429 protein-coding genes, 5 tRNA genes and 10 pseudogenes (2 of these 444 cut by a window edge) are annotated in these 461373 nt (G+C 62.4%); 169 read left to right on the top strand and 275 right to left on the bottom strand.

The features are described from left to right. From PMI20_RS12770 to PMI20_RS12735, 8 genes are all read right to left on the bottom strand, one after another. Nucleotides 1-254, bottom strand: the 5' portion of a protein-coding gene (locus PMI20_RS12770) for an HAD-IA family hydrolase (RefSeq protein ID WP_007923013.1). 442 nt of this gene lie to the left of the window's left edge; the window shows 254 of its 696 coding nt (coding positions 1-254); its start codon is at nt 252-254; its stop codon lies off the left edge, out of view. A 190-nt stretch (nt 255-444) separates the two neighbouring features. Then, nucleotides 445-807, bottom strand: a complete 363-nt coding sequence (locus PMI20_RS12765) for a hypothetical protein (RefSeq protein ID WP_007923004.1) — start codon at nt 805-807, stop codon at nt 445-447. Beyond that, a complete protein-coding gene (locus PMI20_RS12760) occupies nt 804-992 on the bottom strand; it encodes a hypothetical protein (protein ID WP_007923002.1) in 189 nt (62 codons plus the stop codon). Before PMI20_RS12760 ends, PMI20_RS12765 begins: the two co-directional genes overlap by 4 nt. Before the next feature lie 42 nt (nt 993-1034). After that, the gene (locus PMI20_RS12755; RefSeq protein WP_007923000.1) at nt 1035-1193 is read right to left on the bottom strand and encodes a hypothetical protein; all 159 of its coding nucleotides are present in this window, start codon (nt 1191-1193) and stop codon (nt 1035-1037) included. Nucleotides 1194-1307: 114 nt separating this feature from the next. Then, the gene (locus PMI20_RS12750; protein ID WP_007922998.1) at nt 1308-1718 is read right to left on the bottom strand and encodes a hypothetical protein; all 411 of its coding nucleotides are present in this window, start codon (nt 1716-1718) and stop codon (nt 1308-1310) included. Between the two features lie 351 nt (nt 1719-2069). Beyond that, nucleotides 2070-2258 (bottom strand): hypothetical protein, encoded by a 189-nt coding sequence (locus PMI20_RS12745; protein ID WP_007922997.1) that lies wholly within the window; start codon nt 2256-2258, stop codon nt 2070-2072. A gap of 227 nt (nt 2259-2485) precedes the next feature. Continuing rightward, nucleotides 2486-2953: a cupin domain-containing protein gene (locus PMI20_RS12740; protein WP_238543407.1), complete on the bottom strand. Its 468-nt coding sequence runs from the start codon at nt 2951-2953 to the stop codon at nt 2486-2488. Nucleotides 2954-2995: 42 nt separating this feature from the next. Then, nucleotides 2996-3280: a hypothetical protein gene (locus tag PMI20_RS12735; protein ID WP_007922992.1), complete on the bottom strand. Its 285-nt coding sequence runs from the start codon at nt 3278-3280 to the stop codon at nt 2996-2998. A gap of 1293 nt (nt 3281-4573) precedes the next feature. On the opposite strand from PMI20_RS12735, the gene PMI20_RS12730 reads away from it, so the two are divergent. Together PMI20_RS12730 and PMI20_RS12725 are read left to right on the top strand one after the other, a co-directional pair. After that, nucleotides 4574-5263: a trypsin-like peptidase domain-containing protein gene (locus tag PMI20_RS12730; protein ID WP_007922990.1), complete on the top strand. Its 690-nt coding sequence runs from the start codon at nt 4574-4576 to the stop codon at nt 5261-5263. Continuing rightward, nucleotides 5256-5723: a hypothetical protein gene (locus PMI20_RS12725; protein WP_157173139.1), complete on the top strand. Its 468-nt coding sequence runs from the start codon at nt 5256-5258 to the stop codon at nt 5721-5723. The genes PMI20_RS12730 and PMI20_RS12725 overlap by 8 nt, the downstream gene beginning before the upstream one ends. A 49-nt stretch (nt 5724-5772) precedes the next feature. On the opposite strand, the gene PMI20_RS12720 is transcribed toward PMI20_RS12725, so the two are convergent. Both PMI20_RS12720 and PMI20_RS12715 read right to left on the bottom strand, forming a co-directional pair. Continuing rightward, entirely contained in the window at nt 5773-6828 is a 1056-nt protein-coding gene (locus tag PMI20_RS12720; protein WP_007922988.1) for a phage portal protein, read from the bottom strand. Next, a complete protein-coding gene (locus PMI20_RS12715) occupies nt 6828-8588 on the bottom strand; it encodes a terminase ATPase subunit family protein (RefSeq protein ID WP_007922986.1) in 1761 nt (586 codons plus the stop codon). Before PMI20_RS12715 ends, PMI20_RS12720 begins: the two co-directional genes overlap by 1 nt. Before the next feature lie 153 nt (nt 8589-8741). Between PMI20_RS12715 and PMI20_RS12710 the strand changes: the two genes are divergently transcribed. The 26 genes and pseudogenes from PMI20_RS12710 to PMI20_RS12585 all read left to right on the top strand — a co-directional run bounded on the left by PMI20_RS12710 (nt 8742) and on the right by PMI20_RS12585 (nt 27441). Then, entirely contained in the window at nt 8742-9617 is an 876-nt protein-coding gene (locus tag PMI20_RS12710; RefSeq protein ID WP_007922974.1) for a GPO family capsid scaffolding protein, read from the top strand. A 44-nt stretch (nt 9618-9661) separates the two neighbouring features. Next, nucleotides 9662-10669 (top strand): phage major capsid protein, P2 family, encoded by a 1008-nt coding sequence (locus PMI20_RS12705; protein WP_007922968.1) that lies wholly within the window; start codon nt 9662-9664, stop codon nt 10667-10669. An 11-nt stretch (nt 10670-10680) separates the two neighbouring features. After that, the gene (locus PMI20_RS12700) at nt 10681-11388 is read left to right on the top strand and encodes a phage terminase small subunit (RefSeq protein WP_007922966.1); all 708 of its coding nucleotides are present in this window, start codon (nt 10681-10683) and stop codon (nt 11386-11388) included. Nucleotides 11389-11492: 104 nt separating this feature from the next. Further along, nucleotides 11493-11972 (top strand): head completion/stabilization protein, encoded by a 480-nt coding sequence (locus PMI20_RS12695; RefSeq protein ID WP_007922964.1) that lies wholly within the window; start codon nt 11493-11495, stop codon nt 11970-11972. Beyond that, complete coding sequence (locus tag PMI20_RS12690) at nt 11972-12184, top strand: tail protein X (RefSeq protein WP_007922962.1); 213 nt, start codon at nt 11972-11974, stop codon at nt 12182-12184. The genes PMI20_RS12695 and PMI20_RS12690 overlap by 1 nt, the downstream gene beginning before the upstream one ends. Before the next feature lie 39 nt (nt 12185-12223). After that, nucleotides 12224-12547 carry a phage holin, lambda family gene (locus PMI20_RS12685; RefSeq protein ID WP_007922960.1) on the top strand — a complete coding sequence of 108 codons (324 nt, stop codon included), beginning with the start codon at nt 12224-12226 and terminating at the stop codon, nt 12545-12547. Continuing rightward, nucleotides 12544-13389, top strand: a complete 846-nt coding sequence (locus PMI20_RS12680; RefSeq protein WP_007922958.1) for an N-acetylmuramidase domain-containing protein — start codon at nt 12544-12546, stop codon at nt 13387-13389. The genes PMI20_RS12685 and PMI20_RS12680 overlap by 4 nt, the downstream gene beginning before the upstream one ends. Then, complete coding sequence (locus tag PMI20_RS12675) at nt 13386-13592, top strand: hypothetical protein (protein ID WP_007922957.1); 207 nt, start codon at nt 13386-13388, stop codon at nt 13590-13592. Before PMI20_RS12680 ends, PMI20_RS12675 begins: the two co-directional genes overlap by 4 nt. Next, nucleotides 13589-14032: an Rz-like lysis system protein LysB gene (gene lysB, locus PMI20_RS12670; protein WP_007922955.1), complete on the top strand. Its 444-nt coding sequence runs from the start codon at nt 13589-13591 to the stop codon at nt 14030-14032. Before PMI20_RS12675 ends, lysB begins: the two co-directional genes overlap by 4 nt. Continuing rightward, nucleotides 13947-14132, top strand: a pseudogene (lysC, locus tag PMI20_RS12665) (Rz1-like lysis system protein LysC); the annotation flags it as partial. The gene lysB and the pseudogene lysC, both read left to right, overlap by 86 nt. Next, nucleotides 14129-14605, top strand: coding sequence for a phage tail protein (locus PMI20_RS12660; protein ID WP_007922953.1), 477 nt, complete (start codon nt 14129-14131; stop codon nt 14603-14605). The pseudogene lysC and the gene PMI20_RS12660, both read left to right, overlap by 4 nt. After that, complete coding sequence (locus PMI20_RS12655) at nt 14602-15060, top strand: phage virion morphogenesis protein (protein WP_007922952.1); 459 nt, start codon at nt 14602-14604, stop codon at nt 15058-15060. The genes PMI20_RS12660 and PMI20_RS12655 overlap by 4 nt, the downstream gene beginning before the upstream one ends. 98 nt (nt 15061-15158) lie before the next feature. Next, a complete protein-coding gene (locus tag PMI20_RS12650) occupies nt 15159-16037 on the top strand; it encodes a hypothetical protein (protein WP_007922950.1) in 879 nt (292 codons plus the stop codon). A 122-nt stretch (nt 16038-16159) separates the two neighbouring features. Beyond that, nucleotides 16160-16750: a phage baseplate assembly protein V gene (locus tag PMI20_RS12645; protein WP_007922949.1), complete on the top strand. Its 591-nt coding sequence runs from the start codon at nt 16160-16162 to the stop codon at nt 16748-16750. Then, nucleotides 16747-17091 (top strand): GPW/gp25 family protein, encoded by a 345-nt coding sequence (locus PMI20_RS12640; RefSeq protein WP_007922948.1) that lies wholly within the window; start codon nt 16747-16749, stop codon nt 17089-17091. Before PMI20_RS12645 ends, PMI20_RS12640 begins: the two co-directional genes overlap by 4 nt. Further along, complete coding sequence (locus PMI20_RS12635) at nt 17088-17999, top strand: baseplate J/gp47 family protein (protein WP_007922946.1); 912 nt, start codon at nt 17088-17090, stop codon at nt 17997-17999. Before PMI20_RS12640 ends, PMI20_RS12635 begins: the two co-directional genes overlap by 4 nt. Continuing rightward, a complete protein-coding gene (locus PMI20_RS12630; RefSeq protein ID WP_284172889.1) occupies nt 17999-18616 on the top strand; it encodes a phage tail protein I in 618 nt (205 codons plus the stop codon). Before PMI20_RS12635 ends, PMI20_RS12630 begins: the two co-directional genes overlap by 1 nt. Then, nucleotides 18613-20184 (top strand): phage tail protein, encoded by a 1572-nt coding sequence (locus PMI20_RS12625; RefSeq protein WP_284172887.1) that lies wholly within the window; start codon nt 18613-18615, stop codon nt 20182-20184. The genes PMI20_RS12630 and PMI20_RS12625 overlap by 4 nt, the downstream gene beginning before the upstream one ends. Before the next feature lie 14 nt (nt 20185-20198). Beyond that, entirely contained in the window at nt 20199-20618 is a 420-nt protein-coding gene (locus PMI20_RS12620) for a tail fiber assembly protein (protein WP_037035189.1), read from the top strand. A 128-nt stretch (nt 20619-20746) separates the two neighbouring features. Further along, a complete protein-coding gene (locus tag PMI20_RS12615) occupies nt 20747-21916 on the top strand; it encodes a phage tail sheath protein (RefSeq protein ID WP_007928193.1) in 1170 nt (389 codons plus the stop codon). 57 nt (nt 21917-21973) lie between these two features. Next, the gene (locus PMI20_RS12610; RefSeq protein ID WP_007928191.1) at nt 21974-22489 is read left to right on the top strand and encodes a phage major tail tube protein; all 516 of its coding nucleotides are present in this window, start codon (nt 21974-21976) and stop codon (nt 22487-22489) included. Between the two features lie 57 nt (nt 22490-22546). Next, nucleotides 22547-22876, top strand: coding sequence for a phage tail assembly protein (locus tag PMI20_RS12605; RefSeq protein WP_007928190.1), 330 nt, complete (start codon nt 22547-22549; stop codon nt 22874-22876). 8 nt (nt 22877-22884) lie between these two features. Beyond that, nucleotides 22885-23004, top strand: a complete 120-nt coding sequence (locus PMI20_RS12600) for a GpE family phage tail protein (RefSeq protein ID WP_003183333.1) — start codon at nt 22885-22887, stop codon at nt 23002-23004. Next, the gene (locus tag PMI20_RS12595) at nt 22994-25729 is read left to right on the top strand and encodes a phage tail tape measure protein (RefSeq protein WP_007928187.1); all 2736 of its coding nucleotides are present in this window, start codon (nt 22994-22996) and stop codon (nt 25727-25729) included. Before PMI20_RS12600 ends, PMI20_RS12595 begins: the two co-directional genes overlap by 11 nt. A 6-nt stretch (nt 25730-25735) precedes the next feature. Then, on the top strand, nt 25736-26176 hold the full coding sequence (locus PMI20_RS12590; protein WP_007928185.1) for a phage tail protein: 441 nt from the start codon (nt 25736-25738) through the stop codon (nt 26174-26176). After that, the gene (locus PMI20_RS12585; protein ID WP_007928183.1) at nt 26173-27441 is read left to right on the top strand and encodes a phage late control D family protein; all 1269 of its coding nucleotides are present in this window, start codon (nt 26173-26175) and stop codon (nt 27439-27441) included. Before PMI20_RS12590 ends, PMI20_RS12585 begins: the two co-directional genes overlap by 4 nt. A 50-nt stretch (nt 27442-27491) precedes the next feature. Here the strand turns inward: PMI20_RS12585 and PMI20_RS12580 are convergent, their stop codons facing one another. The 3 genes from PMI20_RS12580 to PMI20_RS12570 all read right to left on the bottom strand — a co-directional run bounded on the left by PMI20_RS12580 (nt 27492) and on the right by PMI20_RS12570 (nt 29426). After that, a complete protein-coding gene (locus PMI20_RS12580; protein WP_157173164.1) occupies nt 27492-27902 on the bottom strand; it encodes a hypothetical protein in 411 nt (136 codons plus the stop codon). A gap of 576 nt (nt 27903-28478) precedes the next feature. Further along, a complete protein-coding gene (locus PMI20_RS12575; protein WP_037035183.1) occupies nt 28479-28991 on the bottom strand; it encodes a hypothetical protein in 513 nt (170 codons plus the stop codon). 87 nt (nt 28992-29078) lie between these two features. Then, nucleotides 29079-29426, bottom strand: coding sequence for a helix-turn-helix domain-containing protein (locus PMI20_RS12570; protein ID WP_007928178.1), 348 nt, complete (start codon nt 29424-29426; stop codon nt 29079-29081). 84 nt (nt 29427-29510) lie between these two features. Between PMI20_RS12570 and PMI20_RS12565 the strand changes: the two genes are divergently transcribed. The 14 genes from PMI20_RS12565 to PMI20_RS12500 all read left to right on the top strand — a co-directional run bounded on the left by PMI20_RS12565 (nt 29511) and on the right by PMI20_RS12500 (nt 39064). Next, entirely contained in the window at nt 29511-29723 is a 213-nt protein-coding gene (locus PMI20_RS12565) for a DNA-binding protein (RefSeq protein ID WP_037035181.1), read from the top strand. Further along, complete coding sequence (locus tag PMI20_RS12560; protein WP_007928176.1) at nt 29723-30259, top strand: YmfL family putative regulatory protein; 537 nt, start codon at nt 29723-29725, stop codon at nt 30257-30259. The genes PMI20_RS12565 and PMI20_RS12560 overlap by 1 nt, the downstream gene beginning before the upstream one ends. Further along, nucleotides 30259-30549 (top strand): Ogr/Delta-like zinc finger protein, encoded by a 291-nt coding sequence (locus PMI20_RS12555; RefSeq protein WP_007928175.1) that lies wholly within the window; start codon nt 30259-30261, stop codon nt 30547-30549. The genes PMI20_RS12560 and PMI20_RS12555 overlap by 1 nt, the downstream gene beginning before the upstream one ends. Then, on the top strand, nt 30546-30896 hold the full coding sequence (locus PMI20_RS12550; protein WP_007928174.1) for a hypothetical protein: 351 nt from the start codon (nt 30546-30548) through the stop codon (nt 30894-30896). Before PMI20_RS12555 ends, PMI20_RS12550 begins: the two co-directional genes overlap by 4 nt. Before the next feature lie 74 nt (nt 30897-30970). After that, entirely contained in the window at nt 30971-31204 is a 234-nt protein-coding gene (locus PMI20_RS12545) for a hypothetical protein (protein WP_007928173.1), read from the top strand. Nucleotides 31205-31210: 6 nt separating this feature from the next. After that, nucleotides 31211-34000, top strand: coding sequence for a bifunctional DNA primase/helicase (locus PMI20_RS12540; protein ID WP_007928172.1), 2790 nt, complete (start codon nt 31211-31213; stop codon nt 33998-34000). A gap of 45 nt (nt 34001-34045) precedes the next feature. Continuing rightward, nucleotides 34046-34186 carry a hypothetical protein gene (locus PMI20_RS12535; RefSeq protein ID WP_007928171.1) on the top strand — a complete coding sequence of 47 codons (141 nt, stop codon included), beginning with the start codon at nt 34046-34048 and terminating at the stop codon, nt 34184-34186. A gap of 23 nt (nt 34187-34209) precedes the next feature. Continuing rightward, entirely contained in the window at nt 34210-34506 is a 297-nt protein-coding gene (locus tag PMI20_RS12530; RefSeq protein ID WP_007928170.1) for a hypothetical protein, read from the top strand. An 80-nt stretch (nt 34507-34586) separates the two neighbouring features. Then, nucleotides 34587-34802: a hypothetical protein gene (locus tag PMI20_RS12525; protein WP_007928169.1), complete on the top strand. Its 216-nt coding sequence runs from the start codon at nt 34587-34589 to the stop codon at nt 34800-34802. Between the two features lie 44 nt (nt 34803-34846). After that, nucleotides 34847-35065 (top strand): hypothetical protein, encoded by a 219-nt coding sequence (locus PMI20_RS12520; protein ID WP_007928168.1) that lies wholly within the window; start codon nt 34847-34849, stop codon nt 35063-35065. Between the two features lie 69 nt (nt 35066-35134). Next, nucleotides 35135-36928, top strand: coding sequence for a DNA cytosine methyltransferase (locus PMI20_RS12515; protein ID WP_037035193.1), 1794 nt, complete (start codon nt 35135-35137; stop codon nt 36926-36928). After that, nucleotides 36925-37176, top strand: coding sequence for a hypothetical protein (locus PMI20_RS12510; protein WP_007928166.1), 252 nt, complete (start codon nt 36925-36927; stop codon nt 37174-37176). Before PMI20_RS12515 ends, PMI20_RS12510 begins: the two co-directional genes overlap by 4 nt. Before the next feature lie 18 nt (nt 37177-37194). Then, a complete protein-coding gene (locus tag PMI20_RS12505) occupies nt 37195-37431 on the top strand; it encodes a hypothetical protein (protein WP_007928164.1) in 237 nt (78 codons plus the stop codon). Between the two features lie 466 nt (nt 37432-37897). After that, a complete protein-coding gene (locus PMI20_RS12500; RefSeq protein WP_007928162.1) occupies nt 37898-39064 on the top strand; it encodes an Arm DNA-binding domain-containing protein in 1167 nt (388 codons plus the stop codon). A 114-nt stretch (nt 39065-39178) separates the two neighbouring features. Here the strand turns inward: PMI20_RS12500 and PMI20_RS12495 are convergent. After that, nucleotides 39179-39268: transfer RNA gene (locus tag PMI20_RS12495), tRNA-Ser, on the bottom strand. A gap of 318 nt (nt 39269-39586) precedes the next feature. On the opposite strand from PMI20_RS12495, the gene PMI20_RS12490 reads away from it, so the two are divergent. The 3 genes from PMI20_RS12490 to PMI20_RS12480 all read left to right on the top strand — a co-directional run bounded on the left by PMI20_RS12490 (nt 39587) and on the right by PMI20_RS12480 (nt 42330). Further along, nucleotides 39587-40276, top strand: coding sequence for a crotonase/enoyl-CoA hydratase family protein (locus tag PMI20_RS12490; RefSeq protein ID WP_007928161.1), 690 nt, complete (start codon nt 39587-39589; stop codon nt 40274-40276). Nucleotides 40277-40504: 228 nt separating this feature from the next. After that, a complete protein-coding gene (locus tag PMI20_RS12485) occupies nt 40505-41227 on the top strand; it encodes a lysophospholipid acyltransferase family protein (protein ID WP_007928160.1) in 723 nt (240 codons plus the stop codon). A 131-nt stretch (nt 41228-41358) separates the two neighbouring features. Then, the gene (locus tag PMI20_RS12480; RefSeq protein WP_007928159.1) at nt 41359-42330 is read left to right on the top strand and encodes a magnesium and cobalt transport protein CorA; all 972 of its coding nucleotides are present in this window, start codon (nt 41359-41361) and stop codon (nt 42328-42330) included. 79 nt (nt 42331-42409) lie between these two features. Here PMI20_RS12480 and PMI20_RS12475 read toward each other — a convergent pair whose 3' ends face one another. The 3 genes from PMI20_RS12475 to PMI20_RS12465 all read right to left on the bottom strand — a co-directional run bounded on the left by PMI20_RS12475 (nt 42410) and on the right by PMI20_RS12465 (nt 46618). Further along, on the bottom strand, nt 42410-43138 hold the full coding sequence (locus PMI20_RS12475; protein ID WP_007928158.1) for an amidotransferase: 729 nt from the start codon (nt 43136-43138) through the stop codon (nt 42410-42412). A 104-nt stretch (nt 43139-43242) separates the two neighbouring features. Further along, the gene (locus PMI20_RS12470) at nt 43243-45387 is read right to left on the bottom strand and encodes a 3-hydroxyacyl-CoA dehydrogenase NAD-binding domain-containing protein (RefSeq protein WP_007928157.1); all 2145 of its coding nucleotides are present in this window, start codon (nt 45385-45387) and stop codon (nt 43243-43245) included. Between the two features lie 25 nt (nt 45388-45412). Beyond that, on the bottom strand, nt 45413-46618 hold the full coding sequence (locus PMI20_RS12465) for an acetyl-CoA C-acetyltransferase (protein WP_007928156.1): 1206 nt from the start codon (nt 46616-46618) through the stop codon (nt 45413-45415). Between the two features lie 687 nt (nt 46619-47305). On the opposite strand from PMI20_RS12465, the gene PMI20_RS12460 reads away from it, so the two are divergent. Further along, entirely contained in the window at nt 47306-48118 is an 813-nt protein-coding gene (locus PMI20_RS12460) for a c-type cytochrome (protein ID WP_037035174.1), read from the top strand. A gap of 403 nt (nt 48119-48521) precedes the next feature. On the opposite strand, the gene PMI20_RS12455 is transcribed toward PMI20_RS12460, so the two are convergent. The 11 genes from PMI20_RS12455 to PMI20_RS12405 all read right to left on the bottom strand — a co-directional run bounded on the left by PMI20_RS12455 (nt 48522) and on the right by PMI20_RS12405 (nt 56528). Further along, nucleotides 48522-48863, bottom strand: a complete 342-nt coding sequence (locus PMI20_RS12455; protein WP_007928145.1) for a ribonuclease E inhibitor RraB — start codon at nt 48861-48863, stop codon at nt 48522-48524. Nucleotides 48864-49085: 222 nt separating this feature from the next. Continuing rightward, nucleotides 49086-49343: a hypothetical protein gene (locus tag PMI20_RS12450; RefSeq protein WP_007928144.1), complete on the bottom strand. Its 258-nt coding sequence runs from the start codon at nt 49341-49343 to the stop codon at nt 49086-49088. A 113-nt stretch (nt 49344-49456) separates the two neighbouring features. Beyond that, nucleotides 49457-50065 (bottom strand): START domain-containing protein, encoded by a 609-nt coding sequence (locus tag PMI20_RS12445; protein WP_007928143.1) that lies wholly within the window; start codon nt 50063-50065, stop codon nt 49457-49459. A gap of 43 nt (nt 50066-50108) precedes the next feature. Next, nucleotides 50109-50363 (bottom strand): YkgJ family cysteine cluster protein, encoded by a 255-nt coding sequence (locus PMI20_RS12440; RefSeq protein WP_007928142.1) that lies wholly within the window; start codon nt 50361-50363, stop codon nt 50109-50111. A 168-nt stretch (nt 50364-50531) separates the two neighbouring features. After that, nucleotides 50532-51044 carry a hypothetical protein gene (locus tag PMI20_RS12435; RefSeq protein WP_007928141.1) on the bottom strand — a complete coding sequence of 171 codons (513 nt, stop codon included), beginning with the start codon at nt 51042-51044 and terminating at the stop codon, nt 50532-50534. Between the two features lie 79 nt (nt 51045-51123). Then, nucleotides 51124-52563 carry an aminotransferase-like domain-containing protein gene (locus tag PMI20_RS12430; RefSeq protein ID WP_007928140.1) on the bottom strand — a complete coding sequence of 480 codons (1440 nt, stop codon included), beginning with the start codon at nt 52561-52563 and terminating at the stop codon, nt 51124-51126. Between the two features lie 202 nt (nt 52564-52765). Continuing rightward, entirely contained in the window at nt 52766-53578 is an 813-nt protein-coding gene (locus PMI20_RS12425) for an OmpA family protein (protein WP_007928135.1), read from the bottom strand. Then, complete coding sequence (locus PMI20_RS12420; RefSeq protein ID WP_009042881.1) at nt 53575-53931, bottom strand: DUF4398 domain-containing protein; 357 nt, start codon at nt 53929-53931, stop codon at nt 53575-53577. Before PMI20_RS12420 ends, PMI20_RS12425 begins: the two co-directional genes overlap by 4 nt. Nucleotides 53932-53940: 9 nt before the next feature. Then, nucleotides 53941-54765 (bottom strand): substrate-binding periplasmic protein, encoded by an 825-nt coding sequence (locus PMI20_RS12415; protein WP_007928130.1) that lies wholly within the window; start codon nt 54763-54765, stop codon nt 53941-53943. A gap of 82 nt (nt 54766-54847) precedes the next feature. Further along, nucleotides 54848-55777 (bottom strand): electron transfer flavoprotein subunit alpha/FixB family protein, encoded by a 930-nt coding sequence (locus PMI20_RS12410; protein ID WP_007928128.1) that lies wholly within the window; start codon nt 55775-55777, stop codon nt 54848-54850. Nucleotide 55778: 1 nt separating this feature from the next. Beyond that, entirely contained in the window at nt 55779-56528 is a 750-nt protein-coding gene (locus PMI20_RS12405) for an electron transfer flavoprotein subunit beta/FixA family protein (RefSeq protein ID WP_007928126.1), read from the bottom strand. 546 nt (nt 56529-57074) lie between these two features. Between PMI20_RS12405 and PMI20_RS12400 the strand changes: the two genes are divergently transcribed. Beyond that, nucleotides 57075-58739 carry an electron transfer flavoprotein-ubiquinone oxidoreductase gene (locus tag PMI20_RS12400; RefSeq protein ID WP_037035167.1) on the top strand — a complete coding sequence of 555 codons (1665 nt, stop codon included), beginning with the start codon at nt 57075-57077 and terminating at the stop codon, nt 58737-58739. Between the two features lie 175 nt (nt 58740-58914). On the opposite strand, the gene PMI20_RS12395 is transcribed toward PMI20_RS12400, so the two are convergent. After that, on the bottom strand, nt 58915-59805 hold the full coding sequence (locus PMI20_RS12395) for an AraC family transcriptional regulator (RefSeq protein ID WP_007928122.1): 891 nt from the start codon (nt 59803-59805) through the stop codon (nt 58915-58917). A 180-nt stretch (nt 59806-59985) separates the two neighbouring features. On the opposite strand from PMI20_RS12395, the gene PMI20_RS12390 reads away from it, so the two are divergent. Both PMI20_RS12390 and PMI20_RS12385 read left to right on the top strand, forming a co-directional pair. Further along, nucleotides 59986-61038: an NAD(P)-dependent alcohol dehydrogenase gene (locus PMI20_RS12390; protein WP_007928120.1), complete on the top strand. Its 1053-nt coding sequence runs from the start codon at nt 59986-59988 to the stop codon at nt 61036-61038. A 123-nt stretch (nt 61039-61161) separates the two neighbouring features. Next, nucleotides 61162-61367: pseudogene (locus tag PMI20_RS12385) on the top strand (short-chain dehydrogenase). Between the two features lie 115 nt (nt 61368-61482). On the opposite strand, the gene PMI20_RS12380 reads toward PMI20_RS12385, so the two are convergent. Next, a complete protein-coding gene (locus PMI20_RS12380) occupies nt 61483-61962 on the bottom strand; it encodes a GNAT family N-acetyltransferase (protein ID WP_007928100.1) in 480 nt (159 codons plus the stop codon). A 263-nt stretch (nt 61963-62225) separates the two neighbouring features. On the opposite strand from PMI20_RS12380, the gene PMI20_RS12375 reads away from it, so the two are divergent. Next, entirely contained in the window at nt 62226-62876 is a 651-nt protein-coding gene (locus tag PMI20_RS12375; protein WP_037035192.1) for an HD domain-containing protein, read from the top strand. A 47-nt stretch (nt 62877-62923) separates the two neighbouring features. Here PMI20_RS12375 and PMI20_RS12370 read toward each other — a convergent pair whose 3' ends face one another. Further along, nucleotides 62924-63904 (bottom strand): DUF3829 domain-containing protein, encoded by a 981-nt coding sequence (locus tag PMI20_RS12370; RefSeq protein ID WP_007928095.1) that lies wholly within the window; start codon nt 63902-63904, stop codon nt 62924-62926. A 398-nt stretch (nt 63905-64302) separates the two neighbouring features. Here PMI20_RS12370 and PMI20_RS12365 point away from each other — a divergent pair, with 398 nt between their 5' ends. Then, a complete protein-coding gene (locus PMI20_RS12365) occupies nt 64303-64683 on the top strand; it encodes a termination factor Rho (RefSeq protein ID WP_007928086.1) in 381 nt (126 codons plus the stop codon). Between the two features lie 76 nt (nt 64684-64759). Here PMI20_RS12365 and PMI20_RS12360 read toward each other — a convergent pair whose 3' ends face one another. The 8 genes from PMI20_RS12360 to PMI20_RS12325 all read right to left on the bottom strand — a co-directional run bounded on the left by PMI20_RS12360 (nt 64760) and on the right by PMI20_RS12325 (nt 72255). Next, nucleotides 64760-65692 carry a PfkB family carbohydrate kinase gene (locus PMI20_RS12360; RefSeq protein WP_007928084.1) on the bottom strand — a complete coding sequence of 311 codons (933 nt, stop codon included), beginning with the start codon at nt 65690-65692 and terminating at the stop codon, nt 64760-64762. Then, entirely contained in the window at nt 65685-67151 is a 1467-nt protein-coding gene (locus PMI20_RS12355) for a purine-cytosine permease family protein (protein ID WP_007928083.1), read from the bottom strand. Before PMI20_RS12355 ends, PMI20_RS12360 begins: the two co-directional genes overlap by 8 nt. Before the next feature lie 155 nt (nt 67152-67306). Then, complete coding sequence (locus tag PMI20_RS12350; protein WP_007928082.1) at nt 67307-68305, bottom strand: ADP-ribosylglycohydrolase family protein; 999 nt, start codon at nt 68303-68305, stop codon at nt 67307-67309. After that, nucleotides 68302-69015 carry a GntR family transcriptional regulator gene (locus PMI20_RS12345; protein WP_007928081.1) on the bottom strand — a complete coding sequence of 238 codons (714 nt, stop codon included), beginning with the start codon at nt 69013-69015 and terminating at the stop codon, nt 68302-68304. The genes PMI20_RS12350 and PMI20_RS12345 overlap by 4 nt, the downstream gene beginning before the upstream one ends. A gap of 70 nt (nt 69016-69085) precedes the next feature. After that, the gene (locus tag PMI20_RS12340) at nt 69086-69649 is read right to left on the bottom strand and encodes a DUF1285 domain-containing protein (protein ID WP_007928080.1); all 564 of its coding nucleotides are present in this window, start codon (nt 69647-69649) and stop codon (nt 69086-69088) included. 21 nt (nt 69650-69670) lie between these two features. Further along, entirely contained in the window at nt 69671-70273 is a 603-nt protein-coding gene (locus PMI20_RS12335; RefSeq protein WP_007928079.1) for a DUF4823 domain-containing protein, read from the bottom strand. A 235-nt stretch (nt 70274-70508) separates the two neighbouring features. After that, complete coding sequence (locus PMI20_RS12330) at nt 70509-71477, bottom strand: GTP 3',8-cyclase MoaA (protein ID WP_007928078.1); 969 nt, start codon at nt 71475-71477, stop codon at nt 70509-70511. Nucleotides 71478-71616: 139 nt separating this feature from the next. After that, nucleotides 71617-72255, bottom strand: a complete 639-nt coding sequence (locus PMI20_RS12325; RefSeq protein ID WP_007928069.1) for a TetR/AcrR family transcriptional regulator — start codon at nt 72253-72255, stop codon at nt 71617-71619. A gap of 78 nt (nt 72256-72333) precedes the next feature. On the opposite strand from PMI20_RS12325, the gene PMI20_RS12320 reads away from it, so the two are divergent. Next, nucleotides 72334-73467, top strand: coding sequence for an aminotransferase class V-fold PLP-dependent enzyme (locus PMI20_RS12320; RefSeq protein WP_007928066.1), 1134 nt, complete (start codon nt 72334-72336; stop codon nt 73465-73467). Nucleotides 73468-73683: 216 nt separating this feature from the next. Here PMI20_RS12320 and PMI20_RS12315 read toward each other — a convergent pair whose 3' ends face one another. From PMI20_RS12315 to PMI20_RS12260, 12 genes are all read right to left on the bottom strand, one after another. After that, the gene (locus tag PMI20_RS12315; RefSeq protein ID WP_007928065.1) at nt 73684-74469 is read right to left on the bottom strand and encodes a TatD family hydrolase; all 786 of its coding nucleotides are present in this window, start codon (nt 74467-74469) and stop codon (nt 73684-73686) included. 82 nt (nt 74470-74551) lie between these two features. Next, nucleotides 74552-75538 (bottom strand): DNA polymerase III subunit delta', encoded by a 987-nt coding sequence (locus PMI20_RS12310; RefSeq protein ID WP_007928063.1) that lies wholly within the window; start codon nt 75536-75538, stop codon nt 74552-74554. Next, on the bottom strand, nt 75531-76163 hold the full coding sequence (gene tmk, locus PMI20_RS12305) for a dTMP kinase (RefSeq protein ID WP_007928062.1): 633 nt from the start codon (nt 76161-76163) through the stop codon (nt 75531-75533). Before tmk ends, PMI20_RS12310 begins: the two co-directional genes overlap by 8 nt. Before the next feature lie 19 nt (nt 76164-76182). Then, nucleotides 76183-77403, bottom strand: coding sequence for an endolytic transglycosylase MltG (gene mltG / locus PMI20_RS12300; RefSeq protein ID WP_007928059.1), 1221 nt, complete (start codon nt 77401-77403; stop codon nt 76183-76185). 3 nt (nt 77404-77406) lie between these two features. Then, the gene (gene pabC / locus PMI20_RS12295; RefSeq protein ID WP_007928057.1) at nt 77407-78222 is read right to left on the bottom strand and encodes an aminodeoxychorismate lyase; all 816 of its coding nucleotides are present in this window, start codon (nt 78220-78222) and stop codon (nt 77407-77409) included. Next, nucleotides 78222-79466 carry a beta-ketoacyl-ACP synthase II gene (gene fabF, locus PMI20_RS12290; RefSeq protein ID WP_007928055.1) on the bottom strand — a complete coding sequence of 415 codons (1245 nt, stop codon included), beginning with the start codon at nt 79464-79466 and terminating at the stop codon, nt 78222-78224. Before fabF ends, pabC begins: the two co-directional genes overlap by 1 nt. A gap of 111 nt (nt 79467-79577) precedes the next feature. After that, nucleotides 79578-79814 carry an acyl carrier protein gene (gene acpP, locus PMI20_RS12285; protein ID WP_003175607.1) on the bottom strand — a complete coding sequence of 79 codons (237 nt, stop codon included), beginning with the start codon at nt 79812-79814 and terminating at the stop codon, nt 79578-79580. Between the two features lie 196 nt (nt 79815-80010). Continuing rightward, nucleotides 80011-80751, bottom strand: a complete 741-nt coding sequence (gene fabG / locus PMI20_RS12280; protein ID WP_007928054.1) for a 3-oxoacyl-ACP reductase FabG — start codon at nt 80749-80751, stop codon at nt 80011-80013. A gap of 16 nt (nt 80752-80767) precedes the next feature. Beyond that, on the bottom strand, nt 80768-81706 hold the full coding sequence (fabD, locus tag PMI20_RS12275) for an ACP S-malonyltransferase (RefSeq protein ID WP_007928053.1): 939 nt from the start codon (nt 81704-81706) through the stop codon (nt 80768-80770). Between the two features lie 126 nt (nt 81707-81832). Beyond that, the gene (plsX, locus tag PMI20_RS12270; protein WP_009042849.1) at nt 81833-82843 is read right to left on the bottom strand and encodes a phosphate acyltransferase PlsX; all 1011 of its coding nucleotides are present in this window, start codon (nt 82841-82843) and stop codon (nt 81833-81835) included. A 3-nt stretch (nt 82844-82846) separates the two neighbouring features. Continuing rightward, nucleotides 82847-83029 carry a 50S ribosomal protein L32 gene (rpmF, locus tag PMI20_RS12265; protein WP_003179396.1) on the bottom strand — a complete coding sequence of 61 codons (183 nt, stop codon included), beginning with the start codon at nt 83027-83029 and terminating at the stop codon, nt 82847-82849. 13 nt (nt 83030-83042) lie between these two features. Next, nucleotides 83043-83570 carry a YceD family protein gene (locus tag PMI20_RS12260; protein ID WP_007928051.1) on the bottom strand — a complete coding sequence of 176 codons (528 nt, stop codon included), beginning with the start codon at nt 83568-83570 and terminating at the stop codon, nt 83043-83045. A 105-nt stretch (nt 83571-83675) separates the two neighbouring features. Between PMI20_RS12260 and PMI20_RS12255 the strand changes: the two genes are divergently transcribed. Beyond that, entirely contained in the window at nt 83676-84254 is a 579-nt protein-coding gene (locus PMI20_RS12255; RefSeq protein WP_007928050.1) for a Maf family protein, read from the top strand. Nucleotides 84255-84308: 54 nt separating this feature from the next. Here PMI20_RS12255 and sppA read toward each other — a convergent pair whose 3' ends face one another. The 3 genes from sppA to rluC are packed head-to-tail and all read right to left on the bottom strand — an operon-like array spanning nt 84309 to nt 86925. Beyond that, nucleotides 84309-85298: a signal peptide peptidase SppA gene (sppA, locus tag PMI20_RS12250; protein WP_007928048.1), complete on the bottom strand. Its 990-nt coding sequence runs from the start codon at nt 85296-85298 to the stop codon at nt 84309-84311. 18 nt (nt 85299-85316) lie between these two features. Further along, entirely contained in the window at nt 85317-85979 is a 663-nt protein-coding gene (locus tag PMI20_RS12245; RefSeq protein ID WP_007928046.1) for an HAD-IA family hydrolase, read from the bottom strand. Then, complete coding sequence (gene rluC, locus PMI20_RS12240) at nt 85969-86925, bottom strand: 23S rRNA pseudouridine(955/2504/2580) synthase RluC (protein WP_007928042.1); 957 nt, start codon at nt 86923-86925, stop codon at nt 85969-85971. The genes PMI20_RS12245 and rluC overlap by 11 nt, the downstream gene beginning before the upstream one ends. A 716-nt stretch (nt 86926-87641) precedes the next feature. Here rluC and rne point away from each other — a divergent pair. Next, on the top strand, nt 87642-90848 hold the full coding sequence (gene rne / locus PMI20_RS12235; RefSeq protein ID WP_007928040.1) for a ribonuclease E: 3207 nt from the start codon (nt 87642-87644) through the stop codon (nt 90846-90848). A 103-nt stretch (nt 90849-90951) separates the two neighbouring features. Here the strand turns inward: rne and PMI20_RS12230 are convergent, their stop codons facing one another. The 12 genes from PMI20_RS12230 to PMI20_RS12175 all read right to left on the bottom strand — a co-directional run bounded on the left by PMI20_RS12230 (nt 90952) and on the right by PMI20_RS12175 (nt 102424). Continuing rightward, the gene (locus PMI20_RS12230; RefSeq protein WP_284172707.1) at nt 90952-91545 is read right to left on the bottom strand and encodes a nucleotidyltransferase family protein; all 594 of its coding nucleotides are present in this window, start codon (nt 91543-91545) and stop codon (nt 90952-90954) included. Further along, nucleotides 91542-92537 carry an XdhC family protein gene (locus PMI20_RS12225; protein WP_007931676.1) on the bottom strand — a complete coding sequence of 332 codons (996 nt, stop codon included), beginning with the start codon at nt 92535-92537 and terminating at the stop codon, nt 91542-91544. Before PMI20_RS12225 ends, PMI20_RS12230 begins: the two co-directional genes overlap by 4 nt. After that, a complete protein-coding gene (locus PMI20_RS12220) occupies nt 92537-94855 on the bottom strand; it encodes a xanthine dehydrogenase family protein molybdopterin-binding subunit (RefSeq protein ID WP_007931674.1) in 2319 nt (772 codons plus the stop codon). Before PMI20_RS12220 ends, PMI20_RS12225 begins: the two co-directional genes overlap by 1 nt. Then, entirely contained in the window at nt 94852-95322 is a 471-nt protein-coding gene (locus PMI20_RS12215; protein ID WP_007931672.1) for a (2Fe-2S)-binding protein, read from the bottom strand. Before PMI20_RS12215 ends, PMI20_RS12220 begins: the two co-directional genes overlap by 4 nt. 248 nt (nt 95323-95570) lie before the next feature. Continuing rightward, nucleotides 95571-96590: a UDP-N-acetylmuramate dehydrogenase gene (murB, locus tag PMI20_RS12210; RefSeq protein WP_007931669.1), complete on the bottom strand. Its 1020-nt coding sequence runs from the start codon at nt 96588-96590 to the stop codon at nt 95571-95573. Next, the gene (locus PMI20_RS12205; RefSeq protein ID WP_007931667.1) at nt 96587-97051 is read right to left on the bottom strand and encodes a low molecular weight protein-tyrosine-phosphatase; all 465 of its coding nucleotides are present in this window, start codon (nt 97049-97051) and stop codon (nt 96587-96589) included. Before PMI20_RS12205 ends, murB begins: the two co-directional genes overlap by 4 nt. Further along, nucleotides 97051-97815 (bottom strand): 3-deoxy-manno-octulosonate cytidylyltransferase, encoded by a 765-nt coding sequence (gene kdsB, locus PMI20_RS12200; protein WP_007931665.1) that lies wholly within the window; start codon nt 97813-97815, stop codon nt 97051-97053. Before kdsB ends, PMI20_RS12205 begins: the two co-directional genes overlap by 1 nt. After that, nucleotides 97812-97997: a Trm112 family protein gene (locus tag PMI20_RS12195; protein WP_007931663.1), complete on the bottom strand. Its 186-nt coding sequence runs from the start codon at nt 97995-97997 to the stop codon at nt 97812-97814. The genes kdsB and PMI20_RS12195 overlap by 4 nt, the downstream gene beginning before the upstream one ends. Nucleotides 97998-98019: 22 nt before the next feature. Further along, complete coding sequence (gene lpxK / locus PMI20_RS12190; protein ID WP_007931662.1) at nt 98020-99030, bottom strand: tetraacyldisaccharide 4'-kinase; 1011 nt, start codon at nt 99028-99030, stop codon at nt 98020-98022. Beyond that, nucleotides 99030-99458 (bottom strand): flagellar polar localization protein PocB, encoded by a 429-nt coding sequence (gene pocB / locus PMI20_RS12185; protein WP_007931660.1) that lies wholly within the window; start codon nt 99456-99458, stop codon nt 99030-99032. Before pocB ends, lpxK begins: the two co-directional genes overlap by 1 nt. Then, the gene (pocA, locus tag PMI20_RS12180) at nt 99455-100090 is read right to left on the bottom strand and encodes a flagellar polar localization protein PocA (protein ID WP_007931657.1); all 636 of its coding nucleotides are present in this window, start codon (nt 100088-100090) and stop codon (nt 99455-99457) included. Before pocA ends, pocB begins: the two co-directional genes overlap by 4 nt. 102 nt (nt 100091-100192) lie before the next feature. Further along, nucleotides 100193-102424: a DNA internalization-related competence protein ComEC/Rec2 gene (locus PMI20_RS12175; RefSeq protein ID WP_007931655.1), complete on the bottom strand. Its 2232-nt coding sequence runs from the start codon at nt 102422-102424 to the stop codon at nt 100193-100195. Between the two features lie 148 nt (nt 102425-102572). On the opposite strand from PMI20_RS12175, the gene PMI20_RS12170 reads away from it, so the two are divergent. After that, nucleotides 102573-103088: a DUF2062 domain-containing protein gene (locus tag PMI20_RS12170; RefSeq protein WP_007931653.1), complete on the top strand. Its 516-nt coding sequence runs from the start codon at nt 102573-102575 to the stop codon at nt 103086-103088. 48 nt (nt 103089-103136) lie between these two features. Here the strand turns inward: PMI20_RS12170 and PMI20_RS12165 are convergent, their stop codons facing one another. From PMI20_RS12165 to PMI20_RS12150, 4 genes are all read right to left on the bottom strand, one after another. Beyond that, nucleotides 103137-103916, bottom strand: a complete 780-nt coding sequence (locus tag PMI20_RS12165) for an ABC transporter permease (protein WP_007931651.1) — start codon at nt 103914-103916, stop codon at nt 103137-103139. Continuing rightward, nucleotides 103913-104845 (bottom strand): ABC transporter ATP-binding protein, encoded by a 933-nt coding sequence (locus PMI20_RS12160; protein ID WP_007931649.1) that lies wholly within the window; start codon nt 104843-104845, stop codon nt 103913-103915. The genes PMI20_RS12165 and PMI20_RS12160 overlap by 4 nt, the downstream gene beginning before the upstream one ends. Nucleotides 104846-104977: 132 nt before the next feature. Then, entirely contained in the window at nt 104978-105601 is a 624-nt protein-coding gene (locus PMI20_RS12155; protein WP_007931647.1) for a glutathione S-transferase family protein, read from the bottom strand. A gap of 42 nt (nt 105602-105643) precedes the next feature. Further along, on the bottom strand, nt 105644-106303 hold the full coding sequence (locus PMI20_RS12150; protein ID WP_007931646.1) for a transglutaminase-like domain-containing protein: 660 nt from the start codon (nt 106301-106303) through the stop codon (nt 105644-105646). Nucleotides 106304-106548: 245 nt separating this feature from the next. Between PMI20_RS12150 and PMI20_RS12145 the strand changes: the two genes are divergently transcribed. Further along, nucleotides 106549-108996, top strand: a complete 2448-nt coding sequence (locus tag PMI20_RS12145) for an acyl-CoA dehydrogenase (RefSeq protein WP_007931644.1) — start codon at nt 106549-106551, stop codon at nt 108994-108996. An 84-nt stretch (nt 108997-109080) separates the two neighbouring features. Beyond that, nucleotides 109081-109488 carry a PA2817 family protein gene (locus PMI20_RS12140; protein WP_007931642.1) on the top strand — a complete coding sequence of 136 codons (408 nt, stop codon included), beginning with the start codon at nt 109081-109083 and terminating at the stop codon, nt 109486-109488. Between the two features lie 72 nt (nt 109489-109560). Here the strand turns inward: PMI20_RS12140 and PMI20_RS12135 are convergent, their stop codons facing one another. After that, the gene (locus PMI20_RS12135) at nt 109561-110544 is read right to left on the bottom strand and encodes a LysR family transcriptional regulator (RefSeq protein WP_007931640.1); all 984 of its coding nucleotides are present in this window, start codon (nt 110542-110544) and stop codon (nt 109561-109563) included. A 91-nt stretch (nt 110545-110635) separates the two neighbouring features. Here PMI20_RS12135 and PMI20_RS12130 point away from each other — a divergent pair, with 91 nt between their 5' ends. From PMI20_RS12130 to PMI20_RS12120, 3 genes are all read left to right on the top strand, one after another. After that, nucleotides 110636-111262 (top strand): alanyl-tRNA editing protein, encoded by a 627-nt coding sequence (locus tag PMI20_RS12130; protein ID WP_007931638.1) that lies wholly within the window; start codon nt 110636-110638, stop codon nt 111260-111262. 101 nt (nt 111263-111363) lie between these two features. Next, nucleotides 111364-112134 carry a 2OG-Fe(II) oxygenase gene (locus PMI20_RS12125; RefSeq protein ID WP_007931636.1) on the top strand — a complete coding sequence of 257 codons (771 nt, stop codon included), beginning with the start codon at nt 111364-111366 and terminating at the stop codon, nt 112132-112134. 1 nt (nt 112135) lies between these two features. Further along, nucleotides 112136-112774 (top strand): LysE family translocator, encoded by a 639-nt coding sequence (locus tag PMI20_RS12120; protein WP_007931630.1) that lies wholly within the window; start codon nt 112136-112138, stop codon nt 112772-112774. A 79-nt stretch (nt 112775-112853) separates the two neighbouring features. On the opposite strand, the gene PMI20_RS12115 is transcribed toward PMI20_RS12120, so the two are convergent. From PMI20_RS12115 to PMI20_RS12095, 5 genes are all read right to left on the bottom strand, one after another. After that, a complete protein-coding gene (locus tag PMI20_RS12115) occupies nt 112854-113675 on the bottom strand; it encodes an alpha/beta hydrolase (protein ID WP_007931628.1) in 822 nt (273 codons plus the stop codon). Nucleotides 113676-114116: 441 nt separating this feature from the next. Beyond that, complete coding sequence (locus tag PMI20_RS12110) at nt 114117-116993, bottom strand: ATP-binding protein (protein WP_007931627.1); 2877 nt, start codon at nt 116991-116993, stop codon at nt 114117-114119. A gap of 495 nt (nt 116994-117488) precedes the next feature. Continuing rightward, on the bottom strand, nt 117489-117827 hold the full coding sequence (locus tag PMI20_RS12105; protein WP_007931626.1) for a hypothetical protein: 339 nt from the start codon (nt 117825-117827) through the stop codon (nt 117489-117491). 175 nt (nt 117828-118002) lie between these two features. Further along, on the bottom strand, nt 118003-118284 hold the full coding sequence (locus tag PMI20_RS12100; RefSeq protein ID WP_037035993.1) for a hypothetical protein: 282 nt from the start codon (nt 118282-118284) through the stop codon (nt 118003-118005). Between the two features lie 108 nt (nt 118285-118392). Continuing rightward, nucleotides 118393-119109, bottom strand: coding sequence for a fimbrial biogenesis chaperone (locus PMI20_RS12095; RefSeq protein WP_007931625.1), 717 nt, complete (start codon nt 119107-119109; stop codon nt 118393-118395). A 1077-nt stretch (nt 119110-120186) separates the two neighbouring features. On the opposite strand from PMI20_RS12095, the gene PMI20_RS12090 reads away from it, so the two are divergent. Then, nucleotides 120187-123549 carry a GLUG motif-containing protein gene (locus PMI20_RS12090; protein WP_007931623.1) on the top strand — a complete coding sequence of 1121 codons (3363 nt, stop codon included), beginning with the start codon at nt 120187-120189 and terminating at the stop codon, nt 123547-123549. A gap of 130 nt (nt 123550-123679) precedes the next feature. Here the strand turns inward: PMI20_RS12090 and PMI20_RS12085 are convergent, their stop codons facing one another. From PMI20_RS12085 to PMI20_RS12065, 5 genes are all read right to left on the bottom strand, one after another. Next, entirely contained in the window at nt 123680-124894 is a 1215-nt protein-coding gene (locus PMI20_RS12085; RefSeq protein ID WP_007931621.1) for a sugar transporter, read from the bottom strand. Between the two features lie 279 nt (nt 124895-125173). Next, nucleotides 125174-125249, bottom strand: a tRNA-Gly gene (locus PMI20_RS12080). Nucleotides 125250-125252: 3 nt separating this feature from the next. Next, nucleotides 125253-125328 (bottom strand) — tRNA-Glu (locus tag PMI20_RS12075). Nucleotides 125329-125432: 104 nt separating this feature from the next. Further along, nucleotides 125433-125508: transfer RNA gene (locus PMI20_RS12070), tRNA-Gly, on the bottom strand. 2 nt (nt 125509-125510) lie between these two features. After that, nucleotides 125511-125586, bottom strand: a tRNA-Glu gene (locus PMI20_RS12065). A gap of 365 nt (nt 125587-125951) precedes the next feature. Between PMI20_RS12065 and PMI20_RS12060 the strand changes: the two genes are divergently transcribed. Continuing rightward, nucleotides 125952-126722, top strand: a complete 771-nt coding sequence (locus PMI20_RS12060; RefSeq protein ID WP_007931618.1) for a hypothetical protein — start codon at nt 125952-125954, stop codon at nt 126720-126722. Between the two features lie 86 nt (nt 126723-126808). On the opposite strand, the gene PMI20_RS30950 is transcribed toward PMI20_RS12060, so the two are convergent. From PMI20_RS30950 to PMI20_RS12050, 3 genes and pseudogenes are all read right to left on the bottom strand, one after another. Next, nucleotides 126809-127513 (bottom strand): methyl-accepting chemotaxis protein, encoded by a 705-nt coding sequence (locus PMI20_RS30950; RefSeq protein ID WP_371920939.1) that lies wholly within the window; start codon nt 127511-127513, stop codon nt 126809-126811. A 207-nt stretch (nt 127514-127720) separates the two neighbouring features. After that, nucleotides 127721-128617, bottom strand: a pseudogene (locus PMI20_RS30945) (methyl-accepting chemotaxis protein); the annotation flags it as partial. A gap of 363 nt (nt 128618-128980) precedes the next feature. After that, nucleotides 128981-129742: an SDR family oxidoreductase gene (locus tag PMI20_RS12050; protein ID WP_007931614.1), complete on the bottom strand. Its 762-nt coding sequence runs from the start codon at nt 129740-129742 to the stop codon at nt 128981-128983. A gap of 233 nt (nt 129743-129975) precedes the next feature. On the opposite strand from PMI20_RS12050, the gene PMI20_RS12045 reads away from it, so the two are divergent. Further along, entirely contained in the window at nt 129976-130977 is a 1002-nt protein-coding gene (locus tag PMI20_RS12045; RefSeq protein ID WP_007931612.1) for an NADP-dependent oxidoreductase, read from the top strand. Nucleotides 130978-131130: 153 nt separating this feature from the next. On the opposite strand, the gene pyrF is transcribed toward PMI20_RS12045, so the two are convergent. Continuing rightward, nucleotides 131131-131829 carry an orotidine-5'-phosphate decarboxylase gene (gene pyrF / locus PMI20_RS12040; protein WP_007931610.1) on the bottom strand — a complete coding sequence of 233 codons (699 nt, stop codon included), beginning with the start codon at nt 131827-131829 and terminating at the stop codon, nt 131131-131133. A 315-nt stretch (nt 131830-132144) separates the two neighbouring features. Between pyrF and PMI20_RS12035 the strand changes: the two genes are divergently transcribed. Both PMI20_RS12035 and PMI20_RS12030 read left to right on the top strand, forming a co-directional pair. Then, nucleotides 132145-132909 (top strand): response regulator, encoded by a 765-nt coding sequence (locus PMI20_RS12035; protein WP_007931608.1) that lies wholly within the window; start codon nt 132145-132147, stop codon nt 132907-132909. After that, nucleotides 132909-133946 carry an ATP-binding protein gene (locus PMI20_RS12030; protein WP_007931605.1) on the top strand — a complete coding sequence of 346 codons (1038 nt, stop codon included), beginning with the start codon at nt 132909-132911 and terminating at the stop codon, nt 133944-133946. The genes PMI20_RS12035 and PMI20_RS12030 overlap by 1 nt, the downstream gene beginning before the upstream one ends. Before the next feature lie 119 nt (nt 133947-134065). Here the strand turns inward: PMI20_RS12030 and PMI20_RS12025 are convergent, their stop codons facing one another. From PMI20_RS12025 to PMI20_RS11980, 10 genes are all read right to left on the bottom strand, one after another. Next, entirely contained in the window at nt 134066-135121 is a 1056-nt protein-coding gene (locus PMI20_RS12025) for an AI-2E family transporter (protein ID WP_007931603.1), read from the bottom strand. A gap of 82 nt (nt 135122-135203) precedes the next feature. After that, entirely contained in the window at nt 135204-136010 is an 807-nt protein-coding gene (locus PMI20_RS12020) for a DUF4892 domain-containing protein (RefSeq protein WP_007931601.1), read from the bottom strand. Nucleotides 136011-136018: 8 nt separating this feature from the next. Beyond that, a complete protein-coding gene (locus tag PMI20_RS12015) occupies nt 136019-136678 on the bottom strand; it encodes a glutathione S-transferase family protein (RefSeq protein WP_007931599.1) in 660 nt (219 codons plus the stop codon). Nucleotides 136679-136728: 50 nt separating this feature from the next. Beyond that, nucleotides 136729-137583, bottom strand: coding sequence for an alpha/beta hydrolase (locus tag PMI20_RS12010; RefSeq protein WP_007931597.1), 855 nt, complete (start codon nt 137581-137583; stop codon nt 136729-136731). After that, nucleotides 137580-138386, bottom strand: coding sequence for an alpha/beta fold hydrolase (locus PMI20_RS12005; protein ID WP_007931585.1), 807 nt, complete (start codon nt 138384-138386; stop codon nt 137580-137582). The genes PMI20_RS12010 and PMI20_RS12005 overlap by 4 nt, the downstream gene beginning before the upstream one ends. A gap of 114 nt (nt 138387-138500) precedes the next feature. Further along, a complete protein-coding gene (locus tag PMI20_RS12000) occupies nt 138501-138944 on the bottom strand; it encodes a hotdog fold thioesterase (protein ID WP_007931583.1) in 444 nt (147 codons plus the stop codon). A gap of 30 nt (nt 138945-138974) precedes the next feature. After that, nucleotides 138975-140642, bottom strand: coding sequence for an AMP-binding protein (locus PMI20_RS11995; RefSeq protein WP_007931580.1), 1668 nt, complete (start codon nt 140640-140642; stop codon nt 138975-138977). 230 nt (nt 140643-140872) lie between these two features. Beyond that, a complete protein-coding gene (gene sixA, locus PMI20_RS11990; protein WP_007931572.1) occupies nt 140873-141322 on the bottom strand; it encodes a phosphohistidine phosphatase SixA in 450 nt (149 codons plus the stop codon). Next, nucleotides 141319-141666, bottom strand: a complete 348-nt coding sequence (locus tag PMI20_RS11985) for a DUF4389 domain-containing protein (protein WP_007931570.1) — start codon at nt 141664-141666, stop codon at nt 141319-141321. The genes sixA and PMI20_RS11985 overlap by 4 nt, the downstream gene beginning before the upstream one ends. 18 nt (nt 141667-141684) lie before the next feature. Beyond that, nucleotides 141685-142710: an NAD(P)H-dependent glycerol-3-phosphate dehydrogenase gene (locus tag PMI20_RS11980; RefSeq protein ID WP_007931569.1), complete on the bottom strand. Its 1026-nt coding sequence runs from the start codon at nt 142708-142710 to the stop codon at nt 141685-141687. A gap of 194 nt (nt 142711-142904) precedes the next feature. Between PMI20_RS11980 and PMI20_RS11975 the strand changes: the two genes are divergently transcribed. The 5 genes from PMI20_RS11975 to fabB all read left to right on the top strand — a co-directional run bounded on the left by PMI20_RS11975 (nt 142905) and on the right by fabB (nt 149853). Then, on the top strand, nt 142905-145028 hold the full coding sequence (locus tag PMI20_RS11975; protein ID WP_007931567.1) for a TonB-dependent receptor plug domain-containing protein: 2124 nt from the start codon (nt 142905-142907) through the stop codon (nt 145026-145028). Between the two features lies 1 nt (nt 145029). Continuing rightward, complete coding sequence (locus PMI20_RS11970; protein WP_177323811.1) at nt 145030-145959, top strand: ABC transporter substrate-binding protein; 930 nt, start codon at nt 145030-145032, stop codon at nt 145957-145959. Continuing rightward, a complete protein-coding gene (locus tag PMI20_RS11965; protein ID WP_007931560.1) occupies nt 145956-147857 on the top strand; it encodes an ATP-binding protein in 1902 nt (633 codons plus the stop codon). The genes PMI20_RS11970 and PMI20_RS11965 overlap by 4 nt, the downstream gene beginning before the upstream one ends. Before the next feature lie 248 nt (nt 147858-148105). Then, nucleotides 148106-148621 (top strand): 3-hydroxyacyl-[acyl-carrier-protein] dehydratase FabA, encoded by a 516-nt coding sequence (fabA, locus tag PMI20_RS11960; RefSeq protein ID WP_007931558.1) that lies wholly within the window; start codon nt 148106-148108, stop codon nt 148619-148621. Between the two features lie 11 nt (nt 148622-148632). Beyond that, nucleotides 148633-149853: a beta-ketoacyl-ACP synthase I gene (gene fabB / locus PMI20_RS11955; protein WP_007931556.1), complete on the top strand. Its 1221-nt coding sequence runs from the start codon at nt 148633-148635 to the stop codon at nt 149851-149853. Between the two features lie 84 nt (nt 149854-149937). On the opposite strand, the gene PMI20_RS30940 is transcribed toward fabB, so the two are convergent. The 4 genes and pseudogenes from PMI20_RS30940 to PMI20_RS11940 all read right to left on the bottom strand — a co-directional run bounded on the left by PMI20_RS30940 (nt 149938) and on the right by PMI20_RS11940 (nt 153279). Then, a complete protein-coding gene (locus PMI20_RS30940; protein ID WP_492569772.1) occupies nt 149938-150801 on the bottom strand; it encodes a methyl-accepting chemotaxis protein in 864 nt (287 codons plus the stop codon). Next, nucleotides 150793-151563 (bottom strand): annotated as a pseudogene (locus tag PMI20_RS30935) (MCP four helix bundle domain-containing protein); the annotation flags it as partial. The pseudogene PMI20_RS30935 and the gene PMI20_RS30940, both read right to left, overlap by 9 nt. Nucleotides 151564-151700: 137 nt before the next feature. Further along, nucleotides 151701-152165 (bottom strand): DUF3859 domain-containing protein, encoded by a 465-nt coding sequence (locus PMI20_RS11945; protein ID WP_007931553.1) that lies wholly within the window; start codon nt 152163-152165, stop codon nt 151701-151703. Nucleotides 152166-152277: 112 nt separating this feature from the next. Further along, nucleotides 152278-153279 (bottom strand): amidohydrolase family protein, encoded by a 1002-nt coding sequence (locus tag PMI20_RS11940; RefSeq protein ID WP_007931552.1) that lies wholly within the window; start codon nt 153277-153279, stop codon nt 152278-152280. 148 nt (nt 153280-153427) lie between these two features. Between PMI20_RS11940 and PMI20_RS11935 the strand changes: the two genes are divergently transcribed. The 4 genes from PMI20_RS11935 to PMI20_RS11920 all read left to right on the top strand — a co-directional run bounded on the left by PMI20_RS11935 (nt 153428) and on the right by PMI20_RS11920 (nt 157554). Next, entirely contained in the window at nt 153428-153844 is a 417-nt protein-coding gene (locus PMI20_RS11935; protein WP_007931549.1) for an OsmC family protein, read from the top strand. 62 nt (nt 153845-153906) lie between these two features. Next, nucleotides 153907-154794: a pirin family protein gene (locus tag PMI20_RS11930; RefSeq protein WP_007931547.1), complete on the top strand. Its 888-nt coding sequence runs from the start codon at nt 153907-153909 to the stop codon at nt 154792-154794. Between the two features lie 208 nt (nt 154795-155002). After that, entirely contained in the window at nt 155003-156379 is a 1377-nt protein-coding gene (locus PMI20_RS11925; protein WP_007931539.1) for a pyridoxal-phosphate dependent enzyme, read from the top strand. Next, complete coding sequence (locus PMI20_RS11920) at nt 156376-157554, top strand: trans-sulfuration enzyme family protein (RefSeq protein WP_007931537.1); 1179 nt, start codon at nt 156376-156378, stop codon at nt 157552-157554. Before PMI20_RS11925 ends, PMI20_RS11920 begins: the two co-directional genes overlap by 4 nt. A 93-nt stretch (nt 157555-157647) precedes the next feature. Here the strand turns inward: PMI20_RS11920 and PMI20_RS11915 are convergent, their stop codons facing one another. The 4 genes from PMI20_RS11915 to PMI20_RS11900 all read right to left on the bottom strand — a co-directional run bounded on the left by PMI20_RS11915 (nt 157648) and on the right by PMI20_RS11900 (nt 161362). Beyond that, nucleotides 157648-158376 (bottom strand): dienelactone hydrolase family protein, encoded by a 729-nt coding sequence (locus PMI20_RS11915; RefSeq protein ID WP_007931536.1) that lies wholly within the window; start codon nt 158374-158376, stop codon nt 157648-157650. 67 nt (nt 158377-158443) lie between these two features. Next, on the bottom strand, nt 158444-160348 hold the full coding sequence (gene htpG / locus PMI20_RS11910; RefSeq protein WP_007931534.1) for a molecular chaperone HtpG: 1905 nt from the start codon (nt 160346-160348) through the stop codon (nt 158444-158446). A gap of 88 nt (nt 160349-160436) precedes the next feature. Next, a complete protein-coding gene (locus PMI20_RS11905; protein ID WP_007931532.1) occupies nt 160437-160889 on the bottom strand; it encodes a PaaI family thioesterase in 453 nt (150 codons plus the stop codon). Further along, nucleotides 160886-161362, bottom strand: a complete 477-nt coding sequence (locus tag PMI20_RS11900) for a PaaI family thioesterase (protein ID WP_037035982.1) — start codon at nt 161360-161362, stop codon at nt 160886-160888. The genes PMI20_RS11905 and PMI20_RS11900 overlap by 4 nt, the downstream gene beginning before the upstream one ends. 158 nt (nt 161363-161520) lie before the next feature. Between PMI20_RS11900 and PMI20_RS11895 the strand changes: the two genes are divergently transcribed. Continuing rightward, nucleotides 161521-161772, top strand: coding sequence for a hypothetical protein (locus tag PMI20_RS11895; RefSeq protein WP_007931529.1), 252 nt, complete (start codon nt 161521-161523; stop codon nt 161770-161772). Between the two features lie 64 nt (nt 161773-161836). Here PMI20_RS11895 and PMI20_RS11890 read toward each other — a convergent pair whose 3' ends face one another. From PMI20_RS11890 to sdhC, 12 genes are all read right to left on the bottom strand, one after another. Beyond that, nucleotides 161837-162238 carry an MAPEG family protein gene (locus PMI20_RS11890; protein WP_007931527.1) on the bottom strand — a complete coding sequence of 134 codons (402 nt, stop codon included), beginning with the start codon at nt 162236-162238 and terminating at the stop codon, nt 161837-161839. Beyond that, on the bottom strand, nt 162238-162975 hold the full coding sequence (locus PMI20_RS11885) for a DUF599 domain-containing protein (RefSeq protein WP_007931525.1): 738 nt from the start codon (nt 162973-162975) through the stop codon (nt 162238-162240). The genes PMI20_RS11890 and PMI20_RS11885 overlap by 1 nt, the downstream gene beginning before the upstream one ends. A gap of 174 nt (nt 162976-163149) precedes the next feature. Further along, on the bottom strand, nt 163150-164463 hold the full coding sequence (gene brnQ / locus PMI20_RS11880) for a branched-chain amino acid transport system II carrier protein (protein ID WP_007931515.1): 1314 nt from the start codon (nt 164461-164463) through the stop codon (nt 163150-163152). 358 nt (nt 164464-164821) lie between these two features. Then, nucleotides 164822-165703, bottom strand: a complete 882-nt coding sequence (gene sucD, locus PMI20_RS11875; RefSeq protein WP_007931513.1) for a succinate--CoA ligase subunit alpha — start codon at nt 165701-165703, stop codon at nt 164822-164824. Further along, the gene (gene sucC / locus PMI20_RS11870; protein ID WP_007931510.1) at nt 165703-166869 is read right to left on the bottom strand and encodes an ADP-forming succinate--CoA ligase subunit beta; all 1167 of its coding nucleotides are present in this window, start codon (nt 166867-166869) and stop codon (nt 165703-165705) included. Before sucC ends, sucD begins: the two co-directional genes overlap by 1 nt. A gap of 224 nt (nt 166870-167093) precedes the next feature. Then, nucleotides 167094-168530 (bottom strand): dihydrolipoyl dehydrogenase, encoded by a 1437-nt coding sequence (gene lpdA, locus PMI20_RS11865; RefSeq protein WP_007931507.1) that lies wholly within the window; start codon nt 168528-168530, stop codon nt 167094-167096. Between the two features lie 112 nt (nt 168531-168642). After that, complete coding sequence (odhB, locus tag PMI20_RS11860; RefSeq protein WP_007931504.1) at nt 168643-169863, bottom strand: 2-oxoglutarate dehydrogenase complex dihydrolipoyllysine-residue succinyltransferase; 1221 nt, start codon at nt 169861-169863, stop codon at nt 168643-168645. Nucleotides 169864-169905: 42 nt separating this feature from the next. Beyond that, on the bottom strand, nt 169906-172737 hold the full coding sequence (locus PMI20_RS11855) for a 2-oxoglutarate dehydrogenase E1 component (protein WP_007931503.1): 2832 nt from the start codon (nt 172735-172737) through the stop codon (nt 169906-169908). Between the two features lie 276 nt (nt 172738-173013). Further along, entirely contained in the window at nt 173014-173718 is a 705-nt protein-coding gene (locus PMI20_RS11850; protein WP_007931501.1) for a succinate dehydrogenase iron-sulfur subunit, read from the bottom strand. 12 nt (nt 173719-173730) lie between these two features. Continuing rightward, nucleotides 173731-175503 carry a succinate dehydrogenase flavoprotein subunit gene (gene sdhA, locus PMI20_RS11845; RefSeq protein WP_007931499.1) on the bottom strand — a complete coding sequence of 591 codons (1773 nt, stop codon included), beginning with the start codon at nt 175501-175503 and terminating at the stop codon, nt 173731-173733. A gap of 3 nt (nt 175504-175506) precedes the next feature. After that, a complete protein-coding gene (sdhD, locus tag PMI20_RS11840) occupies nt 175507-175875 on the bottom strand; it encodes a succinate dehydrogenase, hydrophobic membrane anchor protein (RefSeq protein WP_007931497.1) in 369 nt (122 codons plus the stop codon). Further along, a complete protein-coding gene (gene sdhC / locus PMI20_RS11835) occupies nt 175869-176255 on the bottom strand; it encodes a succinate dehydrogenase, cytochrome b556 subunit (RefSeq protein ID WP_169915034.1) in 387 nt (128 codons plus the stop codon). The genes sdhD and sdhC overlap by 7 nt, the downstream gene beginning before the upstream one ends. A gap of 351 nt (nt 176256-176606) precedes the next feature. Between sdhC and gltA the strand changes: the two genes are divergently transcribed. After that, nucleotides 176607-177896 carry a citrate synthase gene (gene gltA / locus PMI20_RS11830; RefSeq protein ID WP_007931493.1) on the top strand — a complete coding sequence of 430 codons (1290 nt, stop codon included), beginning with the start codon at nt 176607-176609 and terminating at the stop codon, nt 177894-177896. Nucleotides 177897-178197: 301 nt separating this feature from the next. Here the strand turns inward: gltA and PMI20_RS11825 are convergent, their stop codons facing one another. From PMI20_RS11825 to PMI20_RS11815, 3 genes are all read right to left on the bottom strand, one after another. Beyond that, on the bottom strand, nt 178198-179856 hold the full coding sequence (locus PMI20_RS11825) for a cation acetate symporter (protein WP_007931491.1): 1659 nt from the start codon (nt 179854-179856) through the stop codon (nt 178198-178200). Next, nucleotides 179853-180164 (bottom strand): DUF485 domain-containing protein, encoded by a 312-nt coding sequence (locus PMI20_RS11820; protein ID WP_007931481.1) that lies wholly within the window; start codon nt 180162-180164, stop codon nt 179853-179855. Before PMI20_RS11820 ends, PMI20_RS11825 begins: the two co-directional genes overlap by 4 nt. A 457-nt stretch (nt 180165-180621) precedes the next feature. Further along, entirely contained in the window at nt 180622-181473 is an 852-nt protein-coding gene (locus PMI20_RS11815) for a glycine betaine ABC transporter substrate-binding protein (RefSeq protein ID WP_007931479.1), read from the bottom strand. 341 nt (nt 181474-181814) lie between these two features. Between PMI20_RS11815 and PMI20_RS11810 the strand changes: the two genes are divergently transcribed. Further along, nucleotides 181815-183368 (top strand): glycoside hydrolase family 17 protein, encoded by a 1554-nt coding sequence (locus PMI20_RS11810; protein ID WP_007931476.1) that lies wholly within the window; start codon nt 181815-181817, stop codon nt 183366-183368. 89 nt (nt 183369-183457) lie between these two features. Here the strand turns inward: PMI20_RS11810 and PMI20_RS11805 are convergent, their stop codons facing one another. Continuing rightward, entirely contained in the window at nt 183458-183829 is a 372-nt protein-coding gene (locus PMI20_RS11805) for a hypothetical protein (protein WP_007931474.1), read from the bottom strand. Nucleotides 183830-184070: 241 nt separating this feature from the next. Between PMI20_RS11805 and mlaY the strand changes: the two genes are divergently transcribed. The 3 genes from mlaY (at nt 184071) to PMI20_RS11790 (ending at nt 188334) form a co-directional block, all read left to right on the top strand. Then, entirely contained in the window at nt 184071-185369 is a 1299-nt protein-coding gene (gene mlaY, locus PMI20_RS11800) for a lipid asymmetry maintenance lipase MlaY (RefSeq protein WP_007931472.1), read from the top strand. Beyond that, on the top strand, nt 185362-186150 hold the full coding sequence (locus PMI20_RS11795) for an MlaA family lipoprotein (protein ID WP_007931470.1): 789 nt from the start codon (nt 185362-185364) through the stop codon (nt 186148-186150). The genes mlaY and PMI20_RS11795 overlap by 8 nt, the downstream gene beginning before the upstream one ends. A gap of 153 nt (nt 186151-186303) precedes the next feature. Further along, the gene (locus tag PMI20_RS11790) at nt 186304-188334 is read left to right on the top strand and encodes an FUSC family protein (protein ID WP_007931468.1); all 2031 of its coding nucleotides are present in this window, start codon (nt 186304-186306) and stop codon (nt 188332-188334) included. 69 nt (nt 188335-188403) lie between these two features. On the opposite strand, the gene PMI20_RS11785 is transcribed toward PMI20_RS11790, so the two are convergent. From PMI20_RS11785 to PMI20_RS11740, 10 genes are all read right to left on the bottom strand, one after another. Further along, on the bottom strand, nt 188404-189009 hold the full coding sequence (locus PMI20_RS11785; RefSeq protein ID WP_007931467.1) for a LysE family translocator: 606 nt from the start codon (nt 189007-189009) through the stop codon (nt 188404-188406). Between the two features lie 89 nt (nt 189010-189098). Further along, complete coding sequence (locus tag PMI20_RS11780) at nt 189099-189728, bottom strand: LysE family translocator (protein ID WP_007931466.1); 630 nt, start codon at nt 189726-189728, stop codon at nt 189099-189101. A gap of 81 nt (nt 189729-189809) precedes the next feature. Continuing rightward, on the bottom strand, nt 189810-190412 hold the full coding sequence (locus PMI20_RS11775) for a formyltransferase family protein (protein WP_007931465.1): 603 nt from the start codon (nt 190410-190412) through the stop codon (nt 189810-189812). A 59-nt stretch (nt 190413-190471) separates the two neighbouring features. After that, nucleotides 190472-191794, bottom strand: a complete 1323-nt coding sequence (locus PMI20_RS11770) for an aspartate aminotransferase family protein (protein ID WP_007931464.1) — start codon at nt 191792-191794, stop codon at nt 190472-190474. Between the two features lie 27 nt (nt 191795-191821). After that, nucleotides 191822-191965 (bottom strand): hypothetical protein, encoded by a 144-nt coding sequence (locus PMI20_RS11765; protein WP_007931463.1) that lies wholly within the window; start codon nt 191963-191965, stop codon nt 191822-191824. Between the two features lie 34 nt (nt 191966-191999). Beyond that, complete coding sequence (locus tag PMI20_RS11760) at nt 192000-193841, bottom strand: carbamoyltransferase family protein (RefSeq protein WP_007931462.1); 1842 nt, start codon at nt 193839-193841, stop codon at nt 192000-192002. Nucleotides 193842-193906: 65 nt separating this feature from the next. Next, on the bottom strand, nt 193907-194533 hold the full coding sequence (locus PMI20_RS11755) for a LysE family translocator (protein ID WP_007931461.1): 627 nt from the start codon (nt 194531-194533) through the stop codon (nt 193907-193909). Nucleotides 194534-194547: 14 nt separating this feature from the next. Next, entirely contained in the window at nt 194548-195591 is a 1044-nt protein-coding gene (locus PMI20_RS11750) for an inosamine-phosphate amidinotransferase (protein ID WP_007931460.1), read from the bottom strand. A 16-nt stretch (nt 195592-195607) separates the two neighbouring features. Continuing rightward, complete coding sequence (locus PMI20_RS11745) at nt 195608-197785, bottom strand: iron-containing redox enzyme family protein (RefSeq protein ID WP_007931459.1); 2178 nt, start codon at nt 197783-197785, stop codon at nt 195608-195610. Between the two features lie 185 nt (nt 197786-197970). Continuing rightward, nucleotides 197971-198975, bottom strand: coding sequence for an SGNH/GDSL hydrolase family protein (locus tag PMI20_RS11740; protein WP_007931458.1), 1005 nt, complete (start codon nt 198973-198975; stop codon nt 197971-197973). Nucleotides 198976-199250: 275 nt separating this feature from the next. Here PMI20_RS11740 and PMI20_RS11735 point away from each other — a divergent pair, with 275 nt between their 5' ends. Beyond that, nucleotides 199251-200666 carry an aminotransferase-like domain-containing protein gene (locus tag PMI20_RS11735; protein WP_007931457.1) on the top strand — a complete coding sequence of 472 codons (1416 nt, stop codon included), beginning with the start codon at nt 199251-199253 and terminating at the stop codon, nt 200664-200666. Nucleotides 200667-200714: 48 nt separating this feature from the next. Here the strand turns inward: PMI20_RS11735 and PMI20_RS11730 are convergent, their stop codons facing one another. Then, nucleotides 200715-201641: a DUF808 domain-containing protein gene (locus PMI20_RS11730; RefSeq protein ID WP_007931455.1), complete on the bottom strand. Its 927-nt coding sequence runs from the start codon at nt 201639-201641 to the stop codon at nt 200715-200717. 135 nt (nt 201642-201776) lie between these two features. Here PMI20_RS11730 and PMI20_RS11725 point away from each other — a divergent pair, with 135 nt between their 5' ends. Beyond that, nucleotides 201777-202385 (top strand): TetR/AcrR family transcriptional regulator, encoded by a 609-nt coding sequence (locus PMI20_RS11725; protein WP_007931453.1) that lies wholly within the window; start codon nt 201777-201779, stop codon nt 202383-202385. Between the two features lie 120 nt (nt 202386-202505). Here the strand turns inward: PMI20_RS11725 and PMI20_RS11720 are convergent, their stop codons facing one another. Next, the gene (locus PMI20_RS11720) at nt 202506-202946 is read right to left on the bottom strand and encodes a GlcG/HbpS family heme-binding protein (protein ID WP_007922100.1); all 441 of its coding nucleotides are present in this window, start codon (nt 202944-202946) and stop codon (nt 202506-202508) included. Nucleotides 202947-203210: 264 nt separating this feature from the next. On the opposite strand from PMI20_RS11720, the gene gcl reads away from it, so the two are divergent. The 8 genes from gcl (at nt 203211) to PMI20_RS11680 (ending at nt 212754) form a co-directional block, all read left to right on the top strand. Beyond that, nucleotides 203211-204986, top strand: coding sequence for a glyoxylate carboligase (gene gcl / locus PMI20_RS11715; RefSeq protein WP_007922098.1), 1776 nt, complete (start codon nt 203211-203213; stop codon nt 204984-204986). Nucleotides 204987-205105: 119 nt separating this feature from the next. Beyond that, nucleotides 205106-205888, top strand: coding sequence for a hydroxypyruvate isomerase (gene hyi, locus PMI20_RS11710; RefSeq protein WP_007922097.1), 783 nt, complete (start codon nt 205106-205108; stop codon nt 205886-205888). An 89-nt stretch (nt 205889-205977) separates the two neighbouring features. Further along, the gene (locus PMI20_RS11705) at nt 205978-206868 is read left to right on the top strand and encodes a 2-hydroxy-3-oxopropionate reductase (protein WP_007922096.1); all 891 of its coding nucleotides are present in this window, start codon (nt 205978-205980) and stop codon (nt 206866-206868) included. A gap of 152 nt (nt 206869-207020) precedes the next feature. Further along, nucleotides 207021-208301, top strand: coding sequence for a glycerate kinase type-2 family protein (locus PMI20_RS11700; RefSeq protein WP_007922094.1), 1281 nt, complete (start codon nt 207021-207023; stop codon nt 208299-208301). Next, nucleotides 208291-209706, top strand: coding sequence for a pyruvate kinase (gene pyk, locus PMI20_RS11695; protein WP_007922084.1), 1416 nt, complete (start codon nt 208291-208293; stop codon nt 209704-209706). Before PMI20_RS11700 ends, pyk begins: the two co-directional genes overlap by 11 nt. A 164-nt stretch (nt 209707-209870) precedes the next feature. Next, nucleotides 209871-210794 carry an urea transporter gene (locus PMI20_RS11690; RefSeq protein ID WP_007922077.1) on the top strand — a complete coding sequence of 308 codons (924 nt, stop codon included), beginning with the start codon at nt 209871-209873 and terminating at the stop codon, nt 210792-210794. Nucleotides 210795-210815: 21 nt separating this feature from the next. Further along, nucleotides 210816-211661 (top strand): ion transporter, encoded by an 846-nt coding sequence (locus PMI20_RS11685; protein WP_007922076.1) that lies wholly within the window; start codon nt 210816-210818, stop codon nt 211659-211661. A 94-nt stretch (nt 211662-211755) separates the two neighbouring features. Beyond that, nucleotides 211756-212754 (top strand): sulfate ABC transporter substrate-binding protein, encoded by a 999-nt coding sequence (locus PMI20_RS11680; RefSeq protein WP_007922075.1) that lies wholly within the window; start codon nt 211756-211758, stop codon nt 212752-212754. 54 nt (nt 212755-212808) lie between these two features. Here the strand turns inward: PMI20_RS11680 and PMI20_RS11675 are convergent, their stop codons facing one another. Further along, nucleotides 212809-213258 (bottom strand): RidA family protein, encoded by a 450-nt coding sequence (locus tag PMI20_RS11675; protein ID WP_007922073.1) that lies wholly within the window; start codon nt 213256-213258, stop codon nt 212809-212811. 105 nt (nt 213259-213363) lie between these two features. Beyond that, nucleotides 213364-213993 (bottom strand): DUF5666 domain-containing protein, encoded by a 630-nt coding sequence (locus PMI20_RS11670; RefSeq protein ID WP_007922071.1) that lies wholly within the window; start codon nt 213991-213993, stop codon nt 213364-213366. A 265-nt stretch (nt 213994-214258) separates the two neighbouring features. Between PMI20_RS11670 and PMI20_RS11665 the strand changes: the two genes are divergently transcribed. After that, nucleotides 214259-215467: an MFS transporter gene (locus PMI20_RS11665; RefSeq protein WP_007922069.1), complete on the top strand. Its 1209-nt coding sequence runs from the start codon at nt 214259-214261 to the stop codon at nt 215465-215467. Between the two features lie 8 nt (nt 215468-215475). Here the strand turns inward: PMI20_RS11665 and PMI20_RS11660 are convergent, their stop codons facing one another. The 3 genes from PMI20_RS11660 to PMI20_RS11650 form a co-directional block, all read right to left on the bottom strand. Beyond that, nucleotides 215476-216819 carry an MFS transporter gene (locus PMI20_RS11660; protein ID WP_007922068.1) on the bottom strand — a complete coding sequence of 448 codons (1344 nt, stop codon included), beginning with the start codon at nt 216817-216819 and terminating at the stop codon, nt 215476-215478. Nucleotides 216820-216906: 87 nt separating this feature from the next. Next, a complete protein-coding gene (locus PMI20_RS11655; protein WP_007922066.1) occupies nt 216907-218094 on the bottom strand; it encodes a M20 aminoacylase family protein in 1188 nt (395 codons plus the stop codon). A gap of 78 nt (nt 218095-218172) precedes the next feature. Then, a complete protein-coding gene (locus PMI20_RS11650; protein WP_007922061.1) occupies nt 218173-218985 on the bottom strand; it encodes a phytanoyl-CoA dioxygenase family protein in 813 nt (270 codons plus the stop codon). A 112-nt stretch (nt 218986-219097) separates the two neighbouring features. Here PMI20_RS11650 and PMI20_RS11645 point away from each other — a divergent pair, with 112 nt between their 5' ends. Then, a complete protein-coding gene (locus PMI20_RS11645; RefSeq protein WP_007922060.1) occupies nt 219098-220015 on the top strand; it encodes a LysR family transcriptional regulator in 918 nt (305 codons plus the stop codon). Between the two features lie 62 nt (nt 220016-220077). After that, a complete protein-coding gene (locus PMI20_RS11640) occupies nt 220078-220977 on the top strand; it encodes a LysR family transcriptional regulator (RefSeq protein WP_007922059.1) in 900 nt (299 codons plus the stop codon). 6 nt (nt 220978-220983) lie between these two features. Here PMI20_RS11640 and PMI20_RS11635 read toward each other — a convergent pair whose 3' ends face one another. The 11 genes from PMI20_RS11635 to ccmA all read right to left on the bottom strand — a co-directional run bounded on the left by PMI20_RS11635 (nt 220984) and on the right by ccmA (nt 229616). Beyond that, entirely contained in the window at nt 220984-222126 is a 1143-nt protein-coding gene (locus PMI20_RS11635) for a hypothetical protein (RefSeq protein ID WP_007922058.1), read from the bottom strand. Between the two features lie 128 nt (nt 222127-222254). Beyond that, on the bottom strand, nt 222255-222656 hold the full coding sequence (locus PMI20_RS11630; RefSeq protein ID WP_007922056.1) for a hypothetical protein: 402 nt from the start codon (nt 222654-222656) through the stop codon (nt 222255-222257). An 11-nt stretch (nt 222657-222667) separates the two neighbouring features. Continuing rightward, the gene (gene ccmI / locus PMI20_RS11625; protein ID WP_007922054.1) at nt 222668-223870 is read right to left on the bottom strand and encodes a c-type cytochrome biogenesis protein CcmI; all 1203 of its coding nucleotides are present in this window, start codon (nt 223868-223870) and stop codon (nt 222668-222670) included. Next, entirely contained in the window at nt 223867-224337 is a 471-nt protein-coding gene (locus tag PMI20_RS11620; protein WP_007922049.1) for a cytochrome c-type biogenesis protein, read from the bottom strand. Before PMI20_RS11620 ends, ccmI begins: the two co-directional genes overlap by 4 nt. Next, nucleotides 224334-224870 (bottom strand): DsbE family thiol:disulfide interchange protein, encoded by a 537-nt coding sequence (locus tag PMI20_RS11615; protein ID WP_007922047.1) that lies wholly within the window; start codon nt 224868-224870, stop codon nt 224334-224336. The genes PMI20_RS11620 and PMI20_RS11615 overlap by 4 nt, the downstream gene beginning before the upstream one ends. Next, on the bottom strand, nt 224867-226855 hold the full coding sequence (locus PMI20_RS11610; RefSeq protein WP_007922045.1) for a heme lyase CcmF/NrfE family subunit: 1989 nt from the start codon (nt 226853-226855) through the stop codon (nt 224867-224869). Before PMI20_RS11610 ends, PMI20_RS11615 begins: the two co-directional genes overlap by 4 nt. 3 nt (nt 226856-226858) lie before the next feature. Further along, nucleotides 226859-227314, bottom strand: a complete 456-nt coding sequence (ccmE, locus tag PMI20_RS11605) for a cytochrome c maturation protein CcmE (RefSeq protein ID WP_007922043.1) — start codon at nt 227312-227314, stop codon at nt 226859-226861. After that, nucleotides 227311-227487: a heme exporter protein CcmD gene (ccmD, locus tag PMI20_RS11600; RefSeq protein WP_007922041.1), complete on the bottom strand. Its 177-nt coding sequence runs from the start codon at nt 227485-227487 to the stop codon at nt 227311-227313. The genes ccmE and ccmD overlap by 4 nt, the downstream gene beginning before the upstream one ends. After that, nucleotides 227484-228239, bottom strand: a complete 756-nt coding sequence (locus tag PMI20_RS11595; RefSeq protein ID WP_007922035.1) for a heme ABC transporter permease — start codon at nt 228237-228239, stop codon at nt 227484-227486. The genes ccmD and PMI20_RS11595 overlap by 4 nt, the downstream gene beginning before the upstream one ends. Nucleotides 228240-228315: 76 nt before the next feature. Then, complete coding sequence (gene ccmB, locus PMI20_RS11590; RefSeq protein ID WP_007922033.1) at nt 228316-228984, bottom strand: heme exporter protein CcmB; 669 nt, start codon at nt 228982-228984, stop codon at nt 228316-228318. Continuing rightward, the gene (gene ccmA, locus PMI20_RS11585; RefSeq protein WP_007922031.1) at nt 228981-229616 is read right to left on the bottom strand and encodes a cytochrome c biogenesis heme-transporting ATPase CcmA; all 636 of its coding nucleotides are present in this window, start codon (nt 229614-229616) and stop codon (nt 228981-228983) included. The genes ccmB and ccmA overlap by 4 nt, the downstream gene beginning before the upstream one ends. 198 nt (nt 229617-229814) lie before the next feature. Between ccmA and fliK the strand changes: the two genes are divergently transcribed. Together fliK and PMI20_RS11575 are read left to right on the top strand one after the other, a co-directional pair. After that, complete coding sequence (gene fliK / locus PMI20_RS11580) at nt 229815-231386, top strand: flagellar hook-length control protein FliK (protein ID WP_007922029.1); 1572 nt, start codon at nt 229815-229817, stop codon at nt 231384-231386. After that, nucleotides 231383-231711, top strand: a pseudogene (locus tag PMI20_RS11575) (EscU/YscU/HrcU family type III secretion system export apparatus switch protein). Before fliK ends, PMI20_RS11575 begins: the two are co-directional and overlap by 4 nt. Nucleotides 231712-231821: 110 nt before the next feature. On the opposite strand, the gene PMI20_RS11570 reads toward PMI20_RS11575, so the two are convergent. The 65 genes and pseudogenes from PMI20_RS11570 to PMI20_RS11250 form a co-directional block, all read right to left on the bottom strand. Beyond that, a complete protein-coding gene (locus PMI20_RS11570) occupies nt 231822-232214 on the bottom strand; it encodes a DUF2802 domain-containing protein (protein WP_037033950.1) in 393 nt (130 codons plus the stop codon). After that, a complete protein-coding gene (locus PMI20_RS11565; RefSeq protein ID WP_007922496.1) occupies nt 232215-232697 on the bottom strand; it encodes a chemotaxis protein CheW in 483 nt (160 codons plus the stop codon). Nucleotides 232698-232775: 78 nt separating this feature from the next. Continuing rightward, nucleotides 232776-233672: a CheW domain-containing protein gene (locus tag PMI20_RS11560; RefSeq protein WP_007922497.1), complete on the bottom strand. Its 897-nt coding sequence runs from the start codon at nt 233670-233672 to the stop codon at nt 232776-232778. Between the two features lie 84 nt (nt 233673-233756). Further along, on the bottom strand, nt 233757-234545 hold the full coding sequence (locus PMI20_RS11555; protein WP_007922498.1) for a ParA family protein: 789 nt from the start codon (nt 234543-234545) through the stop codon (nt 233757-233759). A gap of 50 nt (nt 234546-234595) precedes the next feature. Beyond that, nucleotides 234596-235480, bottom strand: a complete 885-nt coding sequence (motD, locus tag PMI20_RS11550; RefSeq protein ID WP_007922499.1) for a flagellar motor protein MotD — start codon at nt 235478-235480, stop codon at nt 234596-234598. 15 nt (nt 235481-235495) lie between these two features. Next, complete coding sequence (locus PMI20_RS11545; RefSeq protein WP_007922500.1) at nt 235496-236236, bottom strand: flagellar motor protein; 741 nt, start codon at nt 236234-236236, stop codon at nt 235496-235498. Beyond that, complete coding sequence (locus PMI20_RS11540; RefSeq protein ID WP_007922501.1) at nt 236236-237366, bottom strand: protein-glutamate methylesterase/protein-glutamine glutaminase; 1131 nt, start codon at nt 237364-237366, stop codon at nt 236236-236238. The genes PMI20_RS11545 and PMI20_RS11540 overlap by 1 nt, the downstream gene beginning before the upstream one ends. Before the next feature lie 49 nt (nt 237367-237415). Further along, entirely contained in the window at nt 237416-239707 is a 2292-nt protein-coding gene (locus tag PMI20_RS11535; RefSeq protein WP_007922502.1) for a chemotaxis protein CheA, read from the bottom strand. Between the two features lie 12 nt (nt 239708-239719). After that, nucleotides 239720-240508, bottom strand: coding sequence for a protein phosphatase CheZ (locus PMI20_RS11530; RefSeq protein ID WP_007922504.1), 789 nt, complete (start codon nt 240506-240508; stop codon nt 239720-239722). Between the two features lie 29 nt (nt 240509-240537). Beyond that, the gene (locus tag PMI20_RS11525; protein ID WP_003183998.1) at nt 240538-240909 is read right to left on the bottom strand and encodes a chemotaxis response regulator CheY; all 372 of its coding nucleotides are present in this window, start codon (nt 240907-240909) and stop codon (nt 240538-240540) included. A 160-nt stretch (nt 240910-241069) separates the two neighbouring features. After that, nucleotides 241070-241810, bottom strand: coding sequence for an RNA polymerase sigma factor FliA (gene fliA / locus PMI20_RS11520; RefSeq protein WP_007922505.1), 741 nt, complete (start codon nt 241808-241810; stop codon nt 241070-241072). Beyond that, a complete protein-coding gene (gene fleN / locus PMI20_RS11515; protein ID WP_007922506.1) occupies nt 241807-242637 on the bottom strand; it encodes a flagellar synthesis regulator FleN in 831 nt (276 codons plus the stop codon). The genes fliA and fleN overlap by 4 nt, the downstream gene beginning before the upstream one ends. Nucleotides 242638-242755: 118 nt before the next feature. Beyond that, on the bottom strand, nt 242756-244072 hold the full coding sequence (gene flhF / locus PMI20_RS11510; RefSeq protein ID WP_007922507.1) for a flagellar biosynthesis GTPase FlhF: 1317 nt from the start codon (nt 244070-244072) through the stop codon (nt 242756-242758). An 11-nt stretch (nt 244073-244083) separates the two neighbouring features. Then, nucleotides 244084-246213 carry a flagellar biosynthesis protein FlhA gene (flhA, locus tag PMI20_RS11505; protein WP_037033952.1) on the bottom strand — a complete coding sequence of 710 codons (2130 nt, stop codon included), beginning with the start codon at nt 246211-246213 and terminating at the stop codon, nt 244084-244086. A 236-nt stretch (nt 246214-246449) separates the two neighbouring features. Then, nucleotides 246450-247586 carry a flagellar biosynthesis protein FlhB gene (gene flhB / locus PMI20_RS11500; RefSeq protein WP_007922509.1) on the bottom strand — a complete coding sequence of 379 codons (1137 nt, stop codon included), beginning with the start codon at nt 247584-247586 and terminating at the stop codon, nt 246450-246452. Between the two features lie 3 nt (nt 247587-247589). After that, entirely contained in the window at nt 247590-248372 is a 783-nt protein-coding gene (gene fliR, locus PMI20_RS11495) for a flagellar biosynthetic protein FliR (RefSeq protein WP_007922510.1), read from the bottom strand. Between the two features lie 3 nt (nt 248373-248375). After that, on the bottom strand, nt 248376-248645 hold the full coding sequence (gene fliQ / locus PMI20_RS11490; RefSeq protein ID WP_003184009.1) for a flagellar biosynthesis protein FliQ: 270 nt from the start codon (nt 248643-248645) through the stop codon (nt 248376-248378). 24 nt (nt 248646-248669) lie between these two features. After that, nucleotides 248670-249419 carry a flagellar type III secretion system pore protein FliP gene (gene fliP, locus PMI20_RS11485; protein ID WP_007922525.1) on the bottom strand — a complete coding sequence of 250 codons (750 nt, stop codon included), beginning with the start codon at nt 249417-249419 and terminating at the stop codon, nt 248670-248672. After that, nucleotides 249419-249856: a flagellar biosynthetic protein FliO gene (gene fliO, locus PMI20_RS11480; protein ID WP_037033955.1), complete on the bottom strand. Its 438-nt coding sequence runs from the start codon at nt 249854-249856 to the stop codon at nt 249419-249421. Before fliO ends, fliP begins: the two co-directional genes overlap by 1 nt. Next, entirely contained in the window at nt 249857-250324 is a 468-nt protein-coding gene (fliN, locus tag PMI20_RS11475) for a flagellar motor switch protein FliN (protein ID WP_007922527.1), read from the bottom strand. Between the two features lie 54 nt (nt 250325-250378). Further along, nucleotides 250379-251347 (bottom strand): flagellar motor switch protein FliM, encoded by a 969-nt coding sequence (fliM, locus tag PMI20_RS11470; RefSeq protein WP_007922528.1) that lies wholly within the window; start codon nt 251345-251347, stop codon nt 250379-250381. 9 nt (nt 251348-251356) lie between these two features. Beyond that, nucleotides 251357-251860: a flagellar basal body-associated protein FliL gene (gene fliL, locus PMI20_RS11465; RefSeq protein ID WP_007922529.1), complete on the bottom strand. Its 504-nt coding sequence runs from the start codon at nt 251858-251860 to the stop codon at nt 251357-251359. Between the two features lie 178 nt (nt 251861-252038). Beyond that, nucleotides 252039-253397, bottom strand: coding sequence for a flagellar hook-length control protein FliK (locus PMI20_RS11460; protein ID WP_284172579.1), 1359 nt, complete (start codon nt 253395-253397; stop codon nt 252039-252041). A 110-nt stretch (nt 253398-253507) separates the two neighbouring features. Then, complete coding sequence (locus tag PMI20_RS11455) at nt 253508-253852, bottom strand: Hpt domain-containing protein (RefSeq protein ID WP_007922619.1); 345 nt, start codon at nt 253850-253852, stop codon at nt 253508-253510. 30 nt (nt 253853-253882) lie between these two features. Beyond that, nucleotides 253883-255589, bottom strand: coding sequence for an ATP-binding SpoIIE family protein phosphatase (locus tag PMI20_RS11450; protein WP_007922620.1), 1707 nt, complete (start codon nt 255587-255589; stop codon nt 253883-253885). A 5-nt stretch (nt 255590-255594) separates the two neighbouring features. Then, entirely contained in the window at nt 255595-255900 is a 306-nt protein-coding gene (locus tag PMI20_RS11445; protein WP_007922622.1) for an STAS domain-containing protein, read from the bottom strand. Nucleotides 255901-256018: 118 nt separating this feature from the next. Continuing rightward, the gene (gene fliJ / locus PMI20_RS11440; RefSeq protein WP_007922624.1) at nt 256019-256468 is read right to left on the bottom strand and encodes a flagellar export protein FliJ; all 450 of its coding nucleotides are present in this window, start codon (nt 256466-256468) and stop codon (nt 256019-256021) included. 6 nt (nt 256469-256474) lie between these two features. Beyond that, complete coding sequence (fliI, locus tag PMI20_RS11435; protein ID WP_007922626.1) at nt 256475-257833, bottom strand: flagellar protein export ATPase FliI; 1359 nt, start codon at nt 257831-257833, stop codon at nt 256475-256477. Then, entirely contained in the window at nt 257823-258644 is an 822-nt protein-coding gene (gene fliH / locus PMI20_RS11430; protein WP_007922628.1) for a flagellar assembly protein FliH, read from the bottom strand. Before fliH ends, fliI begins: the two co-directional genes overlap by 11 nt. A 9-nt stretch (nt 258645-258653) precedes the next feature. Next, nucleotides 258654-259673, bottom strand: coding sequence for a flagellar motor switch protein FliG (gene fliG, locus PMI20_RS11425; RefSeq protein WP_007922630.1), 1020 nt, complete (start codon nt 259671-259673; stop codon nt 258654-258656). Then, the gene (gene fliF / locus PMI20_RS11420; RefSeq protein ID WP_007922632.1) at nt 259666-261453 is read right to left on the bottom strand and encodes a flagellar basal-body MS-ring/collar protein FliF; all 1788 of its coding nucleotides are present in this window, start codon (nt 261451-261453) and stop codon (nt 259666-259668) included. Before fliF ends, fliG begins: the two co-directional genes overlap by 8 nt. Before the next feature lie 15 nt (nt 261454-261468). Next, on the bottom strand, nt 261469-261795 hold the full coding sequence (gene fliE / locus PMI20_RS11415; protein WP_007922633.1) for a flagellar hook-basal body complex protein FliE: 327 nt from the start codon (nt 261793-261795) through the stop codon (nt 261469-261471). A 128-nt stretch (nt 261796-261923) separates the two neighbouring features. Continuing rightward, the gene (gene fleR, locus PMI20_RS11410; RefSeq protein ID WP_007922634.1) at nt 261924-263333 is read right to left on the bottom strand and encodes a sigma-54-dependent response regulator transcription factor FleR; all 1410 of its coding nucleotides are present in this window, start codon (nt 263331-263333) and stop codon (nt 261924-261926) included. 5 nt (nt 263334-263338) lie between these two features. After that, nucleotides 263339-264550: a sensor histidine kinase gene (locus PMI20_RS11405; RefSeq protein ID WP_007922636.1), complete on the bottom strand. Its 1212-nt coding sequence runs from the start codon at nt 264548-264550 to the stop codon at nt 263339-263341. 110 nt (nt 264551-264660) lie between these two features. Continuing rightward, the gene (locus PMI20_RS11400; protein WP_007922638.1) at nt 264661-266136 is read right to left on the bottom strand and encodes a sigma-54 dependent transcriptional regulator; all 1476 of its coding nucleotides are present in this window, start codon (nt 266134-266136) and stop codon (nt 264661-264663) included. A 173-nt stretch (nt 266137-266309) separates the two neighbouring features. After that, nucleotides 266310-266606 (bottom strand): flagellar protein FliT, encoded by a 297-nt coding sequence (gene fliT, locus PMI20_RS11395; protein WP_007922640.1) that lies wholly within the window; start codon nt 266604-266606, stop codon nt 266310-266312. A gap of 10 nt (nt 266607-266616) precedes the next feature. Next, nucleotides 266617-267012 carry a flagellar export chaperone FliS gene (gene fliS / locus PMI20_RS11390; RefSeq protein ID WP_007922642.1) on the bottom strand — a complete coding sequence of 132 codons (396 nt, stop codon included), beginning with the start codon at nt 267010-267012 and terminating at the stop codon, nt 266617-266619. Between the two features lie 128 nt (nt 267013-267140). Further along, nucleotides 267141-268559, bottom strand: a complete 1419-nt coding sequence (gene fliD, locus PMI20_RS11385) for a flagellar filament capping protein FliD (protein WP_007922643.1) — start codon at nt 268557-268559, stop codon at nt 267141-267143. A gap of 82 nt (nt 268560-268641) precedes the next feature. Continuing rightward, nucleotides 268642-269007: a flagellar protein FlaG gene (locus PMI20_RS11380; RefSeq protein ID WP_007922645.1), complete on the bottom strand. Its 366-nt coding sequence runs from the start codon at nt 269005-269007 to the stop codon at nt 268642-268644. Nucleotides 269008-269079: 72 nt separating this feature from the next. Continuing rightward, nucleotides 269080-269931 carry a flagellin domain-containing protein gene (locus PMI20_RS11375; protein WP_007922647.1) on the bottom strand — a complete coding sequence of 284 codons (852 nt, stop codon included), beginning with the start codon at nt 269929-269931 and terminating at the stop codon, nt 269080-269082. A gap of 251 nt (nt 269932-270182) precedes the next feature. After that, nucleotides 270183-270452, bottom strand: a complete 270-nt coding sequence (locus PMI20_RS11370; RefSeq protein ID WP_007922648.1) for a hypothetical protein — start codon at nt 270450-270452, stop codon at nt 270183-270185. After that, a complete protein-coding gene (locus PMI20_RS11365) occupies nt 270449-271741 on the bottom strand; it encodes a motility associated factor glycosyltransferase family protein (RefSeq protein ID WP_007922649.1) in 1293 nt (430 codons plus the stop codon). The genes PMI20_RS11370 and PMI20_RS11365 overlap by 4 nt, the downstream gene beginning before the upstream one ends. 80 nt (nt 271742-271821) lie before the next feature. Further along, entirely contained in the window at nt 271822-272748 is a 927-nt protein-coding gene (locus tag PMI20_RS11360) for a ketoacyl-ACP synthase III (RefSeq protein WP_007922650.1), read from the bottom strand. 223 nt (nt 272749-272971) lie between these two features. After that, on the bottom strand, nt 272972-274024 hold the full coding sequence (gene pseI, locus PMI20_RS11355; protein ID WP_007922654.1) for a pseudaminic acid synthase: 1053 nt from the start codon (nt 274022-274024) through the stop codon (nt 272972-272974). Nucleotides 274025-274109: 85 nt separating this feature from the next. Further along, nucleotides 274110-275149, bottom strand: a pseudogene (gene pseG / locus PMI20_RS11350) (UDP-2,4-diacetamido-2,4,6-trideoxy-beta-L-altropyranose hydrolase); the annotation flags it as partial. Then, on the bottom strand, nt 275146-275853 hold the full coding sequence (gene pseF / locus PMI20_RS11345) for a pseudaminic acid cytidylyltransferase (protein WP_007922657.1): 708 nt from the start codon (nt 275851-275853) through the stop codon (nt 275146-275148). The gene pseF and the pseudogene pseG, both read right to left, overlap by 4 nt. Beyond that, nucleotides 275850-277020: pseudogene (gene pseC, locus PMI20_RS11340) on the bottom strand (UDP-4-amino-4,6-dideoxy-N-acetyl-beta-L-altrosamine transaminase). The gene pseF and the pseudogene pseC overlap by 4 nt, the downstream one beginning before the upstream one ends. Beyond that, nucleotides 277017-278016: pseudogene (pseB, locus tag PMI20_RS11335) on the bottom strand (UDP-N-acetylglucosamine 4,6-dehydratase (inverting)). Before pseB ends, pseC begins: the two co-directional pseudogenes overlap by 4 nt. Before the next feature lie 30 nt (nt 278017-278046). Next, nucleotides 278047-280993, bottom strand: a pseudogene (locus PMI20_RS11330) (TIGR00180 family glycosyltransferase). A 50-nt stretch (nt 280994-281043) separates the two neighbouring features. Next, nucleotides 281044-281780 (bottom strand): annotated as a pseudogene (locus PMI20_RS11325) (cephalosporin hydroxylase family protein). A gap of 19 nt (nt 281781-281799) precedes the next feature. Further along, nucleotides 281800-282870, bottom strand: coding sequence for a class I SAM-dependent methyltransferase (locus tag PMI20_RS11320; RefSeq protein ID WP_007922662.1), 1071 nt, complete (start codon nt 282868-282870; stop codon nt 281800-281802). Beyond that, nucleotides 282860-283717, bottom strand: a complete 858-nt coding sequence (locus PMI20_RS11315) for an NAD-dependent epimerase/dehydratase family protein (RefSeq protein ID WP_177323778.1) — start codon at nt 283715-283717, stop codon at nt 282860-282862. Before PMI20_RS11315 ends, PMI20_RS11320 begins: the two co-directional genes overlap by 11 nt. A gap of 5 nt (nt 283718-283722) precedes the next feature. Beyond that, on the bottom strand, nt 283723-284949 hold the full coding sequence (locus tag PMI20_RS11310) for a class I SAM-dependent methyltransferase (RefSeq protein WP_007922671.1): 1227 nt from the start codon (nt 284947-284949) through the stop codon (nt 283723-283725). Continuing rightward, the gene (gene rfbC / locus PMI20_RS11305; protein WP_007922673.1) at nt 284946-285506 is read right to left on the bottom strand and encodes a dTDP-4-dehydrorhamnose 3,5-epimerase; all 561 of its coding nucleotides are present in this window, start codon (nt 285504-285506) and stop codon (nt 284946-284948) included. The genes PMI20_RS11310 and rfbC overlap by 4 nt, the downstream gene beginning before the upstream one ends. Further along, nucleotides 285503-286585, bottom strand: a complete 1083-nt coding sequence (rfbG, locus tag PMI20_RS11300) for a CDP-glucose 4,6-dehydratase (RefSeq protein WP_007922675.1) — start codon at nt 286583-286585, stop codon at nt 285503-285505. The genes rfbC and rfbG overlap by 4 nt, the downstream gene beginning before the upstream one ends. Beyond that, entirely contained in the window at nt 286567-287340 is a 774-nt protein-coding gene (gene rfbF / locus PMI20_RS11295) for a glucose-1-phosphate cytidylyltransferase (RefSeq protein WP_007922676.1), read from the bottom strand. Before rfbF ends, rfbG begins: the two co-directional genes overlap by 19 nt. Before the next feature lie 318 nt (nt 287341-287658). Then, nucleotides 287659-291231, bottom strand: a complete 3573-nt coding sequence (locus tag PMI20_RS11290; protein WP_007922688.1) for a glycosyltransferase — start codon at nt 291229-291231, stop codon at nt 287659-287661. Nucleotides 291232-291351: 120 nt separating this feature from the next. Then, entirely contained in the window at nt 291352-292926 is a 1575-nt protein-coding gene (locus tag PMI20_RS11285; RefSeq protein WP_007922689.1) for a flagellar hook-associated protein 3, read from the bottom strand. Nucleotides 292927-292939: 13 nt separating this feature from the next. Then, nucleotides 292940-294991, bottom strand: coding sequence for a flagellar hook-associated protein FlgK (flgK, locus tag PMI20_RS11280; protein WP_007922691.1), 2052 nt, complete (start codon nt 294989-294991; stop codon nt 292940-292942). Between the two features lie 10 nt (nt 294992-295001). Next, nucleotides 295002-296282 carry a flagellar assembly peptidoglycan hydrolase FlgJ gene (gene flgJ / locus PMI20_RS11275; protein WP_007922699.1) on the bottom strand — a complete coding sequence of 427 codons (1281 nt, stop codon included), beginning with the start codon at nt 296280-296282 and terminating at the stop codon, nt 295002-295004. Between the two features lie 10 nt (nt 296283-296292). Beyond that, nucleotides 296293-297381 (bottom strand): flagellar basal body P-ring protein FlgI, encoded by a 1089-nt coding sequence (locus PMI20_RS11270; RefSeq protein WP_007922700.1) that lies wholly within the window; start codon nt 297379-297381, stop codon nt 296293-296295. Nucleotides 297382-297408: 27 nt separating this feature from the next. Beyond that, the gene (gene flgH, locus PMI20_RS11265) at nt 297409-298104 is read right to left on the bottom strand and encodes a flagellar basal body L-ring protein FlgH (RefSeq protein WP_007922701.1); all 696 of its coding nucleotides are present in this window, start codon (nt 298102-298104) and stop codon (nt 297409-297411) included. Nucleotides 298105-298155: 51 nt separating this feature from the next. Beyond that, nucleotides 298156-298941 (bottom strand): flagellar basal-body rod protein FlgG, encoded by a 786-nt coding sequence (gene flgG / locus PMI20_RS11260; RefSeq protein ID WP_007922702.1) that lies wholly within the window; start codon nt 298939-298941, stop codon nt 298156-298158. Between the two features lie 45 nt (nt 298942-298986). Then, a complete protein-coding gene (locus PMI20_RS11255; RefSeq protein WP_007922703.1) occupies nt 298987-299727 on the bottom strand; it encodes a flagellar basal body rod protein FlgF in 741 nt (246 codons plus the stop codon). 362 nt (nt 299728-300089) lie between these two features. After that, nucleotides 300090-301655, bottom strand: a complete 1566-nt coding sequence (locus PMI20_RS11250) for a sigma-54-dependent phenylalanine hydroxylase transcriptional regulator PhhR (RefSeq protein WP_007930099.1) — start codon at nt 301653-301655, stop codon at nt 300090-300092. Nucleotides 301656-301960: 305 nt separating this feature from the next. Between PMI20_RS11250 and phhA the strand changes: the two genes are divergently transcribed. The 6 genes from phhA (at nt 301961) to PMI20_RS11220 (ending at nt 306304) form a co-directional block, all read left to right on the top strand. Continuing rightward, nucleotides 301961-302752, top strand: coding sequence for a phenylalanine 4-monooxygenase (gene phhA / locus PMI20_RS11245; RefSeq protein WP_007930098.1), 792 nt, complete (start codon nt 301961-301963; stop codon nt 302750-302752). A gap of 69 nt (nt 302753-302821) precedes the next feature. Further along, nucleotides 302822-303178 (top strand): 4a-hydroxytetrahydrobiopterin dehydratase, encoded by a 357-nt coding sequence (locus PMI20_RS11240; RefSeq protein ID WP_007930096.1) that lies wholly within the window; start codon nt 302822-302824, stop codon nt 303176-303178. Then, on the top strand, nt 303178-304371 hold the full coding sequence (locus PMI20_RS11235) for an amino acid aminotransferase (RefSeq protein ID WP_007930095.1): 1194 nt from the start codon (nt 303178-303180) through the stop codon (nt 304369-304371). Before PMI20_RS11240 ends, PMI20_RS11235 begins: the two co-directional genes overlap by 1 nt. 224 nt (nt 304372-304595) lie before the next feature. Continuing rightward, the gene (locus PMI20_RS11230; RefSeq protein ID WP_007930094.1) at nt 304596-304727 is read left to right on the top strand and encodes a hypothetical protein; all 132 of its coding nucleotides are present in this window, start codon (nt 304596-304598) and stop codon (nt 304725-304727) included. 81 nt (nt 304728-304808) lie between these two features. Then, nucleotides 304809-304991: a hypothetical protein gene (locus PMI20_RS11225; RefSeq protein WP_007930093.1), complete on the top strand. Its 183-nt coding sequence runs from the start codon at nt 304809-304811 to the stop codon at nt 304989-304991. Between the two features lie 113 nt (nt 304992-305104). Further along, the gene (locus tag PMI20_RS11220) at nt 305105-306304 is read left to right on the top strand and encodes an MFS transporter (protein ID WP_007930092.1); all 1200 of its coding nucleotides are present in this window, start codon (nt 305105-305107) and stop codon (nt 306302-306304) included. On the opposite strand, the gene arfB is transcribed toward PMI20_RS11220, so the two are convergent. Both arfB and PMI20_RS11210 read right to left on the bottom strand, forming a co-directional pair. Beyond that, nucleotides 306301-306714, bottom strand: a complete 414-nt coding sequence (arfB, locus tag PMI20_RS11215) for an alternative ribosome rescue aminoacyl-tRNA hydrolase ArfB (RefSeq protein WP_007930091.1) — start codon at nt 306712-306714, stop codon at nt 306301-306303. The genes PMI20_RS11220 and arfB overlap by 4 nt on opposite strands. 104 nt (nt 306715-306818) lie before the next feature. After that, complete coding sequence (locus PMI20_RS11210) at nt 306819-308240, bottom strand: amino acid permease (RefSeq protein WP_007930090.1); 1422 nt, start codon at nt 308238-308240, stop codon at nt 306819-306821. 1055 nt (nt 308241-309295) lie between these two features. On the opposite strand from PMI20_RS11210, the gene PMI20_RS11205 reads away from it, so the two are divergent. After that, a complete protein-coding gene (locus PMI20_RS11205) occupies nt 309296-309433 on the top strand; it encodes a hypothetical protein (protein ID WP_007930088.1) in 138 nt (45 codons plus the stop codon). Between the two features lie 70 nt (nt 309434-309503). After that, nucleotides 309504-310463: a CgnE/CgnB domain-containing protein gene (locus PMI20_RS11200; RefSeq protein WP_007930086.1), complete on the top strand. Its 960-nt coding sequence runs from the start codon at nt 309504-309506 to the stop codon at nt 310461-310463. A 225-nt stretch (nt 310464-310688) separates the two neighbouring features. On the opposite strand, the gene rluB is transcribed toward PMI20_RS11200, so the two are convergent. The 5 genes from rluB to PMI20_RS11175 form a co-directional block, all read right to left on the bottom strand. Next, on the bottom strand, nt 310689-311903 hold the full coding sequence (gene rluB, locus PMI20_RS11195; protein WP_007930085.1) for a 23S rRNA pseudouridine(2605) synthase RluB: 1215 nt from the start codon (nt 311901-311903) through the stop codon (nt 310689-310691). A gap of 320 nt (nt 311904-312223) precedes the next feature. Continuing rightward, complete coding sequence (scpB, locus tag PMI20_RS11190) at nt 312224-313270, bottom strand: SMC-Scp complex subunit ScpB (protein ID WP_007930084.1); 1047 nt, start codon at nt 313268-313270, stop codon at nt 312224-312226. Nucleotides 313271-313282: 12 nt separating this feature from the next. Next, nucleotides 313283-314101: a segregation and condensation protein A gene (locus PMI20_RS11185; RefSeq protein ID WP_007930082.1), complete on the bottom strand. Its 819-nt coding sequence runs from the start codon at nt 314099-314101 to the stop codon at nt 313283-313285. Continuing rightward, complete coding sequence (locus PMI20_RS11180) at nt 314102-314731, bottom strand: L-threonylcarbamoyladenylate synthase (protein ID WP_009042694.1); 630 nt, start codon at nt 314729-314731, stop codon at nt 314102-314104. A 13-nt stretch (nt 314732-314744) separates the two neighbouring features. Beyond that, the gene (locus PMI20_RS11175; RefSeq protein ID WP_007930079.1) at nt 314745-315608 is read right to left on the bottom strand and encodes a PHP domain-containing protein; all 864 of its coding nucleotides are present in this window, start codon (nt 315606-315608) and stop codon (nt 314745-314747) included. 87 nt (nt 315609-315695) lie between these two features. Between PMI20_RS11175 and PMI20_RS11170 the strand changes: the two genes are divergently transcribed. From PMI20_RS11170 to PMI20_RS11145, 6 genes are all read left to right on the top strand, one after another. Next, complete coding sequence (locus PMI20_RS11170; protein WP_007930078.1) at nt 315696-316292, top strand: septation protein A; 597 nt, start codon at nt 315696-315698, stop codon at nt 316290-316292. Nucleotide 316293: 1 nt separating this feature from the next. Continuing rightward, on the top strand, nt 316294-316593 hold the full coding sequence (locus PMI20_RS11165) for a YciI family protein (protein ID WP_007930077.1): 300 nt from the start codon (nt 316294-316296) through the stop codon (nt 316591-316593). 110 nt (nt 316594-316703) lie between these two features. Then, nucleotides 316704-317114: an SH3 domain-containing protein gene (locus PMI20_RS11160; protein WP_007930076.1), complete on the top strand. Its 411-nt coding sequence runs from the start codon at nt 316704-316706 to the stop codon at nt 317112-317114. Between the two features lie 7 nt (nt 317115-317121). Next, nucleotides 317122-317799, top strand: a complete 678-nt coding sequence (locus PMI20_RS11155) for a response regulator transcription factor (protein WP_007930075.1) — start codon at nt 317122-317124, stop codon at nt 317797-317799. A 255-nt stretch (nt 317800-318054) separates the two neighbouring features. Continuing rightward, the gene (locus PMI20_RS11150; RefSeq protein WP_007930074.1) at nt 318055-318492 is read left to right on the top strand and encodes a Spy/CpxP family protein refolding chaperone; all 438 of its coding nucleotides are present in this window, start codon (nt 318055-318057) and stop codon (nt 318490-318492) included. A 66-nt stretch (nt 318493-318558) separates the two neighbouring features. Next, complete coding sequence (locus PMI20_RS11145) at nt 318559-319899, top strand: sensor histidine kinase (protein WP_101337146.1); 1341 nt, start codon at nt 318559-318561, stop codon at nt 319897-319899. 69 nt (nt 319900-319968) lie between these two features. Here the strand turns inward: PMI20_RS11145 and PMI20_RS11140 are convergent, their stop codons facing one another. Next, entirely contained in the window at nt 319969-320535 is a 567-nt protein-coding gene (locus PMI20_RS11140) for a nitroreductase family protein (RefSeq protein WP_007929740.1), read from the bottom strand. Nucleotides 320536-320655: 120 nt separating this feature from the next. Here PMI20_RS11140 and PMI20_RS11135 point away from each other — a divergent pair, with 120 nt between their 5' ends. Further along, a complete protein-coding gene (locus PMI20_RS11135) occupies nt 320656-322110 on the top strand; it encodes a TrkH family potassium uptake protein (protein WP_007929741.1) in 1455 nt (484 codons plus the stop codon). Here PMI20_RS11135 and PMI20_RS11130 read toward each other — a convergent pair. Then, nucleotides 322067-323128 (bottom strand): AraC family transcriptional regulator, encoded by a 1062-nt coding sequence (locus PMI20_RS11130; RefSeq protein WP_081502466.1) that lies wholly within the window; start codon nt 323126-323128, stop codon nt 322067-322069. The genes PMI20_RS11135 and PMI20_RS11130 overlap by 44 nt on opposite strands. Before the next feature lie 162 nt (nt 323129-323290). On the opposite strand from PMI20_RS11130, the gene PMI20_RS11125 reads away from it, so the two are divergent. Then, entirely contained in the window at nt 323291-323602 is a 312-nt protein-coding gene (locus PMI20_RS11125) for an Mpo1-like protein (RefSeq protein WP_007929744.1), read from the top strand. Nucleotides 323603-323700: 98 nt separating this feature from the next. Next, nucleotides 323701-324291 (top strand): HD domain-containing protein, encoded by a 591-nt coding sequence (locus PMI20_RS11120; RefSeq protein ID WP_007929745.1) that lies wholly within the window; start codon nt 323701-323703, stop codon nt 324289-324291. Between the two features lie 41 nt (nt 324292-324332). Here PMI20_RS11120 and PMI20_RS11115 read toward each other — a convergent pair whose 3' ends face one another. Beyond that, nucleotides 324333-325154, bottom strand: a complete 822-nt coding sequence (locus PMI20_RS11115; RefSeq protein ID WP_007929746.1) for a UDP-2,3-diacylglucosamine diphosphatase — start codon at nt 325152-325154, stop codon at nt 324333-324335. Between the two features lie 132 nt (nt 325155-325286). Between PMI20_RS11115 and PMI20_RS11110 the strand changes: the two genes are divergently transcribed. Both PMI20_RS11110 and PMI20_RS11105 read left to right on the top strand, forming a co-directional pair. Then, complete coding sequence (locus PMI20_RS11110; RefSeq protein WP_007929747.1) at nt 325287-326045, top strand: helix-turn-helix transcriptional regulator; 759 nt, start codon at nt 325287-325289, stop codon at nt 326043-326045. A gap of 94 nt (nt 326046-326139) precedes the next feature. Then, nucleotides 326140-327030, top strand: a complete 891-nt coding sequence (locus PMI20_RS11105; protein WP_007929748.1) for a DMT family transporter — start codon at nt 326140-326142, stop codon at nt 327028-327030. Here PMI20_RS11105 and PMI20_RS11100 read toward each other — a convergent pair. Continuing rightward, on the bottom strand, nt 327024-327311 hold the full coding sequence (locus PMI20_RS11100) for an Rdx family protein (RefSeq protein WP_007929749.1): 288 nt from the start codon (nt 327309-327311) through the stop codon (nt 327024-327026). The two genes, PMI20_RS11105 and PMI20_RS11100, sit on opposite strands and share 7 nt — an antisense overlap. 71 nt (nt 327312-327382) lie before the next feature. Between PMI20_RS11100 and PMI20_RS11095 the strand changes: the two genes are divergently transcribed. Beyond that, on the top strand, nt 327383-329572 hold the full coding sequence (locus PMI20_RS11095; protein ID WP_007929750.1) for a patatin-like phospholipase family protein: 2190 nt from the start codon (nt 327383-327385) through the stop codon (nt 329570-329572). Here PMI20_RS11095 and PMI20_RS11090 read toward each other — a convergent pair. The 3 genes from PMI20_RS11090 to recQ form a co-directional block, all read right to left on the bottom strand. Continuing rightward, on the bottom strand, nt 329545-330780 hold the full coding sequence (locus PMI20_RS11090) for a type IV pilus assembly protein FimV (RefSeq protein ID WP_007929751.1): 1236 nt from the start codon (nt 330778-330780) through the stop codon (nt 329545-329547). The genes PMI20_RS11095 and PMI20_RS11090 overlap by 28 nt on opposite strands. Before the next feature lie 129 nt (nt 330781-330909). Beyond that, nucleotides 330910-331344 (bottom strand): MarR family transcriptional regulator, encoded by a 435-nt coding sequence (locus PMI20_RS11085; RefSeq protein WP_007929752.1) that lies wholly within the window; start codon nt 331342-331344, stop codon nt 330910-330912. Nucleotides 331345-331468: 124 nt separating this feature from the next. Then, a complete protein-coding gene (gene recQ / locus PMI20_RS11080) occupies nt 331469-333595 on the bottom strand; it encodes a DNA helicase RecQ (protein WP_007929753.1) in 2127 nt (708 codons plus the stop codon). On the opposite strand from recQ, the gene PMI20_RS11075 reads away from it, so the two are divergent. From PMI20_RS11075 to lapD, 5 genes are all read left to right on the top strand, one after another. Next, nucleotides 333578-334009 (top strand): hypothetical protein, encoded by a 432-nt coding sequence (locus tag PMI20_RS11075; protein ID WP_157173175.1) that lies wholly within the window; start codon nt 333578-333580, stop codon nt 334007-334009. The genes recQ and PMI20_RS11075 overlap by 18 nt on opposite strands. 35 nt (nt 334010-334044) lie before the next feature. Next, nucleotides 334045-334632: a UPF0149 family protein gene (locus PMI20_RS11070; protein WP_007929756.1), complete on the top strand. Its 588-nt coding sequence runs from the start codon at nt 334045-334047 to the stop codon at nt 334630-334632. Between the two features lie 10 nt (nt 334633-334642). Continuing rightward, complete coding sequence (locus tag PMI20_RS11065; protein WP_007929758.1) at nt 334643-335038, top strand: YbaN family protein; 396 nt, start codon at nt 334643-334645, stop codon at nt 335036-335038. 108 nt (nt 335039-335146) lie between these two features. Continuing rightward, nucleotides 335147-335854: a transglutaminase-like cysteine peptidase gene (locus tag PMI20_RS11060; RefSeq protein WP_007929760.1), complete on the top strand. Its 708-nt coding sequence runs from the start codon at nt 335147-335149 to the stop codon at nt 335852-335854. Between the two features lie 18 nt (nt 335855-335872). Beyond that, entirely contained in the window at nt 335873-337813 is a 1941-nt protein-coding gene (lapD, locus tag PMI20_RS11055) for a cyclic di-GMP receptor LapD (RefSeq protein WP_284172517.1), read from the top strand. Between the two features lie 63 nt (nt 337814-337876). On the opposite strand, the gene PMI20_RS11050 is transcribed toward lapD, so the two are convergent. Next, a complete protein-coding gene (locus PMI20_RS11050; protein ID WP_007920685.1) occupies nt 337877-344257 on the bottom strand; it encodes a retention module-containing protein in 6381 nt (2126 codons plus the stop codon). 588 nt (nt 344258-344845) lie between these two features. Between PMI20_RS11050 and PMI20_RS11045 the strand changes: the two genes are divergently transcribed. Genes PMI20_RS11045 through PMI20_RS11035 form a run of 3 tightly spaced genes read left to right on the top strand, consistent with a single transcriptional unit; the run spans nt 344846 to nt 349749 of the window. Next, entirely contained in the window at nt 344846-346204 is a 1359-nt protein-coding gene (locus tag PMI20_RS11045; RefSeq protein ID WP_007920684.1) for a TolC family outer membrane protein, read from the top strand. Between the two features lie 19 nt (nt 346205-346223). Then, on the top strand, nt 346224-348383 hold the full coding sequence (locus tag PMI20_RS11040; RefSeq protein WP_007920683.1) for a type I secretion system permease/ATPase: 2160 nt from the start codon (nt 346224-346226) through the stop codon (nt 348381-348383). A gap of 10 nt (nt 348384-348393) precedes the next feature. After that, nucleotides 348394-349749, top strand: a complete 1356-nt coding sequence (locus PMI20_RS11035; protein WP_007920682.1) for an HlyD family type I secretion periplasmic adaptor subunit — start codon at nt 348394-348396, stop codon at nt 349747-349749. 140 nt (nt 349750-349889) lie between these two features. Here PMI20_RS11035 and PMI20_RS11030 read toward each other — a convergent pair whose 3' ends face one another. Then, a complete protein-coding gene (locus tag PMI20_RS11030; protein ID WP_007920681.1) occupies nt 349890-350501 on the bottom strand; it encodes a tRNA-uridine aminocarboxypropyltransferase in 612 nt (203 codons plus the stop codon). A 10-nt stretch (nt 350502-350511) separates the two neighbouring features. Then, nucleotides 350512-351405: a LysR family transcriptional regulator gene (locus PMI20_RS11025; protein WP_007920680.1), complete on the bottom strand. Its 894-nt coding sequence runs from the start codon at nt 351403-351405 to the stop codon at nt 350512-350514. A 373-nt stretch (nt 351406-351778) separates the two neighbouring features. On the opposite strand from PMI20_RS11025, the gene speB reads away from it, so the two are divergent. The 6 genes from speB (at nt 351779) to PMI20_RS10995 (ending at nt 357381) form a co-directional block, all read left to right on the top strand. Continuing rightward, complete coding sequence (speB, locus tag PMI20_RS11020; RefSeq protein WP_007920678.1) at nt 351779-352729, top strand: agmatinase; 951 nt, start codon at nt 351779-351781, stop codon at nt 352727-352729. A gap of 9 nt (nt 352730-352738) precedes the next feature. After that, entirely contained in the window at nt 352739-353161 is a 423-nt protein-coding gene (locus PMI20_RS11015; RefSeq protein WP_007920677.1) for a YybH family protein, read from the top strand. Between the two features lie 54 nt (nt 353162-353215). Then, nucleotides 353216-354727 (top strand): purine-cytosine permease family protein, encoded by a 1512-nt coding sequence (locus PMI20_RS11010; protein WP_007920676.1) that lies wholly within the window; start codon nt 353216-353218, stop codon nt 354725-354727. Nucleotides 354728-354867: 140 nt separating this feature from the next. Beyond that, nucleotides 354868-356247, top strand: a complete 1380-nt coding sequence (locus tag PMI20_RS11005; RefSeq protein ID WP_007920675.1) for a sodium:solute symporter family protein — start codon at nt 354868-354870, stop codon at nt 356245-356247. An 84-nt stretch (nt 356248-356331) separates the two neighbouring features. Beyond that, entirely contained in the window at nt 356332-357057 is a 726-nt protein-coding gene (locus PMI20_RS11000) for an MBL fold metallo-hydrolase (RefSeq protein ID WP_007920674.1), read from the top strand. Between the two features lie 72 nt (nt 357058-357129). Next, entirely contained in the window at nt 357130-357381 is a 252-nt protein-coding gene (locus PMI20_RS10995; RefSeq protein WP_007920673.1) for a phosphopantetheine-containing protein, read from the top strand. A gap of 152 nt (nt 357382-357533) precedes the next feature. On the opposite strand, the gene PMI20_RS10990 is transcribed toward PMI20_RS10995, so the two are convergent. Both PMI20_RS10990 and ptrR read right to left on the bottom strand, forming a co-directional pair. After that, nucleotides 357534-357662: a PA1414 family protein gene (locus PMI20_RS10990; protein WP_009042667.1), complete on the bottom strand. Its 129-nt coding sequence runs from the start codon at nt 357660-357662 to the stop codon at nt 357534-357536. Between the two features lie 138 nt (nt 357663-357800). Further along, a complete protein-coding gene (ptrR, locus tag PMI20_RS10985) occupies nt 357801-358682 on the bottom strand; it encodes a putrescine utilization regulator PtrR (protein WP_007920672.1) in 882 nt (293 codons plus the stop codon). 104 nt (nt 358683-358786) lie between these two features. On the opposite strand from ptrR, the gene PMI20_RS10980 reads away from it, so the two are divergent. Then, nucleotides 358787-359947 carry an MFS transporter gene (locus PMI20_RS10980; protein WP_007920671.1) on the top strand — a complete coding sequence of 387 codons (1161 nt, stop codon included), beginning with the start codon at nt 358787-358789 and terminating at the stop codon, nt 359945-359947. 8 nt (nt 359948-359955) lie between these two features. Here the strand turns inward: PMI20_RS10980 and PMI20_RS10975 are convergent, their stop codons facing one another. The 3 genes from PMI20_RS10975 to PMI20_RS10965 form a co-directional block, all read right to left on the bottom strand. Beyond that, the gene (locus PMI20_RS10975; protein WP_007920670.1) at nt 359956-360879 is read right to left on the bottom strand and encodes a DMT family transporter; all 924 of its coding nucleotides are present in this window, start codon (nt 360877-360879) and stop codon (nt 359956-359958) included. Between the two features lie 157 nt (nt 360880-361036). Further along, nucleotides 361037-362485 (bottom strand): NCS1 family nucleobase:cation symporter-1, encoded by a 1449-nt coding sequence (locus PMI20_RS10970; RefSeq protein ID WP_007920669.1) that lies wholly within the window; start codon nt 362483-362485, stop codon nt 361037-361039. 439 nt (nt 362486-362924) lie between these two features. Continuing rightward, on the bottom strand, nt 362925-363761 hold the full coding sequence (locus tag PMI20_RS10965; RefSeq protein ID WP_007920668.1) for a CvfB family protein: 837 nt from the start codon (nt 363759-363761) through the stop codon (nt 362925-362927). A 351-nt stretch (nt 363762-364112) separates the two neighbouring features. On the opposite strand from PMI20_RS10965, the gene PMI20_RS10960 reads away from it, so the two are divergent. From PMI20_RS10960 to PMI20_RS10935, 6 genes are all read left to right on the top strand, one after another. Beyond that, entirely contained in the window at nt 364113-364301 is a 189-nt protein-coding gene (locus PMI20_RS10960) for a PFL_1563 family small protein (RefSeq protein ID WP_016702300.1), read from the top strand. A gap of 197 nt (nt 364302-364498) precedes the next feature. Continuing rightward, nucleotides 364499-365212: a TorF family putative porin gene (locus PMI20_RS10955; protein WP_007920667.1), complete on the top strand. Its 714-nt coding sequence runs from the start codon at nt 364499-364501 to the stop codon at nt 365210-365212. Nucleotides 365213-365291: 79 nt separating this feature from the next. Beyond that, nucleotides 365292-366161, top strand: a complete 870-nt coding sequence (locus tag PMI20_RS10950) for a DUF6279 family lipoprotein (RefSeq protein ID WP_007920658.1) — start codon at nt 365292-365294, stop codon at nt 366159-366161. 143 nt (nt 366162-366304) lie between these two features. Then, on the top strand, nt 366305-367042 hold the full coding sequence (locus PMI20_RS10945) for a DUF899 domain-containing protein (RefSeq protein ID WP_007920657.1): 738 nt from the start codon (nt 366305-366307) through the stop codon (nt 367040-367042). Nucleotides 367043-367159: 117 nt separating this feature from the next. Continuing rightward, complete coding sequence (locus PMI20_RS10940) at nt 367160-368107, top strand: AraC family transcriptional regulator (protein WP_007920655.1); 948 nt, start codon at nt 367160-367162, stop codon at nt 368105-368107. A gap of 495 nt (nt 368108-368602) precedes the next feature. Further along, nucleotides 368603-368863, top strand: coding sequence for a hypothetical protein (locus PMI20_RS10935; protein WP_007920653.1), 261 nt, complete (start codon nt 368603-368605; stop codon nt 368861-368863). A gap of 69 nt (nt 368864-368932) precedes the next feature. Here the strand turns inward: PMI20_RS10935 and PMI20_RS10930 are convergent, their stop codons facing one another. The 4 genes from PMI20_RS10930 to PMI20_RS10915 form a co-directional block, all read right to left on the bottom strand. Next, a complete protein-coding gene (locus PMI20_RS10930; protein ID WP_007920651.1) occupies nt 368933-369487 on the bottom strand; it encodes a hypothetical protein in 555 nt (184 codons plus the stop codon). Nucleotides 369488-370034: 547 nt separating this feature from the next. Next, nucleotides 370035-370310: a hypothetical protein gene (locus PMI20_RS10925; protein ID WP_007920649.1), complete on the bottom strand. Its 276-nt coding sequence runs from the start codon at nt 370308-370310 to the stop codon at nt 370035-370037. Nucleotides 370311-370318: 8 nt separating this feature from the next. After that, nucleotides 370319-383941: a two-partner secretion domain-containing protein gene (locus PMI20_RS10920; protein WP_007920646.1), complete on the bottom strand. Its 13623-nt coding sequence runs from the start codon at nt 383939-383941 to the stop codon at nt 370319-370321. Nucleotides 383942-383966: 25 nt separating this feature from the next. Then, complete coding sequence (locus tag PMI20_RS10915) at nt 383967-385673, bottom strand: ShlB/FhaC/HecB family hemolysin secretion/activation protein (RefSeq protein ID WP_007920644.1); 1707 nt, start codon at nt 385671-385673, stop codon at nt 383967-383969. A 286-nt stretch (nt 385674-385959) separates the two neighbouring features. Here PMI20_RS10915 and PMI20_RS10910 point away from each other — a divergent pair, with 286 nt between their 5' ends. Next, nucleotides 385960-386235 (top strand): hypothetical protein, encoded by a 276-nt coding sequence (locus tag PMI20_RS10910; protein ID WP_007920642.1) that lies wholly within the window; start codon nt 385960-385962, stop codon nt 386233-386235. A gap of 56 nt (nt 386236-386291) precedes the next feature. Here PMI20_RS10910 and PMI20_RS10905 read toward each other — a convergent pair whose 3' ends face one another. Next, nucleotides 386292-387629, bottom strand: coding sequence for a DEAD/DEAH box helicase (locus PMI20_RS10905; RefSeq protein ID WP_007920640.1), 1338 nt, complete (start codon nt 387627-387629; stop codon nt 386292-386294). A gap of 192 nt (nt 387630-387821) precedes the next feature. Here PMI20_RS10905 and PMI20_RS10900 point away from each other — a divergent pair, with 192 nt between their 5' ends. Then, entirely contained in the window at nt 387822-389120 is a 1299-nt protein-coding gene (locus PMI20_RS10900) for a mechanosensitive ion channel family protein (RefSeq protein ID WP_007920632.1), read from the top strand. Between the two features lie 159 nt (nt 389121-389279). Here the strand turns inward: PMI20_RS10900 and PMI20_RS10895 are convergent, their stop codons facing one another. The 3 genes from PMI20_RS10895 to PMI20_RS10885 all read right to left on the bottom strand — a co-directional run bounded on the left by PMI20_RS10895 (nt 389280) and on the right by PMI20_RS10885 (nt 391443). After that, nucleotides 389280-390140, bottom strand: coding sequence for a carboxylate/amino acid/amine transporter (locus tag PMI20_RS10895; protein WP_007920631.1), 861 nt, complete (start codon nt 390138-390140; stop codon nt 389280-389282). A 239-nt stretch (nt 390141-390379) separates the two neighbouring features. Next, nucleotides 390380-390979 (bottom strand): FMN-dependent NADH-azoreductase, encoded by a 600-nt coding sequence (locus tag PMI20_RS10890; protein ID WP_007920630.1) that lies wholly within the window; start codon nt 390977-390979, stop codon nt 390380-390382. A gap of 149 nt (nt 390980-391128) precedes the next feature. Next, on the bottom strand, nt 391129-391443 hold the full coding sequence (locus PMI20_RS10885; protein WP_007920629.1) for a hypothetical protein: 315 nt from the start codon (nt 391441-391443) through the stop codon (nt 391129-391131). Nucleotides 391444-391492: 49 nt separating this feature from the next. Between PMI20_RS10885 and PMI20_RS10880 the strand changes: the two genes are divergently transcribed. From PMI20_RS10880 to aqpZ, 5 genes are all read left to right on the top strand, one after another. Then, nucleotides 391493-392416: a PA3225 family LysR-type transcriptional regulator gene (locus PMI20_RS10880; protein ID WP_007920628.1), complete on the top strand. Its 924-nt coding sequence runs from the start codon at nt 391493-391495 to the stop codon at nt 392414-392416. Between the two features lie 43 nt (nt 392417-392459). After that, nucleotides 392460-393263: an alpha/beta fold hydrolase gene (locus tag PMI20_RS10875; protein WP_007920627.1), complete on the top strand. Its 804-nt coding sequence runs from the start codon at nt 392460-392462 to the stop codon at nt 393261-393263. A 3-nt stretch (nt 393264-393266) separates the two neighbouring features. After that, nucleotides 393267-393830 (top strand): peptidylprolyl isomerase A, encoded by a 564-nt coding sequence (locus PMI20_RS10870; RefSeq protein WP_007920626.1) that lies wholly within the window; start codon nt 393267-393269, stop codon nt 393828-393830. Nucleotides 393831-393918: 88 nt separating this feature from the next. After that, entirely contained in the window at nt 393919-395751 is a 1833-nt protein-coding gene (locus tag PMI20_RS10865) for an ABC transporter ATP-binding protein (RefSeq protein ID WP_007920625.1), read from the top strand. Between the two features lie 364 nt (nt 395752-396115). Further along, the gene (gene aqpZ, locus PMI20_RS10860) at nt 396116-396814 is read left to right on the top strand and encodes an aquaporin Z (RefSeq protein WP_007920624.1); all 699 of its coding nucleotides are present in this window, start codon (nt 396116-396118) and stop codon (nt 396812-396814) included. 15 nt (nt 396815-396829) lie between these two features. On the opposite strand, the gene PMI20_RS10855 is transcribed toward aqpZ, so the two are convergent. Both PMI20_RS10855 and PMI20_RS10850 read right to left on the bottom strand, forming a co-directional pair. Beyond that, nucleotides 396830-397954 (bottom strand): GNAT family N-acetyltransferase, encoded by a 1125-nt coding sequence (locus PMI20_RS10855; protein WP_007920623.1) that lies wholly within the window; start codon nt 397952-397954, stop codon nt 396830-396832. A gap of 46 nt (nt 397955-398000) precedes the next feature. Further along, nucleotides 398001-398888: a LysR family transcriptional regulator gene (locus tag PMI20_RS10850; RefSeq protein ID WP_037033593.1), complete on the bottom strand. Its 888-nt coding sequence runs from the start codon at nt 398886-398888 to the stop codon at nt 398001-398003. A 118-nt stretch (nt 398889-399006) separates the two neighbouring features. Between PMI20_RS10850 and PMI20_RS10845 the strand changes: the two genes are divergently transcribed. From PMI20_RS10845 to mtr, 8 genes are all read left to right on the top strand, one after another. Then, nucleotides 399007-400374, top strand: a complete 1368-nt coding sequence (locus PMI20_RS10845; RefSeq protein WP_007920621.1) for an MFS transporter — start codon at nt 399007-399009, stop codon at nt 400372-400374. Then, on the top strand, nt 400355-400756 hold the full coding sequence (locus tag PMI20_RS10840; protein ID WP_007920620.1) for a hypothetical protein: 402 nt from the start codon (nt 400355-400357) through the stop codon (nt 400754-400756). Before PMI20_RS10845 ends, PMI20_RS10840 begins: the two co-directional genes overlap by 20 nt. A 14-nt stretch (nt 400757-400770) precedes the next feature. Further along, on the top strand, nt 400771-401718 hold the full coding sequence (locus PMI20_RS10835; RefSeq protein WP_007920614.1) for a PDR/VanB family oxidoreductase: 948 nt from the start codon (nt 400771-400773) through the stop codon (nt 401716-401718). Nucleotides 401719-401731: 13 nt separating this feature from the next. Next, entirely contained in the window at nt 401732-403033 is a 1302-nt protein-coding gene (locus PMI20_RS10830; RefSeq protein ID WP_007920608.1) for an aromatic ring-hydroxylating dioxygenase subunit alpha, read from the top strand. Then, nucleotides 403026-403496: an aromatic-ring-hydroxylating dioxygenase subunit beta gene (locus PMI20_RS10825; protein ID WP_007920607.1), complete on the top strand. Its 471-nt coding sequence runs from the start codon at nt 403026-403028 to the stop codon at nt 403494-403496. Before PMI20_RS10830 ends, PMI20_RS10825 begins: the two co-directional genes overlap by 8 nt. A gap of 18 nt (nt 403497-403514) precedes the next feature. Continuing rightward, nucleotides 403515-405224 carry an NAD(P)/FAD-dependent oxidoreductase gene (locus tag PMI20_RS10820; RefSeq protein WP_007920605.1) on the top strand — a complete coding sequence of 570 codons (1710 nt, stop codon included), beginning with the start codon at nt 403515-403517 and terminating at the stop codon, nt 405222-405224. Between the two features lie 36 nt (nt 405225-405260). Beyond that, nucleotides 405261-406604 (top strand): amidase family protein, encoded by a 1344-nt coding sequence (locus PMI20_RS10815; protein WP_007920604.1) that lies wholly within the window; start codon nt 405261-405263, stop codon nt 406602-406604. 97 nt (nt 406605-406701) lie between these two features. Next, on the top strand, nt 406702-407979 hold the full coding sequence (gene mtr / locus PMI20_RS10810) for a tryptophan permease (RefSeq protein ID WP_007920602.1): 1278 nt from the start codon (nt 406702-406704) through the stop codon (nt 407977-407979). A gap of 195 nt (nt 407980-408174) precedes the next feature. Here the strand turns inward: mtr and PMI20_RS10805 are convergent, their stop codons facing one another. From PMI20_RS10805 to PMI20_RS10790, 4 genes are all read right to left on the bottom strand, one after another. Continuing rightward, the gene (locus PMI20_RS10805; protein WP_007920600.1) at nt 408175-408609 is read right to left on the bottom strand and encodes a hypothetical protein; all 435 of its coding nucleotides are present in this window, start codon (nt 408607-408609) and stop codon (nt 408175-408177) included. A 340-nt stretch (nt 408610-408949) separates the two neighbouring features. Beyond that, nucleotides 408950-409420 carry a hypothetical protein gene (locus PMI20_RS10800; RefSeq protein WP_037033584.1) on the bottom strand — a complete coding sequence of 157 codons (471 nt, stop codon included), beginning with the start codon at nt 409418-409420 and terminating at the stop codon, nt 408950-408952. 11 nt (nt 409421-409431) lie between these two features. Next, nucleotides 409432-409770 (bottom strand): hypothetical protein, encoded by a 339-nt coding sequence (locus tag PMI20_RS10795; RefSeq protein WP_007920599.1) that lies wholly within the window; start codon nt 409768-409770, stop codon nt 409432-409434. A gap of 52 nt (nt 409771-409822) precedes the next feature. Further along, nucleotides 409823-410401: a hypothetical protein gene (locus PMI20_RS10790; RefSeq protein WP_007920597.1), complete on the bottom strand. Its 579-nt coding sequence runs from the start codon at nt 410399-410401 to the stop codon at nt 409823-409825. A gap of 268 nt (nt 410402-410669) precedes the next feature. Between PMI20_RS10790 and PMI20_RS10785 the strand changes: the two genes are divergently transcribed. Next, nucleotides 410670-411820 (top strand): IS3 family transposase gene (locus PMI20_RS10785; protein WP_085985098.1). Its coding sequence is split into 2 segments (ribosomal slippage): nt 410670-410907 and nt 410907-411820, totalling 1152 coding nucleotides; the frame shifts between segments, so codons are not numbered across the junction. Here the strand turns inward: PMI20_RS10785 and PMI20_RS10780 are convergent. The 7 genes from PMI20_RS10780 to aceK all read right to left on the bottom strand — a co-directional run bounded on the left by PMI20_RS10780 (nt 411817) and on the right by aceK (nt 423354). Beyond that, nucleotides 411817-412887: a PAAR domain-containing protein gene (locus PMI20_RS10780; RefSeq protein WP_007920590.1), complete on the bottom strand. Its 1071-nt coding sequence runs from the start codon at nt 412885-412887 to the stop codon at nt 411817-411819. The two genes, PMI20_RS10785 and PMI20_RS10780, sit on opposite strands and share 4 nt — an antisense overlap. Nucleotides 412888-413231: 344 nt before the next feature. Continuing rightward, entirely contained in the window at nt 413232-414575 is a 1344-nt protein-coding gene (locus PMI20_RS10775) for an OprO/OprP family phosphate-selective porin (RefSeq protein WP_007920588.1), read from the bottom strand. Between the two features lie 562 nt (nt 414576-415137). After that, complete coding sequence (locus PMI20_RS10770) at nt 415138-415371, bottom strand: anti-sigma factor family protein (protein WP_007926855.1); 234 nt, start codon at nt 415369-415371, stop codon at nt 415138-415140. Further along, nucleotides 415365-415979, bottom strand: coding sequence for an RNA polymerase sigma factor (locus tag PMI20_RS10765; RefSeq protein WP_007926857.1), 615 nt, complete (start codon nt 415977-415979; stop codon nt 415365-415367). The genes PMI20_RS10770 and PMI20_RS10765 overlap by 7 nt, the downstream gene beginning before the upstream one ends. 65 nt (nt 415980-416044) lie before the next feature. Further along, complete coding sequence (locus tag PMI20_RS10760; RefSeq protein ID WP_007926866.1) at nt 416045-417166, bottom strand: beta-ketoacyl-ACP synthase III; 1122 nt, start codon at nt 417164-417166, stop codon at nt 416045-416047. 331 nt (nt 417167-417497) lie between these two features. Next, nucleotides 417498-421409, bottom strand: a complete 3912-nt coding sequence (hrpA, locus tag PMI20_RS10755; protein ID WP_007926868.1) for an ATP-dependent RNA helicase HrpA — start codon at nt 421407-421409, stop codon at nt 417498-417500. 223 nt (nt 421410-421632) lie between these two features. Beyond that, entirely contained in the window at nt 421633-423354 is a 1722-nt protein-coding gene (aceK, locus tag PMI20_RS10750; RefSeq protein WP_007926870.1) for a bifunctional isocitrate dehydrogenase kinase/phosphatase, read from the bottom strand. Nucleotides 423355-423553: 199 nt separating this feature from the next. Here aceK and PMI20_RS10745 point away from each other — a divergent pair, with 199 nt between their 5' ends. Together PMI20_RS10745 and PMI20_RS10740 are read left to right on the top strand one after the other, a co-directional pair. Next, nucleotides 423554-424468 (top strand): DMT family transporter, encoded by a 915-nt coding sequence (locus PMI20_RS10745; protein ID WP_007926872.1) that lies wholly within the window; start codon nt 423554-423556, stop codon nt 424466-424468. Between the two features lie 713 nt (nt 424469-425181). Next, entirely contained in the window at nt 425182-429519 is a 4338-nt protein-coding gene (locus PMI20_RS10740) for an autotransporter domain-containing protein (RefSeq protein ID WP_284172466.1), read from the top strand. 179 nt (nt 429520-429698) lie between these two features. Here the strand turns inward: PMI20_RS10740 and PMI20_RS10735 are convergent, their stop codons facing one another. The 4 genes from PMI20_RS10735 to cysK all read right to left on the bottom strand — a co-directional run bounded on the left by PMI20_RS10735 (nt 429699) and on the right by cysK (nt 433702). Next, nucleotides 429699-430085 carry a hypothetical protein gene (locus tag PMI20_RS10735; protein WP_007926876.1) on the bottom strand — a complete coding sequence of 129 codons (387 nt, stop codon included), beginning with the start codon at nt 430083-430085 and terminating at the stop codon, nt 429699-429701. A gap of 232 nt (nt 430086-430317) precedes the next feature. Next, nucleotides 430318-431181 (bottom strand): DMT family transporter, encoded by an 864-nt coding sequence (locus PMI20_RS10730; protein ID WP_007926878.1) that lies wholly within the window; start codon nt 431179-431181, stop codon nt 430318-430320. Nucleotides 431182-431526: 345 nt separating this feature from the next. Continuing rightward, on the bottom strand, nt 431527-432465 hold the full coding sequence (locus PMI20_RS10725; protein WP_007926880.1) for an aspartyl/asparaginyl beta-hydroxylase domain-containing protein: 939 nt from the start codon (nt 432463-432465) through the stop codon (nt 431527-431529). Nucleotides 432466-432727: 262 nt separating this feature from the next. Continuing rightward, a complete protein-coding gene (gene cysK / locus PMI20_RS10720; protein ID WP_007926882.1) occupies nt 432728-433702 on the bottom strand; it encodes a cysteine synthase A in 975 nt (324 codons plus the stop codon). Nucleotides 433703-433835: 133 nt separating this feature from the next. On the opposite strand from cysK, the gene PMI20_RS10715 reads away from it, so the two are divergent. From PMI20_RS10715 to PMI20_RS10705, 3 genes are all read left to right on the top strand, one after another. Further along, complete coding sequence (locus tag PMI20_RS10715) at nt 433836-434909, top strand: DUF748 domain-containing protein (RefSeq protein ID WP_007926884.1); 1074 nt, start codon at nt 433836-433838, stop codon at nt 434907-434909. A 143-nt stretch (nt 434910-435052) separates the two neighbouring features. Continuing rightward, a complete protein-coding gene (locus tag PMI20_RS10710) occupies nt 435053-435898 on the top strand; it encodes an AAA family ATPase (RefSeq protein WP_007926885.1) in 846 nt (281 codons plus the stop codon). A 12-nt stretch (nt 435899-435910) separates the two neighbouring features. Then, complete coding sequence (locus PMI20_RS10705) at nt 435911-437089, top strand: vWA domain-containing protein (RefSeq protein WP_007926886.1); 1179 nt, start codon at nt 435911-435913, stop codon at nt 437087-437089. 54 nt (nt 437090-437143) lie between these two features. Here the strand turns inward: PMI20_RS10705 and PMI20_RS10700 are convergent, their stop codons facing one another. From PMI20_RS10700 to PMI20_RS10685, 4 genes are all read right to left on the bottom strand, one after another. After that, a complete protein-coding gene (locus tag PMI20_RS10700; RefSeq protein WP_007926887.1) occupies nt 437144-438061 on the bottom strand; it encodes a 5-oxoprolinase subunit C family protein in 918 nt (305 codons plus the stop codon). Next, nucleotides 438058-438765, bottom strand: a complete 708-nt coding sequence (locus PMI20_RS10695; protein WP_007926889.1) for a 5-oxoprolinase subunit B family protein — start codon at nt 438763-438765, stop codon at nt 438058-438060. Before PMI20_RS10695 ends, PMI20_RS10700 begins: the two co-directional genes overlap by 4 nt. Continuing rightward, nucleotides 438762-439511, bottom strand: a complete 750-nt coding sequence (locus PMI20_RS10690; RefSeq protein ID WP_007926891.1) for a 5-oxoprolinase subunit PxpA — start codon at nt 439509-439511, stop codon at nt 438762-438764. The genes PMI20_RS10695 and PMI20_RS10690 overlap by 4 nt, the downstream gene beginning before the upstream one ends. A gap of 68 nt (nt 439512-439579) precedes the next feature. Continuing rightward, the gene (locus tag PMI20_RS10685) at nt 439580-440866 is read right to left on the bottom strand and encodes an MFS transporter (protein WP_007926893.1); all 1287 of its coding nucleotides are present in this window, start codon (nt 440864-440866) and stop codon (nt 439580-439582) included. 134 nt (nt 440867-441000) lie between these two features. Here PMI20_RS10685 and PMI20_RS10680 point away from each other — a divergent pair, with 134 nt between their 5' ends. Continuing rightward, nucleotides 441001-441915: a LysR family transcriptional regulator gene (locus PMI20_RS10680; protein ID WP_007926895.1), complete on the top strand. Its 915-nt coding sequence runs from the start codon at nt 441001-441003 to the stop codon at nt 441913-441915. A 156-nt stretch (nt 441916-442071) separates the two neighbouring features. Here the strand turns inward: PMI20_RS10680 and PMI20_RS10675 are convergent, their stop codons facing one another. The 3 genes from PMI20_RS10675 to PMI20_RS10665 are packed head-to-tail and all read right to left on the bottom strand — an operon-like array spanning nt 442072 to nt 443921. Then, nucleotides 442072-442614: a DUF2937 family protein gene (locus tag PMI20_RS10675; RefSeq protein WP_007926897.1), complete on the bottom strand. Its 543-nt coding sequence runs from the start codon at nt 442612-442614 to the stop codon at nt 442072-442074. Nucleotides 442615-442624: 10 nt separating this feature from the next. Continuing rightward, nucleotides 442625-443401 (bottom strand): class II glutamine amidotransferase, encoded by a 777-nt coding sequence (locus PMI20_RS10670; protein WP_007926899.1) that lies wholly within the window; start codon nt 443399-443401, stop codon nt 442625-442627. A gap of 25 nt (nt 443402-443426) precedes the next feature. Continuing rightward, a complete protein-coding gene (locus tag PMI20_RS10665) occupies nt 443427-443921 on the bottom strand; it encodes a hypothetical protein (RefSeq protein ID WP_007926901.1) in 495 nt (164 codons plus the stop codon). A 101-nt stretch (nt 443922-444022) separates the two neighbouring features. On the opposite strand from PMI20_RS10665, the gene PMI20_RS10660 reads away from it, so the two are divergent. Continuing rightward, nucleotides 444023-446077 (top strand): S9 family peptidase, encoded by a 2055-nt coding sequence (locus PMI20_RS10660; protein WP_007926902.1) that lies wholly within the window; start codon nt 444023-444025, stop codon nt 446075-446077. Between the two features lie 103 nt (nt 446078-446180). Continuing rightward, the gene (locus tag PMI20_RS10655; protein ID WP_007926904.1) at nt 446181-446654 is read left to right on the top strand and encodes a cyclic nucleotide-binding domain-containing protein; all 474 of its coding nucleotides are present in this window, start codon (nt 446181-446183) and stop codon (nt 446652-446654) included. On the opposite strand, the gene PMI20_RS10650 is transcribed toward PMI20_RS10655, so the two are convergent. Further along, complete coding sequence (locus PMI20_RS10650) at nt 446651-446956, bottom strand: hypothetical protein (protein ID WP_007926905.1); 306 nt, start codon at nt 446954-446956, stop codon at nt 446651-446653. The two genes, PMI20_RS10655 and PMI20_RS10650, sit on opposite strands and share 4 nt — an antisense overlap. 75 nt (nt 446957-447031) lie before the next feature. On the opposite strand from PMI20_RS10650, the gene PMI20_RS10645 reads away from it, so the two are divergent. The 4 genes from PMI20_RS10645 to PMI20_RS10630 all read left to right on the top strand — a co-directional run bounded on the left by PMI20_RS10645 (nt 447032) and on the right by PMI20_RS10630 (nt 449251). After that, complete coding sequence (locus PMI20_RS10645; RefSeq protein ID WP_007926906.1) at nt 447032-447718, top strand: spermine/spermidine synthase domain-containing protein; 687 nt, start codon at nt 447032-447034, stop codon at nt 447716-447718. Nucleotides 447719-447767: 49 nt separating this feature from the next. Continuing rightward, nucleotides 447768-448133, top strand: coding sequence for a YajD family HNH nuclease (locus PMI20_RS10640; protein ID WP_007926907.1), 366 nt, complete (start codon nt 447768-447770; stop codon nt 448131-448133). A 184-nt stretch (nt 448134-448317) separates the two neighbouring features. Further along, a complete protein-coding gene (locus PMI20_RS10635; protein WP_007926908.1) occupies nt 448318-448785 on the top strand; it encodes an RNA methyltransferase in 468 nt (155 codons plus the stop codon). 88 nt (nt 448786-448873) lie between these two features. Beyond that, the gene (locus PMI20_RS10630) at nt 448874-449251 is read left to right on the top strand and encodes a YgaP family membrane protein (protein ID WP_007926910.1); all 378 of its coding nucleotides are present in this window, start codon (nt 448874-448876) and stop codon (nt 449249-449251) included. A 125-nt stretch (nt 449252-449376) separates the two neighbouring features. Here the strand turns inward: PMI20_RS10630 and PMI20_RS10625 are convergent, their stop codons facing one another. Continuing rightward, nucleotides 449377-450615, bottom strand: coding sequence for a hypothetical protein (locus tag PMI20_RS10625; protein WP_007926911.1), 1239 nt, complete (start codon nt 450613-450615; stop codon nt 449377-449379). Between the two features lie 46 nt (nt 450616-450661). Next, complete coding sequence (locus PMI20_RS10620) at nt 450662-451111, bottom strand: YcgN family cysteine cluster protein (RefSeq protein WP_007926912.1); 450 nt, start codon at nt 451109-451111, stop codon at nt 450662-450664. 279 nt (nt 451112-451390) lie between these two features. Here PMI20_RS10620 and PMI20_RS10615 point away from each other — a divergent pair, with 279 nt between their 5' ends. Beyond that, a complete protein-coding gene (locus PMI20_RS10615; RefSeq protein WP_007926913.1) occupies nt 451391-451984 on the top strand; it encodes a nitroreductase family protein in 594 nt (197 codons plus the stop codon). A 127-nt stretch (nt 451985-452111) separates the two neighbouring features. Here the strand turns inward: PMI20_RS10615 and PMI20_RS10610 are convergent, their stop codons facing one another. From PMI20_RS10610 to PMI20_RS10590, 5 genes are all read right to left on the bottom strand, one after another. Next, entirely contained in the window at nt 452112-453044 is a 933-nt protein-coding gene (locus PMI20_RS10610) for a D-2-hydroxyacid dehydrogenase (protein ID WP_007926914.1), read from the bottom strand. A 127-nt stretch (nt 453045-453171) separates the two neighbouring features. Next, nucleotides 453172-453465, bottom strand: coding sequence for a YcgL domain-containing protein (locus PMI20_RS10605; RefSeq protein ID WP_007926915.1), 294 nt, complete (start codon nt 453463-453465; stop codon nt 453172-453174). Beyond that, complete coding sequence (gene rnd, locus PMI20_RS10600) at nt 453462-454595, bottom strand: ribonuclease D (protein ID WP_007926916.1); 1134 nt, start codon at nt 454593-454595, stop codon at nt 453462-453464. The genes PMI20_RS10605 and rnd overlap by 4 nt, the downstream gene beginning before the upstream one ends. A 123-nt stretch (nt 454596-454718) precedes the next feature. Next, nucleotides 454719-455402: a class I SAM-dependent methyltransferase gene (locus PMI20_RS10595; RefSeq protein ID WP_007926917.1), complete on the bottom strand. Its 684-nt coding sequence runs from the start codon at nt 455400-455402 to the stop codon at nt 454719-454721. Nucleotides 455403-455486: 84 nt separating this feature from the next. After that, complete coding sequence (locus PMI20_RS10590) at nt 455487-457136, bottom strand: phosphoethanolamine transferase (protein WP_007926918.1); 1650 nt, start codon at nt 457134-457136, stop codon at nt 455487-455489. Nucleotides 457137-457398: 262 nt separating this feature from the next. Here PMI20_RS10590 and PMI20_RS10585 point away from each other — a divergent pair, with 262 nt between their 5' ends. After that, nucleotides 457399-458181, top strand: a complete 783-nt coding sequence (locus PMI20_RS10585; protein ID WP_007926919.1) for a transporter substrate-binding domain-containing protein — start codon at nt 457399-457401, stop codon at nt 458179-458181. Here the strand turns inward: PMI20_RS10585 and cynR are convergent. Then, nucleotides 458154-459068 carry a transcriptional regulator CynR gene (cynR, locus tag PMI20_RS10580; protein ID WP_007926920.1) on the bottom strand — a complete coding sequence of 305 codons (915 nt, stop codon included), beginning with the start codon at nt 459066-459068 and terminating at the stop codon, nt 458154-458156. The genes PMI20_RS10585 and cynR overlap by 28 nt on opposite strands. 123 nt (nt 459069-459191) lie before the next feature. On the opposite strand from cynR, the gene PMI20_RS10575 reads away from it, so the two are divergent. The 3 genes from PMI20_RS10575 to PMI20_RS10565 all read left to right on the top strand — a co-directional run. After that, the gene (locus PMI20_RS10575; protein WP_007926930.1) at nt 459192-459851 is read left to right on the top strand and encodes a carbonic anhydrase; all 660 of its coding nucleotides are present in this window, start codon (nt 459192-459194) and stop codon (nt 459849-459851) included. 74 nt (nt 459852-459925) lie between these two features. Next, a complete protein-coding gene (gene cynS / locus PMI20_RS10570; protein WP_009042607.1) occupies nt 459926-460396 on the top strand; it encodes a cyanase in 471 nt (156 codons plus the stop codon). A 260-nt stretch (nt 460397-460656) separates the two neighbouring features. After that, nucleotides 460657-461373: the 5' portion of a cyanate transporter gene (locus PMI20_RS10565; RefSeq protein WP_007928855.1), read on the top strand. Its footprint extends 468 nt past the window's final position; 717 of the gene's 1185 nt are visible here — the first part of the coding sequence; it begins with the start codon at nt 460657-460659; the stop codon falls past the right edge of the window.

Below are 461373 nucleotides of genomic sequence, written 5' to 3'. Positions count from 1 at the left end.
ATCAGTGGCTCGCGAATCACCAGGAACTCCTCGGGAGTGATCGGCAGGTCCAGGGCTTGCACCACATAGCGGGCCAGGTCCGCGGCGCCACGGCCAATGATGTTCTGCTTGATCGTCCAATCAAAGGTGCGGCCATAACGATCGGCGATCAGCTGGGTCACCTCGGTGTAGATGCCTTCGGTGTCCAAAAGCAAACCGTCCATATCGAAAATCACGGCCTTGATCGGGCCCACATCATTCAACTGTGCATTCATCGCATCTGATCCGTTAACAAAAAACATCCCGGGGAGCGGCTCAGGTACGGCCAGTTTCTTGCCCGATTAAAGGGTTCAGCAGCATAGCCGCGGCAGATGACGGGGAGCAACCGCGGGTCAGCATGCAGGCAGACAAAAGCCCGGACAGGCCGGGCTCGCAGGTCTCGACATCATGAGTGAACAAAGCACGCTAGCGTCCCGCCCGTCCGCTACCGCCTCCTGGCCCCCCGGTGCCACCGCCCGCGGTGCCGGTTCCACCACCGGCACCGCCACCACCCATGATGGAACCATTGACGCCAGTGGAGCCCATGCCGCCGCCCTGGCCGGAAGAGCCGCGCGACTTGTCGACCCGCGAACGGCTGTCCATGACACCTACACCATTCCCGCCCAGGGCTCCTGGCCGCAGCATGAGCTCGTTGCCGGAACCGCCCTCGAACGACCGCAGCGAAGGATTGGCCGGGGCCCGTCCGTCAGCGGACTCTGCCAGGCTGGAGAAACAGAAAATCGACACCAGGGCGACCAACACCAGGCTCAGCAGTTTTGCGCGGCTCACGACGCGCCTCCCGGAGCGGTGCGCCGCTTGCCCCTGGCCGCCTTGCGCTGCGGCTCGGGTCGAGACAGCTCCTGCTCGGCGTTGGCATCCGGGAGGATCTGCTCGGGGCTCAGCGCATCCGTGGGGGAAGGCAGCGGATATTCGGGCGTGTCATCCCGGTCGATAGGTTTCGGATCATGCTTCATAGGCACCTCACACCGGCCATGCCGGCGTGCTGGAAGCAGACTTCACGGGCCCTTTTCCTCCGACTCGTCTGCCTCATCGTCATCGCTCAGCGGGACCAGGGCGTCATCCATCAGCGAGCCTGGGTCTTCATTGCCCGGATCGTTGACCAGGGGCACGCCCGAGGAGTCGTCTTCTTTCTTGCCAGCAGTTTCCGGAGTCATGGCAAACCTCGTCGACACAATGTGTCCATCATTGAATTCGAGGGGCTGGAGCGATATTCGTTCCCATAAAAAAGCCCGGCACAAGGCCGGGCTTTTTTACGCACTGCTGCAGAATCAATCGTGCTTGTGTTTATTCTTGTGCTTTTTGCCGCCGCCGGAGTGATGGCCATCGTCACCCATGCTGCTGCCCAAAGCGCCACCGGCCGCGCCGCCCAGGCCTGCGCCGATGGTCGAGCCAGTGCTGCCGCCCAGCTTGTTGCCGATCACCGAGCCACCGGCCGAACCCAGCCCGCCACCAATGGCCGCCTCGGTACGGCTGCCTTTACGGGCACCGACCGCGCTGCCGGCAGCGCCGCCAAGACCCGCACCCACCGCGGCGCCCGTGCTGCCGCCAATCTGTTGTCCCACCACATTGCCCAGCGCGCCACCCAAACCGCCGCCGACTGCAGCAGTGCCATCACCGGCGGCCATCGCACCTTGAGCAGCCAGAAGCCCCAAAACCAGAGCAGGCAGTGTTAAACGCATGATGTAAACCTCAAAAAAGATGCTGGAGAGTCATTCTATAGCGGTGTCTGACTAAAGCTGAGCGGCGACAGCAGAACGCTGTGATCCTTTTAGTCACAGTGTTGGACCGTTTTTGCGTAAAGAGTTTTCAACCAGGCAAAAAAAAGCCCGCTGGGGAGACGGGCTAATAGGATTTGCTTTAACGGATGAATCGAGCCTACGCAGTCGTTTGTGAATAAATTGTGAAAACCCCGCTACCCTGTGCAACGGATAAGACGAAAGGTCCAACTTCATTCAAATCAATCGCGGCGGCCCATTGTTCAGGTAACAAAAACCCCGCCCGGAAGCGGGGTTGTTCGGTATGTATGAAGGCTACCTTCTCTTAGGAAGCGCCGCTTTCGGGAAAAACTTTGTCTGGGTCACCCTGGGTAATGCACTGGCCCTGGTCTTGCCTACCGACGCCTTGGCCGGTGGCTCACTGTCAAACGCTGCCTGACCGCAGCGCACCAGGTTGTTGATTGGGAACTCATCCCCGTTGTCCTCGATATAAGGATCGCTCATCTCCCTGCTCCCTCCAACAACCGGTCGATACCGGCAAGCACCTGACTGCCTAGAAAATATCGACCGTCACGGCGTTTCAGACTAGCCGGTCATTTAAGGACTTGTAGTTCACAAGAGAAAAGACCGACGAATGGCCCAAGCTGGAGTTCTTCGTCCAAGGGTGTGGATCGTCGCTTAAAAAGAAGCTGATGGCTTGCATCAGCTCCTTTTTTCCGGCTGCATTTCGCCTAGACCTTACGAGCGTAGTTGCTGGCTCCGAACCAGTCGACCACCACCACGGTTTCATCCCCCACCACCCAGGCGTCATGCCCCTTAGGCAGGGAGGTGATATCACCCGGCCCGGCGATGATTTCGGTGCCGTCATCCATCAGGATCGCCAGCCTGCCGGCCACGTGATACTGAAAGTGCGGTGCCTGGCAACTCGGTGTCTGCGCCAGCGGTTTAATGTCGTTCGACCAGCGCCAGCCCGGCTTGAACGTGAAGCGTCCCACTTCACACTGACCGATCTTCAGGATCTCTGCCTTGCCATTGGAAAACTCGCGGGTCTCATCCGGTTCGGAGAAGGATTTATGCTCGGTGACCTGTTCGTGCGTGGACATGATGGTGTTCTCGATTGAGTAGCTGCAAAGCCTGCCGACGCCGGCAACATCACCCCACGCCCGCAGACAACCAGCATCGCCCCACTCGATGCGCATGACCATTCTAGACCTGAAAGCGTGGAGCGCCTGCGACAAACGCTAAACGTAAGGTTGCCCGCCAAACCCCCGAGGCAGACGCTGCAACCCGGCCATGGCCGTCAGCCGCTGGGTCCAGGCTGCACGCCAGTCGCTTGCCGCGTGCTCTGCCTTGGCTTTGCGCGCCGCTCGACGTGCCGCATTGCGCTGATTCTTACGAGCATCCTTGAACACCTCGGTGTTGCGGCAACTGCGGCATTTGACCCGCGCCGGCTCGGTGCTGGATATGAGATTGGAACCCTTATGGCCGCAGGCCAGATGCCCGGCGACCTTGAAGTGAATGACCATTGCGCGTCTCCTCGTAGCCAGTACGGGGCACAGAAAACCCCACGCTGATGCCCGCCTGATATCGGCGGAAAACCTCACCTTCAAGGTGACCTGACCGCCAGGCTTCGCAGGGGTAACAAAGCCAAAGACCACTCAAGTATCCAGCGTGATCGATACCTTGCTGGAGCAACTTTGGCTGTTGCGAACTCGTAATGATTTTGACCATCGCGGGGAAACGGCGTTCAGCAAAGAAGCCGCTCGCCAACTGCCGCGATTAAGCAGCCCCAGAAAGCACAAAACCCCTGATTTCTCGAGGAAATCAGGGGTTTTGCGTAGATCGAATATGGCGGTTGAGGAGGGATTCGAATGCACCCGCGCCCAACTTTCACGGCCGCCACCCACGGATTACAAGGCCTCCAGCGTATCAGCGCGAGAGCAGCTGGTCCCACGCTGGTCCCATGAGATTGAGTGCGGGCAGGTAAAAGGCCAGGCGCAGGTTACGTTTTCGATTTTTCAGGTGACCCACCGGAAAAAGGTAATTTTGGTTAGGTCATTTTAAAAACAGAATTTAACCCTTTATTTTCAATAAGTTAGTGATTATTTATAAAGGTAATAATATGGTAATTTCTAAGTAACCGAATTACCTTCACTCAGGGTAATCAGCTCAAAAACACAACCCCTTTAAAATCAGTTAATTACAAAAAAATTACCTTCCCCCTTACCAATAATTACCCTCTCAGGTAATTGCCGAAACCCTTTAAAACTGGGGCCTTCAGCTCAGTTCAGACCTAGCGATTACCAAATTACCTTTTTCCGATGGCCATCCTGAAAATGAGCAGACGGCAGGCCCCCTACTCGTTCGTATATTTACCCCCACTGCTGCGGGGATTCGCAGGCTTTCCAACCCTCCCCTATCGCCGTCACAGGCCCAGCCAGGGCCGCTTTGGACCGGTTGCAGGTGTGCAGAAAAAACGACCCATTTAGCCCGCAGGCGAGGTGGGGGGACGACGGCGCGCGCCAGGTGGTGAAGTACCTAGCAGCCCTGACGAAGCACGCCACTATCCCAGTCGTGACACATCAGGCCATGAACTGGGGCGCTGTCAGGGGTGAACCGCTGAGCGACTCCGCAATAGGCCGAATACGCATTTTTTCTAGGCTGAACAGCGCTTCACACTTGTTGCAACTCCTTGCAAATGCTATTTAGGGAAGGAGAGCCGGCTGAAGTTAAGTGATCTTTTGCTCACTCTATTTAGAATTATTTTCATCCAAAGACAACCTATAAGAATATTTAAGTAGCTATTAAGGAACGCGACTATGCTTCGAGGGATTGCTGCAAGATATATAGGTGGTTGCCACATCATCGTCACAAAATCGGACAAAGAAATTAACTTCATAACTACAGGTTTTTTATGCAGCGCAAATGGCCACATAATGACTTGCGCACATGCAATCGACCTGCAAACGCCTTTATTCATTGCGCGACCAGAAGTTGACCTAGAGTTCCAACCACCAAACTCTAAAGACAAGCGTTACATCATTGCACCTTTAAGAGTTGTGCAATATGACCCTATTAATGATGTAGCATTATTGAAAGCTGATGGAATTGATGTATCTATCCCGCACAATCACTGGGAGCATTTCGGTGATGAGCGTGAGGTTCCCCTTGGAGCGAGTGTAGGTTATATAGGTTATCCGTTTGCTTCCAAAGGTCTTCTAACCGGAAAAATATCATCTGCGATCATTAGCGCAAAAGTCCTCGGAGAGAAAGGAACTAGGACCCTGCAAATTGACTCATCAGTAAATGATGGAAATAGTGGCGGCCCACTGATAGATGTTTCATCTGGAAAAATTGTTGGAATTGTTTCTGGCCGTTATAGCCCATCGGGTTCTCAACCGGTAGCTTGGATTGGTGGGGCCCCGCTAGGCCAAGAAAGTAACATTTCTTTTGCTATCGGTATCTCCTACGGGATAGAGCTTATGAAAGCAGATGGACTATATGCCTGAACTCAAAAATGAAGAGTTCGAAGATGCTATCAATGAATACGTTCCCGCGCATCAGCGGAGTATTTTATTGGAGGCGCTACACACTTCTAATTTTGACTTTAACGCAGCAGGACTTATCCTTACAGGCGAGCACAAGATAAATGGACCAATAGTAAAAACCTCCATAATAGAAAGGCAAGGAGGTATGTGGCAGGCGGTACAAGATGAGGTATTTGACTTCTTATGTACCAAGTCCGCAAAATACAAATCCGAAAGAGGAGAAGCTGGAATTAGTGCAAAAAATGCCATTGGCATAATCGCCGCCTCCCTCGCTGCAACATATCACGTTGCCTTCGGAGTTATAGCAGGGGTAGTGACGCTAGCGGTTATGTCAGCTTTCAAAATCACAAAAAATGCTTGGTGCGAACTTAAGAAAAAAAACAGTATAAAAACTTTTCAGCCGCCTCCAACCTCACCTTAATCCAAAAAACCATGGGCGGCCGTTAGGCCGCTCATCACACAAACGTCACTCAGTTAAGGGGTGAAAGCTGTAGTTCGAACGTTGAAAAACGGACAACCTCTTCACCCAGCCACTCGTTGACTTGAGCCAATCGCGCCTGCAGCGGCTCCAGCTCGTTGACCGCCCAAACCTCGGCAGCCTCCCGTAACGATCCGAAACCACCTGCGTTCTGCGGCACAATGCCCATCAGCTGCGGTGGAATACGCAAGGCCGCGAGCAGATCGTCGCGGCTGATGTTCTTGATGGAGCTGAATTCGTCCTTCGCCGCGACCTCGCTGACCGGAATCAGTTGGATGCCGTCCTTCTTCCCCGCGGGGGCATAGACAAACAGGTTGCGGAAATTGCCTGGTCCCTTCGAGTTCTTCAGCGCTGCACGCAGCGAATCGATGTCTTCCTCTTTCTGTGCTGCGTCGGTCATGTAGAGGATGAAACCGGCGTGGCTGCCGTTGTTGTAGTACTTGCGGCGAAACAGCGTCGCACTCTCGTTGAGCAAGGCGCTCTGCAGCGCTGCCAGCCACTCCGGCAACCCGTAGATCTCCTGGTTGATATCGGCCTCGCGCAGGTGGCAGATCGAACCCGGGGCAAATTCGTGCTCGTCCTTCCAGCCTCGCACCTGGTAGTAGGTCGCCAGATCGACGCCGCGGCGCATGTACTTCGCCAGGGGCGGTACCAGGCCCAGGGTGTCGCGAAGCATGTTGTTGCGCTTCTCCAGATAGCAGTTGCCGCACCACAGCCAGTCGAGGGCGAATTGCTCGAAGGCCTGCCGGCTCAACAGCCGGTGGGGCTTGAAGGTGCGGGCCAGCATGTTGCGCTTGAAGTTCAGCCCTGACTGAAGGTACACGCTGGCCCGGGTGGTCTTGGCCAGGCCGTCCATGGACATGGGCGTCTCATACCATCGCCCGTTTGCCCAGCATTGCAGGTAGTCGAGGATCTCCCGGCCATCGAGCACTGGCGTCGGGTCACCGAAGGTGAACGCCTCGACTGGCCCGGCCTCAGGGGGCAACAGCTCCCCTTCAACAGGGCGTTGATCGGTGGCCACTTGGGTTCCGCGTTTACGTCTGCTCATCAGTAGGACTCCATAAATCCAGTGTTTGCCGTGGTCTGCCCTTCAAGCGGCTCATTGTGCAGCGCGTGGAAGGTCGCCCAGGCCAAGTCGGCATGCCCGGTCTCGTCGGTGCGACCGGCCGTGTAGGTGAACTGGCGCCCGGAGGCGGTGACTGTCTTGCGAATGGCCATCAGCGACTGCGCCATGTCCGTCCAGCCGGCATCAAACTCCAGACGGCCGTTCTTGATCACGTCGTAGGCTTTCAGCACCAGGCGGGTTTTCACTTCGGGCGAATAGCTGAAGGTGGTGATGTTCGGGAAGAATTGCTTCACCAGCTGGGCCACGCCGGAGCCCATGCCCGTGATATCGATCCCGATGTAGGTGACCCAGTAGCGGCGCGTGACCTGCCGTATGGCCTCGGCCTGGGCGGCGAAGTCCATACCGCGGAACTGGTGGCGCTCAAGAATGCGAAACTTGCCACCGGGGACCAGGGGCGGCGCAATCACCACCAGGCCGGCGCTGTCGCCGGATTCCGCCGGGTCATATCCCAACCAGACCTGGCGGTCGCCGAACGGTCGGGCCGCGAACGGCTTGTAGTCGCTCGCCCAGAGGTCCCAGCTGTCCACCATGCACGGCTGCAGCATCGCCAGCGGGAAGATGCTGGCACCGTCGTCGATGAACTGACACATCAGCAGGTTTTGAAACGCCTCAGCATCATATTCAAGGCGCAGCTCTTCGAGGTCGAACAGGTCGCAGCCGCGGCCCTCAGCATCCAGAATCGTGACGATCTGGCGCCAGATCCGGTCCTCGCACAGTCGCCCCTGCTGGAGGGCGTCGTGGGATACGTCCAACTTGATGCGCTGGGCCGCCGGCTTGCCCTTGTTGAAGCGTTCGCCGGTCCAGAAGGTGTACGCCTCGTGCGCCATGCTGGAAGGCGTAGAGAAGTAGGTCCGCCGGTACTGTTTCTGCATCGCCATGCCGCTGGCGACCTTGTTCAGCTCCTTGAACTTGAAAGTCCAGAAGAATTCGTCGAAGTAGAAATTGCCGTGGTAGCCCTGAGCTGTCCGGGCGTTGGTACCGAGGAAATGCAGCTCGGCACCATTGCCCAGGATGATCGGGTCGCCCGTCAGCTCGACACCCACCACCTCACGGGCAAAGGCCTGAATGTAGGCCTTGAAGATGTGCGCCTGGTTCTTCGACGCGGACAGGAAAATCTGGTTTCGCCCCGTGGTCAGGGCGTCAATCAAGGCTTCTCGGGCGAAATAGAATGTCGCGCCGATCTGGCGAGACTTGAGAATCGCCCTGGTACGTTGATTCCCTGCCTTGTACCAATCCAGCTGGTACCCGAAACATCCGTCGACGAAGGCCTCAGTCAGGAGCTCGATATGCTCCTCACTGAACTCGTTGCGCTTCGGCGCTTTCTTCGGCCCCTCATTGCGCTTGGCCAGGGCCGGATTCAGATCAGTATCGGTACCGCCGCCCTGGTAACGCTGGATTCGCGCCTGTCGCTCAAGCTGGCGGTGCAGCAGATCTATTTCCTTGAAGTCCCCGCCCGTCTTGCCGTCCTTCAGGATCAACTGGACCAGTCGGGCTTCCAGCGCGCCACCGATCCGCTCGACATTGTCCGCCCGGTCCCACTCGTCCCGGGACTTCCACGCGTGGACCGTCTTTTCCTTTTCGTCCAGGTACTCGGCGATTTCGCAGACACGCCAGCCCGTCCAGTAGAGAAACTTGGCCTGGCGGCGATTGTCACGGATGGGGTTTTCGGTGGCGGCATTCATGGCGCAGATGCTGCCGCCCGCGCGCGAACACTACCCGCGCCGGCCCTTGTACAGCACACCTCTACAAGACCGCCTCATTGCCCGCCTCGCCCGCGCTGAACACCATGCACCCAACGAACGGCACCCGCCGCCACCGCATTGAGGACAGCCCGCATGGCCGCAAGCAACGCACCTGCCAAAAAATTCCGCTCCAACTGGTTTCGTGTGGCCGTCGAAGGCTCCACCACCGACAAACGCAAAATCGAACGCTCCTGGCTGGAGCAGGCGGCGAAGAACTTCAACCGTAGCACCTACGGTGCCCGCGTCTGGCTGGAGCATTTCCGTAGCCTGCTGCCGGACAGCCCCTTCAAGGCTTATGGGGACATAACCGCCGTCAAGGCTGAAGAGGTTGAGATCGCCGGCCAGAAGAAGCTTGCCCTCTTTGCCCAGATCGAACCGACCCCCGACCTGGTGGCCATGAACAAAGCCAAGCAGAAAATCTACACATCTATCGAAATCGACGAGAGCTTCGCCGACAGCGGTGAGGCCTACATCGTTGGCCTGGCAGTTACTGACTCCCCCGCCAGCCTGGGTACCGACGTGCTCGCCTTCTCGGCACAGAAGCCAGATGCAAGTCCGTTCAAGGATCGCCATTACTCCGCGACCTCTATGTTCACCGAAGCCCTTGAGGCTGAACTCGAATTCGAAGAGCTGGCTGACAGCGAGAACAAGGTCGCCGGCCTGTTTACCCGTGTTCTCGAAGCTCTCGGCAAGAGCAAGGACAAGGAAGGCAAGGACGCCGCTCTATTCACCGAGCTGGGCCAGGCCGTCGAGGCAATGGCTGAGCACGTAGCCACTCAGGGCACTGCTTTCACCGCAGAAAGGGCCGCCCGCGAAAGTCTGCAGGTCAAGCACGACAAGTTGGCCAATGACTTCGCAGCCCTGGTCCAGAAACTCGAAAAAACCCCGGACTCACCCGGCACCAAGACGCAGTTCTCATCTCGCCCGCCGGCTACGGGTGGTGACGGGGCGCTCGTCACCGACTGCTGATCCACCCCACGGACAAGCCAAGCCAAGGAACATCGGAGAACACCATGCGTAACGATACCCGCGTCCTGTACAACGCCTACCTTCAGCAACTCGCGCAATTGCACGGGGTGCCCGACGTCACCACCAAGTTTACCGCCGCCCCAAGCGTCGCTCAGACTCTGGAAACCCGTATCCAGGAATCCAGTGCCTTCCTCTCCGCTATCAACGTGTACGGCGTTTCGGAGCAGTCCGGCGAAAAGATCGGCATCGGTATTGACGGCACCATCGCCAGCACCACCGATACCACGGTCAAGGACCGCGAGCCTCGCGACCCAAGTGCTCTGGACGACCGCGGATACACCTGCACCCAGACGAACTTCGACACAGGCATCCGCTACCAGAAGCTGGACCAATGGGCGAAGTTCAAGGATTTCCAGGCGCGCATTCGCGACGCGATCATCAAGGCCCAGGCCCTCAACCGGATCATGATCGGCTGGAACGGCGTGAGCCGCGCCGCGACTTCGAATCCCGCAACCAATCCGCTGCTGCAGGACGTCAACATCGGCTGGCTGCAGAAAATGCGCCTGGAAAACGCGGCCCGTGTCCTGGATGAAGTAGTTGCTGGCAGCGGCAAGATCCAGATCGGTGCTGGCAAAGACTTCGAAAATATCGATGCCCTGGTTGTCAGCATGGTCAACGAGTTCATCGAACCCTGGTATCAGGAAGATACCGACCTGGTCGTGATCTGCGGACGTCAGCTTCTGGCCGACAAGTACTTCCCAATCATCAACAAGGTGCAGGCTCCGACCGAAATGCTGGCAGCCGACATCGTCACCAGTCAGAAGCGCCTGGGCAACCTGCCAGCGGTCCGTGTGCCGCACTTCCCGCCGAACGGCCTGATGGTCACTCGCCTGGACAACCTGTCGCTCTACTGGCAGGAAGGCACCCGCCGCCGCACCGTCGTCGACAACGCCAAACGCGACCGCATCGAGAACTTCGAGTCGGTCAACGAAAGCTACGTGATCGAAGACCTGGGCTGTGCTGCCATGGCCGAAAACATCACCCTGAGTTGAGGCCGGCGATCATGACCAACCCTTGTCGTCGACACTTTCAACGCGTGACCGCCGCCGTTGCAGCCGCGGCGGTCGCTGGGCCGGCCATGACCATGGAAGGCGCGAATATCTACGAGCTGCACCTTGCCAAGCTCCAGCAGGACTACCTGCGCCTCAAGCAGGTGCAGTCGACCGAAGGCAAAGCGGAGCTCAAGCGCCAGTTGCTGCCGGAGTACCAGCCTTATGTTGAAGGCGTGCTGGCCGAGGGCAAGGGCGCCCAGGACCAGGTGCTGACCACCCTGATGGTCTGGCGCATGGACGCAAGCGACTTTGCCGGCGCCCTGGACATCGCTGCCTATGTGATCGAACACCAACTGCTGATGCCGGATCGCTTCGAGCGCACCACCGGCACCATCGTTGCGGAAGAGATCGCCGAAGCCGCCCTGAAGGCCCAGAAAGCCGGCGGCAGCTTCGATCTGGATCTGCTGCTGCGTACCGAGAAGATCACCGCCAAGGAGGACATGCCCGACCAGGCCCGGGCCAAGCTGCACCTGGCCATCGGCAAGGCCATTTCCGCACAGGTCGCTGATGACGCCCCGGCGGACAGTGCCCTGCTGCCATTGGAGCAGGCCAAGACGCACTTGGCCCGCGCCATTGCGCTGCACACCAACTGCGGCGGCAAGAAGGATCTGGAGCGCGTTGAGCGCCTCCTGAAAAAACACGCTGCCCCCGGCAGCTAAACGAGCGTCCCCACGCACCCCGCCGGCTCGGGGCGGATCGGCCAGGCCGCTCCTCCTGAACGTGAAGCCCCGACCACCGGCGACCTATTTCAGAGTGCTGTTTCATGAGCGGATTTGTAGCCGGCGGCCCCCCGCCGAGCGGCCAGACCTCACCGGACGGCCACATCAACACCTCACCTTTCTGGCCATCCATTGACCTGGATGCACTGCGCGGCACCCTGCGCCTCGACAACAGTATCAGCCCTCCAAGACTGGAAACGGCTGTCATTGCTGCCGCCATCAGCGTCAATCGCGAACTTGCGGCATGGCGCATCGAGCAGCAGGCAGCCGGCTACAGCAAGCTGGAAGAAGTCCCGGGCGAGACCGTCAAAGGCGTCCCCGAGCAGGTGCACCTGTACCGGCGAGCGATCGAAGCCGCCACCGGCGCCGAAGTCTGCGAACGCTACCGCTCCTACGACACCACCAACAGCGGCGGCAAGAAGGCAGACGACATCGCCCCCAACATCGACGATTACCGCCGCGACCTGCGCTGGGCAATCCGTGATTTTCTCGGCACCACACGCACCACTGTGGAGCTGATCTGATGGCTATCACCGTGCGTGCCCAGCAGAACGACACCGTCGATGCCCTGTGCTGGCGTCATTACGGACGCACGGCCGGCGTCACCGAGGCAGTGTTTGAGGCTAACCAGGGCCTGGCCGATCACGGCCCTACGTTGCCCCAAGGCCTTCCCGTACAGATGCCCGAAGCCCAAACCTCAGCCCCACCGCGGCAGATGGTGAACCTATGGGACTGACTTACCGAGCCCTTGAACCCACCAACCCTGGACAATGGAATGAAGCGCATGCCTGAACGTCCCGACACTTGGGCCTGGCTCGCCGCCTGGCTCGAACAGAACTGGCCGACGCTTTATGCCGGCCTCCTGGCCCTGATTATCGCTGCCCTCCGGATCATGTACGGCGGGGGTACCTTGCGCCGGATGGCAGTCGAGGCGCCGCTTTGTGGTGCCCTGGCACTGGCCACCAGCCATGGCTTGTCACTGATCGGTATTCCCGCATCCACGGCACCGTTTTTCGGCGGTGTCATCGGTTTGCTCGGCGTCGAAGGAACCCGCGCCGCGGCGAAGAAGTTTTTCACCCGCAAGGTAGAACAGCTATGACCACCGCACTGCGTCACGGCGACCGCTCACAAGCAGTTCGCGTCCTGCAGAAGAACCTCAACGCCCAAGGCGCCAAGCTGAACCCGGACGGCGACTTTGGCGACGAAACCGAAAAGGCAGTACGGGCCTATCAGTTGAAGGTCGGCCTTGTCGCGGACGGTGTGGCCGGCGAGAAAACACTCGCCAGCCTGGCCGGAGGGGACTGCTCGGCGCTGCTGCGCAATGCCGACCTGGTCAACGCCGCCCAGCGGCTGGACCTGCCCTTGGCCAGCGTCTACGCGATCAACGAAGTCGAATCGAACGGCAAGGGGTTTCTGGGCAACGGCAAGCCAGTCATCCTGTTCGAGCGACACGTCATGTACCGCCAGTTGAAAACCCCACGGCACGAGGGTGACGACGCCGCCGAGCTGCAGCGCCATGCCGACCAGCTCGCAAGCATCAACCCCGCCATCGTCAACCCGAAACCTGGTGGTTATGCCGGCGGTACCGCGGAGCACCAGCGCCTGGCAGCGGCTCGGTTGATTGATGACACCGCCGCGCTGGAATCCGCCTCCTGGGGTGCGTTCCAGATCATGGGTTACCACTATCAGCGCCTGGGCTACAGCAGCGTGCAGGATTTCGTGGCAGCCATGAGCGCAGGCGAATCGCAGCAGTTCGACGCCTTCGTGCGCTTCATCGAAACCGACCCGGCCCTGTTCAAGGCCCTGAAAGCCCGTAAATGGGCTGAATTCGCCAAGCTCTACAACGGCCCGAACTATCAGAGAAATCTGTACGACACCAAGCTCCAGCGTGCCTACGAGCGGCACAGCGCTTGCGGCTGTGGACAGGAGTTGGCGGCATGATCGATCTCGAAGCGGTGCACAAGCTCAAGGTAGAAGACGGCGGTGTCCTAGTCGTTCCAGAACACACCAGCTACGAAGATGCGGAGCTGCTGGGCGAGGCCCTGCAGTTCGTCAACCCGGGCTGCCGGGCAATTGTGATTCGCGGCCCTATCGAGCAGCTCGACGTCGGCGCAATGAACAAGCTCGGCTGGTACCGCGCGTGAGCATTGTCCGCCAGATCCTGCTGGGCGTCGCGTTGGTCGGTGCCCTCGGGTTATTGCTCTTGGTTCAGGAACTCCGCGTAGCCAACGCGGAAAAGAACACAGGCCTGGCGCAGAAAGACGCCCAGATAGCACGTGAAGATGCGAACCGCAGCCAAACCAGTGCCAACACCCTGACACAAGCCCTGATCAATGAGCGCGCCGCACAGACGCAACTGCGCGCAGAACAGGACCAGTTGCGCCAAGGTCTGGCGAAACGTGAGCGAATGATGGAGGAACTGAAACGTGAAAATTCCGAACTACGCAACTGGGCTGCTCAGCAGCTGCCTGATGCTGCTCGCCGGCTGCGCGAGCGCCCCGCCCTCACCACCGCCGACGCTTATCGTCAGTGGCTGTCCGGCCGTGGTCCCATGCCTCCTGCCGGCGACGAGCCCAAACAGTAACGGCGACCTTTTCTCCGACCAGGACCGCGCCGAGGCTGCCTGGGCAGAATGCGCAGGCCAGGTCGACATGGTGTACCAACATCAGCAGGCCCAGAAATGAACAAACCCGAAAGCCTACGCGCTCACCTGCTGGCCACTGTCGCGGACCTCAAACACGACCCCGACCGTCTACTGATCTTCATCGACAACGGCAAGATCCGCTGCACCGCGGCCCCGAGCTTGTCCTTTGAATACAACTTTGACCTACAGATCATCATCACCAATTTTGCAGGGCATCCCGACAGCATCATGCTGCCTCTGCTCGGCTGGGTCAGCGTCAATCAATCCGAACTGATGGAGAACCTGAACAAGTCCGCCGAAGGCATCAAGTTCGAGGCCGACATCCTCGATCGCAGCAAAGTGGACATGAGCATCACCCTGAAACTGACCGAGCGCGTAGTCGTTCGCAAGGACGCTGACGGCAACACCACCATCACCCACGCCGGCGAGCCACAGCGTGCAACAGCTTTCCTTGATCCAGCATGGATACCCGGCGGCCAGGGCACCCGCAGCGAATGGGTAGTCCCTGAATGACTACCCGGCTCGAAGCTTTAGAGGACTGGGCCGCCGGGCTGCTGGGGCAGCTCGAACCCGCGTCACGCAACCGCCTCGCCAGGGAACTCGGGCAGGCCCTGCGCCGTAGCCAGCAGCAACGCGTGATCGCCCAGCAGAATCCGGATGGCAGCAAGTACGCCCCGAGGAAAAAGCGCGACCTACGTGGTAAGCGGGGTCGCCTTAAGCGCAAGGCTCAGATGTTCCAGAAGCTGCGGACAACTAGGTTCATGAAGGTCCAGAGCGACGGGAACGCCATTAGCGTCGGCTTTACTGGTCGAATCGCCCGCATTGCCAGGGTTCACCAAGAAGGCTTGCGGGACCGTGCGGAACGCGGAGCCCCAGATGTCCAGTATGAGCAGCGAGCAGTGTTGGGGTTTACCGACGCAGAGCTTGATCTCATCCGTGATGGGTTGCTGCATCACCTCACTCGCTGAGCGATTACTAAATTATGATTGCAATGTTCTACCCTCCTCCTAATATGAAATAGTAATAGCTTCACCAACAAAGGCCGAGCTACTTATTAGGAGTTTTTATGCAAGACGAGCCGCATAACGAACGCAAGGAGCAGGCAAAACAAGAACTTGCAAAACTTATTGAGCCTCACCTGCAATCTATAGGTGAAACTCTATTGGCCATCGGCAAATTGGTAGAAAGCATAAAAACCCAAGCCATTCCTTTCTTTGAGCAATTAGCAAAAATAGATTGGAAAGCTCTACAGGCTCGATTAGAAAGCATGCCTAAGCTTTCACGAGAAGCAATGAAAACCGCCTCCGAACAAGGTTGGTTCTTTAATCTTCAAAGCTCTATGGAAGAAACCTTTGAAGTAATTGAAGGCCTACAAAATGCAACTAGCGATCAGATAGACGAAATATTAAGCCAGCACTTTACAAAAAATATAGACTGGTACACCGAAATATTGTCCGATCTATACCCTGAAAGAAAATCAGCAATAGAGTCGGCGGTGTGTGCCCACAAAAATAAAGAATATAATGGATACTTCGTTAGCATCCCTGTATTCCTTGCACAGGCTGATGGTTTACTTTCTCAAATTTCCAAAACACCTTCAGCGATGGACAAGAAAGATGGAGTAATAAAAGGGAGCATTTGGGTTAAGGGTCAAATAGGCGATGATCAGGAAGCCGCCGACTTACTAAATCCCATCCTGAAATTACATGAACTCGATCTATTAAAAAGCCAAAAAATCAGAGAATCTGAAAGCCTCATAAGTGGAAAGTCTTTCAACGCACTTAACAGACACCAAGTAATGCACGGGGAAGTTTCAGACTATGGATCAGAGATAAATAGCCTAAAAGCATTATCTTTTCTTGTGTTCGTTGGCCTACATATACCGCACGTTATCGAAGACATGAACAACCGGATGAAATGGGAAAGTAAAATGCAACCACAATAATTCCTAAAAGAATGATCAAGTGGTTCACGACTTCTTCCGTCTATGTGGCATAAAACTGTAGCGAACAGCGCTACAACCCGCACAAGCTGTCCTCATGCGTGCATGGCGCCATCATCAGCGCTATGAACGATCTAGCCACCCTCGCCCGCCTGCTCGAAAACCTCATCCGCTTCGGCGTTGTCGCCGCGGTGCAGATGAAGCCCCCGCGCGTGCAGGTCAAAACTGGAACACTCACCACCGCCTGGCTGCCGTGGGTCGCCTTGCGCGCTGGGGCCGATCAGGAGTGGGACCCGCCCACTGTCAACGAGCAAGTGATGCTGTTCAGCCCATCCGGCCAGCTCGCCAACGGTATAGCACTGACCGGCGTATTCAGCGACCACATCCCCGCAAACGGTGACCGGGCCGGCCTGCATCGCCGCACTTACCGCGACGGCGCCGTCATCGAGTACGACAGCATCACTCACCACCTGAGCGCCGTGCTACCCGACGGCGGCACCACCGACCTGGTCAGCAAAGGCGGCATCCACATCGTCGGGCCGATCACCCATGAAGGTGACTACACCCACCAGGGCAGCTACATCCAGACCGGCGACCAGACGGTCACCGGCAAAGTCACGGCGTCGGTAGATGTCATCGCTGCGGCCATCAGCCTGGTCAAACACACTCATGGCGGCGTGATGTCAGGTGGCGGAAACACAGGGGTGCCTCAATGAACAGGGAAACCGGCGCCGCGATCGATACGGCCGAGCACATCGTCCAGTCATTCACCGACATCCTGACCACGCGCCTCGGTACCCGGGTCATGCGTCGCGAATATGGCAGCTTGTTGCCCGAGCTGGTGGACCAACCGTTCAACGACGCGACTCGGCTGCGGGCCTATGCCGCGACCGTGATGGCTTTGATGCGTTGGGAGCCACGCGTAAGCCTCAGCCGTGTGCAGTTCCAGGGCGCTACCCTGCAAGGGCAGGCGGTGATGGACATTGAATGCACCCGCGTCGACACCAATCAGCCGCTGAGCCTGAGCGTTCCGCTGAGCTTAGGGGGTAGCGTATGAACACCTTCGCCCCCATCGACCTGGGCCTACTGCCTCCGCCACAGATCGTCGAACAGATCGACTACGAGGTCATTCTCGCGGAACGCAAGGCCTACGCCGTGAGCCTCTGGCCGCCCGAGGAGCAAGCCGAAATCGCGGCCCGCCTCAACATGGACTCGGAGCCCCTGGCCAAGCTGCTGCAGGAGAATGCCTACCGCGAAATGGTTTGGCGTCAGCGGGTCAACGAGGCGGCCACCGCCAACATGCTGGCCCTGGCAAAAGGCAGTGACCTCGAAAACCTCGCCGGCAACTTCAACGTCAAGCGCCTGGTCGTCCAGGAGGCTCAGCCTAACGCTGTGCCACCGCTTGCCAGAATCATGGAAAGCGATGACAGCCTCAGAGAACGAGCACAGATGGCCTGGGAAGGCCTGAGCACAGCAGGCCCGCGCAACAGCTATATCTTTCACGCCCGGGCTGCAGACGGTCGTGTCGCTGACGCCACCGCTGAAAGCCCGTCACCCGCGGTGGCAGTGGTCACGGTGCAAAGCATCCTCGGCGACGGCACGGCTCCGGGCGATCTGCTGGATATCGTCAGTGCATACCTCAGCGATGACGACCGACGCCCGGTGGCTGATCGCCTCATCGTCCAGGGCGCGCAGATTGTCGGCTATCAGGTCAAAGCGAAACTCTTTCCAATGTCGAGCGGGCCCGAGTCGGAACCCATTCTCGCGGCTGCCGAACAAAGCCTGCAGACCTTCGTGAATCAACGGCGCCGGCTGGGCATGGAAGTGTCGGAATCCGCCGTGCATGCCGCGCTCCACGTCGAAGGCATGCGCAAGGTCGAGTTGGAAGGCTGGGTCGATATCGTCGCCACCAAGGCCCAGGCTCCGTATTGCACTGCCATACAGTTGACCCGAGGGGTCGAGTGATGAGTGCTCAGCCGCTGTTGCCCGGCAACTCCACAGCACTGGAATGGCAAGCCTCCCAGGCGCTGGCACAGATTGAGCGCGTGCCGGTCCCACTACGTCAGCTCTGGAATCCGGACATCTGCCCGCTGGAGCTGTTGCCCTACTTGGCCTGGGCCTTCTCCGTTGACCGCTGGGACAGCCGGTGGCCAGAGGCAGCAAAGCGCGGGGCCATTCGCTCATCCCATTACATCCACTCGCGCAAGGGCACCATCGGCGCCCTGCGCCGCGTCGTGGAGCCGCTGGGCTACCTGATCGAAACACTCGAATGGTGGCAGACCATCCCGATGGGCGTGCCCGGCACCTTTGCCATCAAAGTCGGCGTACTTGAAACCGGCATCACCGAAGAGATGTACCAAGAACTGACCTGGCTAATTGACGACGCCCGCCCTGTGACCCGCCACCTGACCGGCCTTGCCATCAGCCTGGAGGTCACTGGTGAAGTCCATGTCGGCGTTTGCCTGAGCGAAGGCGAAGTAATCGACATCTACCCGCCCATGCAGAACGACATCGAGATCAGCGGTTACATCTATCAAGGCGGCCGCGAACAACACATCGAAACCATGGACATCTACCCATGACAGACCAAAACACCCAGTTCTATTGCATCCTCACCGCCGTAGGTAAAGCCAAGCAGGCCAACGCGACCGCGCTTGGCATTCCCTGGACCTTTGCCCAGATGGGGGTTGGCGATGCCAACGGCGCGGACCCCACTCCCACCGAGCAGCAAACCCAACTGATCAACGAGCGCCGCCGAGCGCCGTTGAACCAAGTGATGATCGATCCGAACAACGCGAACGTCATCATTGCCGAACAGATCATCCCGGATGATGCCGGTCCCTGGTGGATTCGCGAGACTGGCCTCTATGACGCTGCCGGCGATCTCGTCGCTGTCGGAAAATGCCCGCCTACCTACAAGCCGTTGCTGAGCCAAGGGTCGAACAAAACCCAAGTCATCAGGATGAACCTGATTGTCAGCAACACGGCAAACATTGAGCTGAAAATCGACCCCAGTGTCGTATTGGCGAGCCGGGCCTACGTCGATGCCAAGGTGCTGGAAGAAATCAACAAGCTCGACAGCAAGCAATCTGTACGCGCCGCGACCACGGCCAACATCGCACTGGCGGGTCTGCAAACTGTCGATGGGATCGCGCTGGTAGCAGGTGATCGAGTGCTTGTGAAAAACCAAGCCGCAGCGAAGGACAACGGCTTGTACGTCGCCGCGGCCGGGGCATGGGCGCGCACAGCAGATGCAGACTCGAATGCAGAGGTCACTTCTGCGATGCTGGTGGCCGTTGAACAGGGCGCCACCCTGGCAGACACACGCTGGCAGTTGGTCACAGATGGGGCAATTGTCCTGGGCACCACCGCCCTGACGTTCCAAAACGTGACGCAAGGGTTTGCACCGATCAACTCGCCGGCGCTGGTCAATCCGACCGGCAATACACCGGCGCTGTTCGACAGCAGTCTGTTGTTGCCTACAACTGAGTTTGTAAGTGGAGTGGGGCTGAAATTTGGTCCACAGACGCGCCACTACAATGGTGCGGCGCAATTAGTACTAACTCCACTAGATGTTGGCTCAATGATTTCATTCAATGGCAATGCCACTCAAACAGCAAAGCTGCCACCCACCGCGTCTCTGCCTCCCGGCGCTACAGTTCGGTTTATTCGATCTTATGCCGGTCCTAGTGTTCTTACGACAATATCTTCGGATGATGGCGTAGCAAAAATTGATGCCCAGGCCGGCGGCTTGGTTTCGTCTTTCAGCCTACAAGGTGGGGAAGATGTTTTTGCAACATGGAGCGGTGTTGCGTGGATTCTTAGCGGCTCATATACGTTTCGTATCAACCAAATGAGTGGCCTTCTTGGGGGCAACACTTGGCAAAGGCTGCCGGGTGGTCTAATCCAGCAATTCGGTAGTGGATTGGCAATGGCTAATGACGGCAACGACGGTTCAAGTGCTGGCGTTGATACTTACATAACGTTCCCTATTGCATTCCCGAATGTGTGTGTATCCGTTGTAGGGACCCACTATGGTCATAAAGCGAGCTTGTCCGTAATCACTCGAAATCATTCAAATACACGATTTACGGCTGAAACTTCAGACAGTAATGTGCAATCAATCAGATATATGGCGGTCGGATATTAAGGGGTTGAGGTGATATGGTTTTTTATTCTGCAATGACCGGCGGGTTTTATCATTCTCCTGATGGTATTCCTCCTGATGCGGTGGAAATATCAGATGATGAATATAAGTCTTTGTTGGATGGCCAAGCTAATAAGCTTCTTGTTGCAAATGCGGAGGGCCATCCGGTGCTGATTGATCCACCGCCACGCTCCCCTGAGTCTTACGCTCGTGCAGAGCGCGAGTGGCGTGACGATCAGCTTACAGAGACGGATGGAGTTGTTTCGCGACATCGCGACGAACTGGAGGCTGGCGGGGAAACCACATTGACTCCCCCCCAGTACAGCGAGCTGCAGGCGTACCGCCGAGCCCTTCGGGGCTGGCCCGAGTCCGGGGAGTTCCCCCTAATCGATCACCGGCCGACAGCACCACCGTGGTTGGCTGAGCAAATCCAATAACGCCCTTCAGGGCGTTTTTTGTTGTTACTCCCTGTAGCTCCGCCCCCTACAACCCCAGACGCTCGCCGATCCAGCGCGCGCGCGGCAGCCTGTGCACTGTCATCTCAACCACTGCGCAGGCAAAACCCATGGCCGACTTTCTTCACGGCGTGCGGGTCCTCGAACTCAACGACGGCACCCGCCCCATTCGCACCATCCCCACAGCGGTCATCGGCATGGTTTGCACTGCCGAAGACGCTGACGCCACCGTCTTCCCGTTGGATACCCCAGTCCTGTTATCCAATGTCCGCACCGCCATCGGCAAGGCCGGCACCACTGGCACTCTGCGAGCCTCACTTGAAGCGATTGCAGACCAAACCAAGCCCTACGTCATCGTGGTACGGGTCAAGCAGGGTGCAGATGAAGCTGCGACCACCAGTGCCTTGATCGGCACCACCACCGCCGAAGGCAAGTACACCGGCATGAAAGCCCTGCTCGCCGCCAAGGCAAAGGTCGGCATGACTCCGCGCATTCTCGGCGTACCAGGCCTCGACAGCCTGCAGGTGGCCACCGCGTTGGCATCGATCGCCAAGGATCTTCGCGCATTCGCCTACGTCAGCGCCTGGAACTGCAAAACCAAGGAAGAAGTGGTCGCCTACCGCGAGAACTTTGGCTCCCGGGAACTGATGGTGATCTGGCCGGACTTCCTGAACTGGAACACCACGACCAACCAGACCGTCACCGCCTCAGCTACTGCACGAGCACTCGGGCTAAGGGCCAAGATCGACCAGGAAGTGGGCTGGCACAAAACCTTGTCCAACGTCGCGGTCAGCGGCGTGACAGGCATCAGCGCCGACGTGTTCTGGGATCTGCAGAACTCAGCGTCGGATGCCAACTATCTCAACAGCAACGACGTCACCACCCTGATCAACGCGAACGGCTTCCGTTTCTGGGGCAGCCATACCTGCAGCGACGATCCGTTGTTCCTTTTCGAAAACTACACTCGGACAGCGCAAATCATCGCCGACACCCTCGCCGAGGCTCACATGTGGGCGGTGGACCTCCCCATGACTCCGTCGCTGGTGCGCGATCTGATCGAGGGTGTAAACGCCAAAATGCGCAACTGGAAGTCGCAGGGCTACCTGATCGGCGGCGGCTGCTGGTACCCGGAAGACATCAACGACAAGGACACCCTCAAGGCCGGGCAACTGTACATCGACTACGACTACACGCCGGTCCCACCACTGGAAGACCTCACGCTGCGGCAGCACATCACCGACCGCTACCTGATGGACTTCGCCAGCAAGATCAACAGCTGACCAGGGGCTCCCCAGACGGGGAGCTGAACCTGTGCCCGAACTCCGGAGAACACCGCCATGGCACTGCCTCGAAAACTCAAAAACCTCAACTTGTTCAACGACGGCAACAGCTACACCGGTGTGGCCAAGTCGTGCACCCTGCCACCGATCGCCCGCAAGATGGAACCATACCGCGGCGGCGGTATGAACGGCCCAGTCAAGTCCGACCTCGGCCTCTCCGATGATGGCATCCAATTCGTATGGAAGACCGGCGGCCTTGATCTGATATCGCTACGTCAGTTCGGAGCCGTGAATGCCTCGGCCGTGCTCCTGCGCTTCTCTGGTCCATTTCAGCAAGACGACACCGGCGACATCAGCGTCGTGGAAATCGTTGTCCGTGGCCGTCACGAAAACATCGAGATGGGCGAAGCCACACCTGGTGAAGACACCGAGCACAGCATCACCACAACCTGCAGCTACTACAAGTTGACGGTCGACAACGAGGTCATCATCGAAATCGACCTGCTCAACTTCATCGAGAACGTCAATGGCGTGGACATGCTGGAGAGACAGCGCACCGCCATGGGCCTCTGAGCCTCTTTCCCCCGGCCCTCTCCCGAGGGCCTTTAACCCTGCAATCTGGAGCATCCCATGAAGACCGTAGACACCACCGAAGCGCTGCCGGAAGTCGATGACAATACCGTCACCCTCGACACCCCAATCAAACGCGGCAACAGCACCATCGACACCATCACACTGCGCAAACCGCAGTCCGGCGAACTGCGCGGCGTGCACCTGGCCGAGCTGCTGAACCTGGACGTCGCCACCCTGATCAAGGTACTGCCACGCATCAGTAGCCCAAGCATCACCGCGCCAGAAGCCGCCGGCCTGGACCCGGCCGACCTGTTCGCCTGCGGCAGCAAGATCGCCGGTTTTTTGTTGCAGAAGTCGGTGAAGACGGAAGCATCCCTCGTTGCGTAGAGGACGCGATGGCCGACCTGGCCGTCGTATTTCACTGGGCACCGGCTGACATGGATCAGCTGGGCCTGCAGGAACTGATGGAATGGCGCGAACGCGCCAGGGTGCGGAGCTCCACCGATGGCGAATGATCTGAAACTTCAGGTATTGCTGAATGCCATCGACAAGGCTACCGGCCCCCTGAGATCGATCGACAAGAGCAGCATCGGAGCAGCCCGCGCCCTCAAGGAAGCCCGCGACAGTCTCAAGGTACTCAACGCCCAACAGAGTGACATCAGCGCCTGGCGAACCCAGCGCGCTGCCGCTGAGCAAACCGATCAGGCCCTCGGCGCAGCCCGCGACAGGGTCCGCGAACTTAGCCAACAGATCAGCGCCTCCGGCGCGCCGACCAAGGCCATGGCCAAAGACTTCCGCACGGCCGTGCGCGAAGCCCAGTGGCTGAAACAGGAGCACCAGGCACAAGGTGAAAAACTCCAGGGCCTGCGCTCGAAGTTGTACAGCGCCGGGATCAGTACCAAGAATCTCGGCGAGCATGAACGCCAGTTGCGCGAACAGATCAGTTCGACCAATGCAAAAATCAGTGAGCAAGGCAGGCGCCTGCAAGCCCTGAATGCACAACAGAGACGCCTGGCTGCCGAACGCAACAAGCTGGAGAGGACCCAGGGCGTTGCCGGCAACATGGCCACCAGCGGCGCCGCCGGCCTCGGTACCGGCTATGCCCTCAGCCGTCCCTTGAAAGCGGCTGTGGATGCGTTCGCCCCGGCGGAAAACGCGGCGACTCAGTTGAAAGTCTCAATGATGGCGCCCGACGGCTCGGTATCCGCCGAGTTCGAAAAGATGAGCACCCTCGCCACCCAGCTGGGCGACCGCTTACCCGGGACAACTGCCGACTTTCAGGAAATGATGACGATGCTTCGTCGTCAGGGCCTGACCGCGACAAACATTCTCGGCGGTACCGGCGAAGCGGCGGCCTATCTCGGCGTGCAGTTGCAAATGCCGGTGACCGCCGCGGCCGAGTTCGCGGCCAAGATGCAGGACGCTACCCGGACAGCTGAAAAAGACATGATGCCGCTGATGGACACCATCCAGCGCACCTACTACCTGGGTGTGGACAGCAACAACATGCTGGAGGGCTTCAGCAAGATTTCGCCGGTGATGGACATCATCAAGAAGCAAGGTCTGGAAGCATCCAAGGTCCTTACCCCTCTCCTGGTGATGATGGACCAGGCGGGTATGGAAGGTGGTGCCGCCGGCAACGCCTACCGCAAGATTTTCCAGGGCGCGATGGCCAATGGGAAAATCCAGAGGGCTATGTCCGACCTGAAAGCCGAGCGCGGAATCTCGCTCAAGCTGGACTTCACCGATGGCAAGGGGGAATTTGGTGGCATCGAGAAGATGTACGCGCAGCTTGAAAAGCTCAAGGGTCTGAACACAGAGGTTCGGCTCGACCTGATCAAAAATATGTTCGGCGACGACAGCGAGACGCTCACAACGCTGAACACCATGATGGCCAAGGGTATCGCCGGATACCGCGAGGTCGAGGGCAAGATGCAGGCTCAGGCCGATCTTCGAACCCGGGTCAACGTGCAACTGTCTACGTTGGCCAACGTGTTGGAGGCGGCCCAAGGCAGCTGGACCAATGCCATGGCCGAGGTCGGCGCGGTGATGGCGCCAGAGCTGAAAGAACTGATCAAGAGCTTGGGCGAGGTGGCTAACAGGATCGGTGCCTGGGTCAAGGAAAACCCTGAACTGGCACGCCAGATTGCCAAGACCGTCGCCGGTCTCGCGGTACTGACGGCCCTCATGGGCGGCCTGAGCATCGGCCTGGCCAGTATCCTTGGCCCTTTCGCCATGATCCGATACGCCATGGTCCTATTTGGCATCAAGGGCGGCGGCGCGTTCAGCGTTGTAACGGGTGGTGTCCGCGCTCTGGCCATGGCACTCGGGGGACCGCTCATCGCCGCCCTACGAACCGTCAGCATTGCAATGTGGGGGCTCGCCGCCAACCCTATTGTCGTAGTCATCGCCGCGGTTGTCGCGGCCCTGGTCGGTGGGGCTTACCTCATCTACAAGAACTGGGATGCGGTGAAGGCCTACTTCGCCGGTGCCTGGACAGAGATAAGAGCAGGGTTCAGCGGCGGGATCGGCGGCATTCTCACAGTCCTGGCGAACTTCAATCCCATCGGTCTGATCTACCAGGCCTTTGCCGGGGTGCTGAGCTACTTGGGCGTGGATCTACCCAATCGATTTACTGAGTTCGGCAACATGATCGTCAATGGTCTGGTCAATGGCTTGACCGCCGGCATGGGTCAGATCAAAGGGGCCATTACCTCGATCGGCGACTCAACAATTGGCTGGTTCAAGGAGAAACTCGGCATCCATAGCCCGTCGCGGGTTTTCGCCGAGCTCGGTGGATTCACTATGGCGGGCCTTACCCAGGGCCTTGAAGGCGGCGAAAAAGGCTCGCTCAACGCCATGCAGAGGATCACTCAGCAGCTCACCGCGGCCGGTGCCATGACTCTGCAGACTCCTGCCCTGCCCGCTCCACTGGCGCCTGCAGCGAAGCCCAACGAACACGGGCCAATGTCCATGATTCTGGACCTCGGCAAGCAACTGGCCGCCGGTGTGCTGGCGGTGGGCTCGGTCGCCCTGCCCTCGCTGACGATCGATGAACGGCCCCCCATAAGCCCGACCAGTTCAGCCACCTATGACAGTCATGACACCTACGAGATCAATATTCACGCGACCCCTGGTATGGACCCAATGGCTATCGGTCGAGCGGTGCGCGCCGAGCTGGCCCGCATTGAAAGCGAAAAAGGCGCCAGCAGGCGCAGCAAACTTTCGGACCTGGAGTAAATCGCCATGATGATGGCCCTGGGCATGTTCGTCTTCAGCCTTTCCACCGCGGCTTACCAGGAATTTCAGCGCCAGACTGAATGGCGCCACGCCAGTAACAATCGTATCGGCGCAGCTCCGGCGCGACAGTTCCTGGGCCGCGGTGACGACTCGATCACCCTGCCCGGCATCATCCTGCCTGAGCTTGCCGGCAGCGTGCTGAGCCTCGACACCCTGCGCCTGATGGCGAACACCGGCAAAGCCTGGCCCATGGTTGAGGGCAGCGGCCGCATCTACGGCCTGTGGGTCATCGAGAGTCTGAGCGAAACAAAGACCATTTTTTTTCGGGACGGTACCCCGAGGCGTCTTGAGTTCACGATCAACCTCAAGCGCATCGATGATGACCGGATCGACTTGCTCGGGGCTGCCACCAGTACGGGCGTCAATATCATGAGGATGTTGTTGTGATCGATGCAGCACTTGCCCAGGTGACTGGGTTTGTCGAGGACACCGCCGAACGGTACCGCCGTGATGCCTCCTACCCTGTGCCAGCGTTCCGACTGTCCGTCGATGGCGACGATATCGCCCAACTGATCAGCCCGCGGCTGATGAGCCTTCTACTGACGGACAATCGCGGGATCGAGGCCGACCAACTCAGTATTACCCTGAGCGACCATGACGGGATGCTGGCCATCCCACGCAAGGGCGCCGTTATCCGGTTGTGGCTGGGTTGGAGTGACACCGGCCTGGTCGATAAAGGTACCTACACCGTCGACGAGGCAGAGCATACCGGCGCTCCCGACGTGCTGAGCATCCGTGCACGGTCGGCCGATCTGCGCAAGGGTCTGAAGACCAAGCGCGAGCGCAGCTGGAGCAACACCACATTGGGCGAGGTTCTGGGTGACATCGCGACGGGCAACGGGCTGAAGGCAACCATTGCCAGCGCCCTGGGCGGCCTCCCGATCCTGCAGCTGGATCAGGCCAACGAGTCCGACGCAAATCTCATCAGTCGCGTTGGGGAAGAATTCGATGCCGTCGTGACCGTCAAGGCCGGTTGCCTGCTATGTCTGCCCGCGGGCGGGGGGAAGACGGCCAGCGGCCTGGCCCTGCCGCACATCACCCTGACCCGTACTGACGGCGACCAGCACCGCTACCTGCAAGCCGACCGCGACAGCTATGACGGTGCGCGCGCCTACTTCTACGACGTGAACAGCGCCAAGAAACAGGAGGCCATTGCCGGCGGCGGCGAGAACCTCAAGGATCTGCGCCACACCTACAGTGATCGCCAATCCGCACTGCGCGCCGCCCGGTCGGAGTTCAATCGCCTGCAGAGAGGTAGCGCGACGCTCAGTTACACACTGGCCGTGGGCCGGCCGGACCTGATTCCCGAACTGACCTATACGCTGCAAGGCGTGAAAGCTGAAATCGATGAAATCATCTGGTACGGCGGCAACGTGCAGCACAACCTCAGCGCGGACAACGGCTACACCGTAAGCCTGGAGCTTGAAAGCAAGCTGCCTGAGGACACCGTCGAAGGCCTGGCGGAGGAAAACCGCGGAGATTACACGGGGATCATTGCGTACTACCGCGATAAGAAAACCGGCAAGGAGAAGACTGTGACGGCCGGGGACCAGAGTAAACCGCGGCGACTGAAGTGGTTGTATGCCAGCGAGCGTACAGCCAAGCGCGCTGTCGATCGTGAGTGGAAGAGGATGCAGGTAGTTAAGGCATGAGCCCAGTTATAGAACCAGGCCATGCCTTGGACGCTAATCAGAAATGATCATTACTTCAGTTTTTCTTGTTCCATTTTCTGGTACTGATCTTGCCGGCTTTGCTGTTTTGCCTTGAATGCTGCCTCAGCATTATTCTCGAGGGTTCTATTTGCTGACCCGACCATCGCGGCACCACTTAAAAAAGCTACAAACTCACCAAAAAACCATAGGTTATGTAGGTGCATGGGCTCAATTAAGTATGGACGGGCAGCAATTTTCCAAATTGTGCTCAGAACCGGAAACTGGGTTTGTGCGTAGATTGAGTTGGCTAGGTTCTGTACACGCTCCCATCCTTGGAGCTCAGCATAGTCATACACTGCTAGCACGACCGAAGCCAGGATAAATACAAGGCTCACAACCACAATAACGAGGCCCCAGATCATCAACTTTTTTGCAGATTTCACTTCTTTTGAAACGTCCACAGTTCTCACCTTTCCTGTATATCCCTATTAGAGGAAACCCCTTTTGCAGACTGCTTGGCGTTGAAAGATGCCACGCGGTTAACGTCTTGGAAAAACGGTGTCTGCGGAATTTCCCTTTGCATAAAATTTGTCGACTCACACTACTTTTTCTTGAGTGGTACTGAGGGGAGGAGCTGTAAGCCGTTGAGCTACAGATCGACATAAGAAGCCCCAGCACATTGCCGGAGCTACTTTGCACCGTGCCCTACTTCGATGACCGCACGAGCACCTCCATGATCCTCAACACATCCTGCCGCTGCTGGTCATCCAGCTTTGCCAGAAGGTGCAAGAAGAGGTGCTCCAAAGGGGTAAGGTTTTCCATCGTGCGTACTCCATTTCCTTGTAATGGGCGTCGGTGCAATTCGCATCGTCAAAGCCGCCCGGGAGTCACCCATTCTCAGCACGTTTTTCCGTGCCACCAGCCTCTCGACAACAAGTCAGCCTGGGTTGAATGGGATCGCCGCACTGACGCCTCCCCTTGCAGGAGCGCACCACTATGGAAATGTAAGTACTGTTTACCTCGCCATCAGTTCAAACTCATAACTGCCCAGGCTCAGCCCTGGTTGCGAGCACTTGATTGTCTTGCGGATTGAAGTCGCACTCGTAAATATGCTTCTGGTAAGCACCAAAGCCGTTTTGAAATTCGATCTTGTCGCCGATAAACGTGAGTGTTCCCTGCTCTTTATCCAGCCAGCGGAAATGGCTGAACTTCGGTTCGAATGTGCCATCTGTCCAGCGAGCTGTGTACTTGGCGAGGCGTGTTACGGGGTCTTTGCAGTAGACACCGGCTGCAATGCCGTACTTGTCTCCCATGCACTGAAGATCCTTGCGGCACGCTGCATCATCAACCTTCGCTGTTTTCTCTTCGACTTTATCTTTGCTGCCACCCGAGCACATCGAGAAACCCACTGCGACGATGATTCCAAGGATGACCAATCCACCAAGGGTCTGCCCAGCAGTAACGCCCGGATTCGCTACGCCACAGCTAGGACAGGTTTTCGCAGAGGTATCAACCTGATGCTTGCAAGATTTACAGGGCTTCAACGCCATTCGCACCGCTCCTTTCTATATCCATGAAAAAGCCGGCCATCGTAGCCGGCATACCACATCCACTCACTTGAGCAATCTCTAACCAGATCAGTTGTTGTCCTTTTTCAAATCGATGCTTGCAGCCTTCGCAAAAGCCACAGCCATACGGAACAACACTTCGCGATCCACCTCGCTAATGCGCTGATATACCTCAAGAAACTTTGCCGTCTCTGTGCTGACGCTTTCAGCCATTGTGGGCTTACGTTCACCAGTCACCACATACAGTACATCGACGCCCCTCTCAGCGACTGCGGCGAGATAGCTCGCATCCGGGCTGCGCTCACCCTTCTCATAGTTGTACTGACTGTTTTTCGAGGCCCCAGCCTTCGCCGCGAACTCGGTCTGATTGAAACCCAAACGCTCGCGTTCTTCTTTTAGGCGATCACCAATTCCCACGAACGTCTCCATAGCGAATTGACATTCCCACATTCATGGGAAATACTTCGCCTGTCATCACACGAAATCACACGAAACGAGACTATGCCGAACGCATACCCCACCGATCAAGCTTGCCAAGAGGCCCGAGGTCGCCTTGCGCGCCAAGGCATCTCGGTAAAAGACTGGGCCAAAAAGCACGCACTCACCCCCTCCACCGTCTATGCGGTGCTGAATGGGCAGAAGAAGTGCCTGCGCGGTGAGTCCCACCGCGCAGCTGTGTTGCTCGGCATCAAGGATGGGGAGGTGACACACTAATGCGCCGCCTATCTGTAAAAAACGAGAAGGCAAAGCGCGTTCTTCTCGACAGCCGCCGCAAGGTGATCAGCGCGCTGATCAATGCCTACCCTGGCGGTCGGGATGGCTGCGCCGCCCTGCTCGGACTGGAGCTGAAGAAGTTCGACAACCAGGCCTATGAAAGCACTGGGCACCGCCCACTGGCAGACAACCAGCTCTATATGCTGGAACAGGTCATCGGCACCACCTTCCTCCCCGACTACATCTGCGGCATGTACGGCGGCGTTTTCGTTCCCATGCCCGACGCCGAGTCGCTCGACAACCTGGACCTCTACAGCCTGGCGCTGAACGCTGATGTGAAAGACGGCCAGCTCAATCAGTTGATCGCCAATGCGTTGGAAAACGGCGAGATCGATGAGAGCGAGATTGCAGAAATCATCGCGGCCCACCGCGAACATGTTGCTGCTTGCCACGCAGAGGTAGGCGCGGTGCTCACCCTGCACCGTAAAACACGGGTAGGTCCTCAAGAACAGAAGCCGGCCAAGGGTAATAACTGATGAGTACCTACAAGCTGGTTTGCCCTCATTGCCAAAACCGCATGCGCATCCGGACGAGTGAAGGGCAGCACATTTTTCTGCGGATCACCTACATGCAGTGCACCAACGAAGCCTGCGGCTGGGCAGTGCGTGCTGAGTTTCAAATGACCCACGAACTGAGCCCCAGCGGCATGCCAAACCCGGCTGTACGCCTGCCCGTGGCCGACGTGGTCCTGCGCCGCCAGGCGATGAAGTCCGCTGACGATCAACCCGACCTGCTCGACCAATTGGATATGGAGTGCGCGCAATGAACCACGAACTGCTGGCTCACGACTATCGCAGCAGCATGCAGCGGGCTGCGGTGGCCTACCTGCAAAGGCACGAAGCGCAGTTTCTGGTGGCGGACTCTGATCTGCTCTACGACAACTGCGTCAGGCACTTGACCACCGCGCTGGAAGTCCCGGTGTTCATGGCTGAGCAACTGGTGCACAACGCCTGGGCTGAGCTGCAGGCCAGCAAGCAGATCAAGTGGATCGGTGTAGACCTGGCCTCCGGCCTCAGTTGGTCCCCCCTTCACCCCGGCGACGGCCCTTCGACGCGGCCTTACCAACTGCTGCTGACCGCCTTGAGCGACTCAGCGCCCAAGCACCACCAGTAACCCCCACTTAAATACCCGCCCTACCCCGTACTTCGTGGGTTTGGGTGAGCTTTGCCCGCAATCCGAGGTGGACCATGGAAATCGACGTCGCCATCACCACAAAACTGCCCCGTGAACAGGCCGAAGCCCTGCTCCAGGCACTGCGTGCGGACTACAGCGCGCAGTTCAACGAGCACTGGTATGACGACCGTTTCCGCATGATCCCCGAAGGCTTACGGCACGGCTCATTGCTTTCGGCCTTCCCCGTGATGGCCGCGCAGAAACGCCTGATTGGCGCCCTTAAACACAGTCTCGGCGAAGTGAAGTAAGCCCCGATGAATATGGAACATGAGTTACGCGCCGACATTCTGAAACGCCTTCAGATCGACTACGGCCTCAAGCACAAGGCCGGCAAATACATGCGCGAGGGGGTTTGCCCGTCATGCAAGAAGAAAGAGCTGTATGCCTTCCATGATGCCCCCTGGGTGATCCGTTGCGGTCGCGGCAAGTGCGGTCACACCTGGCACGTCAAAGAGATCTACGAAGACCTGTTCAACGACTGGAGCAAGCGGGCTCCGGCCACCGAACAACACCCCAACGCTACAGCGCGTGCCTATCTGGAGTTTGCCCGCGGCTTTCGCCTCGACCTGATTCAGGGCTGGTTTACGCAGGATTCGTTCTACTCCGAAAAGTTGAACGCCGGCAGCGCGACGGTGCGTTTCGCTCTGGAAAAGGGCGGCTACTGGGAACGTCTGATCGATCGGCCGCACCGGTTCGGCAAGATGAAAGCACGGTTCAAACCCGGCGATAGCCCGCGTGGTTTCTGGTGGTGCCCGCCCTGCGTGGATCTGCTGGACGTCAAAGAACTGTGGATTGTCGAGGGCATCTTCGACGCCATCGCCCTGGTGCACAACGGAATTTCGGCAGTGTCGGCGATGTCATCCGGCGCCTACCCTGAAGAGTCGTTGAAAGAGCTGGCACGACTGCGCGGCGGTAAGTTGCCCAAGCTGGTTTGGGCGTTGGATAACGAACCCGGCGCGCACAAGTACACCAAGCGCTGGGTACGCCAGGCCCGCGCGCTCGGCTACGAGTGTGAAGCGGCACAGATCCCGCAGCCAGACAGCCGCAAGGTTGACTGGAACGACCTGCATCAGCGCTGGCAATTCATCGACGACGCAGAGCAACGCGCCGGGCAGATCCATAAGGACCTGGAGTCCGCTCGCCACTACGGCGCCCTGCTGATCGCTGAAAGCGCTACCGAAAAAGGCGTGCTGATGTATGAATGGCGTGAGCGCTACGAGTTTCACTTCGGGTTCGAGAGCCGGCTCTACTGGTTCAAAATGGATCTGGAAAAGTTCAATAAAGCCATGCAGGCGCTGGAGTCTTCCCAGCACCACGAAGACCAGTTGCTCAACGACAAACAGCGTCGAGACAAGGCCCTGCGTCAGTGTGGTGGCGTAGTTGAAATCGCCAACTGCTATCCGCAGGCCCTGTACTTCCAGCGCAACGAAGTGACGGACGAGTCCTGGTACTACTTCCGGGTGGACTTCCCGCACGACGGGGGCAGCGTCAAGAACACGTTCACCGGCGGCCAGGTTGCCGCTGCCAGTGAGTTCAAGAAGCGCCTGCTCAGCATGGCCGCCGGCGCAGTGTTTACCGGCAGTGGCCAGCAGCTCGACAAGATCATGAAGGAACAGCTCTACGGCCTGAAGACCGTAGAGACCATCGACTATGTGGGCTTCAGCAAGGAGCACGGCGCCTACGTGTTCGGCGATATCGCGATCCGCAACGGGATCGTCAGCGAGGTCAACAAGGAGGACTTTTTCGAGTTCGGCAAGCTCCGGTTGAAGACCCTGCAGAAATCCATCCGCATCGAGATTCAACGCGACTCAGCGAAGTACAACAGCAACTGGCTGCCCCTGCTGTGGATCACCTTTGGCGCCCAGGGGATCGTGGCCCTGGCGTTCTTCGCCTGCTCGCTGTTTGCCGAGCAGATTCGGCACCTGTATCAGTCGTTTCCATTCCTGGAGCTGACCGGTGAAGCCGGCGCCGGTAAAACCACACTGCTGACTTTCCTGTGGAAACTGCTGGGTCGTGCCGGCTATGAGGGTTTCGACCCTTCGAAATCGTCCACGGCGGGCCGGTCCCGCCTGATGGGCCAGGTGGCCGGAATGCCGGTGGTACTGATCGAGGGCGACCGCAACGGGCCGGACAAGGCCCACGCCAAGGGCTTCGACTGGGATGAGCTGAAAGACTTCTACGGCGGCGGCACCTTGCGCACCCGCGGTATGAAAACCAGCGGCAACGAAACATACGAGCCGCCGTTCCGCGGAACAATTGTCATTGCGCAGAACGCCGCTGTCGTTGCTCACGAAGCGATCATGACGCGGATCTGCAAACTGCATTTCGTCCGCCCCCAGGTCACATCGGAAAGCCGTGCGGCCGCCGACAATTTGAACGCCCTGGACGGCAGCACCCTTTCCTATTTCCTGCTGATGGCCGTGAAGCAAGAAGCGGCGCTAATGCAGTTGTTCGGTCAGCGCGTGCCAGAACATGAAGCGCGCCTTCGCCAGCTGAACAGCCACTGCGCCAAGTGCAGCAAGCCCTTCGGCGATGACGCAGGAAACTGTAAACACTGTGGCAACAACGTCCGGGGCGTCATCCGGGTCGAGCGGATCATCAAGAACCACGCCCAACTGCTGGCCATGGTGGATTGCCTCAACCAGATCATCACCCTGCAACCAGAACAGCTCGGCGAAACCCAACGCACCGTCATTCGCATGGCCTTGGAACGTCAGGCTGCGATCAACGCCGACCACCAGGACGTCGCCGAGTTCTGGCAGGTCTACGAGTACCTCGAAAGCCTCAACGAAGAGCCCCTGGTCAACCACAGCAAGAACCCGCAGCTGATCGCCATCAACCTCAACGAATTCGCCGAACGCGCCGCAGAGCACCGCCAGAAGCTCGCTGACGTGGGGACCCTGCGCGACCTGTTGAAGGAGTCCCGTAGCCACAAGTTCATCGAATACAAGGCCGTGGACAGCGCTGTACGCGCTGGCCAGGCCGCCCGAAACCAGCTGTTCAACCGTTGCATGACGGTGAAGTGCTGGATTTTCAAAGCGTGAAATCACCGGCTGCAACCGGCGATACCACCCCAAAGGAGAAGCACCATGCAGAAAAAAGACATGCAAGACGACGAACCAAGCCTGACTGACAACGCGATCACTCTGACCTGCAGCGCCGCGGCGCTGGTCGCGCTGATCGCCGTGGCCAGCCTCGTTCCTGACCTGCTGCTGTCCCTCGTCCGCTAACCCACTGCCATCGGAGAACCACCATGCATATACAGGTCATCACTGGCGATCGCGCCACTGGCAAAACCACAAAGCTCAGGAAGATCGAGGCTCAGCAACAGGCCAAAGGTAATCCGGTCAGCATCATCCATGCCGACGCCTACGAGCAAAAAGGTCTGTTGGCGATCATGGAGGTACGGGTTGATCGAGGTGAACGGACGTTGCTCGTCGACGACTGCTCACGCGCGCAGATCAATGAGGTTCTGAAGTGGCAGACGGCTGCGGAGGAAGACGAACGCTTGAAAGACTTAGAGGTTTTCTTGGTGCGTGTTGCCGACTGAGGCAAGCAACCAAGCCAAAAAAGAAGTGGTGCCGAGGGGCTGCAACCCCTCGACACCGACCACCCCAAAGGAGAAGCACCATGCAAGTGAATCAACCCCAAGGCGGCACCCAAGAGGCTATCACGAACCCGTTCAAAGTCGGTGACGAGGTCAGTTACGTCGCAATCAAGGCCGAGGGCCACGGCTACCGCTTCAGCGCCCGCAAGGGCGTTATCGTCGAGATCGACAGCCAAGTCGCGACCGTCCTGGCCGGCAACGGTCGCACGATCACGCCTAAACAAACTCACTCCCGATGACCAACCCAACGCGCTGACCCGCGCCCTGACCGGGGGAACTGATCATGCCTGAACCAGCCACTACCGAACGCATCCGCCCACCGATGGCCTGCAACCGCCTGGACCTACCGAGCCGTTGCGATATCTGCGGTAAGGCCCGATCCACACGGAAGCACCAGGCCTGTAGCCGCACACGGCAACAGCGCAAGACCGACGAGTGGGCTGAATTCATGGCCAACCAGGCCGCCGCCAAGCAAAACAGGCCGCGTCGTTACGCGCGCTGAACTGGGAAACGGGCGAATCAATGGGGAGCTGCAACTCCCCGACCGCCCCAAAGGAGAAGCACCATGCAGATGCACAAACGCACATTCAAACACTTCCATTTCTGCTGCGGCCTCGGCGGCGGCGCCAAGGGTTTCAACCGGGCCAGGTCCGTGGTCGGCAACATGCTGGGCACCTGGGAATGCATCGGTGGCGTCGACGTAGATCCGGTGGGCCTGCGCGACTTCGAACGCCTCGCCGGTGTGCCAGGCACGCAAATGGACCTGTTTACCCGAGATCAGTACATCCGCTTCCACGGGAAAGAACCACCAGCTGGCTGGCGTGAGGCTACGGCCGAGGACATTCGGCGCGCCGCCGGCAATCAGCGCCCCGACGCGATATTCATTTCCAGCCCATGCAAGGGCGCCTCCGGCTTGCTATCGGAAAAAATGAGCCTGACACCGAAGTATCAGGCCCTGAACGAACTGACACTGCGCTGTATCTGGCTCATGGGAGAGGCCTGGCCAGATGATCCGGTGCCGCTGATCGTCTTCGAAAACGTGCCACGGCTCGCCACCCGCGGCCGGCACCTTCTGGATCAAATCGGCAAGCTACTGAGCCACTACGGTTATGCATCAGAAGAAACCAAACACGACTGCGGCGAGCTCGGCGGCCTGGCCCAGAGCCGCAAACGCTTCTTGCTGGTGGCCCGCCATCTGGAGAAGGTCCCGCCCTTCTTGTACGAGCCGGAGAAAAAGACGCTCAAGTCAGTAGGCTCGATCCTCGGCCGCATGCCCATAGCCGGCGATATCGAGGCCGCCGGGCCGATGCACCGCGTGCCGGCCCTGCAGTGGAAAACCTGGGTTCGTCTCGCCCTTGTCGAAGCCGGCAAGGACTGGCGTAGCCTGAACGACCTGGTGGTCGAGAACGGATACCTACGCGACCTCGTGATCGTGCCAGGGGCCTACGCCGGCTACTTGGGCGTCAATGACTGGGGCGATTCGATGGGGACCATTGCAGGCCGCAGCAGCCCCACCAACGGTGCCTTCTCGGTGGCAGACCCTCGCGCAAGGGCCGGAGCCCTGCAATACCAGCAATACGGCGTCAGACGCTGGAATGAAACCAGCGGCGCGGTTATCGGTGTGAAGTCGCCCGGGCAAGGGACATTCAGCGTTGCTGACCCTCGGCCCGCCGGCATCCGCCACAACAACGTTTATCGCGTCTGCAAGATGGATGGCCCGGCCGGAACCGTCACCGGCGGCCAGTCGCCGAGTGCTGGCGGCCAGTGCATTGCAGATCCTCGACCGAACTGGAAGCGTCACAGCAACAACCTGGCAGTAATGGATTGGAACCGGCATAGCGCCACGGTGATCGCCGGCGGCAAAGGTGTTCAGGGTGGGCAGCTGTCGATCGCTGACCCGCGCGTACTCAACCGCGGCAAGGGCGATGCCTACCTGACTGGCGGCCACTATGGGGTTGTCGACTGGAATGGCCAGGCCGGCGCAGTTTCGGCCAGCGCCCGCCAGGATAACGGCCGGTGGTCTGTCGCAGATCCGCGCATGCCCGAGGCGAGCGACCGGCTGACCTGCGTTATCGAAAGCCTCGACGGCACCTGGCACCGACCGTTCACCACCCTGGAGCTGGCCGCGCTGCAAAGCCTGGTCGAGCCCGAGGAATGGCTTGAGCTGGACGGCCTGAGCGATCAGGCATGGCGCGAGCGCATCGGCAACGCGGTGCCGCCGGCCGCGGCCGAAGCTATCGCACAGGTCATGGGCACTACCCTACTGCTGGCCGAGACCGGCGAAACCTTCATGCTCAGCAACATGCCGGTTTGGGTTCAGCCCGTAGCCGTCGCCCTGAGCCTAGCGCGACAGGAGGCTGTATGACCGTCTTCCTCTTGCTTTACCTGTGCACCGACGCAACACGCACTGACTGTCAGGTGGTACCCGCCCAGCGCTGGGTGGGTACCGACGCCTACGAGCAGTGCCTTTCCAGTGTCCCTGGTCTGACGACTGCCCTTACTGCCAAGAACCGCAAACGGCACAGCTTCGTATGCGAGATACAAACCGGTGGCGATGTCGATGAGGTGCAGCAGACACAACCTCAACTCACCCACCAGTCGTTTCGGCTTTGAACAGAAGCAGGTGAACCCATGACAACTCGCAACGCGATAGTCCTCAACCAAACCGTGCTCGAGCACGGAGTCACCTGGCATCTGTTCCCTGTCGACTTCGAAACGCCAGACGGTTTCCCAAGCGTTTACATCTATGCCCTCGATCGCGGGCACGCCGTGGCGGTTCTACAGGAGCTGAAAGAAACCGCCGTTCTGCGTGATGGCGACCTCGTCGACATCACCCACAACAACAATAATCGAGGGTGTAAACCATGAACGGCTCGAAAATCACCCACTTTCGATACGTGTGTCGTACCTGCCGGAAAACAATTCATCAGCCTTTAAGCCCAGTAGCCGCCGAAACCCCGATACCGACGTGCTGCAAGGGGATTCGTAGGGACATGGCCTTTCAGGGGGCGGTTTATGAGGGAGACAGCCTTGAATAAATCCTTTCCCTGGAATCTCGACCAGACAGGCATCTGCGACCAGTGCCACCGATCCCGCGCCCATGGCAACCATGACAAGTGCAGTCGGCGCAGACAAGCCATCAACGCCCAACGTCGGGCCGCTGAGGTAGAGGCCGGAACCGCGTTGTCACCAAGAAGAAGTGCAGGGCTGTTCTGGTTACTGAAACAGGAACGGTAGGGGAAAATTCAAAAGAGATGCTCGATCAGAAAGGCCCGGAGACGGGCCTTTTTTCTGCCGTTTCATCGGCACATTCAAACCGCGTGGGGACGCACGTATGAGCAGTGGTGTAGAACCGCGGGGCAACTCGCTCCGCATCTATTTTCGTTACAACGGAGAAAAGTGCCGCGAACCATTCCCTGGTGGAAACACACCGGCAAATCTGGCTCAGGCAAAGCGCCTGGCCGAAATCATCGACTATGAAATACAGGCTGGCACGTTCGACTATGCACGACACTTCCCCAACTCCTCGCGCCTGATCGAGAACACGTTCGGTCATTACTTGGATTTATGGTTGAAGATCAAACTGAACAGCGTGGCAGCGACCACCTATCGCGGCTATCTGAACAAGGCCGAGGTCCACATCCGTCCAAGGTGGGGCAAGGTCCAGATCGACAACATCGATCACCTCGACCTGCAGGATTGGGTGCAAGGCACATTGTCGAAAACACTCAAGAACAAGACCATTCGCGAAATTGTCAGCATTGTCCGCCAGGTGTTCCGGCTTTATCGGACCCGCAAGAAGGTTGCGCACGACCCTACAGAGGGGCTGATCGTCCGTCTGCCCGACCCTGAAGTACCTGACCCGTTTACCCGGGCGGAGATCAAGCAGATCCTCGAAACCCCGACAGACCGCACGCAAGAGCTGCTCATGGTGCAGTTCATGATCTGGGCCGGACCGCGGGTATCGGAAACGATTGCCCTGGCCTGGGAAGACGTGGACCTGAAAAGCGGAACGGTGACCTTTCGTCGGTCAAAGGTTCGTGGCGCCTACCGCGTCACAAAGACCCGACGATCGACACGCAAGGTCCGATTGCTGGGGCCGGCCTGGGATGCCCTGCGCATGCTCAACGCCATCAACAAGAACAAGAAGGCGGAAACGGTCGACATCGTCGAGCGCGACAACAAGACCGTGCGCAAGCACTCGCTGCACTTCGTTTTCCTGAACACCAATACTGGTGAACCACACGTCAGCGACTTCAGCGTGCGCGATCGCTTTTTCAAGGCTCACCTGAAAGCGGCCGACGTCCGCTATCGCGGGCCAGGCCAATGCCGGCACACCTACGCCAGCCAGCTGCTGACAACCGGTGTCGCATCGATCGACTGGATCGCGGAACAGATGGGGCACACCAACGGGAACATGATCCGTCAGCACTACGGCACCTGGATTAATGAGGACGGTCCGGACGTCATTGGCATGCTCGAGCACGCCCTCAGCCTGTAGCCCTGGTCCCAATCTGGTCCCATATCGATCCCATCGGGTCTTTTTTCAGACGGCAGAAACCACGAAGCCCCTGACTTTCTCTAGGAAAATCAGGGGCTTCGTGTATTTCAAGTATGGCGGTTGAGGAGGGATTCGAACCCTCGATACAGTTTCCTGTATACACACTTTCCAGGCGTGCTCCTTAAGCCACTCGGACACCCAACCGTGTCTCGTCAAACCGATTCAGTCTGTCGAGGCGCGCTAATGTAGTCGAAAGCTTTTCTGATGGCAAAGGTTTTTTTCAGAATTTTCATGCGCTTAAGACATTTCTTCGGATTCCGGTACTGCGCCGGCATCAGCGCCATGGCAAACCGGCCAATCTCTGGCCTGGCTGGCAGCTATATAGGAGGGCCGATCCGCGCCCCAGGTGGCCGGCTACGCTTGTCAGGCCAGAAAGGGCTGACTCACCAGTCAGTCACAGCGCTTTACCTGACCTGTGACCGTGGGTAACGTCTGCCCCACTTCAATACAAGGAATTGCGTCATGAGTGAGTTGATCTCTTACCACCTCGAAGACGGTATCGCGACCCTGACCTTGAGCAATGGCAAGGTCAATGCCATTTCCCCGGACGTGATTGCCGCCTTCAATGCCGCGCTGGACCAGGCCGTCACCGATCGCGCGGTGGTGATCATCACCGGGCAGCCCGGTATTCTGTCGGGCGGCTACGACCTGAAAGTGATGACCGCCGGCCCTAAAGAAGCCGTAAGCCTGGTGACCTCGGGTTCGACCCTGGCCCGTCGCCTGCTGTCGCACCCCTTCCCCGTCATCGTCGCCTGCCCTGGGCACGCCGTGGCCAAGGGCGCGTTCCTGCTGCTGTCCGCGGACTACCGCATCGGTGTCGAAGGCCCGTTCAGCATCGGCCTGAACGAAGTGCAGATCGGCATGACCATGCACCACGCTGGCATCGAGCTGGCCCGTGACCGCCTGCGCAAATCCGCGCTGCACCGCTCGGTGATCAATGGCGAGATGTTCGACCCGCAAGGCGCGGTGGATGCCGGTTTCCTCGATAAGGTGGTGAGCGTCGAGGAGCTGCAAGGCGCCGCCCTGGCCGCCGCGCGTCAGTTGAAGAAGATCAACATGACCGCCCACAAGAACACCAAGCTGAAAGTGCGCAAGGCGCTGCTGGAAGCCCTGGACAACGCGATCATCCTCGATCAGGAACACCTGGGCTGAAGCCTGGGCCCGCCGCCCACCAGCCCGACCCGCGCGTCGGGCTTTTTTATGCCCGCACCTTTATGCCTGCACCGCGAGAAAGACTGTGCGACGCTCTAGTTCGCCGCTGAGCAAAGAGTCGGAAACATGCGCTTAAACATCGGCCATCTTCTCCTTCTACACAGGTAATTGCCGAAAACAGTGCACATCCGTACACTGCGCCACCTTTTGTCCCCGGTGGGCCTGTAGATGCTGTATCTGTTTCGTATGTTATTGATGGGCCTGCATTTTGTTGCAGCGGGGATTCTCGGCGTGGTGCTGGGGCTATGCCGCCCGTTCAACCCGGATAACAGCCGCCTGTGCGCGCGCCTGTATGCCTTGCCGGCCATGTGCATTCTGCGCCTGCGGGTCAAGGCCGAAGTCGGGCCGCTGATGGACAAGCCCAAGAGCTGCGTGATCATCGCCAACCACCAGTCCAACTACGACCTGTTCGTGTTCGGCAACGTGGTGCCCCGGCGCACCGTGTGCATCGGTAAAAAGAGCCTGAAATGGGTGCCGCTGTTCGGTCAGTTGTTCTGGCTGGCGGGCAATGTGTTGATCGACCGTGGCAACGCGCACAAGGCGCGCCGCTCGATGCTGACCACTACCCACACCCTGCAACACAAGGACACCTCGATCTGGGTCTTCCCGGAAGGCACCCGCAACCTCGGCGAGGACCTGCTGCCGTTCAAGAAAGGCGCCTTCCAGATGGCCATCGCCGCCGGCGTGCCGATCGTCCCGGTGTGCGCCAGCAGCTACATCCGCCACATGCGTCTCAACCGCTGGCGCAGTGGCAGGATCCTGATCCGCTCGCTGCCGGCGATCCCCACCGCCGGGCTGAGCCTGGACGACATGCCGAGGCTGATCGAACAGTGTCGCGAACAGATGCGCGAGTGCATCGAGTCGATGGACCGCCAGCTACAGACCGCCTGAAAACAGCCCGCCGCGAGCGGGCTTTTTTATTGCCGGCGAACTCCGCCCAACAGGCTGACTCTGATCAGTCATGGGGCTAAGCTGCACGAAGTCTCACTCCTCATTTCGATAAGAAGAAGCGAACAGGAACCATGGGTAGAGTTGTTGCCGCCGCAGTCTACAGCGCGGGTAAAAGAGTCACGGACATCACCCTCGACGAAGGGGCGGCCTGGGCCGCCAAACCCGGGCACTTCGTCTGGATCGGCCTCGAAGAACCCAACGCCCAGGAACTGGCCAATCTGCAACGCCAGTTCAACCTGCACGAACTGGCCATCGAGGACGCCCTGGAAAAACACAGCCGGCCGAAACTCGAAACCTTCGGCGACGCGCTGTTTATCGTCACCTACTCCCCGGTGCGCGAAGCCGGAAAGCTGGAGTTCATCGAGACCCATATCTTTGCCGGCAAGGGCTATATCATCACTGCCCGCAATGGCCACTCCAAATCCTATGGGTTCGTGCGCCAGCGTTGCGAGGCACGACCGCTGCTGCTGGAGCACGGCGAAGACTTCGTGCTCTACGCGCTACTGGATTTCGTCACCGAGAACTACCAGCCGGTCAGCGAAGCGATCCATGCCGAGATCGACGAACTGGAACGCAGCGTGCTGTGCAGTTCGCTCAACGAGCGGGATATCCAGCACCTCCACAGCCTGCGCCGCGACGTGCTGCGCCTGCGCCGCTATGTAGCGCCCATGGTGGAGATCAGCGAAGAGCTGCAGAAGCTCAGCTTCCCCTTTATCGACAAGAACATGCGCCCGTACTTTCGCGACGTGCAGATCCATGTCACCCGGCAGATGGAAGACCTGGCGACCTTGCGCGACATCGCCAGCCAGACCATCGAGATCGGCGTCCTGCTGGAGGCCTCGCGACAAAGCGTGGTGCAACGCAAGTTCGCCGCCTGGGCGGCGATCCTGGCGTTCCCGACCGCAGTGGCGGGGATCTACGGAATGAACTTCGACAACATGCCCGAGCTGAAGATGCACTACGGCTACTTCGGTGTGCTGGCGTTTCTGGTGCTGGGCTGTACGGGGTTGTGGGCGAGCTTCAAGCGCTCGGGGTGGCTCTGACAGCAGAGCCGGGCTGGACGCTCCTGCAAGGGCCTTGAGACCGTTGTAGAAGCGAACCGGCTGGCGATCGGCTATGGATTCAAACCGATCCGGCCTGCGGCTTGTGCGCCACAAAACGCATCATCCACTCGGCAACGGTGCTGCCGTGATGATCCCGGTCCAGACTGGCGATGCCCTTTTGATAGACCTGTTCGCCCAGGTGCTGCTGGCGCAGGTCCAGCAAGGCCCGCGAATAGTCGTGGATAAACTCCGGGTGGCCCTGGAAGCACAGCACCTGATCATTGATGTGATAGGCCGCGAACGGGCAGAAATCGCTGGAAGCGATGACCGTGGCGTTTTCCGGCAAGGCAGTCACCTGGTCCTGATGGCTGATCAACAGCGTCAACTCTTCCACCACCGGGCTCATCCACGGCGCCCTGGCCGCCAGCTTGTAGTTGTGGGTACCCACGCCCCAGCCCTGGGTCGCGCGTTCGCTCTTGCCGCCCAGCAGCAACGCCAGCAACTGATGGCCAAAGCAGATGCCCAGCAGTTTGTCGCCGCGCTTATAACGCTCCAGCAGGTAGGTCTTGAGGGTTTGAATCCAGGGGTCGGTACCGAAGGAGTCGGCCTTGCTCCCCGTGACCAGGTAAGCGTCGAAGCTTTGGTCGTCGCTCGGGTAGTGGCCCTGCATCACGTTGTAGACGGTAAATTCGGCAGCGAGCGGCTGCTGTGAAAACAGGCGCTGAAACATCTGCCCGTAACCCTGATATTGATCGACCAATTCTGGACGCAGGATGTCGGTTTCCAGAATGCAGATGCGTAGCGACATAAAAAATACCTGACACGTGATGGGAATAATGAACACCCCAGAGCCTGCCTTGAAACGCCCGATCAAGGCAAGCCCTGCGATGCATCACTTCAATCCCTTCAGCCTCAGAACAACTGGCCCTTGGCGGCCTTCTCCAGCAGCAGCGCCGGCGGCGCGAAACGCTCGCCATATTGCTCGGCCAGGTACTGGGCCCGGGCGATAAAGTCCTTCAAACCGTACTGGTTGATGAACTGCAAGGCCCCACCGGTCCAGGCCGCGAAGCCGATACCGAAGATCGAACCGATATTGGCATCGGCCGTCGAGCACAACACGCCCTCCTCCACACAACGCACGGTTTCGATGGCCTGCACGAACAACAATCGGTCGCGCACGTCCTGCGGCGAAATCTGCCCGTCGGCTTTCTCGAAGCGGGTTTTCAGTTGCGGCCACAAATGCTTCTGCCCCCCGGCCGGGTAATCGTAGAAACCACCGCCCGCCGCCTTGCCTGGGCGCTTGTATTCATTGAGCAGCAGGTCGATCACGGCAAAGGCCGGATGCTCCGGCAACGGCTTGCCTTCGGCCAGCAGGTCCTTGGCGGTCTGTTGGCGGATATGGCTCAGCAGGCTCAGGGAAACCTCGTCGCAGATCGCCAGCGGGCCGATCGGCATGCCCGCCTTGCGCGCCTCGGTCTCGATCATCGGCGCGGCCACACCCTCGCCGAGCATGGCGATACCTTCGTTGGTGAAGGTGCCGAACACCCGCGAAGTGAAAAAGCCGCGGCTGTCGTTGACCACGATCGGGGTCTTCTTGATCTGCTGGACGAAGTCGAAGCCGCGCGCCAGAGTTTCGTCGCTGGTCTGCTCGCCCTTGATGATTTCCACCAGGGGCATTTTTTCCACCGGGCTGAAAAAATGCAGGCCGATGAACTTGCCTTGATCCGGCACCGCCTTGGCCAGGCCACTGATGGGCAAGGTCGAGGTGTTGGACGCGATCACCGCCTGTGCCCCCACCACCTGCTGCGCCGCCGCCGAGACCCTGGCCTTGAGTTCGCGATCCTCGAACACCGCCTCGATGATCAGGTCGCACCCGGCCAGGTCGGCGTCCTGCTCGGTGGTGGTGATCTGCGCCAGCGTGGCGTCACGCTGTTCGGCGCTCAATTGGCCACGGGCGATCTTCTTCTCCAGCAACGCCGCCGAATAGGCCTTGCCCTTCTCGGCCGCCGCCAGGCTGATGTCCTTGAGCACCACCTCGATGCCGGCCACCGCACTGACATAGGCGATCCCGGCGCCCATCATCCCGGCACCGAGCACCCCGACCTTCCTGGTCACATAGGGCGCAAAGCCTTGGGGACGGGAGCCACCGGCATTGATCTCATTGAGTTGGAACCAGAAGGTGCCGATCATGTTTTTCGCCACCTGGCCGGTGGTCAGCTCGGTGAAATAGCGCGCTTCGATCAACTGCGCGGTATCGAAATCGACCTGGGCGCCCTCCACGGCCGCACAGAGAATTTTCTCCGGCGCCGGCAGGCAGCCCTGAGTCTTGCTGCGCAGGATCGATGGTGCGATGGCCAGCATCTGCGCGACTTTCGGGTGCGACGGCGTGCCCCCTGGGATCTGGTAGCCGGCCACGTCCCAGCGCTGCTTGACCGCCGGGTTGGCGACAATCCACGCCCTGGCCTTGGCCAGCAGGTCGTCGCGGTCGCTGGCCAGTTGGTCGATCAGGCCGGCTTTCAGCGCCTGCTGCGGTCGGACCTTCTTGCCCTCCAGCAGATACGGCAGGGCTTTTTCCAGCCCCAGCAAACGCACCATGCGCACCACCCCGCCACCGCCCGGCAACAGGCCGAGGGTCACTTCCGGCAGGCCGACCTGCAGCGACGAATCGTCCAGCGCCACCCGGTGATGGCAGGCCAGGCAGATCTCCCAGCCACCGCCCAGGGCCGCGCCGTTGATCGCCGCTACCACGGGCTTGCCCAGGGTCTCCAGGGCCCGCAGCTGGCCCTTGAGAGTCAGCACCATGTCATAGAAGGCCTGGGCTTCGGGCTTGCCGACCTTGATCAATTCATTGAGGTCGCCGCCGGCGAAGAAGGTCTTTTTCGCCGAAGTGACGATCACCCCGGCAATCGATTCCTGCTCGGCTTGCAGGTGGGCCACACAGGCGGCCATGGCCTCGCGGTACACCGCATTCATGGTGTTGGCGCTCTGGCCCGGCATGTCGATGGTCAGAACGACGATCTGGTCCTGGCCCTTTTCGTAACGGATGGCTTGGGTCATGAAAGTGCTTCCTTGAAGTCAGGGCTCAGAGGCGTTCGATGATGGTGGCGATACCCATGCCGCCGCCGACGCAGAGGGTCGCCAGGCCGTAACGCTGGCGCCGCGCTTCCAGCTCGTCGAGCAAGGTGCCGAGGATCGCGCAGCCGGTGGCGCCCAGCGGGTGGCCCATGGCGATGGAGCCGCCATTGACGTTGACCTTGCCCGGGTCGATGGCCATGTCCTTGATGAACTTCAGCACCACCGAAGCGAAGGCCTCGTTGACCTCGAACAGGTCGATGTCCTCGACCCGCAGCCCGGCCTTGGCCAGCGCCTTGCGCGTGGCCGGCGCAGGCCCGGTGAGCATGATGGTCGGATCGGTGCTGGTGACCGCCGTGGCGACGATCCGCGCCCGCGGCTTGAGGCCCAGCGCCTGGCCCTTGGCCTCGGAACCGATCAGCATCAGCGCCGCGCCATCGACTATCCCTGAGCTGTTGCCCGGGGTGTGCACGTGGTGGATGCGCTCGACATGGCTGTAGACCCGCAAGGCGGTGGCGTCGAAGCCCATCTGGCCGATCATCTCGAAGCTGGGCTTGAGCTTGCCCAGACCTTCGAGGGTGGAATCGGCGCGTATGAACTCATCATGATCCAGCAGGACGATGCCGTTCTGGTCTTGCACCGGCACCAGGGACTTGCTGAAAGCCCCCGCCGCCCTGGCCCGCGCGGCCTTTTGCTGGGACTGCAGGGCAAAGGTATCGACATCCTCACGGCTGAGGCCTTCCAGGGTGGCGATCAGGTCCGCGCCTATGCCTTGCGGGGTGAAATGGCTGTGCATATTGGTTTGCGGGTCAAGCACCCAGGCACCGCCGTCGCTGCCCATGGGCACCCGCGACATCGACTCAACACCGCCGACCACCACCAGGTCCTCGAAACCGGAGCGCACTTTCATCGCGCCCAGGTTCACCGCTTCGAGGCCCGAGGCGCAAAAACGGTTGATCTGCACTCCGGCTACGCTGACGTCCCAGTCGGCGACCAGCGCCGCGGTCTTGGCGATGTCGGCCCCCTGGTCGCCGATCGGCGTCACGCAGCCGAGCACGATGTCGTCGACCTGGCTGGTGTCGAGTCCGGTACGCCGCTGCAGGGCCTCGAGCAGCCCGGCCAGCAGGTTCACCGGCTTGACGCTGTGCAAGGCGCCGTCGGCCTTGCCTTTGCCACGGGGGGTGCGTAATGCATCGAATATCAAAGCCTGGGTCATGACGTCCTCGAACCGCTGTGCAGATGAATGATGACAGGGCTCCCACTCTTGGCCCCGAGGGGCCCGGATTCAATGACCGATGCGCTCACTGACCTTGACGGTCACGCTCAGACGAACGGTAGTGAGCTAATGGATTCCGCCCGCCGCATAACGGAACTGTCTAGACAAAGGCCGGGCAAGAAGATGGCAATAGGCCTCATGCGCTTTTTAAAGCATCTGTCTATTAGCTGATATGAAATGGATCTAAGCCCAGGGTTACAAGGCCCCTAAGGTAGGAACTGTAGGCAGTGAATCGTTGCAGCCGGGTCTTGCCGGTGCACGTGTAAGAAAAGGGACACATCGCCTGACCAGAGTGAAGCGGCAGGCATGCATTTGATGTTCAGGAATAACAACAAAAGGCATTCAGCCATGTTCAAGCATTCGAAAGTCCGTCAAGCGGGGCTCATTCTGTTCGCAACCACCTTGCTTCTGATTTTGCCGAATCTCACCAAAGTGATCGGCTAGAGGCGTGGCCATCCCGTCACGCAATTGCATCTTTGTGCTCCGGTTCGCTACCGAGGCAGGCGCTTGTGTGCCACTCTTTCTGACGCCGCGGCCACGCTGAATCAGGGCGTCGTCGCGCTTATCAGAAAACTGGAGACAGGCCGTACGCGCTGCTCTCCACCCCAGCGACGGAACAGCGATCAATTGAAATCTCTTATCCTCCTGTGCAGCGCCCTGCTGCTCATCACACCCGTGCATGCCGCGCAGCTGACCCTGGAACTGGGGGCCGGCAGTCGCACCTGGCAGACCGAAGAACTGCTCAAGCACCCTCAGGCCCGGACGATCACCGTCAAGGATGACGTGTCGTACAAACGCGACATGAGTTACCGCGCGGTGCCGATCTCGGCCCTGCTCACCGGCATCAAGGCTGATGACCATCTGCAGGCTGTCGCCCTGGACGGTTTCGCCGCCGAATTGCCCGCCGCCCCCCTGCTCAACCAAGACGGCGCCCAGGCCTGGCTGGCCATCGAAGACCCAGCCAAGCCCTGGCCGCCCCTGGCTGAAGGCAAGCACAGCGCCGGGCCTTTCTACCTGGTGTGGACCAACCCGCAGGCCGGTCATATCAGCCCCGAGCAATGGCCGTTCGAAGTGGCGAGCATCAAGCGCCTGGCGCCGGTGGCCGAGCGTTTCCCGGCCCTGCGCCCGGACCCCAAACTGGCGGCCGGCGACCCGGTGAACCAGGGCTTCGCCCTGTTCCAGAAGAATTGCCTGGCTTGCCATCGCCTCAACGGCGCCGGCGACTCGCAGTTCGGCCCGGATCTGAATATCCCCTACAGCCCCACCGAGTATTTCGGTGCGGACTTCCTCAAGCGTTATATCCGTGACCCACAGAGCCTGCGCCGCTGGCCACAGGCGAAGATGCCGGCCTTCGCAAGCAGCGTATTGCCGGATGCCGAGCTGGAGTTGCTGGTGGGGTATCTGAAGCATATGGCGGGACGCAAGCAGCCTGGGCAATAAAGCTGGCTTGGGGAGGTGCTGTCCAGAATGCCATCGCAGGCAAGCCTCGCTCCTTACAGTCGGGCGTGCTCCCCGGCAAGCGCTCCATTGCAATGCAGTGGCTATCGACGGCATAGCCAGACTTGATTTCACCGCTTGGGCAAAACTTCGCAAAATTCGCTGCAACAGCGCAGATGACTTCAGTACCACCACGGTGCGCAGTCGACGCCCCACCCTTCATGGCGCCAATGGCAGCCGGACCCGGAATGTCCCCGACCGGTTTCCTCTCCTACCGGTCTTCCCTTTTGGCCACCCTCAGCGGGTGGCCTTTTTTTACCCGCTTTTTTGTAGGATCCCGGGGCAGAAACGAAATCGGCCGACCCGAAGGTCAGCCGATGCTGAGTCTTGACGCTATTCATATGCCCTAAACGAGTCGCCCTCGAACCTCCTGCTTCACGCCCCAACCTTCAATGATCCCGCCCAGGGGCGCGACCACCGCTTCAAAGTCCTGCTCGAAATCGCCGATGCCGCCGTAGGTGGCGTACATCACCTTGCTCAACTCCAGGTACCAGACGCCGTCATCGCGCACGCTGACCTGGGCATTCAAGGATTCACCGCGGAACTGCCCTGCCGCCCTGCGTGCCCGCTCCTCGTCCGGGAAAATGGCGTAGAACTCGATGGGATGGAATCGTGAAAAGTCGAAACCGCCTTCTTTCATGCGGCGCAGCACGCTGCTGCTGATGTCTTCTTGATAGGCTGTGCTCATGAAACGTCCTCCTCAAACCGATGGATAGACTTTCCGTACTCCCTTGCCTGTCACCGCACGGTGCAGGCTTGCGGCGAGAAGATCGCCGCCAGGAAACAAGCATGTAGCTGACAAGACCAGACCTTAGCGATTCATTCGCTGATCTCGAATGCAGAGTAGCGCCAAGACGCAGGCGCTGCCAAGGTCTGGGTTAAAGCTCGGTGGAGCTTTGCGCATTAAAGATTAAATCGGCGTAATGCTGAGGATTTGAATGCTGTTCTGATCTTTCAGGCTCTTGAGCGTAGGGTCGTCGGTGCGCCCTTCCAGATCGTTGAGGTCAAGCTCGGCCGGAACCGGCAAAAGCTTTGCGCGAATCAATTGTGCCGCCTCCTCCATGCTGGGCTGCTGCTCACAGTCGAACTGCTCGACTGACTGGACACCATGATCGTCAACGAAAGTGACTTGCCACTTTTGCATCAGTGCCTCCTTGATGAAGCCCATGGATGGACTCACAAGATGTCGACCCTGAAGAACCAAGGATCGTTCAAACCAAAAGCCCGGCGGTGCCATTAAAAAAGGCTGCCCTGGGGCAGCCTTTGCGCAACGATCGGCGCTTACGGTTTCTCGGCGCGCGCCTTCAATGCCTTGAGGGTGTTGAACGGCGCATCCACGACAAACTTGTTGGCCAGCCAGGACGGCACGCTGCCGCCCGGTTCGGTGTGCACCTGATAGGTCACTTCGACCTGGTCCGCGCCCTTGGGCACGAACTTCCAGAAGCCTTCGACCTGGGCGACACGCACGAAACCTTTCTCCTCGGGAAGGTAGGTCGGTACGCCTTCGAGCTTGCGGGTCAGGCTGCCATCGGCCGCTTCGCTGGTGGTGACATGCAGCACCGAATCACGCGGCGTAACTGGCCATGGGGTGTTGAACTGGGTGTAGGTCCAGCTCTGCTCACCTTCGTGCTTGAGCAGTTTCTGCGACTTGCACTCGTGGATCCAGGCGCAGGCGCCCGTCACGTCGTCCTGCAGCGCGCGCAGCTTGGCCACGCTGGTTTTCATGGTGGTCACGCCCCGGTAGGCCTTGTATTTGGAGCCGGCCACTTCACTCAAGGAGACCTTGATGCCGTCTTCATCCTTGGCCGTTTGCCAATCTTCGGCGTGGGCGGTTGCCGAGAGCAGAACGGTCAACCCACAGAGCACAGCAATTCGATGCAGCGAACCCATTGTCTTATTCCTTATTGTTGAAGTTCCGTTCATTGAAAACACTTCACGCCGCCGTCACTTGCTCCCACCAGCCCAACAAGCGGATAGCCTCTTCCCGACTGCCGCCGCAGACTTCGACATCGGCCTGGAACGCACCACAGACGGCGGGCCGTTCGGGTTGGCCGAACAAACCGCACAGCAGTTCGACAGAAAGATGAATGCAACGTTCTCCGGCCGGTTTGCCATTGGGCATTCCGGGAATCGGGGTACTGATGGAAGGGGCAATGCAACAGGCGCCACAGCCTTCACGGCAGTTCATGACGACAAGCTCCTCGCGACGGGCAAAGTATTGAAATGACGCGGACTAGAGTAACCGCTAAAACAGCCGTTTGAAATTGGCCGCCCACGGGTTTTTACGCTAAGGCTCGCGTGACTGACCAGTCTCCGACAAAGCGTCAGGGCTGCGGGTCACAGTCAGGATGAAGGTTTACTGCTTGAACTCGAAATCCAACGCCGCGCCTTCCACATCACGCCGTTCGTCATTGCGCAGCTGCAACTGCATTTCGTTGCTCAGCAAGCGGCCGTTGAGCTGGAACGGACTGTCGTCCTTGGGTTTCTCGCCGAACATCGGCGGCAGCAACGGGGGGCGCTTGGGCTGGTTGACCGAGCCGATCGGCTGCAATTGCTTGACCATTTCCGGCGGCAGGCTCAGATCGACATTGGCCGAAGGCAAACGCGTCCTCACGATCTCACTGGCAGGCTTGGACTTGGAAGCGATCGGCGCGCGCCTTTTCTGTGCCTTGGCCTTGGGTTTGGCCTTGCTGGTCACTGCCGCCTTCTTTACCGGCGCGGCTTTCTTGGCTGCCGCGGTTTTCTGCGATTTATTCTCGGTGGCGCTTGCCGCGACCTTTTCCTGGGCCGGAGCCGCCAGAACGCTGGCCGTGCCGAAAGCACTCAATACGCTGACCAATACCCAGGCAACAGGAAAAATCGCTTTCATAGAGAGACAACAGGATCGGCGGCAAAGAGCCATATGCTCGCCTGTTGACCGCGCGAAAACAAGCACGGTAACCGATTCTTCAAAAACCTCCCGCGGCCTCCTGGCACAACTGGCTGGCCAGCATGCCCAGGGTCATCAGTGCCCGTTCGGCCTCACGATTCCAGGGGGTACCGCAGTTGAGGCGAATGCAGTGGTTGAACTGCTCGGTATTACTGAAGATCAGCCCCGGCGCGATACTGATGCCCTGCTGCAATGCCCGGACATGCAATTCCTGGGTATTGACCCGCCCCGGCAGGCTGACCCAGAGAATGAAACCGCCGTTCGGACGGGTAATCTGCGTGCCCTCTGGGAAGTACTGCTGCACCGCCAACTGAAAGGCGCTGAGGTTCTTGCGGTACTCCTGGCGGATAAAGCGCAGATGCCGGTCGTAACCGCCGTTCTCCAGGTAGGCCGCGACGCCCATCTGGGTGACGCTGCAGGCCGAGTGGGTGCTGAAGGTTTGCAAACGCTGGATTTCCTGCTGAAACTTGCCGGCAATCATCCAGCCGATGCGCACGCCGGGTGACAGGGTCTTGGAAAAGCTCGAGCAATAGATCACCCGATCCAGACGGTCATAGGCTTTCAGCGCCTTGGTACGACCGACCTCGAACATCAGTTCGCCGTAGATGTCATCTTCGACCACCTGGATATCGAAATCCGAGGCCAGGCGCAGCAATTGTTTCTGCCGCTCTTCCGGCATGGTGCCGCCCAGTGGATTGCTCAAGCGCGTGGTCAACACCAGGGCCTTGATCGACCACTGGTTGGCCGCCAGTTGCAGCGCTTCCAGGCTCATGCCGGTGGAAGGGTCGCTGGGAATCTCGATGACCTTGAGCCCCAACAGGTCGGCCAGTTGCAACAGGCCGTAGTAAGTCGGCGACTCCGCGGCGATCAGGTCGCCCGGGCGGGTCAGCACGCGCAACGACATCTGCAGGGCATCCACGCAGCCGTGGGTGATCACCACTTCGGAGGGGTCGACCACCACGCCAGCGTCGCGCATGCGAATCGCCACCTGTCGGCGCAATGGCTCGAAGCCGGGGCTGAACATGTAGCTGAAAGCGCGCGGGCTATGGAAACGGGTGACCTTGGCCAGTTGCTGGTGCAACGCCCGTACTGGCAGGTAATCGACGCTCGGCACCGCGGCGCCCAGCGGAAACACGCCTTCACGGCGCGACTCCACCAACACCTGATGAATGATGCTGCTGCGCGTCACCAGGCCAGGCCGCTCGACCCGGGCGATGTCCGGGGTCGGCGCGGTCAGCGCCGGGGTCTGGTGCACGTAATAGCCCGACTGTGGACGGGCACGGATCAGCCCCTGGTCCTCGAGATTGGCGTAGGCCTGGAGCACCGTGGCATGGCTGACGTTGAGCTGGGAACTCATCTTGCGTACCGAAGGTACGCGTTCCCCGGGCTGGTACACACCACGACGGATATCTTCAGCCAGCTGCTGAGCGATACGTTGATAAAGCAAGAGATTGGTCATGACGCTGCACTCGATTTCACCGGCATTTTATTCTTGTGGATGACGATACCGGAACAGTTCATAAGTGTACTGGGACAGTTGCCACAATAGTCGACCGTACAGGGCAGTGTCAGCAAAAACTGTACTGTTTTGTGTGCCAATCGTCAGGCACAAAAAAACCCGGCTCCGCGGGGGAAACCGGGTTGTCTTGAGCCGCCGCGTCTTAGCGCGCGGCGCCCAACTGGCCTTTCTCGTCGGAGAAGACGATTTCCACCCGACGGTTCTGCGCCCGCCCACGTTCCGAGGCGTTGGCCTCGACCGGGTACTCATCGCCATAACCTTCGACCTGGACCCGTTTCTCCTCGACACCCAGGTCCACCAGGATATCGGCCACGGCCTGCGCCCGGTCGCGGGACAGTTTCAGATTACTCTGCTTGTCGCCGGTGTTGTCCGTGTAGCCCTCGATCCGCACCACACGCTTGGGGTTCAGCTGGAGAAACTGCACGACTTTGAGCACGGTACGATTGGCCGAGCTCTTCAGCTCCGCTTCGCCGGTGTCGAACAACACATCGCCCAGGGTCATCACCAGCCCGCGATCGGTCTGGGTCGTGGCCAGGTTGATGATCTGCTCTTCCAGCCACTTGCCCTGCTGCTGCACGCTCAGCAATTTGGCCTCGCGCAGGGCCAGTTGCAGGCGCTGGCGTTCGAGTTCGAGCTTGGCCGCCTGCTCCTGGTTCAGCGCCTGGTTGGTGTGCTCGCGGGCGATTTCGCTGTAGCGCTGGCTGAGGTAGGCGTAGTGCACCACATCCGAACCGCTGCCCCAGTAGCTGGACAGGCGATCGGCCCGGGCCAGGGACTCACCGGCGCGGATCACATCCTTGGGCGCGATGCGCAGCACATTGGAATCTTCCTTGACCTTCTGGAAGTCCTCGCCGGCCTGTTCCAGCGCTGCTTCGCTGCGTTGCCCGGCGCAGCCGTAGAGGCCGGTGCAGGCGATCAGCAGCACGCCACCCAATACTCGAGTCAGACGAATCATTGGGCATCTCCCAACTGCTTGCGCAGACGAGTGATACGAGTCTGGACGAGGTTCAGCTGTTCCTGGCTTTTCAGGGTCAGAACCCGCGCCTCGGCCAGGCGCGCATCCAGTTCCGCCTGCTCGGCACGCATGCGCGCGTGCTTGAACGACTCTTCCTGCATGTTGCGTTGGGCGCGGGCGAATTTGTCCTCGGCCAGTTTCATTTCCGGCACATCCTCTGCCGTGGCTCCCACGGCCTTGGCCTGGGCCAGGGTTTGTTCGGTCAGGCGCATTTGTTCATTCGGCGCCGGATCGGCTGCGCAACCCGCCAGAGCCAGGACGGCCAGGGCAGCGAAAAGAGGTCGAATACTCACTAGAAATCCCTACTGTTTGGGGGTGCTGACAGGTTGCTGCAACTGTGCCTTCCAACGCTCGAGATTGCGCTGCAGCACGGCTTCCGTCAGACCGGACGCGGGCAATTCTGTCATCTTTTTTGCCAACTGTCCGCGCAACCATGGGTCGTTGCAGGCGGAGTTGTGCGAGATGGCCAGGAACAGGCCAGGTTTGTCGGCAGGCTGCGGGAATGCCAGCAGATCGTTGGCCATGCCCAGCGACTGGGCCAGGGCTATGCCGGCGTAGCGTCCGGCCAGTACGTACTCCACCTCCCCCAGCAACAGTTTCTGGAATGCCTGGGTCAGATTCGGCATGCGGGTCAGGCTCAATTGCTCCTTGGCGAAGGCATCGAAGGGCGGCGTCAGGCGCGCCCTTTCCGACAATGCGCCGGTATGCCCATGCAGGTCCGAGGGCTGGCTGTAGCTCAGCGTCGAGCCCTTGCGGGTCCAGACCAGGAAATCGTTCTCCAGCAGCGGCGGATGAATGTAGTCCAGCGCTTCCAGCTCACTCACCGTCAGCGGCGCGTCGGCCAGCATGTCTATGCGCCCGCTGCGCACTTCATCCAGGGCGGCGGAGCGTTTGCCGGCATACAACAACTCGACCTTGATCCCCAGTTCCTGCGCCACGTGTTGCAGCAATTCGGCGCTGGCGCCAATCAGGTGGCTGGGGTCCTGCGGGTCGCGCCACAGATACGGCGGGGCATCCGGACTGCCGGTCACCACCAGGCGCTCGCATTTACCGGCGGCCATCGACGGCAACGGCATCAATGTCAGTCCCAGCAGCACTGACAGGCCACCCAGGCGGCGCAGATCCATGGCGAAATTCTCCCACTCAAATCCCAGACAATAAAAAAGCCCGGCCAAAAGACCGGGCTCTCTTATAAGTGAAGCCGCTGGATTAGACCAGCTTCTCCAGCTCTGGTACGGCTTCGAACAAGTCCGCCACCAGGCCGTAATCGGCCACCTGGAAGATCGGCGCTTCTTCGTCCTTGTTGATCGCAACGATCACCTTGGAGTCTTTCATACCGGCCAGGTGCTGGATCGCGCCGGAGATACCGACGGCGATGTACAGCTGTGGCGCAACGATCTTGCCGGTCTGGCCGACCTGCATGTCGTTGGGTACGAAACCTGCGTCGACCGCGGCGCGCGAAGCACCCACGGCAGCGCCCAGCTTGTCGGCCAGGGCGTACAGGTGTTTGAAGTTGTCGCCGTTCTGCATGCCGCGGCCGCCGGAAATGACGATCTTGGCAGCAGTCAGTTCAGGACGGTCGGACTTGGCCAGCTCTTCGCCGACGAAGCTCGATTTACCTGCGTCGTGAGCGGCAGCAACCGCTTCGACAGCGGCCGAACCGCCTTCGGCGGCAACCGGATCGAAACCGGTGGCGCGCACGGTGATGACCTTCACGGCGGCGTTCGATTGCACGGTAGCGATGGCGTTACCGGCATAGATCGGACGCTTGAAGGTGTCGGCGCTTTCTACCGAGATGATCTCGGAAATCTGGTCGACGTCCAGCTGCGCGGCCACGCGCGGCAGGATGTTTTTGCCGTTGGAAGTGGCGGCGGCCAGGATGTGGCTGTAGCCCTTGCCAAGCTCTGCTACCAGAGGGGCAACGTTTTCCGGCAGTTGGTGAGCGTAAGCGGCGTTGTCGGCCGACAGGACTTTGCTCACGCCAGCGATTTTCGCCGCGGCTTCAGCCACGGTGCCAGCGCCCTGGCCGGCGACCAGGACGTGGATGTCGCCACCGATTTTGGCAGCGGCGGCAACGGTGTTCAGGGTGGCCGGAGCCAGCACCTTGTTGTCGTGTTCAGCGATTACCAAGATAGTCATGTCAGATTACCTTCGCTTCGTTTTTCAGTTTCTCGACCAGTTCAGCGACCGACTTGACCTTGATACCCGCACTGCGTGCAGCCGGCGCTTCGACTTTCAGGGTCTTGTTGGTAGAGGCGGTGGAAACGCCCAAAGCATCAGGAGTCAGCACTTCAAGCGGCTTCTTCTTGGCTTTCATGATGTTTGGCAGAGACGCGTAGCGCGGCTCGTTCAAACGCAGGTCGGTGGTGACGATCGCTGGCAGGTTCAGCGAAACGGTTTGCAAGCCACCGTCGATTTCACGGGTCACCGCAACCTTGTCGCCCGACACTTCGACCTTGGAGGCGAAGGTGCCTTGAGCGTAACCGCTCAGGGCTGCCAGCATCTGGCCGGTCTGGTTGTTGTCGCTGTCGATGGCTTGCTTGCCAAGGATCACCAGCTGAGGCTGTTCCTTGTCGACCACGGCCTTGAGCAGCTTGGCCACGGCCAGGGAGTTCAGTTCATCAGCGGACTCGACGAGGATGGCACGATCGGCACCCAGCGCCAGGGCGGTACGCAGTTGCTCTTGAGCAGTAGCGGGACCGATGGAGACGACGACGATTTCAGTCGCTACGCCTTTTTCTTTCAGGCGTACGGCTTCTTCCACTGCGATTTCGCAGAAAGGGTTCATCGACATCTTGACGTTGGCGAGGTCGACGCCGGAATTGTCCGCCTTGACGCGAACCTTGACGTTGTAATCGACAACGCGTTTGACAGCTACAAGAACCTTCATGGATTCCTCGTTACTCTCCGGTGAAAAGAAAGTCGCCTAGGCGAACCTGGCGGTTGATGCTCATCGGGCACAAGGGCACCTCTAAAAACGCTGGCATGGACTCTTGCAACAGCAGACAGATGACCTTGCTCACGGGATGATGACCGTTCGTCAGTAGCGACTGGCCGGTCATTCTTTATCGCGGCGTGTAAACTGCACGTTGCGTCACCTTGTACTGCCTTCGCCCTGTCTTTAGAGGTGCTCTTGAAACCAACAGTCAGCCTACGGCGAGCGCAAAACCGACCGTATCTTGACCGGAACGCCTATTCTGGTCAATACGCCAAAATGGCCAGTCATAAGCCGTGCTTCTTTGATTTACATGGGCTGCAGCAAATTCAAACAAACGTTTGTATTGGACGCTAAGAGTGGTGTAGATATAATGCGCCGCCTAGAGAGAAAGGCGGGTCGTTCATTGTCCCCTCCCCTGTTTGGCGGAGAAAACCATCGATGCGACACCCAACCTCCAATTAGAAAAAAACCGTTGAGCCTTGAGTAGGAGATAGCCTAGTGGAACGCGAATACATGGAATTCGACGTGGTCATCGTCGGTGCCGGCCCCGCTGGCTTGTCCGCCGCCTGCCGACTGAAGCAGAAGGCCGCCGAAGCCGGTAAGGAAATCAGCGTCTGCGTGGTCGAGAAAGGCTCCGAAGTCGGTGCTCACATTCTTTCCGGCGCCGTGTTCGAACCCCGCGCCCTGAACGAGCTGTTTCCGGACTGGAAGGAGCTCGGCGCCCCGCTGAACACCCCGGTCAAGCGCGATGACATCTATGTCCTGAAAAACGCCGACAGCGCGACCAAAGTTCCCGACTTCTTTGTGCCCAAGACCATGCACAACGAAGGCAACTACATCATCTCCCTGGGCAACCTGTGCCGCTGGCTGGCCCAGCAGGCCGAGAACCTGGGCGTGGAAATCTACCCGGGCTTCGCCGCCCAGGAAGCGCTGTTCGACGAGAACGGCGTGGTCCGCGGGATCATCACCGGCGACCTGGGTGTCGACCGCGAAGGCAATCCGAAGGAAGGCCTGTACACCCCCGGCATGGAACTGCGTGGCAAGTACACCCTGTTCGCCGAAGGCTGCCGTGGCCACATCGGCAAACAACTGATCAAGCGCTTCAACCTGGACAGCGACGCCGACGCCCAGCACTACGGCATCGGCCTCAAGGAAATCTGGGAAATTGATCCGGCCAAGCATCAGCCAGGCCTGGTGGTCCACACCGCCGGCTGGCCGCTGGACATCATGGGCACCGAGAACACTGGCGGCTCCTTCCTTTATCACCTGGAAAACAACCAGGTGGTGGTCGGCCTGATCGTCGACCTGTCCTACAGCAACACCTACCTGTCGCCGTTCGACGAATTCCAGCGCCTCAAGCATCACCCGGTGTTCAAGCAGTACCTCGAAGGCGGCAAGCGCGTCAGCTACGGCGCGCGCGCCATCTGTAAAGGCGGCCTGAACTCGCTGCCGAAGATGGTGTTCAAGGGCGGCGCGCTGATCGGTTGCGACCTGGGCACCCTGAACTTCGCCAAGATCAAGGGCAGCCACACCGCCATGAAGTCCGGCATGCTCGCCGCTGACGCCGTGGCCGATGCGCTGTTCGCCGGTTCCGAAGGCGCCGACGAGCTGAACACCTATGTAGAAGCGTTCAAGTCCAGCTGGCTGTACGAAGAACTGTTCGCCAGCCGCAACTTCGGCCCGGCGATCCACAAGTACGGCGCCATCGTCGGCGGCGGTTTCAACTGGGTCGACCAGAACCTCTTCGGTGGCAAGCTGCCGTTTACCCTGCACGACACCAAGCCGGACTACGCCTGCCTGAAGCTGGCCGCGGACTGCAAGAAGATCGACTACCCGAAACCGGACGGCAAGCTCAGCTTCGACAAACTCAGTTCGGTGTTCATCTCGGGCACCAACCATGAAGAAGAACAGCCTTGCCACCTGAAGCTGACCGATCCGAGCATCCCGATCGGCAAGAACCTGCCGCTGTACGATGAACCTGCTCAACGCTACTGCCCGGCCGGGGTGTATGAAGTGATCACCAAGGAAGACGGCGAGAAGCGCTTCCAGATCAACGCCCAGAACTGTGTGCACTGCAAGACCTGCGACATCAAGGACCCTGCGCAGAACATCACCTGGGTCGCGCCGGAAGGCGCGGGCGGTCCGACTTACCCGAACATGTAAGGCGTACGCTTGAAGAAAAAAGGCTCCCGAATGGGGGCCTTTTTTATTGCCGGTGCCACTGCCCTGCTTCTGTAGGAGCACAGCTTGCGTGCGATAAGGCCTTGGCGATGTATCTGTCAGACCGTCTCACCCTGCATCGCGGGCAAGCCTCGCGCCTACAGACGAGCGCCTCCTATCACGCTGCTCGCTCATCCCCCGGATTGCGCTCGAAGTAGCGCTTGTATTCACGGCTGAACTGCGAGGTGCTCTGGTAGCCCACCCGATGCGCCACCTGGGCCACGCCCAGCCCTTCTCCCAGCAGCAACTGCTGCGCCCTGAGCAAGCGCAGGCGCTTGAGGTACTGCACCGGCGACAGCAGCGTGCTGCGCTTGAAGTGCTCATGAAAGGTCGAGGTGCTCATGTTCGCGCAACGGGCCAGGGTCTCGACGTTCAGCGGCTCGGTGTAATGCTCGTGCAAGTGATTCAGCGAGGCGGAAATCCGCGCGAACTGCCCGTGCTGCTCCACCAGCGCGCGCAGCACATCGGCCTGCGGCCCGCGCAAGACGGTGAACATCAATTCGCGCAAGCGCGCCTGGCCCATCACCTTGCACTCCAGAGGATCGTGCAGGCAGCGCAGCAGGCGCTCCACGCAACCACGCATCGTGTCGTCGAGCACCACCGAAGTCATCGACTCCGGGGTCTGCGCCTGGGCGCTGCGCCCCGCGGCAACGCCCATCGCCAGCACCAGCTCGCCCAACAGCGCCCGGTCGATGGCGATGGACACCCCCAGCAACGGCGCATTGGGCATGGCGAAGGTCTCGCACTCGAAGGGCACCGACAGCGCCTGGATCAGGTAATGCCCAGCGCCGTACTCCAGGGTCCGCGGGCCCAGATACGCCAGCTTGCTGCCCTGGGCGATGATCATCAGGCTCGGCTCATAGATATGCGGGCCGCGGGCCACGTCGCAACTGGCCCGTAACACCTGAACCCCGGGCAGCCCCGTGGGAACGAAACCGTCGCGGGTCGCAAGAGGCTGGATCAGGGATACCAGGGTGGCATTGGCATCGAGATGGCGGGTCAACAACATGGGGAAAACTTCACGGAAAAAGGGATGAAAACATCATCGCAGGTCTGCACGCCAATGCCGCGCGCAAATGGCCGATGGCGGAGGAATAGGCATGACATGCCGAGGAATCGCCATGTTCGCGCCAGGGAGCGGCGCCGAGAATGGCCCGCCTCATCTGTCAGTGCTTTTGCGAGGTTCATCATGTACACAGCCATCGGTTACGCCGCCCAGTCCGCCACCACGCCCCTCGCCCCCATGAGCTTTCAGCGCCGCAGCCCGCGCCCCGACGACGTGGCCATCGAGATTCTCTACTGCGGCGTCTGCCACTCCGATATCCACCAGGCCCGCAATGAATGGGGCATCGCCGTGTACCCGCTGATGCCGGGCCACGAAATCGTCGGCAAGGTCACCGCCGTCGGCGCCCAAGTGACCAGGCACAAGGTGGGCGACCTGGTCGGCGTCGGCTGTATGGTCGACTCCTGCCGGCATTGCGAAGCCTGCGCCGCCAACCTGGAGCAATACTGCCTGGAAGGCCCGACCATGACCTACGCCACCCCGGACCGGGTCGACGGCAGCAACACCATGGGCGGGTACTCCGACAGCATCGTGGTCAGCGAGCACTTTGTCGTGCGCATTCCCGAGAAACTCGACCTGGCCAGCGCCGCGCCGATCCTCTGCGCGGGCATCACCACCTACTCGCCGCTCAAGCATTACGGGGTGAAGGCCGGCGACAAGGTGGGCATTCTCGGCATGGGTGGCCTGGGCCACATGGGCATCAAGTTCGCCAAGGCCCTGGACGCGCAAGTGACCCTGTTCACCCGTTCGGCGAGCAAGGCCGAGGAAGCCCGTCGCCAGGGTGCCGATCATGTGATCGTCTCCACCGATGCCGAGCAGATGAAGGCCGCGGCCGGCCGCTTCGACTTCCTGCTGGACACTATCCCAGTGCAACACGACCTCAACCCCTACCTGGATACCCTGCGTTTTGACGGCGTACACATCCTGGTCGGCCTGATCGAGCCGGTGGACCCGCCCGTGCACGCGGCCAAGCTGGTACTGGGCCGTCGCGTGCTGGCCGGCTCGCTGATCGGCGGCATCGCCGAAACCCAGGAAGTGCTGGATTTCTGCGCCGAGCACAACATCACCTGCGACATCGAAATGCTCGACATCCGCCAGATCAACGAGGCTTACGCGCGGATGATCGCCGGCGATGTGAAATACCGCTTCGTCATCGACATGGCGACCCTCAAGCAATAAACGCAGTCCCGTAGGAAGCTGCCCGCGATGGCGATGGACCTGGAAAAATGCCATCGCGGGCAAGCTTCGCGCCTATGGAAGCCTGAGTCAGCCGCCGAGTTCGGCGGAGATGCCAGCGGCGGCCTGCTGATCGACAAAACCACCCCACTCGATGTCCTCCACGCCAACAGCGCCGTCCGTCTGCTGGCCATCAACCAACTGCTGGAAAGCCTGTCGCGGCTAGACATGAAAGCCGCCGACAACACCGACTGCAACACCTGGCCAGCGCCATCCTGTTGCGCGACAGCTGCGATCTGCTGGATGTGATGGGCTGGCACCTGCAGGCCTGAGCCCTGGTCGAACGACGGTAGCCCTGAACTTGAGGGCTGCCTTGAGAATAGAGTTGGCTGTCAGGATTGCTATCGCGAGCAAGCTCGCTCCTGCACGAAAGAAGCGCCGGGTAAATCAGCCCTGGGCAAACGCGCGCAGCACATCGCCATCCATGCGGTACCTCACCCACTCTTCCTGGGGCTGGGCGCCCAGGGATTTGTAGAACTGGATCGCCGGTTCGTTCCACTCCAGCACGCTCCACTCGAAGCGCCCGCAACCGTTGTCGCAGGCGATCCGCGCCAGGTGCCGCAGCAGCTGTTTGCCAGCGCCGCCGCCGCGTTGTGCGGGGGTGATGTAGAGGTCTTCCAGGTACAGGCAATTGCTGCCCAGCCAGGTGGAATAGCTGAAGAAAAACACCGCGAAGCCGATCGGCACGCCATCGCGCAGGCAGATCAGGCCGTGGGCCGTGGCGCCCTCGCTGAACAGGCTGCGCTCGATGTCGGCGACGCTGGCGATGACCTCATGGCGAGCACGTTCGTAATCGGCCAACTCCCTGATGAAGGCAAGGATTTGCGGTGCATCGCTGGGCACGGCTGGACGGATTTCGACGGACATCGGCGGGTCTCGGTTGGAAGGCAGGCGGCCATATTAGATCGACAGGGGAAGGACATGCACGGGTATTTCACAGGGATATGCCTGGAGGTCGTGACGGGTGATTGTCCATGTCGGAATTGCCCGATACCTGTAGCCGCTGCCGCTGGTTGCGATCGGTCGCGAAGCGCACGGCACTTTTATCGAAGCCCGAAGGTCCCGCGGGCCTTATCGCAGCCTGCGGCAGCGGCTACAGTGTGCGCCTGTATGTTTACTGCCTGGCTGAAATGACTTCCGACGCTTTTGCTCCCCTGCCCGATCTCGCCAACACCCTGCTGCCCCACGCGCTGGAGCCCGTCGACGACGGCGCCCACGACCTGTCGCACCTGCAGCGGGTGTGGGCCAATGTGCGGCGCATCGCCCGGGAAGACGGCGGCGATCTGCAAGTGCTGCTGGCCGCCACCCTGCTGCACGATTGCGTCGCCGTGGAAAAGAGCTCGCCGCTGCGCGCCCAGGCCTCGCGCCTGTCGGCGGAAAAGGCCTCGGCCCTGCTGCACCGACTGGGCTGGCCCGAAGCGAAGATCGCCGAGGTGGCCCACGCCATCGAAGCCCACAGTTTTTCCGCCGCCATCGAGGCTCGCACCCTGGAGGCGAAGATCCTGCAGGACGCCGACCGTCTCGACGCCCTGGGCGCTCTCGGCGTGGCCCGCACCTTCTATGTCGGCGGCCGGTTGAACCGAGCCTTCTACGATCCCCACGACCCGCACGCCGAGCACCGCGGCTACGACGACCTGAACTTCACCCTCGACCACTTCCACACCAAGCTGCTGCACCTGGCCGAGGGTTTCCAGACCGTGACCGGCGCGCGCCTGGCGCAGGTGCGCCATGCCCGCCTGAAGCGCTTCATGGACGAATTCATCGATGAGATCGGTGGCTGACTTACTCCGCTGCGGGCTAATCCTGAAGCCTGCAAGATCACCACGACTCAGCAGGTCGGATGGTTGAAGCGATTGATCATGTTGCCGTAGGTGCGGTTGTAGCGGTTGGCCGAGCGGACGATGCTCGAACTCTGCATCTGTGCCGGCAGGTTCTTCATCGCGCCCTCGGGAGCACGCTTGTACACCCCGTCCTTGACGTCGCGGACGATCGAACGCGACTGGCCGATGAACTCATTGATTTCCAGCATGCCGCCACCGCACGACTTGCCGCTCTGTGCAGCCTGGGCGCTGACCTTGCCATTCCAGCCCGCGGCCGCGTCGGCTACCAGTGCCAGGGACTTCTCGAAGGCTGCCAGGGCCTGCGGATCGTTCGGTTCGGCGAACAGCGTCTCGGCATCCGCGGTGTTGAGTTTGCCGTAGTAGATCAGCCCGGCACGGTAGTAGGCCGCGGTGTCTTTCGGCGCCTCATCGAATGCCTGCTTGGTCAGCGCCAGGTCACGCGCGCCAAGACCGGCGTAGAAGTCCTGCTCCTTCTCGCTGACTGCGGTCAGGGCGGCCAGGTAGGCCTGGCCCTGGCGACGGGCCAGGTCGCCGTTGTCGCTCAGGTAACCCTTGGAAGTGGCGTAGTTCTGCAGTTCATGGCTCAAGGGCGAGAGGGTTTTCAGGGCCGTGGAAAAGGACTGGGCCGCCTGATCCACTTCCGGGATCGGCGTATCGATGGCCAGGGCGCCATCCAGGGCCTGGCTCAGGCGATCGATGAGGATATCGTTGCCAATGCTGAAGGCAGTGATCGGCGCCTTGCCCGCCAGGGCCGGCACCTCGTACTGCTGGTAACGCTGGAGGAAGGTCTGGAAGGATTCGCTGATGCTGTTTGCCGCACCGACGTACTGGTTGTATTTCTCTATTTCCTGTTGCCGGGTATCGACCTGCGCGACGGGCTGGCTGACCTTTTCACTCTTGTCGCCACAACCGGCCAGCAGCACGCTGCCGCCCAATAGCGCCGCAGCCAAAAACATCCGGGTATTCATTGGTTCATTCCTTTAAAAACAGGCCACGACCAACCGCACGGCAGCGGGCAGACCGGTGACGGGGTTGGATGGGCACAACAGGGGATTGACGGCAGGCGTGCCGTGTCGATCAGCCGCCCCTGATCTGGGGCGTAAGAATCATCCATGAGCATCTCGCGAAAAGGCCTGATAATTCGTCAGACGCATCCATTTCCGGGGCAGGCATTGTGCGAGACTTCCCCCCGCCCTGGCAAACCTCGGGCCGCCCAGGCCTGCCCCTCTTGCGCGAAATGCCGCGCTTCTGTGATAGCGATCACACCCTCTGGCAGGGTATCCAGAGCCCATCCGTCGATTCCCGGGCACTTATCGGCCTTTTTCCCGCCCCAACTTCAGGTACCCATTGCCAAAGGAGAGCCCTCATGCCTCGTGGAAGCAAAGCCAAATACACCGCCGAACAGAAGCGCAAGGCCGCGCATATCGAAGCCGGCTACGAAGCCAAGGGCGTGCCCAAGGACGAGGCCGAAGCGCGCGCCTGGGCCACGGTGAACAAGCAGTCCGGTGGAGGGGAACGGGCTGGCGGTTCCGGGCAACGCACACCGGCCTCGGAAAAAACCGCCGCGCGCCAGTCCTCGGCCAGGCGTGCCGTCGCCAGCCGTGAAGGACATGCCCGCAACAGCAGGATGTCGCTGAGCACCCAGACGAAGGACAGCCTGCTGAAGGAGGCCCGAACGAAGAACATTCGCGGCCGCTCGACCATGAGCAAGCAGGAACTGATCGAGGCATTGCGCAAGGCGGGATAAACCATGGATCGCGAGCAGGCCTACTCCCGGCGGGAACGAGCTTGCTCGCGATCGCTCTCGTTCAGCCGGCAAACGCCTAGGCTCGGACGCTATCCCCATTGACCAGCGCATCCACCTCCGCAGCACCCGGCGCGGTGGCCGGCCCCCAGCGGGTCACCGCCAGGGCCGCCGCGGCGTTGGCCCGGCGCGCCGCCTGCACTGGCTCCAGCCCCTGCGCCAGCGCTGCGACGAAGACTCCGGCATGGGCATCGCCAGCGCCGTTGCTGTCCACCGCCCGGACCTTGAAGCCCGGCACATGGGCGCTATGGCCATGCTGGCTGACCCAGCAGCCCTGCGGCCCGTCCCTGACCACCAGCAACACCTCCTGCAACAGTTCGTCATGCAGGCATCGCAGGGCTTCGGCGATGGTCGAGGTCCCGGTGAAGCGCAAGGCCTCGACGCTGTTGCTGGTCCAGATATCGATACGCGGCAGCAGCCGGCGCATGGCCGCGGAGTCCGGCGATTCCACCAGCGGGCCCGGATCGAACACCACCTGGATCCCCTGCGGCAAGGCCAGCAACCAGTCCAGCAAAGCCTCGGCCTTGCCGACATGCAGCAGGCTGTAGCCGCTGACATAGACAAAGTCATCGGCCTGCACCGCGACACCGTCCAGGTCCTCGGCCGACAGCTGGCCTTCCACCCCGATATAGGAAATGAAGCTGCGTTCGGCCGTGGCTTCGGTCAGCGCCACGCACAGACCGGTGTCCTCGGTGCGGCTGGCCTCGAGAGCGATCCGGATGCCCTCGGCGCGCATCGCCTCCCGCGCCAGCTCCCCGAAGCGACCGTTGCCGTGTCGCCCCAGGTACAGCACCGGCAAGCCGTTTCGCTGGGCGGCAGCCATCACGTTGAAGCCGCCGCCGGCCTCGAAACTGGCGGACTGCGCCAGCACATCGCCGCCGGAGCTCGGCAGGCGCTCCACGGACATCACCAGATCGACGATAACCTGGCCGGTGTGCAGCATTCTAGGCATTGGCATTCTCGACAAAAGCACCGCGGCGATCCCTGGCCCCGCCCAGCACGGCATACACGCCGCCGGCTACCAGGAAGGTGACGATCCAGCCCAGGCCGTTATGGCCCAGCCAGGAATCGGCCAGCGGCCCGGCGAACCAGACGTTCTCGGCGCTGGTGCCGATGGTGGTGAAGCTGAAACCCAGCACTATGGCCAGTGCCCAGGCACCGAAGGCCCGCCATTCGACACCGCCGCGATACCAGTAGGCGCTGCTCGGGCTGACGTCCAGCAGATCCTTGGGGCTGTAGTAGTGACGGTGGATCAGGTCGACCACGAAGATCCCGACCCAGGCGGTTAGAGGCACCGCCAGCAAGGAAATGAAGGTAATGAACGGTCCATAGAAACTCTCGGCGATCAGCATGAAGTAGATGGAGCCGGCGAAGATCGCCACGATGTCCACCACCACCGCGTACACCCGCTTGACCTTGAGCCCCAGGGTCAGGGTGGTCAGGCCGGCCGAGTACACCGACAGGTTGTTCGACAGCAGCAGACCGCCGAAAGCGGTGATCAGGTACGGCACCGCCATCCAGGTCGGCAGCATGTCGCGAATCGCCACAATCGGGTCGGTGGCCGAGGCCAGGTCATCGTTGCCCACCGACAGCAGGCCACCCAGGGTAATCAGCAGCACCAGCGGAATGCCGGCGCCGAAGGCCGCCGATGCCACCAGGCGCGAGGCCTTGACGCTGCGGTGCTGGTAACGCGACATGTCGGCACCGGTATTGGCCCAGCCGATACCGGTGCCCGCGGCCATGGTGCCGATACCGATGATCATCGCGCTCAACGGCGCCGGGGTGGCGTTGAACACCGCGCTCCAGTCGATGGTGGCGCAGAGGAAGCCGCCCACCAGCAGGTTCAGCGCGCCGAACACATAGGTGGCCCACTTCTGGATCACCAGCAAGGTGGCGTGGCCGAGGCCGGAGACGGCCAGGGTCAGCAGCACGAAAATGCCGATGAACAGCAGGGTCAGCAGCGGCGCACTCTTGGCTTCCACCGGCGAGCCGAACAGGATCGAACACAGCGACAGCAGGACGAAGGCCGCGGTAGTGGTGTTGACGGTTTCCCAGCCCACTCGCGACATCAGCGACACCAGGGTCGGGCCGATATTGCCGCGCACGCCGAAGATCGCCCGCGACAGCGTCAGGCTCGGCGCCCGCCCGCGACGCCCGGCGATGGAGATGATCCCCACCACCGCGAACGAACCGGCGGCGCCGAGGATGGCAACGATGATCGCCTGCCAGATCGACAGGCCACGAAAGGCCACCAGGGTCGCCCCCAGCGGCAAGCCGAGGATGCTGATATTGGCGGCGAACCAGACCCAGAACAGTTGCAGCGGATGGCCGTTGCACTCGCCTTCCGGCACCGGCTCGATGCCGCGGGTTTCCAGTTGCCCGGCGCTTTGCCCGGGGTTCGATGCACTCATGAAAAAGCTCCTGTTGCCCTTGTTGTGATTGTCGGCAATTTCGGAAGTCGATCAGACATCCCGGCACTCCTCGCCGTTTCCTGCTATCCATGGCAAAAATGCTTCAGCGACGGCTCGCGCACAGGTGGTGGGAGCCTTGGCCATACAGCCAGTCTTTAACGCAGGGCCAGCAGCCCCTGCACCAGCGGTTCTAGGTCCAGGTCGTTGACCTGCTTGATCTGCTCGATCAAGGCGGCCGGCCAGCACTCCATCCCCTGGCAGGCACCGAGCATCGCGCCGAGGATGGCGGCAATGGTATCGGTGTCGCCCCCAAGGCTCGCGGCCATGCACAGCGCCTCGAACGCCTGCAGCTCGCCGATGGCCACCTGATGCGCCAGGGCGAAGGACACCACCACCGATTCCTGGGACGCGACGGAGGTGCCGATCACGTCGTATAGCAGATCGGCCAGCAGCGCCTTGTCGCTTTCGACGCTGAGGGTGCGCGCCCAACTGATGCGCGTGGCAATACGGCCGCCAGCCACCCAGTGACCATGCCGCTCCGCTTCCAGGGCGATCTGCACGCCGACCTGCAAGGCGTCGCCCAGCGGCACGCCATTGATCCCGGCGGACACTACCGCCGCCACCGCCGCCGCGCTGGAGATACCCAGCGTAGTGTTATGGGTGACCTGGCAAGCTTCCACCACCGCGCGGATGAAGCCCTGGACATCGTCGACGTTCGCCGCGATGCCCACCGGGGTGATGCGCATCGCCGCACCGTTGGTGGTGCCGTAGCGCCCGGCTTCTTCCGCGGTATGGCCGGCGAGGATCATCTCGATAGCGCGCTTGGTCGAGGGGCCCAGCAGGTCCTGGGAGCCCTTGGCCTGCATCGCCGCTTCCCACTCGATCAGGCTGTGAGCCAACGCCGCCGGTTCGATCCGGCCCTTGCCCGCGACCAGCAGATCGCCGACCAGGATCGCCTGCTCGGTGTCGTCGGTGATCGAGCCCTTGGGCATGTTGGCGGCGATCGGTTGATCGGGACCGGCGTCTTCCAGGCTGCGAATGGCACCGTAGCGCTGCTTGATCTGCTGCCGGCTCAAGGATTGGGTCGGCATGCCCAGGGCATCGCCCAGGGCCAGCCCGTAAAAAGCGCCCAGAGCGCGATTCAGCGGGATCATTTCTGCGCTCCGAATTCCAGGTGCAGGCGAAAGTGCAGCGGGTCGAGAAAACTCTCCACCTGTTCCATGAAACGCCCGCGGCGGTCATAGGTGGTCCGCAGGGCCTTGAGAAACACACTGCCGGCTGGACGTCCCAGCAGTCGTGCCTCTTCTTCACCCAGTGGCTCGGCGCCAATCCATTGATCGCCGCGCTCGCCGATATAGCCGTAAGCGGCCAGGGTAATGGTCAGGGAATCATCGATCAGCCCTACTCGCGGCAGGCTTTCCAGGCCTCCGGTGGCAGGCATCAGGGAACGTTCAAGGGAAACCACGGTGCCGTCGGTAGAGCGTCGGCGCCGGTCCAGAGCGATGAACTGGTCAGTGCCGAAGCGACTGAGCAGGTCGGGACGCTGCACCGCTTCCAGGCGCAGCAGCTCGGTGTTGATCAGCGCCCCGCTGTCCGCCAGGGCCTGGGCCCAGCCGTTTTGCTGGTCCAGCACCACACCGTCAAAGGTGACGATGGAGCCGACCCCGCTCTGGGTGGCGATGTAGTTGCGGCGTTTGAGTTCGGCCAGGGCCTCACGCAAGGTGCCACGACTCACCGAGAATTCCTGGGCCAACTGATGCTCGCCCGGCAGCAGGAAACCGTCCTCCATGAGGCCGCTTTCGATGCGTCGGATCAGCTCATCGACCACGCGTTTTTTCTTGTCAAATCGAACATGTCTAATCATGTACAAATTGATACCCGAAAGGGGATCTTCGTCGCAAGATATTTATTCGATCAACAAGAGGTTTCGCAGCTCAGGGCTCCAGGCCGATCGGGAAGAACACCCCGCCGCTCCAGACGCCCAGCCAGTTCTGACCGTCGATCGGACGGCTCACCGCCAGCTCCACCAGTTGGTAGAACACATTGCGGTGCACCAGCGCCTCCAGATTGCTGCGTACATGAACGTAAGGCGCCGGCTCCTGGGTCTGCGGGTCGATCACCACTCGCAGCGGATGCTCGCTGCCGGCGCTGACCTGCTCGTCGACGTTGGAGGTAAAGCGCAGGACCTGGGCCTCGCCTTCCCCTTCGACCTCCAGGGTGACGGCGACAAAAGGCGCGTCATCGACCTTGATGCCGACCTTTTCCACCGGGGTGATCAGGAAGTAGTCGTCGCCGTCGCGGCGAATGATGGTGGAGAACAGCTTGACCATCGGTTTGCGGCCAATGGGGGTGCCCAGGTAGTACCAGGTGCCGTCGCGGGCGATACGCATGTCGATATCGCCACAGAAGTCGGGGTTCCACAGGTGGACCGGCGGCAAGCCCTTCTGCGCCTTGGGAATCTGCGCCAACAGATCGTTGGCTTTGCCCGGACCACTCATGCTGCTCTCCTCGTGCTTGGCTTAATCGCTCAAGCCTAACAGGCTGCGGGCGTATTGTTCGAGCGGCGGGCCAAGCAGGTCTTCGGGCTTTTTGTCGTGGAACGTCAGTAAACCGCCACGACTGCGAATCCGCGCGGTGTCGATCAGATACTGGGTACTGGTCTCGATCAGCATGATCTGAATCACACCGTTGTCGATCCCCAGGCGATCCACGGCTTCCTGGTCGAACCATTCATCGGAGTTGCCAATGCGGTCGTCGGCCTTGGCGAAACGGGTGTACAGCAGGTAATGCGCACCCACCTCACGGGCCTCGGCCATGGCCTGGTCCAGGCCTTCCGGCGCCCGGGCGCGGCGGACCATGGGGAAGTATTCGATAAAGCCCTTGAAGGCTTCCTCGGCCACCACGTTGGGGCGCGGGTAAGCGCTACCCGGCGGCGCAAAGGCGCCCTGGGCGATGAAAATGAACGAGTCCGGTTGAACGCGGAACGAGTTGGAGCGCTGGGTATTACTGTGATCGAGAAAACCCGCATCACTCATGTGATAGCGAACGCCCTCGCCCATATCGCTGACATTCATGCAGCCGCCGAGCCCCAAAAAAGCCAGCAGCAAAACCAGGCTACGCATCCTTCCCTCCAGAAGCCGGTGACGGAAAACCGGCGAATGGCCACGAGATGCAGCTTCCGCGCCAGCTCGGGCGCCTGTAGCCGCTGCCGCAGGCTGCGAATGGCTGCGCAGCAGCCACAAACCTGGTGAAGGCTATTGGCTGGAGAGAAATAGGTCGCCTGGATTGGCGAGGGCTACACCCTCGATCGCAGCCTGCGGCAGCGGCTACAGAGGACGGGGATCAGGGAGATGGGGTTTAGCCGCCGATGATTTTCATCACCGTCGCACCACCGGAGAATGCCACGTCCTGCTTGTCGCCCAAGGCTTTGACCAACAAGCGCTGCAAGGCCGGCAAGGCTTGGTGGCGCGGCTTGTCCAGCAGATCGCCGACGTAATGCCGGTTACTCGACGACAGGCAACCGTGCAGCCAGCCGGTGGACGACAGCCGCAGGCGCGAGCAGGTCCGGCAGAACGGTACGCTTTCGTTGGCGATCACGCCGAAATGGCCCTGACCCGGAATTTCATAGCGTACTGCGGTGGCGTCCACCGGCGCATCGGCCTGCAGGTATTCGTAGCGCTCGCCGATCAGGCTCAGCAGCTGCTGCAGACTGACGAACTGCTGCAGGAAAGCGTTGGAATCGCTGGCCAGGTGGCCCATGCGCATCAGCTCGATAAAGCGCAGTTCATAGCCACGCTCCAGGCAGTAGTCGAGCAGCGGCATTACCTGGTCCAGGTTCTGCCCGCGCAGCGGCACCATATTGACCTTGATTTTCATGCCCGCCGCGCGAGCCTGGTCCATGCCGTCGAGCACGGTCGCCAGATCGCCGCCACGCGCAATGCCGCGGAAAGCCGAGGCGTCCAGGGTATCGAGGGAAACGTTGATGCGCCGGATACCGGCATCCACCAGCAACGGCAGCTTGCGTGCGAGCAATTGGCCATTGGTGGTCAGGCTGATGTCTTCCAGCCCCATTTGCCCCACCGCCGCCATGAAGGCTTCGAGTTTCGGACTGACCAGGGGCTCGCCGCCAGTGATCCGCAGGCGTTCGATGCCTGCGGCCTCGATCAGATAGGCCACGCCGCGCGCCATGGCCTCGGCCGACAACTCGTCCTGGGCAGCCACCAGCCGCTTGCCGTTGGGCACGCAGTAGGTACAGGCGTAGTTGCAGGCAGAAGTCAGGCTGATACGCAGATTGCGAAAACGCCTGCCTTGACGATCAACGATCATGGATGACTCCGGCGAAGGAAGAGTGAACCGACCAAAACCTGACTCAAAAATCAGGTTTTGGCAAGTCCCATGCCTGAGTATATTCCTGGGACACTGCGCCATATAGAGAAATCATGGCGCCATAAGGCCATTGAATGAATCAGCTGCCGGAGCTATCGGGGTCGCGCTTGCGCTTGTTGCCCATGCGCACGCCGATGTCCATCAGGAACTGGAAGAAGCCTTCCTGGTCTTCCAGCACGTTGCTCCAGAACGGCGAGTGATACAGCGCCACCGCGCCGTGCACCAGCGCCCAGGCTGCGCAGTAGTGGAAGTAAGGCGGCACGTCTTCGAGCTTGCCTTCGCTGATGCGGCCCTTGATCAACAAGGTCAGGCGTTCGAAGTTGGAAGCACGGATCTTGTGCAGTTCCTCGACCATTTCCGGCACCTGGTTGCCCTTGACCACCTTCTCTTCCAGGCGATCGAACAGCCGGTAACGCTGTGGATCACGCATGCGGAATTCGAAGTAGGCCCGGGACAGGGCTTCCTTATCCTTGTCGACATCGGCAGAGTGCAGCAGCTCGTTCAGGTCGCGCTCATAATCGAGCATCAGGCGCAGATAAATCTCCGCCTTGGACTTGAAGTGCTTGTAGATGGTCCCTTTGCCGATACCAACGGCATCAGCGATCATCTCGACGGTGACGCTGTCTTCACCTTGATCGAGGAACAGCTTGAGCGCGGTATCGAGAATTTCTTGCTCACGGCGACGAAACTCACGGACCTTACGAGGTTCTTTCTGCATAAGAAAAGGTCTGTCGGGGTCAAAATCGAAGCCGCGTATTATGCCTAAATTGCGCCAAAATGCACGGATCATCCGACCATGACTATGTTTCTTGATGAATTTGTACAGGCCCCGGGCCTGCGTTATTTGAATCACGCAGCTGTCGCCCCCTGGCCGAATCGGGCCGCCGAAGCCGTGGCGCGCTTCGCCAAAGAGAACGTTTTGCTGGGCGCCCGGGATTATCCGGACTGGATGGCCCTTGAGCAACGCCTGCGCGAACGCCTGATGCGCCTGCTAAATGCACCGTCAACGGATGACATCGCGCTGGTCAAAAATACTTCGGAGGCGCTGTCATTCGTCGCCTTTGGTCTGCCTTGGGAACAAGGTGACCAGATCGTCATCAGCGACGAGGAATTCCCCTCCAACCGCGTCGTCTGGGAAGCCCTGGCCAGCCAGGGTGTGGAAGTGCTGCAGGTCGGCCTCAAGGGCGACGATCCGGAAGGCGCTCTGCTGGCCGCCTGCGGGCCGCGCACCCGGCTGATGGCGATCAGCGCGGTGCAGTTCGCCAGCGGCCTGCGCCTGGACCTGCAGCGCCTGGGCGCAGGCTGCAAACAACAGAACGTGCTGTTCTGCATCGACGCCATCCAGCAACTGGGCGCCCAACCCTTCGATGTCCAGGCCTATCAATGCGACTTCGCCATGGCCGACGGCCACAAATGGATGCTCGGGCCTGAAGGCCTCGGCGTGTTCTATTGCCGCAGCGAGCTGCGCGCGCAGCTCAAGCTCCATGAGTTCGGCTGGCACATGCTGGAACACATGGGCGATTACAGCCGCAGCGAATGGGAACCGGCCAAGAGCGCGCGGCGCTTCGAGTGCGGCAGCCCGAACATGCTCGGCGCCATGGCCCTGGAAGCAAGCCTGTCGTTATTGGAAGAAGTGGGCATGGAGCACGTGGCGACCTTGATCGCCGAACGGGTCCAGTGGCTCCAGGATGGCCTGAATGCTATCCCCGGCGTACGCCTGCACACCCCGCTCAACCCTGCCCGACGCGGCGGAATTTTCTCGTTCAGTATCGATGGCATCGATAATCAGGCAGTTCATGAGGCGCTGCAACAGCAGCAGGTGGTGTGTATTCCCCGTGGCCCAGGGGTTAGATTTTCACCGCATTTCTATACTGAAAAGCGCGTAATCGACGAAACTCTTGCCATCGTGGCTGATATCGCCCGGCAATGAGAACTCAAGCGAAGCGCTCGTATTCCAAATTTGTTTAAAAAACGAGCAAGGCCAACTGGACTGAATTCAATAGTGATCAATACTTGAAATGTCGGCGTGACATCTCCCCCAAGTGAAGCGCCGATGAAGGTACCAAGGGATGGCGTGCCTTTGTTTTACTCCTAATGGTCTTAACCCGGATTCACCCCCAGAACCCGGGTTTTTTTTGCCTGCGATTCAGCCCTTGACGTGCGCCAGCGGGAACAGACGCTTGAAGTTCTCGGTGGTCTGTTCGGCAAAACGCTCGTAGGGCTCCCCACGCAGCATGGCCAGGAACTCGGCGACTTCACGCACGTACTGCGGCAGGTTGGGCTTGCCGCGATAAGGAATCGGCGCCAGGTACGGCGAATCGGTTTCCACCAGCAAACGGTCAGCCGGCACCTGGCGCGCCACGTCCCGCAGTGCATCGGCATTGCGGAAAGTGACAATCCCGGACAGGGAAATGTAGAAACCCAGGTCCAGCGCGGCCTTGGCCATGTCCCAGTCTTCGGTGAAGCAGTGCAGGACCCCGGCTTGCGGCAACGCCGCTTCGCGCAGCAGAGTCAGGGTATCGGCGCGCGCGCCACGGGTGTGGACGATCACCGGCTTGCCGGTCTGCTGGGCGGCTTGCAGGTGCAGGCGGAAGGATTCCTGCTGCAACTGCGCGGCTTCCGGCTCGTAGTGGTAATCCAGACCAGTCTCGCCAATGGCCACCACCCGCGGATGGTTCAGTTCCTGCAGCAGCCAGTCGAGGGCTGGTGCGGCGCCAGGCTGGACATCCAGGGGATGGACACCCACCGAGCAATCGACGTCGTCATAACGCTCAGCCAACGCCTTGACGTCGGCCGCATTGTCGGCACTGACGCCAATGCACAGGAAATGCCCGACACCGCGCTGACGAGCAGCGTCCAGGGCGGCATCCAGGGAGCCGTCATGGGCGGCGAGGTCGAGGCGATCGAGGTGACAATGGGAATCTACAAGCATAAGAAGCGACAACCACATTCGGTCAATGAACAGGCCGGCCCGAGTGGCAGCCGGCGATTCGGTTTGTTTCCAGGCGCCGCCGTCAGTTGCGCGCGGGCAGTGCGGCCCACTGCACCAGCAAGGCTTCGAGCAACAGCACCCGATTGAGGTTGGCCTTGTTCAACACCTTCTGGCGCTGCGCAAGGATCCAGTCCTGGATCTCCAGAACCTTGGCCTGGGAGGACTTCTGCGCGAGGTACTGCACCACTTTGTGCATATCGGCCAATCCCAGCCCCTCCTCGTCCTGCGTCAGCTGATAGCGCAGGATCAGGCTCGACCAGTCGCAAAACCAGTCGAACAGCAGCAATAAGGGTATTGCATTCCAGCCTTCAGCCAGCTGGGTCGGCGATTGCTGCTGCTTGAGCAACTTCTTCACCCCGTCGACCACCTGCGCCCGCTGCTCGCGCGCGCCCTGGGCTTGCAGGCTGACAGCCGCCAGGGGCGAACCGGCCGCCAGGGTCAACAGCTCGACCCGCTCCTCTTCCGAGCAGTCCGGCAGGGCTTTGCTCAGCCATTGCAGGCTCATGGCCTCACTGGGCAGAGGACAGGCCTGCTGCACGCAGCGACTCTTGATGGTCGGCAACAAACGGCTCGGCTGGTGGCTGACCAGCAGCAACACCGTATCGCCGGACGGCTCTTCGAGGCTTTTCAGCAGCGCGTTGGAAGCGTTGATGTTCATCGACTCCACCGGCTCGATCAGCACCACCTTGCGCCCGCCCAGTTGCGCGGTCTGCACCACGAAGCTGACCAGCTCGCGCACCTGGTCGACCTTGATCGCCTTGTCCGCCTCCTCCGGCTCCAGCACGTAGTTGTCCGGATGGCTGCCGGCCTGCAGCAGCAAGCACGACTTGCATTGCCCGCAGGCATCCAGTCCGGCCGGACGCTGGCACAGCAGGCGCGCCATCAGGCGCTCGGCCAGTGCACGCTTGCCGATGCCCGCCGGGCCATGGAGCAGATAGGCGTGGGCATGCTGCGCTCGGCCCGCCAACTGCTGCCAGAGTTCGTCCTGCCAGGGAAAGGCCTCAGCCACGGTGCAGCTCCAGCAATTTCGGCAACAGGGCGTCCAGTGCTTGCTGGACCTGGGACAGCGGCTGCGCCGCATCCACCAACAGGTAACGCGCCGGATCGGCTGCCGCGCGCTTCAGGTATGCCTGGCGTACCGCATCGAAGAATACCCGGCCTTCCAGCTCGAAACGGTCCAGACGGCCACGGGCACTGGCGCGGGCCAGACCCACTTCGACCGGCAGGTCGAACACCAGGGTCAGGTCGGGTCGCAGCTCACCCTGAACGAACTGCTCCAGGGTCGCGATGCGCTCCACGGACAAACCACGACCACCGCCCTGATAGGCGTAGGTGGAATCGGTAAAACGGTCGCACAACACCACCGCGCCACGGGCCAGCGCCGGACGAATCACCTCGGCCAGATGCTGGGCGCGCGCGGCGAACACCAGCAACAGCTCGGTATCGGGATTCATGACCTCGTCGCCGGGGGTCAGCAGCACCTCGCGGATCCGCTCGGCCAAGGGCGTACCGCCCGGCTCGCGAGTCAGCAACACCTCGATGCCAGCGGCGCGCAGGCGCTCGGCCAGGTATTCGCGGTTGGTGCTCTTACCCGCGCCTTCCGGGCCTTCCAGAGTAATAAACAAGCCAGTCACAGGCAGTCCTTAATCAAAGTCATTGCGGGCTTTTCGGCTCGGGCTCGACGGGAGTTTCGAGCGGTGCTTGCGGCGGTACTTCCGGGCTCACTTGGGGGGCCTCCTGAGAAGGCTCTTCAGGGGACGCCTGCGGAACCGCCTCGGGCGCCGTATCGGGTGACGCCGCCGGAGTCGACTCCGGAGTTTCGGAAGCCGCCGGGCTGCCCGCCGGTGCCGGGCTGGAACGATAATCGGCGCGACGCTTGAGCTGGAACTCGCGCACGGCATTGTTATGCGCATCCAGATCGTCGGAGAACACATGGCTGCCATCGCCACGCGCCACGAAATACAGACTGCTGCCCGGCACCGGGTTGAGCGCGGCATGGATCGCCTCGCGACCGACCATGGCGATCGGCGTCGGCGGCAAGCCACTGATCACGTAGGTGTTGTAGGGGGTCGCTTCCTTCAGCAGAGCGCGGGTCAACTTACCGTTGTAACGCTCGCCCAGACCATAGATCACCGTCGGATCGGTTTGCAGCAACATACCCACCTGCATGCGGCGCACGAATACCCCGGCAATCTGCCCGCGCTCCTGGGGCACGCCGGTTTCCTTCTCCACCAGCGAGGCCATGATCAGCGCCTGATAGGGCTCGGTATAAGGCACATCGGCCGAGCGCTTGTTCCATTCCTTGGCCAGCACCTCGTCCAGGCGGCTGTAGGCTTTTTCCAGTAGCTCGGCATCGGTCATCCCACGTACGAAACGGTAGGTATCGGGAAAGAACCGGCCTTCGGGGAAAACGCCACCATGACCGAGTTTTTCCATGACTTCACTGTCACTCAACCCATTCAGGGTCTGCTCGAGCTTGTCATGCTTGGCCAACGCCGCGCGCACCTGACGGAAGGTCCAGCCTTCCACCAGGGTCAGGCTGTACTGCACTACTTCACCACGCTGCCAGACCCCGATCAGGCCATGCGCGGTCATCCCTGGGGTCATGCGGTATTCGCCGCTGTGCAGTGGCTGTCCTTCCATGTTGAAGCGCCAGTACAGGCGCAGCCAGAACGCGTCCTTGAGAACGCCATTGGCTTCCATACGGTTGAAGGTACCGCCTGGCGTCGAGCCAGCCGGCACGTCGAGCAATTGCTCTTGGGTCAGGTTGAGAGGCTGCTCCAGCGCCGAGTTCAACTTCCAGGCCGAGGCGCCCAGCGCCAGACCTGCCAGAACCAGTCCGGTCTCCAGCAGAAGCAATAGTTTACGTCTCACAAATCAGGCATCCAGTAGCGTGCGGGCAATGCGTTGCAGTTTACGGGTGAGCGGTCCGGCCGACCAGCGCAGCGCGCCACAGGCAAGCACCGGCCAAATGCCATAGACACTGTTGCAGACAAAGACTTCGTCGGCCTGTTGCAACTGTTCGAGACTGATGTCGGCGATTTCCGTGGGAATAGCCAACGACGCGGCCTGAAACAATATTTCAGCGCGCATCACTCCGGCGACCCCGCAACGGCTCAGATCGGCCGTGAATAAGGCACCGTCGCGCACCAGGAACAGATTGCTGAACACGCCCTCGATCACCCGCCCGGAAACGTCGAGCATCAAGCCTTCGGCATGCTCGCTGTCCTGCCACTCGGAACGGGCAAGAACCTGCTCCAGTCGGTTGAGGTGTTTGAGGCCGGCGAGCAAGGGCTGCTCGGACAGGCGGGTGGTGCAAGGGAACAGTCGAACCCCCTGCTCGGCATGCGTCGCCGGATAAGCGGCCGGCGCATTGCCCTGGAGGATTCGCCGCGGCTGCGCTCGCGGGTCGGCGGCATAACCGCGCTGGCTGTCACCCCGGGTGAGGATCAGCTTGAGCACGCCCTCCCCCAGCAGCGAGGCGTAGGCGGTGAGCTCGCTGCGGATCAACGCCTGATCGGCAGCGATGGCCAGGCGCGAACAGCCCTCGGCCAGGCGCAGCAGGTGTCGCTCCAGCAACAAGGGCTGGCCTGCCCTTACCGCGATGGTCTCGAACAGGCCATCGCCATAAGCCAGGCCGCGGTCCTTGAGCGACAGAACGTCAGCCGGCTGACCGTCGACCCAGCTGTCCATCAGCCGGCGAACCGGCGGAACACCAGGGAGCCGTTGGTACCGCCGAACCCGAAGGAGTTGGACAGCACCACGTCGATGTCCATGTTGCGTGCGGTGTGTGGCACGAAATCCAGGTCGCAACCTTCATCCGGCTCATCGAGGTTGATGGTCGGTGGCGCTGCCTGGCTGTTGATCGCCAGCACGCTGAAGATGGCCTCGATGGCACCCGCGGCACCCAGCAGATGGCCGGTCATGGACTTGGTGGAGCTGATCGCCAGCTTGTAGGCGTGATCGCCGAACACGCTCTTGATCGCCTCGGCTTCCGCCAGGTCACCGGCAGGGGTCGAGGTACCGTGGGCGTTGATGTACTGCACCTGCTCGACGTTCAGCTTGGCGTCACGCAGCGCATTGGCGATGCAACGCGCCGCACCGGCGCCATCGGCGGGTGGCGAAGTCATGTGGTAAGCGTCGCCGCTCATGCCAAAACCGATCAGTTCGGCATAGATGGTCGCGCCACGGGCCTTGGCATGCTCCAGCTCTTCGAGCACCAGCGCGCCGGCACCGTCGGACAGCACGAAGCCATCACGGCCCTTGTCCCAAGGACGGCTGGCACGGGTTGGCTCGTCATTGCGGGTCGACAGCGCACGGGATGCGCCAAAGCCGCCCATGCCCAGACCGCAGGCGGCCATTTCAGCGCCACCGGCGATCATCACGTCGGCTTCGCCGAAGGCAATATTGCGGGCCGCCATGCCAATGCAGTGGGTACCTGTGGTACAGGCCGTGGAAATGGCGTAGTTCGGCCCCTGGGCACCCAGATGGATGGACAGGAATCCGGAAATCATATTGATGATCGAGCCAGGCACGAAGAACGGAGAAATTCGACGCGGGCCGGAATCATGCAGCGTGCGGCTGGTTTCTTCGATATTGGTCAAACCGCCAATACCCGACCCCATGGCAACGCCGATTCGCTCGCGGTTGGCATCGGTCACTTCCAGGCCGGCATTACGCACTGCCTGAAAACCGGCCGCCAAGCCGTATTGAATGAACAGGTCGAGCTTGCGGGCCTCTTTGACCGACAGGTATTCCTCAACATTGAAGCCCTTTACCGAGCCGCCAAAACGGGTGGAATAGGCAGAAAGGTCGGTGTGTTCGATCAGACCAATGCCACTGCGGCCAGCCAGAATGCCCTGCCAACTGCTCGGAACATCCGTACCCAGTGGCGACAACATACCCATACCGGTGACTACGACGCGTCTACGCGACACAGCACTCTCCTTTTTTCTAATGACGACACTTTGCATCAGGCCTAAAGAAAAAACCGCACGCCGTAACGGCAGTGCGGTTTTTCCATGACAGCAAAAGACGACTAAATACGATTAAGCCTGGTGGCTGGTAACGTAGTCGATAGCTGCTTGAACGGTAGTGATCTTTTCAGCTTCTTCGTCAGGGATTTCGGTCTCGAATTCCTCTTCCAGAGCCATCACCAGCTCAACGGTGTCAAGGGAGTCGGCACCCAGGTCTTCAACGAAGGAAGCGGTGTTAACAACTTCTTCTTCTTTAACGCCCAGTTGCTCAGCAACGATTTTCTTGACGCGCTCTTCGATGGTGCTCATACCTTGTTTTCACTCCTAATGGACAAATTCAGGCAGCTGGCCAGTGGGTAAGTGTATAGAAAGGCTTTTCAGCTTTTCAACTGAAAGCTTCACTCCTCAAACCCTTTGGCCACCTGCCTATAAATTGATTGCAGCTTTATAACGGATTTTAGACAGCTCGTATGACATTTTTTTGAAGCAATCCGTCACATTTAACTCACATGTACATCCCGCCGTTCACCGGGATTGTAGCCCCGGTCACGTATGCCGCACCGTCGGATGCAAGAAAAGCGACCACTTGCGCGATCTCTTGAGCCTGCCCCAGACGACCCAGCGGAATTTGTGTTTGCAGCGCTTCACGCTGCGCTTCAGGCAAGTCGCGGGTCATGTCGGTATCGATGAAACCCGGAGTCACCGAGTTCACGGTAATCGACCGCGAGCCAACCTCACGCGCCAGAGCACGACTGAAACCTTCCAGGCCCGCCTTGGCGGTGGCGTAGTTTACTTGGCCAGCGTTGCCCATGGCACCCACCACCGAACCAATACTGATGATTCGACCCCAGCGAGCCTTGGTCATGCCGCGCAGAACGCCCTTGGACAGGCGATACAGACTGTTCAGGTTGGTATCGATCACGTCGTACCACTCGTCGTCTTTCATGCGCATCATCAGGTTGTCACGGGTAATACCGGCGTTGTTCACCAGGATCGCCGGTGCGCCGAACTGCTCCTGAATGCTGGCCAGTACGGCAGCAACGGACTCGTCGCTGGTGACATTGAGTTCAAGGCCTGCGCCCTGAATGCCGTTTTCCTTCAAGGTGGCAGCAATACCCTCGGCCCCCGAAGCGGAAGTTGCGGTACCCACAACGATCGCGCCCAGGCGACCCAACTCAAGCGCGATGGCCTGGCCAATACCGCGGCTGGCGCCGGTAACCAATGCAACTTTACCTTGCAGACTCATGCAGGCTTCTCCTAATTCAGACCACCGCTGCGCAAGCGGCAGCGAAGGCATCTGGGGTGTTCAGGTTAGAGGTCGATACGCCTTCGGCGCAGCGCTTGTTGAGACCCGCCAGGACCTTGCCCGGACCGCACTCGACCAACTGGGTGGCGCCCTTGGCGGCCAGGGTCTGCACCGACTCCACCCAACGCACCGGCTTGTACAACTGCTCCAGCAGGTCGCGCTTGAGGGTTTCGAGATCCGGCGCCACATCGGCGCTGACGTTCTGTACCAACGGAATCTGTGGCGCCTGCCAGTTGATGGCGGCAATCGACTCGGCGAAACGCTCGGCAGCCGGACGCATCAGCTCGCAGTGTGATGGCACGCTGACAGGCAATGGCATGGCGCGCTTGGCGCCACGTGCCTTGCAACCCTCGATGGCGCGCTCGACAGCGGCCTTGGCGCCGGCGATCACCACCTGGCCCGGGGAGTTGAAATTGACCGCGCTGACCACTTCGCCTTGTGCGGCTTCGGCACAAGCGACCAGCACATCGGCATCTTCCAGGCCGAGAATCGCCGCCATGCCGCCCTGCCCTGCAGGAACGGCTTCTTGCATCAACTGACCGCGACGCTCTACCAGCTTCACGGCTTCGCCCAGAGTCAGGCTGCCAGCGGCAACCAGCGCGCTGTATTCACCCAGGCTATGGCCGGCAACGAATGCCGGGCGCGCCCCGCCTTCCGCCAGCCACAGACGCCACAGGGCGATAGAGGCAGTCAGAATGGCCGGCTGGGTTTTGTCGGTTTGATTGAGCAGCTCTTCGGGCCCCTCTTGGGTCAAGGCCCAGAGATCGTAGCCCAGAGCATCGGAAGCTTCTTTGAAGGTTTCGAGGATCAACGGGTACTGCGCGCCCAACTCGGCCAACATGCCGAGGGACTGCGAGCCCTGTCCTGGAAAGACGAATGCGAGGGATGCAGACATGTAACAAGCCCCTAATGATCTTGTCGTCGGAGAATTGACGCCCCACCGTGGTGGACGCAAGAAACTGACAGTTGGATGGCCAATTGAACTGAGCGGTCACATTTAAGCATTTCCGAGTGCAAACGCCTAAAGCAACAGATCTTCGAGCCGCCCATGCAGGCGCTCCGGGAGGTTTTCCTGGATCTCGATCAACGCCCGTTGAATCGCACTCTGGAAACCCTGAACCCCTGCCGAACCGTGGCTTTTCACGACTATTCCCTGCAAGCCGAGAAAACTCGCGCCATTGTGTCGCGCCGGCGCCAGATCGGCCTGCAGACGCCGCATCAGCGGCAGCGCCAGAGCACCGACCACACGGGAAACCGCGTTTTGCTTGAACAGGGATTCGATGCGCGCGGCAATCATGGTCGCCAGCCCCTCGCTGGACTTGAGCAGGATGTTGCCGACAAAACCGTCGCACACCACCACGTCCGCCTCGCCGCGATACAACCCGTCGCCCTCGACAAAGCCGATGTAATTCAAACCCCGGGCATTCTGCAGCAGGCTAGCTGCCAGCTTGACCTGCTGATTGCCCTTGATGTCTTCAGTACCGATATTGAGCAACGCCACTCGCGGACGAACGACCCCCAGCGTCTCGGCCGCCACCGACCCCATGACCGCGAACTGGAACAGGTGCTCGGCGCTGCAATCGACGTTTGCCCCCAGATCCAGCAGTTGGCAATAGCCGCGCTGGGTTGGAATAGCCGCCACCATCGCCGGACGATCGATGCCCGGAAGGGTTTTCAACACATAACGCGACAACGCCATCAGCGCACCGGTATTGCCGGCGCTGACACAGGCCTGGGCCTTGCCATCACGCAGCAGCTCCAACGCCACCCGCATGGAGGAGTCCGGCTTGCCACGCAGAGCCTGGGAAGGTTTTTCATCCATGCCAATGACTTCTGCGGCGGGCACAACCGTCAGGCGCGCGCGATCCACAGCCGAATGACCGGAAATCAGTTCTTCTAGAAGGAAAGGTTGACCGACAAGGGCCAGGTGCAGCGAGGGGGTGGCAGACAGGCAAGCAAGGCTGGCCTGAACAATGCTGCGGGGACCGAAGTCCCCGCCCATTGCGTCAATCGCGATGACTTGAGCGGACAAGGATTACTCGTCAGCGCCCTTGTCGATCACTTTACGACCACGGTATACGCCTTCTGGCGATACGTGGTGACGCAGGTGAACTTCACCAGTGGTCTTTTCTACGGACAGGGTGCTAGCCTCGAGAGCGTCGTGCGAACGACGCATGTCACGGGCAGAGCGGGATTTTTTGTTCTGCTGAACAGCCATAATTGATTAACTCCTAAACGTTTGGGTCACGCTTTAACTGCGCCAATACACTGAACGGGTTGGACCGCGTTACCTCGTCCTCGCTCGGTTCGGGCTCATCGAGACCCGCCGGCTGCTGGCATTCTTCCGGATGATGAGCAGGCACGATGGGCAAGGCGAGCAAAAGCTCCTCCTCGATCAAAGCCTGCAGATCCAAAGGATCTTCGCCCAGTTCCAGCACGTCATAACCTTTCGGCAACGACTGGGTATTCGCACCCTCCTTCACCACAGCGTAACTGCATTCGCTGTGGATCGGCAGGGTGACCAGCTCAAGACAACGCTGGCAAACCATTTTGACTTCAGTGTCGATAAAGCTGTGGATCACCACAGATTTACGTTCATCTCGTTCAAAAACGAATTTAGCCTGCACCGTACCGACATCGTCGGAAAGCGGGTCGCAGAGTCTCTTCAAATCGGCCAGCAGCAGTTCACCTTGAAGGGTGGTGCCACGGTCAGCCAATTTGCGCGGGTCAACGTGAGGTGGAATCGGGTCATTCAACATAGGCGCAGCATTATAGGGATGCCCCCGGCCATGTCAAAGGAAATTCAGCCCTGTCCGTCACTTGCAAGCCCCGCTAGAATTCGCGGCCAGCCTCAGGAGATGCGCATGCTGCCTTTATTACTTGCCTCAAGCTCGGCCTACCGGCGCGAATTGCTCACCCGCCTGCGCCTGCCATTCACCTGCAGCTCACCGGATATCGACGAAAGCCACCGCCCCGGGGAATCCGCCAGCGACCTGGTCAAGCGCCTCGCCGAAGAGAAAGCCCGAGCACTGGCCGCCACCCACCCAGGACACTTGATCATTGGCTCGGACCAGGTCGCGGTGCTCGGCGAGCGCATCATAGGCAAGCCCCACACTTTCGAAAAGGCGCGCGAGCAATTGCTCGCCGCCAGCGGCGCCAGCGTGACCTTTCTCACCGGCCTGGCCCTGCTCAACAGCAAGAGCGGCCACTGCCAGGTCGACTGCATACCCTTCACCGTGCATATGCGCGAGCTGAGCCCTGCCCGCATCGAACACTACCTGCACGCCGAACAGCCTTATGACTGTGCCGGCAGCTTCAAGGCCGAGGGCCTGGGCATCAGCCTGTTCCGCAGCACCGAGGGCAGCGACGCCAGCAGCCTGATCGGCCTGCCGCTGATCCGCCTGGTAGACATGCTGCTCGCCGAAAGCGTGGAAATCCCCTGACCACCCACACTAAAAAAGCCGGCCATAGGGCCGGCTTTTTTTAAAACAGCGCAATCAACGCAGTGTCGGCCCCTGAAAGCCCATCCACATGGCCAGATGCTCGGCAACACTGGCACCCAGCTTTTTCGAGAAGCGATCGAAAGGCGACTCCTGCACGGTGAAATCCACCAACTCCTTCTCGCCGACCACATCCCGGGCAACCGAGCTGGCACTCCCCAGCCCATCGATCAAGCCCAGTTGCAGCGCCTGCTCGCCGGACCAGACCAGGCCGGAGAACAGCTCCGGATGATCCTTATCCTTGAGACGCTCGCCACGCCCCTGCTTGACGCTGGCGATGAACTGGCGATGAGTGGTATCCAGCACCCCCTGCCAGAACTGGGTTTCCTCGGGCTTCTGCGGCTGGAACGGATCCAGGAACGACTTGTGCTCACCCGAGGTGTAGGTACGACGCTCCACACCCAGCTTCTCCATGGTGCCGACGAAACCATAACCGGCCGCCGTAACCCCAATGGAACCGACCAGGCTCGCCTTGTCGGCATAAATCTGATCGGCAGCGCTGGCAATGTAGTAGGCGCCGGAAGCCCCCAGGTCGGAAATCACTGCATACACCTTGATATCCGGATGCAAGCCACGCAGGCGACGGATTTCGTCATAGACATAACCCGACTGCACCGGGCTACCGCCAGGACTGTTGATACGCAGCACAATGCCTTTGACCTTCGAGTCCTCGAAAGCCGCACGCAAGCCGGTCACGATGTTGTCGGCGCTCGCTGACTCCTTGTCCGCGATCACGCCCGCCACCTCGATCAACGCCGTGTAACCGGCCCCGCGGGTGGCGGTTTTTTCCATATCCATCAACGGCGTAAACAGCGCCAGGGCCACAAGCAGATAAACAAAGGTCAGGAGCTTGAAGAAAATCCCCCAGCGCCGCGAACGCCGCTGCTCTTGCACACCGGCCAGCAGGGTCTTTTCCAGCAGTTTCCAGCTCTTGTCGTCAGCACTGTCGGCAGCTGATTTACTCGGCGCCTTCCATTCGTCGCTCATGCTTTTACCCCAAAAGACTCAATTGCCCCGCTGGCCGAGCCAGGCATGCAATTGAGGAAAACTATCGATAGACAGGCGCGGCTCGTAAGCCTGCAAGACTTCCAGCGATTGCGCACCATAACCGACCGCAACCGATGCCATGCCCGCGTTACGCGCCATCAGCAGGTCGAAAGAGGAATCCCCGACCATCAACGCCTGCTCGGGGCGCACCTCGCAATGCGCCAGGATCTGCTCGAGCATCAGCGGATGAGGCTTGCTCGCGGTTTCGTCGGCAGCGCGGGTGATGTCGAAATAATCTTCCCAGCCATGCGCCTTCAACACCCGATCCAGGCCACGCCGCGCCTTACCGGTCGCTACCGCCAGATGATATCCCTCGCCCCGGAAAGCTTCGAGAGACTGCACCACCCCGGCGAACAACGGAGAAGGTTCGGCCTCGAGAGCGATGTAGTGATCGGCATAGTGCTGGCGAAAATCTACCAGCTCGGCATCGCTGATGTGCGGATACAGTGTGCGGATCGCCTCTGGCAATCCCAGGCCGATAATGCCCTTGACCGCAAAATCGTCGCACCGGGCAAACCCCGAGCGATCGGAGGCCACATGCATGGCCTCGACTATCCGACCAATGGAGTCTGCCAGGGTGCCGTCCCAATCAAAGATCAGCAGCTTGTAATCAGGGTGCACTCAGGCGCTCCACGGTCTTGGCCCACATTTCATCTACCGGCGCCTGCAATTTCAGCTCGCCGCCATCGGGCAACGGCACGGTCAGCATGTAGGCATGCAGAAACAGGCGCTTACCGCCCAGGTCGCGGATTTCCTTGGTGAAATCGTCATCGCCATACTTGCTGTCGCCGGCAATGCAATGCCCGGCATGCAGGGTATGCACACGGATCTGGTGAGTACGACCGGTCACCGGCTTGGCTTCGACCATGGTGGCGAAGTCACCGAAGCGGCGCAGCACCTTGAACACGGTCAAGGCCTCCTTGCCCTCTTCGTTCACTTCGACCATGCGCTCGCCGGAACGCAGGTTGCTCTTGAGCAGCGGCGCACGGACCTGCTTGATCGAGGTCGCCCAGTTGCCGCGCACCAGCGCCATGTAGCGCTTGTCGACACCATCGCCGCGCAAGGCCTCATGCAAATGACGCAGCATGCTGCGTTTCTTGGCGATCATCAGCAGGCCGGAAGTATCGCGGTCGAGGCGATGGACCAGCTCCAGCTCCTTGGCGTCCGGGCGCAACTGACGAAAGGCTTCGATCACCCCGAAATTCAGGCCGCTGCCGCCATGCACAGCGATGCCGGCGGGCTTGTTGATCACGATCAGGGCTTTGTCTTCATAGACAATCGAAGCCTCCAGGCGCTGCAACAAACCCTGCGCCACGGGCACGGGTTCGTCACGCTCCGGCACGCGCACCGGCGGCACGCGCACGATATCGCCCGCCTGCAGCTTGTATTCGGGCTTGATCCGGCCCTTGTTCACCCGCACTTCGCCTTTGCGCAAAATGCGGTAAATCAAGGTCTTGGGCACGCCTTTGAGCCGAGCGAGGAGGAAATTGTCGATGCGTTGGCCGGCATATTCCGGCGAGACCTCAAGCAGTTGAACGCCTGGGGTCGAGGGGGCAGTAGTCGTCATGGCGCAAATGATAACAATTTTTTATGGAATTGAAGCACTTAATGATTACTGCTATAGTCGCGAACGCCGCCAAAAGCGGCCTGGACAGCGGACCAACGGCCAACAGCCGGCCCTGACCAACGCAATTCACCAGGATGCGAGGCCGTCCTACGGGGCTTTCGCTACGAACGGTGGAGTTTTGCAGTTGTAACAAGCGCAGGTGACATGAGGCCTGAAGCACGCCGAAAAGCAGAGTTTCCACTCGCCTTTCGAGCAAATATTCACGGCCAGTTCACAAAGTGCAGTCAGCTACGAACGAACCCGAGCGAGCGCTTCGGAAACACCGCCTAAATTAGCCATGATGCGTGAGCTCCCCTTTCGGAGCTCACGGTAAATGCCAACCCGCTGCGGATTCTGCGCGCGGCAGCACCCGAATTATCAGGGATACGTGTAGGGTGGAGATGCACAACCGTCGGACTGTGTAGCATTAGGCTTTATCAAGACGCTTCATCTCGTCCACAGTCGCCGGTTGATTCCTCCTCCTGATTGAGCTTTTGCTTAAGAGGTGCCTTTTGTCACCCCAGCAAGCAGGACGCGTGAGTCGCGAGTTCGCCCCAACTGGTCGGATTTCGCTAGACACTGGAGCGGCCAACCGCTCCTGACGCACCTGACACCGACCGTGAGAAGTCGTGTGTGCCGAACGCCGTTTCCGGCAGCCCGGAAACCGACGGTACTACATGAAAAGAATGCTGATTAACGCAACTCAACCCGAAGAGTTGCGTGTTGCACTGGTAGATGGCCAACGCCTCTACGACCTGGACATCGAATCCGGTGCACGCGAGCAGAAGAAGGCCAACATCTATAAAGGCCGTATCACTCGCATCGAACCAAGCCTCGAGGCTGCCTTTGTCGATTTCGGCTCTGAGCGCCACGGCTTCCTGCCCCTCAAAGAAATCTCCCGCGAATACTTCAAGAAAGCTCCCGAAGGCCGCGTCAATATCAAGGACGTCCTGAGCGAAGGCCAGGAAGTCATCGTTCAGGTCGAAAAAGAAGAACGTGGCAACAAGGGCGCAGCCCTGACCACCTTCATCAGCCTGGCCGGTCGTTACCTGGTGCTGATGCCGAACAACCCGCGTGCCGGTGGCATCTCCCGTCGCATCGAAGGCGAAGAGCGCAACGAACTGCGCGAAGCCTTGAACGGCCTGGTCGCCCCTGCCGACATGGGCCTGATCGTCCGCACTGCCGGCCTGGGCCGCAGCAGCGAAGAAATGCAGTGGGACCTCGACTACCTGCTGCAACTCTGGACCGCCATCAAAGAAGCCTCGCTGGACCGCGCAGCGCCTTTCCTGATCTACCAGGAAAGCAACGTGATCATCCGCGCCATCCGCGACTACCTGCGCCAGGACATCGGCGAAGTGCTGATCGACAGCGTTGAAGCCCAGGACGAAGCCCTGACCTTCATCCGCCAGGTGATGCCGCAGTACGCCAGCAAGATCAAGCTGTACGAAGACAGCGTTCCGCTGTTCAACCGTTTCCAGATCGAAAGCCAGATCGAAACCGCCTTCCAGCGCGTCGTCGAACTGCCTTCCGGCGGCTCCATCGTTATCGATCCGACCGAAGCCCTGGTGTCCATCGACATCAACTCGGCGCGCGCCACCAAAGGCAGCGACATCGAGGAAACCGCCCTGCAGACCAACCTGGAAGCAGCGGAAGAAATCGCTCGCCAGCTGCGCCTGCGTGACATCGGCGGCCTGATCGTCATCGACTTCATCGACATGACCCCGGCCAAGAACCAGCGCGCCGTGGAAGAGAAAGTCCGTGAATGCCTGGAAGCCGACCGCGCTCGCGTCCAGGTCGGTCGCATCTCGCGCTTCGGCCTGCTGGAAATGTCCCGCCAGCGCCTGCGTCCATCCCTCGGCGAAAGCAGCGGCATCGTCTGCCCACGCTGCAACGGCACCGGCATCATCCGCGACGTCGAATCGCTGTCGCTGGCGATCCTGCGCCTGATCGAAGAAGAAGCCCTGAAAGACCGCACCGCCGAAGTTCGCGCCCAAGTGCCGATTCCGGTCGCGGCCTTCCTGCTCAACGAAAAACGCAACTCGATCACCAAGATCGAACTGCGCACCCGTGCTCGTATCGTCATTCTGCCGAACGACCATCTCGAAACGCCGCACTTCGAAGTCCAGCGTCTGCGTGATGACAGCCCGGAAGCCGGCATCAACCAGTCCAGCTACGAAATCGCCGCTGCCGCTGCCGAAGCCGAAGAAGTCCAGCCAGCCGCCGCGACCCGCACCCTGGTTCGCCAGGAAGCCGCCGTCAAGACCGCTCCAGCCCGCGCCAACGCACCGGTTCCAACCGAAGTGGCCGCCGCCCCGGTTGCCGCTCCGGCCGCCATTGCCGAGCCAAGCCTGTTCAAGGGCCTGGTGAAATCCCTGGTCAGCCTGTTCGCCACCAAGGAAGAGCCAGCCGCTCCGGTCGTGGTTGAAAAGCCGGCCACCGAGCGTCCTGCGCGCAACGAAGAACGCCGCAACGGTCGTCAGCAGAGCCGCAATCGCAACGGTCGCCGCGACGAAGAGCGCAAGCCACGCGAAGAACGCGCCCCTCGTGAAGAGCGCGCACCGCGCGAAGCCCGCGAAGAGCGTCAGCCACGCGAAGTCCGCGAGGCTCGCGAGGAAGTCCAGGCCACCGCTCGCGAAGAGCGCGCGCCACGTCCGCCACGGGAAGAGCGTCAACCACGCCCACCACGTGAAGACCGCAAGCCACGCGGCGAGCGCGAAGAACGCGTGCGTGAACTGCGCGAACCGCTGGACGCTGCTCCTGCCGCTGCCGCCGAAGAGCGTCCGGCTCGTCAGCCACGCGAAGAGCGTCAACCGCGCCCACCGCGTGAAGAGCGTCAACCTCGCACCGAACAGGCCGCTGCCGTAGCTGAAGAAGAGCTGCTGCCGAACGAAGAGCAACTGCAGGAAGACGGTCAGGAGAACGCCGAGGGCGATCGTCCGCGCCGCCGCTCCCGTGGCCAGCGTCGTCGCAGCAACCGTCGTGAGCGTCAGCGTGACGCCAACGGCAATGTGATCGAAGGTTCGGAAGAAAACAGCGAAGAGCCAAGCAGCGCCGATCTGGCCGCAGGCCTGGCGGTAACCGCTGCCGTTGCCAGCACCGTGATCAGCGCCCCGGCCGAAGCCCAGGCTCACGAGCAGGCCGAACGTGCCACTGCTACCGTCCAGGAAGCCGCACCGACCGTCGAAGCACCGGTCGTCGAGGCCACCACTGCGGTAGAGATTCCAGCAGCACCTGCTGTTGAAGTCGCCCAGGTTCGTGAAGAACAGCACGAAGAACAGGCTGCGCAACCTGCAATTGTTGCAGAACAACCTGCAGTCGTTGCCGAGCCAGTGGTCGAAGCGCCAGTCGCCGAAGCACCAGCGGCAGAGCCAGCCCAGGAAGCGCCTCGTGCCTTCGAGCGTGCCGCCGAGGCGATCGTTGCCGAAGCGCCTGCACCAGTCGCAGAAGTTGTGGCTGAAGCAGTCGTGGCTGCTGAACCTGTAGTTGCCGAGCCTGTGGCTGCCGCACCGGCAGCGCCGGTCGAGGCACCTGTCGCCGAAGTGGCTGCACCGGTTGTCGAGGCCGCTCCGGCCAGCGCCCTGACCAGCACCGGTCGCGCGCCAAACGACCCGCGTGAAGTGCGTCGTCGCAAGCGCGAAGCCGAGCGTCTGCAGAAGGAAGCCGAACTGGCTGCCGCTGCTGCCGCTGAAGCTCCGGTAGAAGCCGTAGTGGCCGCCGAGCCTGCGCCGGTGGTTGCCGAGGCGGTCGAGGTAGCTCCTGCTGCCGAACTGGCCATCGAGCAACCTGCGCCTGCCGCCGACGAAGCCCCGCGCTCCGTCGAAGAAGTGGTAGAGCACAAGCCCAAGGCCCAGGAAGAAGAGCACGAGCCTAAACCCCTCGTCTGATTCCTAGCCCGATAAAAAGCCCCGCCTGGTCACCCAGGCGGGGCTTTTTCATGCCCGCAATTCTTCGATCAACATCTTCGCCGCGAAAGCGAGCCCAGCGATCTCAACCGCTAAAAACCAACGCCTGCGGCGTATCCAAATCCCACAACACGCCTGCATCCGTCAGTTCCACCTCGACGACCTGCCCCACGGCAAACAGCGGCCTGGCTCCTCGATCCCCGGTCAGGCCCTGCAACGCCTGCCCAAAGGCCGCGCCAAAAGCCACCGGGTGACCATAGGTCCCCTTATAAACAGGCACCCGGATCATTTGCTCGCTCAGCCCTTGCAGCACGCTCTCGATACTCGACGGCAGGATAAAGGGCATGTCCCCCAGCACCACCAGCCAGCCACTGGCATCGGCACAGGCTGCGACGGCGGCCGCGAGGCTGTCGCCCATGCCCGGCGAATCCAGAAGCACCACCTGGCAGCCATAGGCTTCAGCCAAGGCAATCACCTCGGTACGGTCCGGCGTTGTCACCAGGACTCTACGGGTCAGCAGTTCGGGCAAACTCCTCAGGACCTGCTCGACTACCGGCCTGATCACCGCGTCTCGTCCCAGGCATGGAGCCAGCAACTTGTCTTGCCCGCCCCCCGCCGCCTGCCGATAACGGCTGCCCTGCCCCGCGGCCAGGATGACCGCGCACAGCGACTCGCTCACGCGCTCACCTGCGCAGTGACTTGAGGCGGCTTTTTCTGCAACAGGTCGATGCCGTTCTTGATGGCGACGATCTCCGACATCACCGACAGGGCAATCTCCGCCGGTGTATGGCTGCCGATATGCAGGCCGATGGGCCCGTGCAGGCGTTCGATGGCCTGCGGCTCCAGCCCCAGCTGGGTCAGATTCTCCCGACGCTTCTGACTGTTGACCCGAGAACCCAGCGCCCCGACGTAAAACGCCCGGGAATTGAGCGCGGTCAACAGCGCCATGTCATCCAGCCGGGGGTCATGGGTCAGCGCGACAATGGCTGTACGCTCGTCGGTCTCGATATTCAGCACCGCATCGTCCGGCATTCCCGGCACAAAACGCCCGTGCTGCTCTTCCCAGCCGTAGACAAACTCCTTGCGCGGATCGCAGATCAGTACTTCGAAGTCCAGCAGCCGCGCCATTTCTGCCACATACCGCGACAACTGCCCGGCGCCGATCAGCAACAGCCGCCAGCGCGGGCCATAGATCGCCCGCAGGGTGGTGTCATCGAAGCTCAGCACGTCGGTCTTGCTGGCCGGCTTTAGCAGCACTTCACCGCTGCTCAGGTTCAACTCCCGGGCGACGATTTCATGCGCCTCGCAACGAGCCAGCAGTTCCGCGACCCAGCCCGGATCGCCAACCCGCTCCTCGGTCAGGCGCAAGGTGCCGCCGCACGGCAGGCCAAAACGCGCGGCCTCCTCGCGGCTCACGCCATAGGTCACCAGTTGCACCGGCGGCCCGTCCAGAGGCAGGCGGCCATCGTGCAAACGGGCGATCAGGTCGTCCTCGATGCAACCGCCCGAGACCGAGCCGATCACCATGCCGTCTTCGCGCAAAGCCAGCATGGCCCCCGGTGGCCGCGGCGCGCTACCCCAGGTCTGGACCACGCTGTACAAGGTCACGCGCTGCCCCGCACGGCGCCATTCCAGCACGCTGCGCAGGACATTCAGATCAACGCTGTCCATCAGGCCTTGCCCGCCTGTTGCCAGCCCTGCAGTTGGTAACGCACTGGCAGGTTGCGAATGCGCTTGCCGGTGGCGGCAAAGATCGCGTTACACAGGGCCGGCGCGATCGGCGGCACGCCCGGCTCACCGACACCGCCCAGCGGCACATCGCCTGGTGGCGTCACCAGGTGCACGGCGACTTCCTTCGGCGCCAGGGACATGCGCGCCACTTCATACATATGGAAGTTGTCCTGCTGGACCTTGCCGTCCTTGAAGCTGATCTCGCCCACCACCGCATTGCCCAGGCCCATCACACAGGCGCCCTCGAACTGCGAGCGGATACGCTCGGGATTGATCTGCGGACCGCAGTCCACGGCGATATCGGCCTTGTGCACGATCAAGGTGCCATCATCCTTGACCTCGACTTCGATCACCGCCGCCACGTAAGTGACGAAACTGTAATGCACCGCCAGCCCCAGGCCGCGGCCCTTGGGCAGGCTGCGGCCCCAGCCCGCCGCCTTGGCCGCGGTCTCCAGCACGCCACGCATACGGGCGGTGTCGATCGGGTAACGCTCCGGCGACTCACCGTAGTTCCACTCTTCGCTCAAGGTCCGTGGATCGATCCGGCGATCCGGCCCGAGCAGTTTGAGCTGGTACTTCAACGGGTCCTGGCCCGCCTTATGGGCCAGTTCGTCGACAAAGCTCTGGATGGCGAAACCGTGGGGGATGTTCGACACCGAGCGATACCAGCCAACCCGGGTATGCGCAGCGGCCTCGGGGTTTTCCAGGCGCACGTTGGGAATCGCATAGGCCAGGTTGGTAAAGCCCATGCCCAGTTCGAAGGCGGCCTCATGGTTCATGCCCGGGGCGAACAGCGCGGTGATGCTCGGCGCCACGGTGCGGTGCAGCCAGCCGGACGGCATGCCGTCCTTGTTCAGGCTGGCCTTGAGGTATTCCGCCGACACGGTGTGGAAGTAGGAGTTGTGAATGTCGTCTTCGCGGGTCCATTGCACCCGCACGGCCTTGCCCGGCACTTCCTTGGCGAGAATCGCCGCCTCGAGAATGAAGTCGGGCTTGGATTTACGCCCGAAGCCACCGCCGAGCAAGGTGATGTTGACCGTCACCTTGTCGAAGGGAATGCCCAGGCGCTCGGCAATACGTTCGCGGGTCACCTGTGGCGCCTGGCTCGGAGCCCAGGCTTCGCACTGGCCGTCCTTGAAGCGCGCCACGGCGACCATCGGTTCCATCGGCGCCTGCGCCAGGTGCGGCAGGTAGTAGGAGGCCTCCAGGCTGCTGTCGGCGCTGCTCATGGCGTCGTCGATATTGCCGCTGCTGCGTACTACCTTGCCGGGCTTGAGCGCCGCGGCTTCCAGTTCCTTGCGGTAGGCAATCGAGTCGTAGCCGGCGTTGACGCCATCGTCCCACTCGATCTTCAACGCATCGCGGCCCTTTATCGCCGCCCAGGTATTGCTGGCGATCACCGCCACACCACCCAGCGGCTGAAACTCGGAAGGCAGCGGGCGACTGTCGATCGGCACCACCTTGATCACGCCCGGCACCTTCAGCGCCGCGCTGCCATCGAAGGATTTGACCTTGCCGCCATAGACCCGTGGGCGCGCAACCGTCGCGAAGAGCATGCCGTCGAAATGCACGTCGGCGCCGTAGACCGCCTGACCATTGACGATGTCCGCACCGTCGATGGCGCGGGTGCCCTCCTTGCCGATGTAGCGGAATTCGCTGGGTTGCTTCAGACGCAGGCTGTCGCGGGCCGGCACCGCCAGGGCGCTCGCCGCGGCGGCCAGGGCACCATAGCCCAGTTCACGGCCGCTCGGCTGGTGGACCACTTTATGCAACTGCGCCCGGCACTCGGCCAGCGGGACTTTCCACTGCTCGGCCGCCGCCTGCTCGAGCATGGTCCGCGCCGCCGCACCGCAGCGCCGCATCGGCTCGTACCAATGGCGCATGCTGCGCGAACCGTCGGTGTCCTGGTTACCGAACAGCGCCTCGTCGCCCGGCGCCTGCCTGACCTTCACCAAGGCCCAGTCGGCCTCCAGTTCGTCAGCGACCACCATGCTCAGGCTGGTACGCACGCCCTGGCCCATTTCCGAACGGTTGCAGAGCACGGTCACACTGCCATCGGCGGCGATGCTCACGTACACCTTGGGGTCATCGACCCAACCGTTGGGCATGCCGTCGGCACCGAACTTCTTCTCTTCGGCGAAAGCGTCCTGCCAGCCCCAGCTGGCCGCCAGTACCAGTGCGCCGGTAGCTCCGACGCCTTTGAGAAAACCGCGGCGGCTGAGGTTGCTCAGGGCAAAATCATTCGGCAGCTGGCTCATGCCTTGGCCTCCTTCAGGTGGGTGGAGGCCTGGCGGATCGCCGTCTTGATCCGGTTGTAGGTGCCACAGCGGCAGATGTTGCCAACCATGGCGGCCTCGATCTGTTCGTCGCTGGGGTTGGGGTTGACCTTGAGCAAGGCAGTGGCCGACATGATCTGCCCGCCCTGGCAGTAGCCGCACTGGGCCACCGCGCTGTCCAGCCAGGCCTGCTGCACGACTTTGCCGACCGGGTCGCTGTGCAGGTTGTCGATGGTGCTGACATTCTGCCCGACCACCGAGCCGATCGGCGTGATGCAACTGCGCGCCGGGGAGCCGTCGATATGGATGGTGCACGCGCCGCACAGGCCCATGCCGCAACCGAACTTGGTGCCGTTGTAGCCCGCCACGTCTCGGATAGCCCAGAGCAGCGGCATGTCCTCGGTGACATCCAGTGGGTGATCTTGACCGTTGAGTTTCAGGGTAATCATGGGCACGCCCGCATATTTTCCGTTTATGGGGTCGAGCAATCTGCCGTTGAGTACAACGACTTGCAGGAGCAGATCGACTCAGGCTAATGGGCTCTCTTATGAAGACGGGGAGTCTTCACCGGGCCTTTGGGGGTACAAATAGTTGCATTGTTAGCAGGCTAAGTTAAGCCGCAATTAACAAAAAAGCCTTGCAGGGTGTGAACCCGTGCAAGGCTTTGCTGGCGCGTCTTGAGCGTAGCTCAACAGGCTCAATAGAGATTGGGCTCCATCTCCAGCTGCACATGGAAGCGCTCGGCAATATCCTGCTGGATCCTTCGTGCCAGGCTTAACAACTGCAAGCCCGTGGCACCGCCATAGTTGACCAGCACCAGCGACTGCAAACGATGCACCCCGGCATCGCCATCGCGAAAGCCCTTCCAGCCCGCCTGTTCGATCAACCAGCCAGCGGCCAGCTTCACCTGCCCGTCCGCCTGTGGATAACCTACCAGCCCCGCATGCCGCTGCCTGATCTCGGCCGCCAGCGCAGCGGACACCACCGGGTTCTTGAAGAAACTGCCGGCATTGCCCAGTACCGCCGGGTCCGGCAGTTTTTCGCTGCGGATGCTGCAAATGGCGCGACTGACATCGCTGGCCGTCGGCTGCTCGATGCCCTGCTCGCTCAAGCGCTGGCGCACCGGGCCATATTCCAGATGCAGATGCTCGCTGCGGGCCAGGGCAAAACGCACCCGCAGAATCAGCCAGCGGCCGGCCTCTTGCTTGAACAGGCTGTCGCGGTAGGCGAACTGACATTCTTCCAGGCTGAAATCGCGCAACTCACCGCTCTGCCGATCCAGTGCGGTGAGGCCGGCGAACACATCCTTGATCTCGACTCCGTAGGCACCGATGTTCTGCATCGGTGCGGCGCCCACAGTCCCCGGAATCAGGCTGAGGTTTTCCAGGCCGGACAAGCCCTGTTGCAAGGTCCACTGCACGAAGGGATGCCAGGTTTCACCCGCTTCGGCTTCGACTACTACCTGCTGGCCATCGTCGCTCAGCAGACGAATACCGCGGGTACTCATGCGCAAGACCAGCGCTGGAATATCCGCGGTCAGCAGCAGGTTGCTGCCGCCGCCAATCACCAGCAGCGGCAGTCGATGCTGCGCCGAACAGGCCAACGCCTCACGCACGTCGGCGTCGCTGTGGGCCTCGGCGAACAGCTGCGCGCGCACATCGACGCCGAAGGTGTTGAAAGGCTTGAGGGAAACCTGGGACTGCAGATGCAAGCTCATAGCCGCCCCTTCAGCTCGATCACCAGCCGGTCGCTGGCGTACTCGATCAGGTCCAGCACCTGCTCGAAACCTTGCTCACCGTCGTAGTAAGGATCCGGTACCTCGTCCACCGCCGCCTCGTAGCGGCGCAGGAACAAGTCCAGCTCGGCCTTGCCCTGGGCCGGCTGCAGCGCCTTGAGGTTGCGCAGGTTGCTCTCGTCCATGGCCAGGATCAGGTCGTAGCGAGCAAAGTCCGCGCTGCTGACTTGCTGCGCGCGCTGGGCCGACAGGTCGTAGCCGCGCAACAGCGCCGCGCGCTGGCTGCGCTTGTCCGGCGCCTTGCCGATGTGCCATTCGCCGGTCCCCGCGGACGCGACTTCGACCCGGTCGGCCAGCCCCGCTTCACGTAACTTGTGGCGCAGTACGCCCTCCGCCGTCGGCGAACGGCAGATATTGCCCAGGCAGACAAACAAAACCCGCATCAGGCCTCCAGCAGGCGACGAACGCGCTCAAGGTCTTCGGCGGTATCGACACCACCAGGCGGCGCTTCCAGGGCATCGGCGACATGGATACGCACGCCGTGCCACAAGGCCCGCAACTGCTCCAGCGACTCGGTGTTCTCCAGCCAGCACGGACCCCAGCTGACGAAGTCATGCAGGAAGCCGGCGCGGTAGGCATAGATGCCGATATGGCGGCGATAAGGCACGCCTTCCGGTAGCAGGTCGCGATTCTTCGCAAAGGCGTCGCGCGCCCACGGCAAGGTGGCGCGGCTGAAGGTCAGCGCCAAACCATTGATGTCGCTGACCACCTTGACCACGTTCGGGTTGAACAGGGTCTCGACGTCCTCGATCGGCTCGGCCAGGGTGGCCATGCTCGCTTCAGTGTGGGCGGCCAGGTTGGCGGCCACCTGGTCGATCACCGCCGGCGGGATCAACGGCTCGTCGCCCTGGACATTGACCACGATGGCGTCCGCGGCCAGGCCCAATTGGCTGGCAACTTCCGCCAGGCGATCGGTCCCGGAGTTGTGGTCCTCGCGGGTCAACACCGCTTCGGCGCCGAAGCCCTGGCAGGCTTCGACGATTCGCGCGTCGTCAGTCGCTACCACCACACGCTGGGCGGCGCTCTTGCAGGCCTGTTCCCAGACGTGCTGGATCATCGGCTTGCCGGCGATCATCTGCAGCGGTTTACCCGGCAGGCGGGTGGAGGCGAATCGGGCTGGAATGACAACGGTAAAGGCTGTGGTCATTTATCCAGGCGCTCGTCGGTGCTGAGGGTGCGGGCTTCGCTTTCCAGCATGACCGGGATGCCATCACGAATCGGATAGGCCAGGCCGGCGCCCTTGCTGATCAGCTCGGTCTTGTCGGCGCTGAGCTTGAGCGGTCCCTTGCAGATCGGGCAAGCGAGGATATCGAGCAATTTGGTGTCCATGAGAATTCCCTGGATAGAAGCGTTAAGGCAGAAGACGAGCGGGCAACAGGCGCATCAGCTGCGTATCGAACCAGGCCACGAAGGCCGGGGATGGCACAGCATCCACCGCCAGGTACCACCAGTCGGGAGCCGCGAAGGTACGGCACTTCACCGCATCCTTTTCGGTCATGACCAGCGGCAGCGCCGGGGTGAAACTCAGCGCCTGCGCGCTGTATTCGGCGTGGTCGGCGAAAGCATGCGGGACAGGCTGCCAGTGTAGCGTTTCAAGGGTAGTGAAGAAACGTTGCGGATTGCCGATACCGGCCACCGCGTGCAATGCCTGCCCCGGCGCGAAGTGCTCAAGCCCGCGACGTTCGCCGCTTTGCAGATTGACCAGGGCGGTGGGTGCCAGGCGAAAGGCGAAGCCATCCTCGCGATCGTCGCTGGCGCCGTTGTAGAGCACCGCGTCGACGCTTTGCAGGCGCTCGACCGGCTCGCGCAGCGGCCCGGCCGGCAGGCAACGCCGATTGCCCAGCCCGCGCGCGGCGTCGATCAGCACCAGTTCGAGGTCGCGGGCCATGCGGTAATGCTGCATGCCGTCGTCGGAGAGAATCAGGTCCAGCGGTTCGGCGGCCAGCAGGGCCCGCACGGCGCGACTGCGATCGGGGTCGATCATCAGCGGCACGCCGCTGCGCTGGACGATCAGCAAAGGCTCGTCGCCGGCGACTGCGGCGCTCTGCTCGGCGGCGACCCGCCATGGCCACTGCGGCGGCTTGGCGCCGTAACCACGGCTGACCACGCCGACCCGCAGCCCGCTGCGCTGGCAATGCTCGATCAGCCACAGGATCAGCGGCGTCTTGCCGGTACCGCCCACGGTGATATTGCCGACCACCACCAGCGGCACCGGCGGCTGGTAAACATTGCCCTCACCGGCCAGGAAGCGTTCGCGCTTGCGCACCACCACCCGGCGATAGAGCCACTCCAGGGGCTGCAGCAGTTTCAGCGCGGGATGGCCGTTGTACCAGGCAGCGAGCAAGCGATCGGACATGGCCATCAGGGTGCTGGCGCCGCCTCGACGGTGGTCATGCGCAGATGGCTGAAACCGAGCTTGCCGGCGGCGTCCATCGCGGTAATGACGGCCTGGTGCTGGGCCTTGCCGTCGGCACTGATGGACAGCGGCAGGTTGGTGTCGCCCGCCGACTCCTTCTGCAAGGCTTCGATCAGGCTGGCCAGGTCGCTCTTGGGCAGCACCTGGTTGTTCACCGAAAACACCCCGTCGGCGCTGATGGCGATATCCAGTTGTTTGGTCTGCTGGTCTTCGGCCGGCGAGCCGCTGACGGCCTCCGGCAACTCGACGCGCAACTGGGTTTCCCGGGTAAAGGTGGTGGTCACGACGAAAAACAGCAGCAGGATAAACACCACGTCGATCAACGACGCGAGGTTGATATCGATGGTTTCCCGTGGCTTGCGGCGGAATTTCACGCTTTGCCCTCGGCCAGATCGACGTCGCGGTCGCCCTGCACCACTTCGACCAGCTTGATGGCTTCCTGCTCCATGCCAACCACCAGCTCATCGACCCGACGTTGCAGGAAACGGTGGAAGAACACTGCCGGAATACCGACCATCAGGCCGGACGCGGTGGTGATCAACGCCTTGGAGATACCACCGGCCAGCACCGCGGCGTTGCTGGTCATCCCCGAGCCCATGAACGAGCTGAAAATATCGATCATGCCCAGCACTGTACCCAGCAAGCCCAGCAGCGGGGCCATGGCGGCGATGGTGCCGAGGGCATTGAGGTAGCGCTCCAGTTCGTGGATGACCCGGGCGGCGGCTTCCTCGATGCACTCTTTCATGACCTCGCGGCCATGCTTGGAGTTGGCCAGGCCGGCGGCCAGGATCTCGCCCAGGGGCGAATGGGCGCGCAGTTCCTTGAGCTTGTCCTTGTTCAGCTGTTTGTCCTTGATCCAGCGCCACACCTGGCCCAGCAGATGAGGCGGGGTGACGCGGCTGGCCCGCAGGGTCCACAGACGCTCGGCAATGATGCCGACCGCGACAATGGAACTCAGAATGATCGGCAACATCATCCAGCCGCCGGATTTGACCAATTCCCACACAGTGACAGTCCCCTCGAAAAAGTGCGCCACTCTAACATAGGGGCCGAATGCACCGAAGAACCTGATGTCGCATGCCTTCAGGCTTTAATAACTCTCGGTTATTTAAGGAGATAGTGGCCATTTGCGCCAAAAGCGTCGCTGCGCCCGCAGGCTCGTCGGTTCGGTGTAAGTGCCCAGCATCAGCCGCAGCGCTCCCTGCTCCGCACTGTCGTAAATGGCGCTCCTTTGCTGGCGATAACGTTCGACGACCTGCGGGTGCGGATGCCCAAACCCATTGCCGTGCCCACGGGAGATCAGCACCGCCGAGGGCGCAAGGGCCTTGAGCAGGGCCACGGACGACGAGCTGCGGCTGCCGTGGTGCGGCGCCTGCAACCAGCGGGTCTCGACGGCCAGCGGGGTATCCAGCAAGGCACGTTCGGCCAGGGCATCGATATCCCCCGTCAGCAGCAAACGCTCGCCCTGGGCCTCGACCTGCATCACGCAGGACTTCTGGTTACCGTTCTGCGCACCTGCCCATTGCCACAGGGAAAAGCGCACCCCGTCCCATTGCCACTGCTCGCCGCTGGCGCAAGGCTCTGCCGGCAAATATGCCGGCAAACCCTCGGGATCGCCGCTGACCAGCCTGGCCACCGGCAAGCCTCGCTGAATGGCCTCGGCGCCACCGGCATGATCGGCATCGGCGTGGCTGAGCAGCATCAGGTCGAGGCGCGCGACGCCCAGCTTGCGCAAGGACGGCAGCACCACCCGCGCGCCCAGGTCGGAGTCCCCCAAACGCGGACCGGCGTCATACAGCATCGCGTGCTCGCGAGTCCGTACCAGCACCGCCAGGCCCTGCCCGACATCCAGTTGCCAGACTTCCGCCTCGCCATATGGCAGCGTGTTTTTCGGCGGGAACACCACCAACAGCAGCATCGGCCAGCCCAAGGGACGCAGCGGCACGCCCGCAGGCAGCAACAGCAGCAAGGCTCCCAGCGCGCTGATGCTCCAGGCCCAGAGCGGTATGGCCGGCGCTACCCACGCCGGCCACTGGGCAGCCAGCAGGGTCAGGCCGCGGAACAGCAGGTCCAGCAAGCCACCGGCCAGCCAGAGCAAGCCTTCGCCCAGGTAAGGCACCGCCAGGAACAAGGTGCCGAGCAACGCCGGCGGCAGCACCAGCAGGCTGATCCAGGGTTCCGCCAGCAAATTGGCCAGCGGCCCGCTGAGACTGATGGGCAACCCCAGCGCCAGCAGCACCGGGCACAGGCCGATGGCGATCAACCATTGAATGCGGGTCCAGGACTGCCACCAGCGCCAGCCTCCCAGACGCCCACCGAAGATCAGGATCAACACCGCCACCGCGGTAAAGGACAGCCAGAAGCCTGGCTGCAGGCTGGCCAGCGGCTCGAACAACAGCACCGCATTCAATGCCAGCAAGAACGGCCACCAGGCACCCAGGTGGCGAAAGCGCAGGCGCCAGATCAGCACCAGGGCCACCATCACACAGGCACGGCGCACCGGCACATCGAACCCCGCCAGCAACCCGTACCCCAGGGCCGAGGCGAATGCCAGCCCGCAGGCCCAGGGCAGCCAGGGCCAGCGTCCGGGCCACAGGCCGTAGCGGGCCAGCCCCGCCACCAGGGCGTACATCACTGCGGCCAGCAAGCTGATGTGCTGCCCGGAAATCACCATCAGGTGCACGGTCCCGGTGTCTTGCAAGACACGCCAGTCTTCCTGGCTCAACCCGGAGCCGTCGCCCAGTACCAGGGCCGCCAGGCCGCCGGCGCGCCCGCGGGCATCGACTTGCAGCAAGCGCTGGCGAATGCGCGCGCGCCAGCCGCCCTCCGCGGCAACCAGCAGTTGCCCATCCTTGACCGTGCCCGTGGCGCCGATGCGCTGGGCCAGCAACCAGGCCTCATGATCGAAGGCTTGCAGATTGACCAGGCCGGCAGGTCGCTTGAGCTTCACCGCCAGGCGCCAGCGTTCGCCGCTGTGCACCGGCGGCCCGCCATACCAGGCCAGGCGCAGGCGTTGCGGGATCCGGCCGCGCCGCGCCCGCCCGTCTTCCAGCTCGAAACGCACCAGCCCCTCGGCCTGCTGCGGCAGCCCCACCACTCGACCTTCGAGCCAGCGAGTCTGCCCGTCGAGCGGTTCCGCCAAACGATCATCCAGCGCCGATTGCGCGCTGATGCAGGCCCACGCCAGGCCCAACAGAAAAAGGGCCAATGGATAGGTGCGAAACGGCAACAGCATCAAGGCCACTACCGGTAGCACCGCCAGCCATCCGATCGCTGGTAGCGCCGGCAAAAAGCGCAGGCACAAAAGCCCCGCCGCCAACGCCAGCATCCCTGTGCGCATAAGCCCGTCCTTGAGCAGTTTTTGAGTGTTGTCACTCCTTGGCTTAGCTCAGCGGACCGGGCGCCGGCTTTATCATTTGTCACAAAGTCTGAATGGGCGCCTTCTAGAATCCGGGCATACTTGCCGCTTGAACTGACCGAGAAGCCTTATGCCCCGGCGCCTATTCAAACGTTACATGCCAGATCCGACCAGCATCAGGGAACACAAGTCCTTACGCTTTCTTGGCACGTTGCTGCATGACCCCAACCTCTGGCACCTCAACCGGCACTCCGTGGCGCGCGCCATGGCGGTCGGCCTGTTCGCGGCCTTTATGCCGATCCCGGCGCAAATGCTGCTGGCAGCCGTGCTGGCCATTTCCGTGCGCGGCAACATGCCGATTGCCGTGAGCCTGGTCTGGCTGACCAATCCGATCACCATGCCGCCGGTGTTCTTCTGCACCTATCAGATCGGTGCCTGGTTGATGAACGTACCCGCCCGGACCCTGCCCGACGAGCTGACCTGGGAATGGATCAGCGGCGAACTCTCGACCCTCTGGCAACCCTTCCTGCTGGGCTCGCTGGTGGCTGGCCTGGTGCTGGGCGCCCTCGCCTATTGCCTGACCATGCTGTACTGGCGCTGGTGGGTCAGCCGGCAATGGCGCCGCCGCAAGCAGAGCCGACTGTAGAAACGCAAACGGCCTCCCGAGGGAGGCCGTTGTCGTTTCTGCGCGGGCTTACTGGCGCATGCCGCGACCACTGACCAGCAGGCGGGCACAACCGAAGTACAGGACCACGGTCGCCACCAGCATGAAGGTAATGGCCACACTGATCTGGATGTCGGAAACCCCGAGGATGCCGAAACGGAAGGCGTTGACCATATGCAGCACCGGGTTGGCCAGCGACACCGTCTGCCAGAACGGTGGCAGCAGGGTGATGGAGTAGAACACCCCGCCCAGGTAGGTCAGCGGGGTCAGCACGAAGGTCGGGATGATCGAGATATCGTCGAAGTTGCGCGCGAACACCGCGTTGATAAAGCCCAACAGGGAAAAGATCGTCGCGGTGAGGACCACCACCAGCAAGGTGATGCCCAGGTGATGCACCTGCAGGTGGGTGAAGAACAACGACAGCAGGGTCACGATCACCCCCACCGCCAACCCCCGCAGGACACCGCCCAGGGTGTAGCCGATAAGGATGGTGTGCGGCGACACCGGCGACACCATCAACTCCTCGATGGAGCGCTGGAACTTGCTGCCGAAGAAACTCGAGACCACGTTGCCGTAGGAGTTGGTGATCACCGACATCATGATCAGGCCCGGCACGATGTACTCCATGTAGGTGAAACCACCCATGTCGCCGATCTGCCGACCGATCAGGTTACCGAAGATCACGAAGTACAGAACCATGGTGATCGCCGGCGGCAGCAGGGTCTGCGGCCAGATCCGGGTAAAACGCCGGACTTCGCGATAGACGATAGTGTTCAGCGCGACAAGGTTGGGCCGTAGCTCGGAACTCATACCGCCACCTTCGACAGGTTTTTCTCCACCAGGGACACGAACAGCTCCTCAAGGCGATTGGTTTTGTTACGCAGGCTCAGCACTTCGATGTTCTGCTGGGCCAACTGGCTGAACAGCGCGGTGATGCCCACGGCTTTGTCGACCTGGACTTCCAGGGTGTGGCTGTCCAGCAGCTTGCTTGGATAACCGATCAGTTGCGGCGCCACCTTCAGGTCGGTCTTCAGGTCGAGCAGGAAGGTTTCCACATGCAGCTGGCTGAGCAGCTGGCGCATGCTGGTGTTCTCGACGATGGTGCCGTGGTCGATGATGCCGATATTGCGGCACAGCTGCTCAGCCTCCTCCAGGTAATGGGTGGTGAGGATGATGGTGATGCCTTTCTGGTTCAGCTCGGTGAGGAAGGTCCACATCGAACGGCGCAGCTCGATGTCCACGCCGGCAGTCGGTTCGTCAAGGATCAACAGGCGCGGCTCGTGCACCAGGGCGCGGGCAATCATCAGGCGGCGCTTCATGCCGCCGGACAGCGAGCGCGACGGCACATCGCGCTTGTCCCACAAGCCGAGCTGGGTCAGGTACTGCTCGGCCCGCTCCTTGGCGACCTTGGTCGGGATACCGTAGTAACCGGCCTGGGTCACCACGATGTCGAAGGTCTTCTCGAACTGGTTGAAGTTGAATTCCTGTGGCACCACGCCGATGCAGCGCTTGAGCGCGGCGGGCTCGCGGTCCAGGTCATGGCCGAAGACATTCACCGTGCCGCTGGTCTTGTTGACCAGGGTCGAGAGGATGCCGATGGTAGTGGATTTGCCGGCACCGTTAGGGCCGAGCAAGGCGAAGAAGTCACCTTCGGCGACATCCAGATCGATACCACTCAGGGCCTGGAAACCGTTGCCGTAGGTTTTGGTTAGCTGCCGGATGGACAGAGCGGAACTCATATCGGATTTACGCACCAAGAAGGGAGAACATTATAGGTAAGGGCGGACCGCCTGCATTGCAACGGCGCCGGATACACCCAATGGTGCTTGCCGACGCCGCACAAGTACAGTCACCCGTATTGATAGTCAGTATTAAGTCAACGCAGTCATCACCGCCTTGCGGTAGGCCGAACGCTGTTGCAGGCGGGCGTACCAGGCTTGCAGATTAGACAATTGCGGGCGCTCGATGGGCATTTCGAACCAGGCATAAATGAAGCTGCCCAGAGGGATATCGCCGATGCCGATTTCCTCGCCGGACAGGTAGGGATGTTCGGCCAGGGCCTGGTCGACCACAGCCAGCAGTTCGCCGCAGCTGTTCAGCGCGGCATTGATCTTGTCCCAGTCCTGCTGCTGTGCCGGCGTGCGCAGCACACCCCAGAACAGGTGTCGGAAGGGCTCGGCGAAAGTCGAGGTGGTCCAGTCCATCCACTTCTCGGCCGAAGCCCGCGCCTGTACATCGCTCGGGTACCAGGCCGTGCCGGCGGCATGGCGCGCAGCGAGATAACGCACGATGGTGTTGGACTCCCACAGCACAAAGCCGTCGTCCTCGATCAGCGGAATCCGCCCATTGGGATTCATCGCCCGATATTCCGGGGTATCCACCACACCGAAGGCACCACCGGCATCCACCGCCTCGTAGGTCAGCCCGAGCTCTTCGGCGCACCACAATGCTTTCCTGACATTCGACGAGTTTTTCCGACCCCAGATCTTCAGCATGACCGCTCCTCAGTGATGAATGCCGAGGCAGTCTACGCCGGATCAGACCTGACTCAAATCACTCTGCATGTCGCCCAGCAGCAACGGCATCTGCTCGGCGAACAGATGCGGATAACACTTCTCCAGGTGTTTGAAGAAGAAGGTCTCGGGGACGTCGGCGAATTGTCCGTGGTCCAGCACGTATTCCATCATCTGCTCGCCCTGGCGATTGAACGGGTGGAACACGCTGTCATGACGGCCATCGAATTCCAGTGGCGCTACATCGTACATCTCGCAGAGTTTCCGGTTGAACGCCGGCGTGGCCTTGACCCAGCGTCCTTGCAGGTACAGCTCGGTATAGCCATGCATGGCAAACACATCACTGCGCAGCAACTCCAGCAAACGCGGGGTCGACAAGTGATTGCGCACGTCCGCCAGGCCGATCCGCGCGGCGATCCCGCAATGCCGCGCGCAGCCGGCAAGCAGGGTGGCCTTGGGCACGCAGTAACTTTCGCCGGTAGCCAGGGCATGGCTGCCACGCAGGGTCTCGGGGTCGCGACTGAAGGTGTAGGGGTTGTAGCGCACGGCCTCGCGCACCGCGTAATAGAGGTTCACAGCCTGCTCCAACGGATCGCTGCTGGCGCCACGATGAGTTTCCGCGAACTCCACCACCGCGGGGTGGTCACTATCGATGAAGCGGCTGGGACTCAGGTACTCGTGCATGGGGATGATCTCCGAGTGAAGTCCCGAGTCTAACGACGGCCTCATCCCAGCGATAACGACGTTTCGGCCAAATATCAGAGGCTGCCGCTTCGAGCCTGACAAGATCGACACGCTGCTGACCCGATGCCTGACGTCTGCGTCCGCTTCTTCTTACCGCTGCAAGCGCACTGCCCTGTCACCCCTTTTGTCGGATGCCGACTAAGCTCTGTGGGTGATTTTGCCCCTGGTTTCACGGAGGATTAAATATGCTGTTGTTGTGGATACTGGTTCTGCTGGTCGGTATTGCCTACCTGGCCCACCGCCGCATTGCGCCCCTGCCCGCCCTGGGTGTGGTGGCCGTCTACCTGCTGGCCATGGGCGCCTTCAGCCGTGCACCGGGCTGGCTGCTGCTGATCTTCTGGGTACTGCTGGCCGCGGTGGCGGCGCCCTTGCTACTGCCCGACCTGCGCCGCAAGTACTTCAGCGCCCCGCTGTTCAGCTGGTTCCAGAAAGTCCTGCCGCCGATGTCGCAAACCGAACGCGACGCCATCGATGCCGGCACGGTCTGGTGGGACGGCGAACTGTTCAGCGGCCGTCCGGGCTGGGACAAGCTGCTGGCCTACCCGAAAGCGCAACTGAGCGAAGAGGAACAGGCCTTCATCGACGGCCCCACCGAAGAGCTGTGCGCCATGGTCAGCGACTGGCAGATCGGCCAGTCCATGGACCTGCCGCCCGCCGCCTGGGAGCACATCAAGCAACACGGTTTCTTTGCCCTGATCATCCCCAAGGAGTTCGGTGGCAAGGGGTTCTCCGCCTATGCCCACTCACAGGTGGCGATGAAACTGGCGACCCGCAGCGGCGACCTGGCGTCCACCGTGATGGTCCCCAACTCCCTCGGCCCGGCCGAGCTGCTGCTGCATTACGGCACCGACGAACAGCGTAACCACTACCTGCCGCGGCTGGCCCGTGGCGACGATATCCCCTGTTTCGCCCTCACCGGCCCGCTGGCCGGTTCCGACGCCGGCGCCATGCCCGATACCGGGGTGATCTGCAAAGGCCAGTGGCAAGGCGAGGAAACCCTCGGCCTGCGCCTGAACTGGGAAAAGCGCTACATCACCCTGGGCCCGGTCGCCACCCTCCTCGGCCTGGCCTTCAAGGCCTACGACCCGGACCATCTGCTGGGTGACGATGAAGACCTGGGGATCAGCCTGGCGCTGATTCCGACCGACACCCCCGGCGTGGAAATCGGCCGTCGCCACCTGCCGCTCGGCGCTGCCTTCATGAACGGTCCGAACTCCGGCAAGGACGTGTTCATTCCCCTGGACTTCCTTATCGGCGGCCAGGAAATGCTCGGCAAGGGCTGGATGATGCTGATGAACTGCCTGTCGGTCGGCCGCTCCATTTCCCTGCCGGCCGTCGGCACTGGCGCGGCCAAGTTCACCAGCCTGGTGACCGGCCAGTATGCCCAGGTGCGTGAGCAGTTCAACGTCCCGCTCAATGCCTTCGAAGGCATCCAGGAAGCCCTGGCCCGCATCGGCGGCAACGCCTGGCTGATGGACAGCGCGCGCATGCTCACGGCCAATGCGGTCGATCTGGGGGAAAAGCCTTCGGTGCTGTCGGCGATTCTCAAGTACCACCTGACCGAGCGCGGTCGCGAATGCATCGGCCACGCGATGGACGTGCACGGCGGCAAGGCCATCATCATGGGCCCGAACAACTACCTGGGCCGCAGTTGGCAAGGCGCGCCGATCTTCATCACCGTGGAAGGCGCGAACATTCTCTCGCGCAATCTGATGATCTTCGGCCAGGGCGCCATTCGCTGCCATCCGTTCGTGCTCAAGGAAATGGCCCTGGCCGGTCGCGAAGACCACGATCAGGCGCTGGTCGAATTCGACGGCCTGCTGCTCAAGCACATCGGTTTTGCCGTGGGCAACGCGGCCAGCACCCTGGTGCTGAACCTGGGCCTGGGGCACTTCGAACAGGCGCCGGGGGACAAGCTCAGCCAAGGTTATTTCCGCGCCCTCAACCGCCAGGCCGCGGCCTTCGCCATGCTGGCCGACCTGAGCATGATGCTGCTGGGCGGCGAGCTGAAGCGTCGCGAACGCCTGTCGGCACGCCTCGGCGATGTGCTCAGCCATATGTACCTCGCTTCTGCCGCACTCAAGCGCTACCACGACCTGGATTCGCCTGAGCATCTGCGGTCGCTGTTCACCTGGGCCATGGAAGAAAGCCTCGGCCAGTCGGAACGGGCCCTGGACGAACTGCTCGAGAACTTCCCGAACCGGGTGCTGGGGTGCCTGCTGCGGGTGGTGGTATTTCCGTTCGGCCGCCGTCACAAAGGTCCGTCCGACCAGCTGGACGCCGAGGTCGCCGCAATCATCGGCCGGGCCAAGGGCGACCCGACCCTGGAAGAGCTGCTGGCCGGCTGCTACCGCCCACAATCGGCGCAAGACCCGGTCGGCGCCCTGCAACACGCCTTCGACTTGCTGAGCGCCAGTCACCCGCTGCAGAAAAAACTGCACGAGGCGCTGAAAAGTGGCCAGGTCAAACCGGTGGCCGGCGAACATGCCATCGACGCCGCGCTGGAGGCCGGCGTGTTGCAGCCAGTCGAAGCCCAGACCCTGCGCGAGGCTGAAGCCGCCCGCCGCAAAGTCATCGATGTCGATGACTTCGCCAAGGAAGAGCTGACCCTGAGCGAAGGGAAAACCCGCTAAGGCGCAGGACCGTCAGGCGGATTATGAAACCGGGCGCGGGAGCTATATACTCCCGCGCCCGTTTTGCTGTTGAGGACTCATGTCATGTCCAACGTCGTCGCCGATCATCTCGTCCTGCTCGACCATTTGCGCAGTATCCTGGTCGCCGTGGGTGAAGCCGAGCAGGTTCCCGAAGAAAGCCATGCCTTGTTCCTGGAACGCTTCGACGAACTGCGCGCCTCGCTGCCGATCGACCCGATCGAAAGCCAGTACCTGGGCCAGGATCTGCTGTGCCAGGTGATGCAGCGTTATCCACAGGTCGCCCATCTGGTACCGCGCGACCTGCTGTGGTTCTTCGCTGGGGATTGCCTGCATTACATGCCCGACGAGGAAATCGACCTGTACCAGGCGCTCGAAGAGCGTCGCTACGAGGCCGAGCAGAATGATGAACCGTTCGACTGGAACCAGGAAAAGCAGCTGCTGGCGCTCTCCGCCCAGGACAGCAAGCACTGAGTCCGGCCCGGACACTACAAAGGCCCGCACGGTTGAACCGGCGGGCCTTTTTTCTACCCATGAGCGGCTGGCTCAACCCGCGCCATCGCCTTCGGGCTGTTCGTAGCCTTTCGCCTCCTGCTTGCCCTGCCGGCTCAAGGTCGGCTCCTTGGCCAGGCACTCCACCAGGTAATCGATGAATACCCGCAGCTTCGGCGGCAGGTAACGGGTTGGCGAATGCAACAGCCAGGCACCGCCATGGTAGGAAGCGAGAAACGTCCAGTCCGGTAGAACCTGCACCAGCAAGCCCTGCTCCAGGGCATGCCGCGCGGTGAAGTACGGCAAGCTGCCGATGCCGATATGCTCCAGCACCGCCCCCAGCCGTACCCCGGTGTGATTGGCCGCATAACGCCCACGCACGCCAACCGTCACCGACTTGCTGCCCTTCTTGAACTTCCAGCGCGCATCGCTGGGGGTTTCACCCAGGTAAATGCAACTGTGGTTGAGCAGATCCTGGGGATGGCTGGGCGTCCCGTGCTCGGCCAGGTACTGCGGCGTGGCGCACAGCATATGATCGATAGTCAGCAACTGGCGCCCGACTAGCCCCGCCGGCGGCCGATCGGTGATGCGGATGGCCAGGTCCACGTTGTCGTCGATCAGGTCGATGTTGCGATCTTCCAATAACAACTCGACATCGACCTTGGGGTAACGCCGCAGAAACTCGGGCATGTACGGATGCACGACAAAACGCCCCACGGCCTTGGGCACGCTGACCCGCACCAGCCCTTCGGCCTCGTGGGTGAACTGACCGCTGATTTCCATCACCGACTTGGCGGCGCTGACCATCTCGCTGCAGCGCTTGAACACCTCCTCGCCCCCTTCGCTCAAGCGCAACTTGCGCGTGGTGCGTTGCAGCAAGCGAGTCGCCAGCGCCTTCTCCAGACGGGAAATGCTGCGACTCACCGCCGACGGTGACGAACCCAACTGGCGGGCGGCTTCGGAGAAACTGCCGACCTCGACGACCTTGACGAAAATCGCCATTTCGCCCAGCAGCGGAAGGGGGAGATTTATGCTCACAGCACAACAGTCCTTTGAGGTTTGAACGGATTATCACGCAATTCAGCCGCGCCATATAATTAAAAAAGGTATTTTAATAAGGGCACGGAATATGACGCTTCGCCTCTTTTTTCATAATGATGAACTCAAGGCCAACGTTGAAGTGCTCGAATGCACCCCGCAGGACAACGAATTCGCGGTGATCCTGCGTGCCACGATCTTTCATCCCCAAGGCGGCGGCCAACCCTGCGACACCGGCTGGATCGGCGAAAGCCAGGTGTTGCGCGTGGTCCAGGAACCCGAGCGAATCATTCATTACGTCAGCCAGCCGGTGCAACCGGGCATGGTCCAGGTCCAGGTCGATGAACAGCGCCGCCAGTTCAATACCCGCATGCACTCGGCCGGGCACCTGATCGGTCATTTCGGCGAAACCCGCGGCTGGGTCCCGGTCAAGGCCCATCACTGGCCTGGTGAGGGCCGCGTGTCCTTCAAGCCCGGGGACAGCCCGCAGGAACTCGACGTCGACAGCCTGCAGAGTGGCATCGATCACTGGATTGCCGCCGACCTGCCGCGCCTGGTCTCGCTGCGTGAAGGCTCGCGGGAAATCGGTTTCGGCGAGCTTCCCGCCTATGGCTGCGGGGGGACCCATGTGAAGCGCCTGAAGGAATTGGGCAACGTCACTATCGCCTCCCTCTCGCAGAAGAAAGGAATGCTTTCGGTTCACTACCACGTGGACTGATTCATCGGCGGTGTCGCCTTGCACATCACGCGACGCATCGCCTGACACAGGGGAAACCCGCGTGCGCGGGTTCGACGATTATCGGATAGAGGGATCTGCAGATGATGCTTGACGTCGAGCGTCTTGATGAGACGTGCATAAAGAAACTGGCCCAGGAACAAGTGCTCGCCCTGCGCATCAAGAATTTCCTGCCGCACACCCAGGCGATCCAGCTGGGTGACAAGATTCTCGCTCCCGGCTTCGAGGGCTACATCAACGCCCCCAGCATCGGGCGGATCGGCATGGCGTTTTATGAGGCGGAAAACCAGCCGCTGCTGATCGAAGACTATTTCGAACGCGCCACCGCCAACATCGCCGAACTGCGCACGCGTTGCGCGCCCTATGCGTCTCCCGTCGACACCCTACGCTGCATGCTCGACGAGTCCTGGCCGGCCGGCGCCCACCTGGAAAACCTGTACGGGCGCAAGATGTACGTTGGCCTGTCACGGGTAGTGAAACCCGGGGTGTGCTTCCTTGCCCATCACGACATTTTCGCCAAGGACGCCCCCGACAGCTTCCAGGCCCACAGCCTGGAGGCGCAGTTCGCCTGCAACCTCTACCTGAACATGCCCGACGCGGGTGGCGCCCTGCAGATGTGGAATCACGATATTTCCCCGGACCAGTTCGACGACATGCGCGGCGACAGCTACGGCATCGAGCCCGCCCTGCTCGGCACACCCTCGCTGGAGATCCGCCCGGAGCCCGGGGATTTCATCATGTTCAACTCAAGGCGCATGCACGCAGTCACCCCGGGGGTGGCCAACCCGCGCCTGAGTCTTTCCTTTTTTGTCGGCTATCGCGGCAGCTCGTCCCCCCTGACCTTCTGGAGTTGAAATGCTTTCCAACTATCTAGGCGAATTCCTGGCCCTGGCGACCATCCACTTTCTCGCCGTGGTGGCTCCCGGGCCTGACTTTGCCGTGACCATCCGCCAGAGCGTGCGCTTTGGCCGGGTGGTCGGGCTGTGCACGGCCATCGGCATCGGCGCGGGGATTTCCGTGCATGTGCTGTACACCCTGCTGGGGGTCGGTGCGCTGATGCATACCACGCCATGGCTGCTGAGCGTGGCCAAGGTGGTGGGCGGCGCCTACATTCTTTATCTCGGGGTCAGCCTGTTGCGCAGCAAACCCAAGACATCAATCGAGGGCAGCGACACGAACAACGATCAGGTGCAGCGGCAGACCTTGCCCAAGGCCTTCATGACCGGTTTCCTGACCAACGCCACCAACCCCAAGGCCACGCTGTTCTTCCTGGCGATTTTCACCACGGTGATCAGCGCCACCACGCCCCTCAAGGTGCAGGCGCTCTACGGTGTATGGATGTGTTGTGTGAACGCGCTGTGGTTCGTGATCGTCGCGCTGTTCTTTTCCAGCCCGCGGGTACGCTTGCTGTTCATGCGCATGGGCCACTGGTTCGAGCGAACCATGGGAGTGATCCTGATTCTGTTCGCCGGACGCCTGATCCTGTCGATGTAAGCCGCATCCCAACGCTCTGCTCAAGCGAGCCGCCAGCAACTGACGGCTCGACACAGGCTTGCTCAGTTCAGATCCACGATCAGCTGGCGGATGACAAGGCCTGAAGCAAGACTCCCTGCGGTTTTGCCATTTCGTCCAGGACTGAAAAGTGCGTGCAGCCCGGCACGTGAATCAGCTGCACAGACTCTCCTCGGGCCAACGCTTGCTTGGCGTATTCATCAGACTGGCGGACCAGTTCCGACAGTTCGTCGGCACCTACCGCCACCCATGTATGGGCGCCCTTGCCGATATGGTGCAGCGGGCTATAGGCATTGATCTCCGCGTCCGAGAGACTCAGTTTCTGGTTGAGCCACGACAGGCTTATGGGTTCCAGGTCGACCAGCGCGCTGATCGCCAGGACATCGGTCACCCATGGGTGCGAACGGAACTGGATCGCCAGGTGGCCTCCTGCCGAGTGCCCGCTCAGGACCACCTTGTGCCCCGCAATACCCAGGTGATCAACGTCGGCGTGGAGATGCTCGAGCAGGCTGCCAATTTCGCTGACGATCTGTGTCATCGAGGCTTGCGGCGCGAGCGTATATTCGGCCAGGACGACGTTGAACCCCGCAGCCAGGGGACCGGCGGCGATGAAGGCGAAATCTTCCTTGCTGCAATTCTGCCAATACCCGCCATGAATGAAGATGAACGTCGGGGCGTCGGCTTTGCCACAGGGCAACCAGTCATAACGCTGCCTGGAGCCGGTGCCGTAAGGCAGATCGAGCCGGCCGGCCACAGAGGCGTAGAAACTGGCGCTACGCGCCTGCAAGTCTGCGTAGATACCGGGGAAATCCGGCACTGCCTCGGTGTTGTTATACGCCGCGTCGAGCTGGGCTTGATTCATGTCGCGATAGAGAATGGTCATGGTCATCTCCGATGGAAGGAATGTTTAAAAGGCTTGGTCAGCGGCCTGCGGTTGGTGCGGACGTGTCCGTCATCGAGCAGGAAGGTTTCAGGGGAGCGGCTTCGCTGTCCACGGCTGCTCTCTGTGAGAGGAATGCCACGCGTGGTTGGGGACTGTAGGCAGGGTGGTGGGCGGAACGCGGCTCGAATGCGCTAAAGAGTGAGTGGAGCCCAGGTCAGACGTAAATCAGCCGAATCTTAAATTTCTCTAGGATTTATCTTGCCATGGCCGCCCTGGGTGAACGGCGCAACGGCATATCAACTTGAAGCGGGGAGATACTCAGGCGGGGGCCATACAGGCCAGCGCGATGTTGGGAAAGCCGGCGCTGAGTGCGTCCGGCCCGCTCAGTCAGCACCGCGATTATCCGGGATGGGATCTGTCCTGGTGACCGGTTCGTCGTGCTCAAGCCCGCGCAGGGGCTCGTAGAGTATTCTCCAGGGCCTGCCTCAGCACCTGCTGGGTCAGGGGCTTGAACACCACCTCATCCATCCCGGCGGCCAGGCAGCGCTGGATTTCCGCGTCCTCGGCACTGGCGGTCGCCCCCAGGATCCAGCAGCGCCGGCGCCCCTTCTCGCGCTCCATCTGGCGGATGCGCACGGTCAAGTCATAGCCGCCCAGGCGTGGCATCTGGCTGTCGGTGATCAACACATCGTACTCGGCGGCCAGCCAGGCTTCCCACGCCGCCTGCCCATCCTCGACCAGCGTCACGCGATGCCCCAGAACCAGCAATTGCTCTTCCAGCGTCAGCCGGCTGAACGCATTGTCCTCAGCAACGAGGATATTCAGCGAAAGCGGCTCCGTGCTCGTCTGCGGTACTTCTGCCGCGGCTTCGGCAGGCGCCTCGGCCAGAGGCAGTTGCAGGGTCACGCTGAAGCAGGAGCCTATATCCGGTTCGCTGCTCAGGACGATAGTGCCGCCCATGAGTTCGACCAGCCGCCGGGTGATGTTCAGCCCCAGCCCACTGCCAAAGGTTTGCCCGGCCTGAGCCGAACTGACCTGGGAGAATGGCTGGAACAATCTGGCCTGGTCCTGCTCCGAGATGCCGATACCGCTGTCGATGACCTCCAGCAACAGGTGCAGATGTTCTGCCTCCCGGCTGCCCGAGGCATGCAGCGTCACCCGGCCCCTCTCGGTGAACTTGATGGCATTGCTCAGCAGGTTGAACAGCACCTGTTTCAAATGCAGCGGGTCGATCAGCACCCATTGTTCCATGTCGCCGGTGAAGCGCATCTCGAACGCCAGCTGCTTCTGTCGCGCCATGCCGACCACCAGGGGCGCGATCGCTTCGATCTGGGCCTTGAGCTGCACCGCCTCGGGCGCCGAGTCGATCATCCCGGACTCGATCCGGTTCAGGTCGAGCACATTGCCGAGCAACAGCAGCAGCCCCTGTGCCGCCTCCTGCGCGACGGCCAGCGACGTCAGGTCCAGTTCGCCCCGTTCGGCCTTCTGCTGCACCACTTCCTGCAGGCCGATAATGGCGTTCAGCGGGGTACGGATCTCATGGCTCATGGTGGACAAAAAGATGCTCTTGGCCTCGTTGGCCGCTTCGGCCTTCTGTCGCGCCAGCGCCAGCTCACCTTCGGCCTGGCGGGTCTTGCGCACCTGCCGGGTCAGGTAGAAACCCCAGATCAGCGACAACAGGACCAGCAAGCCGAAGACACCGCCAAGCCGGAGGATATTGCTGCGATGATCCCGCCAGAAATGGCTGCCCAAGGTAGAAATACGCGGCTCCCACTGCTCCACGATGTCCGCCACTTCCTCTGGGGTGATCGCCACCTGGGCCTTCTCCAGGATGCTGCGCAGTTCTTCCTGCCCCTTCAGCACCCCAAGGCTGACCGGTCGGGAGAACTCGTCGAGAATGCCGATTACGCGCAAGCGGTTGTTGAAACGCTGGGCGGACAGGAAACGACCGGTGTAGTCACTGCCGATGAACGCGTCGCTACGCCCGTCGTCGACACTGCGCATGGCCTCCAGAAAGTTGGGATAGATCTGTAAGCGGATATCCGGATAGTTCTGCTGGATGATCTGATTGACGAAATAACCCGGCACGCTGGCCAGGCGCTTGCCTTGCAGGTCATTCAGGCTATGAAAAGGACTGCCCTGGGTACGGGCTGCCTTGGGTCCGGCCATCAGTACCACCGAGCTCCTCAGATAAGGAAGAAGGATATCCATATAGGCCTCGGTGTCGGTGTCGGCAGACGTAACCGAGGTCATCAGGGTCTTGCCCTCGGTTATCTGCGCGTTCATCTCGGCATAGTTCTGCGCGCGGACAGGGCGGAACGTCAGGCCGCTGCGCTGGCTGAGCAACTTGAGATAGTCGGGGCCGATACCCCGCACCTGCCCACTGTTGTCCAATTGTCCCAGGGCGCCGAGAGAGTCATGGACAGTCACCGGGATTTCCGGATGGGCGGTCAGCCAACGGTTCTCGGCGGGCGTCAGCGTCACGCGCTGCTGAGTCAGGCGCAGGCTGCTCCCCGCACTCCAATTGCGCAGAATACTTTCGCTATGCCGTGAGCGAATGGTCGGAAGGGCTCGTTCGATCACGGCATGCAGGCGAGTATCGGAGGCGCGCACCAGGAAGCCGAAACCACGGCTTTCCACCGGCGCGAAGTTTTCGATGTGCAGGTCCAGCAGGTAGTTGATGTTGATCAGATAGTGGGCCGATACCGCATCATCGATCACCCCATCGACCTCTCCCAGGCTCAACGCCTCGAGCGCGCGCAGCGGCGAGGCGAATGGCAGGATCTGGCTGTACGGATAAACCGCGGAGACCTTTTCCTCGACACGGTAGCCGGCAAACACCCCCAGCCGGGTGCCGGGTGCCTGTGGGTCGTAAGGATGGCGTTCGGCTGTCACCAGCACCGGTTGGTTCGGTTCATAGGCCTGGGTCAGTAGCAGACCGTTATTCTCGGCATCCATCGCGGAGCCACCGCCGACCAGGTCAATCTCACCATTGTGCAGCGCGTCCAGCGCCGCCTGCCTGGAAGGGAATTGACGGACCTTGGGGGGGATCTCGAACAACAGGGCGAGGTAATCCGCGGTGATGCCCTGGAAACGATTGACGTCAAGCATGCCCAGCGGCGGATAGTCGGGCAATGCCACTCCGATCGTGAGTGGGCCTCTGCTTGCCAGCCACTGCCGGTCTACTTCACTCAGCCATGGCCGGCTGGTCACTGCCACCCTTGAGACGAGGGAAATATCGGGCTCCTGTGCGACCAGGGCGGGTGACAGAACAAGTAACAGGCAGAGAGCGACCATCCGACAACACGCTGGAATCATGGAATACCTTCCTGTGAATCGAACCCCGGCAACCTGCGCAAATGGGCCGTTGTCCCACGAGCAACAGCGTCACCCTCTTATGGAGAGTGCCGCTTTGATCTGTGGCAATGGGGGATGGATCAAGAGTGATCCGTCGGTATTCTAGCCGGGCGCCGGCGGTTGTGACATCGAGCGGCGAAAGCCTTTCTCGACTATGCGCGCCCTTGTGCTCTGATGGACTCGGGAAGGCTGGACAGCAACTGGCTCGCGATAGCCATCCGATCGGGGCAGGCAACAGGTCGTCGAGCAGAAGAATATGTGCCCGCCACCGATGACGATCAGTTGTAGTTGAGAACGAAGCTCATGGTCGCATCGCCCTTGCCCGGTTTTATCTCGCCACCTGTCGGAACGTATTTGGCGCTGCCGGAGAACCGGTAAATAGAGCCCCCCGCCACCTCTCTATTCCAATCGAGGGCGACGGACCTGGCAATATCGAACGGCAACTTGACGCCCTTGTTATTGACCAGGGAAATGCCCCCCCGGCGCGACACCCGCCTGGCCCAGCTTGGAAAGCTTGAGCATGCCATCGGCCTGGGAGCTACCTTCGAAGTAGACTTTTACCGGAACCTTTGTATTAGGTTTCAAACCATCACAACGGACATCGAAGTTGAACGGCACCTCTCTGACGCTACCCTTGGCAATATTTTCGATGGTCTGTTTACCCATCGGTACATTGACCGCCGCCCCTACCGATTCGCATCCGGCGAAAAACACATCGTTGACCAGTTCGGTAGTGCCTTGTGATCGGATCTGAACGGATACATTCCCCCTTGCCCAGGTTATGCCGAATTTCATCGGCGCATTTCCTGATGCCACGCCGCGACCGGTGCGAACAAATACAACATCCATAAACTTGGGAAGAATTGGACTCCCCCAATCGGGCGTCCAAGAATATGGGACACACCAAGTGTCGTTATTAACTTCCGACAGCGCCAAACAGAATTTGACCCCAACACCTTTGATGCCCGTCTCATACACCTTCGGAAGTGGCCGATGGGGTCAGTGCAGTATCCACCGTAATAGAAATGGTCTCTAAGCCGCTGCATATAACCATTCCCCCACCACTCCAGAGGTTCGTTACCCGATGTCTAGCAATCCCCTGTCCAATGGAGGCAGCCTTGATCAGGGTTTGAGCAGGGAGAATGATGTCCTTTATCAGCGGAGAACCATTGGGCAATGAGCAATTCGCCGCAAGCGCATTCCGAGCAAATAGGCTGGATAAAAACATCAAGATAAAGATCAGTTTTCCCATATGTAAAGTTCCTTCCCGCGCCCCATTAAGTACCTGGGTACAAATCGATGATGAGCAAAGAAAGTTAGCGAGAAAGTTCTCGTCGCCACTAATAAAAGACGCCAAGCCTCAGCTAGAGATAACACCGTCGTATTTGAGGATTCCGCCGTAATCGCCAATGACTTCGAATTCAACCTTGAGGTCGTGGGCCTGGACGCCGTTCGGCAGGTCCGCCATCTCGACCCGGGAAGTCGCGGCCGGCGCGACCATATCGATCGGCGCGGTAAAACTCTTGTTTCCCATCCGCAACGTGATCGCGGCAAAAGACAGGTGGAAAGCCGACGGGTTGGTCACCTCCAGATAGGGTTTGCCGTCTTTGGCAAGCAGGCGCCACTTCAGTTGCTGGGGGGCCTCCGCGACCTTTCCCGGTAGCCCGGCCGGCCGGTAGAACAGTTTGAGGCGCTGCTGCACGGCGATTTGCAGGGTATTTTCCTCCCGGGACTTTTGCGGAACCTCCCGTACGTTCAGCCAGTACACCGACTCCTTGTCGGTCGGCAGGCCCTTGCCGCTGTAGAGGATGCGCAACACCTGCTGCTGTTCGCCAGCCAGGCGCTTGAGCACCGGGGTGATGGCGAAAGGCACATCCTCGCTCTTGTCGGCCGACTCGACCCAGGCCTGGAACATCAAGTCCTCGGTCGCGCTGTTCTTGATCACCAGGGACGCTTCCTTGCTCGGCGCCGCAAGCACCACACGGGTGTTTTCCAGGTTGATGCCAGCCTGGGAACAAGCAGGCAAAAACAGGGCGAAGCTGGCCAGAATCAATCCGGCGATGACTGGAGTCTTCACGGTAAATTCTCTACCTCGGTATGCGTCGAAGAACAGAACCCCGTTGTTGCGTGTCATGCAAAAACATCGATGGACTCGACGAGGCAAACCGTGTGGGTATTCGTGACGTTCGAGAAAGTCAGGAGGCAGGAAAACTACATTAGATAGGCGTCGTAATCAGTAGGACGATTCCTAAAGGGAACAAAATGCTCACTCACTATGCGAAAGCCGAAAAGAGCGAACAGAATAAGCAATCATCCTCAGAGCCCATATTGCTGGATACCTGTCTGCGCATCAGTGTTTTCTAAAAACAAGTGTTTTCGATCCATAAGCTCCAGATCGAAGGTATTTCTATTAGCCCTGACATTCAAAATTTCATGCCGTCATGGATCTGATATTTTCCGACATGAATGAAGTATCAACCCTGTCGGCTTACATCCTGGTTTTAACTTAGAAACCCCTCTCACAGAACAAAAGCACCGCAACCCGAACTGCCCAGGCTCGACGATCGAGAAGGCCTGCCAGGCAGGCTTAAAGCCTTGGCCCGCTGATTTTTAGATACCTCCCAAAGCGGAGAAAGCGGCGGTCTCCCCAAGGAATCGCGCTTCTGATTCTGCCACGCCATCGGGCATCAGGCTGTAAGGACTTCAATATGACGAGCGCAATAGCTTGCTGTCTTACTTCAACTAGGAAAGTGCCGTACACCAGTTAAGAAAGTTCTGGTTTTTTATTTTATTTCCTTTTGTTAATTAATAGACCCCTCTGAGCAACCAGGCATTTACATGCAAATAACTCCAGCCCTCAACGCTGGCGCGTACAGGCTCGAAATCAACTCTCCCGCAAAATCAGATAGTCATTCGAAACAGTCGAATAGCCACTTTTTAGACGTTATGTGGCAGGTCTCATCTGACAAAAAAAATCATGGGGCTCCCTTGCTTGGAAGCCCATGAAATCAAGCGCGGCTTGAGACAAACAACTTCCCTCCCGCATGGAGGAAATGGCGCCCCGGCTTTGCGTGATCGCCTTGGCGCCTGCCCCGCATCCGTTGTACCCGTTCTGCTGGGGGGATCAGCAGAGTATTCATATAGAGGACGCACCATGAACAAAAGCTATGCACTGATCTGGAACCAGGCCACTGGTTGCTGGAACGTCGCCAGCGAAGGAACCCGGCGCCGAGGCAAATCCAGTCGCCTCAAGGTCGTGATCGCCGCCGGCTTCTCGCTGCTGGGCCTGCTGGCCCAGGCTCCGGCCTTTGCCTTGCCGAACGGAGCGGCGATAGTCGCGGGCGACGCCGGCCTCCATACCACGGTCGACGGCAAACACATGACCATCGACCAACAAAGCAACAAACTGATCACCAACTGGAACGAGTTCAGCGTCGCTGGCGACGAAAGCGTCAGCTTCCACCAGCCCGGTAGCCAATCGATCGCCCTCAACCGGGTACTCGGCACCAATGGCAGCGATATCCAGGGCCGTATCAATGCCAACGGCAAAGTGTTCCTGATCAACCCCAATGGCGTGGTCTTCGGCAAGTCCGCCCAGGTCAACGTCGGCGGCCTGGTGGCCTCCACCCAGAACATCAGTGACAAGGATTTCCTCGACGGCACTTACCGCTTTACCGGGAACTCCAGCTCTGCCGTGAGCAACGCCGGCCAGATCACCGCCAACGAGGGCGGCAGCGTCGCGTTGCTAGGTGCCCAGGTCAGCAACAGCGGGGTAATCCAGGCGCAGATGGGCAGTGTCGCACTGGGCGCGGGCAAGGACTTCAGCGTCAACTTCGACGGCAACGGCCTGCTCAACCTGCAGGTGAACGGTGCCGCGGTGGATGCCCTGGTGCAGAACGGTGGCCTGCTCAAGGCCGACGGCGGCCAGGTGTTGATGACCGCCAGCAGCGCCAGCAGCCTGCTGAAAAACGTGGTGAGCAACCAGGGCGTGATCGAGGCCAAGACCTTGCAGAACAAGGCCGGCAAGATTGTCCTGGACGGTGGCGACAACGGCATCGTCCAGGTGGCCGGACGCCAGGACGCCAGCGCCCTGGGCGGCCAGGGCAACGGTGGCGTGGTGGAAAACCGCGGCGCCCGGGTCGAGGTCCAACTGGCTGCGCAAGTGGATACGCACGCCGACCAGGGCACCACCGGCACCTGGAAGATCAGCACGGACGAGGTGAGTGTTTCCAAGGCAGAGAACGGCATGCGTGGCGGCAATACCGGTCCTACCCTGCACGCCGATACCCTGGCCCAGAACCTGGCCCGGACCAATGTCGAACTGAACAGCAAGGGCAATCTGTCGGTCAACAAGGCGCTGTCCTGGAACAGCGGCAACAAGCTCGGCCTGACCGCCGAGCGCGGCGACATCCAGGTGAACGCGGCATTGAGCGCCACCGGCAACGGCGCGGCCCTGGCCCTGAATGCCGCGCAGGGAGGCATTCGCCTGAATGACGATGTCGCGCTGACCGGAACGGGAGCGAGCCTGGAGCTGAACTCCAAAAACGGCCACAGCCTCAAGGATGACAAGAGCGTCACCCTCTCCGGTGCGGATGCCCGCTTCAGCGCCAACGGCGAGTCCTACCAGGTGGTGCAGAACCTGAAGCAGTTGCGCGATATCGAAAACAACATGAATGGCCGCTATGTACTGGGTAACCGGATCACCGGCCAAGGCAGCTTCAGGACGCTTGGCGAAGGTCGCTCCTTCACCGGCAAGCTCGATGGCCTGGGCAATACCATCAGCGACCTGTCGCTCTATAGCAGCACCGCCTTTGTCGGGCTGTTCGGTACCAATCTGGGACAGATCAGCAACCTGAACCTCGAACGCATTTCAGCCAGTGGTGCTTATTCCACCTACTACAACACCCAGGTCGGCACCCTGGCCGCGGTGAACATGGGTAGCATCCGCAACGTCAAGGCCAAGGACGTACGGGTGACCGGAGCCTCTCATCTGAACTCGCTGGGTGGCCTGGTCGCGCTCAACCTGAACGGCGACATCGCCAACTCCTCGGCCAGCGGCCTGGTGATCGGCAACCAGTACACCTTTGCAATGGGTGGCCTGGTGGGCGAAAACGTCTCCAGCACAGGTGGCGTGGCAAAAATCACCAATAGCCATGCCAATATCGCCCTCAGGGGGCAGATGAATTCTGGCTCCAGAGGCGCGGGTGGACTGGTGGGTTCGAACCGCGGAGTCATCGCCAATGCCTCCAGCACCGGCACGATCGACCTCGCCGGCGCCAACCTGAACATCGGTGGCCTGGTCGGCTCCAACCAGGGTTCGCTGGCCAACTCTCACGCCAGCGGCGACGTAACCGGCAATGGCACGGAAGCGATCGGCGGCCTGGTAGGCAAGAATCAGGGTGGTTCGATTGCCAACAGCTCTGCCAGCAACAACGTGTCCGACCTGTACAGCAGAAATGTGGGCGGCCTGATTGGCCATAACCAGGGCGGCCGCGTCGATAACGCGTTGTTCTCCGGCGCGGTGAAAGGCGGCAGGAATGCCAATGTCGGCGGCCTGATCGGCACGAACCAGAATGGCTCGATCAGCAACAGCTCGGCCAAAGGCAATGTGTCCGGTCTGTACGGTAGCAATGTGGGTGGCCTGATTGGCTACAACCAGAACAGCCGTATCGATAATGTAACGGTGGCCGGCACGGTGAAAGGCGATAGCAAGGCCAATATCGGCGGGCTGATCGGCTACAACGAAAAGTCCTCCATCGCCAACGCGTCCTCCACCTCCCTGTCCGTTACCGGCGGCAATGACGCCCTTATCGGTGGCCTCGTGGGCTATAGCCTGGCTAGCAGTATCACCAACTCATCAGTATCTGCCACAGTGACCGCCGGCAACGCTAGCCAGAGCGGTGGCCTGGTCGGCTACAGCAAAAATACCGATATCACCAACGCCTCGGCAGCCGTCCTGGTGACCGCCGGCGACAATAGCCAGGTCGGCGGCCTGGTGGGCCACAGCCAGGATGGCCGTATCATCAACGCCTCCGCATCCGGCACGGTGAGCAGCGGCAACAATAGCCAGGTTGGTGGCCTGGTCGGTTACAACCAAGACAGCGACATCACCAACGCCTCGGCATCCGCCACGGTGAACGGCGGTGACGATAGCCAGGTCGGCGGCCTGGTTGGCAGACAGCAGGGCAAGGTCGCCAACTCCTCCGCCAAAGGTTCGGTCAACGGCGGTCGCTATAGCAGTGTGGGTGGCTTGGCCGGGATGAATGAAGGGGAGATCAGCAACTCCAAAACCACCAGTAACGTCAGCGGCGGTTACGGCGCGCGTCTGGGCGGGCTGGCGGGGATGAACTTCGGTACGCTGCGCCTGTCATCGGCAGGCGGCAAGATCGATGGTTCCCACGCCTCCGGACAGTTCTACGGTGGCCTGGTCGGCATCAACTTCAATTCGGACCAGCAATCCAGCAACAGCGTCTTTGGTGAAGCGACCAAGGTGCCGCAGGTTGGCCTGCAGTTCTGAGAGCTGAAGCTCTGCCCCCCGTCATAGGGAGGCAGGGCTTGTTGTCCGATTGAAAAGAGGGGGCAATGATTCAGCCGAATCATTGCCCCCTCTTTTTTCCTGACGCCTCTCGGCGACCTGCTCCAGCGCTCTACTTCTCTGTCGCGACCTCAGCCCCGTCGGCGCCCGGAACGCTGGGCCGGGTCAGGCGGTAGATGGATGCGCAGTAGAGCAGCAACGCCAAGGTCGCCAGCAAGCCGCCGGCCAAGCCGATATAGGCGAACCCGAGCCGGCCCCCTACCCAGCTGCCAAGCAGCGCGCCGCCACCGATGCCGATATTGTAGATCCCCGAAAACAGCGCCATTGCCACATCGGTAGCGTCCGGAGCGAGCACCAGGACCCTGGACTGCAGTGCCAGCCCGAAGCCCATGATCGCCATCCCCCAGATCAGGCTGAGCCCGCCCAGATACGAGACTTCACCGCTCAACGGCAACAGCAATGCCAGGCACAGAATGAGCAACGCCACCGTCACCAGCAGAAAGCGCTGCGGGCTGTAGCGGTGAAACCTGCTGAACAACAGCGAGCCGAAGATACCGGCGCCACCGAACAGCAGCAGGATGAGGGTCACCACATCGCCACTCAAGCCGGCCACCACCTTGATGAAAGGCTCGATGTAGCTATAAGCCGTGAACTGCGCGGTGACCACCAGGGCCGTCAGCACATAGAGCGCCATCAGCGCAGGCCGCTTGAACAGCACCGGCAGGCTTCTGAGAGACCCCGAGTTCTGACTGGGCAACAACGGCAGGCTCCTGGCCAGCCAGAACACCAGCGCGGTAGCCAGGCCAGCAATCACGATAAAGGTGGTCCGCCAGCCCATGGCCTCGCCCAGCAACCTGCCGAGGGGAATACCCAGCACCATCGCCAAGGAAGTACCGGTGGCCAGCAAGCCCAGGGCCTGGACCTGTTTTCCCGGTGGCGCCAGACGCACCGCCAGGGACGCGGTAATGGACCAGAACAGCGCATGGGACAAGGCCACACCGACCCGGCTCAGCAACAGCATGCCGAAACTCGTGGCCAGCCCCGACAGGATGTGACTGGCGATAAACATCCCGAACAGCACGAGCAACAGCTTGCGTCGCTCGACGTTGCGCGTCAGCAACATGACCGGCAGCGAAGTCAGGGACACTATCCAGGCATAGAGAGTGAGCATCAGACCGACCCGGGCCGTCGACAGGTCGAAGCTGCTGCCGATCGAACTCAATAGCCCGACGGGGACGAACTCCGTGGTGTTGAACACAAAGGCCGCCAACGTCAGTGCGATGACCGCCCGCCAATTACCCTTAGTTGTCGCCACGGAGATACTCATTTAAAGGTGCACCACTCTGTCGATGGTCAATCAGGCCCAGACCTTCGCAAACCCTGTGCCAAACGCCTACTCACAAAGACTGAGCGCACGGTCAGGAGCATGCAGGCGCCGAACAGGATCTGCACCAGCGTACAGGACAAGGGGAAAGCAGCGTCATCCCGCACTACAGAGGAGCAACGGACCGAAACGCGGCCACTGCCGACGGAAACGAAAAAAGGGTCCCGAATGGGACCCTTTTTCGATGAGCTACAGACCTTTGATAATCTGTAGCTCTATGTTTGGAGCGGGAAACGAGACTCGAACTCGCGACCCCGACCTTGGCAAGGTCGTGCTCTACCAACTGAGCTATTCCCGCAAATGGCGTCCCCTAGGGGACTCGAACCCCTGTTACCGCCGTGAAAGGGCGGTGTCCTAGGCCACTAGACGAAGGGGACACGCTACCCGGAACACATGGTGTGTGTTTCGGTGTCCAGATCCGCCTCCGAAGACTTGGTTCTGGTTTCACTCAGCCCCGCCCGAAAGCAGTGCCGTTTAAAACTGGAGCGGGAAACGAGACTCGAACTCGCGACCCCGACCTTGGCAAGGTCGTGCTCTACCAACTGAGCTATTCCCGCATTGGCGTCCCCTAGGGGACTCGAACCCCTGTTACCGCCGTGAAAGGGCGGTGTCCTAGGCCACTAGACGAAGGGGACACACTACAACATTCACTCCCTGCCGCGTTTCGCTGTGTGCTTTACGCTGCAAGTGGCGCGCATTCTATGGATGGATTGGAGGGTCGTCAACCCCCTGATATAAATTTATTTAAATCAATGACTTCGGGGTGGTTTGCGAGCCCTTTCGGGCATTTGTGCAGCCTGTGCCTTGACGCCTATATTCTGACACTCGACAAGACGCTATAGTCCACATCCTTAGGTAATGGCAATATGAAACCAGCCAGACATTTCCTATATAAGCAGAGAATCGGCCTGTTTCTGCTCGTCGACCTGCGCTAGGCGCCCCAAGGCTAAGTCACTACACTCGCCACTCGTACGCGAACCCCAGAAAGAGGTCTTACACGGTGACACCACTCATGATCACCCTGCTAGTAGTAGCCGGGATCGTAATATTGATCGCCATTGGCTACATGAACCATGTGGTGGAAAACAATAAACTGGAAAAGGCCCGTACCAAGGTCGAACTCAATGACCGCCTGCGCCGCTGCGGCGAAATCACCGAGACCTTCCCCGGCCAGTTCATGTCGCCAGGGCTCAAGTTGCTGATGACCCGCCTGGAGCTCAACGTTGTTCAGCGTCTGTTGAACCTGAACAAATCCGATGCCGCGCTCAAGGCGCGTATCGCCGAGTTGAACGCGCTGGTCGGCCAGGGCGAATCGATTCCGGTCAACAACCCGCCCTGCCCGATCCAGACCGAAGCCAAGGCCAAGGACGTGCGCTTTCTTCTGGAAGCCCTGCATGGCCAGGTGACTCGCGCCGCCCAGGACGGCTTCCTGCCGACCAACGAAGCCAAGCACTGGATCCGGGAAATCCGCCACATCCTGGTGCTGCTGCACATTGAGTTCTTCAACAACCTCGGCCAGTACGCCCTGCAGCAGGAACAACCCGGCCAGGCGCGCCTGGCGTTCGAGCGCGGTGTGCAATACCTGCGCAAGCAGCCGGACCCGGCGGTCTATCGGGAACAACTGGAGTACCTGGAAAAACTCCTGGCCCGCTCCAACGCGATGGTGCTGACCAACACCCAGCCGGTCGAAGGCGAGGTCAACCAATTGACCGAAGGCCTGAAGGTCGTCGAAGCCGACGCCGACTGGAAGAAGAAAGCCATTTACGACTGACCGGCAACAGCCGCGCGAGCAATACGCGCGGCACGGCCTAAAGGCTGCGCCCCTGGCGGCGCAGCCTGTAGCAAGCACCTGCGGCATTACAACCGGAAATGCCCGACCATCCCCTTCAACTCCGCCCCCAACTGCGCCAGCTCGATGCTCGACGCCGCATTGCCCTGCATGGCCAGTGACGACTGATCGGCGCTGGCGCGAATACTGGTGACGCTGCGGTTGATCTCTTCGGCGACCGAGCTTTGTTGCTCGGCGGCCGCGGCGATCTGCTGGTTCATCTGCTGAATCAGCGACACCGCCGTGGCGATGCTGCCCAGCGCGCTTTCGGTCTGCAGCGCATCGCTGACCGCCAGCTTGACCAGTTCGCCGCTGCTCTGGATCTGCTGCACCGAGGACTGCGCCGCCGAACGCAGGGCACTGACCAAGCGTTCGATCTCCTCGGTGGATTGCTGAGTGCGCTTGGCCAGGGCCCGCACTTCGTCGGCGACCACCGCGAAGCCCCTGCCCTGCTCGCCGGCACGCGCCGCTTCGATGGCCGCGTTCAGCGCCAACAGGTTGGTCTGCTCGGCGACACTCTTGATCACGCTGAGCACGGTGCCGATGTTCTGGATCTCGGCGCTGAGGCTTTCAATGCTGGAGCTGGCGCTGGTGGCCGAATCCGCCAGCTGTTCGATGCGCTGCATACTCTGGCGCACCACCTGCTGGCCACTTTCCACCTTGTCGTCGGCGGTCTGCGCCGCCTGCGCGGCTTCTTCGGCGTTGCGCGCGACGTCGTGCACGGTGGCGGTCATCTGGTTCATCGCCGTCGCCACCTGCTCGGTTTCTTCCTTCTGGCTGCTGACTTCCAGATTGGTCTGTTCGGTCACCGCCGACAGCGACTGGGCCGAGCTGGCCAACTGTTCGATGCCTGCCTGCAGGCCGCTGACAATACCGCTCAGGCCGCTGCCCATCTGTTGCATCGCCAGCATCAACTGGCCAATTTCGTCCCGGCGCGTCACCTCCACCGTCGCGCTCAGGTCACCGGCGGCGATCTGCTGCGCCACGCGCATCACGCTGCGCAGCGGGGTGACGATCAAACGGGTAATGATCCAGGCCGCCAACACGCCCACCAACAACGCCAGGGCCGAAGACGCGACGATCAACAGCGAGTTCTTTTTCAGCTCCGCCTGCATCGACTGATCCTGCGCACCGTACGCCTGGTCGACCCGCTCCATCACCTGCGCGGCGCGCTCGTGCAGTTGCTGATAGACCTTTTTCTCCTGCGCCAGCAAGCCGGTGTATTCGGCGAGCTTCTCGCTGAAACCACCGATATGCCCGACCACTTCGTTGAGCACCGTCTGATAACCGGCGTCCTTGACCAGGGTCTTGAGCTGCTCGGCCTGGGCCAGGGCCTGGTCGGCCTGTTCGATCTTGCCCTGCTCGACCTCTTCCTCGCCCTTGCGGCTCTGGTCCAGGCGCACCCGGGCTTCGTTCATGGCTTGCAGCATCAAGCGCGAAACCTGGCTGACCTGATTGGCCTGCTCGACGAACTCGCTGCCCTCCTTGCCGGCGGACTCCTTGAGGCTATAGGTACCGTCGTCGGCCAGGCCGGCCTGCAGCACGTCGAGGTTGTTGGCCACGCTGGACACTGACCAACTGGCCATTTCCAGCGCCAGGTCCTTGGCCTGGGTCAGCTCGACGAACTCGTCGAAGGCCTTGCGGTAAGCCCCCAGCGCCTGCTCGACATCGGTCATCACCGGCACATTCGCCGCCGAACGCTCCTTGAGCTGCGCCGCCAGGGCCAGCAAGGCGCCGACGCCCTCGTGCAAGGCGTCCGCGGTTTTGGCGTCACCGTGCAAGGCATAGTTCTGCTCGAGCAGGCGGACCTTGAGCAAGCCGCTGTTGAGTGACGACATCTGCTTGAGGCCCTCGAAGCGCTGGCTGATGGTCTGCAGGGACCAGACGCCGATGGCGGCCACCAGCGCCGTCAGCAGCAGCACCAGGGTGAAGCCGACACCCAGTTTTTTCGCCATGCCGAGGTTGGCAAAACGTCCGTTCGTGCCCGAATTCATTGCGCTCAGTCCCCTTCCAGTCCCCAATGGCAACAGGGCCATTGTCCAGTTTTGCAGGTTCGCAACGGGCTGCACTGGAGCACAAGTCTCTGGCGTCGGAATAATGGCAAAAAGCTACGTTAAGGTCGTTTTCAGAATGGTCGAGGTCGATCCGGTACAACCCTGGCAACGCTTGGTCACCAGGGCCGTCCCTAAGGCAGGCGAGCGTCAGATGGCGGTGGCGCCACCGTCTACCGCCAGCGCATGGCCGGTGGTGAAGGCCGCGCCGTCGCTGCACAGATACAGCACCGCGCTGGCGATTTCCTCGACCTTGCCGATCCGCCCAACCGGGTGCATGGCCGCGGCGAATTCGGCTTTCTTCGGATCGGCCTCGTAGGCGCGGCGGAACATATCGGTGTCGATCACCGCCGGGCACACCGCGTTAACCCGGATTTTCTTCTTCGCATACTCGATGGCCGCCGACTTGGTCAGGCCGATTACCGCATGCTTGGAGGCGGCATAGATGCTCATCTTCGGCGCCGCGCCGAGGCCGGCCACCGATGCGGTATTGACGATGGCCCCGCCGCCCTGGGCGAGCATCAGCGGCAACTGGTGCTTCATGCACAGCCAGACGCCCTTGACGTTGACTCCCATGATCGCGTCGAACTCGTCCAGGGTGCCGTCCGCCAGCTTGCCCTTCTCGATTTCGATCCCGGCATTGTTGAAGGCATAGTCGAGACGGCCGTAGCTGCTTACCACCTGCGCCATCAGGTTCTGCACATCCGCCTCGTCGGTAACGTTGCAGCGCACGAACAGTGCTTCGCCACCGGCGGCGCGAATCAATTGCACCGTGCCCTCGCCACCGGCGACGTCGAGGTCGGCCGCCACTACTTTCAGCCCCTGCGTGGCGAACGCCAGGGCCGTGGCCCGGCCAATACCCGCCGCTGCGCCGGTGACCAAAACGACCTGGCCGGAAAACGTCATGCTCATGGTGATGCCCTCGATGGAATGCATGGATCGGATTCGCCCAGTCTAGGCACAGGCAACGAGCACGCGGCAGCACTATCAGAGGGCCGGTTGCCCACTTATCCGCAATGGTGATGAAGGCTGCCATACCACCATCACGCCTCTGGATCGCCCCCTATTCGCTACAGCGGCAAACCTTGCGGCACCAGGGCTGAAGGTCTATCAACTAGGGTTCCATCGATCCTTGAGTGCCTGCCATGACCACCCAGACCAATCGCCAGTTTCTGCTCGCCAAACGCCCGGTGGGCGCGGCGACCCGCGAAACCTTCACCTACCAGCAGGTTCCCGTCGGCGAACCCGCGGCGGGGCAGATCCTGGTGAAGAATGAGTACCTGTCCCTCGACCCGGCCATGCGCGGCTGGATGAACGAAGGCAAGTCCTACATCCCGCCGGTGGGCATCGGTGAAGTGATGCGCGCCCTGGGCGTGGGCCAGGTGATCGCCTCGAACAACCCCGGCTTCGCCGTCGGCGACTACGTCAATGGCGCCCTGGGCGTGCAGGACTATTTCCTCGGCGAGCCGCGCGGCTTCTACAAGGTCGATCCGAAACTGGCGCCGCTGCCGCGCTATCTGTCGGCCCTGGGCATGACCGGCATGACCGCCTATTTCGCCCTGCTGGACGTCGGTGCGCCAAAAGCCGGTGAAACCGTGGTGCTGTCGGGCGCGGCCGGTGCGGTGGGCAGCATTGCCGGGCAGATCGCCAAGATCAAAGGCTGTCGGGTGGTCGGCATCGCCGGCGGCCAGGACAAATGCAAGTTCCTGATCGACGAACTGGGCTTCGACGGGGCCATCGACTACAAGAGCGAAGACGTCCATGCCGGCCTCAAGCGCGAATGCCCGAAAGGCGTCGACGTGTATTTCGATAACGTCGGCGGCGACATCCTCGATGCGGTGCTCAGTCGCCTGAACTTCAAGGCCCGGGTGGTGATCTGCGGCGCCATCAGCCAGTACAACAAGGAGGCGGTCAAGGGCCCGGCCAACTACCTGTCGTTGCTGGTCAATCGCGCGCGCATGGAAGGTTTTGTGGTGATGGACTATGCGGCCCAGTTCGCCGCCGCCGGGCAGGAAATGGCCGGCTGGATGGCCAAGGGGCAGCTCAAGAGCAAGGAGGATATAGTCGAGGGACTGGAGACCTTCCCGGAAACGCTGATGAAGCTGTTCAGCGGCGAGAACTTCGGCAAGCTGGTGCTGAAGGTTTGAACGTGGCTCTTTGAATCAGGCTGTCTGTACGATCGTTTCGCGAGCAAGCTCGCTCCTACAAGGGCCTATGCACTCTCTGTAGGAGCGAGCTTGCTCGCGATAGCGCGAAGCGCGCTTGCACTATCGCCGACAGCCAGCACTCCGCTGCCGGATTCAGGCCAGCTCGGCCACCACGGCCGCCAGGGCCTTGGCCGGATCCGCCGCCTGACTGATCGGACGGCCGATCACCAGATAGTCGGAACCGGCATCCAGCGCCTGGCGCGGGGTGAGGATGCGCCGCTGGTCGTCCTGGGCGCTGCCTGCCGGACGGATCCCCGGGGTCACCAGTTGCAGCGACGGGTGCGCGGCCTTCAGCGCCTGGGCTTCCAGGGCCGAACAGACCAGGCCGTCCATGCCGGCCTTTTCCGCCAGGGCGGCCAGACGCAGCACCTGCTCCTGCGGCTCGATATCCAGGCCGATGCCGGCCAGGTCTTCACGCTCCATGCTGGTCAGCACGGTCACGCCGATCAGCAGCGGTTTCGGGCCGCTGCGCTGGTCCAGCACTTCGCGGCAGGCCGCCATCATGCGCAAGCCGCCGGAGCAGTGCACATTGACCATCCATACGCCCATCTCCGCGGCGGCCTTGACGGCCATCGCGGTGGTGTTGGGGATGTCATGGAATTTCAGGTCGAGGAAGACTTCAAAACCCTTGTCGCGCAGGGTGCCGACGATTTCCGAAGCGCAACTGGTGAACAGTTCCTTGCCGACTTTGACCCGGCACAGCTTGGGGTCCAGCTGATCAGCCAGTTTCAGTGCGGCGTCACGGGTGGGAAAGTCCAGGGCGACGATGATAGGAGTCTGGCAAGCGGACATGAAGGGGCTCTCAGGCAAGTCGAAATCGGCGCGGATTGTAGCGCAAGCGACGACGCTCCGGGACCCGATGATCGGTAATTCATCGCCAACGGCAGCTCCCGTATCGATAAAACCGTGCAAATGCCCGACCCTGGCGACAATTGTGTCGAGCCCGATACACTCCCGACACGCCGGCAACAACCCGCCCGGCTACCCTCGCCAGCCGCAACACTCCCGAACAGCACTTCCAGCCCCAGGGCCGGACGCCTATGCTGAAGCCACCACCTCGCCGCCCATCTTTGTGGTTGGCAGCCTACCTGGCAGACGATCGCACGCATGCACAACATTCCAGCTCCCCTCAATGACGATCAGAAAGCACCTGGCACGGGTGACGACAAGCGCTGGAACACCCGGGCGCTGATCGTCGACGACGATGTACCGATCCGCGAACTGCTGATCGACTACCTGGCCCGCTTCAATATCCACGCCACCGGCGTGACCGACGGCGCGGCGATGCGCCAGGCCTTGCAGGCGGAACACTTCGACGTGGTGGTGCTCGACCTGATGCTGCCCGGCGAGGATGGCCTGTCCCTGTGCCGCTGGCTGCGCACCGAGTCGGACATCCCGATCCTGATGCTCACCGCCCGCTGCGAACCCACCGACCGGATCATCGGCCTGGAACTGGGGGCCGACGACTACATGGCCAAGCCCTTCGAGCCCCGGGAACTGGTGGCGCGGATCCAGACCATCCTGCGCCGGGTTCGCGACGACCGCACCGAGCAGCGGGCCAATATCCGCTTCGACAACTGGCGCCTGAACAGCGTGCTGCGCCAGCTGATCTCCGCCGACGGTCTTGTCGTACCGCTGTCCAACGCCGAATTCCGCCTGCTCTGGGTGTTCATCGAACGCCCGCGCCGGGTCCTGAGCCGCGAACAGTTGCTGGACGCCGCCCGTGGCCGCTCCATCGAAGCCTTCGATCGCAGTATCGACCTGCTGGTCTCGCGCCTGCGGCAGAAGCTTGGCGACGACCCGAAATCGCCGCAGTTGATCAAGACCGTGCGCGGCGAAGGCTACCTGTTCGACGCCCGAGACATCGGCTGATGCGTGGGCGCTTCGATACGCTGTTCGGCCGCCTGTTCGGGGTGCTGCTGATCGCGATCGTGCTCGCCCACCTGCTCGCCTTCTTCTGGTTCCGTCTCTACGGCCCGCCTCCGCGCCCGCCGGCCAGCGAATTCAGCGGCCAGCCACAGCCCGGCGGCGGGCGTTTCGAGCCGCGGCCACCACGTCCCTGGTTCGGCGGCCCGATCGTGCCGCTGACCTTCCAGTTCATCTCGCTGATCATCGCCGCCTGGTACGGCGCCAAGCTGTTGACCCGGCCGATCCAGCGCCTGAGCGATGCCGCCGAGCGCCTCAGCGAAGACCTCGACAGCCCGCCACTGGACGAGTCCGGCCCACGGGAAGCGCGGCAGGCGGCCCACACCTTCAACCTGATGCAACGGCGCATCCAGGAGCAGGTCAAGCAACGCGGGCGCATGCTCGGCGCGGTCTCCCACGACCTGCGCACGCCGCTGTCGCGCCTCAAGTTGCGCCTGGAACAGATCGCAGACAACAAGCTGCAGGGCCAGATGCGCCAGGACCTCGACGACATGATCAGCATGCTCGACGCGACCCTGAGCTACCTGCACGAACAGCGCACCAGCGAGGCCCTGCAGTGGATGGATGTGCAGGCGCTGGTGGAATCGCTCTGTGAAAACGCCCAGGACCAGGGCGCCGACGTGCAGACCGACGGCCATTGCGCGCCCCTGCAGGTGCAGCCGATGGCGTTGCGTTCCTGCCTGAACAACCTGCTGGACAACGCCCTGCGCTATGCCGGGCATGCCCGCATCAGCCTGCAGGACAGCCGCGAGCAGGTGCTGATCCGGGTCATCGACCATGGCCCGGGCATCGCCGAAGACCAGCGCGAAGCCGTGTTCGAACCCTTCTACCGGCTGGAAGGCTCGCGCAACCGCAATTCCGGCGGCGTCGGCCTGGGCATGACCATCGCCCGCGAGGCCGCCGAACGCCTGGGCGGGCAACTGCACCTGGAAGAAACCCCCGGTGGCGGCCTGACCACCGTGGTGCGCCTGCCCCGCGTCTGAGTCGCCCGTGTGCCGGGCGGTACCCGGCTCCCGTCCACGAACCTTGCCCCCGGCGGCGTTGACGTCGCCGCCTGATCATCAGCCACCACCGTACCGCTGTAGCCGCTGCCGAGCAGCGGCTACAGGCGCTTGTCTTCGCCCCGCGCCTGGCTCGAGCTCCAGTCGGTCAACAGGCTGTAGGCCACAGCCAGCAGGGTCGGGCCGATGAACAGGCCGATGAAGCCGAACGCGATCAGCCCGCCGAAGACCCCGAGCAGCACGATCACCAGCGGCAGGTTGCCGCCGCGGCTGATCAGGTAGGGCTTGAGCACGTTGTCGACGCCACTGATGATGAAGGTGCCCCAGATACCGAGGAATACCGCCATCCCATATTCGCCCTTCCAGGCCAGCCAGGCGGTGGCCGGAATCCATACCAACGGTGGGCCCATGGGAATCAGGCTGAGCAGGAAGGTGACGATCCCCAGCACCAGCGCACCCGGCACGCCGGCGATCAGGAACCCGATCAGGGCCAGGACTGCCTGGGCCGCGGCGGTGCCGATCACACCGTTGACCACCCGCTGCACCGTACCGGCCACCAGCTCGATGTAGTAGCCGGCGCGGTCGCCGATCAGGCGCTCCAGCAGCCCGTGGACGAACGCCGCCAGGCGCGGCCCGTCACGATAGAAGAAAAATACGAAGACGATGCTCAGGGTCAGCTCGAGGATCCCGCCACCGATCTGCGCGCTGCGGGCCAGCAACCAGTTGCCGACCTGCCCCAGATAGGGCTTGATCGCCAGCATCATCGCCGCGCCCTGCTGGTCGATGCTGTTCCACAGCCCCACAAGCCGTTCACCGACGAAGGGCACGCCGGCCAGCCAGCTCGGCGCTGCGGGCAGGCCATCGACCTGCACATCCTTGATAAAGGCGGTGGCGTCACGCACATGGTCGGCCAGGTTGAAGCCGAGCCAGACCAGCGGCGCCGCCACCAGCAGCATCCAGCCCAGGGTCAGCACGGCCGCGGCCAGGGCCTCGCGTCCATTGAGCCAGCGGGTCAGCAGGCGCATCAGCGGCCAGCTGGCAAACGCCAGGACCGCCCCCCAGAACAACGCGGACCAGAACGGCGCCATGACCCAGAAACTGGCGCCGAACAGCACCAGAAGCAGGATCTGCACCAACAGGCGATCATTATTGAGCATTTGGGATCTCGAGAAAGGTCAACTCACCAAGCGTAGGCGAACGGTGGATGCCCGTTCGCCCAAGCCCGTTCAATGCAGCGGTTCAGCGCAGCAGCTCAAGACGCAGGCCAGGGGCCTCGCTGCTGCCGCTTTCCATGCGTGCCGCCCGCACGCCCTGGCCGATCAGGGCCTGGCGCCAGGCTTCGGCATTCGGCCCGGAAACACTGACCCGCAAGGTGGTATCGAGGTTCAACCCGCGCGACAGCAAGGTCAGCCAGGTCGGCTGGGGCTCGCCGCCGAGCTTGGGCAGGTCCAGCTCGCCGGTGTCCTTGAGCTGGCGCAACAGGGTGGCCGAGGTCGGCAACAACTCGCCCAGGGGGGTGCTGGCGTCGAATTGCTCGACATGCAGGTACGCCCGGCGGTTGCCGCGGGTAATGCTGTACAGGGCCACCAGCGAATTGTCGTTGGGTGCGGCCAGGCGCAACAGCAGGTACGCCTGCTGGGCATCGGCGCCATACAGCTTGGCGTTGCCGAACACCTCGTTGGCCCACAGGCTGCTTTCCCCGCAATCGCGGGCCTGGCACCAGAACAACAGTTCGGCGCCCTGCCCCTGCAAGGCTTCGCGGGCGGCGGTAAAGGCCGCGGTCGAGGAATGCTCCGGCGGCAACTCGTAGGTCACCGAAGTCGTGGTGCCACGAGCGCCGACCTGGCCATCGAAACGCAGCTGGCCGCTGATCTTGCGGATCGAGCCCATGGGGTAGATCCGCTCCATCTCGGCCGCCGGACGATAGTCGACGATCTGCGCGTCAGGCATGCGCGGCACGATCGGCAAGTCATGGCTGCCGGGCAAATCGGCGGCGAACAGCAAGGGGCTGACAGCGGACAACAGCAGGACACTGAATAAACGCATGGGTGCTCTCATCGGATCAGCATGGCCTGGGCGCCCTTGATGACACTGGCGTCATCGGTGCGTTGCGGGACCAGCAACCCGCGCTGCACCGCCGGCCGCGCCTCGAGGGTCGCCATCCAGCGTTGCAGGGCCGCCAGGCCGTCCACCGAAACCCCGGACCATTCATGGCCGCGCACCCAGGGAAAGGTGGCGATATCGGCAATGCTGTAGTCGCCGGCAAGGAACTCGACCTCCTGCAAGCGGCTGTCGAGCACCTCGTACAGGCGCCGGGTTTCATGCTGGTAACGATCGATGGCGCCCTGGAGCTTTTCCGGAAAATAACGGAAGAACACGTTGGCCTGGCCCTGCATCGGGCCGATGCCGCCCATCTGGAACATCAGCCACTGGATCACCCGGGAACGGCCCTGGGGATCGCTGGGCAGCAGTTGCCCGCTGAGTTCAGCCAGGTAGATGAGAATCGCGCCGGACTCGAACACGGCGAAATCGCCGTTGGCGCGGTCGACAATCGCCGGAATCCGGCCATTGGGATTGATCTTGAGAAAGCCTGGAGCCTTTTGTTCCTTCTTGTCGAAACTCAGGGCATGCACCGTATAGGGCAGGCCGAGTTCCTCGAGCACGATAGAGACCTTGTGGCCATTCGGGGTCGCAGCGGTATAGAGATCTATCATGGTTGTCTCCCATTTCAACCCGCCCAGCCTCGACAGTTGCCCGCTGCAAGTCAAGAAACGGCGAAAAACCTATTGAAACAGTCTGCAACAAGGGTGGCACCGTCTTCGTCGTTCAAGTGCAGGTGATGGCCTCCGGGCAGCTGTTCCCGACTGAAGGGTAGCCGCTCCAGCAACTCCGGGTGCTTGGCCAGCATGCCGTCGGCCGCCACCACCAGATGGGCCGGACAGGCCAGGCGCTGGACGAACGTCAGGGCCTGCTCCTGGGTCAGACGCAGCGGCGAAGCCAGGGTCAGGCGGCTGTCGCTGCGCCAGGTGTAGCCCCCCGGGACCGGCATCAGGCCGCGTTGCGCGAGCAGTTCGGCGGCTTCGCGGCTGACCGCGACCATGCCCTTCATCCGCGCCTCGATGGCGCGGTCCAGGGTGGCGTAGACCGGCTTGCGCTTGTCCCGCAGGTCCAGCTGGGCCTGCAGGGCCATGCCCATGCGCTCGGCGGCGTTTTCCCCGCTGGCGGTCGGCGGAATCACCCCATCGATCAGCGCCAGGTGGCTCACCCGCTCGGGCAACGAGCCGGCCAACACCAGCGAGACGATCGCCCCCAAGGAATGCCCGAGCAGGCCAAAGCGTTTCCAACCCATCTGCTCGGCGACCTGCAACACGTCATACACGTAATCCCAGAGCGCATAGCTGGCGCCCAGGGGGCGGTGTCCGGAATGGCCATGCCCGGCCATGTCCAGGGCGACGATGCGCAAGCCACGCAGCCGGGGCGCCAGCCGCGCAAAGCTGTTGGCGTTGTCCAGCCAGCCGTGCAAGGCAATGACCGGCAGGCCGTCCTCGGGGCCGAACAGGTGCGCCGCCAGCTCGATATGCGGCAGGCTCAGGCGGACTTCTTCCACCGCGACGCTCATGCGCAGCTCCGTTCGGCGCGGGTTTGCCAGCGGCTGAAGAGTTTTTTCAGCAGGGCCGCAGTGTCCTGCGGGCGCTCCAGCGGGAACATGTGCCCGCCCGGCATGCTCAGGGACTCACCATGGGGCATGCGCCCGACACTGCTGGCGTGGTGCTTCATCACCACCCGGCTCTGGCGCCCGCGCACTACCGCCAGCGGCACCTTCAACTGCCGGGGGCGGCCCGGGCTGGTGTGCGGCACGCCGCGATAGATACTGATCTCGGTGGCCGGGTCGAAACGCAACCGCAAACGGCCGTCGACCTGATGCAGGCCATGTTGCAGGTAGGCGTCGAAACACTCGGGGTCGAAGCCGCGGAACAGGGTCTTGCCGGCAAAATACTTGCGCGCCGACTCCAGGTCGCTGAACTCCTCGCGGCGGCCCAGGGTCCGGCCGGCGGGGGTCAGGCGATCGATGAAACCGAACCGCTTGGCGGCGCGAATCACCCATTGATCGGCACGGGTCAGCACCGGCGAATCGAGCATCACCACCCCGCGATACAGCTCCGGACAACGCAGCGCCGCATGCAGATGCAGGACGCCGCCGAAGGAATGGCCGACACCCCACACCGGCTCGGCCTGCTGTTGCAGATGGTGGATCAGTTCGTCCACCAGGTTCAGCCAGTTGTCGTCCGCCGGAAAGCGCGGATCGTGGGCGTGCTGCTGCAAATGCGCCACCTGATATTCGGGGGCCAGGGCGGCGAACAACTTGCCATAGGTACCCGAGGGAAATCCGTTGGCGTGAGTGAAAAACACCTGTTGCGACATACCGGCTAACTCATGAACAAAAAACGATGGCTGATTGTCCGCATGCCATTACCCGGCGGCAATGACAGTAACGGTCAAGAATGATGACACTCCGCTTCAGCCTATGGGTACCACTCAACGTGCCGGCGGCGTCTGCCCCAGGGGCACCACGGCCATGGTCAGGCGCGATACGCAGCTGGCCTTGCCTTCGTCGCTGCAGAGGCGAATATCCCAGACATGGGTGGTACGCCCGATATGAATCGCCCTGGCCACCGCCGTCACCCGGCCGGAGCGCAGGCCGCGCAAATGGTTGGCATTGATCTCCAGGCCCACGCAGTAGAACTTGCTGGCGTCGATGCACAGGTAGCTGGCCATGGAGCCGACCGTTTCCGCTAGCACCACCGAGGCGCCGCCGTGCAGCAGGCCATAGGGTTGATGGGTGCGATGGTCGATCACCATGCTCGCGGTCAGGGATTCGTCGTCGAAGGACTCGAAGCGGATGTCCAGCACCTCACCGATGGTGTTTTTCTGGATCGCGTTCAGTTGCTCGATGTTCGGGGTGGTACGCCATAGGCTCATCACTGCATCCTTTAGGGAGGTTATCCGCGCTCAATCCTGCCACAGCACCGCTTCGGAACGCTCGCTCCACTCTTTGAAGCGCTCGCCGTAGGCGGCTTCGATGACATTGCGCTTGATCTTCAGGGTCGGGGTCAGAAAGCCGTTTTCCACCGCCCAACTGTCCTTCACCACCACCAGGCGGTGCAAGCGTTCATGTTTGTCGAGCGCGCCATTGACCTCGTCAAGCAGGCTTTCCAGGCTCGCATGCAGGCCGCCACGGGCGTTGCCTGCGGCGTCCTGCAAACCGGCCGCGGACAATACGCACAAGCCCAGCGGCGCACTCAGGCCATCGCCGACCACGCACACCTGCTCGATCCGCGAATGCACCGCCAGGCGGTTCTCGATCGGCGCCGGGGCCACGTACTTGCCCTTGCTGGTCTTGAAGATCTCCTTGAGCCGCCCGGTCAGGCGCAGATTGCCCTCGGCGTCCTGCTCGCCCTTGTCGCCGGTGCGCAGGAAACCATCCGCGGTGACGGTTTCCGCGGTCTTCTGCGGGTCCTTGAAGTAGCCGAGCATGGTCGCCCCGCTACGCACTTGGACCTCTCCGGCCTCGTCGATCCGCACCTCGACGTCCGGGCAGGGCCGGCCGATCCAGCCGGGTACATGCTGGCCGCTGCGGCCGATATGGGAATAACCGCAACTTTCGGTCATGCCGTACACCTCCAGCACGTCGAGGCCCAGGCGCTGGTACCAGTCCAGCAGGGTCTGCGGCACCGGCGCGGCGCCGGACAAGGCGACTCGCAGGGCGTCCAGCCCCAGCCCGGCCAGCACCTTGTGCCCGACCCGCTTGCCGATGAAAGGCAGGCCCAGCAGGAACTCCAGGCGCTTGGCCGGGACCTTGCTGTACACGCCCATCTGGAACTTGGTCCAGATCCGCGGCACGCCGAACAGCGCCGTGGGCCGCGCCCGCTGCAAGTCGGTGAGAAAGGTCTCCAGGCTCTCGGCGAAGAACACCGTCTGCCCGGTATAGATCGCCGCCATCTCGACGAACATGCGCTCGGCCACATGGCACAGCGGCAGGTAGGACAGCAGCCGGTCCGTCGGCCCGAGGCCGAACAGCTGGGTGCCGCGTGAAGCCGCGAAACCCAGGGTGCCGAAGCTGTGCATCACGCCCTTGGGCAGGCCGGTGGTGCCCGAGGTGTAGATGATGGTCGCCAGTTGCTCGGCGGCGGGGTTGGGGTCGTCCTGGATCGGCGAGCACTGCTGCAACTCGTCCCAAGTGAAGTCGAAGCGGCCTTCGGGACAGATCGGCAGGCTGATGGTGGGCAGCCCGGGCTTCACGCCGGGGGCCATCGCCGGCCAGTCGTCGAGCTTGCCGATGAACACCAGGGCCGACTCGGAATGCTCCAGCACCTGGGCCACCGAATCGGCGGTCAGGTTGGGATACAGGGGCACGGAAACGTGACCGGCCATCCAGATCGCCAGGTCGGCGATGATCCAGTGGGCGCAGTTCTTGGAAATGATCGCGACATGACTGCCCGGTGGCAGCTCGCGGGCGCGCAGCCAGTGGGCGGCGCAGCGGGCCTGGTGGCCGACATCGGCCCAGGTCAGTTCTTCGACCCGGCCACCACCCAGGGGCTGGACCAGGAAACGTTGGCGGGGATGACGAGCTTCGCGCTCGTAGAACACTTCCAGCGGCAAACGAAAAGCAGCAGACATGCGACTCGCTCCTTTGTTTTTGTTCTGATCGTGAGGCTAGCCAACCAAGCACTTGCTCGGGCGACTATTCCACGCACAAAGAAACGCCGCAAGTTAAGAAATGTAGCGAAAAGAACAGATCGTGGTAGGAGCGAGGCTTGCCCGCGATGAGGGCGGACGCGCTGCTTCGGACAGTCCGCGCCGCTTCCTTCGCGGGCAAGCCTCGCTCCCACGAGTTCGAGGGCTCTGGCTCAGGGATTCCTGATGCTGTTGAGGGTCATCAGGCCGGCCAGCGGCCAGTCGCCTTCGAGTTCCGCCAGGCCCGCGGTGTGCATCGGCTGGGGATTGCGCAGATGACCATGCTGCAGAAAGCCGATCAGGTTGCCCACCAGCGGCTGGTGGCTGACCAGCAGCACGTTGTCCGCCGAGTCGAGCTGGGCGACCACCGACAGCGGGTTGTTGTCCGGCGTCAGCCAGGACACGGTGCGGATTTCCGCTTCGAAGCCTAGGGCTTCGCGCACCAGCTTCGCCGTCTGCTGCGCCCGCGCATAAGGGCTGGCGATGATCGCGCTGAGCGGCTGGCCGATCAGGTGCGCGGCGCTGCGCAGCGCCTCCTCGCGGCCATGCTCGGTCAGGTTGCGCTCGGCGTCGCTGCGCGCGTGAGGCTCGGCTTCACCGTGACGCAACACCCAGAGCTTCACAGCTTGGGCTCCTCGTCACGCACCGGATGGGGCGCCGGTGGCACCACATGCGGCGCTTCACCTTCAGGGGCCCGCGGGGCCGGCCAGTCGGCGAACGGCCAAGGCTTCTGGTCGGTATGGAAACTGCCGAAACGACCGATCTGCGCCAGGAACTGGCTCAGGCTGTCGCCGAAGTTCATCAAGCTGGCGCTCGGCGAGCCGTAGATCAGCCGGTAGATCAGTTGCACCAGCACCAGCGCGCCAAGGATGAATTGCGCCACTTGCCAGACCAGCACGAACACCAGCATCCACAGCACACGCAGCAGGATGGATTCGTACTTGGCTTCGGAATTCGTATCGTTCATGTCTCGCTCCTGTCCTGCTCAGTTGAAACCACTGGTGGAGATAAAATCGACATCGGTTTTCGGCTCGCCGCGCATCAGCAGCTCGATGACCTGGTTCAGCGTGCGCCCCTCAAACAGGATGGCATGTAATCCGGCCACCAGCGGCATATATACGCCCACTTCCTGCGCCTTGACCTTGAGCACCTTGAGGGTGTTCACGCCTTCGGCCACCTCGCCGAGCCGGTCCACCGCCTCTTCCAGGCTCAGGCCTTCGCCCAGGGCGAAACCGACCTGGTAGTTGCGGCTCTTGGGCGACGAGCAGGTGACGATCAAATCGCCAACCCCCGCCAGGCCAAGGAAGGTCATCGGGTTGGCGCCCTGGCTGACGGCGAAACGGGTCATTTCCGCCAGCGCCCGGGTAATCAGCATGCTCTTGGTGTTTTCCCCCATGCCCAAGGCCACAGCCATGCCGGCAATGATCGCGTAGACGTTCTTCAACGCCCCGCCCAGCTCGACGCCGAAGCGGTCGGCGCTGGCATAGACGCGGAAGGTCCGGCCATGCAGGGCCGCCTGCACACGCTGGCAGAGTTCTTCGTCTTCACTGGCGACCACGGTGGCGGTCAAGGCGTGCTCGGCCACTTCACGGGCCAGGTTCGGCCCGGACAGCACGCCGATCCGCGCTTGCGGGGCGATGTCTTCGAGGATTTCGCTCATCAGCTTGAAGGTCTGTGCTTCGATGCCCTTGGTCAGGCTGACCAGCAGCTTGCCGGCGAGCAACTGCGCATGGGGCGCCAGCACCGAGCGCAGGGCGCTGGAGGGCAAGGCGACAAAACACAGGTCACTGTCGTTCAGGGTGGCCAACAGATCGGTCACCGGCTCCACCGCCGGATGAATCTTGATGCCTTTGAGGTAACGCGGATTTTCGCGATGAATGCGAATGGCCTCCGCCTGCTCCGGGTCACGCATCCACTGCCGCACCCGATGACCGTTCTCGGCCAGCAGATTGGCCACGGCGGTACCAAAGCTTCCGCCTCCCAGGACCGCGATAGGGCGCTGTTCAGTCATATGCAATCCGTCAATCCATACAGTGGCGATGGCGGCATTATACGGGGCGCCCCTGCGGCGGCCAGCCCTGTGAACAATTAGGCACAAATGCCGGGAAAACACCGATTAGGACGGGGAATGTCGGGGTTATCGACTGGAAAACCCGGTCATCTCGGTTAACATGCGCGGCAATTACTCGTTATCAAGGCTGTGCCGTGTATCCTGGCCCTCCCCTCTCCCGCCCATCCCTGTTGCTGGCGCTGCTTTGCAGCACCCCGGTGCTGGCCGACGATCTGTTCCTGGACAGCCAGCCGCTGCCGGAAATCCTCACCGCCACCCGTCTGAAACAATCCCCCGCGGCCGTGCCCGGCAGCATGACCGTGCTCGACAGCGAACTGATCAACGCCAGCGGCGCCCGCGATATCAGCGAGCTGCTGCGCCTGGTGCCGGGGATGATGGTCGGCAATATCAGCGGCAACCAGGCCGCGGTGAACTATCACGGCACCAATGCCAGCGAAGCGCGCCGCATGCAGGTGCTGATCGATGGACGCTCGGTGTACCGGGCAGGCCTGGCCACCGTGGACTGGAGCGACATTCCGGTGGCCATGGAGGACATCGAGCGCATCGAGGTGTTCCGCGGCCCCAATACCGTCAGTTACGGCGCCAACGCGCTGATGGCGGTGATCAACATCATCACCCGCTCGCCCGCCAACAGCCACGGCACGCGGATCAAGGTCACCCGCGGCCAGCGCGGCATCAGCGACTGGTACGCCAGCCAAGGCACCGGCTGGGACAGCGGCGACCTGCGTCTGTCGCTGTCCGGGCAGGAGGACGACGGCTTCGACAGCGATCGCAACGGCGCCGACTACCGCGACAGCCGGCGCTTGAACCGCTTCAGCCTGTCGGTCAGCCAGATGCTCGACGAGCGGCAGAGCATCGACTGGCAACTCAGCGCCAAGGAAGGCAGCAACCAGCGCCCCTATACCTACCGGCCAGTGTTCTCCGGCATCACTTCGGCCGGCTACAACTCCGACGTGATCGCCAAGGACTATGCCGGCTCGCTGCGCTGGAACCTCGACATCAACCCGGAGCACAGCCTTTATATACAAGGCTCGGCCCAGCACTGGGACCGCCAGCAGAACTGGCGCGCCTGTGACGCCGAAGTGTCGTTCAGCCCGGAACTGACCCGCCTCTGGCAGCTCAACCCGAACTACGCCGAACTGCTGGCCCGGCACATGGACAACTTCACCGGCTCCGGCGCCCCTCCAGGCACCGCGGCCGAACAGGCCCTGGCGAACCAGGTGCTGACGCAATGGAAGGACGGCGCCAAGCGCACGGTCTGCGGGGATATCGACCAGAGCGCCCGCGAATCGCGCTACGACCTCGAACTGCAGGACACCCTGAGCCTGTCCGACGGCGTGCGCCTGGTCAGCGGCCTGAACTATCGCTACGACCGCGCCGACTCGCAAACCTATTTCAACGGCACCCTCGACGACAGCACCTGGCGCGCCTTCGGCCAGCTGGAATGGCGCGCCACCGAACACTGGCTGTTGCAGGGCGGCGCCATGTTCGAGGACTCGCAACTGAGCGGCAGCTCGCTGACCCCGCGGGTGGCGGTCAACTACCTGATCAACCCGCGCCACGGCCTGCGGGCGGTGTATTCGGAAGCGATCCGCTCGCCGGACATGTTCGAGAACAACGTCAACTGGAGCTACCGGGTCACCAAGCTGAGCCCCACCGCCTACGGCCAGCCCAGCGCCCAGTACTTCGTCAAGACCCGCGGCCCGGGCAACCTCGACCAGGAACGCATGCGCTCACGGGAACTGGGCTACAACGGCTTTTTCGCCGATCTCGGGCTGAACCTCGATGTGAAGCTGTTCTACGACGAAATCAGCGGGATGATCAGCGAGCCGCTGCGCAACAACCAGTACATCGCCAGTAACAGCAACAGCTCACGCTTCGCCGGCACTGAAACCCAATTGGACTGGCGCCTGAACCCGGCGGACCGGCTGCGCCTGACGTACGCCTATGTCGACGCCGAAGCCAGCAACCCGCTGGACGAGCAATTGACCGCGCGCCACAGCGGCTCGGCGGGCTGGTTGCGCGACTGGGGCCAGGGCTGGTCCAGCGCGCTCTTCTACTATGGTTCCAGCGCGCTCAACGGGTATCGCTTCGAACGGGTCGATACCCGCGTCGCCAAGCGTATCCCCCTGGGCAAGGGCAGCCTGGAGCTGGCCGGCGTGCTCCAGCAACGGCTCGACGACGAGCCCACTACCTTTGTCGACAACAACTATGACTCGCACCACGTCCTCTACTTCAGTGCGGAGTTGACGTTCTAGCATGAGCCACCGTCAGTCAGGGATGACGCCTGCCTTGAACCGTTTCCGGGTTCGCCTGCTGCTGTTCTGTTGCCTCTGGGGTGCATTCCCCGCATGGGCGGCCCAGGTGTTGCTGACTGGCGCCGAAGACAGCACCGGTGTGCGGGCCTTCGCCCAGGCACTGGCGCAACAGCGGCCACAGGACGAAGTGCGCTTCGAACTCCTGGCCAACCTGCCTGCCCCCGGTCAATTGCCAGCGGGCACCCGGCTGATCCTGCTCGACCCGGCCAGCCTGGAGTGGCGCCAGAAAGATACCCAGGGCCCGGCCACCCTGGTGCTGCGCATCGGCCGGATCCAGGCTCAGCAGCGCCTGGGGACAACGTCTTCGCCCCGGCTGAGCCTGTTATGGAGCGACCCGCCGCTGGCTCGGCAATTGCGGCTGATCCGCAAGATCCTGCCCCAGGCCCGGCGGATCGGCGTGCTCTACGGCGCCGACAGCGAATTCCTGCTCAAGGAGCTGCACCAGGCCGCCCATCCCCTGGGGCTGGAAATCGTCGCCGAGCGCTGGGACGACACCAATGACAGCCGTCCGCTGCAAAGCCTGCTGAAAAGCAGCGACGTTCTGCTGGGGCTGGACGATCCGCAGCTGTACAACCCGAAAACCGCGAAGAACCTGTTATTGAGCAGCTATGCCCGGCAACTGGCGCTGATCGGCCCCAATGCCGGCTTCGTCAAGGCCGGCAGCCTGGCCAGCACCTACAGCGACCAGGAAGACTGGCTGCAGGTGCTCGACGATTTGCTGGACCGGCCCACGACCCACTGGCCGCGTACCCTGTATCCACAACCGTTCAAGGTGTTGAGCAACCCGCAAGTGGCACGCTCCCTGGGTGTCGAACCGATTGACGAGCAATCGGTGGCGACCCAGCTGGCCGAAGGAGAAAAACGCCCATGACCTTCCGTCGCCGTTGGGACATCAGTACCCGCACCCAGATCATCTGCCTCGGCCCGGCGCTGCTGCTGACCCTGCTGCTGATCAGCTTCTTTACCTTCGTACGGATCCAGGATCTGCGCCAGGAGCTGAACCACACCGGCCAGTTGATCGCCAACCAGCTGGCGCCGGCCACCGAATACGGGGTGATCTCGGGCAACAGCGAAGGTCTCGAGAGCCTGCTCAAGGCCACCCTGGCCACGCCCCATGTGCGCTTTCTCGAAGTCCAGGACAGCCGCAACAAGATCCTGGTGTACGTCGAGCAGCCTTCGGAGACCCACAACCGCTCACAGCAGGTCGAAGTGTTCCAGGCCCCGGTGCGCCTGCAACGCATCCAGCTCAGCAACGACTTGTTCCAGGACGACCCGAGCGCCAGCGTGAGTCCGAGCGAGGACTACCTGGGGCGGGTGATCGTCGGCATGTCCAACGACGCCTTCAGCCAGCGCCAGCAGGAGATCCTGTTCAAGGCCGGCATCCTCGCGCTGTTCGCCCTGCTGTTCACCTTCCTCCTGGCCCGCCGCCTGGCGGCCAGCCTGTCGCAGCCGATCAGCGCCATGGGCACCGCGGTCAAGGCCATTCAACAGGGTGACTTCAAGACTCCGCTGCCGATCGTCGACGACGCCGAGCTGGGCGATCTTTCGCGGCATATCAACAACCTGGCCGCCGGCCTCGAGCAGGCCAGCCGCGAGCAGCACCAGGCCATGGCCCAGTTGATCCAGACCCGCGAAGAAGCGGAGCGGGCCAACAACGCCAAGTCGGACTTCCTGGCGATGATGAGCCATGAACTGCGCACGCCCATGAACGGCGTGCTGGGCATGCTGCAACTGCTCGAAACCACCGAAATGACCGATGAACAGCACGAATACGCGGCGCTGGCCTCCGAGTCCACCGAGCACCTGCTCAAGGTGATCAACGACATCCTCGACTTCTCGCGCATCGAGCGCTCGGCCCTGGAGCTGGAGCACATCCCGTTCAACCTCGCCGAACTGATCAGCAGCTCGGCCCAAGCCTTCCAGCACAGCGCCGCGCAACGCGGGCTGGACCTGCAACTGCGACTGCCGCCCGGCATGGAGTCGCTGCAGGTCAAAGGCGACCCGACGCGCATCCGGCAGATCCTGGTGAACCTGATCGGCAACGCCTTGAAGTTCACCGAGCAAGGCAGCGTCACCGTCGAGCCGCAATGGCAGGCCCTGGACCACGAGCTGCTGTGGTTCACCTGCAGCGTGCGCGACAGCGGGATTGGCATCAGCACCGAAAGCCTGGAACTGATGTTCAACGCCTTCCAGCAGGCCGACAGTTCGATTTCCCGGCGTTATGGCGGCACCGGCCTGGGGCTGCCGATCGCCCGCACCCTGGCCGAACGCATGGGCGGCACCCTGCGCGCCCAGAGCGAGGAAGGCCGCGGCTCGGTGTTCACCCTGGAGATCCCGCTGGCGCTGTACCAGCAAAGCCTGCCGGTGCTGGCGCCGCGGGTGCACAGCGGGCATGCCCATGGCGAAGGACGCAACGTGCTGCTGGTGGAAGACAACCCGGTCAACCAGACTGTGATCCAGGCCATGCTGCGCAGCCTGGGCTTCACGGTCAGCATCGCCACCGATGGCGCCCAGGCCATTCGCAGCGCCGAGAGCCTGATCTTCGAGGCGATCCTGATGGATTGCCGGCTGCCGCTGATCGACGGCTACGAGGCCACCCGGCAGATCCGCCAACTGCCCGGATGCGCCGATCTGCCGATCATCGCCTTGACCGCCAACGCCTTGCAGGGCGACCGCGAAGCGTGTTTGTCGGCGGGAATGAACGATTACCTGGCCAAGCCGTTCAAACGCACGGATCTGCAGCAAATTCTCCAACGCTGGGTGCAGTAGCGGCCACTTATCGACCATCTGCGACTGGCGTGGCGGGCGAAAGTGCGGCAGTCTTAGGCACCCGAACAGGCCCCTCACAGGGCCTGTATAATAATTTCAGTGCACAAGTGTACATTCATGTCCCTTGTGCTGTGACTTTCACCACAACGCAATAGTCTATGAGTAGGCTGCCGGCTCGAGGCATGAACGCTTCGATCGGCCGGGAAGATTTGCCCCACCCTGCCGCATGGGACTATTGAGGAGCTCGCATGACCAAACAAAACGCCTTTACTCGGGAAGATCTGCTGCGCTGCAGTCGCGGTGAGCTGTTCGGCCCAGGTAACGCGCAACTGCCCGCCCCGAACATGCTGATGGTGGATCGCATCACTCATATCAGCCAAGAGGGCGGCAAGTACGGCAAAGGTGAATTGGTCGCCGAGCTGGATATCACCCCTGACCTGTGGTTCTTCGCCTGCCACTTCGAAGGCGATCCGGTGATGCCGGGCTGCCTGGGCCTTGACGCCATGTGGCAACTGGTCGGTTTCTTCCTGGGCTGGCAAGGCCTGCCGGGCCGCGGTCGCGCCCTGGGCTCGGGCGAAGTGAAGTTCTTTGGCCAGGTGCTGCCGACCGCCAAGAAAGTCACCTATAACATTCATATCAAGCGCGTCCTCAAGGGCAAGCTGAACATGGCCATCGCCGATGGTTCGGTCAGCGTCGACGGCCGCGAAATCTACACCGCCGAAGGCCTCCGGGTCGGCGTTTTCACCTCCACTGACAACTTCTAAGGGTTATCCGCATGCGCCGCGTCGTTATCACTGGTCTGGGCATCGTTTCGTGCCTGGGCAATGACAAAGAGACCGTCTCCGCTAACCTGCGTGCAAGTCGCCCTGGCATCCGCTTCAACCCGGAATATGCCGAAATGGGTCTGCGTAGCCAGGTTTCCGGCTCCATTGACCTCAATCTCGAAGAGCTGATCGATCGCAAGATCTATCGCTTCGTCGGCCACGCGGCGGCTTACGCCTACCTGGCCATGAAAGACGCCATCGCCGACTCCGGCCTGACCGAAGAGCAGGTTTCCAACCCGCGTACCGGCCTGATCGCTGGCTCTGGCGGCGCCTCTACCCTGAACCAGATGGAAGCGCTGGACATCCTGCGCGAGAAAGGCGTCAAGCGCGTCGGCCCATACCGCGTGACGCGGACCATGAGCAGCACCGTTTCCGCATGCCTGGCCACGCCGTTCAAGATCAAGGGCCTGAACTACTCCATCGCTTCCGCCTGCGCCACCAGTGCTCACTGCATCGGTACCGCCATGGAACAGATCCAGATGGGCAAGCAGGACATCGTGTTCGCCGGTGGCGGTGAAGAAGAACATTGGAGCCAGTCGTTCCTGTTCGACGCCATGGGCGCCCTGTCCAGCAAGCGCAATGACACCCCGGAACAAGCCTCCCGCGCCTACGATGCCGACCGTGACGGCTTCGTCATCGCCGGCGGTGGCGGCATGGTGGTGGTCGAGGAGCTGGAACACGCCCTGGCCCGTGGCGCGAAGATCTACGCCGAAATCGTTGGCTACGGCGCGACGTCCGACGGCTACGACATGGTGGCGCCAAGCGGCGAAGGTGCAATCCGTTGCATGCAGATGGCCATGTCTACTGTCGACGCACCGATCGACTACCTGAACACCCACGGCACCTCGACTCCGGTCGGCGACGTCGCGGAAATGAAAGGCGTGCGTGAAGTGTTCGGCGACAAGGCTCCAGCCATCAGCTCCACCAAGAGCCTGTCGGGTCACTCCCTGGGCGCCGCCGGCGTTCACGAAGCGATCTACTGCCTGCTGATGATGGAAGGCAACTTCATGGCCGGTTCGGCCAACATCGACGAGCTGGATCCGGAAGTGGCCGACATGCCGATCCTGACCAAGACTCGCGAAGACGCCACCATCAACACCGTGATGAGCAACAGCTTCGGCTTCGGCGGCACCAACGCCACCCTGGTCCTGAAGCGCTGGCAGGGCAAGTAAGCCCCGCCTTTGCCACATGAAAAACGCCCCGACTGGTTCGGGGCGTTTTTTATTGGGCGACTGTTTTCCCCCGCGCAAAAGCACTTACACCGAGAAACGCGCCACCAGGGTGTTCAGGTCCACCGCCAGCCGTGACAGTTCCTGGCTCGCGGCGCTGGTCTGGTTGGCCCCGGCCGAGGTCTGCATGGCCAGGTCGCGGATGTTCATCAGGTTGCGATCCACCTCCCTGGCCACCGCCGCCTGCTCCTCCGAGGCGCTGGCGATCACCGTGTTGCGCTCGTTGATCAGGGTGATCGCCCCGGCGATTTCCTCCAGCGCCGTCCCCGCCGCCTTGGCCAGCTCCAGGGTCGAGCGGGCCCGACTGTTGCTCTGCTGCATGGAGCTGACAGCCTGCTCGGTGCCCAGCTGAATGCCGCCGATCATCTGCTCGATCTCCTGGGTCGATTGCTGGGTGCGATGCGCCAGCGCCCGCACCTCGTCCGCCACCACCGCGAACCCGCGACCGGCATCCCCGGCCCGCGCCGCCTCGATGGCGGCATTCAGGGCCAGCAGATTGGTCTGTTCGGCCACCGAACGAATCACATCCAGCACCTTGCTGATGCCATACACCTTCTGCGCCAGCTCTTCGACCTGGGAGGCGTTGGCAGTCACGTCGTCGGCCAGGGACTCGATGGACTGTACCGTCTGGCGCACCTGCTCACGCCCATGCTGGGCAATCAGGTCGGACTGGCGGGAGGCTTCGGACGTTGCCACGGCATTGCTGGCCACCTCCTCCACCGCAGCGGTCATCTGGTTCACCGCAGTCGCCGCCTGTTCGATTTCCTGGCTCTGCTGGTGCAGGCCGCGGGTGGCGTCCTCGGTCACGCAACTGAGTTCCTCCGAAGCGGAAGCCAGCTGGCTGGAAGACTCGGAAATACGCCGGATGGTCTCCCGCAGGCTGTGCTGCATGGCCTTGAGCGCCTGCAGCAGGCGCGCCGGCTCATCCTTGCCGCTGATCCGAATGTCCTCGGTCAGGTCGCCGCCGGCCACCACCTCGGCCACGTTCAACGATTGCGAGAGCGGCAGCACGATGCTGCGGGTGAGCAACAGGGCCAGGACAATGGTCATCAGGCCCGCCACCACAATCATCACCACCACCCAGACCTTGGCGTTGCTGAACACCGCCCTGGCCAGCTCGGTGGCCAGGTTGGCGTTGTGCCGGTTGAGGGCCACCAGCTCATTGAGGGTGCCCGCCAGCTCATCGGCCAACTGGCTCATCTCGCCATTGACCACCGCAACCGCATCCTCGACCCGCCCCTGCTGCGACAGCGCCATCACCTGGTTCTGATGCTCGAGGTAGCGCTTCTCGGCGGCCTTGTAGCGATCGAACAGCACACGCTCTTCCGGCAGCACAATCAGCGCGTTATAGCGCTCCTGGGCCACCGTCATGCCGCGCTTGATCTCGTTGAGTTTGCTTTCGTTCTGCGCCAGGGCCTGGGGGCTGCGGTTGATCAGCAAGCGCATGGTCAGCGCCCGGACCCGCAGCAGGTCCTGATTCATTTCGCCCACCGACATCACACTGGGTAGCCAGTTGTTGTCGACCTCGTCGGACTGCGCGCGCATGTTCGACATCTGCAGCAGGGCGAACGCCCCCAGGCCGAACACCATCAGCGCCAGCAGGCCGAAGCCCAGGCCCGCGCGCGGTGCAATGTTGAGACTCCTGATGCTCATTCTCCGGTTCCTTCCAAAAACGCTGCATTCGCCATACAGCGGGCTGCTCTTGAAGGTATCGGGTCGCGGAAAATTTGCTTAAGACGAAAACGTGATATCAAAACGCCCAAGCACTCCGATGCCTGGGCGTAAACGATTCAGCGTACGGTAAAACGCTGCTGGACCAACAAACGGTCGCCCTGGAATACCATGAAACGCCACTCGCCGGGGATCACCTCATGACTCTCGGTGAACTCATAGGCCATGATGTCCTGCGGCGCGCCCGGCACCAGTTTCTGGGTCACTTCGAGCTTGTCGTGACGCTGGCCATCCGGGGTACGGATGCCCGGAGTGAAATACAACAGGGTCAGTGGCACATCCTCGGCCACCTTGCCGGCCAACTGATAACGCAGGCCGAACTTAGTGCCCAGCCGCGCGGGCACGATCTCGGTCTGCTCGATGTTTTCGTTGCTGCGCCGCAGCACCCGCTCACCCGACTGCAACGCGGCCTTCGGCCCCTCGAACACACCATATTCCACCGGGCCTTCGACACGGACTTCAGCACTGGCAAGGCCACTGAGCATCATCAGCGCCGCCAATGCGCTTAAACGGGTGAGGTGCATATCGCGCTCCTTGATTGAGATGGCGCGAGCCTATGACGCAGGCATGACAGGCTGATGACAAACCTGCATCACCAGCACCTTGGCAACGCCCACGAACCGGAGCCACCCAGGATCAACGTGCGCGCGGCAGCACGGCGAGGAAGTTGTCCCGGGCCACCTTGCGCGCCACGGCCTCCGGCAAGGCATCGAGGAAGGGATCGAAGCCGCGCATTTCCCGCCCCAGCTTGTTGAAACGCCCGACAACGTCCGAACCCAGCATGAAGCGCTCGGGAAAGCGCTCCACCAGCTTCAGCCACTGCGCCCGAGGCACGCCCTGCTCATCCAGCAGATATGGCCTGAGCACGCTCCAGGACAGGTCGATGTAGAGGTTGGGATAAGACTCGAGCATCCGCGCCAGGGTCGGCAGGAGAAATTCCAGCTGCACCTGATGCCGGTGGATCTCCATGCTGGTGCCCGCGTGGGCCCAGATAAAGCGCGTGTGGGGATGATTGCGCAGCGGCTCTTCGATTTCCGCCAGGTACAGCGGGTTCTTCTCGCGCTTGGAGGTGATGTTGGAATGCAGCATCACCGGCAGGTCGTTTTCCGCCGCCAGGTGATAGATCCGCGTCATCGCCTCGTTATTGGCCCGCGGTGTATCGCCGGAGGTCAGCGCGGTCAGGTCGTCGTGGCGGGTGAACACTTCGCCGATGCCCTGCCACAGCCCCGGATTGAGGTCGAGCATGCGCTGGATATGGGCGTCGGAGTTCTTGTCGTTGGGGTTGAAGCCGGACAGGAACGGATGAAAATGCTGGCGCTGCTCGGGCGTCAGGCGGTTCACCGCGGCAGCGACAATCACATCGGTGGCGCTGTACCAGTAGGCATCGGCGTCGTCGCCGGCGTAGTAGCGCGGCCGCTTGGGTTCGTCTTCATGCCATTTCTTGGCCACCGGGATACCGGAAATCATCACATGCTCGATGCGATTGTCGGCCATGGCCTTGAGCAGCTTGTCCATGCCCGCCGACTCCTGGAAGAAGTCGACGTAATGCAAGTGAGCATCGCTGTAGGCGTAGTCGCGGGCCTGGACCCAGGCGCTCGGCAGCAGCAACAGCAAGGTGCTCAGGTAGATCCAGTGCATGGGCGGGCTCCCGTCGGTTGACGCTGGGTAGACCCTGCCCCGCAGGTGACGGTTCAGAAAAAGGGGAACGCACGGCAAGCGTAATGCTCTATAACTGCACCACCTTTCAACGTCTGTTCCGACTGCTCACCACTGCCCGAGGTCCGCCATGACTATCACCGTCAACACCGAGTCCAGCGAAGGTTTCCGCCACAGCATCCAGATCGATGACCATCAATTGTTCGCCGACCTGCCCAAGACCCTGGGCGGCGAAGGCTCCGCGCCGGAACCCCACGACTTTTTCGATGCCGCCCTGGGTGCCTGCAAGGCCCTGACCCTCAAGCTGTATGCGCAGAAAAAAGAGATTCCGCTCACCGGCGTCACGGTCGAGGTCAAGCACGACAACAGCCAGGAGCAGAAAGGCAAATATGCGCTGCACGTCAAGCTGACCCTCAAGGGCGTGCTCACCGACGCCCAGCGTGAAGAACTGCATCGCGTCGCCGACCGCTGCCCGGTGCACAAGCTGATGACCACCGCCGAGGTGAGCATCGAGACCCACCTCTCCGAAGGCGCCTTCAGCCAATAGCGCTAAGGGTTGCACAAGCGGGTTATGCTCCCGGGCATAACCCGATCAGCCTGGAATGCACCATGAACACACCGCTCGTGATTCGCCCTCGCGCCGAGGACGTCGAAGGCCAACCCATCCTGCGTCCGCTGCCCTCGGCCCAATGCCGCAGCGTCGGGCCCTTCGTGTTTTTCGATCACATGCTGCAAACCCGCTACCCCGCGGGCAAGGGCATGAATATCCGCCAGCATCCGCATATCGGCCTGTCGACCCTGACCTACCTGTTCCAGGGGCAGATCCAGCACAAGGACAGCCTCGGTTCCGACCAGGTGGTGAACCCGGGGGATGTCAGCTGGATGACCGCCGGCAGCGCCATCGCCCACGTCGAGCGTACCCCGCAGGCGCTGATCGACAGCGATTTCAGCATGCACGGCCTGCAGGTCTGGCTGGCTTCGCCCAAGGCCCATGAACAAGGCCCGGGGCACTACAGCCATCACCCGGCCGCGACCTTGCCGGTCAGCGACAACCTCGGGGTCAAGATCCGCATGATCGCCGGCAGCGGTTTCTGCCTGGAATCGCCGGTGCCAGTGCTCTCCCCGACCCTGTATGCCGAAATACAGCTACAGACCGCGACCACCCTGCTGATCCCCGCCGAACATGAAGAGCGCGCCCTGTACGTGCTCGAAGGCGACGCCCAGCTGGACGGCGAGCCCGTCGAGCCCCATGCGCTGGTGATCCTGCCGGCCGGAACCACACCCACCCTGTTCGCCGACAGTGATTGCCATGCCGTGCTGTTCGGCGGCGCGCCGCTGGATGGTCCACGACGGATCAACTGGAACTTCGTCTCCAGCGACCCTGCGCGTATCGATGAAGCCCGCCAACGCTGGGCCGCCGGCGACTGGCCGACAGTGCCGGGGGAAAGCGAAAGAATCGAACTGCCCAAGGGCAAAGGCTCGCCGTCACCCCTGTAGCGCCGGGCGCTCGGTGATCCGGACAGGTCAAGCGCCGGGCCAGGCTTCCCCCGCCGCCTGGTTGCGCAACCAGGTACCGGCCGGCGCGAGCGGTTGCGGGTAGCCGGATCCCGGCCTATGGTCCAAGCGATGCATTGCCTGCGACCGGCGCGCGATGATTCGCCGTGGGTCGCCCATCCAGCGCAGCTTTGCGCAGCGAGGTGACGACATGCCGAACGACTCCCGTCCCGCCGTACTCGAACTGATCGGCAACACGCCGCTGGTGCGTGTCAGCCGTTTCGATACCGGCCCCTGTACGCTGTTTCTCAAGCTTGAATCGCAAAACCCCGGTGGCTCGATCAAGGACCGCATCGGCCTGGCGATGATCGATGCCGCCGAGCGCGATGGCCGCCTGCGACCCGGTGGCACCATAGTCGAAGCCACCGCCGGCAACACCGGCCTCGGCCTGGCCCTGGTCGGCCGCGCCAAGGGTTATCGAGTGGTCCTGGTGGTGCCGGACAAGATGTCCACCGAGAAAGTCCTGCATCTCAAGGCGATGGGCGCCGAAGTGCACATCACCCGCTCCGATGTCGGCAAGGGCCACCCTGACTACTACCAGGATATGGCCGCACGACTGACCAAGGAGATTCCCAACGCGTTCTTCGCCGATCAGTTCAACAACCCGGCCAACCCGCTGGCCCACGAATGCAGCACCGCGCCGGAAATCTGGGCGCAGACCCAGCATGACGTGGACGCCATCGTGGTCGGCGTCGGCTCGGCCGGCACCCTGACCGGCCTGACCCGGTTCTTCCGCCGGGTGCAGCCGGACCTGGCCATGGTCCTGGCCGATCCGGTCGGCTCGGTGATGGCCGAATACAGCCGCAGCGGCGCCCTCGGCACGCCCGGTTCCTGGGCGGTGGAAGGCATCGGCGAAGACTTCATTCCGTCCATCGCCGACCTTTCCAGCGTGCGCAAGGCCTATTCCATCAGCGACGAGGAAAGTTTCGAGCACGCCCGCCAGTTGCTGCGCGCCGAGGGTATTCTCGGTGGCTCTTCGACCGGTACCCTGCTGGCCGCGGCTCTGCGCTACTGCCGCGAGCAGACTGAGCCGAAGCGGGTGGTCAGCTTCGTCTGCGACACCGGCACCCGCTACCTGTCGAAGATCTACAACGACCAATGGATGAACGACCAGGGCCTGCTGCAACGCAAAGGCTACGGCGACCTGCGCGACCTGATCGCGCGGCGCTTCGAGGACGGCCGGGTAATCAGCGTGGGGCCGGACGATACCCTGCTCACCGCCTTCCAGCGCATGCGCCTGGCCGACGTCTCGCAACTGCCGGTACTGGTGGACGGGCAGCGGCTGGTCGGGGTGATCGACGAGTCGGACATCCTGCTGGGTGTGCACGAAGATGCTTCACACTTTCGCAAGACCGTGGCCAGCGCCATGACCGATCAGCTGGAAACGCTGCCTCCCGGCGCCAGCCTGGCCGAACTGGAGGCGGAACTCGACCGTGGCTTAGTGGCGATCATCGCCGACGCTTCGGGCTTCCACGGCTTGATTACCCGGGTCGACATGCTCAACCACTTACGGAGATCACTGCCATGAGCCAACAGGATGAAAGCGGCGCGCCACGCGCCTTCGCCACCCGGGTAATCCATGCGGGGCAAACGCCGGACCCTTCCACCGGGGCGCTGATGCCGCCGATCTATGCCAACTCCACCTATGCCCAGCAAAGCCCCGGGGTGCACAAGGGGCTCGACTACGGGCGCTCGCACAACCCCACGCGCTGGGCCCTGGAGCGCTGCGTGGCGGACCTCGAGGGCGGCACCCAGGCCTTCGCCTTCGCCTCCGGGCTGGCAACGATTTCCACCGTGCTCGAACTGCTCGACGCGGGCGCGCATATCGTTTCCGGCAATGACTTGTACGGCGGGACGTTCCGCCTCTTCGACAAGGTGCGCCAACGCAGCGCCGGCCATCGCTTCAGCTTCGTCGACCTGACCGATCTGTCGGCTTTCGAAGCGGCGCTGCAGGACGACACCCGGATGGTCATGGTCGAGACCCCGAGCAATCCCCTGCTGCGCCTCACCGATCTCGCCGCCATCGCGCGCATCTGCCGGGCGCGGGGCATCATCTGCGTCGCCGACAACACCTTTGCCAGCCCGTGGATCCAGCGTCCGCTGGAGCTGGGCTTCGATATCGTGCTGCACTCGACGACCAAGTACCTCAACGGCCATTCCGACGTGATCGGCGGTATCGCGGTGGTCGGGCAGAACCCCGACCTGGTCGAGCGCCTGGGCTTCCTGCAGAACGCCGTGGGAGCGATCGCCGGGCCGTTCGACGCCTTCCTCACCCTGCGCGGGGTAAAGACCCTGGCGCTGCGCATGGAACGCCACTGCAGCAACGCCCTGGAGCTGGCGCAATGGCTGGAACGCCAGCCACAGGTGGCGCGGGTCTACTACCCGGGCCTGCCGTCCCACCCGCAGCACGCACTGGCACGGCGGCAGATGCACGGTTTCGGCGGGATGATCTCCCTCGACCTGGACTGCGACCTGGCCGGCGCCAGGCGTTTTCTCGAGAGCGTGCGGATCTTTGCCCTGGCCGAGAGCCTGGGCGGTGTGGAAAGCCTGATCGAGCACCCGGCGATCATGACCCACGCCAGCATTCCCGCGGACACCCGGGCGCAGCTCGGCATCGGCGACGGGCTGGTGCGTTTGTCCGTGGGGGTCGAGGATGTGGAGGACCTGCGCGCCGACCTGGCCCAGGCACTGACGCGAATCTGAATGGCCGACAGGCACAAAAAAGCCCGCCTGGCGTACAAGGTGGCTCACTGAGAGCCGCATTGCATCGCCAAGCGGGCTTGTGGTTCCCGGGGCTCAGCCCTTGAACACTTCATCCAGCAGGTTGTGCATCGAGGTGAAGGCGCGACGGGCGGTCTTGGCGTCGTACATCATCTTGCCCGGCACATTGGCGTGCGGATCGGTGAAGGAATGCACCGCGCCGCCGTAGCTCAGCAGTTGCCAATCCACGCCCGCGGCATTCATTTCCGCTTCGAAGGCCGGCAACTGCTCTTTCGGTACCAGCGGGTCGGAAGCGCCATGCAGTACCAGCACCGAGCCCTTGATGTTCTGGGCGTCGGCCGGGTTCGGCGTATCCAGGGTGCCGTGGAAAGACACCACGGCTTTCAGCGGCGCGCCGCTGCGCGCCAGCTCCAGGGAGCAGCAGCCGCCGAAGCAGAAACCGAAGGTGGCCAGCCTGGCCTTGTCCACCGCGGCTTCCTGCTGGCTTTGCAGCGCCTCGAAAGCCGCCTGCATGCGCTTGCGCAGCAGGGCCCGGTCATCCTTCAGCGGCATCATGGCGGCGCCCGCCTCGTCGCCGTTGCTCGGACGGACCTGTTGCCCGTACAAGTCGGCGATCAGCACCACATACCCCTTGGCGGCCACCGCCTCGGCGATCTTCTCGGCACCGGCGCTGACGCCCATCCAGTTCGGCGCCATCAACAGCCCCGGACGCGGACCCTGCTGGCTGGCATCGAACGCCAGGCGGCTTTCATAGGATTGACCATCAATCTGGTAGACCAGGGAACGAACAGTGACTTGGCTCATTTCAGACTCCTGATTCAAAAACACCGGAATGAAAAAACCCGCCGAAGCGGGTTTTTATACAACGCAGTTAAACCGACAGTTCAACCAGCAGCTTGTTCAGACGACGCACATAGGCGGCCGGGTCTTTCAAGCTGTCGCCGGCCGCCAGGGCCGCCTGATCGAAGAGGATGTGCGACAGGTCGCCGAAGCGCTCGTCGCTCTGCTCGCCGTCGAGTTTCTCGATCAACGGGTGAGCCGGGTTGAATTCGAAGATCGGCTTGGAATCCGGCACCTTCTGCCCGCTGGCCTCGAGGATCTGGCGCATCTGCAGGCCCAGGTCCTGCTCGCCGATCGCCAGGATCGCCGGGGAGTCGGTCAAGCGGTGGGAAACCCGCACTTCGCTGACGGTATCGCCCAGGGCGGTCTTGATCCGCTCCACCAGGCCTTCCTTGCTCTTGGCGACTTCTTGCGCGGCCTTCTTGTCCTCTTCCGAGTCCAGGTTGCCCAGGTCCAGGTCACCACGCGCCACGTCGACAAAGCTCTTGCCGTCAAAGTCGCTCAGGTAGCTCATCAGCCACTCGTCGATGCGGTCGGTCAGCAGCAGCACTTCGATGCCTTTCTTGCGGAAGACTTCCAGGTGCGGGCTGTTCTTGACCTGCGCGTAGGTTTCGCCGGTGAGGTAGTAGATCTTGTCCTGGCCTTCCTTGGCGCGTGCCAGGTACTCGGCCAGGGAAACATTCTGCTCGCCGTCGTCGCCCTGGGTGGAGGCGAAGCGCAGCAGGCCGGCGATCTTTTCCTTGTTGGCGAAGTCTTCGGCCGGGCCTTCCTTCATCACCTGGCCGAAGTTTTTCCAGAAGCCCTTGTATTGCTCAGGCTCGTTCTTCGCCAGTTTTTCCAGCATGTCCAGCACGCGCTTGGTCAGCGCCGACTTCATGGAGTCGATGATCGGGTCTTTCTGCAGGATTTCCCGCGACACGTTCAGCGACAGGTCGTTGGAGTCGACCACGCCCTTGATGAAGCGCAGGTACAGCGGCAGGAAGGATTCCGCCTGGTCCATCACGAACACGCGCTGCACGTACAGCTTCAGGCCTTTCGGCGCTTCACGCTGGTACAGGTCGAATGGCGCACGGGCCGGCACATACAGCAGCGAGCTGTATTCCAGCTTGCCTTCGACCTTGTTGTGGCTCCAGCTCAGCGGGTTCTCGAAATCATGGGCGATGTGCTTGTAGAACTCCTGGTATTCCTCGTCCTTGATTTCGGTACGCGGACGGGTCCACAGGGCACTGGCGCGGTTGACGGTTTCCCATTCCTGCGCAGGCTTCTCCTCGCCCTCAGCGGCAGCGGCCTCTTTCGGCAGCTCGATCGGCAGGGCGATATGGTCGGAGTACTTCTTGATGATGTTGCGCAGGCGCCAGCCGTCGGCGAACTCGTCTTCGCCGGACTTCAGGTGCAGGACGATGCGGGTACCGCGGTCGGCCTTGTCGATGGTCGCGACTTCGAACTCGCCTTCGCCCTTGGAGGACCAATGCACGCCTTCGCTGGCGTCAAGGCCGGCGCGGCGGCTGAAGACATCGACCTTGTCGGCGACGATGAAGGCGGAATAGAAGCCCACGCCGAACTGACCGATCAGGTGCGAATCCTTCTTCTGGTCGCCGGTGAGGTTTTTCATGAAATCGGCGGTGCCGGACTTGGCGATGGTCCCCAGGTGGGTGATCACATCGTCCCGGCTCATGCCGATGCCGTTGTCTTCGAGGGTGACGGTCTTGGCCTCCTTGTCGAAGCTCACACGGATTTTCAGCTCCGCGCCACCTTCCAGCAACTCAGGCTTGGACAGGGCTTCGAAGCGCAATTTGTCGACAGCGTCAGAGGCGTTCGAGATCAGTTCGCGAAGGAAGATTTCCTTGTTGGAATACAGCGAATGGATCATGAGGTGCAGCAGTTGCTTTACCTCGGTCTGGAAGCCCAGGGTTTCCTTTTGAGTTTCCACACTCATGGTCATCAAACTCCAATCAGATGGCATAAGCCGCGCCCGGAGGGCTTACGGCGGGATGTCCACAGAGTTGGGGGCTATACCTGAGATTTCAAGACCCTGGACTTTCTTCGAGCTTGAAATGTGCGCGGGCGGTGGCAATCGGCTCCTCCGCGCTGCTCTGCCAGGCGGTGATGGCCACGTTCGCCACCCGCCGTCCCTGGCGGCAGACCTGGCATTTGGCATAGGTATCGCGAAATTGCCCGGCACGCAGGTAATCGAGGGAAAAGTCGATGATCTTCGGCACGCCCGGCGAGCCGGTGCCAATCAACAGATGCAGGGCCGCGGCCAGCTCCATGAATCCGGCGATCACCCCACCGTGCAGGGCCGGCAGCAACGGGTTGCCGATATTGTCGCGGTTGGCGGGCAGGCGAAACAGCAACTCATCGCCTTGCCGCGAACACTCGATGCCGATCAGTCTGGCGTAGGGAATCAATTGCAGCAGCGCGGCATAATCGCCTTGCTGGTGGGCATGCAGCACTTGCTTCTGGAAATCGTCGCTCATGGCTGCTCACCCTTGATGGCGCCGGCAAAACCTTTGCTGCCCTTGATGCCCTTGCCCATGCGCATGAAGGTGCCCACCACATGGGCAACAGGGTGCTCGGGGTCGTCCTGATAGGCAAAACCACGGGTGAAAATCACATCGGTGGTCACCCGGTAGCACTGGGCAAAACCATACACGCTCTTGCCTGGCTGCGCCGGGTGCATGTAATCGATGCGCAGGTCCAGGGTCGGGCAGACCTCGAACTCCGGCAGGACGCACAAGGTCGCCATGCCACAGGCGGTGTCCATCAACGAGGTCAGCGCACCACCGTGGATCACTCCGGTCTCGGGGTTGCCGACTATCTGCGAGCTGTAAGGCAACATCAGGGTGATGCCGTCTTTTGAGGCGCTGTGCACGCTCATGGCCAATACCTGGCAATGGCGCAACGCCGACAAAAATCGCGTCGCACGCTCAAAAACAGGGTTTTGCTCCATAAGGAAATTCTCTAGTTGGTGTCAAAACCGCTCGGTTAACGCGGCAGGTAAAAGTTCCATATTGCTGGCACTTTATATATCTTTAACTTTCAAGGAACTTAACCTGTAGAGCCATGCTCGAAAGGCCAGAAGATATCTTCAATAAGGAGAAACACCCCATGCGTAAGACTTTAGCTATTGCCCTGATGCTGACCGCTTCCCTCGGTCTCGCTGCCTGCGATAAAAAATCCGAGGACAAAGCTCAAGATGCCAACCAACATGCTGAGCAAGCTCAACAGAAAATGAATGAAGCTCAGGATAAAGTGAACGAAGCTGCAAAAGAAAACGCCGAAGCAGCCAAAGATCAGGTTGAATCGAGCAAAGCAGCGGCTGAAGAAGCTGCCAAGGAAGCCGCTCCTAAAACCAACTAATCCGGTTTTAGTGCAGCAAAAAGAAAGCCCGCCTAGTGCGGGCTTTACTTTGTCTGCAATAACGCTAAGCCAACAGGCTGCGAAAAGTCGGACTAAGCATCAGCAGCAATGAGCAGAGCAGACCGATAAACCAGACCAGACTGCGCTGCCAGGCAAGATCCGCCCAATAGCAAAGCAGATAGATAACCCGAGTAATGACGAAGACGATCGCCAGGCCGTTGATCAACCAGCCCTGAGTCTGGGTGGTATGGGCCATCAGGACCCCGACCGCGAATAACATGAAGGCTTCGAAACTGTTCTGGTGCGCCGCCACTGCCCGGGCACCGAACCCTGTGAGTTGTGTCTGTTGCTGGCGTGGCAGGTGATTGTCGTAACCGCCCTGCTCTTTCATCGCTCTGGCTACTGGTATGCGCGCCACGTAAATCAACAGCGCGCTGATAAACACACACCAAAACGCAATACTCATCAGGCTATCTCCTTGTTCGCCTCGGGCAATGGCGCCTCTGTAGGGGTATAGACCATCACGTCCAACACGTCGGAATGAAACTCCCGGCGGTACAGCACCAGCACCACGCCCGCACTCATCAACATAAACAGCCAGGGGCTGACGAACCAGGCCAGCATGCTCATGCCGAAGTAATAGGAGCGCAGACCGAAGTTGAACTGGTTGGCGGCCATGGAAATTACTCGCGCGGCCCGCATTGCAAAGGCTTTTCGCTCCTGTTCGGAAACATGCCGCTCACCGATCATCGGTGCCGAGCCCACGAGAATGGCCGCGAAGTTGTACTGGCGCATGCACCAACTGAAGGTGAAAAAGGCATAGACGAACACCAGGGCCAGGCACAGCAGCTTGATCTCCGACATGCCCTGGGAGGCCTGCTGAACCATGGGAATGTCGGCCAGCAGCGACACCGCACGCTCGGAAGCGCCAAGCACGGTGAGGATACCGGCGAGGATAATCAGGGTGCTGGAGGCAAAGAACGAGGCGTTGCGCTCCAGGTTGCCGATCACGCTGGCGTCGGCAATGCGGTTATCGCGCAGCAGCATGCGGCGCATCCAGTCTTCCCGGTACAAATGCAGCACGCTGGCCAGGCACGCGGTGTCGCGGCCCTTCCACGTGGCGTAGCGGGTGTAGCCGCCCCAGCAGATGACAAACCAGAGTGCGGCGATGAGATGGATCAGGTTGGCTTCGACGAACGACATGCAGGTTCCCGGATAGGCGTTGGCAGAGTGCGGATACAACTGGCACTGCTTCGACGTTGATCGAGGAAAAAAGACACCATCGGCCGCCCATAAAAAATGCCCCGTATCGCGGGATACGGGGCATTTTCATGGCTACTCGGTGCCCGTTTGTGGCGGGCCCCGGCAGATAGCGGTTTAGGCCAGCGCTTCGCTGCGCTTGCCCAGCAGGCGGTCGCAGGCTACCGCGACCACCAGGGTCATGACCGAAGGCACCAGCCACGCCAGGCCCTGCTCGCTCAGCGGCAGGTGCATCAACTGGGTTGGCATCCAGTCCGCCAGGCCGGCGCCCTTGAGGGCGTCGATCAGGCCGAACAGGAAGGACACCAGCATTACCGGACCGACGATGCGGCCTTGCTCATGCCAGAAGTCCTTGCAGAAGCTCAGGGCCACCAGGGCGATGCACGGTGGGTAGATCGCGGTCAGCACCGGGATGGAGAAGGCGATCAGCTTGGTCAGGCCCAGGTTGGACACCAGCAGCGAGAATGCCGCCAGGATGATCACCAGGGTCTTGTACGACAGCGGCAGTACGCGGCTGAAGTACTCCGCGCAAGCGCAGGTCAAACCGACCGCGGTCACCAGGCAGGCCAGGGAAATCAGCACGGCGAGGAAGCCGCTGCCCAGGGAGCCGAAGGTGTGTTGCACATAAGCGTGCAGCACCGCCGCGCCATTGGTGGCACCGGCCGCGACTTCATGGCTGCCCGAACCCAGGCGGAACAGGCTGACATACACCAGCGCCAGGCCGATACCGGCAATCAGCCCGGCGATGATCGCGTAACGGGTGATCAGGCGTGGCGACTCGACACCGCGGGAACGGATGGCGTTGACGATGACGATGCCGAACACCAGCGCGCCCAGGGTATCCATGGTCAGGTAACCATTGATGAAGCCTTGGGAGAACGGCGCCGCGACGTATTCGGGCGTCGCAACACCGATATCACCGGCCGGCAAGGCGAACGCGGCGATGCCCAGTACGGCCAGGGCGATGATCTTCAGCGGCGCGAGGAAACGCCCAACGGTATCCAGCAGGCGTCCCGGGTAGAGAGAGATGAAAAACACCAGCAGGAAATACACCGAGCTATAGAGGAACAGCGCCAGCGGGCTTTCGCCGGTCAGGGGCGCCAGGCCTACTTCGAAGGACACGGTCGCGGTACGCGGCGTCGCGAACAACGGGCCGACCGCCAGGTAGCAGACTGCCGCCAGCAGGCCACCGGCGATCTTGCCGATCGGGCTGCTCAGCGCGTCCATCGCCCCGCCGACTTTGGCCAGCGCAATGACAGTCACCACCGGAAGCCCCACAGCGGTGATCAGAAAGCCCAGCGCCGCGATCCAGACGTTAGGTCCGGACTGCAAGCCGACGATAGGCGGGAAGATGATATTGCCGGCCCCGACGAACAGGGCAAAGGTCATAAAACCCAGTGCCAGAATGTCCTGGCCTTTCAACACTTTCATTAAGGAAATACCACACTACTGAATCGGAATTTAGAGAGGGATTTCCCTTATGGGTGAGGGAAATGCTGTCGGTCCGTATAGGACTGACCCGTTTAGCGCGCGGCTTCCTTGTGGGACGCAGACGCAAAAGAGGCGGCTAGACTACCGAATTTGTAAGAAAAACGCACTGTTAGAGGGCGAACTGTCCGATCAGCGACATTTGCGTGTCGCGTTTACGTATCAAAAGCAGCTGCAAGGTACAAGTTTCAAGCGACAAGCTTCTCTTGCAGCTTGTCGCTTGAGGCTTGCAACTGCTCTTAACGAACAAAGGCCACCCGAAGGTGGCCTTTGTTGGTGGAGCGTCAGCTAAGCGCGGGGCTTACTTGACAGCCCAGCCAGTCAGCTCGGCCAGGGCCTTGCCGATGTCTGCCAGCGAACGCACGGTTTTCACGCCTGCGTCTTGCAGAGCAGCGAATTTCTCGTCTGCAGTGCCTTTGCCGCCAGAGATGATTGCGCCAGCATGGCCCATGCGCTTGCCCGGAGGAGCAGTCACACCAGCGATGTAGGAAACAACCGGCTTGGTCACGTTAGCCTTGATGTAGGCAGCCGCTTCTTCTTCAGCCGAACCGCCGATCTCACCGATCATCACGATCGCTTCGGTCTTCGGGTCTTCCTGGAACAGCTTCAGGATGTCGATGAAGTTGGAGCCAGGGATCGGGTCACCACCGATGCCGACACAGGTGGACTGACCGAAACCGGCGTCAGTGGTCTGCTTCACGGCTTCGTAAGTCAGGGTGCCGGAACGGGAAACGATACCGACCTTGCCTGGCAAGTGAATGTGACCTGGCATGATGCCGATCTTGCATTCGCCTGGAGTGATCACGCCTGGGCAGTTAGGGCCGATCAGGGTAACACCCAGCTCGTCGCACTTAACTTTAGCGTCCAGCATGTCCAGGGTAGGAATGCCTTCGGTGATGCAGACGATCAGCTTGATGCCGCCGAAAGCCGCTTCCAGGATGGAGTCCTTGCAGAAAGGAGCTGGAACGTAGATCACGCTGGCGGTGGCGCCAGTGGCAGCTACAGCGTCTTTCACGGTGTTGAAGACAGGCAGGCCCAGGTGCTCAGTGCCGCCTTTGCCCGGAGTTACGCCGCCAACCATCTTGGTGCCGTATTCGATGGCTTGCTGGGTGTGGAAACTACCTTGCGAACCGGTAATACCCTGGCAGATAACTTTGGTGTCTTTATTGATCAGGACGCTCATTATTTGCCCTCCGCAGCTTTGACAACTTGTTGAGCAGCGTCGGTCAGGCTGGTAGCAGCGATGATGTTCAAGCCGCTTTCTGCCAGTACTTTAGCGCCCAGTTCAGCGTTGTTGCCTTCAAGGCGAACAACAACCGGGATTTTCACGCCGACTTCTTTCACTGCACCGATGATGCCTTCGGCAATCATGTCGCAACGAACGATGCCGCCGAAGATGTTGACCAGTACTGCAGCGACGTTGGTGTCGGACAGGATGATCTTGAAGGCTTCGGTCACGCGCTCTTTGGTAGCACCACCACCTACGTCGAGGAAGTTGGCTGGCTTGCCGCCGTGCAGGTTGACGATGTCCATGGTACCCATGGCCAGGCCGGCACCGTTGACCATGCAGCCGATGTTGCCTTCCAGCGCTACGTAGTTCAGTTCGAACTTGGCAGCGTGCGCTTCGCGCGGATCGTCCTGGGACGGATCGTGGAAAGTCTTCAGCTTAGGCTGACGGTACATGGCGTTGGCGTCGATGTTGATCTTCGCGTCCAGGCAGTGCAGATCGCCATCAGCCTTGATCACCAGCGGGTTCACTTCCAGCAGTGCCAGATCGTGGTCCTGGAACAGTTTGGCCAGGCCGACGAAGATCTTGGCGAACTGAGTGACTTGCTTGCCTTCCAGGCCCAGCTGGAAAGCCAGCTCGCGACCCTGGAATGGCTGAGCGCCAACCAGTGGATCGATAGTAGCCTTGAGGATTTTCTCAGGGGTGTCGTGAGCGATTTTCTCGATGTCCACGCCACCTTCGGTGGAAGCCATGAACACGATGCGACGGCTCGAACGGTCGACGACAGCGCCCAGGTACAGCTCTTTAGCGATATCAGTGCACGATTCAACCAGGATCTTGGTGACTGGCTGACCATTGGCGTCAGTCTGGTAAGTCACCAGACGCTTGCCCAACCACTGTTGAGCGAATGCTTTAGCGTCTTCTTTGCTGCGAACCAGCTTTACGCCGCCCGCTTTACCGCGACCACCGGCGTGAACCTGGGCTTTGACAACCCACTCGGAGCCGCCGATCTTGTCGCAAGCTTCTGCTGCTTCTTCCGGGGTGTCTACCGCGTAGCCTTTGGATACTGGCAGGCCGTATTCAGCGAACAGCTGCTTACCCTGATACTCGTGAAGATTCATGCTTTTTACCGTCTTCGTTAGGTACTGCGCATTCGGCGCTGCGCTCTTGATGAGTGCCGCGCCACCTGTGACCGCTCCTCACCGGACTCCCCTGCCCCGCATCCGCAGCCTGGGCTGCGGCACAGCGCATGAAGATTCCCGTGAGGTCGAGTCCAGCGGACGTTCCGCGGTGAGTCTTGCTCGCAAGGCTCACGACGGGCAATCCGCCGTGGTTTCTTATTGTCTTAACGCTTTTTGCGGTTGGCGATGTGGATGGCGCCGCCATTCACTGCCAGTGCTGCTTCGTGCAGGGCTTCGGACAGGGTCGGATGGGAGAAAACCATCATGCCCAGGTCTTCGGCGCTGGTGCCGAATTCCATGCCGATCGCACCTTGCTGAACCAGTTCTGCCGCGCTTGGGCCGATCACGTGAACGCCCAGTACACGGTCAGTCTTGGCATCAGCGATGACTTTTACGAAACCGCCGGTGTCGTTGGCTGCCATGGCACGGCCGCTGGCTGCGAACGGGAAGGTGCCGACGTTAACTTCAACGCCTTCAGCTTTCAAGGCCTGCTCGGTCTTGCCGACCCACGCGATTTCCGGGTGAGTATAAATAACCGAAGGGATCAGGTCATAGTTCATCTGAGCCTTGTGGCCCTTGATGCGCTCGACGACCATGATGCCCTCTTCCGAGGCCTTGTGAGCCAGCATCATGCCGCGAACCACGTCGCCGATCGCGTAAACGCCCGGTACGGTGGTAGCGCAGTGATCGTCAACGTGCACGAAACCGCGCTCGTCGAGGGTCACGCCGCAATCGGCAGCCAGCAGATCAGTGGTCACTGGACGGCGACCAACGGCTACGATCAGCTTGTCGAAAGTGATGTTCTGTTCGCCGTTGGCATCGGTGTAGGTCACGACCACTTCTTCGCCGTTGACCTTGGAGCCGGTGACGCGAGCGCCCAGCTTGATGTCCAGACCCTGTTTGGTCAGAGTTTTCAGCGCTTCCTTGGAGACGGCGGTGTCGGCAGCCATCAGGAAGGTGTCCAGGGCTTCCAGGACGGTCACTTCAGCGCCCAGACGGGACCATACCGAACCCAGCTCCAGACCGATCACGCCAGCGCCGATCACGCCCAGGCGTTTTGGTACGGATTGGAATTCCAGGGCGCCGGTGGAGTCGACGATCACTTTCTGATCGACCGGAGCCGGTGGAATGTCGATTGGACGGGAGCCCGGCGCCAGGATGACGTTCTCGGCTTCGATCACTTCCACCGAGCCGTCAGGCTTGGTGACTTCGACTTTCTTGCCGGCCAGCAGTTTGCCGTGGCCCTGGATGGAGGTCACGCCGTTGGCCTTGAACAGGGTGGCAACACCGCTGGTCAGGTTTTTCACGATATTGGCCTTACGGCCGACCATCGCAGGCACGTCCATGGACACGCCAGCGTGGCTGATACCGTGGATCGCGAAACCGTCTTGGGCTTCGTGGAATTTCCAGGAGCTGTCCAGCAGCGCCTTGGAAGGGATGCAGCCGACGTTCAGGCAAGTACCGCCGAGGGCCAGCTTGCCCTCCTTGTCGGTATATTTCTCGATGCAGGCAGTCGTGAGGCCGAGTTGCGCAGCTTTAATGGCAGCTACATAGCCGCCAGGGCCTGCGCCAATCACTACCACGTCGAATTTCTGAGTCATGTGTCATTCCTTCTCGAATCAAACCGGACGGCCTCTTGTGGAGGCCGTCGTGGGACGAAGCTGTTCGTTTCGGCGAAAGGCCGATCATTGCTGATCGGCCCATGCTACGAAATCAGATATCCAGCAGCAGACGAGCCGGGTCTTCCAGCAGGTTCTTGATGGTAACCAGGAAGGTCACTGCTTCTTTGCCGTCGATCAAACGGTGATCGTAGGACAGAGCCAGGTACATCATCGGACGGATAACCACCTGACCGTTGATCGCCATAGGACGCTGCAGAATGTTGTGCATGCCCAGGATCGCCGCTTGTGGCGGGTTGACGATCGGAGTCGACATCATCGAACCGAAAGTACCACCGTTGGTGATGGTGAAAGTACCGCCGGTCATCTCTTCCATCGACAGTTTGCCGTCACGGGCTTTCTTGCCGAAGGTGGCGATGCCGCCTTCGATTTCAGCCAGGCTCATCAGTTCGGCGTTACGCAGAACCGGAACCACCAGCCCGCGGTCGCTGGACACAGCAACACCGATGTCGGCGTAACCGTGGTAAACGATGTCGGAGCCGTCGATCGAGGCGTTGACCGCAGGGAAACGCTTCAGCGCCTCGGTAGCAGCCTTGACGAAGAACGACATGAAGCCCAGGCGTACGCCGTTGTGGGACTTCTCGAACAGATCCTTGTACTTCGAACGCAGAGCCATGACTTCGGTCATGTCGACTTCGTTGAAAGTGGTCAGCATCGCCATGTTCGACTGGGCTTCGACCAGACGCTCGGCAACCTTGGCACGCAGGCGGGTCATCGGAACTCGCTTCTCGACGCGGTCGCCAGCAGCGAATACCGGAGCAGCGGCGGCAGGAGCAGCGGCCTTGGCAGGCGCGGCGGCTGGAGCGGTTTTCTTGGCGGCAACGGCGGCAACCACGTCTTCCTTGGTCACGCGACCGCCTTTGCCGGTACCGGCAACGGAAGCGATGTTGATGCCGTTCTCTTCAGCCAGCTTGCGCGCGGCAGGAGCAGCGATTGGATCGTCTTCGCCTTCGGCGGCAGGCGCTGCGGCCTGGGCGGCAGCCGGTGCGGCAGCGGCTGGAGCAGCAGCGGCGGCAGCGCCTTCGGCGATGGAGCCCAGGACCTCGTCGGACAGAACAGTGTCGCCTTCGTTCTTGACGATAGCGCCCAGCACGCCGTCAGCGGTGGCCAGAACTTCCAGCACGACCTTGTCGGTTTCGATGTCGACGATCAGCTCGTCGCGCTTGACGGCGTCGCCCGGTTTTTTGTGCCAGGTGGCAACGGTGCCATCGGCAACCGATTCCGGGAAAGTGGGGGCTTTGATCTCGATAGCCATTATCTGTGGTTCCTTAAATTCGGTTTCAGGTGCGCGAAGGCGTTAAACAGTGAAAGCATCTTGCAGCAGTTTTTCCTGCTGCTCGGCGTGCATCGACGCGTAACCGCATGCAGGTGCAGCAGAGGCTTCACGGCCCGCGTACTCGAGTACGAGCGACTTGTCGTGATTGCCAACGATGCGGCGCATGTGGTGCTGGCTGCAGTACCAGGCACCCTGGTTCATCGGCTCTTCCTGACACCAAACGACATGCTTGAGGTTGGTGTACGGAGCCAGGACTTCGTTCAAGTCGTCCTCAGGGAATGGGTACAGCTGCTCGATACGCACGACGGCGATGTCGTCGCGGCCTTCGGCACGGCGTTTTTCCAGCAGGTCGTAGTAGACCTTGCCGCTGCACAGAATCAGACGATTCACGTCTTTTGGATCCTGGGCATCGATTTCCGGAATAACGGTCTGGAACGAACCTTCCGCCAGATCTTCCAGGGTCGAGATGGCCAGTTTGTGACGCAGCAGCGACTTCGGAGTCAGAACCACCAGCGGCTTGCGCAGCGGGCGAATCACCTGACGACGCAGCAGGTGGTAGATCTGGGCCGGGGTGGTCGGCATGCAGACCTGGATGTTGTGCTCGGCGCACAGCTGCAGGTAACGCTCCAGGCGAGCCGAAGAGTGCTCCGGACCCTGACCTTCATAACCGTGCGGCAGCAGCATGGTCAGGCCGCAGAGACGGCCCCACTTGTGCTCGCCACTGGTGATGAACTGGTCGATCACCACCTGGGCACCGTTGGCGAAGTCGCCGAACTGGGCTTCCCAGATCACCAGCGCGTTTGGCGTGGTGGTCGAGTAACCGTATTCGAACGCCAGTACGGCTTCTTCGGACAGGAACGAATCGTACAGATCGAAACGTGGCTGGCCGTCGTACAGGTGCTGCAGCGGAATGTAGGTGCTGGCGTCTTTCTGGTTGTGCAGGACCGCATGACGGTGCGAGAACGTACCGCGGCCGATGTCCTGGCCGGTCATGCGAATCGGGTGACCTTCGAACGCCAGGGTCGCGTATGCCATGGTTTCAGCATAACCCCAGTTGATCGGCAGGCCGCCGGCTTGCATCTTCTGACGGTCTTCGTAGATCTTCGCGACCTGGCGCTGGACCACGAAGCCTTCCGGCAGTTCCAGCAGCTTGGCGGACAGTTCCTGCAGGGTCTTCAGATCGAAGGTGGTGTCGTGACGTGCAGTCCAGGCGTGGCCCAGATATGGACGCCAGTCCACGAACAGCTCTTTGTTCGGCTCTTTGACCAGGCTCTTCACGACGTGCAGGCCGTTGTCCAGCGCGTTGCGGTATTCGTCGACTTTCGCCTGAACACGCTCGGCGTCGAGCACGCTTGCCTGGACCAGACGATCGGCATACAGCTCACGGGTGGTGCGCTGCTTGGCGATCTGCTGGTACATCAGAGGCTGGGTGCCGCTTGGCTCGTCCGCTTCGTTGTGGCCGCGACGACGGTAGCAGACCAGGTCGATCACCACATCGCGCTTGTACTGCATGCGGTAGTCGATGGCCAACTGGGTCACGAACAGTACGGCTTCCGGATCGTCACCATTCACATGGAGGATCGGCGCCTGGATCATTTTCGCGACGTCGGTGGCGTACTCGGTGGAGCGCGAGTCCAGCGGGTTGCTGATGGTGAAACCGACCTGGTTGTTGATCACGATGTGCACGGTGCCGCCGGTCTTGAAACCGCGGGTCTGCGACATCTGGAAGGTTTCCATCACCACGCCCTGGCCTGCGAAAGCAGCGTCACCGTGGATCGAGATTGGCAGAACCTTGTCACCGGTCTGGTCGTTGCGGCGATCCTGACGGGCGCGCACCGAACCCTCGACCACTGGCGAAACGATCTCCAGGTGGGACGGGTTGAAGGCCATGGCCAGGTGAACTTCACCGCCGGTGGTCATCACGTTGGACGAGAAGCCCTGGTGGTATTTCACGTCACCGGAGCCCAGTTCGACCTTCTTCTTGCCTTCGAACTCGTCGAACAGCTCGCGCGGGTTCTTGCCGAAGGTGTTGACCAGGACGTTGAGGCGACCACGGTGGGCCATGCCGATCACGACTTCCTTGGTCCCGTAGGAACCGGAACGCTGGATCAGCTCGTCGAGCATCGGGATCAGGCTTTCGCCGCCTTCCAGGCCGAAACGCTTGGTGCCCGGGTACTTGGTGCCCAGGTATTTTTCGAGGCCTTCAGCTGCGGTGACGCGCTCGAGCAGATGACCCTTGATATCCGTGGAATAGGTCGGACGGCCGCGTACGCTTTCCAGACGCTGCTGGAACCACTGGCGCTGCTCGGAATCGGTGATGTGCGTAAATTCAGCGCCGATGGTGCGGCAATATGTCTGCTGCAACGCTTCGTGAATTTCGCGTAGGCTCGCTTCCTCTTTGCCGATGAACAGGTCGCCGGCACGGAAGGTCGTATCAAGATCGGCATTGGTCAAGCCGTAATGATTGATTGACAGGTCTGCAGGTGCAGGACGCTGCCACAGCCCCAGCGGGTCCAGCTGGGCTGCCTGGTGGCCGCGCATACGGTAGGCCTGGATCAATCGCAGCACTTCAACTTGCTTCTTCTCGTGCTCGCTGCTCACGCTACCGGCGGATACCGGCTGGGCGCGGCGCTGGTTCTTTGCCAGCAACACGAAGTGATCGCGGATTGTCGAGTGCGAAACATCGATGGCAGTGCTGCCGTCGGTAGGCAACTTCTGGAAGTAAGTGCGCCACTCTTCTGGCACAGCGTTAGGGTCGTGCAGGTAGAGCTCGTAGAGCTCTTCCACATAGGCAGCGTTACTACCGGATAGGTAGGCGCTGTTCCACATGCGCTGCATCACGCTTTCTTGCATGCTTGGTCACCCTCGGTTAGGGGAACACCACCGGCGAAGACACCGAGCAAACTTGCAAAAGTCCGAGTGCAGCGACCAAAACAAGCCACTTAGGATCACGCTGATAGTCCGGGTACCAGCCCGGATGCCCCTGCTTGTCTCATTTCTTCAAAATACGAGCGGCAACTTTGTGAGCTGCTGCTCAGCTTAAAACTACGGCGCCGGTTGAAGCCTGCGCCGTAGCCTCTACGGGTACAGCGGTCCTGCCTTTACAACAACTGGGTTACAGCAGCTGAATCACACGCCGCTCGAGAGCAGCATGTTACGTATGTGACCGATGGCCTTAGTCGGGTTCAGGCCTTTCGGACAAACGTTGACGCAGTTCATGATGCCGCGGCAGCGGAATACGCTGAACGGATCATCCAGCGAAGCCAGACGCTCGGACGTCTTGGTGTCGCGGCTGTCTGCCAGGAAGCGATAAGCTTGCAGCAGGGCAGCTGGACCCAGGAACTTGTCCGGGTTCCACCAGAAGGACGGGCAGGAAGTCGAGCAGCAAGCGCACAGGATGCACTCGTACAGACCATCGAGCTTTTCGCGCTCTTCAGGGGACTGCAGACGTTCGATGGCCGGAGCCGGCGTGTCGTTCTGCAGGAATGGCTTCACCTTCTCGTATTGCTTGTAGAAGATGCTCATATCGACGACCAGGTCACGAATAACCGGCAAACCTGGCAGCGGACGAACAACCAGCTTGTTGTTCTTCACCACGGCAGACAGCGGCGTGATGCAGGCCAGGCCGTTCTTGCCGTTGATGTTCATGCCGTCGGAACCGCAAACGCCTTCACGGCAGGAGCGACGATAGGAGAAACCTTCGTCCTGCTCTTTGATCAGCGCCAGCACGTCCAGCACCATCAGATCCTTGCCACCGGTGTCGACCTGGAAAACCTGGGTTTTCGGCGCGGAGTCGGTGTCAGGGTTGTAACGATAAACTTCGACTTGCAACATATCGATCACCCTTTAGTAAGTCCGGACTTTTGGTTCAAAAGTCGGAACAGTCTTCGGCGAGAAGTTAACGGCACGCTTGGCAACGCGCTTCTCACCCGGGAAGTACAGGGTGTGGCACAGCCAGTTTTCGTCGTCGCGGTCTTCGAAGTCTTCACGGGCGTGGGCGCCGCGGGACTCTTTACGCACTTCGGCAGCGATGGCAGTGGCTTCGGCCACTTCCAGCAGGTTCTGCAGTTCCAGTGCTTCGATACGCGCAGTGTTGAACGCCTGCGACTTGTCGTTGATCTTGACGTTGGCGATGCGGGTACGCAGCTCGGCCAGCTGGGCGATGCCCTTCTGCATGTATTCGCCGGTGCGGAATACGCCGAAGTAGTTCTGCATGCAGCTTTGCAGCTCGCGACGCAGGGTCGCCACGTCTTCGCCGTCGGTACGCTCGTTGAGGGCGGACAGACGTGCCAGGGCCGCATTGATGTCGGCGTCGGTGGCGTCGTCGTATTCGATACCATCGGTCAGCGCTTTTTCCAGGTGCAGGCCGGCAGCGCGGCCGAATACCACCAGGTCGAGCAGCGAGTTGCCGCCCAGACGGTTGGCACCGTGAACCGATACGCAAGCCACTTCACCCACTGCGAACAGGCCAGGGATGATTTCGTCGTTGCCTTCGGCGTTCTGGGTGATCGCCTGACCATGAATGTTGGTGGCAACGCCGCCCATCATATAGTGGCAAGTCGGAACAACCGGAACCGGAGCAACCACCGGGTCAACGTGTGCGAAAGTCTTGGACAGTTCGCAGATACCTGGCAGACGGCTGTGCAGCACTTCCTCGCCCAGGTGGTCGAGCTTGAGCATCACGTGGTCGCCATTCGGACCGCAACCGTTGCCGGCGATGATTTCTTTCACCATCGAACGGGCAACAACGTCACGACCGGCAAGGTCCTTGGCGTTCGGAGCATAACGCTCCATGAAACGCTCGCCATGCTTGTTGATCAGGTAACCGCCTTCACCACGGCAACCTTCGGTAACCAGTACACCGGCGCCAGCGATGCCGGTCGGGTGGAACTGCCACATTTCGATGTCTTGTACCGGCACGCCGGCACGCAGCGCCATGCCGACACCGTCACCGGTGTTGATCAGGGCATTGGTGGTGGATGCGTAGATACGCCCTGCACCGCCGGTCGCCAATACGGTGGCTTTCGCGCGGATGTAGGTGGTTTCGCCGGTTTCGATGCAGATCGCGATCACACCGACGAACGCGCCGTCCTGGTTCTTCACCAGGTCAACAGCGTAGTACTCGTTCAGGAAGGTGGTGCCGGCTTTCAGGTTGCCCTGATAAAGGGTGTGCAGCAGCGCGTGACCGGTACGGTCGGAAGCCGCGCAGGTACGGGCAGCCTGGCCGCCTTTACCGTAGTCCTTGGACTGGCCGCCGAAAGGACGCTGGTAGATACGACCGGTTTCGGTGCGGGAGAACGGCAGACCCATGTGGTCCAGCTCGAAAACCGCGGCCGGGCCTTCCTGACACATGTATTCGATAGCGTCCTGGTCACCGATGTAGTCGGAACCCTTGACGGTATCGTACATGTGCCAGCGCCAGTCATCGTTCGGGTCGGCCGACGCGATGGCGCAGGTGATGCCGCCCTGGGCCGACACAGTGTGCGAGCGGGTCGGGAACACCTTGGTGATCACTGCAGTCTTGTGGCCGCCCTGGGCCAACTGCAATGCGGCACGCATGCCGGCGCCGCCGCCACCAATGATGATGGCGTCGAAAGAAATCGTTGGAATGTTAGCCATGAATCAGATACCCCAGAGAATCTGCACACCCCAGACGAAGTAGGCGAACATTGCAACGCCGCATACTGCCTGGAAAAGGAAACGTACTGCAGTCGCCGATTTGCCCAGCGCCATCGGCGTCAGGTAGTCGGTCGAAATGGTCCACATGCCGACCCAGGCGTGAGCGCCCAGAGCAACCATGGCCAGCAGGCTGAAGATACGCATCCAGTTGTTGGAGAACAGTGCGTGCCATTGCTCGTAGCCAAGGCCCGGGTTCGCAACGAGGTATCCGATCAGAAAGATGAAATAAGCCGCGAGAACGACCGCAGACACACGTTGTGCCATCCAGTCATAGAGGCCCGAACGCGACAGGTTCGTGACGTTAGTTACCATATCCAAACTCCTGCCAGAACGATTACCACCACGGATACGGCGATAACGATTTTAGAGCCCAGCTTGCCGCCTTCCAGCGTCTCACCGATGCCCATGTCCATGATCAAATGGCGCACACCGGCAACCAAGTGATACAGCAAGGCGGACAGGATGCCCCAAATCACTAGCTTGGCTAGCGGACTGGTCAGACACGCTTTCACCTCGCCGAAGCCTTCCTCGGAGCTGAGCGACTTGTCCAATGCATAAAGCATGATGGCAAGGCTCACAAAGAGGATGACACCGGAAATACGGTGAAGGATGGACGTGTAAGCAGTGACTGGGAGTTTGATGGTCCTTAGGTCTAGGTTTACAGGTCGTTGGCTATTCACGGCTTTTTTCACACTGAAGAGCCCCTAACAATCAGGGCAAAGTTGTTGGGGAGTGCACTGGTCAGGTACCCACCACCCAGGGAGTGACGACCCCCATCAAACCGGGCCCGAAAGCCCATGGCGGTCGGTGGCCGAGTATAGACAGTTAGGCTACTAATGACAACGCAATCACCTTCCCCTAATAGCTCATTGCGTTAGGCGGATAAAAGGCGTAAATGGCGGGGAATTTCGAGGAAAAAGTCCGGTTAAAGCCTTCTGGGGCAAGACTTTAGGCAAATTGACATTCGGATTTATCTCACTATAGTGGTGCGGGCCCTGCGTGGGGGGTCTGTCTGATGATTTCAAGCATAAATAGGAGGCCACATGGCTGACAAAAAAGCGCAGTTGATCATCGAGGGCGCAGCCCCCGTCGAGCTGCCCATTTTAACCGGCACCGTTGGTCCCGATGTAATCGATGTTCGGGGCTTGACGGCCACGGGCCGCTTCACCTTTGACCCGGGTTTCATGTCGACCGCCTCCTGCGAGTCGAAAATCACCTATATCGACGGCGACAACGGCATTCTGTTGCACCGCGGCTACCCGATCGAACAGCTGGCTGAAAAGTCGGACTACCTGGAAACCTGCTACCTGCTGCTCAACGGCGAATTGCCGACCGCAGAACAGAAGGCCCAGTTCGTCGGCAACGTGAAGAACCACACCATGGTTCACGAGCAGTTGAAGACCTTCTTCAACGGCTTCCGTCGCGACGCCCACCCGATGGCGGTCATGTGCGGCGTAGTCGGCGCCCTCTCGGCCTTCTACCACGACTCCCTGGACATCAATAACCCGCAGCATCGCGAAATTTCCGCGATCCGCCTGGTTGCCAAGATGCCGACCCTGGCCGCGATGGTTTACAAGTACTCCATGGGCCAACCCATGATGTACCCGCGCAACGACCTGTCGTACGCGGAAAACTTCCTGCACATGATGTTCAACACCCCGTGCGAGATCAAACCGATCAGCCCGGTGCTGGCCAAGGCAATGGACCGGATCTTCATCCTCCATGCCGACCACGAGCAGAACGCATCGACCTCCACCGTACGCCTGGCGGGCTCCTCGGGCGCCAACCCGTTCGCCTGTATCGCTGCCGGTATCGCTGCACTCTGGGGCCCGGCTCACGGCGGCGCCAACGAAGCCGTACTGACCATGCTCGACGAAATTGGCGATGTCTCGAACATCGACAAGTTCATCGCCAAGGCCAAGGACAAGAACGATCCGTTCAAGCTGATGGGCTTCGGTCACCGCGTCTACAAGAACCGCGACCCGCGCGCCACCGTCATGAAGCAGACCTGCGACGAAGTGTTGAAGGAACTGGGCATCACCAACGATCCGCAACTCGAACTGGCCATGCGCCTGGAAGAGATCGCCCTGACCGACCCGTACTTCATCGAGCGCTCGCTGTACCCGAACGTCGACTTCTACTCGGGGATCATCCTCAAGGCCATCGGCATTCCGACCAGCATGTTCACCGTGATCTTCGCCCTGGCGCGTACCGTCGGCTGGATCTCGCACTGGAAAGAAATGCTCTCCAGCCCTTACAAGATCGGCCGTCCTCGCCAGCTGTACACCGGCTACGAGTCGCGCGACATCACCAAGCTGGAAGACCGCAAGTAAGACCTGTTGCCTTGCGCTAACGTCTTGACTGCAGCGGATACGGCCTCTTTATAGAGGCCGTATTTGTTTGTGCTCCCCTCCCCCGCCATTTCCCTGTAGCTGCCTGCATTCGGCCGCACAGCGGATGTGGAATGCCAACTCCACATCACTCTCACGCTGAACGAGCTTGCGAGCACTGCGCACTCGATCGCAGGCTGCGCCAGCGGCTACAAAGGGCGACGCCAATAAAAATGCCCCTGTCTCTCGACAGGGGCACTGGTTTGCAACTCAGCTTATATATAGAAGCCGATACACAGGGGCCTTAGTGCGATACCGCCCCGCTGGCTCCCAGGCCGGTCTGCGAGCGTACGAACTGCGGGAAGAACAGCGCCCGCTCATTGTCAGCCGCAGTGGACTTGTCGGTGATGGAGAAGAACCAGATCCCGATAAAGGCAATGATCATCGAGAACAGCGCCGGGTACTCGTAAGGGAAGATGGCTTTTTCATGCCCCATGATCTGCACCCAGATGGTCGGGCCAAGGACCATCAGGCCAACGGCGCTGACCAGGCCCAGCCAGCCGCCAATCATCGCGCCGCGGGTGGTGAGCTTCTTCCAGTACATGGAAAGCAGCAGCACCGGGAAGTTGCAGCTCGCCGCGATGGAGAACGCCAGGCCGACCATGAACGCGATGTTCTGGCTCTCGAACAGGATGCCCAGGGCAATCGCCAGCACACCCAGGCACACGGTGGTGATCTTCGAGACGCGGATCTCATCCTTCTCGTTGGCCTTGCCTTTCTTGATCACGCTGGCGTACAGGTCGTGGGAAACCGCCGAGGCACCGGCCAGGGTCAGGCCAGCCACCACCGCCAGGATAGTGGCGAAGGCCACCGCCGAGATGAAGCCGAGGAACACGCTGCCGCCCACGGCATTGGCCAGGTGCACCGCCGCCATGTTGTTGCCGCCGAGCAGAGCGCCCGCCGCGTCCTTGAACGCCGGGTTGGTGCTGACCAGGAGGATCGCGCCAAAACCGATGATGAAGGTCAGGATGTAGAAGTAGCCGATGAAGCCGGTGGCATACAGCACGCTCTTGCGCGCTTCCTTGGCGTCGCTCACGGTGAAGAAGCGCATCAGGATGTGCGGCAGGCCCGCGGTACCGAACATCAGCGCCAGGCCGAGGGAGAACGCCGAGATCGGATCCTTCACCAGACCGCCCGGGCTCATAATCGCTTCACCTTTGGGGTGAACCTTGGTGGCTTCGGAGAACAGCATGTTGAAGTCGAAGTTGACATGCTTCATGACCATCAGCGCCATGAACGAGGCACCGGACAGCAGCAGGACCGCCTTGATGATCTGTACCCAGGTGGTCGCCAGCATGCCGCCGAACAGCACGTACAGCACCATCAGGATACCCACCAGGATCACCGCCACATGGTAATCGAGGCCGAACAGCAGCTGGATCAGCTTGCCGGCACCGACCATTTGCGCGATCAGGTAGAACGCCACCACCACCAGCGAGCCGCAGGCCGACAGCGAGCGGATCTGGGTCTGCCCCAGGCGGTAGGACGCCACGTCGGCAAAGGTGTACTTGCCCAGGTTGCGCAGGCGCTCGGCGATCAGGAACAGAATGATCGGCCAGCCCACCAGGAAGCCGATCGAATAGATCAGGCCATCGTAGCCAGAGGTGAACACCAGAGCGGAAATCCCCAGGAAGGACGCCGCCGACATGTAGTCACCGGCAATCGCCAGGCCGTTCTGGAAACCGGTGATCTTGCCGCCCGCGGCATAGTAGTCGGCCGCCGACTTGTTGCGCTTGGAGGCCCAGTAGGTGATGCACAGGGTGGCCCCGACGAACAGCACGAACATGATGATCGCAGAGACATTGAGGGGTTGTTTATGCACTTCGCCGGTCAGGGCATCGGCCGCCCAGAGACTGGGAGCAAAGGCCGCGACGCTAAAAAAAGCCAACAGACGCCGGATCATTGCTGAGCCTCCTTGAGAATCGCATTGTTCAGGTCGTCGAATTCGCCGTTGGCGCGTCGCACGTAGATACCGGTCAGGACAAAGGCCGCGACAATCAACCCGACACCAATGGGAATACCCCAGGTGATGGATGATTCAGGACTGAGTTTTGCCCCCAGCACATGGGGTCCGTAGGCAATCAGCAGGATGAAGCCCGAATAGAGCCCGAGCATGACCGCCGACAGTATCCAGGCGAATCGTTCGCGCTTGCTGACCAGCTCCTTGAAACGCGAGCTGTTTTGAATCGAGAGGTAAATGCTGTCGTTCATTGTTTTTATCCTCGCAGCACAGATTTTAGTTGGAACCGAGGGTCTGTTGGCGCTTGGTGACGACCGCGACGGCGGCCCACTGGGTGCAGGGCAAGGCACGAGGAACGCAGTTTGGTTGTTCCAAATAAGTTCCGAGTAACGCCGCCCTGCGCCCAGTGGGCCCCGTCCCTTCGGGTTGCGTGCCAACTTGCGCGAGGCTGCGTTGCGGGATTTGCCAAGGGAACAACCATTGGCGGCATCCCGCGCCTTGCCTCGCACAAGTTGGCCCAGCAACGCGGTTCGTCACCAAGCGTCAACAGACCCTCAGCCACTCTATGCAGCTCTGGAGCCGGTTCCAGACGACCTTAGTATTAGAACGACAGTACCCCCGACACAGGCTTTTGCACCGGGCAAAACAAAAGGCCGCCGGGTGCGAACACCCGGCAGCCTCGAGACCTGCGAGCTAGACGCTTCCCGGTCAGTTAGCGGTCCACTCGGCAACGCGCTCAGGGTGCTTGGCCACCCAGTCCTTGGCCGCCGCTTCCGGCTTGGCGCCCTCTTGAATAGCCAGCATCACCTCGCCGATTTCATCCTTGGAGGCCCACTGGAACTTCTTCAGGAAAGCCGCAACCTCCGGCGCCTTCTTCTCCAGGCCTTTGCTACCGATGCTGTTGACGGTTTCAGCAGCGCCGTAAACGCCTTTCGGATCATCCAGGAAGCGCAGCTTCCACTTGGCGAACATCCAGTGCGGCACCCAGCCGGTGACCGCGATGGATTCGTTCTTCTCTTCGGCGCGGGTCAACTCGGCAATCATTGCCGCGCCCGAGCTGGCTTGCAGTTTGTAGTCCAGACCGTAGTCCTTGATGGCCTGGTCGGTCTTGAGCATCACGCCCGAGCCGGCATCGATACCGACGATCTTGTTCTTGAAGGTGGTGTCACCCTTCAGGTCGGCAATGCTCTTGGCCTTGACGTACTCCGGCACGATCAGGCCGATTTTCGCGTCCTTGAAGTTGGGACCGTAGTCGACCACCTTGTCCTTGTTCTTGGTCCAGTACTCGCCGTGGGTCACCGGCAGCCAGGCCGACAGCATGGCGTCCAGCTTGCCGGTGGCCACGCCCTGCCACATGATCCCGGTCGCCACGGCCTGCAATTTCACGTCATAACCGAGTTTCTGCTTGATCACCTCAGACGCTACATAGGTGGTCGCCACACTGTCCGACCAACCGTCGACATAGCCGATGCTCAGGGTTTTGCTATCGGCGCTGGCCAGGGTTGAACTGATCGCAAGTACCAGACCGGCACCTGCGCCTAAGAGTCGTCGCATCTTCATCGTTACTTCCCCGAAAGTGCTGCGCCCGACGGATGCCGAGCCGCGTCAACCTGTTGTTATGGTGCACAGCGCCCTCATCACGCCCCACCAACTTGCTCGAACATCAGCGCGATTGCCCTATGAGAGCTCTGACGCGTCGATCATCAACCTGACGCCAAAGGCGACCTGCTCTGACTGCGACCTCAAAACATTCAGCAACGACACTAGTTCGCCAGTAATCAGGGCATGCCCAAAACAGTCGCCCAATCCCGCCCGAACTTTGCATGTCAAAATCATGCAGGCCACCTGGGCAGCGGCAAATCCGGGTAAGATGCCCCGCTTTGTTTCCTGACGGCCTGACCATGCCCTCGATTGCCCGCTTCCCGCTCCTGCCCTATCTATTCGCCTGCCTGCTGGGAGTCTTCGCGCTCTGCGGTTTCTGGTACGGCCTCGGCCAGCCGGTGGTGCTGCCGGATGTCGCCAGCGCCAGCCACAAGCTGCAATGCGCGTCCTACACGCCGTTCGACAAGGACCAGTCGCCCTTCGACCAGCCGTTCAAACTGCGCCCGGAGCGCATGGACGCCGACCTGACGCTGCTGGCGACCCGCTTCGAGTGCATCCGCACCTACTCCATGACCGGCCTCGAAGCCCTGCCGGACCTGGCGCGCAAGCACGGCCTGAAGCTGATGATCGGCGCCTGGGTCAACAGCAACCCGGTGGACAGCGAAAAAGAGGTCGACCTGCTGATCGCCTCGGCCAATGCCAATCCGGACGTGGTGAGCTCGGTGATCGTCGGCAACGAAGCCCTGTTGCGCAAGGAAGTCACCGGCCCGCAACTGGCCAGGCTGATCAACAAGGTCAAGGCCCACGTCAAGCAGCCGGTCACTTACGCGGACGTCTGGGAGTTCTGGCTCAAGCACCCGGAAATCGCGCCGGCGGTGGACTTCCTGACCATCCACCTGCTGCCCTACTGGGAAGACGATCCGTCCAACATCGATGCCGCACTGAACCATGTGGCGCAGGTGCGCCAGGTGTTCGGCAACAAGTTCGCGCCCAAGGACGTGATGATCGGCGAGACCGGCTGGCCCAGCGAAGGCCGCCAGCGTGAAACCGCCCTGCCGAGCCGGGTCAACGAGGCCAAGTTCATCCGTGGTTTTGTGGTCATGGCCGAACAGAATGGCTGGCATTACAACCTGATCGAAGCCTTCGACCAGCCGTGGAAGCGCGCCAGCGAAGGTGCGGTCGGCGGTTACTGGGGGCTGTTCGATGCCGATCGCCAGGACAAGGGCGTACTCGCCGGGCCGGTGTCGAACCTGCCTTACTGGCCATTGTGGCTGGGCGTGGGCGGGGTGATCTTCGTTGCCACGCTAATCCTCGGTGGCCGGGTCCGCGGTACTCGCGCGGCACTTACCCTGCCACTGCTCGGCGCCCTGGCTGCCTGTTCCATCGGCGCCTGGGGCGAGCTGGCGCGGGTCACCAGCCGCTTTGCCGGGGAATGGTTCTGGGCGGGCCTGCTGCTGGCCCTGAACCTGCTGGTGCTGGCCCACGCGGCACTGAGCCTGAGCACCCGCGCCGGCTGGCGCCAACGTATGTTCAATCGCCTGGAAAAGCATGCGGGCTGGCTGCTCGCCGGCGCCGGTTTCGCCGCCGCGGTGATGATGCTGGAGCTGGTGTTCGACCCGCGTTATCGCAGCTTCCCCAGCGCCGCCCTGCTCCTGCCGGCCCTGGTCTACCTGTGCCGCCCGGTGCGGGTGCCGCGTCGCGAAATCGCCCTGCTGACCTTTATCGTCGGTGCCGGCATCGCTCCCCAGCTGTATCGCGAAGGCCTGGAAAACCAGCAGGCCTGGGGTTGGGCCCTGGTCAGCGTGCTGATGGTCGCCGCCCTGTGGCGCAGCTTGCGGGCTCGCAAAGCCTGATGCCCGCAGGAGCGAGGCTTGCCCGCGATGGCAGCACCGCGGTGTAGCAGCAATACCGCGCCATCGTTCATCGCGAGCAAGCTTCGCTCCTACGCCACCGCGCGAGGCGCTCGCACCAGCCGCAAGGCGCCGATCACGATGGCAAACACCGCCAGGCTGGTGTTGTAGAGCGCCAGCGCCGGAAAGCCGAACAGCAGCGCCAGCACCGCCAGGCCCCAGCCGGAACGGCCCGGCACCACGAAGGCGATCAGGGACGCCGCCAGCGCCGCCCAGCCCATGACCTTGAAGTGGATCAGCAACCCCAGGCTGGAACGCGCCTGGCACTCCCAGCGGCCGGCCTCGTCGACACAGACGCCGACCCATCGAGCGTCCTCCATGAAGCCGTAGCGCACGCCATAACTGGCGGCCAGCCACAACGGCAGGACAACAAGCAGCAGAATCAGGGGAAGACGGCGGGACATGAAGCACTCCGATAAGCGAAAACGGCGCCCAGCATAATCGCCCGAGGCCGGTAAGCAAGCTTGTTACACAGATAACTGTTGAGCAAACAGCGGCAAAGTGTATCGTCTGGCAACTATTACCGCCGATCCGGCTTTGCCCTGCCTTGATCGTTTTTTGTGCCGTGCCATGGCACTTCGGCAGCAACCCGGTGGTCATAGCCTGCGAACTTCACCCGGCACCTTCCTCTACAGGGATTTAGTCATGCTCCGTTCCTTGCGCTTCGCTGCCCTGTTTGGCGGCCTTATTTCGAGTGCGTCCGCGCTCGCGGTCGACATCGATGCCGCCAGCTATGGCTACCCCTTGACCAATCCGTTCGAGGCGACCATTGCCACCACTCCGCCAGACCTGCGTCCGAAGCTTCCGAGTGACGACGACATCAATCAGGCGGACCGCAGCCTGACCTTGCGCCCCGAGCGCGAGTTCATCCTGCCGGACAACTTCTGGGCCGTGAAGAAGCTCACCTACCGCATCGCCGAGCAGGATCATGCCGCGCCGCTGATCTTCCTCATCGCCGGCACCGGCGCGCGCTATGACAGCAGCCTCAACGAGTACCTGAAAAAGCTCTATTACCAGGCCGGCTACCACGTGGTGCAGCTGTCCTCGCCCACCAGCTTCGACTTCATCAGCGCCGCCTCGCGGTTCGCCACCCCCGGCGTGACCAAGGAAGACGCCGAAGACCTATACCGTGTGATGCAGGCAGTACGCGCGCAGAACCCGAAACTGCCGGTCACCGACTTCTACCTCACCGGCTACAGCCTCGGCGCCCTGGATGCGGCCTTCGTCAGCAAGCTGGACGAAACCCGACGCAGCTTCAACTTCAAGAAAGTCCTGCTGCTCAACCCGCCGGTCAACCTCTATACCTCCATCACCAACCTCGACAAGCTGGTGCAGACCGAGGTCAAGGGCATCAATAACACCACCACCTTCTACGAGCTGGTACTGAACAAGCTGACCCGCTACTTCCAGCAGAAGGGCTACATCGACCTCAACGATGCCCTGCTCTACGACTTCCAGCAGTCCAAGCAGCACCTGAGCAACGAGCAGATGGCGATGCTGATCGGCACCTCGTTCCGCTTCTCCGCCGCCGATATCGCGTTCACCTCGGACCTGATCAACCGCCGCGGCCTGATCACCCCGCCCAAGTACCCGATCAGCGAAGGCACCAACCTCACGCCGTTCCTCAAGCGCGCCCTGCAATGCGACTTCGACTGCTACCTCACCGAGCAGGTGATTCCGATGTGGCGCGCCCGCACCGACGGCGGCAGCGTGCTGCAACTGATCGACCAGGTGAGCCTGTACGCACTCAAGGATTACCTGCAGGACAGCCCGAAAATCGCCGTGATGCACAACGCCGACGACGTGATCCTCGGCCCGGGCGACCTGGGGTTCCTGCGCAAGACCTTTGGCGACCGGCTGACGGTCTACCCCCATGGCGGCCATTGCGGCAACCTCAACTACCGCGTCAACAGCGACGCCATGCTGGAGTTCTTCCGTGGCTAAACATTTCCTGCTCATCGCTGCGTTGTTCTGCGCAGGCTATGCCAATGCCGACGACGGCCAGACCGCAACACCCGTGGTCGCAGACGGGGACGGCTTCACCCAACCGCTCAAGCGACTCAAGTTCAACCCGGGCCTGGACCAGCGCGAGTTCGAGCGCTCGACCCTCAACGCGCTGAACGTCTACGACCCGCTGGAGTCGTGGAACCGCCGGGTGTACCACTTCAACTACCGCTTCGATCAGTGGGTGTTCCTGCCGGTGGTCGACGGTTACCGCTACATCACCCCGAGCTTCCTGCGCACCGGTGTGAGCAACTTCTTCAACAACCTGGGCGACGTGCCGAACCTGGTCAACAGCCTGCTGCAGTTCAAGGGCCAGCGCTCGCTGAACACCACCGCCCGCCTGCTGGTCAACACCACCCTCGGTATCGGCGGTCTCTGGGACCCCGCCACCCGCATGGGCCTGCCACGCCAGAGCGAAGACTTCGGCCAGACCCTGGGTTTCTACGGCGTGCCGGGCGGCGCCTATTTCGTCCTGCCGATCCTCGGGCCCTCGAACCTTCGCGACACCGCCGGATTGGCCGTGGATTACACCACCGAGTCGGCGATCAACTTCCTCAACGTGTCCGAGGTCAGCTCGAATCACCCGGAACTCTGGGTCCTGCGCGCTATCGACAAGCGTTATCAGACCAGCTTCCGCTATGGCCAGCTGGACTCGCCGTTCGAATACGAGAAAGTCCGCTACGTCTACACCGAATCGCGCAAGCTGCAAATCGCCGAGTGATCCCTCCAGGGCCCTGCCATCCTCGCAGGGCTCTTTTCTTCGCCCTCCCCTCACCACCTGTACCTTCTCCGGACCCGGAAAAATCCTCATTGGAATTTTCCAGGCAAGTAGATACGATGCTAATCATTAGCTAGCTATCTATGTGCCTTGCCAATGAAAAACCTCGCCCTGCGAATCCCCGATTTCTGGCTGGCCGTCCTGGCTCCCAGCCGCAACGACCTGCTGTTCGCCATCAGGAACATGATCGCCGGGGTCATTGCCTTGTACCTGGCCTTTCGCTTCAACCTCGAGCAGCCGCAATGGGCCCTGACCACGGTATTCATCGTCAGCCAGCCCAGCAGCGGCATGGTCCTGGCCAAGGGCGCCTTCCGCCTGCTCGGCACCTTTAGCGGGGCCGTGGCCTCGATCGTGCTGATCGGCCTGTTCGGCCAGGCGCCCCTGCTGTTTCTGCTGGCGATGGCGCTGTGGCTGGCCTTCTGCACCACCGGTGCCTCGCTGCTGCGCAATCACGCCTCCTACGGCTTCGTACTGGCCGGCTACACCGCAGCGATCGTCGCCCTGCCCGCCACCGCACATCCGCTGCTGGTGTTCGACCAGGCCGTGGCCCGCTGTTCGGAAATCAGCCTGGGGATCATCTGCGCGGCGATCGCCAGCACCGTGCTCTGGCCACGCCGGGTCGAACAAGCGTTGGCCACCCAAGGCAAGCTCGCATGGCAAGCCGGCATGCGCGCCGCGGCCTCCGAACTGATCGGCCAGGACCAGCGCAAGGGGCTGCTGGAAGCCCTCGGCAAGCTGGTGGCGGTCGATGCCCAGCGCGATCACGCCTGGTTCGAAGGCCCCCAGGGACGGCGACGTTCACAGGCCCTGCGGGTGCTCAGTCGCGACTTGCTGAGCCTGCTGCGTGCGGCCCGTGGCGTGGCCCGCCAGCGGCTGATGCTCGACAGCGCGGCGAATGCCAGCGTGGCTCCCCTGATCGAACAGCTGGCCACGGCCCTGGAACACAGCCACGAGCAAGACATCGCCCAACTGTCCTCACGCCTTCAAGAGGCGCTGCAGGACCGCAGCTTGCCTCAGGACACGCATCTGTGCCTGATGCAACTGGCACAAGTGCCGGTGCTGCTCGAACGCAGTGCGCAAACCCTGCAGGCCGTCGAGCAAGCCCGAGTGCCCGATGGCGCGCCTGGCGCCCTGTCCTGGCACCGCGATATCGAGCAAGGCATTCTCGGCGGCCTGCGCAGCGCCCTGGCGTTTCTCGCCGTGGCCGGCTTCTGGGTGCTCTCGGCCTGGCCCTCAGGCCTGGGCGCGGTATCGATCTGCGGAGTGGTGCTGAGCCTGTTCGCCGGCCGGGAAAACCCTTCCGCCTCCAGCCTCAACTTTCTCAAGGGCATCGCCCTGTCGGTGCCGGTCGCCGGCTTCGTCGGCCTGGGATTGCTGCCCGGTTGGGACGGTTTCCCGCTGTTGTGCGTGGGCCTGGGGGTGCCGCTGTTTTGCGCCTCGCTGTGTATGAGCAAGCCGCGGATGGCGCCGATCGCCTCGGCGTTCTGCATCTTTTTCATCAACAACGTCGGCCCCGGCAACCTGATGACCTACGACCTGGCCAACTTCCTCAACAAGGCCATGGCCACCCTGGTTGGCGTCGGCATCGCGGTCCTGGTGTTCCGCCTGGTCAGCCTCAACCCCGGCGAACATCACTATCGGCGGATGTTCCGCGCCTCGCTGTTCGACCTGGCGCAACTCACCTCGCGCCCGCTGGAGCAAGCCGAGAGCTGGTTCGGCGGGCGCATGGCCGACCGCCTGATCCGCCTGGCGCGCTATTCCGAAAGCCTGCCCCAGGAACGCCGCCAGCACTGGGACAACGGCCTGCTCGGGCTCGACCTGGGCGACGAACTGCTGCAACTGCGCGCCAGCCTGGGCGCGGCGACCGGCGCCCTGGCCGTGGAACGCGGGCACTACCTGCTGAGCATCGCCACGCTGCTCAAGTCAGGCGGTCCGACGCCACACCGCAGCGATCGACTCGACGCTCCGACCGTCGCCCTGCTCAAGGCTCTGGAACAGGCGCCGCAACTGCCAGAACAGGATCTGGAAATGGCCAGGGCGGCGCTGCTGCAACTGCAATTCACCTGGCACAAATGGTGCCGCCTGACTCGCCACGAACCCGGCGTGGCGGCTGTCGCCCAGGGGTAATGAGCGAGCAAAAAAAACCGCCACGCGCCGGTGGCGGCGGGTGGCGGCATAACGCCCTGGGAAAGCCCCTCAGGCTTGCAGCAACGGGAACAGCGAAATCACCAGCAGCAACGCCATGCCGTAGTTGAACAGGCGCAGCCAGCGCGGGTCGCGCAGGACATTGCGCAGCACGCTGCCGAACCCGGCCCAGACCCCGACGCTCGGAGCGTTGATCAAGGCAAACAGGCTGGCGATCACCACCACGTTGAAAAAGTAGCCCTGCAACGGCGTGTAGGTGCTGATGGCCCCCAGCGCCATGACCCAGGCCTTGGGGTTGACCCACTGGAACGCCGCGGCGCCCCAGAACCCCAGCGGCCGGCCCTTGCCGTCGACTTCCTGGGACACCGGCCCGGAACGGGCGATGTTCCAGGCCAGGTACAGCAGATAGGCCGCACCGACGTAGCGCAGCACCTTGTACAGCACCGGGTAGGCCTCGAACACCGCGCCCAGGCCCAGGCCCACGGCCAGCACCAGCACCAGGAACCCCGAACTGATCCCGAGGATATGCGGCACCGTGCGGCGGAATCCGAAATTCACGCCCGAAGCCAGCAGCATGGCGTTATTCGGTCCGGGGGTTACCGAGGTGACAAAGGCAAACAAGGCGAAAGCCAACAACAAGTCGATCGACAACGGCATACAGTCATCCTGAGAAGTACATGCTCCGAACAGAGCCCTGAGTCATTGTTTTCGCCCCGGCGATCGCCACGGGCGAGGCTTATCCACGCTTACAGCAAGGACCCGATGAAGCCCGCGGCGACCATCGCGTAGAACGCGCCGCAGACCAGGCCGAAAGCCTTGCGCGTGCGGACGAAAAACGGCTCCGCCGAACGCGCGGAAAAGGCCAGGGCATAGGCGCAGAAAATCACGAAACCGGCGACCGCACAGCTGCCCACCAGCACGAAGCTGGCCCAGGACGGCGCCGTGGCGCTGAGGCCGACGGTGGTCACGGTGAACCAGGTCAGGGCCGCCTTGGGGTTGGTCAGGTGGATGCCCAGCCCTTGCAGGTAGAACCCCAGCGTGCGGCTCTGTTTGGCCCGGGCGCGGTTGAGGTTGACCGCGCTCGAGCTCAGGGCACCGCGGATGGATTTGTAGGCCAGCCACAACAGATAGCAGGCGCCGAGGATCTTCAGCCAGACCAGCACCTGGGTGTTGGACATCAGCAAGGCCGAGACGCCCGCAGCCGTCATCGCGCCCCAGCACAACGAACCGGAAATGACCCCGGCCGCCAGCGCCAACCCCGGGGTACGCCCGTAGCTGAGCGAGGTGTTGGCAATCGCCAGGTTACCCGGGCCAGGGCTGGCGGTTCCGATGACATAAACGGCCATAGCAGCACCAAAGCTCGATAAATCAAACATTTGACGGTCTCTCGTAGAAGTCGCGGGAGCAGGGTTTACCAACCGGGGATGCCGCCCCGCTCGGGCCGGCATCCATCCTCGCTACTTGAAGCAGCGATGATCGGGTTCTTCGGCCCGGATCTTTTCCATCCAGGGCTTGAGTTCGGATTGCTTGTACAGCCGCTCGCCCCAGCGCTCGGGCGAAACCGGCAGCGGACGGCCTTGCAGGATGTAGTCGGTCAACAGGTGGATGAACTGCTGCAGGCAATAGGCGCCGACATGCAGGCGCAGCGAAGACGCGGTTTCCGCCGGGGCGATATTGAAACGCGCAACATGGATGATGTCGCCGCTGTCCACCGAGGGCGCCAGGTGATGGCAGGTCGAGCCGTAGGTTTCATCCTGGTAGTAGATCGCGTAGTGCTGGCTGCCCAGGCCACGGTACTTGGGCGGCGCCGGGTGCAGGTTGATTGCGCCCTTGCGGGCCCGCTGATAGATGCTCGGCGGGAAGATGAAGTCGCCACGATAGGAAATGATCCAGTCGCCTTCCCAGTCTTCCAGGTGATACGGATAGGGGTCGCCCGGGTCCCAACAGAACACTTCCAGGTTGGAAAAAACCGTCTTGGCGAATTCAACGCCGTGATCGCACCAGTCCATGGTGCACACCGACAATAGAACTTTGTCCTTGCATGGTTCGATGGTCTGCATAGTCTTTTCCACTATTGGCTGTTGGTACATTTCGAAAACACCCCCGGTCCGCCCTCCCGCTAACCCTGCTGGCAGGCCTCGACCACCGCCGTGAAGCGCTCGACCATTTCGGCGATTTCCGCTTCGCTGGAAATGAACGGCGGCGCGAACAGCACGTGGTTACCGTGAACACCGTCGGCGGTTCCGCTGCCCGGATAAATCAGCAGCCCTTGTTCCAGCGCCTGCGCCTTGAGGCTCGCGGCGTAACGGCCGCCACCGCGATAGGGCTCGCGGGTATTCCGGTCCTGAACGAACTCCACGCCGACGAACAGCCCACGCCCGCGCACATCGCCGACATGCTCGAAGCGCGCCAGGCACTCGCGCAGGCCGTGGCGCAGTTGCTCGCCGCGCAGGCGCACGGCCTGCAGCAGGTTCTCGTCCTCGATGACCCGCTGCACCTCCAGCGCAACGGCGCAGGCCAGCGGATGATTGACGTGGGTCTGGCCGTTGCCCAGCACCCCGGAGTTGCCCGCCATGGCCTCATGCACCTGGCTGCTGACCAGCAACGCCGAGATCGGCTGGTAACCGGCCGCCAGCCCTTTGCCGACCGCGACCATGTCCGGCACGATGCCGTCGTCCTCGTAGGCGAAGAACCTGCCGGTACGGCCCATGCCGGCCATCACCTCGTCGAGGATCAGCAGCACGTCGTGGCGCTCGCACACCGCCTTGATCTTGCGGAAGTACCCCGGCACCGGCGGCACCGCGCCGTTGGTGGAGCCGACCACGGTCTCGGCGAAAAACGCCGCGACCCTGTCGCTACCCAGCGACCTGATTTTTTCGTCCAGCTCCAGCGCCAGGCGCGTCCCGTACTGCTCGTCGCTTTCATCGGTCCCCTGATGGCGATAGGCATAACAGGGCGAGACGAATTCGGCGGCTCCCAGCAACGGCTCGAAGACCCCGCGACGCTGCAGGTTGCCGGATATCGACAAGGTCCCCAGGGTGCTGCCGTGGTAGCTCTGCTGCCGCGAGATAAAGATCGATTTGCCCGGCAGCCCGCGCTCGCACTGATACTGGTAGGCAATTTTCATCGCCAGCTCCATGACCTCGGAGCCGCCGGAGAGAAACTGCGCCTTGGCCAACCCGCCGGAGGACCCCACCAGCAGGTCCGCCAACTCCTCGGCGGCGGCTGTGGTGAAGCTGCCGGCGTGGGCCCAACTGAGTTTTTTCGCCTGCTGCTCGATGGCCGCGGCGATCCGTGGGTGTCCATGTCCCAGGCTGGAAACGGCCACCCCGCCGCACGTGTCGAGGTAGCGTTTGCCCGAGGCATCCTCAAGCCAGACCCCAGCACCATTGACGGCGAGAATCGGTGAGGCATTCAAGTTCTTGTAGATGACCGTTGACATGGATCCGAGCCCTTGCAGTTATGCGGCCTAACGGGTGTTTTCCGGGTGGTCCCACGCCGTCGAGCCTTGATGGAAACGCTGGCTGAAGCGCGAGGAATTGAATATCCGGCGCGCCCAGCCGATCGGTAGCAACACCACAGCGAACATCAACAACGAAAGCAACCTGAGCATGGCCTTGTCTCCTGAATAAAAAGTGAGTGAGCGATCAGTCCAGCGGGATCTCGTTGCGCCAGTCGACCTCTTCGACGAACTCCGGCTGGGTCGTGCGCTCGAGAATGAAGTTGCCCAGTACCAGCACATCCATCTCGGTGCGCATGAAGCAGGCGTAGGCTTCTTCCGGCTTGCACACGATCGGCTCGCCGCGCACGTTGAACGAGGTGTTGACCAGTACCGAGCAGCCGGTGCGCTTCTTGAAACTGCGCAGCAGATGGGTGAACGGCGCGTTGTTTTCTTCGGTCACTGTCTGCACCCGCGCCGACAGATCGACGTGGGTCACCGCCGGCAGCTGCGAACGGATCGAGTTGATGCTGCCCAGGCCACGCTCAGGGCCACCCGGCTTGCGCGACTCCTCGGTCTTGATCGAGTCGGTGACCTGCGAAACCATCAACATGTACGGGCTCTTCTCGCAGATGTCGAAGTAGACCTGGGCGTCCTCGTCCAGCACCGCCGGGGCAAAGGGCCGGAAGGATTCGCGGTACTTGATCTTCAGGTTCATGGTGCGCTGCATCTCGGGATTGCGTGGATCGCCGAGGATCGAGCGCGCGCCCAGGGCTCGCGGGCCAAATTCCATACGCCCCTGGAACCAGCCGACCACGGCGCCGTCGGCCAGGTGCCGCGCGGTTTCGTCATACAGCTCGGCACCCTCGAAGCGCCGGTATGGATACTGGTTGGCGTCGAGAAACGCCTGGATCTCTTCATCGCCAAAGCCCGGCCCCAACAGGCTGCCGCTCATGGCGTCGAGCTTCTTGCTCCCCAGGTGCGGGCGCCCGGTGCGCTTGACCGAATAATCCATGGCCGCCCCCAGGGCACAACCGGCGTCGCCGGCCGCGGGTTGAATCCAGATCGCGTCGAAACGTCCGGAACGGCTGAGCACGCCGTTGGCCACGCAGTTGAGCGCCACGCCACCGGCCAGGCACAGGTTGCGGTAACCGGTCTGCCGCACGGCCGCGGTGGCCAGCCCCAGCACCACTTCCTCGGTCACCTGCTGTACCGAGGCCGCCAGGTCGCATTCGCGCTGGGTGATCGGGCTCTCCGGCTTGCGCACCGGACCGCCGAACAGCTCCTCGAACGCCTCGCCGACCATGCGCTCGCCACGCAGGTACTCGAAGTACTTCATGTTCAGGGTGAAGGAGCCGTCGGCGCGGATGTTGATCAGTTCCTTGCGGATCTTGTCGGCATAGATCGGCCGGCCGTAAGGCGCCAGGCCCATGAGCTTGTACTCGCCGGAGTCGACCTTGAAGCCGCAGTAATAGGTGAACGCCGAGTAGAACAGGCCGACCGAGTGCGGATAGGAAATCGAGTTCATCAGGTCGAGCTTGGAACCGTCGCCCTTCCAGATCGTGGTCGAATGCCATTCGCCGATGCCGTCGATGCACAGCACCGCCGCCTGCTCGAACGGCGACGGGAAAAACGCCGCCGCGGCATGGGAACGGTGGTGCTGCGAGGCGATGGTGAGCGGACCGGTACCACGCCCCAGTTCCTCGAGCTTCTCGTCGATGAACTTGAGCACATTGAGCTTCCAGCGGATCCATTCCGGCATGGTGCTGATGAAGGTGCGCGCGCCGCTGATGCCGCCACTGGCGAAGGAGGAAATCATCCGCGAGAACTTTTCCTGCGGGTCTTCGTAGTAGACCACCGCGGTCAGCTCATCGAGGCCGATACCCTCGGCGTCCAGGCAGTACTTGATGGCATTGGCCGGAAACGCCGCGTCGTGCCGCACCCGCGTGAAGCGCTCTTCCTGGGCCGCCGCCACCGGCACCCCGTCCTTCACCAACGCTGCTGCGCTGTCGTGATAGAACGCCGAAATCCCTAATACGTAAGTAGCCATTTAAACGCTCATCCTCATAGCTTCATGCCAATCCATGGAAATTCCCTGTGTCTGTGCACAGTCCGTCATCCGTGCAACCAACTTGAGACCGGCAGGCTTTTTAATGCCGGAATCAACGACACCACCAACAACACACTCATTGAAATATTGAACAGCCGCAGCCGGTTCGGCTCGCTGAGAAAGCGCCGCAAATAACGTCCGAACAGCACCCAGACCATCGAGCAGGGCGAGCCGAAGAGAAAGAAAATCAAGGCGATCAGCAGGATCTGCGCACTGTAGGAACCGACCGGCGTGGTGTAGGCCAGGACCGCGCCCACCGCCATGATCCAGGCCTTGGGGTTGACCCACTGGAACAGCGCGGCGCCGGTGAAGCCCAGCGGGCGCCCGCCCTGGTCATCGAGATCGACCGTGGGCGCCGTGGCGATCCGATAGGCCAGGTACAGCATGTACAGGGCACCGACCACCTGCAGGATGTCGTGCAGGCTGGGATAACGATGGAATACCGCGCCGGCGCCGAGTCCCACGGCGATCAGCATCAGCGGAAAGCCGATGTTGATGCCCGCAACGTGGCGCAGGGTGCGGCTGATGCCGAAGTTGACCCCGGAGGACATCAGCATCACGTTGTTCGGCCCCGGCGTCACGCAGGTGGAAATCGCGAACAGGATGACAGCGTAGTAGTCCAGATTCTGCATGCCCCAGGCTCCGCTCAACGATAGTCTTCAAGGGTGCCGCGGCGACGAATGTCGACCGACACGCAATGGAAGCCGCCACTGAGGCTGCGGGCATGGCGCATTTTCAGCGGCGCCACATCGATACCGTGTTTTTCCAGGGCGCGAATCAGCGGCACCTGCTGGTCGTTGATCACCGCCAGCGCCGGGTTGACCATGATGAAGTTCATGCCCTGCCAGATCGATGCGCGCGGGTAGGACCAGCAATAGCCGGTGTCGACCATTTCCGGCGCCCAGATGATGTCCCAGTTCTTGAACAGCGCCGGCACCTGGTCCTTGCGGATCCGCTCCGGACACAGCACCACCAGCCCCGGGCGGACCACGGTGATGGTGGTATCCAGGTGCGTGCCGTCGTACACGCCGCTCACCGGGTGCACCCGGTAACGCTCGCCCAGCACCCGCTGCAACCACTGGCAGCCCAATTCGTTGCCGCTGCGGGAAACCAGATAGAGGATGTCCTCGCCGATGCGGATTACGTTGGCGGCGTCGAAGATCGGCTCGTCATTGGCAATGATCGAGCCGTCCTTGGGGTTGATCCGGTAGGTGCTGTCCAGCAGCTGCGGCTTGGGCGCGGAGATCCAGTTGGAGCCGCTGGCAAAGTATTCGGCCAGGTGCCGGCGATAGGCGAACGGTTCCAGGTAACGGCTGCGCAGCGCCATCGGCGCCTCGATGATGGTCTGGCCGATGGGCAGCAGCACATCCCGCGGGCAGTAGTTGTATTCGCCATCGGTTTTCCAGGCTGGGGTGCCGAATACCGCGCGATGATCAGTGACGTCCGGCCGCCGCACTATGACCCCGTGGGAACGCAGAAAGGCGGCAAAGGCGTCCAGGTCCTCGCTGGCCTCCTCGATGACCTGCTGCGGATAGGGGCCGGATGGAATCTCCTCGATGTAATCGTGCTGCTCGCTGTAGTCCAGGGCGAACAGCCCGCGATCAGGTCGCGGCACCTGTGCGCCCTGGGCGACACCGACGATCATTTCTTCCAGCGGATCCCACTCGTTGTGCACATTGACCAGAGACATGGACACTCCTTGATGTTCAGGCCGTTACGCCCACCGGCGCGGCAGGGACAATAGGTTCGTGATGAAACAGCGCCTGGTCCTCGCCCCGCGTCTTGCTCCGGGGCAGCACCGCACCCGCGGAGCCGATACCCAGGCGCCGCAACCAGGACGTCAGGCGGTCCGGCTGCGGTGCCAGGGACTCGTAGCCGACGCGGACCCGCTGCCAGTGCTCTGCCAGCTCCGCCGGCTTCGACGCGGCGACCTGGCGCATGTAAGCGTCGATGGCGTCCACCGCCCAGGCCGAATGCCCGGTGGAGACGTTATCGATGGTGTTGTGCAGGTCGACGAACGCGGTGCTGAAGCCGTAGTGCCTGAGGAAGCGCCGGGCCGAGCGATAGCTGCCGCCCACCCCCGACAGCTCCATCGCCAGGTTCATGCCGAGGATTTCCGGCATGAAGGTCACCGGCAACTTGCCCAGGCACAGCCAGTAGACCGGCAAGCGGAACGACGCCTCGCGCAGCCGCTCATCCTCGGCGAACTCGCGGGCACCGGTGGGCGCCAGCTCCAGCCCCATCTGGCGCAGGCCGTCGCGGTAGATTTTCGGATGGTTCAACGCATAGGAGCCGTTACCCAGCTCATCCCAATAGGTCTGGAACAGCGCGTAACCGACATGGGACGAGGCCAGCGTCAGGTCGGTAAAACCCTGGAGCCAGGCGCCGTCGATCAGGGTCAGCGGCGCCAGTTGCAGGGTGGAGTCGACGATTTCTTCGCGCGACGGCATGGCCGCCGGGTCGCTTTCTTCGAACTCCTGGCCGTGGCGGTCGTGCTTGTCCAGCAACCATTCGCGCAAGACGCCGACATTCCAGGCTTCAGGCAAAGTGCGTTCGGAGCTTTGCAGCGAGCGCCGCGACTGTTCCAGCCAACGGGTCACATAAGCCTGGGCAAAAGCCTGGGTGCGCGGCGCCAGCGCCCTGCCCTGCAAAACGAAATAGGCCTCGCGCAAGCTCTTGGGCCACTGGCCCTGCTCTGCAATGTTCTCGCCCAGCACCTGCCGAACCACTGCATTGCAAGGGGTTGGCGCTGGTGCTTCGGCAGCTTCCGCACGCTGGATCGGGCCGGGCAGACCATCGATCCACTTGCGGATGACGCTCAGGTCAGCCTCGCTGAAAATCCGGAACATGCGCCCGTTCGGCGCGACCAGTGTATTGACCAGCAGGCTCTTCTCGGCATTGCCCGGCACGATCAGGCGGCTGCGCGAAAGCATTTCCAGCAGCGGCACGGGGTCGACCTGGGCCTCACGCAGCCACTGCGCCAGGCTGCGGCCTTCCATCTTGTAATCCTGGTGATAGACCGCGCCGGCCCGGGCCATGCGCTGGATCATCTTGCCCATCAGGCGCTCGGGCGATACCGCGGCCCGGCAGTGCGCCAGCAATCGTTCGTTGAAGGTTTTCAGGGCCGCGAACAACCATTGGGCGCCCGCCTCCAGTTGCAGGCGGCGAAGGCTGCCCTGGCTGGCGACCTGCTTGCAGACCCACAGGGAGACTTCCAGCGCCGAACTGTCGCCCGCGGTTTCATCCAGCTGGTTCAGGTCGAGCCGGCGAACGCCCAGCTGCTGCGCATCCAGCACCGACCACCATGGGCTCAGCCCCAGGGCACGCCAGGCATAATCGATGCCGCACAGGGTGTCGCCAAAGGCATCGCTGCGGCGGCTGACCGCTTGCAGCAATGCAGGTAATTCGAACAGTTCGTCAGGCAGGTCGGGGAGCGTGGAAAGTTCGAACGGCGAAACCGCATAGGCGGTCAGCCCCGACTGTACCAACAGCGATTTGAAGTGATCGGCGCGCGATGCCAGGGGCCGCCCGACGCCCACATCGTGGGCCAGCAGCTCCATGAGCTTGAGCTGCGCGCTATCCTCGAAGACACCGGGGGCACTCATGCCTTGCAACCAGCAGCCCAATACCGAGGCCAGTGGCGCCGAGTGCACCAGCAGCGCCTCGGCGAATTCCCGTTGGTTGCCCAGCTCCGCGGCCTGGCTGGCCAGTTCGCGGTAAGCCCGGGCCTGCTCGTCACGCCAGTGCTCGATCTGTACCCGCAACCCGGCCAGGCCACCCGCACCGGCTTCACCCGGTGCGGCCAGGCCCATCAGTCGCCGAATACTGACATCCCCCAGAAAGCTCTCGGGATTGCTGACTGATCGATAAAACTGGCGCCACATACTGTTTACTTCCCTTCCAGGTTGGAGACCAAGGCAATCCATTGCCGGCCCTCAGTCATCGGCAAGCAATGACGTCGGGTGTCGAGATCAGAACATCGGGTAGATCGAAGAGTCCGGCTTCTTCTTTTTCTTCTTGCCGAACAGGCGTTGGAACAAGCTCTTGATGTAACTCATGGCAGACTCCTTTAAAGAACATCGAGGATGATTTTCGAGACGAAATCGTTCCCCTGGTCGGTGAAGTGAATACGGTCGACGAACAACCACTGTTCAGGCCGCAGGGCCTCGGACAGCAGCGGTGTAATGTTCACGAAACGCACGCCCATCTTCTGTGCGCCTTCGCGCAGGCGGGCGGCATAGGCCTCGCAGACGCTGGGCTGCAGAATGTCGCCATAGACCTCGCTGAAACTGCCGGCGCGATCCAGCTCGGCGAACAGCTGTTCTTCCTCGTCGCACCCCTTTTCCCGGACCCAGCCGGCCAGCGGCTGCAGAATGAAGGTCAGCTTGGCGCCCATGTCGGCCGCCAGTGCGCGCCAGGTATCCAGGTGACGCAGGGTCAGGTCGGCGGCGTAGTCGATCTGCTCTTCCATGGTCGGTGGCGGCTCGGGCGTCGGCTCTTCCTGTTCCTTGCCGAGCAAGGCGCGGAACATGCCGCGCTTGGGGGCCTGAGTCTCCGGACGCATGGCGTCGAAGAACTGATTGCAGTTGAAGAAAGCACCGTGTTCGCCACGGCTGCTGTGTGGCTGGCGGGCCAGCCCCAGGTTGTTGAACCCGGAAAACAGCACGATCTCGTCGACCTTGGGCAGCAAATGACGATAAAGGGTGAAGAGTGTCAGTTCCTGGGTCGAGTTGAAGCTGCGTCCGCCGAAGTTGATCCAGGGTTTGCTGTCCGGATCGTTCTCGGCCAGGCGCGAAGGCAGTGTCCAGGCATCCGAGCTGGCACCGATGCCAAACACGGTCGAGCTGCCGGCCAGCACCCGCACGCTCTTGGCGTGGCGGCTGTTGACCACCGAATACTGTATGCCCAGCAACTCCGAATAGCGGAAGCCCGAGGCATCTGTATTGACCACCTCCGAACGGTGGTCGGTAGGATGGAAATACATCAAATAAGGAAGCCAGCGAACCTCACCACCGTCGGTGAATTTCTGCTCGTACTCAGCCATCTGCGGAGTCAGTTTGATCCTTGCCGTCATTACCCTGCTCTTCCTTGAGAAGTCATCGTCTAAAGTAGCCTGAGGGGGAAGCCCGTAACACGTTGCCCGGGGGGACTCTGAATTGCGCCGCAACTGTATTTAAGAACAACCAGTACAGTGCGATGCGGGCCATCTTCCCAAAGGCAACCACTGTCTTATAGGTACACGACGGATGATTTTTCTCAGTACAGATTGCCTTTTCGCCCTAAAAAATTTTCAAAAAAAGTGAAATCTGTAACTTTTTATACGACAGATGAGTCGCTACAGTCCCCCGCATGACTCGATACCTGAATCTCGCCGAATACATCAGCAGCCGCATTGAGCAGGGGTTATACGGACCGGGGGAGCGTCTGCCTTCGGTGCGGGCCCTGAGCCTCGAGCACGGCGTCAGCCTCACCACCGTGCAACAGGCCTATCGGGTTCTGGAAAGCTCGGGACTGGCTATCCCCAAGCCCAAGTCGGGCTATTTCGTCCCAGCCGGCCGGCGCTTGCCGGAGCTGCCAAAGATGGGACGGCCGTCGTTGCGGCCTGTGGATATCTCCCAGTGGGATCTGGTGCAGGAGCTGATGCGCCAGGAGCAGAACGCCAATGCCATTCAACTGGGTTGCGGCATGCCCGACACCACCGCGCCGACCCTCAAGCCGCTGCTGACCGCCCTGGCGCGGATCAGCCGGCGCAGCGACAGCCCTAGCCTGCAATACAACCACCTGCAAGGTGTGCTGAGCCTGCGCGAGCAGATTGCCCGCCTCGGCGTCGATTCCGGTTGCCGCCTGACGCCCGCGGAAATCGTCGTCACCAGCGGCTGCCAGGAAGCCCTGTCCATCGCCATCCGCGCCCTGTGCGAACCCGGCGACATCGTGGCCATCGCCTCCCCCTGCTTCCACGGCATCATCCAGCTGCTCAAGGCCGCCGGCCTCAAAGCCCTGGAGATTCCCACCGACCCGGTCACCGGTATCAGCCTGGAAGCCATGGAAATGGCCCTGGAACAATGGCCGATCAAGGCCATCCAGCTCACGCCCAATTGCAACAACCCGCTGGGCTACATCATGCCGGACGATCGCAAGCGCGCGATGATCCGCCTGGCCCAGCGCTACGACGTGCCGATCATCGAAGACGATATCTATGGCGACCTGGCGTTCCGCTACCCGCGGCCGCGCACCCTGAAGTCATTCGATGACGACGGGCGCGTGCTGCTGTGCAGTTCGTTCTCGAAAACCCTGGCGCCAGGACTGAGGATCGGCTGGATCGCCCCGGGACGTTACCTGCCGCAAGTGCTGCACATGAAATACGTCGGCTCCGGCACCACCGCTACCCAGCCGCAGCTGGCGGTGGCCGAATTCATTGCCAAGGGGCACTACCTGCCGCACCTGCGGCGGATGCGCAAACAATACCAGCGCCATCGCGACCTGATGACCGAGTGGGTCAGCCGCTATCTGCCGGAAGGCACCCGGGTCAGCAAACCCCAGGGCGGGTTCACCTTGTGGGTGGAGCTGCCAGACGAGTTCGACACCTACACCCTGAACCGGCTGCTAGAAGCCGAGGACATCCAGATCGCCAACGGCAATATCTTTTCCGCGGCCGGCAAGTACCGCAATTGCCTCAGGCTGAACTTTGCCGGCGTGCCCAACCGCAAGATCGAACAGGCGATCAACAAGATCGGCCTGGCGGTCGCGCAACTGCTCCCCGCCTGACCCCCCTCGCACCTGCCCCTCGCCACCGCGGCGAGGGGCAGGTGCGAATCAGGCCCTGGCCGCGCGCCACAGCTTGCCGCCCAGCGACACCACGACCAGTACCGCGGCGCCAGCGATGATGCCGGCCACGGCATTGAGCAGTGTCGGCATGATCAGCGAAAACCCGCCAACCGCCTCGGCCGTGTGCGCGGTGACAGTCTCGATCCAGTGATGCGCCGCCGGCACGCCATGGGTCAGGATGCCGCCACCGACCATGAACATGGCCGCGGTGCCGATCACCGAGAGGCTTTTCATCATGTAGGGCGCCGCGCTCAGGATCGCGCCACCGATGCTTTTCGCCACCTGGCCCGGCTTCTGCGTCAGCCACAGGCCAAGGTCGTCGAGCTTGACGATGCCGCCCACCAGGCCATACACGCCGATGGTCATGACGATGGCGATGCCCGAAAGCACCACCACCTGCTGCATCAACGGCGCGTCGGCGACGGTGCCCAGGGTAATGGCGATGATCTCGGCCGAGAGAATGAAGTCGGTGCGGATCGCGCCCTTGATCTTGGTCTTCTCGAAGGCCACCAGATCGGTGGCCGGGTCCGCCACGGCTTCGATCAGTTGCTGGTGCTCGGCCTGATCCTCGGCCTTGCTGTGGAGAAACTTGTGGGCGAGCTTTTCAAAGCCCTCGAAGCACAGGTAGGCGCCGCCGAGCATCAGCAGCGGTATCACCAGCCAGGGCGCGAAGGCACTGATGGCCAGGGCCGCGGGTACCAGGATCAGCTTGTTCAGGAACGAGCCCTTGGCCACCGCCCAGACCACCGGCAACTCACGCTCGGCGCGCACCCCGGAGACCTGCTGGGCATTGAGCGCGAGGTCGTCCCCCAGCACCCCGGCGGTCTTCTTCGCCGCCATCTTGGTCATCAGCGCCACGTCGTCGAGTACCGCGGCAATATCGTCGATCAGCACCAGCAAACTGCTTCCGGCCATGGATCAGGGTTCCTTGAGGTGATAAATGCTGCGAAGCATAACGCGCAACGAGGGCCGCCGGGGCATTCTTGAGCCTCGCGCAAGGCCGGTGCTACCATGCGCAACCGCCCGAACAGGCAAGGAATCACCTGGTTTATGAGCACCATCCGCGAGCGCAACAAAGAACTGATCCTGCGTGCCGCCAGTGAAGAGTTTGCCGACAAAGGCTTCGCTGCGACCAAAACCAGCGATATCGCGGCCAAGGCAGGATTGCCCAAACCCAACGTCTACTACTACTTCAAATCCAAGGAAAACCTCTACCGCGAGGTCCTGGAAAGCATCATCGAGCCGATCCTCCAGGCTTCGACCCCGTTCAACGCCGACGGCGTGCCCAGTGAAGTGCTGAGCGGCTACATCCGCTCGAAGATCCGCATCTCCCGCGACCTGCCCTTCGCCTCCAAGGTGTTCGCCAGCGAGATCATGCACGGAGCTCCGCACCTGAGCCCGGACCAGGTCGAACAACTCAACGCCCAGGCCAAGCACAACATCGATTGCATCCAGACCTGGATCGATCGTGGCCAGATCGCGCCCATCGACCCGCACCACCTGATGTTCAGCATCTGGGCCGCGACCCAGACCTACGCCGACTTCGACTGGCAGATCTCGGTGGTGACCGGCAAGGCCAAGCTGGACGAGTCCGATTACGAAGCCGCCGCCCAGACCATCATCCGCCTGGTGCTCAAGGGCTGCGAAACGGACAAGTAAGCCAGCCCTTGTAGCCGCTGCCGCAGGCTGCGATAAGACCGAAGGCCTTCAGCGATCTTCAGATCTTGCGCACCCGTTGTGTGCGATCGCAGCCTGCGGCAGCGGCTACACGGCTACAGATCAGGCGCTCACGCCCGCATCCGCCTGCAAGCCCTGCGCCTCGATGGCGCTGATCGCGCATTGCTCGTCGATGTCCGAGGTGTCGCCGCTGATGCCGATCGCCCCCACCACCGCCCCCTGCTGATCACGAATCAATACCCCACCCGGTGCCGGCACCACGCTGCCCTGCCCCAGGCTGTTGAGCGCGGCAATGAACGCCGGCCGCTGCTGCGCATCCAGCGCCAGCAGGCGCGAGCCCTTGCCCAGGGCGATCGCGCCCCAGGCCTTGCCGATGGCGATCTGTGGCCGCAGCAAGCTGGCCCCATCTTCGCGCTGCAAGGTCACCAGATGCCCGCCGGCGTCGAGTACCGCGATGGTCAAGGGTGCTGCGCTGATCTCGCGGCCGAAGGCCAGGGCCTTGCCGGCCAGGCTGACTGCAACGTTCAAGGTTAAAGCGCTCATGGGTGCCGTCCTTATTTTGTTATTGGGAAAAATCTGGGAGTTCCGATAAGAAGATCGATACAACAAATAGAACACAACAAATTTTGTTTTTGTATACAATAATTTTCTCAAATCCCTGCTTCCGACGAAAAGCCGCCTGTTTACCGGCACCGGACGAACGCACCCCAGCGCTAGAGAAAATGGATTGACCTGCGACGTTCGCCGTGAATACACTCTGCGCAAAGCCACTTGTATACAATTACAAAACGTAAGAGGCACAAAACCATGAGCAAAATGAGAGCAATCGAAGCCGCCGTTCTGGTGATGCGCCGTGAAGGGGTCGATACCGCCTTTGGCATCCCGGGTGCCGCCATCAACCCGCTGTACTCCGCCCTGCAAAAGGTCGGTGGCATCGATCACGTCCTCGCTCGCCACGTCGAAGGCGCCTCGCACATGGCCGAGGGTTACACCCGCACCAAGGCCGGCAATATCGGCGTGTGCATCGGTACTTCCGGCCCTGCCGGCACCGACATGGTCACCGGCCTGTACAGCGCCTCGGCCGACTCGATCCCGATTCTCTGCATCACCGGCCAGGCCCCGCGTGCCCGCCTGCACAAGGAAGACTTCCAGGCCGTCGACATCACCAGCATCGTCAAGCCGGTGACCAAGTGGGCGACCACCGTCCTGGAACCCGGCCAAGTGCCCTACGCCTTCCAGAAAGCCTTTTATGAAATGCGCTCCGGCCGCCCCGGCCCGGTGCTGATCGACCTGCCGTTCGATGTGCAGATGGCCGAGATCGAATTCGACATCGACGCCTACCAGCCGCTGCCACTGGCCTTGCCTTCGGCGACCCGGGTCCAGGTCGAAAAGGCCCTGGCCCTGCTGGATCAAGCCGAGCGTCCGCTGCTGGTCGCCGGTGGCGGCATCATCAATGCCGATGCCAGTGAGCTGCTGGTGGAGTTCGCCGAACTGACCGGCATCCCGGTGATCCCAACGCTGATGGGCTGGGGCAGCATCCCCGACGATCACCCGCAGATGGTCGGCATGGTCGGCCTGCAGACCTCCCATCGCTACGGCAACGCCACCCTGCTCAAGTCTGACGTGGTCCTGGGCATCGGCAACCGCTGGGCCAACCGCCACACCGGTTCGGTGGACGTCTACACCGAGGGTCGCAAGTTCATCCACGTGGACATCGAGCCGACCCAGATCGGCCGGGTGTTCACTCCGGACCTGGGCATCGTCTCCGACGCCAGCTCGGCCCTGACCGTATTCATCGAAGTCGCTCGCGAATGGCAGGCCGCCGGCAAGCTGAAGAACCGCAGCGCCTGGCTGCAGGATTGCCAGCAGCGCAAATCGAGCCTGCAACGCAAGACCCACTTCGACAACGTGCCGGTCAAGCCACAGCGCGTGTATGAAGAGATGAACCAGGTATTCGGCAAGGACACCTGCTACGTCAGCACCATCGGCCTGTCGCAGATTGCCGGCGCGCAGTTCCTGCACGTGTACAAGCCACGCCACTGGATCAACTGCGGCCAGGCTGGCCCGCTGGGCTGGACCATTCCGGCGGCGCTGGGGGTGGTCAAGGCCGATCCATCGCGCAAAGTAGTGGCGCTGTCCGGCGACTACGACTTCCAGTTCATGATCGAAGAGCTGGCCGTGGGTGCGCAGTTCAAGCTGCCGTACATCCACGTGGTGGTGAACAACTCCTACCTGGGCCTGATCCGCCAGGCACAGCGCGGTTTCGACATGGACTACTGCGTGCAACTGTCCTTCGACAACCTCAACGCACCGGAACTCAACGGCTATGGCGTGGACCACGTCGCGGTCGCCGAGGGCCTGGGCTGCAAGGCGCTGCGGGTATTCGAGCCGTCGGGCATCCAGCCGGCCCTGCGCCAGGCCCAGGAAATGCTCGAACAGTTCAAGGTGCCGGTGATCGTCGAGATCATCCTGGAGCGTGTCACCAACATCTCCATGGGCACCGAGATCAACGCGGTCAACGAATTCGAAGACCTGGCGCTGGTCGGCAACGACGCCCCGACCGCGATTTCCCTGCTCGACTGACCCCCTCTATGTAGCCGCTGCCGAAGACTGCGCAAGATCTCAGGATCGTCGAAGGCCTTCGGCCTTATCGCAGCCTGCGGCAGCGGCTACAGGGATTGATACCTCTACAGGAGACCACCATGCCGCGTTTTGCCGCCAACCTGTCCATGCTGTTCACCGAACAGGACTTCCTCGCCCGCTTCAAGGCCGCCGCCGAGGCTGGCTTCAGTGGTGTCGAATACCTGTTCCCCTACGAATTCAGCTCCGCCGAGATCAAGGCGCAACTCGACGCCCACGGCCTGACCCAAGTGCTGTTCAACCTTCCCGCGGGCGATTGGGTGAAAGGCGAGCGCGGCATCGCCTGCCTGCCGGACCGGGTCGAAGAGTTCCGCGCCGGGGTCGACCTGGCCATCGCCTACGCCCAGGTGCTGGGCAACACCCAGATCAACTGCCTGGCCGGTATTCGTCCGCAAGGTTTCGACGATGCCACCGTGGAAAAGACCTTCGTCGCCAACCTCAAGTACGCCGCCGAGAAACTCCAGGCCGCGGGCATCAAGCTGGTGATGGAAGCGATCAACACCCGCGACATCCCGGGCTTCTACCTGAACAACACGGCCCAGGCCCTGTCGATTCGCGAACAGGTCGGCAGCAGCAACCTGTACCTGCAATACGACATCTACCACATGCAAATCATGGAGGGCGATCTGGCCCGGACCCTGTCCGGGCACCTGGACGCGATCAACCATGTCCAGCTGGCGGACAACCCGGGGCGTCACGAACCGGGGACCGGCGAGATCAACTACCGCTTCCTGTTCGGGCACCTGGACAAGATCGGCTACCAGGGCTGGGTCGGCTGCGAATACAAGCCGCTGACCACCACCGAAGCGGGCCTGGGCTGGCTCAAGAGCCACAACGCAATCTGATCGGCAACCGCGTCATCGTTTATCGCTGTAGGAGCGAGCTTGCTCGCTCCTACAGAGGGCGTGCTACCTAACAAAAAGAGGATTTTCTCATGGCTAAAATTGGATTCATCGGCACCGGCATCATGGGCCACCCAATGGCTTCCAACCTGCAGAAAGCCGGTCACAGTCTGTTCCTGTCCCAGCACCACGACGCGGCCCCGGCCGACCTGGTCGCCGCCGGCGCAGTCGCCCTGGCCAGCCCCAGGGAAGTGGCCCAGGAAGCCGAGTTCATCATCGTCATGGTCCCGGATACCCCGCAGGTCGACGACGTGCTGTTCCGCGCCGACGGCGTGGCGGCGGGCGTCGGCCCGGGCAAGGTGGTAATCGACATGAGCTCGATCTCGCCGACCGCGACCAAGGCCTTCGCCGCCAGGATCAACGAGAAAGGCGCGCAGTACCTGGATGCCCCGGTATCCGGCGGTGAAGTCGGCGCCAAGGCGGCGACCCTGAGCATCATGGTCGGCGGCGACAGCCAGGCCTTCGAGCGCGCCCTGCCGCTGTTCCAGGCCATGGGCAAGAACATCACCCTGGTCGGCGGCAACGGCGACGGCCAGACCGCCAAGGTGGCGAACCAGATCATCGTCGCCCTGAACATCCAGGCGGTGGCCGAGGCCCTGCTGTTCGCCGCGAAAAACGGCGCCGATCCGGCCAAGGTGCGCGAGGCGCTGATGGGTGGCTTCGCCTCCTCGAAGATCCTCGAGGTGCACGGCGAGCGCATGATCAAGGGCACCTTCGACCCGGGCTTCCGTATCAGCCTGCACCAGAAGGACCTGAACCTGGCCCTGCAAGGCGCCAAGGAGCTGAACATCAACCTGCCGAACACCGCCAACGCCCAGCAAGTGTTCAGCACCTGCGCGGCCATCGGCGGCAGCAACTGGGACCACTCGGCGCTGATCAAGGGCCTGGAACACATGGCCAACTTCTCGATCCGCGACCAGTAAGAGAACGCCAGGAAATCCCCTGTAGCTGCTGCGCAGCAGGCGTGCACTTGCACATCGCAGGAAGGTTCTTCGAACCTTATCGCAGCCTTCGGCAGCGGCTACAGGCTGCGTTACAGCCACACCTCGAATAACAAGAAATCCGGGAGCCCGCCATGTCGGTCGATCCGCAACAATTCCTCCGTGAGCTGTTCGCCACAGCCATCGACGCCGCCCACCCGCAGCACGTCCTCGAAGCCCATTTGCCCAGCGACCGCAGCGGCCGGGTGATCGTCATCGGTGCCGGCAAGGCCGCCGCGGCCATGGCCCAGGTGGTCGAACGCTGCTGGTTGGGTGAAGTCAGCGGGCTGGTCGTCACCCGCTACGGCCACGGCGCCCCCTGCGAAAAAATCGAAGTGGTCGAAGCCGCCCATCCGGTACCCGATGCCGCCGGCCTGGCCGTGGCCAAGCGCGTGCTGGAGCTGGTCAGCGACCTGTCGGAACAGGACCGGGTGATCTTCCTCCTGTCCGGCGGCGGTTCCGCCCTGCTGGCCCTGCCCGCCGCGGGCATCAGCCTGGCGGACAAGCAGTCGATCAACAAAGCCCTGCTCAAGTCCGGCGCCACCATCGGCGAGATGAACTGCGTGCGCAAACACCTCTCGGCGATCAAGGGCGGCCGCCTGGCCAAGGCCTGCTGGCCGGCCACCGTCTACACCTACGCGATTTCCGATGTACCGGGCGACCTGGCCACGGTCATCGCTTCCGGCCCCACCGTGGCCGACCCCAGCACCTCGGCCGAGGCCCTGGCGATCCTCAAGCGCTATGCCATCGAGGTCCCGGCGGCGGTGCGCACCTGGCTGCAAAGCCCGGAGTCGGAAACCGTCAAGCCCGGCGACCCGAGCCTGGCCCGCAGTCACTTCCAGCTGATCGCCCGGCCGCAGCAGTCGCTGGAGGCCGCCGCGGTGAAAGCCCGCCAGGCCGGCTTCAGCCCGCTGATCCTCGGCGACCTGGAAGGCGAATCCCGCGAGGTGGCCAAGGTCCACGCCGGCATCGCCCGCCAGGTGGTGCTGCATGGCCAGCCGCTGGCGGCGCCCTGCGTGATCCTCTCCGGCGGCGAAACCACGGTCACCGTGCGCGGCAATGGCCGCGGCGGGCGTAATGCCGAGTTCCTCCTGAGCCTCACCGACAGCCTCAAGGGCCTGCCCGGCGTCTACGCCCTGGCGGGCGATACCGACGGCATCGACGGCTCCGAAGACAACGCTGGCGCGATCATGGCCCCGGACAGCCATGCCCGCGCCGCCGCCCTGGGCCTGAGTGCCAGCGACGAGCTGGACAACAACAACGGCTATGGCTATTTCGCGGCCCTGGATGGGTTGATCGTCACCGAGCCGACCCGCACCAACGTCAACGACTTCCGCGCCATCCTGATCCTCGAGAGCCCAAAACATGACGCCTGACAAAAAGGTCAAAATCCTCGCCACCCTCGGCCCGGCCATCGACGGCATCGACGATATCCGCGAGCTGGTGCAGGCCGGGGTGAATATCTTTCGCCTCAACTTCAGCCACGGCGACCACGCCGATCACGCCCAGCGTTACCAGTGGATCCGCGAAGTCGAAAAGCAGCTGAACTACCCGCTGGGCATCCTCATGGACCTGCAAGGCCCGAAACTGCGGGTCGCCACGTTCGCCGAAGGCAAGGTCCAGCTGCACCGCGGCCAGGCCCTGCGCCTGGACCTGGACAGCACCCCGGGCGACCAGCGCCGGGTCAACCTGCCCCACCCGGAAATTCTCAAAGCCCTGGAGCCGGGCATGGACCTTCTGCTGGACGATGGCAAGCTGCGCCTGCGGGTCACCGCCAAACACGCCGACGCCATCGACACCACGGTGCTCAACGGCGGCGAGCTGTCGGACCGCAAGGGCGTCAACGTCCCACAGGCGCTGCTCGACCTCAGCCCGCTGACCGCCAAGGATCGTCGCGACCTGGAATTCGGCCTGGAACTGGGGGTGGACTGGGTCGCCCTGTCGTTCGTGCAGCGCCCCGAGGATATCCGCGAAGCCCGCGCGCTGATCGGCGACAAAGCGTTCCTGATGGCCAAGATCGAGAAACCCTCGGCGGTCACCCAACTGCGCGAGATCGCCGAACTGAGCGACGCGATCATGGTGGCCCGTGGCGACCTGGGTGTCGAAGTGCCGGCCGAAAGCGTGCCGCAGATCCAGAAGAACATCATCGGCACCTGCCGCCAGCTGGGTAAACCGGTGGTGGTGGCCACGCAGATGCTCGAATCCATGCGCTTCTCCCCTGCCCCGACCCGGGCCGAGGTCACGGATGTGGCCAACGCGGTGGCCGAAGGCGCCGACGCGGTGATGCTCTCGGCGGAAACCGCCTCCGGCGAATACCCACTGGAAGCGGTGCAGATGATGAGCAAGATCATCCGCCAGGTGGAAAGCGGCCCGGACTACCAGGCCCAGCTCGACGTCAGCCGGCCCCAGGCCGAAGCCACGGTGTCCGATGCCATCAGCTGCGCGATCCGCCGTATCAGCAGCATCCTGCCGGTGGCGGTGCTGGTGAACTACAGCGAGTCCGGCAGCTCCAGCCTGCGCGCGGCCCGGGAACGGCCGACGGTGCCGATCCTCAACCTGACGCCGAACTTGTCCACCGCGCGGCGCCTGACGGTGGCCTGGGGTGTGCACTCGGTGGTCAACGACCGCCTGCGTCAGGTCGACGAGGTCTGCTCCACCGCCCTGGAAATCGCCCAGGCGCAAGGCATGGCCAAACGCGGCGACACGCTGTTGATCACCGCCGGCGTGCCGTTCGGCCAGCCGGGCTCGACCAACTCGCTGCGCATCGAAACCCTGATCTGAGCATGTAGCCGCTGCCGAGCCTGCGAGGCTGCGCTCGAAAACGCAGTCTTCGCCAGGCCCGAGCACTGGACTTGCCTGTGGAACACGGCATTGCCTGATTGACGGCCGCTACGCGCCCGATCGCAGCCTCGCTGTGCTCGGCAGCGGCTACAAGAGCCCACCTCATGCCTTCAGAACACTTCAATGCGCACTGCCCCGACTGGGCCACCGCCCTGCTCAACGGCTTCAGCCAGATCTTCCTCCAGCGCCATCCGCTGTGCGGCCTGCTGTGCATGCTGGCCATCCTGCTGAGCGCTCCGGCGTTGCTCGGTGGCGCGCTGCTGGGTGGCGTGGCCGGGCTGCTCACCGCGCAGCGCCGGGGCTATGCCAAGGCCGACCGGCAAGCCGGGCTGTTCAGCTACAACGGGGTCTTGCTCGGCCTGCTCCTGAGCCTGCGCTTCGACTGGTCGGTGCTGCTGCCACCGCTGATCATCGCCTGCGGCGGCGTCAGTGCGATCCTCACCCGGCAATGGCTCAAACGCGCCCGCGATCAATACTGCCTACCAGCCTACACCGCGCCCTTCGTCGGCCTCGGCTGGCTGCTGCTGGGCCTGGCCGCGCCGCTGCCCGCCAGTGCCGCCGCGCCCTGGGTCGAGCCCGATGCGCTGGCGCTGCTGCAGGCACTGATCCAGGGGCTCGGCCAGGTGATGTTCCTCGAACATCCGCTGGCCGGGGTGCTGATTGCCCTGGGGTTGCTGCTGGCTGATCACCGGGCGGCTGCCTGGGCGCTGTTCGGTTCAGCGGTGGGCCTGGGCTTCGCCCTGCTGCAACAGGACCACGCCGGCGCCCTGCCGGGCCTTGGCGGCTACAACTGTGCCCTGGTCGCCCTGGCCCTGAGCCAGGACCGCCGCCGATCCTGGTTGGCCCTGCCGGGAATGCTCCTGGCGCTGCTGCTCGCCCCGGGCTTCGCCGCGCTGGGCCTGCCCGTGCTCACCGCACCCTTTATCCTCGCCTGCTGGCTGGTTCGCGCCGCGCTGCGGGTGCTGCGCCAGGCCGCCGTGGACAGCACGCCTTGCGCTACCGGGGCCAATCCCCCTAGGCTTCGCTGACCTTCGATTCAGGCGAACAACATGGACAGCAACACGGACAACAACCGACACTGGCGCGAGCGTCTCTACGTCATGATTTTCCAGACCGACACCGTGGCCGGTCGACGCTTCGACAGCACCCTGTTGCTGATCATCCTCGCCAGCCTGGTGATCGTGATCCTCGACAGCATCGACGAGGTGCATCAGAACTACGCCAATGTGCTGGCCTATATCGAATGGGGTTTTACCCTGATCTTCGCCATCGAATACGGCCTGCGCCTGTATTGCTCGCCCAAGCCGTTGCGCTACGCCTTCAGTTTCTACGGCTTGGTGGACCTGCTGGCCATCGTGCCGGGGATCCTCGCCCTGTATTACAGCGACGCCCAGTACCTGCTGATCATCCGGGTGATCCGCATGCTGCGCATCTTCCGCGTGCTCAAGCTCAGCCCGTATCTCAAGCAGGCCAACTACCTGATGTCGGCGCTGCGCGGCAGCAAGCAGAAAATCATCGTGTTCCTGCTCAGCGTATCGACCCTGGTCACGGTGTTCGGCACCCTGATGTATGTGGTCGAGGGGCCGGAGCACGGGTTCACCAGCATCCCCAAGGGCATCTACTGGGCCATCGTCACCCTGACCACCGTGGGTTTTGGCGACATCGTGCCGAAGACGCCACTGGGCCAGGTGATTTCATCGATGGTGATGATCACCGGTTACTCGATCATCGCCGTGCCCACCGGGATCTTCACCGCGGAACTGGCCAATGCCCTGCGCGGCGAACAGCTCAAGCACGACTGCCCGGTGTGCAGGAAGAACGACCATGAGCACGGCGCCGCGTTCTGCTCGCGGTGTGGCAACGCGCTGTTCCCGAAAGTGGTCCAGGAAAACTGAATAAGCAAAGCACTTTTTAATCTTTAAAGAGATATACCGCCCCGGCTATAGTCGGCGGCAAATTGCCTTCACTCTCTAATAAAAGGAATGTGCAGTGAAAAAACTCGTTAGCGCCTCTCTCCTGGCCGCCGGCCTGGCACTGGGCAGCGCCGCCCAGGCCGCTCCGACCCTGCTCAACGTTTCCTATGACGTGATGCGAGACTTCTACAAGGACTACAACACTGCCTTCCAGAAGCACTGGCAGGCCGAGCACAACGAGAACATCACCCTGCAGATGTCCTTCGGCGGTTCCAGCAAACAGGCGCGCTCGGTGATCGACGGCCTGCCGGCCGACGTCATCACCATGAACATGGCCACCGACATCAACGCCCTGGCGGACAATGGCAAGCTGGTGCCGGACAACTGGGTGACCCGCCTGCCGAACAACAGCGCGCCCTTCACCTCGGCCACCGTGTTCATCGTGCGCAAGGGCAACCCCAAGGCCCTGAAAGACTGGCCGGACCTGCTCAAGGATGGCGTGCAAGTGATAGTGCCGAACCCGAAGACCTCGGGTAACGGCCGCTACACCTACCTGTCGGCCTGGGGTTATGTGCTGAAGAACGGCGGCGACGAGAACAAGGCCAAGGACTTCGTCGGCAAGCTGTTCAAGCAGGCACCGGTGCTCGACACCGGCGGCCGCGCCGCGACGACCACCTTCATGACCAACCAGATCGGCGACGTGCTGGTGACCTTCGAGAACGAAGCGGAAATGATCGCCCGCGAATTCGGCCGCGATCAGTTCGAAGTCATCTACCCAAGCGTCTCCGCCGAAGCCGAGCCACCGGTGTCGGTGGTCGACAAAGTGGTCGACAAGAAAGGCTCGCGCGCCGCGGCCGAGGAGTACCTGAAGTACCTGTGGTCGCCGGAAGGCCAGGAAATCGCCGCCAACAACTACCTGCGCCCACGGGACCCGAAAGTCCTGGCCAAGTACACCGACCGTTTCCCGAAAGTCGACTTCCTCTCGGTGGAGAAAACCTTTGGCGACTGGCGCACCGTGCAGAAGACCCACTTCAACGATGGCGGGGTCTTCGACCAGATCTACGGCGGCAAATAACGCCCCCGGCCCATGAAAAAAGCGACCCTCGGGTCGCTTTTTTATTGCTCGCGCCTAAAGCCCGGCGGCTACATCGACCAGGGCGGCGCCCCGAACCTCGTGCAGCTCAGGCAACATCGCCTCCGCCTCGATCTCGATCAGCCACTCGGGCAAGGACAGGCCGCTGACGATGATCCACGAGGACGCCGGTGGCTGCTGGGGGAAACGCTGCAACAGCACCTGGCTGATCTGTTCCTGCTGGTCGCGGGCTGCCTCGGCGATGTAGATCCGCAGCATGACCACGTGGCTCAGGTCGCCGCCCGCCGCCGCCAGGACCCGGGCGATATTGTCGAAGCTCTGCTCGGTCTGCTCGCGCAGCCCCGGGCCGACGCAGACCTCGCGCTCATCGACACCCACCTGGCCGGACAGCAGCAGGCGCCGCCCACCGCGCACCTCCACGGCCTGGCTGAAACCGTACTGCAGGGAATTGAAGACACTGGGCGGATTGAAGACTGATGTGTGCATGGGACCTCCGCTGCGATAGACGACCGCAAACCCTAAACCAAGCCCCTGCACAAGGCCATCCGAAACCAGGCCGTTGAAACACCTGGCAACGTAACCGCCAGCCAGCTACATCGGCGGCGTCACCCCATCCTTGCCGGCGGAGATCGATTGCGCGGTGAGCGTGCCGTCCGCGCTCTGGGAGACGAACATCACCACCTTGACCCCGGCCTTGAGCAGGCTGCGGTCACCCGGCACCAGGTTGACGATGGGCACATCGTCCGGCACCAGGATCGTCTGCTGGCCGCCCTTGTAGTTGACGGTCAGGGTCCGGCCGTTGCTCACCACCAGGTCGCCGACGCGGCCATTGGTCATGCTGCTGCCCTTGACCAGATCGAAAGGCCGATGACCGTCGCCGGTGCCGGCCATCTGCGGTGGAAACACATGGACCTCCAGCGCCTTGAGGCTGCCATCGGCCTGCGGCACGGCGGCCGAACCTATGTAGCTGCCGGGCTTGATGTCCTCGATATTGGCCAGGGTCACGGCGCGGACCTGGGTCTGTGGCGTGAGGTTGATGGTGACGTTCTCGCCACTGTTGACGTGCACCCGCACCGCGTCGCCGGCGATGCTGGTGATTTCCCCGCGCACGCCGATGCGCATGCCCGGTGCGTCCTGGGCCTGGGCCAGGCCGGCCAGCAGCAGTGCGCCGAGTGTGATCGCTTGGGCGCCGCCGAGCAGGCGGCGAAGGCACAGATTCATGGGACGGACTTCCTGTGATGAAAGGTGGCACAGAGGTCTAAACGAAAGCACTCCAGCGTCCACGGAACAATGAGCGAGCTATGGAACTGAATGTAAGTAAATGTATCATCGCAACGCGATCCCGGTCGTCGTCTGCCGCTCTCGGCCGGCCCCGCCAGGCATTTATTCCTCCCGGGCATGAATGCTATCGCTCGTCAGCTTCTACCGCGTCACGGGCCAGCCCCTTAGCCTCGCCCGCATCCTTTTCGCTGCAACGAGAATCGCCATGACTTCCACGACCCAGGGGCTGCCCGCCGCCACCACGACCATGACCCGCGGCATGGTGCTGCTGTTCGCCTTCTGCTGCGGCGCCATCGTCGCCAACATCTACTATGCCCAGCCGATCATCGAACTGATCGCCCCGGACATCGGCCTGAGCAGCACCATGGCCAGCCTGATCGTGTCCCTGACCCAGATCGGCTACGCCCTGGGCCTGTTCTTCCTGGTGCCCCTGGGCGACCTGCTGGAAAACCGCCGGCTGATGATCCTCACCAGCCTGGTGGCCATCGCCAGCCTGCTGGGCGCCGGGTTCACCGAGCAGCCCAATGCCTTTCTGCTGGTCTCGCTGCTGATCGGCTTCAGCTCAGTGTCGGTACAGATCCTGATTCCCCTGGCCGCGCACCTGACGCCGGAAGCCTCCCGCGGCCGGGTGGTCGGCGGCATCATGGGCGGCCTGCTGCTGGGCATCCTGCTGGCACGCCCGGTGTCCAGTGTGGTGGCCGACCTGTTCGGCTGGCGCGCGATGTTTATCGCCGCCGCCGTGCTGATGGCCGCCATCAGCCTGGTCCTGCTGCTGACCGTGCCCAAGCGCCAGCCTGCCCACAGCGCCACCTACGGCCAGTTGCTGGGTTCGTTGGGCACCCTGCTGCGCCAGCAACCGGTGCTGCGCCAGCGGGCGTTTTACCAGGCCTGTATGTTCGCCACCTTCAGCCTGTTCTGGACCGCGGTGCCGCTGGAGCTGGCGCGCAACCACGGCCTGTCGCAAAGCCAGATCGCCCTGTTCGCCCTGGTCGGAGCCATCGGCGCCATCGCCGCGCCCATCAGCGGACGCCTGGCGGATGCCGGCCACACCCGTGTCGCCTCGTTGCTGGCCATGCTGTTCGCCGCCTTGAGCTTCCTGCCGGCCTTTGTCCACCCGGCCTACAGCGTCATCGGCCTGGCAGTGACCGGCGTGGTCCTGGATTTCTGCGTGCAGATGAACATGGTCCTCGGCCAGCGCGCGGTCTACGCGCTGGATGCTCATAGCCGCGGCCGCCTCAACGCGCTGTACATGACCAGCATCTTCATCGGCGGCGCCGTCGGCTCGTCGATTGCCAGCGCGGTGTACGAACACGCCGGCTGGCTGGGCATAGTCGGCGTCGGCAGCGCCTTGCCGTTGCTGGCCCTGCTGCGTTTCCTGAGCACTTCGCAGAAGGCGCTGCCTGTCCCGGCCTGAGCCCGGGCTCAAGCCGCAGCCTGATCGATGTCTTCACCGGTGCGGTCGCGAATCCACAGCAACACCAGGGTGGACAAAGCGACCGTCGCCATCATGTACCAGGCCGGCGCCAGCACCTGCTCAGTCACCTGCAGCAGCCAGGTGACAAAAAACTGGGCGAAGCCGCCAAACACCGAGACCCCGATACCGTAGGCCGCCGCCATGCCGGTGGTGCGCACCGACTTGGGGAACATTTCCGGCAACATGGTGATGCCCGGCACCGTCTGCAGGGTCAGCAACACCGAGAGCAGGCCGATGATCAGCAGCAGGTTGAACAGGCTGGGGGCGGCGATCAGCCACTGGAAACACGGCACTATCGCCACCAGGGTCAGCAGGCGCGAGCAGAAAATCACCCGCTTGCGCCCACAGCGATCGGCCAGCCAGCCCACCAGCGGCGACAACACAAAACAGACCGCCCCCACCACCACGCTGGCCAGCAGGCTGGAGGTGGTCGGCAGGCCCAGCACCCTGGCGGCATAGGCCGGCATGTAAAAGGCGATGATCTGGGTCGAGACCATGGCCCCGAGCATCAGCAGCACGCTTTTGCCCAATGCCCGCTTGTGCTGGCCGAACAGCTCGCGCAGCGGACTGCTGCGGGCCGCATGTTCCCTGGCCTGCTGGCTATGGGCAGTCGACAGCCCGACCACCAGGGTGTCTTCCAGGTGGCGACGGATGTACCAGCCCACCGGGGCGGTGAGCATGCCGATGAAAAACGGCACCCGCCAACCCCACTCGCTCATCGCCTGTTGATCCAGCCCCGCCACCAGCGCCGCAACCATGATCGCGCCGAGGAAGATCCCCAGCGACTGGCTGCCGAACTGCCAGCTGGCATAAAAACCCCGTTGCGATGCGGGGGCGTGTTCCACCAGCAGGGTGGTCGCCGCCCCCACTTCGCCACCGGCGGCAAAACCCTGGATCAGCCGCGCCAGCGCCATGATCAGGGGCGCGGCCATGCCGATCTGGCTATAGGTCGGGGTCAAGGCCATCAGGCCGCAGCCCAGGCCCATCAGGAACAGGGTCAGGGTCATCGCCGAGCGACGGCCAAAGCGGTCGGAGTAGGAACCGATCAGCAGCGCGCCGATCGGGCGCATCAGGAAACCCACGCCAAAGGTCGCGGTGGTCAGCAGCAACTGCCCGTAAGCGGACGCCGCAGGGAAAAACAGCGGCCCGATAAACAGCATCAGAAAGCTGAACACCGTGAAATCGAAAAACTCCAGGGCATTACCGATAGTGGTACCGACAATCACCCGCCGACGGGAAACACACAGATTCGTCACCGCAACCGGCGCGAAGGATTCGGAAACAACGGCCATGACATTCTCCTTGCAGACAAGGGCTACGCACCCACGACCGGCCGGGCCCGAACAGGCCCGGCCGGAGCGATCACCAGAGGCTGCGGGTCAGTCGACCGGCTCGAGAAAGGCACTCACCAGCTTCACCCAGTAGCTGGCGCCGTAAGGCAGGCAGGCGTCATTGAAGTCATAGGCCGGGTTATGCAACAGGCAGCCGCCCGCCGTCCCTTCGCCGTTGCCCATGATCAGGTAGCTGCCGGGGCAGGCTTGCAGCATGAAAGAGAAATCCTCGCTGCAGGTCATCGGCTGCATATCGGCGACCAGCCCCTCCTCGCCCAGCCACTCCAGGGCCACCGCCCGCGCCAGGGCGGTTTCCCGCGGGTGGTTGTAGAGCACCGGGAACGCGTTGGCGCTGACCGTGACCTCGGCAGTCGCGCCGAATGCCTGGGCCTGGGCGTGGGCCAGCGCCTCGATGCGCTGTAGCAACAGCTCACGGGTCGTCTCTTTCAATGCCCTGACCGTCACCGCCAGCTCGACACGGGTGGGAACCACCGACGAACTGCTGCCGCCATGAATCGCCCCGACCCCGACCACGCCCATTTCCAGGGGCGGCAGGTTGCGCGCCACCACCGTCTGCAACGCCATGACCAGCGAGGCCGCGGCGACTATCGGGTCGACCGTGTCCTGGGGCATGGCGCCGTGACCGCCACGGCCATTGATGCCAATCGTCACGGTGTCGGCCGAGGCCATGAACGGCCCGGGGAGAAAGCCGAACTTACCCACCGGCAACCCCGGCCAATTGTGCATGGCAAAGACCGCATCGCAGGGAAACAGCTGAAACAGCCCATCCTCGATCATCTTCCGCGCGCCCACATGCCCTTCCTCGGCGGGCTGGAAGATCAGGCGCACAGTGCCATCGAAGTCGATGCTCTGGGCCAGGCACTGGCCGGCGGCCAGCAGCATCGCGGTATGCCCGTCATGGCCACAGGCATGCATCTTGCCGTCATGCCGACTGGCATAGGGCAAGCCGCTGGTTTCCAGGATCGGCAAGGCGTCCATGTCCGCGCGCAGGCCGATGACCCGGTTGCCCCGGCCCTTGCGCAACGACGCCACGACGCCGGTGCCGGCCAGCCCGTGGTGAACCTCATACCCCCAGCCGCGCAGCTTGTCGGCGACCAGGCGGCTGGTTTCGAACTCCTCGTAGCTCAGTTCAGGATGGGCGTGCAGATGCTGGCGCAGCGCAACCATGGGCGTCGTCAGCTCGCGTATCTCAGGCAGGATCGTTGGGCTCGGCATGGGTTTCTCCTCAGCAGTGATAGATGGCCTGATCGTCGGCTGAGACGCTGTCAGGCTCTTGTAGGTCTTTCAGGCAGATCAGGCTGGCGGCCAGATCTGTGGGAACCAGTCCTGGCGCAGGCGCTGGCCTGCTTGCATACCGTGGTCAGGGTACGGCGGCGATGTCCTGCCAGGGCGCTCGGCATAACGCACGTCCTCGCCCAGCCAGCGCAGCGACAGCACGCGCCGGCGGGCCTGGCTGAGATTGCCGCGTGCGCCGTGCACGGTGCGGAAGTCGAACAGCACCGCGTCCCCCGGCTCCATCTGCCACTCCAGCACCTGCATGCCGGGGTCGACATCCGGGTCCGGCACCGGCCGATAGCGGCTGACATCCTCGTAAAAGCTGCTGTCGTCCTTCCAGCGCAGCGGCAGCACCCATTGCGGCCAGAGGTGGGAGCCGGCGATCAGGCGCAAGGTCGCCTCGCGCACCGGGTCCACCGGGATCCACAGGCTGACGGTCTGCTCGCCATCGAGAAAGTAATAGGGAATGTCCTGATGCCAGGGTGTCGGCTTCTGGGTGCCCGGCTCCTTGACCAGTACATGATCGTGAAAGAACTGCGCACTGGGCGACTGCATCACCGCTGCCGCAATCGCCGCCGCGGGCGACTCACGGACCATGGCGACGAATTCGGGAATGCGCTCCCAGTTGCAGTAATCGTCGAAAAACCCACCCGGCTCGCCGGCCGCCACCACGTTGGTGGCATAGGGGCCCGGCTCGCGCTGGTTACGCTCGATACCTGCGGCGATCGACCCGACCCAGTCCTTGAACACACCACGTAGACAAATGGCGCCATCGCGTTGAAAAGCTGCGATATCCGCCGCTGATACCAAAGGGCTGACTGACCTGTTCATAGGGGCTCCTGCGTGACGGCCGCCATGATCGCGGCGACCACGGCCAGACTATTGCCCCAGGCTCATCCAAAAATAAAATAATATGATCCGATCTGGCTCCTCGGAATTTCTTATGAAGATCAGTCTGCGCCACCTGCGCTGCGCCCTGGCGGTCACCCGCCACGGCAACATCACTCAGGCCGCCGAGCATCTGAACGTATCGCAGCCGGCGGTCTCCGCCGCCCTCAGCGAACTGGAAGGACATCTGGGGCAAGTGCTGTTCATTCGCCAGCGCGGACAGGGAGTGACGCTGACGCCGTTCGGCCGCCTGGCGATGGACAAGGCCCAGCAGATAGTGGCCGGCGTGCATGAGCTGGAACGCCTGGCGGACCACGACGACACCTTGTCCGGCGAACTGATGCTGGCCTGCTTCGAGGACCTGGCGCCCTATTGCCTGCCGCAGCTGTTGCGCGGCCTCAAGGAACGCCACCCGGCGATCGAGGTGACGATTCGCGAATACGGCTTCGACCAGATCGGCAAGCAATTGAGCAACGGCAGCCTGGACGCCGCGCTGAGCTATGACCTGGGCTTGCCGGATGGGGTACAGAGCACAGTGCTGTGCGAACTGTCGGCCCATGCGCTATTGCCGGCCGAGCATCCCCTGGCCGGTCACCGCGAGGTCAGCCTGCGCCAGCTCTGCGATTACCCCCTGGTGCTGACCGAACAGGCCTACAGCTGGCAGCATTTCCTCGACCTGTTCCGCTTCCATGGCTTGCAGCCGCAAAACTTCAGCAAGACCTATTCTTTCGAACTGCAGCGCGGGCTGGTGGCCAACGGCTTTGGCGTGGCCGTGGCCTATACCCGGCCTTTCGGCGACCACAGCTATGACGGGCGGCCGCTGGCGATCCGGCCGATTGCCGAACCGCTGCCGCTGCAACGCATCGTGCTCGCCCAGTCTCGGGCCCGCAGCCATTCGCCGCTGGTCAACGCCCTGCGGGAACAGGCCCGGCAATGGTTCGGCGAAAGCCCGGGGTTTGGCTGGCACCCATAAGCGGCGCCGCGGCTCAACGGCGTTCCACACAACACTCGATCGTTCACACACAAGGAGTCCCAATGGACCGGCTGGCAGCCATGCAAACCTTCGTTCATGTGGTGGAAAGCGGGTCCTTTTCCGCCGCCGCCCGGCTTCTGGATATCGGCCAGCCGGCCGTATCGAAAACCATCGCCCAGCTGGAGGCGCGGCTGGCGGTGCGGCTGTTGCTGCGCTCGACTCGCGGCCTGACGCCCACCGAGGCCGGCATGGCGTTTTTCGAGCGGGCCAGGCGGGCCCTCGAAGAGGCCGACGAAGCCGATCTCGCGGCGCGCGGGGCCGGTACGGGGCTGCGCGGCACGCTGCGAGTCTGCGCCGCGGTGACCTTCGCCCGCCTGCACATCGTGCCGCACCTGGGGACCTTTCTCGAACACCACCCCGAGCTCGACATCGACGTGGTGCTGGATGACCGCAATATCAATCTGGTGGAGGCCGGCATCGACGTCGCCCTGCGCATGGGCCCCTTGAGCGACTCCGGGCTGACCGCGCGGCGGATCGGCGAATGCCGGCGCGTGGTATTGGCCACCCCGGACTACTTCGCCCGCCACGGCGAACCCGCCTGCCCCGCCGACCTGAGCAAGCACCAGGCGATCGTCTACAGCCTCGGCGGCGGTGCCCACTGGCGCTTCGAACGGGGCGACGAACAGCAATCGGTGACGGTCCGCGGGCGGATTCGCGTCAGCGCCGCAGAGGGGTTGCGCGAGTCGGTGCTGGGCCATCAGGGGCTGACCATGGCCTCGCAATGGATGTTCGCCCCCGAGCTGGCCAGTGGCACGGTGCGCGAAGTGATGTCGGACTGGACGCTGCCCCGCCAGGAGCTATGGGCGGTGTTCCCTACCGGGCGGCTGACCAGCGCCAAGGCCCGGGCCTTCGTCGAGTTTGTCCAGCAGCTGCTGGCCCGCCCGGATGCCACTCAAGGTTGAGCGACGTCAGATTCGCCCACGTACCAGCACTTCGACCTTGGCCGCCTCGCCCCAGCGTTGGACCCGTTCGATCAGCGCAGGGTCGGTTTCGCCCACCAGATACAAGGTTTCGATCGATTGGGCAGCCGCCCACTCGACAAACCCGCACTGCTCGAAGGTGTCGATAGCCGCCAGCTGGAACTCGTTTTCGTAGAAGCCGGGCACCACGGCGACCTGGGCATCGACGGCACTGACTTCAGGCAGGAACGGACAGGCCAGGTGCACCACGTCCCACTTCGCCACGCGCCAGTTGCGCAGCGCTTCGTCGAAGCGGCTGCGGGCGCCGCGGACAAACCCCAGGCCATCGATCACCATGCGCCGGTTGATGATCATCCACACTTTGCGTTTGCGCGGGGCCTTGAGCAGCACCTCGCCGGTGACCTTCGAGGCGCGCAGGGCCAGGGCGAACACCAGCAATACTGGAACGAAGTAGCGATAAACCGTCTCCGTCTCGGTGGCGCGGGTCAGCTCATACAGCCTGGAAACCTCGCCCCGGGCCTTGCGCTGGTCGCCCAGGGTTTCATCGAGGCGGCCGAGCCAGGCCAATACGGGCGGCGCCGAATACCGGGCGCGAAGCTCATCCAGCGCCTGGACCACCGTCCCCACCGAGAGCGCCGTCAGCCGCTCCTGCGCCGTTCTCTCCAACGTGGCAAAACGCTGACAGAGCTCGTTCACCTGCACGGCATCGGCGGCGCTATAGAGAGTCGCGGCGGCACGGCAATGCTCCGGCCCCAACAGATCGTCGATCTCGGCCTTGAGGCGCCTCTGGGTCGAGGCTTCATGGGACTCGGCCAGTCGATAGTCGCTCTGGAACCATTCGGTCCTGACGCTCTGGGTCTCGCCGATCAGCGCCAGCGACGCCAGCAACAGCCAGCCGTAGTCCACGCGCTTCCAGCCGATCTCGCCCAGGGGAAAGACCGAGATGAAGCTCCAGCAGAAGAAGTAGTAGAGAAAGATGAACAGCACCAGCAAATACACCGGTGCCAGGGAGAAGTAGATCAGCTGCGGCACTTCGACATCGGCGAAGCCATGCAGGGCGAGCAGCACAGCGACAACACAGAGCCCGAAGGCCATGGGCGCGAAATAGGGTTTGTTCAGGCTTTTCTTCATCGGGCGCTCGGATGGCGATACTCAGGAACACCCCGGGGTATCGGCCATCCAACCGACCGCTTGAACCGGACTCGCCCGCGGTCCGCTCAGTGGTCGCCGCTTACGGGGAGGCGCTTACTGAGAGCCGCTTACTGGAACTGGCGCCCCAGGCCCGACGGCACGCCGTGGATATCGGTCTCTTCCCATGGCCCGTCGGGGCTGATGGAACGGCTCCAGCCGTTGTTCCAGCGGTAGTAGGTGCGCTGGCGGTAGAAGGTGTTGGTCTGGTTATCCAGCACATAGACGCCCAGGCGCGGATCCCAGTGGCTGTTGCCGCCCGGTGGCGGCGCGAAGCTCGCGGAAGTGCGCGGCAACGGCTTGGCCGGCTTGATCGGCGTGGCGGGTTTGCTCGGGGTGCCGGGCGTCGGCTTGGTAGTGGGTTGCGCGGGTGGAATCGGTGGCAGCGTCTCGGGTGGCGTCGGCTGCTGGACCGCACAGGCGCTCAACCCCAGGACCAGTGTTAACAGGGTGATACGAGCAATGGCGGTCATGGCGGCTTCTCTTATTTATCCGGGCTGTCGATGGTCAGTTGTTGCGGCGCGGTGGTGCTGCTGGCCAGGGGCTTGCTGCGACCGACCCACTCGCCGGCAGTCGGTTGGCCGGCGCGGGAAATGCGTGCAACCAGTTGGACTTCCGGGAAGTTCGACAGTTTCAACTGCGGCATCATCGCGTCGGCATCCCCCAGCTCCACCGTCACCGGCAGGTCGGCCACGGTCAGGCGCTTGGCCGCCAGTGGCGCCGGCGGCCCGGAAGTGGCGCGGGCAAAGATGAACACGCTGTCGCCCGGCTGCACCTTGGCTTTCAGCTCGGCGGCCAGGTCGACACGCACCTTGAGCAGCGCGGCGGCCTTGGGCGCGGGCGCCTGGGCCACTTTGCCGCCGCTGGCCAGCAGCTTCTCGGTGGCCCGGTCGATACCGCCCTGCAGCGCGGCGCGCGAGTTGTCGTCCGCCGGCAATTGCGCCAGCAGGCGGTTCCAGTAATCGATGGCCGCTTGATAACGCTCGCCTTCGAAGGCGGCGATCCCCAGCAGGCCGAGGCTGGTGACTTCCTTCGGGTCGGCCTTCAGCGCTTCGTCGGTCAGGGCCTGGACCTTGTCCGACCACCGCTTGCCGTCGGCGAAATACTGCGCCTGCGCCCACTGGCCGAGCAGTTCCGGCTGGCGCCCGGCCAGGGTCACGGTGCGTTCGAAGATCTTCGCCGCATCCGCCGGGCGGTCCTGGGCCATGTAGGTACGGCCGAGGAAGTACAGGCCCTCGGCGGAATCCGGCTGGGCGGCGACCGCGCGCTCGAGGCGGCGGGTCATCTCTTCCATGGATTGCGGGGCCTGGGCGAATTCACGGGTCAGCTCGACCTTGTCGCTGGCGCCGAAATGCAGGTACAGGCCCAGGCCCAATAGCGGCACCAGCAGCGCCGCCAGCAATGGCAGCGGCTTGCCCAGGCGCGATACCCCAGCCAGTTCCGCGCCCTCGGTGTCGGCCAGCAATTCGCGCGCGGCTTCGGCGCGGCCGCTGTCCATCTGCTCGGCGCTGAGCACGCCTTCGGCCTGCTGGCCTTGCAGCTCGGCCACGCGTTCTTGATAAAGCGCCACGTTCAGCGCGGTACGATCCTCTTCACGCTGGGCGCGACGGCCGCGTAGAACCGGGATCAGCAGAAAACTCAGGGCTACCAGGAGCAGCAGGCCTGCGGCGAGCCAGAAATCAATCATTCGCGGTCTTTATCCAACAGTTGGTCGAGGCGCTGACGCTCCTCGGCGGAAAGTGTGCTCGGGTTGTCGCTGCGCTGCACGCGCCGACGCCGGACGATCACGGCGATGATCACCACGCCCCCCAACAGCAGGCCGGCGGGGCCGAACCAGAGCAAGGCGGTCTTGCCGGTCAGGGCCGGCTTGTAGCGCACGAAGTCGCCATAGCGGTCGACCATGAAATCGATGATCTGCTGGTTGTCCTTGCCTTCGCCGAGCATGCGGAAGATCTCCTTGCGCAAGTCCGCGGCGATCGGCGCATTGGAGTCGGCGATGTCCTGGTTCTGGCACTTGGGGCAACGCAGCTCTTTGGTCAACTCGCGAAAGCGCTCGCGCTCGGCGTCGTTGGCGAATTCGTAGGTATCGATCGCGGCGTGGGCCACGCCAGCGATACTCAGGCCCAGGACGGCCGCGGCCAGCCAACGCTTCATGGCTTGGCCTCGTCGGCCAGGGCCTGATACTTGGCGGCCAGCTTCTCGCGCCACACCGTTTCGTCGATCACCCCGACGTATTTGTCGCGGATGATGCCCTTGGCGTCGATGAAGAAGGTTTCCGGCGCGCCGTACACCCCGAGGTTCAGGCCCAGGGTGCCCTCCTCGTCGCGAATATCCAGCTGGTAAGGGTTGTGGAATTCGACCAGCCACTTCAGGGCGTCGGCGTTGACGTCCTTGTAGTTGACGCCGTAGATGGTCACGCCCTGCTGCGCCAGCTTGTTCAACACCGGGTGCTCGACCCGGCAGGAAATGCACCAGGTGCCCCAGACGTTGACCAGCGCCGGCTTGCCCAGCAGGTCGGCGCGGGTCAGGGTCTTGTCGCCCTGCACCGACGGCAGGGAGAACTCCGGGAACGGCTTGCCGATCATCGCCGACGGCAGCTCGGCCGGGTCCAGGTACAACCCGCGGTACAGGAACACCGCCACCAGCAGGAACAGCGCCAGCGGCAACAACATTATCCAGCGTCTCATGCAGTGGCTCCTGTCATGCCCAGGGCTTCGCGCACCCGGGTCTTCACCTTGACCCGGTAACGCCGGTCGAGGGCCGCCAGCAGGCCGCCGAAACCGGTGAGCAGGCCGCCGAACCAGATCCAGCGCACGAACGGCTTGACGTGCACCCGCACGGCCCAGGCGCCATCACCCAGCGGCTCGCCGAGGGCGACGTAGAGGTCACGGGTGAAACCGGCGTCGATGCCAGCCTCGGTCATCACCGAGTTCTGTACCGTGTAGAGGCGTTTTTCCGGGTGCAGCACAGCAACCTCCTTGCCGTCGCGGACCACTCGCACCGTGCCCTTGTCGGAGGTGAAGTTGGGGCCTTCGAAATGTTTGGCGCCCTCGAAGATGAAGTGATAACCGGCCAGGTCCATGGACTCGCCCGGCTCCAGGCGCAGGTCGCGCTCGGCGCTGTTCTGGCTCGACAGCACCACGCCCAGGGCGCAGACCGCGATGCCCAGGTGCGCCAGTTGCATGCCCCAGTAGCTGCGGGTCAGGCCCGGCAGGCCCTTGACCAGGCCTTTGTGGCGGGTCTTGTCGAAGATGTCGCGGACCCCGGCGAGCAACACCCAGGCCGCCAGCATGAAGGTCGCCAGCACTGCCCAGTTGAAGTCGCCGTAGACGATACCGGCCACCACCGCCAGTGCGGCGCTGCCCAGCAGCACCGGGGTCAGCATGCTTACCAGCCATTTCACCGGGGTGTCTTTCCAACGCACCACCACGCCCACCGCCATCACCACCATCAGCAGCGCCATCAGTGGAATGAACAGCGCATTGAAGTACGGCGGGCCGACCGACAGCTTGGCCCCGGTCAGGGCGTCCAGTACCAGCGGGTACAGGGTGCCCAGCAGGATCATCGAGGCCGCCACCACCAGCACCAGGTTGTTGCCCAGCAGCAGGGTTTCCCGCGACCACAGGTTGAAGCCGACCTGACTCTTGACCACCGGCGCGCGCAGGGCGAACAGGGTCAGCGAACCACCGACCACGAACAGCAGGAAGATCAGGATGAACACGCCGCGCTCGGGGTCCGAGGCGAAGGCGTGGACCGAGGTCAGCACCCCGGAACGCACCAGGAAGGTCCCCAGCAGGCTCAGGGAGAACGCGGCGATGGCCAGCAGCACGGTCCAGCTCTTGAACACGCCGCGCTTTTCGGTGACCGCCAGCGAATGGATCAACGCGGTGCCCACCAGCCACGGCATGAACGAGGCATTTTCCACCGGGTCCCAGAACCACCAGCCACCCCAGCCGAGTTCGTAGTAGGCCCACCAGGAGCCGAGGGTGATACCGATGCCGAGGAATGCCCAGGCGACTATGGTCCAGGGCCGCGACCAGCGCGCCCAGGCCGCGTCCAGGCGACCGCCAAGCAAGGCTGCGATGGCGAAGGCGAAAGCTACGGAGAAACCGACATAGCCCATGTAGAGCATCGGCGGGTGCACGATCAGGCCGATGTCCTGCAGCAGCGGGTTGAGGTCGCGGCCGTCGCCGGGCACCTGCGGCAGAATCCGCGCGAAGGGGTTGGAGGTAACGATCAGGAACAGCAGGAAGCCGGTGCTGATCATGCCCATCACCGCCAGCACCCGCGCCAGCATCACTTGCGGCAACTGCCGGGAGAACACCGACACGGCGAAGGTCCAGCCCCCGAGGATCAGCGCCCAGAGCAACAACGAGCCCTCGTGGGCACCCCATACCGCGCTGAACTTGTAGTACCAGGGCAAGGCGCTGTTGGAGTTGCTGGCGACATAGGCCACCGAGAAATCGTCGACCATGAAGGCATAGGTCAGGCAGCCGAAGGCAAATGCGAGAAAGGTAAACTGCCCCCAGGCCGCGGGCTGCGCCAGGCCCATCCACAGACGGTCGCCGCGCCAGGCGCCGAGCAGCGGCACCACGGCCTGGACCAGGGCAAAACACAGGGCCAGGATCATCGCCAGATGGCCGAGCTCGGGAATGAAGATTGCGGATGTCATCGCTCAGCCCTCCTTGGCCGGAGCCGGCGCCATTTGCCCACTGTCTTTCAGGGCCTTGGTCACTTCCGGCGGCATGTACTTCTCATCGTGCTTGGCCAGCACTTCGTCGGCCACCACCACGCCATCGGCGTTGAGCTTGCCCAGGGCGACGATGCCCTGCCCTTCGCGGAACAGGTCCGGGAGGATGCCGCGGTAGGTGATGGTCACGGCCTTGTTGAAGTCGGTGACCACGAAGCGCACGTCCAGCGAGTCCGCCGAGCGTTGCAGCGAACGCATCTGCACCATACCGCCGGCGCGGATCCGCGTGTCATGGGGGGCTTCGCCGTTGGCGATCTGGGTCGGGGTGTAGAACAGATTGATGTTCTGTTGCAGGGCGCTCAGCGCCAGGCCGACGGCAACGCCCACGCCGCCCAGCACACCGAGGATGATCAACAGACGCTTTTTACGCAGCGGATTCACTGATTGTTCTCCCGGCGCAGACGACGCGCCTCTTGTTGCAGGTAACGCTTGCGGGCCAGCAACGGCACCGCCACGTTGAGGATCAGCACCACTAGGCAGATGCCGTAGGCTGACCAGACATACAGGCCATGATGGCCCATGGCGAGAAAGTCGGCGAAGGACGAAAAACTCATGATGCCGCCTCCAGGCTGTTCTGCACTTCGGCCCTGACCCAGCTGGCGCGGGCTTCGCGCTTGAGCACTTCGAGACGCATGCGCAGCAACAGCACGGCGCCGAAGAAACAATAGAAGCCCAGCACGGTCAGCAACAGCGGCAGCCACATCTCGACGGGCATCGCCGGCTTTTCGGTGAGGGTGAAGGTCGCGCCCTGGTGCAGGGTGTTCCACCACTCCACCGAGTATTTGATGATCGGGATGTTGATCACCCCGACGATGGCCAGCACCGCGCAGGCCTTGGCCGCACTGTCGCGATTGCTGATGGCGTTGCCCAGGGCGATCAGGCCGAAGTACAGGAACAGCAGGATCAGCATGGAGGTCAGGCGCGCGTCCCAGACCCACCACGAGCCCCAGGTCGGCTTGCCCCAGATGGCCCCGGTGACCAGCGCCACGGCGGTCATCCAGGCACCGATGGGCGCCGCGCATTGCAGGGCGACGTCGGCCAGTTTCATCTTCCACACCAGGCCCACCACCCCGCACACCGCCAGCATCACGTAGATGGACTGGGCCAGCATGGCGGCGGGAACGTGGATGTAGATGATGCGAAAGCTGTTGCCTTGCTGATAGTCCGGCGGCGCGAAGGCCAGGCCCCAAACGACGCCGACGGTGATCAGCAGCAAGGCTGCGATGCTCAGCCAGGGCAACAGCTTGCTGCTGATGCCGTAAAACCACTTGGGCGAGCCGAGCTTATGAAACCAGGTCCAGTTCATACTGTTTCCATCACGGGTGCCGCGCGTTGTCACGCACAGCCAGGGTCTTTACTGATCAAAATTTGATCAGACCTCATTATTCGCCGACGCTGATCTTCAGGCCAGCCGCTATTGCAAAAGGTGTCAGCGTTACTGCCAGGGCGGTCAGGCTCCCAAGCCACAGCAGGTAACCGGTCGCCGGCATACCCTGCAAGGCCGCCTGCAAGGCGCCGCTGCCGAGAATCAATACCGGGATGTACAGGGGCAGGATCAGCAGCGCCAATAACAGGCCGCCACGCTTGAGTCCTACCGTCAACGCCGCGCCCACCGCTCCCAGCAAGCTGAGCACCGGAGTGCCCAACAGAAGGGACAGCAACAGCACCGGCAGACAGGCTGTGGGCAGACCGAGCATCAGTGCCAACAGGGGCGCAAGCAATACCAGTGCCAGGCCGGAAAAGGCCCAGTGTGCCAGCACCTTGGCCAGAACCAGAAGAGGCAGGGGGTGCGGCGAAAGGACCCACTGCTCCAGGGATCCGTCCTCGAAATCACTGCGAAAAAGCCCGTCCAGCGAGAGCAAAACCGATAATAAGGCCGCTACCCAGACTAGCCCTGGAGACAAGGTTTGCAACAATTGTGTCTCAGGTCCCACCGCCAACGGGAACAGTGAGACAACGATGGCGAAAAACACCAGCGGGTTGGCCAGTTCGGCGGGACGGCGGAACAGCAGCCGGGATTCGCGGGCAACCAGCAGTCCGAAAACACTCATACGGCCCAATGCCCCAGATCGATGTCGCGATAGCCGGCCGGCAGGCGGCTCAGTGTGTGGTGGGTGGTGAGGATCACCATGCCGCCGCGTTCGCAGTGGCCGGCCAGGTGTTCTTCCAGTTGCGCCACGCCCTGTTTGTCCAGGGCGGTGAAGGGTTCGTCGAGAATCCACAGTGGCGGGCTGTCCAGGTACAGCCGGGCCAGCGCCACCCGGCGCTGCTGGCCGGCGGACAGGGTGTGACAGGGCACATCCTCGAAACCGCGCAGGCCGACCGCCGCCAGGGCCTGCCAGATCGCCTCGCGATCGGCAGGCTGATGCAGGGCGCAGAGCCAGCTGAGGTTTTCCTCGGGGGTCAACAGGTCCTTGATCCCCGCCGCATGGCCGATCCACAACAGGTTGCGCGCCAGCTCCGCGCGCTGGGCGTTGAGCGGCTGGCCGTTGAGCAGCACCTGGCCGCTGGTCGGCTGCATCAGCCCTGCCAGCAGGCGCAACAGGCTGGTCTTGCCGCTGCCGTTGGGACCGCTGATCTGCAACATGTCGCCGCTGGCCAGACGCAGTTCGAGCTTTTCGAAGAGCAGCCGCAGGTCGCGCTCACAGGCAAGCGCTACGGCTTCTAGAAGAGGACTGGTCAAATGATCGCGGGCCTTTACGGTTCAAGTCGGCGGTGGAGCAGCCGTTAAAGAGATGCAGAATAAACGCATCGGCGGCCTGTTCCAGAGAGCTGCGTCAAACTTTTGCGATGTTTTCGCCACGCTCCCCGAAGACGGGCGGCATTATACATGCGATGCCCTACTCTCAAGAGGGCTTATTTCTCCACAGGTTGTGTCCAGATGACAGGCGAAATCACCCTTCCTCCGCTGCCCCAACTGACGCCGGGAACCGTGCGCGCGCTGCCGATCAGCGGTGAGCTGCTCAAGTTGCTGCAGCCCCTGGAAGGCCTGATCGCCGCCGGCCAATCGGCCAAGGCCGAAGTACTGTCGCTCAAGCAGGCGGACCAGACGTTCCAACTGTTGCTCAAGCTGACCCTCGACAGCGGCCGGCAGACCACCGTCCAGGCCACCAGCAACCAGCCGCTGCCCCTGGGCACCAGCCTGGCGGTGACCCAACCCTCGGCCGGCAACCTGGCCATCACCGTGCAGCAGGCGATTGCCGCCAGCGTCGCCACCCTGACCCGCCTCGACACCGCACAGCTTCCCGTGGGCACCCTGCTGCAGGGCAAGGTGCTGACCACCCAGCTACAACCCCAGGCAGCCGGACAACCGGCGGTCTACCGCTCGCTGGTGAGCCTGCTCAACACCGCCCTGATCGGCAGCACCCTGAGCATCGACAGCCCGCAACCCCTGCGCATCGGCAGCCTGCTGAGCGCCCTGGTGCAAGGCTCGCAGAGCTTGAGCTTCGTGCCGCTGAGCGGGCGCCAGGAGCAACTGGCGATCGCCCAGCAACTGGCCGCCCAGCAAAGCCGCCAAGCCTCGCTGACGGGCCTGATCAATGCGTTGCAGAACCTGCCGCCCTCCGACGACACCTCCAGCGAACTGCGCGCCACGGTGGACAAGCTGCTCGCCGGTCTGCCCGACCTGCAGCAACTGAGCAATCCCAAGGCGCTGGCCCAGGCCCTGGGCAACAGCGGCGCCTTCCTCGAGTCGCGGCTGCTGGCCGGCGACAATCCGGCCCTGGCGGCTGACCTGAAAGGCAACCTGCTGCGCCTGATTGCCCAGATGACGCCGGGCCTGCCAAGCAGCACCAGCTTCAACGCGATCATTGCCGCCAACACCCTGGCCCAGGTGCTGCCGAGCTTCGTGCGCAGCGCCCTGGGGACCCTCGGCCAGGTCAGCGCCAAGCCCCAGCCGGGTGGCTTCCCCCTGCCCTCGCGGCTGCTGCAAAGCCTTGAGGAGGAAGGCGACCTGGAACACCTGCTGCGCCTGGCCGCGGCCGCTGTTTCGCGCCTGCAGAGCCACCAGTTGGCGAGCCTGGAACAGAGCGGCCTGACCGATGACGGGCGGCTGCTGACCACCTGGCAACTGGAAATCCCGATGCGCACGATGCAGGACGTCGTGCCCCTGCAGGTCAAGTTCCAGCGCGAAGACCCGGCGGAAAAACCGCCTGAGGAAAAACGCGAGGAACGCGAACCGAAACAGCAGCTGTGGCGCGTCGAACTGGCGTTCGACCTCGAACCCCTGGGCCCGCTACAGGTGCAGGCGCAATTGCTCAAGGGCCGCCTGTCCAGCCAGCTCTGGGCGCAGCGGCCATTTACCGCGAGCCTGATCGAAAGCCATCTGGGCAGCCTGCGTGAACGGCTGCTCGCGTCCGGCCTGGATGTGGGCGATCTGAACTGCCATCTCGGCACACCGCCGCAGGGCCCGAAAACCCGACTGGAACAACGCTGGGTCGATGAAACCGCATGAATAATCCCAACCCGCCACGCCAGGCCATCGCCCTCAAGTACGACGGCCAGCACGCCCCACGCTGACCGCCAAGGGTGACGACGAACTGGCCGAAGCCATCCTGAAAATCGCCCGCGACTGTGAAGTGCCGATCTATGAGAACGCCGAGCTGGTGAAACTGCTGGCGCGCATGGAACTGGGCGACAGCATTCCCGAGGAGTTGTACCGGACCATTGCCGAAATCATCGCCTTCGCCTGGAACCTCAAGGGCAAGTTCCCGGCCGGGCATGCGCCGCAGGAAGCGGCGCTGGAGAAGGATGTGACGGAAAGCGGGGAGGATTACTGATCTGTAGCCGCTGCCGCAGGCTGCGATCGGCCGGTACGGCCGCAGGGATCTCAGGATCGCTGAAGGCCTTCGGCCTTGGCGCAGCCTGCGGCAGCGGCTACAGAGGGATTTCAGCTTTTGTGCAACTTACTCATCAACTCAGCCTCGGCCTGGGTCAAGCCGCAGGACTGAGTCAGTTCGTCGACGCTGGCGCCCATGCCCACCAGGCGCGCGGCCTGGGCGAAGGACAAGCTCGACGGATCGCGCTGCTCCAACTGGGCCAGCTTGTCCGGCAACGGGCCGACCACCGCGCGCAGCTCATGCAGGTCTTCCCCCATGCGCACCGTACCGTTCTGGTAATCGTCGACGCGCTTGGCCAGGTCCTTGATGCGCTGATCGCGCAGCGCATCGCCCTGGGCCTGCTGGGCGGCGATCTGCCGCTGAGCGCGGATATAGGCCAGGAACATCGCCAGTGTGCCTGCCCAAAAGAGGAACAGGACAATAACCGCAACCTCGAGAATCAATCAGATACTCTCCAGTTCCGACCACTCTTCTTCGCTCATCATCTTGTCCAGCTCAACCAGAATCAGCAGCTCGCCGTTCTTGTTGCACACGCCCTGGATGAACTTGGCCGACTCTTCGTTACCGACGTTCGGCGCGGTCTCGACTTCCGACTGACGCAGGTAAACCACTTCCGCCACGCTGTCGACCATGATCCCGACCACTTGCTTGTCGGCTTCGATGATCACGATACGGGTGTTGTCATTGACCTCGGTGGGCACCAGGCCAAAACGCTGGCGGGTGTCGATCACGGTCACCACGTTGCCGCGCAGGTTGATGATGCCCAGCACGTAGCTCGGGGCACCCGGTACCGGTGCGATCTCGGTGTAGCGCAGGACTTCCTGCACGCGCATCACGTTGATGCCGTAGGACTCGTTATCCAGCTTGAAGGTTACCCATTGCAGGATCGGATCTTCGGAACTCTGTGCAGACGACGACTTATTCATACCCCTGACCCCTCAAAAAACCGTTGGAAACGGTGTGTGTTCTGTGTGGCCGCACCGTCGGCGCAGCCTGTTGTTGGTCTATATCGGCTTCGGCGCCGGTTTACTGATAGCCATGTGTTTCGCACCGCCGCTGGCGATCAGTTCGGCCAGCTCGGAAACGTCCAGCAGCGCGCACATATGCTCGATGACCGTGCCCGCCAGCCATGGCCGCTGGCCACGGTGGCTGCGCCATTTGATTTCGTTCGGGTCCAGGCGCAACGAGCGGCTGACCTGATGCACCGCCAGCCCCCACTCGTAGCCCTGGACCGAGATCACGTATTGCAGGCCCTGGCGGAAGTCGTCGCGGTAGCGATCCGGCATCACCCAGCGCGCGGTATCCAGCACCTTCAGGTTGCCGGCCTGGCTCGGCAGGATTCCGAGGAACCACTCCGGCTGACCGAACAGCGGCGTCAGTTCATGCCCCGCCAGGGAGTAGATCGACCCCAGGCAGACCAGCGGCACCGCCAGGGTCAACCCGGCGACATCGAACAGCAGGCACTCGAAGGGTTCCGCCGCCCAGCTCGGCCGGTCGTCACCCGCCACCGGGGGCGGCGTGCTGCTTGGCGGCCGATGCACCTCGACCACCGGTTCGACCAGGCCTTGCAACAAGGGCGCAACGGTCGACAAGGTGGCCGGCAATGGCGCGGGCGCCTCCAGCACGGGGGCGACCACCGCTTCCTCGACCCGCACTACCGGCGCGACAACCGCAGCCGGCGCAGGCTGGGCCTGGGCATCGCGAGCCTGTTCTTCGAGCACCGCGGCCTGGAACTCATCCAGGACCTCGCTCGACACTGCCACCTCTGCAACGGCTGCCTGAACCTGCGGCAGCGCCTCGGGAACCGCGAATTCTTCTTCGGTGGCGTCCTGCAGCAACGCGTCCAGGTAGGACTGCAGCGCCAACTGCGGCCGGGACGTGACGTCGACAGGACGGTTCATAAGGATGCCCACGGATAAAACCCAGCACAGTGACCTGTAGGGTTTATCGGCCAGACCGGCAGCAGACTTGAATGCTCCGCCACGTCAGGCCACCTGCGGGACAAGTTGCTGGGCCAGCAGGTGCTTGAGCAAGGCGCGATAGGCCAGTACGCCGCGGCTCTTGCCGTCGAACTGCGAAGGTGTCAACCCGGCCCGGCTGGCATCGCGCAGGCGCGTATCGACCGGGATATAGCCTTGCCAGATCTCATCCGGGAACTTGTCGCGCAGCACCCGCAAGGTGCCCAGGGACGCCTGGGTGCGGCGGTCGAACAGGGTCGGCACGATGCTGAACGGCAGCGCCTGTTTGCGCGAGCGGTTGATCATCGCCAAGGTATTGACCATGCGCTCCAGGCCCTTGACCGCCAGGTGCTCGGTCTGCACCGGGATCACCAGTTGCTGGCTCGCCGCCAAGGCATTGACCATCAGCACGCCGAGCAACGGCGGGCTGTCGATCACCGCATAGTCGAAATCCTGCCACAGCTGCGCCAGGCTCTTGGCGATCACCAGGCCCAGGCCGCTCTGCCCCGGCGACTGGCGCTCCAGGGTAGCCAGCGCGGTACTCGAGGGCAGCAGGGAAATACGTTCGTCACTGGTCGACAGCAGCAACTGCCCGGGCAAGCCCTCGGGAACGCTGCCCTTGTGCAGGAACAGGTCGTAGTTACTGTGTTCCAGGCTGTCGGGGTCATAGCCGAAATAGCTGGTCATGGAGCCGTGGGGGTCGAGATCGACCACGACCACGCGCTTGCCCGCCTCGGCCAGCAACCCGGCTAAAGCGATGGAACTGGTGGTCTTACCGACGCCACCCTTTTGATTGGCAACTGCCCAGACTCTCATTCAGATTGTTCCTCCCGGCAAGCACGGGCCCACCGAGAAATAGCACCCAGTTATAAAGCCGGTGACGGAGAATTGACGGCACTCTCGCGTCCCGGCGTCTTGACTGACGTAGGTGCAGTTTGTGTGCCAGCCCGCTTCAATGCCGCATCCGGTGTTGCATGGGCGGTGCCGGTGCCCGTCAGGCTGCGGCGTACGTCGAGATTGCGCGACACCACCAGCACCACCCGACGGTTGCGGGCACGGCCATCGGCCGTCGCGTTATTGGCTACCGGCTGGAACTCGCCGTAGCCCACCGAAGCCAGGCGCTGCGGATTGACCCCCTGCATCGCCAGCATCCGCACGATGCTCGCCGAGCGGGCCGACGACAGTTCCCAGTTGGTCGGGTACTGCGCGGTCTGGATCGGCTGGTTGTCGGTAAAGCCCTCGACGTGAATCGGGTTGTCGAAGGGTTTGAGGATCGCCGCCACCTTGTCGATGATGTTGAACGCCAGGTCGCTGGGCATGGCATCGCCGCTGCCGAACAACAGGCTGGAGTTGAGTTCGATCTCGACCCACAGCTCGTTGCCGCGCACGGTCATCTGGTTGGAACTGATCAGGTCGCCAAAGGCCGCGCTGATATCGTCGGCGATGCTTTTCAGCGGATCGCTGGCACCGGCGATACCGGCGTCGGTCTGCTCGCTGTCCTTGACCAGCGGCTTGGCCGGGGTCACGGTCTGGGGCCGCTCCTCACCGATGGGAATCGGCTTGAGGGCGCGGTCCGAATCGGTGAACACACCAATCAGCGCTTCGGAAATGACCTTGTACTTGCCCTCGTTGATCGAGGAGATCGAGTACATGACCACGAAAAAGGCGAACAGCAAGGTGATGAAGTCCGCGTAGGACACCAGCCAACGCTCGTGGTTGACGTGTTCTTCATGCCGGCGACGACGGGACATAGTCCATTACCCCCATCAATCCATGAAGCCTTGCAGCTTCAACTCAATGGAACGAGGGTTTTCACCTTCGGCAATCGACAGGATTCCTTCAAGCAACATTTCGCGATAACGCGACTGCCGCAAGGCTATGGACTTGAGCTTGGCGGCGATCGGCAGCAACACCAGGTTGGCGCTGGCCACGCCGTAGATGGTCGCGACGAAGGCCACGGCGATGCCGCTGCCCAGCTGCGAAGGGTCGGCCAGGTTGCCCATCACATGAATCAGGCCCATGACCGCACCGATGATACCGATGGTCGGCGCGTAGCCGCCCATGCTTTCAAAGACCTTGGCCGCCTCAATGTCGCGGCTTTCCTGGGTGTAGAAATCCACCTCCAGGATACTGCGGATGGATTCCGGCTCGGCGCCGTCCACCAGCAGTTGCAGGCCCTTGCGCGAATAGGTGTCGGGCTCGGCATCGGCCACGCCTTCCAGGCCCAGCAGGCCTTCCTTGCGAGCGGTCAGGCTCCAGTTGACGACGCGGTCGATGCCCCCGGGCAGGTCGACTCGCGGCGGAAACAGGATCCAGCCGAGGATCTGCATCGCGCGCTTGAAGGCGCTCAGCGGCGATTGCAGCAACGCCGCACCGATGGTCCCACCCAGCACGATCAGCGCCGCCGGACCATTGGCCAGGGCCGACAGATGACCGCCTTCCAGGTAGTTGCCACCGATGATGGCGACGAACGCCATGATGATCCCGATGAGGCTTAGAACATCCATCAGAGACAGGCCTCGACCAGATGCTTGCCGATGTCGTCCAGGCCGTACACCGCATCCGCCAGCTCCGCCTTGACGATCGCCATCGGCATCCCGTAGATCACACAGCTCGCCTCATCCTGGGCCCAGACCGCGCTACCGCCCTGTTTGAGCAGGCGCGCGCCTTCGCGACCGTCGGCGCCCATGCCGGTGAGGACCACCGCCAGAACTTTGTCGCCGTAGGACTTGGCCGCCGAACCGAAGGTGATGTCCACGCACGGCTTGTAGTTCAGGCGCTCGTCGCCCGGGAGGATTTTCACCGCGCCACGGCCGTCGACCATCATCTGCTTGCCGCCCGGTGCCAGCAGCGCCAGGCCCGGACGCAGGATGTCGCCGTCCTCGGCTTCCTTGACGCTGATCCGGCAAAGCTTGTCCAGGCGCTCGGCGAACGCCTTGGTGAAGGCCGCCGGCATGTGCTGGATCAGCACAATCGGCGCCGGAAAGTTGGCCGGCAACTGGGTCAGCACCCGCTGCAGCGCCACCGGGCCACCAGTGGAGGTACCGATGGCCACCAGTTTGTAGGCCTTGCGCTTGGGCGCCGGCGACGACGCGCCAGCGGCCGGCGTACGGGCGGGAATCGGCGTCGCCGCCGGGCGCGCCGTGGCCGTGCCGCCGAAACTGCCGGTGCTCGTTGGCGCAGGCTTCGGTGTCGCCGCCGGTTGTGGCGCCGGCGTACTGTAGCTGCTGAAACGACGGTTACTGCGCGAGATGCTATGGACCTTCTCGCACAGCAGTTGCTTGACCTTCTCGGGATTGCGCGAGATGTCTTCGAAGTTCTTCGGCAGGAAATCCACCGCGCCGGCATCCAGCGCATCCAGGGTTACCCGGGCGCCTTCATGGGTCAGCGAGGAGAACATCAATACCGGTGTCGGGCAGCGCTGCATGATGTGCCGCACGGCCGTGATGCCATCCATCATCGGCATCTCGTAGTCCATGGTGATCACGTCCGGCTTGAGCGCCAGCGCCTGATCGATCGCCTCTTTGCCGTTGGTCGCGGTACCGACGACCTGGATATTGATATCCGCTGAAAGAATTTCCGAGACGCGGCGGCGGAAAAAACCCGAATCATCCACCACCAGGACCTTGACTGCCATAAACACTCCGTTAGGCGGGGCAAGGCAAATGGCCCCGCCCCTCCGGTATTCAAATACGCCGTGCGGCGTAACGCTTGAGCATGCTCGGAACATCGAGAATCAGGGCGATGCGGCCGTCACCGGTAATGGTGGCGCCCGACATGCCTGGAGTCCCCTGGAGCATCTTGCCCAATGGCTTGATGACGACTTCTTCCTGGCCGACCAGTTGATCGACGACGAAGCCGATCCGCTGGGTGCCGACCGAAAGGATCACCACATGGCCTTCGCGCTGCTCTTCGTGAGCGGCGGAACTGACCAGCCAGCGCTTGAGGTAGAACAGTGGCAGCGCCTTGTCGCGGACGATCACCACCTCCTGGCCGTCGACCACGTTGGTGCGCGACAGGTCCAGGTGGAAGATTTCGTTGACGTTGACCAGCGGGAAGGCGAACGCCTGGTTGCCCAGCATCACCATCAGGGTCGGCATGATCGCCAGGGTCAGCGGCACCTTGATGACGATCTTCGAACCCTGGCCCTTGGTCGAGTAGATGTTGATCGAACCGTTGAGCTGGGAAATCTTGGTCTTCACCACGTCCATGCCCACGCCGCGGCCGGACACGTCGGAGATCTCGGTCTTGGTCGAGAAGCCCGGGGCGAAGATCAGGTTGTAGCACTCGGTGTCGCTCAGGCGATCGGCGGCATCCTTGTCCATCACCCCACGCTTGACCGCAATGGCGCGCAGGACGTTCGGGTCCATGCCTTTGCCGTCGTCGGAGATCGACAGCAGGATATGGTCGCCTTCCTGCTCGGCCGCCAGCACCACCTTGCCGCCACGGGACTTGCCCGCTTCCTCGCGCTCTTCCGGCGACTCGATACCGTGGTCGACGGCGTTGCGCACCAAGTGCACCAGCGGGTCGGCCAGGGCCTCGACGAGGTTCTTGTCGAGGTCGGTCTCTTCGCCGACCAGCTCCAGGTTGATCTCTTTCTTGAGCTGGCGGGCCAAGTCGCGAACCAGGCGCGGGAAGCGCCCGAAGACCTTCTTGATCGGCTGCATCCGGGTCTTCATCACCGCGGTCTGCAAGTCGGCCGTGACCACGTCGAGGTTCGACACGGCCTTGGACATGGCTTCGTCGCCGCTGTTGAGCCCCAGGCGCACCAGGCGGTTACGTACCAGCACCAGCTCGCCGACCATGTTCATGATTTCGTCCAGCCGCGCGGTATCGACCCGCACGGTGGTTTCGGCTTCGCTGACCGGCTTTTCCGCCGGGGCGGCAGCCGGAGCACGAGCAGGCGCCGGAGCAGCGGCTGGAGCCGGTTTTGGCGTTTCGGCCTTGGCTTCGGGCTTCTTCACCGCTGGCTTGGCGACGGCGGCAGGCGCCGGAGCCGTGACGGCCGTTGCGCTACCCACGGTCGCCGCGGCAGCGGGCACTTCAGAGAACTTGCCCTTGCCATGCAGCTCGTCGAGCAGGGATTCGAATTCCTGGTCGGTGATCAGGTCGCTACCGGCGGCGGCCGCGCTTGGCGCAGCCGGCGGTACCGCCGCTGCTACCGCGGAGTCCAGCGCATCGACCGCAAAGTTGCCTTTGCCATGCAGCTGATCCAGCAGGGCTTCGAACTCGTCATCGGTGATTTCGTCGCTGGCCGCGGTTTTTTCCGCAGCCGGCGCCGTGGCCGAAGGGGCCACCGCATCCGGTGCGAACTGGCCCTTGCCATGCAATTGATCGAGCAGCGACTCGAACTCGGCGTCGGTGATTTCGTCGCTGGCCGCTTCGCTACCGGCGGCGGGTGCCGCGGGAGCAACAGCAGCCGGGGCTTCGGCCTCGGCCTTGGCGGCATTGAGCGAATCGAGCAACTGCTCGAACTCGCTGTCGGTGATATCGCCGGACTCGCTTTCGGTCGATTCGGCGACCGGCTCGGCAACGGCTTCAACAACTGCCTCAACGTCGGCCACCGGCGCGGCGACCTCCTCGGCCCCCGCAGGCTCGGCCAGACGGGCCAGGGCAGCCAGCAGCTCCGGAGTGGCGGCGGTGATCTCGGTACGCTCGCGCACCTGGCCGAACATGCCGTTCACCGCGTCCAGCGCTTCGAGCACTACGTCCATCAGTTCCGCGTCGACGCGACGCTCACCCTTGCGCAGGATGTCGAACACGTTCTCGGCGATGTGGCAGCACTCCACCAGCTCGTTGAGCTGGAGGAAGCCGGCGCCCCCTTTTACAGTGTGAAAACCGCGAAAAATTGCGTTGAGCAGATCCGCATCGTCCGGCCGGCTTTCCAGCTCGACCAGTTGTTCGGACAGTTGCTCTAGAATCTCGCCGGCCTCAACCAGAAAATCCTGAAGGATTTCTTCATCGGCGCCGAAGCTCATGTATGGGTGCTCCTAGAATCCAAGGCTGGAAAGCAAATCGTCGACATCGTCCTGACCGGATACAACGTCTTCACGTTTATCGGCATGAATCTGCGGACCTTCACCCTTGGCCAGATGTTTTTGCGGATCTTTTTCAGCGAGGATCGATTCACGGTCATGTTCGATGCCGGCAAAACGATCGACCTGGCTGGCCATCAGGACCAGTTTGAGCAGGTTGCTCTCGACTTCGGTGACCAACTGGGTCACGCGCTTGATCACCTGACCGGTCAAGTCCTGGTAGTCCTGCGCCAGCAGAATGTCGTTGAGGTTGCTCGATACCGCGCGCGTGTCTTGCTCGCTGCGGGTCAGGAAACCGTCCACCCGGCGGGCCAGGTCGCGGAATTCCTCGGCGCCCAGTTCGCGGCGCATGAAACGCCCCCAATCGGCGCTCAGGGCCTGGGCTTCGCTGCTCAGGCCATTGACCAGCGGGGTCGCGCTCTCGACCAGATCCATGGTGCGGTTGGCCGCGGCCTCGGTCAGCCTGACCACATAGGACAGGCGCTCGGTGGCATCCGTGATCTGTGAAACTTCCTCGGCTTGCGGCATATGCGGGTCAATCTGGAAATTGACGATGGCGCTATGCAGCTCGCGGGTGAGCTTGCCGACCTCCTGGTACAGGCCGCGATCACGGGTCTGGTTGAGCTCATGGATCAGTTGCACGGCTTCGCCGAACTTGCCTTTTTCAAGGCTGTCGACCAGTTCGAGTGCGTGTTTTTTCAGGGTCGATTCGAAATCGCCCAATGAAGATTCGTTGTGCTCCATAGCTCCCCCGTGGCGGAATGATTCCACTCTCAACCGATGCGTTCGAAGATCTTCTCGATCTTCTCTTTCAACGCCTGGGCCGTGAAGGGCTTGACCACATAACCGTTTACGCCGGCCTGGGCAGCTTCGATGATCTGTTCGCGCTTGGCTTCAGCGGTCACCATGAGTACCGGCAGGTGCTTGAGTTTTTCATCGGCGCGCACATGGCGCAGCAGATCGATACCGGTCATGCCGGGCATGTTCCAGTCCGTTACCAGAAAGTCGATGCTCCCACTGTTGAGGACCGGAATGGCGGTGGTGCCATCGTCAGCCTCGACCGTGTTGGTGAAGCCCAGGTCACGCAACAGGTTTTTTATGATCCGCCGCATCGTTGAGAAGTCATCAACGATGAGGATTTTCATGTTCTTGTCCAATTCGACCTCCAAGCAGTCTTAAACGCGTCCAGCACCTGAACGCGCCATTCAATCAATCAGGCAGAGCACTCAACGACTGCATGGAATACACACCGCAAGTCCGGCCACGTCGTGCCAGTCTCGCCCGCAGTGTCCCCCACACTGCCTGTCAGCGCGCTCGCCACTCTCCCAAACGCCCCCGCAAACGGGCCGCGCACTGGCTGTGTAACTGGCTGACCCGCGATTCGCTGACTCCCAGGACCTCACCGATTTCCTTGAGGTTCAGCTCTTCGTCGTAGTACAGCGCCAAGACCAGTCGCTCACGCTCCGGCAAATTGGCAATCGCGTCCGCCAGCGCGGCCTGGAAACGTTCGTCCTCCAGGTCGCGCGACGGCTCGAGATGAGCACTCGCGCCATCCTCATGCAGCCCTTCATGCTCGCCGTCCTGCAACAGGTCGTCGAAGCTGAACAGGCGACTGCCCAAGGTGTCGTTCAAAATCCCGTAATAATCGTCGAGACTCAATTGAAGTTCGGCCGCAACTTCATGATCTTTAGCGTCACGACCGGTTTTAGCTTCAATTGCGCGAATGGCATCGCTCACCATCCGGGTATTGCGATGTACCGAACGCGGCGCCCAGTCACCTTTACGGACCTCATCGAGCATCGCACCACGGATACGGATACCCGCGTAGGTCTCGAAACTCGCGCCCTTGCTCGCGTCGTACTTGGTCGACACTTCGAGCAGACCGATCATCCCGGCCTGGATCAGGTCTTCGACCTGGACACTGGCCGGCAGGCGCGCCAGCAAGTGATAGGCAATACGCTTGACCAGAGGCGCATAGCGCTCGATCAATTCGTACTGGCTGTCACGTGCCGACTTTTTGTAAAGGTTGTAGCCGCTGGCGCTCATAGCACCGGTCCCGCTGTCTGATGCACGAGCCGCTCGACGAAAAATTCCAGATGTCCACGTGGGTTGGCCGGCAACGGCCAGGTATCGACCTTCTGCGCGATGGCCTTGAATGCCAGCGCGCATTTCGAACGCGGAAACGCTTCATAGACCGCACGCTGCTTTTGCACGGCCTTGCGCACGCATTCGTCGTAAGGCACGGCGCCGACATATTGTAGGGCCACGTCCAGGAAGCGATCCGTGACCTTGGTCAACTTGGCGAACAGGTTGCGCCCTTCCTGCGGGCTCTGTGCCATGTTGGCGAGCACGCGGAAGCGGTTCATGCCGTAGTCGCGGTTGAGCAGCTTGATCAGCGCGTAGGCGTCGGTGATCGAGGTCGGCTCGTCGCAGACCACCAGCAACACCTCCTGGGCCGCGCGGACGAAGCTGACCACCGAGTCGCCGATGCCGGCGGCGGTGTCGATCACCAGCACATCGAGGTTGTCGCCGATGTCGCTGAAGGCCTGGATCAGGCCGGCATGCTGCGCCGGGCTCAGATGAACCATGCTCTGGGTGCCGGACGCCGCCGGCACGATACGGATTCCACCCGGCCCCTGCAGCAGCACATCGCGCAGCTCGCAGCGGCCTTCGATCACGTCGGCGAGGGTCCGTTTGGGGGTCAGCCCCAATAGCACGTCGACGTTAGCCAGGCCCAGGTCGGCGTCCAGCAGCATGACGCGCCGGCCGAGCTCCGCTAGGGCCAGGGACAAGTTCACTGACACGTTAGTCTTGCCGACGCCACCTTTGCCGCCGGTCACCGCGATCACCTGTACGGGATGCATGCTGCCCATGTTCGTTCTTTACCTTGTCTTACTTAGACGGGGCCACATAACTGGCTGCGCGTTCACCAACGGAACAATGCCTGGCAGACCATCGATGTAGGTACATTGCAATCTTTTCATGATTCCCTCAGCCAACCCGCTTGGTCGGGTTGTGGTAGAGGTCAGCGAACATGTCAGCCATGGCTTCTTCGCTGGGTTCTTCCTGCATCTGCACGCTCACCGCACGACTGACCAGCTGGTGACGGCGCGGCAAGTGCAGATCGTCCGGAATCCGCGGGCCATCGGTCAGATAGGCAACGGGGAGTTCATGACTGATCGCCAGGCTCAACACCTCACCAAGGCTGGCGGTTTCATCCAGTTTAGTCAGGATGCAGCCGGCCAGCCCGCAACGCTTGTAGCTGTGGTATGCGGCGGTTAGAACCTGTTTCTGGCTGGTGGTTGCCAAGACCAGATAATTTTTTGCCCGGATGCCACGTCCAGCCAGGCTTTCCAGCTGCATGCGCAGGGCCGGGTCGCTGGCTTGCAGGCCGGCGGTGTCGATCAGCACCACACGCTTGCGCAGCAGCGGATCGAGGGCTTGCGCCAGGGACTGGCCCGGGTCGACATGGGTCACCGAGACGTTGAGGATCCGGCCCAGGGTCTTGAGCTGTTCCTGGGCGCCGATGCGGTAGCTGTCCATGCTCACCAGCGCGATGTTCTGCGCGCCGTACTTGAGTACATAACGCGCGGCCAGCTTGGCCAGGGTGGTGGTCTTGCCCATGCCGGCGGGGCCGACCATGGCGATCACACCGCCCTCCTCCAGTGGCTCGACTTCCGGGGTCACGATCATCCGCGCCAGGTGGGCCAGGAGCATGCGCCAGGCCTGGCGGGGTTCGTCGATTTCAGTGATCAGCGCCAGCAGGTCGCGGGCCAGCGGACCGGACAAGCCGATACGCTGCAGGCGCCGCCACAGGTTGGCCTGTTCGGGCCGGCTGCCTTGCAGCTGGCTCCAGGCCAGGGAGCCGAGCTGGACTTCCAGCAGCTCGCGCAGGCCATTGAGTTCAAAACGCATCGAGTCCAGTGCCCGCTGATCGACAGCCGGCGCGGCGACTACCGGGGCCGGGCGCTGGGGCTCGTTGAATGTAGGTTCGATCAGCGGCTCGGCGGCGGTCAGCGGCAGGCCGGCGAACAGCTGGCGATTGGTGCTGGCATCGCCGTCGCCACGCAGGCTCAGTTCGGCCTGGGCGGTGACGATGCGCGACTGAGTCTTGCGCAGTTCGTCCTCGAGCTCCATGTTCGGCACCCGTGGCGCCAGCGCCGACAGCTTGTAATCCAGGGCAGCCGTCAGCTCGACACCGCCGGCGATGCGGCGATTGCCAATGATGGCGGCGTCGGCGCCCAGCTCATCACGAACCAGCTTCATGGCCTGACGCATATCGGCGGCGAAAAAACGCTTAACTTGCATAACCCACTACCTCAGCCGTTGGGCCCTACTGTCGCAACGATGGTCACTTGCTTGTTGTCAGGGATTTCCTGGTACGCCAACACGTGCAAGCCCGGGACCGCCAGGCGCCCGAACCGCGAGAGCATCGCGCGGACCGGACCGGCTACCAGCAGAATCACCGGTTGACCTTGCATTTCCTGGCGCTGCGCGGCTTCGATCAACGAACGCTGCAGCTTCTCAGCCATGCTTGGCTCCAACAGGACACCCTCTTCCGAGCCTTGTCCTGCCTTCTGCAGACTATTGAGCAAAATCTGTTCCAACCTGGGCTCCAAGGTGATCACAGGCAGCTCGGACTCAGTACCTACAATGCTTTGCACGATGGCGCGCGACAATCCGACACGCACCGCGGCCACCAAAGCGGCAGTATCTTGACTCTTGGCGGCATTGTTCGCGATGGCCTCGGCAATGCTGCGGATATCGCGCACCGGCACCTGTTCGGCCAGCAGCGCCTGCAGCACCTTGAGCAGCTGGGACAACGAAAGCACGCCCGGCACCAGCTCTTCCGCCAGCTTCGGCGACCCCTTGGCCAGCAATTGCAAGAGCTGCTGGACTTCTTCGTGGCCGATCAGCTCGCTGGAGTGCTTGTACAGAATCTGGTTGAGGTGGGTGGCGACCACGGTGCTGGCGTCGACCACGGTGTAGCCCAGCGACTGCGCCTGGGCGCGCTGGCTGATCTCGATCCACACCGCCTCCAGGCCGAAGGCCGGATCTTTGGCGTTGATGCCGTTGAGCGTGCCATAGACCTGCCCCGGGTTGATCGCCAGCTCGCGATCCGGGTAAATCTCGGCCTCGGCCAGGATCACCCCCATCAGCGTCAGCCGGTAGGCGCTGGGCGCCAGGTCGAGGTTGTCGCGAATATGCACGGTGGGCATGAGGAAGCCCAGGTCCTGGGACAGCTTCTTGCGCACGCCCTTGATCCGCGCCAGCAATTGCCCACCCTGGTTGCGGTCCACCAGGGGAATCAGGCGGTAACCGACTTCCAGGCCGATCATGTCGATCTGGGTCACGTCGTCCCAGCCCAGTTCCTTGGTTTCCAGGGCGCGGGCCGGCGAAGGCAGCAGCTCCTGCTGGCGCTTGACCTCTTCCAGCGCCTTGACCTTGACCACGTTCTGGCGTTTCCAGAAAAGGTACGCGGCACCGGCCGCCAGGGCCGCCATGCTCAGGAAGGAAAAGTGCGGCATGCCCGGCACCAGGCCCATCACCGCCATCAGGCCAGCGGCGACAGCCAGGGCCCGGGGCGAGGCGAACATCTGCCGGTTGATCTGCTTGCCCATGTCTTCGGAACCGGAAGCACGGGTCACCATGATCGCGGCCGCGGTGGACAGCAGCAGCGATGGCAATTGCGCCACCAAACCGTCACCGATGGTCAGCAAGGCGTAGACCCGGCCGGCATCGCCGAAGGACATGTGGTGCTGGAAGATGCCGACCGCCATGCCGCCGATCAGGTTGATGAACAGGATCAGCAGGCCGGCGATGGCGTCACCGCGGACGAACTTGCTGGCACCGTCCATGGAACCGTAGAACTCGGCCTCCTGGGCCACTTCCGAGCGGCGGGCCTTGGCCTGGGCCTGGTCGATCAGGCCGGCGTTGAGGTCGGCGTCGATGGCCATCTGCTTGCCCGGCATCGCATCGAGGGTGAAACGCGCGCTCACCTCGGAAATCCGCCCGGCACCCTTGGTCACCACCACGAAGTTGATGATCATCAGGATCGCGAACACCACGATACCGACCACATAGTTACCGCCGATCACCACCTCGCCGAAGGCCTGGATCACTTTACCGGCGGCGGCGTGACCGTCCTGGCCGTGGAGCATCACCACCCGCGTGGAGGCCACGTTCAGCGCCAGGCGCAACAGAGTCGCCACCAGCAGGATGGTCGGGAATACCGCGAAATCCAGCGGCCGCAGGGCATACACACAGACCAGCAGCACGACGATCGACAGGGCGATGTTGAAGGTGAAGAACACGTCCAGCAGGAACGGCGGCACCGGCAGCATCATCATGGCCAGCATGACCAGCAGCAACAGCGGCACCCCCAGGTTCCCTCGACTGAGGTCGGCCAGGTTAGTGCGAGCCGTACTGATTAACTGAGAGCGATCCACCGGTATTCCCCGTTCCCTTGAAGCAAACTTTTGACGCCTGGAGGCGGCGCAGGGCGGGTATTGCAAGAAGCCTTCCAACTTTGGCCTGGAACACAAACTGATTTATGGCGTTGCGCCATCAGTCGTCACACAAGGCGCTTTCGCGCCATCGCGAGCAAGCTCATTCCTACAGGCCGGGCGTGGATTCTGTAGGAGCGAGCTTGCTCGCGATAACGTCGGCACAGCCAACGCCGATCTCAGGAATCGCGACGCAAATCCGGCGGAATCGGCAGGTCCTTGAGCGGATCGGGACGCTTGCCTTTACCGGCCCGGTGCTGGCGAATCTGATAGACATACGCCAGCACCTGGGCCACCGCCAGATAAAGCCCGGCGGGGATTTCCTGCTCCAGCTCGGTGGAGTAGTAGATCGAACGCGCCAGCGCCGGCGATTCCAGCAACAGCACCTCGTTGGCCACGGCGATCTCGCGGATCTTCAGCGCCAGGAAATCGCTGCCCTTGGCCAGCAACACCGGCGCCCCACCCTTCTCGGCGTCGTACTTGAGCGCCACGGCGTAGTGGGTCGGGTTGGTGATGACCACATCCGCCTCGGGAATCGCCGCCATCATCCGCCGCTGCGACATCTCGCGCTGGACCTGGCGAATCCGCTGCTTGACCTCCGGACGCCCCTCCTGATCCTTGTGCTCGTCACGCACTTCCTGCTTGGTCATCAGCAGCTTCTTGTAGCTCTGGTACAGCTGCACCGGCACGTCCACCGCGGCGATCAGGATCAGCCCGCAAGCCATCCACAAGGTGCTCCAGGCCACCACTTGCACACTGTGGATAATCGCCTGCTCCAGCGGCTCGTGGGCGATCCGCAGCAGGTCGTCGATGTCCGAAGACAGCACCGACAAGGCCACGATCAAGATCACTACGAACTTGGCGAAGGCCTTGAGCAACTCGATCAGCGAGGTCGGGGACACCATGCGCTTCATGCCGCTGAGCGGGTTCATGCGGCTGAACTTGGGCGCCAGGCTCTTGGTGGAAAACAGCCAGCCGCCCAGGGAGATAGGACCGATCAGCGCCGCCAGCACCAGGGGCAGCAGGATCGGCATCGCGGCGATAATCGCGATCTTGCCCGAATGCAGCAGGTACAGGCCCATGGCGCCGGGGCTGAGCAGCACCTCGCGCGGCAGGGAGAAATTCAGGCGCATGATTTCCAGCAGGTCCCGGGCCACTCCCGCGCCGTAGATCAGCAGGCCGGCGGCGCCGATCATGGTGATCGCCAGGGTATTGAGTTCCTTGGAGCGGGCAATCTCACCCTTTTCCCGGGAGTCCTTCTTGCGTTTCTCCGTGGGGTCTTCTGTCTTGTCCTGACCGCTCTCGCTCTCAGCCATGGCTCAACGCGCCTGTGCCAGGTTGCGTAGCAACTGCAGGGCCTCGACGGCCAGCGGTTGGTACTGGTTGAGAATGTCGCCCAGGCTGACCCAGAAAATCACCAGGCCCAGCACCAGGGTCAGCGGAAAGCCGATGGAGAAAATGTTCAACTGCGGCGCCGCGCGGGTCATCACGCCAAAGGCGATGTTCACCACCAGCAACGCGGTGATCGCCGGCAATACCAGCAACAGCGCGGCGCCCAGCACCCAACCCAGCTTGCCGGCGATGTCCCAGAAATGGTTGACCAGCAGCGCGCTGCCCACCGGCAAGGTGGTGAAGCTCTCGGTCAGCACCTCGAAAACCACCAGATGCCCATTCATGCCGAGGAACAGCAAGGTCACCAGCATGGTCAGGAACTGCCCGATCACCGCCGCCGAAACACCGTTGGTGGGGTCGACCATGGAGGCGAAGCCCATACCCATCTGCGTCGAAATGATCTGCCCGGCGATCACGAAAGCCTGGAAGAACAACTGCAGGGAGAAACCGAACAAGGCACCGATGATGATCTGCTCGGCAATCAGCAGCAGCCCGCCGAGATCCAGTGCATTGACCGCCGGCATGGGCGGCAGCCCCGGCACCACCACGACTGTGATGGCCAGGGTGAAATACAGGCGGATACGGGTCGGCACCAGGGTCGTGCCGAAGACCGGCATGGTCATCAACACGGCGCCGATACGAAACAGCGGCAGCATGAAGCTCGCGACCCAGGTGCTGATCTGCGTATCGGTAAGCGCCAGCAGAGACATGATTCAGCCGATCAACTGCGGAATACTGCCGTACAACTGCAGGATGTATTCCATGAAGGTCTGCACCAGCCAGGGACCGGCGACGATCAGCGTCACCAGCATCACCAGCAGGCGCGGCAGGAAGCTCAGGGTCTGTTCGTTGATCTGGGTGGCGGCCTGGAACATCGCCACCAGCAAGCCCACCAGCAGGCTGGGGATCACCAGGATGGCGACCATCATGGTGGTCAGCCAGAGCGCTTCGCGAAACAGGTCTACCGCAACTTCAGGCGTCATTGCGCACCACCCGCCAACAAGGTTTTAAACACCGCCGAAACTGCCCGCCAGGGTGCCGATGATCAGCGCCCAGCCATCCACCAGCACGAACAGCATGATCTTGAACGGCAGGGAAATGATCAGTGGCGAGAGCATCATCATGCCCATGGCCATCAGCACACTGGCGACCACCAGGTCGATGATCAGGAACGGAATGAAGATCATGAAACCAATCTGGAACGCGGTCTTCAGCTCCGAGGTGACGAAGGCCGGCACCAGTATCGTCAGCGGCGCCTGGTCCGGCGTCGCGATATCAGTGCGTTTGGACAGGCGCATGAACAGCTCCAGGTCGCTGCTGCGGGTCTGGGCCAGCATGAAGTCCTTGATCGGCACCTGGGCCTTGGCCACCGCGTCCTGGGCGCTGAGCTTCTCCGCCAGGTACGGCTGCAGGGCATCCTGGTTCACCCGGTCGAACACCGGGGCCATGATGAACATCGTCAGGAACAGCGCCATGCCGGTGAGGATCTGGTTCGACGGCGTCTGCTGCAGGCCCAGGGCCTGACGCAGGATCGAGAACACGATGATGATCCGGGTAAAGCTGGTCATCAGCATGACGAACGCCGGAATGAAGCTCAGCGCGGTCATGATCAACAGGATCTGCAGGCTGACCGAGTATTCCTGCTGGCCGTCGGCATTGGTGCCGAGGGTGATCGCCGGGATCGACAACGGGTCGGCCGCCAGCGCCAGCGGCGCCGCCAGCATCAGGGCCAACATCAAGAGGAGGCGCAACGGCATTACTTCTTATCCTTCTGATCCTTGCCCAGCAGCTCCATCAGGCGCTGGGCAAACTCCGGAGTCGCCTGCTCGGTGCTCGGCACCTGCACCGGCTCCTTGAGCACATGCAACGCAGTGATGGTGCCCGGCGTCAGGCCGAGCAGAATCTGTTCGTTGCCGACCTGCACCAGCACCAGCCGGTCCCGCGGGCCAAGCGCACGCGAACCGATCAGCTCGATGACCTGGCCCTTGCCGGCCGGTCCGGCCTGCTGCACCCGGCGCAACAGCCAGGCGAGGAAGAAGATCAGCCCCACCACCAGCAACAGGCCCAGCACCAGCTGGGTCAGCTGCCCGGCCACGCCGCTGCTGCCAACCGCTGGCGCGGCGGTACCGGCCACCGGCTCGGCGGCCATGGCCCAGAGCGGCCAGGCCAGGAACAGCGCGAGTGCCTTTCTCACTTAGCGCAGCTTCTTGATGCGTTCGCTCGGGCTGATCACGTCGGTCAGGCGGATGCCGAACTTCTCGTTGACCACCACCACTTCGCCATGGGCGATCAGCGTGCCGTTGACCAGCACGTCCAGCGGCTCGCCGGCCAGGCGATCGAGTTCGATCACCGACCCCTGGTTGAGCTGCAGCAGGTTGCGAATGTTGATGTCGGTGCTGCCGACCTCCATGGAGATCGATACCGGGATATCCAGGATCACATCCAGGTTCGGACCGTCGAGGCTCACCGGCTCGTTGTTCTTCGGCACGCTGCCGAACTCTTCCATCGGCAGGCGATTGGACGCCGGCGCGCTGGCCGCATCGGCCGCCAGCAAGGCATCGATATCGTCTTGCCCGGCGTCGCCGGTTTCCTGCAGGGCAGCCGCCCACTCATCAGCCAGGGCCTGGTCTTCTGCGGAAGTCATTTCGTGTTCGTCAGCCATGTTGTCCTCGGCGGGCAAAAAATCATTAACAAAGCGAATTCATAACAACGCCGCTCAACGGCGCTCGATCGGCTCGACCACTTGCAGGGCCAGGTTGCCCTTGTGCGAACCGAGCTTGACCTTGAACGCCGGTACGCCGTTGGCGCGCATGATCATGTCTTCAGGCAGTTCCACCGGGATCACATCCCCTGGCTGCATGTGCAGGATGTCGCGCAGGCGCAACTGCCGGCGGGCGACCGTGGCGCTCAAGGGCACATCCACATCCAGCACGTCTTCGCGCAGGGCCTTGCTCCAGCGCTCGTCCTGGTCGTCCAGGTCCGACTGGAAGCCGGCGTCGAGCATTTCCCGCACCGGCTCGATCATCGAGTACGGCATGGTCACGTGCAGGTCGCCACCACCGCCATCGAGCTCGATATGGAAGGTCGAGACCACGATCGCTTCGCTCGGGCCGACGATGTTGGCCATGGCCGGGTTCACTTCGGAGTTGATGTACTCGAAGTTGACTTCCATGATCGCCTGCCAGGCTTCCTTCAGGTCGACGAAAGCCTGCTCCAGCACCATGCGCACCACGCGCAATTCGGTCGGGGTGAATTCACGGCCTTCGATCTTGGCGTGACGACCGTCGCCGCCGAAGAAGTTGTCCACCAGCTTGAACACCAGCTTGGCGTCGAGGATGAACAGCGCGGTACCGCGCAGCGGCTTGATCTTCACCAGGTTGAGGCTGGTCGGCACGTACAGCGAGTGCACGTATTCGCCGAATTTCATCACCTGCACGCCGCCCACCGCCACGTCCGCCGAACGGCGCAGCATGTTGAACATGCTGATACGGGTGTAGCGGGCAAAACGTTCGTTGATCATCTCCAGGGTCGGCATGCGTCCGCGGACGATGCGATCCTGGCTGGTCAGGTCGTAGCTTTTGACGCTGCCGGGCTCGGCGGCGTGTTCGGTCTGTACCAGACCGTCATCGACGCCATGCAGCAGCGCGTCGATCTCATCCTGGGACAGCAGGTCCTGCACGGCCATGTCGTGTTCCTACTGCAGTACGAAGTTAGTAAAGAGCAACTGCTCGACCACCACTTTGCCGACCTCTTTCTGCGCCACTTCCTGCACGCTGGCGGTGGCCTTCTGACGCAGCATTTCCTGACCGACCGGAGTCGCCAGGGTGTCGAAGCTCTGGCCGGAGAAGAGCATGACCAGGTTGTTGCGGATCACCGGCATATGCACTTTCAGCGCATCCAGATCGGCCTGGTTGCGCGCCAGCAGGGTGATGCTCACCTGCATGTAGCGCTGGCGGCCGTTCTGCGTGTAGTTGGCCACGAAGGCTGGTGCCATGGGCTCATAGATGGCCGCCGGCTTGACGCTGCTGGTCGCCTCGGTCGTCTCGGCAGGCTTGCTCTGGGCACTGCTGTGCATGAAGTACCAGGTCGCCCCGACGGACAAACCGATCGCCAGCAACAGGGCCAGAACAATCAAGAGGATAAGCTTGAGTTTGCCTTTCCCGGCGGGGGTTTTCTCTGCTGCTTCGCTCTTCGCCATGCCAATAATCCGTCACTAATCGGGTTTTCACAGTCGCACGGCAAGGCAAGAGCAAGTGTTATGCCAGATTTGTCTGAACTGGGATGAACTGAAGGGATAGGGGAAGCGCAAAGCAAAAGATCGCCAGCCGCGGCGCCACACGGCTGGCGATCTTCTGTTCAATGACGCCCGAAGCGGGTCAGGCGTAATAGTCGACGGCGCTGCTGCCGATGACCGTGCTGGTGCTGGCGGCGACTTCGGCGACGCTCGGCGGCAACTCTTCATCCACCCCATCCAGACGCCCGCCGCTGGCGCTGGTGCCGTTGCTGCGATGCTGCCCCTGCTGGGCCTGCTCCTGGCCACCCTGCCAGTTGCGCGACTGGTCGGAGACGTTGACGTCCACCTGCCCCATGCCTTGCTGGTGGAACATGTCGCGCAGGCGATGCATCTGCCCTTCGAGGGCCTCGCGCACGCCGACATGGGCACTCATGAAGGTCACCTGGGTCTGCTGGTCCGGCACCATGTTCACGCGAATATCCAGGCGCCCCAGCTCGGCCGGCTGCAACTGGATCTCGGCCGACTTCAGATTGACGCTGGACAGGTACATGACCCGGTTGACCACTTCTTCGGTCCAGCCGCTCTGATGCATGGCCAGCGGCTGGTTCACCGGGACGGCATTGGCGGTCTTGGGCGTGGCCGCCTGGGTCAGGGCTGCCAGGCGGTTGGCGAAATCGTCGACGCGGGTGTCGCTGGCAGCGCCCTTGAGGTCCTTGAGACCGTCATCGAGCAGGCCGCTGAAAGCCTTTTCGCCGCCCTGCTCGGTGCTGTCCTTGTCCACCTGCAGGTCCAACATAGTGGCCATGCCGCTGGCGAAGGTCTGGGCCGAAGTCGGTCCGTCATCGGCCACCACGCTCGGCGACGCCTTGTTCTGCGCCTGACTGGAAGCCGAGACATGGCCGCTCTGCTCCATGGCCAGGCGCACCACCGGCAACGCATCCAGCGGATCGGCTTCAGGATCGAATTCCGGATCGACCGGCACCGGCGTCGCGGTGCTGGCCACCACCGGTATCACCGGCTGCGTTTGCGGCTGCACTGGCGGCTGTGCCGGAACCGGCGCGACCGCCACTTCCGGCTCGGGCGCCGGCAACGGCTGGGTCGCCTGCATCAGCGCCGGATCGAGGGTCGGGTCGACCGGCGTGCTCTCGGCCAGCGGCTGATCGCTGCTCGCGGCCTGGTCATCGGCGACTTTTTTGTCACTGGCGACAGCCTTGTCGGCAGGCAAGGTTTTGCCGCTATCGGCAACCGCAGGCTCGGAGGCGGCAGTCTTGCCCTTGCCCGGATCCACCTTGGCAGCGCTTTCGCCCCCCTTGTCGCGAGCCGGCTTGATCGGGCCGCCGGCAGCCGCTACCGGCTTGCCGAGTGCCTCCTTGGCGAACACCCGGGCAAAGCTTGCGCCTTTGTCCCCGGGCTCGGCGGCGCTGGCCTGGGGGGTGGCGGAAGACGCTTGAGTCTTGGCCTGGGAAGCGGCCTGAAGAAACATGTTCGGGGTAAGGGGCATGAAAACGGTCTCCGCTGCACTGGGATCGTAGGTACAGTTGGGAGACTTGACTGCAAAGGTCGAGCCAGCTTTGCTGGCTCGCGGGAAAAAACCTGGGCTGCAGCGGTTTTTCAGCAGTGAAAACGCTGGCGTTCCTGCTCGCACAGCTGGCGGACAATGGCGAATTCGCCATCGATCTCGCCCACCAACTGCTCGATACCGCGCAACGACGAGCCCTGGGCTCGCTGCTCCAACTGATGACAGAGCTCGGCCAGGCGAATCGCCCCCATATTGCTGCTGCTGCCCTTGAAGCTATGGGCAGTGGCGACAAGTTGACGGGGGTCGTCGACCTTGTGCAACTGGCGCAAACGCTCTTCGGAGTCACAGAGGAAGGTGTCGAGCAACAACGGATACTCATCCTCCATGACTTCCTGCAATGCGTTCAGCACCTCGTGATCCAGATGAATCTCAGACACTTGCTCACTCCTTGATCAAGAATCGGCGAATTATGCCAGAGGCTCCCAAGAAAACTCCACGCAGGCACTACGACCATCGTCAGACCAGCTGGCACGCCGGCTGAGCTGACGGATCAGGCTGACGCCGCGCCCGGAAAGACGATCGCCATCGATGGGCCGCGCCATCACCCGCCCGACATCGAAACCGCTGCCACTGTCCTCGACCCGGATCAGCAAACGACCGCCAGCCCCTTGAGGCTCCACTTGCAGGTGCACCCGCACAAACCCCTCCTGCAAGGCTTCGAGGCGTACCGCGCGCTCCCGGTAATAGCGGGAAAACCCCTGGGCATCGCGCTTGAGACTCGAGTCCAGGCCCAATACGCCATGCTCCAGGGCATTGGAATACAACTCGGCCAACACACTGTAGAGCGCCCCGCTCTGCGCCCGCAGGCCATGCACCTCCAGCAGCAGTTGCAACAGGTAAGGCAAAGGATTGAAACGTTTGAGGGTCGCGGCGCGATACTCGAAACTCACAGACCAGTCCAACGGGCAGGACTGACCGCTGTCGGAGTACACCAGCGCCGGCGGCGTCAGCTGCCGGGCCTCGAGCAGGCTGACCTCGACCATGCTCACATCGTCCCGCGCATCCCCGCCAAACTCGCTCAGGGCCCGCTGGATCTCCTCGAACAACAGCTCCGGCTCGCGGTTGGCGGCAAACACCCGCTGCAGGCGCTCGACACCGAACAGTTGCTCATTGGCGTCGCAGGTGTCGATCACCCCATCGGACAACAGGAAAACCCGGTCGCCCAGGGCCATGGGAAAGACTTCGGTGCGGTCGTCGAATGCCTCGGCGCCCAGCACCCCCAGCGGCAAATGGTGCGCCACCAGCGGCACCCGCTCCCCGCTTGCCAAGCGATGCAGGTAGCCATCCGGCATGCCGCCGTTCCACACCTCCACCGCCCGCCGCTGGAAACTCAGGCACAGCAGCGTCGCACAACAGAACATGCCGACCGGCAGGATGCGCTTGAGCTTGGCATTCATCTCGCGCAGGGTTTCGGGCAGCCCGTAACCCTTGGCCGTCATGCCGTAAAACACCTCGGCCAGGGGCATCGCGCCCACCGCCGCTGGCAAGCCGTGGCCCGTGAAATCCCCCAACAGCACATGCATGTCGCCTGTCGGGGTAAAGGCAGCCAGCAGCAAATCGCCATTGAACAGCGCGTACGGCGACTGCAGGTAGCGGATATTCGGCGCGCTCAGGCAGCCGGAATGCGCCACCTTGTCGAACACCGCCTTGGCCACGCGCTGCTCGTTGAGCAGGTAGTCATGATGCTGGGTGATCTGGTCGCGCTGCTGCAGCACGGTTTCCTGCAGGCGCCGCAAGCGATCCATGGCTTTGATCTTGGCGGCCAGGATCACCGGGCTGTAGGGTTTTGCCAGAAAATCGTCGCCACCGGCTTCCAGGCAGCGCGCCAACGCCTCGCTCTGGGTGAGCGAGGTCAGGAAAATGATCGGCACCAGCGCTTCGCCAGCCAGACGCTTGATCTGCCGGGCGGCCTCGAAACCGTCCATCACCGGCATCATCGCGTCCATCAACACCAGGTGCGGGCGCTGCTGGACGAACAGCTCCACCGCCTCGGCGCCGTTACTCGCCGTCAGCACTTCGTGCCCCTGGCGCCGGACGATGCTCGACAGCAACATGCGGTCGCTGGTGCCGTCCTCGGCGATCAGCACGCACAGAGGTGCCTCACTCGACTGCATGTCGATCAACTGATGTCGAACAGCTTGTCGAAATTGGAAATGGCGAGAATCTTGCGCACGTCCGAGTTGCTGTTGATCACTCGCACGTCGGAATCGTCGCCGCCGGCGTGATCGCGCAGCAACAGGAGCATGCCCAGGGCGGAACTGTCGAGGTAGGTGGCGTCTTTCAGGTCCACCACTATGGAGTCGGGCCTTTTGTTGAGGCGCTCGTAGGACTCGCGAAACTCTTGATGACGGCCGAAATCGAAACGCCCCTTGATCGAAATCGTCAGTTTGTGCCCGTCCGGTGAAACTTCAGTAACGACTGACATGATTCGCTTCCTTGTGATTGGCAATCTGTACAAGGTTTAGCACCCCGTACAAGCCTGGGCAACCCGAACCGCCGAAGCGTCGCTGACGAGCGCCTGGCGGCGACGAATGGGGTGGCGCTCAGTACGGATCCTGGCGCGGCAGGCGCTGGGACAGCTCGTCGAGCAGCTTCTGCTCGCGCTTGTCTTCCAGTTGGCGGGCCTCATCGATGTAGCGTTGCACCAGCTTGCGCAAACCCTCGACCCGGGCATAGGCCTGCTGCCAGGTTTCCCGGGCGCGGTTGAGGTTGTTCTGGTGCCAGGCCAGGCTTTGCCGCTGCTGGCCCACGGCGGTTTCCAGCTGATTGAGAAAGTGCTGGTAGTTCATCAGCCACTGGCCGGAAACCCCAGCACTGCCCCGCTCGATCCACTGTTGCTGGTATTCGGCACGAAAGCGTTCCAGGTCCCCCAGCTTGCTTTCCGCCAGGCGCACCTGGCCCTGGAAATGCCCCAGGCGCTGGGCGGCGGTGCGCTCGGCGCTTTCGGCCATGTCGACCACCGGCGCCAGACGCGCGGCACGGCTGTTGGCCATGACGAATTAACCGCCCGGCGCCGGAGCGAAAACCATCTCCAGATGGGCTTCGCTTTCACCCAGGCTGATGCTGTCGTTGAGCCCCTGGCGCAGGTACGCAACCATCGACGGCTGCAGCGAGATGGCGGTGTCGGTTTCGCGATCGCCGCCCGGTACGTAAGCGCCGACGCTGATCAGGTCGCGCGCCTGTTGGTAACGCGACCACAGCTGCTTGAAATACTGGGCGCGAGTCATATGATCCGGGGTCACCACCGCCGGCATGACCCGGCTGATGGACGCCTCGATATCGATCGCCGGGTAATGCCCCTCCTCCGCCAGGCGCCGCGACAGCACGATGTGCCCGTCGAGCACACCACGCGCCGAGTCGGCGATCGGGTCCTGCTGGTCGTCGCCTTCGGACAACACGGTATAGAACGCGGTGATCGAGCCGCCACCGGCCTCGGCGTTGCCCGCGCGCTCCACCAGTTTCGGCAGCTTGGCGAAGACCGACGGCGGATAGCCCTTGGTCGCGGGCGGCTCGCCGATGGCCAGCGCGATTTCCCGCTGGGCCTGGGCGAAACGGGTCAGGGAATCCATCAGCAACAGGACGTTCTTGCCCTTGTCCCGAAAGTATTCGGCGATACGCGTGCAGTACATGGCCGCGCGCAGGCGCATCAGCGGCGCATCGTCCGCCGGCGATGCCACCACCACGGAGCGCTTGAGCCCCTCTTCACCGAGGATGTGTTCGATGAACTCCTTGACCTCACGGCCCCGCTCACCGATCAGACCGACCACGATGATGTCGGCCTCGGTAAAGCGGGTCATCATGCCCAGCAGCACACTCTTGCCCACACCGGTACCGGCGAACAGGCCGAGACGCTGACCGCGGCCCACCGTCAATAATCCGTTGATGCAGCGAATGCCCACGTCCAGCGGCCGGCTGATGGGGTCGCGCTTGAGCGGGTTGATGGTCGGACCGTCCATCGGCACCCAGTCCTCGGCCTTCATCCCGCCTTTGCCGTCCAACGCACGGCCAGCACCGTCGAGGACCCGCCCGAGCATGCTCATGCCCATCGGCAGGCGGCCAGTATCAGCCAGCGGCACGACCCGGGCGCCGGGCGCGATGCCGGCGACGCTGCCGACCGGCATCAGAAATACCTTGCTGCCGGAGAAGCCCATCACCTCGGCCTCGACCTGCACCGGGTGATAGCTGTCGTCGTTGATCACCATGCAACGCGTGCCCATGGCCGCCCGCAGGCCTTCGGCCTCCAGGGTCAGGCCGACCATGCGCAGCAGACGGCCTTCGAGAATCGGCTGGTTCGGCAGTTCGGTGGCTTCGGCGTAGCTGCTCAGGCGCTTGCCGAAGCTGGTGCGGTCAAGGCGCATCGGCGGGGTCCTGCGCGGCGTCGACAGGGTCGACATCCGCGGCGGGCTTGCCGGTGGCGGCCCCCAGCTCGACGCTCAGGTCCGATTCGGCGGGATGCAAAGCCTGCTCATGAAGCTGGTCGGACAGCTTGTCCATGATCTTGGCGATCCGGGTTTCCATGGTCGCGTCGATCCGGCTGTGCTCGGTCTCGACCCGGCAGCCGCCCGGCAACATGGCTTCGTCCTCGACGATGCGCCAGCTTTCCTCATGGCGCTCGCGCAGGCTTTTGACCTGGGCGAAATCCTGCGGGTTGATGTACAGCCGCACGTTGCCCACACCCAGCGGCAGCAGCTTGAGGGCTTCGCGCATGACGTGTTCGATCTGGCTGGAGTCGATGGCCAGCTCGCGCTGGATCACCTGGCGCGTCATGTGCTGCACCAGGTTGACCAGGGCCTTTTCAATCTGTGTGTCCTGCTCGGCGATGGGTTCGAACAGATTGCCCATCAGCGCTTCCAGCGCCTCCAGCTTGGCACTCAGGGCCACGTCGGCTTCCTGGCGGACCTTCAGCGTGGTGCTATGGAAACCTTCCTTTTCGCCCGTGGCGAAGCCTTCGTTATAGGCTTCCTGGCGAATGCTCTCGAGCTCTTCGAGGGTCAGTGGCTGGACTTCTTCCAGCGGCACTTCCTCGATCTGCGCCGGCGGCTCTTCCACCGGCTCCGGCTCGGGCTCGGGTACATGGGGGTCGAAACTGGGCAGCGCCCAGACGTCGAAACCACCGACGTCCCGAGCGCGAATCAGGTCGCTGTGGGATTCATCACTGCTGGACGACATAACGCGACCTTAGATCATTTCTTCGCCGCCCTTCCCGCCGAGAACGATTTCTCCGGCTTCGGCCATACGGCGGGCAATGGTGAGGATTTCCTTCTGCGCGGTTTCCACATCGCTGACGCGCACCGGGCCCTTGGCCTCGAGGTCGTCGCGCAGCAGTTCGGCAGCCCGCTTGGACATGTTCTTGAAGATCTTTTCCTTGACGCCTTCGTCCGACCCCTTGAGGGCCAGGACCAGCACGTCGGAAGACACTTCGCGCAGCAATGCCTGGATGCCGCGGTCGTCGACATCGGCGAGGTTGTTGAACACGAACATGAGGTCTTCGATCTGACCGGACAGGTCTTCGTCGACTTCGCGGATCGAGTCCATCAACTGGCCTTCGATCGAGCTGTCGAGGAAGTTCATGATGTCGGCAGCGCGCTTGATACCCCCCAGGGTGGTACGCGAGGCGTTGGAGTTGCCGGCGAACTGCTTCTCGAGAATCTGGTTGAGTTCTTTCAGGGCGGCCGGCTGCACGGTATTGAGCGAGGAAACTCGCAGGATGATGTCCAGGCGCGCCTTGTGGTCGAAGTTGCCAAGCACTTCGCCCGCCTGGTCCGGATCGAGGTACGCCACCACGATCGCCTGGATCTGCGGGTGCTCGTAACGGATCACGTCCGCCACGGCGCGCGGCTCCATCCACTTCAGGCTGTCCAGGCCGCTGGTGTTGCCGCCCAGCAGGATGCGGTCGATCAGGCCGTTGGCCTTGTCCTCGCCCAGGGCCTGGGTGAGCATCTTGCGCACATAGTCGTCGGAGCCCACGCCAAGGCTGGTCTGGTCGCCAACGATGTCGACGAACTCGCTCATCACCTGCTCGACCTGCTCGCGATGCACGTTGCCCATCTGCGCCATGGCCACGCCCACTCGCTGGACCTCTTTGGGGCCCATGTGGCGCAGCACCTGCGCGGCGTCGGTGGAACCCAGGGACAGCAGCAGGATCGCGGCCTTGTCGACCCGGGTCAGTTTGGCGGTAGCGGCTCGGTTATCACTCATCTGCGTTAATCCACTCTTTCACGACCTGGGCCACTCGACCCGGGTCTTCTGCCACCAGACTCTTGATTGCGTTCAACTGTGCGTCATAGCCTTCGCTCGGGCTAGGCAGCAGGATGCTTTGCGGGCCGCCGAGGCTGACGCGATCGTTGGCCAGCTCGCCATCCAGGCCGCCCATGCCGCCGAGTTCGACATCGCTGCCCAGACCCGCCAGTTGCTTGCCCTTGCCGCCACCGGTGATGTTGTTGAGCACCGGACGCAACACGCCGAACACCAGGACCAGGATAAACAGCACGCCCAGGACCTGCTTCACGATGTCCCAGAACCAGGGCTGCGAGTAGAACGGAATGTCGGCGATCACCTCGCCGCGATCGGCCGAGAACGGCACGTTGATCACGCTGACGCTGTCGCCACGGCTGGCGTCGAAGCCCACGGCGTCCTGCACCAGGCGGGTAAAGCGCGCCAATTCGTCGGCGCTCCACGGCGCACGGCTGGTTTCGCCGTTGGCCGGATTGACCTTGACCTGATCGTCCACCACCACCGCCACCGACAGCCGGTTCAGACGACCCTGCTGTTGCTTGGTGTGGCTGATGGAGCGATCCAGTTCGAAGTTCTTGGTGGATTGTTGACGCTTGTCGTTCGGGTACGGCGCCAGCATCGGCTGGCCGGTGGCCGGGTCCATGATCTGCTGGCCGTTGGCGTCCAGCAGCGGCTGGCCTGGCTGCACCATGCCGGCGGCAGCGGTGGCGCCACCGGTGGTCTGCGGTGCGCTGGCCGGCGATGGCGGCTGGTTGCTCAGGGCGCCAGGAACACCTTGCGGGCCCAGGCTGCTGGAGCGTTGTTCATTGACCGACTGCTCGCTGCGCAAGGCCGGCTGGTCCGGGTTGAACTGTTCGGAGGTCGACTCGACAGCACTGAAGTCCACATCGGCGGACACTTCAGCCTTATAGCGGTCGTTGCCGAGGATCGGCTGCAGGATGTTGTGCACACGCTGGGTCAGCATGCTTTCCATGCGGCGGCTGTAGTCGAATTGCTTGCCGGCCATGGTCAGTTCGGAGTTTTCCGCCTGGTCGGAGAGCAGGTTGCCCTTCTGGTCGACCACGGTGATCTGCGACTTGCTCAACTCGGGAACGCTGGTCGCCACCAGATTGACGATGGCCACCACCTGGCCCGGTTCCAGCGAACGGCCGGAATACAGCTCGACCAGTACCGAAGCGCTGGGCTTGCGCTCGTCGCGCACGAACACCGAGCTTTTCGGAATCGCCAGATGCACGCGTGCGCCCTTGACGTTGTTCAGGCTGGAAATAGTCCGCGCCAGCTCGCCTTCCAGGCCACGACGGTAACGGGTCGCCTCCATGAACTGGCTGGTGCCCAGGCCCTGCTCTTTATCGAGAATCTCGAAACCGATATTGCCGTCGCCCGGAGCCACGCCGGCAGCGGCCAGCTTGAGGCGCGCGCGCGACAGGTCGTCGGCCTTGACCAGCAAGGCACCGGAGTTGGGTTCGACGGTGTAGGGAATGTCGGCGGAGGCCAGGGTGTCCATGACCTGCTTGGCGTCCATGCCGGCAAGGCTGCCGTACAACGGACGGTAATCGGGTTGCTGGGACCACAACACCACGGCAAAACCAATCGCCACGCTGGCAGCCAGACCGACCATGAGGCCAACCTGACGCAACATGGTCATCTCGGAGAGGTTTTCCAGAAAGGACAACCCGAACAGCGGCGGCTTGCCTTCTGTCGGAGTGGCCTTGGCCGGTACGTTATCGGCGACTGCTTCTGCCATGACTCAATCTCGTCCTTAAACCGGCATCTGCATGATGTCTTGGTACGCCTGAACCAGCTTGTTGCGCACCTGGGTCAACGCCTGGAAGGACACACTGGCCTTCTGCGAGGAAATCATCACGTCGGTCAGGTCGACACCGCTCTTGCCGATCTCGAAGGCACTGGCCAGCTGGCTGGACGCCTGCTGAGTGTCGTTGACCTTGTTCACCGCCTGCCCAAGCATGTCGGAAAAACTGCTGCCGCTCACCTGCGGCACCGCGGCCGATTTTGGCTGGGCCATGGCGTCCATTTGCATGGCCCGCATGTCCAACATCAACCGATTAAATTCAATACCTTGGCTCATGGTCTACTCTCTCCGACGACCCGCAATTTTTTGACACTCACGCAGCGGTTAGTGAGGTGTTAGCAACAAGGGTGCCAGCTCCGCGGCGACACCGAACAAAAGCCTGCATGGCTTCAGCCTTAAACGACTCATGTTGCAAACAGATACGCCTCGACATCCATTCCGGCATCGCGCATTTGCGCCAGCTTGTAGCGCAAGGTTCGCGGGCTGATACCCAGGCGCTCGGCCGCCTCCTTGCGTCGGCCACGCTCGGTGCGCAAGGTGTCGATGATCATCTGGAACTCCCGACGCCGCAGATCGTCGCCCAAGGCCCCTGCCGACTCGGCTGGCGGCACCTCGGCCTCCACCGGCGCACTGCGCACCGTCGCCACCGCGGCGGGCGCCATGGCAGGCAGCGGCGCACAGGCCAGCGGTCCGCCCAGGCAGAAATCTTCCGGCTGGATCAGACCGCCCTGCTGCAGGATCAGTGCGCGCTGAATGGCGTTGTCCAGTTCGCGCACGTTGCCCGGCCATGGATAACCGAGCAGGCACGCCTGCGCTTCAGCCGACAGCCGCGCGGCAGCGTGTTTCATTTTATTGACGTGTTTGGCCAGCAGGCGCTCGGCCAGCGGCAGGATATCGGCGGTACGTTCGCGCAGCGGGCGCCACGCCAGCGGGAATACCGACAGCCGATAGTAAAGGTCTTCCCGGAATCGCCCCGCGGCCACTTCGCCGGCCAGGTCGCGGTTGGTGGTCGCCACTACCCGGATATCCAGGGCGATGGGCTTGCGCGCCCCGACCCGCTCGACTTCGCGCTCCTGCAACACCCGCAGCAGCTTGGCCTGCAGGGCCAGGGGCATTTCGGAAATCTCGTCCAGCAGCAGGGTACCGCCATCGGCCTGTTCGAACTTGCCGGGCTGGGCGGCGATGGCGCCGGTAAAGGCGCCCTTCTCGTGACCGAACAGTGTGGCTTCGAGCATGTTGTCCGGAATCGCCGCGCAGTTGATGGCGATAAAGGGCTGGCTGGAGCGATGGGACTGCTGGTGGATGTAACGCGCCAGCACCTCTTTACCGGTACCGGACTCGCCCGAGATCAATACGGTGGAATCGCTGCGAGCGACCCGCGCCGCTAGTTCGAGCAGTTGAGCGCTGGCCGGCTCGAATGCCACCGGCCCTTCGCCCTCGGCAGCCCCAAGGCAACCCAGGGCATGTCGCGCCACCAGATCCAGCAGGGCCTTGGGCTCGAAGGGCTTGACCAGGTAGTCGGCGGCGCCTTGACGCATGGCCTCGACCGCACGCTCGACCGCACCATGGGCGGTCATCAGCAATACCGGCAATTGCGGCTGGCGCGCACGCAGCAAGCCCAGCAACTGATGACCGTCCATGCCCGGCATGTTGACGTCGCTGACCACCAGGCTGAACGACTCGCCAGACACCGCCTCCAGCGCTTCCTCCGCACTGCCGACCGCCTTGTAGTCATGACCGGCCAACAGCAGCGTATCCGCCAGGGCTTCGCGCAGGGCGCGATCGTCTTCAACCAGTAGAACCTTGATTGCCATTACCTTCACTCCACTCCTTGAGCGCCGCAGAACAGTGGCAGAACCACCAGCGCACATGTACCGCGCCCAGGACGCGAGCGCAGCAGCAATTCTCCCTGATGGGCACGCGCCACCGCCTTGACGACTGTCAGCCCCAGTCCGGTTCCAGTGGTCTTGGTGGTGAAAAACGGTTCACCCAAACGCGCCAGTACCGCAGCGTCGATACCGCTGCCGCTATCGCTGACGCACAACCGCAAGCTGTTGCCACGGGTATAAAGATGGACTTTCAGGCGCACCTGGCCGGCACTGGCCTGGATGGCGTTCTCGATCAGGTTGAGCACCGCCCCCACCAGCGTGTCGCGGCTGCACAGCAACTCACCCGCAGGGCTGTCGCACTGCCAGCGCACGGGCACGTCCTGCACATGGGTCAGGGCCGCCGCCTGCAGCGACTGCAATAGCGCCTTGGGCGTCACGCGATCGGTCAGCGGCAACTCGCCTCGGGCAAACACCAGCATGTCGCGGACCTGATGCTCCAGCTCATGCAACCGCTCCTTCAGCCGCCCGGCAAAGCGCTGCTGGGTGGCGACAGGCAGCTCCTGCTCGGTCAGGTGACTGGCATACAGCAGCGCGGCGGACAGTGGCGTACGGATCTGATGCGCCAGGGACGCCACCATGCGCCCCAGGGACGACAGGCGCTCATGGCGGGCCAGCTGATCTTGCAGGTGACGGGTTTCAGTCAGGTCGTTGAGCAGCACCAATTGGCCCGGCTCGGCATCCAGCGAACGGGTGGAGATCGACAACCGCCGCCCATCCTTCAACGAAATCTCATGGCCGTCGTCTTCCCGTGGCGCGAAACAACGGGCGATGACATGCCGCCAGAGTTCGCCCTCGAGAGGCAGGCCCAGCAGGTCGCAGGCGGCAGGGTTGGCTTCGCGGACAATGCCCTGGGCGTCGATGACAATGACGCCGCCAGGCAACAGATCGAGGAGGTTTTGCAGACGGTTGGCCAGACGCTCTTTTTCCGCCAGCTCCTGCATGCGCTGGGCGCTGACCACGGCCAGTTCGCCCTTGAGCTCGGTCACCCGAGCCTCAAGCATGCTGTAGGAGTCGGTAAGCTGGCTCGACATCTGGTTGAACAAGGCGAACGCCTGCTCAAGGCCAAGCCGGCTTGCCTGCTCTACGGACGACGTTTGCCCCTGGCTTTCAGGAACAGGAGACATCTGGGCGGCTTGGGGCATCGTGCTCTCTCGCGTGGCTGACCGTCAGTTAAACGGAACGTTGAGAGAGACTTAGCAATACCCGTGCCGGAAAAAAACTGCCCGGTTTTCAACAGGTTAAAAAACAGGCGTCAATCATCCGCCTGTTCATCACCCTCGCGACGGCTCATGCCGTACTTGCGCATTTTTTCCACCAGCGTGGTGCGGCGAATACGCAGGCGCTCCGCAGCCCGCGCGACAATGCCATTGGCGTCGTCGAGCGCCTGCTGGATCAGGCCCTGCTCCAGACCACCGAGGTAGTCCTTCAGATCCAGGCCTTCCGGCGGCAGCATGGCGGTGGCGGCGAAGTCCGGTGTATGACCATTGATCGCCACCCGCTCTTCCAGATCACTGCGCAGGCTGTCCACCAACTGCTCGTCTTCGTCGTCGACATAGCGGAATTTCTTCGGCAATTCGACCACGCCGATCACGCCGTAGGGATGCATGATCGCCATGCGCTCCACCAGGTTGGCCAACTCGCGGACGTTGCCCGGCCAGCCATGGCGGCAGAGCGACATGATCGCCGCGGAGTTGAAGCGGATCGAACCGCGCTTCTCATGCTCCATGCGCGAGATCAGCTCGTTCATCAGCAGCGGAATGTCTTCCACCCGCTCACGCAGCGGCGCCATCTCGATCGGGAACACGTTCAGGCGGTAGTACAGGTCTTCGCGGAAACTGCCGACCTCGATCATGCTCTCGAGGTTCTTGTGAGTCGCGGCGATAATCCGCACATCGACGCTCTGGGTCTTGTTGCTGCCCACGCGCTCGAAGGTACGCTCCTGCAGCACGCGCAACAGCTTGACCTGCATCGGCAGCGGCATATCGCCGATTTCGTCGAGGAACAGGGTGCCGCCGTTGGCCAGTTCGAAACGCCCGGCACGGCTGGTGATGGCCCCGGTGAAGGCGCCCTTCTCATGGCCGAACAGTTCGCTCTCCAGCAACTCGGCCGGAATCGCACCACAGTTGACGGGCACGAACGGCGCTTCGCGACGCTTGGAGTGATAGTGCAGGTTACGCGCCACCACTTCCTTGCCAGTCCCGGACTCGCCGAGGATCAGCACGCTGGCGTCGGTATCGGCCACTTGCTGCATCATCTGCCGGACATGCTGGATCGCCCGGCTGGTGCCGACCAGACTGCGAAAGAGGTTGGGTTCGCGATGGCGACCGCGCTCGCGGGCCTGATCGTACATCTCACGATAGACCTGGGCGCGATGCAGGGAATCGAGCAACTTGCTGTAGCTGGGTGGCATTTCCAGGGTGGAAAGCACTCGACGACGCTGGTCTTCCGGCAAGTCAATGGAAGAATTATCGCCCATTAACAAAACTGGAAGGAACTCATCCCAGGTTGAGAGTGTCTTTAACAGGCCCAAAAGTGCACCAGGAGCATTTACAGTCCCGATGAGGACACAGATTACTTCACGACTGGATGACAATGAGCCGACAGCCTGCTGCCAGTCATGGCTACCGCAGGGTAAATTTTCTTCGCCAAGAAAATTTAAAATCACCGCCAGGTCGCGGCGGCGGACGCTATCGTCATCAATCAGCAGAATTTTGGTTTCACGCCACATGCAATAGCAACTTCCCTAGTCAACTCAATGCCCGGAATCAGGGCAAGCTAGACGCTTGTAGGCATTTTGAGCCTGATAGACGTCTGAAATCTGAAAACAGCCACTAGTTAAGTCAAAAAAGCGTGCACAGTCAAATTTATGGCGCACTGGATTCGGATTAACTTAGGGGTTAATTAACCGAACAGATGGTAAACCTTTGCCGCGTTCTGTGCTTGATGGATCTGCGACATCTCGTCGACTATCGCCTGACGCTCCCCTGTCGTCACTTCAAGAAGCTGCCGATAAACCCCCAACAGTTCCTGCAAATTCTCGCGCAACGCGGCTTCATCTTCCGGAGCTTCACTCAAGATGTCTTCCATGCAGGAACGGCAGGCCAGATCCAACTGACCGATCGCTTCCCAATTACGCTCGGCCAGGGCGGCGACCAGTGCTTCACGGGTTTCTTCGATGCGCTGCAATACAAGACTCATGGTGATCTCCTTAGAACTGCGGACCCGGCGCAGCGATGGCATCCCAGCCTTCCTTGACGGTGCGCAGCAGATCGGCGACCTCGTCGAGAATCTTTGGATCGGTCTTGATGTTCGCCTCGGTGAGGCGCGTCATCATGTAGGTGTACAAGCCATCCAGATCGCCCAGGGTGTCGAGTGAGTTTTCCAGATCGAGCCCTTCACGCAAGCCGCCGATAATGCCGATGGCCTTGCTGATGAACACACCCTTGCCGGGAATATCCTTGCGCTCCATCGCCCCCTTGGCCTGGGCGATACGATCCAGGCCGCCTTCCATCAGCATCTGCACCAGACGATGGGGGCTGGCTTCGGAAGTCTGCGCCTGGGCACCAATCTTCTGGTATTGCCGAAGGGCTAACATCGGATTCATGTTCTACCTCATCAAAACTCAAGGGTTCGTATAACCAGCGTATCGACCGGGCGTCAAAAAACTTTAGATCAAAAGCCAAAAGCCCGGAACGCTACAAACGTTGCCGGGCTTTTGGCGCCTGGTATCAATCAGCCTTTCTGTTGCGCAGTCAACGCCTCGAACATCGAGGTGATGTTGCTCGCGGTGGCTTTCAACTTGCCCACCAGGGTGTCCATGTCGTTGTACTTCTTGGTCAGTACCGTCGTCAGAGTTTCGATACGACGATCCAGGGCCTCCTGATCCAGAGTCAGCTTGGCCTTGGCCTTGTTTAGCTCAGTGGTGCGCTGATCGAGAACACCGCCAGTCTGGGCAAAAGGCTTGATGGCGTCGTCCATGCGGCTTAGCAGGCCGTTTTCACCGGTGAACAGGGTCTGCACCTCGCCACCCAGCTTTTTGTCGTTCATCGCCGCGGTGAACTTGGTGGAATCGAAATCCAGGGCACCGGTCTTCGGGTTGGTGGTAACCCCCAATTGCGACAGAACGGTCAGCTTGTCACCAGACCCGACCTCAGACAGCGGCGCACGAATGGCCGCCAGGATCGAACGCGGCAACGAGTCGCCGGTCAGCTGCGCCGGGATAGTCAGCTTGCCATTGTCATCCAGGGACGGCTTGGTCAGCGCGGTCACACTGTTGGCCACCGCGTTGTAGGCGTCGACGAACTTCTGGATCGAAGCCTTCAAACCATCGGTATTGGCCGCGACGGTGATGGTCGAGGTGCCTGGCGCGACCAGATTGAAGGTCATCCCGGAAACCGCCTTGTCCACGGCGTTGCTCTTGCTGGTCAAGGCCATGCCGTCAACAGTGAAATTGGCATCCCTGGCCAAGGCACCAATGGAACCGGCGGAAGTGGCGGTCATCGGCGAACCGGAAGCGCCCACGACGTTGCTACCGTCGATTTCCAGACCGGCAATGCCACTCAGAGAAATATCGGACCCCGCACCGGTAGTGGTCGAACCCACCACCAAACGCGATCCAAAGGAATCGGTCACGATGTTCGCGCTGATACCCGCGCTCTTGAGCGATGCGTCGGCGTTGATCGAGTCACGTACCGACTGCAAGGTAGCGCCAGCTTTTATATCGAGATTGTAGTTAGTGCCATTTTGACTGATTTTCAGGGTACCAGTCGGAATAGCACTGGTAGCGCCACCAGCGAAGGCAGCACTGGTGACTTTCGAGGCGGTCGCAAGATTGCCGACCGAGACGACATAGTTGCCGTTGACCGCGGTGTTGCCAGCGACCGCCGTTACATACTTGTTGTCGGAAGTGGTGGCGGCATAGCCGGGAAATTGCGGATTGGTCTTGCTGCTGAGTTCGGTAATGGTGGTCCGAAAGGTCGACAACAAAGACTTCAAGGTGCCGATGCCGGAGATGCTTGCGGTGTTGTTCGCAGTTCCCCGGTCGATCTGACCTTGCTTGGGCGCTTTGTCAGCGTTTACCAAGGCTTTGACGATAGCACCAGTATCGAGGCCGGAGCCTAGACCGGTACCCGGTAGAATTGGACTTGCCATGGAGATCTCCCTTCAGTGTGTCGCCGGTCTTTTGACCATTACAACGCCCAAAAGAACATAGCAACAAATTTCATGCCAGCTGTCAGACTTTAGCGCTGAACAACAAGCTGCTCGCATCATTCAAACTATTGGCCAACTTCAGGACTTCTTCGTTGGGGATCTGACGAATCACCTCACCGGAGTCGCTGGCAATGACCTTGACGACGACCTTGCCAGAAGGCTCGTCGATAGAGAATTCCAGATTACGTTTGACCGATTGCACAAACTTTTCAATTTCCTGAATGGCCATTTTCAGTTTGTCCTGCTCGGTTTGCGCACTCTTACTCTCTTCCTTGACAGTCGACAGCGCCACAACGTCCGCTTGAGGCTTCTCCACAGGCTTGTCAGCAACAGGCGTTGCCGGCTTGGCTGTTGGATAAGACAAGTTCAGCTTCATGCTCATATCCATGTCCATCACCTCTTAAAGTAAAAAGCGAGAGAGCGCGACCAGCGCACTCCCCCGCCAAAGCTTAGCCAGCTATTACTGAAGCAGTTTCAGTACAGCGGACGGCAGTTGGTTGGCCTGGGCCAGAACTGCGGTGGAAGCTTGTTGCAGAGTCTGCTGCTTGGTCATCTGCGCAGTTTCAGCAGCGAAGTCGGTATCTTGTACGCGACCCAGTGCAGCACTGGCGTTTTCGTTGATGTTCTGCAGGTTGGAAATGGTGCTGGTCAGACGGTTTTGTGCAGCACCGAGGTCAGCACGGCTGGAGTTGATGGTTGCCAGGGCCTTTTCGATTGCGTCGATCGAAGCCTTGGTGCTGGCTTCGGCGGTGGCGCTGCTGTTACCGGTGATGGCGATGGTTGCAGAACCTACGCTCAGAGTTGCAGCGTCGAAGCCGCTGGCCAGAGTGATGGTGATCTGGTTGGTAGCACCGGTGTTGGAACCGACCTGGAAGGTCATGGTGCCAGCACTGCCGTCGATCAGGTTCTTGCCGTTCAGGTTGGTCGACTTGGCGATACGAGTCAGCTCGTCCGACATCGAAGCGAATTCTTTGTTCAGTGCAACACGGTCAGCGGTACCGTTGGAGTCGTTTCGCGATTGAATAGCCAGTTCGCGCATACGTTGCAGGATGTTGGTGGATTCCTGCATCGCGCCTTCAGCGGTCTGAGCGATGGAGATACCGTCGTTGGCGTTTTTGATCGCCATGGTCTGACCGCGGATCTGCGAAGTCATACGGGTAGCGATTTGCAGGCCGGCGGCGTCGTCTTTTGCACTGTTGATTTTCAGGCCGGAAGACAGGCGAGTCATCGAAGTCGACAGAGCGTCGGAAGCGCGGTTCAGGTTCTTCTGAACGTTCAACGATGTGACGTTAGTGTTTACTGTTAAAGCCATGACGAATTCCTCGTTGGTTGGGTACTGCGGCTTCCGGCCCTGGCAACCGCCGGGTATGGCCTAGAGAACCTTCGTAATAGTTATCGTCGGCAATGCAAGTTGCTTTAGGGGATTTTCAAAAAATTTTGCCATCAGCGTGCCACCCCCCGTAAATCAAGGGCTCGGCATTTTTAAATACGTGGAAAAATGGCGCCAGAAAAATGCCGGAGAAGGTCCGGGCGCGAAGATCACCCGGGCAGGCAGGGAATGCTTCAGCCAGCAGAGAGGGAGCGCAGCACTTCAACGCATTCATATTGCAGGTAGTCGGCCAGGGCCAGCCAGTTTTGCCCTTGCTGACATTCGAACATCAGGCCAAGCAAAGTCTCCCAGTCCTGGCGCTGCGCTGGCGGCGCGGTATCGATCAGCGGCTGGATCGCCCCCATCAACTGGACCATGGTCACGGCCGTCTCGACATCGTGCCCCAGGCGGAAGCCCTCGGCGCATTGCTGCAAGCGGGCGATCAGCCCCTCGATCGCGCTCATTGGCTGAACTCCGGATGGTAGGTCGTCCCGGCAATCATCGCCCCGTCCCGACTGCTGTTATAGAAGCGCACCCGTGGATGACCGGCGATAAACCGCTCCAGCTCGCACAGGTAACTGCGGAAATTGAGTTGGGTCCTGACTCGCTGGCCATGCCCGTCCAGCACCCAGTGCCGGGCCGCGCCCAGCTGCGGCCCCAACTCGCCGTCGAGCCAGCCGGCATGCGTCTTGTTCATCGGGAAGGCAAAGTCGGCACCGAACAAGGTGACCTGCTCGGCGCCCATTTTTACCGCCAGGTCCACCGCGGGATGAATCACGCTGCCACCGACATACAGCTGCGCCTTGGGCAATTGCTCGCGTATCCGCGTGTAAATCGGGCTGGCGGAATACCCCACGTAACGCGGTCCCCGCCAGAGCGCCAGAATCTGCGGGTCGACCATCGGCAGATAGACCAGGGTGATGGCTGCCGATTTTTCTGGCGGCAGGTGCAGGCTGGAAATCCGGTGATCGATGCTGACCACGATATCCGGCTCGATCCCCTGTTTGAGCAATGGTCGGTAGGCGGTATCGACACAGATAAACAGGGGACGCCGGGCCTGGGCGCGAATCTCGCGCAAGCGTTCGAAGTGCCGCTCCAGGCTCGGCCCGGTGGCAATCACAAAGATCTCGCGCCCCGGCTGGCTACCGAACAGCTGCGCCACGTCATTGTCGCTGGCCACCAGCTCGGCACTCGCTTGCAGGCGTTGGGCGACCTCCGGGGAATCGGCCACGAAGTCGCGGTTATTGAAGGCCAGGTGCACCTCACTGACCAGGCGATCGCGGATCTTGGCGTTGTAGTCATCCGCCAGCACCAGCTCGGAGGGCAAGGCGAAGAACGGCAGCTGGATTTCCGCCAGATCGCCGGCATAACCCAGTTCAACTCGAGGATCGTTCAACCAGGCCTGCTGATCGAGCAATTGCAGCACCAGCGCAAACACCGCGCCGTTCAAGATGTGCACCTGCAAGCGTTGCAGCGCCGGGTTTTCCAGCAGTATCTGCTGCAAGTCACCCAAGCCGGTGCCGTACAGATGGATCACCGGACTGTCGGCCGGCAGGCTCGCCGCCTGGATCCGAGCTTCCGCGGTGCGATCGTGGCGACTGGTGAGCTGAATGCCGGAAATACTCAAGGTCGAACCCAGGCCTTCGACCAGATCCGCCTGCAACCCAGCACTGTCTTCCGCCAGCAACCGCTCGAGCAGTCGCGGCCAGCGAGCCTGTATTGCCTGGGCATTGCCCTCGAAGCTTTCGCTCATGCTGTCTCGCCTATCTTCATGCAAAAAAATAGCGCTCAGGGTACACCCTGGGCGCTATTTTTGGATGCCGCGGGATCAACTCATGGGCGATAGATAATCGCCGAGCCCCAGGACAGCCCTACACCGAAGCCACTCAGGGCCACACGTTGCCATTTCGACTCGAGCACGTGCTTTTCCAGCAGCAGCGGAATGCTCGACGATACGGTATTACCGGTCTCGACCATGTCCTTGATGAACTTCTCCGGCTCGCCTTCGAAACGGCGCGCCACGGCATCGACGATCGCCGCACTGCCCTGGTGGATACAGAACGCATCGATCTGCTCAGCCTTCAGGCCGGACTCATCCAGCAGCTCGTTCAAATGCGCCGGGACTTTCAGCAGGGCAAAGTTGAATACCTGGCGGCCATTCATGAAAAACACGCCATCGGTGACTTTCAAGTGTGGAGCGCCGGAACCGTCGGTGCCGAACTTGGCCTTGCCCAGCTGCCAGGGAGCGTCTTCGCCCATCCAGGTAGCGGTCGCCGCATCGCCGAACAGCATGGTGGTGTTGCGGTCTTCCGGATCGACGATCTTCGAGTAAGGGTCAGCGGTGACCAGCAGGCCGTTCTTCAGGCCCACGGCTTCCATGAAGCCCTTGAGCGCGTAGATGCCATAGACATAACCGGAGCAGCCCAGGGAAATATCGAAGGCCGCGACGTGGGTCGGCAGGCCCAGCTTGTCCTGGACGATGGCGGCGGTGTGCGGCAGGCCTTCTTCGTCGCCGTTCTGGGTGACGACGATCAGCGCGTCGATCGACTCGCGCGACAGTTGCGGGTTGTTGGCGAACAGCGCATTGACTGCTTCGACACACAGGTCCGAGGTTTCCTGCGTGGCGTCTTTGCGCGGCAGGAAGGCCGAACCGATCTTGCCCAGGATGAACTCTTCATCCTTCTCGAATTTTGCACCTTGTGCGTAATTGTCTACGCCGGCTACAGGCACGTAGCTCGCAATGCTCTTTATGCCAATCATTACGGCTTCCCAATAATAAACAGCTGAATACCCCGACCACCGGACCGGGGCTGCCGACAAACAGACATCCTGGCGCCCCTGACAGGCGACAGCGGGAAGAATAAAAGGCTATCACTGCGCCGTTTACCGGCCAGGCGCCATCTCCCCGATCAATACAATACAGTGAAGATGCGCGTTATGACTCGCAGGTCACGCTATTTTGCCGAATCAGCCATACAAACGGCTATTCGACAAATGCCCAATCCAGTGCGGTACCGCGCTTGAGGGTCTGGCGCGCGCAACGCCCGAGGACCGCGTCGATGTGCTTGGGGGCCAGCCCCAGGCCCGGACGGATGGCCCGGACGTTATCGCTGCTGAACACCTCCCCCGCCGCCATATCGCGGGTGACATAGAGGGAACGGCGGTACAACACCGACTGCCGCTCGGCCTCGGTCGCGCCGTAACGCACCTGGCCCAGGGCCTGCCAGGCACGTTCGGTTTCCACCACCAGGCTGTGCAGCTCCGCCGGTTCCAGGGAAAAACTCGCATCCACCCCGCCAGCGGCGCGATCAAGGGTGAAGTGTTTCTCCACCACAGTAGCGCCCAGCGCCACGGCGGCCACTGAAACCCCGACACCCATGGAGTGGTCGGACAAACCGACCTCGCAGCCGAACAGCTGGCGCAGATGGGGAATGGTCAGGATGTTGCTGTTTTCCGGCGAAGCCGGGTAGGTGCTGGTGCACTTGAGCAGCACCAAATCCTTGCAGCCGGCCTCCCGGGCGGCGCGCACGCTTTCGTCCAGCTCGGCGATGCTGGCCATGCCGGTGGAAATGATCAGCGGCTTGCCGGTGGCCGCCACCCGACGGATCAGCGGCAGGTCGGTGTTTTCGAAACTGGCGATCTTGTAGGCCGGCACCTTGAGGCTTTCGAGGAAGTCCACCGCGCTCTCATCGAACGGCGTGGAGAACGCCAGCATCCCCAGTTCCCTGGCGCGGGCGAAGATCGGTGCGTGCCACTGCCAGGGTGTGTGGGCTTTTTCATACAGGGCATACAGCGAAGAGCCGGCCCAGAGACTGGCCGGATCCTTGATGAAGAATTCGCCGTGGTCCAGGTCCAGGGTCATGGTGTCGGCGGTATAGGTCTGCAACTTCAAGGCATGGGCGCCGGCCTTGGCCGCGGCCTCGACGATCTGCAGGGCAACGCCCAGCGACTGGTTATGGTTGCCGCTCATCTCGGCAATGATGAACGGCGGCGAGCCGGCGCCGATCGAGCGCGAGCCGATGTTGAAACTAGTCATTGGGGTTTTCCTTCGATTCACGCGTAAATTCGCCAGTGGCCGGTGCATCACCGGCGCGGCGCAATGGGTTGCCGGTCATCTCGAACAGGGCTGTCGCCACCCGCGATGCACCCTGCCCGTCCACCAGTTGCCGGGAGCACTGCGCCAGGCTCTGGCGCAACGGGTAATCGCCAACGAGCGCCGCGACCGCCTGGCGGATCTGCTCGACATTCACCTGCTCGCTGGGCCCCAGGTAGACATGCACGCCCGCCTCGGCCAGCAGCCGGGCATTGGCCTCTTGATTGCCGGCCACGCTGATGCACAGGGTCGGCAGGCCCAGGGCGGCGCGCTCCCAACTGGTGCCGCCACCGGCGCCGATAAACAGGTCCGCCTCGGCCATCAAGCGGGAAAAATCGCTGACATAGGCGTGCAAACGCCAATGCCCGCGACCGGCCGCCAGTTCCTGCATCTGCGCCCAGGCCGGGTTGCCGGCCCCGGCGACAAAGTCCACCTGCAGGTCGTCGAACGCACTCAAGGCCAGCATCGCCTTGTGGGTCTGGCTGGCCGAATCGAAGCCGCCGAAATTCACCAGCACCCGACTCGCTCGCTCGCGAATGGCGATCGGCGGACAATGGAACTCCTCGCGCAGCAAGGCGAAGTGCGGCCCCAGCAACGCCCGGCACTCGGCGTCGATCAGGCCGGCATAGGCCTGGGGCGTGCCGCTGAAGTTCTGGTCGAGCAACAGATCGACCCCGTGCCGCCGGTTGGCCAGGTCATCGATGGCGGCAATCCGTGGCGCCCATTGCCGTGCCGCCTGCTGCCACTGCCGGTCGAGGCCGTAGTGATCGACCAGCACCCAATCGAATCGCGGCTGATCCTGCAACGCTGCCCGCAAGGCGGCGATATCCGCCTGCCAGGGCAAGGGCGCCTCGATGTCCTGCGCGCATTCACCCGGATAACTCGCCGGCAGGGCGAACGTCTGGAAACCCAGTCCGGCCAGGCGGTCCAATTGCTGCCGGGCAAGCTTCGGCAAGCGAAAGCCACTGTGGCGCCCTGCTCGTGCAACGCCCTGGCCAGGGTCAGGCAGCGGGCGATATGGCCGCTGCCAATGGCCGGTGAGGCGTCGGCCCGGATCAGCACTCTCACTCCAGCTCTCCACCGGCTTTCAGCGCCGCGTACAGATACTCCGCGCGCAGCCAGTCTTCCTCGGTGTCGATGTCCTGCACCAGATGGCGCGGCAGGATCACCGGCAGGCTGAGCGGGGAAAACACCAGGTCGCCGCGCAACCAGGACTCGCTGCGCCCCCAATAGAACTGCCCGGCATCCTGATAGGCCGGCGGCAGGTCCTGGGAGCGTGTGTTGCGAAACTCCGGATAAAGCGCAGTCAACGCGCCCTGCTCGTCCAGGGTCAGGGCGCGCTGCACCGGAAACGCAAAGCTGCACACGGAAAAGGCGAAGGACTTTTCAGGCTGAGCCTCCAGCGCCACCAAGCCCTGGCGCAGGTAGCGCAGTTGCAACAAGGGCGCGGTGGCGTAAATGCAGCAGGCGTAATCGAAGGTCTCGCCACGCTCGCGCAACGCATTCAAGGCATGCACGATCACCGGCCCGGTGCCGGTGAAATCGTCCGCCAGCTCGGCCGGACGCATGAATGGCACCGTGGCGCCGCTGGCCCTGGCCAGCTCGGCGATCTCCGGGTCGTCGGTACTGACCAGCACCTGATCGAACAACCCGGAGCGCAGCGCCGTGGCAATCGAGCGGGTAATCATCGGCACGCCGTCGAACGGCTTGAGGTTCTTGCGCGCTATGCGTTTGCTGCCGCCACGGGCGGGAATGATCGCGATGGCACTCAAGGCTGGGCGGGCTCCTGGATAAGCTGGCGCAATTGCTCGACCACATACGTCTGCTGCTCATCGTCCAGCGCCGGAAACAGCGGCAGGCTGATGGCTTCGCCGTAGTAGCGCTCGGCCTCGGGGAAATCCCCACGGCGAATCCCAGGTCGCGGTAATACGGCTGCAGATGCACCGGGATGTAATGCAGATTGACCCCGACCCCGGCCTCACGCAATGCCTCGAACACCTCGCGATGGGTGCGGAGGATGCGCTCGGGCTGCAAGCGCACCACGTACAGATGCCAAGCCGACTGCGCCTGCTCCTGAGCCTGCGGCAGGGTCAGCGGCAGATCGGCCAGCAGACGGTCATAACGGGCCGCCAGTTGCCGGCGCCGGGCAATGAAAGCGTCGAGCTTGTCCAGTTGGGACAAGCCCAGGGCTGCCTGCAGATCGGTGATGCGGTAATTGAAACCCAGCTCGGTCTGCTGGTAGTACCAGGGGCCGTGGCTGGGCTCGGTCATCTGCGCCGGGTCGCGGGTCATGCCGTGGCTGCGCAAGCGGCGCAAGCGGTCCGCCAACTGCGGGCTGTTGGTCAGGACCATGCCGCCCTCGGCGCTGGTGATAATTTTCACCGGATGAAAGCTGAACACCGTCATCGCCGCGAATTCGCCACAGCCCACCGGCCGCCCAGCATAGGAGGCGCCCACCGCGTGAGAGGCATCCTCGATCAGCACGAAGCCATAACGCTGCGCCAGCTGCGCCATGGCACGCATGTCGCAGCTTTGCCCGGAAAACGCCACCGCCACCACCACCTTGGGCAGTCTGCCCGTGCGCTCGGCGGCCTCAAGCTTATGCGCCAACGCCCGGGCATCCATGTTCCAGGTGTGCGGGTCGATATCGACGAAGTCCACCTCGGCGCCGCAATAACGTCCGCAGTTGGCCGAGGCCAGGAAGGTATTGGGCGTGGTCCACAGCCGGTCTCCCGGCCCCAGACCGGCGGCCAGGCAGGCGATGTGCAAGGCCGCCGTGGCATTGCACACCGCCACGCCATGGCCGGCCTCGCAGCGAGCGGCCATGGCCTGCTCGAAGCGTTCGATGGTCGGCCCTGGGTCAGCCAGTCGGACCGCAGCACCGCGACCACCGCATCGATGTCCGCCTGGTCGAGACTCTGGCGCCCGTAGGGAATCATGCCGGCAACCTGGCATGCAGCTCGGCGATCTGGCCCACCGAGAGGAAATGCGGATTGGTGTCGGAGCGGTATTCGAACGCCTCGCCCACCGGCCGCCCCTGTTCGCCCAGGCCGTCCACGGCAAAGTCGACGTTGACGTTGGTAAAGCGGATCGACGGCTGGATGGTGTAGTGATCGGTGAACTCCAGGGTCATGCGCGCGTCATCCAGCGGCACCATCAGCTCGTGGAGTTTTTCCCCGGACGAATGCCCACCTGCTTGTGCGGCAGGTTTTGCGCCATGCCACGCGCCAGGTCGACGATCCGGATCGACGGAATCTTCGGCACGAAGACTTCACCGCCATGCATGCGCGAGAAGCTGTCGAGCACGAACTGCACCCCGTGATCCAGGGTGATCCAGAAACGGGTCATGCGCGCGTCGGTGATCGGCAACTCGCAGGCGCCTTCGGCGATCAGCTGGCTGAAAAACGGCACCACCGAGCCCGGGAGCCAGCTACGTTGCCGTAGCGCACCACGGCAAAACGGGTCGGCTGGTCGCCGGCGATATTGTTCGCCGCGACGAACAACTTGTCCGACAGCAGCTTGGTCGCGCCGTACAGGTTGACCGGGCTCGCCGCTTTGTCGGTGGACAGGGCGATGACTTTCTTCACGCCGTTGTCGATGGCCGCGGCAATGATGTTTTCCGCGCCGTTGACGTTGGTGCGGATGCACTCGGTGGGGTTGTATTCCGCCGCCGGCACCTGCTTCAGCGCCGCAGCGTGCACCACATAGTCGATCCCGCGCATGGCCTGGCGCAGACGCTCGGCGTCACGCACGTCGCCGAGGAAATAACGCATGCAGGGCGCATTGAAGGTCTGCTGCATTTCGTACTGTTTCAGTTCATCGCGGGAGAACACCACTACCCGCTTGGGCCGGTATTGCTCCAGCAGGCGCCGGATGAAATTGCGCCCGAACGAGCCGGTGCCGCCAGAGATGAAAATCGATTTGCCGTTGAACATGTCTTGAGTCCTTTTTCCTGTCAGCCAGGCTTATGCGAGCAGCTGCGCCCAGTCGACACTGGCAGGAGCGCCAGGAGTGAAGCCCTTGCCAGTCCGGCTCAGGTTCTGGTTGCAGGCCACATCGTGTTCGAAGCGCGCCTGCCATTTGTCACGCAGCGCCGCCGCGACCTGGGTATCGTCCGCCAGGATGCCCGGATGGAGGATCTGCACCTGCGGGGTCCAGACCGTCAACAGGCCGGCATCGGCCACTTTCAGGCACAGGTCGACATCAGCGAATGCCTCGGCGAAGTGTTCTTCGTCCAGGCCACCGACAGCGTTGTAGACCTCCTTGCGAATCATCAGGCAGGCGCCGGAGACCGCCGAATAGTTCTGCTCGGCGAGCAAGCCGTTCAGGTAGCCGCTGGCGCCTTTCGGCTCACCGGCGAACGCCGCCCCCAGATGCCGTTCAACCCGAGAACCAGGCCAGCCGAGGTGGTCGCGCCCTTGGCGTCGACCAGGCGCGCGCCGACAATCCCCACCTCCGGCCGCTGCGCCTGATTGAGCAGGCTCTCCATCCAGTCGGCATTGACCACTTCGCCGTTGGCCGCCAGCAGCACCAGGTACTCGCCCCGGGCCTCCTGGCTCGCCGCGTTGTACAGCGCCGAGGCGTTCAGGCGCCGCGGGCTGCGCAGCACGCGGATACGATCACCCTTCTGCTCCAGGCTGGCGAGCCAGTTGGCCAGCTCTTCGGACTGGCTATGGTTGTCGGCGATGACCACTTCGTAGCGTTGGTAGCGCGTGCGTTGCAGCACGCTGACCAGGCAACGCTGCAGCTGCTCCAGATTGTCCTCGCTGCGCAGGATGATCGAGGCCAGCGGACGCTCGGCATGGCCGTAGTTGATCTGGTAGACCCCAGGCTGCGCCGCGCTGACCTGGGCCCGGTAGCCACGGTTGCCCAGATGACGGGTCAACGCCTGGCTTTGTTGGGTGTTCTCCTCCACCGTCGCGGCCTGGCCGAGCAACAGCGGCTCGGCCAGATGGGCCAGGCCGGCCAGCCCGCCGTCTTCGATCAGGCGCAGCAGCAGGTCGTATTCCATGGCCTGTGGAAAGGCCGTCGAATAACCACCGGCGGCCACCAGTACATCACGGCGAATCAGCCAGTGGCCGGCCATCAGGTCCGGCACGCTTTGCAGCAGGTCGAGGTTGACGCCCGGGCGGAACACATCCTTCAGCGCGCCATCGGCACCGTAGTGGATTTCGTCCATGGCCACCGCGCGGCAACCTTCGGCGCCGAGCAGTTCCAGGCTGGCGCGCAGCAGGCCGCTGGCGGTGAAACGCTCGCCGGCACGGGCCAGGAGCAACCAGTCGCGGGAGGATTGCGTCACGATCTGGTTGATGCGCTCCACATAGTTGCTGGTGCTGACCTTGACGAAATGCACGGTGTCCTGGGCGGTGGTGGTCGCCGGCAGGTCGCCCGTGGTGAAGACCACCACCTGGAAGGACCGGCAATGGCCGTTGACCAGGCTGTCGAAGGTCGCCTGCAGCTTGACCATGTCCGCGTCGAGGTCGAGCAGCAGGATGCCGAAGCTCGGGCCACCGTTGTGCCGGGCCAGGTGCTCGTTGATCGCCTTGAGCTGCTGCGCCTCGGGGTTGCGCGCCTCCAGCCATTTCAGCAGGCGCCCCGAAGGCATGTTTTCCAACAGCGCCGGGCTGTCCTGGAAAGGCAGCGACGCCAGGCGCTCGGCCCAGGCCTGCAATTTGCGGGCATCGTTCTGCTCCTGAAGGTCCTGCCCCTCGCAAGCCAGCAGCGAGGCCGCCAGACGCTGGACCACCTCAAGGTTGAACAGGTTGCACGACAGCGCCTCCCACAGGCGGCTGCGCAGGGTGCGGTCGGTGTCGTTGGGTTGTACCTGCATCAGTTCCTGCTGCTTGAGCAGTACGCCTTCGAGCTCCTGCAGTTGCAGGCGGCCGGCCGGCATCCCATGCATGAGGAATTCGAACTCGGTCAACAAGTCGAACATCGGCTTGTTGTAGAACGGCATCTCGACGAACTGCTCCGGGCCGAACGAACGCACCGGCTCGGCCCCGGCTCGAGCCAGGCCGAACGGAAAATCATCTTGCCGTTGAGCGAGCGCCCGGTGAGCAGGCACTCGGCCATGGCCGTGAAGCTGTCCAGGGCAATCTGTTTGGCCCGCTGTGGGTCCAGGCCGCTCAAACCGGTAGGCAACGACGCCAGGAACCCGGCGAACGCCTCGCGCTGGGCCACCGACTTGGCGTCGCCGTAGGTCAGCACCGTCAACACATCGGTGTTGTGCTCCGAGGCGTTGTAGTTGACTTCCCGCACGGCGAACGGGATCGGCAGGATCCGCGCCTTGGCCGAGGCCAGCAGGAAGAAGGTATGACCGATCTCCTGCCATTCGAAACTGGTCCCCGGCGGCAGCAGGCTGTACCACTGTTGCAGCAGGTCGGTGCGGGTCACCGCGTAGAACGGCGGCAGGAAATGGCTCATGAACGCCATGACCCGCTCGCCGGCATCTGCCGAGGCGTAGTCCTCGATCACCCGGCAATCGCGGCGGTAGTAGTTCACCTCGGCGGCGCGGGCCAGGTACATCATCCCGTAGCCATGGCACAGGCCGTAGTCGGGGTTGGCTTCGAGAAACTCCACCGACTCGGTCAACGCGCCATGGAGCAGGAAGTCGTCGTCGGCAGCAAATACCATGTACGGCGTGGTCACCTGCCCGACACCGTAGGTGAGCTTGTCCTGCAGGCCCTTGTAGGTGTACTGCGGCAGATGCCGGTAGTCGACCTGGGGGAACTGCCCGGCCAGGCTTTCGTCGGCGTGCAGCGAAGAGTCCAGCACCAGGATCTTGCAGGGGTAGGTGCTGTAGTACTGCAAGGTGCGGCGCAAGAACGCCTTGCGATTGTGGGACATCACCACCAGCGTGAAACGCTCGCTCAACGGTGCGCTAGTGTTTTGAGCCTTGTCTTGAACCTGCATCAGTGTTTCCCCACAACCGGCAAAGTGCTGTTACCTGCAAACCATTGAATTCAACGAACGCGACGCAGATAGCCATCCGGCGCCACGGTGATCAGCAGCTTGTTCTGCATCTGGTAGTCGATCTCGAAGTCGCGGTTCTCTTCCAGGTAGGCCCAGACCGCGGTTTTCGGGTTGTCGCCCGGGCCCCATGGACGGTCCGGGAAGAAGTCCGCCGGCATGTCCTCGACCACGGTGTCCATCACCACGCAGTAGCTGTCCACCGACACCAGCGGCGCGTACAAACGCAGCTCCTCGAGCACGTGCTCGTGGGTGTGGTTGGAGTCAAGTACCAGAATCACTTTTTTGCCTTCGGCGGCGGCGCGCACCTTGGCGGCAATCGCCGGATCGATGCTCGAGCCTTCGATCATCTTGATGCGCTTGCTCATCGGATGGCTTTCGATGGCTTCGCGGTTATGCGCGCGGATATCCAGGTCGATGCCCAGCACTTCACCGTGGCCCTGCAGTTCGAGCAGCGAGGCGTAGTAGATGATCGAGCCGCCGTGGGCGATGCCGCATTCGATCACCAGGTCCGGCTTGACCCGCCAGATGATCTCCTGCATGGCCATCATGTCCTGGGGCAGCTGGATGATCGGGCGGCCCATCCAGGAGAAGTGATAGCTGTACTTGTGGCCGGCGGACTCGTTGAAGAAGTCGCGCGCCAGGCCCTTGAGTTTCTGGTCTTCGCCTGGGCGCGGATCTGCTCCTGACACTCGGCTTCGAAGGCTTGGATAATGCTGTTGTCGGTCATGGTCGGGTCTCAATAAACGTCATTTGAACGAAGCGCTGTCGACTGCGTGATAGACATAACGCCCATCGGTCATACGCTTGATTTCGTCGAGATAGTTGGAATTCATCACAAACAGGTGAGCGCCCTCGGACAAGGTCGCCATGGCCTCTTCGGGGGACGATACACGGGCGCCGCTCAGGGGCAGATAACGGCCCTGCTTGGCCGGATTGATATCCACCACCTGGTCCACCGAAACGCCCGCGCGCTGCAGGAACAACGAATAGATCACACCCTTGGAAGACGCGCCCCAGATCGCCGAGCCCGCCTCGGGCTGGGCCTGGATGATCTGCTTGGCCCGCTCGAGGCTGGCAGTGAAATCCAGCGGCATCTTCAGGCGCTCGACCGGCGTCTCGCCGGGCTCGCGCAAGGTGCCGAGGTCGGCCACCACGTACAGGTACTGGCCGCCGAACAGGTGGCCGGCTTCGTGCACTGTGCCGAACATCCGGCGCAGGTCGTCCAGGCGGAAGTAGTTGACGTGCTCGTAGAACACGTCGAACCAGGCGCGATGCTCGACGATCCAGTCGAAGCACGGCACTTCGATGTAGATCTGCCCGCCCTGATTGGCCTCGGCCATCTGTGCCAGGAACGCCCGCGGGTCGGCAATATGCTCCAGCACATGGCGCAACACCACGGCATCGGCCGACAGGCCCAGGCCAGAGGTAAAGGGCGCCTTGATCACATCGGCGTTATCGCCTTCGTAGGCCGGGTCGATGCCGGTGATGCGATAGCCCCGCTCACGCAGCAACTCAAGGAAATAGCCCTTGCCGCAACCGACCTCAATCAGTTCGCGGCCCTTGAAATGCCGGGCGATGATGCCCTCGACATCCAGCAGGTGACGCTGGAACTGCGCCGAGTGGGCCTGCTCGTTCTGGTAGTCGCTGTCGTAGCTCAGCTTGTCGGGGTCGAAGGCCTGGTTGAAGATCAGGCCGCTCTCCTCGTCCTGCACCAGCACCATGTCGGCACAGGCCGACGCCCTGGCGCTCTGCGCGTCGGCGAAGGTGCGATTCTGCAGCACCGGCAGGTCCATGACCCGATACAACTCATGCCCCATGTTCTGCTCCCAATAGTTGTTGCAGGCGCTCGTTCGCCCCCCAGAACGCCATGGGTTCGTGGGCGGGATAGGGGTAATGCCCCAGGTTCAGGCGGATCATCGAGCCGCGCTCGCGCACCCGTCGCTCGACCAGCGCACGAACCGATATCGGCTGGCCGCTGGAACAGTTGACCACCCCGGAAAAATCCCGCCGTTGCAGCAACGCCGCCAGGCTGGCGGCGGCGTCTTCGATGGCCAGGTAATCGCGCAGCTGTTCGCCGGCGGACATGTCGAACACCGCATCGCCGGCGTCGATCGCCCGGTCCAGGGCGGCCAGCAGGCTGTTGGGGTTCTGCCCGGCGCCATGCAGGTAGAACAGCCGCGCCCATTGCAGGGTGAAAGGCAGTTGCTGCTGCAGGTTTTCCAGGAACAGCCGCAGGCTGTGCTTGGCCAACCCATAGGGATTGCTCGGCTGCGCCGGCGTCTGCTCGTCGAGCGGACCGCTCTGCATACCGTATTCGAAACAGGTGCCGGTGATCATGACCTGGGGCACGCCCGCCTCGACCGCGGCCTTGATGAACCGATAGTCGGCCATCAGGTTGTGCTCGTAGTGGAACAGCGCCTGGTAATTCGGCAGCCCCGGCCAGGCCAGGTGCGCCAGGGCATCGACGCCCTCGACCAGGGCGGCGATATCGGTGTCGGCGGCATGCACGTCCGCGGCCACCCGCTCCACCGCTCCAACCCAGGGCATGGCGGCCAGCTTTTGTGGGTCACGGGCCAGCGCCCGCACCTGGCAGCCGCGGGCCAGCAAGGCGGCGACCAGATGCCGGCCGACAAACCCGCTGGCCCCGGTGACCAGTACCTTCAGGCCACTCACAGCAGCTTCAACTCGGGCACGGCGATCACAAAACGCCCGCCCCACTGGCGAACGTGGGCCAGTTGCTCGCTGACTTCCGACAGCAGGTTCCACGGCAACACCAGCACATAGTCCGGGCGCTCGCTATCGATACGCTCGGGCGCGACCACCGCAATCCTGCTGCCGGGCAGGAACTTGCCCTGCTTGTGCGGGCTGGCGTCGGCGACCCAGGCCAGCAAGTCCGGCTTGACCCCGGCGTAATTGAGCAAGGTGTTGCCCTTGGCCGCGGCGCCATAACCCACCACGCGCTTGCCTTCGGCCTTGGCCTGGAGCAGGAAGCGCAACAGGTCATGCTTGATGCGTTCCGCAGCGGGTGCCAGCGTGGCGTAGAACTCGGGGGTCTTCACGCCCGCGTCGAACTCGGTTTGCAACTGCTGCTGCACCGCCGGTTGCACGGCGCGGCGTTCGCCGTCCTTGCGCTGGACGAAAACCCGTAGCGAACCACCATGGGTGGTCAGTTGGCTGACGTCGAAGACTTCCAGTCCGTTACGCTCGCACAGTGCCTGCACGGCGGTCAGCGACAGATAGGAATAGTGTTCGTGATAGAGCGTGTCGAACTGCGCGCCGGCCATCAGCGTCAGCAGTTGCGGGAATTCGAAGGTGGCCACGCCGGTCGGCTTGAGCAGCGTCGCGAAACCGCCGAGGAAATCGTTGATGTCCGGTACATGGGCCAGCACATTGTTGGCCGCCATCAGGTCGGCGGCCCAGCCTTGGTTTTTCAGCTGCGCGGCAGTGTCGCGACCGAAGAACAGCTCACGAATCTCCAGGCCTTTTTCCCGCGCGGCTTGCGCGGTGCTGCGGGTCGGCTCGACGCCCAGGCATTTGATCCCGCGAGCGGCCACGTACTGCAACAGGTAACCGTCGTTGGCGGCGACTTCCACCACACGGCTGTCAGCCTTCAAGCCAAAGCGCTCGACCATCTCGGCCACATAGCGCTCGGCGTGGGCCAGCCAAGTGCTGGAAAACGAACTGAAGTAGGCGTACTCGGCATCGAACAGGCTTTCGGCGCTGGTGTAATCCTCGGTCTGTACCAGCCAGCATTGCTGGCACACGGCGACCTTCAGCGGCACCCATTGCTCGGCCTGTTCAAGACGCTCGGCATGCACATAGGCGTTGGATGGTGGCGAGGTGCCGAGGTCGATCAGCGGCAGGCTCAGCGGTGCGGCGCACCCACGGCAGTTCATAGACGCACTCCAGCAAAGTGTTGATCGAGCGCGGGATGGCTGGAATCCCGGGCCGACAGATTATTGACAGGCAACGGCCAAGCAATCGCCAGCCGTGGATCGTTCACCGACAGACCGCCCTCGTGCTCCGGCGTGTAATCGGCGCTGTGCAGGTAGAGCAGCTCGGCGTCGTCGGTGAGGGTCTGAAAACCGTGGGCGAATCCGGCCGGGATAAGCAGGCTACGGCCATCGCCGGCCTTCAGGTGCTCGGCGTGCCAGTGCAGAAAGGTCTCGGAGTCCGGACGCAGATCCACCGCCACATCCCACACCTCGCCGCGCAGGCAGGTGATCAGCTTGGCTTCCGGCGCATTGGCGTTCTGGTAATGCAGACCGCGCACACTGCCCTTCTCGCGGGTACAGGAATGGTTGATCTGGCGGATATGAAACTCGCTGCCGAATGCACTCAGACTGCCTTCGCAGAACAGCCGGGCGAAATGTCCGCGCTGATCCTCGAAGCGCTTGTGCTGGACGCTGAACAGCCCGGCCAGCGGCAGCTGTTTCAAGGAAAACTCGCTCACAGCGCGCCCCGGTACAGGTTCAGTTGAGCGAGGGTCACAGTGCGCATGTCGTCGCCTCGTTGCCAGGCCAGGTGCCAGTCCAGGGTCTGCGCCAGGCATTGCTGCAGCGACCAGCGCGGTTGCCAGGCCAGCAGCTGGCGTGCGCGGCTGCTGTCCAGGCGCAACAGGCCGGCTTCGTGCAGCTCGCTCGGCTCGATCCGCAGCCCGGGGGCGGCCGGCCAGCGCGCGGCCAGCAACTCGACCACTTCACCGACGCTGCACATGTCCGCTTCGCTTGGCCCGAAGTTCCAGGCCCCGGCGAACCGCGGCCCTTGTTCGTAGAGGCCGGCGGCCAGTTGCAGGTAGCCGGCCAGTGGCTCCAGGGCGTGCTGCCATGGGCGCACCGCCTGCGGGTAGCGCAGGGTCACCGGCTCGTCGGCCGACCAGGCCTTGAGCACATCGGGGATCAGCCGTTCCGGGGCAAAGTCGCCGCCGCCCAGTACGTTGCCGGCACGCGCCGTGGCCAGGGCCAGGCCGTGTTCGGCGTACTTGTCGGCCGGGAAAAACGACGCGGCATAGGACTGCGCCAGCAACTCGCAGCACGCCTTGCTGCTGCTGTAGGGATCATGCCCGCCCAGGGCTTCGTTTTCACGGTAGGGCCACAGCCATTCCTGGTTGGCGTAGACCTTGTCGGTGGTCACCAGCACACAGGCACGCACGCCGCCGACCTGACGGATCGCTTCCAGCAGGTTCAGGGTGCCCATCACGTTGCTGGAGTAAGTACCCAGCGGGTCGCGATAGCCCTCGCGTACCAACGGTTGCGCCGCCAGGTGCAGGACGATTTCCGGCTGCGTCTCGGCGATCAGCTCCAGCAAGGCGCCAAGGTCGCGCAGGTCGCCACGCTGGTCGTTGATACCCTCGGCAACCCGCGCCAGCTCGAACAGGCTCGGCTCGGTCGCAGGGTCCAGGGAGAAACCGCTGACTTCGGCCCCCAGGCTTTGCAGCCACAGGGTCAGCCAGCTGCCCTTGAAACCGGTGTGGCCGGTCAGCAGGACCCGCTTGCCGCGCCAGAATTGCGCGCTCAGTCCCACTGCTTCCATGGGGCCTCCCCGCTCTGCCAGAGTTGCTCCAGGTGGTTCTTGTCACGCAGGGTGTCCATCGGATGCCAGAAGCCGTCGTGCTGGAAGGCATGCAACTGGCCTTGCCCGGCCAGCGTGGTCAGCGGCTCGGCTTCCCACACCGTGTCGTCGGCCGTCAGCAGCGGCAACACCTTGGGTGACAGCACGAAAAAACCGCCATTGATCCAGCCACCGTCACCGCGGGGCTTTTCGGTAAAGCCCAGGACGCTGTCGCCATCGCGTTCCAGGGCGCCGTAACGGCCAGGCGGCTGCACCGCGGTGACGGTCGCGTGCTTGCCATGGGCCAGGTGGAAGTCCACCAGGGCACCGATATTCAGGTCGGAAACGCCGTCGCCGTAGGTAAAGCAGAAGGCTTCTTCGTTCTCCAGGTAGCGTCCGGCCCGGCGCAGACGGCCGCCGGTCATGGTTTCCTCACCGGTGTCGATCAGGGTCACGCGCCAGGGCTCGCTGTAGTTCTGGTGAACGTCCATGCGGTTTTCCCGCATGTCGAAGGTGACGTCGGAGGTGTGCAGAAAGTAGTTGGCGAAGAAATCCTTGATCGCGTACCCCTTGTAGCCCAGGCAGATCACGAAGTCGTGAATACCGTGGGCCGAGTACTGCTTCATGATGTGCCAGAGAATTGGCTTGCCGCCAATCTCGATCATCGGCTTGGGCTTGAGATGGGACTCCTCGCTGATGCGCGTGCCCAGGCCACCCGCCAAAATAACTGCCTTCATCGTCTCCCCTCTTGTTCGTCACAGGGCTCTGCCAAGCTGTACCGAGCTTTTTGCGGGCCTTCTGGATAAAACCTTGTGCCGTTGGCGGCGCTTCGCTGTTTGACGCAAGCGCTCGTTTTATGGCGATTTCGAGGGGGCTTGCAGGAAACGCGCCAGCTCCTGGGTCCCGGCCCATGGCCCTGGCACCGTGGAGAACCCGGGAGGCGACGCCACAAGGATCGCCTTCAGCAGCGAGAAAACCGGCGCACCCTCCCCCTCGATCGCCGCCATAAAAAAGCCAGGCATCGAAAGCCTGGCTTGTTTAGTTACCGCCCCGGATCAATCCGGCAACCACCCCTGCATCCACAGATTCAGGTTGTTGCCCCGCAGCATGTAGTCACGCAAGACTTCTTCGCGCAGCGCATCGCCCATGCGATAGCTGGCTTCGGGGTCGGCCAGGTGCATGCGGATCGCGCCGATCCATTCCTGGGTGCTGTTGCTTACGACCTTGGTACACGGCAGGTAGCCGCGATAGGCCTCGGTGTCGGTGCAGATCACCGGGTAACCGCAGGCGCCGTATTCCAGGAGCCGCAGGTTGCTCTTGCAGTCGTTGAAGATGTGGAACTCCAGCGGCGCCAGGGCCAGGTCGAGATTGAGGCTGGCCAGTTTGAACGGATAGGCCTGCAGGCCTATCACCGGGTGGAACTCATGCACGTAGGGCCGCAACTCATCCGGGCACATGCCGAAGAACACCCACTCGACTTCATTGGCCAGCTCGCGCACTGTCTCGGCGATGATTTCCAGGTCGCCCGTATGGCTGGTGCCGCCGCCCCAGCCCACCCGCGGCTTGCGGGAGGTCCCGCGGCGGCTGGTGAGGGTAGCCCAGGGGTCGGCCGGCAACATGTTCGGCACCACACGGATATCGCTGTGCATGCTCGACAAGACATCGGCCAGCGGCTGGGTGGTCACCACCACGCGGTCACACAGGGCTATGCCCTGGCGCAGCATCTCTTCGGTATTCAGCGGCTGGTTGCGCGCATGGGTGTTTTTCTTCGGCGCGCTGACCACATAGTCGTCGAGTTCAAAGACCCGCAGCGCACTGGAATACTTCTTCATGCGCAGAATGTCGCTCACCGCACCGTCGCTGTAGCGGCATTGCAGGATGATCGAGTCCGGGGCGATACGCTCGATTTCCACGGTCGAGGGCGATTCATAGGCCACCCGGCCGATCAGCCTGCCCGTCGCCTCCAGTTCGGCCAGCGGCGCCGTGACCCGATAGTGGCCCACCGCTGAACTGTTGACCGGCAAACCCAGTACCAGCGGCACAGCGCGGCTACAGAACGGATTCCAGTTATTGCGCAGGCCAGCCTCCAGACTGAAACTGGAGTAGCCCAGGCTCAACGCCGGGTTGTACGCCGGGTCGCGGGCGATTTTCGGCATCCAGCGACGATAGAATGTATCGTGCTCGCGCTCCTGCAAGGCCAATTGCCCGGGCTCTTGCGATACCTCGCGGGCGGCGGTCAGCAGCACGCTGGCATACGGCGTCCAGACCACCAGATAGCCGTTGTCATTGATCCGCAGGCACAGGTCGACATCACCCAGCCCGGAAACGTAATGGACCTCGTCGAGCCCACCGACGCTGTCGAACACTTCCTTGCGCACCATCAGGCAATCGCCGCTGACCGCACTCCAGCTCTGCGGCACCTGCAGACGCTGCATGTAACCGCGGGCGCTGGCAGCTTCGCCATAAAACGGCGAGCTTGCCGCCCCGGCCAGGCCAAGAATCAACCCGGCATGCATGATCGAACCGTCCAGGCCGAGCATCCGCGCACCGACCACTCCGACCTCCGGACGCTGGGCATGATTGAGCAATTCGTCCAGCCAGTCGCCAGCGCCAATCAGGCTGTTCGCGCTGAGCAGCAACAGGTATTCGCCACGAGCCTGTTGCGCCGCGTAATTGCCAGTCGCCGCCGCACCGCCAGCACCGGCAAAACGCAGCACCCGCAGCATGTCCGCGCCCAGTTGCGCCATGGCCTGCAACCAGTCCGCCATGGCCGGGTCGCGGCTGCCACTGTCGACGATCAGGATCTCGTAATGGCTGTAGGCGGTCTTCTCGATCAGGCTCTCGGTGCAACGCTGCAGCGCTGCCAGCGAATCCCCGGCCTGGATGATGATCGAGACCAGCGGCCGCCGCGAGTGCAGATAGTCGATGTGGTTGATCAGTGGCAGCTCGTCGTGGCTGATCCGGTGCTCCACGCCGATGCGTTCCAGATGCGCACCGACCAGCCCGGCATTGCCCTCGATCACCTCGGGCAACGACAACCAGTCGGCATAGTTGAACAGCGATTCGAGCTGGATTTCGGCGATGTGCTCGATGGTTTGCGGCCCGGCTTCCTCTACCAGACGCCACAGCAGATCGTGGGGCGCCAGCTCGCCGAAATGCGCCTGGAACCCGCCCAGGGCCATGAAGCGCTGGCGCTCGAAAGCCAGAGCCCGCCCGACATAGGGATAGCCGCGCATCAGATCCAGGTTGAAGTCGGGCTTGAATACCGGGTCGCTGGATTCGCCGTCGACCAGCGCGCCTTCGTCGCTGTAGATGCACAGGGCGCCCGGGATCCCGGCGATGCGCTCGGCGAGGATCAGCAGCGCCGATTCCTTCAGGGTGTCGCCGGCGCGCAGCAGGTAAAACCAGTGGCAGCCTTCCAGTTGCGGCACCAGCGCATTGAGCTGCTGTGGCCACTGCGTTTCCAGCGGCAGTTGCAGCACGCGTTCGTGCTCCGCGCACTCGGCATCGGACAGGACCAGGATCGCCTGCGGCGCGTACAACTGCTGCGCCAGGCTCTGCAAGGTCGACTCCAGGGCCACGCCATCGGCAGCCACGTCGATCACAATGGGCACGATCTGCGGTCGCACCGGCCAGCTGCCGATTCGCTGCGGCAGATTGCGCTTCTCGGTCTCGGAGAAAGAGCGGATCGCCAGCCACTCCTGGTAGAACTCGGCATAACTTTCGCTCTCGCCGCCGACCCGACCACTGACCACGGTGTTGCGGTTGCCGAGCACCCGGGTCACGCAGAGTTCGTCCCACTGCCAGGATGGCTCGGACATTTTTGCCAGGTCGACAGAACGCACCCAGCCCGAGGCCGGGGCCGACTCGCCGCTGCGCGCGGCGAGCATCTGCGCCAGCCAGTCCCATTCAAGCTTCTCCGCCCGCTGCATTTCCGGCTGCTTGCTCAAGCGTTCCGGATACAGGCGCTCAGTGCTCAGCACGGTGTTGAGTAGCGCCAGGTTGCCACGCCGCATCAGGCACACGAACAGCGCCAGATCCAGCAGCGCGACAAACCCCGCGCCCTCTTGCGTCAAGGCCGGCAGCAGCTCGAGCACATCGGCGCGGCGCATCAGGGTCGAACTGAAATTGCCGAGGAAGTTGCGCGGCGTGCTCTCGAGGATCGCCAGCATGTCGTCGCCCTTGAGCATGGCGTCATTCGGCGACAACCGGGCGTTCTCGACCCGCGGCGGCAGAATGAAGTTGCCGGCGTCGCTCATCATGCGCAAGCCGCAGACCAGATTGATCTCGGGATGATCGACCAGCACCTGGGCCTGCATGGCAATGCTCGGGGCGAACAGGCGGTCATCATCGCAGAGAATCTTGATCAGCTCGCCCTGCGCCTCTTCGACGCAGCGCAGCAGGTTCTTCTGCATGCCCAGGCGCCGTGGGTTGCGCAAATAACGCACCGGATGGGGCGGCTCGGAGATGGCGTCCACCGCCTGACGGATCTCATCACCGGCCGAGTCGTCGCAGATGACGATTTCGACCCGCTCCCAGGTCTGGGCCAGCGCACTCTCGAACGCCTGGCTGAAGAAGCGCGGATTGAAGGCAGGGATGACGATGCTGACTAGCGGGCGTTGATTCACGACGGGAAACTCTCGAGCGGCGGGCCCGGCCTGGTCAGGCGGGCCGCAGAACCACTTAATGAAGACGGTTGACGGCTCGACGGCGCGGCCGCGCTCACAGGAGCGCGACCGGGCTCAGGCTCAGACCTTGTTGAACAGGCCCAGCTGGGCAATCTTGCTGAAGGCCAGTTGCGAGGCTTGCAGCATGGTCTGTTGCAGGGTCAGGCGGGTCATCACCTCGGCCGGGTCGGAATCGCGTATCGCCGACTGGGTCTGGGTGTTGGCCGAGCTCAGGCTCAGGTTGGTTTCGTTCTGAATCTCCAGCGCCGAACCCCGACCACCGATATCACTGACCGCGCTCGCCACCTGGTTGGCGCCGCTGGCCAGATTGGCCATCCCCGCCTGCAACCCCGCGTTGAGTTTCTGGATGGCGATCGGATCACCGTTGGTCGGTGTATCCAGCACCGTACGCAGCTGGCTAATGGTGTCGAGGACGTTCTGGGTCTGGTGGTTGTTGACCGCCACCACATACTGGTCGCCCGCCGCCGGCGTACCGCTGAAGGTGAAGCCCACGCCAGACGCCGTGGCAGTGGAGCCGGCCATGGTGCCGGTGGAAACCGGCTTGCTGTCGGCGGTCAACGGCGACGCGTACAGCTCGTAGTCGGTGGCGCTGGTGAACTTGAGGATCGCACCACCGCTCGGGAAGCTGGCGTTGTAGGCGTTGTTGTTACTGACGCTGGCACCAGTGACTACCGCGGTCGACGGGTTGCCCGGACTGCGTGAGACGTTGAAGGAATCAGGCTTGGCCGCCAGGGTGAAGCTGTGACCGGCGATCTCCGTGTTCGGGGGGGTAGCATCGCCGGGTTTCAGGTTGATGCTCAAACGCAGATCGACGCCGCGGAAACTGACGGTCTGCGCTTCTGCGCCTTTGCTGGAGCTGAAGGAGCCATTCTGGCTGGCCTCGGATGTCACGTCGTTGCCGGCGCTGTCGGTGATCTTGAACTGAGTACTGCTGAGGAAGCTGATGGTGTACGGCTCGCCGCTGCGGAACTCGCTGTTGTACTTCGGATTCGAAGACACCTGGCCGTTGGACAGCGTCACCCGGCCATCATCCACCGCCGGGGCGGTCATGCTGACCTGGCTGCGGCTGGTGTTGATGGCTTGCTGGAAGGCGGCCCAGCCAGTGGTGTTGGTGGCCATGGACATAGTGTCGCCCACCGGCAGGTTCAGCGTGGTCTGGTCACCGTTGTAACTGTAGGTGCCGTCGGAGTTGCGGGTGAACGGCACGGTGTCGCCCTGGGAGCCGGCAAAAATGTACTTGCCGTTTTCATCCTGGGTATTCATCAGGCTCAACAGCTGCTCTTCGATCTGCGCCAGCTCGGCGGCGTTGGCCTTGCGGTCGGCGTCAGTGTAACCGGCGTTGCCGGCTCCGCTCGCCAGTTCCTGGGCACGCGCCAGAACGCTGGTGATGCTGGTCAGGACCGATTCGGCCTGGCCCAGGGACGCCTTGATCGAGGTGGTGTTGGCCGAATACTGGCTCAGCAGCGAAGCCTGCTGGCCCAGTTGCAGCAGGCGCGAGGCGCCTACCGGATCGTCGGCCGCGGTGTTGACGCGAATCAGGCTGCTGGCCTCTTCGCTGCTCTTGACCGCATTGGCGAAGTTCTTCTGGTAGTTGGCAGCCGAGGACTCGTAAAACTGGGCGGTGGAAATACGCATGGACTACGACTCCTTAAAGGCTGTTGATCAGGGTGGCGAAGGTTTCCTGCGCCGCCTTGATGATCTGCGAGGACGCGGTGTAGTACTGCTGGTACTTGACCAGGTTGCCGGTCTCTTGATCCAGGTCGACCCCGGACAACGAATCCCGCGCGCCCTTGGCGTTGGCCAGGATCGTCTCGGTGGCCGCGCTGTCGAGCTTGCCCTGGCTGGCCTTGGCACCGACGTTCTCCACCAGCTTGCCGTAGGCATCGACCAGGGTGATGCCCTTGCTGGCCGAACCGGTATCCACCGTCTGCTTGCTCTGCAGGCCCGCCAGGGCGGTGCCGTTGCGGTTGTCGGTGGAACCGGCGCCGTTGAACTTGACGTTCAGCCCTTCGCCTTCCTTCGGCGAACCGGCGACGCTCATTTCCACGGTGAAGGTTTTCTGCACCGGCGGTGTGCCGCCGTCGGTGATCGGGTTGCCGCTGGCATCGACCATCTTGATCTGCAGGTTCAGGGTGTTGTTCTGCCCCGGGACGATCGAACCGGTGCCCATCAACGTGCCCTTGGCATCGTAGTATTTGTAGCCCTGGCTGCCGCCCGCGGGGGCGTCGAAGACCAGCTTGACCGGTACCGAATTCTTGATCGCGGTCTGCATCTCGGTTTTGGCGGCCGAATTGTAGATGTCCAGCGCTGGCTTGACTGTCGGCAGGCCCGGAATACTCAGCGAACCGGTGGCCCCCGGCAGTACCTCGGCATTCAGCGGCGCGGCGATGGCCAGGCGCTTGGCGTCGGTCAGCTCGGTCTTGATAGTGGTGGCCGCGTTACGGGTCGGGGTGATCTTGAAACTGTCGCCGGCGCTCATCGCCCCGCCGTTGAGGCTCAGGGTGAAACCGTCGATCACCGGTGGCGGCGTGGTGGTGGTGCTGAACGCGCCCAGGCTGGTGCCGTCGGAGCGCTTGACCGTGTAGTCGGTGGCGCTGGTGAAGGTCACCTGGTAGTCGCTGATGGTCAGCTTGCCGGTGTCCTTGATGGTCACGTCGAGGTTGCCGGAGCCTGCGCTGTTGTTGCCGTTGGCAATGCTGCGCTGGCTGATCAGGGCCGCACTGTTGATGTTGTTGAACAGTGCCGCGCCGAACTCGCCGTTCTTGTCGATACCTTGTCCGAGCTGGCTGTTGACCTGGTCGGCGATCACCAGGGCCACGCGCCCCAGTTCGTTCATCGCCGGGTCCAGCACCTCGTTGCGATAGCGCAACAGGCCGCCGATCTCGCCACCGGTGACCACCGAGGTCACATCGATAGTGCTCGAGCCGCGATTGAGCTGCAGCGAGGAACGGGTCGGGTCGGTCTTTCCGGGGACCACTTCCAGCTTGCTGGTGGTGTTACCCACGACCAGCGGCTGGCCGCTGCCCAGGTACAGGTCGACGCTCGAGCCGCGCTCCGAGACATCCACCTTGACGAACTGCGACAGCTGGCGCAGCGTCTCGTTGCGCTCGTCAAGCAGGTTGTTGGGCATGCCGCCGCCGCTGGAGACTTCGGAAATCTTCTGGTTCAGCAGGGCGACAGTGGCCGCCAGCTTGTTGACCTGGTCAGCCATGCTGCTCAGGTTGCCGTTGATGTTGGCGTTCTGCTCGTTCAATTGGCTGGAAACCGAGTTGAAGCGGTTGCTCAGGGCTTGCGCATCGCTGAGCAGCAATTGGCGCGAGGCGTCGTCGGTCGGCTTGGCGTTGACGTTCTGCATCGAGGCAAAGAACTTGGTCAGCGCGCCGGTGATACCGGTGCCGCTGTCCGACAGCAGCTTGTCCACCGGGGTGATCTGCCCCAGGTAGGCAGCGGCATCGCTGTTCAGCGAGGTGGTGGTCTGCAGCTGGGCGTCCAGATAGCTGTTGTACACCCGGCGCACGTCGGCCAGGGTGGTACCGCTGCCGATGAAGACATTGCCGTACTGGTTCGAAGCCTTGCTGCCCTGCACGGTCTGCTGGCGCGAATAACCGGCGGTATCGGCGTTGGCGATGTTATTACCCGTGGTCATCAACGACGTTTGGCTGGCTGACAGCCCCGACATCCCGATATTGAGCAAACTCATGATTCAGACCTTATAAATTCGTGGAAACGCCCGCCGCAGCGTAGTTCTCGTAGCTCTTCATCTGCTTGGCAATCTGCGAAATCTTGCTTGCGTAGTCCGGGTCGGTTGCATACCCGGCCTTTTGCAACTCGCGTACAAACTGTTCGGGGTTATCGGCCGACTTCAGCACTTCTTGATAGCGATTATTGCTCTGCAACAAGGTCACCAAGTCGTGGAAGCTGTCCTGATACGAGGCATAGGAACGGAACTCGGCCGTCTCCTTGACCATCTGGCCATTTCTGAATTCGCTGGTGATCGCCCGCGCCTGGTCGCCCTTCCAACTGCTGCCGGCCTTGATGCCGAACAGGTTGTGGCTGCTGCTGCCGTCCTGCTGGCGCATCACCGATTTGCCCCAACCGGTTTCCAGCGCGGCCTGGGCGACCAGGTAGCGCGGATCGACACCGATGCGGTCGGCGGCCTGCTGCGCCATCGGCAGCATGGTGGCGACGAATTCGTCCGCCGAGCTGAAGGCTTTCTTCGCCGGCGCCAACGGTGGCTGGGCCACGGCGCGACCGTAGATCTGCATACGTCCGTGGGGCACCGCAGCAAAGCTGCGCGAGCTGTTCTTGACCAGCGCGTCGGTAGCAGCCGTGGTGCGTTCCGGCAAGGCCGTCCGGTTGGCGGCGGCACTGTCGGCCGACGGCACGATGCCCGCCAGCAGGCGATCGGTCAGCTTGCTCGGCAGGGAAATACGCCGCTGGTTGAGCAGCGCCATATCGTTATGGGGACCGCTGTCGGCGGCGCGCTGCGGTTCCAGTGCACGAGACGCCCACAACGGGCGCTGACCATTGACCCGCGACAACGGCCCGCCCAAAGCGGTGGTGCCGGCAGCGATGGCGGTTGGCGTCGCGACCTTTTCAGTCAGCGCGACCTTTTCAGCCTGGGCGCCGGGCAGGGTCGCCGCCGCGGCAGGATTAGTAGACTTGCTCTTCGACATCTGGCGCATCAGCACATCGGCCAGGCCGATGCCACCGCCCTCGCGGGACATGGAAACTGCCAGTTGCTGGTCGTACATTTCCTGGTATTGCTTGGCCGCCGGGGTGTTGAGCGGGTTGTCCTTGCCCAGCGCTTCGGTGGCCGAACGCATGGACTTGAGCATTTCGTTGAGGAACAGCGACTCGAACTCCTGCGCCACCTTGCGCATGTTGGCGTCGCTGTTCTTGTCGCCGACCTTGAGCTGGTTAAGCCGGTTGAGGTCCGAGTAGGAACCCGAATCGCCGCTGCTGACCAGACCGCTCTTGCGAATATCCATGGCCCCTACCTCAAATCACGATCAGGTCGGCTTGCAGCGCGCCGGCCTGTTTCAAGGCTTCGAGGATCGCCATCAGGTCGCCCGGTGCCGCGCCGACCTGGTTCACCGCACGCACGATTTCGTCGAGGGTGGTGCCCGGGCCGAACTTGAACATCGGCTTGGCTTCCTGTTCGGCGTTGACCCGCGAGCGTGGCACGACCGCGGTCTGGCCATTGGACAGCGGGCCAGGCTGGCTGACGATCGGGTCTTCGGTGATGGTCACGGTAAGGCTGCCGTGAGTCACGGCGGCTGGCGACACCTTGACGTTCTGGCCGATGACGATAGTGCCGGTGCGCGAGTTGATGATGACCTTGGCCACCGCCTGCCCCGGATCGACTTCCAGGTTCTCGAGGATCGACAGATAGTCGACGCGCTGGCTCGGATCGAGCGGCGCGGTAACGCGAATCGAACCGCCGTCGATGGCCTGGGCCACGCCCGGGCCGAGCATGTCGTTGATCTTGTCGACGATGCGCTTGGCGGTGGTGAAGTCGGAACGGTTGAGGTTCAGGGTCAGGCTGTTGCCCTGGTTGAAACCGCTCGGTACCGCGCGCTCCACCGAGGCACCGCCAGGGATGCGACCGGCCGACGGAACGTTGACCGTGATCTTCGAACCGTCACGCCCCTCGGCGTCGAAACCGCCCACCACCAGGTTGCCCTGGGCGATGGCGTAGACGTTGCCGTCGATCCCCTTGAGTGGCGTCAGCAGCAAGGTGCCACCGCGCAGGCTCTTGGAGTTGCCGATGGAGGACACGGTGATATCCACCTGCTGCCCCGGCTTGGCGAACGCTGGCAGATCGGCGCTCACCGATACCGCCGCGACGTTCTTCAACTGCACATTGCCGGAGCCCGGCGGCACCTTGATGCCGAACTGCGACAGCATGTTGTTGAAGGTCTGCAGGGTGAAGGGTGTCTGGGTCGTCTGGTCGCCGGTGCCGTTAAGCCCGACCACCAGGCCGTAGCCGATCAACTGGTTGGAACGCACGCCGGAAATACTGGCGATGTCCTTCAGCCGTTCGGCTTGAACGTTGCAGGCCGCCGAGAGCAACAGCGCGGCCAGCATGAGGCGTTTGAAATTCAACGTAGCCACCTAGAAAGGGAACAGCGGGCTGAGGAAGAAACGGTCGAACCAGCCCGGCTGGCTCGCATCGGCAAAGGCACCGGTGCCCGAATAGGTGATGCGGGCGTCGGCGACGCGGGTCGAGGAAACCGTGTTGTCGGTGGCGATATCGTCGGCGCGCACCAGGCCGGCAATGCGCACCAGCTCGTCGCCGGTGTTGAGGGTCAGCCACTTCTCGCCGCGCACGGCGATGATGCCGTTGGGCAGCACGTCGGCCACCGTCACGGTGATCGAACCGGTCAGGCTGTTGCTCTGGCCGGACTTGCTGTCGCCCTTGGTGGCCCGGTCGCCGCTGTAACCGACGTCCAGGCTCAGGTCGCCGCCGCCCACCGGGTTATTGGTGCTCAGGCCGCCACCGAAAAACGAGGTCAGGCCGATGCCGGTCTTGCTGTTTTTGTCGACCTGCGAGTTGGCATTCTTGCTCGCCTGGGTCCGCTCGTTGAGGGTGATGGTGATGATGTCGCCCACGCGGAACGCCTTGCGGTCGCTGTAGAGGTTCTGCTCGAAGCCGGCCTGGTAGATCGAGCCGTTGTTGGCCGCAGCCGGCAACGGAGTACGTGGCAACACCGGAGCGTAATACGGGTCATTGGGCTTCGGCGTCGGGGCCACGCAGCCTCCGAGCACGACGAACCCACTCAGTGCGAGAACAGATACAAAGCGATTCATGACCCTACCTCATGGTGTTGCAGGCGGCCGCTGGGCCGCCCCAGGACTTGATTACAGATTCTGCGTGACGAACGAGAGCATCTGGTCGGCGGTGGAGATCACCTTGGAGTTCATCTCGTAGGCGCGCTGGGTGGTGATCATGTTGACCATCTCCTCAACGGTGCTGACGTTGGAGGTTTCCAGGGTGTTCTGCAGGGTGGTGCCGAAACCGTTGAGGCCCGGGGTACCGACTTGCGGCGCGCCGCTGGCGGCGGTTTCCAGGAACAGGTTGTTGCCCGTCGCTTGCAGGCCGGCCGGGTTGATGAAGTCAGCGGTCTGCAGGTTGCCGATCACTTGCGAGGCCGGGTTGCCGGCTGTGGTGATCGAGACGGTGCCGTCCTGGCCCACGGTGAAGGTCTGGGCGTCGTCCGGCACGACGATCGTCGGTTCCAAGGCGAAACCGCTGGCGGTGACGATCTGGCCGTTGCGGTTGAGGTGGAAGGTGCCGTCACGGGTATAGGAAGTGGTGCCGTCCGGTTGCAGGACCTGGAAGAAACCGCGGCCGTTGATGGCCATGTCCAGCGGCTGCTCGGTGGTCTGCAGGCTGCCGGCGGTGAAGTTCTTCTGGGTGCCGACGATGCGCACACCGGTACCCAGTTGCAGGCCCGACGGCAGCTCGCTGTCCTGGGTCGACTGGGCGCCAGGCTGACGCTTGATCTGATACAGCAGGTCCTGGAACTCGGCGCGATCACGTTTGAAACCCGTGGTCGAAACGTTCGCCAGGTTGTTGGAAATGGTGGTCAGGTTAGTGTCCTGGGCGGACAGACCTGTTTTGGCAACCCACAGAGCCGGAAGCATTCGATTCTCCTCGTGCGCCTGTTTTACGGCGCGACGTACTGGTAATTAGCTGATCTGCAAGACCCGAGCCATGGCCTGGTCGTCTTCTTTGGCGGTGTTCATCATCTTGATGTGCAGCTCGAACTGCTTGGAGAGCGCCAGCACCGAGGTCATTTCCTCGACCGCATTGACGTTGCTCGACTCGAGGAATCCCGAGACCAGTTGCACATTGGCGTCAGCCGCTGCCGGCTGGCCGTCCTTGGTATGGATCGAACCGTCCAGACCCTTGGTCATGTTCTTCAGGTCCGGGTTGACCAGCTTGATGCGGTCGACCTCGGCCATCACCCGTGGGCCTTCGCCCATGGCGCGGATGCTGATGGTGCCGTCCTGGCCGACTTCCACCTGCTGCTCCGGCGGCACGGCGATCGGGCCGCCGTTGCCGATCACCGGCATGCCGTTGCCGGCGCGCAACACGCCCAGGGCGTCGATGTTCAGGCTGCCGGTGCGCACGTAGCTTTCACCGCCCTCCGGGGTCTGCACGGCGATCCAGCCATTGCCGCTGACCGCCACGTCGAGGTCGCGACCGGTTTCCACCAGCGAGCCCGGGGTGAAATCGGTAGCCGGCCGTTCGGACATGGCAAAGGCCCGCGCCGGAAAGCTGTCACCAAACACCGGCATCGAACGCGCCTGCTCCAGGTCGCGCTGGAAACCGTTGGTGGAGATGTTCGCCAGGTTGTTGGCATGCGCCTTTTGCGCCAGCGCATTCTGGCTGGCACCGGTCATGGCCACATAAAGGTACTTGTCCATAGTCTTTCCTCTGCATGTCGGACGTTTGCCGTCCACCGCTGTACTGCTGAGCCATAAGCAATAAGCGCACCAACTTGTTTTTCGGACGGCCGAAGGCAGGAAATCCGGGAACTTGAGGGCGTTCGAAGGGAATCGGCGGATTGTGTCAAAGACGAAAAACCGGCGCAGACATGCCGCTTACGGCAAGCCTCGGCCTCCAGGGCACTCCCCTGCCTCGCCGCTGCTCCTGTAGCCGCTGCCGCAGGCTGCGATCGAGGCCGCAGGACTCGCAAGGGGCAACGCATGACCTCGACCCGATCGCAGACTTAAGGCCTGGCGCCTGCTGCGCAGCCAATCGCAGCCTGCGGCAGCGGCTACAGGATTCAGTTTTCGTCGGTGTTCTTGCCGACTTCGTATTCGCGCAGTTTGTTGGCGATGGTGGTGTGCGACACGCCCAGGCGCTTGCCCAGCTGGCGGCTGCTGGGGTGCTCGGAATACAGGCGTTCGAGCACCGCCTTTTCGAAGCGCCCGACGATGTCGTCGAGCCCGCCTTCCAGGGAGAAGTCACCAAGGGGTTGGCGCACGCCATAGTCCGGCAGGCGGATGTGCTCGGCCTTCACCGTACCGCCGTCGCACAGGGACACCGCCTGGAACAGCACGTTTTCCAGCTGCCGCACGTTGCCCGGCCAGTGGTAATGACTGAGGCGCTCCATGGCCGCCGGCGCCAGCCTGGGCAAGGCGCAGCCGATCTGCCGGCTGGCCTGGTCGAGGAAGTGCTCCACCAGCGGTGTCAGGCCGTCGAGGCACTCGCGCAGCGGCGGGATGTGCAATGACAAGACGTTGAGGCGGTGATACAGGTCCTGGCGGAACTCGCCGCGGGCGCACAGCTCGGACAAATCGACCTGGGTCGCACAGATCACCCGCACGTCCAGGTACACCTCTTCGTCGCTACCGACCCGACGGAAGCAGCCGTCCTGCAGAAAACGCAGGAGCTTGACCTGCAAGCGCGGGCTCATCTCGCCCACCCCATCGAGAAACAGCGTGCCGCCGGCGGTCAGTTCCAGCAGCCCGAGCTTGCCTTCGGCCCGCGCACCTTCGAAGGCCCCCGGCCCGTAGCCGAACAGCTCGGTCTCGGCCATGGATTCCGGCAGGCCAGCGCAGTTGAGCGCCATCAGCGGCGATTGCCCGCGCGGGCTGGCCAGGTGGCAGGCGCGCGCCAGCAGTTCCTTGCCGGTGCCAGTCTCACCCTCGATCAGCAGCGGCGCGTCCAGCGGTGCCATACGCCGCGCTTCACGGACCACCGCGGCCATGACTTTCGAGCTCTGGAAGATGCTGTCGAAGCCACGCAGCTCCTGCTTGCGCACGTTATAGATGCGCTCGCCGACCCGGTCCGCGCGGTGCAGTGTCAGCACCGCGCCGGCCATGGCCTCGCTGTCGTCGTGCTCCGATTGCAGCGGCGCGATGTCCGCCAGAAACACGTCACCCTTGACCTTGACCCGCAGGCCGTTGATCCGCGACTTGTTGGCCCGCACCAGTTCCGGCAGGTCGAAATCCTCGGCATAGCGCGACAGCGGAATCCCCGGCACCTCGTCCACCCGCACGCCCAACAGCTGCGCCGCCGCGCGGTTGGCGGCGACGATGGAACCGCCCATGTCGATGGACAACACCGGAAACTCCAGGGCCCCAAGCAAGGCATTGAGCTCCATGTGCCGCCGCTCGCTGGGCATCAGCCCGACCCGCTTGACCCCGAACACCCCGGCGATCGACTCGAACTTCGGCCGCAATGCCTGGAACTGTAGATTGATCAGGTTCGGACAATGCAGGTAGATGGCATTGCCATGCTCGCCGCCCACCTCGCCCCGGGCCACGTTGATGCCGTACTCCACCAGCAGGTTGAGAATGTCGCGCAGGATGCCGATGCGATTCTGGCAGTGGACTTTGATACGCATAGAAGGAAGGCCCGAGACAGGTAATGGAGGGCATGAATGCCAGAAAGCGGCGTTTTTGGCACCGTCCGACAGGAACTTTCTGCGGTGTGACGCAGATAATCGTCAAGATTATGTGACAGTCGTCGGCCTTTTCAAATCGACTATTCTCAGTAATAGCGGACCCGCGACGCTTTCGTAACGAAAACTTTACGAAATCAGCCCTGATCCGCCCATTACGTTCACGTCAACCTGCTGCATGGGCTGCAACCTTGGGTTATCTCTAGCGTCAACTGATAACAAGAAGCAGCCCCTGACAGGAGAGCAGCATGAAGCAGACGCAGTACGTGGCCCGCGAGCCCGACGCGCAAGGTTTTATCCACTACCCCGATGAAGAACACGCGGTGTGGAACACCCTGATCACCCGTCAGTTGAAAGTGATCGAGGGTCGCGCGTGCCAGGAATACCTGGACGGCATCGAGAAACTCGGCCTGCCCCACGACCGCATCCCGCAGCTGGGCGAAATCAACAAGGTGCTGGGCGCAACCACCGGCTGGCAGGTCGCCCGGGTGCCGGCGCTGATTCCCTTCCAGACCTTCTTCGAATTGCTCGCCAGCAAACAGTTTCCGGTCGCGACCTTTATTCGTACCCGCGAAGAACTGGACTACCTGCAAGAGCCGGACATCTTCCACGAGATCTTTGGCCACTGCCCACTGCTGACCAACCCCTGGTTCGCCGAATTCACCCACACCTACGGCAAGCTCGGCCTGCAGGCCACCAAGGAAGAACGGGTGTACCTGGCGCGCCTGTACTGGATGACCATCGAATTCGGCCTGCTGGACACCCCGCAAGGCCAGCGCATCTACGGCGGCGGCATCCTCTCCTCGCCGAAGGAAACCGTCTACTGCCTGTCGGACGTGCCCGAGCACCAGGCCTTCGACCCGCTGGAAGCGATGCGCACCCCGTACCGCATCGACATCCTGCAACCCATCTACTTTGTGCTGCCCAACCTCAAGCGCCTGTTCGACCTGGCCCATGAAGACATCATGGCCCTGGTGCACCAGGGCATGCAGATGGGCCTGCACGCCCCCAAGTTTCCGCCCAAACCCAAGGCGGCCTGAGCGCCCTGCCCTCGCGCGGCGCTCATAAAACCCGTAATTTCCAACAAGAACCGATTTCAGGAACCCACCATGACCGCTCTCAACCAAGCCCATTGCGAAGCCTGCCGCGCCGATGCCCCACAAGTCAGCGACGAAGAGCTGCCGGTACTGATCAAGCAGATCCCCGACTGGAACATCGAAGTGCGTGATGGCGTCATGCAACTGGAAAAAGTCTTCCTGTTCAAAAACTTCAAGTTCGCCCTGGCCTTTACCAACGCAATGGGTGAAATTTCCGAGGCAGAAGGTCATCATCCTGGCCTGCTCACCGAATGGGGCAAGGTCACCGTGACCTGGTGGAGCCACTCCATCAAGGGCCTGCACCGCAACGACTTCATCATGGCCGCTCGCACCGACGAAGTGGCCAAGACCGCAGAAGGACGCAAGTAATGCATTTCGACGCCATAGGCCGAGTACCCGGCGACCCGATTCTTGGCCTGATGGAGGCCTATGCGTCGGACAGCAACCCACGCAAGTTCGACCTCGGCGTCGGTGTCTACAAGGATTCCCAGGGCCTGACGCCGATCCCTCGGTCGGTCAAGCTGGCCGAGCAGCGCCTGGTCGACCGGCAGACCACCAAGATCTACATCGGCGGCCACGGCGACGCGGCCTTTGGCAAGGTGATCAATGAACTGGTGCTGGGCGCCGATTCGCAACTGATCGCCGAACGCCGCGCCGGCGCCACCCAGACCCCGGGCGGCACCGGCGCGCTGCGCCTGAGCGCCGACTTCATCGCCCACTGCCTGGCGGGCCGTGGCGTGTGGTTGAGCAATCCGACCTGGCCGATCCACGAAACCATCTTTGCCGCCGCCGGCATCCAGGTCAGCCACTACCCTTACGTCGGCAGCGACAACCGCCTCGACGTCGAGGCCATGCTGGCGACCCTGAACCAGGTGCCCAAGGGCGACGTGGTACTGCTGCACGCTTGCTGCCACAACCCCACCGGTTTCGACCTGAGCCACGACGACTGGCATCGGGTGCTGGACGTGGTGCGCAGCCGCAACCTGCTGCCGCTGATCGACTTCGCCTACCAGGGCTTCGGCGACGGCCTGGAGCAGGATGCCTGGGCGGTACGGCTGTTCGCGGCCGAACTGCCCGAGCTGCTGATCACCAGTTCCTGCTCGAAGAACTTCGGCCTGTACCGCGACCGCACCGGCGCGCTGATCGTCTGCACCCGGGACGCGGAAAAGCTGCTGGACGTACGCAGCCAGCTGGCCCACATCGCTCGCAACCTGTGGTCCACCCCGCCGGATCACGGCGCCGCGGTGGTCGCCACCATCCTCGGCGACCCGGAGCTGAAAAGCCTCTGGGCCGACGAAGTGGAAGCCATGCGCCTGCGCATCGCCCAGTTGCGTTCAGGCCTGGTGGAGGCGCTGCAACCCTTCGGCCTGGCCGAGCGCTTCGCCCATATCGGCGTGCAACGCGGGATGTTCTCCTACACCGGCCTGACGCCGGAGCAGGTCGGCAAACTGCGCGATCAGCACAGCGTGTACATGGTCAGCTCCGGCCGGGCCAACGTCGCCGGCATCGACGCCACCCGCCTGGACCTGCTGGCCGAAGCCATCGCCGAAGTCTGCAAGTGACACCCTGATCGCGAGCAAGCTCGCTCCTACAAAAGCACCTGCCTGTAGGAGCAAGCTTGCTCGCGATGCTCTTCAACGATCCCCCATCCGATGAAACTCCTTTCATCCTAAAAGCCGTGATAAAAATCTTTTTGTCATTTCCAGTGCTGTATCCTGCCCAGGCTTTTTAAAAGCGCGGATCTACCCAGCGATTTAAAAAACAGACCTTGCGAGGAGCAACGAACATGCACGAGATTCCTAATCTCCCCTTCCCAAGCCTGCACGAAACTGAGCAGACAACCCCGCAACAAGCCGGTGCCCAACAGCCCGAGCCGAAAGAAGCCGCTCCCGGTCACAAGGCCGACAGCGAAGACTGACCGCAACACCCAGACAGTGTGGAAAGCGCTCTTTGATGCGCTTTCCACACCGCCTGAAATCCGCTTTCGAGAACCGCCTCCATGACCGACGCCTTCAGCGAAACCCAAGCCAGCGTTTTGATCGGCACCGCCGAAAAGATGATCGAGATCTGGAACCGCCTGACGCCGGAAAAACAGGCCGCCCTGCTGGCGCGCTTCGGTACCCAGGAAAACGCCCTGGCCGCCCTGGTCACCACGCAATTGCTGGCCCCTGTAAAAGCCTGAGCCTGCCGCGCGCAAAAAAGTGCGGATGGGCATCGATTTCTCCACCTGAATCGTTTCAACCCTCGGTATCATAAGCAGCCTATCTATCTCTGCCGCGTCCGTGGACCTTTCCCATGCCAGATACCCAGCGCCCCTTGGCGGTCACGCTGCAAGTCGTCTCCATCGTCCTTTTCACCTTTATCGGCTACCTGAACATCGGCATCCCCCTGGCCGTGCTGCCGGGCTACGTGCACAGCGAACTGGGCTTTGGCGCGGTGATCGCCGGGCTGGTGATCAGCGTGCAATACCTGGCCACCCTGCTCAGCCGCCCCTATGCCGGGAAGATCATCGACAACCTGGGCAGCAAGCGCGCGGTGATGTACGGCCTGGCCGGCTGCGGCCTGAGCGGGGTGTTCATGCTGTTGTCGGCATGGCTGCACAGCTTGCCGGTGCTGAGCCTGGCCAGCCTGCTGGTCGGGCGCCTGGTGCTGGGCAGCGCCGAGAGCCTGGTGGGCTCGGGCTCCATCGGCTGGGGCATCGGCCGCGTCGGCGCGCAGAACACCGCCAAGGTGATTTCCTGGAACGGCATCGCCAGCTATGGCGCGCTGGCCGTCGGCGCGCCGCTGGGGGTGTTGCTGGTGGATCGCCTGGGGCTGTGGAGCATGGGCGTGAGCATCATCCTCCTGGCGCTCCTCGGCCTGGCGCTGGCCTGGCCGAAACTGGCGGCGCCGATCGTCGCCGGCGAGCGCCTGCCATTTATCCATGTCCTGGGCCGGGTATTCCCCCACGGCTGCGGCCTGGCCCTGGGCTCGATCGGCTTTGGCACCATCGCCACCTTTATCACCCTGTATTACGCCACCCAGAACTGGTCCAACGCGGTGCTGTGCCTGAGCCTGTTCGGCGCCAGCTTTATCGGCGCGCGCCTGCTGTTCGGCAACCTGATCAACCGCCTCGGCGGCTTTCGCGTGGCAATCGCCTGCCTGTCGGTGGAAACCCTGGGCCTGTTGCTGTTGTGGCTGACGCCGGATGCCCATTGGGCGCTGGCCGGCGCGGCGTTGAGCGGCTTCGGCTTCTCCCTGGTATTCCCGGCGCTGGGGGTGGAAGCGGTCAACCTGGTTCCCGCCTCCAGCCGTGGCGCGGCGGTGGGTGCCTATTCGCTGTTCATCGACCTGTCGCTGGGAATCACCGGACCGCTGGCCGGGGCGATCGCCGCCGGTTTCGGTTTTGCCTCGATCTTCCTGTTCGCCGCCCTCGCCGCCTGCAGCGGTTTGCTGCTGAGCCTCTACCTGTACCGCCAGGCGCCGAAGTATCGCGAGGAGCGCGGCGAGCGTTAGTAGTCGACCTTGCCGCGGCCGGCCTTGATGTTGCCGCGCTTGCTCTTGGACTCCAGGCGCCGGGTCTTCGAGCCCAGGGTCGGCTTGGTCGGCCGGCGCTTCTTCTCCACCTTGATGGCACCGAGGATCAGCTCCACCAGACGCTCCAGGGCATCGGCGCGGTTCTGTTCCTGGGTCCGGTATTGCTGGGCCTTGATGACGATCACCCCGTCGCTGGTAATGCGACTGTCGCGCAGCGCCAGCAACCGCTCCTTGTAGAACGGCGGCAGCGACGAGGCCGGAATGTCGAAGCGCAGGTGCACCGCGCTGGAGACCTTGTTGACGTTCTGCCCACCCGCGCCTTGCGCGCGAATGGCGGTCAACTCGATCTCGGCATCCGGCAGATGCACGTTGTTGGAAATCACCAGCATGGAAAAGGCATCCGCTTTCAGGGCGTTCAGGATACCGCGTCTGCGGATTTGCAGCGCCCACAAAAAACCCGGCCAAAGCCGGGTTTTCCGTTACCGCGCGAGCCTCACTTCAGCGAAGCGTTGGCCGCCTGCAGGCTGTGCTGCGCGCTGCGCTTGTTCTTGATGCCGTAGCAGACCCACATGAAAGCGACCCAGACCGGAATCGCGTACACCGAGATCTGGATGCCCGGGATCATCAGCATGATGCCGAGGATGAACACCACGAACGCCAGGCAGACGTAGTTGCCGTAGGGGTACCACAGCGCCTTGAACAGCGGCGATTGTTTCGTGCGGTTCATGTGCTGACGGAACTTGAAGTGCGAGTAGCTGATCATCGCCCAGTTGATCACCAGGGTCGCGACCACCAGCGACATCAGCAGCTCCAGGGCGTGCTGTGGGATCAGGTAGTTGAGCACCACGGCAACGAAGGTCACCACCGCCGAGGCCAGGATCGACATCACCGGCACGCCGCGCTTGTCGATCTTCGCCAGGACTTTCGGCGCGTCGCCCTGCTCGGCCATGCCCAGCAGCATGCGACTGTTGCAGTAGGTGCCGCTGTTGTACACCGACAAGGCCGCGGTCAGGACCACGAAGTTGAGGATGTGCGCCGCGGTATCGCTGCCCAGCATCGAGAACACCTGGACGAACGGGCTGCCGCTGTAGGCATCGCCGGAGGCATTCAGGGTCTCCAGCAGGCTGTTCCATGGGGTCAGGGACAACAGCACGACCAGGGCACCAATGTAGAAAATCAGGATGCGGTAGATCACCTGGTTGATGGCCTTGGGAATCACGGTCTTCGGCTTGTCGGCCTCGGCCGCGGTAAACCCGAGCATCTCCAGGCCGCCGAAGGAGAACATGATGATCGCCATGGCCATCACCAGGCCGCTGACGCCATTGGGGAAGAACCCGCCGTGCTCCCACAGGTTGCTCACCGAAGCCTGCGGGCCGCCGTGACCGCTGACCAGCAGGTAGCTGCCCAGTGCGATCATGCCGACGATGGCCACCACCTTGATGATCGCGAACCAGAACTCGGCTTCACCGAAGACTTTGACGTTGGCCAGGTTGATCAGGTTGATCAGCACGAAGAACGCCGCGGCCGAGGCCCAGGTCGGCACGTCCGGCCACCAGTAGTGCACGTACTTGCCGACCGCGGTCAGCTCCGACATACCCACCAGGATGTACAGAATCCAGCAGTTCCAGCCCGACAGGAAACCGGCGAAACCGCCCCAGTACTTGTGCGCGAAATGGCTGAAGGAACCGGCCACCGGTTCTTCGACGATCATCTCGCCGAGCTGGCGCATGATCATGAAAGCGATGAAGCCGCAGATGGCGTAGCCGAGGATCATCGACGGCCCGGCCGACTTGAGCACGCCGGCGGAGCCCAGGAACAATCCGGTACCGATCGCGCCGCCCAGGGCGATCAGTTGAATATGGCGATTTTTCAGGCCGCGCTTCAGCTCGCCTGAATGCGAGTTTTGTCCACTCATGAAAAGGGTCTCACGCAAGGTTTGATGATGTTCGATAGACGTTGCAGCCGACAGCAGGCTTAAGCAGCGCGGATCAAACCCCAGCGCAGGCACCAGGAGTTCAGCGTTTGTTTAACGGTCATGCGTCACCTGTTTGTTTTTATCTGTGACGAAATCGAACCCACCACGCTTGTGACGCGGCGGAGTGAACAAGGCGGATAGCCTTGAGATTATTGGCCTTGGGAGCGTGTCTCGAGCATTCGAGCCAGGGCTCGTCACGCGTCGAAACCAGTCGTTGGGGCGCAAAATGCGCGGATACGCAGTTGGGTCACAGTTAAAACGCCGCGCATTGTACACCCCTGACTCCCTGCCGCCAGACGCGGCTTATCAGCGCGTCGGGTGCCGGAATCGCACGGGGCCAGCTCGATGCTCGGCATCGGCGGCAAGGTTCGGGACAGACCTGTCGGGGTCGTCGACGAAGGTACGACAGCAATCGCCCTTCGGAGGGAATCGGTTGAGGTGAGCCACGGCGTTCATTGCGCCTCCTTCTTGTTATGCACCTGCACACAGGCATGGGCTGCATCACACCTGCCTTGAGGCCGCGGAACAAGCAGCTTGGAGCCCGGCGGCGGGCTGTATCGAGGCAACAACGGAAGGTTTTTCTTACAGCGCCGAGCAAGGGTCGATTCGATGAATCGATATCGGGTTTTTCGTAAGCATTTCTTTACAAGGCGGAACGTATTTTTTCCACTTCAGATCAGCGACATCGGCGACTGCAAATTGACGGCCAGCGTTTTTTTATCTGTCTGCTCGCTCAGCTTTTTGTTTTTTCTTGATAATTTTCCAGCACAAAAACAGAACAAAAAGTTCAATAAAAATAATTCAATTATTTTTTTGCATTTCAAAAAACCCTGGACTAGGTTTCCAGCCACTTGCCGGACCACACCCCCGGCAAGCCGAGCGGCCACGTTGAGCAGTTGGGGCTTTCAAGCACTCCCCGTAGAACGCCCGAGCCGTCTCACCGACTGCTTATCCGAAACTGCTTTTATCCGAAAAAGTCATCTAGGAGATTCACGATGCAAGCACTGGAAAAAGACTTGGACACTGAACTGCAACTGGACGATTGGTTTGAAGCAGCGACCCACGAGGCCGCGGTGGAAATGATGCAGGCCGACGCGGTAGTACCGTTCGGCACGGCGATGTGGCCTTTGTAAAAAGGGCCTTCAGGCAGGAGCGGCCCGGCGGTCGCCCCTGCCTCCATCCGCTGTCTGTCAGGGAGGATCCATGGACAACACCGCTGCCATCCGGCATTTCCTTTACTACCTCGAACACCACCCGGCCCTGGCCGAGCGCCAGAGCGCCAGGGTCCTGATCGGCCACACCGCCGAATATGCCGCCACCAGCGCCGCCATCATCGAGCAGGCCGGTGAGCCCTTCAGTTTCACAGCCCTGCGCCTCGACCTCGAACCCACCTCGGCGCTGGCCCAGGCCATCGCCGACTGCGATCTGTATATCTTCTTCTACGACTCCTCCACCCTCTCGCCGCCCCGCCCGCAAGGCCCGGAGTTCATCCAGGCGCTGCAGGGCGTGATGGCCGAGAACTGGAAGAAGTCGCTGCTGTTCAAGGACTACGGCGACTACTTCTACGACACCTTCAGCGTCGAGCCGCAACGCATCGCCGAGCTCAACGCGACCCTGATCCAGCATATGTCCGAGGCCACCACCCTGAGCTTTCGCGACGACCACGGCTCGTACTTCGAAGCGCCGCTGGACAGCATCAAGAAGTGGACCAACATCAACGGCGTGGGCAACTATGACCTGGCGCCCGGAGAAATCGCCAGCCACAGCGAGGCCATCAATGGCCGGGTGAAATTCGTCGGCACCTTCCTCGGCACCATCCCCTTCGCGCGCAAGTACGGCGTGCTGCAATCGCCGCTGGAACTGTGGATCGAGAACTCCACCATCAGCCGCATCGCCACCGACGTGCCGGGGCTGGCGGAGGACTTCAACAAATACCTGGATGCCAACCCATCCAACCGGCGCATCGAGGAACTGGGCATCGGCACCAACGAAGGAGTGAAAGACCTCTACGCGCGCAACTCGGGTTTCGAGGAGCGCCATTGCGGCCTGCACCTGGGGCTGGGCGGTGGCGCCAAGGGCAGCCATCACCTGGACCTGATCTTTGCCAGCGGGGTGCTGGCGCTGGACGACAAGCCGGTGTTCGATGGCAGGTTCGTGTTCTGAGCTGGTAGCCGCTGGCGCAGCCTGCGATCGGCTGCGTAGCAGTCGCAAGATGCCGGAACGCGAATAGCCCGCCAGACCTCTGTTGACGGCTTTTACGGCCGCTACGTCGGAATGCCGTCCAGCCCGATCGCAGGCTTCGCCAGCGGCTACATAGAGGCAAAAAAAACGCCAACCCTGAGGTTGGCGTTTTTTCTGGTCGCTTACAGCTTGCAGCTCAAGGCTGCCTCACTCGGGCTTGCGGCGACCGAACCCCGGGCGCTGGCCGGAACCGGCCGGGGCGCCACGGCGCTTGCCCGACGGTGCGTCCTTGTCGACCAGGACGATGCCCGGACGCTTGGACTTCGGCGCTGGCTTGGCCGGGCGCTTGGTGTCGCTCGGACGATCCGCCACTGGCGTACCACGACCCGATTCACCCCGACCGGCAGCCGGACGCGGCGCCCGTGGAGCGCGCTCGCCATCCTGGCGTGGCGCGGGCTTGCGGCCTGGACGCTCGCCTTCGATCTGCGGCTCGCGCGACGGGCGCGGGGCACCGGCAGCAGGCGCGCCATGGGCCGGACGCAGAGTCCGCACGCGCTCGCTCTTGCCCACCGGGCGCGAGGATTTGCGCTGCATGCGTTCCAGCTTGTCCTTGCTCTTGGCGTTGAGCTGCGGCATCGCCACCGGCGTCAGGCCAACCTCGGCGCTGAGGACGTCCACTTCGTACTGGCTCATTTCGCGCCAGCGGCCCATCGGCAGGTCGGAGTTGAGAAACACCGGACCGAAACGCACGCGCTTCAGGCGACTGACCACCAGGCCCTGGGATTCCCACAGGCGACGTACTTCACGGTTGCGGCCTTCCATCACCACGCAGTGGTACCAGTGGTTGAAACCTTCACCACCGGGCGCCTGCTGGATGTCGGTGAACTTGGCCGGGCCGTCTTCGAGCATCACGCCGGCTTTCAGGCGCTCGATCATCTCGTCGTCGACTTCGCCACGCACACGTACCGCGTACTCACGGTCCATTTCATAGGACGGGTGCATCAGGCGGTTGGCCAGCTCACCGTCGGTGGTGAACATCAGCAGGCCGGTGGTGTTGATGTCGAGGCGACCGATATTGATCCAGCGGCCTTCTCGCGGACGCGGCAGCTTGTCGAACACGGTCGGACGGCCTTCCGGGTCGTCACGGGTGCAGATCTCGCCGTCGGGCTTGTTGTACATGATCACGCGGCGGACCGATTCGGACGCCTCTTCGCGCTTGATCACCTTGCCATCGATGGAGATGGCGTCATGCAGGTCGACGCGCAGGCCAAGGGTGGCCTCTTTGCCATTGACCTTGATCCGGCCCTGGCTGATCCAGGACTCCACGTCACGGCGCGAGCCGACGCCGATACGGGCGAGGACTTTCTGCAGCTTTTCGCCTGCTGGGCCGATTTCCTGTTGGTCTTGCTGATCTTCACTCATCTGGGCACCTCCCGGTGTGTCGATTCAGGCTTGAGCGGCCTGAACGGTAATAAAAACAGGTCTTGTGGCGAAGGGATCGCCAAAGGGTCGCGAATCATACGCTCATGGCGTCGGTTGCGCATCAGAGACTAGCCGATAAGTGGTGGCCTACCGATTTTTCCGCTGGCCGGTGGCAGCCCGACAGTGGGCGCCTGGCCTGTAGGAGCGAGCGGGCGGCGATCCGGATTGCCCGCGATAAAGGCTGATGCGGTGTGCCAGGCATATTCTGGCGTTGCCGATCGCGGGCAAGCCTCGCTCCTACAGAGGCCTAGAGGCCTGGCTCAATCGTCTTCCTGCAGGCGTCTTTCGTTCTCGATGGCCTCGGCCAGCGCCAGGGCTTCGGCCTCTTCGTCGCTCAGTTCCGGAGCCGGCGGTTCCAGAGCCGCCACGGCGGCCAGCAGCTTGGCGCGGGCTTCGGCGACGCCGAGCACATCGTCATCGACTTCCTGTTCGTCGTCGGCGTCCGCTTCGAGTTCGGTATCGTGCTCGACTTGTACTTCGGCTTCGGCTTCGGCTTCGGCTTCGGCTTCGGCACGAGTGTGCGCTTCGGCCCTGATCTCGGCGTCCACCTCGGCGCCGGCAATAACATCGTCCCCGGACGACTCGACCGCGCCATCGCGATGCAGATCGTCGAAGTCGGTCTTGATCCCCTCCTCCATCGAGTCCAGCTCCAGCAGCAAGGTGTGGAAACTGGTCTCTTCCTTCGGCTCTTCCGGTTCGGTGCTGGCGTCGGCCAGGGCTTGCAGGCTGGCGGGCACCGGTACGTCGTCGAAGTCGAGGACCGGCTCGGTCTCGATCTCGCGCAGCTCGGCCAGCGGCGGCAGGTCGTCGAGGTTCTTCAGGTTGAAGTGATCGAGAAATGCCTTGGTGGTGGCGAACATCGCCGGCTTGCCCGGCACATCACGGTAGCCGACCACCCGAATCCACTCGCGCTCCAGCAAGGTCTTGACGATCTGGCTGTTGACCGCCACGCCCCGCACATCCTCGATCTCACCACGGGTGATCGGCTGGCGGTAGGCGATCAGCGCCAGGGTTTCCAGCATCGCCCGGGAGTAACGCTGGGGCCGTTCTTCCCACAGCCGGCCGACCCAGGGCGCGAACTTTTCCCGCACCTGCAGGCGATAACCGGAGGCCACTTCCTTGAGTTCGAAGGCCCGCCCCTCGCAGGACTTGCCCAGAATGGTCAGGGCCTTCTTGAAGACCGCGGGGTCCGGCCGCTCGCCTTCCTCGAAAAGCTCGAACAGGCGCTCCATGGATTGCGGTTTTCCCGAGGCCAACAGAAAGGCTTCAAGCAGTGGCGCCAGCTCGCGGGGTTCATTCAGATTCATTGTTTCAGCTCGTTATTCGGCTCGCGCCCGCACATGGATAGCCGTGAAGGGCTCATTCTGTACCAGCTCGACCAGGGATTCCTTGACCAGCTCGAGGATCGCCATGAAGGTCACCACCACCCCCAGGCGTCCTTCTTCCGCGGTGAACAGCTCGACAAAGGGCACAAAACCACCGCCCTTGAGCCGCTCCAGCACCTCGCTCATGCGCTCGCGGGTGGACAGCGCCTCGCGACTGACCTGATGGCTTTCAAACATGTCGCCACGGCGCAACACCTCGGCCATGGACATCAGCACCTCTTCCAGGGCGACATCCGGCAACAACTTGCGCGCCCGGGCTTCCGGGGCGTCGAGCTTGGGCACTATGACGTCGCGGCCGACCCGGCTCAGGCCGTCGATGCCTTCGGCGGCGGCCTTGAAGCGCTCATACTCCTGCAGGCGACGGATCAGTTCGGCGCGCGGGTCTTCCTCTTCCTCTTCCACCTCGGCCGAGCGCGGCAACAACATGCGCGACTTGATCTCGGCGAGCATGGCCGCCATCACCAGGTATTCGGCGGCCAGCTCCAGGCGCACCGACTGCATCAACTCGACATAGCCCATGTACTGGCGGGTTATTTCCGCCACCGGGATGTCGAGGATGTCGATGTTCTGTTTGCGGATCAGATACAGCAGCAGGTCGAGCGGGCCTTCGAAGGCTTCGAGAAAGACTTCCAGGGCGTCCGGCGGGATGTACAGGTCCAGCGGCATTTCCATGACCGCCTGGCCATAGACCATCGCAAAGGGCAGCTCCTGCTGCGCTCCGGCCTGGTCGTCGACGTGTTCCACTGCGGACATTCAGGCCTCGACCATGAAGGGAGCCGGGTCGCCGCAGCCGATACGGATCACTTCCGGCTCGCCATCGGCCAGGTTGATCACGGTGGAGGCCATGATGCCGCCAAAACCGCCATCGATGATCAGGTCGACCTGATGCTCGAGCAGTTGGCGCATTTCATAAGGGTCGTTCATCGGCTCGGTTTCGCCGGGCATGATCAGGCTGACACTCATCAGCGGCTCGCCGAGTTCGGCCAGCAGCGCCAGGGCGATCGGATGGCTCGGCACCCGCAGGCCGATGGTGCGTTTCTTCGGGTGCAGCAACAGCCGCGGCACTTCGCGGGTGGCGTTGAGGATGAAGGTATAAGGCCCAGGCAGATGCGCCTTGAGCAGGCGAAAGGTGCCGGTATCGATCTTGGCGAACAGGCCCAACTGCGACAGGTCGCTGCAGATCAGCGCGAAGTTGTGTTTGTCATCCAGTTGCCGCAGGCGCCGCACGCGCTCGACCGCACTCTTGTCGCCGATCTGGCAGCCAATGGCGTAGGACGAGTCGGTCGGGTAAATCACCACGCCCCCTGAGCGGATGATTTCGACAGCCTGTTTGATCAGGCGCGGTTGCGGGTTTTCCGGATGAATCTGGAAAAATTGACTCACATTCTCTACCTGTTCAGACGGCGGCAATAATTGGGTCATGTTTGAACCGACACCAGAGCGGCGGCAGATCCTCCGGAACCGGGCGATACTCGCCTATCTCGGACCAGCCTCCAGGGCCATGAAAATCACTGCCGGCGCTCACCAGCAGACCGAACTCCCGAGCAAGGATGGCCAGGCTGCCCACCTGCTCGGCGGGTTGATGGCCATTGACCACCTCGATCGCGTGGCCACCTGCTTGAATATAGTCGGCAATCAGGCGGCGACGTTTGCTGCGGGTGAAATCGTAATGCCAGGGATGCGCCAGGCTGACCCAGGCCCCCGCCGCGCGCAACGTCTCGACGGTTTCCTCGAGGGTCGGCCAGTGCTGCTTGACGTCGCCCAGCTTGCCGGCCCCCAGCCATTTGCGAAAAGCTTCGGCGCGGTCCTTCACGAAACCGGCGCGCACCAGGTAATCGGCGAAGTGCGGCCGGGCCGGCGCATTGCCGCTGTCGCCCAGTTCCTGCTGGATCGCCCGGGCCCCTTCGAGGGCGCCCGGCATGCCTTTGAGCGCCAGCTTGCGGCTTATTTCTTCGGACCGCAGCCAGCGACCGTCGTGCAATTTGCCGATGGCTTCGACCAATGACGGCGCATTGACGTCGAAGCCGTAGCCCAGCACATGAATGGTCGCCCCACCCCAGGTACAGGACAATTCGACGCCATTGACCAGTTGCATGCCCAGTTCATGGGCCGCCAGGCGCGCCTCGTCGAGGCCTTCCAGGGTGTCATGATCGGTCAGGGCCAGGACTCGCACGCCTTTCTCGAACGCACGCGCAACCAGAGCCGCGGGCGCCAGGGCGCCATCGGAGGCCGTGCTGTGGCAGTGCAAATCAACATTCACGGGACTGTTCAACCTCAAGTCAGCTGGCGCTTTCGCTACCATGGATGTTTGTTATTATGCCGCCACATCCTGCTTCTGGCTGCCACTGTGAAACAATTCATCGACTTCATCCCGCTGTTCCTGTTTTTCATCGTCTACAAAATCGATCCCCGAGTCGTCGACATTGCCGGTCAACAACTGACCGTAGGCGGTATCTACAGCGCCACGGCGGTGTTGATCGTCAGTTCCCTGGTGGTCTACGGCGCGCTGTTCATCTCCCAGCGCAAGCTGGAGAAAAGCCAGTGGCTGACCCTGGTCGCCTGCCTAGTGTTCGGTAGCCTGACCCTGGCCTTCCACAGCGAGACCTTCCTCAAGTGGAAGGCACCGGTGGTCAACTGGCTGTTCGCCCTGGCCTTTATCGGCAGCCATTTCATCGGCGACCGCCTGCTGATCAAGCGCATCATGGGCCACGCGCTGAGCCTGCCGGATCCGGTCTGGACCCGCCTGAACATCGCCTGGATCGCCTTCTTCCTGTTCTGCGGCGCCGCCAACCTGTTTGTCGCCTTCACCTTCCAGAGCATCTGGGTCGACTTCAAGGTCTTCGGCAGCCTGGGCATGACCGTGCTGTTCCTGGTCGGCCAGGGCATCTACCTGTCGCGCCATCTTCACGACACCGAACCCACCACGTCGAAAACCGAGGACTGACATGCTTTACGCAATCATTGCTACAGACGTCGCCAACTCCCTGGAAAACCGCCTGGCCGCGCGCCCGGCGCATCTGGAGCGGTTGCAGCAGCTCAAGGCCGAAGGTCGCGTGGTACTGGCCGGGCCACACCCTGCCGTCGACAGCAATGATCCTGGCGCCGCGGGTTTCACCGGCAGCCTGATCGTCGCCGAATTCGACTCGCTGAGCGCCGCCCAGGCCTGGGCCGACGCCGACCCTTACGTCGCCGCCGGTGTCTATGCCAGCGTCGTGGTCAAGCCGTTCAAGCAAGTCCTGCCGTAAATCCTCTCCCTCGCGGTGAACCTTATCGGTTCATCGCGCTCTCAATCGCTCATTATTCTCGTTTGACTGCCGACAACCTGCCCAACACTCGATTGGAATCAGGAGTTGCGATGCGCCAAGGTCTGTTGTGCCTGTTGTTGGTCATGTTAACGATCGGGGCGAGCGCCTCCGCCGAAGAAACCACGGACCCGGGGCATTCGACGCCTTTGTCCCTGAGTGCCGGCAGCCAGATCAACGAATTGCAGCAGCGCCTCAAAGACAGCGAGCGCCAGCGTGAAGAGCTGACCCGGCAATTGCAGGGTGCCGACAGCGAGCGCGAAAGCGCCCAGCTGAGCCGCCTGCGCCAGGAGAATCAGCGCCTCAAGCTGCAACTGCGCGAAGTCCAGGCCAGTTCCGTGCCGCGCCTGCTGACCGATCAGCAACAGTGGTTCGTCACCGGCGCCGGGGTAGCGCTATTGGCCCTGCTCTGCGGTATCTTCGCCAGTGGTGGACATAGAAAGCGTCGACAATGGCTAAATTGAGTGATTCATGAGCGACCTGTTACTGATTGACGATGACCAGGAGCTCTGCGAGCTCCTGACCAGCTGGCTGGGCCAGGAGGGTTTTCAGGTACGGGCCTGCCACGATGGCCTGAGCGCCCGTCGCGCCCTGGCCGATCACGCCCCGGCGGCGGTGGTGCTGGACGTGATGCTGCCCGACGGCAGTGGCCTGGAACTGCTCAAGCAACTGCGCAGCGACCACCCGGACTTGCCGGTGCTGATGCTCTCGGCCCGCGGCGAGCCCCTGGACCGCATCCTCGGTCTGGAGCTGGGCGCCGACGACTACCTGGCCAAACCCTGCGACCCGCGTGAACTGACCGCCCGCCTGCGCGCTGTGCTGCGCCGCAGCCACCCGACCGCGGTGTCCAGCCAGATGGAGCTGGGCGACCTGTGTTTCAGCCCGGTGCGCGGCGTGGTCAGCATCGACGAACAGGACATCACCCTCACCGTTTCCGAAAGCCGCCTGCTGGAAGCCTTGCTCAAGCAACCGGGCGAACCGCTGGACAAGCAGGAACTGGCGCAGATCGCCCTGGGCCGCAAGCTGACCCTGTACGACCGCAGCCTTGACATGCACGTCAGCAACCTGCGCAAGAAGATCGGCCCGCACCCCGACGGCCGCCCGCGCATCGTCGCCCTGCGCAGCCGCGGCTACTACTACAGCCTCTGACTCTGAACAGATCCCTGGTCCTGCAGCCGCTGCCGCAGGCTGCGATAGGGCGCCGCCGTCCTGCATTCGCAAGATCCCCGCGAGCGTACCGGTCGTTCGCAGCCTCGCAGGCTCGGCAGCGGCTACAGGGGTTATGTCAGTTTCGCCAAAAAACGTCTTTACCCAAGCTTTACCCTTCGCTGACCGCCGCTGACCTTGCTCTGCGTAATCTGCACACATCCGGAACTGACCGGGAATGAGACAAGGAGATACACCATGCGCAAGACCCTGATCGCTCTGATGTTCGCCGCCGCCCTGCCGACCGTGGCCATGGCCATGCCGGAAGGCGCAGGCCCCATGGGGCCGATGGATGGCCCGCGCCACAGCGAACACATGCGGGGCAAAGGCCCTTACAGCCAGCTGGACCTGAGCCAAGAGCAGCGCCAGCAGATCCGCAAGCTGATGGGTGAGCAGATGCACGAGCGCAAGCAGCTGGTGCAGAAGTACCTGGAAAAACTGTCGCCGGCCGACCAGAAAGCCATGAAGGACGAGATCGCCGCCAAGCGCCAGAAAACCGAAGCCGACATCCGCGCCCTGCTCAAGCCGGAACAACAGAAAGAGTTTGACGCCATTCAGAAGAAACACGCCGAGCGCCGCGCCGAATGGGCCGAGTTCAAGGCCTGGAAAGCGCAACAGCCGCAAAAAGCGCAATAATACTTTAGCGCTTATCCCACAGCCCAGTGGCGCCCCCACTGGGCTTTCCTTGTTTGAGGACTTCCCGTGCGTTCATTGTTCTGGCGCATCCTCGCCAGCTTCTGGCTGGCCATCACCCTGGTTGCAGGGCTGTCGATTCTGCTTGGCCACATGCTGAACCAGGATGCCTGGATCCTCAGTCGCCATCCGGGCCTCAATACCCTGGCCGAAGAGTGGACGCGCACCTACGAAGAACAAGGCGAAGACGCCGCCCAGGAGATCCTGGAGCAGCGCAAGCACCAGTATCACGTCAACGTGCAAGTGCTCAACGACGCCGGCGACCCGGTGGTCCGCGGCACCTTCCCGCGCCGCGCGGCCGCCTTGGAGGCCCGCCAGAACAACGATGACCGGCGCCTGCCCTGGCGGCGCCTGACCGCCGAATACACCAGCCCGAAAACTGGCGAGACCTACCTGCTGATCTACCGCATCCCCCACCCGGAACTGGACGCCTGGCACCGCGACAGCCTGCTGTGGCCGCTGAGTGCCCTGACCATCGCGCTGGTGGTGCTGACCCTGTTCAGCCTGCTGGTGACCCTGTCCATCACTCGCCCCCTCAGCCGTTTACGCGGTGCGGTGCATGACCTGGGACAGGCCACCTACCAACAGAACAGCCTGGCTCGCCTGGCCGCCCGCCGCGACGAGTTCGGCGTGCTGGCCAAGGACTTCAACCGCATGGGCTCGCGCCTGCAAAGCCTGATCGGCAGCCAGCGCCAACTGCTGCGCGACGTCTCCCACGAGCTGCGCTCGCCGCTGGCGCGCCTGCGCATCGCCCTGGCGCTGGCCGAGCGGGCCACGGTCGAGGAGCGCGAGCGCCTGTGGCCGCGCCTGACCCGCGAGTGCGATCGCCTGGAAGCGCTGATCAGCGAAATCCTGGTGCTGGCCCGGGTCGATGCCGACAACGCCAGCGCCGAAGAGGTGGACCTCAACGCCCTGCTCGATAACCTGCAGAAGGATGCCCAACTGGCCTGCCCGGAACAGCCGGTGAACATCCAGGCCGAATCGCAACTCAGCCTCAAGGGCTGGCCGACCATGATCGAGCGGGCGGTGGACAATCTGCTGCGCAATGCCCAGCGCTTCAACCCGGCCGGACAGCCGATCGAAGTACAGGCATTGCGTCAGGGGGACAGGATCGTGCTCAGCGTCCGCGATCACGGCCCCGGTGTGGAGGCCGAACATTTGCGCCAGCTGGGGGAACCCTTCTACCGCGCCCCGGGCCAGACCGCGCCGGGTCACGGGCTGGGCCTGGCCATCGCCCGACGCGCCGCGGAACGCCATGGCGGCAGCCTGACCCTGGACAATCATCCGCAGGGTGGTTTTATCGCCAGCCTGGCGTTGCCGTTGGTGCCAGGCGTTAGCGCTCAGGCCTGAAAAGCATCGCGGGCAAGTCGGAGCGAGGCTTGCCCGCGATTGGCTATCCGCTACACCGCGACTCTAGGATCAGGCCTTGCCCGACCAGGCGCTGACGAACTCCGCCGTATCCACCTTGGGCGCGACCCGTGGCTCGTTCAGCGGCGTGCCCAGGTACAGGAAGGCGATGATCTCTTCACCTTCGCCCAGGCCAAGGCCCTTGGCGACATGGGGCGAATAGGACAGCTCGCCGGTACGCCACACCGCACCGATACCCTGGGCATAGGCCGCCAGCAGGATGCCGTGGGCGGCACAGCCGGCCGCCAGCCGTTGCTCCGACTTCGGCACCTTGACGTGTTCCTGCAGGCGAGCCACCACAACCACCACCAACGGCGCGCGCAATGGCATGGCACGGGCCTTGTCCAGGGCCGCCTGGGTCACTTCGCCCCCCTGCAATTGCACCGCCTCCACCAGCAGCTCGCCCAACTGTTCGCGGGCCGCGCCTTCCACCGTCAGAAAGCGCCACGGCCGCAACTGGCCATGATCCGGGGCGCGCAATGCCGCCGCGAACAGCGCTTCGCGTTGCGCCGCCGTCGGCGCCGGGTCCACCAGACGCGGTACGGAAACACGGTTGAGCAATGCGTCGAGAGCCTCCATCGGCCACCTCCTGAAAAAAATGTCCGGCCATTCTACCGGGAAGTGCCTTCCGGGTGCCGGTTTACATGCTCTGCGCCGCAGGTAGAATGGCGCCCTCCTTATCAGCCCCGAGCGGACCTCATGGCTTTGCCGACCCTACGGATCATTGGTTTCATCATCGGCATTTTCCTGATCACCCTGGCCATCGCCATGGTCATTCCGATGGCGACGCTGGTGCTGTTCGAACGCACCGGCGACCTGCCGTCGTTCCTCTGGGCCAGCATGATCACCTTCGTCGCCGGCCTGGCCCTGGTGATACCGGGGCGCCCGGAACATGTGCACCTGCGTCCGCGGGACATGTACCTGCTGACAGTGTCCAGCTGGGTGGTGGTGTGCATCTTCGCCGCCCTGCCGTTTTTGCTGACCCAGCACATCAGCTACACCGACTCGTTCTTTGAAAGCATGTCCGGCATCACCGCCACCGGCGCCACCGTGCTCAGCGGCCTGGACAACATGTCGCCGGGCATCCTGATGTGGCGCTCCCTGCTGCACTGGCTCGGCGGCATTGGCTTCATCGGCATGGCAGTGGCGATCCTACCGCTGCTGCGCATCGGTGGCATGCGCCTGTTCCAGACCGAATCCTCGGACCGCTCGGAAAAGGTCATGCCGCGTTCGCACATGGTGGCGCGGCTGATCGTGGCGGCGTATGTCGGCATCACCATTCTCGGCAGCCTGGCCTTCTGGTGGGCCGGGATGAGCCTGTTCGACGCGATCAACCATGCGATGTCGGCGATTTCCACCGGCGGCTTCTCCACGTCCGACAGCTCGCTGGCGCACTGGCCGCAACCGGCGGTGCACTGGGTGGCGGTGGTGGTGATGATCCTCGGCAGCCTGCCGTTCACCCTGTACGTCGCCACCCTGCGCGGCAACCGCCGGGCGCTGATCAAGGACCAGCAGGTCCAGGGCCTGCTCGGGATGCTGCTGGTGACCTGGCTGGTGCTCGGCACCTGGTACTGGTGGACCACCCAGCTGCATTGGCTGGAAGCCCTGCGTCACGTTGCGCTGAACGTCACCTCGGTGGTCACCACCACCGGTTTCGCCCTGGGCGACTACAGCCTGTGGGGCAACTTCTCGCTGATGCTGTTCTTTTACCTGGGCTTCGTCGGCGGCTGTTCCGGCTCGACCGCCGGCGGGATCAAGATCTTCCGCTTCCAGGTCGCCTATATCCTGCTCAAGGCCAACTTGAACCAGCTGATCCACCCGCGCGCGGTGATCAAGCAGAAGTACAACGGTCACCGTCTCGACGAGGAAATCGTCCGCTCGATCCTGACCTTCTCGTTCTTCTTCGCCATCACCATCTGCGTGATCGCCCTGGCGCTGTCGCTGCTGGGTGTGGACTGGATGACCGCCCTGACCGGTGCGGCCAGTACGGTGTCGGGGGTCGGCCCGGGCCTGGGCGAAACCATCGGCCCGGCCGGCAACTTCGCCACCCTGCCGGACGCCGCCAAGTGGATTCTGTCCCTGGGCATGCTGCTCGGGCGGTTGGAGATCATCACCGTATTCGTACTGTGTATTCCGGCATTCTGGCGTCACTGACAGCGGCCCCGGACTCCTGCAATCGCGCCCGGTATTCGCCGGGCGTGGCATCGAACCAGCGGCGGAAAGCGCGGAAAAAATTGCTCGGGTCGGCAAACCCCAACAGATAAGCAATCTCCAGCAGGGTCATGCTCGGCTGCGCCAGGTACTGCTCGGCCAGTTCACGCCGGGTGTCGTCGAGCAGGGTCTGGAAGCTGGTGCCCTCCTCCTGCAGACGCCGTTGCAAGGTGCGCTGGGACAGGTGCAAGGTCTGGGCCACGGCTTCGCGCTTCGGCTCGCCCTGGGGCAACAACCGGCACAGCGCCTGGCGCGCCTTATGCGTCACCCGGCTTTCGGAGAAGCGCGCCAGGTACTCACCGGCAAAGCGGTCATGCAGCCGCGCCATGGCTTCATTGGCGGTCGGCAACGGCGCCTCCATATCGGCCCGCTCGAAAATCAATCCATCGTAAGGCGCGTTGAACACCAGCGGCGCATGAAACGCCTGCTTGTAGGGCTCCAGATCGACCGGCACTACCCCCTGCATCAGGACCTGGCGCGGCTGCAGCGTACGCCCGGTCAGCCAGCCACACAGCGCCAGCGCACAGGCCAGCGAAGCCTCGGCACTTTGCCGGGTCGGCGGTAGATGATCGCCGTGCACCGTCAGAATCAGCGCATAACCTTCAGGTAAAAGTCGGAAACTCAGATCAGCGCTTTCCGCGATGATCCGCTGATAGCGCACCAAACGCTGGAAACCCTCGGCCAGGGTACGACTGGACATCAGGGCATACCCGGCCACGTTGAAGGAGGCCGGTCGCACCACCTTGCCCATGTTCAGGCCGATCGCCGGGTTGCCGGACTGCTCCACCGCACGCTGCCAGAGACGCGTCATCGAGTCCTGGGGGAAGCGTGCGTCCGGGTCGTCCAGCGCGGCATAGTCGAGCCCGATCTGCTTGAACAATGCACGGCAATCCAGGCCGTCCATCTCCAGAGCTTTGACAATTCCCATCGCCCAGCTTGCAGAAGTCGTTCGTTCGCTCATGGTGGGTTCTTTTACATGATGAGCCGCATGCCACGGCCGATTTCCCAAGGATACTAAAGTGGCGCCTATTGTCACTGGCCCCAGCCATTGATGACTCTAGACTCAAATAAGCTCCCCGCAGAGCGTCCCGCTGGCAGAACAACAACCACAGAGATCGCAGTCGTGGATAACATCAAGCAATTCAATAGCTTCGCCGAGTTCTATCCGTATTACCTGAGCGAACACAGCAACAGCACCTGCCGCCGCCTGCACTTCGTGGGCACGACCCTGGTGATCTTCATCCTCGCCTTCGCCATCGGCAAAGGCGCCTGGCTATTGCTGCTGGCCCTGCCGGTGGCCGGCTACAGCTTCGCCTGGGTCGGTCATTTCTTCTTCGAGAAGAACCGCCCGGCCACCTTCCAGCATCCGCTCTACAGCCTTCTGGGCGATTTCGTCATGTACCGCGACATGCTGACCGGCAAGGTGCCGTTCTAGGCCTGGCCGGACAGCAAGCCGTCCTGCACAGCCAGTGCAGGATTGGATCCAAGGCATAGACTCCCATCGTTGCGCAGAAAACAACAAGAGGATGGCCGATGAACGCTCACGCCCGTTTCACCCACATGAAGGATGGCACCCAGGAAGACTGGGCGATCATCGCCGCGGATTTCAGTGCCTACGCCAAGCAGTTGCCGGCGCGCATCGTGGCGCACCTGAAGTTGCTCGAGGGCGATTTTGGCGGCTTCCCGGTGGACCGCCTGACCCACTCGCTGCAAACCGCCAGCCGGGCCTGGCATGACGGCCGCGACGAGGAATACGTGGTCTGTGCCCTGCTCCACGACATCGGCGACACCCTGGGTTCCTACAATCACCCGGACATCGCCGCGGCGATCCTCAAGCCCTTCGTCAGCCCCGAGAACCTGTGGATGGTGGAGAAGCACGGGATCTTCCAGGGCTACTACTTCTTCCATCACCTGGGCATGGACCGGCACCTGCGCGAACAATTCAAGGACCACCCGCTGTATCTGCAGACCGCCGAGTTCTGTGCCAAGTACGACGCCGCGGCGTTCGATCCAGGCTACGACAGCCTGCCCCTGAGCTTTTTCGAACCCATGCTCGAACGCCTGTTCGCCCAGCCGAAAAACTCGATCTACAAGGCGGCCATAAAGGAACACGCACCGGCCTGAGGACAGCAGAGCGGCCATCGCGAGCTTGCTCGCGATACTATTCAGGCCAGCTCCGCGACCTTGGCCTGTTCGGCCTTGCGCTGCGCCTCCCGCGCCTGGGCGTCGGCCAGGCGATACAGTTCGATGGTGCCGTCCCAGTGCTCGATCAGGGCGGTGCACGACTCGACCCAATCCCCGCAGTTGAGGTAGTCCACCTCGCCGACCTTGCGGATCTCGGCATGGTGAATGTGCCCGCACACCACGCCGTGCAACTCGCGCTTCACGCATTCGTGAGCGATGGCTTCCTCGAAGTCGCTGATAAAGCTGACCGCGGTCTTGACCTTGTGCTTGAGGTAGGCCGACAACGACCAGTAACCGTAGCCGTAACGCGCCCGCCAGTGATTCAGCCAGCGATTGAGGGTCAGGGTGAACTCGTAGGCCGAGTCGCCGAGAAAGGCCAACCAGCGATGGTAGCGGGTGATGACATCGAACTGGTCGCCATGGATCACCAGCAGGTGCCGGCCGTCGGCGGTGACGTGCACCGCCTCGTCCACCAACTGGATATTGCCCAGGATCAGCTTCGAATAACGGCGCAGGAATTCGTCGTGGTTGCCGGTGACATAGATCACCTCGGTGCCGCGCTTGCTCATGGTCAGCAGGCGGCGGATGACGTTGGTGTGTGCCTGGGGCCAGTACATGCCGCCGCGCAGCTTCCAGCCGTCGATGATGTCGCCGACCAGGTAGATCCGGTCGGCGTGATAGCCCTTGAGGAACTGCGACAGATACTCCGCCTGGCAGTCCCGGGTGCCCAGATGCACATCGGAAATCCACAGGGTGCGCACGCGTTGTTTACGGCTGGGTCTGGCGAGTTCGGCACTGGTCATGGGCACGCTCCTGCATTTTCTGCGAGCTTGCGCCCCAGCGATTAATCGCCTGTGACAGAAATACGGCAGTCCGATGACAACGCTGAAGCCCGGGCCGCCGGTGTAGACTGCCGTTCTGCCAAGGAGACTGCGATGAGACCGATCCTCACGCTACGCCAATACAGCCACGACCTGATCGTCCACAGCCACGAACACGCGCAACTGGTGTTCGGCCTGTCGGGCCAGCTCGACTTCGAGGTCGACGGCCAGGGCAGTCAGGTGGTCCAGCAGAGCTTCGTGGTGGTGCCTTCCGGCGCCCATCATGCCTGCGGCAGCCCCAACGGCAGTCGCTGCCTGGTGCTCGACGTGCCCGACGAACATTGGCTGCTGCAGTCGCTGGGCGATCACGCCGATGCCAGTCGCCGCCTGCTCGACAACCCTGGGCGCCTGCCCCTGGATACGGCGCAGAGCCAGCTGGTCAACTGGCTCGCCGGCAGCCCGGTCAACGACCCGCTGATTGCCCAGCAAGGCGCCGTGCTGTTACTGGCCAGCCTCAACCAGGCCAGCTCCGCCAGCGTCGGCGGCCGACGCCTGCCCTATGCCGCCTTGAATGCCCATATCGATAAACACGCCGCCCATCCGCTGCAAGTGGCCGACCTGGCGCAAATCGCCGGACTGTCCAGCGCTCGCCTGCATGCGCGGTTTGTCGCCGAATGCGGGCAGACGCCGATGGACTACATCCGCAGCCGGCGCCTGCACATGGCCGCCGGGCTGTTGCGCGATTCGGCACTGCCCATCGGCGAAATCGCCAGCCGCGTCGGCTACAGCTCCCAGAGCGCCTTCGCCGCCGCGGTGCTGCGCGAGTTCGGCGTCTCCCCCGGCAAGCTGCGGCGCGCGATGGGCCAGCGCTAGACTGTCGACAAAAAACGCGAGGATCGCGACAGACCGGGTCCTGCCCAGGCTTTTAGACTGGCACCGCTCCGCTCAACCGTTTTGAAGGATTGAAATGACTCCGCGTACTGCCCTTGGCGCCCTGCATATCGGCGCATTGATGTTCGGCCTCACCGGTGTATTCGGCAAACTCGCCGCCGCTTCGCCGGCCATCATCGTCTTTGGTCGCGCGGCGTTCGCGGTGCTCGCCCTGGCGTTCTTCGCCCGCTGCGCCAGCAGCATCCGCTGGCAACGGCTGCAGGCCACGGACTGGTGGCGCCTGTTGCTCAGCGGCCTGCTGCTGGCCGGGCACTGGGTGAGTTTCTTCATCGCGGTGAAAGTCGCCGGCGTGGCCATCGCCACCCTGGGCTTCGCCAGCTTCCCGGCCTTCACGGTGATCCTCGAGGGGCTGATCTTTCGTGAGCGGATCCGCCTCAACGAGATCGTCCTGGTGGCCCTGGTCAGCGTCGGCCTGGTGCTGGTCACGCCGGACTTCGACCTCGCCAGCGAAGCCACCAGCGGGCTGCTCTGGGCCGTGGGATCGGGTCTGCTGTTCGCCCTGCTGTCACTGAACAATCGCGCCAGTTCCGCGCGCATCCCGGCGGTGCAGGCGGCACTATGCCAGAACGTGGTGGTTGCCTTGTGCTTGCTGCCGGTGGCGGCCCCAGGGCTGAGCGAGGTCCGGGCCCTCGACTGGTTGTGGATCAGCTTGCTCGGCATCTTCTGCACCGGCCTGGCCCACAGCCTGTTCGTCGCCAGCCTCGCGGTGATCAAGGCCCGCACTGCGGCGGTGGTGTTCGCCCTGGAGCCGGTCTACGGGATTACCGTGGCCTGGCTGCTGTTCAACGAGACGCCGACGCTACGGATGCTGATCGGTGGCGTCTTGATCATCCTCGCCATCGTGGTCTCCAGCAGCCTGTCCGGCTCAAGCAAAAAAGCGCCAGTGGCAGAAGTCGCGTCTCACTGAGTGCGGTCGTTGTGGCCGAGGTCGCGCTGCGGATCGATCTGGTCGCGCACCCGCTGCTTGAGTACCTTGGCTTCGGGAAAACCGCCATCGGCCTTGCGTTCCCAGATCTGTACGCCGTCGCAGGTAATGCGGAACGTGCCGCCGGTGGCCGGCTCCAGGGACACCTTGCCCAGGTCGTCGCTGAAGGTGCTCAGCAGTTCCTGGGCCAGCCAGGCGGCGCGCAGCAGCCACTGGCACTGGGTGCAATAGGTGATGACCACTTCGGGTTTACGTTCTGACATGGTGCTGCCGACTCCTGGGCTCAAGGGCGTCGTTATAATAGCCGCCTTTATCGCTCGCCCCGAGATCCATGATGCGTCGTTTGCTGTCCTGCCTGCTCCTGTGTTTGCTCCCCGTGTTCCTGCACGCCGCCGAAGCGCCACGGCCGAAGATCGGCCTGGTGTTGTCCGGCGGCGCCGCCCGTGGCCTGGCGCATATCGGCGTGCTCAAGGCCCTGGAGGAGCAAGGCGTGAAGATCGATGCAATTGCCGGCACCAGCATGGGCGCGGTGATCGGCGGGCTGTACGCCTCGGGCTACAAGATCGACGAGCTGGAAAAACTGGCCCTGAGCATCGACTGGCAACAGGCGCTGTCCGACGCGCCACCCCGGGAAGACATACCGTTTCGTCGCAAGCAGGATGACCGCGACTTCCTGGTAAAACAGAAACTCAGCTTCCGCGACGACGGTAGCCTCGGCCTGCCGCTGGGGGTCATCCAGGGCCAGAACCTGGCGCTGCTGCTGGAAAGCATGCTGGCCCATGCCAGCGATACCCGGGACTTCGACAAGCTGCCGATCCCCTTCCGCGCGGTCGCCACCGACATCGCCAGCGGCGAGAAAGTAGTGTTCCGCAAGGGCCACCTGCCCCGGGTGATCCGCGCCAGCATGTCGATCCCGGCGGTGTTCGCTCCGGTGGAAATGGATGGCCGGCTACTGGTGGACGGTGGCATGACCGACAACATTCCGCTGGATGTGGCCCGCGACATGGGCGTGGACATCGCCATCGTGGTCGACATCGGCACCCCGTTGCGCTCGCGCCAGCAGTTGGCGACCGTGGTCGATGTGCTGAACCAGTCGATCACCCTGATGACCCGGCGCAACTCCGAGGAACAACTGGCGACCCTGCACAAGAATGACGTGCTGATCCAGCCGCCCCTGGCCAGTTTCGGGGTCACCGACTTCGGCCGCGCCCAGGAAATGATCGACGCCGGCTACCGCGCCACCCGCATCCTCGACCCCCGCCTGGCGCCGCTGCGCCGGGCCGAACCGATGGATGCCGAACTCAGCGCCGCGCGCACGCCGAGCCAGCGCACCCCGATCATCACCGCGATCCGGGTGGAAAACGATTCGAAGGTCAGCGACGACGTGATCCGTTACTACATCCGCCAGCACATCGGCGAGCCTCTGGACCTGGGCCGGCTGCAGACCGACATGGGCACGCTGTATGGCCTGGACTACTTCGAGCAGGTGCAATACCGCGTGGTCCACAAGGGCAATGACCACACCCTGGTGATCAACGCCCGGGGCAAACGCAGCGGCACCGACTACCTGCGCCTGGGGCTGAACCTGTCCGACGACATGCGCGGCGACAGCGCCTTCAACCTGGGCGCCAGCTACCGGGTCAACGGCATCAACAGCCTCGGCGCCGAATGGCTGACCCGGGTGCAGATCGGTGATCAGCAGGAGCTCTACAGCGAGTTCTATCAACCATTGGATGTCGGCTCGCGCTACTTCATCGCGCCTTACATCGGCATCGAGTCGCAGAACATCGAAGCCGTGCTGGATAACGACCCGATCGCCGAATACCGCCTGGAGCGCTACGGTTTCGGCCTCAATATCGGGCGCCAGATCGGTAACAGCGGCGAGATTCGCTTCGGTGTCGGCGAGGCCTGGGGCAAGGCCGATGTCCGCGTCGGCGACCAGGACCTGCCCAGCGAAAGCTTCAACGAGGGCTACTACGAACTGCGCTACTCGTTCGACTCCCTGGACAATGTCTACTTCCCCCATGAGGGCGAGGACATCGGCCTGTCGCTGCGCCAGTTCGAACCCAGCCTGGGCTCGGACAAGCGCTACCGGCAGTGGGAGTTCAAGCTGGACAAGGCCCTGAGCAGCGGCCCGAACACCTTTATCCTCGGCGGTCGGTATGGCCGGACCCTGGATGAGGCCGAAGTGGTGACCTCAAGCTTCGTGCTCGGCGGTGCCCGCCAGCTGTCGGGCTTCCGCCAGGATGCGCTCTCGGGCCAGAACATCAGCCTGATGCGGGGCGTCTACTACCGGCGGCTGACACCCCGCTCCTACCTGCCCCTGGACTTCCCGCTGTATATCGGCGGTTCCCTGGAGCGAGGGCGGGCCTGGAACAACGACAACGAGTTCGACAGTGGCTACATCAACGCCGCCAGCATCTTCCTTGGTTTCGACACGCCGCTGGGGCCGCTGAATTTCAGTTACGGCATCAACGACGACAACCAGAAAGCGGTCTACCTCAACTTGGGCCAGACGTTCTGAGGCTTGGTGTCCGACTCGGCTTCGGCCTTGCTGCCGGCGCCCGGTTCGTCTGGCTCCTCCAGGCGCCAGACGATCGAATCGGCATTGAATGGCGCCGGTGCTGCGGTAGGAGACGCCGGAGCGCTGGAGGGCTCGGAAGGTGCGATCAGGTCCCAGTCGACATCGATCAACGGCTCGCGATCAGCCAACCGATCTCCTGCCACGGGCTGTACCGGAGCAACAGGGGGCGTTGATCTGAACGACTCCTGGGCTGCCACCGTCGTCACAGCACTGGCCAGCGTTCGTGTGGGCCGACTCTCGGGGGCCGTCTGTGCCTCCGGTACGGCGGCGGACTGACGACGGCGACGCACGACCAACACCACCAGCCAGGCCGTCAACAGCAAAGCAGCAAGCATCAGCCAGGGATTCGAGCCCTCATCAGTCTCCGGGGCCTGTTCGGCTGGCAGGGGTGGGCTGGCGGCGGTGGGTGTCGCGGCCCCGGGCGCCGGGGCAGGATGATCGGCAGGCTTGCTCCGGGCTTCGGCCAACTGACGTTGCAACTCCACCAGCTGTTGCTGCTGGCGCGCCAGTTGTTCGTCCCGCTGCTGCAATGTGTTGCGCAACTCTTGGGCCTGGTCCTGCAATTGCTGGTTGGCCTGCTGGGCTTGCGCCAATTGTCCGGCCGCGGGATCGCTCGCCTTGGCCGTCGCGGGTGGCGCCTGGGTGGCGATCGCCGGTTCGGGTTTTGCTACCCCCCTGACCGGGGCCGGCACTATCTCGGGGCTGCCCGGGGGATCGATCAGCAGCGTGTATTCGCGCAACTGCCGGCCATTGGCCTGGTTCACCTGCAGCAGGAAATCCAGGAACGGTTCGTTCACCGGCTTGCTCGACACCACCCGGATTACCCTGCGCTCGCCCTGCAAAACCTGGGTAAAACGCAAATCTTCGAGAAACGGCAAGCGCTCGATACCGGCCTGTTTGAACTCGCCGGCCGTCGCCAGGCTGACCGACAACTCGCCCTCCTCCAGGCCTTGCGCCTGCACCAGGGCGATCTCCGCCTCCAGCGGCTGGTTCAGCGCCGAATGCACGGTGATTTCACCCAGGCCCACCGCCGAGGCCAGGGACGAATACAAGGCCGCCAGCACCGGCAGAAGGAACAAGGAACGATTCTTCGCCACCCAGGACGACCCGACGAAACCGCGCAGAGCGGCCAGCAGACTCTGGAACATGAGCACCCTTTTTGAGGACCGAAAGCGACCACAGCGGCGATACGCTGGCTGCGCATGCCGCTGTGGACCTGGTATTTCTTATAGTCCGCCGGCGTCGGTAGCTCAAAAATCCGCGACGCTAGTTATGCCTCAAGACTTTTCCAGATTGGCCAGGATATGCGCATGAACCCGCATGCATACCCGCATATCCTCTTCATCGACACCGACGAACAATTCACTGCGCAGGGCTGTGGCGATGGTTTCGATCTGTTCGATCAAGGGCAGCGCCGGGGCGCACAGAACGATCTTCTTCGCCCGGCGATCCTCGACCACCGACTGCCGTTGCACCAAACCCTGGGTTTCCAGGCTGTCAAGCAGCCGCGCCAGGGTCGGTCCTTCGACGCCGACACTCTGGGCAAGTTCACGCTGGGTCGGGGCTTCATCGAAACGGGCGAGGTGTAGCAGCACCAGCCAGCGGGCCTGGGACAGGCCAAGTCCGGCCAGACGGCGATCCAGTTCGGCGCGCCAGCCTCGGGACATCTGCGCCAACTGCATGCCAAAACGGTGTTGATCGGTTAACGGCATAAACAACTCATGAGTTAGTAGACTGAAAATTAAGAAAAACTAATTATTAGTCAGCTAAGCATGACAGTTGCCGAGTGGCAAGGTTTGGCATGAACTGAATCGTTACATCTTGCCGCCGTGGGACTCACATCTCGAATTCCGATTCCAGCGCCGCACGCACGCAATACAGCACACCTTCCGGCACGCGACCGGCAAACAGCTCGGCCACTTCGCTCACCGAGGGCAGCTCGCCTTCGCCGTCGAGAAAGGCGTCCTGGATCTCGCCGAGCAGGTCTTCCGGCAGATCCAGCGCCTGCTCCAGGGACAGCTGCTGCTTGCCCACGGCCTCGGCGAGCATTGTGTAAACGTTCTTTTCCGAGCACTGCAATTGCCCGGCGATCTGCAGTGGCGTCATGCCGGCGCGGGCCAGGGTAATCAGCTCGTGGCGGATGTCGGCCACCACTTTCGGCGCCTCCACCTGGCCGCCCAACACTTCGAGGAATGCCTCGCCATAACGCTCCAGCTTGCGCGCGCCGACACCGCTGACCCGGGCCATTTCCGCCAGGGAGCCGGGCTGGCTGCGGAGCATTTCCAGCAGGGTGGAATCGGGGAAAATGACATAGGGCGGCACGCCATGTTCTTCCGCCAGCTTGCGCCGCAAGGCGCGCAAGGCTTCCCACTGTTCGCGCTCTTCGCCACGTACCAGTTGGCTGGCCTGGCTGGTGCTGCTCTTGGCGGCGGTCTGCGGCTTTATGTCGCGGCGCAGCTCCAGGCTCACCTCGCCCTTAAGCAGCGGCCGGCAGCTGTCGCTCAGACGCAGGCCGCCGTAGCCTTCCAGATCGATGTCGGCCAGGCCGCGGGCCACCAGTTGGCGGAACAGCGAGCGCCATTCGCCTTCGCTGCGCGCCTTGCCCACGCCGAACACGGAAAGATGCTGATGGCCGAAGCTGCGGACCTTTTCCGTGTCCTTGCCCAGCAGCACGTCCACCAGGTGGCCGACACCATACCGCTGGCCAGTGCGATAGATCGCCGACAGCGCCTGGCGCGCCGGCTCGGTGGCATCCCAGGTCTGCACGCCGTCGACGCAGTTGTCGCAATGGCCGCATGGCTGTGGCATGTCTTCGTCGAAATAGGCCAGCAGGGTCTGGCGCCGGCAGCGGGTTTCCTCGCACAGCGCCAGCATGGCATCGAGCTTGTGCTGCTCCAGGCGTTTGTGGCGTTCGTCGCCCTCGGAATTCTGCAACATCTGCTTGAGCATCAGCACGTCCTGCAGGCCGTAGGCCATCCAGGCATCGGCAGGCAGGCCGTCACGCCCGGCACGCCCGGTTTCCTGGTAATAGGCCTCAAGGGACTTGGGCAGGTCCAGGTGCGCCACGAAGCGCACGTTGGGTTTGTCGATGCCCATGCCGAAAGCGATGGTCGCGACCATGATCAGCCCTTCCTCGTTGAGGAAACGCTTCTGGTGATAGGCCCGCAGCTCGCTGGGCAACCCGGCGTGATACGGCAGCGCCGGAAAGCCCTGCTCGCAGAGGAAGGCGGCAACCTCGTCGACCTTCTTGCGCGACAGGCAATAGACGATGCCGGCGTCGCTGCGTCGTTCGCTGAGGAACGCCAGCAGCTGCTTGCGCGGCTGCTCCTTGGGAACGATGCGATAGAAGATGTTCGGACGGTCGAAACTGGAGAGGAAACGCTCGGCATCCTGCAGGTGCAGGCGATTGACGATTTCCTCGCGGGTGCGCTTGTCGGCGGTGGCGGTCAGGGCGATGCGCGGCACCTGGGGGAACATTTCCGCCAGCTGGCCCAGTTGCAGGTACTCCGGACGGAAATCATGCCCCCATTGGGACACGCAATGCGCCTCGTCGATGGCGAACAGGGCGATGTCGAGGTTCTGCAGGAACGCCAGCATCCGCGGCTGCACCAGGCGCTCCGGCGCCAGGTACAGCATCTTCACCTCGCCCCGCCGGATGCGCGCGGCCAGGTCGCGCTGCTGTTCGGCGCTCAGGGTGGAGTTCAGCGCCGCCGCGGCGACCCCGAGTTCCTCCAGGGTCGCGACCTGATCGTCCATCAGCGCGATCAATGGCGAGACCACCACCGCCAGGCCTTCGCGCAGCAGGGCCGGGACCTGGAAGCACAATGACTTACCGCCGCCGGTAGGCATCAGTACCAGGGCGTCGCCGCCACTGGCCACACGCTCAATGATCGCACCTTGGCGGCCACGGAAACTGTCGTAGCCGAAGATGTCCTTGAGGACGCGTTGAGCCTGTTCGAGCATGAAAAACTCCAAAAATCGCTGAAATCCCTGTGCGCAGGCTGGCCGAAAAGGCCACGGTTTTCACTGACAAATCCGTTAGCGGACTTTTCCTGGACCGTCACGACGCCTGCCGGGCATCACAAAACGCGCAAGTATACCCGAGCACTTGCCGGCGAAGGGTGCCGACAATGGACCGCCGGTAACCTTCAGGCTCTGCATGAAAAGTGGCTGCGCGCTGGGCGCCTTCGGCGCTACGCAGGCCATGCTGCGTTAAAAACAGGCTCGGAATGCTCATTTAGGAACCTAAAGTCGGATGCGATCCCAGCCGTTCCTCGCCTGTTTGCTCTATCGACCTTCGCTCGCCGACTTTTCCTGCAAACCCTGGAAGCGTGCAAATCTGCGCTGCGGCTGGCCTGGGCGCTCAAGAAGGCCTAGAATTCAGCATCGTTTATTCCCAAGGTAGCCCTTCAATGTCCTTCGCTGAGCAATTAACCCGCCTGCAAGCCTTCCTCGACGCCGATGAGCTGCATGACGAGGCGCTGGACTATGTGGCCGCCCACGGCTACCTGACTGCGCTGTCCATCTGTTCCGAAAGCGTGCCCGATCGTGAGTGGATCGACGCCCTGTTCGCCGAGGAGCCGCACTACAGCGACGCCGCCCAGCGCGAAGAGATCGAATCCACCCTGATTGCCCTCAAGGCCCACATCGCCCGCCAACTGGCTTCCGACGAAGAGTTCGAGCTGCCGTGCGACCTCGACCTCGGCGACGAGCCGGACGACTCCGACCTGCGCGGCTGGTGCATCGGTTTCATGGAAGGTGTGTTCCTGCGCGAAGCAGCCTGGTTCGAAACCGCCGAGGAAGAAGTCAGCGAGATGCTCCTGCCGATCATGGTCGGCTCCGGTCTGTTCGACGAACAACCCGAGTTCTCCGACATCGCCAGCGATGCCAACCTGATGGACGACATGATCGTGCAGATCCCGGAAGCCCTGACCGCGCTGTACTTGCTGTGCAACGCGCCGGACGAAAAACCGGCCATTCTCAAGCCCCGTCACCACTGAGTCACCGCCTATGGCCAAGCCCATAGGCAACCGCCCCCTGATCCTGCGTTACGTTCTGCTGGCCATCGGCTGGCTGAGCGTAGTGCTGGGGGTGACCGGCATTTTCCTCCCGGTATTGCCCACTACCCCCTTCCTGCTGCTGGCCGCCGCCTGCTTTGCCCGCAGTTCGCCGCGCTTCTATCGGTGGCTGGTGGAACATCCGCGGCTCGGCCCGTGGATCCGCGATTACCTGGACGGCCACGGCATTCCGCTCAAGGGCAAGGTCTACGCCATCGGCCTGATGTGGCTGAGCATCGGCCTGTCCTGCTACCTGGTGCCCCTACCCTGGGCCCGCGGCTTCATGCTGACCAGCGCGGTGCTGGTGACGATCTACATCCTGCGCCAGAAGACCCTGCACAAGCCTTGAACCCGGCCCTGCGCATCGCCTTCCTCCGTTCGTGGCAACCCGACCAGTTGCCCATGCTCGCAAAAAATACCGCCTAGACTTCAGAAACCTGCATTCGAGCAGCCCGCCATGCCCGCACGTTCGCGTCGCCCCGAGTGGACACTGCTCCGGTTTCGGCTGGCCGGCTGGTCGCTGTTGCTGGTCTGTTTGTGGACCGACCCGGGCAATGTGCGGGCGAACTGGGAATTCGTTTCTGCCCTGAGCACCTTCGAGTACCGTCATCAGGTCCTGGGCCCGGCCCGGGAACGTCTCGAGGCCTGGAACCAGTTATTGCGGGACCTGACCGGGCGACCGGAATACGAACAACTGAATGCCATCAACCGCTTCTTCAACCAGCAATTGAGCTTCAAGGAGGACCAGCGCACCTGGCAGCAGAGCGACTATTGGGCCACGCCGATCGAGGCCCTGCTCAAGGGCGCCGGGGATTGCGAGGACTATGCACTGGCCAAGTATTTCAGCCTGCGCAGCCTGGGGGTCTCCAGCGACAAACTGCGCCTCACTTACGTCAAGGCCAGGCGCGGCAACCGACCGCACATGGTCCTGGCCTATTACCCCAGCCCCGGCGCCGGACCGCTGATACTGGACAACCTCAGCAGCGACATTCGTTCCGCCGCCCAACGCCAGGATCCGAACCCGGTATACGCCTTCAATGCCGAGGGGCTGTACCTGCCCGGAGTGGCTGGCGACACGCGCAGCATCGACCCGAAAAAACTCTCGCGCTGGCAGGACGTACTGAAAAAGATGCGGGACGAGGGCTTCACGGTGGGTAATGGCTGATCCGACAAGGAGTGCCGAATGTCGCTACTCAAGCAACTGTTCATCGCCATCTGCCTGTTCCTGCTGGTGGCCTTCAGCGGCAGTTTTTTTGTCAGCCTGGAAAGCTCCCGCGAGCAGATGCTCAACCAGCTGCGCTCCCACGCCCAGGATGCGGCCACCGCCCTGGGCCTGTCCCTGACCAGCCAGGTCGACGACCCGGCGATGATGGAACTGATGGTCAGTTCGATCTTCGACAGCGGCTACTACAACAGCATCCGGGTGGTGAACATCGAAGACGAAAGCATTCTGGTGGAGCGTTCGGTGCCTGCCAGGATCGAGGGCGTACCCCAGTGGTTCGTCAGGCTGGTGAGCCTGCGCCCGCAGGGTGGCGACGCCCTGGTCATGCGTGGCTGGGAACAGGTGGCGCGGGTGGAAGTGCTGAGCAACCCGCAGTTCGCCCTGGCCAGGCTCTGGGACAGCAGCGTCGGCAGCCTGCTCTGGCTGCTGGTGTGCGGCTTGCTCAGCGCGGTATTCGGCGGCTGGCTGCTGCGGCGCCAGTTGCGGCCGCTGGACGCCATGGTCAAGCAGGCCGAAGCCATCAGTCATCGCGAGTTCCTCAGCCTGCCGACGGTGCCGCGCACACCCGAGCTCAAGCGGGTGGTCCTGGCCATGAACCAGATGGTGGAAAAACTCAAAGCCCTGTTCGCCGAAGAGGCCGCGCGCAGCGAGAAACTTCGGGCCGAGTCCTATCAGGACAGCCTGACCGGCCTGGCCAACCGGCGCCTGCTGGACGAACAGCTCGGCGATCAGTTGCTGCTCAACGAGCAGAGTGGCGATGGTTATCTGCTGATGCTGCGGGTCAATGACCTCAGTGGCCTGAACCAGCGCCTGGGTGGCCAGCGCACCGACGCCCTGATCAAGAGCATCGGCGACCTGCTCAAGCGCATCAGCGCCCAGGCCGACCGCCGCCACTGGCTGGCGGCGCGCAATCGCGGCGGCGAATTCAGCCTGCTGACACCGGGCCTGGACAGCCGCGGCGCCGAGCGCCTGGCCATGGAAATCAGCGCCACCCTGGAGAACCTGCGCCTGACCGGGGCCAGCGACTGCACACCGGTGGCGCACCTGGGCATAGTCGCCTACCGGCCCGGCGACCCGCTGAGCGGCGTATGGTTGCGCCTGGACCAGGCGCTGGCGCACGCCCAGCAGCACCCCGAGCGTCCCTGGGCATTGCTGCAGGCGTTCGCCGCCGGCCCCAGCCAGCCGCAGCATGACTGGCGCGCCTGGATCGACGATGCCCTGAGCAACGGCAAGTTGAAGTTGTATTTCCAGCCGGTGGTGCAGTGCGCCGACACCAGCGAGGTGCTGCATCACAAAGTGCTGGCGCGCTTGCTCGACCCGCAGGGCGAAGCCATTGCCGCCGGGCATTTCCTGCCGTGGATCGAGCGCCTGGGCTGGTCGGCACGCTTCGACCTGGCCATGCTCGAACACACCCTGGATTATCTGCTCGAGCATGCCTGGCCACTGGCCCTGAGCCTGTCTGGCAGCACCCTGCGCGACCCCGACGCGCTGCGGCGGATCCTCGACCAGCTCAAGGCCCTGCCCGACCTGGCCAAGTTACTGACCCTGGAAATCGACGAACGCCAACTGCCCTCGGCCAGCGAGCTGCAGCAATTGAGCCAGCACCTGCGGGACAGCGGCTACCGGATCGGCTTGCAGCATTTCGGCGGCAACTTCAGCCAGATCGGCAACCTCGCCCACCTCGGCCTGGCCTACCTGAAAGTCGATGGCAGCTACATCCGCGACATCGACCGGCAAAGCGACAAACAGCTGTTCATCGAGGCGATATTTCGCGCCACCCACAGCATCGACCTGCCGCTGATCGCCGAACGGGTCGAAACCCAGGGCGAACTGGACACCCTCAAGGCCCTGGGCCTGTTCGGGGTCATGGGGCGGCTGATCGGCCCACCGGAACCGATGTAGCCCCTTCCCCCGCACAGCCCCGGCGCCGACCTCGGTCGAGGCTGGCGCCGGGCCCGCCGGGCCTCAGACGGTATCGACCTTCAACGAATGGTCGTTGAGCATGCCGTTGATGATGGTCGCGGTATCCGCGCCCCCCGCGATCACTCCGCCCGCGCCCGGCGTCACCCCGTAGTGCTCCGCCAGGTTGACCCCGGCCAGATCGATGGTCTGGGTCGGCGAGGCCCCCGCCGCCGCGCTGACGTCGATACTGGTGATCAGCGACGGACCGCTGCCAGTGACCGTGAAGTGCAGGTAATCATCCAGCGATGCGCTGCTGGCGTTCTCGCCCTGCAACAGTTGCGACAGGTCGAGTTTGTCGATACCCGGCGTGAAGTCGGTGACCAGGTCATGCCCGCTGTTGCCCTGCTGCCACTGGAAGGTGTCGCTGCCGCTGCCACCGGTCAGGGTGTTGTTGCCCATCCCGCCGATCAACAGGTCGTCGCCGCCACCGCCGTTGAGCACATCGTTGCCCAGGCCGCCGGTGATGATGTTGGCGTTGTTGTCGCCGGTCAGGGTGTCGTTGTAGTTGGAGCCCACCAGGTTTTCGATGGCGGTCAGGGTATCGGTCCCGGCGCCACCGGTGTTCTGCGCACCGAGCAGCGAGAGGTCGACCGTGACCCCGGCACTGGCATGGGCGTAGCTGGCGGTGTCGTTGCCCGGGCCGCCGTCGAGCAGGTCGTTGCCCGGCCCGCCGAACAGCAGGTCGTTACCCGCGTCGCCATGCAGGGTGTTGTTGCCGCTGCCGGCGATGAGCACGTCGTTGCCGTCGCCGGCATTGATCAGGTTGTCGCCTCTGCCGGCCAGCAGCACATCGTCGCCAGCGGTGCCGGTCAGGGTATGGCCGTCCTGATAACTGATGCTCACCGCCGCGCTGTCGCTGCCGCCATGGCTGTCGCTGGCGGTGTAGGTGCCGTGGTAATCCGGCGTGGATTCCTGGCCGCCCGCGTAGTTGACGGTCATGGTCAGCTGGTAGTTTTCCGAACCGTTGGCGTTGCCGCCGCTGGGGTTGGTCAGGTTGGTGATGTGGATCTGGTAGATGCCGTCCGCCCCCGCGGTGAACGAGCCGCCATCGGCGATCGCGGTGTAGGCCCCGCCATTGAAGGCATACTCCATGCCCACCCGGCCCGCCGTCAGGTTGTGATCCAGGTTCAGGGTCTCGCCCTGTTTCAGGCTGACGCTGATCACATCCTCATCGTTGTCATTGCCGTTGTTGATGCTGCCCAGGAAGCCGCTGATCACCACCGCGGCCGTCATCGCCGCCGTATTGGCATTGAACGAGGCCCGGGCGACGCTCAGGGTCTGGTTGGACCCTCCGGTGAAGCCGATGGTCTGCAGGCTGCCGGCGGTAAAGTCCGCCCCAGGGGACAGCCAGCCGGTGTTGAAGCTGGTCGGCGCAGCCGTCAGCGGATCGCCGTTGGCATCACTGTCGTAGGCCAGCAGGGCATCGGCCGGCACCACGATAGTGCCCGACAGAATGTTGGTGATGATGTGGTCGTCGCCCGCCACCGGCGCCGCGTTCGGATTGACCTTGACCACCAGGGTCGAGCTGGCCAGGTCGCCGTCGTTATCGCTGACGGTAAAGCCGACTGTCTCGGTCAGCACCACGCTGGTGACGTTCTGCGAGCTGTAGGTGTAATCGCCGGTGTCGAGTTTCACCACCAGTGTGCCGCCGTTGTTGGTGGCGATGCTGAGGCTGTTGTCCAGGGTATTGAAGGTGCCGTGGTTGACCCCGCCGCTGAAGCTCAGCGAGCCCTGGTTGCTATTACCGTTGGGGTCATAGGTGTAGGTGGTGCCATCGACCACCAGGGTCTTGATGAAACCGCCGTCGGCGCCGAACGAGCCACCTTCGCCGAGCAGGCTGCCGGTGACCGGGGTGCCCTGTACCGTACCGGCCAGCACCGAGTCGAGCTGGTTCAGGTCGGTGACCACCACGGCATTGGTATCGATGTGGGTACTGCCGTCATAGGCCAGCGGGTCGAGGTTGCTGTTGCTGACACCGCTGCCCAGGCCGATTGCATAGTTCTTGATGCCGTTGGCGTCGAGGAAGGCTTTCCAGGCGGTCTCGTCGGCGGTGCCGATCTCCTGGCCATCGGTGGGTTTGCCGTCGGAGAAGAAATAACCGACGTTCTGCGCCCCGCTGATCTGGCCACTGGTGACAAACGCCAGCTTCGCCGCGGCCACGGCCGCATCGTAGTTGGTGCCGCCGCCCGCGGTCAGGGAGGCGATGATCGACTTGGCCGTCGCCACATCGACCCAGATCGGCGTCTTGTCCGTGGCGCTGCTGCTGAAGGTGACGATCTGCACCTTCACATCGCCCATGTCGTCGTACTTGTCGAGCAAGGTGCTGATCGCCTGCTTGGCCAGTTCCAGGCGCGACAGGCCGGGGACACCCGACGGGTCGGCCATGCTGCCGGATACGTCGATCACCAGCAGCAGGTTGGAGTCGACCTCCAGCGCAGTGACCGCCCGCTCGCTGGCGACCGCCTGGGGTACATCGTCGACGATGCTGATCTGGATGGTGCTGGTGGTGGTATTGCCCACCGCGTCGGTAGCCTTGTAGGTGAAGCTTTCGCTCAGCACGTTCGGGCCGTCGTTGGCGTTCGGCGAGGTTTTCGGCGCCGAGGTCAGGGTGTAGCGATAGGTGCCGTCGGGGTTGAGCAGGATCTGCCCGTAAGTGCCGGTGGCGCTGCCGACCAGGGTGTAGGTAATCGCACCGCTGCCGCCGGTGACCGCGCCGACCAGGGTCCCGGTGGCGGTTTCGCCGGTATTGCCCGGGTCACTGCCGGTCACCGTACCGGCCGCCAGGTCCTGGCCGTCCTTGCTCAGGTCCAGGGCCTTTTCGAAGACAGTGATGTCCTGGTCGGTGACCGCCCTGAGTTCGTTGCCGCAGATCTGGATGGTGATGGTGGTGGTGCTTTCATCGCCGTCCGCGTCACGCACGGTGTAGACGAACACATCTTGCGAATCAGGAGCGGTGACCGAGTTCGGATTGCTGTGATAGGTCGCGTTGCCGAAGGCGTCCAGGGTCAGCGTGCCATACAGGCCGTTGATGGTAGTGTTCAAGCCGCCAATGGCCGAGGTCGAGGTGTCGCTGCCGGCGCGCACGCCGACCACCGCACCAGTGATTGCCGGGCCATCGGCGCCGCCAATGTCGTTACCCAGCACGTTGCCGCTGAGGGTCGTGCCTTCGTCGGCCATCACCACATCAGGGTGAGCGGTGGGCAGGTCGTCGACGATATTCACATCCAGCACCCCGGAGGCGCTGCTGCCGTCGCCATCGCTGGCGAACACATTGAAATGCTCGGCGATGCTGTTGGCCCCCAGCCCCGTCGGATGGCTTTCATTGTCGAGCAGGGTGTAGCTGTAGGCGACGACACCGATACTGGCGTCGTAGCCGGTAATGGTCAGCACGTTACCCAAGGCCGTCAGGATCGATTGCGGGAAGCTCGCGGCCACCCCGCCCGTTACCACGTTGATCCCGCCCACCGTCAGGGTTTGCAGGCCGTCCGGTGCGTTGACCAGGAAGAAGCCGCTCTGGGTCAAGGCCGGGGCGTTGGGGCTGGTGCCATCGCTGAGGTGCTTCTCGTAGACCGTCAGCTCGCCGCCCTCGATATCCAGGCAGTGCAGGGTCACGCAGTCGTCGTTGTTATGGACGTTCAGCACCAGGTTGGCGGTGCTCGGGTCGCCATCGGCGTCGGTGATGGTGTAGGCGAAGGTCTCGGTAGCGCTGCCATTGCCCTGCAAGGCCTTGAAGTCGGCGTCCGCGGTGTTGAGGGTGTAGGTGTAGGTGCCATCGGCTGCGAGGACCAGGGTGCCGTAGGTGCCGGTGAAGGTACCGGCGGTCACTGGGCCTGTGGGTACGCGGTCAGCGCCCTGCACGTCGTTGGTCAACACATTGCCGCTGAGCACCAGCTGGCTTTCCGAGGCCACGCCATTGCTGTCATCGACTGCCGTTGGCAGGTCGTCCACCACATTCACATCCAGCGAACCGCTGGCCGTGCTGCCATCGGCATCGGTCGCCACCACATTGAAGTGTTCGCTGAGGCTGTTGGCGCCATTGGCGGTTGGGTGATCCTCGTTGTCCATCAGGGTGTAGCTGTAGCTGATCACCCCGGTGGCGGCGTTATAGCCCGTGATGGTCAGGGTGTTGCCCAAGGCCGTGGTCACCGATTGCGGGAAGCCTGCGGCCACCCCGCCCGTCACCAGGTTGATCCCGCCGACCGTCAAGGTCTGCAGGCCATCCAGCGCGGTCACAGTGAAGGTGCCGCTCTGGGTCAGCGCCGCGGCATCCGGGCTGCTGCCGTCCGCCAGGTTTTTCTCGTAGACCGTCAGTTCGCCGCCGTTGGTATCCAGGCCATCGAGGGTCACGCCGTCATCGTTGTTATGGATATTCAGCACCAGGTTGGCGGTGCTCGGGTCGCCATCGGCGTCGGTGATGGTGTAGGCGAAGGTCTCGGTGCCGTTGCCATTGCCCTGCAAAGCCTTGAAGTCGGCGTCCGCGGTGTTGAGGGTGTAGGTGTAAGTGCCATCGGCTGCGAGGACCAGGGTGCCGTAGGTGCCGGTGAAGGTACCGGCGGTCACTGGGCCTGTGGGTACCCGGTCAGCGCCCTGCACGTCGTTGGTCAACACATTGCCGCTGAGCACCAGCTGGCTTTCCGAGGCCACGCCATTGCTGTCATCGATTGCCGTTGGCAGGTCGTCCACCACATTCACATCCAGCGAACCGCTGGCGGTACTGCCATCGGCATCGGTGGCGACCACATTGAAATGTTCGCTGAGGCTGTTGGCGCCATTGGCCGTTGGGTGGGCCTCATTGTCGGCCAGGGTGTAGCTGTAGCTGATCACCCCGGTGGCGGCGTTGTAGCCCATGATGGTCAGGGTGTTGCCCAAGGCCGTGGTCACCGATTGCGGGAAGCCCGCGGCCACCCCGCCCGTCACCAGGTTGATCCCGCCGACCGTCAGGGTCTGCATGCCGTCCAGCGCGGTCACGGTGAAGGTGCCGCTTTGGGTCAACGCGCCCGCATCCGGGCTGCTGCCGTCCGCCAGGTTTTTCTCGTAGACCGTGACTTCGCCGCCTTCGGCATTGAGACCCTGAATCACCACCGTGTCGTCGTTGTTGTGCACCTGCAACACCAGGTTGGCGGTGCTGCTGTCGCCGTCGGCATCGGTCAGGGTGTAGGTGAAGCTGTCCGTACCGTTGCCGCCGCCCTGAAGCGCGAGGAACGCCGGGTCGCTGGTATGCACGGTGTAGGTATAGGTACCGTCGGCGGCCAGCACCAGGGTGCCGTAGGTGCCGTTGAAGGTGCCGGCGCTGATCGGCCCGCTGGGCACCCGGTCGGCGCCTTGCACATCGTTGGTCAGGACATTGCCGCTCAGGGTCAGTTGGCTTTCCGAGGCGACGCCATTGCTGTCGTTGAACGCCTGGGGCACATCGTCGGTGATATTGATATCCAGCGAGTTGCTCGCCGAATCGCCATTACTGTCGCTGGCGACCACGGTGAAATGTTCGCTCAGGTTGTTGGCACCGTCGGCGGCGGAATGGATTTCGTTGCCGACCAGGGTGTAGCTGTAGCTGACCGTACCCGTGGCAGGATCGAAACCGGTGATGGTCAGGGTGTTACCGAGGGCGGTGGTGATCGACTGCGGGAAGCTGGCGGCCACCCCGCCACTGACCACGGCGATCCCGCCCACGCTGAGGCTGAGCAGCCCGTCGGGGGCGGAGACACTGAAGGTACCGTTCTGCACCAGCGCCGCGGGATTGCTCGCCGAGCCTTGGGGCAGATTGGCTTCGCTGAGGGTCAACTCGCCATTGGCGACCGACAGGCCGCCCAGGGTGACCGGGTTGTTCGGTGGGGGTGGGGGTGGCAGTGCGATACCGCCATCGTCGCTAGGCGGTACCGCGGCAATCCGCTCAGGCACGAACTCGGGAATGCCGTTGAAGCCCGCGGTGGGGAAACCAATGATCGGCTCGACCCGACCCGCGACTTCTTCAAGCAGTACAAAGGTATGCCCGCCACCCAGGGCGCCAGCGGTGCCACCCGTAGCACCGGGGCCGGCCGCGGTGGCTTCGCCAGTCTGCGTCGGGTCGGCGCCGGCAGCGATGGCTTTCTGCAGTTGCTCGACATCGGTCAGTTGCGCCTCGCTGGGGGTCACGACTTCAGGAGCCTGCACATGGGGCGCCTGGTTCGCCAGCAGTTGCGGGGTCAATTGCAGGCTGCTGTCGCGCCCGAGGGTCAGTTCCTGGCCGTTCTGCAGATGCACGGCTACTGCGCCCTGCGCACCGGTCACCAGTTGATCCCCCGCAAACAGACGATCGCCTTCTACCAGAACGCGCCGGCTGCCATCCGCCGCTACCGCTACCACCTGCCCGATTACCTTACTGACGACACCGATTAACCTAGCCATGAGCACTTCCTCCGCTGCCGACCGCTATCGGCATCTGGTTGCACGGAAAAGTGCTATGGCGTTATCGGGTCACCGACGGGAAACGCCAGCCTGAAGGTTCGCTGATTGCTGCTCAGTCGAACCTGCGCACCGGCCTTCCCTCTCGCTCGTCCCTCGCTGGCCTGCTGTTTCTGCCGAAGGCAAAACCGAATGCAATCAAACGCATTCAGGCTTCGGACAGCCCTCCCGCGAAAGTCGCGACATGGATTCAAACACTGCAAGTGACAAAAAAATGTCGCTGTAAAATCCGTATCGCACCCTCCCCACCGCTCCTCTCCCGCCCTATGTCGCAAATTTTGTTGAACCTTTTCAAGCTCCTGAAAAGCCCTCTAGAGCCTATAAATACGGGGCTTGCGAACTGAACAATGTGCTGGATTTCACAGAGTGCATAAGTTTTTTTCAGCATAAGCCTTATGAGAAATTCTTCTTAGCTTGCGCTCAGGATGTTCTTAGCTCTGTTGTTACAAGCCTGAAACGGTTTGACCTATAAAGTTCGTCATTTTTTTGGCGACTGCAAAGCACTATACATGGACCAGGGAGATGTACTTCATGCGCGTTTTTACCCCCCTCAGTAGCGCGATTTTATTAGCCATGGCCTGCATTCATCAGGCCCAAGCCATGTCTCTGACGGAGGCGATTCAAAGCACGCTGGACAACCACCCGGAACTGCGCGCGAGCCAGAACAACCGTCTGTCGGCTGATGAGGACGTCAAGGTCGCCAAAGGGGGCTTCTATCCATCGCTGGACCTGAATGCTGCCTATGGCCGTGGCTACAGCGACAACACCACCACGCGCGCGTTGGGCAACCATCACACCGAGACCCTGACCTATACCCAGTCGGAGTTGCGCCTGCGGCAAATGCTCTTCGACGGCTTCAATACCGCCAACGAAGTCGGGCGTACCCAGTCGGTCTCCAACTCGCGGGCCTACTACACCCGCGGTACCGCCGAGAGCCTGGCCCTGCGCACCATCGAGGTGTACCTGGAAGTGCTCAAGCGCCGCGAACTGGTGACCCTGGCCAAGAACAACCTGCAGGCGCACCTGCGGGTCAACGACCAGATCGGTCTGCGCAGCGAACGTGGCGTCGGCAGCACCGCCGACCTCGACCAGTCCAAGGCCCGTCGCGCCCTGGCGGAAAACAACTACGACACGGCGCAGGTCGACCTGGCCGACGCCGAGGCCAACTTCTTCAGCGCCGTGGGCCGTATGCCCGACGAACTGGAAAGCCTGCCTTCGGTGCGCGGCGAGATCCCCGCCAGCCTGCCGGATGCCCGGCAGAGCATGCTGGAGAACAACCCCTACCTGAAATCGGCCCAGGCCGACGTACAAGCGGCCGAGAGCCAGTACGAGGTCGCCAAGTCGCCGTTCTACCCTCGCTTCGATGCCGAGGCAGCGGTGGGCGCCAACGACAACGTGCAGGGCGACAAGGGCCACGACAATGAATGGCGAGTGGGCGTGGTGATGAACTACAACCTGTTCCGCGGCGGCAGCGACAAGGCCCGCCTGCAATCGGACGCGCACAAGATCAACCAGGCCATGGACATCCGCAACAACGCGCTGCGCATGCTCAACGAGAACATCACCCTGGCCTGGAACGCCATGCTCAACGCCAAGAAGCAGACCCCCACCGCTCGCGAATACGCTGAAACCACCACCCGCGTACGGGCCGCTTACCAGGATCAGTTCGGCCTCGGCCAGCGTACCCTGCTCGACCTGCTGGACAGCGAAAACGAGCTGTACAACGCCAACCGCCGCTACACCGAGGTGCGCTACACCGAGGAGTTTTCGATGTATCGCGTGCTGGCGAACATGGGCGAGTTGTTGAACAAGGAAAAAGTCGTGGTGCCAGCCGAAGCGATCGCCCAGACCGAAGTGAAGAGCGAAGCCCGACTGCCTGAGATGCGTTAAGTCCTCGGAGGACTTCAATGTGACCAGCATGGAACCCGGGAGCTCAGGCGTCGATCCGCGCCTGAGCTTTGATGACCCGTTGTTGGACGGATTGTTGATCCTCTGCAAACTGCACGACTGCACCGTCAGCCGGGCCAGCCTCAGCGCGGGGCTGCCCCTGGCCCAGCAACGCCTGAGCCTGGACCTGCTGCCCCGCGCCGCGGCCCGCGCCAGCCTGCAGGCCCGCCTGCTGCGTCGTGAGCTGTCGGCGATTTCCAGGCTCAACCTGCCGGTGCTGCTGATCCTCAAGCATGGCCGCTGTGCGGTCCTGCGCCGCTGGGGCGATGACGGCCAGGCGCTGATCCTGCCCAGCGAAGCCGAAGGCGGCGAGCAGTGGGTCAGCCAGGCGGAGCTGAACGATGACTACAGTGGCCAGGCGCTGTTCGCCCGGCCACGCCACGAACTGGAAGAACTGCGCAATTCCCTGGTGCCGCGGGTCGAAGCCTGGTTCCGCGACACCCTGAAACTCTCGCGCTGGCTGTACAGCGACGCGATCCTCGCCAGCCTGCTGATCAACCTGCTGGGGTTGATGGTGCCGCTGTTCGTCATGCAGACCTACGACCGCGTGGTGCCCAACCAGGCCACCTCGACTCTCTGGGTGCTGGCCATCGGCCTGTTGATCGGCACCGGCTTCGAGCTGGTGCTGCGGGTGGTGCGCGCCCATCTGCTGGACAGCGCCGGCAAGCGCACCGACGTGATCCTCTCCGCCACCCTGTTCGAGCGCATCACCGGCATGGCGATGAAAGCCAAGCCGGCGACCATCGGCGGCTTCGCCCAGAGCATCCATGACTTCCAGGGCCTGCGCGAGTTTCTCACCGCCGTGACCCTGACCAGCCTGATCGACCTGCCCTTCGCCGTGCTGATGCTGCTGGTGATCGGCCTGCTCGGCGGCTGGCTGGTGGTGATCCCCTTGCTGGCGTTTCCCTTGACCATCGTCTTCGCCATGCTGATCCAGGCCCGCCTGCGCGACACCGTGCAAAAGAGCCTGAGCCTGGGCGCCGAACGCCAGGCGCTGCTGATCGAGACCCTCGGCGGCCTGGAAACCCTCAAGGCCTGCAGCGCCGAAAGCGAACGCCAGCACCGGTGGGAAAGCACCCACGGCGCCCTCACCCGCCTCGACAGCCACGCGCGCAATCTCTCGGCCCTGGCCACCAACGGCACCTTGTTCATCCAGCAGTTCTGCGGCATGGCGACCATAGTCGCCGGGGTCTACAGCATCATCGCCGGCAACCTCAGCGTCGGCGCGCTGGTCGCCACCTACATGCTCGGCAGTCGGGTCCTGGCGCCGCTGGGGCAGATCGCCGGGCTGATCACCCGCTACCAGCAGGCGCAACTGACCATGCGCAGCACCGACGCCCTGATGGCCCTGCCCCAGGAACGCGATGCCCGCCAGCGCCCGCTGGAGCGCACGCAACTGCAAGGCGCGCTGGCGCTCAATCAGGTGACCTTCCGTTATCAGGGGCAGAATGCCGCGGCCCTGAGCAATATCAGCTTCAGCATGCAGCCCGGCGAACGCATCGGCATCATCGGCCGCAGCGGCTCCGGCAAGAGCACCCTGGGGCGCCTGGTCATGGGTTTCTATGCCCCCGAGGAAGGCCAGTTGCTGCTGGACGGCCTGGACCTGCGCCAACTGGACGTGGCCGACCTGCGCCAGCAGATCGGCTATGTCGCCCACGACCTGCCGCTGCTGGCCGGTAGCCTGCGCGACAACCTGACCCTCGGCGCCCGCTACATCAGCGATGCGCGCATGCTCGAGGTCGCCGAGCTGACCGGAGTCACCGAGCTGGCCCGCCAGCATCCCCAAGGCTTCGACCGGCCGGTGGGCGAGCGTGGCCAACTGCTGTCCGGCGGCCAGCGCCAGGCCGTGCTGCTGGCCCGGGCGCTGCTGCTGGACCCGCCGATCATGCTCCTGGACGAACCCACCAGCGCCATGGACAACAGCAGCGAAGACGCCCTGCGCCAGCGCCTGCACGCCTGGGTGCAAGGCAAGACCCTGCTGCTGGTGACCCACCGCACCTCGATGCTCAGCCTGGTGGAGCGGCTGGTGGTCCTGGACAACGGGCGGATCGTCGCCGACGGGCCGAAAGAAGCGGTCATCGATGCACTGCGCAAGGGCCGTGTCGGCTCTGCGGCGGTCTAGGAGTCGCCCCATGCCTGCCTCATCGCAATCACGCGGCTACTTCGCCAGCCTGCGCAAAAGCGCGGAAAGCGAGTTCATGCCCGAAACCGCCGGCGCCTCGCTGCAGGATTCGCCCCGCGGCTCGCGCATCGTCGTCTGGCTGACCACCGGGCTACTCGTCAGCGCCCTGCTCTGGGCCAAGTTCGCGGTGCTTCAGGAAGTCACTACCGGCGAAGGCAAGGCCATCCCGTCGAGCAAGGTGCAGGTGGTGCAGAACCTGGAAGGCGGCATCGTCACCGAGATCTTCGTGCGCGAAGGGCAGATGGTGAACAAGGGCGACACCCTGCTGCGCCTGGACGACACGCGTTTCCTGTCGAACAAGGGCGAAAGCGAGGCCGATCGCTATGCCTTGATGGCCCAGGTCGAACGCCTGTCCGCCGAAGCCGAGGGCCGGCCGTTCAAGCCGTCCGACGAAGTGGTGGCCAAGGCGCCCCAGGTGGCGGAGGACGAACGCTCGCTGTACGAACAGCGCCAGCGCCGTCTGGCCAGCGAACAACGGACCCTGAGCGAACAGCTGCGGCAAAAGACTCAGGAACTGGCGGAATTCCGTTCGAAACAGGGGCAATTCAGTTCCAGCCTGGCCCTGCTCAACCAGGAGATGAACATGTCGGCGCCGCTGGTAAGTACCGGCGCGGTGTCACCGGTGGAGATCCTGCGTCTCAAGCGCAGCGCGGTGGAAATCCGCGGCTCGCTGAATGCCACGACCCTGGCCATTCCCCGGGCGGAATCGGCGATCAACGAAATCAGGAGCAAGATCGACGAGTCCGAACAGGGCTTCCGTTCCGATGCCGCCAAGGAACTCAACGAGAAACGCACCGACCTGTCGAAAATCACCGCCTCGAGCATCGCCATCGACGACCGGGTGACCCGCACCACCGTGACTTCGCCGGTGCACGGGGTGATCAAGCAGCTCAAGGTCAACACCATCGGCGGCGTGGTCCAGCCGGGCAGCGACATGCTGGAAATCGTGCCGCTGGAGGACAACCTGCTGATCGAGGCCAAGGTGCGGCCACAGGACGTGGCCTTCCTCCATCCCGGGCAGAAAGCCATGGTCAAGTTCAGCGCCTACGACTACACCATCTACGGTGGCCTGAGCGCCAAGCTGGAACTGATCGGCGCCGACACCATCGCCGACGACAAGGGCAACAGCTTCTACCTGATCCAGGTGCGCACCGACAAGAACCACCTGGGCGGCGACCTCAAGCCGCTGCTGATCATCCCCGGCATGGTCGCCACGGTGGACATCATCACCGGCGAGAAAAGCGTGCTCGACTACCTGCTCAAGCCGGTGCTCAAGGCGCGGACCGAGGCGATGCGCGAGCGCTGATAACACGTCCCCTGTCGCCGCTGCCGCAGGCTGCGCCGGGTCGCGCAGCGGCCCCTGGGCCTGACACCACGTACCTCCTGCAAGACCGAGGCGCCTGGATCGGCGCCCGCTTCGCGGTCGATCGCAGCCTGCGGCAGCGGCTACAGGTCTTTTGTCTGTTGGTGGTTACGTTGGTAGGTGTCTTCGCCCATTGCCGCGATCTGTCCGTCGATCAAGGCCTCGAAAGGCTTCAGCAAGGGCGCGAACGTGGCCGGTGCCTCCAGGACCTGCAGGGCCTGGACGATGGCCTCGATGGTCGACAGGGCCCCCGGCCCGGGCGCCTTGCGCAGCCGGTAACGGGACAGCGTGCCTTCGGCCAGGGTCACCCGGGGCAACGCGGCCAGCAGCGGATTGAGGTGCAGCAACTTGCGCGCCTTGCGCCAGGTACCGTCGGGCACCACCAGCAGCAAGGGCTGCTCGTCCGGCACGCTGGAATAGGCCTGCAATGGCTGCGCGTCCTCCGCCGGGAATAGCAGGCGCGCCTGATACCCGGGACAGTTCAACAGCTTCGGCAGATCGGCAAACACCTCGCCGACGATCAACTCGGCATTGTTCAACCCCAACGCCGCCAGCCGCGCGGTGTTCAGCGCGTGGCTCACTTCGCTGGGATGCTGCAACAGGAGTATCCGGGTGCGGCTGTCCAGCCGTGGAATCAGCGGGCACAGGCAATGGGTTTTCGGGCGCAGGCAACGCGGGCATTGAATTCTCGACATGGACGCCTCCTCAGGCCTGATTGAGCTGCGCCTTGAGCAGGTCGCGGAACGTCTGGATCAACGGTTCGCGGCTGCGCCCACGGCGCACGATCATCGAAAACGGCGCCTGATAACCGAAGGTCGCCGGCAGCAGCACGCGCAAGTCGCCCTTGTCGGCCCAGGCCTGGGCGTAATGCTCCGGCAGGTAGCCGATGTAGGCGCCGGACAGCACCAGGATCAGCTGCGCCTCCATACTCTCCACCGTCGCCGCGCTGTGCTTGAAGCCGTGGCGCGCCAGCTCGGCCTGGCTCCAGTAGCCACGGCCGACCATGCGCTGCTGGGTGATCACCTGCTCGGGGATACGCCGCTCGTTGAACAGCGGGTGCCGGCTGCTGCAATACAGCCAGTGCTGCTCGCGGTACAGCGGCATGTACACCAGCCCACTCATGCGCGTGGAGAACGCACCGATGGCCAGGTCCAGGCGGTTGTCCTGCACGCCGAGCTGCAATTCATAGGGGCTGAGTACCGACAGATGCAAATGCACCGCCGGGTGTTCCTGGCTGTAGGCGCCGATGGCTTCGGCGAACGGCAGGGCCTTGTCGCTCACCGTCGAGTCGATCACCCCCAGGTTGAGGGTGCCGCGCAGTTCGCCCTTGAGCGCCGCGGCGTACTGCTCGAAACCCTCCAGCTCGCCCAGCAGGCGCAGGGTTTCCTGGTGGAACAGCTCGCCCTTGCTGGTCAGGCTGAAACCGCCGCGGCCACGGTGGCACAGGACCAGCCCCAGGGCCGATTCGAGCTGGCTCATATAGGTGCTGATAGCCGACGTGGAGAGGTTCAGTTCGTGCTGGGCATTGGCGAACCCCTGATGCCGCACCACGCTGACGAAGATGCGCAATAGTTTCAGATCAGGTAAAGCGTTGGCCATGGGAGCTCCACAAGGAAAATCGACAACGGGGATCGGGTGTCAGGGTCATCCAGACCTCATTGGCGTTCCTTCATGAACAGCGTCGCGGCGCCGATTATGACCGCTGTGCGGCCAATCGCGGGCAAGCCTCGCTCCTGCTTCTGTAGGAGCGAGGCTTGCCCGCGAATGATCTCCGGTCCGGGCAGTGCCGCTCTCACAGGGCCAGAGTCTATCCTTTACACCCGCCCTTAGTTTAGAAAAATCTGAACTAAGTATTTGCCCGTAGCGATTCTTCCCGCCCACTACATTTCGCAGAATCGGCCCCACTCGGTTTCGCCGGCAGTCATCGCCGCGCCACAAACCCCATAAATAAAACAACGATGAGGCCAATCCCGTGGACAAGATTCTCCACCAACCACTGGGCGGCAACGAAATGCCGCGCTTCGGCGGCATCGCCACCATGATGCGTCTTCCCCATGTACCTACCCCGGCCGGCCTGGATGCCGCCTTCGTCGGCGTACCGCTGGACATCGGCACCTCGCTGCGCGCCGGCACCCGCTTCGGGCCCCGTGAGATCCGCGCCGAATCGGTGATGATCCGTCCGTACAACATGGCCACCGGCGCCGCGCCCTTCGACTCGCTGAACGTGGCCGACATCGGCGACGTGGCCATCAACACCTTCAACCTGCTGGACGCCGTGCGCATCATCGAAGAAGCCTACGACGGCATCCTCGAGCACAACGTGATCCCGCTGACCCTGGGCGGCGACCACACCATTACCCTGCCGATCCTGCGCGCCATCCACAAGAAACACGGCAAGGTCGGCCTGGTGCACATCGACGCCCACGCCGATGTCAACGATCACATGTTCGGCGAGAAGATCGCCCACGGCACCACCTTCCGCCGCGCCGTCGAAGAAGGCCTGCTGGACTGCGACCGCGTGGTGCAGATCGGCCTGCGCGCCCAGGGCTACACCGCCGAAGACTTCAACTGGAGCCGCAAGCAGGGCTTTCGCGTGGTGCAGGCCGAAGAGTGCTGGCACAAGTCGCTGGACCCGCTGATGGCCGAAGTACGGGCGAAAGTCGGCGACGGCCCGGTGTACCTGAGCTTTGACATCGACGGCATCGACCCGGCCTGGGCGCCAGGCACCGGCACCCCGGAAATCGGCGGCCTGACCACCATCCAGGCGATCGAGATCGTCCGTGGCTGCCAGGGCCTCGATCTGGTCGGCTGCGATCTGGTAGAAGTCTCGCCACCGTATGACACCACCGGCAACACCTCGCTGCTGGGCGCCAACCTGCTGTACGAAATGCTCTGCGTGCTGCCGGGCGTGGCGCGTCGCTGAGGCCCGGCCATGAGCGAGCGTGAGCAGGTCCTCAAAGCCGCCGCCGAGCTGGTGGCGGCCTTCGCCCGTAACGATCGCGAAGCCTACTTCGGTGCGTTCAGCACCGATGCCAGCTTCGTCTTCCACACCCTCGCCCAGCCCCTGCTGTCCCGCGACGCCTACCAAGCGCTGTGGGACAGCTGGCGCCGCGAGGACGGCTTCGAGGTGCTGTCCTGCACCTCGAGCAACGCGTTTGTCAGCCTGCAGGGGAACACCGCGGTATTCATTCATGACGTCGCCACCGAGCTGCGCATGCAAGGGGAGCAACACTTCAGCCAGGAGCGCGAGACCATTGTTTTTTGCAAACAAGGGTCCGGCACACAACAACAAGGCCTATGGCTGGCCTGCCACGAACATTTGTCCGCAATGCCGGAAGGGCTGCCACCCCCTTAGCCAGAAAGGTGACGCTCACGCACGATGAGCGCGCCCTAGTGATCGGAGCAGATCATGAATAACAACAACAAAGAAAAAAGCCTTAGCAGCATCGAAACGAACGGGGTCGAACAGATCCCCGACCATGAACGCGACGCCCGGCCCAGCGACCTGTTTCGCCTAATCTTCGGCGGCGCCAATACCTTTGCCACCGCCGTGCTCGGCAGTTTCCCGGTGCTGTTCGGCCTGTCCTTCCAGGCGGGTGTCTGGGCGATCGTGCTGGGCGTGATCCTGGGGGCATTGATCCTCGCGCCGATGGGCCTGTTCGGGCCGATCAACGGCACCAACAACGCCGTCTCTTCCGGTGCGCACTTCGGCGTGCACGGGCGGATCGTCGGCTCGTTCCTGTCGTTGCTGACCGCCATCGCCTTCTTCTCCCTCTCCGTATGGAGCTCGGGGGACGCCCTGGTGGGCGGCGCCAAGCGCCTGGTCGACCTGCCGGAAACCGACCTGACCCTGGGCCTGGCCTACGGCCTGTTCGCGATCCTGGTACTGACGGTGTGCATCTACGGCTTCCGCTTCATGCTGTGGGTCAACCGCATTGCCGTCTGGGCGGCGAGCCTGCTGTTCCTGCTGGGGATCTTCGCCTTCGCGCCGGCCTTCGACAGCCAGTTCGCCGGTACCCTGGCCCTCGGCCAGGCGGGTTTCTGGGCGGCCTTCATCGGTGCCGCGCTGGTGGCCATGAGCAACCCGATTTCCTTCGGCGCGTTCCTCGGCGACTGGTCGCGCTATATCCCCCGCGAAACGCCGAAAGGCCGGATCATGCTGGCAGTGATCGCCGCCCAGATCGCCACCCTGATTCCCTTCCTGTTCGGCCTGGCCACCGCCACCATCGTGGCGATCAAGGCGCCCGACTACATCGCCGCCAACAACTACGTCGGCGGCCTGCTGGCGGTCTCGCCGAGCTGGTTCTTCCTGCCGGTGTGCCTGATCGCGGTGATCGGCGGCATGTCCACCGGCACCACTTCGCTGTATGGCACCGGCCTGGACATGTCCAGCGTGTTCCCGCGGGTGCTGTCGCGGGTCAAGGCGACCCTGTTGATCGGCGTGCTGTCGATCGCCTTCATCTTCATCGGACGCTTCGCCGCCAACCTGGTGCAGAGCGTGTCGACCTTCGCCGTGCTGATCATCACCTGCACCACCCCGTGGATGGTGATCATGCTGATCGGCCTGCTGGTGCGTCGCGGCTTCTACTGCCCGGACGACCTGCAAGTCTTCACCCGTGGCGAGCAAGGTGGCCGCTACTGGTTCCAGCACGGCTGGAACTGGCGTGGCCTGGGGGCCTGGATCCCCAGCGCGCTGGTCGGCCTGTGCTTCGTCAACCTGCCCGGGCAGTTCGTCGGTCCGCTGGGCAACCTGGCCGACGGCATCGATATCAGCCTGCCGGTGACCCTGGGCCTGGCCTCGCTGGTGTACCTGGCCCTGCTCAACCTGTTCCCGGAGCCGACCGCGGTCTACGGCCCCAACGATCCACGCAGCAAGAGCACGGATTCGCTCGGTAAACCGGTCATGCGCCAAGCCGCCTGACTCAAGCATGACCTGTAGCGGCAGGCTCGCCGGCAATCACGCCTCACACGACGGGTCCGCCAGACCGCGTCGCCTTGATTGCGGCAAGCCTCGCTTCTACAGCAAGCCACTATAAGAAAGACAATCGGAGACACGCCATCATGGCTTTAGATCTACTCGTCGTACTCATCTACGCCGCCGGCATGCTGGTGCTCGGCTATTACGGCATGCGCAAGGCCAAGACCCACGAGGACTACCTGGTAGCCGGCCGCAACCTGGGCCCGACCCTGTACATGGGCACCATGGCCGCCACCGTGCTGGGCGGTGCCTCCACCGTCGGCACCGTGCGCCTGGGCTATGTCCACGGCATCTCCGGCTTCTGGCTGTGCGCGGCGCTGGGCCTGGGCATCATCGCCCTCAACCTGCTGCTGGCCAAACCGCTGCTCAAGCTGCGGATCTTCACCGTTACCCAGGTCCTGGAAAAACGCTACAACCCGATGGCCCGCCAGGCCAGCGCGGTGATCATGCTGGCCTACGCGCTGATGATCGGCGTGACCTCGATCCTCGCCATCGGCACCGTGCTGCAAGTGCTGTTCGGCCTGCCGTTCTGGATTTCGGTGCTGCTGGGCGGCGGCGTGGTGGTGATTTATTCGGCGATCGGCGGCATGTGGTCGCTGACCCTGACCGACATCGTCCAGTTCGTGATCAAGACCGTCGGCCTGATGTTCATCCTGCTGCCGATCTGCCTGTACCGCGTCGGCGGCTGGGATGAGCTGGTGGCCAAGCTGCCGGCGTCCAGCTTCAGCTTCACCACCATCGGCTGGGACACCATCGTCACCTACTTCATGATCTACTTCTTCGGCATCCTGATCGGCCAGGACATCTGGCAACGGGTGTTCACCGCCAAGACCGAAAAAGTCGCGCAATACGCAGGCACCGTCGCCGGCTTCTACTGCATCCTCTACGGTCTGGCCTGTGCCCTGATCGGCATGGCCGCGCATGTCTTGCTGCCGGACCTGGACAATGTCAACAACGCCTTCGCCGCCATCGTCAAAGCCTCCCTGCCGGACGGCATCCGTGGCCTGGTGATCGCCGCGGCCCTGGCCGCCATGATGTCCACCGCCAGCGCCGGCCTGCTGGCCGCCTCCACCACCCTGACCGAAGACCTGTTGCCCAAGCTGCGTGGCGGCAAGCAGTCGAGCCTGGGAATCAACCGCCTGTTCACCCTGCTGACCGGCATCGTGGTCCTGGGCATCGCCCTGGTGGTCAACGACGTGATCAGCGCCCTGACCCTGGCCTATAACCTGCTGGTGGGCGGCATGCTGATCCCACTGATCGGGGCGATCTTCTGGAAACGCGCGACCACCGCCGGCGCCATCGCCAGCATGGGCCTGGGTTTCCTCACCGCGCTGGCGTTCATGTTCAAGGACGGCCTGGACGCCAACACCCCGATCTACTACAGCCTGGCTGTCGGCCTGATCAGCTTCGTGGTGGTGAGCCTGCTGTCTCGTCGCCCGGCAACCCTGGCCAACGCGATCTAACCTCAGGTCAGACGCCGTACATTTTTCTTCGGCGGGTGCAGCGTCGGTGGCTGCACCCGTTTTTTTTCGCCTGGAGGAAAGTCGATGAAGATTGTCAGCCGCGACCGCTGGTTCGAAGTCAGAAGCCTGAGCGACGGGATTCGGCTGATCCACGAGCCCTATATCCGGCCGTTCTATCGCTGCAACCTGTGGCATATCCAGGGTCGCGACAGGGACCTGCTGCTGGACAGCGGCTCCGGCCTGGTCAGCTTGCGCGAACAGTTGCCCTGGCTCACCGAACGGCCCTTGCTGGCGGTGGCCAGCCATTGCCATTTCGACCATATCGCCGGGCATCACGAATTCCCCGAACGCCTGGTGCACCCGGCCGAGGCGCAGATCCTCGCCGCGCCTGACGGGGCCAATACCTTGTCGGCCGCCTTCGTTGGCGACGCGATGTTCGAGGCCCACCCGGATTGCCCGCTGTGCTACGCCGAATATCGGGTCAAGGCCGCCCCGGCGACGCGCCTGATCGAGGAAGGCGACGTGCTCGACCTGGGCAACCGTAGCCTCCAGGTGCTGCATACACCCGGCCATTCCCCCGGGGGGATCAGCCTCTGGGAAGCCGCCAGCGGCACCCTGTTCAGCGGCGACATCATCTACGACGGTCCGTTGGTCGAAGACGCCTACCACTCCAACCTGGAGGACTACGCTGCCAGCCTGAGACGCCTGTACCAGCTGCCGGTGCAGACTGTGCATGGCGGCCATTTCGGCAGTTTTTCGGGAACGCAGCTGCGCAGGATGATCGAGGATTGGATCCGCCGGCACCCATGAAGCTGTGCTGTACTGCACACAATCGCGCCCGCTTCAAAGACCATGCGCAGGCCCCTGGCGAAAAGAGCCAAGATGAAAAGAGCCGAAGTCCGACAAGCCGTGCATGACTTCATCAGCCGTCTGCTGGATGGCAACGACGGATTTGCCGACGATGTGAGCCTGCAGGAGCTGGGGTTGGACAAGCAGGATATCGAGGACCTGATCTTCCACCTGGAAGATCAGTTTGGACTGACCGCCTTCACCCACGAAGAAGACCAGATGCTCAAGGCGGCGAACAGCGCCAATGACTTGAGCCGGTTTCTGCTGAAGATTTCACGGCACTGAAGATTCCATGGCGCCAAGCACCATGGGCGGGTTACGTGCGGGGTGACTGGTTTGGATCAGAAGGCGGCAACCGTTCGCGAGTGAACCTGCCCTCGCGCGGCTGAAAAGTGGCGGGAGCAGGCTGGATGCCTGCCCCATTCCCGAGCCGATGGTTAGCGGCGACGCTGTTGCCGACGCCGTTGTTCGTCGTCTGTGCGGATTGGCACCGGCTGCAATGGCGGCTCGATCAGCCCCAGTGCGACCCCGAGGTCGTGAAGCCAGTTTTGCAGTTTCTCTTTCATAGTGCCCCCCTTAAGGGTCGTGCCTGGCGGCTGGGTTCTGAAGCCGCTTCGCTCTGATAATAGCGCTAACTTTCGCCCAGTGCTCCCCCCGGATAGCAATGATCTGTTACCGGATTAATCCGAATCAGCCAGCCCGTTTCAGGCCGTCGCCCGCTGATCCGTCTGACTCGCCTGTTGCAGTTCGATCCAGGCATTGAGGTTGGCGCCGAGCATGCCCTTGCGCCACATCAGCCAGGTGGTGGCACTGGCGAATGGCTCGGCCAGCGGGTGAACCGCCACACTCTCGCGACCGGGCAGGCTGGCGAGCATCGACGCCGACATCAGCGCCACCCCGGACCCGGCAATCACGCAGGCCAGCATTCCCTGATAGGACTCGATTTCTATCGCCCGCCCCATGGCCGCTTGGTAGTGGGCGAACCAGGACTCCAGGCGCAAGCGGTACGAGCAGCCGCGGCGAAAGGTAAATACCGCGCGCCCTTCGACATCCCGGGCACTGCGGATCGGCGGGTGGTCTGCTTCGCTGATCAACACCAGCTTTTCATCGCACAGCGGCACCCCGTCCAGGCTGGCCAGCTCCAGCGGGCCGTCCACCAGCACTGCATCCAGGCGCCCGGCCAGCAAGCCTTCGAGCAACTCGCTGCTGGGCGCCGATTGCACCTGCAGGTTCACCGCCGGGTAGGCGCGGTGGTAACGCGCCAGCAGCGCGGGTAATTGAATCGCTGCCGTGCTGTACATGGTGCCCAGTACGAAATCCCCGGCCGGCTGACCGCCCTGCACCGCCCCATGGGCCTCATCGCGCAGGGCAAACAGGCGCGCGGCGTAATCGAGCAGCACCTTGCCCGCCGGCGACAGTTGCAGCCGCTGCCGTTCCCGCAGGAACAGCTCGACCCCCAGTTGCTCTTCCAGTTGCTTGAGCCGCGTCGACAGGTTGGACGGCACCCGATGCAAGCGCTCGGCCGCCCGAGTGATGGAACCTTCCTCGGCGACCGCCTGGAAGATGCGCAACTGGCTGAACTCCACGACCATTCTCCAAAAGCGAACAAGTTACTTAATATTATTCATTTTTATAGAAAGTCAATCAGTCCTAGCCTGACGCTCATCGCCTCTTCGACGGAGCCCGGACCATGTCACCGCTGATTCGCTTACTCGCCAGTTTCATTGCCCTGATGATGGCCATGGGCATCGGTCGCTTCGCCCTCACCCCGCAACTGCCGCACTTGCTGAGCGAAGGTCAGGTCGACCTGACCGACACTGGCCTGATCGCCGCCGCCAACTACCTGGGGTATTTCATCGGCGCGCTGGATGCCATGTTCGCCCGCCGCCCGGCCCAGGTTCGCCGGCGTCTGTTGGGTGGGCTGTGGCTGTGCGTGCTGCTGACCCTGGCCTCGTCCTGGGCCGGCGGCTTCTGGGCGCATTCGGTATTGCGCTTCGGCACCGGCGTGGCCAGTGCCTGGGTAATGGTGATGATCGCCGCCCTGAGCCAGTCGCTGGCCCTGGCCGCCGGCCGGCCTCGCCTGGGCGCCCTGGTGTTTGCCGGGCCCGGGCTGGGGATTTTCCTCACCGGCCTGCTGGCCCTGGGCTCGAACCTGCTGGGGCAAAGCTCCGCGATCCTGTGGCTGGTGTACGCCGCGGCCGGCCTGCTGATGCTGCTGGTGATCCTGCCGATCCTGCCGCAACCCGCCATGCCCGCACTGACCGCCCAGATGCCACACGCCTCGAACCACAGCGGCATCCCCCGCCTCGGGCTGATTTATGCGCTGTACGGCCTGGGTTACATCATCCCTGCAACCTTCCTGTCACAGATGGCCAGCGCACGCTTTCAAGGGCAATGGCAGGCCGACCTGTTCTGGCCGTGCTTCGGTCTGGCGGCGGCCATCGGCGTGGGGCTGGTCAGCCTGCGCCGACACAGCCCGAACGCCACCCGTCACTGGCTGATGGCGACCTTGTGGCTGCAAGCCGCCGGGGTCTTCGCCTGTCTGCTGGGCAGTGGCGCCGGCCTGGCGCTGGGGGTGATTCTTTGCGGCGCACCGTTCCTGGCCTGCATGCAGTTGGTGATGCAGCGCTCGCGGGAGTTGGCGCCCCATGCGGCCCAGCGCAACGCCGGTTTGCTCACGGCCTGCTTCGCCATGGGCCAGTTGAGCGGGCCACTGCTGGCGGCCCTGAGCAGCCATTTCAGCGGTAGCCTGCAACCGGCGCTGATCGTCGCCGGCAGCAGCCTGCTGCTGGCGGGGGGCTTGCTGTTGAGGCAACAACCGCTTGCCCGGGAATGCCACGCCACGGCCTGAGCCTGGGATTACAGCAGGCTGCGGATCCGCCGGCGCAGCCACTGTTCGGCGCTGACGAAAGTGATGCCCAGCAACACCAGCACCGCACCGATCACGAAATTGAGGCTCAGGGGTTCGCCCAGCAACAGGACCCCGAAGGTGACACCGAACAGCGGCGTCATGAAGGAAAACACCGCCAGGTTGGCGGCCAGGTAACGGCGCAGCAGCCAGAACCAGGTCAGGTAGCTGAAAAAGGACACCACCAGCCCCTGGAACAGCACGCTGGCCACCGCCACCGGGGTCAGGTCGACATGGGTGACCTGGCCGCTCAGCACGGCGATCAGCAGCAGGCCGACAAAACCGACGATCAGCTGATAGAACAGGGTCAGGGTCGCTGGCGCCTCGGACAAGCGCGACGCGCGCACCACCACCGTGGTCGCGCCCCAGGCCAGGCCGGCCAGCACGCCCAGGGCGTCGCCAAGCAGCATGCGCGTGTCCAGGTTATCCAGCGAAATGCCGCCGGCGAAGGCCACGCCAATGCCGATGAACGCCAGCAGAATCCCCAGCCACTGCAAGGGCCTGAGGCGCTCGCTGGGCAGCAACCAGTTCACCCCCAGCGCGGTGAAGATCGGCGCGGTATAGAGAAACACCGACATGTGCGCCGCGCTGGTGAGCTTGAGCCCTTCGGCGATAAACAGGAACTCCAGGCCAAACAGGCTGCCGGCCAGCAAGCCGCCGCGCCAGGTACTGCCGATCTGCGACCAGCCGCCCTTCCAGCACATCAGCAAGGCCACCAGCAGCGCCGAAATGCCCGAACGCGCGGCCGCCTGCATCACCGGTGCGATATCCGCCGCGGCCCACTTGATCATCACCTGCTGCACGCCCCAGATCAGGCACAGCCCCAACATCACTTGCAGTGCGAAACCGTCGGCGCTGCGCCGCTCGATGCTCACCGCAGCCCCTCGGGCAGATTCATAGACATGGCAGTTACTCGACAGAAACGACAAAGCCCCGGAACCGGTCCGGGGCGAAGAATGGATGTGCTGTCGATTATCAACCAAACGGACAGAAAAAGACGCCTGGAAAAAGACCTTTTCCTGGCCGCGGCCGTCAGCTCGACACCGTCGGGCTCAGCCTCAGGGATGGCAGGGCCTCACGGCGCGCGAGGAGAAAAAACAGCGCACCACCGAGGAAACACCCGGTGAACCAGGCGAAGTTGGCCATCGGCTGCAATGCTGGCGTGAAGGTGATCGCCACGCCCATCAGGGTCGCCGGCACCAGCGCCTTGACCGCGGTCCAGTTGACCCCGCCGCTGTAGTAATAACGCCCGCCCGGACCGTCGTTGAACAGCGCGTCGATATCGATCTGCTGCTTTTTGATCAGGTAGTAGTCCACCAGCAGAATGCCGAACAGCGGGCCGATAAAGGCGGCCAGCACGTCGAGGGTGTAGTGGATTACCTGCGGGTTGTTGAACAGGTTCCAGGGGGTGATGAAGATCGACGCCAGGGCCGCGATCATCCCGCCCGTGCGCCAACTGATCCGGCTCGGAGCGACGTTGGCGAAGTCGAAGGCCGGCGAGACGAAGTTGGCGACGATGTTGATGCCGACGGTGGCAGTGACAAAGGCGAAGGCGCCGAGCAGCACCGCGACGTCGTTGTCGATCCGCGCCACCGTGGCGATCGGGTCATGGAGCATTTCACCGAACACCGGCAGGGTGCCGGAGACAATGACCACGGTCACCAGGGAGAACGCCAGGAAGTTCACCGGCAATCCCCAGAAGTTGCCGCGTCGTACATCCTGCATGCTGCGGCAGTAGCGGCTGAAGTCGCCGAAGTTCAGGGTCGGCCCGGAGAAGTAGGACACCACCAGCGCCGTGGCGACGATCACCTGGCCGAATGCCTGCCAGCCCGACAGCGACTTCTCCCCCAGTGTGAAGCTGATGTTGCTCCAGCCGGCCTTCCAGACGATCCAGCCGGCGAGGAGGAACATCACCGCGTAGACCACCGGCCCCGCCCAATCGATAAAGCGCCGGATCGACTCCATGCCGGCCCAGAACACCAGGGCCTGGACCAGCCACAGCGCCAGGAAACCGAACCAGCCCAGGTAGGACAGCCCGGCAAAATGCGGCTCGGCATAGGCCGCCATGGCCGGGAAAAAGCGCAGCACCACAATGATCAGGGCGCTGGACGCCAGGTAGGTCTGGATCCCATACCAGGCCACCGCGATCAGGCCTCGAATCACCGCCGGGATATTCGCCCCGAATACACCGAACGCCAGCCGGCAGATCACCGGGTATGGCACCGCCGCCTGCTGGCTGGGCCTGGCCACCAGATTGGCGATCAGTTGCACGATGCAGATCCCCGCCAGCAGGGCCACCAGCACTTGCCAACTGGCCAGCCCGAGGGCGAACAGGCTGGCGGCGAACACATAACCGCCGACGCTGTGCACGTCGCTCATCCAGAAGGCGAAGATGTTGTACCAGTTCCACTTCTGCGGCAGCGGCCCCAGGTCCTGGTTGTACAAGCGCGGGCTGTAGCCCTTGGGTAGTTGCTCGGTCATTGCAAGGCTCCTTGTTGGACAGGCCCTGCCCCCGCGATTGACCTTGCGACCACACTGCGTACGGGAGCTGGCATGAGTTGTATACGAAGCGCTACGCAGAATGCGTGCCATACCGGAAAAATCTGTAGGCGAACGGCGCGGATCGCTTGTCCATCAAGGGCTGGGGCTTGGCTGCACAACGATGATCAGCAGCCGAGATCAGCGGCAGACATGCCCACTGGCTGTGCACGACTGCCTGATATCAGTGCATCAGGAATGGCTTAAAACTGTATACAGCAACAACGATCGAAGACGCCGACTCTGACGTCCTTCAACGCAGCCAGGAAAAAAGGCAATAAAAAACCGCTGCCGGTTCCGGCAGCGGTTTTTTCGGACAGCCCCATGGGTCGTTAGCGCCGCCGAAGGTTCTTCGACCGCAACTACGCCAAGGAGAAACGAATCAGCTCAGTTCAATGCGGTCGGCATGAATAACGATCTGGCCATTCTTGTACAAGGCTCCGATGGCCTTCTTGAAGTTGCCCTTGCTGACGCCGAACAGGCCACTGATCACCATCGGATCGCTCTTGTCGCTGACCGGCAGGGTGCCATTGTTTTCCCGCAACTTGGCGAGGATCTTCGCGTTCAGGCTGCTGGCCAGTTCTTCACCCACCGGTTGCAGGCTGAGGCTGATCTTGCCGTCGGTGCGGATCTCTTTGATGAAACCCTTTTCCTGTTTGCCCGGACGCAGGAACTTGAACACTTCGTTCTTGTGGATCAGGCCCCAGTGCTTGTTGTTGATGATCGCCTTGAAGCCCATATCGGTGCTCTCGGCCACCAGCAGATCGACTTCCTGACCAACCTTGTAGGTCACCGGAGCCTTGTCCAGGTAGCGGTCCAGACGGGCCGTGGCGGTGATGCGACGGGTGTGCTTGTCGAGGTAGACGTGCACCACGCAATACTCGCCGGCGGTCAGTTGACGCTTTTCCTCGGAGTACGGCAGCAGCAGGTCCTTGGGCAGGCCCCAGTCGAGGAACACACCGATACTGTTAACTTCCACGACTTTAAGACTGGCGAATTCACCGACTTGAACTTTTGGTTTTTCGGTAGTTGCAATTAACTTGTCGGCGCTATCCAGATAAACGAAAACATTCAACCAGTCTTCATCTTCACTGGGAATATCCTTGGGAATATAACGATTGGGCAGCAATATTTCGCCATCCGCCCCGCCGTCCAGATATAAACCGAAGTTAGTGTGTTTAACCACTTGCAAACTGTTGTAGCGCCCGACTAAAGCCATTTCCAATACCCTCATTGCGTGGGCGGCATTCTACCCGGTTTTCCGCTCCTGGTTGGCCCGAGTCGCCGGATAGCAGCGGATATTTTCCTGAATGCCTTGATTTTTATGGCTTTGCGCCAGCAACCGGTTCCGCCCGTCAGGCCAGCCGGCAGCGACTTTTGCCTCAGCGCCGCCGAGCAAGCCGCTCTTTGTGCCATTGTCTTTATTTAAAACAGCAGCTTATGGGGATATTCCCGAGATCAACTTAGGATTATTCGGGAGTTTTCCACTGTTATTCCAGGGGGATATTTACCAAGCAATTGTCAAGCATTTCATGTATGATGGCTGGCCAAATTAATTTTCTGAAGGTTAATGGCCGCCATGCGTGTAAAAGCATCCAACAGCAAAGCAAAGCCAGCTCCAGCCGTTGAAACCAGCGAATCGATCAACGATCAGATTGCTGCTTTCCTGAAATCCGGCGGCGAGATCCAGCAAATTGCCAAAGGCGTCAGCGGCCAGACTTTCGGCCCGTCCAAGCAGATCAGCCTGGGCAAGAAGTAATCCCCCCGCCACACCTCCTGGTCCCTATGCGCTTTGAGCCTCAAAGCGCTAGGACTAGAGTTCTGACTCCTCCCCTCCCATAAAAATCGACGAACGGCCCTCATCCCCGAGGTTTCGCCGGTATCCTTGCACACGTCTAGATCGGGCATTCCAGTAGGTTCCGCGGTTCCTGCTCCTCGCATTTCATGGAGTGAAACATGCTCAAATCCTCTCATGTGCTGCTTGCCAGCCTTCTCGCCAGCCCCTTGGCCCACGGGCAGATCTTCCAGCGCGAACTGGGGGACTTCGACCTCAAGCTCAGCAGCACCCCGAGCCGCAGCATGGCCCAGGGCCTGGTCAAACCCTCGGCCACCGGCTCGTTCCATGGCGGCCTGGACCTGACCCATGACAGCGGCTGGTACATCGGCCAGTGGTCGCCGAGCATGGGCCTGGGCGAGAGCGACCTGGAAGTGGACTCCTACCTGGGCTTCAAGCGCCCCTTCGATCAGACCCTGGGTTATGAGGTGGGGATGATCCAGTACAACTACCCGCAACTGGCCCCGCAGGACAGCCAGGAGTTCTATGGCGGCCTGACGCTGCTGGGCAGCCGCTTCGGCGCCGCGTTCAGCCAGGAACCGGACAAGCGCAACAGCACCCTGTTCGCCGACCTGGGCGGCAACCAGCCCTTCGGCATCGGCGTCAGCATCAAGTACACCACTCATCAGCTGGGCAACCCGGTTTCGGTGAGCAGCGGCTACGTCAGCAGCTTCAACGACTGGTCGATCAAGTTCTCCCGCCCCTGGATGGGCATCGACCTGAAACTGATCTACAGCGACTCCAACCTCAACGGCAGCGATTGTTCGGCCTATTCTGGACATAACGCGCAATGCGACGGTCTGCTCACCTTCAAGGCCGAGCATTCGTTCTACTGAGCGGCTGAACTGCCGGAAGCTTTCCGGGTTCAGATAAGAAACCCATGCTTACAAACCCAGGCCTTCGCAAGGACTTGCCATGTCGCGCCGGCTGCAACACCTCACCCTGCTACTGCTGTTGAGCCTGGTGCTGACCTCCTGCAATCGTGTCGGCCTGGCTTACCGCAACCTCGATGTGATCATTCCCTGGACGCTCAATGACTACCTGGAAATGAACCGCGAGCAGAAAATCTGGTTCAACCAGCGCCTCAAGGAGCACCTGAGCTGGCACTGCAGCACACAGTTGCCCGGCTACCTGGACTACCTGGACCGTCTGCAGCAGATGGTCGCACGCAATCAGGTCAACGATGCCGAGCTGCAAGAGCTCACCCGCGGAGCCAAGCAGGCCATTGCCCAGACCGCCCGCGCGATCGCGCCTTCGGCCATCGAGTTGCTGCGGGGCCTGGACGACCGACAGGTCGCGGAAATGAAGTCGGCCTTCGCCAAGGACATGCGCCAACGTCGCAGCAAAAACCTCAAGCCACCACTGGAGCAACAGATCAGGCTGCGCACCGAACGCATGGACAAGCGCCTGACTACCTGGCTCGGCCCCCTCACTCCTGAACAGACCCAGCGGGTGGCGGACTGGTCAACGTCCCTCGGCGAACAGAACCAGCTCTGGCTCTCCAATCGGGCCAACTGGCAGGCACAGTTCAGCGCCGCGCTGGAGCAACGCCAGAACAGCGACTTCGACAGACGCATCGAGCGCCTGCTGGTGGATCGTGAAAGCTTCTGGACACCGGCTTATCGCCAGGCCTACGCCAACAGCGAACAGGCGGCGCGCAGCCTGCTGGTGGACGTGATGGCCAAAAGCACGCCAGCCCAGCGCGAGCATCTGCGCAACAAACTGCAGAACGTGCGCGATGAGTTCGAAGCGTTGAAATGCATGAAGACGGTACGCCAGGAGTGACGCCTGAATAGCCGTTCAGCGAAGTGCGGCAGGCGGGCGACCGTTGGGCGGAACCGTCCGGCGGCTGTCGATTTGCCCGCGGGCGAAACGACTAGCCTGTGTAGGCACTGTCGCCGCGCACCTTTGCCGCAGGAGAAGACGTCATGCACCTCAACGATCATCCGGTCGTATCCCGGGAACAATGGATACAGGCCCGCAAGCAGCACCTGATTCACGAAAAGGCGTTCACCCGCCAACGCGACCAGCTCAGCGCCGAGCGGCGTGCCCTGCCCTGGGTGAAAATCGACAAGCCCTACCGCTTCCAGGGCCCCCACGGCGAACTGAGCCTGGCCGACCTGTTCGGCGATCGCAGCCAGTTGGTGGTCTACCACTTCATGTTCGCCGAAGGCTGGGACGAAGGTTGCCCGGGCTGCTCCTTCCTCTCCGATCACATCGACGGCGCCAACCAGCACCTGGCCCACCACGACATCGCGCTGGTGGCGGTGTCCCACGCGCCCTTCGCCGAGTTCCAGGCGTTCAAGCGGCGCATGGGCTGGAAGTTCGACTGGGTTTCGTCCGCCGGCTGTGATTTCAACTACGACTTCGGGGTCTGCGCCCGGGCCGACGAGGTCGCCGCCGGCACCGCCACCTACAACTACGAAAAAACCGACGGCGCCGAAGAAGAGCTGCCTGGCCTCAGCGTGTTCTATCGCAATGAAGCCGGTGAGATCTTCCACACCTACTCCACCTACGCCCGTGGCCTGGACCTGCTGGTGGGGGCCTACAACTACCTGGACCTGACGCCCAAGGGGCGCAACGAAGAACAGATCATGGACTGGGTCAGGCACCATGATCGTTATGACGACAAACCAGCCGCCAGTTGCTGTCATGGCGGCTCCTGAGCGTCGGACGGCGATCGCGGGCCTGCAGGAGCTGGCTCGCGATCACGTTCGTCCGGCCGACGGAAAAAAACCGCACGGCACAAACCCGTGGCCTGGCCCCCGGCTAAACTTGGCTCCATGAGCCCCGCCTATCACAGCCTCCACGAATACACCCAACGCATGAACCGGGTGCTGGAGCATATCGACCAACACCTGGACCAGCCGCTGGAGCTGGCCGAACTCGCGCAGGTCGCGCATTTTTCGCCCTTTCACTTTCATCGCCTGTTCACCGCCTGGGTTGGCGAAACCCTGGGGGACTACCTGCGCCGACGCCGCCTGGCCTGTGCCGCCTATCAGCTGGCCAGCCATCCAGAAATGAGCATTCTGGAGGTGGCCCTGGAAGTCGGCTTCAGCTCCGGCGAAGCGTTCTCCCGGGCGTTCAAGCAGCATTTCTCGGTCACCCCGAGCACCTGGCGCAGCACCGAACCCAAACGCTGGCACCGCCGCCTCAGCGACGTCCGCGAACGGCGCCTGCGGGAATTGAGCAATCCTGATCAGACGCACATCCCGGCCTTCGACGATCCTGACGCCTTCATCCACCTGAAGGAGCTTTTGATGAACGTCACCCTCAAGGAACTGCCACCGGTCCGCGTCGCCTACCTGCGTTATATCGGCCCCTACGGGCCGGGCATCGGCACCTTCTGGCGCGACACCGTCGCCCCCTGGATGGTCGAAAACGGCCTGTTGGGCCGCGTGCGCTACGGCATCGGCCACGACGATCCCTACGTCACCCCACCTGAAAAATGCCGCTACGACGCCTGCGTCGAAGTCCCCGACGACTTCAAGGCCAGCGCCCCCGCCGTCGTCACCACCCTGCTCGGCGGCCTCTACGCCATCGCCCACTACCAAGGCAAAGGCCCCGACATCGCCGACGCCTGGACCGAACTGTGCCGCGACTGGCTGCCCAAGAGCGGCATGCAATTCGACGCCCGACCGGCGTTCGAGCGTTATCCGGTAGACGCGAAATATGACATGAAGACGGGGGAACTGGAGTGTGAGATCTGTATTCCGGTGAAGGCGTTGTAAGCCGCGCCGGGCTTGAGCGAAACGATACGGGGCGGCCTGTGCTGCCCCGTTTTTTTGTTCCTCAAGCATGTTCTAGAGGCCATTACCCACAGTCTTTTGCAGGAAGCCGTATTTGGGAAACGCACGGGGCGTTTTATTGGGTATTGGAGCTGCCCGCCAAGCCGACAGCTTCCTTCTGCGCTAATCAGAAAAGCCCTACAGCCTACAGTGCACTCACCTTATTCCTGCCAACCACAGTGCGATTTACAGTCGATGGGTCGCCCAAATGGCGACCGGGTTTGGCGACCCGAGAGACACAAGTAGGCTGCGTATTCTGCAATAAGGCAGAATACGCCCCTGCGAGCGCAGGCCTTTGCTTTATGGCAGCTGTGCGTGGGAGACCTTCGGGTCTGCCGGTTTCTTGTGTCGCCGGTTCGCCAACCTGCGTACAGCCGCCACCCATTCGTTTGGCGACGGATGAGTAGCAACACTCAGACAGGCACAAGGATATAAATCATGAATCGCTACATGCCCATTACCGGCCACGACTGCAATTTTCCCTACCTGCTTATCGATACCCAGGCACCTATTGACGTACTGCACGATGCGGCTGCTTATCGCATACGCGCGGTAACCCAGCTGCTGGAAAGCTTTTCGGTAGCTGATGCCCCTCGTCATGAACCTGCTCTCCTTCAGGAACTGACGTTGGTTTGCAGCATCATGCTGCGCGATGGGTGTGATTTGATGGATGTAATGGGGAGACAGTTGCAGGCGTAGACGGCGTAGTAAATGGAGACGGGCGACTTGTGGGTCGTCCGTTTCGCGTTCTCAAGTCGGATTCAGACGCTAAGGCAAACTCACTACAGGAATACGCTCCTGTGGCTGGGTGACATCGTAAACATGCTGCTCACAATGCTTACCAATGAACTGAAACTCCACCAGATAGACCTTGCTTCGCTCTGGTGTAAAGGTGCTTTTCAGCGGGCCACAATGATAGGTATCTCCGACGCCCCTATCATAAGAATATCCCGACACCTCAAAAGGCTTATCAACATCGGCCTGTACCTCCAACTGTGGGAAGCGTTTAACCACAGCACTGTTGGCCACTTCGTTAAGCTTGGCGATCCAGTCGAGCACCTTACCCCGGCCTGAATCCACCACGGTCCCCAGCACCTCCATTCGTTGATCAGGATCTGTCGCACGACGGACTGAGAACTCTACTGGAAATGTATAGCCTGATGCTTTCATGATGACTTTGGCGTGCTGCGCATCGACCGCTACCGTACTTTGGTGTAGCTGGATGCCGTCGTTCAGAAAGCTGGGAGAAGAGTCTCTGACGTTGGAATGGCAGCCGGGTAATGTGAGCATCAGGATCAGCAGCGATAGTGAGGTTCTGCTCACGCATGAATGTCCTTTAAAAAACCTGCATAGTTGCCAATAGATAAAACTGGAACCATCGAGCCAGAGGAAATGAAGTAGTTTTTAATAACCAAGGACTAAAACCTTGAGTATCCCACTAGCAGCACAATAATAAGACCTGCCACTAAAGCAGGTGAAATCGAATATTTAGGGTATCTGACTCACCGCAGTAGTGGCACGCCAATCGCGATGCGCCTTGGCAGAACCTGACTTGACTATGATGGTGAATGCTACCAAGACGTACAGCCCTATTGGACTAGCAATCAAGCGAAGACACCAAGCGCCACAACCCCCATAGACAAAAGTCCTACCCCCATAGCACCCACTTTATACGCCCCATATAGAGCCCCCCGCCTGCCCCATACAAGACATCACGAACGCTTGCAACGGACTCTTATGGGCACTCATGGGTTTTCCTTATCTACCTACTCACGCCTCAACACACTACTGACAGAGCCGACTGACACACTTGACCGAGCAGATTTTCAAGAAATGCCCTCACTCCGTCAAACACCGTAATTCAGCAAAACTATCCAAGAATAGGGTCCCACAGCACACGTTTAGCATATGCCCGGGCCTCATCCTCAGAATCAAAATCCATGACTTCATACTCGTCATTCAACAGCATTTCCTTCCAGGAAACAGATTCATCCTCAAAAGCCTCGAGCAACTCTTTTTTAAGTTCCCCTCTCTTACCTGCGTTATCAACCGCCTCCTTATAAAGGTCAATCGCCATGGCCTCTGAAAAGCCAAAATCAGCAGAAAAAACCGTCTTCAGAAAATAACTCAAATTTACATACTTCATAGCACCACCTATGGTTTAGGCGCAGGAAAAATAGAAATGGTTTCCCATACGTTGTTTTTAGGGTTCAGCATATAAACCCCCTCAACACTTCTCAAGTTACCCACCCTTTCCGGAGCCCCGAAAGTATCTTTGTTCTTTACAAGGTTGCCTGAGCTGTAGACCCGTTTGAATCCACGACCAAGATCAGCACCAAGGTCTCCAACGTCCGCCACAGTAACCCTTACTACACTTTGCCCAGGATCTCGTGCGATTGCCTTTTGCAAAGCTCCGTTGTTTCGCACCGCTTGATCCGCAAATACTAACAAATCATCGCTATGAAAAGCTGACGAGAGCGGCGGTACGGAAGGCCCTACATTTGCATCCGGCTTAATCGCCGATTTTGCACGATAAATCAGCTCTCCATCCGTAACGCTTCCTCCATGTACCGATATTGCATGAGCATTCTTGTGACTGGTAACAAGCGCCAGCTGCTTGGGGTCAATTGGCGCTTTGATGCCTGCGGCGTCATTCGCAACTTTAATTCTCCCCTCAGCTTCCTTCAACGCAGCCAGATTCCCCCCAATCTTCGGCGTCAAGAGACCTTCATTGAATACATAGAATGTCCCATCGGGACTCAATGCCTCAAAATTACCAGTGCGGGTATTGAGTACCCGACGATAGCCATCAGGTAGTCCTCCTTCCTTGGTAAACATAGCACCAGCACTACCACCATCCTCTCGATACCAGGATGGTAGATCCGGGCCGACTGCTTTCTTCTCGGCATTAATTGCCAGTTGGATGGCCGTTCCGGTTGAGCCCTTCTGGAATGCCTTCAACAGCGCCAGCCCACCCAGCTCACTGACCGGCAACCCAAGAAGCATCAGGCGCTGACTGGTGGCGTAATCAGACTCGGCGATATAACCAGCCTCTGTCGCTCGGCTTTGTATATGAAGGAGCCTCTGGTAGTAGTCCATCATGCGCGCCGAATCAACCGGCCCGATCTCGTCGCTTCCCGCTGCTTGAACAACAGTGACGGGGAAGTGGACCATGCCCGCGATGATCGAACCGACATCACCGGCCACCCCACTCAGGACACCACCTGTTCCTTCATAGCGTTTACTGGCGTCTGCCAGGCCTAGCTCTTGTCCAGCGCGATATCGATCACGCCAGGTGTTTTGCCCCTGCTCAACGAAGTTGTCGGACAGGAACCTCTCGACGCTGGAGCCTTTGCCGGCGTATGCGTCAAAGAGTGCTTTCAGGTTGATCGTTTCATTGCGATATTCTTCTGCCGTTGTGACAAAGAACAGATGTTTGCGGCCATCGACGTCCTGGTACGTCAGACCGGATTGGGCAGCCTCCCCGCGGATAAATGCCTGTGTTATCAGGTCAGAGCCATTAATATCGGTCCAATGCGCGTCAGCCAGTGCCGCCCCCCCTTTGCTTAGGGCTTTTGCGGCCAACTCAGGACTGATGTCCTCGCCTGTCGTCTCCTTCAGGTACTTTACAAAGCGCGCAATACGGTCCTTGTTCTGCAGGAACTTGACCTCATCTGGGTGCAACTGTCGGTTATAAACCTCGACACCTGCCCCGGCGCGGCCTCCCGCTATCCCTGCGAACAGGTCGCCACCCGAGCCTGCGGCACCACTCAACCCTGTGGCAATCAATGCCGCCCAAGCATTAGGGCCATCGTTGATCACACCGTTGTTTTCCAGCGCCTTGGAAATGGCCGGCATAAGGGCTGCAGAGGTCGCAGCCCCCATAGCACTACCCTGTACATTGCCACCTGCCAACCCTTGGACCGCGCCGGCCAGGGTGTGCAGCAGCACCCGTGCGGCACCTCCCTCGGCCCACGCTGCACGCGTGGCGTCATCTTTAGCATCGATATAATGCCGGTTGGCGTAATCGCCGATCTTCTTGTAAGTATCGGCGGCAGTCGTGTTGGCGAGGATACCTACACCGGTAGTGCCTCCGGCGCCTCCCAGGCCGGCAGCGATCAAACCAGTAGCGACATCCGCCATGATGCGTTTGTCCCCCCCTGGAGCCCAGCGATTAGCTTCTGCCATGGCCATACTGGCGGCCTGCTTCTGCTCACTGGTCTTCGCCTCTTTGTCCTGCTTAATAGCGTCTTTCTGTTTGGCGGACACAATCGCATCCAGCGTACCTTTGGCCAGATCTACTACTCCCTGAATCAGATCCATACGCTCCTGCATGGCTCTTTCATCGGGACGATCAAGCTTCTGGTTGGCATTTGCGGTGTCACGGTTGAGGCCGAGCAGATCATTGCCCCCCTCCGGATTGCGGACCGTGATCGTGCCTTCGCTGATAGCGCTACGGGTGCTGCTGTGGTCAGAGTCCTTCAGCATCAACGGAATGCTACCGCCAATCCCAGGCTTGCCATCTCCCCCCCACCCACCGGTGTAGGAGACACTCACGCCAGCGGCCTGACTCTTTATTTCACTGCTGTTTTTGATATCGCTGACAATCAGGCGGTCAGTGCTCAGATGGTTCTTGTCAGCAGTTGCGTTGCTGGCAATCACGCCTCCATGCAGTACGGTGGTGGTCCCGACATTGATGTTGTAGCCACCGTTGCCTGCAAACAGGCCGGTTTGCTCAATCACAGCCTTGTAAGCACTATCCATTTTGCTGGCGGCAATGTTGGCCGACCCGGTGACTGGCGCGCCGTAGCAAATCGGCGGAATGCAGATGCTGCCGCCAAAACCACCACTGGTCTGGCGGTTGACCTGGCTTGCCTCATCCTGACGAGAGCTGATGTTGAGGCTGCCGCCGATATCCGCGTCAACATGATCGGCACGCACCTGCGCGCCAGCCAGGGTGGTGTCCTGACCACTCTTGATGGCTAACCGACCGGTATCAACAGTGCTATTGACCTGGTTCAGCTCACTGCCCTTGCCCATGCCTTTGGCAACCTGAGCGCCGAGGTCGAGCGTGAAGCCGTTCTGCGCACCGATGTTGAAGCTGGCGCCAATGGCGGTTTTGCTATTGTGGTTCTGGTTATCCCATTCCTTGCGGTTCTGGGCACTCTCAAGGGTGATATTGTTTTTGGCTGAGAGCAGCGTGTCCTCTGCCTTCAGACTACTGCCAACAACATGAATATCTCCGCTGGAACCTGCCACCTTGCCAGTAGCGATGACAGCAAGGCCTGCACCACTGAGCAGGCTCGATTGCTTGGCTGTCTCACTGCTGTAGTCACTTGTACTTTTGCTATGGGTACTGCCCAGCTCAGTACCAATCTTGATCAGTGAGCCCGAGCTATTGGTTGGTTTGTTGTCCTTCCTGTTGTCAATGGACTCTTGCCCCATGGCATACATGTTGTAGGCCGACAGCACTGCCTGCGCTGTTTTCACCGCTTTTAAGCGATCATCGTCAGCGTTTTTGGCAGCTTTCAGGTTGTCGCGAATGCTTTGGGCCGTATCGATGACCATCCCACCAACCACACGACCTACTGCCAGGCTGTTGGACTTGTCGGTGGTGCTTTGCCTGGCGGTCTCAACCCCTGCCGTGATCGTGACGTCAGAACCGCTAAGGGTCATGTCCTTGGTGCTGACCAGATCGCTGGCAACAACCTTCAGCTCACGACCGGCAATCAGCTGGACACTGCCCTCACTGGAGCCGATGGTACTGCCCGTTAGCGTGGTTTCCTGAGCTTTACCATTGTGCTTCTGACTACCGATCGACAGGTGCTGATTGCCCGTGATGTCGTCGACCCCAAGATTGTTGGCGGTCATGATCCCGCTCAGATCACGGGTTTTCGCCTTGTGCATTTCGCTGCGCTGGAATGTGTTTTCAGCAGCATCGACTATCAGGTCCCGACCGGCCTGAACTTTCATGTTGGAAGTGCTGACCAGAGATGAACCGGTGACTGAAACATCGCGCGCCGCTGCCACACTGATGGTATCACCGGAGACGGTGCTGCCGACCGCCTCGGTACGTGTCTCGCTGACCTGATCCTTGATCTTGCTCGACTTCAAGCCACCCCAGCTCTTCTTGCTTGAGCTGCTCTCATGACGTGCGCTTTGGGAGTCCGTGACGGCTTCGATTTGCACATCATTGCCGGCGACCAAACGAACGCCCCCCTTATCGGCCGTCACACCACTGCCTTTGATCAGCAGGTCCTGCCCGGCAACAAGAGCGCTATTCCCCCCCGAGGTCACCAGACTCGCCACGTTGGTGGTACTGGAGGTTTCATCCAGCCGACTCTTCTTGCCCGACGAACCCTTCTTGGTCTTGCTGTAGAAGCTGTAGTTGCTGTCCTCCGCGGACTCCAGCGCCAGGTTGCCACCGGCCACCAGATACGCCTCATCCCCCGCACTCACCCGACTGGCAATCAGTTCCAGATCCTTGCCGGCACTGAGGGCCACGCTGCCACCTGCGGTCACCGCCGTGGCCACCTGACTGACCTTGTCCGACTGGCCCTTGTACTTCTTCGAGCTGGAGTACGAGTGTTGTTCGTCCGCTGCCGAGGCCAGGGTCAGGTTGCCGGTGGCGGCCATGGCGAGGTTGCGTTTGGCGTCGATCTGGCTGGCGATGGCCGACAGGTCGCGGCCGCTGTTGATCGTCAGGTCGCGGCCGCTGGTGAGCACCGAGCCATGCTGGCTGGTGCTGGTGTGCAGGGAGTTGGTCCGGGTCTCGTTGTCCTGCTGCTCGACAGCTGTGAGGTTGGCGTCCCGGCCGGCGTTGATCGTGGTGTCACGCGCCGCTTGCAGCACGCCAGCGGCGTTATTGAAATCGCGACCGGCCTTGAGCGTCAGGTCATTGGCGGCTTCGATACGCGCGGCGCTGTCGAGGAAGTCACGCCGTTGTTGCAGATCGCCGCCGCTGTTCTGGTGGCTGGTGACCGTGCGTTCGTTGACCAGGTCGCCGTTGAGGGCAGTCAGGCTCACATCGCGACCGGCGATGATGCCGCCCGCCTTGTTCACCAGGTTGTTACCCGCTAGCAGGTCCAGGCGATTGCCGGCTTCGATCAGCCCGCTATTGACCAGGTCGTTGCCGGCCTTGGCCGAGAGGTTGTTGGTGGCGCGCAGGGTGCCGGCGTTGAGCAGGTCCTTGCCGGCGATCAGGCTGATGTCCTGCCCGGCGATCAGCGCGCCGTTGGCGGCCAGGCGGTTGTTGGCGTGGGCCATGTACAGCACCGGCACCAGCACGTTCTCGCCATTTACCGGGTGCGATTCGAGCCAGACGATGTCGTGGGTCAGGGCCGCGACCTGCTCGGAGGTCAGCGAGGTGCCGATCGCCAGGTTGAGCTGCTGCTTACTCTGCAGCGCGTTATCCATCAGGTACTTGAACAGTTTCTCGTCGGAGTCCTGGCCATCGATGAAACGTTGGCCGGTGCGGGCGACCACCGCCTGCTGGATCAGCCGTTGTTCGTAGAAACCGTCGCCCAGGCGTTTCCAGCTGTTGTCGGGGTTGTAACCCAGGTTCGACAGCAGGTAGTCCGAGCTCATGAACTGTTTCAGGTTGGTCAGCGCCGGGTTGGTTTCAACCAGGTATTTGTGCGCTTGAGGGGGATTGTCGAGCATCGGGATGCCCTGGACCCGCACAATGCTGCCTTGCACCTGTTGCGCCGGGGTACGGCTGTATACCGGCCCTTGAGTAGCCGTTCCACTGTCCGTCGGGGTCGTGACGCTAATCATCGGCAGACTGGCATCGACACCAGGCTGCACCGCGCCAACCTGCGCCAGCTTGCGCTCAGTCGCTGCCACCGGAACCAGCGAATCGACCTGGAGCGCCCGCGCCTGACTCTGGGCCAGGTTCTGCTCGCGCTCGGCGAATCTCAGGCTGATGCTGCCCATGCTCCAGTCCATCGGTGCCGGGTTGCGCTGGGTCGCCGCGGTGTCGCCGGCTCCTTCGCTGCTCAGGCGGAACAGGCCGTGTTGCCCGACCGGCAACGTGAAGCCTGGCAGGGCCAAGGGATTGACCTGCTGCTTGGCCAGATCCGGCGGCAATTGCGAGTTGATATAGATCGGCGTCGAATACTGACTGCCCGTCGAAGTGTCGCCGGTCTTCTTGCCGCCGCCGACATAGGCGTAGTAACCACGCACCACGCCGTTGTCGATCTTCTCCGAAGCGTTGAGCTGGACGCTGGCGCCGGACTGGATGATGGCGTCGAAGCGCTTGCCGTCGCTGCTTGCCAGAGCCTTGGTACCACCACCCGCCAGTTTTCGAGTACCGGTCATCAGGGCATTGAACCGCGCCAGGTCGGCTTCGAAAGTAGCAGACGGCTTGGTGCCATTTCTGGCATTGAAGGCAGCCACCGCAGCGACCGCACCTTGGTACTCATCCACATGGTTGTATTTGATGGTGGTGGTTTCAATGTCCTGGGGCACCACCCCCTGGTTCTTGATGCTGACGGCGTTGATCGCCAGGTTGCCGGAGGAAGCGATAAAACTGCTTTCGTTACTCAGCTCCTGGGCACCGATGTCCAGCTGCCCGCCGCTGGAGATACTGGAGGCCGCCGTACTGGCGGTCACCTGCAGGCGATCACGCTCGGTGAGCTGCCAGACCGCATTACGCCGATTGCCATGCTTCTTGACATGGCATACCCCAAAGGGGCCGCACGGCAACTCAGTGATTGCGGCGTAGTACTTCTCGTGTTCCGAGTAGGTGAGGATGTCCATGACGTTCTTCACCGTCATGGCGCGAATGGTCATGTCACCCAGGCTTTCGATGGTGCCGGAGCGGTTTTCCAGCAGGCTCGACTGGGCCTGCCCGGCATTGGCGGCCACCAGCAGGCTGCCCATGCTGAAAACGTCGGCATAGCGATTGCTGAAGGTGTTGCCCAGCAACTGCATGTCGCCGCCGCTGAAGATCGAGCTGTGCTCGGCATCGCTGACACCGGAATTGAGCAGCGTCCCGGCATTGAGGGTCAGGGCCCCGGCGCTGCCGAGGGAGCCATAGTTATTGATCGCCCCGGCATTGACCGTCAGCCCCTGGGTGGAGCTCAGGCGTCCGCGATTGGTGAGTACCCCGCCGACATTGATCCGGGTGTTGCCGCCCCCGGTGATAGTCGCGGCGCCTGGCAGGTCGAGCTGGGCGGCGCCGAAGCTCATGTCGCCCAGGCTGGTCAGTCGCCCATTGCCACCGTAGGCGCCGGACAGTTGCAGGCTCAGGCTGCCGTCACTGGCGATCAGGCCATCGTTGTTCCAGTTGCCGCCACCGCCCTCAAAGCTGTCGGAGGCCAGCAGCTGGCCGCCGGCACTCTGGTAGAAGTTGTTGACGTTGACCTTCAGGCGTCCAGCCTGGATCACGCTGGTGTTGCTCCACGAGTCGGCATTGAGGGTCAGCCCCCCTTGGGTGACCAGGGTGCCGCCCGCCCCGCTGACGTTGGCCATCGAGATATCGAATTGCCCCTTGCCGGAGTGCAGCAGGGTGCCGCCGGCATTCTGCAAGCTCGTCGCGCCGAGGCCCAGGTCGGTACTGGCCACTTCGATGCGACCGTTACGGTTGTCCAGCAAGCCGCCGATCTGGAACAGGCTCTTGCCGCCGCTCCCGGCGGCCCGTAGCTGACCCTGAGCGTTGTCGATACTGGCCGCGCGAATGAGCAGCGCGGTGTCACTCTCGATAACCCCCAGGCGGTTGTTCAATGCACCGCTCAAGCCGAGATCGATGCCTTGACCGGCAACCTGCCCGCCCTTGTCGCCGCCGTTGTCGAATGTAGTCGCGGTGACGCCAAGCTGGCCGCTGGCGTAAAGCCCGCCATTGCGGTTGTCGAAGCCGGCGGTGTTGACGATGACATCGCCCTGGCGCGCGGCAATGCGCCCCCCGTTGTTGTTCAGCCCGGCCAAGGCACGCAGGTTCAAGCGCTGGGCTTCGATCACGCCACGCTGGCGCTGGTCATTCAGGTCATAACCGTTGAGCAGCACGCCACTGATATGGGTTTCAAGCGCGCCCTTGAGGCTCGACAGCACCCCGCCACGGTTGTCGAGGTTGGCCGCGGTAATGCTGACCGCGCCGTCCTGACCGATGACCTTGCCGCCCTGGTTGTTGAAGTCGCCGCTGATATTCAGCGTCAGGCCGTTCTGGCTTTGCACCGCGGCCTTGCTGTTGTCGAGGCTGGCAGCCTTCAGCTCAAGGCCGGCATCACGGCTGTAAATCAAGCCGCCCTGGGCATTCTGGACAGCTCCCGCGACAGTCAGGATGGCTTGCCGGTTGGCCGCCACGGTGCCGTGGTCTCGGTTGTCCAGGCTGTCGGCGTTGAAGGTCAACAGATCCTGGCCGATCAGTTTGCCGCCGCGGTTATCGACGTGAGTCGCGCGCTTGAGCAGCAAGGCCCCGTCACTGCTGAGGGTACCCAGGACGTTGTCCAGGTTACCCGCCACGTCCAGGGTCAGATCACCTTTTGTCGCCAGGCTGCCGCCACTGTTGTCCAGGCTGCCGGCGCGCAGATCGACCGATTGCAATGCGCTGAGGTTGCCGGCCTGGTTATTCAAGGTTGCCGCCTTGAGATCAAGGGTGGCACCGCTGTCGAGCAGACCGCCGCCCGCGTTATTCAGCAGGCCGGCGACCGTGAGCGTCTGGCCGCCGACACTGGAGACCACCCCTTCGCCGCTGTTGTCCAGGCTCGCAGCGCTCAGCTTGAGCGTGCCATTGCTGGCCAGGGCGCCGGCGCCGCTGTTCAGCAGGGCGCCGCTGACGTCAACGGCCAGGTTGCCCTCCTTGCTGGAGAGCGTCCCGTGGTTGCGGTTGTCCAGGCTCCCCGCCTCGACGGTCAGGCCCTTGATCCCCGACACCAGGCCCTTTTCATTCAGCAACTGGCCGGACACGACACCCAGCGCCGCCTCACTGATCAACTTGCCTTGGGTGTTATCCAGGGTGCGGCCCGTCAGCGTGAAGCCTTGGCGACTGGACAGAGTCCCCTGCTGGTTCTTCAGGTCCTGCAGTTGCTTGATGCTCAACAAGCCTTTGGCATTCAGTCGGCCGAGGCTGTTGTCGAGATCGCCATTGGCCAGGTCCAGGGTCACCGCGCCGTCGCCCAACAGGCGACCGCCACGCTGCGTCAACCCCGTGACCTTGAGGTTCATGTCGCCCTTGGCCGACACCTCGCCGGCATCGCTTGAGTCCAACTGGTGCGCGGTCAGCTCCAGCGCGCCTTTACTGTTGATCAGCCCGCTGTCCGTGTTGTTCAGCGCCTTGGCCGACAGGTTCAGCCAGTCACCCGCCAGCACGGAACCGTGGCGGTTGTTCAAGTCACCGCTGGCGATGCTCAAGCCGTTAATAGCGTCGATCAGCCCCTGGTCCTGGTTGGTCAGTTGCCCCTGTACCGTCAGTTTCAACCCCGAACGGCTGGTCAATTCGCCGGCACTGTTATCCAGGCTGGCGGCCTGTACTTCCAGCGCCGCGGCACCGATCTTGCCCTTGATGGAGCTGAGCGCCTGTTCGACCCGCAAGGTCAACGCCTGGTTTCCGAGCAGTTGGCCGCCATCGTTGTTCAGGCTCTTGGCGTTGAGTTCGTAGGCCGCGTCGCTGGAGATTTCGCCGTTGCGGTTGTCAACGTCACTGAGGTTTTTCAGCAGCAGCGCACCCGGCGCGTGAATGAAACCGTCCCGGTTGTTCAGCCGGCCATGGTTCAGGTCCAGGCTCAGGCTGGTGTTGCTGAACAGACTGCCGCCCTGCTGTTCAAGGCTGCTGACCTTCGCGGTCAGTGCCTTGTCACTGCCGATGCGCCCGGCCGCGTTGGTCAGTTTTGCCGCCGTCAGGTCCAGGGTGTCGCCACTGTCGAGGCTGCCGGCCTGGCTGTTATCGAAGTCGCCGGTGGTGACCTGTACCGCGCCCTTGCCGCTGATCACGCCTTTGTGGCTATTGTCCAGGCTGGCGCTGCGCAACTGCACGCCCCCCTCGCTCACCAGCTTGCCGCCCACGTTGGTCAAGGCGCCACGAGCGCCGAGGTCCAGCGCAGCAGCGCTCATGAGACGACCGTCGCTGTTGTCCAGGGCTGCCGCGGCCACATCAAGGGTGCTTTGGCTATCGATCAGCCCTTGGTTGTTTTGCAGGTCGCCCTTGAGTGTGAGGTCCAGGCCTTGCTGGCTTTTGATTTTCCCACTGCGGTTATCGATACGCCCGCCCGTGATCGTCAGGTCGGCCAGCGCATTGATCAAGCCGGCAGCCTGGTTGATCACCTCATCGACCTTGAGCGTCAGCGTGTCATGGGCCTCGACCAGACCCTGGTCGCTGTTATCCAGGTGCTTGCCTGTCAGGCTCAGGCCGGCCTGGGTAGAAAGCTCGCCGCTTCGGTTATCGAGCGTATCGACCTTGAGTTTCAGCGCTTTTGTCGCCCCTACCAGACCGCCTTGGCGGTTATCGAGGCTCGCCCCCGTCAGGTCCAGCACGCCAGTGGCGATCAACTTGCCGCCCTGATTGTCCAGGGTGCCGATCCGAGCGGTCACATCCTGTTTGCCGGAGATATCGGCAGCGCGGTTGTCCAGGCTGGCGGCGGTGAGCAGCAACGCGCCGTCGGCGACAACGGTGCCCCGCCGGTTAGCGAAAACCGTATCGACCTTCAGGTCCAGGTCGCCGGTCGTGCCGAGCACGCCATCAGTGTTGTCCAGGCTGGCGCTGTGGCTGTCGAGGGAACTGGCGCTGACCAGGCCCTTCACGTTGTTCAGGGCCTCGGCGATGCGCAGGGTCAGCCCCTGGTCACTGATCAGCTTGGCGCCGTTGTTGTCCAGGCTTTGCGCTTTCAGGCTGAAAGCCCGGGCGCTGGAAATCTCACCCTTTCGGTTGTCGACGCCCTTCAGGTTCTTGAGCTGCAGGGCTCCCGGCGCATGGATGTAGCCACCCTGGTTATTGAGCTGGCCGTTGTTCAGGTCCAGGCTCAGGGCGGCTTCGCTGAACAGCTCCCCGTGTTGCTGATCGAGCCCGGTCACGCTGGCCGTGAGGTCCTGGGCGCTGCTGATGCTGCCACCGGCGTTATTGACCTGGGTGGCGATCAGGCCAAGGCTGCTTTCACTGCGCAGGCTTCCACCCTGGCTGTTGTTGAAGGTCGTCGCGGTGATTTGCGTGGCGTGCTTGCCGGACAGCAGGCCCTTCTGGCTGTTATCGAGAGGGCCGCTGGCGACAGTCAGGCCCTTCTCGGACTTGATGGAGCCACCCTGATTGAGCAGTTCGCCACGGCTGGTGATCGACAGGTCTTCCACGCTCTCAATACGGCCGGCGGTGTTCGTCAGTTTGCTGGTGCCCAGGGTCAGGGGGCGGTCGCTGCGGACCAGCCCGCGGGTGTTGTCGAGCCCACCGGCCAGGGTGATCTCCAGCCCGTTGTGGCTGTCGATCTCGCCATCGGTGTTATCCAGGCTCTGGCTGTTCAGCGTCGTGGTGCCCTTGCCTTGGATCAACCCCTTGCTCTGATTGATAAGACGGCCAACCTTCAGCTCCAGATCGCTACCGGCCAGGACTCTGCCGCCGTCACTGTTGTCGAGCTGCTGGCCGTCAACTTCAGTGGTGATTCCGCTGGACAGTTTTCCGGCGCGGTTGTCGATGCCCTGAATCTCGAGTTTCAGCGCTTTTGTCGCCGCGACCAGGCTGTTGTCACGGTTGTCGAGAACACTGCCGATCAGCGTCAGGTTGCCTTGCGCCACCAGGGTGCCGCCCAGTTGTTGGAAGGTGTCGACGGTCGCATGTACATCGCCTTGGCTGGCGATCCGCCCCAGGGCGTTTTGCACGTTCTGAGCCTTGAGCGTCACTGGGCCGACGGCGCTGAGCAAGCCGCCGCGGTTGTCCAGGCGGGTACCGGTCAGGCCGATCCCTGCCTGACTGGTGATCACGCCTTTGTCGCGATTGTCGAGCTGGCGCACATCGAGTTGCAGGTGCTTGTCGGTGCGTACCTTGCCTGCGCGGTTGTCCAGCAAAGCCGTGTCCAGGCTCAGGCGATCCTTGCCGGTCAGGCTGCCGCCACGGTTGTCGAGACTACCAGCCTGCAGGTCCACCACCCCCTTGGCACCCAGGTCTCCTGCGCTCTGGTTATCGAACAGGCCCGCGATCCGCGTGGTCAGGCTGCCATCGCTGGCCAGGCTGCCTGCATGGCTGTTATCCAGGCTGGCGGCGCTGATGCTCACACGCTTGGCGGAACCCAGGACACCGCCCTGGTTGTTCAGGGCGCCGATCAAGCCGATGTTCAACGCCACGTCACCGGTGACCTGACCGCCGCTGTTGTCCAGGCTGTTGGCCGTCAGGGTGGTGATACCGGCGCTGGAGACTTCGCCATCGTGGTTATTCAGATGGCCCAATGTGGCGCTGAGGTTGCCGTCGCCGCTGATCAGGCCCCGGCCGTTGAGCACCTGACCGGCCGTGAGTTCGAGACTGCCGCCACTCAGCACCCGGCCCTTGTTCTGGTTATCCAGGGTGCCCGCGCGGACGTTCGCGTTTTGTTTCGCGCTCAGGGTACCGCCCTGATTGTTCAGGGCTTGCGCCGTGGTCACCGTCAGATTGCGGCTGGCGATCACGCTCTTGCCGCTGTTATTGAGGGTCTGCGCGCTCAGGCTGACATCGCCATTGGCATTGCGGCTGTTATCGGTATTGACCCCGGCTTCGATGATGCCGTTGTTGGTCAGGCGGCCGCCGGCGCTGAGGCTGATGCTGTCGCGCGCGGTCAGGTTTTGCCGGTTATTCAGGTCGCCCTGGGTTTGCACAGTGAGTGCGCTACCGGCATGGACCGATCCTTGGGCATCCAGACTCGCCGCCTTGACCTTGACCGCGCCATTGGCCGCCGAGGCGTCGACCATGCGCAGATGGCCATTGGCATCGAGCTGGATATCGCCGCCGCTGGCGATCAGTTTGCCGTCGAGTTTTACCCCGACCCCGGCCTCGGTGCCCACCAGCCTGATCGCCCCGGCATACATGCCGCCCAGGGCCGAGGAGTCGATCGCCAGTTCCGGCTTGGCGCTGCCGTCGTCGGCGCGGGCCGTGGCGTTCAGGGTGCGGGCGTCGACGTCGTTGCGGCCGGTGACGATGGTCAGGTTGTTCGCCTGGATCTCGGCGTTGATCCTGGCGCTGCGGGTGATGATCTCGAAGCGGTCGACGTTGCTGGCGTTGAGCGTCGCGCCGTCGATAGTCACCTGCCCCTGATCGACCTGATAACGGCTGAGCTGGCCGTTTTCGATCACCGGCTTGCCGGTGGTCAGGGTGGCTTTCGGGGTGTTGATGAAGCCGCAGCCGTTGCAGCTGATGCCATAGGGGTTGGCGACGATCACATGGGCCGACTGCCCCGCCACTTCGGTGTAGCCGCGCAGCTGGCTCGGGCTGCCGCCGTTGACTTCGTTGAGGATGGTTTGCGCCGCGACGCCCTTGAGGTTCGGGTTGCCGACGATGATCCCGCCCAGCTGGGTGCTTTGCGTGCGGTCGGTGGCGTTGTTGAGGATCACCCCCTGCTGGCCGACGTTGTAGTCGTGGAACTGGTTATGCGACAGGCCGCTGCCATTGGGCGTGGCGATATTGACGATGGGCACGCCGTTGCCTGCCTGCCCCAGGCTGGTGCCCGGCGCGCTGACCACGATGCCTTCCGCCTGGGCCCACAGCGGCTGCCAGAACATGGCGTTGGCCAGGATGAACGCCAGGCCGCGCTTGGGCAGGCCGCAGAAGTGCTCGCGGGTTTTCAGGGCAGCAGAAGGCTGGCGGGCCAGGAAAGCGAATTGGCGAACATCCATGTCGAAGGTCTCGGAAAAACGCGAATCAGAGGAAGAAATCCAGGCGGAAGTAGATCGGCGCTTCGCGCTCGCTCAGGACATCCGGGCGTTCAAGGGAATGGGCGAAGGTCACGCTGGTCGCCAGGTGCCGACCGCGGGCGAACAGCTCCAGGGAGTTGCTCGACAGGCGCCCGTGCTGCTCACCGTTGTAGCGATCGCCACGGATGACGCCCTGGTCGTAGCCCAGGCTGCTGCCGTACTCAGTGAACAGTGGCCGTAGCCAGGCCCAGGTCACCGGACGGCTCCAGCGCAGGTCGTTGCGCCAGTACCCGCCGCTGTCGCCGGACAGCGACTGGTCCTTGTACCCGCGAATCGACGACTGCCCGCCCAGGCTGGTGCGCTGCGGGCTGAACAGCACGTCTTCGCTGCGCTGGCCGGTCATCAGGCTGCTGAAGCTGAACGACTCGCCCCACAGCTTGAACGGCTGCAGGTAACTGAGGGTGGCGGTGTATTTGCGGTAGCGCGCATTCGGCTCGCCGGGTCCCGGGTGGCCATTGTCCTGGGCGTCGAAGGCGCCAATGCCGTGCTGCATGCCCAGGTCGAGGTTGACGAAGGCACCGCCGATGCGCCGGCCGTGGTTGATGCCGAACTGGGCTTCGCTGAGGCGGTTGCTGCTCAAGGCCAGCTTGCTGTCTTCGATGAAGTTATTGGTGCGCAGGTAGGCCAGACCGGCATTCAGCGAGGTCTTGCTCACCGCATCACGCAGGATCACCCGCTCGGCGCGCAGCTGGTGGTTCTGGCTGTCGCCGGTCTGCTTGAAGCTGAAACCATTGGCCTGGGCCTGGGAGCGGTACTCGCTCTGGCTGTAGGTGTAACTGAAGTTCCACCAGCCCCAGGGCAGGTTGTAAGAGAGCATGGCGTTGTTGGAGCTGTGCTGGTGATCGCTCATGGCATCGTGGCCACCGCGCAACATCAGTTGGTCGGCCAACCCCAGCGGGCTGTCCCAGTCGAAGGTGGTGCCCCACTGCTGCTCGCCGGTGCTGCGCTGGCCATCGTTGATGCGCGACAGCCCGGCCCGCCAAGGCTTTTGCGCAGTGTTCTTGACCAGCACTTCGCTGCCACCGACCTCCTTGCCGGGGGCCAGCTCCATTTGCGCCTGGTTCGACGGCAGGCGGTTGAGCTGGTCCACCAGTTGTTCGATTTCCCGCAGGTTGACCCGCTCGCCGACCTGGCCAGGAAAGGCCATGGCCAGCTCGCGCTCGGACAGCTGGCTGTCGGCCGCGCCCTTCAAGCCTTCGAGCCGGCCCTCGACCACCAGCACCTTCAAGTGGCCGCCGGACAGGTCCTGCTGCGGCAGGTAGGCACGACTGGTCACCAGGCCCTTCTCGAGGTAGTGATCGGTGATGACCTTGAGCAACTCGTTGAGCTGGCTGACACCCAGGCACTGGCCGATATAGGGCTTGAGCAGGCGCGCCTGCTCGGCGGCGGACAGGCTGTCAGCGCCCTTGAGCTCGATGTCCTGGATCGGGAAACAGCGGGTGTCGGCAGGTGCGGTCGGCGCCGTGGGGGCCGCCTCTTTACCGGGCAGCTCCTTGAGTTCTTCCAGGCGCCGGCGCTGCTCTTCGAGCAGGCGATCCTGGCGTTCGCGGATCAGGTCGGTGTCACCGGGGGTGGGAGCGGCATGAACGAGGTGTAGCGGAGTCAAGCACAGCAAAGCCAGGCACAACCTCCCCGCGAGGGCGGGTGAGTACATGTTCGGTCCCTCGAGACGCATTAGTGTCAAAATGATATCAATATGTTAATTGGCCATCATTTTGACGTCAATCATTCATCCTGCCGGCTGATGCAGGAGAGAGGCTCTGCAACGGGGGTTCCAGCGAAGAACTTAAGTCGTCGAAGGGTCTGCCCCGATAAGGCCCAGCCAAGCCTGCTTCCGCCCTGAACTCAAGATCGCCCCTCACCTGATCAACCGCTGAACTTTTCCAAGTTCCTGGCCCTCAACCGCATAACCCTGTCGCCCCGATCAAGAGGCCACCCCCATGAAATCGCTCCTCTCCTTCAGCATCGCCACCACCCTGCTCTGCACCCTGCCCGCCTGGGCCTGCACCCTTGACGAGGCCACCGCCAAGCGTGAGCAACTGGCCCAGGAAGTGACCAGGCTCACCGAGCAGAACCCGGCCAAGGCCAAGGAAATCAACGACGAGTTGCAGAAGATGGACCTGAGCACGGCCAGCAAGGATCTGCCGGACAAGTGCCAGTTGATCGACCAGCGCCTGAAAGAGCTGGACGCGGCCGAGAAGAAGGCCGACAGCTGATCGCCGGCCAATAAAAAGCCCGGACAGGGTCCGGGCTTTTTCTGTTGCGCTACGGCTTATTCGGCAGCCGGTGCTGGCTTGCGGCGCTTGAGCGGCGCCATGCCGTCCTGGCTGACCAGGGCATCGCTTTTCGGCCGGTTGGCGGTCTTGCGCTTGGTCGGGGCCTTGGCCGCGGTTTTTTTCTTGTCGCCCTTGGCGTCGGTCTTTTTCTTCTTCACGCCCGCGGCCTTGCCGGAGGCCTTGACCTTCTTCGGCCCGCCGTAGGTGCCTTTGACTTCCTTGATGGTGCGACGCTCGAAGTTCTGCTTGAGGTAGCGCTCGATGCTCGACATCAGGTTCCAGTCGCCATGGCAGATCAGCGAGATGGCCAGGCCGTCGTTGCCGGCACGCCCGGTACGGCCGATGCGGTGCACATACTCGTCGCCGCTGCGCGGCATGTCGAAGTTGATCACCAGGTCCAGGCCGTCGACGTCCAGGCCGCGGGCGGCGACGTCAGTGGCGACGAGGATTTTCACCCCACCCTGCTTCAGGCGGTCGATGGCCAGCTTGCGGTCCTTCTGGTCTTTCTCACCGTGCAGGACGAATGCCTTGTACTCCTGGGCCACCAGGCGGCCGTAGATGCGGTCGGCCATGGCGCGGGTGTTGGTGAAGACGATGGCCTTCTGGTAGGTCTCGTTGGCCAGCAGCCAGTTGACGATCTGCTCTTTGTGCTGGTTGTGGTCGGCGGTGATGATCTGCTGGCGGGTGGTGTCGTTCAGCTGGCTGACCGCGTTCAGCTGCAGGTGCTCAGGGTTGTTCAGGACCTTGGCGACCATCTCGCGCAGGCCCGAGCCGCCGGTGGTGGCGGAAAACAGCATGGTCTGCTGCCGGTTCGGGCACTCGTCCACCAGGCGCTGCACGTCGTCGGCAAAGCCCATGTCGAGCATGCGGTCGGCTTCGTCGAGGACCAGCACTTCCACTTCTTTCAAATCGAGGTTGCCGGCGTTCAGTTGCTCGATCAGGCGGCCCGGGGTGCCGATCAGGATGTCCGGCACCTTGCGCAGCATGGCGGCCTGGACCTTGAAGTCTTCGCCACCGGTGATCAGGCCGGCCTTGATGAAGGTGAACTGCGAGAAGCGTTCGACTTCCTTCAGGGTCTGCTGCGCCAGTTCGCGGGTCGGCAGCAGGATCAGGGTCTTGATGCTGACGCGGATCTTCGCCGGACCGATCAGGCGATTGAGAATCGGCAGGACGAACGCGGCGGTCTTGCCGCTGCCGGTCTGTGCCGTCACCCGCAGGTCACGCCCCTGGAGCGCGAGCGGAATGGCCGCTGCCTGCACAGGCGTTGGCTCGACAAATTTAAGCTCGGCCACGGCTTTGAGCAGGCGTTCGTGCAGGGCGAATTGGGAAAACACGGGTGCTACCTCGAAGATATGCAAAAAAACAGCTGCATAGGGTAACGGTTTCGGGCGCGAAGGCCGAGTTTCTTTCACGCAAACCACGGTAAACAATTGGTTTTTGTCAGCGATTTGTCCTTAACGGTAACTTTCGACGGCTTAAATGTTCTAATCGATCCGTCTCGTCTCATAGAGGAAGCTTCTGACCCCATGGATTTCAAACAGCTCTGGCTCAACGTTCAAGACCTCTGGGGGGCGCTCGATGAGCACCCGCTCCTGCATTCCAGCCTGGCCCTGGTCATCCTGCTGGTGGTGGCGCTGCTCGTCGGACGAGTGGCGCGCTACCTGATCCTGCACGCGGTCAAGCTGCTCGGCCGCCAGCCGTCCCTGCACTGGCTCAACGATCTGCGCCAGAACAAGGTGTTCCATCGCCTGGCGCAGATGACCCCGTCGCTGGTGGTCCAGTTCGGCCTGCACCTGGTACCGGAGCTGAGCAAGACCAGCCTGGTGTTCCTCGGCAACCTGGCGCTGGCCTTCACCATCCTGTTCCAGGTGCTGGCCATCAGCGCCCTGCTCAACGCCCTGCTGGACATCTACGCCCGCACCGAACATGCGCGCACCCGTTCGATCAAGGGTTATGTGCAGCTGGCGAAGATGGTGCTGTTCGTGTTCGGCGCGATCATCATCGTCGCCACCCTGATCGACCGCTCGCCGCTGCTGCTGTTGTCCGGCCTGGGCGCCATGTCGGCGGTGATCCTGTTGGTCTACAAGGACACCCTGCTGTCGTTCGTCGCCAGCGTGCAGCTGACCAGCAACGACATGCTGCGAGTCGGTGACTGGATCGAAATGCCCCAGGTCGGCGCCGACGGCGATGTGGTGGATATCACCCTGCACACGGTCAAGGTGCAGAACTTCGACAAGACCATCGTCTCTATCCCCACCTGGCGCCTGATGTCCGAGTCGTTCAAGAACTGGCGCGGCATGCAGCAGTCCGGCGGCCGGCGGATCAAGCGCAGCCTGTACATCGACGCCAGCGGCGTGCGTTTCATCAACGATGAGGAAGAAGCGCGCCTGGGCAAGGTCCACCTGCTCACCGACTACATCAGTCGCAAGCAGGCCGAGCTCAAGAGCTGGAACGAAGCCCAGGGCAATGTCGCCGCCATGTCGGCCAACCGCCGCCGCATGACCAACCTGGGCACCTTCCGCGCCTATGCCCTGGCGTACCTCAAGAGTCATCCGGACATCCAGCCGAACATGACCTGCATGGTCCGCCAGATGCAGACCACCGCCCAGGGCATTCCGCTGGAAATCTACTGCTTCACCCGCACCACGGCGTGGACCGACTACGAGCGGATCCAGGGCGATATCTTCGATTACCTGCTGGCGGTGATGCCGGAATTCGGCTTGAGCCTGTATCAACAGCCGAGCGGCAACGACCTGCGCGCCGGCCTGCTGCCGGCGGTGCTGGGCGCCAGCCATATCCCCGAAGTGGAAAAACGCGCGCTGTAATTCCCGCCTGATCGCCCCGTCCCCGGGGCGATCACCCTCTATCTGCCTATCTGCCTATCTGCCTATCTGTAGGAGCGAAGCTTGCTCGCGATCCGCGCAGCGGCCTGACCCCGCGGTGTCTGTCAGGTCGCTATCGCGGGCAAGCCTCGCTCCTACAACCTACGGGGTGACGGTTTTCGTGCCGCGACGGCTGATCCACACCGCCGCCAGAATCACCAGCGCCCCGAGGAACAGGCGCCCCAGTTCTTCGTGCTGGTTCCAGATCAACAGGTTGATCAGCAGCCCCACCGGCACATGCAGGTTGTTCATCACCGCCAGGGTCGCGCCAGTGACCAGGCAGGCGCCCTTGTTCCACCAGTACAGCCCCAGCGCGGTGGACACCAGCCCGAGAAACAGCAGCACCGCCCATTGCAACGGCGCTTCGGGCAGGAAGTCCGGCTTGCCGAACAACAGGAAAGCCGGCAACACCACCGCCAGCGCCCCCAGGTAGAAGTAGCCGAAACGCCGGTAATGCGGCAGGTCGCTCGGATGGCGCGCCACCAGGTGCTTGTACAGCACCTGCCCGGCGGCGTAGGTGAAGTTGGCCAGTTGCAGCAGCAAGAAGCCCATGAAGAAGTCCGGGCTGATGCGGTCGTAGCGGATCACTGCCGCCCCGGCCACCGCCACCAGCGCCGCCAGCAGGCCCCAGGGGTTGAAGCGGCGGTTGAGCGCATCCTCGATCAGGGTCACGTGCAGCGGCGTGAGGATGGTGAACAGCAGCACCTCCGGCACCGTCAGCACACGGAAACTCAGGTACAGGCAGACGTAGGTCACGCCGAACTGCAAGGCGCCGATCAGCAGCATGCCGCGCATGAACGCCGGCTCCACCTGGCGCCAGCGGGTCAGCGGGATGAACACCAGCCCGGCCAGCAGCACCCGGACCAGCACCGCGAAGTAACTGTCGACATGCCCGGCCAGGTATTCGCCGATCAGGCTGAAGGAAAACGCCTGGATCAGCGTGACAAAAAGTAGATAGCCCATTGCTCGCCTCGTCTTGAAGAGGCGGCGACGATAGCGGTTTTGCCGCGCACAATAAAACACCTTCCGTAGGAGCGGGGTTGATAAATCGTGGGCAAAAAAAAGCCCGATCTCGCAAAGCGTTCAATCGGGCAGGAGCACTCAGGAGCAACAAGTGCAAAGGGAGGTTCGATGCGCAAACAAACTTGAAGGGGAGCGCAGGGCCTACTAGACCACTGCGCGATTATCTGGCGATTAACGGATCAGGCGACCTGGGCCAGTTTGGCGTTGGCCTGGTTCAGGCCCTTCTCCTGGAAGTCGCCGCCCAGGTTCATGCCTTCGGCGTGAATGAACTCGACGTCGTGGATCCCGATGAAACCCATGACCTGGCGCAGGTAGGGTTCCTGGTGGTCCGCGGTGCTGCCGGCGTAGATGCCGCCACGGGCGGTCAGCACATAGGCACGCTTGCCGTTGAGCAGGCCCTGGGGACCGGTCTCGGTGTACTTGAAGGTCACACCGGCACGCAGCACGTGGTCCAACCAGGCTTTGAGGGTGCTCGGGATGGCGAAGTTGTACATCGGCGCGGCCATCACCAACACGTCGGCGGCCAGCAGTTCGTCGGTCAGTTCGTTGGAGCGCTGCAGCGAGGCCTCTTCGATCTCGTTGCGCTGCCCGGCGGGTTTCATCCAGCCGCCCAGCAGGTTGATATCCAGGTGCGGCACCGGGGTTACCGCCAGGTCACGCACGGTGATCTGGTCGTCCGGGTGGGCCGCTTGCCATTGCTTGATGAAGGTCTGGGTCAGCTGACGGGAAACGGAATCCTGCTGACGGGCACTGCTTTCGATGATCAGAACGCGGGACATGGGATGTAGCCTCCATCGGGAATGCTGTAGGTCGATGGAGCGCAGATTAAACAGAGTCATATCGATGAAAAAGCGCAAATAACTGCTATAACCAATCAATAAATTCGTTTATAAGCGGAGCAGGTCGCGCACCCTGCTCCGCTTTGCGCTTATTTGGCGGTACAGGTCAGGTCGATGCGCAGCTTGATGATGCTGCGGTTGAACTTGGCCGTGGCGTTCTTGAACTTGCCGGCAGCCACTTCCACCTTGCGCGTGCGCGGGGCTTCGGGACCGTTGCGAAAGACCACCGTGCAGGCGGCGTCGGTGGTGCCGTAGTTGTTCACCTGGATCGAACCGATATCGGCATCGGTGTCGTAGGCGGTGTAGTCGATGCTCACGCCTTCGAGGTGTTTCTTCACGTCGATGGGATAGGCGAACGCACTGAGCGGCAGCAGGGCCAGCAACACACAACAGAATTTTCTCATTCGGCAGTCTCCAATAAGGAGCGCCAGCTTAGGACAAGAGGAGCTCCTCATGAAAGCGCCCCGCGTTACCCTCGATCAATGGCGAACGCTGCAGGCCGTGGTCGACCACGGCGGCTTCGCCCAGGCGGCCGAAGCGCTGCACCGTTCGCAATCCTCTGTCAGTTACACCGTGGCGCGCATGCAGGACCAACTGGGCGTGCCGCTGCTGCGTATCGATGGGCGCAAGGCCGTGCTCACCGAAGCCGGCGGCGTGTTGCTGCGGCGCTCGCGGCAACTGGTAAAACAGGCCAGCCAGCTGGAAGACCTGGCCCACCACATGGAACAGGGCTGGGAAGCCGAAGTGCGCCTGGTGGTGGACGCCGCCTACCCCAGCGCGCGCCTGGTCCGCGCGCTGACCGCCTTCATGCCGCAAAGCCGTGGCTGCCGGGTGCGCCTGCGCGAAGAAGTATTGTCCGGGGTCGAAGAAGTGCTGCTCGAAGGCGTGGCCGACCTGGCCATCAGTGGCTTCAATATCTCCGGCTACCTGGGCACGGAAATGAGCTCGGTGGAGTTCGTCGCCGTGGCCCACCCGGAACACGCCCTGCACCGCCTGAACCGCGAGCTGAATTTCCAGGACCTGGAAAGCCAGTTGCAGGTGGTGATCCGCGACTCCGGCCGCCAACAGCCGCGGGACGTCGGCTGGCTCGGCGCCGAACAGCGCTGGACCGTCGGCAGCCTGGCCACCGCCGCCACCTTCGTCGGCAGCGGCCTGGGCTTTGCCTGGCTGCCGCGGCATATGATCGAGCGCGAACTCCGGGAGGGCCTGCTCAAGGTGCTACCGTTGGACCAGGGCGGCAGCCGCCACCCGACCTTCTACCTGTACTCGAACAAGGACAAACCCCTGGGCCCGGCCACGCAGATCCTCGTCGAGTTGCTGCGCACCTTCGACACCGCGCCGCTGGACGCGCCGTTCGCCGCCCCGGAACAAGCCTGACCCCGTACTTGAACCCTCCACGCGCCTGAACAGGAATTCAGCCATGGCCTATTTCGAACACGAAGGATGCACCCTGCACTATGAGGAATACGGCCATGGCGAACCGCTGGTGCTGGTCCACGGGCTCGGCTCCAGCACCCGTGACTGGGAAAAGCAGATCGCCGAGCTGTCCGCCCATTACCGCCTGATCCTGCCCGACGTGCGCGGCCATGGCCGCTCCGACAAACCCCGCGAGCCCTACAGCATCGCCGGGTTCAGCGCCGACCTCATCGCCCTGCTGGAACACCTGAACCTGTCGCGGGTGCACTTGGTAGGCCTGTCCATGGGCGGCATGATCGCCTTCCAGGTCGCGGTGGATCAGCCCGGGCTGCTGAAAAGCCTGTGCATCGTCAACAGCGCGCCCGAAGTCAAGATCCGCAGCGCCAACGATGCCTGGCAATGGTTCAAGCGCTGGAGCCTGATGCGCCTGCTCAGCCTGGAAACCATCGGCATTGCCCTGGCCGGCAAATTGTTCCCCCTACCTGCGCAGGCCGAGCTGCGGCAAAAGATGGCCGAGCGCTGGGCAAAAAACGACAAACGTGCTTATCTCGCAAGCTTCGATGCCATCGTTGGCTGGGGGGTCCAGGAACGACTTTCGCAAGTCGCCTGTCCAACCCTGGTCATCAGCGCCGACCGTGACTACACCCCGGTCGCACTGAAAGAAAGTTATGTGAAACTGCTGCCCGACGGGCGCCTGGTGGTGATCGCCGATTCGCGTCACGCCACGCCGCTGGACCAGCCGCAACGCTTCAACCAAACCCTGCTCGAGTTTTTAACCGCAGTCGACACCACCACCCAGGATCACTGACCCATGCTGAAAAAAATCGCCCTCGTCGCCGGCTCCGTTCTGTTTGCTGCCAACCTGATGGCCGCCCAACCGGCCAAGGCGCCTCACGTCCTGCTGGACACCAGCTTCGGCAAGATCGAAGTCGAACTGGACCCGGTCAAGGCCCCGATCTCCAGCAAGAACTTCCTCGACTACGTCGACAGTGGCTTCTACACCAACACCATCTTTCACCGGGTGATCCCGGGTTTCATGGTCCAGGGCGGCGGCTTCACTCCGCAGATGGTGCAGAAGGAAACCCGCGACCCGATCAAGAACGAAGCCAGCAACGGTCTGCATAACGTACGTGGCACCCTGTCCATGGCCCGCACCTCGAACCCGAACTCGGCCACCAGCCAGTTCTTCATCAACGTCGCCGACAACGCCTTCCTCGATCCGGGTCGCGATGCCGGTTACGCGGTGTTCGCCAAAGTGGTGAGCGGCATGGACGTGGTCGACCAGATCGTCAACTCGCAGACCACCACCAAACAAGGCATGCAAAACGTGCCGATCGACCCCGTGCTGATCAAGTCGGCCAAGCGCATCGACTAATGTGTCACCGGGAGTCCCGGCGCGGCGCTGACACAGCGCTGCGCCTGCTTACTGATAAGGAGAGCCCGCCACGCGGGCGTCAGATCCCATGCTCTATCGTCGTTTTGAACAGCTGATCGATATTTTCCGCGACGCTCCCACTGCCGCTCCCCCCAACCGCGTACTGCCCTTCTACCTCTACTACATCAAGCAGGTCTGGCCGAGCTTCGTCGCCCTGCTGGTGGTCGGCCTGTTCGTCGCGCTGATCGAAGTGTCGCTGTTCAGCTACCTGAGCACGATCATCGACCTGGCCCAGGGCACGCCGAATGTCGAGATCTTCAAGACCCACGGCCTCGAGCTGGCCTGGATGGCGGTGGTCGCGCTGATCTTCCGCCCGCTGTTCGTCGCCCTGCACGACCTGCTGGTGCACCAGACCATCAGCCCGGGCATGACCAGCCTGATTCGCTGGCAGAACCACAGCTACGTGCTCAAGCAGAGCCTGAACTTCTTCCAGAACGATTTCGCCGGGCGCATCGCCCAGCGCATCATGCAGACCGGTAACTCGCTGCGCGATTCGGCGGTGCAGGCGGTGGACGCGCTGTGGCACGTGCTGATCTATGCGGTCAGCGCCCTGGTGCTGTTCGCCGAGGCCGACTGGCACCTGATGATCCCGCTGCTGATCTGGATCGCCAGCTACATCGGCGCGCTCTGGTACTTCGTGCCGCGGGTCAAGGAGCGCTCGGTGATCTCCTCGGACGCCAACTCCAAGCTGGTCGGCAGGATCGTCGACGGCTACACCAACATCACCACCCTCAAGCTGTTCGCCCACACCCACTTCGAGCAGAACTACGCGCGCGAAGCCATCGGCGAACAGACCGAGAAAAGCCAGCTAGCCGGGCGCGTCATCACCAGCATGGACGTGGTGATCACCGCCATGAACGGCCTGCTGATCGTCTCCACCACGGGCCTGGCCCTGTGGCTGTGGACTCAGTCGCTGATCTCGGTCGGCGCCATCGCCCTGGCCACCGGCCTGGTGATTCGCATCGTCAACATGTCCGGCTGGATCATGTGGGTGGTCAACGGCATCTTCGAGAACATCGGCATGGTCCAGGACGGCCTGCTGACCATCGCCCAGCCCATCAGCGTCAGCGACCGCGAGCAGGCGCCACGCCTGGCGGTGGCCAGCGGCGAAGTGCGTTTCGAGCATGTGGATTTCCACTACGGGAAAAAGGCCGGGGTCATCAGCGACCTCAACCTGACCATCCGGCCCGGGGAAAAGATCGGCCTGATCGGCCCGTCCGGCGCCGGCAAGTCGACCCTGGTCAACCTGTTGCTGCGGCTCTATGACCTGGAGAGCGGGCGCATCCTGATCGACAACCAGAACATCGCCGACGTGACCCAGGAAAGCCTGCGCGAGCGGATCGGCATGATCACCCAGGACACCTCGCTGCTGCACCGTTCGATCCGCGACAACCTGCTGTACGGCAAGCCCGACGCCACCGACGAGGAACTCTGGGAAGCGGTGCGCAAAGCCCGCGCCGACGAGTTCATCCCGTTGCTTTCCGACGCCCAGGGCCGCACCGGCTTCGATGCCCACGTCGGTGAGCGCGGGGTGAAACTCTCCGGTGGCCAGCGCCAGCGCATCGCCATTGCCCGGGTGCTGCTCAAGGATGCGCCGATCCTGATCATGGACGAGGCCACCTCGGCCCTGGACTCGGAAGTCGAGGCGGCGATCCAGGAAAGCCTGGAGACCCTGATGCAAGGCAAGACCGTGATCGCCATCGCCCACCGCCTCTCGACCATCGCCCGCATGGACCGCCTGGTGGTCCTGGAAAAAGGCCTCATCGCCGAGACCGGCAGCCATGCCGAGCTGCTGGCCCACGGCGGTTTGTATGCGCGCCTCTGGCAGCACCAGACCGGGGGGTTCGTCGGTATCGATTGATCCGCCCCGCCCCAAAAAACGCCAGCACCCTTCGGGGCCCTGGCGTTTTTTTTGCGCCACCCTTCACCCGTAGCCGCTGCCGAGCCCGCGAGGCTGCGATCGACGGCGTAGCCGTCGCAAACCGGTGAATGCGCTCTTTCAGGCAGATCAGGGTTGCAAGATTTACGACCGCTGCGCGGCCGATTGTAGGCTGCGCCGGCAGCTACAAAAAACGCCAGAGCCCCGTGAACAGGGCCCTGGCGTTTTTTTCGCACTGGATTTGTAAAAAAAGCCTGCTGTACTGAGCCTAGGTTCTGGAGCAGGGCCTGTAGCCAGGCTGCACGGCTGCATAACGGCTTTATCGGATCGATAAGGAATAACTTCTATGTCGCTGTTCAAACGTTCAGTCACTGAGTTGTTAGGCACCTTCTGGCTGGTATTGGGTGGTTGCGGCAGCGCCGTACTGGCGGCCGCGTTTCCGGATGTCGGGATCGGCCTGCTCGGCGTGGCGCTGGCCTTCGGTCTTACCGTGCTGACGATGGCCTTCGCCATCGGCCATATCTCCGGCTGTCATCTCAACCCCGCGGTATCCGTCGGCCTGGTGGTCGGCGGGCGTTTTCCGCTCAAGGAACTGCCCGCCTATGTGATCGCGCAAGTGATAGGCGGGGTGATCGCCGCGGCGCTGCTGTACTTCATCGCCAGCGGCAAGCCTGGCTTCGAGCTGGCCAGCGGGCTGGCCTCCAACGGCTATGGCGAACATTCGCCGGGGGGCTACTCACTGGCGGCGGGCTTTGTCAGCGAGCTGGTGATGACCGGGATGTTCGTGGTGATCATCCTCGGCGCCACCGATAAACGTGCACCGGTGGGCTTCGCGCCAATCGCCATCGGCCTGGCGCTGACGCTGATCCACCTGATCTCGATTCCGGTGACCAACACCTCGGTCAACCCGGCGCGCAGCACCGGGCCGGCCTTGATCGTCGGCGGCTGGGCGATCCAGCAACTGTGGCTGTTCTGGCTGGCGCCGATTCTCGGCGCGGTGGTCGGCGGTGGCCTCTATCGCTGGCTGGGCAAGGAAGACAGCTGACAGCAACCCCGAGGGTCACGCCTGCCGATACGGCAGCGCGGCCCTCGCCTCTTCGGCGTAAGCCAGCACGCCCACCCGCTCCTGCTGGAGAAAATCCTTCACCGCCGCTTTCAAGCCGGGGTGTCGCAGGTAGTGCCAGGACCGGGTAATCACCGGCTCGAACCCCCGAATCAACTTGTGCTCACCCTGGGCCCCAGCATCAAAACGCTGCACCCCCTGGGCGATGGCGTAATCCATGCCCTGGTAGAAACAGGTTTCGAAATGCAGACGATCGAATTCCGCCAGGCAGCCCCAGTAACGCCCGTAGAAACTGTCGCCACCGATCAGGCTGAAGGCCATGGCTACCGGCCTGGCGTTCTGCTTGGCCAGCACCACGCGAATGGCCTCGGGCATGCGCTCGGCCAGCAGGCTGAAAAAGGCCCGGGTCAGGTAGGGTGACTGGCGCCGCACCGCATAGGTATTGGCATAACAGGCGTAGACAAAATCCCACTGCGCTTCGCTGAGTTGCCGGCCTTCGAGCCACTCGAATTCGATGCCCTGCCCCGCTACCTGTTCGCGCTCCTTGCGCATCTGTTTGCGCTTGCGCGAACTGAGGGTATCGAGAAAGTCCTGGAAGTCCCGATAGTCGCGGTTCTGCCAATGGAACTGGCAACCCAGGCGCTGCAACCAACCGGCTTGCCCAGCCAGGGCGGCATCGGTAAAGGCGTCGGTGAAGTTGATATGGGCACTGGAAAGCCCTTCGATCTCCAGGTAACCGGGCAGGCTTTGCAACAGTTCAAGGCCGTCTTCCAGGCTTGCCGCCAGCAGCCGCGCGCCGCTGACCGGGCTGAAGGGCACGGCGCTCAGCAGCTTGGGGTAATACTCGATGCCGGCCCGGGCGCAGGCGTCGGCCCAGCCATGGTCGAACACGTACTCGCCGTAGGAATGCCACTTGCGGTAGCTGGGCAGCGCCGCGATCAGGCGTCCATCTTGCACATGCAGCAGGTGCTCGGCCTGCCAGCCAGAGTTCGGGCCGAGGCTGCCGCTGTCTTCCAGCGCACTGAGAAAGGCGTGACGCAGAAACGGCTGGCCGTCACTGAGCAAACCGTCCCATTGCTGCGGATCGACGGCGGCCAGGCTGGTCAAGGATTGCAACGGCATTGGGTTCCCCGCGAGTGTGGTCCACGAACGCGCCGAGTATCGCCGATCACTGCCCCAGGTGCAGCAACAGGAAATCGATGAACGCCCGCGACTTGTGCGGCAGGTGCGAACTGTTGGGAAACACCACGTTCACCGACTGCGAAGGCAAGGCGTAGTCGGGCAGCAGGCGCACCAGCCGGCCGCTGGCCAGGTCGTCCTCGACCACCCAGCCGGGCAGTACCGACACCCCCAGGGACGACAGGGTCATGGCGCGAATGGCGGTGGAGGAATTGGATTCGAAATGATTGGGCCCGCTGACTTCGACCTGACCCCGTTGCGGGTGGCTCAGGGTCCAGTTGGTCGGCCCTTGCAGGTTGCTGTTGGCGATCCACGGCACGCTGTTCAGGTCCAGGGGCTCGCCCACCGGATGGCGCGCCAGAAAGTCCGGGCTGGCCACCAGGACGATGTCGTAATCAGCTAGCTTGCGGCTCTTGAAAGCCGAGTCGGCGAGGTTGCCCAGGCGGATCACCAGGTCGAGTTTTTCCGCCACCAGATCATTCAACGAAGAGTTGAAGTTATAACAAAGACGGATCTCCGGATAACGCTCGGTGAACTTGGAAATGATCGGCAGTATATAGCGCTCGCCATATTCACTAGTTGAACTGAAACGCAACTTTCCAGAAATACGATTATGCCCATGCAGGACATTTTCGAAGGCATTGTCGATATCCGCGACAATCCCCTTGAACTCGTTATAAAAGTCCTGGCCTATTTCCGTCAGGGATATATTGCGGGTATTGCGGATCAACAGGGTCGCCGACAAAACTTCCTCGAGCGCCTTGACATGCAGGCTGGCCATGGCTTTGCTGATGCACAGGTAGTTGGCTGCCTTGGTATAGGAACCGAAATCGACAACCGCCAGGAATGTCTGGACGCGATTTAGATGCGTGTGCATGTTATAGCTCACCGTGTTGTAAATCATTGTCAAATTCCACCAAACAATGTTTCAAGTATAGGCGTATCGACACCCTCGGTCTATCGCTCCTATGATCCCGCCGCAAAAGGGAGATCATATGACTTATCGCTACAAAGTGGCTCTTATATTCCTCATCGGGTTCTTTATCGACTGTATAAACATATTCATGTCGGCAGTGGCTTTACCGAGTATTGCCCATGAGATGCACGTCTCGACTTCATCCGTGGCCTGGGTGGCCAATGCCTACATTCTCGGCCTGACCCTGATCATTCCGGTGAGCACCTGGCTGGCCGGACGTTTCGGCAGCCGCGAAACCCTCACCGCCTCGATGCTGGTGTTCAGCACCGCCGTTTGGATGTGCGGGATGGCCGGCAGCTTCCATGAACTGGTGATCTGGCGTTTCGTCCAGGGCATCGGCGGCGGCCTGCTGATCCCGGTGGGCCAGGCCCTGACCTTCAACCTGTTCCAGGGCCCGCAGCGGGCCAAGATCTCCACCCTGGTGATGGCCGTCGCCCTGATCGCCCCGGCCATTTCGCCGACCATCGGCGGCGTGATCGTCGACAGCAGCTCCTGGCGCTGGGTGTTCCACAGCAACATTCCGTTCTCGCTGATCGCCGCTGCCCTGTCCTGGCTGTGGATCAAGGAAGCCCGGCCCGCCAGCCTGGCGCGCCCGGACATCAAGGGCCTGCTGCTGGTCAGCGCAGCCCTGGGCAGCCTGCTGATGGGCATGTCGCTGTACGGCGGCGACTACCCACCGCTGGCCGCCCTGAGCTGCCTGATGCTGGGGGTCACCTGTGTGGTGCTGTATGTCCTGCACTACCGCCGCTGCGACAACGCCATCGTCGAGTTGAGCCTGCTCAAGAGCAAGAAGCTCAGTACCTCGATCTTCATCTATTACGCGATTCCCGGAGTGTTCACCGGGGTCAACCTGCTGAGCATCTTCTTCCTGCAGAACAGCCTGCACTTCAGCGCCCAGCTGACCGGCATGTTCATGATCCTCTACGCCAGCGGCGCCTTCATCGCCATGCTGGTCTGCGGCCGGGTCTACAACCGCTTCGGCGCCCGGCGCCTGTTCACCCTCGGCATGCTCCTGCACAGCGCCGGCATCGCCACCCTGTACCTGGTCGACAGCGCCGCCGACCTGCCGATCATCGTCATCGCCTACTGCCTGATGGGCATCGGCGGCGGCATCGGCGCCAATACCGCGCAAACCACTTCGCTGATGGATTTCGAAGGTGCCGATACCCACAAGGGCAGCGTGATCTGGAACATCAACCGGCAGATGTCCTTCAGCATCGGCGCCGCGCTGTTCCTGATGATCTACAACCTGCTGCTCGCCCGCCTGGCGTCTACCCCGGCCTATCACCTGACCTTCGTCATCGCGGCGGTGATGGGTCTGTTACCCCTGTTGCAGATGAGCAACCTGACCACGCAAAAGGAATGTCATGCACAACACAATCGTTGAACAGGCCAAACACAGCATCCATGCGGTCCACGACCTGATCCACGCGGTCTTCACCGACCAGGACGGCAACGGCGCCGCCGCCATCGACCGCCTGCTGCCGGCCTTCGCCGAGCACTTCAGCATGGTTACCACCGCGGGCGCCATCGTCAGCCGCGAGCAGGTCGAACAGATGTTCCGCGGCGCCGTCGGTGCCCGCCCCGGCCTGGAAATCCTTGTCAGCGACCTGCACACCGTGTGGCACGAAGGCCACAGCGCGGCGATCCGCTACAAGGAAACCCATCGCCTGGACCAGAAGGAAACCTCGCGCCTCTCGGTGGTGGTGATCCGCATCCATGAGCACTCGGCCCAGTGGCTGTACCTGCATGAAACACCGTTAAGCTGACAGCGAGTCACCCCATGAATTACCAGATCACCCAGTGCCTGATGCTCTCGCCAAGCATCAAGGAAATCACTCTGGCGCCTCTTGTGCCGGCCCCCTGCGAGACAACCGCCGGGGCCCACTTCAAATGGTGGATTCCCACGCTCGAGCAATGGCGTCACTACTCCCGGGTCGAACTGGCCGAACATGAGCTGCCCCCGGGCAGCCTGGTGTTCGCCATCCGCCTGAACCCCGACTCGCCCAGCAGCGCTTATATCCGCCAACTGAGCGTTGGCGATCAGGTACGGCTCGACGGCCCGTTCAATGCCTTCGACTACCAGCTGGACGACAGCGACGGCGCCGACATCGCCCTCGCCGGCGGCATCGGCATCACCCCGTTGACCGGCATCCTCAGCCATCTGCGAGCCCGGCAGCGCCCGGCGCGGCTGCACTATTTCGCCAAGAGCGCGGGCGACGCCGCCTATGCCGCGCAGATGCGCGAGCTGCTGCAGGACAGCCTGAGCCTGCACTGCTCCGACTCGGCCGAAGGGCGCCCGTCGGTGGCCGCGGTGCTAGGCCAGTTGCAACCCCGGGACCGCCTGTACGTCTGTGGCCCGCAAGCCATGCTCAACGACGTGTTCAGCCATGCCCAGAGCCTGGGCTTTCCCCGCGAGCGCATCCACTTCGAAGTCTTCAACACCTGCCTGGCCGAGGATGATCCCGGCTTCGCCGTGCACGCCGCGGACTCCGGCGTCGACCTGCGGGTGCAGCCCGGCCAGTCCCTGCTCGACGCCCTCGAAGAGGCCGGCCTGGAGCCGCTCTACGACTGCCGTCGTGGCGAATGCGGGGTGTGCGAGCTGGACGTGCTGGAAGGTGAAGTCGATCACCGCGATTTCATCATGAGTCCGCAGCAGGCCGCCTGCAGCAACAAGATCTACCCCTGCGTATCCCGGGCCAAAAGCCCAAGCCTGAAACTGGTCATCTAAAGAGAGAACCTCGTTGGACAACTACTTCAACGGCAAGGAAGTGCATCGCACGCTGTTCCTTGATCCGTCGCTCTTCGAGCGAGAACAACAACAGGTATTCGCCGCCAGCTGGTGCTACCTGGGCCATGAAAGCCTGGTCCCGGAAACCGGCGACTTCTTCACCGGTGACATCGCCGGACAACCGCTGGCCATGGTCCGGCAGAAAAACGGCGAGATCGTCGTGCTGCACAACCGCTGCCCGCACAAGGGCGTGAAAGTGCTGGCCGAGCCGCAAGGCAATGTCGGCCGGTTCATCCGCTGCCCGTACCACGCCTGGACCTTCAAGACCGACGGCCAGTTGCTGAGCATCCCGGTGAAAAAAGAATACGACGACTGCGACCTCAGCAGCTGCGCCGCCCACAAGGGCATGCAGCCGGTGGCCGCGGTGGAGAACTACCGGGGCTTCGTGTTCGTGCGCCTCAAGGAGCAAGGCGTCGGCTTCAGCGAGTTCTTCGGCGACTCGCTGTCGACCCTGGACAACATGGTCATGCGCTCGCCCCAGGGACAGTTGCGCGCCATCGGCCAGCCCCTGCTGCACCGCCATCGCTGCAACTGGAAGATGGTGGTCGACAACCAGACCGACACCTGCCACCCGATGGTCGCCCACGAATCCTCGGCCGGCGAAGCCATTCGCCTGTGGAAGGAAACCGGGCACGACGGCCAGCCGCCGATGGCTGTCGAGCTGTTCTCGCCGTTCATGGCGTCCTACGAGTTCTTCAGCGCCATGGGCATCCGCACCTGGCCCAACGGCCACGGCCACACCGGCGTCAGCAACTCGATCCACAAAGCCTATTCGAGCATTCCCGGCTACTGGGAGCTGATGGTCGAGAGCTACGGCGAAACCCAGGCCGCGGCGATCCTCGACGACACCCGGCACAACACCGTGTATTTCCCCAACCTGATGGTCAAGGGACCGATCCAGACCCTGCGGGTGATCCGCCCGATCTCGGCCAGCGAAACCGTGGTCGAGTCGTGGATCTTCGAACTGGTAGGCGCGCCGGTGCAACTGCTGGAAAGAACCGTGCAGTACAACAACCTGATCAACTCGCCATGCTCGATGGTCGCCCACGACGACGTGGAGATGTACGAGCGGGCCATGGACGGGCTGCGCAGCCAGGCCAACGACTGGGTGAATGTCGCCCGCCTGTTCGAACCGGGCGAAGCCTTTGAACAGACCCAGGTGGTGTCCGGCACCAGCGAACGGGCCATGCGCAACTTCTACAACACCTGGCAGCAACTGATGCAGGCCCCAGACGGATCGACCGCCCATGGATAACTCGCCTCTCGAACAGCTGATCTACCAAGAGATCGCGCTTCTCGACCAACAGGATTTCGACGCCTGGCAACAACTGCTGTGCGACGACTTCCACTACTGGATTCCCCTGCGCCACGACCAACCCTGCCCGTTGCGCGAATCCTCGCTGCTGTATGAGGACCGCTTCCTCACCACCCTGCGCATCAACCGCCTGGCCAGTGCCCGCAACTTCTCGCAGCAGCCCAAGAGCCGCGGCCTGCACATTGCCCAGCGGCCAACGATCAGCCTCGATGCGGATGGCCTGAGTGCCCATTGCCGGACCCCCATGCTGTATTGCGAAGCCCGGGGCGACAGCGAATGGCATTACCCGGTGACCGTGGAACACCAACTGCTGTGCCTCGCCGACCAGTGGAAAATCCAGCGCAAGAAAGTCCTCCTGCTCAACCCTTCCCGCGCGTTTGAAAGCCTGCAGCTCATCATCTGATTTCCGAGACCCTTACCTGTGAACTCCTCCCACTCCGGTTTCGAAGAAACCCAAGGCACCCGCTCGTTCCCCAACATCGACCTGTTGTACGACTATGGGCAATTCCTGCGCCGTGCCACCCAGGCCATCGGTCACCTGCCGCCGGCGATCGCCGACAAGCACGTCGGTATCGTCGGCGCCGGCCTCAGCGGCCTGATCGCGGCCTATGAACTGCTGCGCGCCGGCGCCACCCGCATCACCCTGTTCGAAGCCTCGAAAGACCACCTTGGCGGGCGTTTCCTGACCCAGTGCTTCGACGAAACACAACCGCAGTTCATCGCCGAGATGGGCGCCATGCGTTTCCCGCCGAGCGAAGTCGGCCTGTTCCATTACCTGGACCGTTTCGGCATCGGCACCACCGAGGCCTTTCCCGACCCTGGGGTGGTCGACACCGAAATCCACTACCGTGGCGAAACCCACCACTGGCCGGCCGGGGAAAATCCACCGCCGATCTTCAACACCGTGCACCAGGGGTGGAACGCCTTCCTCAAAGAAGGCGTGCGCCTGGACGACGGCACCTTCCTGGCACCGCCGCTGCTGCTCACCGATCTTCTGGAAAAGCAGCAGTACGCCGAGGTGCAGCCGGAGTGGCAACGCTACCTGGACTGCTTTGGCGACCACTCTTTCTACTCGGCCATGGTGCAGATCTTCACCTCGAACAACCCGCCGGGCGGCAAGCGCTGGCGCAAGCCGGAAGACTTCCACCTGTTCGGTTCCCTGGGCATCGGCTCGGGTGGGTTCCAGTCGGTGTACCGGGCCTCGTTCACCGAGATCCTGCGGCTGGTGATCAACGCCTTCGAAGTCAACCAGCGGCTGGTGCCCAACGGCATTTCCACCCTCTGGGAGCGAATCGCCGACGAGGAATTCCACGGCATCGCCCTGCGCGACCGGATCTGCCGCACGCGCATCGAATCCATCAGCAAGGGCGCCGACGGGCAGATCCTGCTGCAAGGCTGCAACGGTGAAACCTATGGCTGCGACCGGGTGATCACCACCGCCACCACCCGCGCCCTGCAAGTGAACATGCGCCTCACCCAGGCCGAGCAGTTCGTCAATCGCGACGTGGCCCGGGCGATCAACGAAACCCACATGGTCGGCTCGTCCAAGCTGTTCATCCTGACCCGCGACAAGTTCTGGCTCAAACATGGCCTGGCGCAGAACATCCAGACCGACACCCTGGTCAAGGGCGTCTACTGCCTGGACTACGCCCCGCAGGACCCGGACTCCTGGGGCGTGGTACTGATCAGTTACACCTGGGAAGACGACTCGCACAAAATGGTTTCGATGACCGACAAGGTCCAGCGCTGCAAGCGCCTGGTGGACGAACTGGCGATGAGCTCGCCGCAGTTCGCTAGCCACCTGGTGCCGCTGGACGGCGACTACCAGCGTTACGTACTGGAATACGACTGGCTCACCGACAAGCAGGCCCTGGGCGCCTTCAAGCTGAACTTCCCCGGCGACGACCTGTACTCCCAGCGCCTGTTCTATCAGTTCAAGACCGCCCTCGATCCGCAGCAGGACACCGGCCTGTACCTGGCCGGCTGCGGCAGCTCGTTTACCGGCGGCTGGGCCGAAGGCGCGGTACAGACCGCCCTGAACGGTGCCTGCGCGGTGATCGCCAGCCTCGGCGGCGAACTGCTCGAAGGCAACCCGCTGTTCGATCTGCAATCGCACTTCCGCTATTGCTGAGCCCAGGCCCCTACCGACTTTCGTTGAGACTTTTTCATGTACAGCCAGCTTTCGATCGAAGCGCTCGTTGACGGGTTTCGCCAGGGCAGCCTCTGCCTGGATTCCTGGCACCGCGCGCTGCTCGAGCAATACGCCGACGCCGGGCACCTGAACAGCTTCATCAGCTTCGCCGCGCAGGCGTTCAGCGGCGACACCGGCACGCCAGAGCAGCGCCAGGCGCCGCTCTACGGCATCCCGGTTTCGTTCAAGGACAACATCAATGTCAGTGGCCTGGCGACCACCGCCGGCACCCCTGGCCTTGCCGACTACCAGCCGGCCGCGGACGCCGGCATCGTCCAGCGCTTCAAGGCGCTGGGCGCGCGGGTCGCCGGCAAGAACAACATGCACGAGCTGTCGTTCGGCGTGACCTCGGCCAACCTGAGCTACGGCGCGGTGGTCAATCCGCGCCACCTGCAACACAGCGCCGGCGGCAGCAGCGGCGGCTGTGCCGCGGCCGTGGCCGCCGGCCTGGTGCCGTGCGCGGTGGGCACCGACACCGGCGGCTCGGTGCGGATTCCCGCGGCCTTCTGCGGCGTGGTGGGCTTCCGGCCAAGCACCGGGGCCTACCCTGGCGACGGCATCGTCCCGGTGTCCCAGACCAAGGACTCACCGGGCCTGCTGACCCGCAGCCTGGAAGACGCGCTGTTCGTCCATCGGCATCTGACCGGCACTTCCTTCACCGCGCCGACCGAGCCCAAGCGCCTGCGCATCGGCATTCCCCAGCGGTTCTTCTGGTCCGAGCTGGAGACCAAGGTGCACAGCGATTGCCACGCGGCGATCGATAGCCTGGCCGATCAGGGCGTGGAAATGGTGCTGGTGGACGACCGCCTGATCGGCGAGATCAACGAAAGCATCCAGTTCCCGCTGCCGATCTTCGAGTTCTTCATCGACTTCCCGCGCTTCCTGCTGAAGGCCGGCTGTGGCGAGCGGTTCCTCGAGATCCTGGCGCAGATCCGCGACCCGCAGATCAAGAAGACCCTGATGGCGCAGTTGGAGAGCCCGGCCATTTCCTACGAGGACTACGTGCAGGCCTTGATGAGCAAGATCCGCCTGGATCGGGAATACGCCGGGCTGTTCCAGCAGCACCGGCTGGACCTGATCGCCTACCCGACCGTCAGCTGCACCGCGCCGCTGCTGAGCGACAGCGGCGCCCAGGAGCATTTCGAGCGTTTCGTGCGCAACACCGACCCGGCCAGCAACCTGGCAGCGCCGAGTGTCAGCGTGCCGGTGGCCGAGCCAGACAGCCTGCCGGTCGGGCTGTCGTTCGATGCCTTGCCCGGGCAGGACCACCGGCTGCTACAGATGGCGCAGCAACTGAGCCGCCTGCTGGCTCTGCGCTGAATCGTCGCCCGGGTGCGCGGGAGCCGGCCTGCCGGTTTCCGCACACCCGAGGCGCCCCCTCGCTACCTCCAATAACAATTTCATTGCAGGCCTTGCCATGCGCGGTACGTCCATCGCTTCATCCCCTTCAACCTCCCACTGCACGGTCGCCGAACGCCGGCCCTCGGTCATCGGCGGCGCCATGATCATCGGCGGCACCATTGTCGGAGCGGGCATGTTCTCGCTGCCGGTGATGATGTCGGGCCTGTGGTTCCAAGGTTCCCTCGCGGTGCTGGCGCTGTCGTGGTTCTGCACCCTGCACTCGGGGCTGATGATCCTCGAAGCCAACCTCAACTACCGGCCGGGGGCGAGTTTCTCGACCATCACCCGCGACCTGATCGGCCGGCGCTGGAGCCTGTTCAACGGCGCCACCCTGGTGTTCGTCCTGTACATCCTGACCTATGCCTACATCTCGGCCAGCGGCTCGGTGATCCGCCACACCGCCCACACCCTGGGCCTGGAGATTTCCTCGCGCAACGGCGGTCTGCTGTTCGCCCTGGCGGTGGCCCTGGTGGTCTGGCTCAGCACTGCGGCGGTCAGCCGCATCACCACCCTGGTGTTCGGTGCCAAGATCCTCGCCTTCTTCCTGACCTTCGGCGGCCTGCTCGGCCATGTGCAGCCGCAGGTTTTGCTCGATCGCGGCAACCCGCAACCGGACTACCTGCCCTATCTGTTCATGACCCTGCCGTTCTGCCTGACCTCCTTCGGCTTTCACGGCAACGTGCCGAGCCTGATGAAGCACTACGGCAAGGACCCGCAGCGCATCCGCAACTGCCTGCTGATCGGCACCCTGATCGCCCTGGTGCTGTACACGGTATGGATGCTCTGCACCATGGGCACCCTGCCCCGCGATCAGTTCAAGGACATCGCCCGCCAGGGCGGCACCATCGATGTGCTGATCAGCGCCCTGGGCAGCATGCTCGACAGCGCCCGGGTCGACCTGCTGCTGACCCTGTTCTCCAACTTTGCCGTGGCCTGTTCGTTCCTCGGCGTCACCCTGGGGTTGTTCGACTACATCGCCGACTCCCTGGGCTTCGACGACAGCCCCCGGGGCCGCCTGAAAAGCGCGCTGGTCACCTTCGCCCCGCCGATCGGCTGCGCGCTGATCTGGCCGGAAGGCTTCATCCTTGCCATCGGTTTTGCCGGCCTGGCGGCGACCGTCTGGGCGGTGATCACCCCGGCCCTGCTCGCCCACGCCTCGCGCAAACGCTTCGCCAGCCCGCTGTACCGGGTCTGGGGCGGCACGCCAATGATCGTCCTGGTGCTGCTGTTCGGCCTGGCCAATGCCCTGGCCCACCTGTTGTTCAGCTTCGACTTGCTGCCGGTCTGGCGTTAGCTGCCGGCCTCAGCCCAGGCAAAAGAAGGGGGCTCCTCGTCAAGGTGCCCCCCTATTAAGGCGTTATGGGTAACGCGGCGTCACCCTACACGCGGAGCATTAGGGTTTGGGAGGTTTCTCACTTGCGAGAAACGGTATTCCTGGTGAATTTCCTATTCACTTGGGCTCGCAGGTGGTTGCTCTGTTTAGAGCCGGCTAACGGCTCACTTTACCCGAGCGCACGTTGAGGTACAGTCGATTGGCTGTGGTCGTGCCACCGCAGTACATGAAGTACATGCCTTGACCTTTGGCAGGAGATGCCATCCACCCGCCGATTTCTTCGAAGTCACCGACGGTGCAGGTGCCGTTGTCTATAAGCTCACGGGCTGCTTTGGTGAACTGGGCGCGGTAGAGACAGTAATCGTCCGAGCTTTTGACTAGCACGTCGTCACCGGTCGCCCCCTCACCTGGGTCTGCAGGCCTGTCTTTTGTAAGCGACTTTGTAGGCACCCACTCTGAGAACATCCCGTTATTAATGCCGTTGCTGGCGACGCACGCGGAGTTACCGCTCTTCACGTATTCACTGATGCCGTCCGAGCAAGAGGCTGAGTAGGGCTTGGTTACGCGGACCCAAGCGCCTTTAGTCTCCAAAACCTCGACTCCTTCGCGGCAACCCCACATTTAACGGACGGGCAGGTATGGCGTTCCACTCGGTCGGCAGACACCCAGAGATTCGGATCTGCAACAGCAATGTTAGTGGTCATCAATAAGACCATGGCCGTGAGCAAGGCGGGTGATTTCATATAACGCTGCATTTTGGTTGCGATGGCCATGTCGTCATTCCCTTGTTTTCGCGGACGCGAAAATAGGCGTCCTTCTACTGACCTGCCCCCGCATGAGCGAGGCTGGTGGTGGATCGTATTTTCCTGGGTCAGTGAGCCGGTTTAGCGTTGTTGTCGCGCACGACGCAGGTGGTAAGCATCGTCTTTTTCTATGATTCAGGCCGTGCCCAGCGCAGTCTGCTGATCGCTTTGAACTGACTGATGCCAACTGAACCACGCTCGTTTCGAGCTTTTGACCCAGGCCTTGTCAGTAACGCCTCCACTGCAGACCGATCCGCTTCAAAAATCTGGAAAGCGTTGTAATCCGCATCGAGAAGGACCAGTAGAACAGTATCGAAGGGTTGCCTTAAATCGATCGATCCCACCCGGCCGCTTCGCATTCGCGGGCGGGTGAAATACCGTCCCTTGATTTGAATTCTGATAGTTAACCCATCTCTCATTTCCGTCGCGTCATACCCGGCTTGCCTAGCCAACTCCAACTCGACGTTGAGGTGCCGAGCGGCCTCGTACTCTGCGATTTCCCCAGTCACACCTAGCGGTTTGCGAGTAAGCTGGTAATAACGGCGTGCCAAAACCTTGGTATCTCGAAGGATCTGGTAGATCTCATCGGCGTCTTCCATACGCTTTTCCGTTACTGGGCCAATCGATAGAACAAGGTGGGTGATGGCTCGATTATCAGAGCATCATCCTTCGTGGAATAAAAAATCTTAGGGCCGATTCCTGTCTTCGCGTTCAGGTAGCCGTCTACAACCTCACCAACGCTTACCCCGAGCACGACATTGTTTTTTGCAAAAAGCTCCTTAACGGTAAAGTGGCTGCCGTCTTGATCGATGACCAGCTTCAATCCGCCGCCGCTGCGCTCATTGCTCCACGCACCAACGTATTTGCTTGCACCGCTGGAGGTTTCAGTAGAGTCAGAGCAGCCCATCAGTGCGATCACCAACGTAAAGCCAAGCAAAACTTGCTTCATATCGATTTTCCTAGACGATCAGAAGATTCAGCCGATCCCCCGACTGATGCCTTTACTGCGGAGCAGGACAGCTCTTGGCGGCGGCCTGGAGTGCTTTGGCATAATCCACGTAAGTGTCGGGATCGTAGGGCTCTGCTGTAATCCTGAAATTCGATTTGCCCTGGCTGTTAAGTCTCTGCCGAACTTTCAATGCCCACTGCCTACCATCATGTTTAGCTAGCAAATCAAAAACGTGCGAATTGAGATCGCTGTACTCATCTAGGCCAGAGTAGAGATAGCGCATTTTTTTGTACCAGCCGTCGATTCCAGTTATCGCTCTAATCGCCACCTTTGCCTGCTCTCTGTCAGTATCTTTCAGGAAGTACATGTCACTGATTGTCAGCTTCCCGACTCCTTCAAGCTCTGCTATTGGTGCTGATAGTGGTTCACGACTGATCAGGCGCGAATATTCACAGTCAAACACCCAGTGGCCGGTCTTTACATAATCGTCGGCATAGATCACCACACCGTTGCCAAAATCCGTCTTGTATATGCTCGTCATCAACTTGAACCCGTAGTAACTCGCGGCGAGTAGTAGCGGTGAGAAAATGGCTGTTACGATCCAGCAGGGCTTACTTCGGTAGAAACTCAAAATGGCCTCCTGGTACGCCAATGGGTGTGTCGCCTGAAATCACAGGGTTAATAGCTCCCATGGTCTGGTATGTGAAGTTCAATTCTTCAAAATTATCCTGACGCTCGTCTTTTAGCTTATTCCATTTCTCGCACCACTCCTTCCCTGGTGCCGCGTTCTCACTGATGTCACACAACTTACCCAACTGCCGCTCCTCGAACGAACCCTGAATCGCCCCGGGTTTCGTAGACACCTCTTTGCCTTAAACTGAGGCCAATTAGGAGGTGCCATGAGCAACCCGCGTTACCCCGAAGAATTCAAAATCCAAGCGGTCAATCAAGTGACCGAAAAGAAGCTGCCTGTCGCTGATGTAGCGGCCCGTCTCGGTGTGTCGACGCATAGCCTCTATGCCTGGATAAAGCGCTACAGCAAACCTCAAGAAGAACGGCAGCAGGATGATGATCAGCACGCTGAGCTGCGTCGTCTGCGAGCGGAACTCAAGCGGGTGACTGAAGAGCGAGACATATTAAAAAAGGCCGCCGCGTACTTTGCCAAGGAGTGCGGCTGAAGTACGCCTTTATCAAACAGCGCGCGGGCGACTATTCGATTCGACGGCTTTGCCTGACGCTGAAAATCCATCCCAGCGGTTATTACGCCTGGCTGTCTGAGCCGCAATCTGCACGCGCCAAAGACGACCAGCGGCTGATAGGTTTGATCAAGCATTCATGGCGGGAGAGCGGCGGCGTTTATGGCTATCGCAAAATCCATGACGATCTGCGCGAGGTCGGTGAGGAGTGTGGTCGGCATCGTGTGGCGAGGCTGATGCGTCTTGAAGGTCTGCGCTCTCAGACAGGGTATCGACGCCGCCCTGGGAAGTACGGCGGTAAGCCAGCGACCGTCTCACCCAATTTGCTGAAGCGCCAGTTCGATGTCGTGGAACCCAACAAGGTTTGGGTCACTGACATCACCTACATTCGTACGTATGAAGGCTGGCTGTATTTGGCTGTGGTGCTGGATCTGTTTTCTCGTCAGGTTGTTGGCTGGTCAATGAAGTCGCAAATGACCAGTGATTTGGCCATTGATGCGTTATTGATGGCGGTTTGGAGGCGTAAGCCGAAACAAGAGGTGATGGTTCACTCCGACCAAGGCAGCCAGTATAGCAGCTCCGATTGGCGCAGTTTTTTGAAAGCGAACAACTTAGTTGCCAGCATGAGTCGCCGAGGTAACTGTCATGACAATGCCGTGGCCGAGAACTTTTTCCAGCTTCTAAAGCGGGAACGGATCAAGCGGAAAATCTATACCACGCGCGAAGATGCTCGTAGTGATGTGTTCGATTACATCGAGATGTTCTATAACGCAAGACGCCGCCATGGTTTCAACAATCAGCTGTCACCGATAGAGTTTGAAAAGCGTTACGTAATGAGCTTGCAAGGTGTCTAGAAAATCCGGGGCGATTCACCCCAGGTGTTCTTGTAGTTCGAGCGTCGAACAAAGGCGTGCACCTTGATCTGCAAATGATTGGCCAGCAGCTGCGCCAGACTCTCATTAGTCTGCGGGAAGAACTGGATGCCATCTTCGGCGGGGAAGTCCGACCGATTGCCCATGCCGGTCCTACAGGCGTAGCTATCGATCTGCGCTGAACTGGCAAACGCGGAAGGTGAAATCTTGTCGTAGCTCAGCACGTCCAGGGACATTTGGAAATCCTCGGCAAGCTGATAGCCGAAGGCGACCCGATGCGGCACGCCGTGGCTGAACAGTGATAGGTGTTCGATGGGGGAAAGCTTGCGGTCTTTACCTTGGTTCAGATAGTCGATCAGCTCTTGGACGTTGGCCACGGCAATAAAGCCAGCACCATAGGCATCGGCGGATCCGCGTGCAGCACTGAGCATTGCTTCGCTGTATGACGGGGTGAACACTACCAGTGTCCGAGTCAACGCTGGCTTGCTGCGTTTGAATTCGGCCAGCTCGCGCACGGCCTGACCGATGAACATCATTTGGTTGCCCGAGCTTTTGTCGTGCTGGCTGCCGGCGACTGCGATTAGCTCGGGAGTCAACGACTCCTTGAGGGCTGTTAAGAACGAATTGCCAGGTTGCACCAGAGCACCCGAGAGCAAGGCGCGCTGCTCCAGTTGTGGGTCGGCCAGCAGCTCAGACATCAGCTGATCATTCACTGAGCCGTCCGCGCGCACGGCACCTAGCTTGGCGAAGTCAACGATAGCCTGGATTGCTGCGCCACCGAACTGGAAGCCGCCGAAGGTATCGGGGCTGCCCGAGATGATTGTTCCACCGTGACTGGTAGGGCTGCCCAGATGAGCCATTGGGCGCCCGTTCAAGATGATCGAGGGAAATCCCGTGGTGATAACCGCACCACAACCGCAGGTGTCACCAACTCGGGCGGCGCCCATGAAGTTGATGTTTATGTCACCAGAAGCGGAGGCAATCGGGGTGGTGCCATGACCGGGAAGTGGGCAGACGTGTTTGTCACCCAGTCGAGCAGAAGAGAGCATTCATCATCCTTGCGTTGCTGATCCATGGAGAACTATGGCCCTTTGTAGGGCCTTGCGAGGCTATCAAGGTTCCCCAGTCAGGGCTGTAGGACGATTCTGAACTATTGCTCCGTGGCTGTTGTGGTTGTAGACGTGACCTCCGTATTTGCTCTTACGTGGCATGGCCTGATTTTCCTGCTTACTTCTCAGCTTCCTGCCTGCGTTCGCTTAAATTTCAGTAACCGACATTCACTCCAGAACGGCCTGAGAGGACAGGCAAAGAAAAAAAGCCCCGCCGAAGCGGGGCTGAAACGAAAGGAGCTTTAACGGATGAGAAAGAGCTCTTTAGCGCGAGTGCATCGACATCAGAACACGTACTGCGCGCGAACGATGAAGCCGTCGCCGTCGTCGTCACCGGTACGCGCGGCTGGAGTACCACCGCTGGCGGCCGTGGCGTTGGTGACCTTGTCGGTCTTGGCCTTGACGTAGGTGGCGGAGATTTTCACCGCTTCGTTGGCGTACCAGTTCACACCCAGGTTGTGCACCTTGACTTCGGCATCGCCGACGTCGCGGGTCAGGCTGGCGGTGGTGATGTTGTCGTCTTCGACGGTCATGCTGTCGTAGCGATAGAACAGTTCCCAGGCGCCGAAGGCCTTGTTGGCCGGCTTGATGGCGTCGAACTTGCCCACCTTGTAGCCGCGGGATTCGCCGGTCAGGGTGTAAGCGCCCTGCACGTAGAAGCCGTGGCCCTTGATGTCTTCGTAGGCGTTGGAATCAGCCTTGGTCTTGCGGGTGATGTATTCACCCTGGATCGAGGCCGGGCCCATGGCGAACGCGGCTTCCAGGCCAAAAGCGGTGTCACGGTCGTAGGAGCCGGCCGGCGAAGTGGAGCTGCCGCCCAGCACCGGACGGTTGCCGTTGGTGCCGGCATCGTTGCCGCCCAGGGTCTCGACGCCACGCATGCCCATGCGGGTGCGATAACGGGAGTCGAACGCGGTGTCGGAGACATCACGCGAAGCCACGTTCACACCGAAGTGCAGGACGTTGCCGGCATCGTGCATCGGGGCGAAGACGAAGCGACCGTTGACCTGCTTGATGCTGTCGCCGTCGGTGTCGTCGGTGTCCTTGCTGAACACGCCAGCCGAGGCATAGAAGGAATCGGCGAAGGTGCTGGAAGCCTGCAGGCCCATACCGTTCTGGTGGGTGTTGGCCCAGTCGATCATGTCGTAGGCGATGTTACGTTCCGGCGCGGTGACCCACTTGGAGCTGGTGGCTTTTTCCAGGCCGAAGTCCGGGTCGAAGCGACCGACCTTGATCGACACCGGCTTGAAGCCGTTGTAAGCCAGCGAGGCTTCGTCGAAGTAGCCGTTATCGGAGTCGCCGGTGTTGTGGGAGAAGTCGTAGTTGATGGTGTAGGCCCAGTCGGTGTACAGCACACCGGACAGTTCGAGGAAGGCGCGACGGAAGTAAGCGGCGTCGGCGCTGTCGCCGTTCTTGGTGTAGACACCGTCGAAGCGGCTGTAGTCGGCTTGCAGGCGGCCACCGAGCTTGAAGCTGAACTCTTTGTCCGTGGTGGCGACCTCAAGGCCGCCCTTGGTCTTGACTACGATATCGGCGCCATCGGTGGTGACGGTGCCAGCGAAAGCCTGGGCGGTAACTGCCAGGGCCAGGGCGCTGGCGGCAAAACCGGCGAAGTGCTTACGGATCATCGAAGATTTCCCCTAATTGGTGGTCTGTAGCGCTGGAAAAAACACGCGAGTCAGGCCCGCTTGTGTTGGGTGGGAATCTTGGCGGCGGGGTATTTCAGGGGAGTTGCCGATAGATAAAGATTTGATGACAGCGGAACTTTTTTACTTCCAAACGAAATAAGGCAAAAAGCCTGTACTAGAGCGGTCGGCGGGGTATTTGGGGGAAAACGAAACCCTGTAGCCGCTAGCGAAGCCTGCGATCGACCGAACGGCCGCAGCGACTTCAAGATCGCTGAAGGCCTTCGGCCTTATCGCAGCCTGCGGCAGCGGCTACAGGAACTCGTACACCTTGCAGGCGTTGGTGTAGCCGCTGGCGAAGCCCGCGATCGGCCGAACGGCCGCAGTGACTTCAAGATTGCTGAAGGCCTTCGGCCTTATCGCAGCCTGCGGCAGCGGCTACAGGAACTCGTACACCTTGCAGGCGTTGGTGTAGCCGCTGGCGAAGCCTGCGATCGAGCGCGAAGCGGTCGCGCTCTTGAGGACCTTGAAGCTTCAGCGACTACGGGAGGATTGTCGGGTGAAATCAGGCGTTGCGCTTGCGCTCGGCGGCCAGGCGTTCGGCCAGCGCATCGATATCGGCGATGGGCGCTTGCGGCATCTTGCGCAAGGTGGCCTGCATCAGGCGCATCTGCCGCAGGAAACGCCGGCAATTGGGGCAGAACAACAGGTGATGGCGCTGGATCAGGCGCTGGCGAAAGCTCAGCTGACCATCAAGATAGTCGCTGGAACGTGCCACTTGTTCCTTGCAGGTCAGCATTGGCCGGTCTCCTCGAAGTGCTCCACCGTGGCAAAAATCTTCAGCCGCGCCCGGTGCAGCAACACCCGGACATTGGAGAGGGAAATGTCCAGAAGATTACAGATCTCCTCCAGCTCCAGGCCCTGGCGCTCGCGCAGGGTCAACACGCTGCCTTGCAGTTCCGACAGGCTCAGCAAAGTGTGCTCCAGGCATTCGCGCAGTTCGGCCTCGGTAAGCAGGGCTTCCGGGGTGTCGGCGTGCCAGGCGAACGGCGCCACCAGCCAGTGCCCGTCAGAGGAAGAAAAACGCTCGTCGCCGATGGTGCCGTGGGGTGCCGGCAAGTCATCCAGCAGGACTTCCCGACGATTCTGTTTGTAGCGGCTTTTCGCCGAGTTGGCGGTGATGGTCAGCAGCCAGGTCTTGAGGCTGGAGCGCCCCTGGAAACCGGCCAGGTTGCGCACCACCGACAGCCAGGCATCCTGCACCACTTCGTCGGCGTGGCGCTGGCCGACAATGGCGTAGGCCACGGCGCGCATGGCGCTCTGGTAGGTGCCGACCAGTTCCTTGTAGGCCTTTTGCTCACCGGCCAACAGGCGTTCAAGCAGTTGCGTGTCGTCAGCTGCGGACATTCATGCCTCGTAATCGGAATCCAGGATCGCAACCGCTGAAGCAGCGGCTGCGATCCATAAGACTGTCAACGCTTGCGCAGAAGCACACTGCCAATCGAATAACCGGCGCCGAACGAGCTGAGCACCGCCAGCGAGCCGCTGCTCAGGTCGTCCTGATTCTTGTGGAACGCGATCACCGAACCGGCCGAACTGGTGTTGGCATAGGTGTCGAGAATCACCGGTGCTTCTTCTTCGGTGGCCTCGCGGCCCAGCAGCTTCTTGACGATCAGGTGGTTCATGCTGAGGTTGGCCTGGTGCAGCCAGAAACGCTTCACGTCGCTGACGTTCAGCTGGTTTTCCTGCAGGTGCTCGGCAATCAGTTCCGCCACCATCGGGCAGACGTCGCGGAACACCTTGCGGCCTTCCTGCACGAAGAGTTTGTCCGGCGCGCCGATACCCTCTTCCGCGGCGCGGTTGAGGAAGCCGAAGTTGTTGCGGATGTTGTTGGAGAACTTGGTCAGCAGCTTGGTGCTGATGATGTCGAACTGGTACGGCGAGGTGGCCAGGTCAGCCCGTTCGATGATCACCGCGGTGGCCGCGTCGCCGAAGATGAAGTGGCTGTCGCGGTCACGGAAGTTCAGGTGGCCGGTGCAGACTTCCGGGTTGACCATCAGGATCGCCCGGGCCTGGCCCAGTTGCACGCTGTTGCAGGCCGCCTGGATGCCGAAGGTGGCCGAGGAGCAGGCCACGTTCATGTCGAAACCGAAACCTTCGATGCCCAGGGCTTCCTGGACTTCGATGGCGATGGCCGGGTAGGCGCGTTGCAGGTTGGAGCAGGCGACGATCACCCCGTCGATGTCCGCGGCGGTCTTGCCGGCGCGTTGCAGGGCCTGCTCGGCGGCGCCGATGGCCATCTGGCAGAGCACCGACCATTCGTCGTTGGAACGCTCGGGCAGGCGCGGGGCCATGCGCTGCGGATCGAGGATGCCGTCCTTGTCCATGACAAAGCGGCTTTTGATGCCGGAGGCCTTCTCGATGAAGGCCGCGCTGGATTCGGTCAGGGCCTGAACGTCGCCGCGCTCGATCGCTTGCGCGTTGTCGGCGTTGAACTGATGCACGTAGGTGTTGAAAGACTCCACCAGCTCTTCGTTGGAGATGCTGTTGGCCGGGGTGTACAGGCCAGTGCCGCTGATGACGACGTTATGCACGGTCGTTCCTCTATTCTGTTCAGGCAGAAGGTATTGGCACCGTCGTACCAAACCGTAAATGGTCTATCCCGACTGGCGGAATAGGACCTGACATCGCTTTATTCCGCTTTGCCCGGGCGGCGAACGCTCAAAACCGCGGGGCCGGCATTTATAACGGCGAAGTTTGCCATAAACGCCGGCGTTTAGCCCCATCGGCAAGCGTAATCGGCGCAACATCGCCGATCCTGTAGCCGCTGGCGAAGCCTGCGATCGAGCGCGAAGCGGTCGCGCTCTTGAGGCCCTCGAGGCCCCTGCGGGGCCTTACGCAGCCTGCGGCAGCGGCTACAGCGCATCAGGCTTCCACCTGGCTCCACTGCTTGTTCAGGCGCTTGTCGGAAATCGGCGCCTTGGTGCCCAATTGCTGGGCGAACAGCGACACCCGGTACTCCTCCAGCCACCAGCGGTACAGCTCCAGCTGCGGGTCGCGCTTGCCTTCCTGGGCATGTTTGCTCGCCCGCGCCTGGTACTGGTTCCACAGGCCGGCCAGTTCGATGCTCCAGACCCGGTCCTTCTGCACCTGGCTGCCGAGCTTCTCAAAGCGCAGCTCCACGGCCTTGAGGTAACGCGGCAGTTCCTTGAGCCACTGCGCCGGGGTCTCGCGGACAAACCCCGGGTACACCAGATGGCCGAGCTGCGACTTGATGTCGTTCAGCGCCACCGCCTGGGCCAGGTCGATCTTGCCCTTGAAGCGCTTTTGCAGGCCATGCCAGAGCTTGAGGATCTCCAGGGTCAGGCGCGCCAGGCGCTCGGCGTGCTCGGTCCAGCTGCCGCGCTTGCGCTCGGCCAGCGAGGCCAGGCCGGCGCCATCGCGCGGCAGGCTGTCCTCGCCGTCCAGAACGCAGCTGTCGAGGCTGGTCAGCAAGATGTCTTCCACCAGGGCATCGACACGCCCCAGCTCGCGATACAGCAGGCCCAGCTCGGTCAGCCCCGGCAACTTGTTGCGCAGGAACTTGGCCGGCTCGGCCAGCTGTTGCAGCAACAGGCGCTGCAAGGCGCGGCGATGCTGGAATTCGGCTTCGGCCGGGGTCGAGAAACGCCCCTCCTTAACCGTGCCACCCTCTTCCACCAGCGCCGGATACACCGTCATCGACAGCCCGGCGATCTTCTGCTGGGTTTTCTCCGCCACCGCGGCGAACACCTTGGCTTCCACCGGCTGCTGGCTTTTCGCGGTTTGCGGCACGGCCAGGGCGGCCTGGCTGGCCTCGGCGAAACGCGCGGTCAGCTCGGCCAGGTCGCGGCCTTCGCCGAGAAACTTGCCCTGGGCATCGACGATTTCCAGGTTCATCCGCAGGTGGCCTTCCACCTGTTGCGCCGACTCGGCCCAGGCCTCGTCGCTGACCCGCGCCCCGGTCATGCGCAGCAGTTCGCGGCCCAGGGCCTGGGGCAGCGAGCCCTGGGCGAAATCGATACGTGCCAGGGCCGCCTTGACGAAGTCCGGCACCGGTACGAAGTTCTTGCGCAGCGCCTTGGGCAGGTTGCGCACCAGGGCGATGCACTTGGCCTCCACCAGCCCCGGCACCAGCCATTCCAGGCGCTCGGCAGGCAAGGCCGGCAGCAGCGGCGCCGGCACCCGCAGGGTCACGCCGTCCCGTGGATGGTTGGGCTCGAAGTGGTAACTCAAGGCCAGTTCCAGATCGCCGATCTGCAAGGTGTCCGGGTACTGCATGGCGGTGACTTCGCTGGCCTCGCGGGCCAGCACGTCTTCCTCGCGCATGATCAGCAACTGCGGGTCTTTCTGGCTATGCACCCGGTACCAGCTGTCGAAGGTCGCGGTCTGGTGGATCTCCGCCGGCAGGCGCGCGTCGTAGAAGGCGAACAGGGTTTCCTCGTCGGCGAGGATGTCGCGGCGCCGGGCCTTGGCTTCCAGTTCGTCGAGCTGCTCCAGCAGCCGCGTATTAGCGCTCAGGCACTTGGCTTTCGACTGGATTTCGCCACGCACCAGGCCCTCGCGGATAAACAGCTCGCGCGACACCAGCGGGTCCACCGGGCCGTAATGCACCGGGCGACGACCGACCACGATCAGGCCGAACAGGGTGATCTGCTCGTAGGCCACCACCTGCCCGCGCTTCTTCTCCCAATGGGGTTCGAAGTGATTTTTCTTGATCAGGTGCCCGGCCAGCGGCTCGATCCAGTCGGCGTCGATCTTGGCCACCATGCGCGCGTAGAGCTTGGTGGTTTCCACCAGTTCGGCGGTCATCAGCCATTGCGGGCGCTTCTTGCCGATCCCCGACGACGGGTGAATCCAGAAGCGCCGCTGGCGGGCGCCGAGGTAATCGCCTTCCTCGGTCTTCTGGCCGATCTGGCTCAACAGGCCGACCAGCACTGCCTTGTGCAGCTTCGGGTAATCGGCCGGCTCCTTGTTCAGGCTCAGTTGCAGATCTCGGCAGATCAGGCTCAGTTGGCGATGGGAGTCGCGCCACTCGCGCAGGCGCAAGTAGTTGAGGAAATTCTTGCGGCACCAGTTACGCAACGGGCTGGCGGTCAGCGCCTGGCGCTGCTCTTCGAAGCCGCGCCACAGATTGACCAGCCCGGCGAAATCCGAGTCGGCGTCCTTCCATTGCGCATGGGCCTGGTCGGCCGCCTGCTGGCGCTCCGACGGCCGCTCGCGCGGGTCCTGGATCGACATGGCGCTGGCGACGATCAGCACTTCCTGCAGGCTGCCCAGCTTTGCCGCTTCCAGCAGCATGCGGCCCATGCGCGGGTCCACCGGCAGCCGTGCCAACTGGCGGCCCAGCGGCGTCAGCTGGCTGTTGCGGTCCACCGCCGAGAGTTCTTGCAACAGGTTGAAACCGTCGCTGATGGCCTTGCCATCCGGCGGTTCGATAAAGGGGAACGCGGTGATTTCACCGAGACGCAGATGGAGCATCTGCAGGATCACCGCCGCCAGGTTGGTGCGCAGGATTTCCGGGTCGGTGAATTCCGGACGGCCGTTGAAATCCTCTTCGCTGTACAGGCGCACGCAGATGCCCGGCTCGACCCGGCCGCAGCGGCCTTTGCGCTGGTTGGCGCTGGCCTGGGAAATCGCCTCGATGGGCAGGCGCTGGACCTTGGCCCGGTAGCTGTAGCGGCTGATGCGCGCGGTGCCGCTGTCGATCACGTAGCGGATGCCCGGCACGGTCAGCGAGGTCTCGGCGACGTTGGTCGCCAGCACTACCCTGCGGCCCGGATGCGACTGGAAAATCCGCTGCTGCTCGGCCGGCGACAGGCGCGCGTACAGCGGCAGGATCTCGGTGTGCTTGAGCTGGGCCTTGCGCAGCATTTCGGCGGCGTCGCGAATCTCCCGCTCGCCCGGCAGGAACACCAGCACGTCACCCGGGCTGCGGCGCTCGCTGCGCTCATGGGCGGCGATTTCATCGAGGGTGGCGAGGATCGCCTGGTCCACCGTCAGGTCGTCCTCGACCCGGTTGCCCTCTTCGTCCTGCTCCAGGGTCAGCGGGCGATACCAGGTTTCCACCGGGAAGGTACGGCCGGAGACCTCGACGATCGGCGCGTCGTCGAAGTGCTTGGAGAAGCGCTCCAGGTCGATGGTCGCCGAAGTGATGATGACCTTGAGGTCCGGACGCCGCGGCAGCAGGGTCTTCAGGTAGCCCAACAGGAAGTCGATGTTCAGGCTGCGCTCGTGGGCTTCGTCGACGATGATCGTGTCGTAGCGTTCCAGGTAGCGGTCGTTCTGGGTTTCCGCCAGCAGGATGCCGTCGGTCATCAGCTTGATCAGGGTGTTGGAATCGCTCTGATCTTCGAAGCGCACCTGATACCCCACCAGGGCACCCAGCGGCGTCGCCAGCTCTTCGGCGACCCGGCTGGCCACGCTGCGCGCGGCGATCCGCCGGGGCTGGGTGTGACCGATCAGGCCGTGCTGGCCGCGACCGATTTCCAGGCAGATCTTCGGCAACTGGGTGGTTTTGCCCGAGCCGGTTTCGCCAGCGATGATCAGCACCTGGTGCTTTTGCAGCGCCGCCTTGATCTCGTCGCGCTTGGCGGCGATCGGCAGGCTGTCGTCGTAGCGAATCGACGGCACGCTGGCGCGCCGCGTCAGCACCTGGGCGCAGGACGCCTGCATGCGCTCGACCCACTGCGCAAGCTTGGCCTCGTCGGGCTTCTTGCGCAGCTCAAGCAGCTGCCGACGCAACCGGTGGCGGTCGGCAAGCATGGCGTGGTCGAGGTTTTTCAGCAGTTGGTCGATTGCAGGCGATTCGGAAGTCATCGGGTACGCAAGGGTCGTCTTAATTTATGCAGGGGGCGGATTGTCGCAGATTTAACGAGCGAACGAGATCCTTGTAGCCGCTGGCGTAGCCTGCGTTCGGCTGCGAAGCAGTCGTAAAACCTGCTTCCCAAGTATTGCTGATGTACCGCGAGCAGCGGTTTTGCGAGGACTTCGTCCTCGGACGCAGGCTTCGCCAGCGGCTACAGAGGCGCGCGGTGCAGGCCTATTCGTTGTCCCGGTCCTTGCGCCGGTACGGGAACACATCGATCACCTTGCCGGCGCGAATGGCGTCCTGCAGGCCTTTCCAGTAATCGGCGTTGTACAACTCGCCGTGCAACTGGTCGAACAGCTTGCGCTGCCCGGCGTCGGCGAACAGGAACGGTGGGAACTCCTCGGGGAACACGTCCAGCGGGCCGATGGAATACCAGGGCTCGGAGGCCATCTCGTCCTCCGGGGTTCGCGGCGCCGGGATGTGGCGGAAGTTGGCTTCGGTGAGGAAGCAGATCTCGTCGTAGTCGTAGAACACCACCCGGCCATGGCGGGTGACGCCGAAGTTCTTCAGCAGCATGTCGCCGGGAAAGATGTTGGCCGCGGCCAGTTGCTTGATCGCCAGGCCGTAGTCCTCCAGCGCCTCGCGCACCTGGGCCGGGTTGGCGTGGTCCAGGTAAAGGTTGAGCGGGGTCATGCGCCGCTCCGTCCAGCAGTGACGGATCAGCACCGTATCGCCTTCCACCGACACCGTGGACGGCGCGACTTCCAACAGTTCCTCCAGGCACGCGGGGTCGAACTTGCCCAGGGGAAAGCGGAAATCGGCGAACTCCTGGGTATCGGCCATGCGCCCGACCCGGTCGACGCTTTTCACCAGGCGGTACTTCTCGATCACCGTGGCGCGGTCGACGTTTTTCGACGGCGAGAAGCGGTCCTTGATGATCTTGAACACGGTGTTGAAGCCCGGCAGGGTGAACACGCTCATGACCATGCCGCGCACGCCCGGGGCCATGATGAACTGATCGTCGGTGTTGGCCAGGTGGTTGATCAGCGCCCGGTAGAACTCGGACTTGCCGTGCTTGTAGAAACCGATGGAGGTGTACAGCTCGGCGATGTGCTTGCCCGGCAGGATGCGCTTGAGGAAACCGATGAACTCCGCCGGCACCGGCACGTCGACCATGAAATAGGAGCGGGTGAAGGAAAAGATGATCGACACATCGGCTTCGTCGGTGATCAGCGCGTCGATCTGGATGCCCCGCCCTTCGCGGTGCAGCAGCGGAATCACCAGCGGCCACTGCTCGTCGTGGGTGTAGATGCGGCCCACCAGGTAGGCGCCCTTGTTGCGGTACAACACCGAGGAAAACAACTCCACCGCCAGCTCCGGGTCCTTGCACACCCAGTCCGGCAGGTTCTCCCGCAGCTGCGACTCCAGGCGCCGCAGGTCGCCAGGCAGATCGGCATAGGCCTCGCTGAAGCTGTAGTCGACGAAGATCTGTTCGAGCATCGTCGACAGATGACCTTGCGGCCGGTAGGTGCGGGTCTGCGCGGCCCGGGCGCGGCGCAGGCTCGGCCGCGTGGTGTGGATGAACATGCAGCCGTCGCTGATCAGGTCATGGCTGAACAGGCCGCAGAAGGCCGAGTTGTACCAGGTCTCGGACAGCTCATCGTCGAAGCGCAAGTCGATCAGGCTGATATAGGCGCTTTTCACCAGCGGCCACTGATTGACGTCGAGCAGGGTCTCCAGGTCGAAGGTCGTACGCAGCCGCTGCACGGTCTCGCTGACCTTTTCCTCGTACAGGTTGATCCGTGCCGCCGAGGCGGTCTGCGCCTCCTGCCACTGCGCCTGCTCGAAGCGCGCCCGGGCACCGTCGGTGATCTGGCGAAAGTGCTCGCGGTAATCGTCGAAGCCATCGAGGATCGTTCGAGCGATATCGGCGGCGGGCCATTTCTGCGGCATGGTGAGACCTCTGCGGGAATTCGGAAAGGCCTGAGCTTAGCCAGTGAACCGGGTGCAGGAGAAGTGCAATTTTCCACAGATAGCGAAGGCGGCCGCCAATTCAACCGCAAGATAGCGATTGCCCGCGCCCCGTCTCTCGGCAACACTCTCGCCCTGCTGAAAAAAGGGCCGTTGAACAGCCTATTAAAGGAGTTGCGCCGTGAGACTTGTCGATACCCTGCGTTTGTTGTCCCTGGCCGCGATCTGGGGTGCGAGTTTTCTGTTCATGCGCATCATCGCTCCTGTGATCGGCAGCATTCCCACGGCATTCTTTCGTGTCTCCATCGCCGCCACCGGCCTGCTGGTGATCCTCGCGCTGATGCGCATCAGCTGGGACTTCCAGGGCAAGTTCAAGACCGTGCTGCTGCTCGGGGTAATCAACTCCGGCATCCCCGCCACTATGTATTCGGTGGCGGCCCTGGTGCTGCCGGCCGGTTATTCGGCGATCTTCAATGCCACCACGCCGTTGATGGGCGTACTGATCGGCGGGCTGTTCTTCCATGAAAAACTGACCCCGCCAAAAATCGCCGGGGTCAGCCTGGGCCTGTTCGGCGTGGGTATCCTGACCCGCGCCGGCCCCATGGCATTCGACCTGGAACTGCTGCTGGGCGCGCTGGCCTGCCTGCTCGCCACCACCTGCTACGGCTTCGCCGGCTTCCTCGCGCGACGCTGGCTGGACCAGGCCGGCGGCCTCGACAGTCGCCTCTCGGCCCTGGGCAGCATGCTCGGTGCCAGCCTGTTCCTGCTGCCGGTCTTCGCCTACAGCGCCATCAGCCAGCCGCCCGCCAGCTGGGGCGGCTGGAACGTCTGGCTGTCGTTGCTGGGCCTGGGCCTGGCCTGCACCGCCTTCGCCTACATCCTGTATTTCCGCCTGCTGAGCTCGATCGGCCCGGTCAAGTCCATGACCGTGACCTTCATGATCCCGCCGTTCGGGGTGCTGTGGGGCGCGTTGCTGCTGGACGAGCCGCTGTCCATGGCTCACCTGTATGGCGGCGTGCTGATCGCCGCGGCCTTGTGGCTGGTCCTCAAGCCAGGGGCCCGGGTCGCCTCGCCCCGGGAACTGGCGGATCGCTGATCGCGTCGATTCCCCGGCATTGCGAGCGGTCCTGAAATATGGGCGCGCTCGCCACTTGCATGACAGTCTCGATCAGGCTTGAGCGGAATCGAACTGCCTATCGGACACCGTAACTTCCGCCCTTCGGCAAAAGAACTTAAAACAATAAAAAATCATCTCCTTCTAAAAACAAATACTGCTCTCTCAACAAAAACATCCCCTCAAGCAAAAAAACCATTACCCCGTCGTCTTTATTTTTTACCCCCCTTCTTTCACCCCCTCGTCCAAACCCCATAAAACTTGAACACAATTCGCAAAACAAGCCCGCGCCAGACAGTTCCACTGATAACAACAACGAACTAACCATAACCAACAAAGATTATTCTCGATCACCATAAAGATATTTCTGAAAAGCTTCAAAAAAGTTCCCAACCTCTCTCCCCACGTATATTCCCGCCTTCTTCTTTATTAAGTTACCGGCCCGCTCACAACTTCCCCGGACAACTTGATCAGTTATTCAACGCTTATGAACAGATCACTCAAGCCGCACTGTTACAGCACCGGCCCTACTGCACTTCATAGCCAGAAAACTCCTCTCCCGGCCAAAAGGCGCTTCGCGCTTCCGTGCGGCCATCGAACGCTTTCAACCCCCGGCGCGCGCCGCTGATCCATAGCGCACTCAACGCCATCTCCACCCCTCCGACCACACAGGCACCGCCTTGGAAAAGAAAACCATGACACCCCACAGCTTCAGACCCTCCAGCACCGCGCTCGCCGTCGCCCTGGCGTTGAGCTCCTTCGCCCCGGCCGTACTCGCTACGACGAACTGGACCGGAGACGCCCATCACATTGCCTATGACCAGGACGGCAACCCCTATCGCGTCGACGACAGCAACGCCTGGGAAAACAGTGGCAACTGGAGCAACGGCGCTCCTGCCAGCGATGAGGCGGTCAACATCGACCGGCCGCTCGCCGGGCGCAACAACCAGGTCGCGCAACTGGACAGTGCACGAACGGTCGGCAGCCTGAACGTCGGTACCGCCAACAATGGCCTGGGTCAGTTGAATGTCGGCGCCAACGGCAAGCTGAACATCGGTGACAGCTTCACCCTGGGCACCGTCCAGGGCGCCACGGGCAAGGCCACCTTCAACAACGGCGCGACAGTGAACACCGGCGGCGACCTGATCGTCGGCAAAGGCGGATCGGCCGACCTGACCCTCAAAGACGGCTCCAAGGCCCGCTCCCAGGGCGATACCCTGATTGGCGCAGACCGCGGTGCCTCCGGCACCCTTATCGTCGACAGCGGCTCGACGCTGACCAGCGACAAGCGGCTGGTAATCGGCGGCGCCGGCAACGGCACCCTGCAAATCAAGAACGGCGGCCAGGTAGAGAGCCAGGACAGCATCATCGCCGCCGACCTGGGCTCCAATGGCAGCGCCAGCCTCGATGGCGCCGACAGCCTGTGGAAGACCCTCGGCGACATGATCGTCGGCCAGTCCGGCAACGGCTCGCTGCTGCTCACCAACGGGGCCAAGGTGCAGAACGGTGGCAACACCGTCCTCGGCGCACTCCGGGGCGGCAGCGGTACGGTCAGCGTCGACAACGGCACGCTGTCCACCGACAAGACCCTGATCGTCGGCGGCGCCGGCAACGGCACCCTGCAAATCAAGAACGGCGGCCAGGTCACCAGCCAGGACAGCATCATCGCCGCCGACCTGGGCTCCAATGGCAGCGCCAGCCTCGATGGCGCCGACAGCCTGTGGAAGACCCTCGGCGACATGATCGTCGGCCAGTCCGGCAACGGCTCGCTGCTGCTCACCAACGGGGCCAAGGTGCAGAACGGTGGCAACACCGTCCTCGGCGCACTCCGGGGCGGCAGCGGTACGGTCAGCGTCGACAACGGCACGCTGTCCACCGACAAGACCCTGATCGTCGGCGGCGCCGGCAACGGCACCCTGCAAATCAAGAACGGCGGCCAGGTCACCAGCCAGGACAGCATCATCGCCGCCGACCTGGGCTCCAATGGCAGCGCCAGCCTCGATGGCGCCGACAGCCTGTGGAAGACCCTCGGCGACATGATCGTCGGCCAGGCGGGCAACGGCTCGCTGTCGCTCACCAACGGGGCCAAGGTGCAGAACGGTGGCAACACCGTCCTCGGCGCACTCCGGGGCGGCAGCGGTACGGTCAGCGTCGACAACGGCACGCTGTCCACCGACAAGACCCTGATCGTCGGCGGCGCCGGCAACGGCACCCTGCAAATCAAGAACGGCGGCCAGGTCACCAGCCAGGACAGCATCATCGCCGCCGACCTGGGCTCCAATGGCAGCGCCAGCCTCGATGGCGCCGACAGCCTGTGGAAGACCCTCGGCGACATGATCGTCGGCCAGTCCGGCAACGGCTCGCTGTCGCTCACCAACGGGGCCAAGGTGCAGAACGGTGGCAACACCGTCCTCGGCGCACTCCGGGGCGGCAGCGGTACGGTCAGCGTCGACAACGGCACGCTGTCCACCGACAAGACACTGATCGTCGGCGGCGCCGGCAACGGCACCCTGGAGATCAAGAATGGCGGTCAGGTAAACAGCCAGGACGGCATCATCGGTGCCAACCAGGGCGCCAATGGCAGCGCCAGCATCGACGGCGCGGGCAGCCTCTGGGAAACCCTCGGCGACCTGACCGTGGGCCAGGGCGGTAACGCCAGCCTGGTGCTCGCCAACCAGGGCGTGGCCAAAGTCGGCAGCGGCATCCTGCGGATCGCCGCCGACGGCACCTCCAATGCCGCTCTTTATGTGGGAGCGACCAGCGACAAGGCCGCCGACGCCAAGGGCGCGGGCAAGCTGGAAGCCAAACGCGTGGTCTTCGGCCAGGGCCAGGGCCTGGTCCAGTTCAACCACAACGACCGTGACTATCAGTTCGATGCCGGATTCGAAGGTCAGGGCCGCATCAATCACATCGCCGGGCAGACCGTGTTCAACGGTGACTCCAGCCGCTTCACCGGCCAGTTGAATGTCAAAGGCGGCGAACTGCTGCTGAACAACGTCATGGCCGGGCAAGTACAGGTCGACAAGAACGCCAGCCTGCACATCGGTGCCTTCAACGGCAGCCAAGGCGAAGTGCTCAGCGATATCGGCAACGATGGCCAGGTGGTGCTCGATCGCAACAACCAGTACCAGTACGACCACGTCATCTACGGCAGCGGCTCGGTCGAGCAGCGCGGCACGGGGACCACCGTGCTCAGCGGCGAAAACACCTACAAGGGCGGCACGCTGATCAGCAACGGCACCCTGCAACTGGGTGCCGGTGCGAACGGCGGCAACAGCGGCTCGATTCTTGGCGACGTGCAGATCGACGCGCCCGGCAGCCTGGTGTTCAACCGTGCCAACGGCTACACCTTCGGCGGCGCCCTCTCCGGCACCGGTACGCTCTATAAGCGCGGCGCCGGGCGCACCGAGCTGAGCGGCGACAGTTCTGCCTTCCACGGCCGCAGCCTCGTCGAATCGGGCATCCTCGCCGTCAACGGCAAGCTCGGCGGCTCGACCGACGTGTATGACGGCGCAACCCTGGCCGGCAACGGCCAGGTCGGCAACGTCACCCTGCACAAAGGCGCGACCATCGCCCCCGGCAACTCCATCGGCACCCTGACCCTGACCGGCGACCTCGACCAGCACAGCGGTTCGACCTTCCATGCCGAACTGCTGAGCACCGGGGCCAACGACCGGCTACTGGTGAACGGCGCGGCGCGGCTCGAGGACGGCAGCATCATCAAGGCGGACAAACTCGACAGCAAACGCTACGAGCTGGACCGTCGCTACCTGGTGCTGGCGACCGAGAAAGGCCTGAGCGGGCGCTACAAGCTGACGGGCGATACCTGGGTCTCGACCTTCTATGACCTGGTGGACAACTACGACAGCCACAACGCCTACCTGGATGTGCAACAGACGCGCCTGTTCCAGGAAGCCGCCTTCACCCCCAACCAACGGGCCACGGCCACCGCGGCACAAAGCCTGAAAGGCGCGGCCGTGCCGGCGCTGACGCCACCGGTGCACAACAAGCTGTTCGAGGCCATCGCCTATCTGCCCGATGACCACCAGGCTCGCGATGCCTTCGATCAACTATCCGGCGAGTTCCACAACTCCACCCGTTCGGCGCTGGTCCAGGACAGCCGCCTGGTTCGCGACGCGGCGAACACCCGCCTGCGCTCGGCGAGCGCCGCCCAGGCCCGTGACACCGCGAGCGACACTCACTCCGGCCTGACCCCGTGGATCACCACGCTGGGCAACTGGGGCGAAGTCAAGGGCGACAGCAATACCGCCAACCTGCGCAGCGACACCAAGGGCTTGCTCACCGGGGTCGATACCGCGGTCGGCGACCGCGGCCATGTCGGCGTGCTGACCGGCTACAGCCGCACCGAACTGAAGAGCTCGTCACGCGACTCCTCGAGCGACAACGACAACATCCACCTGGGTGTCTATGGCGGAACACAGGTCAGCGGCTTCGACCTGCGCGGCGGCATGGCGTACACCTGGAGCCGGATCGACGCCAAGCGTTCGGTGAACTTCGCCGGCTACAGCGACCACCTGAAGTCCAAGCATGACGCCAACACCCTGCAAGCCTTCGGCGAACTGGGCCGGCGCTTCGACCTCAGCCCTTCGGTACAGCTGGAACCCTTCGCCAACCTGGCCTATGTGCAGGTCAAGAGCGAAGGCTTCAAGGAAAGTGGCGGCCCCGCGGCCCTGCGCGCCAAGCACGCGTCGGACGAGCAGACCTTCTCCACCCTGGGTCTGCGCGCCAGCGCCGACAAGCAGCTGGACAACGGCAAGTTGCTCACCGTGTTCGGCAGCGCCGGCTGGAAACACGCCCTGAACGGCATCACACCGTCCAACACCTACCGTTTCGACGGCAGCGATGCGTTCCGTATCGAAGGTGCGGCCTACTCGCGCAATAGTGCAGTGGTCGAAGCCGGAGTGGAAACCCGGGTGACTCCCGAGCTGAGCCTGGGCGCCGCCTACAACGGGCAACTGGGCAGCGGTGCCAGCGAACATGGCCTGAGCCTGAACGCCAGCTACCGCTTCTAACCCCGCCCTGATCACGCAGCGGCGGCCCCGCCGCTGCGTGTTGTGGATTGACCGGCAAGGTACACTTGCCGGTCTTTTTTTTGCCTTTCGTCAAGGCATGCCTCCAGCAACAACAGGGGCATCCGTGACGGTCATTCAATACCCGGCGCTCTAGCGCCGGGCATTGGCCTATACCTGACTTATGGCGACGTCAAGGTAATCAGGTACATCCCCGAGTTGACCGGTTTGCCCGCCTCATCGACCAACGCATATTGCTGATCGTAGTAGCGCCCTTCCTTGCCGCTGTCCGTGACCAGCTTGACGTTGACTGGCGATTTGCCGATGGCCGTCACCGAGCTCGATGGGCCGACGCCGTGTACACGAATGTCGTTGCTGCGGGAAAACTGCGGGCACTGGCGAAGACTCAACGCAGCCCCGCCTTGGGCAGTCGAGCTTGGCGTGCAAGGCTCCTCGACGATGCTGCCGTGAAAATAAATCGTTCCCTGGATGCTTTGAGAGGCTGCGGAACAGATTCCACTCAAGCCTAGAAACATGCCGACACCTGCCAAAACCAGCTTGGTACTCATTCTGACTTTCTCCATTGGGCCTGAAGAGTATGTCGTCAGTGTAGAAGAAATCTTTAATTTTTAAGGTTTGTCCTATTCCAAAATAACCAATAAATAGTGTAAAAGCGAATACAAATTAATGGCAATGAGCCATCATTGCTATCGGCCAGCCCTGGCCAATCTGAAGGGTCCGCCCAGGCAAAAAAAGGCGCAGCCCTCGCTCAAGTCGAAAGCTGCGCCCGGCCCTCATGAATCAGCCGTTTTTGCGGAACACGAACACCAACCCGACGATGATCAACAGCATGCCGAGCACGCTCAGCAGCGCCAACCGATTACCGAAGAACAGGTAGTCCATCACGGCCGTCACCGCCGGCACCAGGTAGAACAGGCTGGTGACATTCACCAGATTGCCGCGAGCGATCAGCCGGTACAGCAGCAAGGTCGCCAGCACCGAGACCACCAGCCCCATCCACAGCGCCGGGACGATAAAGCCGACACTGTGCTCGAAGTGAAACGTCTGGAACGGCACGAACAGCGCGCACAGCAACAGCCCGGCCAGGTACTGCACCGGCAGGGTGCCCAGCGGGTTGTCGCTGATGCGCTTCTGCATGATCGAGCCCAGGGTCATGCTCACCAGGGCCAGCAGGCCGAAGAGCATCCCGGCCAGCGACATGCCGGCCAGGCCGATGCCCTGATAGACCACCATGATCAACCCGGCCAAACCCAGCGCCAGGCCGAACATCCGGCTCCAGGAGCGCTGACGCTCCATGATCACCACGGTGAGGATGGGTTGTACTCCCATGATGGTGGCCATCACTCCGGGGGTGACCTTCAGGTCCAGGGCCAGCAGGTAGAAGATCTGGTATGCCCCCAGCAACACCAGCCCGGTGGCCACCGCGTACAGCATCGGCTTGCGTCCGCGGGGCAAACGCAGCTTGAGCAGGGGAATCAACAGCACCAGTCCGCACAGGGCGATGGCAAAACGGAACAACAGGAAGGCAAAGGGCGAGGCATGGGCCAGCCCCCATTTGGAGAAGATCGCCCCACTGCTCCAGAGCAGGACGAACAGGCTCGTGGAAGCCGCCGCAAGCGCGGACTTTTTCGATATGAACAACATGAATACCACCTGTAATCAGGCAAATAGCCAACTCAGCCGAGGCTGAAATTCAGTAGCTTTTTCTGGCGGGCGCGGGCAACAGCAGAGGTTGCCGATCAGCCCCGTACGACGACGCCCGGCGGCGATACGACGGCGCACACCGGCATGCTACTGACAGGTGGGGGGTAATGACTGATCTGCACAGGCTGCGGGTTCCCGCACGGCACGACGCCAGCGTTGACCGCTGAATCGACTACCGTGTTGATGAGGGAATGAGGCATGTGCTGATCTTTCTGAAGTGGAAGATGAATCTTCTGATACACCGGGCGCCGACTATAACCAGCGCCCGATATTCATTGCAACGCCTTATCCAAACAGCCAGTAACCCAGGGCGGTCAGGACCACCACCGCCAGCACCGGACGCATGACGCGGTAGAGCTTCGGATTGCGGCGTTTCCATTGCTTGACCACGCCACTGATGCGATCGCTGAAGCGCTTGCTCCAGGCATAGGCCTGGTTGATCCCGCCGACGCGCTCGTCGTCGAGGTTCTGCGGCGCGGTGGCACGCCCCAGCCAGGCGCTGATCCAGCGGTTGATGCGGGTCATCAGCGGGTTGCTCAGCGGACGCTCGATGTCGCAGAACAGAATGACCCGGGTCTTGTCGGTCTCGTTTTTGACCCAGTGCACATAGGTTTCATCGAACATCACGTCTTCGCCATCGCGCCAGGCGTAGACCTGGCCGTCGACGAAAATCCGGCAGTCGTCGGTGTTCGGCGTGGACAGGCCCAGGTGATAGCGCAGGGAACCGGCGAACGGATCGCGGTGCGGGTTCAGATGGCTGCCACCGGGCAGCAGGGCGAACATCGCGCCCTTGACGTTGGGAATGCGGCTGACCAGTTCAACGGTCTTCGGGCACAGCAACTCGGCCGACGGCAGCGGTTTGTCGTACCACTTGAGGTAGAAACGCTTCCAGCCCTTCTTGAAGAACGAACCGAAACCGGCGTCGTTGTTCTTCTCGGCGGCGCGGATGTAGCCCTCGTCGAACAAATGCATGGCTTCGTCGCGGATCACTTCCCAGTTGTCCTTGAGCACATCCAGCTCGGGGAACTTGCTGCGGTCCAGATAGGGCTTGGAAGGCACGCCGGAAAACAGGTACATCAAGGCGTTATAAGGAGCGAACAGCGCCGAATGGTTGACGAACTGACGCAGCACCGGCAGTCGAGCCTTGCCGCGCAAATGCACGTAGAGAGTGCTGCCGATGAATAGCAGCAACACCGCGGACTTGGCGGCAAACGAAAGGCTCATGCAATATCTCCTTGAAATAATTACCGGCGGGGCAGCATTCATCCGGCATGGCAGTCGGCCATGATAAACACTCCTGGCCCCTGGAAAAACCCGCACAAACCGACAATCAGTGTTAACAGTCGTGCAATAAAACGCTGATTAACACACGCCAGCTGAACGCCAGCTGATGCAGGTCAGTACCCATGCAACATGCCCTGCAACGCCTTCGATCGCCGGCAAGCGGGCTCCTGCGGAGCCTGCCGGCGATCACCTTCCCACTGCCTTACTGCTGGTTCTCCTGCTCGGTGAACAGGTCGCTGAACAGCATGCTCGACAGATAACGTTCACCCGAATCCGGCAGCACCACCACTATGGTCTTGCCTTGCATCTCGGGGGTTTCCGCCAGGCGCACCGCCACCGCCATCGCCGCGCCGCAGGAGATGCCACAGAGGATCCCCTCCTCCTGCATCAGGCGCAGGGCCATGGCCTTGGATTCCTCGTCGCTCGCCAGCTCGACCCGGTCGACCATCGACAGGTCGAGATTGCTCGGCACAAAACCGGCACCGATACCCTGGATCTTGTGCGGGCTGGGCTTGATCTCTTCGCCGGCCAGCTTCTGGGTGATCACCGGCGAGACGCTCGGCTCCACCGCCACCGACAGGATAGGTTTGCCCTGGGTCTTCTTGATGTAGCGGGAAACCCCGGTGATGGTGCCGCCGGTGCCGACGCCCGCCACCAGCACGTCCACCGCGCCATCGGTGTCATTCCAGATTTCCGGACCGGTGGTTTTCTCGTGGATAGCCGGGTTGGCCGGGTTATCGAACTGCTGCGGCATGAAGTATTTGTCAGGATCGCTGGCGAGGATTTGCGCGGCTTTCTCGATCGCCCCTTTCATGCCCTTGGCCGGCTCGGTCAGCACCAGTTCGGCCCCCAGGGCCTTGAGCACCTTGCGTCGCTCGATGCTCATCGACGCCGGCATGGTCAGGACCAGCTTATAGCCACGGGCCGCGGCGACGAACGCCAGGCCGATGCCGGTGTTACCCGAGGTCGGCTCGATGATGGTCATGCCCGGCTTGAGTTTGCCGCTGCTTTCCGCGTCCCAGATCATGTTCGCGCCGATCCGGCACTTCACCGAATAACCCGGGTTGCGCCCTTCGATCTTGGCCAGGATGGTGACGCCGCGGGGCGCGATGCGGTTGATCTGCACCAGCGGCGTATTGCCGATGGAATGGGCGTTGTCAACGAAAATGCGGCTCATGGCTGGGTCCTTGTACAGCGTGAAAGGAAGTCTTCAAGGGTATGCCTAGCCCCCATGAGCGTCCAGTCGGGACGAACGTCTGCGATGCCGGGGAGTCAATCGCTATAAGGCACATGGCTGGAGACTCAAGCTCATGAAACGTCGCTACAGTTGGCCCCTGTGGACCCTCGCCGGGGTGCTGGTGCTGCTGGTTGCCCTGCACATCGCCCTGCCCTATCTGGTGCGCGATTACCTCAATGACCGGCTCGCCAACATGGGCGACTACCGTGGCCAGATCGCCGATGTCGACCTGGCCCTGTGGCGCGGTGCCTACCGGATCAACGGCCTGAAAATCGTCAAGGTCGACGGCAAGGTGCCGGTGCCGTTCGTCAATGCACCGCTGGTCGATCTGTCAGTGAGCTGGCGCTCCCTGTGGTACGACCATGCGGTGGTGGCCGAAGTGCAATTCGTCGGGCCGCAGGTCAACTTCGTCGACGGTGCCACCAAAAAGAACTCGCAAACCGGTGAAGGCACCGACTGGCGGGCCCAGCTGAACAAACTGCTGCCCATCACCCTCAACGAAGTACAGGTCAGCGACGGCAAGATCAGTTTCCGCAACTTCAACTCCAAACCGCCGGTGAACATGAGCGCCACCCAGGTCAACGCCAGCGCCTACAACCTGACCAACGTGGTCGACACCCAAGGCAAACGCGACGCCCGCCTCGAAGGCAAGGCCCTGCTGCTGGGGCATGCGCCGCTGGAAACCAACGCCACCTTCGACCCACTGAGCGACTTCCAGGACTTCGAGTTCCGCCTGCGCGTGCGGGATATCGAACTCAAGCGCTTGAACGACTTCGCCGCCGCCTATGGCAAATTCGACTTCAACGCCGGCCACGGCGACCTGGTGATCGAAGCCGAAGCCAACAAGGGCCAGCTCACCGGCTATATCAAGCCGCTGCTGCGCGATGTCGATGTGTTCAATTGGCAACAGGATGTCGAGAACAAGGACAAAGGGATATTCCGTTCGATCTGGGAAGCCCTGGTGGGGGTCAGCGAAACCGTGCTGAAAAACCAGGGGAAAAACCAGTTCGCCACCCGGGTCGAACTCAAAGGCAGCGTACATCAGCGTGATATCAGCGCATTCCATGCTTTTTTGCAGATTTTACGCAATGGTTTCATCGAAGCCTTCAATGCCCAGTATGAGCGTCCCAAGCCGTCCACTGACTGAGTCACCACGTGACGCCCCATTCAGAGACTGAATGGGGCGTCTGCGTTCACAGTCGGCCGGGCGGCGCGCTATAGTCGGCCATTCGTGTTTTATTCTTCCGACCTGCTCGATGCACGTCGGCGTTACCGTTCGAGGAATTGCAGATGAAGTTCGAAGGCACCAGCGCGTACGTCGCCACCGATGACCTGAAGCTGGCAGTCAATGCCGCCATCACCCTGGAGCGGCCGCTGCTGGTCAAGGGCGAACCGGGCACCGGCAAGACCATGCTCGCCGAGCAACTGGCCGAGTCCTTCGGTGCCAGGCTGATCACCTGGCACATCAAGTCCACCACCAAGGCTCACCAGGGCCTGTACGAATACGACGCGGTGAGCCGCCTGCGAGACTCGCAGCTGGGCGTGGACAAGGTGCATGACATCCGCAACTACCTGAAGAAGGGCAAGCTGTGGGAGGCCTTCGAATCAGAGGAGCGGGTGATCCTGCTGATCGACGAGATCGACAAGGCCGACATCGAGTTCCCCAACGACCTGTTGCAGGAACTCGACAAGATGGAGTTCTACGTCTACGAAATCGACGAGACCATCAAGGCCAAACAGCGCCCGATCATCATCATTACCTCCAACAACGAGAAAGAGCTGCCGGACGCTTTCCTGCGCCGCTGCTTCTTCCACTACATCGCCTTCCCCGACCGCACCACCCTGCAGAAAATCGTCGACGTGCACTACCCGGACATCAAGAAGGACCTGGTCAGCGAAGCGTTGGATGTGTTCTTCGACGTGCGCAAAGTGCCGGGCCTGAAGAAGAAGCCTTCGACCTCCGAGCTGGTGGACTGGCTCAAGCTGCTGATGGCCGACAACATCGGCGAAGCGGTGCTGCGCGAACGCGATCCGACCAAGGCCATCCCGCCGCTGGCCGGTGCCCTGGTGAAGAACGAGCAGGATGTACAGCTGCTCGAACGCCTGGCATTCATGAGCCGTCGCGGCAGTCGTTAAGAGGCTGATGCCATGTTGCTCAACCTGTTCAATGAAATGCGCGCCGCCAAGGTTCCGGTGTCGGTGCGCGAGCTGCTCGACCTGATCAACGCGCTCAAGCAGCGCGTGACCTTCGCCGACATGGACGAGTTCTATTACCTGTCCCGGGCAATCCTGGTGAAGGACGAACGGCACTTCGACAAGTTCGACCGCGCGTTCGGCGCCTACTTCAACGGCCTGGAAAAACTCGACGACCACCTGCAGGCGCTGATCCCCGAGGATTGGCTGCGCAAGGAGTTCGAACGCTCGCTGAGCGATGAGGAACGGGCGCAGATCCAGTCCCTCGGCGGCCTGGACAAGCTGATCGAAGAGTTCAAGAAGCGCCTGGAAGAACAGAAGGAACGCCATGCCGGCGGCAACAAGTGGATCGGCACCGGCGGCACCAGCCCCTTCGGCTCCGGCGGTTTCAACCCGGAAGGCATCCGCGTCGGCGATGCCGGCAAGCGCCAGGGCAAGGCGGTCAAGGTCTGGGACCAGCGCGAGTACAAGAATCTCGACGACTCGGTGGAACTGGGCACGCGCAATATCAAGGTGGCCCTGCGCCGCCTGCGCAAGTTCGCCCGCCAGGGCGCGGCGGACGAGCTGGACATCGACGGCACCATCGATCACACCGCCCGCGACGCCGGCTTGCTGAACATCCAGATGCGCCCGGAACGGCGCAACAGCATCAAGCTGCTGTTGCTGTTCGATATCGGCGGTTCCATGGATGCCCACGTGAAGATCTGCGAAGAGCTGTTCTCGGCCTGCAAGACCGAGTTCAAGCACCTGGAGTACTACTACTTCCACAACTTCATCTATGAATCGGTGTGGAAGAACAACCTGCGCCGCGGCTCGGAACGCACCTCGACCCAGGACGTGCTGCACAAGTACGGCGCCGACTACAAAGTGATCTTCGTCGGCGACGCCGCCATGGCGCCCTACGAAATCACCCAGGCCGGCGGCAGCGTCGAGCACTGGAACGAAGAAGCCGGTTATGTGTGGATGCAGCGCTTCATGGAGAAGTACAAGAAGCTCATCTGGATCAACCCCTACCCGAAAGACACCTGGGGCTACACCGCCTCGACCAACATCGTGCGCGAACTGATCGAAGACCAGATGTACCCGCTGACCTTGCGCGGCCTGGAAGAAGGGATGCGGTTTCTCTCCAAATAGGATCCCATCCAACGCGATCCCTGTAGCCGCAGCCTGCGGCAGCGGCTACAGGGATCAGGCGAAGCGCCGCAGAAACTCGATCTGCTGCTGATACGCCGTCTCCTGCACCACCGGCGTCAGGCGTACCTCGCTACCCGGCAGGCATTGCGCCAGCCGCGCCAGCGCCAGGGGCGTCAAGGCTCCCAGCCGCGGATACCCGCCAATGGTCTGCCGGTCGTTGAGCAGCACGATCGGCTGGCCGTCCGGCGGCACCTGGATCGCGCCCAGGGGAATGCCCTCGGAGATCATCGGCGCCCCCTGATAACGCAGTGACGGCCCCAGCAGGCGCATGCCCATGCGGTCGGCGCGACTATCCAGGGCCCAGGCGCTGTTGAAGGCATCGAACAGGCTCTGCCCGCTGAACTGCCCAATCTGCGCCCCGAGAATCACCTCCAGTGGCGCCTTCGATTGCAGGTCCGGCAGTTGCTTGCCCGACAGCACCTTGAGGTTCACCCCTGCCCCGCAATACTCCAGCCGCGCGCCCGCGGCCAGTGGCCGGCCGAAGCCGTCGAGCCCGCCCAGTTCCTCGCGGACCACACTGGCGCAACTGCCCAGCACCTTGGGCGCATTGAAACCGCCGGGCGCCGCCAGATAGGCCCGCGCCCCCAGGTACGGCTGGGTGAAACGCAACCGCTGGCCTTTTTGCAGAATAAAGCTGCGCCCCGGGCTGAGCGGACGCTCGTCGATACAGGCCCCCAGGTCGGCGCCCGCCAGTGCCAGCAGGCACAACTCCTCGGCGACCACGCTGAAACCACCCAGGGTGATCTCGATCACCGGCGCATCCAGGGCGTTGCCCAGCAGCCAGTTGGCCCAGGACATCGACACCCAGTCCAGCGCGCCGCCCTGGGTCACGCCCAGGTGCCGCACGCCAAAGCGACCGGCATCCTGCAACAGGCACAAGGGCGTGCTGGCTTCGATCGTCAGGCGGCTCATGCCAGTGCCTCCGGAAGTGACGTGTCGTCACCGCCCAGGCGGATGAATTCGGCGTGGTCCACCGCGGCGAAACGCACGCTGTCGCCCGGTTGCATCAGGCTGTAGCCATCGCGCTCGCGATCGAACAGGCGGCTCGGTGTGCGCCCGATCAGGTTCCAGCCTCCCGGCGACACCACCGGATAAGCCGCGGTCTGCCGTTCGGCAATGCCCACGCTGCCCGCCGCCACCCGCTTGCGCGGGGTATCCAGGCGCGGCGCGGCCAGCACTTCGTCCACCAGCCCCATAAAGGCGAAACCCGGGGCGAAACCCAAGGCGAACACCTGGTATTCACGCTCGCTGTGGCAACGGATCACCTCGTTCACCGACAGGCCGCTGCGCCGCGACAACAGGCTCAGCTCCGGGCCGACGCTGAGGTCGTACCAGACCGGCAGCACATGGCGCTGGCCGCCGGTGCGCGAATCGGGGGTCAGGTCGGTCAGGGCCAGATCGATCAGTTCCCGCGCCTGGGACGGGCTCAGGGCCCGCAGGTCGTAGTGCACCATCAGCGTGGTATAGGACGGCACCAGATCGATCAACTGCCCGCCGAAGGCCGTCCGCAGGCGCTCGCTGGCAGCGAGCATCCACGGCATGTTGGCCTCGGCGATGGCATCGAACAGGCGCACCATCAGGCAATCGATGGCCACCACTTCAAGGCGTATTTTCATGCTGGCAACTGCGCAAGGGCCGCGCGAATACGCTGCACGGCGGCCACCGAACTGGCGTTGTCGCCGTGCACGCACAGGGTATTGGCCTGCAGGTGCAAGGCGCTGCCGTCACTGGCCAGCAGCGCGTCGCCGCGGGCGATGGTCAAGGCCTGGGCAATGATCTTTTCCGGGTCGTGATGCACCGCCCCCGGCAGTTGCCGCGAAACCAGGTGACCGGCGTTGTCGTAGGCACGGTCGGCGAAGGCTTCGAACCACAGGGTCACGCCGAACTCGTCGCCCAGGGCCTGGGCCGCGCCGTTGTCACGGGTGGCCATCAACATCAGCGGCAGTGTCTTGTCGTAGGCGGCAACCGCCTGGATCACCGCGCGCAGCTGCGCCGGGTTGGCCATCATGTCGTTGTACATGGCGCCATGGGGTTTGACGTAGCTCACCCGAGTGCCCTGGGCCCGGCAGATGCCGTCGAGGGCGCCGATCTGGTAGTGCAGCAGGTCCTGCAGTTCCTGGGCGCCGTAGGCCATGGAACGGCGGCCGAAACCGGCCAGGTCCTGGTACGCCGGGTGCGCACCGATACGCACGCCATTGGCCAGGGCCAGGCTGACGGTCTTGCGCATGATGCTCGGGTCGCCGGCGTGGAAACCGCAGGCGATGTTGGCGCAATCGATGAACGGCATCACCTCGGCATCCAGGCCCATGGTCCAGTTGCCAAAGCTTTCGCCAATGTCGCAATTCAATAACAGGCGGCTCACGGTCAGTGCTCCTGTAGCGTTTGTCATGTTGGCTGCGGGAATCGCGCGGGATGCCCACAGATTATCAGTTAGCGCGCTTCGAGTTGTTTGCCACGGGTTTCCGGCAGGCTCAGGGCCGCCAGGACCACGATGCCGTAGGACACAGCGGCGAAGGTGCCGATGGCCGCGCCCAGCGGGATGTGCTGGCTGAGCAGCCCGATCAGCAGCGGGAACAGGGCCGCCAGCGCCCGGCCGCTGTTGTAGCAGAAGCCCTGGCCCGATCCGCGGATCCGCGTGGGGAACAGCTCCGTCAGGAAGGCGCCCATGCCGCTGAAGATCCCCGAAGCGAAGAAGCCCAGGGGAAAACCCAGCCACAGCATCACCGCGTTGCTCACCGGCATTTGCGTGTACAGCAGGACGATGGTGAACGAGCCGGCGGCGAACAGGACGAAGTTCTTCTTGCGCCCAAGAATATCGGTCAGATAAGCACTGATCACATAGCCCACATAGGAGCCGAAGATCACCATCGCCAGGTAGCCGCCGGTGCTCAGCACGCTCAAGCCCCGCTCGGTCTTGAGGAAGGTCGGCAGCCAAAACGTAATGGCGTAGTAGCCGCCCTGGGCGCCGGCCGCGAGCAGCGACGCGCGCAGGGTGGTGCTGAGAATGCCGGGGGCGAAAATCTCGTAGAAGCGCGAGGGGTTGTCGGGCACTTCCCGGGCCCGGGTCTGCCGGTAGATCTCCGGGTCCTTGACCAGGCGGCGGACGAAAATCACGAAGATCGCCGGCAGGATGCCCAGCAGGAACAAGGCGCGCCAGGCGTCTTCCGGCGGCAGCAGGGAATACATCAGCGCATAGAGCAGTGCCGTGATGCCCCAGCCCAAGGCCCAGCCGGACTGCACCATGCCCACCGCCTTGCCGCGGTTTTCCGCGCGGATCACTTCGCCGATCAGCACCGCGCCGGCGGTCCACTCGCCGCCGAAACCGAAGCCCATCAGGGTCCGGGCGATCAACAGTTGCTCGTAGTTCTGCGCCAGGCCACACAGGAAGGTGAAGAAGGCGAACCAGAGCACGGTCAGTTGCAGGGTGCGCACCCGGCCGATGCGATCGGACAGGATGCCGGCGATCCAGCCACCCAGGGCGGAAGCCAGCAAGGTGCTGGTGTGGATCAGGCCGGCCTCGGCGGAGCTGATGCCCCACAGCGCAATCAGGGTCGGGATGACGAAGCTGAGCATCTGGGTGTCCATGCCATCCAGGCCGTAACCGGCCTTGCAGCTCCAGAACGTGCGGCGCTCCTGCTGATTGATGTCGCGGTACCAGTCGAAGGGGCCGGCGCGGCCTTTGGCCTTGCTGGCGGCGAGCGTGTCGGGCGCACTCATGGCAAATCTCCACTTTATTAATATTGTTCTGGGTCCCGACGACGCTTATCGTGAGACGCAGCGATTTTTGGCGCCCGCGCCCTGCTCCGTCCAACTAATAAAAACCGCCTCCAGACATAAGAAAAGTTGATCGCATGAACCTCAAGTTTCTTGAAACCTTTGTCTGGGTGGCGCGCCTGAAAAGCTTTCGCCTGACCGCCGACAAACTCTTCACCACCCAGGCGTCGATCTCCAGCCGCATCGCCGTGCTCGAGGGCGAACTGGGGGTCAAGCTGTTCCTGCGCGACTCGCGCGGCGTGACCCTGACCCCGGAAGGCCTCAAGGTACTCGACTATGCCGAGCAGATGATGGACACCATGCAGGCACTCAAGCAGTCGATCGAGACCCGTTCGAGCAAGGTCGGGCGGATTCGCATCGGCGTCATGGACACGGTGATCCACACCTGGCTCAGCCCCCTGGTAGCGCGGATGATGGACAGCTATCCCCAGGTGGAAATCGAGCTGGTGGCCGACACCTCGCTGAACCTCTGCGACCAGTTGCAGAAAGGCTTTCTCGACCTGGTGCTGCAAACCGACCTGCTGCGCCAGGAATCCATTCGCAGCCTGGAACTGGCCAGCCACCCGATGGGCTGGATAGTCGCCAGCCACTCGATCTACAACCGCGAGTACGCCAACCTGGCCGAGCTGGCCCGGGAACGCATCATCACCTACTCGAAGAACTCCCTGCCGCACCAGGAGGTGCTGAGCCTGATGCAGGCCAACGGGGTGACCGCGCCACGGCTCAACTGCGTGAACTCGGTGTCGGCCATTACCCGCCTGCTGCGCGACGGCTTCGGCATCGGCGCCTTGCCGCCGGTGCTGGTCAGCGAGGAACTGGCGCGCGGCGAACTGACCCTGCTGGCCATCGACCAGCGCCCGCCGAACCTGCAGGTGGTGGTGTCATGGCGGGTGGGGGTCGAACTGGTGGAAGAGGTGGTGGTGCTGTGCCAGCAAGTGCTGGAGCGTTATGCACAAAAGGTCGGCGAGAACTACATCGTCCTGGCAGGCTGATCCGCCGCGAATGCTTTTGTAGCCGCTGCCGAGCCTGCGAGGCTGCGAACGGCAACGCAGTTGCCGTACAACCTGCATCCGCGATCTGCCTGGAAAAACGCGTCGGCTGGTTTACGACGGCTGCGCCGTCGATCGCAGCCTGCGGCAGCGGCTACATCACAAGCCCTTCAAGTCACGCTCTTCGATCGGCCGGCTCTGGCGCAGGCGCTTGCCGCCGAGCACCACCCAGTCGATCAGGCGATACAGGCATTCCAGGCCGAACGACAGCAGCAAGGCGCCGCTCATGGCCCAGATCATCGCTTGCGGGGTCAGCAGGATCTGGTAGCTGTAGCCATTCCAGGTTTCCTGGCGGATATCCGGGTCGGCGGCCAGCACCACTTGCAGCAGGCGGATGTACCACGGGCCCTGCATGGCCTGGAACTGCTTGTCCAGGGCGCGCTGGCGAACCAGCAGATTGCCCAGGCTGTCGGCGTCGCTGCGGAACACCGGATCGTCGCTGGCCCGATAGTGGGCGACCAGCGCCTGCAGATCGCCCTTGAAGAACTGGTTGGCGGTGCCCTGGAACCCCTGAAGACTGGCCTGGGCCTCGATCAGGTGAGCCTCGACACGCTTGGCGTAATCGCCGATGAACCCCGGCACCTGGACGCCGACCAACAGGCCGGCCGCAAACAACACCAGCCGCAGATAACTGAGCAACATAGGGATGTCCTTATTCGGTCTGGCCGTGCAGGACGCATTCACCGCGCCGCCACAGGCTCCATTGGCCCGGCTCGTAGCGAGTCCAGGTTTCGTTTTCGGTCAAAGGTTCGGTGGCGATCACCGTCACCACGTCGTTGGGCGTGGTTTCCGCCTGGAAGTCGACGATCACATCGACGTCCTTCAGGCGGGCCGGGCCAAAGGGCGCGCGGCGGGTGATCTGCGCCAGCTTGGTCGAGCAATAGCAGAACAGCCAGTCGCCGTCACTGAGCAGGCAGTTGAACACGCCCTTGCCGCGATATTCGGCGCAGGCGGCCACCAGCGACGGCAGCAGTTCCTCGACTTCCACCGGCTCGGGAAAGGCTTCGCGCACCCGGTTGAGCAGGTCGCAGAAAGCCGCTTCGCTGTCGGTATCGCCCACCGGACGATAGAAGCTGGTGGGAGGCTGGAAGTCCGCCAGCTGGCCGTTGTGGGCGAAACACCAGTTGCGCCCCCACAGCTCGCGCACGAACGGATGAGTGTTGGACAGGCAGACCTTACCGACGTTGGCCTGACGAATGTGGCCGATCACCACTTCGCTCTTGATCGGGTAGCGCTGCACCAGGTTGGCCACTTCCGACTCGCTGCTCGCCGCCGGGTCCTGGAACAGGCGCAGGCCGCGGCCCTCGTAGAAAGCGATGCCCCAGCCGTCGCGATGCGGGCCGGTGCGCCCGCCGCGCTGCATCAGCCCGGTAAAGCTGAACACGATATCGGTCGGTACATTGGCGCTCATGCCCAATAACTCACACATGCTCGGACTCTCGCTTCAATGCGTGTTACAGACGCGGCTCGATCCGCGAACGCTGGGGGTTGCTGGGCACTGGCGGGCGGCCGTAGCGATCGTCGCCGGCACCGCCGAAAGGCTGGTCGTCCGGCTCTTCGGCACGGGCCGCGGCCTTGGCGGCTTCGGCCTGTTCCTGACGGGCCTTGGAGGCGCGCTCGATCGGCCAGCGGATCAGGACGAACACCAGGTAGATGCCGAAGGCGATCACGCCATACATGAACAGGTCGGAGACCGCGCGCCAGGCGTTGTTGCCGACCTTGAACAGCATGTCCAGGGCGGTGATGGCCACGGCCGGGGCGAACATTTCCTTGGCCGGGTCGACCACGGTCGGGCTGAACAGCAGCACCGCCACCAGCACTCGCAGCGGCTCGCGCAGCCAGCGCCACATCCAGCGGGTCAGGCGCATCCACACCAGCAGGCAGCCCAAGGCGGCGAAGGCGTAGAGCCCCCAAGCGATCAGATAGTCGTTCTCGGTCATGGTGTCCATGGCAAGGCAGGCAAAGAGGCGCTTATGATAACGGCTTTTCGCATGCCAGGCTGCACCGCCGTCTGCCGCGCCCTTAATTGTCACCGCCCCGAGAGCCCTTCATGCCCGTATCCGCCCACGTCACCAGCGCCCCGATCGCCCGCAAGGCCGAAGGCCCGGACCCGTACGCCTGGCTCCAGGAGCGCGACACCGATGCCGTGCTCGATTACCTGAAGGCCGAAAACAGCTACCAGGAAGCCGCCCTCGCCGACCAGGCGGCGCTGCGTGAAACCCTGTTCCATGAAATCAAGGGCCGGATCCTCGAGACCGACCTGTCCCTGCCCTCCCCCTGGGGCCCGTACCTGTATTACACCCGCACCACCGCCGGCGACGAATACGCCCGGCACTACCGCTGCCCGCGCCCGGCCGACGACAGCCTGAGCGTCGACGAAAGCCAGGAACAACTGCTGCTGGACCCCAACGAACTGGCCAAGGGTGGTTTCTTCTCCCTCGGCGCCTTCAGCATCAGCCCCGACCACCAGCGCCTGGCCTACAGCCTCGATACCAGCGGCGAAGAGGTCTACACCCTGTTCGTCAAGGAGCTGTCCAGCGGCAAGGTCAGCGAACTGGCGTTCGCCGATTGCGACGGCAGCATGACCTGGGCCAACGACAGCCTGACCCTGTTCTTCGGCGAGCTGGACGACACCCACCGCCCACACAAGCTGTTCCGTTATCGCCTGGACGGCACCGCCGCCAAAGAGGTGTTCCATGAGCCGGACGGGCGCTTTTTCCTGCATTGCTACCGCTCAAGCTCGGAGAAACAGCTGCTGCTGTCCCTGGGCAGCAAGACCACCAGCGAGGTCTGGGTACTCGACGCGGCGCAGCCGCAGCAGGCCTTTACCTGCCTGGCGCCGCGGGTCGAACACCATGAATACGACGTCGACCACGGCCTGCTCGACGGCCAGTGGACCTGGTTTATCCGCAGCAACCGCGACGGCATCAACTTCGCCCTCTACCAGGCGCCGGACCAGGGCACGGTGCCGGGTGAAGCCGACTGGCAGAACCTGATCCCCCACAGCAATAGCGTGATGCTCGAAGGCCTGAGCCTGAACAGCTCGGCCATGACCCTGAGCCTGCGCGAAGGCGGCCTGCCGATCATCGAGGTGCACCCCGAGGGCCTGCCGGCCTATCGCGTGCAACTGCCGGATGCGGCCTACAGCCTGCATGTGCAAAACAGCCTGGAATTCGTCAGCCAGCGCATCCGCCTGCGCTACGAAGCGCTGAACCGTCCGGCGCAGATCCGCCAGCTGGATCTGGCCGGCGGCGCACAGAAAGTGCTCAAGGAAACCCCGGTGCTGGGCGTGTTCGACCCGGACGCCTATGTCAGCCAGCGCCTGTGGGCGACCGCGGCCGACGGCACCCAGGTGCCGATCAGCCTGGTGATCAAGCGCGAAGCCCTGGGCCGGCCGGCACCGCTGTACCTCTACGGCTACGGCGCCTACGGCGAAAGCCTCGACCCGTGGTTCTCCCATGCGCGCCTGAGCCTGCTGGAGCGCGGCGTGGCCTTCGCCATTGCCCACGTGCGTGGCGGCGGCGAGCTGGGCGAAGCCTGGTACCGCGCCGGCAAGCAGGAACACAAGCAGAACACCTTCAGTGACTTCATCGCCTGCGCCGAACACCTGATTGCCCAGGGCCTGACCACTTCCGAGCAGTTGGCCATCAGCGGCGGCAGCGCCGGCGGACTGTTGATCGGTGCGGTGCTCAACCAGCGCCCGGAACTGTTCAAGGCGGCGATCGCCGAGGTGCCGTTCGTCGATGTGCTCAACACCATGCTCGACCCCGAGCTGCCGCTGACCGTCACCGAGTACGACGAATGGGGCAACCCGGAGGAGCCCGAGGTCTACGCGCGGATCAAGGCCTACGCGCCTTATGAGAATGTCGAGGCCAAGGCCTATCCGGCGACCCTGGTGATCGCCGGGTACAACGACAGCCGGGTGCAGTACTGGGAGGCGGCCAAGTGGGTGGCCCGCTTGCGCGCCACCAAGACCGACGACCACCTGCTGCTGCTCAAGACCGAGCTCGGCGCAGGCCACGGCGGGATGAGCGGGCGTTACCAGGGATTGCGTGACGTAGCGCTCGAATATGCATTTGTTTTCAAGATTCTGGGCATTGCCTGAGGAACTCCGGCCGGCGCTCCTGTCTTAACCCAGGACCGCCGGCCCCGAGCCATACCGCACCTGCCCGGGACCGCAACAGACACAAGAAAAAGACCGTGACGACATGCCAGAACCTACCTTGTTGAACAATGAAATCCGCGACTGGCTGATGGACTGCGGATTGTTCGATCAGCTCTTGCCGGCCGACTTCAATGCCGCCGCTGGCTACTTCAGCATCAGCAGCATCGCCCAGGGCCAGGAGATCTTCCGCGAAGGTGATGCCGGCAGCTTCATGTGCATCATCCATTCCGGCCAGGTGGCGGTGCAGAAGACCAACAGCGAAGGCGTGCGCGTGACCATTGCCACCCTGCGCAGCGGTCGGGCCTTTGGCGAGATGGCGGTGCTCGATGGCGAACGGCGTTCGGCCAGTTGCGTGGCCGCCAGCGATTGCCGGTTGCTCAACCTGGGCAAGGACTCGCTGGAGAAAATGCTCAACGACGCGCCGAAGATCGCCGCCAAGATCATCCGCGCCCTCGCCGTGTCACTGTCCAGGCGCCTGCGCATGGCCGACGGGCAGTTGCTGTCGCAACAGGTCTAGCTACCCGGGGTCCTGGTTTTCGTCTCGTTCTGCTGCAACCCTGGCAAGGTCTGGTCCTTCGGCGGCTTGGGCATGTCGATCGGCGGTAGCAATGGCGCACCGCCATGAGCCGTGGCCTTGGGGGTGCTGGGGGGCGTGACTTGCGGATAAGGGGTCGGGGTCGCGGTGCCGGGCGAGCCGGCGGCGGGGACCGGAGTCACGGGCACTGCCTGCAGTTCCTCGGCGTGCACGGCGCTCATCGCGAGCGCCGCACTTAGCAAGAGCGCTGCGCGGGCAATGACCGTTAGAATAGTGCGCTTCATCAATGGCTCCATCGCTATTGTCAGCCCTCAGGCTACTCCCAACCGGGGCGGTTTGCCTTCCTCATTGAGACCCTCATGAAACGTTTCGTTCTGCTGGACACCACCCCGATTCCCGAAAATGGCGGTGCCTTGTGCCTGTTCGAATACGGCGAGGATTTTGTCATCAAGATCCAGGGCGGCGACGGCGGGCAATTGATGAACACCCGCATGCACGGCTCCGAAGACGCCCTGGCGGAGATCCCCTGCCGCAAGGTCGCCGGGCGGCCGAATTCGCGGGTGCTGATCGGCGGCCTGGGCATGGGCTTCACCCTCGCCTCGGCCCTCAAGCACCTGGGCAAGGGCGCCGAAGTGGTGGTCGCCGAGCTGGTGCCGGGGGTGGTCGAATGGAACCGCGGACCGCTCGGGGAGAAATCCGGCCGGCCGCTGCTCGACCCGCGCACGGTGATCCGCCTGGAAGACGTGGCCAAGGTGCTGCAGGCCGAACCCCAGGGGTTCGACGCGATCATGCTCGACGTCGACAACGGCCCCGAAGGCCTGACCCAGAAGGCCAACAGCTGGCTGTACTCCGCCGCCGGGCTGGCGGCCTGCGCCAGGGCCCTGCGGCCCAAGGGCGTGCTGGCCGTGTGGTCGGCCAGCGCCGACAAGCAATACTCCGACAAGCTGCGCAAGGCCGGCTTCAAGGCCGAGCAAGTGCAAGTCTTCGCCCACGGCAACAAGGGCACCCGCCACACCATCTGGATTGCCGAGAAGCTCAAGGCCTGAGCTAAACTGGGCTCATTACCGTCATTAGTCTTTGCATAAAGGTGAACCCATGAGTTCGACCAACACCTCCAAGCTCGACCGCATCCTCGCCGACGCCCAGCGCGACCGCGAGATGGGCTACCGCGACAAGGCCCTGAAGATGTACCCGCACGTCTGTGGGCGCTGCGCCCGTGAGTTCTCCGGCAAGCGCCTGAGCGAGCTGACCGTGCACCACCGCGACCACAACCACGACAACAACCCGCAGGACGGTTCCAACTGGGAACTGCTGTGCCTGTACTGCCACGACAACGAACACTCGCGCTATACCGACCAGCAGTACTTCGGCGAAGGCTCCCTGAGCACGCCGAAAGTCGCCAAGGCCACCCACAACCCCTTCGCCGCGCTGGCGGGGTTGATGAAGAAAGACGACGAATAACGTCCCCACGGCTGTTTTGTCCGGTCCTTTCTTTCGCGAGCAAGCTCGCTCCTACAGCTCTTGCGTACCTCTGTAGAAGCGAGCTTGCTTGCGCTGGCGTCAGCCGGGACGCTGCTATCCACGAGCCTCACGCCCCTCGTCCAATCCCCGTATAATCGCGATTTTTCTCGAAGGCACCCCGCTCGTGGCAAACAAAAGGTACAGCTGCATTGGTTTGTATAACCCCAAGTCACCGGAGAACGTCGGTTCGGTGATGCGCGCCGCCGGTTGCTATGGCGTCGCGTCGGTGTTCTACACCGGCAAGCGCTATGAACGGGCCCGCGACTTCGTCACTGACACCAAGAAAGTCCATCAGGACATCCCGCTGATCGGCATCGACGACCTGAAGAAGATCCTGCCCCTGGGCTGCGTGCCGGTGGCGGTGGAACTGGTGGAAGGCGCCCGCTCGCTGCCGGAGTACACCCACCCGGATCGCGCGCTGTACATCTTCGGCCCGGAAGACGGCTCCCTGGACAAGGACATCCGCGACTGGTGCGAAGACGTGGTCTATATCCCGACCACCGGCTGCATGAACCTCGCCGCCACCGTCAACGTGGTGCTCTACGACCGCCTGGCCAAGGGCAACAACACCCGCTCCGGCCCCAAGTTCTGAGCACTGCTTCAAGTTCGCCGTACATTCGATGGAACAAGCGCCGCGCCAGCGCAGTCAGCTTTATATCCATCCCCCCTGGAGACAGATCATGAGCGACAGCAAACAACTGGAACCCATCGCAACCACCCCTTTCCAGAGCCCGGCGGAGCAGAACGTACAAGGCTGGGAGCGCATCGGCTCGCTGGCCGGCGGCGTGGTGATGGTCGGCAAGGGCCTGCGCCGTGGCGGTGTGTTCGGCCTGATCCAGGTGGCCATCGGCGGGGTCGCCCTGGCCCGTGGCATCACCGGCCACAGCTCGGCGAAAAGCCTGCTGGAGAAGAGCCGCCAGGATATGAATAACGTGCGGGCGAAGATCGAGCGTGCCGGCGCGGAGCTGAAAACCCTCAAGGCCAATGCCGAGGCGGCCACCCGTACCGCGACCGTAACCGGCAACGATTCGTTGAAATCGCCCAAGGCCGGGGTTTGATCGGCGGCCTCGAACGCCGCGTTGAATGAACCGGCGCTATCGCGAGCAAGCTCGCGCCTACAGGGGGTTGCGCAAAACCTGTAGGAGCGAGCTCGCTCGCGATGACCGCAAAGCGGTCGACCCCACTAGCGCAACAAATCGCTGTCGAGCACCTTCGACGAGCCGTCCAGCACGCTCTCGCTGAGCTGGATGAACTCTTTGGTGCTGACACGCTCCAGACGCATCACCGCCCGGGTCACGTCATCCAGCGAACGCTTGTTGCGGGTCTTCAGGCGGATCTCCCGATCCAGTTCCTGCAACAGCAGCACCGCCCTGGCCACCACCGGCGCGTCCACCTGTTCGCCACGCAGGCTGCTGACGCCGTGGCCGCTCTTGGCCAACCGGGTCTCCAGGGCCTGGTAACGCTCGTCGCTCATGCCGCCGGCGCGGCGCATCAACTCTATGGCGTAGTACTCCGCCAGCCCCTCGCCGATCCAGTCGCTGCGCTCGCTGTCATTGATCCGGGCAAAGACCTGGATCACTTCGCGCAGCAGCGGGCTGGTGCCGCTCTCGCTGACCAGCGGCAGGCGGCTGTGCAAGAACAGCGAATCGTGCCCGGCCAGGCTGCCGCGCCACATCGGGTCGGCCGCGCCGACGATCAGCAACTTGGTTGGATGACGGGGAAAGGTTGCCTGGATCTGCGGCCAGACGAAGGTCAGCAGGGTCAGCACATCCATGCGCCGCATGCCCTGCCCTTGCGGCGAGGCCACCGTGACTTCAGTCTCCCCCAGCCGGGTGCGACGACTGCCCAGGGCACCGGCCAGCACCCAGCCGGTGGGCCGGTCGAACAGGCGCGCGGGATTATCGATACGGAAACGGTTCTTGCCGATCCGCGGCCAGGCGGTTTCCACGCTTTTCCAGCCCGCGGGCAACTCGAACTCCAGGCGCGACACCAGCTCGATGCCGTCCTGCTGGTCGAGCTTCGCCGCCGGCACCAGCGTGTCGCCACGCAACAAGGCCCAGTGCGGGGTCATGCGGCTGTCGAAGCTGTCCTTCTTCAGGCTGTGGCTGATCCGCACCCGGTAGCTCAGGCTGGCCTTGCCGCCGGCCGGGCGCCATACGCCGCGCTGTACCGCGGGAGGCTTGGCCGCGCCGGACTGCCATTGGCCGTCGGCCTTGAAGTCGCTGTAATCGCCATGCGTGCCCAGGTCGAAATCCAGGCTGCGCACCGCCGCGCCGTCCGCCAGGGTCAGGCGCACCTCGGCCTGATCGCTCTGCGGCAACAGGCGCACGTGGTAATCCAGATCGACTTTTTTCGCCGCCCACCCCGGCGCACTGAGCACCAGCAGCCAGCCGGCCAGCGCCAGCCTTGCCCCCACAGCCATACACACTCCTTCGTGAAACAACCTTGAACGCGAGCGCGGCGTACCCTCAGCCGGCGCGGAAAATCAGATGATCTTCCCAGTCTTCCTCGGCCACGCTGCCTTCGGCGAGCATCCGTCCGGATTGGGAAATGCGCTCATGGTGCACCGCGTCGCGGTCACCGCACACCAGATGGTGCCAGAGCGGCAGGTCCTTGCCCTCGCTGACCAGGCGATAACCGCAGGTCGGCGGCAGCCATTTGAACTCATCGGCCTTACCCGGGGTTAGCTGGATACAATCCGGCACCGAGGCCCGGCGGTTGGCGTAGTCGCTGCACTGACAGGTCTTCAGGTCCAGCAGTTTGCAGGCGATGCGGGTGTAGTAGACGCTGTTGTCTTCTTCATCCTCGAGCTTCTGCAGGCAGCACAGGCCACAACCGTCGCACAACGACTCCCACTCCTCCTGATCGAGTTGTTCGAGGGTTTTGCGGATCCAGAAGGGTTCAACTTTGGCGGCCATGGCTCAGGTAATCGGTATCGGACAGGGAAAAGGCCGCCAGTCTAGTGCCCAAGGCCCCGCGGGCCAAGCGCTGGCGACTGTCGGTAAGGCACTACTTGTCAGGCCGCATGCCGCGCAGTAGCTTTGCCTGTCGCAAAGCCCTATGTCCGCGTGCCATTAACGCTCGACCGCGTCGCACCGGTGAATCGCCCAGGGTCAGGAAAAACCCCGTTGCTCAGTTCAACTGCGCTTGCCGGTTTATCCACCTTTCATTCTCAAACGTAGCCAGGAATCCCTGTCATGAGCGCCAATCCCCGCGTTGCCGAGTACGCCATCCACCCGCAGTTCACCGAGCGCTGGTCGCCGCGCGCCTTCACCGGCGAAGCCATTCCCGAGGAAACCCTGCTGAGCTTCTTCGAAGCCGCGCGCTGGGCGCCGTCGGCCTACAACTCGCAGCCGTGGCGCTTCCTGTATGCGCGCCGCGACACGCCGAACTGGGAACGTTTCCTCGGCCTGCTCAACGAGTTCAACCGTGGCTGGGCGCAGCACGCCTCGGCATTGGTGATCGTGATCTCGAAAACCACCTTCACCGCGCCTGGCGCCAGCGAGGAAACCCCGGCCCTGTGGCACACCTTCGACACCGGTTCGGCCTGGGGCCACTTGGCGCTGCAAGCCAGCATCAGCGGCTGGCACACCCACGGCATGGCCGGGTTCGACCAGGAGCTGACCCGCAAGGAGCTGAAGATTCCAGAAGGTTATGCCCTGCATGCCGCCGTGGCCGTCGGCAAGCTGGGTGACAAGGCGAGCCTCGCCGAATACTTGCAGGCCCGCGAAGAGCCAAGCCCGCGTCGCCCGCTGAGCGAAACCGCGGCCGAAGGCGATTTCAGCCTGTAAACCAGCAACCTGTAGCCGCTGCCGCAGGCTGCGATCGCCCACAACGTGGGCGCAGGATCTTGAGATCGCTGAAGTCCTTCGGACTTATCGCAGCCTTCGGCAGCGGCTACAGAGTCTGTGATTCCCCTCAATACCCGCGGGTGAAATCCACTTCGCCACGCAACGCCGTGTCGGCCTGATAGGCCCGCAGGTTGTCGATGAACAGCTGCGCCATCAGGGTCGGCGAGGTCGGCGCCGAACTGTGACCGGTCAGCAACAGGCCCCAGGCGGTCCAGAACGGATGGCGCTGCGGCAGCGGTTCCTGGCGGCAGACGTCGATCACCGCCCCCGCCAAATGCCCTTCCTTCAAGGCTTCCACCAGATCCGCATCGACCACCGCGACCCCGCGACCGACGTTGATGAACAGGCCGGTCGGCTTGAAACACTTGAACAGCGCCGCGTCGTACAGGTCATGGGTGTGCGGGGTGTTGGGCAGCAGGTTGACCACATAATCCACCTCACCGACCAAACGTCCCAGGTCCGCCAAGGCCGCGACTTCGACAAACGGCGCCTGCTCCCGGGCTTCACTGGCGATGCCGTACAGTTCGACGCCGAACGGCAAGAGAAACTGCGCCACGCTCTGGCCGATATCGCCCGCGCCGACGATCAGCACCTTGCGCCCGGCCAGGCTCTGGCCCGTGCGGTTATCCCACTTGCGCTCGACCTGGCTGACCAGGCGCGCCAAGACTTCGCGCTCGTGACCGAGCATGTAGGTGAGCACGTATTCGGCCATGACCTGGCCGAAGATCCCCACGGCGCGGGTCAGCCGGTAATGGCGTGGCAGGCCGTCGGCGAGCAGCGGCGTGATGCCGGCCCAGGTCGATTGCAGCCACTGCGGCTGGTGGCCCTGGCGCAACAGGGTGGCCAGCAGGTCCGGCTGGCCGAGCCAGACCGGGCAGTCGGCGGCCAGCTTCGACAGCTCGGCGGAATCGCCGCTGGTGAGCACTTCCAGGTCAGGTGCCAGCTGACGCAACAAACGGGCATAAATAGCGTGATCGTGTTCGGCAATCAGAACGCGCATGGTTCAAACCTTACAAAACGGTGCAGGCAGCCACCGACGGAGTATCGCTCCATCGATCGCGGCAGCCGCCAGATAGAATCAGTTCCATTTTCAACGATGCCCCGGACAGGGCATCTACAGGTGTCCGTCAGACCGGATCATTACGGCGCAGCAGCTCTTCGGGCAAGTGCTCGATGTACTCGTCCTCGGCCGGTGGCATCTGCAGGTGGTAACCCTGCTTCTCAAGGTTCTCCAGCACCTGGTGGATGTCCTCGCGCGACAGCTTGCGCTCCGGGCTCAGCACCAGGTCGAAGGCGTGCTGCGGCTTGCCGAACGCCGCCAGCAGGTTTTCCGGCACGCGCTCCAGGGCATCGCTCTTGAGCACATAGAGGTACATCTCGTTCTTGCGCGGGCTTTTGTAGATCGAGCAGATACGTTTCATGGCTGTTCTCCGGCGGTGGCCAGGCTGTCGAGCAGCGCCTGGCCCATCAATTCGCGGCGCCAGCCACGCAGCGAATCGGGCAATTGGTAGGGTCCGTTGGGGAAGCCGCTCTTGAGCAGGCTTTCCAGGGTTTTCTTGCGCAGCATCAGTTCCGGGGCGATGCCCAGGCGCTCGGCTTCGGCCTGGCCCACGGCGCGTAGGCGCTTGAGCAGGGCCGAGGCTTCCATCGGCAACGGCTCGGGGACGGCCGGCGGCCACTGGTCGGGGCTGACGCTGGCGGCACGCTTGATCAGGCCCAGCAGGAACTCGCCGTCCTGACGCACGGTGCGCGGGTGCATGTCTTCGATTTTCGCCAGGGCGCCGAGGTTGTCCGGCTGGCTCTTGGCCAACGGCCACAGCGAGTGCTCGCGCACGATCCGGTTGCGCGGCAGGTCCCGTGCCCGTGCCTCACGCTCGCGCCAGGCGCAAAGTTCACGCAGCACCGCCAGTTGCGCGCGGGACAGTTTCCAGGCCAGCTTGGCCTCGCGGTAGACCTCATAGGGATCGACTTCGCGGCGCAGGTTGGCCACCAGCTCGGCGCCGTCTTCCAGCACCCAGTTGTATTTGTCCTCGGACAGTTTCGGCCGCAGCCGGGTGAAGACCTCCGCCAGGTGCACGGCGTCTTCGGCGGCGTAGCTGACCTGGGTTTCCGACAGCGGGCGTTGCAGCCAGTCGGAGCGGGTCTCGCCCTTGGGTAACTCGATGCCCAGCACTTCCTGGACCAACCGCGAGTAGCCCATGGAGAAACCCAGGTTCAGGTAGGCGGCCGCCAGTTGCGTGTCGAACAACGGTGCCGGCAGGCTGCCGGTCAGGCGCAGCAGGACTTCGAGGTCCTCGCTACAGGCGTGCACCACCTTGACCACCGCGCTGTTCTCCAGCAAGGCCGCCAGCGGCTGCCAGTCGTCGATGGTCAAGGGGTCGATGAGGTAAGCGCGCTGGCCATCGCCGACCTGCAACAGGCCGGCGATCGGATAGAAGGTGTCGACCCGCATGAATTCGGTGTCGAGGGCGACGAATGGCAGCTTCTGCCACTCGGTGCAGAATTGACCGAGGCTATCGTTGTCGCGAATCCAGTGAATATCGATGGCCACACGGCTCTCCCTTGAAGAATGGCGCGCAGTATATATCGCCCTCGGCGATTTCTGAGCATTCACTCGACAAGAGCCTGCGCGAAATCGGCGCCCGGGCCACAAGAATAGTCCGAACGCCGTCGACTACCCCTGTTTGCGCAGGACGTAAACCCGCCAGGCGGCGCAGCCGGGAATGAAATCCTGGTGGCTGAGCACTTCGAACCCCGCCCCCTTGAACTCGGCCTCGACCCGCGCCCGGCTGACGTCCATGCGTGGAGCACGCTGCAATTGCAGGGTGTCGTTGCCCTCCAGCCGGTCGCGCATGACTTTCAAGCGACTGTCGATGCGCACCGCGAGGATCACCGAGTCGCGACTGACCCGATGGAATTCGCCCAGCAACGCCAGGCGCGCCTCGCTGCTGGCGACATGGGGGAACAGTTGCAGGCAGACGATGCAGTCCACCGCATTGGCCGACAGGCCGATGCTGAACGACGAACTCTGGAAAGTCCTGACCCGCCTGAGCAGGCTCGCCGGGTGATGGGTCTGGGCGTGGTTGAGCATGTCCTGGGACGGGTCCGCCGCCAGGATCACCCGATTACTGTGCTCGCCCAGCACCGGCCAGAAACGCCCCGCGCCGCACGCAAGATCGAGAATCAGCCCCGGCTCGCCCGCCACCTTCAACGCGCGGCGAACCAGCCACTCGTCGCGCCACAACGACAGGCGCCGCCCCAGCCCGAGCGGGCGCTCGTCGCCACAGACGCGCGCGTGCGCCTGGTCATAACGCCTGGCGAACTCGAGCTCGAGGGGGGATGGAGGGTGCGCGGACATGGATCTGCTGGCTCTTGTAAGTATTGGATGAAAAACAGGTTACCGCCCCGATCGTGAAAAAAAGGTCGAACGCCGATCAAGGCTTCATTGCCGCGCCAGCACGCCGTCGACCACGCTTCCCCGGCAGCCGGCGAACAGGTCCAGGTCAGGCTGGTAGACCCGGCTGTCGACTTCCAGCAGACCGAGCATCGAGTGGAACAGGTTGTCCTGGCTCAGCGGTTTTTCCCGGCTCAGTTGCAGGCAATGGGTGTCCACCGAGAAGGCCTTCTGATAGCTGTCCGAGAACCAGGCCAGCATCGCCACATGTTTTTGCTGCGACGGCGCGAGCATGTAGGGCGTGCCATGCAGGAACAGGTTGTATTCGCCCAGGGACTCGCCGTGGTCCGACAGATAGAGCATGGCGGTATCGACCTTGTCCTGGTTGCTGCGCAACAGGTCGATCAGGGTCGCCAGCACGTGGTCGGTGTACAGCAGCGTATTGTCGTAGCCATTGACGATGCTCTCGCGGCTGCAATTGTTCAGGGCGTTGCTCTGGCACACCGGGGTGAAGCGCTCGTATTGCTTGGGGTAACGCTTGAAGTATTCCGGCCCGTGGCTGCCCATCTGGTGCAGGACCAGCACAGTGTCCTTGTCCAGGGTATCGATGAAGTGCTGCAGGCCCTGGAGCAGGATCTCGTCGCGACATTCGCTGTTGGCACAGAGCGCCGGATCCTTGAGGTTGCTGACATCGTCCAGGGTCACCCGGTCGCAGGTGCCCTTGCAGCCGGACTGGTTGTCCCGCCAGATCACCTCGAGCCCGGCGCGCTTGAGCACGTCCAGCAGCCCTTCCTCGTTCTTCGCCTTGCTGGCGTCGTAGCTCTTGCGCCCCATGTTGGAGAACATGCAGGGCACCGAGACCGCGGTCTCGGTGCCGCAGGACGACACATCGGTAAAGGCGATCAGGCCGTTTTCCTGGCTGAGTTTCGGCGTGGTGTCGCGCTCGTAGCCCAGCACGCCGAAGTTCTCGGCCCGGGCACTTTCGCCAACCACCAGCACCGTCAGCGACTTGCGCGCATGGTTTTGCCAGGTCGGATTGCGCTGGGCATCTTCCCCGATCTTGACGAAGGGCTGGCGCGCCGAAACCACTTGCTCGCGCAGGTAACCGATGGAGGCGCCCACGTAGTTGCTCGGCACTATCATCAGGCGCAATTCATGGTGATTGCGAAACAGCGAGGCCAGCCCCTGATAGTTGACCAGGGCTACCCCACCAATGGCCGCCGCGCACATAACGGATACCAGCAACTTGCTCAATAACTCGCGGTGCCAGCGACGATAATTGATCGGGGCTTTCCACAATAACCAGGAAGGCAATACACCCAGCAACAGAATATAAACAAGCAACTTCAGGGAGAGTAAGTCACGCACTTCCGTTGCATTGGTTTCGGCGAAGTTGCGAAACATTCCGGCATCTATCAGCACTCCGTACTGGCTCATGAAATAAGCCACGCCGGCACTGACCATAAACAATAAAACCAGCACCGGCTTAAATATCCGGCGAAACGCCAGCCAGGTCAGGATAAGGTTGAAGGCACAGAAGATCATCACCCCGAAAGCCACGCGCATGGCAATGCCGCGGGTGTCCGAGGCGGTAATGCTAAACAGGTGCTGCCAGAGCACAAAGTTGCAGCCAAGCAATAAAAAGGCGCAGGCAATCAGCGTCACCCATTCGGGACGCAGGGGCTTGATGTTCAGCATGACGATCGACTTGTTCCTTGAAAGAAGTGCGGCGTCAGGCCTGTTATTCAATGACGGCCCACGACAGCACGAACTTTAGGTAGCCGACCATCAACGTTTCGTGAAAAAGAAGCCAACAAATAGTTGGCATAGCCCTTTGCCAAAACTTTTTCGGCAAAAACAATCCGCAACGCCCTGGCGAGCGATGCGCCTTGCCCCGTTCGAGCCTGGCGCAAATAATGAGCCGCCCTCGGCCACTCCCTCGTCATCAAGGATCGACCGCATGAAAGCACGCCTTCTGCTCTGCTCGCTGCTGACCCTCAGCGCCCCGGCCTTTGCCGCGCCAAGCACCTCGCACCTGGATCAGGTCATCGAACGCGGACACCTGAACGTCTGCACCACCGGCGACTACAAGCCCTACACCTACCTGCGCGCGGACGGTGCCTACGAAGGCATCGACATTTCGATGGCGCAGTCCCTGGCGCAAAGCCTGGGGGTCGAGGTGAAGTGGGTGAAGACCACCTGGAAAACCCTGATGCCGGACTTCCTGGCGAATCAGTGCGACATCGCCGTGGGCGGTATTTCCGTGTCCCTGGAGCGACAGAAGAAAGCCTTCTTCAGCGACACCCTGGGCGTCGACGGGAAAATCCCCCTGGTGCGGTGCGTCGACAAGCAGCGCTACCAGACCGTCGAGCAGATCAACCAGCCTTCGGTGCGCCTGATCGAACCGCCGGGAGGCACCAACGAAATCTTCGCCCGGGCCCACCTGCCCAAGGCCAGCCTGACCCTGTTCGCCGACAACGTGACCATTTTCGAGCAACTGCTGGAGAACAAGGCCGACGTGATGATCACCGATGCGTCCGAAGCGCGCTTCCAGCAGAAACTCAAGCCGGGGCTGTGCGCGGTGAACCCCGAGCAGTACCTGCAATACAGTGAAAAAGCCTTCCTGTTGCCACGGGACGACGTCGCCTGGAAAAGCTACGTCGACCAGTGGCTGCACCTGAGCAAGGCCACCGGTTTCTACAGCGGCGTGGTCAATCAGTGGCTGGCGGCGCCCACGCCCTGAGCCGTCAGCCGCTCGCGAAAAGCAGTCGTCAGCAGCTTGCGAAAAGCCTGGCACGCGGCGCTGCGATAAGCGCCCTTGCGCCCCAGCAGCGCCACGCTGCGGGGCGCCAGGGGCGGTTGCAGGATCACCGGCCTCAGGCCCGGCTGCTCCTGGGTGATGGCCAGCGGCAGGATGGTCGCCAGTTGTCCGCGGCGAACGATTTCGACAATGGCGCCGATGGAGTTGGCTTCGATGGCGATGCGCGGCGTCATGCCCTGCTCGCGGCAATAACGGTCGATATGCTGGCGGGTGGCGAAATCGCCACTGAGCAGCACCAGCGGCTGCCGCTCCAGCTCGGCCGCCGTCAGTTCCCGCGGTAGCTCGGGCTGCTGCTCGCGGCTGACCATCAGGCTCAGGCTCTCCTCGAACAACAGCTGGCTGTCGATATCCGGCAGGTGCTGTCCGGCAAAGGCAATGCCCAGGTCCAGGCGGTCTTCGGCCAGGGCCGCTTCCAGTCGGTCCTGGGTCATCTCTTCGAGGCTCAGGGCGATCCCCGGATACCGCTGGTTGAAACGGGTCAACAGCGGCCCCGCCAGGTAAGTGATGAAGGTTGGGGTCATGCCCAGGCGCAACGAGCCGCGCCGCAGATCCTGCACATCATGCATGGCGCGCCTGGCAGCCTCCAGGTCCTGCAGGGCCAGCCGCGCATAACGCACATAGGCCTCGCCGGCGTCGGTCAGGCGCACGGTGCGCCCCGAGCGGTCGAACAGCGGCGCGCCGAGGCTGTCCTCCAGTTGCCTGATCTGTTGCGACAGCGTCGGCTGGGACACGTGCAAGGCTTCGGCGGCGCGGGTGAAGTTGCCGTGCTCGGCGACGGCCAGCAGGTAACGGATATGACGTAGCAGCATGGTGTCTCCAGGCCAGGACCGCCAACTATAGGCAGTACTTATGGCCAGCATAACAAGCCAGTCTTGGACGCTATAGCTGAAATTTCCCATCCTTGCGCCATCAGCGATGCAAGGAGAACCACCATGCGGCACATCATCGACGGCTTCCTCAAGTTCCAGCGCGAAGCCTTCCCGAAACGCAGCGAGCTGTTCAAGCAACTGGCCACCACCCAGAACCCCGGCACCCTGTTCGTCACCTGCTCCGACAGCCGGGTAGTGCCGGAACTGCTGACCCAGCAGGAGCCAGGCGATTTGTTCGTGATCCGCAACGCCGGCAATATCGTGCCCTCCTACGGGCCGGAACCGGGCGGTGTGTCGGCCACGGTGGAGTACGCGGTGGCCGTGCTCGGGGTCAGCGACATCGTGATCTGCGGGCATTCGGACTGCGGCGCCATGACCGCCATCTCCACCTGCAAATGCCTGGACCATCTGCCGGCGGTGGCCAACTGGCTGCGCCATGCCGAGTCGGCCAAGGTGGTCAATGCCGCCCGCAGCCATGCCTCGGACGAAGCCCGCCTGGATGCCCTGGTGCGGGAAAACGTGATCGCCCAGTTGGCTAACCTGAAGACCCATCCCGCGGTCGCCCTGGCCCTGGAGCAGGGCCGGCTGAACCTGCATGGCTGGGTCTATGACATTGCCAGCGGCGCCATTGCCGCGCTGGATGGCCCAAGCCAGGGCTTCGTGTCCCTGGCCGAACACCCCGACGCCTGCGCCTTGGTCGGCAAACCGCGACACGCGGCGTGAGTGCTCTCTTTTCACAAGCCTTTTTCAACGGCTCGTTCAACAACCGTTTCACCATCCCCAACGAGGAACTCGACATGCTGCAATCCCAATTCGCCCAAGCCCCACGCCTGGCCCTGGCCGACACCATCATCGACGCCAAGGCGCGCAAGAACCTGTCGTGGCAACAGCTCACCGACGGCACCGGCCTGAGCCTGGCGTTCGTCACCGCCGCCCTGCTCGGCCAGCACGCCTTGCCGGCCGCGGCCGCCGACCTGGTCTGCAGCAAGCTCGACCTGGACCAGGACGCCAGCCGCCTGCTGCAAAGCATTCCGTCGCGCGGCAGCATCCCCGGCGGCATCCCCACCGACCCGACCGTGTACCGCTTCTATGAAATGCTCCAGGTCTACGGTTCGACCCTCAAGGCACTGGTCCACGAGCAGTTCGGCGACGGCATCATCAGCGCCATCAACTTCAAGCTCGACATCAAGAAAGTCGAAGACCCGGAGGGCGGTTCCCGCGCGGTGATCACCCTGGATGGCAAGTACCTGCCGACCAAGCCATTCTGATCGCCCGAGGCCCGCGCACCGTCGCGGGCCTCTGTAGCCGCTGCCGCAGGCTGCGATCCAGGCCGCAGGACTGGCCCGGGCAACGTGGTGCTTGCGGCAGACCGCGTGCGCAGGTTTGGGGGCTGCTTCGCAGCCCAGCGCAGCCTGCGGCAGCGGCTACAGGTGTTATTTGATTTCTAGATAGTCCTGCACACTTTCTGATTTGCTCCGGCCACGCCCCTCCCCGCCTAATCAGCGCCTGAATTGTTCAAGGTCTGGTTATGGAAAACGTTCGCGCGACAACCCGCCCCGTCTTCTGGCTGATGCTCAGCGTGACGCTGGTGGCCTTGAACCTGCGGCCGTCGATGGCCGCCGTCGGCCCCCTGCTGTCCGGGATTCGTGGTGATATCGCCCTGAGTTTCAGCGGCGCCGCGCTGCTGACCATGCTGCCGGTCATGGCCATGGGCCTGGCGATGTTCTTCGGCGTGCGCATCGGCCAGCGCCTGGGCGACCACCGTAGTGTGGTGATTTCGCTGCTGGTCATTGGCCTGGCCACCCTGTCGCGGCTGTTCCTCGATTCGGCCGCCGAACTGATCCTCAGCGCCGTGCTCGCCGGCCTCGGCATCGCCCTGATCCAGTCGCTGATGCCGGCACTGATCAAGTCGCGCTTTCCCGACAATGTCTCGCTGTTCATGGGCCTGTACGTCACCTCGATCATGGGGGGAGCGGCGGTCGCGGCGTCCTTTGTCCCGCTGGTGATGAGCCGCACCGGCAGCTGGCGGCTGGGCCTGGCGATCTGGGCGGCGCTGGCAGTCCTGGCGCTGCTGTTCTGGTACGCGCAACGGGCGGCCATGCCCAAGCTGCCAGGCGCCGCGACGCACCACGAATCTTTTGCCGGCAACCGTCGCGCCTGGCTGCTGGCGATCTTCTTCGGCCTGGGCACGGCGTCCTACACCTGCGTCCTGGCGTGGCTGGCCCCCTATTACGTGGAACAGGGC

The organism is Pseudomonas sp. GM17 (genome assembly GCF_000282175.2).
GTDB lineage: Bacteria > Pseudomonadota > Gammaproteobacteria > Pseudomonadales > Pseudomonadaceae > Aquipseudomonas > Aquipseudomonas chlororaphis.
Note: the sequence above shows the minus strand (reverse complement) of the source record. Positions and strands in the feature narration are given on the sequence as shown.

Coding starts and splice junctions, on each gene's coding strand:
- PMI20_RS10840 (WP_007920620.1), top strand. CDS start 400,355: ATGCACAACACAATCGTTGAACAGGCCAAACACAGCATCCATGCGGTC.
- PMI20_RS11850 (WP_007931501.1), bottom strand. CDS start 173,718: ATGTTGCAAGTCGAAGTTTATCGTTACAACCCTGACACCGACTCCGCG.
- PMI20_RS10955 (WP_007920667.1), top strand. CDS start 364,499: ATGCTCAAATCCTCTCATGTGCTGCTTGCCAGCCTTCTCGCCAGCCCC.
- PMI20_RS12735 (WP_007922992.1), bottom strand. CDS start 3,280: ATGGTCATTCACTTCAAGGTCGCCGGGCATCTGGCCTGCGGCCATAAG.
- PMI20_RS11205 (WP_007930088.1), top strand. CDS start 309,296: ATGCAAGCACTGGAAAAAGACTTGGACACTGAACTGCAACTGGACGAT.
- brnQ (WP_007931515.1), bottom strand. CDS start 164,463: ATGAAAGTGTTGAAAGGCCAGGACATTCTGGCACTGGGTTTTATGACC.
- pyk (WP_007922084.1), top strand. CDS start 208,291: ATGACGCCTGACAAAAAGGTCAAAATCCTCGCCACCCTCGGCCCGGCC.
- murB (WP_007931669.1), bottom strand. CDS start 96,590: ATGAGCTTGCATCTGCAGTCCCAGGTTTCCCTCAAGCCTTTCAACACC.
- PMI20_RS11015 (WP_007920677.1), top strand. CDS start 352,739: ATGAGCGAGCGTGAGCAGGTCCTCAAAGCCGCCGCCGAGCTGGTGGCG.
- PMI20_RS12160 (WP_007931649.1), bottom strand. CDS start 104,845: ATGAGTTCCGCTCTGTCCATCCGGCAGCTAACCAAAACCTACGGCAAC.
- PMI20_RS10590 (WP_007926918.1), bottom strand. CDS start 457,136: ATGCTGAACATCAAGCCCCTGCGTCCCGAATGGGTGACGCTGATTGCC.
- PMI20_RS12090 (WP_007931623.1), top strand. CDS start 120,187: ATGAACAAAAGCTATGCACTGATCTGGAACCAGGCCACTGGTTGCTGG.
- PMI20_RS11885 (WP_007931525.1), bottom strand. CDS start 162,975: ATGTCGTTCGTCGAAGCCAACCTGATCCATCTCATCGCCGCACTCTGG.
- PMI20_RS12565 (WP_037035181.1), top strand. CDS start 29,511: ATGCCGAACGCATACCCCACCGATCAAGCTTGCCAAGAGGCCCGAGGT.
- cynS (WP_009042607.1), top strand. CDS start 459,926: ATGCTGCAATCCCAATTCGCCCAAGCCCCACGCCTGGCCCTGGCCGAC.
- PMI20_RS11750 (WP_007931460.1), bottom strand. CDS start 195,591: ATGTCTCTGGTCAATGTGCACAACGAGTGGGATCCGCTGGAAGAAATG.
- sppA (WP_007928048.1), bottom strand. CDS start 85,298: ATGAGCGACGAATGGAAGGCGCCGAGTAAATCAGCTGCCGACAGTGCT.
- PMI20_RS12100 (WP_037035993.1), bottom strand. CDS start 118,284: ATGGGAAAACTGATCTTTATCTTGATGTTTTTATCCAGCCTATTTGCT.
- PMI20_RS12030 (WP_007931605.1), top strand. CDS start 132,909: ATGCGTGGGCGCTTCGATACGCTGTTCGGCCGCCTGTTCGGGGTGCTG.
- PMI20_RS10685 (WP_007926893.1), bottom strand. CDS start 440,866: ATGAGTGCGCCCGACACGCTCGCCGCCAGCAAGGCCAAAGGCCGCGCC.
- PMI20_RS11375 (WP_007922647.1), bottom strand. CDS start 269,931: ATGGCTTTAACAGTAAACACTAACGTCACATCGTTGAACGTTCAGAAG.
- PMI20_RS12390 (WP_007928120.1), top strand. CDS start 59,986: ATGTACACAGCCATCGGTTACGCCGCCCAGTCCGCCACCACGCCCCTC.
- PMI20_RS10990 (WP_009042667.1), bottom strand. CDS start 357,662: ATGAAAGAGAAACTGCAAAACTGGCTTCACGACCTCGGGGTCGCACTG.
- PMI20_RS11670 (WP_007922071.1), bottom strand. CDS start 213,993: ATGAATCTGTGCCTTCGCCGCCTGCTCGGCGGCGCCCAAGCGATCACA.
- PMI20_RS11825 (WP_007931491.1), bottom strand. CDS start 179,856: ATGATCCGGCGTCTGTTGGCTTTTTTTAGCGTCGCGGCCTTTGCTCCC.
- PMI20_RS12320 (WP_007928066.1), top strand. CDS start 72,334: ATGACTATGTTTCTTGATGAATTTGTACAGGCCCCGGGCCTGCGTTAT.
- PMI20_RS12650 (WP_007922950.1), top strand. CDS start 15,159: ATGCAAGACGAGCCGCATAACGAACGCAAGGAGCAGGCAAAACAAGAA.
- PMI20_RS11980 (WP_007931569.1), bottom strand. CDS start 142,710: ATGACTGAACAGCGCCCTATCGCGGTCCTGGGAGGCGGAAGCTTTGGT.
- PMI20_RS12445 (WP_007928143.1), bottom strand. CDS start 50,065: ATGGGTTCGCTGCATCGAATTGCTGTGCTCTGTGGGTTGACCGTTCTG.
- PMI20_RS11540 (WP_007922501.1), bottom strand. CDS start 237,366: ATGGCAGTCAAGGTCCTGGTGGTGGATGATTCGGGTTTTTTCCGCCGC.
- PMI20_RS11595 (WP_007922035.1), bottom strand. CDS start 228,239: ATGAACTGGACCTGGTTTCATAAGCTCGGCTCGCCCAAGTGGTTTTAC.
- PMI20_RS12680 (WP_007922958.1), top strand. CDS start 12,544: ATGACCACCGCACTGCGTCACGGCGACCGCTCACAAGCAGTTCGCGTC.
- PMI20_RS12605 (WP_007928190.1), top strand. CDS start 22,547: ATGAAGACCGTAGACACCACCGAAGCGCTGCCGGAAGTCGATGACAAT.
- scpB (WP_007930084.1), bottom strand. CDS start 313,270: ATGAATCTGAATGAACCCCGCGAGCTGGCGCCACTGCTTGAAGCCTTT.
- PMI20_RS12470 (WP_007928157.1), bottom strand. CDS start 45,387: ATGACCCAAGCCATCCGTTACGAAAAGGGCCAGGACCAGATCGTCGTT.
- PMI20_RS10845 (WP_007920621.1), top strand. CDS start 399,007: ATGACTTATCGCTACAAAGTGGCTCTTATATTCCTCATCGGGTTCTTT.
- PMI20_RS12025 (WP_007931603.1), bottom strand. CDS start 135,121: ATGCTCAATAATGATCGCCTGTTGGTGCAGATCCTGCTTCTGGTGCTG.
- PMI20_RS11270 (WP_007922700.1), bottom strand. CDS start 297,381: ATGCTGGCCGCGCTGTTGCTCTCGGCGGCCTGCAACGTTCAAGCCGAA.
- PMI20_RS12225 (WP_007931676.1), bottom strand. CDS start 92,537: ATGGACAGCGTTGATCTGAATGTCCTGCGCAGCGTGCTGGAATGGCGC.
- aceK (WP_007926870.1), bottom strand. CDS start 423,354: ATGCCGCAGAAATGGCCCGCCGCCGATATCGCTCGAACGATCCTCGAT.
- PMI20_RS11755 (WP_007931461.1), bottom strand. CDS start 194,533: ATGCAGAATCTGGACTACTACGCTGTCATCCTGTTCGCGATTTCCACC.
- PMI20_RS11725 (WP_007931453.1), top strand. CDS start 201,777: ATGAGCACCATCCGCGAGCGCAACAAAGAACTGATCCTGCGTGCCGCC.
- PMI20_RS11525 (WP_003183998.1), bottom strand. CDS start 240,909: ATGAAAATCCTCATCGTTGATGACTTCTCAACGATGCGGCGGATCATA.
- PMI20_RS12750 (WP_007922998.1), bottom strand. CDS start 1,718: ATGCGTTTAACACTGCCTGCTCTGGTTTTGGGGCTTCTGGCTGCTCAA.
- PMI20_RS10680 (WP_007926895.1), top strand. CDS start 441,001: ATGAACCTCAAGTTTCTTGAAACCTTTGTCTGGGTGGCGCGCCTGAAA.
- PMI20_RS12150 (WP_007931646.1), bottom strand. CDS start 106,303: ATGCACGAGTACCTGAGTCCCAGCCGCTTCATCGATAGTGACCACCCC.
- PMI20_RS11000 (WP_007920674.1), top strand. CDS start 356,332: ATGAAGATTGTCAGCCGCGACCGCTGGTTCGAAGTCAGAAGCCTGAGC.
- PMI20_RS12475 (WP_007928158.1), bottom strand. CDS start 43,138: ATGTCGCTACGCATCTGCATTCTGGAAACCGACATCCTGCGTCCAGAA.
- lapD (WP_284172517.1), top strand. CDS start 335,873: ATGTCGCTACTCAAGCAACTGTTCATCGCCATCTGCCTGTTCCTGCTG.
- PMI20_RS12550 (WP_007928174.1), top strand. CDS start 30,546: ATGAACCACGAACTGCTGGCTCACGACTATCGCAGCAGCATGCAGCGG.
- PMI20_RS11150 (WP_007930074.1), top strand. CDS start 318,055: ATGCGCAAGACCCTGATCGCTCTGATGTTCGCCGCCGCCCTGCCGACC.
- PMI20_RS11635 (WP_007922058.1), bottom strand. CDS start 222,126: ATGAAGAAAAGCCTGAACAAACCCTATTTCGCGCCCATGGCCTTCGGG.
- PMI20_RS12125 (WP_007931636.1), top strand. CDS start 111,364: ATGATGCTTGACGTCGAGCGTCTTGATGAGACGTGCATAAAGAAACTG.
- PMI20_RS11560 (WP_007922497.1), bottom strand. CDS start 233,672: ATGAACCGTCCTGTCGACGTCACGTCCCGGCCGCAGTTGGCGCTGCAG.
- PMI20_RS12355 (WP_007928083.1), bottom strand. CDS start 67,151: ATGAGTGCATCGAACCCCGGGCAAAGCGCCGGGCAACTGGAAACCCGC.
- PMI20_RS12740 (WP_238543407.1), bottom strand. CDS start 2,953: ATGCGCATCGAGTGGGGCGATGCTGGTTGTCTGCGGGCGTGGGGTGAT.
- PMI20_RS11005 (WP_007920675.1), top strand. CDS start 354,868: ATGGCTTTAGATCTACTCGTCGTACTCATCTACGCCGCCGGCATGCTG.
- PMI20_RS11775 (WP_007931465.1), bottom strand. CDS start 190,412: ATGCAGACCATCGAACCATGCAAGGACAAAGTTCTATTGTCGGTGTGC.
- fabG (WP_007928054.1), bottom strand. CDS start 80,751: ATGAGTCTGCAAGGTAAAGTTGCATTGGTTACCGGCGCCAGCCGCGGT.
- rfbF (WP_007922676.1), bottom strand. CDS start 287,340: ATGAAGGCAGTTATTTTGGCGGGTGGCCTGGGCACGCGCATCAGCGAG.
- PMI20_RS11460 (WP_284172579.1), bottom strand. CDS start 253,397: ATGCCCCTTACCCCGAACATGTTTCTTCAGGCCGCTTCCCAGGCCAAG.
- PMI20_RS10875 (WP_007920627.1), top strand. CDS start 392,460: ATGGCCTATTTCGAACACGAAGGATGCACCCTGCACTATGAGGAATAC.
- lpxK (WP_007931662.1), bottom strand. CDS start 99,030: ATGGCCATGTCCGATCGCTTGCTCGCTGCCTGGTACAACGGCCATCCC.
- PMI20_RS11920 (WP_007931537.1), top strand. CDS start 156,376: ATGAGCCAACAGGATGAAAGCGGCGCGCCACGCGCCTTCGCCACCCGG.
- PMI20_RS10960 (WP_016702300.1), top strand. CDS start 364,113: ATGGCCGCCATGCGTGTAAAAGCATCCAACAGCAAAGCAAAGCCAGCT.
- PMI20_RS12035 (WP_007931608.1), top strand. CDS start 132,145: ATGCACAACATTCCAGCTCCCCTCAATGACGATCAGAAAGCACCTGGC.
- acpP (WP_003175607.1), bottom strand. CDS start 79,814: ATGAGCACCATCGAAGAGCGCGTCAAGAAAATCGTTGCTGAGCAACTG.
- PMI20_RS12015 (WP_007931599.1), bottom strand. CDS start 136,678: ATGATAGATCTCTATACCGCTGCGACCCCGAATGGCCACAAGGTCTCT.
- PMI20_RS12360 (WP_007928084.1), bottom strand. CDS start 65,692: ATGCCTAGAATGCTGCACACCGGCCAGGTTATCGTCGATCTGGTGATG.
- PMI20_RS12600 (WP_003183333.1), top strand. CDS start 22,885: ATGGCCGACCTGGCCGTCGTATTTCACTGGGCACCGGCTGACATGGAT.
- PMI20_RS12465 (WP_007928156.1), bottom strand. CDS start 46,618: ATGACCCAGGCTTTGATATTCGATGCATTACGCACCCCCCGTGGCAAA.
- fabA (WP_007931558.1), top strand. CDS start 148,106: ATGACCAAACAAAACGCCTTTACTCGGGAAGATCTGCTGCGCTGCAGT.
- PMI20_RS11110 (WP_007929747.1), top strand. CDS start 325,287: ATGAGACCGATCCTCACGCTACGCCAATACAGCCACGACCTGATCGTC.
- PMI20_RS10625 (WP_007926911.1), bottom strand. CDS start 450,615: ATGGCTGTGGGGGCAAGGCTGGCGCTGGCCGGCTGGCTGCTGGTGCTC.
- PMI20_RS12085 (WP_007931621.1), bottom strand. CDS start 124,894: ATGAGTATCTCCGTGGCGACAACTAAGGGTAATTGGCGGGCGGTCATC.
- PMI20_RS12260 (WP_007928051.1), bottom strand. CDS start 83,570: ATGTTGAATGACCCGATTCCACCTCACGTTGACCCGCGCAAATTGGCT.
- PMI20_RS12505 (WP_007928164.1), top strand. CDS start 37,195: ATGACAACTCGCAACGCGATAGTCCTCAACCAAACCGTGCTCGAGCAC.
- rluB (WP_007930085.1), bottom strand. CDS start 311,903: ATGAGTGAAGATCAGCAAGACCAACAGGAAATCGGCCCAGCAGGCGAA.
- PMI20_RS11070 (WP_007929756.1), top strand. CDS start 334,045: ATGTCCTTCGCTGAGCAATTAACCCGCCTGCAAGCCTTCCTCGACGCC.
- PMI20_RS11370 (WP_007922648.1), bottom strand. CDS start 270,452: ATGAGCGCGATCGAGGGGCTGATCGCCCGCTTGCAGCAATGCGCCGAG.
- fabB (WP_007931556.1), top strand. CDS start 148,633: ATGCGCCGCGTCGTTATCACTGGTCTGGGCATCGTTTCGTGCCTGGGC.
- fliR (WP_007922510.1), bottom strand. CDS start 248,372: ATGTCTCTGCTGGCGCTTACCGATACGCAGATCAGCACCTGGGTCGCG.
- PMI20_RS11615 (WP_007922047.1), bottom strand. CDS start 224,870: ATGAGACGCTGGATAATGTTGTTGCCGCTGGCGCTGTTCCTGCTGGTG.
- kdsB (WP_007931665.1), bottom strand. CDS start 97,815: ATGACCACAGCCTTTACCGTTGTCATTCCAGCCCGATTCGCCTCCACC.
- fliJ (WP_007922624.1), bottom strand. CDS start 256,468: ATGGCCAACAGCCGTGCCGCGCGTCTGGCGCCGGTGGTCGACATGGCC.
- hrpA (WP_007926868.1), bottom strand. CDS start 421,409: ATGACTTCCGAATCGCCTGCAATCGACCAACTGCTGAAAAACCTCGAC.
- PMI20_RS12325 (WP_007928069.1), bottom strand. CDS start 72,255: ATGCAGAAAGAACCTCGTAAGGTCCGTGAGTTTCGTCGCCGTGAGCAA.
- PMI20_RS11905 (WP_007931532.1), bottom strand. CDS start 160,889: ATGAGCGACGATTTCCAGAAGCAAGTGCTGCATGCCCACCAGCAAGGC.
- PMI20_RS12630 (WP_284172889.1), top strand. CDS start 17,999: ATGAGTGCTCAGCCGCTGTTGCCCGGCAACTCCACAGCACTGGAATGG.
- PMI20_RS11915 (WP_007931536.1), bottom strand. CDS start 158,376: ATGAGCCAAGTCACTGTTCGTTCCCTGGTCTACCAGATTGATGGTCAA.
- PMI20_RS12405 (WP_007928126.1), bottom strand. CDS start 56,528: ATGAAGGTTCTTGTAGCTGTCAAACGCGTTGTCGATTACAACGTCAAG.
- PMI20_RS10595 (WP_007926917.1), bottom strand. CDS start 455,402: ATGTCCGCGCACCCTCCATCCCCCCTCGAGCTCGAGTTCGCCAGGCGT.
- fliI (WP_007922626.1), bottom strand. CDS start 257,833: ATGCGCCTTGACCGCACCAGCTTCGGCAAGCGCCTGAGCAGCTACGCC.
- fliM (WP_007922528.1), bottom strand. CDS start 251,347: ATGGCCGTGCAGGACCTGCTGTCCCAGGATGAGATCGACGCGCTGCTG.
- PMI20_RS11780 (WP_007931466.1), bottom strand. CDS start 189,728: ATGTTTGATTTATCGAGCTTTGGTGCTGCTATGGCCGTTTATGTCATC.
- arfB (WP_007930091.1), bottom strand. CDS start 306,714: ATGCTGGTGATTTCCAACAACGTGCATCTGCCGGATGCCGAGATCGAG.
- PMI20_RS10695 (WP_007926889.1), bottom strand. CDS start 438,765: ATGAAAATACGCCTTGAAGTGGTGGCCATCGATTGCCTGATGGTGCGC.
- PMI20_RS12130 (WP_007931638.1), top strand. CDS start 110,636: ATGACGCTTCGCCTCTTTTTTCATAATGATGAACTCAAGGCCAACGTT.
- PMI20_RS12590 (WP_007928185.1), top strand. CDS start 25,736: ATGATGATGGCCCTGGGCATGTTCGTCTTCAGCCTTTCCACCGCGGCT.
- PMI20_RS11965 (WP_007931560.1), top strand. CDS start 145,956: ATGACCTTCCGTCGCCGTTGGGACATCAGTACCCGCACCCAGATCATC.
- PMI20_RS11900 (WP_037035982.1), bottom strand. CDS start 161,362: ATGGAGCAAAACCCTGTTTTTGAGCGTGCGACGCGATTTTTGTCGGCG.
- PMI20_RS12020 (WP_007931601.1), bottom strand. CDS start 136,010: ATGCGTTTATTCAGTGTCCTGCTGTTGTCCGCTGTCAGCCCCTTGCTG.
- PMI20_RS12530 (WP_007928170.1), top strand. CDS start 34,210: ATGCATATACAGGTCATCACTGGCGATCGCGCCACTGGCAAAACCACA.
- PMI20_RS12535 (WP_007928171.1), top strand. CDS start 34,046: ATGCAGAAAAAAGACATGCAAGACGACGAACCAAGCCTGACTGACAAC.
- PMI20_RS11970 (WP_177323811.1), top strand. CDS start 145,030: ATGAGCCACCGTCAGTCAGGGATGACGCCTGCCTTGAACCGTTTCCGG.
- PMI20_RS12255 (WP_007928050.1), top strand. CDS start 83,676: ATGCTGCCTTTATTACTTGCCTCAAGCTCGGCCTACCGGCGCGAATTG.
- PMI20_RS12490 (WP_007928161.1), top strand. CDS start 39,587: ATGAGTGAGTTGATCTCTTACCACCTCGAAGACGGTATCGCGACCCTG.
- PMI20_RS12430 (WP_007928140.1), bottom strand. CDS start 52,563: ATGACCAATCTCTTGCTTTATCAACGTATCGCTCAGCAGCTGGCTGAA.
- PMI20_RS12610 (WP_007928191.1), top strand. CDS start 21,974: ATGGCACTGCCTCGAAAACTCAAAAACCTCAACTTGTTCAACGACGGC.
- PMI20_RS11100 (WP_007929749.1), bottom strand. CDS start 327,311: ATGTCAGAACGTAAACCCGAAGTGGTCATCACCTATTGCACCCAGTGC.
- PMI20_RS10950 (WP_007920658.1), top strand. CDS start 365,292: ATGTCGCGCCGGCTGCAACACCTCACCCTGCTACTGCTGTTGAGCCTG.
- PMI20_RS10700 (WP_007926887.1), bottom strand. CDS start 438,061: ATGAGCCGCCTGACGATCGAAGCCAGCACGCCCTTGTGCCTGTTGCAG.
- PMI20_RS11545 (WP_007922500.1), bottom strand. CDS start 236,236: ATGGATGTTCTAAGCCTCATCGGGATCATCATGGCGTTCGTCGCCATC.
- PMI20_RS11065 (WP_007929758.1), top strand. CDS start 334,643: ATGGCCAAGCCCATAGGCAACCGCCCCCTGATCCTGCGTTACGTTCTG.
- PMI20_RS12195 (WP_007931663.1), bottom strand. CDS start 97,997: ATGGACACCAAATTGCTCGATATCCTCGCTTGCCCGATCTGCAAGGGA.
- flgH (WP_007922701.1), bottom strand. CDS start 298,104: ATGAATCGCTTTGTATCTGTTCTCGCACTGAGTGGGTTCGTCGTGCTC.
- PMI20_RS12335 (WP_007928079.1), bottom strand. CDS start 70,273: ATGCGTAGCCTGGTTTTGCTGCTGGCTTTTTTGGGGCTCGGCGGCTGC.
- PMI20_RS12710 (WP_007922974.1), top strand. CDS start 8,742: ATGGCCGCAAGCAACGCACCTGCCAAAAAATTCCGCTCCAACTGGTTT.
- PMI20_RS12685 (WP_007922960.1), top strand. CDS start 12,224: ATGAAGCGCATGCCTGAACGTCCCGACACTTGGGCCTGGCTCGCCGCC.
- PMI20_RS11890 (WP_007931527.1), bottom strand. CDS start 162,238: ATGAGTATTGCGTTTTGGTGTGTGTTTATCAGCGCGCTGTTGATTTAC.
- PMI20_RS30950 (WP_371920939.1), bottom strand. CDS start 127,513: ATGACCGCCACCGTGCACGACGTCGCGCGCAACGCCGAAGAAGCCGCG.
- mtr (WP_007920602.1), top strand. CDS start 406,702: ATGCGCGGTACGTCCATCGCTTCATCCCCTTCAACCTCCCACTGCACG.
- PMI20_RS10765 (WP_007926857.1), bottom strand. CDS start 415,979: ATGTCCGCAGCTGACGACACGCAACTGCTTGAACGCCTGTTGGCCGGT.
- PMI20_RS11200 (WP_007930086.1), top strand. CDS start 309,504: ATGGACAACACCGCTGCCATCCGGCATTTCCTTTACTACCTCGAACAC.
- PMI20_RS10835 (WP_007920614.1), top strand. CDS start 400,771: ATGAATTACCAGATCACCCAGTGCCTGATGCTCTCGCCAAGCATCAAG.
- PMI20_RS11250 (WP_007930099.1), bottom strand. CDS start 301,655: ATGCGTATCAAAGTCCACTGCCAGAATCGCATCGGCATCCTGCGCGAC.
- PMI20_RS12050 (WP_007931614.1), bottom strand. CDS start 129,742: ATGAGCATGACGTTTTCCGGCCAGGTCGTTTTGGTCACCGGCGCAGCG.
- PMI20_RS12625 (WP_284172887.1), top strand. CDS start 18,613: ATGACAGACCAAAACACCCAGTTCTATTGCATCCTCACCGCCGTAGGT.
- mlaY (WP_007931472.1), top strand. CDS start 184,071: ATGCTCCGTTCCTTGCGCTTCGCTGCCCTGTTTGGCGGCCTTATTTCG.
- PMI20_RS11210 (WP_007930090.1), bottom strand. CDS start 308,240: ATGAGTGGACAAAACTCGCATTCAGGCGAGCTGAAGCGCGGCCTGAAA.
- PMI20_RS12425 (WP_007928135.1), bottom strand. CDS start 53,578: ATGATTCGTCTGACTCGAGTATTGGGTGGCGTGCTGCTGATCGCCTGC.
- PMI20_RS12695 (WP_007922964.1), top strand. CDS start 11,493: ATGAGCGGATTTGTAGCCGGCGGCCCCCCGCCGAGCGGCCAGACCTCA.
- PMI20_RS11820 (WP_007931481.1), bottom strand. CDS start 180,164: ATGAACGACAGCATTTACCTCTCGATTCAAAACAGCTCGCGTTTCAAG.
- PMI20_RS10660 (WP_007926902.1), top strand. CDS start 444,023: ATGCCCGTATCCGCCCACGTCACCAGCGCCCCGATCGCCCGCAAGGCC.
- rne (WP_007928040.1), top strand. CDS start 87,642: ATGAAAAGAATGCTGATTAACGCAACTCAACCCGAAGAGTTGCGTGTT.
- PMI20_RS12170 (WP_007931653.1), top strand. CDS start 102,573: ATGCCCCGGCGCCTATTCAAACGTTACATGCCAGATCCGACCAGCATC.
- PMI20_RS11165 (WP_007930077.1), top strand. CDS start 316,294: ATGCTTTACGCAATCATTGCTACAGACGTCGCCAACTCCCTGGAAAAC.
- PMI20_RS11855 (WP_007931503.1), bottom strand. CDS start 172,737: ATGCAAGAAAGCGTGATGCAGCGCATGTGGAACAGCGCCTACCTATCC.
- PMI20_RS11235 (WP_007930095.1), top strand. CDS start 303,178: ATGCATTTCGACGCCATAGGCCGAGTACCCGGCGACCCGATTCTTGGC.
- PMI20_RS11045 (WP_007920684.1), top strand. CDS start 344,846: ATGCGCGTTTTTACCCCCCTCAGTAGCGCGATTTTATTAGCCATGGCC.
- PMI20_RS12755 (WP_007923000.1), bottom strand. CDS start 1,193: ATGACTCCGGAAACTGCTGGCAAGAAAGAAGACGACTCCTCGGGCGTG.
- PMI20_RS11400 (WP_007922638.1), bottom strand. CDS start 266,136: ATGTGGCGTGAAACCAAAATTCTGCTGATTGATGACGATAGCGTCCGC.
- PMI20_RS10900 (WP_007920632.1), top strand. CDS start 387,822: ATGGATTTCAAACAGCTCTGGCTCAACGTTCAAGACCTCTGGGGGGCG.
- PMI20_RS12010 (WP_007931597.1), bottom strand. CDS start 137,583: ATGAGCGTCGCGGTGGAAGAAGTCCGCCTGAGCCTGCCGCATATCGAG.
- PMI20_RS11060 (WP_007929760.1), top strand. CDS start 335,147: ATGCCCGCACGTTCGCGTCGCCCCGAGTGGACACTGCTCCGGTTTCGG.
- PMI20_RS12480 (WP_007928159.1), top strand. CDS start 41,359: ATGGGTAGAGTTGTTGCCGCCGCAGTCTACAGCGCGGGTAAAAGAGTC.
- PMI20_RS12540 (WP_007928172.1), top strand. CDS start 31,211: ATGAATATGGAACATGAGTTACGCGCCGACATTCTGAAACGCCTTCAG.
- PMI20_RS11945 (WP_007931553.1), bottom strand. CDS start 152,165: ATGCACCTCACCCGTTTAAGCGCATTGGCGGCGCTGATGATGCTCAGT.
- PMI20_RS11705 (WP_007922096.1), top strand. CDS start 205,978: ATGGCTAAAATTGGATTCATCGGCACCGGCATCATGGGCCACCCAATG.
- sdhA (WP_007931499.1), bottom strand. CDS start 175,503: ATGGCTAACATTCCAACGATTTCTTTCGACGCCATCATCATTGGTGGC.
- PMI20_RS11535 (WP_007922502.1), bottom strand. CDS start 239,707: ATGAGCTTCGGCGCCGATGAAGAAATCCTTCAGGATTTTCTGGTTGAG.
- phhA (WP_007930098.1), top strand. CDS start 301,961: ATGAAGCAGACGCAGTACGTGGCCCGCGAGCCCGACGCGCAAGGTTTT.
- PMI20_RS12220 (WP_007931674.1), bottom strand. CDS start 94,855: ATGAGCCAGCTGCCGAATGATTTTGCCCTGAGCAACCTCAGCCGCCGC.
- fabD (WP_007928053.1), bottom strand. CDS start 81,706: ATGTCTGCATCCCTCGCATTCGTCTTTCCAGGACAGGGCTCGCAGTCC.
- PMI20_RS11630 (WP_007922056.1), bottom strand. CDS start 222,656: ATGACCGCCATTGCTCGTATCACCCTGTTAACACTGGTCCTGGGGTTG.
- PMI20_RS11220 (WP_007930092.1), top strand. CDS start 305,105: ATGCCAGATACCCAGCGCCCCTTGGCGGTCACGCTGCAAGTCGTCTCC.
- PMI20_RS11555 (WP_007922498.1), bottom strand. CDS start 234,545: ATGAGAGTCTGGGCAGTTGCCAATCAAAAGGGTGGCGTCGGTAAGACC.
- lpdA (WP_007931507.1), bottom strand. CDS start 168,530: ATGACTCAGAAATTCGACGTGGTAGTGATTGGCGCAGGCCCTGGCGGC.
- PMI20_RS10575 (WP_007926930.1), top strand. CDS start 459,192: ATGCGGCACATCATCGACGGCTTCCTCAAGTTCCAGCGCGAAGCCTTC.
- PMI20_RS12690 (WP_007922962.1), top strand. CDS start 11,972: ATGGCTATCACCGTGCGTGCCCAGCAGAACGACACCGTCGATGCCCTG.
- PMI20_RS11790 (WP_007931468.1), top strand. CDS start 186,304: ATGAAAAACCTCGCCCTGCGAATCCCCGATTTCTGGCTGGCCGTCCTG.
- PMI20_RS10615 (WP_007926913.1), top strand. CDS start 451,391: ATGAGCGCCAATCCCCGCGTTGCCGAGTACGCCATCCACCCGCAGTTC.
- PMI20_RS11730 (WP_007931455.1), bottom strand. CDS start 201,641: ATGGCCGGAAGCAGTTTGCTGGTGCTGATCGACGATATTGCCGCGGTA.
- fliN (WP_007922527.1), bottom strand. CDS start 250,324: ATGGCTGACGAACACGAAATGACTTCCGCAGAAGACCAGGCCCTGGCT.
- PMI20_RS11650 (WP_007922061.1), bottom strand. CDS start 218,985: ATGAACAGGTCAGTCAGCCCTTTGGTATCAGCGGCGGATATCGCAGCT.
- PMI20_RS12525 (WP_007928169.1), top strand. CDS start 34,587: ATGCAAGTGAATCAACCCCAAGGCGGCACCCAAGAGGCTATCACGAAC.
- pyrF (WP_007931610.1), bottom strand. CDS start 131,829: ATGTCCGCTTGCCAGACTCCTATCATCGTCGCCCTGGACTTTCCCACC.
- PMI20_RS12145 (WP_007931644.1), top strand. CDS start 106,549: ATGCTGTTGTTGTGGATACTGGTTCTGCTGGTCGGTATTGCCTACCTG.
- PMI20_RS12205 (WP_007931667.1), bottom strand. CDS start 97,051: ATGCGGGTTTTGTTTGTCTGCCTGGGCAATATCTGCCGTTCGCCGACG.
- PMI20_RS10705 (WP_007926886.1), top strand. CDS start 435,911: ATGTTGCTCAACCTGTTCAATGAAATGCGCGCCGCCAAGGTTCCGGTG.
- PMI20_RS10585 (WP_007926919.1), top strand. CDS start 457,399: ATGAAAGCACGCCTTCTGCTCTGCTCGCTGCTGACCCTCAGCGCCCCG.
- motD (WP_007922499.1), bottom strand. CDS start 235,480: ATGTCCCGTCGTCGCCGGCATGAAGAACACGTCAACCACGAGCGTTGG.
- PMI20_RS11805 (WP_007931474.1), bottom strand. CDS start 183,829: ATGTCCCGCCGTCTTCCCCTGATTCTGCTGCTTGTTGTCCTGCCGTTG.
- PMI20_RS12105 (WP_007931626.1), bottom strand. CDS start 117,827: ATGAAATTCGGCATAACCTGGGCAAGGGGGAATGTATCCGTTCAGATC.
- PMI20_RS11810 (WP_007931476.1), top strand. CDS start 181,815: ATGCCCTCGATTGCCCGCTTCCCGCTCCTGCCCTATCTATTCGCCTGC.
- PMI20_RS10865 (WP_007920625.1), top strand. CDS start 393,919: ATGCTCTATCGTCGTTTTGAACAGCTGATCGATATTTTCCGCGACGCT.
- fliK (WP_007922029.1), top strand. CDS start 229,815: ATGACAGGCGAAATCACCCTTCCTCCGCTGCCCCAACTGACGCCGGGA.
- PMI20_RS11365 (WP_007922649.1), bottom strand. CDS start 271,741: ATGAGCGAAAGCTTCGAGGGCAATGCCCAGGCAATACAGGCTCGCTGG.
- PMI20_RS10915 (WP_007920644.1), bottom strand. CDS start 385,673: ATGTACTCACCCGCCCTCGCGGGGAGGTTGTGCCTGGCTTTGCTGTGC.
- PMI20_RS10655 (WP_007926904.1), top strand. CDS start 446,181: ATGCCAGAACCTACCTTGTTGAACAATGAAATCCGCGACTGGCTGATG.
- PMI20_RS11380 (WP_007922645.1), bottom strand. CDS start 269,007: ATGGATATGAGCATGAAGCTGAACTTGTCTTATCCAACAGCCAAGCCG.
- PMI20_RS11135 (WP_007929741.1), top strand. CDS start 320,656: ATGGCTTTGCCGACCCTACGGATCATTGGTTTCATCATCGGCATTTTC.
- PMI20_RS11105 (WP_007929748.1), top strand. CDS start 326,140: ATGACTCCGCGTACTGCCCTTGGCGCCCTGCATATCGGCGCATTGATG.
- PMI20_RS11030 (WP_007920681.1), bottom strand. CDS start 350,501: ATGTCGAGAATTCAATGCCCGCGTTGCCTGCGCCCGAAAACCCATTGC.
- PMI20_RS11665 (WP_007922069.1), top strand. CDS start 214,259: ATGACTTCCACGACCCAGGGGCTGCCCGCCGCCACCACGACCATGACC.
- PMI20_RS10775 (WP_007920588.1), bottom strand. CDS start 414,575: ATGATCCGTAAGCACTTCGCCGGTTTTGCCGCCAGCGCCCTGGCCCTG.
- ccmD (WP_007922041.1), bottom strand. CDS start 227,487: ATGAGTTTTTCGTCCTTCGCCGACTTTCTCGCCATGGGCCATCATGGC.
- pseI (WP_007922654.1), bottom strand. CDS start 274,024: ATGACTAGTTTCAACATCGGCTCGCGCTCGATCGGCGCCGGCTCGCCG.
- PMI20_RS10710 (WP_007926885.1), top strand. CDS start 435,053: ATGAAGTTCGAAGGCACCAGCGCGTACGTCGCCACCGATGACCTGAAG.
- PMI20_RS11320 (WP_007922662.1), bottom strand. CDS start 282,870: ATGGGGCATGAGTTGTATCGGGTCATGGACCTGCCGGTGCTGCAGAAT.
- PMI20_RS12645 (WP_007922949.1), top strand. CDS start 16,160: ATGAACGATCTAGCCACCCTCGCCCGCCTGCTCGAAAACCTCATCCGC.
- rfbG (WP_007922675.1), bottom strand. CDS start 286,585: ATGGAAGCAGTGGGACTGAGCGCGCAATTCTGGCGCGGCAAGCGGGTC.
- PMI20_RS11240 (WP_007930096.1), top strand. CDS start 302,822: ATGACCGCTCTCAACCAAGCCCATTGCGAAGCCTGCCGCGCCGATGCC.
- PMI20_RS12655 (WP_007922952.1), top strand. CDS start 14,602: ATGACTACCCGGCTCGAAGCTTTAGAGGACTGGGCCGCCGGGCTGCTG.
- PMI20_RS10890 (WP_007920630.1), bottom strand. CDS start 390,979: ATGTCCCGCGTTCTGATCATCGAAAGCAGTGCCCGTCAGCAGGATTCC.
- PMI20_RS11675 (WP_007922073.1), bottom strand. CDS start 213,258: ATGCACACATCAGTCTTCAATCCGCCCAGTGTCTTCAATTCCCTGCAG.
- PMI20_RS11815 (WP_007931479.1), bottom strand. CDS start 181,473: ATGAAGATGCGACGACTCTTAGGCGCAGGTGCCGGTCTGGTACTTGCG.
- PMI20_RS11985 (WP_007931570.1), bottom strand. CDS start 141,666: ATGAACGATACGAATTCCGAAGCCAAGTACGAATCCATCCTGCTGCGT.
- PMI20_RS10730 (WP_007926878.1), bottom strand. CDS start 431,181: ATGTTGTTCATATCGAAAAAGTCCGCGCTTGCGGCGGCTTCCACGAGC.
- fliE (WP_007922633.1), bottom strand. CDS start 261,795: ATGAGCCAAGGTATTGAATTTAATCGGTTGATGTTGGACATGCGGGCC.
- PMI20_RS12140 (WP_007931642.1), top strand. CDS start 109,081: ATGTCCAACGTCGTCGCCGATCATCTCGTCCTGCTCGACCATTTGCGC.
- PMI20_RS12660 (WP_007922953.1), top strand. CDS start 14,129: ATGAACAAACCCGAAAGCCTACGCGCTCACCTGCTGGCCACTGTCGCG.
- PMI20_RS10970 (WP_007920669.1), bottom strand. CDS start 362,485: ATGACCGAGCAACTACCCAAGGGCTACAGCCCGCGCTTGTACAACCAG.
- PMI20_RS12500 (WP_007928162.1), top strand. CDS start 37,898: ATGAGCAGTGGTGTAGAACCGCGGGGCAACTCGCTCCGCATCTATTTT.
- PMI20_RS11660 (WP_007922068.1), bottom strand. CDS start 216,819: ATGGCCGTTGTTTCCGAATCCTTCGCGCCGGTTGCGGTGACGAATCTG.
- sucD (WP_007931513.1), bottom strand. CDS start 165,703: ATGAGCGTCCTGATCAATAAAGACACCAAAGTTATCTGCCAGGGTATT.
- PMI20_RS10825 (WP_007920607.1), top strand. CDS start 403,026: ATGGATAACTCGCCTCTCGAACAGCTGATCTACCAAGAGATCGCGCTT.
- PMI20_RS11620 (WP_007922049.1), bottom strand. CDS start 224,337: ATGAAGCGTTGGCTGGCCGCGGCCGTCCTGGGCCTGAGTATCGCTGGC.
- PMI20_RS12515 (WP_037035193.1), top strand. CDS start 35,135: ATGCACAAACGCACATTCAAACACTTCCATTTCTGCTGCGGCCTCGGC.
- odhB (WP_007931504.1), bottom strand. CDS start 169,863: ATGGCTATCGAGATCAAAGCCCCCACTTTCCCGGAATCGGTTGCCGAT.
- PMI20_RS12615 (WP_007928193.1), top strand. CDS start 20,747: ATGGCCGACTTTCTTCACGGCGTGCGGGTCCTCGAACTCAACGACGGC.
- PMI20_RS10640 (WP_007926907.1), top strand. CDS start 447,768: ATGAGTTCGACCAACACCTCCAAGCTCGACCGCATCCTCGCCGACGCC.
- PMI20_RS12635 (WP_007922946.1), top strand. CDS start 17,088: ATGAACACCTTCGCCCCCATCGACCTGGGCCTACTGCCTCCGCCACAG.
- PMI20_RS10770 (WP_007926855.1), bottom strand. CDS start 415,371: ATGCTGACCTGCAAGGAACAAGTGGCACGTTCCAGCGACTATCTTGAT.
- PMI20_RS10670 (WP_007926899.1), bottom strand. CDS start 443,401: ATGTGTGAGTTATTGGGCATGAGCGCCAATGTACCGACCGATATCGTG.
- PMI20_RS12520 (WP_007928168.1), top strand. CDS start 34,847: ATGCCTGAACCAGCCACTACCGAACGCATCCGCCCACCGATGGCCTGC.
- htpG (WP_007931534.1), bottom strand. CDS start 160,348: ATGAGTGTGGAAACTCAAAAGGAAACCCTGGGCTTCCAGACCGAGGTA.
- fliP (WP_007922525.1), bottom strand. CDS start 249,419: ATGCCGTTGCGCCTCCTCTTGATGTTGGCCCTGATGCTGGCGGCGCCG.
- fliA (WP_007922505.1), bottom strand. CDS start 241,810: ATGAGCGCCAGCGGCTACAACCTTTACAAAAAGTCGGCACGTGACAGC.
- PMI20_RS12175 (WP_007931655.1), bottom strand. CDS start 102,424: ATGCGCACAGGGATGCTGGCGTTGGCGGCGGGGCTTTTGTGCCTGCGC.
- PMI20_RS12575 (WP_037035183.1), bottom strand. CDS start 28,991: ATGGCGTTGAAGCCCTGTAAATCTTGCAAGCATCAGGTTGATACCTCT.
- PMI20_RS12705 (WP_007922968.1), top strand. CDS start 9,662: ATGCGTAACGATACCCGCGTCCTGTACAACGCCTACCTTCAGCAACTC.
- PMI20_RS11085 (WP_007929752.1), bottom strand. CDS start 331,344: ATGCCGTTAACCGATCAACACCGTTTTGGCATGCAGTTGGCGCAGATG.
- sdhD (WP_007931497.1), bottom strand. CDS start 175,875: ATGGTAACTAACGTCACGAACCTGTCGCGTTCGGGCCTCTATGACTGG.
- PMI20_RS11700 (WP_007922094.1), top strand. CDS start 207,021: ATGTCGGTCGATCCGCAACAATTCCTCCGTGAGCTGTTCGCCACAGCC.
- PMI20_RS12545 (WP_007928173.1), top strand. CDS start 30,971: ATGGAAATCGACGTCGCCATCACCACAAAACTGCCCCGTGAACAGGCC.
- PMI20_RS11095 (WP_007929750.1), top strand. CDS start 327,383: ATGCGTCGTTTGCTGTCCTGCCTGCTCCTGTGTTTGCTCCCCGTGTTC.
- PMI20_RS12115 (WP_007931628.1), bottom strand. CDS start 113,675: ATGACCATTCTCTATCGCGACATGAATCAAGCCCAGCTCGACGCGGCG.
- PMI20_RS12120 (WP_007931630.1), top strand. CDS start 112,136: ATGCTTTCCAACTATCTAGGCGAATTCCTGGCCCTGGCGACCATCCAC.
- ccmI (WP_007922054.1), bottom strand. CDS start 223,870: ATGATTGATTTCTGGCTCGCCGCAGGCCTGCTGCTCCTGGTAGCCCTG.
- flgK (WP_007922691.1), bottom strand. CDS start 294,991: ATGAGTTTGCTCAATATCGGGATGTCGGGGCTGTCAGCCAGCCAAACG.
- PMI20_RS11225 (WP_007930093.1), top strand. CDS start 304,809: ATGACCGACGCCTTCAGCGAAACCCAAGCCAGCGTTTTGATCGGCACC.
- PMI20_RS12730 (WP_007922990.1), top strand. CDS start 4,574: ATGCTTCGAGGGATTGCTGCAAGATATATAGGTGGTTGCCACATCATC.
- PMI20_RS11050 (WP_007920685.1), bottom strand. CDS start 344,257: ATGGCTAGGTTAATCGGTGTCGTCAGTAAGGTAATCGGGCAGGTGGTA.
- PMI20_RS11925 (WP_007931539.1), top strand. CDS start 155,003: ATGCCGAACGACTCCCGTCCCGCCGTACTCGAACTGATCGGCAACACG.
- PMI20_RS12440 (WP_007928142.1), bottom strand. CDS start 50,363: ATGAACTGCCGTGAAGGCTGTGGCGCCTGTTGCATTGCCCCTTCCATC.
- PMI20_RS12370 (WP_007928095.1), bottom strand. CDS start 63,904: ATGAATACCCGGATGTTTTTGGCTGCGGCGCTATTGGGCGGCAGCGTG.
- hyi (WP_007922097.1), top strand. CDS start 205,106: ATGCCGCGTTTTGCCGCCAACCTGTCCATGCTGTTCACCGAACAGGAC.
- PMI20_RS12345 (WP_007928081.1), bottom strand. CDS start 69,015: ATGATTAGACATGTTCGATTTGACAAGAAAAAACGCGTGGTCGATGAG.
- fliL (WP_007922529.1), bottom strand. CDS start 251,860: ATGGCGAAGAGCGAAGCAGCAGAGAAAACCCCCGCCGGGAAAGGCAAA.
- fliS (WP_007922642.1), bottom strand. CDS start 267,012: ATGAATCCGATGTTAGCCCTTCGGCAATACCAGAAGATTGGTGCCCAG.
- PMI20_RS10620 (WP_007926912.1), bottom strand. CDS start 451,111: ATGGCCGCCAAAGTTGAACCCTTCTGGATCCGCAAAACCCTCGAACAA.
- PMI20_RS12435 (WP_007928141.1), bottom strand. CDS start 51,044: ATGAAAGCGATTTTTCCTGTTGCCTGGGTATTGGTCAGCGTATTGAGT.
- PMI20_RS12330 (WP_007928078.1), bottom strand. CDS start 71,477: ATGATCGTTGATCGTCAAGGCAGGCGTTTTCGCAATCTGCGTATCAGC.
- PMI20_RS11230 (WP_007930094.1), top strand. CDS start 304,596: ATGCACGAGATTCCTAATCTCCCCTTCCCAAGCCTGCACGAAACTGAG.
- PMI20_RS11760 (WP_007931462.1), bottom strand. CDS start 193,841: ATGGCTACTTACGTATTAGGGATTTCGGCGTTCTATCACGACAGCGCA.
- PMI20_RS12640 (WP_007922948.1), top strand. CDS start 16,747: ATGAACAGGGAAACCGGCGCCGCGATCGATACGGCCGAGCACATCGTC.
- PMI20_RS10650 (WP_007926905.1), bottom strand. CDS start 446,956: ATGAAGCGCACTATTCTAACGGTCATTGCCCGCGCAGCGCTCTTGCTA.
- PMI20_RS10645 (WP_007926906.1), top strand. CDS start 447,032: ATGAAACGTTTCGTTCTGCTGGACACCACCCCGATTCCCGAAAATGGC.
- PMI20_RS12485 (WP_007928160.1), top strand. CDS start 40,505: ATGCTGTATCTGTTTCGTATGTTATTGATGGGCCTGCATTTTGTTGCA.
- fliF (WP_007922632.1), bottom strand. CDS start 261,453: ATGGCAGAAGCAGTCGCCGATAACGTACCGGCCAAGGCCACTCCGACA.
- PMI20_RS12675 (WP_007922957.1), top strand. CDS start 13,386: ATGATCGATCTCGAAGCGGTGCACAAGCTCAAGGTAGAAGACGGCGGT.
- flhB (WP_007922509.1), bottom strand. CDS start 247,586: ATGGCTGAGAGCGAGAGCGGTCAGGACAAGACAGAAGACCCCACGGAG.
- PMI20_RS11735 (WP_007931457.1), top strand. CDS start 199,251: ATGACTCGATACCTGAATCTCGCCGAATACATCAGCAGCCGCATTGAG.
- aqpZ (WP_007920624.1), top strand. CDS start 396,116: ATGTCGCTGTTCAAACGTTCAGTCACTGAGTTGTTAGGCACCTTCTGG.
- PMI20_RS12365 (WP_007928086.1), top strand. CDS start 64,303: ATGCCTCGTGGAAGCAAAGCCAAATACACCGCCGAACAGAAGCGCAAG.
- PMI20_RS11530 (WP_007922504.1), bottom strand. CDS start 240,508: ATGGAGCACAACGAATCTTCATTGGGCGATTTCGAATCGACCCTGAAA.
- fleR (WP_007922634.1), bottom strand. CDS start 263,333: ATGGCAATCAAGGTTCTACTGGTTGAAGACGATCGCGCCCTGCGCGAA.
- PMI20_RS12350 (WP_007928082.1), bottom strand. CDS start 68,305: ATGATCCCGCTGAATCGCGCTCTGGGCGCTTTTTACGGGCTGGCCCTG.
- flgJ (WP_007922699.1), bottom strand. CDS start 296,282: ATGGATATTCGCAAGAGCGGTCTGGTCAGCAGCGGCGATTCGGGTTCC.
- PMI20_RS12745 (WP_007922997.1), bottom strand. CDS start 2,258: ATGAGCGATCCTTATATCGAGGACAACGGGGATGAGTTCCCAATCAAC.
- PMI20_RS12725 (WP_157173139.1), top strand. CDS start 5,256: ATGCCTGAACTCAAAAATGAAGAGTTCGAAGATGCTATCAATGAATAC.
- PMI20_RS11690 (WP_007922077.1), top strand. CDS start 209,871: ATGCCTTCAGAACACTTCAATGCGCACTGCCCCGACTGGGCCACCGCC.
- PMI20_RS11090 (WP_007929751.1), bottom strand. CDS start 330,780: ATGTTCCAGAGTCTGCTGGCCGCTCTGCGCGGTTTCGTCGGGTCGTCC.
- PMI20_RS12005 (WP_007931585.1), bottom strand. CDS start 138,386: ATGTCGCAACAGGTGTTTTTCACTCACGCCAACGGATTTCCCTCGGGT.
- PMI20_RS12380 (WP_007928100.1), bottom strand. CDS start 61,962: ATGTCCGTCGAAATCCGTCCAGCCGTGCCCAGCGATGCACCGCAAATC.
- PMI20_RS12620 (WP_037035189.1), top strand. CDS start 20,199: ATGGTTTTTTATTCTGCAATGACCGGCGGGTTTTATCATTCTCCTGAT.
- flhF (WP_007922507.1), bottom strand. CDS start 244,072: ATGCAAGTTAAGCGTTTTTTCGCCGCCGATATGCGTCAGGCCATGAAG.
- fliD (WP_007922643.1), bottom strand. CDS start 268,559: ATGGCAAGTCCAATTCTACCGGGTACCGGTCTAGGCTCCGGCCTCGAT.
- PMI20_RS12045 (WP_007931612.1), top strand. CDS start 129,976: ATGACCACCCAGACCAATCGCCAGTTTCTGCTCGCCAAACGCCCGGTG.
- fliH (WP_007922628.1), bottom strand. CDS start 258,644: ATGTCGTCCAGCAGTGATGAATCCCACAGCGACCTGATTCGCGCTCGG.
- PMI20_RS10935 (WP_007920653.1), top strand. CDS start 368,603: ATGAATCGCTACATGCCCATTACCGGCCACGACTGCAATTTTCCCTAC.
- PMI20_RS10780 (WP_007920590.1), bottom strand. CDS start 412,887: ATGCTCTCTTCTGCTCGACTGGGTGACAAACACGTCTGCCCACTTCCC.
- PMI20_RS11155 (WP_007930075.1), top strand. CDS start 317,122: ATGAGCGACCTGTTACTGATTGACGATGACCAGGAGCTCTGCGAGCTC.
- PMI20_RS10920 (WP_007920646.1), bottom strand. CDS start 383,941: ATGGATGTTCGCCAATTCGCTTTCCTGGCCCGCCAGCCTTCTGCTGCC.
- PMI20_RS11930 (WP_007931547.1), top strand. CDS start 153,907: ATGAACACACCGCTCGTGATTCGCCCTCGCGCCGAGGACGTCGAAGGC.
- pabC (WP_007928057.1), bottom strand. CDS start 78,222: ATGGACAGCTGGGTCGACGGTCAGCCGGCTGACGTTCTGTCGCTCAAG.
- PMI20_RS11645 (WP_007922060.1), top strand. CDS start 219,098: ATGAAGATCAGTCTGCGCCACCTGCGCTGCGCCCTGGCGGTCACCCGC.
- PMI20_RS12555 (WP_007928175.1), top strand. CDS start 30,259: ATGAGTACCTACAAGCTGGTTTGCCCTCATTGCCAAAACCGCATGCGC.
- PMI20_RS10675 (WP_007926897.1), bottom strand. CDS start 442,614: ATGTTGCTCAGTTATCTGCGGCTGGTGTTGTTTGCGGCCGGCCTGTTG.
- fliG (WP_007922630.1), bottom strand. CDS start 259,673: ATGAGTGATAACCGAGCCGCTACCGCCAAACTGACCCGGGTCGACAAG.
- PMI20_RS12760 (WP_007923002.1), bottom strand. CDS start 992: ATGAAGCATGATCCGAAACCTATCGACCGGGATGACACGCCCGAATAT.
- PMI20_RS12560 (WP_007928176.1), top strand. CDS start 29,723: ATGCGCCGCCTATCTGTAAAAAACGAGAAGGCAAAGCGCGTTCTTCTC.
- PMI20_RS10725 (WP_007926880.1), bottom strand. CDS start 432,465: ATGAGCCTTTCGTTTGCCGCCAAGTCCGCGGTGTTGCTGCTATTCATC.
- PMI20_RS11405 (WP_007922636.1), bottom strand. CDS start 264,550: ATGCCCCAAGCCGCCCAGATGTCTCCTGTTCCTGAAAGCCAGGGGCAA.
- PMI20_RS11640 (WP_007922059.1), top strand. CDS start 220,078: ATGGACCGGCTGGCAGCCATGCAAACCTTCGTTCATGTGGTGGAAAGC.
- PMI20_RS12315 (WP_007928065.1), bottom strand. CDS start 74,469: ATGCTTGTAGATTCCCATTGTCACCTCGATCGCCTCGACCTCGCCGCC.
- PMI20_RS12410 (WP_007928128.1), bottom strand. CDS start 55,777: ATGACTATCTTGGTAATCGCTGAACACGACAACAAGGTGCTGGCTCCG.
- PMI20_RS10910 (WP_007920642.1), top strand. CDS start 385,960: ATGAAATCGCTCCTCTCCTTCAGCATCGCCACCACCCTGCTCTGCACC.
- PMI20_RS11255 (WP_007922703.1), bottom strand. CDS start 299,727: ATGGACAAGTACCTTTATGTGGCCATGACCGGTGCCAGCCAGAATGCG.
- PMI20_RS11140 (WP_007929740.1), bottom strand. CDS start 320,535: ATGGAGGCTCTCGACGCATTGCTCAACCGTGTTTCCGTACCGCGTCTG.
- PMI20_RS11120 (WP_007929745.1), top strand. CDS start 323,701: ATGAACGCTCACGCCCGTTTCACCCACATGAAGGATGGCACCCAGGAA.
- PMI20_RS11035 (WP_007920682.1), top strand. CDS start 348,394: ATGCCTGCCTCATCGCAATCACGCGGCTACTTCGCCAGCCTGCGCAAA.
- PMI20_RS12110 (WP_007931627.1), bottom strand. CDS start 116,993: ATGATTCCAGCGTGTTGTCGGATGGTCGCTCTCTGCCTGTTACTTGTT.
- PMI20_RS10665 (WP_007926901.1), bottom strand. CDS start 443,921: ATGGACACCATGACCGAGAACGACTATCTGATCGCTTGGGGGCTCTAC.
- PMI20_RS11720 (WP_007922100.1), bottom strand. CDS start 202,946: ATGAGCGCTTTAACCTTGAACGTTGCAGTCAGCCTGGCCGGCAAGGCC.
- fliT (WP_007922640.1), bottom strand. CDS start 266,606: ATGAGTCTTGTATTGCAGCGCATCGAAGAAACCCGTGAAGCACTGGTC.
- PMI20_RS10945 (WP_007920657.1), top strand. CDS start 366,305: ATGCACCTCAACGATCATCCGGTCGTATCCCGGGAACAATGGATACAG.
- PMI20_RS10850 (WP_037033593.1), bottom strand. CDS start 398,888: ATGCACACGCATCTAAATCGCGTCCAGACATTCCTGGCGGTTGTCGAT.
- PMI20_RS11450 (WP_007922620.1), bottom strand. CDS start 255,589: ATGCAGTCGAGTGAGGCACCTCTGTGCGTGCTGATCGCCGAGGACGGC.
- PMI20_RS11685 (WP_007922076.1), top strand. CDS start 210,816: ATGGACAGCAACACGGACAACAACCGACACTGGCGCGAGCGTCTCTAC.
- rpmF (WP_003179396.1), bottom strand. CDS start 83,029: ATGGCTGTTCAGCAGAACAAAAAATCCCGCTCTGCCCGTGACATGCGT.
- PMI20_RS12165 (WP_007931651.1), bottom strand. CDS start 103,916: ATGAGTTCCGAGCTACGGCCCAACCTTGTCGCGCTGAACACTATCGTC.
- PMI20_RS11565 (WP_007922496.1), bottom strand. CDS start 232,697: ATGAATAAGTCGTCGTCTGCACAGAGTTCCGAAGATCCGATCCTGCAA.
- PMI20_RS10795 (WP_007920599.1), bottom strand. CDS start 409,770: ATGAAGCAAGTTTTGCTTGGCTTTACGTTGGTGATCGCACTGATGGGC.
- PMI20_RS11115 (WP_007929746.1), bottom strand. CDS start 325,154: ATGACCAGTGCCGAACTCGCCAGACCCAGCCGTAAACAACGCGTGCGC.
- PMI20_RS11765 (WP_007931463.1), bottom strand. CDS start 191,965: ATGCTCAGGTTGCTTTCGTTGTTGATGTTCGCTGTGGTGTTGCTACCG.
- PMI20_RS10870 (WP_007920626.1), top strand. CDS start 393,267: ATGCTGAAAAAAATCGCCCTCGTCGCCGGCTCCGTTCTGTTTGCTGCC.
- PMI20_RS10855 (WP_007920623.1), bottom strand. CDS start 397,954: ATGCCGTTGCAATCCTTGACCAGCCTGGCCGCCGTCGATCCGCAGCAA.
- sucC (WP_007931510.1), bottom strand. CDS start 166,869: ATGAATCTTCACGAGTATCAGGGTAAGCAGCTGTTCGCTGAATACGGC.
- PMI20_RS10885 (WP_007920629.1), bottom strand. CDS start 391,443: ATGAGAAAATTCTGTTGTGTGTTGCTGGCCCTGCTGCCGCTCAGTGCG.
- flgG (WP_007922702.1), bottom strand. CDS start 298,941: ATGCTTCCGGCTCTGTGGGTTGCCAAAACAGGTCTGTCCGCCCAGGAC.
- PMI20_RS11740 (WP_007931458.1), bottom strand. CDS start 198,975: ATGACGGCAAGGATCAAACTGACTCCGCAGATGGCTGAGTACGAGCAG.
- PMI20_RS12700 (WP_007922966.1), top strand. CDS start 10,681: ATGACCAACCCTTGTCGTCGACACTTTCAACGCGTGACCGCCGCCGTT.
- PMI20_RS12415 (WP_007928130.1), bottom strand. CDS start 54,765: ATGGATCTGCGCCGCCTGGGTGGCCTGTCAGTGCTGCTGGGACTGACA.
- PMI20_RS11185 (WP_007930082.1), bottom strand. CDS start 314,101: ATGTCCGCAGTGGAACACGTCGACGACCAGGCCGGAGCGCAGCAGGAG.
- PMI20_RS11655 (WP_007922066.1), bottom strand. CDS start 218,094: ATGCCGAGCCCAACGATCCTGCCTGAGATACGCGAGCTGACGACGCCC.
- PMI20_RS12000 (WP_007931583.1), bottom strand. CDS start 138,944: ATGAGCCTATGGCGTACCACCCCGAACATCGAGCAACTGAACGCGATC.
- PMI20_RS11935 (WP_007931549.1), top strand. CDS start 153,428: ATGACTATCACCGTCAACACCGAGTCCAGCGAAGGTTTCCGCCACAGC.
- PMI20_RS12395 (WP_007928122.1), bottom strand. CDS start 59,805: ATGTTGTTGACCCGCCATCTCGATGCCAATGCCACCCTGGTATCCCTG.
- PMI20_RS11160 (WP_007930076.1), top strand. CDS start 316,704: ATGCGCCAAGGTCTGTTGTGCCTGTTGTTGGTCATGTTAACGATCGGG.
- PMI20_RS10605 (WP_007926915.1), bottom strand. CDS start 453,465: ATGAAACGTATCTGCTCGATCTACAAAAGCCCGCGCAAGAACGAGATG.
- ccmB (WP_007922033.1), bottom strand. CDS start 228,984: ATGAGTGTTTTCGGACTGCTGGTTGCCCGCGAATCCCGGCTGCTGTTC.
- PMI20_RS11130 (WP_081502466.1), bottom strand. CDS start 323,128: ATGAGCGAACGAACGACTTCTGCAAGCTGGGCGATGGGAATTGTCAAA.
- PMI20_RS10610 (WP_007926914.1), bottom strand. CDS start 453,044: ATGCGCGTTCTGATTGCCGAACACGATCACGCTATTTATGCCCGTTTG.
- PMI20_RS10630 (WP_007926910.1), top strand. CDS start 448,874: ATGAGCGACAGCAAACAACTGGAACCCATCGCAACCACCCCTTTCCAG.
- PMI20_RS10895 (WP_007920631.1), bottom strand. CDS start 390,140: ATGGGCTATCTACTTTTTGTCACGCTGATCCAGGCGTTTTCCTTCAGC.
- PMI20_RS11940 (WP_007931552.1), bottom strand. CDS start 153,279: ATGCACTGGATCTACCTGAGCACCTTGCTGTTGCTGCTGCCGAGCGCC.
- PMI20_RS11995 (WP_007931580.1), bottom strand. CDS start 140,642: ATGTCTGCTGCTTTTCGTTTGCCGCTGGAAGTGTTCTACGAGCGCGAA.
- PMI20_RS11025 (WP_007920680.1), bottom strand. CDS start 351,405: ATGGCCAACGCTTTACCTGATCTGAAACTATTGCGCATCTTCGTCAGC.
- fliQ (WP_003184009.1), bottom strand. CDS start 248,645: ATGACGCCTGAAGTTGCGGTAGACCTGTTTCGCGAAGCGCTCTGGCTG.
- PMI20_RS10800 (WP_037033584.1), bottom strand. CDS start 409,420: ATGGAAGACGCCGATGAGATCTACCAGATCCTTCGAGATACCAAGGTT.
- PMI20_RS10815 (WP_007920604.1), top strand. CDS start 405,261: ATGTACAGCCAGCTTTCGATCGAAGCGCTCGTTGACGGGTTTCGCCAG.
- PMI20_RS10995 (WP_007920673.1), top strand. CDS start 357,130: ATGAAAAGAGCCGAAGTCCGACAAGCCGTGCATGACTTCATCAGCCGT.
- PMI20_RS10715 (WP_007926884.1), top strand. CDS start 433,836: ATGAAACGTCGCTACAGTTGGCCCCTGTGGACCCTCGCCGGGGTGCTG.
- PMI20_RS11785 (WP_007931467.1), bottom strand. CDS start 189,009: ATGCCGTTGTCGATCGACTTGTTGTTGGCTTTCGCCTTGTTTGCCTTT.
- PMI20_RS12510 (WP_007928166.1), top strand. CDS start 36,925: ATGACCGTCTTCCTCTTGCTTTACCTGTGCACCGACGCAACACGCACT.
- cysK (WP_007926882.1), bottom strand. CDS start 433,702: ATGAGCCGCATTTTCGTTGACAACGCCCATTCCATCGGCAATACGCCG.
- PMI20_RS12720 (WP_007922988.1), bottom strand. CDS start 6,828: ATGAGCAGACGTAAACGCGGAACCCAAGTGGCCACCGATCAACGCCCT.
- fleN (WP_007922506.1), bottom strand. CDS start 242,637: ATGGGCAGCATGCATCCCGTACAGGTGATCGCGGTGACCGGCGGCAAA.
- PMI20_RS10980 (WP_007920671.1), top strand. CDS start 358,787: ATGTCACCGCTGATTCGCTTACTCGCCAGTTTCATTGCCCTGATGATG.
- PMI20_RS11745 (WP_007931459.1), bottom strand. CDS start 197,785: ATGTGGCGCCAGTTTTATCGATCAGTCAGCAATCCCGAGAGCTTTCTG.
- PMI20_RS12455 (WP_007928145.1), bottom strand. CDS start 48,863: ATGAGCACAGCCTATCAAGAAGACATCAGCAGCAGCGTGCTGCGCCGC.
- PMI20_RS12595 (WP_007928187.1), top strand. CDS start 22,994: ATGGCGAATGATCTGAAACTTCAGGTATTGCTGAATGCCATCGACAAG.
- PMI20_RS10740 (WP_284172466.1), top strand. CDS start 425,182: ATGACACCCCACAGCTTCAGACCCTCCAGCACCGCGCTCGCCGTCGCC.
- PMI20_RS12450 (WP_007928144.1), bottom strand. CDS start 49,343: ATGGGCTTCATCAAGGAGGCACTGATGCAAAAGTGGCAAGTCACTTTC.
- PMI20_RS11895 (WP_007931529.1), top strand. CDS start 161,521: ATGCGTAAGACTTTAGCTATTGCCCTGATGCTGACCGCTTCCCTCGGT.
- PMI20_RS12375 (WP_037035192.1), top strand. CDS start 62,226: ATGACTTCCGACGCTTTTGCTCCCCTGCCCGATCTCGCCAACACCCTG.
- PMI20_RS11010 (WP_007920676.1), top strand. CDS start 353,216: ATGAATAACAACAACAAAGAAAAAAGCCTTAGCAGCATCGAAACGAAC.
- PMI20_RS11310 (WP_007922671.1), bottom strand. CDS start 284,949: ATGAACTGCCGTGGGTGCGCCGCACCGCTGAGCCTGCCGCTGATCGAC.
- PMI20_RS12155 (WP_007931647.1), bottom strand. CDS start 105,601: ATGCTGAAGATCTGGGGTCGGAAAAACTCGTCGAATGTCAGGAAAGCA.
- PMI20_RS11445 (WP_007922622.1), bottom strand. CDS start 255,900: ATGTCAGTCGTTACTGAAGTTTCACCGGACGGGCACAAACTGACGATT.
- gltA (WP_007931493.1), top strand. CDS start 176,607: ATGGCTGACAAAAAAGCGCAGTTGATCATCGAGGGCGCAGCCCCCGTC.
- recQ (WP_007929753.1), bottom strand. CDS start 333,595: ATGCTCGAACAGGCTCAACGCGTCCTCAAGGACATCTTCGGCTACGAC.
- PMI20_RS10965 (WP_007920668.1), bottom strand. CDS start 363,761: ATGGCTTTAGTCGGGCGCTACAACAGTTTGCAAGTGGTTAAACACACT.
- PMI20_RS10880 (WP_007920628.1), top strand. CDS start 391,493: ATGAAAGCGCCCCGCGTTACCCTCGATCAATGGCGAACGCTGCAGGCC.
- PMI20_RS11610 (WP_007922045.1), bottom strand. CDS start 226,855: ATGACATCCGCAATCTTCATTCCCGAGCTCGGCCATCTGGCGATGATC.
- PMI20_RS12340 (WP_007928080.1), bottom strand. CDS start 69,649: ATGAGTGGTCCGGGCAAAGCCAACGATCTGTTGGCGCAGATTCCCAAG.
- PMI20_RS10940 (WP_007920655.1), top strand. CDS start 367,160: ATGAGCCCCGCCTATCACAGCCTCCACGAATACACCCAACGCATGAAC.
- PMI20_RS30940 (WP_492569772.1), bottom strand. CDS start 150,801: ATGCAGCACAGCCTGCGGGAGACCATCCGGCGTATTTCCGAGTCTTCC.
- gcl (WP_007922098.1), top strand. CDS start 203,211: ATGAGCAAAATGAGAGCAATCGAAGCCGCCGTTCTGGTGATGCGCCGT.
- cynR (WP_007926920.1), bottom strand. CDS start 459,068: ATGCTGCTACGTCATATCCGTTACCTGCTGGCCGTCGCCGAGCACGGC.
- rluC (WP_007928042.1), bottom strand. CDS start 86,925: ATGACGACTACTGCCCCCTCGACCCCAGGCGTTCAACTGCTTGAGGTC.
- PMI20_RS12715 (WP_007922986.1), bottom strand. CDS start 8,588: ATGAATGCCGCCACCGAAAACCCCATCCGTGACAATCGCCGCCAGGCC.
- PMI20_RS10735 (WP_007926876.1), bottom strand. CDS start 430,085: ATGAGTACCAAGCTGGTTTTGGCAGGTGTCGGCATGTTTCTAGGCTTG.
- PMI20_RS11360 (WP_007922650.1), bottom strand. CDS start 272,748: ATGATTGGCATAAAGAGCATTGCGAGCTACGTGCCTGTAGCCGGCGTA.
- PMI20_RS10925 (WP_007920649.1), bottom strand. CDS start 370,310: ATGAAGTATGTAAATTTGAGTTATTTTCTGAAGACGGTTTTTTCTGCT.
- PMI20_RS11770 (WP_007931464.1), bottom strand. CDS start 191,794: ATGTCAACGGTCATCTACAAGAACTTGAATGCCTCACCGATTCTCGCC.
- PMI20_RS12215 (WP_007931672.1), bottom strand. CDS start 95,322: ATGATTACCCTGAAACTCAACGGTCAAGATCACCCACTGGATGTCACC.
- PMI20_RS11285 (WP_007922689.1), bottom strand. CDS start 292,926: ATGCGTATTTCCACCGCCCAGTTTTACGAGTCCTCGGCTGCCAACTAC.